We start from the raw sequence: 461,373 nt of genomic DNA, 5'->3' as shown, positions 1-461,373 counted from the left end.
CACTTGCAGCCTGATAAGTACTTACATCTACCCTTTTTAGATTAAATACATCATCAAGTGGTTTTAAAACATGCACCATTTGTATAGTAGAGCAATTTGGATTAGCAATAATTCCTGTTTTTTCCCAATCTTTAATATCTTCACTATTGCATTCAGGAACTACTAAAGGAACATTTTCATCCATTCTAAAATGGCTAGTATTATCAATCACTACAGCACCACACTCTACTGCGTATTTTACATACTCAGCGCTTATGTTTCCTCCAGCACTAAAAAAAGCAATATCTACAGGATTTTCCTTAAAGACACTTGGGGTTAATTCTTTAACTTTGTAGCTTTTACCTCTAAATTCTACTTCGCTACCTGCACTTTTTGCACTTGCTAATGGTAAAATACTTTCAACCGGGAAATCAAGCTCATCCAAAACATTTAAAAGCTCTTCTCCGACTACTCCAGTTGCACCTACAATGGCTATTTTTTTCATCATCCATCCTTTTTAAGTAATATTGTATTTTTTCATTTTTTCACTAAAAATTTTCTCACTCATCCCTATAAGCTTAGCTGCTTCTGTAATATCTTGTGAATTTTTTAAAGCTTCTAAAATCAATTCTTTTTCAAGATTTTTAATATCTTTACTTTTTCTACTTTCTAAGAACAAATCTTGAGCGCTAATCTCATCATTTTCACTTAAAATACAAGCTCTTTGTATAATAGAAATTAATTCCCTAATATTACCTGGAAAATCATAAGCTAATAGAGCACCTTGTGCTTCTTGACTTAAAGTTTTTTCATTAAAATCATATTCTTTACATGTATCAAGTAATACCTTTTGTGCAATTTGCAAAATTTCTTCTTGACGCTCTCTTAGTGGTGGTATATTAATAGGAATAGTATTAAGCCTATAATATAAATCTTGTCTGAATTCATTATCTACAATCTTTTTTTCCATATGAGCATTAGTTGCACTAATAATTCTTACATCAATCTTGATGCTTTTAGTACTTCCTAACCTTGTAATTTCTTTTTCTTGCAAGGCTCTTAATAATTTTGCTTGAATTTCATAAGGCATTTCACCTATTTCATCTAAAAACAAAGTGCCTTCATTAGCGAGCTCAAACAACCCTATTTTAGTAGTATTAGCATCGGTAAATGCACCTTTTTCAAAACCAAAAAGCTCACTTTCTATCAAATTTGATGGAATTGCTGCCATATTAATAGCCACAAAAGGTTTTTGTGCTCTTTTTGAATTTTTATGCACAAAATTTGCAAAAACTTCTTTACCTACCCCACTTTCTCCAAAAAAAAGCACGCTTGCATCTGTCTTAGCAGCCTTAGTAGTCAATTTTAAACAATCTTCTAAAGCTTCAGAAATACCATAAAAATCTTGATGATTTTCTTCTTTTTTGATAATCTTTTTGTTTGTTTTTTTAGAAGTCTTTTCTTGAATTATTTTTACGCGTTTTATCGCAGTTACTAAAGTATTAATATCAAATGGTTTTACTAGAAAATCTTTTACTCCAAGTCTTACTGCTTCTATGGCACGATTTAGCGTTGCATTACCTGTAATAATAATAAAATCATATTTATTCTCACAAGCTTGCACAAATTCAATACCATCCATACCCGGCATATTAATATCTGTAATAATCAAATCAACATCATCATTTAGTTTTTTTAAAGCTTCAGTTGCTGATTTATAAGATTTTATAGCAAATTCTTCATACTCACTCAAAGCAATTTCGAGTGATTTTCTCATATTGATATCATCTTCAACTATAACTAAATTCATTGCATACCTTAAGCTAAAATACCTTTTTTAGGACCACTTTTACCATGGCATTCTTTATATTTTTTACCACTACCGCAAGGACAAGGTGAATTTCTAGGCACTTTAGTAATTTGTGCTTCACCATTTTCATTAACACCACTTTCTGTAGTACTAGCTAAAAACTGCTCGTTTTGTTCATGGCTTCTTTCTTCAAAATTTTGTGCTTCTTTTTGAGTAAAAACTACATTAAATAACAATTTCAAACTATCAAATTTAACACGCTCAACAAGCTCCATGAAAAGATTATAACTTTCTTTTTTGTATTCTACTAAAGGATCTTTTTGATTATAACTTCTTAAACCTATACCAGTTTTCAAAATATCCATTTGGTATAAATGCTCTCTCCATAGATTATCCAAAATTTGAAGATATAGAATTCTTTCAATTTTTCTAGCTTCCTTATCTTCAATAATATTCATTTTATCTTTGTAAGCTTTTTCTAAAATTTCACTTAATTTATTTTCTACTTCAATTACACCCAAGTCTTTAAAATCAGCTTCGCTAAGCTCAAGATTACACTCATAACTTACTTTTTGCTTTAAGCTTTCAAAATGTTTAACATCATCTTCAAGCTCTGCATTTAGATAAATTTGACTTACCAAATGATTGCTATATTCAGCAATATTTTTTAAAATCTTATCTTGCAAGTCAAATTCTTCATCTAGTAATTCATTTCTATAATTATAAATGGTCTTTCTTTGTTCATTAGCCACATCATCATATTCAAGCAAATGTTTTCTACTTTCAAAATGTAAACTTTCAACTTTTTTTTGTGCATTCTCAACAGCTCTTGTAACAATGCGACTTTCTATATGCTCACCCTCTTCTATACCTAATCTTTCCATGATGTTTTTAATACGATCACCACCAAAAATTCTCAAAAGATTGTCCTCTAAACTTAAATAAAATCTACTTACACCAGGATCACCTTGACGCCCTGCACGTCCACGAAGTTGATTATCTATTCTTCTACTTTCATGGCGTTCAGTTCCTATGATATAAAGCCCTCCTAAAGCTTTTATTTCATCATCTATTTTTATATCAACCCCACGACCCGCCATATTGGTAGCTATAGTTACTGCACCTTTTTTACCCGCATCTTGTATGATCAAAGCTTCTTGTTCGTGATTTTTAGCGTTAAGCACATGATGAGGAATACGTTCTTTTACAAGCATGTTATGAAATACTTCACTTCTTTCAATACTTGCAGTCCCTACTAAAACCGGTTGACCTTTTGCATTTGCTTTTTTTATTTCTTCAATAACTGCTTTAAATTTTTCTTCTTGAGTTTTATAAATTAAATCATCTTTATCTATTCTTGCAACCTGTATATTTGTAGGTATAGAAACCACATCTAAATTATAAATTTGAGAAAATTCTGTTGCTTCAGTTTGTGCAGTACCTGTCATACCTGCTAATTTTTTATACATTCTAAAATAGTTTTGAAAAGTAATATCTGCTAAAGTTTGACTCTCTTCTTGAATTTTCACCCCTTCTTTAGCCTCTAGTGCTTGGTGTAAACCATCACTAAAACGTCTTCCTTCGCTTAACCTTCCCGTAAATTCATCAACAATTACAACTTCTTTATCTCTTAATACATAATGCACATCTTTTTCAAATAAATTATGTGCTTTTAAGGCCTGATCAAGCTGATGGGCTAATATTGCATTATCTAAGCTATATAAATTTTCCACTCCAAATAATTTTTCAGCCTTAGAAATTCCAGCCTCTGTAATCATAATAGTCCTATTTTTCTCATCAATAACAAAATCACCACTTGGTAATTCTTGAGGAGTAGTAGCTGCTAGGCCTTTTTGCATTTGTTTTGCTACTTCATTTGCTTTAATGTAACCATCCAAAGTTCTATTTGTAGGTCCGCTTATTATAAGTGGAGTTCTTGCCTCATCTATTAAAATACTATCTACTTCATCAACTATAACAAAATTATGCTCTCTTTGTACTTTTTCAAGTTTTGAAAATTTCATATTATCACGCAAATAATCAAAGCCGAATTCATTATTTGTACCATAAGTTATATCGCACTCATAAGCTTTTTTATGTGCTTCATCACTATTTTGTTCTGAAAGTATCACTCCAACACTAAAACCTAAAAAATTATAAATAGCACTCATTTGCTCTGCATCTCTTTTAGCTAAATAATCATTTACAGTAACTACATGCACACCTTTACCACTCATAGCATTTAATACAACAGGTAAAGTTGCAACCAAGGTTTTACCCTCGCCTGTTTTCATTTCAGCTATTTTGCCATCATGTAAAACCATACCACCTATTAATTGCACATCAAAATGACGCATATTTAAAGTTCTTTTACCAACTTCTCTAACTATCGCAAAAATATCATTTAAAATTTCATCTAAAGTTATTTTTTCTTCTTGTACTTGTTTTTGAAAATCCAAAAAAGTTTTTTTAAGTTCATCATCACTTAAATTTTCATATTTATTTTCTAAAGCATTTATTTGAGTAACTCTTTTTAGATATTTTTTTACTTCTCGATCATTTTTTGTGCCAAATATTACTTTAAATACGCTAGAAAACATTTTTTACCTTTAACTATAAAAATATATGCTAGATTATATCTTGATTTTAATTAGAACTATATAAAATTTCATTTGCATAAATTTTATATAATTTGCAAAATTTTTAAAGGACAATAATGAGATATTTTGTATTTTCAATGATATTTTCTTGTAATATTTTTGCATTTAATATAAATTTTAAAAATTTTAGCAGTGATTTTGAACAAAAAGTACAAAGTAATAATTCTTCACTAAATTATAAGGGAAATTTTATCATTACTCAAAATAAAGCCTTTTGGAATTATACTAAGCCAAATAAAAAGCAAATCTATATCAATCACAAAGAAGTTGTGATTGTAGAACCTGAATTAGAACAAGCCATTTATACTCAATTGCAAAATTTACCAAATCTTCAAGCAATTTTTAAAAATGCAAAATTAATATCTCATGAAAACTATGAAGCAAAATACGAAAATATTATATACAACATCAAGCTAAAAAATAGCAATCTTAACAGTATTTCTTATAAAGATGAATTAGGAAATTTAGTCATTATTTATTTTTACAACCAAAAATTTGATCAAAATATTAACGAAAATATTTTTATACCAAAAATCCCAAGCCATTTTGATATAATCCAATAATCAAAATGGTATTTCTTTGAATAAATCTTGTTCTTTGCTTGGTACTAATATTTGCATTTGAGTATTTTCCATAGTTTTTAAAATCATATCCATAGCCTCTTTGCTTGCATTAACATCTTGATTGAAACTTACATTGCTATCTTTAGCACTGCTTGTTTGAGTAGCATTCATATCTTTTGGTTGGGTATTATTTTGATCTGAAGTTTTAGTAACTTTAAGAATATTTTGAATTTCTTCTTGATTAGCAGTTTCTTTTAAATCTTTGTCTTTTTTTTCTAAATCTTTTACAAAACGCTTCAGTTCTTCTATATCAAATTGAGCCACTGAGTTAATTTTTAAAATGTAAATATTTTTTATTTGAGTTTTGTATTTTTTATTACTAAATTTAAGCAAAGTTTCTTTGAAGTTATTTTTACCCACTTCTGTGAACAAATCTTCATAAAAATAACTAGATACAATAGTATTTAATGCGTCTATGATTTTCTTTTGATCTAAATTTTCTCCCTCAAAATCTAAAGTTATTTCAATCTTTTTTAAAGTATTATTTCCAACTTTTGAATACAAATCTGTTCTAAAATCTTCTATACTCAAAGAATTAGCATAAATACCACAAAAAGAAAAAAATAAAATTACAATCCGTTTCATATTTACTCCAAATTCTCTTCTAAATTTATAAATTTTTCTTCTAAATAAAACCGCTTAACTTCTTTATCTATCTTTAAAATATTTAAAAAATAATTTTCAAAAGGAATTTTATAATTATATACAATTTTTAAATTATTTGGATTAATAGCTCTTGATAAAGCAACATATAATTGTCCTTTTTCAAAAATTCCATCTATGTCACATATTAATTTATCTATACTCATACCTTGAGATTTATGAATTGTTATAGCATAAGCTAATTTTATAGGAAATTGAATAAATTTGGCTTTTATTTTAATTTCTAATTTTTCATTTGCATCAAGCTCATACTCTTCCAAGGTATATTCATATGGTTTTAATTTCAATCTTTCACCATTATTTTTTTCTATCAGAACATATTCTTGCTCTTTGTCTTTTGCAAAATCTAAAACAATACCCTGCTCCCCATTATAATAATTTTCTTCTTTATTATTCACACAAAAAATAATCTTAACACCTATTTTTAATTTTAACTCACTCAAAGAATTAAGCCCATTAATCCACTGCTCATAAGTTTTATCATCTAAAGCACAATCTAGTTTTTCAGCTTTTGCCTTAAATATGCTTTCTTCACCTTGCAAAAGATTTAATTTTTCAGTATTAATATGATTAGTTTTTTTATTTGTGGCACACAATAGAGTATATTCATCCATATACTCAAGTAAATTTTTTGAACTAATTAGCATTTTTTTAAAGAAATTTAACATTTCTTTATTCACTTCACCCATTCTAAGAAAAAACAAATATTCATAAAATTGCTTATCTAGAGTTCTTTTTGCAATGCTAAGTTTTAAATTAATAAATTTAAGATCATTCCAAGCTTGCGAAGAAAAAGCATATAAAGTATTTTGAAATAAAGTATTTTGAGTTTGATTTTCTTTATATTTAACCACAGGTGGAAGTTGAAAAAAATCTCCAACTAATAAAATTTTACCATTAAAACCACTTCTTGATAATCTGTAATAAATCATTTCCATCAATGAGGCACTTACCATAGAGATTTCATCAATAACCAACAAATCACATTGTTTTAAAATTCTCTTTAATTTTTCTAGTTTATCTTTTTGTTTCCTATCTTCATAATACAACTCATCATAATTTTGACATCTTTTAAAAGCAAAAAAACTATGTAAAGTAACCCCACCTATATTAAAAACACTAAGTGCAGTAGAACCCAATACAACGACGATTTTTCCTTGAGCTCTATAAGATCTTATAAGCTCTGTAGTTAAAAAAGACTTACCGACACCTGCGCCACCACTTAAAAATATATTATTATCTCTTAAAAAATTTTCCAATCTACTTAATATCATCTTAACATTATATTATAATCTAGTAAAACCCATATAAAAATCTCTTACAAACCAAATACATATTTTACCAATTAATATCTTTTTAAATTTTTATTTCCATATACCAATTTAAGTACATTAGTAAGCTACAACTAAATTTTCAAACCCAACCCACTAATCAATCATTATAATAATTCAATCATATCAACACAACCTAAAAACTATAAAAAATAATTAAAAACTACACTTCTCCCATAAACCATTAATAAATCATAACTATACTAATTGCCTTAATAATCTACTTTCTTATATTAATCAACAATCCCCTAAGTCTATTAATGATAAAAGAAAAACAATGCCTTAAATAAATAAAAACATCTATAATAATCTAACCAAATAACCAAGTAGCCAACTAATATACTAATTTTATAATACACACTCCAAGCAAAAAATATAAAACTACAATTTCAACTAAAAACACATAAAAGCAAATTTAGTAAATCAATAAAAAAGATATACACAATTAAAAATTAAAACAAGGTGCCATAAATTATTAAAATAATTTAATACAATCTACAAAGCACCACCAACTAAACCAACTAAACCAACTAAACCAACTAAACCAACTAATCAAACTAATCCACCACAAGCAATAAAAACTAAACCACTAAACACCAAAAAACTATAAATAATTCATGATCGCACCATAAAAGAAATAAAAGAAATAAAAGAAATAAAAGAAATAAAAGAAATAAAAGAAATAAAAGAAATAAAAGAAATAAAAGAAATAAAAGAAATAAAAGAAATCTACTTTTCACAACTATCTCTTAAAAGCTCTTTATTATAATTAATCACTTTCCTAGAAAGATATTCATTACATAAAAACCATAAAGAAATAAATTATAAAACTATAAAAACTATCACTAATTAAAAAAGTAAAGAATAAACTAATTAAGGATTTATCTAAGTAATAAGTAAGAATAATAAGAGAATTAACAAGTCCGCAATGAGCTACTTTCCCCATGCCAGTAAGGCGTAGTATCATCACCCACGATGTGCTTAGCTTCTTGGTTCGGGATGGAGCAAGGCGTCTCCACATCTGTATAATCACGGACATTGTTATTTAAATATTCTATTTAAACTTTATACTATTTTTATCAAGAATACTTAAAAAACAATGTTAAGAGCAAGTTCTAATATAAACTTTACTTGTAAGATTTTATAAACTAAAAATATAATTTTTATACAAACATTTCATATAAAAATATTCAAAGCTTTATTAAAAACCTTAACAAGGAAGTGATGCTTAAATAAGATAAGCCAAACGCTCTATTAGTACTGGTCAGCTAAAGGACTTTCATCCATTACACACCCAGCCTATCAAACTAGTAGTCTTCTAGAGAGCTTAGAGAAGATTCATCTTAGAGTTGGCTTCACGCTTAGATGCTTTCAGCGTTTATCCGTTCCAAACTTAGCTACGCTGCGATGCTCTTGGCAGAACAACAGCTACACCAGTGGTTTGTTCAACCCGGTCCTCTCGTACTAGGGTCAAATCTCTTCAATCTTCTTACGCCCACGGCAGATAGGGACCGAACTGTCTCACGACGTTCTGAACCCAGCTCGCGTACCGCTTTAAATGGCGAACAGCCATACCCTTGGGACCTGCTCCAGCCCCAGGATGCGATGAGCCGACATCGAGGTGCCAAACCTCCCCGTCGATGTGAGCTCTTGGGGGAGATCAGCCTGTTATCCCCGGGGTACCTTTTATCCTTTGAGCGATGGCCCTTCCACACAGAACCACCGGATCACTAAGACCGACTTTCGTCTCTGCTTGACTTGTATGTCTTGCAGTTAAGCTGGCTTATACCTTTATACTCTACGAACGATTTCCAACCGTTCTGAGCCAACCTTTGTAAGCCTCCGTTATTATTTGGGAGGCGACCGCCCCAGTCAAACTACCCACCAGACATTGTCCCACTTGAGGATAACTCAAGCTGGTTAGCTACCCAAATAAGAAAGAGTGGTATCTCAACAACGGCTCATAATAAACTGGCGTCTATTACTCAAAGCCTCCCACCTATCCTGCACATTCTTATCCAAATAGCAGTGTCAAGCTGTAGTAAAGGTCCACGGGGTCTTTCCGTCTTGCCGCGGGTAGGAGGAATTTTCACCTCCACTACAATTTCACTGGATCCCTCTTTGAGACAGCTCCCATCTCGTTACGCCATTCATGCAGGTCGGTATTTAACCGACAAGGAATTTCGCTACCTTAGGACCGTTATAGTTACGGCCGCCGTTTACTCGGGCTTCGATCAAGAGCTTCGCTAATGCTAACCCCATCAATTAACCTTCGAGCACCGGGCAGGCGTCACACCCTATACATCCTCTTACGAGTTAGCAGAGTGCTGTGTTTTTGGTAAACAGTCGGGAGGGACTCTTTGTTGTAAGTTTCTTCGCTTTCGGAGTAAATCCTAATACGAAGCGAACCACACCTTATACCGAAGATACGGTGCTATTTTGCAGAGTTCCTTAAAGAGAGTTCTTCCACGCGCCTTAGAATACTCATCCCACCCACCTGTGTCGGTTTACGGTACGGGCAACATTAGCTAAACTTAGAAACTTTTCTTGGCTCGACGGCATCAGCAATTCTCCTCGCTGTCCGAAGACTTTGAAGAGCCTTTCAGTTCTTAGAGTATTGTTATACGGATTTGCCTATATAACCTCCTACTACCTTAGACTAGCACTTCCATCCGCTAGCTTGCTTAGCCCTAAGCGTCCTTCCATCGCACACTAATGTTGGTATTGGAATATTAACCAATTTGCCATCGTCTACCCCTTTCGGACTCGACTTAGGACCCGACTAACCCTACGATGACGAGCATCGCGTAGGAAACCTTGGGTTTACGGCGTTAATGATTCTCACATTAATTATCGCTACTCATGCCTGCATGCTCACTTCTATTCGCTCCAGCACTCCTTACCGGTATACCTTCGGCGCAAATAGAACGCTCTCCTACCACTTGATAAAATCAAGTCTACAGCTTCGGTACTTACTTTAGCCCCGTTATATTTTCCGCGCAAAATCACTAGACCAGTGAGCTATTACGCTTTCTTTAAAGGATGGCTGCTTCTAAGCCAACCTCCTGGTTGTTTAAGTAACTTCACATCGTTTTCCACTTAAGTAAGATTTAGGGACCTTAGCTGGTAGTCTGGGTTGTTTCCCTCTTGACGACGGATTTTATCACTCGCCGCCTGACTGCTGTGATTACATATAAGGTATTCGGAGTTTGATAGGGTTTGGTACATTGGTGTATGCCCTAGCCCATTCAGTGCTCTACCCCCTTATACTACGACACAACGCTATACCTAAATATATTTCGGAGAGAACCAGCTATCACGAAGTTTGATTGGCCTTTCACCCCTATCCACAAGTCATCCGGGGGCTTTTCAACGCCTATCGGTTCAGTCCTCCACTAGTTCTTACACTAGCTTCAACTTGCTCATGGATAGATCACTTCGTTTCGGGTCTGCAGCATCTGACTTAAGCGCCCTATTCAGACTCGCTTTCGCTACGGCTTCGCGTGTGCTTAACCTTGCCAGACACCACAACTCGCAGGCTCATTATGCAAAAGGCAGTCCATCACACTGTATTGCTACATAGTGCTCTGAATGATTGTAAGCAAATGGTTTCAGGTTCTATTTCACTCTGATCACCTCAGTTCTTTTCACCTTTCCCTCACGGTACTTGTGCACTATCGGTCTGGTAGTAGTATTTAGGGTTGGATCGTGGTCGACCCAGCTTCAGACAGGATTCCTCGTGCCCCGCCCTACTCAGGATACTGCTAGCTAAGGTTTGGTTTTCGTATACGGGACTATCACCCTCTATGGCTACACTTTCCAGAGTGTTCTACTAACCTTACCTATTGCACATTGCAGTCCTACAACCCCCAGTGCAAGCACTGGGTTTGCCCTCTTGCGCTTTCGCTCGCCGCTACTGACGCAATCTCTATTGATTTCTTTTCCTGTAGGTACTAAGATGTTTCAATTCCCTACGTTCGCTCCATTATGGTAGTATATATCTCTATATACTGGGTTGCCCCATTCGGAAATCTACGGATCAAAGCTTCTTGACAGCTCCCCGTAGCTTATCGCAGTCTAGTACGTCCTTCATCGCCTTTACCAGCCAAGGCATCCACCATTCGCTCTTAATAGCTTACCTTTTTAAATTCATTCTAAAACGCATCACTTCCTTGTTAAAGTTTTTATGATAAGACTTTACTATCTTAAGACGGAAAGCATTTAAACACTTAACAAAACTAAAAAACATTAGTCTAATAAGCTGTGAGTTTAAAACTTGTCTTTAACTAAAAGCTAAAGAAAAGATAGTTAGGTTTTATCCTTTAACAAGTCCTGTAAAATTGTTTTTATTAAAACTTGCTTGTGACTCTTAACAATGATAATTCAAATAACGTTAAATAAACAATAACCAATAAAATATTTTAAATAATTATCATAAAAAATAAATCATATGTTTATGTTTTATTTATATAGGTCTTAAAACCTAAAGGAAGTATATATCAAGAGTTTAAATAATTTAAAAATATAATAAATAAAGTAAAATGCTTTATATTCTTATTTTATTTAGCTATATACTTACTTTAAGTTTTAAAACTTTATTTATGATTGATAAACAAATCTTTTTATGGTGGGCCTAACAAGACTTGAACTTGTGACCTCACCCTTATCAGGGGTGCACTCTAACCAGCTGAGCTATAGGCCCTTAATAAATGGTGGAGAATAGCGGGATCGAACCGCTGACCTCCTGCGTGCAAAGCAGGCGCTCTCCCAGCTGAGCTAATTCCCCAAAATTAGCTTTTCATCAATCTTTGAAATCTAAACAAGGATGATTGAGTTTATATGAACTGATAGTTGTGAGACTTATCAGTTTGTACTCTAGAAAGGAGGTGATCCAACCGCAGGTTCTCCTACGGTTACCTTGTTACGACTTCACCCCAGTCGCTGATTCCACTGTGGACGGTAACTAGTTTAGTATTCCGGCTTCGAGTGAAATCAACTCCCATGGTGTGACGGGCGGTGAGTACAAGACCCGGGAACGTATTCACCGTAGCATGGCTGATCTACGATTACTAGCGATTCCGGCTTCATGCTCTCGAGTTGCAGAGAACAATCCGAACTGGGACATATTTTATAGATTTGCTCCACCTCGCGGTATTGCGTCTCATTGTATATGCCATTGTAGCACGTGTGTCGCCCTGGGCATAAGGGCCATGATGACTTGACGTCGTCCACACCTTCCTCCTCCTTACGAAGGCAGTCTATTTAGAGTGCTCGGCCGAACCGTTAGCAACTAAATACGTGGGTTGCGCTCGTTGCGGGACTTAACCCAACATCTCACGACACGAGCTGACGACAGCCGTGCAGCACCTGTCTCTAAGTTCTAGCAAGCTAGCACCCTCATATCTCTATAAGGTTCTTAGGATATCAAGCCCAGGTAAGGTTCTTCGCGTATCTTCGAATTAAACCACATGCTCCACCGCTTGTGCGGGTCCCCGTCTATTCCTTTGAGTTTTAATCTTGCGACCGTACTCCCCAGGCGGTACACTTAATGCGTTAGCTGCATTACTGAGATGACTAGCACCCCAACAACTAGTGTACATCGTTTAGGGCGTGGACTACCAGGGTATCTAATCCTGTTTGCTCCCCACGCTTTCGCGCCTTAGCGTCAGTTAAGTTCCAGCAGATCGCCTTCGCAATGGGTATTCTTGGTGATATCTACGGATTTTACCCCTACACCACCAATTCCATCTGCCTCTCCCTCACTCTAGACTACCAGTTTCCCAAGCAGTTCAACGGTTAAGCCGTTGGATTTCACAAGAGACTTGATAATCCGCCTACGCGCCCTTTACGCCCAGTGATTCCGAGTAACGCTTGCACCCTCCGTATTACCGCGGCTGCTGGCACGGAGTTAGCCGGTGCTTATTCCTTAGGTACCGTCAGAATTCTTCCCTAAGAAAAGGAGTTTACGCTCCGAAAAGTGTCATCCTCCACGCGGCGTTGCTGCGTCAGGGTTTCCCCCATTGCGCAATATTCCCTACTGCTGCCTCCCGTAGGAGTCTGGACCGTGTCTCAGTTCCAGTGTGACTGATCATCCTCTCAGACCAGTTAAGCGTCATAGCCTTGGTGAGCCATTACCTCACCAACTAGCTGATACTATATAGTCTCATCCTACACCGAAAAAACTTTCCCTACTCAACTTGTGTTAAGCAGGAGTATAGAGTATTAGCAGTCGTTTCCAACTGTTGTCCTCTTGTGTAGGGCAGATTAACTATACCTTACTCACCCGTGCGCCACTAATCCACTTCTAGCAAGCTAAAAGCTTCATCGTTCGACTTGCATGTATTAGGCACGCCGCCAGCGTTCACTCTGAGCCAGGATCAAACTCTCCATAAAAAATAATTGGATAAGTTTAATCTTTTTCTTCAAAGAAAAAGTATTTTAAAGATTAAAAAATAATCTTTTATTTTAATTGAAGATTTACATTAAAGTAAATCTCTGGCTCAATCGATCACTTATTTAGATTTCAAAGATTGACTATAAGATTTGATTAACAATATTAATAATTTAAAGAACAAATACTAAAAAATTAAGACGAAAAATCTTAGCTTTTTTTAAAACCCTTTCATTTAAAAAGGAAATGAAATTATAGCAACAAAAGCTTAAAATTTTATTAAATGAAAAAAGAAAATGAAAGTAAAAAAGAAATTTATAGAAAGAGAAAGGAGAATTTATAAATATAGAATAATAGATATAAAAGAATATAAAAGAACTAAAATGTATTAATATAGAGTGTATGAAGTAAAGTGTGTTTAAAAAAAAAAGGGGGGGGGGATAAACAGAATAATTGGTAGCTATAATAACAAAAAGCAAGATAAAGACTTTGTCAAGTCTTTATCATATAAAATTATTTTTCTCCTATATAAATAAAATGCTGTACACTTCCTTCAAAATTATATAAATTTATCAGTTCATAATCTCCCCAAAATAATGGCTTGAAAGGTTTAAATTTCTCTTTTAACTCTTCAATTGTTTTTGTAAAATTTATATAAGTAGATTCATCATTTAATCTTGGACTAGATTTTACTTCTACCAAACCATTTTCTTTGACATTTCCTATAACAAATTCTTGATAAGCTTTAGAGCTAATCATTGTCGCGAAAATTATTGCTCCATCATTACATAAATCATAAAATTCTTCAATAGTTTTTTGAAAATCTTTGCTTGGTAGATAATATAAACTTTGATTTGCAAAAATAAAATCCATTTTTACATTAAATAAATTTTTAAAGCTAGAATTAGGCGTAATAACATGAAAACTATCTTCATTTATACTAGGATCTTTTTTCCAAGTATTTTTTAAGCTAGGAATAATATCTATACCATAGGTATTAATACCCCCCCCCGTCACATCTTGAAAATATTTAGAGTGTACTCCATTTCCGCAACCAAAATCAAGTAAATTTCCACTTGTTTTATTTAATTTATATTTTAAGATTCTCTCATAAAATCTTATAACATGCCCATCTGGATATTGCAAGCCATACCCCTCATTATCATATTTTTTAGTATATCCTGATAGTGAATTATCCATAATTTATCCTTTAATTTAAAATATAATTTCATTATACAATAAAATAAAAAATACTATAATAATTATAATTTTTATTTTTTATGGCGACCCCTAGAGGATTTGAACCTCTGTTATCACACAGAGAGAGTGATGTCCTGAGCCACTAGACGAAAGGGTCAATAAGTGGTGTCCCGTGTTGGATTCGAACCAACGACCCCCTCCTTAAAAGGGAGATGCTCTACCGGCTGAGCTAACGAGACAATGGCGCGGCGGACGGGGCTCGAACCCGCGACCTCCGGCGTGACAGGCCGATATTCTAACCAGCTGAACTACCGCCGCACCTAAAACAATAAAAGAATGGTGGTCACTATAAGACTCGAACTTATGACATCCACCTTGTAAGGGTGGCGCTCTACCAACTGAGCTAAGCGACCATAAAGATTTTAGTGGTGTCCCGTGTTGGATTCGAACCAACGACCCCCTCCTTAAAAGGGAGATGCTCTACCGGCTGAGCTAACGAGACAATGGCGCGGCGGACGGGGCTCGAACCCGCGACCTCCGGCGTGACAGGCCGATATTCTAACCAGCTGAACTACCGCCGCACCTAAAACAATAAAAGAATGGTGGTCACTATAAGACTCGAACTTATGACATCCACCTTGTAAGGGTGGCGCTCTACCAACTGAGCTAAGCGACCATAAAGATTTTAGTGGTGTCCCGTGTTGGATTCGAACCAACGGCCCCCTCCTTAAAAGGGAGATGCTCTACCGGCTGAGCTAACGAGACAATCAAAAAAATGAAATTATGCCAAAAGAATATTTTTTTGTCAAGATATAATATAAAATTTTAAGCATATCGACAAATATGCTTAAAATCAGACTAAATCTAAAGATACCTTTCCGTTTTTAATTTCCGCAACTTTAACTTTAACTTCATTACTTACCTCTAATTTTTCTTTTATTTTAGAATTATGCAATAAACCATCCACGCCTTCTTTAAGTTCAATAAAAACTCCAAATTCTACAACTTTTTGAACTCTTCCTAAAAATTCTTCTCCAATCTCAAATTTAGGCATTTCTTTTTTATCGTGTTTTTTATTAGAACCTTTAGAGTGAAGTAATTTTAATATATATTCTTTGCTTTGAGAAATCAAATCATAATCAATTCCTGTTATTTTAACCTCACCTTTATATCTATCTAAATCAATATTAACTTCAAATTTTTCAATGACTTCTTTAATGGTTTTACCACCTTGACCTATAATATCAGGAATTTTATTTGGATCTACATCAAAAATTTCAATTTTTGGCAAGATAGCTTCATTAACAATGATATTTCTATCAGCTTCTTCCATTAGTTTTAAAATATGTTCTCTAGCTTCTTTTGCTTGATATAAAGCTTCTTTTAAAACTTGCTGCTCTATACCACCAAGTTTTATATCCATCTGTAAAGCAGTAATCCCTTCATAACTTCCTGCTACTTTAAAATCCATATCTCCATCGTGATCTTCAAGCCCCATAATATCTGTTAAAATAGCATATTTTTCATCTTCAAAAACAAGTCCCATTGCCACACCTGCCACTAGTTTTTCACTTTTTACTCCCGCAGCTCTTAAAGCCAAAGCACCGCCACAAACAGTAGCCATAGAACTAGAACCATTGCTTTCTAAAATTTCAGATACCAAACGAATGGTATGAACATAATCTACATCTACACTAGGATGTAAGGCTCGTTTTGCTAAATTTCCATGCCCTAGTTCTCTTCTACCAGGAGCTTTTATAGGGCTAGCCTCACCTACAGAAAATCCCGGAAAATTATAATTAACCATAAATTTTTCACAAATAGGATTTTTTTCTGTAAGCATATCTGACATTTGCGCATCATTATCATTTCCCAAGGTAGCCACAACTAAAGCTTGAGTTTGCCCTCTAGTAAAAAGACAAGATCCGTGTGCACTTGGTAAAATATTTGTTTCTATATCTATTTTTCTAACATCCTTTAAACCTCTACCATCTGCTCTTTTATTTTCATTAATAATTTGATTTCTAATAAGTTCTCTTTTGCATACATGCAAAGCTTTTTCAATATCTTCAATTTTCCATTCGTTTTCAATAGCTATAGATTTACTTTCAATCTCTTTTGCTATTTGCAAAATTTCACTTAGCCTTTCACTTTTTGCCATTTGATTAATAGCAATTTTGAGTTTTGTTATATAAGTATTTTTTATATAGTCAATAATTTGAACATTATCTGACTCTATTTTAAACTCGAGTTTAGAATTTTTCCTATAAGCAGCAAATACTTTTTCATATTCATTGGAACCACGTAAGATTGCACTGCTTGCAAAATCTAAAGCTTTTAAAGTATCATCTTCACTAAGTTCATTCATACAGTGTTTATCGTCTTGCCTGTTTGCCAAAGCTCTCATTTCTATCATCAAAAGCTCATCTTTAACACCTGCTATATAAAGATCTAGGGTGCTATTTTTCAACTCACTATTGCTTGGATTTAAAACAAATTCATTATTTATACGACCTATTCTTACACCACAGACTGGTGCTTTGATAGGAATATCACTTAAATACAAAGCAACACTTGCAGCATTTAAACTCATCACTTGCAAATCTACTTCAGGATCGGCAGAAAGAACCATTATAACAATTTGGGTTGGATACGCATACCCTCTTGGAAAAAGAGGTCTTAAGCTTCTATCTATAATCCTAGCACTTAGTGTTTCATTGTCACCAGGTTTAGTTTCTCTTTTAACATAACCTCCTGGAATTTTACCTGCTGCATAAGCTTTTTCTATGTATTGTACTGTAAGAGGTAAAAAATCCTCTTCTACCATTTTTTCTTCTCTTGCTACGGTTGCCAAAACTACTGCATTTTTTTCTTGCATTAAAACTGCACCGGCAGCTTGTTTTGCCACTTTATCAGTGTCAAATATTTCAAAGTGATTATTGATATTTATTTCGTGTTGCATGATTTTCCTTTAAATTTTTATCATAGGCAAAACCAAATAAGCTTTTTAAATTTTAAAAACTAAAACTTAAAAAGCCTGTTTTTATTCTGCCCATAATTTTATATCTGAACAACTTATTGCTCAGATATAAAATTATTTTTTTAAAGGTAAATAATACCTACTTTCTTCTAGAATATCTAAAATTTCATGAGTTTGTAAAATCGTTTTATTTTTAAAATAGAACTCAATATCTACAAAATGATCAATTTTTTGCACGCAATAAACCTCATCTGCAAAAACACTAATATAATCATATACATCGCTTGGCATTAATGCAGTAGCATAAATAATACTACTAACCTCTTCTTTTAACAAGCTTTTTATACATGAAGAAGCAGTAATCCCACTTTCACACCCCTCATGCAACATTAAAATATTTTTTCCTTTTAAATCTTTTAAAAGATTACCTTTTCTATAACGATATACATTCTTTAGAATTTTTTCTTCATAAGTCCTATTTGCCTCACCATAAATATAATCCAAGCTTATATCAAAAGCCTTAACTAAGGCTTCATTATAAAGTAATTCTTTTGTTTCACTAATCATGGCTATTTGACATTCATTATTATTAGGAGCTTTAATTTGCTCTGTAAATAAAAAATCATAGGATATTTCTATTTTTTTTGCCAATGCATCAACAAAAACTATAGATTTTAAAGAAGGAGTAATAATGATGTAATCTTTTAATTTATTTAACGGAAGTAAATCATATAATCTTTCAAGTGCTTCTTTTTCATCTTCAAAAAACATTATATAGACCTTTCATTTTCTTCCAAAGAAAAATCATAAGATACCCCACCCAAAGGATAAAAATTAAACATGAAATACAAACCACTTTGATCTTTAGCACTAATCCCACCGCTAGTAAGTTTAGGCGAAACATCCTTGCGATACATCAAAGAATAATTCCAACATTTTCTTTGATAGGTATAACCTACCTCCCATTTTTCAGGATCTTTATTCAAATCAAACCACAAACCGCCAAATATTTGATAGTTAGCATTTATATCATATTGAGCTTTAGTTCCTAAAAAATTATATTTTTCTTTTTCATATATTCTATAAGCATGGTTTAAACTAATTTTCCACTCACCATAATCAAATAAGGCTTCACTAAATACTTTATCAAAGCGATTATCTATTCCTGAATATTCTGCCTCATTTCTTAAACTTATATAATCATTATAAAAATATTCCACAACATTATCAAAACCACCAAAACTACCCTCTTTGGTAAAATATTTAGCCTTTAAACTATGATATAGTTTTTTTTTACCTAAAACACTGTAAAAATATTGATACATCGAAAAACTAAACTGCTCAGGCTCATCTTTTAATTCTATAAAATCTTCGGTAATTTTACCTGATTTGGCCCCAGGTATAAAATAATTAGCACCTAAATATAAGGTATGATAAAAATTTTCATAAGGTTTGGAAAGATCTGTATATAAAGAAAAATTATGTGAATTTTGAAACAAATGCTCTTGATTTTTAATATCTGTATTAGAATAATCTACAAAATTTGCATAAACTCTTTCTGTGAAGGCAAAATTTAAGAAATCATCCAAAAAACTTGTGTGATAAATTAAAGGCAAATCAAAATCTAAAGTTTTAGCATAAATACCTGTATGTCTATAATATCTATGAAAAGAAGCATCTAAGCTATACTGTATATAATTATCAAAAAAACCATTTAAATATCTATGATATTGAAAAGATGGATATTCTTGCATGGTATCTTTGTTGCTAATTTTAGAAGTGTCTATATAGTACTTTGCATAAGCACCATAATAATTATCATCATCAGATAAAAAATAATTTATTTTTGAGGTAACCAAAGAAGCTTCAGTTTTTGTACTAGAGCTTAAATTCATATAATCTACATCATTTAAATAAGTAGTATCAACCCATAAGCCTTCTTGAAATTCATCACTCAAAAGACTCTTAAATAAAGCTTCGCTTGAATATTTAATCTCTAAACCATAATGTTCTTTATTTTTTAAATTTTCTTCTCTTTTATAGCTTGATTTTTCTCCAAAAATACCACCACTAATTTCACCTTGAGAATGAGGACTATCAATAAATCTTAAAGTTGAGTATAAACCATAACCTCTTTTTGTTCTAATTTGAGGTTCAAATTGAATATCTACACTATCATCAATAACATAATAGATTGGCTGGTTATAATATAATCCCTCACTTTGTTTTAAAACTACTTGAGGAATTAACAAACCGCTTTTTCTTTTAGTATCTACGCTAAAGCCAAAATATGGCAAATACATCACAGGGGTATTTTTTACATATAATTTTGCATTATAAAGATGTAAAAAATTACTCTCTTTATTTAATTTACCCTCATCAAAACGAATTTCCCAATCAGGATTTTCAACATTACAACTAGAAACAACCGACTTTTTAGTTACAACAAATTTATCATTTAAATTTGCTTGATGACATTGCAACCAAACCTCTAAATCGTTATTTGAAAAAAATAAATTTTTAAAAGCTGTTGTGTTATCTTTGAGATTAATTTTAGTATAAGTAGAATTAGTTCTTTCTTTTTGTCCTCGTAAGATATTTACATCACCAAACAATTCTAAATCTTTAGTTATTTCATTAAATTTAGCCTTGTTTGCGGTTATTAAATACAAATCAGAAACTACAACCACATTATTTTTTGCTTCTATGATATCATTTGTTTTTACAACATCTAAGGCATAAATATCTACCTTAGAAGCATACAGACTTCCTACGCAAGCTAAAGAAAGCAATATTTTACGCAAGATCTATCACCACTGTTTTGGCTGCATAATCATGCCAAGTTTTCAAAACAATATTACTCAAAGCCCAAGCAAAGCCCAAACCATATAACATATCACTGATTTGTCTTACACCTGCTCTTAAAGCACTTTGAGTAAAATTTGGTTTATCTAGCAATTCCTGGTCAATCACCATAATCCTCAAAAGCATTTTTCCTAAAGTTGCACCATATAAATAAGTAAATAAACTGTGATACGCAAACTGTAAAATCAAAATTCCACCAGCAAAGCGCATTAAAAGGTTATGAATTTCTTCATAAGTTTGCATAGAATTAATTTTATCAAGCAAAATAATACTTACAATGGCCAAAATTACAAAACTATCAATAACATAAGCTAAAAATCTTTTTTTAAAACTTGCTATTTTTAATTCTTCTTTTTCTAACTTATCGAATAATTCTTGATTGGCACTCATTTAAGAACCTGAAAGGCAATATCTTTTCTATATTGTTTTCCTTTAAAATGGACATTTTCACAAAGTATATAAGCATTTTTTTGAGCTTCTTCAATGCTTTTGCCAGTTCCCACACAAACCAATACGCGACCACCACTAGCATATAATTTATCATCTTCCAAACTTACACCAGCATAAGAAATATGAGAATTTTGCGGGATATTGCCTAATTCAATTAATGTTTTTGGTGAGTCTCTATAAGGATAATTTTTACTTGCACAAACCACACCTACAGCGAATTCATTTTTAATTTTTATATGAGTATTAGCAAGATTTTTATTCACACACGCTAAAAATAAATCCAAAGGATTTTCTATCAAAGGCATCAAAACTTCACACTCAGGATCACCAAAGCGCACATTGTATTCTAAAACATAAGGTTTATTATTTACAACCATCAAACCTATAAACAATACTCCAACAAATTCAGCACCTTCTTCTTTCATGCCTTTTAGCGTTGGCATCACTATATCTCTTTTCACCTGCTCTAACAAACTCTCACTTGCTAAAGCACTCGGAGCATAAGCTCCCATGCCACCTGTATTAGGACCTTTATCATTGTCTTGCAATCTTTTATGATCTTGAGCAGCTGGCAATAAGACAAAATCACTTCCATCGCAAACTGCAAACACACTTAACTCAAAACCATTAAGATATTCTTCAATCACAACAATTTTTCCAGCTTCTCCAAAACTTTCACCGCTCAGCATATTTTTAGTAGCCTCTAAAGCCTCTTCATGGCTTTGAGCAATGATCACTCCTTTGCCTGCACACAAACCATCAGCTTTTACCACTATAGGAGGTGTTAAAGATGTGACAAATTTCTTAGCTTTTTCATAATCTGTTGTATTTAAAAATTTAGCTGTTTTAATTTTATATTTTTTTAAAAAACTTTTCATGTAAGATTTTGACGCTTCGAGCATAGCAGCAGCTTTAGTAGGACCAAAAATAGCAATATTATTTTCTTTAAAAAGATCCACTATACCTTCTGCTAAGAAATTTTCGCTCCCAACTATACAAAGATCAATTTCAGATGCCTTTGCATAAGCTGTAATAACCTTAGAATCTTTCATATTAAGATTAGTTCCTATTTTAGCAGTAGCACCATTTCCTGGAGCAAAATAAAATTCTAAACTATTATTTGTTTTTTGAAGAGCCAAAGCAATAGAATACTCTCTTGCACCGCTTCCTAATATTAAAATTTTCATTATTTTCCTTAAAAGTGTTGCAAAAACCCAAATGGCCGGAGTATAAGTGTCTGACCCTCAAAAAGTCAAAGTATGCCATTAGGTGATTTTTAAAGGCTGCAGCTTCTCACTTTTTTTCAAAACTCAAACAAAGTCACAGAACACGGTAAATCACACATCACAGCTTATAATTAATGTGTTGGATCCTCTTTAATACTATATCGAACCATCTAGGCGATATAATTATAACTAAGAAAACTTAAAAATAGGGTTTAAAAGGATTTTTATAAAATTTTAAATTTAGTTTTAGAATCTTTTTTTAAGAAATATTTCCCTTCTAAAATAATATCAGCAACAGGCGCCCATATAGTCTTTTCATCTACATAAACTATATCAAATTCAGTATTTTTCATCAATCCTTGATAATTTACTTTTTTAGGTGCATGTTTAACTACATAATAAGGATTCGTTGCAAAAATTTGAATTTTCATACTTACATACAAATCTGGATTAGATGTTACCACCAAAAAGCTTTTTTCACATTCTTTTCTGACTTTTTTAACATAAGAAAGCAAGAGTTGGTCGTTTGGATTTAAAGCATGTTTATTCAGTCTATTTAAATAAAGTTCAGCAAATGATAAAGTGCAAAATGAAATTTCGGTTGTATTTTTAAAATATGAATTTTTTATACTTGTTGATTTTAAGGATTTTTTCCAAATTTCTATATCTAGTTTTGTTGCGCATACATTTAAACCCTGCTTAATCTTTTCAAAAAGTTTTTCTCTTGCCATATTAAAACTATTATTAAAAATAGTAAAATTTTTTTCATAGAAAGATTTTTTTATTAATTCTAATCTTTCTACACTTTTAGTAAAATAATCAGCTTCATTTTTTAATTCTATTAGTTTTTGTTTTTTACCTTGTATTATTTCTTCTAGTTCTTGGTGTTTTCCACCTTCTGCTTCCAATCTTGCCTGCTTTGATTTTATATCTGTTATTAAAGTGCTCATTTGGCGATCAAGTGCTAATTTTCTATTTTTTCTATTATCAATGGAAGCTAAAAGTGCTTGATAATGACACTGATGAGATAAAAAAAACTCTTCATATAAGCGTTCCATGTTGATATGTTTTTGCTTGTCTTTCATATCTTTATATGACATTTCAAGGTGTACTATGATATTTTTCATTGCAGAAAAATCAGCTTGATTGATAGTATTATCCGAAAACAATAAAGTATCTAAAGCCTTATACAAAAAACGCTTCATAGCAAAAAAATCAATAATATATGGCACTTCATCTGTGTTAATGTCTTTTACTGCATTAATTGACAAAGTTTCATTATAAAAATATCTTTGAATGGCTTGTGGAATAGTTAAATTTAATGTGATTTTATCAAGATTATCATAATCTGTTTCTCTATAAAGTTCTTGAACATAAGTATCACGTCTTGTAAGTCTTAAGTCCTCTAACTCATCATCACTATCTGTTTTCCAAAAATCCCTTTCTTTAATAAAATCATCATCTGTAAATTCTTGGAATTTAGATGGTCGTAAATCCGTAATATGCTTTCCATCGGATCTAAATTCAACAAACATACCAACCGTTGGCATACTTCTTTTATCATGCCATGCATGTTTATTAAATTCAAAAAATGTTTTTGATAGATTGATTACTGTTCCTCTTCCAGTAGCATCCACATAAACCATTATTTTTCCGTGCATATCCAAATCCTTGATTTAAAGAAAAATTCAATTCTTATTTTAACTTTGTTTTCATAAATTTACAATTATATTTTAAAATTTCACAAAATAAACATCTTTAGGTATTTTATTTATGTTTTTATATCAATATTTTAAAAATCCAAAACAAACAGGGGCATTTTGTGCGAGCTCCAAAAAATTAAGCAAACTCATAACTTCTCATGTTCGACATGCGAAAAATATCATTGAAATAGGACCTGGTACGGGAAGTTTTACAAAGTATATTCTCAAACAAAAAAGCCATAATGCAAGTTTTTTTGCCGTTGAAATCAATCCTCATATGGCAAAAAAATTAAAACAAAATATAAAAAATATAGATATAGAAGTTAACTCGGCAGAATTTTTACCAAATATGCTAAAAAAAAGAGCGATCAATAATGTAGATTTAATCATCTCAGGAATTCCTTGGGCTTTATTAAATTCCAAAGAACAAGATTTATTGCTAAAATCCATCCATAATGCTTTGGAAGAAAATGGTTGTTTTGCAACATTTGCTTATATACTCCCAACACCAAAAGGAAAAGCTTTTAAGAAAAAGCTTTTTGCTACTTTTAACAAGGTGGAAATTTCACCTATCATTTGGCAAAATCTCCCTCCTGCTTTTGTTTATTTTTGCACCAAATAATCATTCCCATTCAATCGTCGCTGGTGGCTTACTAGAAATATCATACACCACGCGGTTAATTCCTTCTACTTCATTAATAATACGGCGTGAAATATTTTCTAATAATTCATAAGGCAAATGAGAAAAAGTAGCTGTCATACCATCGCTTGCATTAACCACACGCACGCAAACTGCGTTATCATAAGTTCTATTATCCCCCATTACACCAACACTTTGTACATTTAAAAACACACAAAAGGCTTGCCATGTTTTATCATACCAACCACTACTTTTTAATTCTTCAATCAAAATAACATCTGCTTTTCTTAAAAGCTCCAAGCTAGGTTCATTTACCTCGCCCATTATACGTATAGCAAGACCTGGTCCTGGGAAAGGATGACGATAAACCACATCTTTACTTAAACCAAGTTCTATTCCCAAAGCTCTTACCTCATCTTTAAAAATTTCTTTTAAAGGCTCGATGAGTTTTAAATTCATCTTTTCAGGCAAACCACCTACATTATGATGAGATTTTATGGTTTTACTAGATCCTACAACTGAACTTTCAATAATATCAGTATACAAAGTCCCTTGTGCTAAATATTTTACATCTTTATGTTTTTTAGCCTCTTCTTCAAAAACCTCTATAAATGTATTTCCTATGATTTTTCTTTTTTGTTCAGGATCTCTCACTTCCACTAAACGACTTAGAAAAATCTCTCTTGCATCAATGCTAATTAAATCAATACCCAAGGTATGCTTAAACATATACTCAACTTGCTCTTTTTCACCACTTCTTAAAAGCCCATTATCAACAAAAACAACCACTACTTGATCTTTAATTGCACTTGCTAATAATGCAGCCACCACGCTACTATCCACTCCACCACTTACCGCACAAAGAACTTTATCATTTTTCACTTCTTCTTTGATTTTTTGTGCTTGAGTTTTTGCAAAAGATCCCATATTCCATACACTATCACAATTACATGCATACTTAGCAAAATTTTTCAAAATACTTTTTCCAAATTCACTATGTTGCACTTCAGGATGGAATTGTAAAGCAAAAAATTTACGCTTCTCATCTCCAAATACACAAAATGGACTATTTTCGCTAGTTGCTAAAACCTCAAAATCTTGTGGCAAATTTTCAACCTTATCAGAATGACTCATCCATACCGTTTGCTTTTTAGGTAAATTTTTAAACAAATCACTATCATTTTGGATATCTATAGTTGCTTTGCCATATTCTTTGTGTCCTGCTGGAACTACGTTTGCACCAAAATGATGTGCCATAAGTTGCATACCATAACATATCCCTAATACCGGAATATTAAGTTCAAAAACGCCTTTATCACAAAAATAAGCATCATTTGCATATACACTAGCTGGCCCACCACTTAAAATAATACCCTTAGGCTCCTTAGCTTTGATTTCATCTAGGCCTATATTGAAAGGTAAAATTTCTGCATACACACCCTGCTCTCTTAGTCTTCTAGCAATGAGTTGTGTATATTGCGAACCAAAATCCAAAACTAAAATATCTGCTTTTTTCATCTAACTCCTTTATAAATTTAACAGTTGAAATTGTACATACCAAACTATAATAGATACTATATAACCTATCAAAATTGTCCAAGCATATTTTAAATGCGCATTAAAAGTATAAATACCTTTCATTTTACCCATAACGCCTACTCCAGCTGCAGAACCAAAGCTTATCAAAGATCCCCCTATTCCTGCTGCAAGAGTTACTAAAAGCCATTGAGTATTATCCATACTTGGATTAGCTTTTAATACCGCACTCATTACCGGAACATTATCTATAATAGCGGATAAAAATCCTACGCTTATATTAATACTAGTAGCTCCAAATTTTGCATAAAGGTCAGAAGCATAAGCAAGCCAACCCACAAAATGCAAGGCACCCACAGCAGATAAAATACCAAAGAAAAATAATAAAGTATCCATATCTATACGTGTCATGTAGTGAAAAATATTTAAATCTTTTTTACCTTGTTTTCTATTGAAAAAATACATATACAAGCTAAGCAATGAAAGACCAAAAATCATACCCCACATTGCAGGTAAATCACAAATACTATGAATAAATACCGCCAAAGCTATGGTTAAAAAACCAAGCACAATAAAAACTTTACCACCTGGTTTAATCTCAACTTTTTTTAAATTATCTTTGTGAAAATCTGGATCAATATTAGGTACATAACGCGATAATAAATAAGCCGTAAGTAACCAACCAATAAAAGAAGCAGGAAAAAGAGTAAAAAATTCAAAAAATGTGGCTTTTTTTGCCGTCCAAACCATCAAAGTGGTAATATCACCAAAAGGCGACCAAGCTCCACCGGCATTAGCTGCAACGACAATATTTATAGCACCAGGGATTAAAAATTCTTTATTATGTTTATCTATGGTTAAAAGCACAGTAGATAAAATCAAAGCGGTTGTAAGATTATCTGCAATTGGAGAAATAAAAAAAGCTAACGCACCTGTGAGCCAAAATAACTTTCTATAAGTATAACCCTTACTTACAAGTTTGTATTTTAAAGTTTCAAAAACCGATCTTTCTATCAAAGCCTCTATAAAAGTCATAGCCGCTATTAAGAAAAAGACAATTTGTGCGATTTCTAAAATAAGATGATTAACACTCTCTTCAAGTATTTGCGTGTCTAAATCATTCATTACCATATATATACCTATGACAACAAAAGATAAAGTACCTATAAATAAAGCAGGCTTAGTTTTATTAATATGATACTTCTCTTCTACCGCAATAAAATAATAGCCCAATATAAAAATTATTAAAACACCTATTCCCAAAGCACTAAAAGCTAAATTTAACTCATAAAATTGATCTGCTAATAAAAAACTAGTACTAAAACAAAGTAAAAAAAATATTTTACTCATATTTCACTCTCCAAAGATCGGAATTTTTTAATCTCTTTTACACTGCCATTATTATCTTTTATTTCATAAAATGGAACATCTTTATAACCACATGCATTTAAAAATATTAATAAAAAAAATGTTAAAATAATTAAATGAAGATTAAAACGAGTCATTATATCATCAACGAACTTGCTGATTTTAAACATCATAAACCTTTAAAATTACTTTTTCAATATAAAGAGTTTTTAAATTTGTTTAATCACAATCATCAACAAATGATTACTAAACTTTTTATTAAAAACAATATCTTAATCATTTTAGTTAAACACCATGTTGCTTATATGGAACTAAATCACGATAATACCAAAAAAATGATTAAAAGTCTCATAAAAAACTATACTTTAGCCAAGCCAATGAATAATTTTGCAAAGGTAGAAAACATAAAAATACTTAATGATAAAAACTTTATTTCTAAAAACAATACCATTAGCGAGCATAAAAAAACTTACCTAGAACTTTCTAATGGAAATTTTAAAAATCATTTTGAAAATCCTATTTTATATAATAAATTTGAAGAACTACGAAAGCTTATAAAAAATGCTTGAAAATGAACTCAAAACCTTACCTAATTTGCCTGGCATATATCAGTACTTTGATATTCAAGGTAAACTTTTATATGTTGGTAAGGCTAAAAATTTAAAAAATCGAGTTAAAAGTTATTTTAATTTCACTCCAAAACTTAGCCCTAATCCTAACAATAGCTTAAGAATTCAAAAAATGATTAGTCAAACCCATCATTTAGAATTTATCACCACAAAAAATGAGGCTGATGCTTTAATACTAGAAAATTCTTTTATAAAACAACTTCATCCAAAATATAATATATTATTAAGAGATGATAAAACTTACCCTTATATTTATATAGATTTAAATGAAGATTTTCCAAGGTTTGAAATTACAAGAAAAATCATCAAAAAAAATAAAATAAAATATTTTGGTCCATTTTTTAAAGGAGCAAAAGAGCTTTTAAATGCTTTATATTTATCTTTTGAACTAAGACAAAAAAAATCTTGCAAAGAGCTTTGTCTTTTTTATCAAATCAAGCGTTGTAAAGGTCCATGTGAGCAAAAAATTTCCAAACAAGAATATGAAAAAATTGCCCAAAAGGCTACTCAAGCTCTTTTAAACCCCTTATCTTTAACAAAAAATTTAGAAAATAAAATGCTTGAATATGCAAAGAATGAAAATTACGAAGAAGCAGCTCTTATAAGAGATCAAATCAAAACAATAGAAGATTTAAGTATAAAAATACAAATAGACCTTGCAAAATTAGAAGATTTTGATGTTTTTGCCATATACCATGAAGCAAATATACTCTCTATGGTACGTTTTGTTATAAATAATGGTAGGATAATTAGCTCAAACCATAAAGTGTTAATCCTAAATCATCAAGATGAATTTGACTTAAATGCAATATATAAACAATACATATTGGAAAATTACACCCAAGATAGTCCAATAAATTCAACCCGAATTTATACGCATGAAGAATTTGAAGACATGAACCTTTTGCAAAATTTACTTAGTGAGAGATTTTCTAAAAAATTTCATCTTAAGACCCCAAAACTTGGTGAAAAAAAAGCCTTATGTGAACTTGCGCTAGAAAATGCAAAAATAAACATACAAAAGCACTTGAAAAGTGATGATTATTTATTTTTAAAAGAATTAAAAGAATTTTTTAACCTACAAAATTATCCTAATTATATAGAAATTTTTGATAATTCTCATATGCAAGGTGAAGCAAATGTCGGTGCTTTGGTAGCCTATAAAGATGGAAAATTTGACAAAAATTCTTATAGACACTACCATTTATCCTATAAAAATGATTATGATCAAATGCTTCAAACCCTTAGCAAAAGAGCTTTGTCATTTGATAAAAATCCCCCGCCTGATTTATGGTTAATTGATGGAGGAGACACTTTATTAAAACTAGCAAATGATATCGTTAAAAACTCTGGGGTAAATATAGATATTTTAGCAATTTCTAAAGAAAAAATAGATGCAAAAGCATATAGAGCAAAAGGAAGTGCGAAAGATAAAATTTATACCCAAGAAGGCAAAATTCAACTTTCTACTGATGATAAAAAACTACAATTTTTGCAAAAATTACGCGATGAAGCACATCGCTTTGCGATTAGTTTTCATCAAAAAACAAAAAGAAAACAAGATTTACAAAGTTCTAGACTAATACAACTTGGAATTTCCCAAGGATATATTAAAAAATTTTTAGATTATTATGGTAGTTTTGATAAGATTAGCAAAGCTAGCTTTGATGAATTAAAATCACTTTCCAATGCAAAAATAGCTAAATTAATCAAGGAAAATTTATGATATTATTTATTAGTCTTTTGACTTTAATTTTATGTTTTTTAAATTATTATTTTTTATATCCTATGGATCAAAAATTATTCTTCGTTTATGCTTTTATAAGCATTTTGATTTTTATTATCGCCTGTATTTGTATAATCTCAAAAAAACAAAAAAATAAAAAAAATAAAGCAATAATTCAAGAAATAGAAAAATATTTTTCCTTATCAAAATCAAACTCTTTAGAAGAATTAAAAGAAAATTTAAAATTATCATTTGATTTAACGGGTAAAAAATTACATGAACAAAAGAAGCAAAATCTATATTTAGAGCGAAATTATCAATATCTTACCCATGGTTTAGGTTATCTATATTTAGATAATTCTACTTATATATTAAAACCTTTTACCAAAGATTATAAATCCGACCTAGAGCATAGACACTTTAAAAATATACATGTAGGCATTATCAACAATAATAAAAATGAAAATTTTCTATTGCAGTCTATTTTACTTAAAATGAATATTAGTAGTGAAATTTTATACAAATATAACCAAAAAGATGATAAAAATTATTCTTTTATTATTTCAAAGGAAAAAATACACAATGTTTTAAATTTCACTTTTGAAGAAATTCACATTGAGAAGATTGTTGGTTTTTTAAATACTCATTTTACACAAGAACATTATATTATAAGAGATTGCTATAATGTTTTAATTTTTAAATCTTCTTATTTTGAAAATAATCTTATTTTAAACATAACCAATCAATTTTGTTCTCATAATCAAACCATGGATAATTTAAGTGATTTTAAAAAAGCATTGCAATTTAAATTTAAATTAATTTTAGTAGACTATGAGGTTATAAAATTTGATCTAATGCATACTAGTCAAATTTTACAAGAATACAAGATAAAAAATCCACAAATTGTCATTTTACTTTTTTCTAAAAACAGAGTTAAAGATTGTAATTTCGCAAATTTAATTTTAAGTGATATTAACAAAAGCGAATGGTTAGCATTATTAAAAAAATATATCAATCAAAGCTTAGTTCTATGATTTATAGCCTTATGCAAAGATATAACATCAATATTTTCTAAACTAACACCACTTGGAATACCTTGAGCTATTTGAGAAAAAATCAAATTCAAATCTTTTAATTTTTCTTCTATAAAAAAAACAATAGCATCAGAATTTAAGCCTTGCGTGAAAGCAAAAAATATTTCTGTGGTTTTATTATGCTCAATCATCAATCTTAATTTTATAATATTTTCTTCACTAGTATCATCAAACACAAAATAAAGCCCATCATAACTTCCACTATCTTCTAAAACTAAGACATCTTTAGAATCTTGCACTATACAGATAATGTTATGATTTCTTTCCATATTAGAGCAAACTTCACACAATTCATTTTCACTTAAAGCACCGCATTGTGTGCATTTTTTTATCATTCTAATCGATTCTTCAATATGATAAGCAAGTTTAGAGCCTAGTAAAGGATCTTTTATGCAAATATGATAAGCAAGTCTTAAAGCAGACTTTTTCCCTATAGTAGGCAAAGCAGAAAAGACAGATACCAATTCATTAAATTTCTCTAAACCTTTCAAATTATTTTAACCTTGAAAAAACAATTTTAAAAGTATGATAATCATCTTCATAGCTGTAAGTTAAATTATAACCGTGAAGATTACAAATATTACTAATGATATAAAGCCCTAGGCCCATTCCCTCTACTTGAGTATTTTGCTCTCTCATAAAAGGTTTTAAATAATAATCAAAAGTTTTTTTAAGTTGCACCCCTTTATTTCTAACAATTATATAATCTCCAGAACATATAATCTCGCATACTTTATCGTCTGAATATTTGATAGCATTATCGATTAAATTTTTAAGCATCAAAGAAAAGAGCTCCAAGTCAGCAACTATCATAGTATCTTCTTTATAAGAGATTTTTACTTTTTGATAAAAATCATCTCTCATTAAATAATCTTCAGCTTGTTCTAAAATCAAACTCAAATGATAGGTTTGCAGATTAAGTTGATAATTTCTTGATAAGATTTTTTCGATTTTTCCAAATTCATCAATCAACAATTCAAGTCTTTCAAAAATCGCCACTAAACGATCTTTTTGTTTTTGATTATCCAACATTTCACAAACTATCCTACCTTTTCCAATGGGTGTTTTAAGTTCATGCATAATCATTCTTAAGAAAAATTGTCTTGATTTTACTAATTCTTGTATTTTATTTATAGCATGATCAAATTCGAAAGATATTTCCGAAATTTCATCATTAATCTGAGAGTATTCAGATGAAGATTCAATTTTACCTGCACTAATATTTTTAATTTTCTTTTTTAAAATTTTTAAAGGCATCAAAGATCTTAATACTGAAAAATATAAAAATATAATCAAAAACAAGCCAAAAAAGAAACTTAATAAAAATAAATACTCAAAACGTGTAGACACATTTAACTCATAAAGATGTTTTGTGTTAAACTGTTCTATATAAAAAAAAATTTGATTATGATAAATAATAGAAAAAAAGCTTCCATATAAAGAATTAACCCTAAGAACTTTTTCACCTTTAGCAACAATATGTTTTACATTGCGCTCATTTTCGACTAGCTTAAAAGACTTAGAAAGAAGATAATCATGTATTGAAAAACCTTCTTTTCTTTCTAGATTATATATTATTTTCTCTACAATTTCTTTTTGTCTACTTTGCTCATTAGCTAAATAAGAATCAATCTGAACCTTACCCAAAAGTAAAAATAAAGCACAGACAAATAAAAAAGTTGTTACAAAAAGGACTGTAATCTTAAGGTTAATAGTTACTTTCATCCTATTAATTTATATCCTATTCCCCTAACTGAAAAAATATGTTTTGGTGCTTTTGAGCTGTCGCCAATTTTAGTTCTAAGTCTACCAATAATAACATCTAAGCTTTTAGAATCTTTATCTTTTAAGCTTTTACAATGATATACAAGTTGTTCCCTGCTAACTGAAAAACCATGCTGTCTTATCATATAACTTAAAATTTCATATTCAGCAGGAGTTAAAACCAAAATTTCATCATTATAACTTATTTCATGCCTTTTTTCATCAATTTTAAATGCTGAATTGATTATTTTTTCAGGAGTTTCATTAGTTCGTTTAGAACGACGAATTAAACTCATAATTCTTGCATGCATTTCTTTTGGATCATATGGTTTTGGCAGGTAATCATCTGCACCTATTTGAAGGCCTACAATTTTATCACTCAAATCACTTCTAGCTGAAGAAATAATAATAGGAATACTATATTTTTCTCTTATTTCACGACAAACCTCAAGACCATCAAGTCCGGGTAAAGTTAAATCAAGAATCAAACAATCATAGTTTTTTATACCAGCACTCATTCCCAAATATGGATCTTCATAATTAGTAACTTTTATATTAAATTGAGCCAAATATTCTGCCAAAAACTCTGCAAAACCTGGATCATCTTCGATCATTAAAACATTAATCATTCCTATCCCTTTAGTGAAAATATGTTACAAACTTAACATTATAACACATAATTTAACTATTCATTTATTTTTTTGCTAATATTACAATATTAATTTTTCAAGAGAGGAAAAAAAGTGGAACTTAATTATTATGAAATACTAGAAATTTCTCAAACTTCAAATAAAGAAACCATAAAAAAAGCATATAGAAAGATGGCTTTAAAATATCATCCTGATAGAAATCAAGGAAATAAAGAAGCAGAAGAAAAATTTAAGCTTGTAAATGAAGCTTATGAGGTGCTTAGCAATGATGAAAAAAGAAGTATATATGATAGATACGGAAAAGAAGGACTTAAAAGTCAAACAGGTGGTTTTGGAAATGTTGATTTAGGGGATATATTCTCGAGTTTTTTTGGTGATGGATTTGGTTTTGGCAGCTCAACGCGTAAAAAAGAAAAAGGAAATAAATATCCTCAAGATTTAAAAATAACAACAAAAATTAGCTTTAAAGAAGCTGTTTTTGGTTGCAAAAAAAAGATCGATTTTAGCTATAAAAGTTTTTGTAAATCATGCAAAGGAAGTGGCTCAGAAAATGGAAAATTAGATACTTGTTCTCATTGTAGAGGGAAAGGACAAGTTGGTGTTAGACAAGGCTTTATGACCTTTGTGCAAAGCTGTGATCATTGTAAAGGTAGTGGTCAGATTATAAAAGACAAATGTAAAACATGTCATGGTAATGGCTATGAAGAATTTAAAGACCATATAGAACTTGATATACCAGAAGGTATAGATAGTGGTATGAGTCTTAGAGTGCAAAATAAAGCAAACGAGCTCCCGAATTCTTCTCAAAGAGGTGATTTATATATCAAAATCATCGTAGAAGATGATGATAAATTTATCAGGCATGATGATGATATTTATACCATAGTACCTGTATTTTTCACCCAAGCTGCTCTTGGAAAGACTATTAAAGTATCCACTATAAGAGGAGAGGCCGATCTTAAACTTCCAATAGGTGCGAAAGATAAACAAAAATTCGAATTAACCAATGAAGGTGTTAAAAATATTCACAATGGAAAATTAGGATCACATATTGTACAAATTGAAATAAAATTTCCAAAAACACTTACCGAAGAACAAAAAAATCTACTGTTACAACTTGAAAAAAGCTTTGGCTTAGCAGATGAAGAAGCTTTTATAGAACAAGAAAGCCTATTTGATAAAATCAAATCTTGGTTTAGCCACTAAGGAAGTTTTAAAGCCATCCTCATGGCTTTAAAAATTTCTTCTGTTTTTTGACACTCTAAAAACAACTCAAAAGCAAAAACGCCTTGCCATAAAAGCATTTGTGTACCATCTTTTATTTTCAAGCCATTTTCTCTTGCTAATTTTAAAAAAGGTGTATTTTTACCATAAATCACATCAAAAGCATATTTGGCATGTTGAAAAATATTTTTTAAAATCTCTTCTTGACAAGGTAATTTTGCATCATTTAAACCTGCACTAGTTGTATTAATAATCAAATCAAATTTTTTACTTAAATCAAGTTGAGCATATAAAAAACATGGATAGTTGGCTAAACTTTCAAATCTAGCACTAGAACGATTTGCTATTGTAACTTCAACACTCCTAGATTTTAAAGCATATGCTAAAGCTTTGGCTGTGCCTCCAGCACCCAAAATCAAAGCATTTTTAATAAAAGAAAAATCTTCAATCACCTTTAAAAATCCTAGATAATCTGTGTTATAAGCATAAATTTTATTATCTTTATTTAATAAAGTATTAGCAGAACCTATATGCATAACACTTTCATCTTTGAAATCAGCTATTTCACAAGCTACTTCTTTAAAAGGTATGGTGATATTAGCACCATCTAATTTTTGAACAATTTCTTTCAATTTTGTTTTATCTTTTAGATGATATCTTGTATAAACTGCGCCTTCTTTGAGCACTTGCAAGGCATTATTATGCATTCTTGGAGATTTAGAATGCATAATAGGATCGCCTATAACTGCAAAAATTTTCATTTTACTCTGAATGTAAAAGCACCTTTTGTAATTTTAGAACGTACTTTTTCTAATTCAGCCTTTAATTCACTCTCTTTATAAGGTCCAACTAAAACTTTTGTCAGCTCTTTGCCATTTACTGTTGTCTTATAAATTTTATAATCATATCCATTTTCTTTAAGTATATTTAATTCTTTTGATTTAGGATCTAAACTATTTAAAGAAAAAACTTGAATATAAGCACCTGAAGGAAGTTGTGTTTGAACACTTGGAGTTTTTATACTTTCAAATAATTCATTTGTATTGCTTTGTTCTGGAGTTTTTGGTTTTTCAGAAGGTTTTTGAATCGGTTTTTCTGTAGATTTTTCTATAGGTTTAATCTCTTCTTGTTTTTCTTCCACCTTAGCTGGCTCTTCTTTTGGCTCTATTGTAGTAATTTGATCTAAAACGCTATTGCTTGAAACTCTTTGTTTTTCTTCTATGGTAGTATTTGCATCATTCAAAGAGCTCTCTTCCTTTAATTTCCTAGCTAAAGCTTCAAATTCATCCTCTTCTTTAGCACTATCTGTAATAGGTAAAGAATTAAAATTATTTTCATAAACAGCTTGCTCTTGTGGTTCTGATGGCATTTGCAATGTTTTTTCTTTACCTGGGTCATTAATTAGCTTCATTACTATCATAACAACTAAAAATACAATGATTAAAATAATCGATCTAAGTAAAATTTTTTTAAGTTTTTCACTTTTATTGCTTTTTTGCAAAATAATATCATCAAATTCGTTTTTATTGTTTTCTTCCATTTTTCATCCTTTCAAAATTACATATGTTTAGACCAAGAAGCACCGCGTTCTTTTTGATATACTTCATAAGGCAAGGTTAATATATTAAATTCTCTAGGTATATCCATACTAGGAAAAACCTTCCATTCCACTGGCATTTTTTGAGAAAAGAGCAAAGATAATTTTGAGCCCAAAGAACAAGCCTCGTTAAAGGTTGTATGCCCTTTATGGATGTACAAATGTAAATGATTATTAGTTCTTGTTCTATAAGCAGTAAAATTAATAAAACCTTCTTCTCTTAAAACAAGCTGCGCTCTATGCCAAAAACGCTCTGCATTAAAACCATTATAATCGAATACAATATTTTCAACCTTATCAAAACTATTGATTAAAGAATGCGCCACGATTATCTTCTTTTCCATATGCTCTTGTATAACACTAGCAGTTAATGGAGCATTAACTTTTTCAAATTTATCAAAGAAAATTCTACCTTTGTATTCGTATTTATTTACTATAGTGTCACGTTTTATATAATAATGGCTTGTAACCATTTTAATTAAAGCTAAATCCATTGTTGTAATCAAAATAAAGCCCTTTCATAAATAATAAAATTACTTGCTAAATCCTTCAGTTTAACCTTAATTTCCTCTTGTAATTTTGTATTTTGTATATCATCTAAAATATCAGCTATATAATTTGCAACAATAGTAATTTGTTCTTCTTTAAAACCTCTTGCTGTCAAAGCCGCTGTTCCAAGTCTTAAACCACTCGTTACAAAAGGACTTCTAGTTTCACCTGGAACAGTATTTTTATTAGCTGTAATACCTGCTCTTTCTAGTGCTAAATCTGCATCTTTGCCACTAAATTCTTTATTTAAAAAGCTTAATAAAATCAAATGATTATCAGTACCACCGCTGACTAAATCATATTTTCTATCTATTAAAACTTGCGCCAAAGTAGCAGTATTTTTGATGATCTGCTTAGCATAAATTTTCCACTCATCACTTAAATTATATTTAAATCCAACAGCCTTAGCGGCAATTACATGCATTAATGGACCACCTTGAATGCCTGGAAAAATTGCTGAATTTATCTTTTTAGCAATTTCTTCGTCATTACACATAATAATCCCACCTCTTGGACCTCTTAAAGTTTTATGTGTAGTAGAACTTACAACATGAGCATAAGGGAATGGACTAGGATGTTCACCTGCTACAACCAAGCCTGCAATATGTGCAATGTCAGCAAACAAATACGCACCAACCTCATCTGCTATTTCTCTAAATTTAGGAAAATCAATCACTCTAGGATAAGCACTAGCGCCACAAACAATAAGTTTTGGTTTAATCTCTTTTGCTATCTCTCTAACTTTATCATAATTAATTCTTCCATCAAGCTCAACTCCATAAAAAAAGCTTTCATAAACCTTTCCAGAAGAACTTACTTTAGAACCATGAGTCAAGTGTCCTCCATGGCTTAAATCCATACCCAAAATTCTATCACCTGGATTTAATAATGCCATATACACACCTTGATTTGCTTGCGAGCCTGAATTAGGTTGCACATTAGCAAAATTACAATTAAAAAGTTTTTTGCATCGTTCTATAGCAATCGTTTCAATCTCATCTACAAATTCACATCCGCCATAATATCTTTTACCAGGATAACCTTCTGCATATTTATTTGTTAAAATGCTACCCATTACCTCCATAACTTCTGGTATGGTAAAATTTTCACTTGCTATCATTTCAAGGCCATCGCATTGTCTTGCTAACTCTTTTTGGGTTAAATCAAAAATTTCTTTATCAAAATTTTCCAACATTTACTCTCCTTTTATCTCATTTTTAAGTGGTCTCATAGCTGGGAAAAGCACTACATCACGAATTGATTTTTTATTAATTAAAAGCATAACTAATCTATCTATTCCTATACCTTGTCCTGCAGTTGGCGCCATAGCATAACCTAATGCATTAACAAAATCTTCATCCATTTCACATGCTTCTTCATCACCTGCATTTTTTGCTTCAATTTGCCTTAAAAATCTCTCATATTGATCTAGTGGATCATTAAGCTCGTTAAATCCATTAGCAATTTCTCTACCTGCGATAAACAACTCAAATCTTTCAGCAATATCTGCATCTTTATCACTTCTTCTAGATAAAGGACTTATAGAAATAGGAAAATCTATCACAAAAGTAGGATTAATCAATTTATCTTCAACATAATTATCAAAAAGTTCAGCTTGCAAATGGCCTAATTCTAATTTTTCATTGGCTTCAAATCCATCTTTTTTTAGCTTTTTCAAGATTAATTCTTTATTGTTAATAAGCTCATCATCCAAACCACCATATTTTTTTAATGCGTCTTTATAAGTAATTCTTTCAAATGGCTTAGAAAAATCAATTATTTTTTCATCAAATTCAAGTTTTTTATCTAAATTTAACTTATCTAAAAGCATAGCAAAAAGCTCTTCTGTTAAATCCATTAAATCATGATAATTATGATAAGCCCAATAAAACTCGATTGTAGTAAATTCAGGATTGTGCGTTAAATCCATCCCTTCATTTCTAAAACATCTATTAATCTCATAAACTGCTTCAAAACCACCTACAATCAAACGTTTTAGATATAATTCTGGAGCAATTCTTAAAAATCTTTCCACACCCAAAGCATTGTGATAAGTCACAAAAGGTTTTGCATTTGCTCCTCCTGCAATAGGATGCATCATTGGTGTTTCAACTTCCAAAAATCCTTTATTATCAAAAAAAGATCTAATATAAGAAACGATTTTAGAGCGCAAAATAAAATCTTTTCTCACCACACTATTCATAATCATATCAAGATATCTTTTTCTATATCTTTGCTCAATATCTGTCAGTCCATGATATTTTTCTGGTAAAGGCACTATAGCTTTTGTGGCTATTTGAATTTGCTCTACATGAAGACTAAATTCTCCTGTTTTAGTCATAAAAGGAAAACCTTTAACCAAAACAATATCCCCTACTTCAAGATATTTTTTTAAAACGGCAAAGTATTCTTCCCCTAAAATGTTTTGATTAAAATAAATTTGTAAATTATCTTGCTCATCTTCTATATTGGCAAATACTGATTTACCAGCTATTCTAAGAAGCTTTAATCTTCCTGCTAATATCCCATGAGCGTTTTCATCGCGCTGATTTTCTATATCTTTAATATAGGCAAATTTAGCCTTATATCCACTTATACTCATTTCTTTTTTTAAAAAATGCGGATAAGGGTTGATTCCTAATTCTTTTAACTCTTGTGCTTTTTGAATTTTTTGTTGTTCTAAAATATTATCAAACATTAAACATGCCTTTATTTTTTACTACATTGTGGACATAAACCATAAAGTTGCATCAAATGTCCTGTTAATTTAAAATTATATTCTTTTGCGATTAACATTTGTTGTTGCTCAATAATAGAATTTTCAAATTCTACAATCTCTCCACAACTTTTACAAATTAAATGATCATGATGAGGCTTATTTGCAAGTTCAAATTTCTTCCCTGAAGCACCAAAAGATATAGAAGTAGCCATACCTGATTCTTCTAATAAATTTAAAGTTCTATAAACTGTTGCAATGCCTACATTTAATTCGGGATTTTTTTGCTTTATTTCTACATATAGACTTTCTGGAGTATAATGCATATCACTATTATATAAAGTTTTCAAAAGCACTTCTCTTTGCTTAGTGTATTTTAGACCATTATCTTTAAGTGTTTTTTTAAAACGCTCAAGTAAAACATCATATTCTATATTTTCAATTTGCATTATTTACCTCCAAATTTAGACTTAAATTAGAATCTATAATTTGTTCTTGTATTTTATCTAAACCATTTTGAGTAAAACCGGTATTCATTATAAAATCACCTACTTGTCTAAGCAAGTCTAATGTATAGCTATTTTTAGCATATTTTTCCAAGCTTGAATTTAAAAATTCTATATTATTAACACAAGCTACCAAAATAGCAAAAATTAAAAATATTTTAGCACTACCAAATAAAAATCCACCTATGCGATCTATAAAACCAAGACCACTCACACTGAAAATCTTTGATAATATATTTCCTAAAGCCATACAAGCTATCCAAATTACAATTAACAAAACCAAAAATCCTGCAAAAATCGCAAGATTTTCATTTTCAATTGTATAAAAATTATTATTGATAATTTCTGCTACTTCTTTAGCATATCTTGAGGCAAGTAAAACCCCACCAACTATACCTAATAAACCAAAAATTTCTTTAAACAACCCACTTACCAAGCCTTTTAAGCCTAAAATCGCAGTTAAACCTAAAACAAATACATCAAACCAAGAAAAATTTTCCATCTATATTAAACTCCAAATACTTTATTCAATTATCTTAGGGACTATAAAAAATCCATCTTGAGAATTTGGAGCATACTTACTAACCATATCAATCACATCAGATTTTCTACTTTCATCTAGTCTAAATGGTATTGCAGTATTTGTAGTGCTAGTCATAGCTTCCACATCATCAAGCTTTAGCTCATCTAATTTTTCCACAAAATTAACAATCTGACTTAATTGTTCTTCCAATTCTTGTCTTTTATCATCGGCAATTTTTAAAGCACTTAGCTTTTCAAGTTTAGTCAATAATTTATCATCAATTTGCATAATTTACCTTAAATCTTAATTTTTAACTCAAGAAAACTCTTTTTAGATTAAAAATTATAACATAAAATCATTTATTTTTTCATTTTTATATGTTACAATTATAGATTTAAAACAATAAATAATATTTATTCTTGCTAAAAAAGGGGAAATATGGCTTTAAAAGAAAATCTAAAAGCGGTTCATGCAGAATTAAGCTCTCAAGAGCAAATGATGGAAAATTTTATCAAATCTGAGCGCTTTATAAAAAAATACAAATACTATTTCATTGCAATTATTGTACTTTTAATTGTATATCTTAGTGGAAGTTATTTTTATAATCTAAAACAAGAAAGCAATATTCAAGAAAGCAATATAATTTTTAACAACTTATTGAAAAATCCTTCAGATCAAAAATCAATCGAAGAATTAAAACAAAAAAATGCAAATTTATACACCATATTCATGATGAATCAAAACAGTCAAGATCTTAATCAAACTTTAAATCTTAACATAGATCCTTTGCTAAAACAAATAGTGCTTGCTCAAAACAATCAAAAATCAGACTTTTTGAAAGATTACAATACCTTACTGGCAGGTTTTAATTTTCTAAAGCAAAATGATTTTAAAAATACAGATACAGAATTTAATAAAATACCTATAAATTCTCCCTTATGGCAAATTATTACAAGCTTAAAACATTATCAAGGAATAAAATGAAAAACTTTTATTTATTTATCATCACTTTAATATTTTTTAGCGCTTGTGGCACAAAGAGAGAATATTATCAACCAGCACAAGCGGAACAGCTTCCTTATAGTTCTCAAAGCATTAATGGTAAGATTATAAATTTCAACAACAATATGGCACAATTAAACAATAATTCCTTTATAGATACCATGGGAAATATTATTAATTTTAAACTAGATAAAAATTATCATATTTTAAATATACATCAAGAAGAAGTTCTTATTGGTGATGATAATGGAAATTTTAAGATTTTAAATTTGCAAGGCGATGAATTATTTTCTCATAAATTTAATGAAAGTGTAGTGAGTGCAAGTATAGACGGAGATGATATAGCCTTAATTTTAGCTAGCAATACCTTAGTATATGCAAATAAAAATCTTGGTATTAAAATGCTTCAAAATCTTGGTACAGTCTATGCTCAAGATAGTCGTTATGCTAATCCTTATTTTTTAAATACCATTATCATATATCCTATGCTTAATGGAAAATTGGCCATACTTAATAAAAGCACACTAAAGGTTAGTAAAGAAATTTTAGTAAGCAGTGAAGAATTTTTTAACAATATCATCTATCTTCATGTTAAAAATGATACTATGGTTGCTGCAACTGCGCAAAAAATCATCGTTGTTACCCCAAATAGAACTTTATATTTAAACGAAAATATTAAAGAAGTAAACACTAATGATAATGAAATTTTTGTACTAACAAAAGATGGAAGAATTCTTAAAAATGATTATAATCTTAGAAAAATCGATGAAGTAAAATTTCAGTTTGCTCTGTTTTCCAAAAGCACCTTATATAATGATTCTTTGTATGTTTTTGAAAAAACAGGTTATTTGATCAAGCTAAATACAAATTTGAAAGATTATGCAGTATATAAACTAAGCGATGCCGTTGATAAAAAAAGTTTTATGGCTAATGGTAAATTTTTCTTTCAAGACAAATTTTTACAATTAAACTAAAATGAATCAAGAGCTTAGTGATATTCTTATAAAATATGGGATTATTTTAAAAAATACCAAATCCCTAGATATCCATACTTTTAGTAAAAAGAAAAAATTAATTTGCATTTATGGAGAGAATATAAACAAACAATGTTGTTTGATTTTATTTTCTTTTGCAAAAAGTAAAATTTTAATAAAAGAAAGTTTAAATTTTGAAGCCATCTTTCAAAATATAAGTCAAACTCTAAATTTAAATTTTCAAAATTATTTTATATTCCACCAAGCTTTAATTTGCTCTAAAGCAAAGGAATATCTAGCCACCAAAGGGATTAAAAATTATGCTTTTATGTGATATTGGCAATACAACCGCTAGTTTTCTAAATGAGCAAAAATTTTATTCTATGAGTATTGAGCAGTTTTTACAATACGAACCTGCACAAAAAGTATTTTATATCAATGTTAATCCGAATTTAGAGCAAAGATTAGAACAAAATCCTTTATTTATCAATCTTGCTCCATGTTTTAATTTTGATACTATTTATGAAAATTTAGGGGTTGATAGAGTAGCAGCATGCTATACTATAGAAGATGGTGTTGTGGTTGATGCGGGTTCTGCAATAACTGTAGATATTATTTCTAATTCTATTCATCTTGGAGGTTTTATACTCCCAGGTGTTGAAAGCTACAAAAAATCTTTTTCTAGTATTTCATCGCGCTTAAAATACGAGCTAAATACACAAATTAACTTTGATGCTTTTCCTCAAAGAACTGTTGATGCTTTGAGCTATGGAGTTTTTAAAAGCATATATTTACTTATAAAAGATAGTGCATATGGTAAAAAATTATATTTTACAGGCGGTGATGGACAATTTCTTGCAAATTTTTTCGACTACGCAATTTATGATAAATTTTTAATTTTTAGAGGTATGAAAAAAGCTGTTTGTGAAAATTTTATACTTTAAAATTTATTTCTATACTCCTACTCTTAAAATTATAAGTTTTATTTAAACTCAAAACAACTATATTTTGATATTATTAGCAAAATCAAACACACAAAAGGAATTGATAACAATGGATCAAAAACATTTTGATACCGTGGTAATTGGCGGTGGGATTTCTGGTGCTGCAGCATTTTATGAGCTAGCTAGATATACAAATATTCAAAATATTGCTTTGTTAGAAAAATATAATAGCGCTGCAACTTTAAATAGTCATAGCACAAGCAATTCACAAACTATCCACTGTGGTGATATAGAAACAAACTATACTTTAGAAAAAGCAAAAAAAGTTAAAACAACAGCAGATATGATAGTTAAATATGGTCTTTTGCAAAACGCACAAAATAAATTCATGTACTCACATCAAAAACTTGCACTTGCAGTTGGGGATAAAGAATGCGAGTACATGAAAAATAGATATGAAGAATTTAAAGAACTATATCCTTATATTAAATTTTATACCAAAAATGATATTAAACAAATAGAACCTAATGTTGTATTAGGTGAAGATGGTCTCAATGATAGAGCAGATAATATAGTAGCTATGGGCGTAGAAGAAGGTGAAATTTATACCACAGTAGATTTTGGATTAATGAGTCAAAATCTTATAGAACAAGCTTGTAAACAAGGTAAAAATACCCATGTAGCTTATAACCAGGAAGTTATTTTTATAGAAAAAAAAGATGATATTTTTTATATCAAAACAAAAGATTTTAAAAAATATAGTGCAAAATCTATTATAGTAAATGCAGGAGCGCATTCTTTATTTTTAGCACATAAAATGGGTATAGGATTAGATAAGTCTTGCTTTCCGGTAGCAGGAAGTTTTTACATGGCAAAAAGAAAAATTTTAAATGGTAAAGTTTATATGGTACAAAATCCAAAACTACCATTTGCTGCGCTACACGGCGATCCTGATTTATTAGCTAATATGAATACACGCTTTGGCCCTACTGCTTTAGTTATTCCTATGCTAGAAAGATATCATGGTTTTAAATCACTACCTGAATTTTTCAAAACACTTAACTTAGATATGAATGTAATTAAAATTTGTTTTAATCTTTTTAAGGATTCTACTATTAGAAATTATATTCTTTATAATTATTTATTTGAAATTCCTTATATCAATAAAAAACTTTTTGCAAAAAATGCCAAAAAAATAGTTCCTAGTTTAAAAACAGATGATATTTACTATGCTAAAAAAATTGGCGGAGTTCGTCCACAGGTACTTAATAAAAAAGCAGGAGAATTAATGCTTGGAGAAGCAAGTATCACTGAAATTCCAGGTATAATTTTCAATATGACACCAAGTCCAGGTGCTACAAGCTGTCTTGGTAATGGTTATAGAGATGCAAAACTTATTTGTCAATATTTAGGTGCTAATTTTAATGAGGATTTATTTGCTAGCGAACTGCTATAAAAAGGATGAGGAATGTTAAAAAAAACAAAAATAGTTGCAACGATTGGACCAGCAAGCGAAAACGAAACTACAATAAGACAAATGATTATTAATGGGGTGAATGTTTTTCGTTTAAACTTTTCACACGGAACCCATGAGTATCATAGTCAAAACCTAGCTACTATTAGAAAAGTAGCGACTGAACTTAATACAAGAATTGGAATTTTGCAAGATATTAGTGGACCAAAAATTAGAATCTTAAAAATTCCAGAAGCATTTGAGTTAAAAAATGGAGATAGGTTAGACTTTTACAAAGATACTTTTGAAGGAGAAAAACTTTCTAATGAACACTATAAAGTCTGTATTAATCATCCTGAAATTCTTTCTATGCTAAAGGCTGGAGAATACATCTATCTTTGCGATGGCTCCATTAAAACTAAAGTTATACAAGTAGAAAAAGATTTTATCCAAACCCAAGTGGAAAATAGCGGTGTGCTTAGTTCGAATAAGGGAATTAATTTTCCTAATACGAAAATTAATATCGATGTTATCACCCAAAAAGATAAAGATGATCTTGCATGGGGTATTAAAAACGATGTTGATTTTTTAGCCATCTCTTTTGTACAAAATGCTCATGATATTGATGAAGTTAAAAAAATACTTGGTGAAAATAATGCTAAAATTGCTATTTTTGCAAAAATAGAAAAATTTGATGCTGTTGAAAATATCGATGAAATCATAAATTGCAGCGATGGCATAATGGTAGCAAGAGGAGATTTAGGTATTGAAGTGCCTTATTATAGAGTGCCAAATATACAAAAACTCATCATTAAAAAAGCCAATGAAGCTAACAAGCCTGTCATCACTGCTACTCAAATGCTTTTTTCTCTTGCAAAATCAAAAACCGCCACAAGAGCTGAAATTTCAGATGTTGCTAATGCTGTGCTTGATGGCACCGATGCAGTTATGCTTAGTGAAGAAAGTGCAGTGGGGATTGATCCGGCAAATGCAGTTGATATTATGACTCAAACTATCATTGAGACAGAAAAAAACTATCCTTATGAAAAATTTGAAGCCTTTAAATGTTTTAACGAAACTGATATCATTGCTAAATCAAGCACGCAACTAGCTACTGATTTAAATGCAAATGCAATTTTTACCATCACAAGTAGCGGTGCTTCCGCAATTAAAACAGCAAGATATCGTCCAAAAATGGATATCATAGCTATTACTCATTCCAAAAAAGCTTTAAATTTTTTAAGTATAGTCTGGGGAGTTCAACCTGCTATATTGATAGAAAAACATGAAAATTTAACAGAGCTTTTAAGTAATTCTGTAAAACTTGGAGTTGAAAAAGGTCTTATGCAAAAAGATGGGGTTTACACTCTTACAGCAGGATTTCCAGTAGGTGTTGCAGGGAGTACAAATCTAATTAGAATTTTACAAAAAGATCAAATTGAATATTATTTAAGTTTGGCAAAATAGTCAAACTTAACATTCTTCTTCTATCAAATCACATAAACAATGTATGATTAAAATATGCATTTCTTGAATTCTAGCTGTATCATCACTTGGAATGATTATATTATGTTCACATAATGTATTCATCACTCCACCACCCTTTCCGCTAAGCCCTATACACTTAACACCAATTTCCTTAGCCTTTTCAAAAGCTTTAATCACATTTAGACTTTTTCCACTAGTAGAAATTCCAATCAATACATCATTATCACTAGCTAAAGCTTCAACCTGCCTTGAAAAAACAAATTCAAAACCATAGTCATTTCCTATAGCACTTAAAGCAGAAGTATCAGTACTTAAGGCAATGGCAGCTAAAGCCTTTCTTTCTTTTTTATATCTTCCGCTAAGTTCGGCTGCAAAATGTTGGCTATCTGCAGCACTTCCACCATTTCCACAAATTAAAATTTTTCCGCCATTTTTCAAACATACTTTTAACTCTTGAACAACCGTAGCAATTTGCTCTTTTAAATTCAAACTTTGCTCTAAGGTTTTTTGATGTTGAATAAATTCCTTTTCAATTTTATTTATCATTTGCAATCCTATTAACTATATTAGTAGTGCTAAATCCATCTTCAAAGTTAATTAATTCTACTTTTTTTACTAAATTTGAACCCACTACTTCTTTGCCTTTATAATCAGCTCCTTTAACTAACACATCAGGTTTTAAAAACTCTATCAATTCATAAGGAGTATCTTCATTAAAAACCACTACATAATCTACAAAATACATACTTGCAAGCATACATGCGCGTTGAAACTCTAAATTTATAGGTCTTGAACTTCCTTTTAATCTTTTTATGCTTTCATCTGAATTTAAACCTACAATTAAGATATCTCCTAATTTTTTAGCTTTTTCAAGATATTTTATATGACCATAATGCATAATGTCAAAACATCCGTTGGTAAAAACTACTTTTTTATTTTGTATTAATTTTACAAGCTCTTCTTTGCATTTAATTTTATCTTCAAAAGAAGCTTTTTTTAGATTTTTAATCTCTTCTAAACTTACACTCACACTTCCTACTTTTGCCACTACAACAGCTGCTGCATCATTTGCTAGTTCGCACGCTTTTACAATATCAACTTTTAAAGCCAAAGCATAAGCAAGCATAGCTATAACACTATCTCCGGCTCCTGTTACATCATAAACCTCTAAAGCCTTTGCGGGAATAATATGTATTTTTTTATCAAAAAGTGCAATTCCTTCTTCAGACAAAGTTATAATAGAATAAGCTAAATTTAATTCATCCTTTAATTTTTTTAAAGCTTCTTCTAGGTTGTCAATTTTTTCTACACCCAAAGCTTGAATAGCTTCTTTTTTATTTGGAGTTAGCAAGGTTGCATTTTGATATTTACTAAAATCACTTCCTTTTGGATCAATCAAAATAGGTAAATTTAAAGTATTTGCATGCTCTATCAAAGCTTTTGTTACTTTTAAAGTTAAAACTCCTTTGGCATAATCACTCAAAATAATCACATCATAATCTTTTGCGATTTTTTTATATTCTTTGATAATTTCATCTTCTAATTTAGTATTAAAATCATTCTCATCATCAAGTCTTAAAACTTGCTGAGAATGCGATAAAATCCTGCTCTTAAGAGGGGTTTTTCTACCCTTTTCTACTAATAATTTTGCATTTAAATTCTCTTTTAAAAATCTTCCACTCTCATCATCACCCACAAGTCCTAAAGCAAAAACCTCAGCACCAAGACTTTTTAAATTTGCATATACATTACCAGCCCCACCTAGTCTTTTATCTTCTTTTTGTGATTTCATCACCATTACAGGAGCTTCTGGAGAAATTCTAGTGCAATCACACCATATATAATGATCCACCATAAAATCCCCAACAACTAAAATTTTTGGCTTTTTAGAGCTTAAAAAATCAAGCATTTACTTCCTTTTCATAAAGCCTTTTAATCTCATCTAAATAATCTTTTATACCCTCTTCAAGACTAAAATTAGCTTTATATGAAAAACTCTCATCTAATTTTGCTTGAGTATGAAATTGATAAGCATTTTTATAAGGGTTAGGAATATACTTGCAAGGATAATTAGTATTTAATTCTTTTTGTAAAATATCCACAATATCTTGAAAAGTCCTTGCTTTACCTGTGGCTATATTATAAATTCCACTTTTTGCTTCTAAAGCCTGCAAATTCGCACTCACAACATCTTTAATATACACAAAATCACGATAAATTTGATCACTTCCTTCAAACAAACGCGGACTTTTACCCGCTAAAATTTGATGTCCAAATTGCAAAATCATAGAAGCAGTGGTATTTTTAAAAAACTCTCCCTTACCATATACATTAAAATATCTCAGTCCAATTATATGCATTTTATCAAAGTATTTTTTTGCTAATTTATCCATCATTAGTTTTGAAAACGCGTAAGGATTTTTAGGGGCTTCACTCAAATTTACAGTTTGTGGGCTTGGAGCATCTCCATAAACTGAAGCTGAACTTGCATAGATTAATTTTGCATTAAGCTCCAAAGCAAGTTCTATAAAACCTTTAAAAGTATTTAAATTAGTCTTTAAAACTTTATTTTGATCATAAACTGTTGTGTCTGAAATTGCAGCTTTATGAAAGATGACATCAGGCTTAAAATCTTTTATGACATTTAAAGTCTTTTCATCATTAATATCACCCACATAAAGCTCACCCTCAAAATCTAAGATATTTTTAAAATGACCAAAACTTTCTAAATTTCCATTTTCAAAAGTAACACTTGAGCACATTTTATCTACAATTAAAACTTCATGTTTATCTTGAAGCTCTAAAGCAAGAGCAGAGCCTATAAAACCCGCTCCACCTGTTATCACAATTTTCATTTTCTATCCTTTAAATAATGCAAAAGCTCTTTTAAATTTTTAAAGACCTTATAGTTTTTATCATCATTATAATTTTCATTAATCAAAAATAGATTTTTTATACCAGCATTAATTCCAGCTTGCATATCACTTAAATTATCCCCTATAAAAAAAGATTGCGATAAATCTATATTAAATTCTTTTTGTGCTTTTAAAAGCATGCCGGGTTTTGGCTTACGACATTCACAATTTTCTAAATGCGGGCAGTGATAAATTTTTTTTATTTTAATGTCTTTTTTCAAAAACTCATCTAGCATATACGAGCTTAAAATTTCAAAATCTTTTTCTTTATAATAAGTTCTTGCAATGCCTGATTGATTAGTGGCTACAAAAATTAAAAAATTCTGTTTTTGGAAAAAATTACAAAGTTCAAAAATGCCTTCACAAAATTCAAAATCTTCAATCTTATGAACATATTTTTTATCTATGTTGATAATTCCATCTCTATCTAGAAATAATGCCTTTGTTTTCATAAAAAAATTATAATGTATTTTTTTTAAGATTTCGTAATTTATCAAGTAAAAAAGATTTTTAAGCGACTTTAAATAAAAAAAGTTTATAATTAAATACATTTTATTTTCAATTTATAGAGGAGTGATACAATGAAAAAGTTACTTGTTTTATCGGCTTTAGCATGTCTTGGTGTTTCAGCTTTTGCTGCAGATGGTGCTACACTTTATAAAAAATGTGCAATATGTCATGGTGCTAAAGCAGATAAAGTCTATCTTAATAAAGTTCCTGCTTTGAATACTTTAACTGCAGCTGAAAGATTGCAATATTTGAAAGACTATGCAGCAGGTAAAAGAAATGCTTATGGTCAAGGAGCAATCATGAAAATCAACCTTAAAGGTTTAACAGAAGCAGATTTTAAAGCAATTGAAGAATACATTGAAAGTTTAAAAAAATAATTTAACAGCCTTTATGGCTGTTTTTGTTCTTTTCTAAAGCTTCTTTTCTTCTTTTTTCTAAAATCACTGCATCATTTAAAGCATCTTCACTATCATTTAAAGTAGTAAATTTATAATCATCGTCAAATTGTTTATTCTTTATGCCCCAAAGTAAAGCGCAAATTGCCAAAAATAAAGCAACCAAAGAAACACCTATCATCATCATTAAAACACCATTCATTTTTTAATCCTTAAAGCATTTAAAATCACTATTATGCTACTAAAAGACATTGATAAAGCTGCAACCAATGGGTTAATCAAACCAAAAAAAGCCAAAGGCATACTCAAAGCATTATAAAATAAAGAAAAAGCTAAATTTTGTTTAATAATCTGATAAGTTTTTTTGGCTATTTGTGTAGCTTTTTGCAAGCTTTTTAAGTCATTTTTTAACAATATAATATCACTATTTTCCATGGCAAGTTCTGAACCTTCCTTTAATGAAACCCCTACCCCTGCATAAGAAAGCGCTAAAGTATCATTTACTCCATCTCCTACCATTAAAACTCTACCTACTTGATTTAAGTTAGCTATTGTTTGCATTTTATCTTCTGGCATACAAGAGGCTTTATAGTTGCTTATTTTTAATTTTTTTGCGACTCTTTCTACAGCAAAAGAATTATCCCCGCTAAGCATATAAATTTGCATTTTTTGATTTTTAAGAAAATCGATCAACTCTTTAGAATTATCTCGAATTTTATCCTTTAGCTCAAACACCGCCATAATCACTTTGTTTTTTGCAAAAATAAAATGAGTATTTTCAAAGGATTGGGTTTGAATATAGTTTTCTTTTAAAAATTTCTCATTACCACCAAGCCATTCATCATTTCCTAAAAATGCCTTATATCCTCTTGCCTGGAAATTTTCCACCTTATCAAATTCAATTCTATCATATTGATTTATATTTAAAAATCGCAAAATACTTTTTGCAACAGGGTGGCTGGTTAAAGATAAAAAACTCACCAATTCATTATGATCTAGCGTTTCATCTAAATAGTGTTTTTTTACCTCCAAGCTTGCCTTTGTCAGCACTCCTGTTTTATCAAAAACCGCTATATTACATTTACTTAAATCCTCTACTACACCAGCTTCTTTAAACAAAATCTTTTCTTTCAACCCTGCACTAATTGCTACCAAAGAACTTACAGGAGTGGCTAAAGCCAAAGCACAAGGACATGCAATAATCAATACCGAAACCATGCGTACCATGGCCTCTTCAAAACCTAAATTTAATACAAAAAAAGTAAAAGCAAAACACAATAAAGCGCAAGTTAAAATAATAGGTGAGAAATACCTACTCACTTGCTGCACCATTTTTTCTATTTTTGCTTTTTTGGTACTTGAGTTTTCAAGTAAAGTGATTATCCTTGCTAATTTAGAATCCTGATAAAGTGCATTTGCCTTATATAAAGCATTACCACTTAAAACCAAAGAAGCAGAATATACAACATCATTTTTTTGCACATCAAGTGGTAAGCTTTCTCCGCTTAAACTAGAAACATCTAAACTTACATTACCACTGATACACACCCCATCAATTAGTATCTTATCTCCTTCTTTTAATTCGATAATATCTCCTATTTCAACTTCTTCAACATCGGTGTTTTTGATTTCTCCATTTTTTAAAACTCTTACCTCACTTACTAAAAATGAACGCAAATGATCAAGCGTATCCAATGCTCTTTTTTTACTCAAAAGCTCTAAGTATTTTCCTATAAAAACAAAACAAACAATCATTGCCACAGAGTCAAAATACACCTGTGAAGCCCTTGAAAACATAGCCCAAATAGAATAAATATAAGCCAAACTTGCTCCGCTAATAACCAAAGTATCCATATTGATATTCTTAAATTTTAAGGCATAATAGGCGTTTTTATAAAAAACAGATCCTGTATAAAAAAGCACAGGAGTACACAACAAAAACTCCGCAAAATGTAAAATATCTTTAGTATCTGCGTCCATACCACTAAAAAAACCCGCATACTTTGCAACAGAAATCCACATAATATTCATCACACAAGCTATAGCAACGATTAATTTTGCATAAAAGTCTCTTTTGGTTTGTGTTGCTCTTTGTTCATTTTTGGTAGGCAAATACACACTCGCTTTATAACCTATACTTTCTATATTTTGTATAATTTGTGCTAAGTTAATACTTTTATCATCAAAAACAATCCTAGCCTTATGAGTGATAGAATTAATATCAACCTCAACCACTCCTTCACTTTTAATGAGAATTTTCTCATTCAGCCAAACACAAGCAGCACAGTGAATTTCTTCTATAAGCAAAAAGATTTCGCTAAAGCCTTCTTTGGTTTTTTGAATATACTTACCATAGTCTTTGTTGACATGTTCTATAGTCACTGGATTTAGAGTTTGATTACCTAGTTTTTCATAAAATTCCTCCAGATTGTTATCGCGTAAAATTTCATAAACACTCTCACAGCCTTTGCAACAGAAATAATTTCCATTTTTTTCTATCATTTGTTCTTGTTTAAAACTTAATTGACAATGTTTGCATTTCATTTTAGACTTTCGTTGTTATTTTTTACTATTTTATCATTTTTTTAAAACAGTAATTTTAAAAATTATTTACAAAGCTATATTATAATTTCAAAAATTTGACAAAAAAGCGTTTTTTTGAATAAAATCTCGTATTCATTTTAAATACTACATTTTCTACATTTTAGAGGATATATGGAAAATACTAAAGAAAAAAAACACCAAAGAACACACATTCCAGTGGAAGGTTATAAAATTGAAGATTTGAAGTTACTTGACTTAGAAAGCTTAGTTAAAATTGCCAATGAAGCAGAAATAGAAAATCCAAGAGAATTTAGAAGACAAGATCTTATTTTTGAAATTTTAAAAGCACAAACTAAAAAGGGTGGCTTTATACTTTTCACCGGAATTTTAGAAATTTCACCAGATGGCTATGGATTCTTACGCGGAATGGATTCTAATTTAAGTGATAGCGTAAACGATGCGTATGTATCAAACTCGCAAATTAGAAAATTTGCCTTACGTGTAGGAGATATTGTTACAGGTCAAGTTAGAGAACCTAAAGATCAAGAAAAATACTACGCTTTATTAAAAATCGAAGCAATTAACTACCTTCCTTTAAAAGAAGCCAGAGAAAGACCCTTATTTGATAATCTTACTCCGATTTTTCCAACCGAGAAAATCAAATTAGAATATGATCCTTTAAAACTCACTGGTAGAATGCTTGACTTATTTGCCCCTATAGGAAAAGGTCAAAGAAGCTTGATTGTAGCACCTCCAAGAACCGGTAAAACCGAGCTAATGAAAGAACTAGCAACTGCCATTGCTAAAAACCATCCTGAAGCTCACTTAATCGTACTTTTAGTAGATGAGCGTCCTGAAGAAGTTACAGACATGCAAAGATGTGTTAAAGGTGAAGTTTTTAGCTCTACTTTCGACCTACCTGCTTATAATCATGTTCGCGTAGCAGAACTTGTAATAGAAAAAGCAAAAAGGATGGTAGAAACAGGTAAAGATGTGGTTATATTGCTTGATTCCATTACAAGATTAGCAAGAGCTTACAACACCGCCACACCAAGTAGCGGTAAAGTTTTAAGTGGTGGGGTTGATGCAAATGCACTACATAAACCAAAACGCTTTTTTGGTGCAGCTAGAAATATAGAACATGGAGGCTCACTAACCATCATAGCAACTGCTTTGATAGAAACTGGATCAAGAATGGATGAAGTTATTTTTGAAGAATTTAAAGGTACAGGAAATAGTGAAATCGTTCTTGATAGAAATATTTCAGATAGAAGAATTTATCCTGCAATTAACATTATAAAATCTGGTACTAGAAAAGAAGAATTGCTCCAAGGTGTCGAAAAACTGCAAAAAATTTGGGCGATTAGATCAGCTATATCTCAAATGGATGATATTGAAGCATTAAAATTTTTATACTCAAAAATGCTCAAAACTAAAAGCAATGAAGAATTGCTCTCTATTATGAATGAGTAATAATGTTGCAAGCACTTGCTGTTAAATACAGACCCAAAAATTTTAATGAGCTTGTAGGACAAAACACAGTTTCTACAAGCTTAAAATATGCACTTGAAAATAATCGCTTGGCACATGCTTATTTGTTTTCAGGACTACGAGGGAGTGGTAAAACATCGAGTGCAAGAATTTTTTCAAGAGCCTTAGTGTGTGAACAAGGACCAAGTGCTAATCCATGTGGAGAATGTTCTCAGTGCCTAGCTTCACTTAATGGATCCAATATTGACATTATAGAAATGGATGCTGCAAGCCACAGAAGCTTGGAAGATATCCAAGAATTAATAGAACAAGTAAAATATGCTCCATCACTAGCTAGATTTAAAATTTTTATTATTGATGAAGTGCATATGCTTACTCCACAAGCAGCAAACGCCCTACTTAAAACTCTAGAAGAACCTCCAAGCTATGTTAAATTTATACTTGCAACAACCGATCCTTTAAAGCTACCTGCAACGGTTCTTTCAAGAACACAGCATTTTAGATTTAAGCAAATTTCTACTCATGATATCTTAAATCATTTAGAATGGATTTTAGAAAAAGAAAATATCGACTATGAAAAAGAAGCTTTAAAACTCATAGCAAGAAGCGGAAATGGATCTTTAAGAGATACTCTAACTTTATTAGATCAAGCCATAGTATATTGTCAAAATGATATACAAACACAAAAAATCACTACAATGCTAGGCTTTTTAGATCCAGCTAAGATTGAAGAATTTTATCAAGCTATCTTGACCAATGAGAAAGATAAAGTTCTTGAATTTTTAAAAGATTTTGAAGACTATGAGGCAAGCAATGTAATAGATGAAATGATATTTTTTCTAAAAGAAGCATTTTTTGCCAAAAACAATTTATTTTCTATGTTAATTTATGAAAGATTTTTTAGAATACTTTCACGTGCTAAGACCATGCTGCATTCTAGTGATAATGATAGTTTTGTACTTTGCGTTATGGCTTTTATGTTAATAGAAGCAACCTATCTAAAAAGCATTGATGAGGCTATCGATACAAGTGATAGTCTAAAACCATACGATATATCAAAAAATATACAACAACAAAATTTACCTTCAGCACAAACTGCCAAAGATGAAAAATTCAATCCATACGAAAGCTTATTAAAGGCTATCTATAAAAGAGATTATGATTTGGCTGAAGTTTTTAAAAAAACCACACAATTTATCTCTTTTGAGGATGATATTTTAAATATTAGCTCACATGCTCAAGATGAAGATAGAAAAATTCTAAATAATGGATTTAAACTAATCAAAACTCTACTTCATGAACTTTTTGGAGAAAAAGCACAAATAAAAATTCAAAAAATAGAAACCATAGACACGCAAAAATTACAGGATATATTCAAAACCCCTATAAAGCAAGAAGTAAAAAGTACTCCAAATTTAAATGAACATTTTGAAAATTTTAAAAAAGATGCTAAAAAATACAATTCAAAAGATGAAACCAAAGAAGCTCTTGACAAGCTCTTTGGAACCCCATCTATTCAAAATTAAAAATTACCATTTACAGAAATGTAAAATCTTCTTCCCTCTTCTATACGGTTATAAGTATTTACCCAAACATCTTTGTCTTTGTTTTTATAAGATTCCCACGAATCATCAAATTTTTTATCAAACAAATTATAAATAGATGCATTTATACTCCATTTTTTGTTAATATCATAACGCATACCTACAGAAGTTAAGAATACATCTTTATAATATTCTCTATTAATATTATCATCTCCCATATATCGATCAATTTGCCATTCACCTTTTATCCATGGAGTAAATTTATTAAATATATTATACGATGCTTTTAGCACAATATTGTGTTTTAAATCTCCATCTTCTGGTTTGCCTATAAGAGAACTTTGTGATGCTTCTTTAACTTCGCTATCAAGATAAGTATAAGCTAAATCTAGATTTAAATGTTCTATAGGAGTAATCCCTACTCCAAGCTCTATACCTTTATATTCAACCTCTCCATGGTTAGTAGCCTTCATACATTTATCAGCATTACACGATCCAATATTGGATATATTCTCACCTTGTTTAAAACTTGAACTAGAAATTTTATCTTTAAAGTTAGTTAAAAATCCAGTTGCTGAAATATAAAATAATTCATTATTGTAAATAGCAGCTAACTCATAATTTGTAGAAGTTTCTTCTTTCAAGTCAGGATTTCCATAAATAGGAAATTTTCCTTGTCCAGCATAGTTATAAGTTCCAGAAATAAGTCTATTTGCATATGGGGTTTTAAAACCTGTTGAAACACCGCCTTTTAAAGTAAGCTCATTTGTAGGATTATAAACTAAATAAGCTCTTGGTGAAATATTATTTCCAAAAATTTCATGATGGTTATATCTTGCACCAAAGGTAAATCTTAAGTCATCTCTTATACTATACTCATCTTCTGCATAAAAGGCTAACAAATATTGATCAAAATTAGTAGGATTAGCTATTTTATCTTGCATTTTTTCAAGTCTATATTCACCACCAACACTTAAAATATGACTTTGACCTAAAGGTATAACCGCTTTTGTGTCTACAATAATATCTTCAGCAACTATATCTCTATTTTGTCCCAAAAATGGTTGACTTACTTGGCCAACTACCTCTCGCCCATCATTACTTACACGGTTATACTGCAAGGTAGAAGTAATCGAAAAGTCTTCATAAACACCCTCATGGCTTAAATAAGTAACTAACTTATCTACCTGCATAGTATCCGTATAACCACCTGTCAAAGAACCATCGTATTTATCAGTTGGTTTAGTTAATGTTCCTAACTGTCCTTTTTTATTATCATAGTGGTTTCTTGAAAAATCGATATCAAATATCAAGGTATTATAATCATCTATTAAATAATTTAACCTAGTTCCTAAGTTAAAATTATTAGCTTTTGTTGGACTTTGAGCTTGATCTCCTGGCACTCTTTGACCACTACCATTTGTATATTCTACATTAGACTGCTCTCTATAAAATTCTCTAAAACGCAAAGTCAAACCTAAACGATCATCCATCAATGGACCACTAGAATATATACTAGCTCCAAAAGTATTTCCCCAATCACTATGTGTATTAAAAATACCGTCTAAACTTACAGAAGTTTCCCATTTATCACTTACTTTTTTAGTGATGATATTTACAACCCCACCCAAAGCTTCAGATCCATATAAAGTACTCATAGGTCCTTTTATCACTTCTATTCTTTCTATGCTAGAAATTGGTGGTAAAAATGAATTAGTTATCTCATTAAAACCATTAGGTCCTACTTCTCCACCAATTCCTTGACGACGTCCATCGATTAACACCAGAGTATATCCGGTAATACCTCTCATGGTAATATTATATGAACCAGTTTTGCCTTTACTAGCAAATAAATCCACTCCAGGAATATCTGCAATAACTTCAGCAACATCTCTATAAGGTTTACTTTCTAACTCTTTTTTACTAATCACATTTATAGTAGTAGGGGCTTCTTTAATATCTTGAGAAAATCCCGAAGCACTTACTATAGAGCTATCTAATAAAACTTCTTGTGATAAGGCACTTGAAACTAAAAGACTAGCAACACAAAACGATAAACAATATTTTTTCATTATTTCCTTTCTCAATAAATAAAATTTTCCAAAATTGAAATATTATGATAATAATTATTAATTCAAAATAAATTTTATTATATCAATTATGATAATTGTTATTAATAAAAAGTTTAATTTTTAGTAATATAATTACAAAAAATTATATTCAAGTGAGGTTGTATGGAATTTCTAAAAACTTATATCGACTTAATTATTTTTGTTGTTTTGGGGATAATGGCGTTTATTGCTATATGGTGCACAATTGAACGCATTTTATTTTTTAGAAAAATCAATTTTGGTAATTATCCATGCCAAGAAAAATTTGATGATGCAATCAGTGAAAATCTCACTATACTTTATATCATTTACACCAATGCTCCTTATGTAGGACTTTTAGGAACTGTAGTAGGGATTATGATTACATTTTACGACATGGGTACAAGTGGAAACATTGATGTTAAATCTATTGTGATAGGTTTATCATTAGCGTTAAAAGCTACAGCATTAGGGATTTTAGTTGCCATTCCTTCACTGATGGCCTACAATGGACTACTAAGAAAAATATCAACCTTGAGTAATGCATATCGTATTTTTAAGGGTAAAAATGCTTAAATTGCCAAAAAATGAAGGTTTAAATATTATTCCTTTTATAGATATAATGCTTGTTTTACTCGCAATTGTGCTAAGCATATCCACTTTTATTGCACATGGTGAAATCAAAATCAATCTACCCCAAAGTGAAAATTCAAATTCCGTAAACAAAAATAAAGACAAAATAAATATTTTAATTGATAAAGAAAATAAATTTTACATCGATGGAAAATCAACTTCCTTAGAAGAAATAAAAGCAAAATTTGATACTATAGACTCTAAAACATTAGTAGAATTAAAAAGTGATAAAGAAGCAAAATTTGAAAGTTTTGTAAAAATCATTGATATTTTAAAAAATAAAAATCATGAAAATTTTCAAATTTTAACAGAGCATAAAAGATGAGAACATTTTTAGCTAGCCACAAAAGTCAGTCTTTTTTTATCACATTATTTCTTTTTATGCCTTTATTTTTTGTATTGATTTATTCTAAAAATTTTATGCATATAGAACATGGTATGCCAAAAGAAGATAAAATTAATATAGCTATCAAGCAGTTTATACAGGCATCTCAAGTCACAAAACCAACACAAAAAACTATACAAGAGCCGCTCAAACCCATTGAAACAAAAAAGGAAAAGCCCATTGCTAAACCCAAAAAAATAGTCCAAAATATACAACCAAAACCAACAACTTTACCAAAAGAAAACACAACCCTCAAACAAGAAACAACACAGCATGCCATAACAAGCAATAATCATGAAAACATATCCTTAAGTGGCAACAATAATGAATTATTAAAAGAAGTTAAGCAAGCTATAGATAAGGCTTTAATCTACCCAAGACAAGCCAAAAAAATGCGTATGAGCGGCGAAGTCCTATTGGAATTTACATGGACAAAAGACAAAAATTTATTAGACTTAAAAATACTTAAATCATCAAAATATAAATTACTAAACGAAAGTGCTTTAGAAACCATACGTATTGCATCTAAAAATTTTCCACAATATGATAAAACTTACCGTATCAAAATACCGCTCATTTATAAAATAAACTAAGCAAAATTTGCTTAGTTTATTTTATAAGTTGATGACCTTTATAGATACCATAAATTCTATAATCTCCATTTTTCAACATCAAAACCACAGGGTACTCCTCCTCATACCCTTGTTCCATTCCAGGACTACCCTGAGGCATACCAGGAGCAGAAACACCTATAACATCTTGAGGTTTGTTTTTCAAAAGCCAAGCAACAGCATCTTCTGGCACATGACCTTCTATCGCATAACCCTCAATCACACCTGTATGGCAACTTTGATACATAGGTTGAATATTCATCTTTTCTTTTACTTTTAAAAAATCATCACTCTTATGCACTTGAACTTGATAACCTTTAACTTTCATATAATCAGCCCAAAGATCACAACATCCACATGTAGGACTCTCATAAACATTTAATACTTTACTACTAGCCAACATTGATAATGAACTTAACGCAAGCGCAAGAACAATCTTTCTCATACATCCTCCATATTTTACACGCCACTATATAAATATAGCCACTTAATATTACACAAATACTAATTATACAATTTTAAAGCAAACTGTTATTTTAATCTATCTAAAAATGAAACAAATATAAAAATAAACCTAAAAAAACTTGTTTCAAATTGCATATAATTTAAACACCATCAATTTCTACTCTAAAATATTAATTAACACATTTTTTCTAAAAATTAAAAATCCTAGCACCAATCTCTCCAATAGCCAAACTATATCTAAACTTATTTAAAAAAATTATCACAACTCGATAAACTTTACAAATACAAACCAATAAAACAACTACACTACTAATCCCAAACACTATATCTATAACTTGAAAGTTTGTAAGCTATCAATTTAAATTCAAACTAAAAACTAATCTATAAAAATCTTCAATTACAAATACCAATAATAGTCATAATAATATCAACAAACAAAACAGCATTATTTAGACTAATCAAAGAATACAAAAACACTATTATTGTTAAACTCTATAGATTATAATTATTACTAAAACCGCTGCATCACAAAAACTCACTCATATAAATATCAACATATTTTATTTATATATAAAAATAAAAGAATATTATAAAATAATTTCATAATCTAACCTTATACAAACCAAATACATATTTTACCAATTAATATCTTTTTAAATTTTTATTTCCATATACCAATTTAAGTACATTAGTAAGCTACAACTAAATTTTCAAACCCAACCCACTAATCAATCATTATAATAATTCAATCATATCAACACAACCTAAAAACTATAAAAAATAATTAAAAACTACACTTCTCCCATAAACCATTAATAAATCATAACTATACTAATTGCCTTAATAATCTACTTTCTTATATTAATCAACAATCCCCTAAGTCTATTAATGATAAAAGAAAAACAATGCCTTAAATAAATAAAAACATCTATAATAATCTAACCAAATAACCAAGTAGCCAACTAATATACTAATTTTATAATACACACTCCAAGCAAAAAATATAAAACTACAATTTCAACTAAAAACACATAAAAGCAAATTTAGTAAATCAATAAAAAAGATATACACAATTAAAAATTAAAACAAGGTGCCATAAATTATTAAAATAATTTAATACAATCTACAAAGCACCACCAACTAAACCAACTAAACCAACTAAACCAACTAAACCAACTAAACCAACTAAACCAACTAAACCAACTAAACCAACTAATCAAACTAATCCACCACAAGCAATAAAAACTAAACCACTAAACACCAAAAAACTATAAATAATTCATGATCGCACCATAAAAGAAATAAAAGAAATAAAAGAAATAAAAGAAATAAAAGAAATAAAAGAAATAAAAGAAATAAAAGAAATAAAAGAAATAAAAGAAATAAAAGAAATAAAAGAAATCTACTTTTCACAACTATCTCTTAAAAGCTCTTTATTATAATTAATCACTTTCCTAGAAAGATATTCATTACATAAAAACCATAAAGAAATAAATTATAAAACTATAAAAACTATCACTAATTAAAAAAGTAAAGAATAAACTAATTAAGGATTTATCTAAGTAATAAGTAAGAATAATAAGAGAATTAACAAGTCCGCAATGAGCTACTTTCCCCATGCCAGTAAGGCGTAGTATCATCACCCACGATGTGCTTAGCTTCTTGGTTCGGGATGGAGCAAGGCGTCTCCACATCTGTATAATCACGGACATTGTTATTTAAATATTCTATTTAAACTTTATACTATTTTTATCAAGAATACTTAAAAAACAATGTTAAGAGCAAGTTCTAATATAAACTTTACTTGTAAGATTTTATAAACTAAAAATATAATTTTTATACAAACATTTCATATAAAAATATTCAAAGCTTTATTAAAAACCTTAACAAGGAAGTGATGCTTAAATAAGATAAGCCAAACGCTCTATTAGTACTGGTCAGCTAAAGGACTTTCATCCATTACACACCCAGCCTATCAAACTAGTAGTCTTCTAGAGAGCTTAGAGAAGATTCATCTTAGAGTTGGCTTCACGCTTAGATGCTTTCAGCGTTTATCCGTTCCAAACTTAGCTACGCTGCGATGCTCTTGGCAGAACAACAGCTACACCAGTGGTTTGTTCAACCCGGTCCTCTCGTACTAGGGTCAAATCTCTTCAATCTTCTTACGCCCACGGCAGATAGGGACCGAACTGTCTCACGACGTTCTGAACCCAGCTCGCGTACCGCTTTAAATGGCGAACAGCCATACCCTTGGGACCTGCTCCAGCCCCAGGATGCGATGAGCCGACATCGAGGTGCCAAACCTCCCCGTCGATGTGAGCTCTTGGGGGAGATCAGCCTGTTATCCCCGGGGTACCTTTTATCCTTTGAGCGATGGCCCTTCCACACAGAACCACCGGATCACTAAGACCGACTTTCGTCTCTGCTTGACTTGTATGTCTTGCAGTTAAGCTGGCTTATACCTTTATACTCTACGAACGATTTCCAACCGTTCTGAGCCAACCTTTGTAAGCCTCCGTTATTATTTGGGAGGCGACCGCCCCAGTCAAACTACCCACCAGACATTGTCCCACTTGAGGATAACTCAAGCTGGTTAGCTACCCAAATAAGAAAGAGTGGTATCTCAACAACGGCTCATAATAAACTGGCGTCTATTACTCAAAGCCTCCCACCTATCCTGCACATTCTTATCCAAATAGCAGTGTCAAGCTGTAGTAAAGGTCCACGGGGTCTTTCCGTCTTGCCGCGGGTAGGAGGAATTTTCACCTCCACTACAATTTCACTGGATCCCTCTTTGAGACAGCTCCCATCTCGTTACGCCATTCATGCAGGTCGGTATTTAACCGACAAGGAATTTCGCTACCTTAGGACCGTTATAGTTACGGCCGCCGTTTACTCGGGCTTCGATCAAGAGCTTCGCTAATGCTAACCCCATCAATTAACCTTCGAGCACCGGGCAGGCGTCACACCCTATACATCCTCTTACGAGTTAGCAGAGTGCTGTGTTTTTGGTAAACAGTCGGGAGGGACTCTTTGTTGTAAGTTTCTTCGCTTTCGGAGTAAATCCTAATACGAAGCGAACCACACCTTATACCGAAGATACGGTGCTATTTTGCAGAGTTCCTTAAAGAGAGTTCTTCCACGCGCCTTAGAATACTCATCCCACCCACCTGTGTCGGTTTACGGTACGGGCAACATTAGCTAAACTTAGAAACTTTTCTTGGCTCGACGGCATCAGCAATTCTCCTCGCTGTCCGAAGACTTTGAAGAGCCTTTCAGTTCTTAGAGTATTGTTATACGGATTTGCCTATATAACCTCCTACTACCTTAGACTAGCACTTCCATCCGCTAGCTTGCTTAGCCCTAAGCGTCCTTCCATCGCACACTAATGTTGGTATTGGAATATTAACCAATTTGCCATCGTCTACCCCTTTCGGACTCGACTTAGGACCCGACTAACCCTACGATGACGAGCATCGCGTAGGAAACCTTGGGTTTACGGCGTTAATGATTCTCACATTAATTATCGCTACTCATGCCTGCATGCTCACTTCTATTCGCTCCAGCACTCCTTACCGGTATACCTTCGGCGCAAATAGAACGCTCTCCTACCACTTGATAAAATCAAGTCTACAGCTTCGGTACTTACTTTAGCCCCGTTATATTTTCCGCGCAAAATCACTAGACCAGTGAGCTATTACGCTTTCTTTAAAGGATGGCTGCTTCTAAGCCAACCTCCTGGTTGTTTAAGTAACTTCACATCGTTTTCCACTTAAGTAAGATTTAGGGACCTTAGCTGGTAGTCTGGGTTGTTTCCCTCTTGACGACGGATTTTATCACTCGCCGCCTGACTGCTGTGATTACATATAAGGTATTCGGAGTTTGATAGGGTTTGGTACATTGGTGTATGCCCTAGCCCATTCAGTGCTCTACCCCCTTATACTACGACACAACGCTATACCTAAATATATTTCGGAGAGAACCAGCTATCACGAAGTTTGATTGGCCTTTCACCCCTATCCACAAGTCATCCGGGGGCTTTTCAACGCCTATCGGTTCAGTCCTCCACTAGTTCTTACACTAGCTTCAACTTGCTCATGGATAGATCACTTCGTTTCGGGTCTGCAGCATCTGACTTAAGCGCCCTATTCAGACTCGCTTTCGCTACGGCTTCGCGTGTGCTTAACCTTGCCAGACACCACAACTCGCAGGCTCATTATGCAAAAGGCAGTCCATCACACTGTATTGCTACATAGTGCTCTGAATGATTGTAAGCAAATGGTTTCAGGTTCTATTTCACTCTGATCACCTCAGTTCTTTTCACCTTTCCCTCACGGTACTTGTGCACTATCGGTCTGGTAGTAGTATTTAGGGTTGGATCGTGGTCGACCCAGCTTCAGACAGGATTCCTCGTGCCCCGCCCTACTCAGGATACTGCTAGCTAAGGTTTGGTTTTCGTATACGGGACTATCACCCTCTATGGCTACACTTTCCAGAGTGTTCTACTAACCTTACCTATTGCACATTGCAGTCCTACAACCCCCAGTGCAAGCACTGGGTTTGCCCTCTTGCGCTTTCGCTCGCCGCTACTGACGCAATCTCTATTGATTTCTTTTCCTGTAGGTACTAAGATGTTTCAATTCCCTACGTTCGCTCCATTATGGTAGTATATATCTCTATATACTGGGTTGCCCCATTCGGAAATCTACGGATCAAAGCTTCTTGACAGCTCCCCGTAGCTTATCGCAGTCTAGTACGTCCTTCATCGCCTTTACCAGCCAAGGCATCCACCATTCGCTCTTAATAGCTTACCTTTTTAAATTCATTCTAAAACGCATCACTTCCTTGTTAAAGTTTTTATGATAAGACTTTACTATCTTAAGACGGAAAGCATTTAAACACTTAACAAAACTAAAAAACATTAGTCTAATAAGCTGTGAGTTTAAAACTTGTCTTTAACTAAAAGCTAAAGAAAAGATAGTTAGGTTTTATCCTTTAACAAGTCCTGTAAAATTGTTTTTATTAAAACTTGCTTGTGACTCTTAACAATGATAATTCAAATAACGTTAAATAAACAATAACCAATAAAATATTTTAAATAATTATCATAAAAAATAAATCATATGTTTATGTTTTATTTATATAGGTCTTAAAACCTAAAGGAAGTATATATCAAGAGTTTAAATAATTTAAAAATATAATAAATAAAGTAAAATGCTTTATATTCTTATTTTATTTAGCTATATACTTACTTTAAGTTTTAAAACTTTATTTATGATTGATAAACAAATCTTTTTATGGTGGGCCTAACAAGACTTGAACTTGTGACCTCACCCTTATCAGGGGTGCACTCTAACCAGCTGAGCTATAGGCCCTTAATAAATGGTGGAGAATAGCGGGATCGAACCGCTGACCTCCTGCGTGCAAAGCAGGCGCTCTCCCAGCTGAGCTAATTCCCCAAAATTAGCTTTTCATCAATCTTTGAAATCTAAACAAGGATGATTGAGTTTATATGAACTGATAGTTGTGAGACTTATCAGTTTGTACTCTAGAAAGGAGGTGATCCAACCGCAGGTTCTCCTACGGTTACCTTGTTACGACTTCACCCCAGTCGCTGATTCCACTGTGGACGGTAACTAGTTTAGTATTCCGGCTTCGAGTGAAATCAACTCCCATGGTGTGACGGGCGGTGAGTACAAGACCCGGGAACGTATTCACCGTAGCATGGCTGATCTACGATTACTAGCGATTCCGGCTTCATGCTCTCGAGTTGCAGAGAACAATCCGAACTGGGACATATTTTATAGATTTGCTCCACCTCGCGGTATTGCGTCTCATTGTATATGCCATTGTAGCACGTGTGTCGCCCTGGGCATAAGGGCCATGATGACTTGACGTCGTCCACACCTTCCTCCTCCTTACGAAGGCAGTCTATTTAGAGTGCTCGGCCGAACCGTTAGCAACTAAATACGTGGGTTGCGCTCGTTGCGGGACTTAACCCAACATCTCACGACACGAGCTGACGACAGCCGTGCAGCACCTGTCTCTAAGTTCTAGCAAGCTAGCACCCTCATATCTCTATAAGGTTCTTAGGATATCAAGCCCAGGTAAGGTTCTTCGCGTATCTTCGAATTAAACCACATGCTCCACCGCTTGTGCGGGTCCCCGTCTATTCCTTTGAGTTTTAATCTTGCGACCGTACTCCCCAGGCGGTACACTTAATGCGTTAGCTGCATTACTGAGATGACTAGCACCCCAACAACTAGTGTACATCGTTTAGGGCGTGGACTACCAGGGTATCTAATCCTGTTTGCTCCCCACGCTTTCGCGCCTTAGCGTCAGTTAAGTTCCAGCAGATCGCCTTCGCAATGGGTATTCTTGGTGATATCTACGGATTTTACCCCTACACCACCAATTCCATCTGCCTCTCCCTCACTCTAGACTACCAGTTTCCCAAGCAGTTCAACGGTTAAGCCGTTGGATTTCACAAGAGACTTGATAATCCGCCTACGCGCCCTTTACGCCCAGTGATTCCGAGTAACGCTTGCACCCTCCGTATTACCGCGGCTGCTGGCACGGAGTTAGCCGGTGCTTATTCCTTAGGTACCGTCAGAATTCTTCCCTAAGAAAAGGAGTTTACGCTCCGAAAAGTGTCATCCTCCACGCGGCGTTGCTGCGTCAGGGTTTCCCCCATTGCGCAATATTCCCTACTGCTGCCTCCCGTAGGAGTCTGGACCGTGTCTCAGTTCCAGTGTGACTGATCATCCTCTCAGACCAGTTAAGCGTCATAGCCTTGGTGAGCCATTACCTCACCAACTAGCTGATACTATATAGTCTCATCCTACACCGAAAAAACTTTCCCTACTCAACTTGTGTTAAGCAGGAGTATAGAGTATTAGCAGTCGTTTCCAACTGTTGTCCTCTTGTGTAGGGCAGATTAACTATACCTTACTCACCCGTGCGCCACTAATCCACTTCTAGCAAGCTAAAAGCTTCATCGTTCGACTTGCATGTATTAGGCACGCCGCCAGCGTTCACTCTGAGCCAGGATCAAACTCTCCATAAAAAATAATTGGATAAGTTTAATCTTTTTCTTCAAAGAAAAAGTATTTTAAAGATTAAAAAATAATCTTTTATTTTAATTGAAGATTTACATTAAAGTAAATCTCTGGCTCAATCGATCACTTATTTAGATTTCAAAGATTGACTATAAGATTTGATTAACAATATTAATAATTTAAAGAACAAATACTAAAAAATTAAGACGAAAAATCTTAGCTTTTTTTAAAACCCTTTCATTTAAAAAGGAAATGAAATTATAGCAACAAAAGCTTAAAATTTTATTAAATGAAAAAAGAAAATGAAAGTAAAAAAGAAATTTATAGAAAGAGAAAGGAGAATTTATAAATATAGAATAATAGATATAAAAGAATATAAAAGAACTAAAATGTATTAATATAGAGTGTATGAAGTAAAGTGTGTTTAAAAAAAAAAGGGGGGGGGGTTATTGAGAAAAGATAGAATAGGTTTTATAGGTGTGTATTATGGCGTAGAAAGGTTGGAGAATAGAATATATATATATATATAAATATTGATGGTTTATAATATGTGGTAGTTATAATAACAAGAAAAATACACTAAAGGCTTATAAAGCCTTTAGTGTAAAAATTATTTTTGTCCTATATAGATGAAGTGTTGTATTTTATTGTAAGTATTAGAGTAGTATATAAATTCAACAATCACGAAATGCTTAATAAGGATTAATAAAACTTATTAATCCTTGTAAATATACATATAAAATATTAATCAATAATCTAACAATTCAACATTAACATGTTTATTATCATCACTAAGCTGCACTCTATAATATAAACTTAACTCTTCCATACCATTTCCATTAACAATAATTTTATATTTATCTTTTAGTTCTCGTCCTAATAAATTTTTTAATAAATTAGAAGGTGCTTTTATCTCATCAGGTGTATTTGGGAAATTTGCCTTAATGTCTACTTGGCAATGTTTATATTTATATTTAACATTTTCTTCTTGAGTTCTGAAATTTAAAAAATCAACTTTGACATTTTTCAAATATTCTTTATATTTATTTGCTAATTCATTTGTATTTACACCAAAATTTCCAACTCCAGTAAGATTTAAACTTTCTACATAGATACTTTCAAATTTTTCCTTAGTTAATTCTTCTAAAAGTTTTAATGCTACTTTATCATCACATTTTGGTGTTGTATCATAACAAGCACTAAAGAAAAAACAAACATTATGCTAATTAATATTTTTATTATTTTCATTAAAACTCCTTATTTGTTCTATAGCATTTAAAATTTTATGATTATATTTATTATTTTCGCCAATAAAAATTTTTAAGAATTCAATTCCAAAATGAGATGGGAAAATAAAATAACAAGAATTTTTATTATAAGAAAAATTCTTGGTTAATGTTTTAATACCTATTGAAATTTCATTTTTATTTGTTGATGCTTCTCCAATAGCTACTTCAAATAAATCATCTTTAAAAATAATCTCAAAAGGATATTTTTTACTTTCCATAAAAGGCTTTATATTTTCAGCATTCACACATTATCCTCTGCTAAAATTTCATCAAGAATATTATTAATTTTTTCTATATTTTGATTTCTAAGACTTACTCCAACCATAAACAAATCAGCTATCCACAGTCCATGACCTCCATAGTAAAAGAATATATATAATAAACCTATTAAAGGATCATAAGGATTCATATTTAAGAAAAACGAAACAACGATAGCTATTATTGTAAATATAAGTCTAAATAAACCAATTTTAAAATGCCCTATAGCAAATCTAGCAACGCCTAATGCACCAAATATAAAATTATAAAGCCAAAAAACCTTTGTTGGATTTAAAATTTTTGTATTTGATAATTTAAGCGCAACTTCATTTAATTGTGTATTATTTAGTTTTTCAAACTTCAATTTTAATTCTTCATTAGAAATTTTAGGTTTTTCAAATTTTATGTACCAATTTGTAAACCAATGATATTTTCTTGGAAGTTTGTTCTCTATTGAATAATACAAATCTAAACCAACCATTTTAATCCTTTTTATTTTAATTTTCATAATTTGATTTTGAATTATTTTACAACATAACTTAATATATATTTAATATTTCAATTATTTTATTATTTTTTATTGAATATTTCTATTATTTTTAATAAAGAAAAAACTTTATACAATTTATTTTTTGCAATTTAAGGATATAAGTTTGAAGAAAACAAAGCGAGATACGGCATATGAATTAGATATTGATGTTAGCACTTTATATAATTGGAGAAAATATAAACCAAATTTATATCGCATAGTAATGCTTGGTTTTAAATATAATAGTCTTTTAGAATATCATAAAAAACATATGAAAATTTACTGAACATTGAAGACGAAATTTTAGAAGAAATAGAAAAATTTAAATAGGCATTTATAATTATTAACATAATTTATTTTCAATGATTGATATTCTTAATTATTATCTATATTTTATTACGCAACAAAATAAGTCTTTGTTATTTATTTTTTAATAAATTCACACTTAATAAAACAATAAAACTAAAAATTAAAAGTATGAGACTATAAATATGGGCTGTGGCAAAATCTAAATTTTCCATACTTTCATATATAGCAATACTAGCTACTTTTGTTTCTCCACTTAAAGAACCACCTATCATTAATACTATGCCAAACTCACCCATAGTATGTGCAAAACTTATAACCAATGCACTTAACATAGCTAGCTTAATATGAGGTAAAACCACTTTAAAAAGAGTTATTAGAGAATTTTTTCCTAAAGAAAAACTCGCTTCAATAACATTTTTCGAAATTAATGTCATGGAAGTATATAAAGGATTAAACATAAAAGGTAGTGAGTAAATACAACTTGCTATAACCAATCCCTCGAAAGTAAAAGCCAAAGCAATATCAAAATGCTTTTCTAAAAATTCACCTAAAAAAGAATATTTTGAAAATAAAATCAACAAGTAAAAACCAACAACAGATGGTGGTAAAACCAAAGGTAAAGTTATAATTGTTTCTAAAATTTTTTTTGTTCTAAAGTGTTTAAAAGCAAAAATCCAAGCAAGCGGCACACAAAAACAAAATAAAATAACACAGGTAATAATAGAAAGCTTAATTGAAACTAAAAAAGGAGTCCAATCAATATTTTGAAATAGTTGTAGCATTGTCAAAGCTTCGTTCTCAAGCCAAAAAAGGCTTAAGATTATTTTCCTAAAGTTGGCTGCATTTCAATGATCTTCCAAGGGAGTCCTTGAGTGTTTAACTCATCCATAAAAGGCTTAGCGTCAAATTCTTCCATATTAAATACGCCTTTACCTTGCCAAAATCCTTTCGCAATTAACTTTGTGCCTATCATTGCAGGAACTCCGGTGGTGTAACTCACAGCTTGCGCACCAGTTTCTTTAAAGCATTCTTCATGATTACAAACATTATAAATATATACTTGTTTATCTTTTCCATCTTTTACACCACGTATTACACAACCTATGTTTGTATAACCCTTAGTACGAGGTCCTAAACTAGCAGGATCAGGAAGTAAGGTTTTTAAAAATTCTATTGGTATTATTTCTTTGCCTTGATGCATAACAGGTTTAATGCCCAGCATACCAACATTTTCAAGACATTTCATATGAGTTAAATAACTTTGCCCAAAAGTCATAAAAAATCTAATTCTTTTTAAACCCTTAATATTTTTCACTAGACTTTCAAGTTCTTCATGATAAAGCAAATAGCTATCTTTAACTCCTACTTCAGGATAATCCCACTCCATTTTTATTTCCATAGGCTCAGTTTCTATCCACTTACCTTCTTGCCAATAACGCCCTTTTGCTGAAACTTCTCTTAAGTTGATTTCAGGATTGAAATTAGTTGCAAACGCATAACCATGATCCCCTGCATTACAATCTAATATATCAATATAGTGAATTTCATCAAATAAATTTTGCTGCGCATAAGCACAAAAAACATTGGTCACACCAGGATCAAATCCACTACCTAATAGCCCTAAAATTCCTGCTTCCTTAAATTTTTCGTTTTTTGCCCATTGTTCTCTGTATTCAAATTTAGCTAAATCAGGGTGTTCATAATTTGCGGTATCTACATAATGAATATTAGTTTGAATACACGCATCCATTAAAGTTAAGTCTTGATAAGGTAAAGCCACATTTAGTAAAATTTCAGCCTTTGTTTTTTTGATAAGCTCAACCACAGCGGCAGTATCATCTGCATCAATTTGCTCGGTGTGAATTTCTACACCTAAGCGTTCTTTGATAAATGCAGCTATTTCATCACACTTGCTTTTAGTTCTACTTGCTAGAGTTATTTTACTAAAAACATCGCTACTCATTGCGCATTTTACAGTTGCAACGCGACTTACACCACCTGCACCTATAATTAAAAGATTTTTCATTAGCCTTCCTCAATTTTTTTTGAAAATTGTAGCAAAAAAACTTTATAAAGCATTGAAATTCAATTATAAAAATCTTTTTATAATCTTTTTTTAAAATAAAACAAGTAAAATGATGCTTTTTTAAATTCTTTAAGGATACTTATGAATTTACAAAGTGTAGAACTATCTTATCCTATTATTATTACTTTTATTACCTATGCATTTTTAATGCTTTTTATAGGTTTTTATTTTTACAAAAAAAATCAAAATAGCAAAGATTATTTTGTCGGAAATGCCTCTATGGGACCTGTTGTTTCAGCTTTAAGCGCTGGTGCTTCTGATATGAGTAGTTGGCTATTAATGGCCTTTCCTGGTGCATTATATGCAGCTGGTCTTGGACAAATATACATTGCTATAGGCTTGACTTTTGGAATGTTTTTAAATTGGACCTTTATCGCTAAAAGACTAAAAATCTTCTCACAAATTACCAAAGACTGCATTACAATACCTGATTTCTTTGAAAGTCGTTTTCATGATAACAAACATATCTTAAGAAGTGTATGTTCGATCGTGATTTTAGTGTTTTTTACAATTTATATTAGCGCTGGATTAGTAAGCGGTGCTAAACTTTTTGAAAGTGTATTTAATTTGCCTTATCTTTATGCTCTAAGTATTGGATTTTTAGTGATTGTTTTATATACTTTTTTAGGAGGATATAAAGCTGTTTGCTGGACTGATATGATACAAGGGCTTTTAATGATGGGTTCTTTGGTAATCATTCCTTTTGTGATGATTTTTGAACTAGGTGGTTTTGGCGAAGCATTTTCTACTATACATGATGTTAAGCCACAAGCCTTTGGACTAGATGGTGGTGGTTGGTTAGTGGTAGTTTCAACTCTAGCATGGGGGCTTGGATATTTTGGCCAACCTCATATATTAATTCGTTTTATCTCTATAAAAAATGTAAAAGAAATTCCTACTGCAACTTTCATTGGGATAACCTGGATGGTAATATCCTTAGCAGGAGCTGCAATGATAGGTTTTTTAGGTATTGCTTATATAGCAAAGTTTAACCTTAATCTAAATGACCCTGAAAGAATATTTATCGTAATGTCTCAAGTGCTTTTTAATCCTTGGGTAGCAGGAATTTTACTCAGTGCTATTTTGGCCGCCATTATGAGCACAGCTAGTTCTCAACTGCTAGTGTGTGCATCTACTTTAGTGCAAGATTTTTACACACAAATTTTAAAAAGAAAAACAAGCGATAAAAACATTACCTTATTCTCTCGCATGGGTGTTTTGGTTGTTGCTTGTGTAGCCTTTGTGCTTTCGCTTGATACACAAAGTCAAATTTTAGGTATTGTTTCATATGCATGGGCGGGTTTTGGAGCTAGTTTTGGAAGTGTTATTTTATTTGCACTATTTTACAAAAACATGAGCAAAGAAGGTGCTATAGCGGGTATGATTAGTGGGGCTTTAACTGTTATATTATATAAACATTTTGGCTCAAATTTCATAGCAGTTTATGAAATCATTCCTGGATTTTTAGTTGCGAGCTGTTTTATTGTAATCTTTAGCACTATTTTTAAAGCAAGTAAACAGAGTGTCTGTCACTATGAAAAAATGCTAAAAGAAATCTAAAATGTTTAGATCTTTTTTTTACTCCAAAAAATGGGCATTGTGGGCTTATATAGGTTTGTTTTTTTTATTAGCCTCTTTACTTGCGCAAACTTCTATTAATGTTGCTATTAATGAATGGTATAAAGATTTTTATGATGTTTTACAAGATGCCAAAAATCACAATATTAACGATTTTTATTATTTTATTAAGCAGTTTTTATATTTAGCTTTGCCTTATGTTTTCATTGCAACCATCACGCAATATTTTGGTAGCATTTACGCCTTTAAATGGCGCGAAGCAATGACTTTTGATTATATCAAATTTTGGCAAAAAAAAGATGATAACATAGAAGGTAGCTCACAAAGAATTCAAGAAGATATTTACAATTTCTCAAAAATTATAGAAAGCTTAGGATTGGCTTTTGTTAAAGCTATAATGACTTTGATTGCTTTTGTGCCTATTTTATGGATGCTAAGTGCACATGTCCATCTACCTATCTTAAAAGATATCAGTGGTTCTTTAGTATGGATAGCTTTTTTAGTATCTTTAGGAGGGCTTATTGTGTCATGGTTTGTTGGTATTAAGCTCCCTGGGCTTGAATATAATAATCAAAAAGCAGAAGCTGCCTTTAGAAAAGAACTAGTATTTGCAGAAGATGATAGAAAAAATTATGCTAGCGACGAAAGCATCTTGAGTTTATTTACTGGACTTAAAGTTAATTATAAAAGATTATTTTTACACTATGGATATTTTAATGTGTGGCTATATTTATTTGAACAATTTATGGTTATAGTGCCTTTTTTAATCATGGCTCCAAGCTTATTTTTAGGTCTTATACAACTTGGAATTATCATACAAGTTGGAAATGCCTTTGATCAAGTTAGATCTTCATTTAGCATTTTCATCACCAACTGGACTACCATAACTCAGTTACGTAGTATTTATAAACGTTTAGATGAATTTGAAAAAAATATAGAATATAGAAAAAATAAATTAATTTAAAATATACCGTTTATTTTAAGCTAATTTTATAGTTTTGATTTGATATAATTTTGCGAAAAATTTTATTAAAGGAGTTTTTTTGGACCCCAGTCAATCTTTAGACTTAAATCAAACATTACCTACAGTTGTGTCAATTGATGTAGGCTATTCTGCTTTTATGATTCTTGTTGCACTAGCATTAGTGCTTTTAAACGGCTTCTTTGTTCTTTCTGAATTTGCTATTGTCAAAGTTCGTAGATCAAAACTAGAAGAAATGATAAAAGAAAAAAAACGCAATGCTAAAAAAGCTTTAGAAGTTACCTCTAAACTTGACACTTATCTAAGTGCATGTCAGCTTGGTATCACGTTAAGTTCTCTTGCTCTTGGTTGGATAGGTGAACCCGCTATTGCCAAACTTCTTGAAGTGCCTTTGGTAAATTTAGGTTTAAGTTCCACGTTAACGCATACCATTGCATTTATCATTGCATTTGCTATTATCACTTTACTGCATGTTGTATTAGGCGAGCTTGTACCAAAAAGTATTGCAATCACTATTGCAGATAAAGCCGTACTATGGATAGCAAGACCTTTACACTTATTCTGGTTACTTTTCTTGCCATTTATAAAGACATTCGACTTCTTAGCGGCTAATTCTTTAAAAATCATTGGTATCAAACCTGCAAAAGAACATGAATTAAGTCACTCTGAAGAAGAAATTAAATTCATCGCAAGTGAAAGTCAAAAAGGCGGCGTATTGGATGAATTTGAAACAGAAATCATTCGCAATGCAGTTGATTTTTCAGACACTGTTGCAAAAGAAATCATGACTCCAAGAAAAGATATGATATGTCTTAATAAGCAAAAAAGTTATGAAGAAAATATGCAAATTGTCTGTCAACACAAGCATACTCGTTTTCCATACATAGATGGATCAAAAGATATTATTTTAGGTATGGTACACATTAGAGATATTATGCAAAATGAACTAAGTAAAAACAAGAAAAAACTAGATGATTTCTTGATCAAAATGATCTTGGTTCCAGAAAACATTAGTATTTCAAAAGTTCTTTTTATGATGAATAAAGAGCAAGTACACACTGCGTTAGTTGTTGATGAATACGGTGGAACAGCAGGTCTTTTAACCATGGAAGATATCATGGAGGAGATTGTTGGTGATATCAATGATGAACATGATGATTCTAGTCCACACTTTAAAAAACTTGCAGAAAATATTTATGAATTTCAAGGAAGATATGAAATTAGCGAAGTTGAAGAATTGCTCAATATACGTTATGATGAAGATTTAGAGCAAGTTACTATAGGTGGATATGTATTTAATCTTCTTGGTCGTCTTCCAGTAGTTGGAGATAGAATAGAAGATGAATTTTGCCACTATGAAGTTAAAAAAATGGATGGCAATAGTATAGAACGTATCAAAGTAGTACGTAAAAGCACTGAAGAGGAAGAGTAAAAACTCTTCTTCATTCTAATATAATTTTCTCACGCACTTATTCAAACTTATTCAAACTTATTCAAACTTATTCAAACTTATTCAAACTTATTCAAACTTATTCAAACTTATTCAAACTTATTCAAACTTATTCAAACTTATTCAAACTTATTCAAACTTATCTAAATTAAAAACTACCCCAGAAATTGTGAATATTATTTTTCTATAAAACTACATAATTTTACAAGAGAGTTATTAGCAAAACATAAAATATGAAATACAAAATAAAATAGAAAGAAAAATAAAAAACAAGATGAGCTGTAAAAGCTCATCTTTATGAAATCAACCGTTTCTTTTTTTGATAATTTCTTCAGAAACATTCTTAGGAACTTCATCATAATGATCGAATTCCATAGAGTAAGTAGCACGACCTTGGGTTTGGCTTCTAAGATCAGTTGAATATCCAAACATTTCAGCCAATGGACAAAATGCTGTGATGATTTTATTACCACCTCTTTCATCCATTGAGTTAACCTGGCCACGACGTTTATTTAAATCACCAATAACATCTCCCATATACTCTTCAGGAGTTTCAACTTCAACTTTCATCATAGGTTCTAAGATCACTGCGCCTGCTTTTCTAGCACCTTCTTTAAAGCCCATAGAAGCCGCAAGTTTAAATGCCATTTCAGAAGAATCCACTTCGTGGTAACTTCCATCATAAACTGTTACTTTAACATCTTCAACAGGATAACCCGCTAAAACACCGTTTTGCAATGCTTCTTGTACACCTTTATCAACCGCTGGAATATATTCTTTTGGAATTACCCCACCTTTGATATCATTTACAAACTCATAACCACTACCTGGCTCAAGTGGCTCAAGTCTTAAGAATACATGACCATACTGACCACGACCACCTGATTGTTTAGCGTATTTGTATTCTTGATCAACTGTTTTTCTAATAGTTTCACGGTAAGCAACTTGAGGTTGTCCAACTTCAGCTTCAACCTTAAATTCTCTAAGCATACGATCAACAATAATTTCTAAATGAAGCTCACCCATACCTGAAATAATAGTTTGACCACTTTCCTCATCTGTAGAAACTCTAAAGCTTGGATCTTCTTGTGCTAATTTATTTAAAGCAATAGACATTTTTTCTTGATCTGCTTTTGTTTTAGGTTCAACAGCAACTGAAATAACAGGATCTGGAAAGTCCATTCTCTCTAAAATAACCTTATCTTTTTCACTTACTAAAGTATCACCAGTTAATGTATCTTTAAGACCAACAACTGCTCCGATTTCACCAGCATATAAAGTTTTAATCTCTTCTCTTTTGTTAGAGTGCATTTTCAAAAGACGACCAATTCTTTCTTTTTTATCTTTAGTTGAATTGTATGCATAAGAACCACTTTCTAAACTTCCTCTATAAACACGAACGAAAGTTAATTGTCCGACAAAAGGGTCAGTCATGATTTTAAATGCAAGTCCTGCAAATTCACCATCATCGGTTGATTTTACAGAAACTTCTGTACCATCTTCATATTCACCTTTAATATTAGCTACTTCATCAGGAGCTGGCAAGTAAGCTACAACAGCATCAAGTAATGGTTGAACACCTTTATTTTTAAAAGCTGTACCACATAGCATTGGAACCATAGAAAGATTTAAACAACCTGCTTTGATACCTGCTTTAATTTCTTCTTGAGTAAGCTCTTCTCCACCTAAATATTTTTCCATTAATTCATCACTAGTTTCAGAAACCGCTTCTATCATTTTTATACGATATTCTTCAGCTTTTTCCATTAACTCAGCTGGAATTTCTTTTTCTACATAATCAGTTGGTTTATTTTCATCTTCCCATACTAAAGCTTTCATAGTGATAAGATCAATGACACCTTTGAAATTATCTTCAGCACCGATTGGAATTTGAAGTGGAACTGGATTACCTTTTAAACGATTTTTAATTTGCTCTTCTACGTTAAAGAAATTTGCACCAATTCTGTCCATTTTATTAACAAAAACAATTCTTGGAACACCATATTTATTAGCTTGTCTCCAAACAGTTTCTGATTGTGGTTGAACTCCACCTACTGAACAAAATACCGCAACAGCACCATCTAAAACACGCATTGATCTTTCAACTTCGATTGTAAAGTCAACGTGGCCTGGAGTGTCTATAAGGTTGATTTGGTGATTTTTCCAAAAACAAGTCGTAGCAGCAGAAGTAATTGTAATACCTCTTTCTTTTTCTTGTTCCATCCAGTCCATTGTAGCTGCACCATCATGCACCTCACCAATTTTATGACTCATACCCGTAAAGAAAAGAATTCTCTCACTAGTAGTTGTTTTACCTGCGTCAATGTGAGCTGCAATACCTATATTTCTAACTCTTTTTAAAGGAGTGCTTCTTGACATGTTTTACTCCTCTTACCAGCGATAATGAGCAAATGCTTTATTAGCTTCTGCCATTTTATAAGTATCTTCTTTCTTCTTGAATGAAGCACCTTTACTATTAGCTGCATCTAATAATTCAGCTGCTAATTTTTCAATCATAGTTCTTTCACTTCTTTTTCTAGCAAAAGAAATAATCCAACGAATAGCTAAAGCTTGTTGTCTAGCTGGGCGTACTTCAACTGGTACTTGATAAGTCGCTCCACCTACACGGCGAGATTTAACTTCCAATAAAGGTTTGATATTTTCAATAGCATCATTAAAAATTTCTATACCTTTTTTTTCTCCACCTTTTTTATCGATAGCTTCTAAAGCACCATACATAATAGTTGTTGCTGTACTTTTTTTACCATCATACATTAAAGAATTAATGAATTTTGTAATTACTTTATTTCCATAAATCGGATCAGGCAAGACTTCTCTTACCGGAGCTTTTCTTCTTCTCATATTTTTCCTTCAAATTTATAATTTTACTCAAACAAAATCAAATCTAACGGATTTGTCTGCAATCTTATTACTTAGCAGCTGCTTTAGGGCGTTTTGCACCGTATTTAGAACGAGAAACAGTTCTTTTTGCAACACCTGCTGTATCTAAAGCACCACGCACAATATGATACTTCACACCTGGTAAGTCTTTTACCCTACCACCACGCACTAAAACAATGCTGTGTTCTTGTAGGTTGTGACCTTCACCACCGATATAACTAATAACTTCAAAACCACTTGTAAGTCTTACTTTGGCAACTTTTCTTAACGCTGAGTTTGGTTTTTTAGGGGTTGTAGTATAAACCCTAGTACAAACTCCCCTTCTTTGTGGGCAATTTTTAAGCGCTGGTGATTTAGATTTTTCTAAAACTTTTTTACGCTCTTTTCTAACCAATTGATTTATGGTTGGCACAGCAATTCCTTTCATTAATAAAATAATAAACTTTAGATGATATCTAAATTTTACTTATAAAATTATAAATTATTAAGGTTTTATTGGAGTTTTCCTAAAAACAAATGAATATGATAAGTATCATTAGTGGTGTGATTAACATTAATACTAAAAGGAACGAGAAATCTTTTATTTTCCTTTATAATCTTTCCACTTTGTTATAATAGGAAAAAATATTGCTCTTTATTGGCAAGTGTAAAAAATTTTCAAAAACTATCCAAGGAATGGCAGAAATATTAAAAAGATCATCTATAGGTTTTTTAAAAACATACTTTTATTATTTTTATCAATTGTTTATCCTCTTCATAAAGATAAAAAATCTTTAAATTTTCTTTATAGAAAATTTAAAGAATAGAAAAAGTTTTAGAGTCCTTATGAAAAATAGTACAAGAAAGATGGATAATATCATAACATACTAGTTGTTTGTTTTGATCTAAACTAAATTAAAATCATCAAAAGCATTTATACTTTTACTAATAGTATGGATAAAACAAAAATAGAATTCATAATTATTGTTTTTAATAAAATGATAAAAAGAACTAATGTCTAATTTAATAGTAATTTCAAACGAGCAAGGAATATTTTTAAGTATAAAAGTTAAAATGCTCTCTTCTTTTTATTTTCTAAATTAATTATTTTAAACATAAAATATTTTAAAAAAATCCTAGCAAAATTGCTAGGATTGAAAATTAATTTTGTTGCTTAAGTTTTAAATTTTTATCCCCATAAAGACCTGTACCAACAGGAATCATACGACCTAAGATTACATTTTCTTTTAGATCTTCAAGATAATCAAATTTACCTGCAATACTTGCTTCTGTTAAAACTTTTGTTGTTTCTTGGAATGAAGCAGCTGAGATCACACTATCACTTCCAATAGCAGCTCTAGTAACCCCAAGCAATACAGGCTCAGCCACAGCAGGTTCGCCACCGTATCTTAAAATTCTTTCATTTTCTTCTCTGAATTTTCTTCTTGAAACTAAATCGCCAACTATGAAATTTGTATGACCACTATCAATAATCTTAACTTGTCTTAGCATTTGTGATACAATAATCTCAATATGCTTATCAGAAATCACAACACCTTGACCACGATAAACTTGCTGAATTTCAGAAATAAGATAATAATGCAATGCTTTTTCACCTAAAATTCTAAGCACATCATGACTTGAAATAACCCCATCGGTTAATTTCTCACCCGCATGGATAAATTCACCATCTCTTACTTGGATACGTTTTGATTTATCAATCAAATATTCAGCACTACTTCCATCTTCTGCTTGGATGATAATTCTCTCTTTAGATCTTAAAGGTTTGTCAAATCTTACCACACCATCAATTTCAGCTACAACAGCAGTATTTTTTGGCTTTCTTGCTTCAAACAATTCAGATACTCTTGGAAGACCTCCGGTAATATCTTTTGACTTAGCTGCTGCTTTTGGTGTTTTAGCTAGGATATCAGCCTGCTTAACCTTATCGCCATCATTTACATAAATAACAGTTTTTGGCTCTAGTTGATAACGCACTACTTTATCGTTTTCACCTAAGATCAACAATGCAGGACGCACTCCACTTGGTAAATACTCATTAATTACCAATGATCTCTTACCAGTTGCCTCATCTGTCTGCTCATCAGCGCTATAACCTGATTCAATATCTTCAAAGTTAATTGTACCTGCAACCTCTGCAATTACAGTATTATTATATGCATCCCATTCAGCAATAATAGTTTTATCTTCTTTGCTTGATTTTGCTATGATGGTTTTAGGATTATCTACAAAAGCACTATCATCAAATTCAATCACAGATTCTCTTGGTATATAGTGTCTTTTTGCTTCTCTATCATTTTCATCAGCAATAACAACAAACACACCTTTTTCTTTAACTACATCACCTTTTTTTAGATTTCTAATTCTATCTAAACCATCCCCTTCAAGCATATAAAACTTCAAAGTACCTTTTGCACCAGCTATAATATCTTGAGTGATAGGATCCCCATCCTTTACTAATAACTCACTCGCATAAGGAATACGATTTGGTATATTCCAACCTTCTTTAATTACTTCTACAATACTTTCATTTTCAACTACTTCATCACCATCGCTATATGGAATGTATAATTTACCTTCGATATTACCACTTACACCTGCAAGCTCATTAGCTTTTGCTAGATCATATTTTCTTAATATAAATTTAGCTTCATTATTTTTTGCTTTAACGCTAATCACCACATCTTCATACGCATATTCAATATGGATAGTTCCTTTAAATGGAGCTTTTATTTTTGGCTCAACAAGCAAAATAGCAGCATTGCGGTGATTAGCCACTATAGTTTTACCTTGCCTATCTTCATAGGTATTAAGATTATAAAATCTTACAAAACCTTCTTTGTGTGCTACTACTTGACGATCTTGTAAATCTGTACTAGCAGTACCACCACTGTGGAAAGTTCTTAGTGTAAGCTGTGTTCCTGGTTCACCAATTGATTGAGCAGATATAATACCTACAGCCTCACCTGGCTTAACTAATTTACCTTCGCCTAGGTTAATACCATAACATTTAGAGCATACACCTTTTTTGGCTTTACAAGTAATAGGGGTTCTAATACTTACACTTTTTATACCACTTTCAACAATAATTCTAGCTTTTTCTTCATCTACTAAAGTACCTTCTGAAAATAAAATCTCATTAGTAATAGAATCAATAATATTTTCAGCTAAAACTCTTCCTAAAATTCTTTCTTCTAAGGTTTCAATTACAACACCATCTGCGGTGATTTCATTAATCTCAACACCCTCATGTGCACCACAATCATCCATTATAACTTTTACATTTTGTGCTACATCGATAAGCTTTCTTGTCAAATAACCTGCATTTGCTGTTTTTAACGCTGTATCTGCAAGACCTTTTCTAGCACCGTGAGTTGAAATGAAATATTCAAGAACATTAAGTCCTTCACGGAAGTTTGAAATAATCGGTGTTTCGATAATCGAACCATCAGGCTTGGCCATAAGACCCCTCATCGCAGCAAGCTGTGAAATTTGAGCTGCTGAGCCCCTAGCACCAGAATCTGCCATCATATAAATAGAGTTAAATCCTTCTTTATCCTTTTTAATTAACTCCATCATATTTTTTGATAAGACATTATTAGTGCTTTTCCAAATATCAATAATCTTATTATATCTTTCACCTGAAGTAATCAAACCCAAATTATATGAATTTTGAATTTCTCTTACTTGTTTTTTAGCTTCTTCTATATTTTTTTGCTTTTGATCAGGCACAATAATATCAGTAATTGAAATAGAAACACCTGCTTTTGTTGCATATTCAAAACCAAGATCTTTTAGTTTATCTAAAAAGTTAGCACTTATCTCAAGCCCACCTTCTTTATAAACATGATCAACTAAGGCTGCAATATCTTTTTTCTTCATAATTTTATTCCACATGTTTTCTGGAACAAAATCAGGCAAAATAGATTTGATAATCAATCTACCTGCGGTTGTTGTGATTTTTCTTCCATCAACCACACTTCTTATGCTTGCATGAATATCTAAAGATTTTGCTTCTAAAGCGATCATAACCTCTTCAATACCTGTACAAATTTTATGCTCACCTTTAGCACCATCTTTTTCCAAAGAAAGGTAATAAATTCCCAAAACCATATCTTGAGAAGGTACAGTCACAGAGCGACCACTTGCTGGAAGCAAAATATTCATAGATGAAAGCATTAATACTTTACACTCTGCAATTGCTTCTTGAGATAATGGCACATGCACAGCCATTTGGTCACCGTCAAAGTCAGCATTAAATGCCGCACACACTAACGGATGCAACTGAATTGCCTTACCTTCTACAAGTACAGGGTGAAACGCTTGAATGGAAAGTTTATGTAAAGTTGGTGCACGGTTAAGCATTACAGGATGACCTTTAACAACCTCTTCTAAGCACTCCCAAACTTCATTGGTTTTATTTTCTATCATTTTTTTAGCTTGCTTTACAGTAGTCGCATAACCTTTTTCCTCAAGCTTAGCTAATAAATGTGGTTTAAATAATTCTAAAGCCATTTTCTTAGGTAAACCACACTGATCCATTCTAAGTTTTGGCCCAACAACAATAACACTACGACCAGAAAAGTCAACCCTTTTACCAAGTAAGTTTTGTCTAAAACGACCTTGTTTACCTTTGATAATTTCACTTAAAGATTTTAATGGACGCTTATTTGCACCTTTAACCGCATTAGCTCTTCTACCATTATCAAATAATGCATCAACCGCTTCTTGAAGCATTCTTTTTTCATTTCTAATAATAATTTCTGGTGCATCAAGCTCCATAAGTCTTTTTAAACGAGTATTTCTATTAATAACTCTTCTATATAAATCATTCACATCAGAAACTGCAAATTTTCCACCATCTAAAGCTACTAAAGGTCTTAAATCTGGTGGTAAAACTGGTAAATTTGTAATCATCATCCATTCAGGACGATTTGGCACCACTTCATCGATATTAGTATTGCTATTTAAATTACTGTTTAAGAAATTTTCTACAACTTTTAAACGCTTGATGATAGTTTTTTTCTTTGCCTCTGAATTGGTTGCTGCAATATCTTCTTTAAGTTTATTTAAAAGCTCAACAAGATCTAAATTTGCTAGCAAATCTCTAACAACCTCACCACCCATTCTAGCTTTAAAACCGCTAGTTTCATAACGTTGCATTAAATTCAAATATTGTTCTTCATTTAATACATCATAAAATTCAACTTTTTTACTATTTTCATTATCATAGTAAGCATCGCCTGGATTTTCAACAATATATGCTTCATAATACAACACACGCTCAAGGTCTTTCATTTTCACACCAAGTAAAGTACCTATACGGCTTGGTAGTGAATTTACATACCAAATATGCGCAACAGGAGTGACTAGTTCAATATGCCCCATTCTAGAACGGCGAACTTTAGAGCTAGTAACTTCGACACCACATTTTTCACATTTAATACCTTTAAAACGCATTTTTTTGTATTTACCACAAAGACACTCATAATCTCTTACTGGTCCAAAAATTTTAGCACAAAAAAGCCCATCTCTTTCAGGCTTTAAAGTTCTATAATTAATCGTTTCAGGCTTTTTTACTTCACCATAAGACCACGACTTGATCTTTTCAGGACTTGCAAGTCTTAATTGAAATGCTTCAAAGTCTCTAGGTCTGCCATCTTCTTTTATTTCGATAGGTTTAAATTTACTCATTATTCTCATCCTTATCAAAAATCTCAACATCTAAAGCAAGAGATTTTAATTCATTTGTAAGTACAAAGAATGTCTCTGGAATACCTGTTGCTGGAACATTCTCACCTTTTGTTAAAGCTTTATAAGCACTAAATCTACCCTCAACATCATCAGATTTTATGGTTAGCATTTCTCTTAGAGTGTGAGCTGCTCCATAAGCTTCAAGAGCCCAAACCTCCATCTCACCAAATCTTTGTCCACCAAATAATGCTTTACCACCAACTGGCTGTTGTGTTACAAGGCTGTAAGGCCCGGTACTTCTTGCATGCACTTTTTCATCTACTAAGTGGTGTAGCTTAAGCATATACATACATCCAACATGTACACGCTCTGCCATTTTCTCACCGGTTCTTCCATCGTAAAGCTCGCTTTTTCCATCCATAGCTATTTTTGCCATTTCAAAAAGCTTACCAAATTCTTCAACAGTTACACCTTCAAAAACAGGAGTTGCAAATTTAACACCTTTAGCCCAATCTCTTGCATAGGCAATTAATTGATCATCATTTAAACTTTCTACAAGTTTCTTTTCTAAAGTCAATCTTGACACGTTACAAATTTCAAGAATTTTTGCACGCAATTGTTTGATAAAATCTTTTTGTTTTTTGTCAAATATTTCTTGAATTTGATCACCAAGTCTCATGCCAACTATACCCAAGTGGCTTTCAAGAATTTGGCCAATATTCATACGACTTGGAACACCCAAAGGATTTAAAGCTATGTCAATAGGTCTTCCATCAGGTAAATATGGCATATCAACTTCAGGAACGATATTTGAAACTATACCTTTATTTCCATGGCGTCCAGCCATTTTATCTCCAACCTTAAGCTTTCTTTTGGTAGCAATATATACTTTTATAAGTTTTACTACTCCACTTGGTAAAATATCATCTTTTTCTAAAATTTCTAATTTTTCATCATGCTCAATTTTGAGTTTTTTCTTCTCATTTTGGAAATGGTTTTTTAAATCATCATATTCTTTTTGTACTTCTTTGGAATAAGCTTTAACTAAAGAATTTAAAGCAAAACGATTAATTTTTTCCAATTCACTTATTTCCACTTTAGCACCTTTTTTATATTTAACTCCATTAATTTCTTCATCTGAATTTAAAGGCGATTTAGAAAGTAAAGAACATACTCTTAAGGTTTCTTCTCTATCCATCATCAAAAGTCTATCATGATGTTCTTTCTCAAGATTTAATTTTTCATCATCATAAGCTTTTATAGCACGAGCATCTTTTTCATAACCTTTTTTGGTAAAGATTTTTACATCAACCACAACCCCTTCTAGTGATGCAGTTGCATATAAAGATTTATTTACCACATGACCCGCTTTTTCACCAAAAATCGCTCTTAACAATCTCTCTTCAGGCGTAGGTTTTACCTCACCCTTAGGCGAAACCTTACCTACTAAAATCATACCCGGCTTAATGTGAGTACCTATTTTTGCAATACCACTTTCGTCAAGATGCGCTAATTCCTCTTCTTTTACATTTGGAATATCTTTAGTGATTTCTTCGACACCGTCTTTAAGCTCTCTAGCTTCCACTTCTTTTTCATAAATATGCACACTAGTAAAGACATCTTCACGCAAGATTTTTTCACTAATAACAATCGCATCCTCATAATTATAGCCATGCCATGGCATAAATGCAATTAAGGCATTTTTACCAATAGCAAGTTCGCCTTGATCCATACTTGGACCATCTGCAATGATTTGACCTGCTTGAACAAAATCACCTTTTTTTACTATAGGATGTTGAATAAAGGTTGTATTTTGATTGGTTCTTAAATTTTTCTCCATTTTATAATGATCAATAAATGGCCCATTTTCATCTTCACCCAAAATGAAAATATTTTTATTATCAACTTTTTCTACAATTCCTGCTCTTTTAGTCTTGATCGCTTCCCACGCATCGCGAGCAATGATTTTTTCCATACCAGTACCAACTATAGGAGCTTGTGCAGTTAGTAAAGGTACTGCTTGACGTTGCATATTTGAACCCATTAAAGCCCTATTTGCATCATCATGTTCCAAAAACGGAATAAGAGAAGCTGCAACCCCTACTATCATACCAGAACAAAGGTCAATTAAATGCACTTCTTCTCTTCTTGCTAAGATTGTTTCACCATCTTGTCTAGCTTCAACAAATTCTTCAATAATATTACCTTTGTCATCGATTTTAGTTGAAGCTGCTGCAATCACTAAACCTTCTTCTTGAGTAGCAGTTAAATAAACGATTTCATTGCTTACTTTACCATTTTCTACTTTCTTATAAGGTGCTTCAACAAAACCCAAATCATTTACTTTAGCATAAGTTGAAAGCGTATTAATCAAACCAATATTTTGACCTTCTGGAGTTTCAACAGGACAAATTCTTCCATAATGTGTTGCGTGTACATCACGCACTTCAAAACCTGCTCTTTCTTTTACTAAACCACCTTCACCAAGTGCAGATAAACGACGCTTATGAGTCACTTCACTTAATGGGTTTGTTTGATCCATAAATTGAGATAATTGACCTCCAGTAAAAAATTCCATAATTGTTACAGTAATTGTCTTAGGATTAATTAAATCATAAGGCATTACTTTGTCAATATCTGTATTTAAAGCTGTAAATTTATCTCTAATAGATTTTTGCATTTTAGCAAGACCCACATGAAGCTCATTAGCTAAAAGTTCTCCAATTGATCTAATACGACGATTACCTAAATGATCTCTATCATCAATATAACCTCTGCCATTTTTTACTTTAATTAAATATTTTGCAGTTTTGACTATATCTTCATTAGTTAAAACTGTAACATATTCAGGCGTATCTAAACCTAATTTGTGATTCATTTTCATACGACCAACTTTTGTTAGATCATATCTTTCAGAATTAAAAAATAAATCATTTACAAAAGCTTTTGCAGCATCTTTTACCACAGGCTCGCCTGGTCTCATTACTTTATAAATTCTAATAGCTGCTAAATCATTTTCATCTTCTATATTTTCTGTTTGTTTTAATAATTTTAAAGTTTCATTATCTTGAATGAAAGAATTGATAATAGCAGCATCTACTCCATTAGCTAAATCGTTTGCAATATCAAACTGTTTTTCTTCTTTAATTTTTGCTAGTTTTCCTTCATCTAATAGCGTTAAAGAATCATATAAAACTTCACCAGTTTCTTTATTAACAATTGGATTAGCTAAATATCTGTTGGTTAAAATTTCAACCGGATATTCAACCCATTTAACACCATCTTTTACAAGCTGCTCAGCCTTTTTCTTTGTCATTCTTTTACCAGCTTGATGAATTACATTACCTTTTTCATCTTTTAAATCATATTCAACTCTATCTAAAAAGTCATTTGGATTAAATTCAGTTAAGAATTTATCTTTTTTTACATAAATAGTTTGTATAGGGTAGAATAATTTTATAATATCTTGTTTTTTATAACCAAGCGCTCTAAATAAAATTGTAATAGGCACTTTTCTTCTTTTATTAATACGCACATAAAGTACATCTTTAGCATCGTATTCAAAATAAAGCCAAGAACCACGATCTGGTATAATTTGAGCTGTATATACTAATTTATTTGCAACAGTAGAACTTTCTTCTTCTTTGAAAATAACACCTGGACTTCTATGAAGTTGATTAACTACAACCCTTTCTACTCCATTGATAATAAAAGAAATTCTATCTGTCATTAAAGGAATTTCTCTAATATAAATTTCTTGCTCTTTAATATCTTTTATACCAATTTTTTCACCCGTTTTTTCATCTTTTTCATGCAAAGTTAAACGGATTTTCATTTTTAAATTTACAGAATAAGTCAACCCCCTTTCCATACATTCTCTAATAGTGTACTTAGGTTTACCTACTTCGCTACTTACATATTCTAAACTTAATCTATTTTGTGGATCATGAATTGGAAAAATAGATTTAAATACTTTTTCAATTCCACTTTCTGAATTTTTCGCGTCTATATTTAAAAAATAATCAAAACTTTTCTTTTGTAATTGTAATAAATTTGGAATGTCTATTTGTTGTGGAACATTCGAGAAGTCTATTCTTAAACGATTTCCTGATTGTGAATTTAACATATTATTATACCCCATGGTAAAAGTATTGAAAGAAAGAATCCTAATTAAAGGAAAACAAGAAAGGATACACGATCCTTTCTTTTAAAAAATAAAAAATTATTTAAGCTCAACCTTAGCGCCAGCTTCTTCAAGTTGTTTTTTAGCTTCTTCAGCTTCAGCTTTACTAACACCTTCTTTAAGAACTGATGGAGTTTGCTCAACAGTATCTTTTGCTTCTTTTAATCCAAGACCAGTTAAAGCACGAACAACTTTAATTACGTTGATTTTTTTATCACCACCATCTTGTAATACGATATCAAATTCAGTTTTTTCTTCAGCAGTAGCACCTGCAGCACCTGCAGCAACAGCACCTGCAACCATAACTGGAGCAGCAGAAACACCAAATTTTTCTTCAAATTCTTTTACTAATTCTGAAAGCTCAAGAACACTTAGGTTAGAAATAAATTCTAATACATCTTCTTTAGTAATTGCCATTTTTTATCCTTTTTATAATTTTATTCAGCTTCTTTTTTTTCTTTTAATGCATTTAATCCAATTGTAAAATTGGTAATTGGTGCATTCCAAACTTGCAAAAGCATAGCAAGTAATTCATTGCGAGAAGGCATTTTAGCTAAAGCTTTAACTTTATCTACAGAAGCAACTTCACCTTCGATAAATGCAGTTTTGATCTCAAATGCTTGATTAGCTTCGCTAAATTTATCAGCAACTTTTGAAACATTTAATTGGTCTTCACCCCAAAGATATATATTAGTATCTTTAAGTTCCATTCCATCTTTGCCGGCATTTTTAAGAGCAATACTTGCTAAAGTATTTTTAATAATTTGAACTTTAACATCCATTTCTCTTGCATTATTTCTTAACTCTTCAAGTTTTTTAGTATTTAAACCCTTATAGTTACAAACTACAACAGCTTCGCTAGCTTTAAAACCTTCTTCAAGTTTAGAAACAAGTTCAACTTTTTGGCTTTTAGTCATCTTTACTCCTTTCCGACCGGTGATTTCAAGCAGAGCAGAAAATCTAATTAAGTCCTAAGACCTCGGCTATCTCCAATCTAAGATAAAAATTAGATAAAATAAAAGTTATTATCTTATCTAATTTTTATTAATGAGAGTAAAACTCTCATTAATTTTATTTTGTATCAAGTAATTCTTGAGTATCAAGAGAAAGAGAAGGACTCATAGTCAAAGAAAGACTAGCATTTTTAATATATCTTCCTTTTGCAGCAGCTGGCTTGTGTTTATTAATAGCTTTTACAAATGCTGTCATATTTTCTTTTAATTGCTCTTGAGTAAAGCTAACTTTACCCAAACCTGCATGGATATTTCCTTGTTTATCAACACGGAAGTTAACTTGACCATTTTTAGCATTATTTACAGCTTGCGCAACATCCATTGTCACAGTACCTGTTTTAGGATTTGGCATCAAACCTTTAGGTCCTAAAATACGACCTACTTTACCAACTAAACCCATTAAATTTGGTGTAGCAATTAAAACATCAAAATTCATATTTCCTTTTTGAATTTCTTCTACTAAATCATCACTACCAACTATATCAGCACCTGCATTTTTAGCCTCATCTGCTTTTGCATCTTTTGCAATAACAGCAACACGTACTTTTTTACCAGTACCACAAGGTAAAACTACACTACCTCTTACCATTTGATCTGCATGTCTTGGATCAACATTTAATTTTAAAGCAATTTCAACTGTTTCATCAAATTTAGCAGAAGCAAGAGTTTTAACTGTACTTATTGCTTCATCCATTAAGTAATTTTTATTTGAATCAATTTTTTTTAATAATTCTGTAAATCTTTTAGTATTTTTAGACATTAATTTTTCTCCGCATTTTATATAAAGTGCTACCGCCTTTTTAAACTCTTGGCGGTAAAGAGTATTAATCTACGATTTCAACACCCATAGAACGAGCTGAACCCATAATAATCTTAGCAGCTTGCTCTCTATCTTTTGTGTTCATATCAGCTATTTTTTTATCAACAATTTCTAAAACTTGTGCTTTAGTTAATTTACCTACTTTGTTTTTTAAAGGATTATCCGCACCCTTAGAAATACCCGCAGCTTTTTTGATCAAATCTGTAGCTGGTGGTTGTTTTGTAATAAATGTAAAGCTTTTATCTGCATAAACAGTAATAACAACTGGAATATTAAAACCAGCCATATCTTTTGTTCTTTCATTAAATGCTTTACAAAATTCCATAATATTAACACCTTGTTGACCCAAAGCAGGACCAACTGGAGGCGATGGATTAGCTTTAGTAGCAGCTATTTGTAATTTTATTTCTCCTACGACTTTTTTAGCCATAAACTTTCTCCTTTACTTGCTATATTATCAAACTATTTTTTCAACTTGAGAGTATAAGATCTCTACCGGAGTTGATCTGCCAAATATTGAAACATTCAGCTTTAAAACTCCTCTAACCATATCATATTCTTCTACAATACCAACAAAGTTTGCAAAAGGACCTTCGGTTATTCTTACACTTTCTTCTTTATCAAATGAAATTTTAGGTTTAGGTGCTGCTTTATTTTTCACCTTTTCTAAAATAAGATTGATATCTTTTTCACTCAATGGGGTTGGTTTTTTACTTTCCCCTATAAAACGACCAACCTTTGGTAAAGATTGAATTTTATGCCAAAGTTCTGTTGATAAGTCAATATTGGCAAATACATAACCTGAATATAAACTTCTTTCGCTTATTTTTTCTTTACCATTTTTAAATTCGATCACATCTTCAGTGGGGACAATTACTTCTAGTAATTGCTCTTGAATTCCATGATCTCTAACTAAATTTTCTATGGCTCTTTTTACAGCCATTTCACTACCTGCGTAGGTTTGAATTGCATACCATTTATGATTCATTATTTTATCCTATTATCTTAGATAATGAAAATGACATAATCAAGTCAACCAATGCTAAAAATAATGAAACAACAGTAACAACTACAAAAACTGTAATATAAGCATTTCTAACTTGCTCTTTCAAAGGCCAAATGACTTTTGATAATTCAGCTTTTGACAATTTAAAATAAGTTATTAGTTTTTCCATATTTTACCTTATTTTGTGGCAGGGCAAGAGGGATTCGAACCCCCAACCATCGGATTTGGAATCCGGCGCTCTACCGTTGGAGCTATTGCCCTAAGGGCTTTTATATAAAAGCCTTAACTTTTTAATTTAACTTCTTTGTGTATTGTATGTTTTTTTAATCTTGGGCAATATTTTTTTAATTCTAATTTCTCAGTTGTATTTTTACTATTTTTAAAAGTACTGTAATTAATATCACCGCACTCTTCACATTTCAAGCCAACTTTAATTCTCATTTTTATTCCTTAAAAAGCGAGATAAAATCTCGCTTATAATTATTTAATAATTTTAGAAACAACACCTGAACCAACAGTACGTCCACCTTCACGGATAGCAAAACGAGTTCCTTCTTCAAGTGCAACTGGAGCAATAAGACTTACAGTAATTCTAACATTCTCACCTGGCATAACCATTTCAACACCTTCTGCAAGTTGGATAGAACCAGTAACATCTGTTGTTCTTACATAGAACTGTGGTCTATAGTTATTAAAGAATGGAGTATGACGACCACCTTCATCTTTATTTAAGATATAAACTTCTGCTTCAAAGTCAGTATGTGGAGTAATTGATTTTGGTTTAGCAAGAACCATACCACGAAGAACATCTTCTTTTTTAGTACCACGTAGAAGAACACCTACGTTATCACCTGCTTCACCTTGATCCATTTCTTTTCTAAACATTTCAACACCAGTTACTGTAGTACTTTGTGTTTCTCTAATACCAACGATTTCAATAGTGTCACCAACTTTAACAACACCTTTTTCAATTCTACCAGTAACAACTGTACCACGACCTGAAATTGAGAATACATCTTCAATTGGCATTAAGAAATCTTTATCTGTATCACGAGTTGGAGTTGGGATATACTCATCAACTGCCGCCATAAGATCTAGGATTTTTTTAGACCATTCACCATCTTGTCCAGCTTTTGCTTCTTCAAGAGCTTGTAAAGCAGAACCTGAAATAATTGGAGTGTCATCTCCTGGGAAGTCATAAGAACTTAATAGTTCTCTAATTTCCATTTCAACTAGTTCTAATAATTCAGCGTCATCAACCATATCAGCTTTGTTCATGAAAACAACGATATATGGTACACCTACTTGACGAGAAAGTAAGATATGCTCTCTAGTTTGTGGCATTGGACCATCTGCAGCAGAAACAACAAGAATAGCACCGTCCATTTGAGCAGCACCAGTAATCATGTTTTTAACATAGTCAGCGTGACCTGGGCAGTCTACGTGAGCATAGTGACGATTTTCTGTTTCATACTCAATGTGAGAAGTTGCAATAGTAATACCACGCTCTTTTTCTTCAGGAGCATTGTCGATATTATCATAATCTTTAAGCTCAGCCAAACCTCTTCTTGAAAGAACAGCAGAGATAGCAGCTGTTAAAGTAGTTTTACCATGGTCAACATGACCAATAGTACCAATATTTACGTGAGGCTTATTACGTGAAAATTTTTCTTTAGCCATCTTTTTCCTCCATATAAAATTTACAAACAAATACTAATTTATGTTTTATAATCTTTTGAAATCAATGGAGCTCATAGCGGGACTTGAACCCGCGACCTCTCCCTTACCAAGGGAGTGCTCTACCTCTGAGCCATACGAGCGCTCAGAAAAATTAAAAACATAAATTATAAAATTTTGGAAATTTGAAACTGCTAGAAATTCTGAATTTAAAAACAGCTCCCAGTTTCACTCTACCAAAATTAGGTTGGAGCGGGAAACGGGACTCGAACCCGCGACCCTCAGCTTGGAAGGCTGATGCTCTAGCCAACTGAGCTACTCCCGCAAAGCAATGGTGGTGAGTCGTGGATTCGAACCACGGAAGGCGAAAGCCAGCAGATTTACAGTCTGCCCTCGTTGGCCACTTGAGTAACTCACCATGAATAAAAATGCTTTTTATTTCTGGTCAAACACTGCTATTAACAATGGAGCTGGTTAAGGGACTTGAACCCCCGACCTGCTGCTTACAAGGCAGCTGCTCTACCAACTGAGCTAAACCAGCAAAAAATAAAGTTGAATTATAATGTAATTTTGAATTAATGTCAAGTGTTTTGAATAATTTTGTATAATTTTAAAAAAAATAAAGGATTAAATATGAAAATTTTATTTTCACCTAGTGAAAACAAAAGTAAAACAAACACACAAACTTGTATAAATGAAGACTCTTTTGTTTTTAGTAATTTATATAGTAAAAGACTAGAAGTGCTTGCAAAATATAAAAATCATATAAAGCAATGCAATGAAGGCGAACTTGAAAAGTTTTTTGGTATAAAAGATATAAATGAAATGCAAGAATTAACTCAAGATATTATAACAAAAGATACAAATAAAGCTATTCAAAGATACAATGGGGTTGCTTTTGAATATTTAGACTATGAGAATTTAAATGAGGATTCAAGAAAATACATAGATGAGAATGTTTTAATATTTTCTAATCTTTTTGGACCTATTTTAGCAAAAGATTTAATACCTTATTATAAATTAAAACAAGGAGAAAAAATCAAATATTTTAATATAGAAAAATTTTATAAGGATAATTTTTCTAATGAAGTTGATAAATTTTTAGAAAATGAATTAATAATTGATCTTAGAGCTAAATTTTATGAGAAATTTTACACCATTAAACAACCCTTTATTACTCTCACTTTTTTAAAAAATTCCAAAACTTTAAGTCATTTCGCAAAAGCTTATAGAGGTAAAATACTCAGAGTATTAGCAAGTAAAGATGTACATAACAAAGAAACTTTGCTTGAAAACTTACCTAATGAATTAAAAATAAAAGAGATTAAAATACAAGGATTAAAAGAGGAAATTGTTTTAGATATAGTAGTAAGCTAAGCCAAAAGGCTTAGCTTGTAAAATTAGAATTTGTATAAAGCTTCAAGTCTGATGAATTGATCTTTTTTATCATCTTCACCATTAGTGTTTAAATCTTCAGTTAAGAAAGAATAAAATCCACTAAATGTAAGTTTTGGACTATAAGCATAAGATACACTTGCTGTATATTCGTTTTTGTCAGTATCAGCTCTACCTGCTGCATATTCAGTTGAACCACCAGTATAGTCAAATCCTACTCTTAAGGTTTCAGCAAAAGTATAACCTAAACCTGCAAAATAGAAGAAGTTTTCACCCATGTCCCCAGTTAATTTACTACCATCTGAATAGAAAATTTGTTTAGCTGGAGCTATTACTCTACCTGTATCCTCTAAAGTAACTACAGTAATTTTATCTTTTTCACCATAGCCGATAACACCTGCTTGGAAATCAAAGGCAGAGATTTGTCCGCTGAATTTAGCAGCATAGAAGTTACCATCATCTACACCATTTTCATAAAATTTTTCAAAATCACTTTCTAGGCTATTTCCTAAGTATTGACCTTGAATTTTAAAATTCATATCATTAAATGCGAATTTATAACTAGCATCTACTGCATATAAGAAAGCATTGCTTGCTGAATATGCTGCCCATAATTGGAAAGCAAATGGATCAAAATCACCTAATACAGCTGCACCATATAGTGATGATTTAGGTAATTTTGTATCTGTATAATCTCCGTCATTGTTCCAGTTGAAAGCATCAAACCAAAAACCAGCAAAAGTTAAACCTTCGATAGAGTTATTGATAATTTTACTACCTGTTCCTACAGCATCATCAGTCCAGATTGAACCAACTTCCATTTTACCAAAAGCAATGCTTGTAGCATAAGCTTCGTTAGTATATTCTAAGTAAGCTTGTTGAACAGCAAATGTAGAACCAGTATCTGTTCCTGTTGTTCCTTGACCAAAACCAGAATCTTTTGAAGTATATTGGAATTGAACAAAAGCTTTAAAATTATCATCTAAAGCTGCTTTAAAATTTAATTGAGCTTTATAATTGTGTGTGTTGTTTTTAGAGCTATTGTAACCATTGTCAATTGTATCACCTTGCTCTAATCTATCAGATTGGAATCTGTATCTAAACATTCCTGATACATCAACATCTTTTATAGCTTCTTCAAGTGAAACAGCATTAGCTGCTGAAAAAGCACCTGCAGCTAAAGCTGCTACTAAACTAAGTTTAACTAGTTTCATGAGAATTCTCCTTATTAAAATTAAAACTATGACTTGTATTATAGCACAGTTTTATATAAGAATTCTTAAAGTTAGTAAAATTGTATATTTATGAAGTTAATTAATAAGATAAAATATTAAACTAAAAGATATAACTTTTATATACTAAAGAGTTGATTATAAAAATACATTTAAGAATAAATAAAAATACTAGTTTGCTTTAATTGGTTAATTACTTATGAAAACATTTTACAATTTGCATTTAGAATATATCTTTAAAGATCTAGTAAAAAACTAGATCTTTAAAAACTAAGGAGTTATCTATGAATGTTTGCTTTTACAAGTATAATTATGCTCTTTGATGGTTAATGTTTGGAAACTGAGGAAGGGGCAATACACCATCAATATATCTTATAAAGTATGACAATAAGTGTTTTTATTATTAAGTATAATATTTTGTGTTTTATTTGAAGAAAATTTAGGGATATAAGCATAGCCACTAATAGGATTTATAATAATACATATATGTTTATTTTGGTTATTAGATAATCTTACAATACAATCATTATTAAAAGATGCAAGTTTATCATAAGCACGCATGGCATTTTTTAAAGGTGTATACAAACGACCGTAATCATCAAAAATTAAACGCGTACTTCCTTTACAAGCACCTTCAAATAAAACCTTAGATATACCATAAGTTTTTTCTATGTTGTATTTCGAATTTGCTTTAAAATCATTTTGGTTTATCACCCCACTTTGACCTGAGTTCATTAGTATATTAGGGTTGATAAGATCAACTGCTATTTCTCTGTCTTTATTAGTCATATTTTTACCTATATTTGCATTACCATCACCATTTTTATCTAAAAAAATGGTATAAGTTTGTTCATTGTTTGTAGCAGATTTTGATCGTATAAAATACAGCTGCCATTTAGCCTTAAACCACTCTCGTTTAGCAATGTTAAATTCTTTAACTCTGAAATCATTTTGTATTAAAGCTAAGTGTCTTGTGTATTTGATATCATTTAAAACTTGCTCAGCTCCTAAACGTAAATAATCAGGCTTATAATAAACATAAGCCATAGAAAATAATAAAGATAATATAATACAAACAAAAACTAGTTCTATTAAAGTAAAAGCTTGTTTCATTTTATAGAATAATAAACATTATGCTTGCCCAAACTAACATAGATCTTGCTAGCTTTTTTACTAGAATGAAGTTCTAGCTTACCTTCAGAAATACCATAAAATTTAAGTCTTAGGGCTAGTTCTTTATCTTGGGTAAAAATGTGTGTGAGATTGTGTTGTTTTAAATTTAGAGCTAATTCTTTGGCTATATGATAATCGTAAGCAAAATGTTTTTTTGGATCTTTTAGCAGATAATAAAACACTTGATTGAAAATAATGCCCACATAAAAAAACAACAAAAACACTAAAGAACATTCGATAAAAATTTTATGTTTTAAACGCAATTGCGGCATTCTAGAGCGATATGAGGACATTAAATAGCGAATTAGCAATGGAGTACAAACCACACAAAAAGGCAAAAAATCCTCTAAAAAAAGTCTTTGTCTTATGGAAAAAATTAAACAAAAAACAAAAGTAGTTGCACTAATAAACCATAAAAGTGGCTTATCATCTTGCAAAAGAATTCTATAAATAACATAAAAAAAATAAAGAAAAACTAAAGGTGAAAAGCAAGCTGCAAAAATGCCTAAAGTATCCAAAAAATATCCTTTAGGTTTTCCGCTTGCGTCAAAACCATAAACACTCATTGCAATAATAAATAAAATCAAAGCACACACGATAAGTAATTTATCTTTTTTATAAATAGCATAGAAGAAAAAAGATAAATATAAAATTGCAAAATTTTCATCTACAAAAAGAACTAAAACTAATAAAATATAAAATAAAAAGATTTTTTTATATTCAAATAATACTAAAATTAAAAGCGTGAAAAATATTACAATGCTTGATTCATTGATAAGTAAAGCACTGACTACACTACCAGGAAGCAATATAAAAAGTACAACGGAAATAAAGGCATCAAAAGAAGTTTTAGTATATCTTAAAGCTAAAATATACAACAAAATACAACTTAAAGAATGTAATAAAACAAAAGGAAGTCTTAATCCAAAATCATTTTGACCAAAAAGACTAGTACCAAATCTAGCGATCATAGCAATTATACTATGATCATAAAAATAAATTTGTGCTTCATTGTAGCTTATAGATAAAGTGCTTATACCATACAATAAAGCACAAAAATCAAAAAATAAAACGGCGAATAAATACCTTTTCATTTTTAATTAATCAAGTTTTACAGGTCCATTACTTGCATGAGATTGTAAGAATCTTAAAATTCTATCTTTTTCTGCATCATTAATTTTTGCAAAACCTTGCATAGCTGATAAATACGCATCCCATTCTTCCATTAAGTGTTCTTTTGGTTTATGAGCAGCATGGCAACTTGTACATGTGTCATAATAAGTTAATTCTATTGCATCCCAAGCAAGAATTTCTTGATCTGTTAAATCTTTATTTTTTACCAAAAATTCCATTTCATTTTTTGCATTTTCAGAATTCAAAGTGAGTAAAAGATAAATTCCATCCTTAGTAAAAGCAAGGCTTTTTGGATTTGATTCCACTACCTCACCTTTAACTTTTATCAAAGAATAATCACCTTCTTTTTTTATCAATTCTACTTTAGAGCCTTCATAAATTTGCCCCACAACTTTTTTACTAGCACTATCTAAAAGATCAACTTTTTCATTAAAAATAAACATATCTTTAGCAAACAAAGTGCTAGTTAAAAATATAAATGTTAAAATAATTTTTCTCATTATTAAGCTCCTATAATTTCAGGTGGTGTTGTTGAGTTATAAGGTTTTATAACTTCTTTTAATTTTTTAATACCAACAAGACAAGTATTTACACTCGTAGCTTGAGCCATAGTTGAAGTTGGTCTTGAGCTGGTTAATACATTTACATGACCTGCATTACATCTTGGTTTGCTATCACTAATATCTTCAGGATCATACCAAGCACCTTCTTGGATGCTAATAACTCCTTCCATAATATTATCGGTTACAAATGCACCTGCTAAAAGTGAACCGCGATCATTATATACCTCTACAACTTCTCCATGAGCAATGCCAAGTTTTTTAGCATCATTTGTATTAATAACTACAGGTTCTCTGCCTTGAATTTTATACAAATCTCTTACCCAAGTATTATCAAGTTGAGAATGAACTCTATATCTTGGATGTGGACTTAATAAATGGAAAGGGTATTTTTTGACTAATTTTTCATTGCCAAGCCACTCAGCTGGTTCAAACCAAGTTGGATGTGCTTTAAAATCTTCCAATTTATAACTTTCAAATTTAGGAGAATAAATTTGAATTTTACCACTTTCTGTGGCAAGTTTATTTACCACCGGATCTGCTCTAAATTCAGAGTGTCTTACGAAGTTATAAGCTTCTTTTGGAGGTTCAAAATGCACAAAACCTTGTTTCCAAAAATCTGCAAATTCCATATAATAAGGGCAATCACTTCTACCATAAAATCCTTCAAGCCATTCTTGTTTAGTTTTACCACCAGTAAATTTTTTATACTCTCTTTCCCCTATTCTTTTTGCTAATTCTTCAAAAATATCATAATCATTTCTACTTTCAAAATAAGGCTCAATCACTTTTTTCATAGCATAAACATAATCTTGCGAGTATGATCCACCAAAACTTATATCATCTCTTTCTAATGTAGTAGTTGAAGGTAAAACAATGTCTGCCATTTTTGCCATAGGAGTCCACCAAGGCTCATGTACAATTAATGTATCAAGAGTTCTTAAAGCTTTGATTAGCTCATTGGTGTCTGGGTGATGGCCCAATACAGAAGCACCGACTACATACATCATTTTGATTTTTGGATAAGTGATTTCCTTGCCTTTGAATTTTACAGTTTTACCTGGATTTAAAATTGCTTCTGAAACTCTACTTGCAGGAATATTTGTATCAAGATTGTTTTTACCTTGTGGCAATCCAACTGGAAGTCTTACGCCTGAAAATGCTTGTCCACCACCTGCATAATGCATAGAAAAACCAAATCCTCCACCAGGCAAACCCACTTGACCTATCATAGAAGCTAAAACCATCAATGTCCAATCAGCTTGTTCTCCATGTTGCGCTCTTTGCATAGCCCAATTACCAGCTAAGAAAGTTCTATTTTTTACAAAGGTATCTGCTAATGCAGTAATTACATTTTCTTCTACCCCTGTAATATTTGCAGCCCAAGCTGGAGTTTTATCAACCCCATCAGTTTTCCCAAGTAAATAAGGTAAAAATTTATCAAAACCGTCAGTATATTTTTCTATAAAATTCTTATCATATTTTCCACTTTTATACAGATAATTCATCATTCCAAGCATCAAAGCAACATCGGTATTTGGACGAATTTTAATCCATTCTGCATTTAAAATTTCTGCTGTTTGAGTGTACTGAGGATCAATAGTAATAAATTTAATATTTGACTTACTGTATTTTTTATAATAATCATCATTACCACGATTAGCCACTTTATAATCAATTTGATTACATTTATATAAATCAGCACCCCATAGAACATAAACTTGAGTATTTTCCAAAATAACTTCATGCGCAGTTTGTAAAGAATAAACTTCCAAATCTCCCATTATAGTCGCATTGACCCTACCTGCAGCACCATTACTGTATTCTCCATCAGTTCCTATGTGACCACCCAAAGCTGTATTAAAAAATCTTCCTGCCACTGAATTACAATTATGTAATAAACCAACATGACCCCAAGCACCATAGCTTGCATTAAACAAATTTTCAATAGGGGTTTCTTTTAGTTTTTCCAATATAAGATCCATTGCTTTTTCCCAACTTACTCTTACAAAAGGCTCTTTACCTCTTAATTTAGGTCTTTTTTTACCTTCTAAAAAACTTTTTCTTACACAAGGATATTTTACCCTAGTATCTGAATAAGTTCTGTCAACGATAGCATCAGTAATAATAGAAGGATGTTTGTCAGATTGCTGTGGAGTAACTTTTACAAGCTTACCTTCTGAATTAACTTCAGCCCAAAAAGCTCCAAAATGTGTTGCATGAGGAATTTTTTTAGTGTTATAAAATTTAGTTCCCTCGCCTGCGGCCATTAGAGGATTAACAGTAACAATAGCTGAACTTGCAGCTAAACCCTTTAAAAATTTTCTTCTTGTTAATTTCATGAAAATATCCTTTCAAAGTAATATGCAAATATTATTACATTATTTCTTTTAAAAGCCTAAAATTTAATATTCCAAAAAAATTCTATCCATTCTTTAGCTTCTTTGATATAAAATTCAGGAATTAACAAGGCTGATGACTTATAAAAAATACTCGCAACCTTAAGCTCTAAGTGAGGGTATTTTTCCATTAAAACTCTTTTGATTTCTATCATTGTTTCACCGCTATCAATAATATCATCTACTAAAAGAATTTTCTTATATGTACTAAGATCAGGAATATTAAAAATTTTAATCGTATCTAATTTTTGCGTATCTTCATAATGAATTGAATTTAAAGAAAATAAATTTCTATTTCCCATACCTTCAGCTAAAAAATGCCCTAAAGTCATACCACCTCTTGCTATAGCAAGCAAAACATCTGGATTAAATTCTTCTTTAATTTTACGTGTAAAAGGGATAATTTCTTTTTGAAATTCTTCATAAGCATAATAATACATAATCACTTCCTATAAAAATTGTAATAAAAATACTAGCAGCGAAATCGCGCTTAAAACAATGATACCAAGATTAATTTTATCTAGTTCTTTTTGCATAAGACGCATCAATAAATACGCAATAAAACCAAATGCAAAACCTGTAGTAATAGAATAAGTCAGTGGCATCATAATAATAATAAAAAACGCACTCACTGCAATCGCTTTATCTTTAAAATTAATACTTGCAACTTCCATAAACATCAAAACCCCAACAAGCACTAAAATAGGGTAAATCGAATTTGCAGGAATAGCTTTAAACACAGGCAATAAAAATAAAGTAAAAACAAAACATATAGCAGTAACTAAAGCTGTAAGACCTGTTCTACCTCCTGCTTCTACCCCTGCTGAACTTTCCACAAAAGCAGTTACAGTAGAAGTTCCAACTACTGCACCCATAGCTGAACTTGCTGCATCAGCCCCTAAGGTTTTACCTAATTTTTTCTCACCTTGCTTTGGATCATCAAAAATTTTCCCTCTTGAACCTACACCAGTAATAGTACCTACACTATCAAATAATTGTGTCACAAAAAACGTCAATACCACTGGTATCATACTAAGCTCCAATGCACCTTGGATATCAAGCTTACCAAAAATTGCACTCAAACCATTATCTCCACTAATCACAGGTAAAGATAAAATTTGTTCTGGAAACTGCGCTCCATCAATACCAAAAATCCAAGCACACAAAGCACTTACAAAAACAGCTAAAATAAACGCTGCTTTAATTCTCCATGCCCAAAAAACAAAAACCAAAAACAAGCCAAATAGACCAAAAAGCACCTTAGTACTTGAAAAATCTCCCAACCCCACCAAAGTTGCTTCATTTTTAGTGATAATTCCCATTTGTACAAGACCCATAAAAGCAATAAAAGTCCCAATGCCAGCTGATATTGCTTTTCTTAAGTCATTTGGTATACTTTTAATAACCCAAATTCTAAAATTAGTAAAAGATAATAAAGTAAAAATAACACCTGATAAAAATACCGCACCCAAAGCGCTTTGCCAAGGAACTTGATAGGTATTGCAAACACTAAATGTAAAGTATGCATTTAAACCCATACCCACACTCATAGCCACAGGAGTGTTAGAAAACAAAGCACTAAAAGTCGTTGCTATAATGGTCACCAAAGCTGTTGCAACAATCAAAGCTTCTAGTGGCATACCTGAATTACTCATAATATTTGCATTTACTGGTATGATATAAATCATAGCCAAAAAAGTAGCAATACCTGCATAAATTTCAGTTTTTACATCAGTTTTATGCTCTTTAAGTTTAAAAAAATCCATTTTTATCCTTGATATGTTCTTAACTCATTATACAAACTATCACGCTCTACAGCAATATAACCTGAACTTTGAATCATCTCCACAAAGGTTTTCATGCTAAGTCCATTTGAACTTTTTGCACCACCTGCACTTTGTATACTTTCTTTTTCTATAGTACCATCTAAGTCATTTGCACCAAAATCTTGAGCCACCATAGCTAAATTTATACCCATAGTCGCCCAGTAAGCTTTGATGTTTTTGATATTATCAAGCACTATCCTTGCAATAGCTAAAGTTTTTAAAATTTCTACTGAACCTAGAGGTTTTTTTCCTGTGATAAAACTATTATCTTGCTGCCAAACCAAAGGAATAAAGGCATTAAATCCACCCGTTTGGTCTTGAAGTTCTCTTAATCTAATCATATGGTTAATTCTATTTTCTCTACTTTCTATATGCCCAAACAACATAGTTGCATTACTCTGCTTACCTTTTTCATGCCAAAGTTTGTGAATTTTTAGCCAATTTTCGCTACTTACTTTACCGTGGCAGATTTTTTTTCGAACTTCCTCATCAAATATTTCAGCTCCACCACCCGGCATAGAATCTACGCCATATTCAAGCATTTTTTTGATTACTTCTTCATAACTCATACCAAAGGTTCTACTTAAAAAATCTATCTCCGCAGCAGTCAAAGCCTTAATATGCAGAAATGGATATTTTTCTTTAATCATTTTAAAAATTTCTAAATACCACTGCCATGATGTATTTTTATTGTGTGCTGAAACAATATGAATTTCTTTGGTATCTCTTTGAACCGTTTCATCAACAATTTTCATAATTTCTTCATGTGTCATAGTATAAGGATTAGGATTTTTTCTATGTGCTGAAAAAGCACAAAATTTGCAAGTATCTGCACATATATTAGTAGGATTAATATGACGATTAATATTAAAATAAACCTTTTTTTCGTGTAAGTTCGTGCGAATTCTTTGTGCGTATTTGCCCAAAGTAAAAAGCTCAAGATCCCAAAGCTTATTTGCTTCTTTTTCATTCAATCTTTCTTGATTTTCAAGTTTTTCTATAATTGTTTGCATATTTTTACCATATTTTAAATTTAAAACTACAATTATAATTTCTACTTACTTAAAATTTAATACAAAGTATTTTTGGTATGATATTAATAAAAATTTAAAGCAAGGAATAATTTTCAAAAATGAATATACAAAAAATTCAAAAATTCAAAAATTCTTTAAAAAACTATGAAGTACATTGCTCTAGACTTTTTTTAAAACAAGGTTCATTTAGTTTTTATCACTCTAAAGAAATTGATCGTTTTATAGAAGATGTTTATAAGCTTGTTTTAAATGATTTTTTTGATGATTATTTTCCGCATAATGACAAAATTCCTTTTTGTATTATTGCTATTAAACAATATGCTAAAATGAATTTAAGCATAAAAGAAAATATCGATTTATTGCTTATCTATAAAGATATAAAAGCTTATAATATTAAACCCTTAATGAAAGCATTTATCACTTCTTTAAACGATATTGGTTTAAGTATTAACTATCAAATTTGTGAAATAAATGGACTTTATAATATCGCCAAAAATGAGCTAAAACAAGATATTTTGCAATTTCGTTATATTTGCGGATCTAAGATTTTATTCAAACAAATCAAAGAAAAAATTTCTCAAGCACAAGATGAGCTAAAAGAAGAATTTACTCTAAAAATCTTGCAAGAATTTAATCCTTATTATCAACCTTTAATTAAGCAAGAATTTGATATTAATAAAAACTTTGGTGGGTTAAATGAACAGCTAAATATAGAAAATTTAAATATTTTATTTAAAGATTCTCCCAAAAATTATATGCTTAATTTTATCAATGAAAAAGAATTTAGTGAATTTAAACTTGCGAGTGATTTTTTATTTTCGCTCAAATGTGCAATGAATTTTTTAGAAGGTAAAAATACCAATTTATTTTTAATACAAAATTCACAAGAACTTGCTAACTTAATGCATAAAAAAGAAAAGAAAAATTTAGATCTTAAATCCATACTTATCCAAAAAGCCATGCAAAGCATGCAAACATGTGGAATTTACACACATTTTTTAGTAAGGTGTATCCAAGAAAAACACTATAAAGAATATAATTTTTATAAAGATCAAGATGATACATTAGACATCTTAGAACAAAAATATCAGCTGAATTTGATTTTAAACGAACTTTTGCAATTAGATGATAAATCTTATAACTTTGACATTAAATTTGTTTTTGCCTTAAAAAGAGCGCAGAATAATGGAGAAAATTTAGAGCTATTTAAAAAAATCTTAGAAAGGAATCACTCTTATAGTATCTTAAAGCTTCTTGCTGATGCAAATATCTTAAAAGATTTTTGTAAGCCTCTTACTCAAAGCAAATTTTTACTCGAAGAAGAAGGAATTTATAGCGCATTAGACAGGGCTTTGCTTTGCCTAAAATACTTCGAAGCAAAAAATTATGATTTTGAGAAAAATACACTTTTAATCATTAAACTCACTATACTTTTAAGTGCTATTCACGAAGAAAATGAAATTTCTCTAGCTAATATCTACAGGGCTTATGTGGGGAAATTTCAAGTAGAAAATGAACTTTTAGATTTTGGACTAAGATTATTTAAAAACTTTAATACCTTTAAAGATATCATAGAAAAAGAAGATATTTATAATTCTACCATTGTTTTAAATTTTATCTCCAAACTAAGTGATATCAAAACCTTGAAAATCTTGTATCTTTTATCTTTTTGCAATGCTAAAGCTTTGGGTATAGAAAATCATTTTTATTATAAAAGTTTAGAAAGATTGTTTCAAAATGCATTAGAAGGCTTTGAGGATGAGAATTTAATTGATGAGAGTCAAAGAAGGGTAAAAAAAGAACAAACTCTAAAAAGAAGTAAGGCTTTTTTAGATCTTGATGAACAAACTCAAAATAATATCACTCATATTAAATCCAATCTCTTTTTCATCAAAAATAGCTTTGAAAAAATCATTAAAATAACACAGATTGCGCAAAAAGAAAATTTTACTTTTTGGCTTGATAATCAAGATAATTTTACTCTAGAACTTATAATGAATAGAAAAAATAATCTTGAAAATATACTCAACACTTTAAGTTCTTTAAATTTAGTCTTTATGAGTTTTTTTGAATTATTTGAGGAAAAAGTTTATCTGAAATTTGAATATTCAGATATAGTAAGTGATACCCAAAAACAAAGTTTAGAAAATTTACTTAATTCTAAATTGCATTTAAAAGTACAAAAAAAAGCAAAAAAACCAAACATTAAAAAAGATGAATTAAAATTAGATATGAATTATTCCAAAAGCTATGCCAAAATAACCCTAAATACCAAAGATCAAAAAGGTTTAATGGCTTATGTGATGGATGTACTTGCAAGATATGATACTATCTTAAGTGCAGCAAAAATTCAAACGATAAAAGAAAGAACGCGAAATATTTTGATTTTGCACAAAAATGAAGGTTTGCAAGATCATAAAGATCAAATTCTTAAATCCTTAATAAGTGAGTAAAACATGTGTGGAATAGTAGGCTACATCGGAACTAAAGAAAAGAAAAAAATCATATTAGAAGGCTTAAAAGAACTTGAATATAGAGGCTATGATAGCGCTGGTATAGCAGTGATGAAAGATGGGGAGTTAGATTTTTTTAAAGCGGTTGGAAAATTAGAAAACCTGGCCAATAAAACAACTGATTTTAGTAGCGATGGCTTTGGTCTTGCCATAGGTCATACACGCTGGGCAACCCATGGCAAGCCTACTGAAATCAATGCCCATCCACACTTAGGTCAATACTCTTGCGTAATCCACAATGGAATCATAGAAAATTACCAAGAATTAAAAACAAAACTCACACAAGAAGGCATTAATTTTCTAAGCCAGACTGACACTGAAGTTATTGTACATTTATTTGAACACTATGCGAATAATTTAGAACCCTTTGAAGCATTTCAAAAAACTATATCTAGATTAAGAGGTGCTTTTGCTATATTACTTGTAAGCAAAAAAGATCCAAATACAATTTATTTTGCTAAAAATGCCATACCACTCATCATCGGAAAAAATAGTAATGAGAATGAATATTATTTTTCATCAAGTGATGCTCCTTTAGTTTCTTTGGTTGATAAAGTGGCTTATCTTGAAGATGGAGATTATGGATATGTTAATTTAAATGAATGTAAAATTTGTCATGATCAAGCTTGCATCCAACCTACCTTTGTAGCTTTAAGTCAAGATAAAAGTTATGCTCAAAAAGATGGTTATAGATTTTTCATGGAAAAAGAAATTTACGAGCAAAGCAGAGTTTTAGGCGAAGTACTCATGGGTCGTTTACAGGGTGATCAAATTGTATTTGAAGATATAGATGAATCACTGTTACAAAATATAGATGAAATTACACTTTGTGCTTGTGGTACAAGTTATCATGCAGCATTAAGCGGTGCTTACTTACTTGAAAGACTTGCAAAGATTAAAACTAAAGTAGAAGTTGCGAGTGAATTTAGATACAGAGAAGCTATTATAGGTAAAAATACTCTTTTTATAGTAATCTCTCAAAGTGGAGAAACAGCAGATACATTAGAAGCTTTAAAAATAGTAAAAGCACAAGGAGTTAAAACTTTAGCAATATGTAATGTGGATAATTCTAACATCGTACGTTTGGCTGATATATCTTTACTTACCAGAGCGGGCATTGAAAAAGGTGTAGCTTCAACCAAAGCTTTTGCTACTCAAGTTGCTACTTTATGGATGTTAGCAATTTATCTTGCACAAAAAGCAAATTTAGACATGAATAAAGAAATTAAAGCTCTAAGAAGTTTACCAAGCATCGTTAAAGTTGAACAAAACTTGCATGAAAAAGTGCATAGAATTTCAAAAAGATACTTGCATGGCCATGGCTTTTTCTTTATAGGAAGAGATGTATTTTACCCATTAGCGCTTGAAGGGGCTTTAAAATTAAAAGAAATTTCATATTTACATGCTGAAGGCTATCCTGCAGGAGAGATGAAACATGGACCTATTGCTCTAGCAGATAGTGAGCTTTTTACCGTTGCATTAATGCCACAAAATTGTCTTTATGAAAAAACAAAATCCAATGTCGAAGAGCTTGCTGCAAGGGATTCTACTTTACTTGCTATCTCTCCACTTGATTTTGATTTAAGTGATGATTTTATAAAAACTTCAAAACAAGAGCACTATATGTGCGAATTTTTCGAAATGATGGTAATCTTACAACTTCTAGCTTTAGAAGTTTCTATAAGACTTGGCAACGATGTAGATATGCCAAGAAATCTAGCAAAAAGTGTTACAGTAGAATAATATTTGTGTAGTTTTGAAAAAACTACACTTTCTTTTTTAATTTCCATAAATACTTCTTAAATTATAAGCAAACTTTAGGGTTTATTTAGTTTAAATATCACAACTTATTTTATTACAAGGAAAGGCCATGGAATACAGAATCGAACACGATACTATGGGAGAGATTAAAGTTCCTAATGATAAATATTGGGGAGCACAAACTGAAAGAAGTTTTGAAAATTTTAAAATTGGTTGTGAAAAAATGCCAAAAGTTTTAATTTATGCTTTTGCAAATCTTAAAAAATCTTTGGCTTTAGTAAATAATAAACTTGGCAAATTAGATGATGCTAAAAAAAATGCTATCGTACAAGCTTGTGATGAAATTATAGCAGGAAAATTCGACGATAATTTCCCACTAGCAATATGGCAAACTGGCTCTGGTACGCAAAGTAATATGAATATAAACGAAGTTATAGCAAACCGTGCAACTGAAATTATGGGTGGAGATTTTAGAAAAGAAAAGCTTGTTCATCCAAATGATCATGTAAATATGAGCCAAAGTTCAAATGATACTTTTCCAACTGCTATGAGTATAGTTTCAGTAGAGCAAGTAGAGAAAAAACTTATTCCTGCTTTAGATGAGCTTATTGTAACTTTTGAAAAAAAGGTAAAAGAATTTGAAGGAATTATTAAAATAGGAAGAACTCACCTTCAAGATGCTACACCACTTACCTTAGCTCAAGAATTTAGCGGATATCTTTCTATGTTACTTCACTCGAAAGAACAAATCATCGCTTCTTTACCTACATTAAGAGAACTTGCAATAGGTGGGACAGCTGTTGGTACAGGATTAAATGCCCATCCAGAACTTAGTGAAAAAGTGAGTGAAGAATTAAGCAATCTTTTAGGCACTAAATTTGTTTCAAGTCCAAATAAATTCCATGCCCTAACAAGCCATGATGCAATTAATTTTACTCATGGGGCTATGAAAGGCTTAGCTGCAAATTTAATGAAAATAGCCAATGATATTAGATGGCTAGCAAGTGGTCCTAGATGTGGTCTTGGTGAGCTAAACATACCTGAGAACGAACCGGGAAGCTCTATCATGCCAGGTAAGGTTAATCCTACTCAATGCGAAGCTTTAACTATGGTTGCAGTGCAAGTTATGGGAAATGATGCAGCTATTGGCTTTGCAGCAAGCCAAGGAAATTTCGAGCTTAATGTTTTCAAACCTGTGATTATTTATAACTTCTTACAAAGCCTTGATTTATTAGCTGATGCTATGCATTCATTTAATATCCATTGTGCTGTTGGTATAGAGCCAAATAAAGAAAAAATTGATTTTAACTTGCATAATTCTTTAATGCTAGTAACTGCATTAAACCCACACATTGGCTATGAAAATGCAGCAAAAGTTGCAAAAAATGCTCACAAAAAAGGCATTTCTTTAAAAGAAAGTGCTACGGAACTTGGCTTAGTAAGTGAAGAAGATTTTGCTAAATTTGTAGATCCTACAAAAATGATAGGACCAAAAAAATAATCAAAAGACTAGAAACAAACCTAGTCTTTTTTTGAGAGTTAATATGATTTATGAAAATGATTTTTTATTTATAGAAAAAGAAAATTCTCAAATTCCTTGGGTAAAAATTTTCACTAAAGAAAATTACAGAGAATTAAGTAATTGTCCAACCTTTTTACAAAATATGCTTTTTCAATATGTTTTAGCTTGCGAATTAAGCCTTAGAGAGTATTATAACCCAGAAAAAATCAACATAGCTTCCTTTGCAAACTACGTACCAAGAGTGCATTTTCATGTTATGGCACGCTTTAAAGAAGACGCTTTTTTTCCAGAATGCATGTGGGGAAAACAACAAAGAGAAGTCACCGAATTAAATTTACCTGTTTTTGATGGATTTATTTCTATTTTATTTGAAAAAATAAAAACCATTCAAATTAAGTAAACTATGTTTTATAAAATTAGACAAGTTGATTTTATAATGCTTAGTTTTTATAAATCTAACACTTCAATTGCTAAAAATAAATGATTTATCAAATCCATATTTTAAAATCACTAAACTATTCAATCTATTCAACTAAGATATCAAAAAATAGATAGGTTAACACATGAAACAATTGTTATTTTTACTTACACTTTGCTCGTTTGCTTTTTCCACACAATGTGAGATCAAAATAGACCAAATTCAAAAAGAAATAGTTTATACTAAAATTACAATCATCAAGAAAAAGTTTTAAGCCTAAAATTAGCCTTAAAAGAAGTTCAAGTAGATTGCACAAAAGATCCTCTTTTTTATAATAAAAACTAGAAACTAAAAATTTAAAGAACAAGAGATAGAAAAAATCGAACAAGAATTAAAAGTATTAAAAAACAAAAGATTATATGAGTAAGATAGAGTATAAAACAAAAAATAAGCTTTAAAAGAAAAAAAAGAAAAATTAAAAAAGAGACTGAAAAATATATCAACAAACTCTAATTTAATTCCAAATTCACCACCATTTTTTATTTTGCTGTTTTAGTTTTTGCATTAAAATATTTTGATATTTTAATGCAAACTCATTTTCTCTATCAAAACTTAATAGCTCTTTAGTACATTCTAAAGCCTGCTCGCATTCTTTTAACTGCTCTAAGCATTGAATTTTTCCTATTAAAGCTTTGATATTTTCACTAAATATTTTTAGATAATCTTCATAGCATTTTAACGCATCGTTAAAATTACCCAAATTTCTTAAATATTCTGCTTTGTAATAATATATCCAATTTTCATCTTTATTTAAATTTAAAGTTTTATTAAGATATTTTACGGCTTCTTTAAAATCTTGCAAATATACTTCAACAGCGCCCATAAAATGATAAGACTCATAAGATTTTGATTCAAGCTCGCTTGCTTTTTAGCTGATTTGAAAAACTTTCCTCATATTTTCCTAAAAAGCTTAAAATTTGTGCTTTTTCTATCCAATACTTTGCAACATCATCTACTATTTTAAACACTCATCAATATCTTTTAAAGCTTCATTATATTTTTCAAGTTTTCTTTTGCATTTTGCTTTATGAAAAAAACTTTTTCATCCTTTTCATTACTTAAAATCACACTATCATAGCATTTTATAGCTTCTTCAAGCATATAAAGATCTTCATAACAAAGCCCCTTTATAATACTTTGCCTCGTTGTGATTTTTATCGATTTTTAGGGCCTTATTTAAATCTTTTATAGCCTCTTCTTCTAAGCTTAAATTATATTTAGCAATTCCTTGCCAAAGATAAAGTTTAAAATTATTTTTATCCACATTGTGTACTGCGTCACAATAAGCTATCAACTCTTCATAAGATTCAAGCTCTTTTGCACAATATGCTCTTTTAAACAACACATCTTTTAAATCAATATAATCCTTATGATTTTATAAGCTCATTATATTCATCTATAGCTGAAATCCCTCAAGTTTACTTTTAATCCAAGCTCTTTGAAAAAGAGCTCTAGCATAATTTTTAGTATTATTTTATTTTTTATAATACTCAACAGCTAACTCACTATCTTCTAAAGCTTCCTCATATTTTTCAAGATCAGATTTTAAATAAGCCCTATTATAAAAACATCAGGATATTCTTTTTGAAATTTTAAAGTTTTTTCATAACTTATCAAAGCTTCTTCGTATTTATTTGTCTCATACAAAGTATTGCCCAAATGATAAAAACCATAAGGAATTGCGTGTTCAAATTCTTCTAATTCTGGTAGAGAAAAGCTATGTTCTTTAACTCTTTTTTCATAATACTTTGCTGCTAAATCAAAATCTAAAATCGCATCTACTATTCTTTCAAGATTAATTTTAGTATACCTCTATTAATGTAAGTTTGAGTATATTCTTCATAAAGTTCGATTGTTTTATCATAATATTTCAAAGCTTGTTCATAATCTTGCAAATCATATAAAACTCCAGCTAATGCAAAACATGGATATTGTAAATTTTCATCTAAATCGATTGATTTTTTAAAGGCATCTATTGATAATTCTATCTTTTATAAATCTTTATAAATATACCCTAAAATCAAATACGCCATAGCATTTTCATTATCTAATTCAATGGATTTTAAACAATCTTACAAAGCCCCTTCTAAATCATCAACTTTACGCTTATTATTAGCCCTTTTATAATATGCATCAGCAAAACTCTCATCTTGCTCAATCGTCTTAGTAAAAAATTCTATAGCTTTTTGATAATCTTCCAAATTCTCACAAGCTACACCTTGAAATAAAAAATCTGTGAGGATTCAAAACCTAAATCTTGAGGCTTTTTAAAATCAAGCAAAGCTTGTTTTGGATCAACGCTAAGTAAAGCAATAGCTCTGATATAATAAGCGCCATAATATTCTGGAACCAAATCAATACAAGTTTGCAAATCTTTTAAAGCTTTTGTGCGTTCATCTAAAAGTATATGAACCCTAGTCCTATTAAAATATACTAAACAACATGCATTATCTAGTGCTATAGTTTTATTAAAAACTAAAAGTGCTTCTTGTAAAATCTAATTTAAAATTACATAAACCTAAAAGATTAAACAAAAATACATTGTTAGAATCAAATTTTATAGCTAAAGTCGTATCTTCAAATGCTTCTTTAAATTTCAAACAATTAAATCTACAAAGTGCTCTATTATAATAAGCTTCTAAAAGCAAACGCTCTTTATCTGCATCATCTATAAAAATCATCTTACCATCTTGCGCAAGCGTAATTTCACCCTTGCAAAAAGCAATAAGCTCGCTTAAAATTGTATCACATTTTTCAAATTCTGAATTTTCAAAATGTTCTTTTGCTAATTCTGATAACTCAGTGATTAAACTATCCAATCTCAAACCTAGTTTTATTTTTCTTTATTTAAGCTTTTTAGAAATTCTTCTATGTTGTATTTTGCTCTATAAGTTTCACTCATTAAGTGAATCAAAATATCACCTAAATCAAGCACAGTCCATTCTTCACTACTTTCTATATTTAAAAACTCCTCACCTTTACTTTTAAGACTAGTTTTTAAATCATCTATCAAAGAAAGCGCATGTCTTTCCCCCATAGTAGTAGCAATCACTACAAATTTAACAAAATAATCCTTATCTTGCATATCAAAAGTTTCTATCAAATCTGCTTTTTTATCATCTAAAATTTGAACAATATTATTAATTCTTTCTTGCATTTTTTTCCTTTTGTTAAATATTTTTAAATTTAGAATAATAAAGCTTAACTTCTTCTTTGATTTGCTCGCAAACTTGTGTTGTTTGTAAGGTTTGCCTTATAAAAGAAGAAGAAATATCCACCTTGGTGTCCAAAGTCTTAAAGTGCCTTGGTATAAAAATACCATCTCTTTTAGCTATCACAAATTCTACCAAATTTTGCAATCTTTCAAATTCATGCCATTTTTCAAGACTTTGCAAATGATCAGCTCCCAAAATAAGATAAAATTGAGAAATTTCATAATGATTATATAAAAAATCAACACTTTCTATACTAGGTACTGGTCTTTTTTTAGTGATTTCAAAATCACTGATTTGAACCCTTTCTAAACTCCCCCAAATCGCATTGCACCATTTTAAGCGTCTTTGCTCATCTGCGGTAAATTCTTGCTTAAAAGGACTGATAAAAGTAGGCATGATTATAAGTCGATCAAGCTCTAAATTTTCTAAGGCATTTAAGACTATAGCATTATGTCCTAAATGAGGCGGATCAAAACTACCACCAAAAAGTGCGATTTTCATTAAAGTTTAACCTTTTTTTAGTAGAATTTTATCCACTTAATCATAAAAAGGAAATGAAAATGGCTGTAAAAGTTGCAATAAATGGCTTTGGACGCATTGGAAGATGTGTTGCAAGAATTATCATGAAGCGCGATGATATCGAACTTGTGGCGATTAATGATACCACTGATATTGAACTCACAAAATATCTTTTCAAATACGACACTGTTCATGGGGTATATGATGGTAGTGTTGAAAATGATGGCGATGATTTAATAATTGATAATAAAAAAATAAAAGTTTTAAAAAGTAGAAATGTAGCGGATTTAGACTTTGCAAAATATGGCGCGCAAATTGTACTAGAGTGTACTGGCGCACATTTAACCATAGAAAAATGTCAAGGATTTTTAGACCATGGGGTGCAAAAAGTTATCATGAGCGCTCCAGCAAAAGATAAAACTCCAACTTATGTTTTAGGGGTAAATGCTCACGAATACAAAGGCGAAAGTATTATCTCAAATGCAAGTTGTACAACTAACTGCTTGGGCCCAATTTGTAGAGTTTTACAAGATAATTTCGGCATAGAAAAAGGTTTAATGACAACTATCCATGCTTATACAAATGGTCAAAGCATTATCGATGCAAAAGCAAGAGATAAAAGAAGATCACGTGCAGCTGCTCAAAATATCATTCCAACTTCAACCGGTGCTGCAAAAGCTATGAAACTTGTTATGCCTGAGCTTGATGGAAAATTACACGGTCAAAGCATGCGTGTACCAGTAGCTGATGTGTCAACTGTAGACCTAACTGCAACTTTAAAGAAAAAAGTAAGCAAAGAAGAAATCAACGAAGCCTTTAGAATAGCAGCAAAAAGCAACTTAAAAGGCATATTATTAGTAGATGATGAAGAAAGAGTTTCAAGTGATTTTATTACTTGTTCTTATGGTGCGATCGTAGCAAGCGATCTTACTCAAGTAATTTGCGATGACTTTGTAAAAGTGGTTGCTTGGTATGATAATGAGTGGGGTTATTCTTCTCGTTTAGTAGATATGGCAGTATTTATAGCAAAGGCTTAAGATGAGTAGTATTTTATCGATTAAAGATATTGATCTTGCAAAGAAAAAAGTATTTATTAGATGTGACTTTAATGTGCCTCAAGATGAATTTTTAAACATCACCGATGATCGTCGTATTCGTTCAGCTATCCCTACTATAAGGTATTGTCTAGATAATGGTTGTGCAGTTATTTTAGCTTCACACCTAGGACGCCCAAAAGAAATAGCTTCTAAATACTCCTTAGAACCAGTTGCAAAAAGACTTGCACGCTTAATGGCCAAAGAAGTCATCATGGCTAAAGATGTTATAGGCAAAGATGCAAAGAAAAAAGCAAGCGAGTTAAAGCCGAGTGAAATTTTGCTTTTAGAAAATTTACGCTTTGAAAAAGGCGAAACAAATAACGATGAAAACCTAGCTAAAGAACTTGCCTCTATGGCTGAAGTTTATATCAACGATGCTTTTGGAGTTTGTCATAGAGCCCATGCAAGTGTTGAAGCTATTACAAAATACTTTGACAATACACGCAAAGGTGCAGGCTTTTTACTTCAAAAAGAAATAGAATTTGCAAGCAATCTCATCAAACATCCTGCGCGTCCTTTTGTGGCAGTAGTGGGTGGCTCTAAAGTAAGTGGGAAACTACAAGCTTTAACTAATCTACTTCCAAAAGTAGATAAACTCATCATAGGCGGAGGTATGGCCTTTACTTTCTTAAAAGCTCAAGGCTATGATATAGGAAATTCACTTTTAGAAGAAGATCTAATTGAAGAAGCAAATAAAATTCTCTTAAAAGGTAAAAATCTAGGAGTAAAAATTTATCTTCCTGTGGATGTTACAGCAGCACAAACTTGTTCCCAAGAAGCAGTGATGAAATATACTCCTGCGCAAGAAATTCCAGCAGGTTGGATGGGACTTGATATAGGTCCTGCTAGTGTAAGATTGTTTAAAGAAGCACTTTCTGATGCTCAAACTATATGGTGGAATGGGCCTATGGGGGTTTTTGAAATTGATAAATTTTCAAAAGGTAGTATAAAAATGAGTCACTATATCAGCGAATCTCATGCAACTACCGTAATAGGCGGTGGTGATACTGCTGATGTTGTAGCAAGAGCAGGTGATGCTGATGAAATGACTTTCATTTCAACTGGTGGGGGTGCTTCATTAGAGCTTATAGAAGGCAAAGATCTTCCTGGCGTAAAACCTTTAACGATAAAGGACAATGAATGATTTTTGCAGCAAATTTAAAGTGCAATCATACAAGATCAAGCTTTGAACTTTACGCTCAAGAATTAAACCAAAAACTCAACCAAGAAGATGAAGTTTTCATCTTCCCTCCTAATGTAGCTTTTTTAAAAAACAATTTTATCTTTCAACAAGGTGCGCAGAATTTTTATCCTTGCGAAAATGGAGCTTATACAGGAGAAATAGGTAGAATTCACTTAGAAGAATTTAATATCAAAAGTGTTTTAATAGGCCATTCTGAAAGACGATCGTTAAATGAAGATGAAAGCTTTTTAAAGGCTAAATTCGACTTTGCAAAAACTCTTGACTTTAACATCATTTATTGCATAGGCGAGAGTTTAGAAACTAAAAATTCCAAACAAAGCTTGGATTTTCTAAAAAAACAAATTGGCAATATTGATTTAACTTATGAAAAACTGATTATTGCATATGAGCCAATTTACTCAATAGGCACAAGAGTAAGTGCAGATCTTGATGATATCAACACCGTGCTTGATTTTTTAAGACAATCAACTCAAGCTAAACTTTTATACGGTGGAAGCGTAAATCAAAACAACATTAAGGCCATTTGTGCTTTAAAAAATTGCGATGGAGTGTTAGTAGGTTCAGCTGCATTAAAAGCAGATGAATTTTTCAATATGATACAAATAGCCAAAGGTTAAAAATGTCTTTAAGCAATGAAGAATTAAAAAGTATTTTAGAGCATAAAATTGCTCTATTGGAAAACTCACACAAAGAGAAAAAAAATATCTCACTAGAAGCGGTTAGCTCTATCGTTAAAATTTTAGGCTTGCCAAATGATTTTAGCGCTTTAGCACATAGATATTTTCAACTTCACACTCCGCCTAGTCTTATTTGGCTTCATTTAAGCGAGTGCACAGGGTGTAGTGAAAGTTTACTTAGAACTTCATTGCCTGACTTTTTAGATCTAATTTTTGACTTCATTTCCTTAGAATATCATGAAACCTTTATGAGTGCAAGCGGACACCAAGCAGAATCGCATTTAAAGGAAGTTTTAGAAAAAAAAGACTTTCTTTTGGCCGTCGAAGGTGGTGTTTGCGCAATAGATCCTTTTTATTTAACCATAGGAGCACATGGTGAAAATGGTTATGAAATTTTACAAAAATGTGCTAAAAATGCTAAAACTATTTTTGCTATGGGAACTTGCTCAAGCTATGGAGGAATTCAAGCAGCACATCCAAACCCTACTAAAAGCATAGGAATTTCTAAAGTATTAGAAGAAAAAGTGATCAATATCCCGGGTTGTCCTCCAAGTGATGTTAACATTATTGCTGCACTTTGTTTTTATATACTGTTTGAACAAGACATGAGTTTAGATGTTCAAAATAGGCCTTTGGCTTTGTATGGAAAATGTCTCCATGATTTATGTGAAAGAAAAGCAAAATTCGAAGCAGGAAATTTCGCTCAAAGTTTTGATGATGAGAATATCAAACAAGGCTATTGCCTTTTTAAAGTAGGCTGCAAAGGACCTTATGCTTATAACAATTGTCCTAAAGTTAAATTTAACTCCAAAACATCTTGGCCTGTTGCTGCAGGACATGGTTGTATTGCTTGCAGTGAAGAAAATTTTTGGGACGATTTTGGTTTTTATGAAAAACCCATGAGCAATGAATTTGCATATAATGACTTTTCTAGTATACTCGCCACAGAAGTAATTCATAATACTTCTATTAACGAACTTAATTCTAAAAATATCTTATTAGATTTAAGTAGCGATAGCAGTGGAATTTTTTATTATAATGAAAATAAAAATAACTTTCTAGATTTTAGCTTTGAAGCTAACCCTAAGGTTTTTTTAAATCAATTTGCAAAAACTAAAATAGCGATGAGTTTAGTGCAAAATTTTCAAGAGCAATTTCAGTCACATTATAACTTCATACAAGAAAATTATAGCGATGAAAGCATCACTAGCACAAATGTATTGGACTTATTTTATTTTATATATCCATTTATCAGTGGGAAAAAGCTAGAAAATATTGATGAATTTTTGGATCTTGCTTTAGCTTATAAATTTAAACACCCAAGTAAGTTTGACTTCAAAACCACCATTAACGATCAAGCAAAACTTGATGTGTCTAAATCATTGCGTATGCCTTTAATCTACATCTTAGGTGGTTTAGATAAAGAAGCCATTACTTTTGGATTGGTTTTTTCTTTAAAAGAACATTTAAAACAAGCTTTAAAAGCCTGTAAAAACCAGCATCAAAAAGATCAAATTCTCATACACTCCCATCATGAAAAATTATTAAAAATATTTTGGGATTTAACGAGTATTTAACGACTTAATGTTAAAATATTTATCTCCCTAATATTTGAAATTTGCAAAGTTAAAATTTTGCAAATTTTTGTTTAATTTTAAAATAAATTGCCGATATAGCTTTTAATCATGATTTGAAAGGAATAATATGCAAATTTCTAGCTACAACTCTCAAAATTTTTCCATGGATATAAAAACAAAAAACGGCAATCATCTTTCTTTTTCAATGTATGACAAAAAAGAGGCAAAATTCGACAGAGATGGCAACTCTGCTACTTTAAGCCTAAGAAATCAATTTGGCTTTTCATTTTCATATAGTGGAAGCAAGCTTTCAGAAGAAGAAATTGAAGAAATCAAAGAAGCTGTTGCAAAAGTACAACCTCAAATCGATGAGTTTATGAAAAACTCAAGAGTAGGAACTTTAAAACCAAAAGAAATTATAACTACTGCGATGAAGATTGGCAACGCTTTACCTGAATCAACAGATGAAGAACATAAAAAAGCAACCTTACACGAATTATTTAATACCATGGATAAGAGTTTAAATAAAGAAATGGGAAAAACTGATCTTGCGGACATTAAAAAACAAATTTTCCAAGATAGCACAAAATTATTAGAAGAAATTTGGGAACAATACAAAAGCCAAGAAGAGAAAGCAAAAGAGGAAGAAAACAAAGAATTTGGATTTTATGCATAAAAAAGGAAAACAAATGGAAGCAAAAGATATTTTAAAAAGCATGCTCGAACTCCAACAAAAACTTAATGATGATACCAACGGTATAGGTTGGGAAAATGGCTATACCAAAGAAGGAAAATTAATCAGCTTTAGAAGATGTATTTATATGGAGTGTGCCGAACTTGTAGATTCTTTTGCTTGGAAACATTGGAAAAGTATACATACGCCTGCAAACTGGGATAATGTACGCATTGAGATTGTTGACATATGGCATTTTATCTTGAGTTTAATCTTAGAAGAGTACAAAGAAAAACAAATCACTGATAAAAATTTTATCGCAGAAGAAGTTTCTTCTGTAACTTTTTTTGATGATTTTTGTAAAGAAACTCCTAATCCAAGCGAGGCTGATGTCTATGGAATATTAAATGATATTGAACTTATTATCCATAAATGCAGTGGTTTTGATTATGATTTGGGCGAACTTTTAAGCGTATATTTTGTATTAGCTAGAAAATGCGGTTTAAATTTCTTCGAGCTTTATAAAACCTATATTGGAAAAAATATCTTAAATCAATTTAGACAAGAAAATGGTTATAAAGATGGAAGCTATAAAAAAACATGGAATGGCATAGAGGATAACGAAGTTTTAAATCAAATTTTAAAACAAACTTTAGAGTATAATGCTATTTACCAAAAACTTCAAGAAGCTTACAATCAAATCAAATGAATATCTTTTACCTAAGCTTGCAAGATTTTCTTAGCAAGCCTTTTTTAAAATTTTCCATTTTACCTTTTCTTTTAAGTTTGCTTGTTTTAGCTTTGCTAGTTTTTTATACTTATGATGTCTTTTTTTCTTATATCGATAGTGCATTAAGTGGCTCTTTTATGGCATGGTTTTTTAGCTTCTCTATAGTGCAATTTTCACTTGCATTTTTAAGTGCAATTGGAGGTTTTTTTATTGTAGTTTTTGCTTCAGTATTTTTAACAATGCTAATTATTTCATTTTTAACACCTTATATTGTCAAAAAAATCAATCAAAAATACTACAATCATCTCATCAAAAAAGAAGTTCATTTTCTAGAAGTTCTACTTAAAAGCTTTAAATTTTTATTTATTTTTTGCTTGCTACTTGCTGTGGCAACTTTTTTACTGATTATACCTTTTGTTAGCATTGTAATTTATTATGCTGTTTTTTATTATTTATTTCATAAGCTCTTATTACTAGATGTCCTTAGTAATGTTTTAGACCAATCTTCTTTTGATAGTTTTTATAAAAACTCTTCGCCTTTGTATTTTAAAATAAGTACATTGGTATTTTTCACTTTATCAAGTATTCCTTTGTTTGGATTATTTTTGCAAGTATTTTATGTAATATTTTTAACACATTTAAGCTATCAAAAAATCTTAAATTTAAAAGCCAACAATAATGGATAAAAGAATAAAAACTTTTATCCAATCTCAAAAACTTCTCACCCTCAGCATGCTTGATGATGATGGAGGGGTATATTGCGCGAGTTGTTATTATGCTTTTGATGATAAAAATTTATCCTTAATTTTTGCTAGTGAAGAACACACTAAACATATTCAACTTGCTCTTAAAACTCCCAATGTCGGAGTTAACATAGCCTTGGATACTGATGTGATCAACCTCATCAAAGGCGTACAAATTAAAGCACATTTTCAAACTGCATCCAAAGAACAAGAAGTACTTTACTATCACGCTTTTCCTTTTGCAAGATTAGCCAAAGCTTCTATTTTTGCTTTAAATATACAATGGGCAAAATATACTGACAATAAAATTTTACTTTCTAAAAAATTAGAATTTTTTATTTAAAAATACTTCAAAATATAATATTTTTAACAAAAATTAACTATATTTATAAATTTTTAAATATTTTTTGAATAAAAGCACATAAATTATTATAACCACAAAGCCTCAATTTTTGGCTTTTTAAGGAGAAAAAATGTTCTTTTCTGCTAAGAAGTAATTTTTACAACAAAATAGCCTTTTTAGTTTGTATCTTCGTTGTAGCACTACTATGTGTTTTATAGATTCAATGTGATTAATCTCTAACAAAATATATCAAATAAAATAAACACAATCTAAATTCAGCACAATATATTACTAGTTTATTAAAATCTTTAGGTTTTGAAAATGGATCTATATTTAGATCAAATGGCAATAACCAAACCCCATAAAGCGGATATGATTCTAGGACTAGAGGATGGTATCAAGAAGCTAAAGAAAAAAAGAGAGTTAATTATCACAGAGCATTATATATCATCTAGCACGAAAAAACCAACTATTTCTCTTATGCTAATCCTATTATAAAAAGTGGGAAGGTTATAAGAGTAGTTGTTGCTGATTATGATTTTTATAGTGATGTAGCTGAACAAATGCTAATAGAGTAAATCATTATTTCTTCGATTGCTATTTTTATTACTTTGATTTTCATTAGAATGATTATTTCTTATAATCTTAAACCAATTACTATTATTTCATCAAAATTACAAATTTTCTTTAACTATCTGAATCACAAAGACACTCATCCTATCAAACTTAAAACCCAAGATGAATTTGGGGAAATAGCTGATGAGATTAGCAAAAATATCCACATCATTAAAGAAGCTCCAAGTAAAAACACAAAAACCAATAAAGATTCTATAAATGTTGCTAGAAAAATAAACTTGCTTACATTAAACAACTATTGAAGCGCACGTGCAGGTGAACATGGACATGGCTCTACCATTGTTGCTGAAGAAGTTAGAAACTTAGCAGAAAGAACTTTAGATCAATCTATAAGTGATATGGGCGAAGCTATAAAAGAAGAAGCAGATGATATTAGTCAAATAACGAATCAGTAGCTACTATAGAAAAACTCACACAACAAAACTCCCAACAGCTATACAAACCAATACCATTGTAGATGAAGTAGATTCTTTAGTACAAGATATACTAAGTGAAACTAAAAAATAAATATAAAGATGCCTTTTAGGCATCTAATTTTTAAGAAAAAGAAGGTTTAATTTGCTCTAACCAAGCATCAATTCTACTTTCTGTTAAATCCTCATGATTATCATTATCTAATGCTAGTCCTACAAATTTATCACCTTCTACTGCATCACTTGCTTCAAAAGTATAACCACCTGTTGAAACAGCACCTATCAAATTTGCACCTGCTGCTTTTAAAGCTTGAGCAAGTTTTCCCATAGCACTGCAATAAGTATCTGAATAACTTTCACTATCTCCCATACCAAAAACTGCAACGGTTTTTCCACTAAGATTTAAAGCTGAAAAATCAAAACCATCCCAATCATCTTGAAAATCTCCACTCCCCCAAGTAGAAGTACCGCAAATTAATTTATCATAAGAATTAATTTTCTCTGCATCAATATCTGCAATATTTAATATATCTGAAATTCCTAATTTTTGAGCGATCATGTTTGCCGCACCTTCGGTATTACCCATTGAACTACCATAAATTACTGCTATTGACATTTAATATCTCCTTAAAATTTGATTATTAATAGTATAGGGAACTAATTTTAGCAAAGTTTTATTATTTTCACATAAAAAATATCTTATTTCTTTGTGTTGAGTGAAATTTTTATTTCTTGGATACACAATATAAAATCTTTCAAAAGAATTATCTTTTATAAATTGTAAAGCAAGCTCTATATCTTTATCATTATCTTTATAAAATAAAGGCATAACCGCTGTTTTTTCATTGATAATGATGATGTTTTTATAAATCGTTACTTTGGATTTGGTATTGCTTTTACAAATTTTATCATATACAAAAGCCTCAAAAGCAACTTGCAAAGGCAAAGTAAAACTAGATGATAAAAACACATTTTGTATTAATTTAGCTAAAGCATATTTTGGCATCTTTGCTTCAAGTTGTATTTTACTTAAATTTCCTTCTTTATAAGCTTTGATGATTTTATGAGAATATGGACAAAAATGTTTTATTTTGCTAAATCTCAAAGTCCTTTCTATACTCATATTTTGAATTTTTAACTCAAAAATATTCCTTAAACAGCCAGCTTTTTTTGTATAGATATAAGGTATTTTTAGATCATCTTCAACCAAAGAATTGTATAAATTTAAAAAAATATGATTAATACTTTTTTGCTCTAAATCTCTAAATATTTTAGGTATAAATTCTTCTTTATCATTAAATCCAAACATATTAAGCCTTCTTTGTACACTCATATGTTTGATCAAGACCAAAAACCTTACAGTATTCACAATAAACACAACTTACACTGCGTTTAGCACAAACTAAAGGTATATTGCGTTTTTTTGCCTCTGTTTTGATTTTTTTCATAGTATTATGGTTTAAAAAACTAGTAAGCATAACTATACATTCAGTATTTTGTGGAATAGGTTTTCTATTTACCCTATTTTCATTTCTAGCATCCCAATGCTCTATATTTTTCGCGCCTAAATTTGTTAAAACTGCCTTAATTGGAGTTATTTCATCTGCTCCGATAACCAAAACTGACATTGAGTTTTCCTTTTTATAAAAATGATAATTGTTATTATAATATATAAAAGATAAATTTTTTCTGATACTCAATATCAATTTTTAATTATATATTATGGTTTTGTTCGAAGATATCTGTATGTAAAATTTCTTCTAAAACTACCGTAGCATACGATCCTTTTTGTAAGAAAAATTCCAAAGTAAAATGAGCTTTTTCTTCATCATAATGACTTTTACAATCTTGCAAATAAGACCACATAAAGCGTCTTGAACCTTGCATTTTATCTTTAAACTCATATACAAAAGAAAAAATCTCATCTTCTAATTTTTTAGCTAGGCCTCCATTTACTTCATAAGCTTTAGAGCCCATTAAAAGTCCCATGGCACTAATATCTTTTTGATTAAATCTTTCTACTTCACTTGACAAATCTTCACATACAAAACACTTGCCAAAAGGATAGTGTCCTAAAACTTCACCTTTTAAAAGCTTAAAAAACTGCTTTTGATTTTTTAAACTTTTGATTTCTTCTTTTTCTAAACCATAAATTTGCTTTATTTCTTTTTCACAAAAATCATTAATAAAATGTGATAATTCCACCCTTTTACTCAAATATCTATTAAAAAGCTCACTTTGAAAAGCAGAAATTAAAAATTCTTGCATTTTTTTATTTTTAATTTTTTTGCCTTTTAAAATTTCTAATCCTTGTAAAAAATTATCTTGAAATTTACCAAAACGTTGGTATCCAAAATAATTAGCAAAACCTTGTTCTTGGATATTTTTAAAAGCTTGTTCTATTTTTAAAGTATCTACTTTTGAAACTTTTTTTAATCTTATAAAAAATGAATTACCTTTTAAATGTCCTATTCTAAGTTTATTATCATGATAAAAACTTTCTAAAATTTTCATTTTATCATGTTTAAAATTTTTCAAACTCTCTTCGTATTTTTTGGGCATAGAAATGTATTGAAAAGTCAAGCCTTGCTTGTCTTTTAGACCACTATAACCAAAATCTTTCATTTTAACACCACTATGCTCACTTAAAATTCTCAAAGCTTCACTAGTACTAAGATCTTTTTTTTGTATATGTAAAATTAAATGCTCACCTTTTCCACTAAATTCATACAAAGACCTTTCTCTTACTACAAAATCATTGCTATTTTTTGAAAAATATACATTTATTGGACTATGTTTTAAAGTATACAAGGGTTTAAAAATGATGTTCTTTTCCATAGTATTTATACCTTCCTATTGTTGTTTTTGCAAAAATATTTAGTTTAATTCTATGCTTTTTTGCCATATTTTGTATAAATGCTTTATGTTTTTTATCAAAAGCAAATAAAATTTCATATTCTTCTGCGCTATTTAAGCTAAATTTATCTAATTTTTTAAGGAATTTTACACTAAGTTGGTTTTGAAACAACATTCTTGATAAGTCTTTGTTTAAACCATCTGAAATATCCATACTCACTCTAACTTTTTTTGCTATATCATAAAAAAAATTCTGCCTTAAATTTGGTTTTATAAAACGATGTTTGGAATGCAATTTTCCACCGCGAAATAAAATATTTAACCCTTTTAAACTCTCACCTAATTTCCCACTAAAGGCAAGCAAATCTCCTTTTTTTAAACCTTTTCTAAAAATAGCCTTTTTATTTACCTTAGAAATAATAGTTACACTAATATTGATTTTATTATCCGCTATGGTATCTCCACCTATAATTTGCACCCCAAATTCTTTTGCACTATCTAATAAACCTTTTTGCAAAGCTTTAACTTGTTTCATTTCTAAACATTTTGGCAAAGAAAGCCCTAAAAGAGCATATTTTGGCGTAGCATTCATAATAATTGCGTCAGAAATATTAACAAGCATAGCCTTTGCTCCAACTTGCTCTAAGCTCATCCAAGAGCGTTTAAAATGCACGTCTTCACAAAATAAATCTTTAGAATAACAATATCCATCGATGATTGCCCCATCATCTCCATTGATAGGATTAGCAAAAGCATTGATAATAAATTTTTCTTTATCCATGTGAATATTTTATACAAAAAGCTTTTAATTTTATATAATAATTAAATTTTTATAAGTTTAAAATGTATATAATGAAAAATAATACCAAGGATAAAATATGCAAATAACTTTAAGAATTTTTCGTTTTGATAAAGATAGTGATTATTTAGCTTATTATAAACCTTATGTTTATGATAGTAAAAATTTTAAAAGTGTTTATGATATTTTAATGCAAGTGAAAAAAGATGATATATATTTTGACTTTGAAGAAAATCCAGAAAGTTGCATTAAAATCAACCAAGTTGCCATTAGACAAAGAAGAGATTTAAATAATATCATTGAAAAATTTGGAAAAGAACTCATCATAGAACCACTTGACACTAAAAGAGCAACCAAAGATTTAATCATGGATAAAAGTGATTTTTTAGAGAAACTCGAACTTTTTAAAGGGCTTATTGATGTACACGATGTAGAGCTTTATAAACAATATGACTTTTTATATTATACAAGCGAAGTTAGAGAATTTTTACCTGAATATCTAGGAGATAGCTTTTTTATATTTGCTTATAAAATGCTACTTAAATACCCAGAAAAAGCACCACAATTTTTAAAACTAGTCGCAGATGAAGAAAAGGGAATTTATTATCACACAAAATTTAAAAATTTTATTTCTTCAAATGAGCTTGATTATGAATCTTATATTAAAGAATTAAAAGTTATGCTTGTAAAATCAGGCCTTGCAAGAAGTATTTTTTAAGGAATGAATAATGTATAAAATCTATACCAATAGCAATAATGATTTATTTTGTTATTTTGATATTATCAAAGATGCTTTAGATAAAGTTGGAGTTCAAAACACATTATGTGAAAAACCTTTGGGTAAAAATTATTTTATTATTGATTATGATCCAAAAGATATCTTAGATGAATATTCAAGAATGATGAATGAGGATAATATTTTAGCTTGCGAATATAGCTCTTATGAAATTATGAGTAAAATTGAAAAAATCCAATATGCTCCAAAGATTTTTTTAGATCATATCAAACAAGAACATATTAAACATTTTTTTAAACAATTTAATATAGGTATATATCAAGGATTTTCTAATGCGAGCTGTTCTTTAGAGCTTGCTAAAATACTTAAAGCAAAAACAATAGATTTTGAAAGAAAATACAAAAGCTGTGGTTATAGGTTTTTAAATTTAAATGCCGAACTAGCCTACAAAAGCTCAGCTGCAATTATTTTAGATGCTTATGATGGTGGCTGTGATTTTCTAGTAGTTGAGGATTTTTATTCTTTTTATATGTTTGATAAATGCTATGAAGAATTACAAACAATTTCAAATAGAAATTTTGAAGATTTTTATATTTTAAGTTTTGCAGAGCTTGCAAATTTAGCCCTAGGTATAGTACCATACACTTTAAAAAAACACAAATTAAAGGTGAGTTTAATCAATGAAAATCGCTCTTGAATGTAAGGATTTAATTTTAGAAAAAACTCTAGAAGTTGCTTTAAAAGATTTTTTAGTTTTAAAGAAAGATTGTGATTTTTTAGTATGTGATGAAAAAATTAACACACAAAAGCCACAATTTATCATCAATAAAAAATCCAACTTCCTAACCTTACCTTTTAGTATGGAAGAGTTACTCAATGCTTTAAATGATTTTAATGCAAGCTTGCAAAATATTGCCTACAAAATAGCAATGCGTGAGAAAAAAATCATGAATCAAAAATGCGAAGCTATCTTAGAACAATTACGTCAAGAAAGTCACGAAAAAATCGATGCATTGTTTGATCTTTACAAAGCAGAACTTAAAAATCTCATCAAAGAAGAAAATAATAATGTATAAAACACAAGAATATCAAAGTGTAAAAGATTTTTTAAATTCCTATAAAGAAAAAGAAAAGAAAAAATCTAACGCCAAAAAAGTACCTAAAATTTACACTAGCATAGAAAGCGGAATTTACAAGGGTAAAAAAATTCTACTTCCTAGTTTAGATACCACAAGAAGCACCAAAAGTATAGTAAAATCTTGTGTTTTTAATGTTTTGCGTTTTTCATTGCAAGATAAGGTTTTCATAGAAGCTTTTGGTGGAAGTGCTTTAATGGCACTAGAAGCAAGAAGTAATGGTTGCTTAAAAAGTTATGCTATAGAAAAAGATAAAAAGGCTTATGAAATCGCTTTAAAAAATGCTTCCAATATTGATCAAAACACCATTTGCTTTAATGATGATACTTTCAAAAAAACTCCTCAAATCATTCAAAATTCTCAAGAGGATATCATTCTATACCTTGATCCACCTTTTGATATTAGAGAAGGTTTTTTTGATATTTATGAAAAAACTTTAAAATTGATAGAAAATATACAAAATTCAAATGTAAAAATCATCATCATAGAACATCATAGCACTTTTAAAACTCCAGCTAAAATACAAAATTATGAAAAAAATAAAGAAAGAAAATTTGGCTCAACCACTCTGAGTTTTTACTCCTTTATATAAATTTGGAACTTTTTTTGCTTTAATTGTATGAAAATAGCATAGATTAAAGGAAGAATCGATGAAAATATTATTTTTGAGCTTAGTGCTAAGTCTAAGCATTTTTGCAGCTACTATCAAAGAACTTACCAATGTGGTAGGTGTTAGAGATAATCAACTTATAGGATATGGTTTGGTTGTTGGTTTAAATGGAAGTGGAGATGGCACAAGTAGTGAATTTACTCTACAATCTATTTCAAATATGCTTCAAGGTATGAATGTAAAAATTAGTCCAGGCGATATTAAATCAAAAAATACAGCAGCAGTAATGGTTACAGCAAAGCTTCCTGCTTTTGCAAGAAGTGGGGATAAGCTTGATGTAAGTGTAGCTTCTTTGGGTGATGCAAAATCTTTACAAGGTGGAACCTTACTTATGACAGCTCTAAAAGGGGTTGATGGAGAAATTTATGCAGTAGCTCAAGGTTCTTTAGCTATAGGTGGACTTAGTCCAAGACCAGGTGCTGCAGGGACGCATTCAACCTCAGCAAATGTTATTAATGGTGCAGTAGTAGAAAGAGAAATACCTCAAAATTTCAGCCAGACAGATGATTTATTTTTAAGCTTGAAAGATGCTGACTTTAAAACAGCAAACAATATTGAAAGAGTTTTAAACACAATCTTTGATGCAGATATTGCTAAAGCATTAGATTCAAGAACCATTAAACTTACTAAGCCTGAAGAATTTTCTCATGTTGAATTTATGGCAAGAGTATTAGAGCAAGATATCGCTTATACTCCTGAAAGTAAAGTGATTATTGATGAAAGAACTGGAACTATCGTAGCTGGTGTAAATATAGAAGTTGAACCTATATTAATTACCCATAAAGATATCACGATAAAAATTGATCCAAACAATACCGTAGCTTTAGGACAAAATGAAATCGATATGAAAGATGGTGGAATTTTAGATCCTGTATCTAATACTTTAAAAATCACAAATAATAAAACAACCGTAGCAAACATAGCAAGAATGCTTAACAAACTTGGTGCAGCTCCAAATGATATCATAGCTATTATGCAAAATTTAAAAAGAGCTGGTGCAATTAGTGCTGAATTAGAGGTAATATAATGAGAGTGGATAATTACTTAGCGAGTAAAAACTATAGTAGCGAACTTTATGAAAGTATTACTAAACACAATAATAGCTACAAGGCTGCTAAAAACTATGCAGATAGTGCTTTTAAAAATGATTTAACTCATATACAAGCATTAAATGATGAAGATAAAGCTTTAAAAGAACAAACTGATGCTTTTGAAGCTTTTTTAATCAAAAGTGTTTTGGATATTTCTTTAAAACAAGAAAATTCTTTATTTGGAAAAGATGCAAGTGATGAAATTTATTCATCTATGTATAATGATACTATGAGTAAAGCATTAAGCGGGGGATTAGGTTTTTCAAAATTATTATTTGATTATTTAAAAGAAAGAGGTTAAGTTATTTTTTTAAGTGTCGATATAGTTCTTAGAGTTTTTCAATAGAACTGGAGGCTTAAAATGATAAACCCTATACATCAAAGTTATGTAGCTCAAGTTGCTGCTAATGATATAAACAAAACAGAAAACAAAGAAAACAACAAGGCAAAAGAAACTCAAAAGGCAGAAGAAAGTAAAGCATCTATCATTGCTTCTCAAATTAAAAATGGCGAGTATAAAATCAACCTGCAAGCCACTTCTAAAGCAATAGCAGATTCTTTATTATAGTTTTTATCCTTTTTTGGGTTAGTGCCTAAGAAAGGATAAAAAATGGTTAAACAATACTTAGACGAAACAAATTCTATTTTAGAAAAACTCATCAATCTTACTCTAGAAGATATTGGTCAAATTCAAACTGCTAACCACAAACATGTAAGTCAAAGCATTGAAGATAAAACTAAACTTGTGAGTGATTTTCAACTTGCTAAAAAAAATCTTGATAAAGCCCTAGTAGATCTTAGCAATCAAGGTAATAACAAAGGCTTAGATGAGCTTTTAGATGAAGAAGATAAAGAAAAATTAGCACTCTTAAAGCAAAATTTAAATACCTTGCACCAAAAAAACAAGGAATACGCTAAATTAGTACTCATCATTAAAAACTTTTATGACAATCTTTTAAATACGATGTTTGAACAAAGTGGAACAAATAATGCTTATGGAGATCAAAAAACTATTCCAGATTCACTATTTAAGATCAACGTTTAAAGGTTAAGATTATGGGAATTTTTGACAGTTTATATACAGGAGTTAGCGGCATAAGAGCTGCCGAACTTCAAATCAATACCACAGGTAATAATATCTCCAATGCAAATGCAGTATTTTATACTAGACAAAGAGCTGTGCAAAGTTCTGGTATGTCTATTGATAGAGGCGGCTTACACCTAGGAACAGGTACACAAATTGATACCGTAAAAAGATTGCACGATGAGCACTCTTACTATGAATTAAAAAATGCCACTACTCAACAAAATTATACAAATTATTTAGGACAAATTTTACAAGAAGCAAGTCAAAGATTTCCTGATATGCAAGGAACTGGTATTTTACAAGATTATAAAAACTACTATGATGCATGGAATAACTTTGCTTCTAATCCAAATGATGGGGCAAGTAAAATAGATCTTGTTAATAGCGCAAACACATTAACTCAAAACATACAAAAAACCTTACAAGATCTTAGCAAAATGCAACAAACCGTCAATGAACAAATCAGACAAACTGTGGATGAGATTAACAACATCGGTCAAGAAATAGCAAATATTAATAAACAACTTGAAAACGAGGAAGTTTTACCAACTGATAATGCGAATCAACTAAGAGATAGGAGAGATGAGCTTGAACTTAGGCTTTCAAAATTGGTTGATGCAGTAGCCTGGAAAGGAAAAAGCTCTCAAGATAGCACCTTAGAATCCACTATGACTGATTCAGGAAGATATTATGATTTAAGCATTCAAGGTTTTAGCATAGTCAATGGCTCTAGCTTTCATCCTTTAAAATTAGATGATAACAATCCCAATGGATTTTATCAAATTTATTATGAAGTAAATGATGAAAATCGCTATGATTTAACAGGTAAAATTTCAGGTGGGCAACTAGGAGCACAACTAGATCTTAGAGGCAGAAACTATGATGGCAATCATGACACTTACAGTGATGGAATTTTACAAGATTACAAAGATATGTTAAATACTTTTACAAAAACACTCATCACACAAACTAATAATGTCTACGCTCAAGCAGCAACTGACAAGGTAAACTCAGACAATCTAAATGGCTTAAAACCTGATACATCTTTGATGAGCTATGATAAAAATATTCAAGCGGGTAGTTTTGATATTATCATATATAACAATGAAGGTAAAGAAGCAGCTAAAAGAACCATAAAAATCGATGTCAATACCACCATAGAAGATGTGATCAAACAAATCAATGCTGATATCGATGACAACAAGGATAACACGCCTGGAAATGACTTAGATGATTATTTTAAAGCCTTTTACCATTATGATAGTCAAAGTGATAGTGGAAATTTCCAAATCAATGGTTTAAAAGAAGGTTATAAAATAGCTTTTAAAGACAATGGAACTAATTTTCCTGGGGCTTTGAATGTATCTTCGTTTTTTAATGGTCAAGATGCAAACAGTATTAATGTAAATTCAAGCATTAGAAACGATCCAAATAGCCTAAAAGCGAGCTCAAATGGAGTTGGTGGGAATAACGATGTAGCAAATGCAATGTTGCAGCTACAAACCCAAAAAGTTAATTTCTACAACAAAGATGGCACTGTAGACACCATGACTTTAGATGGTTATTATAGAAAATTTACAGGTCAAATTGCTTCAGATGCCGAGAGCAATGGTTTTGCACATGCAACTAACATGACAGTATTTAATACAGCGTATGCAGAATACCAATCAAAAAGTGGAGTAAATACTAATGAAGAATTAGCAGCACTCATACAATATCAAGCAAGTTATGGTGCTGCAGCTAAAATCGTAACCACTGTTGATCAAATGCTTGATACCTTACTTGGCTTAAAATCTTAATGCGTATTAAAGCTCTTTTAGATGAAGCTATTTTAAGCAAAAATACTCAAAAAGAGCTTTTCTCTTATCCTGATCCTTTGCAAATTGCAAGTATTTATAAAGATGAAAGTATTGCTTTAATTTGCGCTTTATTTGCATATGGAAATGCCAAAAATATTGTCAATTTTCTAAAAAAGCTTGACTTTTCCTTGCTGCAAAAAGCTGATGATGACATCATCAAAGAATGCAGCGCATTAAAATATCGCTTTCAAAATTCCCAAGATATCGCACAAATTTTTATTACGCTCAAGCGTATAAAAAATGAGAATAGCATTGAAAATATTTTTACCCAAGACTATCAAAAAGAACATGATATTACTCAAGGCATTCGATCTTTTATAGAAAAAGTTTACAAAGTTAACTCTTACCGAAGTTATGGTTATGAATTTTTCTTCTCTAAAGAATTTAACTATCCCAAATCACCCCTAAAACGCTATAATATGTACCTTAGATGGATGGTAAGAAAAGATGAGCTTGATTTGGGCTTATTTAAAAATATCAACAAAAAAGACCTACTTATGCCCTTAGATACCCACACACATAAAGTTTCATTGAAACTTAAGCTTTTAAAGCGTAAGATTTATGACTTCAAAAGTGTTATGGAGCTTACGCAAAATCTTAGAAAACTAGATCCTGCTGATCCTGTTAAATATGATTTTGCTTTATATCGTATCGGACAAAACAAGGAAAGCTTATGGAGCTTGAATTAACTTACTATGTGATTTTATTTTTTGTTGCTGCTTTTGCAGGTTGTGTTGATACAATTGTAGGTGGTGGTGGGCTTATTACTATACCTGCTTTATTTGCCTGTGGCATTCCCCCACATTTGGCCTTAGCCACCAATAAACTTCAAAGTACCTTTGGTTCGCTCACTGCGGTTTTAGCTTATAGAAAATCCATGCACATAGAAAAGATAGCACTAGGAATTTTATTTACTGCTATTGGTGCAGCTATTGGAACTTATGCGGTTTTACTCATTGATCAAGATGCTATAAAAATTGTTGTTTTAATTTGTCTTATTTTGATCTTTTTTTATACAATTTTTAAACCTGATCTAGGACATATTCACAATAAAGCTAAAATGAGTACCACAAGTTTTCAAATCATCTTTGGTTTATTGCTTGGTTTTTATGATGGCTTTTTAGGGCCTGGTACTGGTTCTTTTTGGATTTTTGCTTGTGTGATATTTCTTGGTTTTAGTATGAAAAATGCTAGTATTAATACCAAAATTTTAAATTTCACTAGCAACATCGTAGCCCTAACTGTATTTTTATATTCTTATGAAGTGCTGTGGAAAGTTGGTATTTTAATGGGTGTAGGTCAAGTTTTAGGAGCTTTTATAGGATCAAAATTAGTCTTAAAAACTCAAGGAACTTTTATCAAAAAGCTTTTTTTAACTATAGTTGCTCTAACCATAATCAAAGTTGCTTATGATTATCTTGCTTAAAAAGCTTGATTAATTTGCCACATAGGCAAGAAAACACCTAGAGCCAAGATCAATATTAAAATTGCCATAAAAACAGTCATCAAAGGCTCTAAAACACTCAAAAACCTTTGAATATAATTTTCTTTTTTATATTCATAAAATAAAGCAAGCCCATAAGTACCTTCATCTAATTTAGAACTTTTTAAACCCAAATTTAACATTCTTACCACAAAAGGTTCAAAAAGCCTTGTGTTAAAAAAAGCTTGATCTAAATCAAGTCCTGATTCAAATGAAGTCTTTATAAAAAACATTTTATTTTTAAAAAATTGATTTTCTATACCTTCACAAGCAAGTTCAAAAGCTCTTTTTATATCTACCCCTGCTTTTAATAAATACGAAAAAATCAAGAAAAAACAAAATTTATCTTGGTAAAATATTATTTTTCCAAAAACTGGGAAATGAAAAAGAATTTTATGAAAAAACAAAGATTTCCTAAAAGAACAAGCAAGTGTTATAAAAAATCCCACGCTCAATATAATAAATACATAAAAATGCTTAAAAAAATCTCCTAAAACAAAAAGAATTTGAGTAATTTTTGGCAAATCTAATTCAAGATGCAAAAATAAAGTCTTAAATTCAGGTAAAACCAAAATCATTAGAACAAAAAAAGCTAGAATAATACATATAAAAACGAAAAGCGGATAAGTTATAGCCTTTTTAAACTGCTTAAAACTATAAAGATTTTTTTCTTTTAGATTAATGATAATCTCAAAAGCTTTATATAAATCCTCTTTGCCATCACAAATTTTTAAAATAGCACATTCTCTAGAATTTAAAATACCTCTAAAAGCTTCATTATAAGAGCTTCCATTTTTGAGTTTATTATAAATTACACTAAATATTTTAGCTATATGCGCATCATGATTTGATCTTGCAAATTCTAAAATAACTTCTTGCAAGCTTAATCCTGCTTTTAAAACCATATTTAAATCTTTGAGAATAAAAATAAACTCTTCTTCTTTAATTTTATGTTTTATTATTCCAAAATATTCTTCAATGCTAATAATATTTTCAAATGATTTTTGTGCAAAATTTCTAGCTTCGTATAGATTTTTAGCCTTAATTACGCATTGTTTTTGTTCTTTGTTTAAGATGTAAAAAATTATAAATTTTTTCAAAAACTAATCTTTCTTAACTCATCTATACTTGTTAAACCAAGCCTTATTTTTTCTAAAGCATCCATACCTAAAGTTAAAAAGCCTTTTTTTAAAGCATATGTTAAAATATTTTCATAATTTGCATTATTTTCTATCATACTTTTTAATTTACAATCTAACAATAAAAACTCAGCCACCAACAAACGCCCTTTATATCCACTATACATACACTTAGCGCAACCTTTTGCTTTGTAGAATTTTCCTTCAAAAACTTGATTTTGAAAATGAAATTTTTCCTCGCTAAGTTCTTTACATTCACATAGTTTTCTTACCAAGCGTTGGGCTATGATTAAATTAAGTGCATAAGCTATTAAATATTCTTTTGCGCCCATATGTTTCATTCTAAAAATAGCTTCTATAGCACCATTAGTATGCAAGGTACTCAAAACCAAATGTCCACTTAAAGAAGCTTTTAAAACTATATTCAAACTCTCCTCATCTCTAATTTCTCCCACCATAATCACATCAGGATCTTGCCTTAAAACCGATCTTAAGGCTTTATGAAAGTCAAAGCCATTCTTAGAATTTAACAAAATTTGCTGAGCATGTTTAAGCTTGTATTCTATGGGATCTTCTAGAGTAATGATTTTTTTATTTTGATCAAGCTCGTTTAAAATAGCATGCATAAAAGTACTTTTACCACTCCCAGTTGGCCCACAAAATAAAATCAAACCATAGGCTGCATTTATGTGTTTTTTTAAACAGATTAAATTTTCTTCTTTAATAAAAAGCCTATTAAGTTTTAAAATATACTCATCTTGTTTTAAAATCCTAAGCACTGCACTTTGCCCAAATAACAAAGGCATAATTGAAACTCTAAAATCATATTTTTGTTCTAAAATAATCTTAGAAAAACTCCCATCTTGAGCTTGTCTTTGCTCGGCTACATTAAGTAGGGTGATGATTTTTATATGCATTAATAAAGCCTGATAAGAACTCACATCAAGACTATGGATACATTTTAGCTCTCCATCTATTCTAAATCTTATCAAGACTTCATTTTCCAAAGGCTCTAAATGAATATCACTTGCTCTTAAAAAACAAGCATAAGTTAAAATTAAATGCAAAAATTGTTCTAATAAGAACTCATCTTTATTTTCATCACTTTTTAAATTAAGTTCTAATTTATCAAGATAGTTTTGAAAGCAAATTAAAAATTTAACCCTTTCTAGTAAAAATTTAAATTGTGTAAAATCACAAAGAAAAATTTTAATAGTCCTTAAGCGATATAGATTTTGTATTTTTTCTAAAATATTCTCATCTAAAGGCTTAAAAGAAGCTATATGAATATTTTCATCATCTTCATAAAAACAAAAAATGCTATATTGTTCTATTAAAGAAAAAGGTAAAATATGAAGATATTTTTCTATTTCAAGAGTTTGATTCAAATCTAAAATTTCTAATTTATATTCTAAAGCCAATTCTTGCAAAGAAAGTTCATTTAAAGCTTTTATTTCTTTTGTATCATTCAAAATAATTTCCTAAAAGTTTTTCATACTCTTCTTTAGCTCTCAAAGCATCTTCATGCTTTCCAAGCTTTAATTTAGCATTGATAAAAACTAACCATGCTTCTTTTTCTAACAACTCAAATTCATTTGCCTCAACAGCCCAAAAAATAGCCTTTTGATAATCTTTGATTTGATAAAAGTATTTAGCCAAATTTAAAGCATTCTCATAACTTGGATGGTGAATAAATTTTTCATAAAAAACATTTTGTTCAAAACTTTCATTTTGAATATCCATTGCATTCACAAAGGACAAATAAATAAAAAGGCTAAAACATATCATCTTCATGCATAAATCCCAAATCTTTCAAGCTAAGTATTTTTTTATCTGCTTTTATCAAACTTGGTTTGATAATAAACACTATTTCACTAGTATCTTCTAAATTTTGTTTTCCTTGAAACAAAGCACCAAAAATTGGAATTTTAGATAAAGCACTTACCTCGTTATGATTGCTAATCGTATTTTTACTAATTAATCCACCCAAAATCAAAGTTTGTCCATCATCAACTTCAACAACAGTTGAAAGCTTTTTTTGTATAGTATCAGGTGCAATATTTCTTGGCTTATTTTGACGATGATTATCAACGCTATATTTAAAATCACTCAAACTAGGATTAATTCTAAGCATAATTTTATGATCATCTGAAATTTCTGGCAAAATATTTAGTAAAATTCCTACAAAAATAGAATAATTATTATAAGTTTCACTAATGGTCGTACCATTCTCAGTACCCTTAGAGCTTTCTTTTACTTGATAATTAATCGTATCGCCAATAGAGATAATAGCTTGTTGATTATTAAGCGCCATAAGTTTTGGATTAGAAAGTACAGTGGTTTTACCATTTTCTTGTAATAAATTTAAAATAGCCTTAATTTCAACATTAGCTTTAAGATTAATATTTTTAACACCACTTTTATTGATTATAAAATCATTATCATCTCCATTAAGTTTAAAAGCAAGCTCTTGCCAGTTAATCCCGCTTGAATGGCTTTTATTTAAATGTACTGCAACTATGCTTACATCAATTAAAACTTGCTTTTTAAGTCTTTTATTTAAATCTTTTAGATATTTTTCAACTCTTGCAAGCTCATACAAAGTAGCATTTAAAGTAATAATCCCTGCGTTAGTATTGATAATAGGTTTGGTTGTATTTTCATCTAATAAAGCTTGAATTTCTTCTGAAATTTTTTCCCAAAAATTAAATTTATCCGTACTAATAACTAAATTATCCGCCTCTTTAGCACTATCATAATCACCTTGTTTAGGTCTTGAGTCCACCGAAGCTTTAGTAATACTCTGCCCTTCTCTAATAGAGCTTATATAATGAACTTTAAAAGTTTTAACTTGTCTTCCATAAATTTTTAAAATATTTTTTTCATACTCATAAGCAAGATTATTTTCCATCAATAAAAGTTTAAAAATTTCCCTTAAAGACATTTTTCTTATGTGTAAATAATTTTGAGTATAATTTAACCTTTCTCTAGCTAGTGAATCTTTTATTATAATACTAAAACCACATTCTCTACCAAGTTCATTTAAAATTTCAATCAAAGAAGTTTTATTTTCTACACTAATATCAAAAAAGCGTTGATGACATTGTGAGGCAAAAACATTTGTAAAAGTTAAAATACTAATGAACAAAAATATTATTTTTTTCATACAATTTTAAAACCATGATTTTTTCTTCCTTTATCAATACAACTTGAGAATTTTTTATCTCAGCAATCTTAAAACCTTCAATATCATCATTTAAAGCATACCATTTATTGTCAATCTTGACTTTATTTGAAATAATCGCTTGCAAAGAAAAATTAGATTTTATTTTTGTAGTTTTTTGAAAAAAGGGATCTTGAATTACATTCAAATCAAGACCATCGTAGCAATCTTGATTTAAAAATAAATGATTGGCGTGTAAGACACCAACCATCGATAAACTCATCATAAGAAATCGCAACAATTTTAATTTTCGTTACTAAAATCAGCACTTGCTAAACGCTTTAGTTGTCTATAACGGCGTTGTGCATCTGCTTTATTTCTTTCGAAAAATTCCTTAGCTTGTTCAGGATTAGATTTTTTCAATGAAGTATAACGTACTTCATTCATTAAAAAGTTTTCATATAAATCCCAATCAGGCTCTTTAGAAGAAATTGTTAAAGGATTTTTTCCTTCTGCTTCTAAACGTGGATCATAAATATAAGTTGGCCAATATCCACATTTTGTAGCAAGTTCTGCTTGATTTCCTGAATTTCCAAGTCCACCTTTAATACCATGAGCTATACAAGGAGAATAAGCAATAATCAAAGAAGGTCCATCATATGTTTCAGCGGCCATTACTGCTTTTAACAATTGTGCATAATTTGCATTAGAATTTACTTGAGCTACAAAAATATAACCATAAGTCATAGCAATTTGGCCTAAGTCTTTTTTCTGTACTGGCTTACCTGCTGCAGCAAATTGAGCTACTGAGCCTGTTCTTGAAGATTTCGAGCTTTGACCTCCAGTATTTGAATATACTTCCGTATCAAGCACTAAAATGTTAACATTTTCACCACTTGCTAAAACATGATCAAGCCCGCCATAACCTATATCATAAGCCCAACCATCACCACCAAAAATCCAATGTGATTTTTTACTTAAATAGCTTTTTAATTCTAAGATATCATTCACTGATTTAATTTGTTTATTTTCTTCTAACAATGGTACTAATTTATCTCTTAATTCTAGTGAGATTTTAGAGTCTTCTTTATTTGCAATCCACTCTTTATATAATGCAGAAAGTGCATTAGGAACTTCTTGCATGCTTTCATTCATAATATGTTCGATTTTATGTCTTGTGGTTTCAGTTGCTATTTTCATACCCAAACCAAACTCTGCATTATCTTCGAACAAAGAATTGCCCCATGCGGGTCCATGTCCGTTTTTGTTGCTTTTTCTATATGGAGTCGAAGGAGCTGAGCCACCATAAATAGAACTACAACCTGTCGCATTGGCAATAATCATTCTTTCGCCAAATAATCTCGTGATTAAAGTAATATAAGGAGTTTCCCCACAACCTGGACACGCACCATGGAATTCAAATAAAGGCTGCGCAAATTGAATACCTTTGGCATTTTCTCTATTTAAGATATTATCTTTATAACTTACTTTTTTGAATAAATAATCCGCATTGTCTTGTTCACCATGATCAAGCTCTTCACCCAGCGGCACCATTACTAAAGATTTTTCTTTAGTTGGACACTCATGCACGCAAAGCTCACAACCTGTACAATCAAGTGGTGAAACTTGAATTTTAAAGTTTAATTTCTGATCTTTTACGCCTTTAGCATTAAGACTATGCTCCTTTACACCCTCTGGAGCATTATTTAACTCTTCTTCATTAATCAAGAATGGTCTAATAACTGCATGCGGGCACACTGAAGCACACTGATTACATTGAATACAATTAGCCTCAATCCATCTTGGCACCATAACCCCAACGCCTCTTTTTTCATATTCAGTCGTTCCATGCTCAAAACTACCATCTTCATAGCCCAAAAATGCCGAAACTGGCAAATCATCACCTTTAGCTGCATTCATAGGTTTTGCGATTTTTTCAACAAATTCAGTACCTTTATAAGCTATGGTTTCTTCTTTTGTCTCATCTGCTAAATTTGCCCAAGAAGGATCAATGTCAACTTTTACAAGTCCATCTGCACCTACATCAATGGCTTTATAGTTCATTTCAACTATCGCATCACCTTTTTTACTATACGATTTATATGCAAATTCTTTCATGTATTTTTGTGCATCTTCAAAAGGAATGATATTAGCTAGTTTAAAAAATGCTGATTGCATGATTGTATTTGTTCTACTACCTAAACCTATTTCTCTAGCTAATTTTGTAGCATTGATGATATAAAAATTGATTTCTTTTTGCGCTAAAACTCTTTTTACTGTATTTGGAATTTTCTTAACAGTTTCTTCTGCACTCCAAATACTATTTAAAAGGAAAGTTCCACCTTTTCTAATGCCAGCTAAAACATCATAAATTTCTAAATACGCAGCCACAGAACACGCTACAAAATGCGGAGTAGAAACTAAATAAGTTGAAGTGATAGGCTTTTTAGAAAATCTCAAGTGACTTCTTGTGTAACCACCTGATTTTTTAGAATCATAAGCAAAATAAGCTTGCGCATAAAAGTCTGTTTTATCCCCTATGATTTTAATAGAGTTTTTGTTTGCACCTACAGTACCATCAGCACCAAGGCCATAGAATAAACATTCTATAGTGCTTTCATCACCTAAAGAAATTTTTTCTCCCACAGGCAATGAAGTAAAAGTTACATCATCATTAATTCCTATGGTAAAACCATCTTTTGGATTAGCTTGATTTAGGTTTTCAAAAACCGCTAGAAGTTGAGCAGGATCAACATCTTTTGAAGAAAGTCCATATCTACCACCAACGATTAAAGGTGCCTTTTCTTTGCCATAGTATGCAGTTTTTAAGTCTAAATAAAGTGGCTCACCTAAACTTCCTGGTTCTTTAGTTCTGTCTAAAACAGCTATTTTTTCAACACTTTGAGGCATTACATCAAACAAGTATTTCAAACTAAATGGTCTATATAAATGGACTTTTAAAACTCCTACTTTTTCACCTTTGCTATTGAGGTAATCTACAACTTCTTTTAAAGCTTCAGTCACCGAACCCATTGCAACTACAATGCGCGTTGCATTTTTATCTCCATAATACACAAAAGGCTTGTATTCTCTTCCTGTGATTTTTGAAATTTCTTGCATATATTCATTAACAATATCAGGAATAGCTTCATAGTATTTATTTGCCAATTCTCTTGTTTGGAAATAAATATCATCATTTTGTGCCGTACCTCTTGTTTTTGGATTTTCCGGATTTAAACAGGAATTTCTAAACTCCAATAAAGCCTCACGGTCAAGCAAACGATCAAAATGCGCATAATCCATTACTTCAATTTTTTGAATTTCATGAGAAGTTCTAAAACCATCAAAAAAATGCATAAAAGGCACTCTACCTTTAATGGCTGCTAAGTGAGCTACACCTGCTAAATCCATACTTTCTTGCACAGAATGTGAGCAAAGCATAGCAAAACCTGTTTGTTTTGCAGCATAAATATCTTGATGATCCCCAAAAATAGAAAGCGCTTGAGAAGCCAAAGCTCTAGCTGCTACATGGATCACACCAGGTAAAAGCTGTCCTGCTATTTTATACATATTTGGTATTTTTAATAAAAGACCTTGAGAAGCAGTGTAAGTAGTTGTTAAAGCACCCGCTTGCAAAGAACCATGAACTGTTCCTGCTGCACCCGCTTCACTTTGCATTTCTACAACTTTAACCGGCACTCCAAAAAGATTTTTTTTACCCTGAGAAGCCCATATATCAGTATAATCAGCCATAGGAGAACTTGGAGTGATAGGATAAATTCCAGCAACCTCTGTAAACGCATAAGCAGCATATGCTGCTGCTTCGTTACCATCCATTGTTTTCATTATTTTACTCATCTAATTATCCTTATCATTAAAGTAATTACTTAAAATCATTAGCTACTTTATCTTGAATTGTCTTAAACAATGATAAAAATTTTTTATTATTTCTATGTAAGAAGTTGGAGTGTGAAGTTATCGGATATTTTTTATATACTCTATTGCTTCATAGGTATTATCAAATAATAAAGTTTTAAATTGGCGCAAACTTTCTTTACTCTCATAACCACTACTAACTGCTACAGGTGTAATACCCGCTTCAACAGCTGCCATAATATCCAAATGAGTATCACCGATCATAAATGCATTTTCTTTGTCTTTAGATAATTTTTCCAAAGCTAATAAAATGGGTTCAGCATGTGGTTTAGGATGAACTACATCATCTCTACCTATAATAACTTTAAAATACTTACCTATCCCCAAATGATCTAGCAATGGTTTAGAAAATTTAGAACTTTTAGTCGTCACAACAGCTAAATCGGCAATCAAACTTGCTTCTTGAACACTTTTTTTTGCAAAGGTAAGTAAAGATGTTTGTTTTATATAAATTTGCTGATATACACTTCTATATGCATTGATATACTCGCTTGTTTTTTCCTTTTTGACTCCAAGTTTTTCAAAAGCTACATCTAAAGGAAAACCTATCAATGATTTGACGACCTCATGATCTCTCAATGGCTGATCAAATGCTCTAAAAGCAGCATCAAAACCATCTAAAATGGCACTTGTAGAATCTATCAAAGTGCCATCTAGGTCAAATAAAATTGTTTTTCTTAGCAAATTTTACTCTTTAATGAAAAATTTTGCTTCAACGCGTCTATTTTGAGCACGACCTTCTTTAGTATCATTACTTGCTTTTGGCATATCATAACCATAACCTTTGGTAATTATTTTTTCTTTAGCTACGCCTGTTTTTTCAAGTTCTTTTGCTACAGCATTTGCACGCTCTAAGGAAAGTTTTTGATTGTAAGCTTTAGGGCCTGTATTATCCGTATGTCCTTCTAAGATAGTATAATATTGTGGATTTTCCTCTAAAACCTTACCTACTTCTTGAATTTGTTTAGCAAATTCTAAATTAATATTGCTCTGATCAAAACCAAAATGTCCTTCAAGAGCTATTGTTTTCTCACATCCTATATGATCAAGCAAGGCGCCTTTTCTTGGCTCTGGACAAGATTTTTCGATTTTTTTTGCTTGAACTTTTTGCACAAGTGGTTGACTTGTGGTTTGCGGCGCTTTTAGAGTGTTATTACCAAAATAAAAACTTAAACCAATACTAGAAATCAAATTATGCTCGCCGTTGTTAAATTTAATCTGATCTCTTGCTTCTACTCTTAAAGCTAAATCCTCTCCAAGTGCAAACTTCAAACCTGCGCCATATTGAGCAAACATACCACTTTTGTTTTCATACGCCCCATGACTCAAATACTCATAACCCGCACCCAACAAACCATATAAATAAACATGATTTGCTAAATCAATACCTTTAATTGCATTGGTGTAAAATCTTGATACACTAGTACTTGTATGTGTATTATCACTTGGATTGTTGTATTTTGCATTATCATTATATTCTATACCAAGCTCTGCTTGATCTATCCATAAATCATCATAATGATAACCAAATCTCAATCCCACTCCACCATAGTTTTTAAGATCTAAATTTCCTTCTGGAGTTGTATAGTTAAAAGTTGGAGTGATTTCTATTTTACTAGCATCAAAAGCAAATAATACAGTAGCTAAACTTACCAAACTTATAATTTTCTTCATAAAATTTCCTTTGGAAAATAAATAAAATGTAGATTATTATATAGCAAAAAAGATTAAAATAAAATAAGCCCCTTTGGGTAGGGGCTTAAATTTACTACAAAAAGGAGGTTTCCCTGATCGGACTTTGAAATTATAAAAGTATATTCTAAACAAAAAATCCTTTGATTTTAAACAAAATAAAAATATAAGAAAAAAATTGTAATTTATGAAAAATGGAGGAAATTTGGATCCATAAAAAGGATCCAAAGAGAATTAACGTTTAGAGAATTGTGGACTTCTTCTTGCTTTTCTGCGACCATATTTTTTACGTTCAACAGTTCTACTATCTCTAGTAAGAAGTCCTTTTGGTTTTAATAACGCTCTAAAATCTGCATCCATAGCAGCTAAAGCTCTTGAAATACCATGTCTTAAAGCTTCAGCTTGAGCGCTATAACCACCACCTAGGGTAGTCGCTTTAATATCCATAGAAGTTTCTTGTTTAGTTACTAATAAAGGCTGAACTACTTTTAATTTTATAGCCTCATGTCCGCCAAGCCAAGTGTTTAAATCCATACCATTAACGATGATTTTACCACTACCAGCTTTTACCCAAACTTTAGCTACAGCGGTTTTTCTTTTACCTGTTGCGTATGTTGTTGCCATGATTATTTTCCTTTATTAGCAATTTGAGCAGTATGAGGATGTTCGCTACCTGCATAAATTTTTAGTTTTCTAAGCATAGCTCTACCTAGGTTTGTTTTAGGTAGCATACCACGAACTGCTAATTTATATAATTTAACTGGATTTTTTTCTAATAAATCACCAAATTTTTCGCTTTTAACGCTTCCAAAATACCCTGAATGTCTGTGGTATAGTTTATCTTCTGCTTTATTTGCACCTGTGAAAACTGCTTTAGAAGCATTGATAATGATTACATAATCTCCACAATCAACATTTGGAGTATAGTAAGGTTTATTTTTACCTCTTAAAATAGTCGCTACTTCTGTTAAAAGACGACCAAAACGCTTTCCTTCAGCGTCTAAAACGATCCATTCGCGTTTTACTTCGTTTGGCTTTGTTATCTTTGTCATCATCTTACCTTTGCCAAAAATTTTTTTAAAAATGAGATTATAATTATTTTAGCTTAATTAATACTTAATTTAAGAATATTTAAAGTTTAAATATTTTGATTAATTCCTGTATATAAAAGTAAAATAGCACATTTTAAGTAAGTTCTTTATAAAATAACTTTCTATTATATTAAAAATAAGGTTTTATTTTGTTTTCTTTAAAATTTAAAGCTCAAGAATATAGAATTTGCAAACATTGCTCAGAATTTAATCCTGACAAAGACGCTAAATTTTGTATATTTTGCGGAAAAGAATTATATCATGTTGCAAAACAAAAATTTGATTATATTTATAGTAAAAATCCTGCTATCATGGTTGCTTTTTTAGCAAAAGTTGCCAAAGTAGATAATAAAATCATTGCTCAAGATTTATCTAAATTTATATCCTCTTTGCTTGATAAGATAGAAATGTTTTATACTAAAGAGTATAGTGGCTTTAGAAATACTTATGCAAGTATTTTTGAGTATGAGAAAAATCAAGGTAGAAGCATTAGTGAGCTTTGCTCTAACATACGCATAAGCAAGGAAGAAGCGGATTTTCTTATATGTTTATTGCTTGATCTAATATACTATGATAAACAAATGAGTGTAAATGAAAACACCTTAATGGAAAATATCATCATAGGACTTGGGTTAAACCTCATAAGCTTTAGAGAAATAAAAATAAGATATGAGTAAATTTATAATTTCGCACATGAAAACACTCAGCAAAAACAAGAAAAACACCAAGATGAAATAAAAATCACCCTAGAGCAAGCCTATGAAATTTTAAATTCTCATCCAAATGATGATTTTGAAAGTATTAAGAAAAATTATAGAAAGCTAGCTAAAGAATACCACTATGATAACCTTCATTCTAAAGAGCTTCCACCTGAACTTTTAAAGATAGCCCAAGTGATGATGAAAAAGATCAATCTAGCCTATGAAATTATAAAACAAGCAAGGGGTGAATGATGCTTATTTGCAAACATTGCAATATGAAAAATTTAGAAGTAGCTAAATTTTGTAAAGAATGTGGAAGTAATGAACTATACGATCCACAAGCAAAAGAAAAACTAGAAAAAGAAAGACAAAGACAAGAAGAATTAAAAAGATTAGAAGAAGAAAGAAAAAAGAAAATCGAAGAAGAGATAAAAATAGCCCAAGAAGAAAGAGAAAAGAAACTCAAACAAAGAAAAGAATTCATCATAAAACACAAAAGTAAAATCATAGCTAGTGTGATGATTTTGATTTTGATAGCCTTAGTTAGCGTGTATCAGTATTTTTACGGTGGAAAATATAGCCGAATTTACATAAGCGAACTTGAAAGTAAATGCCACAGCGATGAAGCGAGTTGTAAAATACTCCAAGCTATCTACAAAGAAAAATGTGATAAGGGAGATGGTAAAGCTTGCTTTGCTAATATATTTATGAATGGTGATTTAATAAGAGTTAAAATCGATGGAAAATGGAGTTTTTTAGATAAAAACGGTGAAATTGCGATTGAAAAATTTGATTATGCTCAGAAATTTAGTGAAGGCTTGGCTAGTGTTAGACTAAATGGAAAGTATGGATTTATAGATAAAAATGGAGAATTTGTTATAAAACCTAAATTTGATGGTACTTGGAATTTTAGTGAAGGTTTAGCAATTATCAAATTAAATGAAAAGTATGGATTTATTAATCAAAATGGAAAAGTTATAATAAAACCAGAACTTGATAATACTTCGTATTTTAGTGATGGTTTGGCAATTATCAAATTAAATGAAAAGTATAAAATTATAAATAAAAGTGGAGAAATTGTAGCGGAGCCTAAAATTGATTTTGATAGTATTTGGGAATTTAAAGAGGGTTTAGCAAGAATTGAAATAAATGGAAAATGGGGTTTTATAGACAAAAGTGGGAAAATTGTAATAAAACCTATATTTGATGGTGCTTGGAGTTTTAACAAAGGTTTGGCAAGAATTGAAATAAATAGAAAATACGGTTTTATAAATAAAAGTGGAAAAGTTGTAATAAAACCTATATTTGATGATATGGATTATTAAACCTCCACTATCTCCACTTTATCCTTTAAAACATACACCAAAAAAGCCTTAGTAGAAGTCTTGGCCAAGATTTTTTCTATAGCTTCTTTATAAAGTAAAACTTGCTTTTTATGCTCGTTTAAATTTAAGCCTGTTTTATAGTCTATAATGATAGCTTCATTATCATCAAGTGCAAGCATATCAAGCTGTTTTTGCTCACCTTTATAAGTGATGATTTGCTCTTTTAGTAGCTTTTTACCCACTAAAAATGCGTTAAAGCTCTCATCTTTTAAAAGCATAGTAAGTCTTTTAAAAAGCTCATTAAAAGCTTCATCATCTAAGTGAAAACGGTATTTTCTATACACCATTTGCTTGCAAAATTCAAAATTGTTCTTGGTGTTAAAATCAAAATATTGCAAAAACTCATGCAAAGCCAAACCAAAATGTATCTGCGTGCTTGAAAGATGACTTTTTACTTTGACTTCTTGTAAATTTACCTTTTGAAATTCTTCAAAGTTTTCTAGTTGCTCTAAATTTTCTAAAGTCTCATTTGTTTGAATAAGCTGTTCTTCTATAGCACCTATTTGCTTTTCTTCATAGTCTTGAAAATAACTCTTAAAGGTTTTAAAGCTCTCATCATTTTTTATGATAAAAAGAGAGTTTTTAGCTCTAGTAAGGGCTACATATAGACAATTTATCTCATCTTCTGCTTGAAGTTTTTCTCTTTTAGCTAAAAAGGTATTATAGTTTTCATCTTCAAGGTATTTTCTAGCACTGTGTCGGTATTTTACTTCCCAACCTTGCTCTAAATCATACTCAAACATCAAAGTTTCATTATCCGGAGCTTTTTTGCTAAGTCTATCAAGTACGATTAAATTTTCAAATTCAAGCCCTTTAGATTTATGCACAGTCATAATGCTTACTCCATCATCTTGAGCCTGCAAAGATTTTAATCCACATGGAGCAAATAAAAAATCAAAGAAATTATCAAAAGTACTTGCATACTCTAAATACGCAATGAGATTCACGTCACTTAAGTCAAGTTTTAAAACATGCGCTAGGTATTTTAAAATCTCACCTACACTTCGGTTTAAATCAAGCGTAATAAACTCGAGTTCTTTTTCTAAAATACTACTTGCAAAGTACAAACTAAACTCATCTTTAAGTACGCAAGCCTTTGCATACTCAAAAAGCACTCTTACGCTAATACAATCCATCAAAGCTACATTGCTTTGCGTATAAGCTTTAATGTTATTTTCTTCAAGAAATTCTTTCATTAAAGTAGCATCTTTGTTAATCCACACCAAAATGCAAATTTCACTAAGCCTTATACCTTTTTCTAAAAGCTTTTGGATGATCTTTAAAACTTCTTTTCCACTTGCTTCATGTAAAGAACTTTTTGGCGGGATATGATTTTGTAAAACCTCTACATATCCACCTTCTTTAATGCTTTTTTGTAAAGTAAAGCTAAGGTTTAAAAAACTATCAAAAAATTTATCTTTAAAAACTTCATTTACATAATCAACAATGATCTTTTTACTGCGATAATTAGTATCTAAATGCTCTAATTTAATTTGTGGAAAGTCTTTTAAAAGCTTATCAAAAAGCTCTTTTTTACCCCCTCTAAAACCATATATGCTTTGCTTTTTATCGCCCACATAAAAAAAGCTTCTGTTTTTTTTCACACCCTCGCCTGAAACAAGTTCAGCGATAATAGGCTTTAAAATTTGATACTGCAAGACATTCGTATCTTGAAATTCATCGATCAATAAATGCGAAATATAACCATCAAGCCTAAAATAAATTAAATCCTTATTAGCTTCATCACTAATTAACTCATAAGTTTTTAAAGCTATATCCGAGAAAGTTAATGCATTTTGCTTAACACTGCTTTCGTTTCTTGCTTCTTTAAAATGCTCCAAAAGCTTTGCAAGCATACTAATGCGATAATTTTCCATTTGAGTAAAACACTCTTTTGCACATTGTAAAAATTCTGCTCTTTTTTGTAAAAATTCACTATCGATGATTTTTACAAAATATTTTTTATCTAAATCACAGATGATAGGTTTAGCAAAAAAATTTTCTATATTTTCAAATTCAAAATTTTTTTGATAATTTTTATCTGTACTTAAATTTTTTGCATAAGCTATAAATTCATTTAAACTTTTTTCTAAAAAAGTTTTATTTGGAAAATGTACATTTTTTGTAGAATTAATCTCACAAGATCTTTCATATAAACTTTCAAGATTTTGCAAAAAGTCACTCTTGCTTTTTGTCTGAACAATATAATAAGCCAAAGCTCTTAGCTCTTCTTCATTTAACCTAGCAATGAAATTTTTATAGCTATCTTGACTTTCTATAATGTCAAAATCACTCATAAGACCTAAATTTAAAGCAAAAGAACGAATGATTTGCGAAAAAAAGCTGTCAAAAGTGTAGATATTAAGCTTAGATCTTAAAAATTCCTCTTTGTATTTTTCTCTTAAAGCTATAAGCTCATCTTTGCTTTTACCTAGCATTTTCATAAGCTCATCACACTCTGCTTTATTTTCTCCATTTTCAAGCGCATCAAATTCCAAAAAGGTTTTAAAAACCCTTTCTTTCATTTCACTTGTGGCTTTATTAGTAAAAGTAAGGGCTAAAATTTCATTGATCTTAGCTCCCATTAAAACCAAAGCTACAAAACGCACGCTTAATGCAAAGGTTTTTCCACTTCCTGCGCTAGCTTCTAAAGCCAAAAAAGGTTCAAAATGATAACTCAAAGCTTAAACTCCTTTTTATAAAGCATAGCATAAGGGCTATAGGTATTGTCGTTTTTTTGATTAAAAAATTCTTTCTCCAAAGGCTCCTTAGCTAACTCATTAAGCAAGTCTTTCAATTCTTGCACACTCTTGCTTTTGGAATTTTCATGTATGATTTTGATATTTTTAAGATCATAAAAGCAAGCTTTTGTATTTGATGGAGCATTTTGACTTTCTAATAAAAACTTATAAAAAGCAAGTTGATAAGACTTTTCATCTGCTTTACCACTTTTATAATCTATAATCAATCTTTCATTGCCATTATTATCTACTCTATCTAAAAAACCTATAGCACGAATTTTCACTCCATTTTCTGCAGTAAATTCTTTTTTTGGTGGCATAAATTCACATTTTTCCACCACATATCCTTGCTTAAAATGTTCATTTTCAAGAATTTGAAATTCTTTAAATATAGTTTGTATTAGAGCTAAGTTAAGCGCATCAATGCGATATTGTTGCATGTCTTTTATCACTTGCATAAAAACTTCATAATCAAAATGATTTTTTGACTTTTGTGTATAGTAAAGCTCTAGTGCCTTATGGATGAAACTTCCTAATTCATTTGCCCTAAGTGTATCATCTAAGATCTTTGGTTCTTTTAATCCTAAAACATATTTATAATAATAATCCAAACCATAATGTACAAGAAGATGAAATCTTGAAAAAGAAAGGTCATTTTGAAAATAATCATGCTCTGCTCTAATGCTTACAATAGGATCAAGATTAAACATACAAGGGTGAGTTTGAAAGTATTTCACATAAGCATTATTACTATAAGTCTTATCTTCATAAAATGGAAATTCGAGTTCACTTAAAAATCTTGATTTGATTTTTTCTTCATTTTCAACATAAGTAATTCCCACCAATTTTGCTTTAGCTATTAAAGTGTAGTAATAGTGCCTTTGTAAATTTTCTCTTTGCGCATGAGTAATAAGCCCTGCTTTTTTGCGAATTTCATTGTTTAAAAATAACTCACTTGAAACTCTTTTTGGGATAAACTCATCATTAAAATCAACTATAATTACTCCATCATATCTAAGTCCCCTACTTTCTAAAAGCCCCATTACAATGACTTCACCACCCCCAACACTACTTAATTTTATACTATCAATTTGCATAAAAAATAATTCTAAAATCTGAGCCAAACTTAATGCATGAGTTCTGATAAGCTCTTTGATGAAAATCAACTCTTGCTGAATATAATTTTTCAATTCATCGTTGCCATCTTCTAGTAAGCAATAGATTAGATTTTCAAAAAAATCAAAAGAAACATTCTCATCAAAAAGTTTTTTAAACTCTGCAAAATCAATACTAGAAGGGAAAAAATGAAAATTACACCAATGCTTATTTAAATTCCACTTCTCATAAAAATTCTCATTTTCTTCATATTCAAATTCCTCATCCTTAGCACCCTCATACAAGGATTTTAATCGATGATAAAAAGCTGTATTCTTAATACTTTCACCACTTGCATAGTTTAAAACATTATTTTTATCATATAACCTCAAAATATCTACAAATTTCTCATCAGGAGTGATCACCACGATATCTTTTGCACAAATACCCGCTTTTAAAAATGTATTGATTTTTTCAAAGACAAAAGCCGCTTGTAATGATCTTAAATTAAAACTTTTATAGCTAATTTGACTTTCTTTCAAAAAACACTTTTCTTCTAAAATTGCTTCATGATTTAAATCAAAACAATAAACATGATCTATCTTTAAATCAATACCTTGCAAAAAACTAAGCGTACTTAAAAAATCTTTATTAAATCGAGTGCAATTAAATTGTATCTTAATAGGTAATATTGCTTTAATTTTTAGCAAAATCTCTACTTCAAAAGCATTCAAAAAGCCTTGAAAATCAAAAACAATCTCATCATAATTTTTTAAAAAATCAACATTGATTTCATAATCAAGTGGCAAAGAAATATCATCGTATAAATTTTGCTCTTTTAACAAGGTAAGATAATTCTTAAAAAGTTCTTCTAAAATTTGCAAATGTTCATCATACTGTGCATAAGCATCATGAAATTTCAATGCAGTAATATCTTTTTTTTCTAAACTTAATTCTTTAAAAAAGCTAAACAAATATGCATTGTTTTTTAAAAAAGCAAAGAAATTACTTGGTATTTTTAAACTCTGCTCTAAATTTTTAGTTTGCTCGCAAGCTTTTTTCATTAAAAGCAAACATTCATAATGCGAGGCTTGAAAAGAAGGAGAAAAAACCACTTTTTGCATGAATTCAGCCACACTCATAGCCGGATCCACTAAGATATCATCTTGTAGCTTTTCCTCATAGTATTTTCTCAATGCTCTCAAAGAACTAAAAATAAAAAGCTTCATCATTTAGTTTGGAGAAAAAATTTAAAAAATCCTACACTATTTTCATTTTGAGTAATTTTTAAAAGCACCTGCCAAGCACCTTTTTCTTTAGCATCAAAACTAAAAACTAAATCATTAGCTTCTATTTTCACTTCTAAATTTTTATCATCAACACTAGTATGTGGACGCGAAAGCAATGCTTGAATTTGAAGTTGATTAAGATCATAGTTTTTTAGATTATCTACTGTGATTCTAAACTCATTCTCTCCTTCGTTGATATAGTAAATTTGACTTTTTTTACGCGTAAAACTTTCTCTATCTTTAACACTTAATTTAAAATTTTCATCAAAAGCTTTTTGCCTATTTTGAATTTCATTATAGTTTAATTCTACATTTTGGTAAGAATCAAAATAAAAATTATCTTCATACACAGGAACTTTACTTGCTATAATGACAGTCACAATACAAGCAATTACAATAAGCCCTAAAGAAATCAAAATGCCATAAGGCCAAAATGTTTTTTGATTTTGCATTCATCTTCTCCTTTTGATTTTTCTTTGAACTAGCATTAAAATTGCGACACATAAAAAGCCATAAATTAAAATTCTCATAATATTTAAAGTATCACGATTTGAATTTCCATAAAAAGGTTTAATATTAAAATGATTTGCCACTTGATCGGCTATATCTGCATAACCATTTAAAATAGCAGCGTTGTAAATGTCTTTTTGCTTAGGATTTGCGAGTATAGGTAAAATCGTTCCTTTCTCAGGATAAGGGCTTAAAACACCTTCTTTATCAAAGTACTTCATAGCATCATCACTTGCAAGTATATCTACCTTGTGTGAAGCTTTAGAAAATACAAGTAAAATATATGGTTTACTTAAATTAGCTTCATAATTTTTTAAACTTTCAAAATCTTTTTTATCACTTAATGCTAAGGCTATATTTACTCCGGTTAATTCATGAATTTGTTTTGAGCTTGAAGTGATATTTTGCTCTATTGCAGTATTTAAGATGTTATCATTTAATAATATTTCAGCATGTAAGAAATTAGCAAAGCAAATAAAAATGGCGGTTAAAAAACCGCCTTTAAAAATCTTTTTCATCCTATAAAAAGGTGATTTACAGTTAAAACTGACCAAGCAGTAACTCCTGCTGCTACAACTAAACCAACTACAATTAGATATTCAAGAATTTTTGCCATAATCATTCCTTTATGATAATATGTTCTTCTCTTTTAGAATCAAACATTTTAATTTGCTCTGCATTTTCTATTTTGTAAGGTTTTTGCATTACTTCTTGCTGTGTTTTAAGCCCCCAAATAGTAAGTCCTGTTAAAATTGATAGCAATAAAACTGTCGCGATCAACATTCCACTAACACCCGAAAGTGAAAATACACATCTATTTGAATTCTCCATTATTCACCCCTTGAAAGAGAAATTGCATATTCGCTAACTGCTTCTTTTTGAAGCTCGTTTAATAAACCATTATTAAAATGAGGCATTACACCTATACTACCTGCTTTACCACGATTTAAAACATCTACTACAAACTCAGCACTACCATATTTTGTTAAATCCGGAGCTACCAATTGGCCATCAATAGTTCCTTTTCCATTCTCACCATGACACACTGTACAAGTAGCGAATAATTCTTTTCCTTTTGCTACAAGTTGAGGGTTTTCAGTTTTTTTAATCGCTGAAATTTCAGAAGCAACATAAGCAGCAATTGCTGGAACATCAGCTTCATCTATGCCATTATCAGCCGCACCCAACATTTCACCCATAGGATAATTCATACCCTTAGAACCTTTTGTGATTACCTCTATAAGTCCTTCTTCTGAACCCCATACATTAAGATTTTGTGCTTTTCCATTAATACCATCACCTGTAATACCATGACAAGAAGAACATTGAACCAAGAAAATATTCTTACCCATTTCTTGTTTATCTTGTGCACTTAAATTTGCAAATTTTTGCGCAAATTTTTCATTATGTGTTTGAACTTCTTTATTATACTCACCAATTTGAGAATAACTATTTAAAGGGTATCCCCAAAGAAAATACCATATACACCATACTATAGCTAAGAAAAATACCACAGCCCAACCAAGTGGTATAGGATTTTTAAACTCACCTATACCATCCCAACTATGCTCACTTAGTTCACCTTGGCTCTTTTCTTCTTTCATACTTTTAAACAATTTTCCTACCACAACAAGCGTAATTAGTATGATAAGAATTGCTCCGATAAAAGATAATAAATTAACATTATCTTGTAAATTCAACCATTGCATTAAGCACTCCTTTTATTTTGCTCTAAAACACGATCGCTGATTTCATCATGCAATGCTAAATCAGCGTATTTTTCATAATTTCTTCTACCTGTTTTTTCAGATCTATACAAATGAAACCAATAAGAATACAAAACTACCACTAAAAATACTACAAGAGCAAAAAAACCATAAGCTTGTAGCTCTCTTATTAGTTCTAAATCCATAGTTTCTCCTATTTTAAGCTGTTAAGATACGCAATTAAAGCTACAATCTCTTTAATCTCGCCTCTAGCAAACGCATCTTTAACATCTTGATTTTTCATTTGATCTACTATAGCTTGAGCTTCTGCTTTAACTTCTGCTTGAGCTTCTTCCCAAGTACCTAGTTTTGTACCATTTTCAACATCATAAGGTACATTGAAAACTTTTTTTACAGTTAGTGCTTCTGCATAAGCTGTTTCTATATTTGCATTATTACTAAACATATGTTTATAAGCTGGCATAATAGAACCAGGGACAACTGAAACCGGATCCCACATGTGATTTTCATGCCAATCCGTTGTTCTAAAATTACCTATACGTAATAAATCAGGTCCTGTTCTTTTTGAACCCCATAAAAACGGTCTATCATAGGCATATTCACCACTAACTGAATACATACCATAACGATCTGTTTCTGATTTAAAAGGACGAATAAGTTGCGAATGACATGCATTACAACTTTCTTTAATATAAGCATGGCGTCCTGCAAGTTGTAAAACTGTGTAAGGCTTTTTACCTTCAATTGGTCTTGCATTCTGAGCAAAATCAGGTAAAACTTCTACAATACCTGCATATGCAATCACTATAAATACTGCTACAGCAAAAAAGAATGGATTTTTTTCTAACCAACTAAACATATTTTTCCTCCTTATGCTGCCATAGGTGAAGCACTTTTTGGCTCTTTATCAAGCACTCTACCTACCGAAATTGATTTATAAATATTATAAACAAACATAAAAAATCCTACTAAATATAACAAGCCACCCACAGCTCTAATCCAATAATAAGGAATAATAGCTTCAACAGTGTCAATAAAAGTATAAAGTAAGTTACCATATTCATCTGTAGCTCTCCACATCATACCTTGGGTAATACCTGCTATCCACATAGAACTAAAGTACAATACTATACCTGTGGTTTGCATCCAAAATTGAGCTTCCATTAATGATTTACTATATAGTTCTCTTTTAAACATTCTAGGCACCATGTGATAAAGTGCAGCCATAGTCATAAAGCCAACCCAACCTAGAGTACCATCATGAACATGTCCTGGAATCCAATCTGTAAAGTGTGCTAATGCATTAACTGATTTAATAGAAAGAATAGGACCTTCTAAAGTTGAAAACATATAAAAAGTTGAAGCTAAAATCATAAATTTAATCAACGGACTTTCTCTTAATTGGCTCCACTCACCTTTCATAGTAAGTAAAATATTAATTGCTGAACCCCAAGAAGGTAAAATAAGAACAATTGAAAAAACTGAACCCATAGTTTGCATCCAATCAGGCACAGTAGAATAAATCAAGTGGTGTCCACCTGCCCATAGATAAACAAACATTAAACCCCAAAACGCAAATAAAGATAATTTATATGAGAAAATTGGCTGACCGCTTTCTTTTGGTAAGAAATAATAAATTTGAGCAATAATACCAACAGTAAATACAAATGCAACTGCATTGTGCCCATACCACCATTGAACTAACGCATCATTTGTTCCTGCATACATAGAAACACTATGCCACCAATCACCCACACCACTTACAAAATAAGTAGGCACTGCCATATTGTTGAATAAATAAAGCATCGCTATACCTAAGAAAGTAGCTATATAATACCAAAGTGAAACATATAAAGTTTTTTCACGGCGAATTCCAATAAGTCCAAAAATACTTACACCCCATAAAACCCAAACTAAAACTACCAATATATCAAGTGGCCATTCAAGTTCTGCGTATTCTTTTGAAGTACTAATACCTGCAAATAAAGTTATGACGGCTATAATCATAGTAATCATATAAAGCCAAAAATGTAATTTACCAACAAACATTAAAAAGCTTGATTCCGCCATACTAACTTTTAACACACGCTGACCAATATAATACCAAGTTGCCCAAATTCCTGAGAGCATAAAACCAAAAATTACACCTGAAGTGTGTAATGGTCTAAGTCTTGAAAAAGTACCATACTCACCGGCTAAATAGTTTAAATCCGGATAAGCCATTTGGAAGGCAATAAGCGTTCCAATAGCCATACCAATAACACCAAACAATAAGGTAGCAAACATAAAGTATTTTGCAACCGTATAGTCATAGTTTAACGCATTTCCTGGGTGCATTTCCTCTCCTTAAGTTTTTTTCTGCAATTATGCAATCTTTATATTATATGATATTTAATATCTTTTTTAGCTTAAATTATGTCAAATTATTTATTATTTATTAATAAATTATAATATTATCGTGTGAGCATAAAACCTGTATAAGAAAAATACACGCCATAAAAAAAGATTAAAATATAAGAAATCAAACTAATTGTTTTTTGAAATTTTTCACTCAGTGTTTTAGAAAAATAAGCAAAAAAAACCAATGCGGGCAAGGTTGAAAGTCCAAAAATAAACATAATTAACGCTGCTAAATAAACATTTTGCACGCTCATTCCAAAAGCTATATAAAAATACACCAAGCCACAAGGCACAAAACCATTTAAAAAGCCTAAAAAAATAGTACTTTTTAAAGACTTATTTTGAATTAGTTTGGAAATATTTTTTTTGACAATACAGTCAAAAATTAAAGAATTTTCAAAAAAAGCTAAAAATTTTCCTTTAAAAATTAAAGCACAAGCTAAAATCATCATAAAAATCCCGATAACAAAAAACATTACACCTTTTGCAAATTCGCTAAAAGAAAATAAATTTCCAAAAAATCCAAAAAACACGCCTAAACAAACATAGGTAAAAATTCGAGATAAATGATAAGAGAAAATCAAAAGAGAAAAAGGAAGTTTGATTTGCTTTGAAAGTTGAGTATAAGCCAAAACAAAGCCTCCGCACATTCCATAGCAATGTCCAAAGCTTGAAAGAAAAGCTATACTCGCTAAAGCAATGAAATCTAAATTCACAAAAGCTCTAAAAATTCTTTAAAGATATATTTGCTCTCATGCGGCCCTGATGATCCTTCTGGGTGATGTTGCACTGATATAATAGGATAATTTTTATATCTTACACCCTCTACATTATCGCCAAATAAATTTCTATGAGTAATAGTTGCAACCTCTGCTATTTTTTCTGGCACATTATAATTGTGATTTTGTGCTGTAATTTCAACCATGTTATTAGTAAGATTAATCACAGGATGATTTGCTCCATGTTGACCAAATTTCATCTTATAAGTTTCATAACCAAATGCATTACTTAAAAGTTGGTGCCCCAAACAAATACCTAACATAGGAATTTTTGCTTCTACTAGTTTTTTAATCTCTGCAATTTCATCTTTTAAAATTTTTGGCTCACCTGGTCCATTTGATAAAAATATACCATGAATTGCACCTTTTTGGTATAAATCAATCAAATCTTTTGCCTTGGTATTATAAGGAAAAACTTCTACTTCAAGTCCTACGCTTACAAGCTCATTTAAAATATTTTCTTTTACACCATAATCAATCACAGCTATTTTTTTACCACTTGTTTTTATATTCTCATAAGCTTTTTTGCTATGATCCCAAGCACCTTTACTATGCCTATAAGAGCTTTTAGTGCTAACTTGTGCTACATAATTTACCTCATCGATTTTAGCACTAGAAAGAAGTATTTTTTTAAGCTCTTCTTTGTCTTTGATTTCAGTAGAAATAACAGCTCTTAAATTGCCTTGATCTCTAATCATTTTAACTAAAAATCTAGTATCAATTTCGTAAAGCCCTATCTTCCTATGGTTTTTCAAATAAGTACTTAAAGAACTATTGGCTCTAAAATTAGAATAATCTTCATTTAATTCTCTTATGATCATACCACTAGCAAAAATTTCTTTGCTTTCATTATCTTCATTATTAACACCAACTATACCAATTTCTGGCATTGAAAAAACCACAAATTGACCCGCATATGAAGGATCAGAAATAATCTCTTGATAGCCCGTTAAAGAGGTATTAAAAACAAGCTCACCAAAAAAAGTTCCATTTTGCCCAAAAGCCTTTGCACTTAAAAAAACATCATTTTCTATATAAATATAAGCTTTCATAAAAGTCCCTTTTTTCTAAGCTCTTCTTGATATAACTTTTCAAATACTAATTCATATTCTTCAGAACCTGGGATAAGCTTTCTTTTATAATTTGAAATTTTTTCATAAACCAAATCTTCTAAATTTTCATATTCTTTTAAATAAGACATAATACTTGAAAAAATTAGATTTTTCACGCGATTTTCTGATACATTGTAGTTAATCAAATCCTCTTCTACTAAATTTTCTAAAATTTTATGAGAAAGGTTGTTGTATCGATCTTCGCTATCAAGTATAAATTTAAACTCATTAGCTAATTTTTTCTTGATCATCCAAAACATACTTTTTCTGTCAATTTGCATAAACTCAATCTCATCTTCTTGGCTTTCTAGAAGCTCTTTTGCTTTTTCATCTAGCTTACGCTCATTCAAAACATCTATTTCTATAATCTCTTTTGCAACTTTTAAAAGTTTTTGGCTATCATCTTTGATTTTTACAAAAGAAGAATGCATTAAATCAAGTATAATTTTATTTGCTATATAAGGTATGTGAGCTGGTTTGATACGCATTTATTCACCTTTTTATTTTTATTGAAATAATACTAAAAAAAAGGTAAAAACTGCTTAAAACTTATTGCGAACTTGCATTTTGATCTAAATTTTTCAAAAGCAAGGTTAAATCTGAAGCTTTTTTAGGATCCATCTTAGCCATAACAGATGAAATTTTTCTAGGATCTAATGAAAGTAAAATTCTCGAAGCCTCATCTGACTCCATCTCACTTAATATCCCCGCAACTGCTACATCTTTCATTTTTGCGTAAATTTCTGTAATACGACCCATAGTTTTATCATTAATCACTTGAAGATTTTTCTTTGTTGCTTCTAAAATACGCTCATTTTGTTCTTTTAAAGTTTTTATTTGTTCTAAACTTGCATTAATATCTGCTTCTTTTTGCACTAAAACTTGCATTTTTTCTTTCTGTAAAGCTTCAAAAGAAGCCTTATAAGCCTCTAAGCCTTGTCTAGCTTCATCGTATTCTCTGATTTGTTCTTGCATTTGCTCTTTTCTAGCTTCAAAATACTGCTCACAACTTTGTTGAGCATGCAAAACCCCTATAAAAACAAATAAATATATTATCTTTTTCATGATTTGTCCTTATTAAAATGTCTTATTATAGCAAGTTCATCGATAAATTTTTCTTCTTCTTTTTGTAAAGCTTTTTGGATCTTTTTTAACTCTTCATTTTCTAATACTTTGATTTTTTCAAATTCCAAATGTGCTTTTTTATATAAATGCTGATGGTGCGCAAATTCTTTTTTAGTTAAATCTAATTTTTGTTTTATTCTTTGCTTACCTTCTCTTGCGATTTCTTGCATTTTCAAAGAAGATCGCAAAAGCGCCACCGAACCTTTATCAGCTAAAGTTAAGCTTTCACAAGTTCTTGAAGCTTCTTTAAGTTCTTCTTCATATTGCAAAAGCTTTTGTCTTGTTTTGGTTAAATTTGCTTCTGCTTTATCAAGCTGTTGCTTTCTAAGCTTAATCACAGAAGAGTATTTGCTTTTCATAAAATGATAGTATCATCTCTTTCAGGGCTTGTAGAAATATAACCCACTTTTACTCCACTTAGCTCCTCTAAGCGTTTGATGTATTTTTTAGCATTTTCAGGCAATAAATCATAGTCTCTAATTCCTGTAACTTTATCCCAGCCTTCCATCACTTCATAAATAGGCTTAACATTTTCTAAATCACATGGAACATAATCTATCTCTTGCCCCTTATACTCGTATGCTCTACAAATTTTTACACTATCAAAACCATCTAGTACATCTAGTTTCATCAACGATAATGAATCTAAACCATTTAATCTTGCAGTGTATTTTACTGCAACCGCATCAAACCAACCACATCTTCTTTTTCTACCTGTGCTTACGCCGATTTCTTTACCAATGAGTCCTATTTTTTCACCATCTTCGCCTAAATCTTCACTTGGAAAAGCTCCATTTCCCACTCTTGTTGTATAAGCTTTTACTATACCTATAACTTTTCCAATTTCTTTTGGATTTAATCCCAAACCACTTAAAGCTCCAGCCGAAATAGTTGTTGAACTAGTAACATAAGGATAAGTTCCATGATCAATATCAAGCATTGATCCTTGCGCACCTTCTAATAATACTTTTTTATCCTCATCCAAAGCTTTCCAAAGCATTCTTGTAGTATCTGTAATATAAGGAGCTAGTATTTCTTTAAAGCGTTTTAAATCTTTTAAGATTTCATCATAACTAGGCATTGCGATGTCTAAAACATCAAAATAAGTTTTTTTAAGTTCAAAATCTTTCATTAAATTTTCGCAAAGTTTTTCAGACTCTAGCAATTCCCCTACTCTATGCCCATTGCGGCTTATTTTATCTTCATAACTTGGTCCTATACCCTTGCCTGTTGTTCCTATAGCTTTATCGCCTTTAAGTCTTTCTCTTGCTTGATCAATCAAAGCATGGTGATTTAAATTCAAATGAGCTCTATCACTTATAAATAATCTTCCTTCTAAATTTTCAAATTGAGCCATTTCGCTAATTAATACATCAGGATTTACAACAACCCCATTACCTATAACATTAATACATTGTTTATTCAAAATACCTGATGGCATTAAATGTAAAGCATATCTTATACCATCAACCCATATAGTGTGACCTGCATTATGTCCGCCTGCACTCCTGCAAACATAATCATAATTTTCACATAGTTTATCAACTATCTTACCTTTACCCTCATCACCCCATTGGATACCAACGACAATATCTGCTTTACTCATAAAAACTCCATTTTGACTTAAATTTGGCGAGAAGGTGAGAGAATCGAACTCCCCAAAAAGTAGTCAACTACCCTTTCATCTGATTTGAAGTCAGTGGCCATCACCAGATAAGCTAACCTTCCAAAAATATATTATATCTTAATATTTTTAATTAAAACAAAAATTAAATACGTAAATTTGAAACTATTTTTAATGATAATATTTTATTTTGTATAAATTTATTAGCTATAATACTAGTTTTTTAGTGTCAAGTTTTGACAATTACAATTTCTGGATACAACAATGCATTCTTTTAAACAATCTTTTTTTATAAATTTTTGGAATAATTCCAAAGGCATGATTATGCTTGGAATTTTAAGTGCTATTTATTTTGGAATTTTTGGTAGTGTTTGGGCAGTCACTGGCGAAATGACGCGCTGGGGTGGAGAGCTTTTAGAATTTTTTGGTATGGATTTAAGCTCTTATTCTTATTATCAAAAGCAAAATTTAAGTGGAACCCCTTTAACAAGGATTGATGGTATTATGCTTATAGGTATGTTTATAGGGTGTTTAAGTGCTGCGTTTTTAGCAAATAAATTCAAATGGCGCTTACCTGTTAGTAAAATTCGAATTTTTCAAGCTATTATAGGTGGAATTTTATCCGGATTTGGCGCAAGACTTGCTTTTGGTTGCAACTTGGCAAATTTTTTTACAGGCTTGCCTTATTTTTCTTTACATACTTGGGTTTTTACTATATTTATGATTTTAGGGATTTATCTAGCTGTTAAAGTTTGCAATCTAGCACCTTTTAAACCAAAAGCCAAATTACAACGCGTTTGCAAAGAAAACCAACCATTAAAAACACAAAATAAAACCGTAAAGATATATTTTTACATAGGACTTATTTTATTTATAGTTTTTATCGCTTATGCTGTATTTATAATACAGAAACAACCTTTAAATATTAAAAACAAAGAAAGTATTCTTCCCTTAGCGCTAATATTTGGCTTTGTTTTTGGTTTTATTATATCTAGAGCTCAAATTTGTTTTACTTCTTGCTTTAGAGATTTGTTTTTATTTGGTAGAGATAATACTATAAAAGGTGCTTTAATAGGGATGATTATAGCTTGTTTAATAGCCTTTGCTTTTATCTTACAAGGACACACTAGCAAAATAATAGAAATATCACCAAATGTTGCTTTAGGTGCTTTTTTGTTTGGCTTTGGGATAGTTTTTGCGGGTGGGTGCGAATGTGGCTGGATGTATAGAGCTTGTGAAGGACAAAGTCATTTTATTATAGCGGGTATTGCAAATATTATTGGCACTATGATATTAGCTTTAAGTTATAATCATTTTCCAAATTTCTTAACAGACGGAGTAAAGGTTCATATTTTAAACGAATTTGGTTATTTTAATGGCTTATTGATTAATTTAGTTTTATTTGGAACTTTATTTTTATTCATATTAAAGTTTAAAAAATCATTCTTTTTCAAACAAAATAAAAAAGGGAAAATATGATTATTCATTATAGTTTAAACTTAGAAGGTGAAGCTTGTCCATACCCTGCTATAGCTACTATTGATGCTTTAAAAGAACTAAAATCAGGCGAAGTTTTAGAAATCTTATGTGATTGTCCACAAAGTATTAATTCTATACCGCAAGATGCAAAAAATCGTGGTTTTAAAATTCTAGAGATAAATCAAGATGGTCCAACGCTAAGATTTTTAATTCAAAAGCCTTAAAGGCTTTTGAGTATATGTTAAAGATGCTTCAACATTGTTTCATACGCTGCTTTAGTTCCTGGGCGTACTTTTGTGACTAAACTTACCAAGATAATTACAACAGAAGCAGCTAAAAATCCTGGGATAATTTCATAAATAGGAAATTCAAGCCATTTGGCCAAGAAATTTTTATATACTACTACTACAACTGCACCGGTAATCATACCTGCAATAGCAGCATATCTAGTCATTTTTGACCAAAACAAAGAAAAGAGCATCACAGAACCAAAACTTGCTCCAAACCCTGCCCAAGCATAAGCCACTATACTTAATACGCTTGAATTTTTATCCGTAGAGATGATAAAAGCTATCACAGCTACTGCTAAAACTCCAAATCTACCTAAAGTCATTACCATTTTATTAGAAGCTTCTTTATTAAAAATTCTTTTATAAAAATCTTCTGCTATAGTTGAACTTGAAACAAGCAATTGCGAACTTGCTGTGCTCATAATGGCTGCTAAAATAGCACTAAGTAAAATACCTGCTATCCAAGGATTAAAAAGTAATTGCGACATTGCTATAAAAACCTTTTCAGGATCTTGCAAACTGAGCTCAAATTTACTCACATAAGCTATACCTAAAATACCTATCAAACAAGCGCCAATTAAAGATATAACCATCCAAGAAATTCCTACAAAAGTGGCAGTTGGAATATCTTTAGTTGATCTTATCGACATAAAGCGCACCAAAATATGTGGCTGGCCAAAATATCCAAGTCCCCATGAAAGTGCTGAAACTATACCTAAAAAGCTTAATCCTTCTCCCATAGAAAAAGTATTTGGCTTGATTTCTTTGACTATATTAACAGCTTCACTAAAACCACCCAAATGATAAACCATCACTATAGGCACAATAATCAAAGCACTCATCATCAATAAACCTTGAATTAAATCCGTCCAACAAACTGCCTTATATCCACCCAAAAATGTATAAGCAACTATAACCACAGTTCCTGTAGTTAAAGCATAGTCATATTGGATTCCAAAAGTTGCCTCAAAAAGCTTTGCTCCACCCACAAGCCCTGAAGAAACATAAAAAGTAAAGAAGATCAAAATAACAATAGCGCAAACCACTCTTAATATATGCTTATCATCATCAAATCTTGTTTCAAAATAATCTGGAATTGTAATAGAATTTGCAATCACACTAGTATAAATTCTAAGTCTTTTTGCTATAAAAGCCCAATTTAAAAATGCTCCTATACTAAGCCCTATTGCAATATAACTTTCAGCTAAACCACTTACATATAAAGCTCCTGGCAAACCCATTAAAAGCCAACCACTCATATCAGAAGCTCCAGCACTAAGTGCTGAAACCACAGGCCCCATAGAACGACCGCCTAAAAAATAGTCCTCTGAGTTTTTATTTTGTTTATAAAAATAAAATCCGATAAAAAGCATTAATGCTGAATATGCGACAAACATTATCGCAATTTGAGTATTAATGTGTACAACCTCCATTTATTCTCCTTTTTTTATTTTAAAGCACGAATGCCTAGATTTCCATAACGATGGAAAGATATACTTAAAGCTTTTTCATTGTGATATAAAAGCAACTCAAAACGTCCATTCATTAAAGGTTTAGCATTAGCGATGATTTTTGCGCAACTTGCTGCTTTTATGAAAATTGCATCATTAACATCTTGAGGCCCAAAATAACGAATTCTTTCATAATCAGCTATTTTACTAATGAAATTTTCTTTACTTTCTTTAAGAAATAAAGTTTTTGAGCTGATTTTTTGATTAATCTTTTGCACAAGATCTATTTTTTCATGTTCATCATAACTAAAGATAAGATCAATGTTTAATACACTTGCTGCTAAAATCACCCCTAACATATCTTTTAAACTGTCATCTTTATGTACTCTATAAGCGATATTTTTAACCTTTGTATAAGAGAAAAGATTATCCTCTCCTCTTATATTCACATAGTCTTTTACGCTTGCAAATTCATGCTTTGCATGATGAGCATAGCTTCTTGCCATAGCTTTGATGATTTCAAAATCGGCTTTATCTTTTTCATTTAAATCTAAGCTTAAAGCATTTAAATTTGATACTAATTCATTATCTAAAACATTTTGATCAACTTGACTTTGCTCTATATCTAAAAATTGAGTGATATAATTATAAATTCCAACTTTTCTACCAAAGCCAATTGCTGATTTTTTAATACCACCAAAAGGTTGTCTAAGAACTATAGCGCCTGTTGTTGGTTTGTTAATGTAAATATTTCCTGCTTCTATGTGAGTATGAAAATACTCCCATTCTCTCTCATCTAAACTTTCAAATCCTGCTGTAAGTCCATAACCTGTTGAATTAACTATCTCAATAGCTTCTTTTAAATCTTTTGCTTTCATTACAGTTAAAATTGGCGCAAAAAGTTCATTCATATGTGTAAAATCACCTTTTTTGGTTCCATATTTAATCCCCGGAGTTAAAAGATAAGGATTATCATCTATAAATTTAGGTTTTAAAGCCCAACTTTCATATGGAGCTAACTCATCTAACGCTTTTTGTAGTTTCATATCTGGTTTATCTGCTAAAGCACCGAGTTTATTTTTAAATACAAAAGGATTCCCTACTGCCATAGAGCTAGCAGCATCGACTAAAGTCTTTTTAAACTCTTCATCATTATAAACTTCTTCTTCTAAAACAAGCAGTGAAGTTGCAGAACATTTTTGACCCGAATTTGAAAATGCTGAATGAATGATGTTTTTAATCGCGCTATCACGATCAGCAAATTTAGAAACAATAGTTGCATTTTTACCACCTGTTTCAGCGCTTAAAAGTAAAGTTGGATTTGCCTTAAGCATTGCATAAGCGGTTTCTTCTCCACCGGTTAATACTGAAAATTTCACGCTTTGATCAATAAGTAAGTATTTTGATATATCACTTCCTTTAGCAGGCAAGAAAATCAAAGCATCTTTTGGAATTCCTGCATCCCAAAAACACTTACAAAGCATATAACCTGTTAGCATTGATAAAGATGATGGTTTATATATTACTTTATTACCTGCAGCCAAAGGCGCTGCTATAGTTCCTACTGAAATACCCACCGGAAAATTCCATGGCGCAATCACCACACCTATGCCTTTTGCTTTAAAAGTTGTATTAGGGTTTTGCTCTTTTAGTTTTTCCAAAGAGTGTGGATAAAACTCTAAAAAGTCTATAGCCTCACTCACTTCAGGATCAATTTCTAAGAAAGTTTTTCCTACCTCTAAAGCTGCTATGCCTATCAAATCACCCCTACGGTCTCTAACAAGTTGGGCAGTTTTTGCTAGAATTTTATAAATTTCATCATGACTTAATTCGCTAAAATTTGAACTCTTAGCTACATCTAAAGCGTATTTTATCTCTGCTTGGCCTGCAAGATGTGCTTTACCTATGGTGCGATTATTGATTTTATCTTTTACTTCTATCACCTGTAGTGTTTCATTTTTAATTTCATCTTTAGCAACTGGATAAACATCATAATTTTCTAAATTTTCATATCGAGTGCGTATTGCTTTAGCCCATTCTCTATTAGCTTTTAAGATAAAATCAGTATCAGCTTCATTTTTAAATTCTTTACTCTCATAAGAACTTATAGCCTTAACCTCGTTGTTTCTATCTTGAGTTCTATGAGTAGAATTATCTAAACTAGCAACACCCTCTAAAGACTTGATAAATAATTCTTTTTGTTTGTGCCAATTTGCATCATTAATCTTAAGATTGAAAAAATATCGCATGAAATTATCTTCACTAGTATTTTCATCAAGTCTTCTTACCAAATATGCAATAGCATTATTAAAATGCGCTTCATCACAAACTGGCGCATAAAGTATAAGATCATGCATTTTAGAAAGCTCATAAGAGCATTGCAAGCTCATACCTTCGAGCATTTCAAAAGTAAACGATGATAAAGCTCCAGCTTGTGAAATTCGAGTATAAGCATAAGCTATTTCAAATAAATTATGACTTGCTATACCTATGTTAATGTATTTATAATTATCACCTTCTAGGACAAAATCAAGCATTTTTTTATAGTTACTATCTGTATCAATTTTTTTATAAAAAGTAGGAAGCGTCCAACCTCTTTGCGAAGCTATGGTTTCTTCACTTTCCATATTTGCACCTTTAACAAAGCGAATTTTTATAGGCTTCATACCTTTTAGAACTCTTTCTTTTGAAAAAATAAAAAGTTTTTTCAAATATTCATAAGAATCAGGAAGATAAGCTTGTAAAACGATACCTGCTTTAATATTATACTTTGCAATACTTTCCATAAAAGCTTCAACGGTTAATTCTAAATCTCTAAATTCTTCCATGTCAAGATTGATAAATTTAGACACACCCTGTTTTTTTTCTTCCTCTAAAGCAAGAGCATATAGTTTATCTAATCTTTTTACCACCTCATCTTTAGAGTATTCAAAATCAATGATATTGATTTGGGAAAAAATGGTAGTAATTTTAATAGAAATATAAGTAATATAGCTTGTTTTTAGTGCTTCTTCGTATTTTTTCATCCTATAAGCACTTTCAGCCTCGCCCAAAACCTCTTCACCGATTAAATTTACATTTAAAGTAATTTTATCTTCATCTTTTCTTTTACGCATATGAGGCTCTAAAACACTAGGATTTGCATCCAAAACCATAGCTTTAGTATCTTCTCTTAAATGCTTAATGAAAAATGGCACACTAAGAGTTGGTGCTAATTTTCCAAAATTTAAAAAAGAAAAAAGTAAAAATTTTTCAAAAGCACTAAAAAAATCAGCTATGCCGTATTTGTTTAAAGTATGTTCTATCAGCTTAAAACTAGCACTTTTATCTTTACATCTAAAAGAGCGATCTAAAAGCTCGATCAACATTACTTTATTTTTAGGGTTGTTTAAAAGTTTTTGCATTTTGGCATGAAATTCTTTTTCACTTTGAGAGATATTACTTTCTATCTTTCTTTGTAATTCTTCAGCTAATTGCAAAGCTTTTTGTATCATTTTTTCCTCCATTTTGTAGTTAATATCTTTTATGATACAAAAATAGCCACAAAAATCAACATATATTTATTTGTAATTTATTTTTTTACGTAAAAAAGTAACAAATATAAACATATGCTTTTAATTATAAATAAAATATTAGCGTAATAATAAATAATTATGAGTATTTCTTACACATTTAGCAATAATCTTTGCTTCAATATCATGATCTTTCAAAATTTTTAAAGCTTCATTTACTTCATTTTCACTCATGGCAGCTAAAAGCCCACCTGAAGTTTGAGGATCAAAATACACTATATCCTCATCTTTTTCATTTAAATTTTCAACCCAAATTTTTAGGCTATCTTTATTTTTATAAGCTCCTGCGGGGATAATCCCCATATTAGCTATTGACAAAACTCCATCCATTAAAGGAATTTCATTTTTATACACTTCTATCATAATCTCTTTATTTAGCATTTCTTTTAAATGCCCTAAAAGACCAAAACCTGTCACATCACTTAAAGCACTAAGACTTTTAAACCTCTTTAAAATACGACTTGCATATAAATTTAAAAAGCTCATTTGCTCTACTGCTTTTAAAATCTTTGATTTTTCTAGCAAACTAGCCTTGATAGCAGTACTAATAATACCACTACCTATAGGCTTAGTAAGTAAAATCACATCGCCATCCTTTGCGCTATTATTAGCTATAAATTTCTTAGGATGAACTACACCTGTCACACTAAGACCAAAAATAAATTCATCATTTTCTATAGTATGCCCACCTACTAACATAGCCCCTGCTTCTTCAACCTTAGCTCTAGCACCTTCTAGCACTTCAAGTAAAATTTCATTGTTAAAATGACAGGTATCAAAGCCTACAATATTTAAAGCATTAATCACTTCTGCACCCATAGCAAATACATCACTTAAGGCATTTGCAGCAGCTATAGTACCAAAATGATACGCACTATCAACTACAGGTGTAATAAAATCAAGAGTTTGCACTAAAGCTAAATCTTCGTTTAACTTATAAACACTTGCATCTTCGTTATTATTAATACCACTTAAAATGTTTTCATGCGGTTTTAAGATACCAAGAATTTTGTCAAGACCCACCGAGTCTAATTTGGCAGCTCAACCTGCAGCTTTTACATATTGGGTTAGTTTTTGATCTTTATATATCATAAAGAAATAATCTTCGCCTTTCCAAAAAGTTCATTTAAAATTTCATAAGCATTGCCTATTTTACCTATTTTAAGCTCTTTGGTTTTACCAAAAAATTCCAAACATGCCCCACAACTATAAATTTCAACTCCTAAATTTTCAAGTTCTTTCATAGCTTCAAATGCCATATGAGAGCAATCAGTATTCATCAAAACACTATCATTAACACAAAGGATTTTTGCAGGTTTATTAGGCAAATCTTTTAAGGTTTTTAAAAAACCTAACATTAAATTTTTTCCAAGTTCTCCCTCGCCTACTTTATCGCTTTTTAAAAATAGCACATTGTATTCTTGTAAATTTTGTTCTTGAGTTTGAATTATATTACTATCTTTTGTAATACTAATAATACTTTCATCACCTAAATCTTTAACACTAAATTCCAAATTTAAAGATTTTAAAAATCTCATTACATTCTCTTTAGAAGCTTGAGAATTTAAAAGAATTTCTAAATTCTCATTTTCTTTTAACTCTTCTAAAACTTTTTTTGTCTCCATCACAGGACGTGGACAAGCTAAATCTCTACAATCAATTTTCATCTTTTGCCTTTTTATTTAATAATATATTGTTATAACTTGTATTCAAATTAAGTTTTGTCTTTTTCTTGATTTTTCTTGAAAAATAATTCTTTAAAGCGTTTATTAGTGTATTCTTCTACATCTTGTTGTAAAATTTTAAAATTTTGAATTAACTCATAAGCTCTTGGAGTAAGCCTACTACCAGCTTCACTTCCTCTTCCTTTTTTAGCAATAAGCAATTCTTCTTTCATATTTTTTTCTAAATCTTGTATATAAAGCCATGCTTTTTTATAATTAATCCCTAGTTGTTTAGCCGCTTGGGAAATACTTCCACATTCTCCTACTAATTCTAAAATATCTGTTTTACCTTTACCAAAAAGCAATTCTCCATCAGGATTTTCTACCCAAATTTTGCTTTTTACATGAAATTTTTTACCTTTTTTTTCTTCAAAACAATCAAGTTCGCAGTATTTAACATCAATTTTATAAGTTTTAAGTGTAGCTCTCATATCAGCCATATTGAAATCTTTAGCACATTCTAAAGCATCTTTACATGATATGCGACGCTTAGAATCTAATTTTGTTTCTAATTTTTCTAAAATTTCACTTTTTGCTATATTTTTATTTAACTTGCCAAATTGACCTAGCTCACAATCTGAAATTTTTACGCCTAATTCTTTTATAGCAGTTTGAAAATCTTCTTTAGAGTATTGTTTTAAAAGTTCTAGTGCTTTTTTACAAGTAAGTTTATTATTTTCATCAAGATTTTTTTGAATTTGTAAAATTAGCTCTTCCATGAATTAACCTTGGATTATAAATAGTAAAAAGGGTGCTCGTAGACACCCTTTGAGTTATTTTGCATCAAGTCCTAAATTTTGACCCTTAAGTAAAACTCTTTTTCTATACATTGCACTAACTTCAGCTGCATCACCAACCAAAAGTGCATTTGTAGAACAAACCGCAGCACACATAGGCACTTTACCTTCTGCAATACGATTTTGTCCATAAAGCTCTCTTTCTTCATGAGAGTTAGTAGGCTCAGGACCACCTGCACACATCGTACATTTATCCATTTCACCCTTAATACCAAAAGCACCATCTCTTGGAAATTGCGGAGCACCAAAAGGACATGCATAAAGACAATACCCACAACCTATACAAGTTTTTTTATCATGTAAAACTATACCATCAGCTCTTATATAAAAGCATTTTACAGGACAAACTTGCTCACATGGAGCGTCTGTACAGTGTTGACAAGCAAGAGTTGTTGAAAACTCTTTGCCTTCTATACCCTCATTTAAAGTGATTACTTTTCTTCTATTAATCCCTACTGGCACTTCATGCGCACTTGAACAAGCTACTTGACAAGCAAAGCAAGAAATACAGCGATTATTATCTACATAAAATTTCATTCTAGCCATAACTTACCCCTTAAGCCTTTTCAAGTCTGCAAAGTCCTGCGTTAAACTCAGAAATTTGCGTGTTAATATCAAAACCATAGTTTGTAACTGTATTAGAACTTTCACCTATGGTATAAGGCTTAGTACCTTCAGGATAATTATAACTTAAATCCACTCCTTGCATAATACCTGCAAAGTTATAAGGCAAGCAAATTCTATCTGGCGTAACTGAATGATTATGCACACATTTAACTTTGATCTTAGTGCCTTGTGGTGAGTGAATCCACATCATATCACCATCATTTATACCATATTTTAAAGCAAGTTCAGGGTGAACATTAGCAAACATCTCAGGTGTGATTGCAGCAAGATATTTACTAGTTCTTTCAAGCATACCCGCACCACTTAAATTTACCAAACGCATACTTGAAATAATAGTTGGAAACTCTTTACTCCAATCTGTTTTTTGCTGTTCGCTGATAAATTTACTCTCAACCCTGAAGTTTTTCTCTTGATCACCCCAAGTAGGATATTTTTTAACCAAATCCCAACGCGGTGAATGCAAAGGTTCTCTGTGCAATGGAATTGGATCAGCAAATTCCCAAACCTTCATTCTAGCTCTTGCATTGCCTAAGCAACAAGCACTTTTCTCTCTACATTTTTCTAAGATGATACCTGAAATATCCGTACTCCAACTAGCACCCATTAATTCTTTTTCACTATCACTTAATTTGATATTGAATACTTTTTCGATATTTTCTTTAGTAATTTGTGGATATCCACCTTTTACCTTACAACCTTTTGGAGTGAAGCTATCATCTGCAAGCTGAGAATGCCCATCATGTTCCAAACCAAAACGATTTCTAAAGCCCATACCACCTTCTTCGTAAGGAATGTCAGTATTCCACATGATAGAAGTTCCTGGGTGTTGTTTATCCCAACAAGGCCAAGGTAAACCATAGTATTCACCTTTAACATCACCGCCAAGGCCTCTTTGTGTATCAGGGTCAAAATGCTCCCAATTTTGCTGATGTTTTCTTAAACGTTCAGCCGAAATACCTCTTAAACCTATACTCAAAAGACCATTACTCATCTCTCTTGTAGCGTCATCAGGCCATACAAAATTATCATCATTATCATCTCTTGTTTGTACAAGCTTATGATCTTTTAATTCCATTTTCATACCACGAGTGTATTCTTTATAGAAGCCAAATTTCTTTGCAAATGCAAACATAATCTCTTGATCTTCTTTGCTTTCATAGATTGGTTTTACTACTTGAGAACGCCACTGCATAGCACGGTTAGTTGCTGTTACATAGCCTTCTGTTTCAAACTGAGTTGAAGCAGGAATAATATAAATACCATCTGGACGATCTGCCAAAACCGCAACCTCATTAACAAAAGGTTCAGCGATTACGATCATATCAAGCTTTTTAAGCGCTTCTTGAATTTTTACGGTATGCGCCATAGAGGTGATACCTGTTCCTTGCACCCAAAGCACACGGATTGGAGAATTTGAGTAGGTTTTTTCTTCGTGTAAAACACCTTGCCACCATTTTGCAAGAGAGAAACCTTTTTCATACATCCATTCTTTAGAATAAAATCTTGAATTTAAGTATTCTCTATCTACATTCCAAAAATTTGAAAAGTGATTCCACGCATCATCACCTAAACCATAATAAGCTGGTAAAGTATCTGCCAAACATCCCATATCAGTAGCACCTTGAACATTATCATGCCCTCTAATGATGTTAGTACCTGCACCAGGCTTACCTATATTACCAAGAACAAGTTGCAAAATAGCCAAAATTCTTGTATTAGAACTACCTACTGAGTGTTGAGTAATACCCAAAGCCCAAAACAATGTAGCTGGTTTGATTGTAGCTAGCATTTTTGTGATTTTTTCAAGCTGAGCTGCCGGAACACCCGTTACATCTTCAACCACATCTGGTGTCCACTTAGCAGCTTCTGCTTTAATTTCTTCAACACCATAAGTTCTAGTTTTGATTAATTCTTTATCTTCCCAACCATTTTTGAAGATCAAATGAAGCATACCATAAACTAAAGCTATATCTGTACCTGGGCGAATTCTCACATATTCATCAGCATGTACTGCTGTTTTTGTAAATACAGGATCTACAACTACTAATTTAGCATTATTGCGATCTTTAGCTTGCAATAAGTGTTTAAACCCAATAGGATTTGCCACTGCGGTATTTGCACCAAAAATAATCATCATTTTTGAGTGTTTAGTCACATCACCAAAATGATTTGTCATAGCGCCATAACCCCATGTATTCGCCACACCGGCGACTGTTGCGCTGTGTCAAATTCTAGCAACGTGGTCTATATTATTAGTACCCCAAAATGCTGCAAATTTTCTAAAATAATAAGCTTGTTGATTGTTAAACTTTGCCGAACCTAAGAACATAACGCTATCAGGTCCATTTTCTTTACGGATTTCAAGCATTTTATCACCGATTTCGTTGATCGCTTGCTCCCAAGTTAAACGTACCCATTTGCCGTTTTCTTTTTTCATAGGATATTTTATACGCTGTTTTGATTTAGTAAGATCGATTTGATCTATCCCTTTACAGCAGTGTGATCCTTGAGAAATAGGATGTTCTATAGCGTTTTCTTGACGCACCCAAACCCCATCTTGAACTTCAGCCTTAATCCCGCAGCCTGCACTACAGATACTACAGATTGTTCTTACAATCTTTGAATCTGGATAAGGATTTGCTACTTCTTGTTCGCTCGCATTTCTAATAGCTTTGTTATCACTACCAAAAGCTGCGCTTCCAAGACCAGCAATACCAGCAAGCTTAAGAAAATTTCTTCTTGCTAATGCCATCTTCTTCCTTTCTTATTAATAAGCTATTTTGTAGTATTTTTCCCAATGCATAGTTTTTTTATAAAGCACTTCTTTTTTAGTGCTTTTTCCCAAAACTACTGTATTTTGCTCTTGGTAATCATCCTTAGCTAAAGCATTTACGCTCGCTCCGGCAACCACCCCTAAAGCACCAATTTTCAAAGATTTCTTAAGAAAATCTCTTCTTTGGTTAGCTTCCATGTTCTCTCCTTTGAAATAAAAGTAAAGAATAACTATAAATACTTATTTCCCAAAGTATTTACACACTTAAACATCATAACTTTTGCATATTTTCACTTAAGATTTTATTTAATTTCCGTTTTCATAAAAAGATGATTTTGATAATATGTATTTTGGTAACAAAATACATATTAAAATTATAGCTTGCTTAATTCCTCGATATTAGTTTTGCTAAATTTAGTCGGAAGTCTTGGTTCATAAGGAAGTCTTTGTAGCGCTTCATCTGCGATACTTTTACCTTCTTTTTTTACAGGTGCTTGCACTTCTAAGTAAGCTCTTTCACTCACAAAAAATACTTTCATAATATTGCCAATGGCAATATAAAAATTTGAATTTTTATGGATTTGTAGTTTTTCTATAAATTCATCTACCACAGGATTGATCACAAAACGAAACAATTGTTGTGCAACTTTTAAGTCATGTTCAATAATACTTGCCATAAAAGCAAATAAAAATCCAAATTCATCTTCGCTTTGTCTACATTCTTCTTTTTTTCTAAATTTTGTTTTTCTAATGATCTCACAGGCTTGAAGCTTCATTTTACCATCATCTCTACCTTCATCATAAAAGGAAGCACTAATAGGTACATTTACATAAGAAAAATCAAAAAACACGCTGTTTTGCTCTTCTTTAAAGTTTACAAAATCACATGCACATAGCTTTTCAAAATCAGGCTTTAAACTTTCATCTAAAGGACTTTGAGCCAAAGCTAAAACCTGCTTATGCCAAATTTCAAATTCTTCTTCATCAATAAAATTAAAAGCTTTGGAGAAAAATTCGTAAAAATACTTACGAGAAAGATCGATATCTTGTATCATATAATTTTCCTTGTTATTTTTATCTGATTATAACAAGGAAAATTTAAAATACTAATAATTTTTATTTTTTAATACCTAAAAATCATTTTTTTACACTTGTATTATCATCTGTATCCCAATTTCCAATAGGAGGATTTTTGCGATCATAAAGAACTTTTTCTAAATCTTCATGTCCTACATTTTTATGACAACTCACACAAGTTAACTTATCTTTTTCATTTGTTTTTTGAGATTTTAAATACTGCTCATGCATAAATTTAGCACCTTCATTTTTTGTGTTAGCTTGAGTTATATTGGCATGACAGCTTAAACAACCACTATCAAAAACATATTTTTCTCTATTTTTTCTATTTGCTTCCCAATCCATATCTTCAGGACTATTAACTAGCATATGAGAAATTTCAGTAATTCCATTTAAAGCTTTTTTGAAAGTATAGTGTAATTTGCTATCATCATGAGGCAAGTGACAAGAAACACAACTTGCTTTAACACCAGAAGGATTATTACCTCCATGACTTCCACTTAAGTAAGTTTGAGTCATAGGATCCATCCAGCTATGACAAGTATTGCAAAATTTATCATCACCTGTTTTATACATCACATAAGTTCCACCAAAAAAAGCTACAAAAGCTACAAAAAACATACATAATATACCTAAAATAATTATTTTCTTACTCATAAATCTATCCTTTGCAAATAAACTATGGAACTATTAATTTTTTCATTGAATCTTGAGAATGACACATTATGCAATAATTCTGCGTAGGTTTATGTGAAGAATGGCAAAGCTTACAATCCATTTTAGGGTAATGTGGAGAAGCATGAACATTGTCTTCATAACCTAAATTTGCTGTTAATTTTTCCAAAGCCTCATAACTTTTATGACATTCTAAGCATTTTTCTCTTGTAACAACCTCGAATTTATTTTCACTCACCTTGCCACCATGACACAATTTACAATCCATATTTAATTTTGCATGATGATTTTTAATAGGATAATTTTCCTTTGTCGGTTCTTTGCTAGGCTCTAAAAAATACGGAGTTTGAGCAAATAAATTTAAAAATAAAAAACATATTAATACTGCTAATTTCATGATCATCCTCTCACTTGCATACTTCTTTGTGCTGCATTTTTAGCTGCAATTCTTCCAAAAACTATACAATCTGGAATAGCACACGAACCAAGCCTACTAGCCCCATGTGGGCCACCTACAAATTCACCTGCTGCAAACAATCCTTGTATGATATTGTTTTGTTTATCATAAACTCTAGCTTCAATATCAATTTTAACACCACCCATAGTATGATGAACTTTTGGTAAAGCTCTCCAAGCATAAAAAGGAGGTTTTGAAATATCTACAACCTTTCCATCAAGCTTAAAAAATGGCTTACCCATTTCTAAATCTTTACCACTTTTTACATAACTATTATAATTATCTATGCTTTTTTTAAGCCCCTCATAAGGGATAGAATAAAACTGGGCTAGTTCTTCAATGCTATCAAATTTTTTAATCACATTTTTGTGAAGCCCTCTATAAACATTTGCTTTGGTTGTGCCTGTAGCACCAACGCTATCACAAATTACAACAGGATGAGTTAAGCTACCATCTGGATTTTTATTAATTTTCAAAATAGCATCTGCGCGGATTTTTCTATCTGCTAATTCATTGATAAATCTTTTTCCTGTTCTAGCATCAACCATAATCCCATAGGCAAAAGCTGGTATAGCAAACACAGGCGCTATACCAAAACCTTTCTCATCTGGTGAGCCCCAAGGTCCAAGCTGTATCCAATTTAAATCAACAGTTTGAACATTAATTTTCATTAAATTTTTTAAAGTATATGCAGTAGCACCATAGTGATTAGTACAATCTAAATCAGGAGTTATAGTAGGATCCATTTCTTGTCTGAATTTAATATCATAAGAAAATCCACCGCTTGCCATAACTACCCCACCATAAACACGGTAAAATTTAGCTACTCCTGATTTATTATCTTCTTCATCAACTGATTTATTATAATTAAAATCGTAATTTTCTCTTACCTTGATACCTATAACTTGACCTTTATTACTTAAAATTAAATCATCAAAAATCACTCGTGTTCGTATCAAAGCACCTTTTTGCTGAGCATATTCTTGTAAAGGTATAGTGATTTTACCACCAGAATTAATTTCAGGCCATATGGTTCTTGGCACAGAATGGCCACCAAAATGACCTAAATCATCACGATATACAACTCCTCTTTCAACAGTAAATTTATAAGCATCATAACCATTTTTGGCTATTGTTTCTACAAGATCAACTTGATTTAAATTTAATCCTGCTTTTTTAATATCTTTAACATAAAGTTCATAAGAGTCTTCAACATTTTTTCGTTTTTGATGAGGTGAACCTACTATAGCAAATGCACCGCCATTTATAGCAGAATTTCCGCCTAAAACAGGCATTTTTTCTATCATTAAAGTTTTAACACCCATATCAATAGCTTCACAAAGTGCTGCTGATCCTGCAAAACCACTTCCTACTACCACTACATCCCAACTCTCATCCCATTTAATATCTTCTTCTTTAGCAAAAACACTACTACCTAAACCTCCACCAGCTAAAGCAACACTTGCTAAAGTTGATATCTTTTTTAAAAATGTTCGTCTTGATTCTTTCATACTAAATCCTTAGTAGCTATAGTTTTTTAAAAAATCATAAGATTTTCTAAAATCTTCAGTTAAAGGCCTATCAACTTGCAAAAACTCAACTTGCTTTCTGTATTGTTCAAATAATTTTTTTGTCTTTACAGAAAGTTTTAAATTTGGATCTTCTTTCATTCTTAAATCTATAGCTTGAGCTGCGTGTAAAAGTTCCATACCTAAAATATAGTAAAAATTATCAATTTGTTTTTGTAATTTTATAGCAGCTAAAGGTGCATTAGTAGCTATATCTTCTATGTTTCCTGCTAAAGGAAGCCAATTTAAAGAAACAGGATTTGCTAAAAGTTGATTTTCTGCATCTAAAGCTGCAAAAGGTTTTTGCATAGCTCCAAAAGCATGGATAGTTTCATCAGTTCCTAAAAATCTACTTAAACCTGTAAAATAATCATCATCTAATTTTATAATTCTTTGAGATGATGCTTTAGAATTAAAACCAAGAACTATAGACATTTTTTCTAGCTCAAAAACCCATAATAAAGGCTCAAAATTAGAATTTGGAACTACAGCTGATTTGCCATTTTTTACAAAAAACTTTTCTTGATATGAATTTTTTGGAGTAGATGCGTCTAAATTAACCCCTGGATTATCATCTGAAGAATTGAGTTGAATTTTCATTAGATCTTCTAAAGTTTTCAAAGAACTCTCAAGTGCAGCTATTTGATAAACTCCATCTCTATAACTTAATGGATCTTGCAAAGCGCGTTTGCTTGAATTTTCCCATAAATAACTACCTTTAAGAAGTTCTCTTAAATCTTTAGCGGTTAAAAGAAGTTGCGGAAAAGGTCTTAGTTTGACACTTTCTTCTAAAAATGGTGCTACATTTCCATTTAATCCTTCTAAGCTTAAAGCATAAACTAATTTTAGATTTTTAATTAAATTTTTTAAATCTAGTATAGCCAAAACTGCCAAAGCTGATGAATAAGAATTTGAGCTAATAATCGATAAAGCATCCTTACCAAAAGGTTCTATTTTTTTTATATTAAATTTTGATAAAGCAGCACTAGCTGGAATTTTTTCACCATCAACATACACAAATCCTTCTCCTAGCATAGCTAAGCCAATATGTCCAAGTATAGTAATATCTGCTTCTCCAACAGAACCTTTAGAAGGAACAGCTGGAATGATATTATTATTTAAAAAAGCTTCATAAGTTTTAACAAGCTCCAAAGAAACACCTGAACCACCATATAGCATATTATTTAAACGAATCGCCATAATAGCTCTAACAACATTAGGTTTTAAATCCTCATACACGCCACCACAATGAGCGTGGATTAAACCTATATTAAATTTTTTAGATGCTTTAATAACTTCATCGTCTAAATTACCATGTGCATCAACAAACTGCTTGTCTTTGTTCAAACCAACACCAACAGTCAAACCATAAATTTTATGACCTTGTTTTGCTGCTTCAATCAAAGCCTCATGAGAACGAAATACCCTATCTAGTGCTTTTTTATCGATTTTAACATTTTCACCCAAAGATATATCATATACATCTTGGATTGTTAAATCTTTTCCATTTAAAACCACTTGTTTTGCTTGCACGCTCACAAAAATAGCTAAAATAAGGATAAAAAATCTCACCGGCTGCTCCTTAATAAAAAATTAAACAGCGATGATTATAGAATAATAAATATAAATTTAATGTTAATAAAACAAAAAAACTCTTGATTAAAAAACCTACTCAATAAATACAAATTTGAGTAGGTAAAAATTATTTTTTTGCTTTCAATTCACAAGTAAAAGTAGGGTTGATTTGTTTTTTTTCGCTTAATTCTTTATACCAATAATGATGTAAAATATAAACTTCTTCTTCCTCTTTATAACCATTGATCATAGAATGTATACTACCTTTAATCGCAAATACAGCCATATAAATATGTATAGCAAAAAATACCGCACATAAAATTCCCAAAATATTATGAATGATAGCAGAAACTCTTAAAATATCTATATGAGAAATTCCAAAAACAGACTGCAATGAAGTAGAATTAAAATCAAGGAAAAACATAAAAGCACCCGTAGTGATCATCAAAAAGCCACCAAATACAGCGATATAATACCATGACTTTTGACCAAAATTAAATTTACCCGCAGGTACAGGTTTTTTCTCTTTGCTTAAATACCCTCCAACTATCATCATCCATTTTAAATCATAACTTGCAGGGAGCATTCTTTTGATCCAACATAAAAACATAGGAATGATAGAAATAATAAATAAAATCGTTGCGATACCATGCAAATTTTTACATAATCTTACAAAAAATCCTCCGCCAAAGTACGATCCAAAAATCATAATAAGACCCGTTGGCACAAGAATGATCCAAGAGATCGCTGCTACAAAGTGAAACAATCTTTCAAAGACCGAAAAAGCATAAATTTTCTTACCATCATGAGAGAATTTCTTAGGACCAATTACCATATAATGCAATGCAAAAGCCGAGATCACAGCAATGAGTATGATCAAAACAGCACTTGCGATGTATTCACCTTGTAGCTTAGTCCACAAAGCACCAAAATTCTGATAACTTTCTATATTCATCACTCTTTGCACATCCCAAATTTGAGTGTTTTTAACTTCAAAATTTTCTTGAGCAAATAGAAAGCTAAAACAGGCCAAAAGAGCTAGTATAACTCTATGCATAAATACTCCTAAATATTACAAACATTATCGTTGTAGTTTTGTTAAATTTCAGTTTCCGTTTTTATTTTAAAAAAAGTTTTATTTAAAAAACATAAATTTCTAAAAAACTACAAAAAAACTCATTTTTTAGTTTCTTTTTGAATAATTCTCATAGCCAAATTCTCTCACCATGGATAATTTTTCATTTTTATCCAAAAGCATTAAATTTGGAAGTCTTACTCCATTAAATGTAGTATTTTTCACTATAGAATAATGGATTTGATCCAAAAATACAATTTTTTGCCCTATTTTTAACTCTTGATCAAAAGCGTATTCACCCATGATATCTCCTGCTAAGCAAGTATTGCCACCGAGCAAATAAGCAAATTCATTTTCTTTTAACTCGCTATATTTTTCCCCATCGCGACTTGATAAAATTCTAGCATTTAAAACTTCACTAGTATAAGGCATGATGATAGTATCTGGCATATGAGCTTCACTTGAAGTATCTAAAATAGCTATTTTTTTCTCATTTTCCACGATATCAACAACACTTGCAACTAAAGTCCCACACTGCCAACCTATAGCTTCACCTGGCTCAAGATACACTTGCACTCTGTATTTATCGCTAAATTTTTTACAAAGATCAATCAGCTTTTGCACATCATAACCCGCTTTTGTGATGTGATGTCCCCCGCCAAAGTTAATCCATTTCATATTTTTAATAAATTGTGAAAATTTAGCTTCAAAAGCATTTAACACAAGCTCTAAAGAATGCGCGCTTTCTTCACACAAAGCATGAAAATGAAGCCCACTTAAAGCACTTAAGTCTTCATTTTTAAAATCAACTGCGCGAATTCCTAACCTTGAAAATCTACCACAAGGATTATAAAGTTCTTTTGGTGCGACTGAAAGCTCTGGATTGCAACGTAAACCAAGAGATTTACGACTTGCTTTATCTTTAAATTTTTTAAACTGATTAAAAGAATTAAATACAATATGGTGTGAAAGATTGATGATTTCATCTATTTCATCATCTTTAAAAGCAGGAGAGAAAGTATGAATTTCTTTATCCATGTATTCTTTAGCAAATTTAGCCTCCCAAAGCCCGCTACAAGTACAACCTGATAAGTACTCGCCCACTATATCCATAGCACCTGAAAACGCAAATCCTTTGAGGGCAAGTAAAACTTTTGCGCCACTTTCTTCACTCACTTTAGCCAAAAGTTCACAATTTTTTCTAAGTTTGTCTTCTTCTAAAATATAAGCAGGAGTTTGAAAATTTTTATCTAGATGATTTTGGATTAACATTGTTTTTCCTTAATATAATTAAATTTACACATCAATTTTATATAAAATTATATCTAGTTTTTACAATTTACAATCATTAATCAAACAATAGCTATAATCAAAATCTAAACCCAAAAATTATTTAAGGTAAAATTTAATGAATAGAAGATTATTTTTAAAATGGAATGCTTTAGGTTTAGCAAGTATTAGCAGTGCCTATGCAATGAGCGATCACTCTCACCATGATATGCATTCACATCATACAGCAAAAAAAACCCACAAGATCGATACTTCTTTTATCAAACTAGAAGATCCAAACATTCAACTACTCGATATAAAAGACTTTCCTAGTAAAGAAGCATTGGCAAATTTAAAACTTTTAAAAAATACAAGCACAAAGAAAAATTTCTTTAGATCTAGCATAGAAATCAAAGAAAGCCAAATAGAGCTTGTCAAAGGTAAAAAAACCCAATGCTTTACCTATAATGGCTCCATACCAGGGCCTAAAATCGAAGTTTATGAGGGTGATACGGTTGAAATTTTAGTAAAAAACAATCTAAAAGAGCCAACAACCATCCACTGGCATGGGCTTGATATACCACCCGAACAAGATGGCAACCCACATGATCCTATCATGCCTGGTCGAGAAAAGATTTACCGTTTCAAACTTGGAGAAAATTCAGCAGGAACATACTGGTACCATCCGCACCCACACTACACTACAGCAAAACAAGTTTATAAAGGCTTAGCAGGGGTATTTGTAGTAAAAGCTAAAAAAGATGCATTGTCACATTTGCAAGAACAAGACTGGGTGATTAGCGACCTACGCTTGGATAAAAACGCACAAATTCCTGATAATAATTTATTTGACTGGCTTAATGGTAGAGAAGGAAATTTAGTCTTAATCAATGGACAATTAAAACCAAAAATAACACTTGATAAAGCTCAAAGAATTCGTATTTATAATTTTTGCGCGGCAAGGTATTTAAATTTACGCATTCAAGGTGCTAAATTTATTTTAGTGGGAACTGATGGGGGACTTATAGAAAAAGGTGTTGAATTAGATGAGTTGTTTTTAAGTCCTGCTTCAAGAGTGGAAGTACTAATCCAAGCAAGCAAGGGTGATTTTAAACTTGAAAGCACCTACTATAACCGCGATAAAATGCTTGTTGAAGAAAAACCTTACACACTCGCACTAGCTGATCTTAAAGTGGAAAAAACTTTAGAAAGCATACCTGAAAAACTACGCGAATTTCCACCTTTAAAAGAAGCTACAAGCTTTAAAGAAGTAATCATGAGTGAAGACCATATGCAAATGCACGGCATTAGCAACAAAAGCGAAGAAGAAATCAAACAAAGTCTTGCCTCTATGTTTTTGATTAATGGTAAAACATTTGATATGAATAGAACAGATTTGACTTCAAAATTAAACGAGGTAGAAGAGTGGGTGGTAAAAAACTCTTCACACATGGATCATCCTTTCCATATACATGGAACACAATTTGAACTCATTTCTTCTCAATTTAAAGGTAAAATAACAAAAACAAAATTCAGAGCATTGCAAGATACAATCAATGTAAGACCTGGTGAAGAACTAAGACTAAGAATGAGCCAAAATTTCACCGGCATTAGAATGTTTCACTGTCACATTTTAGAACACGAAGATCTTGGAATGATGGGAATTTTAAAAATCAAAGAATAAAGGTAAAAAAATGGTAAAAGTTGAATTTCTAGGGCCAATCAACAAAGAAAGTTTAGAACTAGAAGTAAAAAGCTTAAAAGAATTAAAAGTGATTTTAGGGCAAGATGAAAGCTTAAAAGAATGGCTTGAGCTTTGCGCAGTTGCTTTAAATGATGAAATGGTTTTTGATGATGAAACCACCCTAAAAGATGGGGATAAAATCTGCTTGCTTCCGCCGGTTTGTGGAGGATAAGTTATGTTTGAATTACATCAAGGATCTTTGGAAATTCCTAGCATTTACGCTAGATGGTATGAATACGCTAAAGACAAAAACTGCGGAGCTTTGATCACATTTTGCGGTATAGTGAGAGCTGAAGATGGAATCGAGGCTTTAAGCTTTGATATATATGAGCCTTTATTGAAAACTTGGTTTGAAAAATGGTGTCAAAAACTTGCAAATGAAAACGTAAGCTTGATGTTTGCTCACTCTATCGGCGAGGTAAAAGTACATGAGAGTTCTTATTTTGCTGGGGTTTTAAGCAAACAAAGAAAACTAGGACTTAAGCTGATTAACGATTTTGTAGAAGATTTTAAAGCAAGTGCGCCTATATGGAAATATGATATCATCAATGGTGAAAAAATTTATGCTAAAGAACGCTCTTTGAAACTTCAAGGAGCAGGAATTTTAAGCACTAAGGACTAAAATGCTAACTTCTTATAATCAAAGTTTAAATATACTTCATTCGCATATAAAAGCATACGAAAAGATAGAAAACATCGCCTTAACACAGTGCTTAGATAGAATTTTAGCCATAGACATCAAAGCTTCTACCAATAACCCTCAATTTCCCACAGCTTCTATGGATGGCTATGCGATCAAATTTAGCGAGCAAGATGAGCCTTTGTCTATCATAGGCGAAGTACCTGCGGGAGTTTTTCCAAGCTTTAAAATACAAAGCAAAGAATGTGTTAAAACCTTTACAGGTTCTTTAATGAGTGAGGGTTGTGATACCTTAGTACCCGTGGAAAAAGTAGAAGTTAAAAACGGTGTGGTTTACATCAAAGAAAAAGTCCCTCAAGGCTTTGCTGTGAGAAAGGTGGGTGAGAGTTACACCGAGGGTGAAATTTTACTCACTAAAGGCACAAAACTAGGCTATAGCGAGATAGCACTTTTAGCCGAGCTTGGATACTTTCATATTTGCGTTTTTGCTAAACCTATCATAGGCGTGTTAAGCAGTGGAAGTGAGATCAAAGACTTAGGCGAAAGCTTAGAACACCCTGCACAAATTCGCTCATCAAACCATATAGCCATAGCTAATATGGCGAAAAAGCTTGGTGCTGAAGCTAGAATTTTTCCACTTTTAAAAGATGATATGCAAAAAACCCCAAGTGTTTTAAAACAAGCACTTAATGCATGTGATATTTTAGTTACCACCGGTGGGGTTTCCATGGGGGATTTTGACTTTTTAAAACAAGCTGTTAAAGAGTATGAAGTCATCATAGACAAAGTCGATGTAAAACCTGGCAAACACATCAAAATAGCCAAATTTGAAGATAAATTTATCTTTGCTCTACCGGGTTTTCCATACTCGGCTATGGTAATGTTTAACTTATATGTAAGAGAACTTTTAAATGCTTGGCTTTTACAAGAAAAAGACTATGTATTTAAAGCATTTGCAAATACTGACTATAAGAAAAAAAGTTCGCATTTAGAATTTGTAGCTTGTAATGTAGAATTTAAAGATGGAAAAATTTATGCCAATTTAAACAAAAAGCAAGGCTCAAGTGCCATCATCAACAACCTTAACCATAAAGCTGCACTTATGATAGCACATGATGATATAAAAGAAAATGATTTGGTTAATATAATTTTTATGCCTTAAACAAGTGCTTTTTGAATTTTTTCAAAAAGCATTTTTGCTTGTTTTTGATTTTGCTCTAACTCGCTTAAAATTTCCTCTACTTCACGCAAAGTTTTTTCTTCTTTTACGTTTGGGTTTTTAGCACTTAAATCATAATTTCTTTCTTCAAGTTCTTTTTTACTTACCAAATAAGAATTAGCCGTGATTTTTCTTTCTTTATAACATTTTAAAAATTCTTGCAAATGCGTGTATTCTAAAGGTTTGTTTTTGGTCAATTTAAAAGGAGGCACAAGCTCATAGTAATATACACTTTCATCATTTTCACCACAAATGCTTCTTTGTCCTTTAGAGAAAAAAAGCACATTAGTTTTTACCGCACTATAAGGCAAAAACACCCCACTTGGCAAGCTTAAAACACATTCAAGATTAAAATTTTCTAGCAAGTCTTTTTTTACACTCACAAAGGCATTTGAATTTTGAAAAAGCACTCCTTCAGGCACTACTATGGCACACCTTCCATTGTTTTTCAAAGACTTTAAAATATGCTGTAAAAACAAAAGCTCGGTAGCATTTGATTTTACAGGAAAGTTATTTTGAATTTGATCTTTTTCTTTACCACCAAAAGGAGGATTTGCCAAAATCACTTCGTATTTTTCATTTTCAGTTATGTCTGTGATTTTTTTATTTAGAGTATTGGTTTTGATGATATTTGGGGACTTAACCTCATGTAAGATCATATTCATCACACCCATTGCATAACTTAGCGGAGTTTTTTCTTTACCAAACAAGGCATCATTTTGTAAAAATTCAAGTTCTTCCACACTTAAATTTGCTTTTTTCTTTTTTTCCCTATCTTCATAAAGAATATGCAAAAAACTCTCTACTAAAAACCCACAACTCCCACACGCAGGATCATTAATTCTCTCTTTTGCTTTAGGGTCTAGCACCTCCACCATGGCTCTAACCAAAGGTCTTGGGGTATAAAACTCCCCACTATTTCCCCCATCGCTTCCCATGTCTTTTAAAAGCTTTTCATAAACCTCACCTAAAGCAAATACATCACTTTCTTTGCTAAAACTTAGCTCATCGACTAAATTTATAACTTCTCTTAAAGTATGGCCATTAGCTATGCGGTTGTCTATAAATTCAAAAATTCCGCCTATCTTATACTCTATGCTTTTGAAATTTTCATTATCTTTAAAACTTTTTAGGTATGGAAAAAGCTCATCATTCACAAAGCTTAGCAAATCGCTTCCACTTAAAGCATTTTTTACATCAAGCTTTCCTTCACTTGTTTTAGGTGCTGCCCAAGCTCTCCAACTGAATTTTTCTTGCAAAATAGCCTTATAAGGCTTTTCATCTAGCTCAGCTTCTAACTTTAACTCTTCTTCATAATCATCTAAAAATTTCAAAAAAAGCACCCAACTAATCTGCTCACTATAATGCATAGCACCGCTTATGCCATCATCTCTTCTTAGAATATCTGTGATTTTATCGATTTTACTTTGCATTTAAAAAATTCCCTTTCTAAAAAGTCTTAAAAGCTCTATATTAATATAATAATTATTTCTACCCATTTTAATGCACTCTAGCACCCCTAAATTTTCACAAATTTTAAGGTATTTTGAAGCACTTTGCCTAGAAATATCTAATTTATTTATCAAAAAGTCTATCTTTGTATAAGGATGAGAAAACAAAAGCTCCACAAAGTCTTTGCTGTAAAAATTCGTTTTATTTTGCAAAATTTCACCTACATTAGACATCATTTTTTCTATTATAGTAATGGTTTTTATCGTTTTTATAGCAGTTTGCTCTACACCTTTGAGTATGTATTTTATCCATTCCAAAATTGCACCTTCATCACGTACATTTTGTAAAAGATTATAATACTCTTCTTTGTTATTTACTATATAAGCGCTTAAATACAAGATAGGCAAATCAAGCAAGCCTTTATAAACCAAATAAAGTATATTGATAATCCTGCCTGTTCTACCATTACCATCGTAAAATGGATGTATGCTTTCAAACTGATAATGAATGATTGCCATTTTTACCAAAAAATCAAGTTCATCTAAAGTATCATCGTTGATGTATCGCTCCAAATTTCCCATAAGTTCTTGTATGTCACTAGGATTTTGCGGGGGCGTGCGTTTGATTTCTCCTGTGGTAGGATTTATCAGTGTAGTTCCGCTTTGTTTTCTAAAACCTGCATTATTTCTTTCTAGTCTTTTTTGAATTTCTAAAATATGTGCATTTCTTAATAATTGCTCTTTTTTTAAAAGCTCATATCCTTTTTTTAAAGCATTTTCATAGTCTTTCACTTCTTTTGCCGCTCTTGTAAGTTTACTTTCATCGATTTGAGATAAAAAAAGTTCATCGTGAGTGGTAATAATATTTTCTATCTCGCTAGAATCTTTAGCTTCTTGCAAGATCAAAGCATTGATTAATATATTTGGATTAGGCATGCTTTTGCTAAGTCCATTTAACTCCGCTAATTTTCTCGAAGCCCTAATGATGAGACCATAAATATTTGCATTTAATTCTATATCTAAAGGAAGTTTTGGTGGTATGAATTCTTTCATAATTTTTCCATATGTTAAAATTTTTTAAAATTTTTAACATTATAAAAAATATGTTAAAAAAATCAAAAATTTTTAACATATCTAGACCATATGTTAAAATTTGATAAAAATTTTAACATTTATAATCTTCCATGAAAAGCTTTATCTAGCAAGGACTTTTTAAGCTCTTGTAGATTTTTTATCTGTGCTTGATAGTTTTGCTTTAAATTTTTTACATGAGAAGAAAGCTCATCTAAATGTGAAGCGATTTGCTCTTGTTCTTTGAGTGGGGGTAGTGGGATTTGTAAATTTTTAATAAAATCTTTAGGAATTCTTTTATGTCCTGTAGCACCTGTCATATTTAAAATACCATTTTGAATAAATTTCTCTGTTTTAAAAAACCACAATAAAAATTTAGATATAGCATTATCAACTGCTCTAATAACATGTAATTCTGTTGTACCAGCACCAACACCATTTTCAAGGTCATCAAAAATCACAGACTTTTTATTTTCAAAACAAGGAGTAATTTTAGCCAAACCAACATCTCCTTGCTTAAAATGTGTAAAGCCATTTTTAACATCTTTCCATTTTTTGATTGCATAAGAAAATTCATTACTATATCCATCTAAAATTTTATTCATAGATACAAAAGATACATTTATTTCATCATCAATTTTATTTCTAGGATTAATTTCGCAAATTTCCCCTAAGCTTTTCCATTCCTAACCTTGTGGGAGTTTGTAGTTTTCCTTAGTATTATCTTTTAAAGGGTTAAAAGCTTTTTGCAAGGCACTTTGCATTAACTCATCTAAATTGAGCAAATCTTGCTCTAAAATTTTTATACTCTCATCTATCTTTGCAAAACTCTCATCTAAAACCCCCACCATCCTTTCTTGCTCTTTGAGTGATGGCAGAGGGATTTCGATATTATCAAAATTTCGTTTAGTTATGTGTTTCATAGCAGAACCATGAGTTTTTTCACTCATCTCTTCTAAAATATCTAAAATACAAAAATAAAAATATTTTTTATTAATTTCTATTTTGTCAAATACAACTTTAAATATATGTTGATTTAAAATAGCTTTGCTATTATTCCATATGAATACACCCAAACTTGCAGACCAAGAAATAAGCAAATCCCCATTATTAATTTCAAATTTAGGATTGTATTCTTTAGAATAATAGTTAAAATTTTTATTTGTTCCTGTAAGATTTTGAATTCTAACAATAGGTAAGCCTTTTACATCCCAATCAATAGGTTTAAAAGCCATACCATTTATAAAAGTTGCACAATTTTTTAATTTTACTTTTGCAAATTTTGACATATATCATTTTCCATCGTAATTTCCTTATAACTTTCTATAGCTTGTTGTGCATAATACCTGCTCATTATGAAAGTAGTAAATATAATAAAAACACAAATAGCTAAAATCCATAAAAAATAATCAGTTTTATATGAAAAATATAAAAGTAATAGCGATAAAAGTATAGAATTTCTAAAAAAACCATAGCTTACACTTTTCCAAAATAACTTAGTATCATCTCTTGTAGTTTTTAAAATACAAGTCATTATATCTTTATCATTTTTAATTTTTTCACTTATTCTTTCATACAAATCTTTTTCATTATTTTTTAAATAATTAATTGTTGGATTCCCGCAATATTTCCATATTTTTTGTTCTATTATTTTCACAATAGAACCTGATAAAAATCCCAATATAGACGATAAAATAACAAATATACTAATATAAGCAATACTATTTGTCTCTAATTTCTCAATATCAAAACCAAGTAAAATATATATACTCAATAAACATAGAAATCCAGGTGTAAATCTGGCACAAATATTATATGTGCCAAGAAAATTTTTAAAGTCATTCATAGTTAAAACCTTTAAATATTATTTTATAGTTTTCTTTTATTTTTTTTATGCGTTTGGCGCCATCACTATAGTTTTTAGCAGTTATAATACCATTAATATCATTTTCTGTTTTTATAGAAATTTCTTTATTATTAATTTCCATAATGATATTACCAGCTTCATTATTAGTTAATATCGGAATTTTTCTATTATTAAATGCTTGATAATTTTTATGTTTTGAATCTGATGTATTTCCAAATAAAACTAATTTGGGATTCAATTCATTTAAAAAAATATTTTCTTTATCTCCACCTGTTTTTCTTCCATGATGAGGTGCTATTAAAATATCAATATCTTTTATTTTCTTATGCAATTCTTTATTATTTAAAATGTATTTCCAAGCTAAATCTTCACTATCTCCGCAATATAAAATTTTTCTATCGTAAATAGTATGTAAAATAACATAAGAAATTTCATTCCAATTTGGATTTTTACTATTTAAAATTTCTTTTTCTAGGATTTTATTAGGAGAAATTATTTCTAATCCATCTTTCATAAAATAATCATATTCACAACCTAAATAATATTGTAAAACTTTAGGATTTTCACAACTTTTTCGTACCTTAAGATAATACTCCCAGTCTGTTTCTTTATATTTACTATTTTTGAATTCTCTCATATCTTTCTTGTGTCCTGTATCCCAAAAATTTACAACCGTAAATTTAGTAAAAAGATTTTCAAGACCATCCAAATGATCCATGTCAGGATGTGTTAGTATAAATCTAAATATATTTTTTATATTTAAATTTTCTAGATATGTAATAGGATTAATAGAATTCTCTCTCATATTAAAATTAGCTTCCGAACAAAAATTATATTTTTGCTTTTCATTCCCATTACAGATATCAATAACACTAACTCTTTCTGTTTCGTGTTGTATAATAGTGCAATCACCATCTTTCACATTTAAAAAATGAATTGTACAACTCATAACTTTCTCCTCTTTGATTATATTTAATTAATATTATATATTATTTACATAAATCTCTCTTTGTAAATCATCAATGCATTGTTTTAAATTCTCCATACCTTCAAATTCACTCACTAGCTCTTTTACACTACCTAAAGAGCTAAGATCTATAAGTGTTTTTAACCCACTATCAAAGTCTTTTATACCATACTCTTGATACCTATCTAGTAAAAATTCCACAAGCCTTAAAGCTTTTTCTTTTTGGAAGCGTTTTAAAAATGTACTATTTTTTACATTTAGCACGCGTTCATGGCGTGTTTTTATCTCGCTGTTAAAGCTTAAGTGTGCTAGCACATCATACACATCGCAGTCTTTTTGCTCAAAAATCACTGTCAATTCTTCCAAAACCTGCTCGCTTATGCGGTCTTTTTCAAGTTTTTGTAAAAATTCTTTCCTGCTTGCTTGGTTACTCCAAATCTCGCGTAACCTTGTCTCATCGTTATAAAATTCTGCTAGCTTTCCTACTAAAAATTCCAAAAATTCTTTTGTACTAAGTGGCTTGTCGCTATCTCCTATGTAGCTTGTCGTTATATCAAGCACTTTTAGTTTTGTGCCTTTTAAATGCACGGTGACTTCTTTTTGCTTGGTTGCTTCTTTAGGGTTGCTTTGCTCTCTTTTGTTTTGTATAGTTTTTACTTCGGTTTTTTCTTCATCTTTGATCTGCTCGCCATCCCATTTAGGATCATAAAAAAGTCTTGTTACTCCGGTAAAATCTAGTATAGTAAAAAAGTCTTTTCCCTCATACACCCTAGTGCCTCTTCCGATGATTTGCTTAAATTCTATGATAGAACCTATATTTGCCAAAAGCACTATGTTGCGGACATTTCTAGCATCTACTCCTGTGGTTAGCATTTTAGAACTAGTGAGTATCACAGGATAGCTTTTGTCATTATCTTGAAACTGCTTTAAGTACTCAAGCCCTATTTTACCCTCATCACTTGTAACCCTCACGCAGTAGTCATCTCTTTTTACACTTTTAAATTTATCAATGGCTCTTTTTACTTCACTTGCATGGGCTTGGTTAGCACAAAAGATGATGGTTTTGTCCATAGGGTTGATGAGCTTTAAAATTTCTTTAGCTAGAAAATCGTTGTATTGAGGTAAGTGAATATTTCTTTCAAATTCATTGATCTTGTAAAAGCCTTTTTCTAACTCACCTTCTATGATATCATCAGGGTTGTACACATAGCCTTCACTAAGCGTAGTCGTGACACGCTTAACTTTATAAGGAGTTAAAAAGCCATCTTCTATGCCATCTTTAAGACTATACTCATATACACTCTCACCAAAATATCTATAAGTATCTACATTATCGCTTTTTTTAGGTGTAGCAGTAAGCCCTAAATGCGTAGCCGATGAAAAGTACTCTAGCACCCCTGCCCAGCTACCTTCTTCATTCGCTCCACCTCTGTGGCATTCATCGATGATGATAAGATCAAAAAAGTCTTTGGGGTATTGTAAGTAGAATTTGCTTTCTTGTTCTTCATTAGCATTTTCTTGTTCTTTTGAATTTGAAGCTAGACTTTGATAAATTCCAAAAAACACATTTGCACTTGTAGGCACTCTGCCATTATTTTTTCTCAACTCTTGCGCACTCACTGCCACGCAATCGCCCTCTATAGGATTAAACTCTCCTAAAGCTTGATCTCTTAAACTCACTCTATCACATAAAAATAATATCTTAGGTTTTTTGTCTTGATTTGTTTTATTCCACCTAGCTTCAAGCAAACGATAACACAAAGCAAAAGCTATGGTGGTTTTACCTGTACCTGTAGCAAGAGTGAGTAAAATTCTATTTTTACCGTTGATCAAAGCTTCTATGACTTTATCAACTGCGATCTTTTGATAATATCTTAATTCTTTTTGGGGTATGTATAATTCTCGCTGCGATAAAAGCTTGTGTTGCCATTCTTTTAAATTTCCATAAATCCTAGTAAAAAGCTCACTTGGGGTTGGAAATTTTTCTATGTACTCACCGCTTGAAGTTTTTAAGTTGTATTCATAAATTTTATCGCCATTAGTGCTGTATACAAATGCTACGTTTAAAATTCTGGCATATTCTATGCCTTGAGACAAGCCATCTAAAGGATCTTTGCTTTGTTTTTTAGCTTCTATGATAGCAAGATTATTGTTTTGAAATTTCAACAAATAATCTGCAAATTTTCTTTCGCCTCTTTTATTTCCTATAAGCTTACGCCTATCAGTAAAATAATAATTTCTTATGATATTTTCTTCACTCCAAGAGCTAGCGTGAAGTTTTACATCTATGAGTTTAACTCTAGTATCATCTTCTGAAAATAATCTATTTTTCATAGTTTCCTTAGTTTTTAAAAATATTAATTTGTTATAATATTGTAAGTATAACTTATTTTAAAATTAAATAAAAAGAAATTTTAGTTAAAATAAATTATAAAAATACTTTTATACTTATGGAATAAAATGAATATAGAAAAATACTTAATAATTATTAAAGATAAAGATGAAACAAGTAAAATTTGTTCATTTGAAAAATGTGAGCAAACAGTATCAATTAAATTTAATACATCAGAGAAAATTTATAACTATAATATTAATACTTGTAAAATTTACGACAATCCTAAAAAAATAAATGCTAATCAAATAAATGAAATTATTTTTTGCAATATAAAATTTATTTTACAATTTGATTGCTATTATAAAATATTTTATAATGACGATAGCGTAGAATTGATTTTACCTCCTTTATCACAAAGCTCACATATAAATAATAATATTTTTAACTATTATCAAAGTATTGCAACAGAAATGATTATACAAGATAATGAAAAATCTATAATTGAAAGATCTTACAAAAAAATTAAAAATATCAACAAATATTCTGCATTACACGCTTACTTAACACAAAATGCCAGCACCTTATCATACAATGGAGATTTTTTATTATTTCCATTTGGAACAAATCAATCTCAATATCAAGCCGTTAAAAATGCCTTAAATTCGCAAGTTAGCATTATAGAAGGACCACCAGGAACTGGAAAAACACAAACTATTTTAAATATCATCGCTAATCTTATCGCACAAGGAAAAAATGTTGCAGTAGTTTCTAATAACAATGAAGCCACACAAAATGTTTTTGAAAAATTAAAAAACTATAATCTAGATTTTCTTTGTGCCACTCTAGGAAAAGCAGATAATAAACAAAATTTTATTAACAACCAGCCCCAATTACCGCAAAATTTTGATACTTTCAAAGATAACACCATATCATCTAATATTATAAATCAATTAAATCAAGATATACAAGAAATATTCATCTTGCAAAATAAATTAGCTAAAGACAAAGAACTTTTAGAAGAATTTAAAACTCAAAAAAAATATACAAATTTTTTCAATGCTATACAAAATAAAAAATTCTTAAATTTTTCATCAAAAAAATTACTAAAAGTAAAAGTCTATTTAGAAGAATTACAATACATTTCATTTTTCCACAAAATAAAAATTATTTTATTAGATGGTATTGCAAATTTTAGTTTTTTTAAAAATAAAAAGGAAGTAATTTTACAAACATTAGAATCTTATTTTTACATCAATTCAATTAATGAACTAAAAAATAATATCCAAGCACACAAAAACAAACTTGTGCAATTAGATTACGAAAATAAAATTAAAAATTTACAAAATAGCTCTACTAAATTCCTAAAAAATTATCTAATCTCAAAATATCAAAATAAAAGAAAAATTTTCACTCTTGAAGATTTAAATACAAATGTCGATGAATTCTTAAGACAATACCCTATCATATTTAGCACAACTCACTCTATCATAAACTCATTAAATATGAAAAATAACTTGTTTGACTATATTATCGTAGATGAAAGTTCTCAAGTAGATATTGTAACTGGAGCATTAGCCCTAAGTATTGCAAAAAATGCTGTTATCGTAGGAGACAAAAAGCAATTATCATATATTGTGGATTCAAAAATTTTAGAGAAAGTTAAAAATTTTAACAAGCAATTTAATGTCAAAGAGGAATATAATTACTTAACACATAGTTTCTTAGATTCAGTGTGTAAAATTTTTCATAACTCTCCAAAAATTTTATTGAGAGAACATTATCGATGTCATCCTAAAATAATTGGTTTTTGTAACAAAAAATTTTACAACAATGAGCTGCTTATTTTCTCTGAAGATAATAATCAAAACGACGCAATTAAAGTGATATTAACACAAGCAGGTAATCATGCAAAAAACAACTGCAACCTTAGAGAAATAGAAATTATAAAAGAGGAAATTATTCCTGAATTAAATACAAAAATAGAGCTTAAAAATTTAGGAATTATTTCTCCTTACAATAACCAAAAAGATGAACTTAAATTACATCTTGATAAGAATATTCAAGTAGATACTATACACAAATTTCAAGGAAGAGAAAAAGATGGGATTATCATCAGTCTTGTCGATAACAAGCCAAGCAATTTTATAGACGATCCAAAGATGTTAAATGTATCAATCACTAGAGCTAAAAAATTTTTATATCTAGTAACAAATTCCGAAATTATAGATACCAAAAGCAATATATCAGATTTCATACGCTATGTACAATATAACAATTTTAAAGTTGTAAAAAGTAAGATTAATTCCATTTTCGATTTGTTATATGATGCAAACAAAAGTGCGAGAGAAGAATACCTCAAAGGAAAAAAGAAAATTTCTTTATATGATTCTGAAAATTTAGCTTATCATACTATTTTAGAGGTATTGCAAGATTATCCTAGCTTTAAAGTTGTTAATCATATTCGCCTTGGCACATTAATAAAAGACACTTCCTTACTAGACACAACAGAAAAAATATATATCGATAATGCTTTAACACATATTGATTTTTTAATTTACCATGAAATGGATAAACATCTTATTCTCGCCATTGAAATAGATGGATACAATTTTCACAATATTCACAGCAAACAATATGAAAGAGATAAAATAAAAAATTCAATTCTTAAAAAATATAATATTTCTTTATTACGTTTAAGCACAATTGGAAATAGTGAAAAAAAACAAATTAAAGATAAAATAGATGAATTAATATAATCGTTTATTAATGCTTAAATAGATATTATTTATATAAAAATCATATAAGGAGATTAAATGAGCTCAAAAATCTTTTTAGAAAATGGTCGTGTTAAAAGTAAAGGCTATGCTATGCTTAGCAAAGATTCTAAATTCACGCCTTTTGAATTTACACGCCATAAAGTAGGTAAAAACGACATCTTAATCGCTATCAAATACGCAGGAATTTGCCATAGTGACATTCACACCGCAAGAAGCGAATGGGGTGAAGCAACCTACCCTTGCGTACCTGGCCATGAAATAGCAGGAGAAGTCATCGCAGTGGGGGAAAATGTAAGTAAATTTAAAGTGGGTGATTTTGCTGGGGTTGGGTGCATGGTAAACTCATGCGGAGAGTGCGAAGCATGCAAAAAATCTCAAGAGCAATTTTGTGAAAATGGTAAAACCATCTACACATATAACTGCAAAGATGTATTTCATGATAATGAAAACACCTATGGAGGTTACTCAAACAACATCGTAATAAGTGAAAAATTTGCTATCAATGTACCAAAAAATGTTCCGCTTGACAAAGTAGCGCCTTTACTTTGTGCGGGTATTACTACCTATTCACCGCTTAAATTTTCAAATATCAAAAAAGGCTCAAGTGTAGCTATAGCAGGATTTGGTGGACTTGGTATGATGGCAGTAAAATATGCTGTGAAAATGGGTGCAAAAGTAAGTGTTTTTGCAAGAAATGAAAACAAAAAAGCACAAGCCCTAGCTATGGGTGTGAGTAATTTTTATACTAGTACAGACAAAAGTGTAGTAAAAGAAAGATTTGACCTCATCATCTCTACCATACCAACTCCTTATGATCCGCTAGCTTATATGGATTTATTAAAATTTGGTGGTGAAATGGCCATTGTAGGATTACCTCCACATGAAGTAAGTCCTAACATTAACATCATTCACTTTGTACATAAAGCAGGTAAAAAAGTATATGGCTCGTTGATTGGGGGCATTAAAGAAACTCAAGAAATGCTTGATTTTTCTTTGGAGCATGGAATTTACCCTGAGATTGAACTCATCAAACCAAGTGAGATTGACAAAGCTTATGAAAACCTCACTTCAGGAAAAGCTAAATTCCGCTATGTAATCGACATGAATGAAGCACTTTAGTGTTTATCAAAAATCACATCACTAGTGTCAAAACCTCTTTGCTTGGCTATTTCAAGCAAAGAGTTTATCTGCTCTTTTGCTAAAATTTTTCTTGATAAAATCCAAAGGTATTTTTTATCAGGACTACCTACGATAGAAACTTGATAATTTGTATCAATGTAAACAATCTCATAATTTGGCTTGTTGAAGATATTCATAAATATACTAAACTTAACCGCTAAAGCTCTTGGAGATTTTACCCTTGCTTTGCCATTTACTTGCGAAATTTCACCATTTTCTTTGCTGCATATATTTTTAACTTTTATTATAGGCGTAGTACCTTTATACTCTAGCTCGTATTCTGCTTTAGCGCTTTTACAAGTTTTTTGAAAAAAAGCAGGCTTTCTAGCCATTTCTAGCCATGTGCCCATGTATTTTTCTAAATCAATACCATCTAATAATTCTATCATTTTTCTTCCTTTTGATTCACTTCACCCCAACTACACATCGCTTGTAAGATAGGGATCAAACTTTGACCTTTTTTAGAAAGTCTGTATTCTACTTTTGGTGGAATTTGTGGGTATTCTTTACGAATGATCAAATCATCACTTTCAAGCTCTCTTAAAGTATGCGTTAAGGTCTTAAAAGAAATACCACCCCCCCCCCAAGATATCTTTTTAACTCATTATATCTTACTACTTCATAACGAAATAAACAATACAAAACACTCATCTTATACTTTCCCGAAATCAAAGACAAAGTATAGTTAAACCCACATTCTGCAAAATCGCACTTTTCTTCCATATACTTTCCTCTTATATAGTATCTTATATAAATTTTAGTATTGAAATAAAATTATAGTTAAATTATAATTTTAAAAAACGTAAAAAGGAAAAATATGCAAAAAGTATCGTTATTAAATGGCGCAAAAGACTTTGGATACTCCAAAGGAAAACTAAGCACAAGCTTACATTAACTTGCACTTAAAACTTTGCAAGAGCTTAGTTTATAAACTCAACAAACACACATAGATCAAGGCTATAACACAAACGATGAGGTAGGAAAAATTCTAAATGCTGATGTTTTGATTTGGCAAATGCCTGGTTGGTGGATGGGAGAGCTTTGGATAGTGAAAAAATACATTGATGATGTTTTCACAGCTGGACATGGAGTATTTTATAAAAACGATGGTAGAAGTCATAATGAACCTACTAAAATTATGGCACAGGTGAACTTTTAAAAAATAAAAAAATACATACTTTCGCTAACTTGGAACGCTCCAATACAAGCTTTTGATGACGAGAATGAATTCTTTAATGGAGCTGGGGTTGATGGAGTGTATTTACACTTTCACAAAGCACATGAGTTTTTAGGAATGAGTGCCTTACCTACTTTTATATGCAATGATGTATGTAAAAACCCACAAATACCAACATATTTAGAAAACTACAAAAAGCATTTAGAAGCAATATTTAAAGCTTAGAAATTTGGGATTTGATGCTAGAAATCATTGATTTTTTAGCTTCAAATTCACTTTTTAAATTCAAAATAATCTGTCTTTTAGCTTCTGCAAAATCAACAAAACTTTGCATATAATTTTTATAAATTTTTAAAACTACGGGCTTATTTAAAAGCAAATCTTCAAATTCATATACATTAAGCTCGGTTAATACTCTTTGATGCACTTCACTTGCTTTTGGATGATACAAGCTAAACTCAGTGCTATCAAGTTCGTAAAATTCTTTACTCGCATTCATTTTGGCACTAAAAAATCCCAAGGTAAGTTTAGTAGCACTTTCATAATTTGCCAAAGCTTTTAGATTAAGCTTTTCTAAAAATAAATCAAGCTCAAGTTGGCTTTTAAACAACAACTGCTTAAAATCTTTTAAAAAAAACTCCTCACTAGCACTAGCAAAGCTTCTAAAACTAGCAAATTCTTTTTCGCTTTCTAAGGCATTCTCTTTTTGTAAATTTGAAAATTGAGCTTTAAAAAGCAAAATTTGCTCTTCTAAATGAGTAAAAAATAAGTAAAAATCATCTTTGATTTGACTAAATTCTAAAGCAATTTCATTTTTTAATCTTTTAAATTCCTTATTCATTGCTTCAGAATTATAAAACATAGCTAAAAACGCATCATCGCTTGAAAGATACGGTGCTTTATAAGCAACTTTTTCATAAAGATTTTTCTTAAATAAACCCTTAGCTTCTTTATAATAACTACTATCTTTTTCTTTGATAAATTTTAAAATTTCTTGAGCGATTTTCTCTCCAACAAGTTTTAATTTATCTAAACAATTATGATTTAAAATTTTGATTTTTTGCTCTAGCTTGCTTACTTCAAAAGTTTGCAAAATAGCATTAAATTTAAGCTCTAATTGCTCTAGTGCATTTTGAAACAAATCATATTGATTTGACAAAAGCTCGCATAAATTACTAAGTTTTTCTTTAATAAAATCTTTTTTAATGCACTCATAATCAAGTTCTTTTAAATACTCATAAAGTAAAGGTAAATTTGACTTTTGTAAATCAAATTTTGCTTCTTTGCATGAAATTGCGATGATTTTTTCAAAATACTTATCAAAAACTAAATGAGCGTAATTTAAAACATTTTCTAACTCATCTTGACTTAACTTATCTTTTTGATTTAGCACGCAAATCCCACCACGCTCTAAAAGCTTAGCATTTGCCTTTATGGCATCTTCTTCACTTTTTTTACCTGCATTATCAATCAAACTAAGCCAAATAGCACTATGCATAAAAGAAAGCTCTTTAAAAGTAGTTAGCGTATCGGTGGTGTTTGCATTTAAACCCGGGGTATCTATAAGTGTGATATCTTTTAAAAGCTCAATAGGTGCAAAAAGGTGCAAACTTTTAGTTTCTTTTAGCTCATTTCTTTGATCACTAAATTTAGAAAGCTCATTTATATCAACAATCTCATCACTACCATCTTCATATTCAACTCTTAAAAAATATTCCTTAGCATAGCGTAAAAAAGTAGGCTTAAAAGTCACTGGCACCACGCCTGTTGGCAGGCATTCTTTTTGTAAAATCAAATTTAAAAGTGTGGATTTACCACTGGAAAATTGCCCTATAATAGCTACATTAATGGCTTTTTTATAGCTAGCTATGATCATTTCAAGATCTTTTAAAAAGACATCATTTAAATGTAAACTTGGCTCTAAAAATGCATTTTTGATTGCTAAAATCTTTCCTTCAAAACTATCATCAAAACTTTTATTATAAGCACTTTCATAAGCTTTTAAAAAATCATTAATCAAATCATTTTGCATTTAAAAGCTCCATTTTTATAGTCTTTAAACTTTGTAATTTTGTTTTATTTTTTTCTAAAAGCTCTTTGGAATTTTGCTCATTTTGCTCTATTTGCAAAATCAAGTCTTTTAAGTCTTTGATTTGTTCTTCTTGCTCTTTTTCATATAAATTCAAACTAAACTCTAAATTAGTAAAAAATTCTTGATTATTTTTTAAATCTAGAGCAATTTTTCCTATATTAAGTGTTTGTAATTTTTCTAAAATCTGATTTTCTAAAGAACTTTCTAGTTTATAAATATCTTGAGTAAATTCTAAATTTTTTAAAAGCCCTGCTTTTAATGCCATAAAAAGATCATTGGTAAAAATGCTTTCTATTTTTGTTTCAACCTTACTTTTAAAATCATCACAATTTTGCTCTAAAATAGCTTTTAAAAAATCATATTTCACACTTAGTGTATTTTTAAGCGCATTGATCTTATACTCACTTTGCTGTTTTAATTCTCTTAAAAGATCAAAAATTCCATCTTTTAAAGTCGTATCGATAATGGTGTTTAATCTTTGAGTGTTGTTTTTGATTTTATTATTTTGATTATATTTTAGTTCATCTATGAGTTTTTCTTTTAATTTCTTAGCTAGCAAATGCAAAAGCGTTAAAATTTCTTGAGTATTTTCATCTTTTGTATTAAAAATAGCGCTTAGTTCTGCTTTTACTTGCATTAATTTTTCTTTTTTTGCTTTAAAATCATTGACAATAGCTTGATTTTGCTTATTAAATTCAAAGCTTTCATAATTTAGCATTTTATTAGAAAATTTAATTTTTTCTTCTATTTTTTCCAAATGTAATAATAATTCTTTTTTATAAGCATTTAGGGCGATTTTATTTTTATCATATAAGCTTTTAACTATAAGTTCTTCTAGTGCCAAAATATTACTTTGTTCTAAATTTCCACCTCTTTTTTGATAAAAATCATTAGCTAGTTTTGAAGAAATACACACAAAATCTACATTATCTAATAATTCTTGGCTCAACTGCTTTTGTGCTAAATTTTCTTTGAGTTTATTTTTAGTATAGCTAATTACTTCTTGCAAGTCTTTTTGACTAAGCAAGTCAGTCTTGGTAAGTACAATCAAAAGTTTACTGACCCTTGAAGTTAGCAAGCATTCTACAATAAAATCACAATCTTTTTGACTAAGACTTTGAGAAATATTCATAAGATGAATTAAAAAATCAGCCTTTTTTATATATGCTTTTGTTAAAAGCTCTCTTTGGATAATCACATCATCAAGCCCTGGAGTATCAACTATGCAAACATTATCTTTTAAAAAATCAAGCGATGCAAAAAGCTCTATTTTTTTAATAAGTGCTGAGATTTTGTTTTTTGCACTAGTGTAATTTTTTAATTCATCAAAATTTATTTCTATATTTTTATTTTCTTTTTTAATATACTCATTTAGATTAAAATTTTGCTCTAATTGCTTTATAAAATCTTGCATATCTTGATTATCTTTGGAGCTTTTTAAAATATCTTGCCATTCTTCTTCATTCCAAAAATATATCTTAGCCTTATATTCTTGACCATATTTTAAAACACTTAAATTTGCAGTTTCAGGTACATTTGATACTCCTAAAAAATCTTTTTTTAAAAGTACATTTAGCATACTTGATTTACCTGCATTTACCACACCTGTTACCGCAATGGAAAAATCAATATTACTAAATTTAACCAAAGCTTCTTGTAAGAGTTTTTGAGCTTTTTCATCTTCACAAAGTTCTTGCAAGTTTTGATTAATCAAATCTAATGTTTGATGTGAGTTTTGAAATTCTTGTTTATAATCTTTTTGAATAATCTTTTGCTTAGATACAAAAGCATATATCAGGGCATTATTGGTGATTTTTTGAAGTTTTTCTAAGGCTTTTAAAAGCTCATTTTTGTCTAAAATTCCCAAATTTAAAGCATTAATAAAACAAACCTGTGCATACTGTATACCATAAAGATCTAAGCGTAAATTTAAACTTTTCATCAAATTTTTAAATTCATTCAAAGCGCTAAATCTTTCATAATTATCAAGATTAGTACTTAAAATAATTGCTGCTTTTTGAGCGTCAATTAAACTTTCATCAAAAAGTGTATTTATGTCAAGATAAACACTATGATTTTGCCAAATTTGTTTTAGTAAGGTTTTAAGAGCCCCTTTTTCTTGGGGGCTAGGATTATTTGTTTCTTTGAGCGACAAGCTGTCTTCTCATATAAGCAATTTTACTTTGTAAAGGCAGTTCTTTTGGACAATTATCTTCACATGCAAGTAAAGACATACATCCAAATACACCATCATCATCACCCACTAATTCATAAAAATCTTCTATAGTTCTATGATCATGTGGATCTTGTAAATATCTAGCTGTTCTTAAAAGTCCAGTAGCTGCGATAAAGTCAGGTCTCATTAACTTGGTCGCACAAGAAGCAACACAAATTCCACACTCTATACAACGATCAAGTTCAAAAGTCTCATCAGCAACTTCTGGCTCAATACGCTCTTCAAGTTTAGAAATATCTGTTTCCTTTTCATTATGCACCCAGCTTTCAACGCGTTTACACATACTATCAAACCACTCACCTGTATTAACACTTAAATCTTTTATGTGTCTAAATGCAGGTAAAGGCATGAGCTCTATAACGCCATCTGGATAGTCTTTTGTTAATGTTTTACAAGCAAGTTTTGGCTTGCCATTGATCATCATAGCACAGCTTCCACAAATCCCTGCTCTACATACAAAGTCAAAACTCAAATCTGCATCCATTTTTTCTCTAATTTGAGTCAAACACACAAAAATCGTCATAAATGGAGTTTCTTCAAGCTCATAAGTAACAAAATGGGGCTTAGAAATTTTACTTAATGGATTATATTTAAATGCTCTTATTGTTAATTTTCTACTCATAATCAACTCCTATTCTTTGATTTGGTGCTTTGAATTTAGCTTGTAATTCATAAGGCATTAAAGCATGTTGAATTTCATATCTACCTTTGCCTTCTGCTTCCATTTTTTCACGGATCGCATCAACTTCAGCTTGGCGTTTTTCACTTAATGGGTTTTCAATGATATTTCCTTTAGCACCATAACCTCTAAATGCAGGTGGGATTTCCATTTTCATAATATCAAGATCTTCATACTCAACTCTAGGCATACTTTCACCTTCTACCCAGTAAGTATTTGTTCTTTTCATCCAATTTAAGTCATCTCTTTTTGGATAATCTTCTCTATAATGAGCCCCACGGCTTTCTGTTCTTAAAAGCGCACCATAAGCAACACATAAAGCAATTTTTAGCATTCTTGGAACCCTGTAAGCTTCTTCAAGCTCTGGATTTGCACATTTTAATTCTTTATCATGTACTTTTAGATCAAGTGATTTTTGATACAATTCTTCAAGCTCTTTAATCGCCTCTTCAAGACCTTGACCTGTTCTAAAGATAGCTACTTTTTCCCACATAATATCTTTCATTCTATTTTTGATTTCAAACACATCATGTTTTCCTTCTTTACTTACAAGAGATTTTAAGTAATCATACTCTTTAGAAAGGAAAGACTTAACGATATTTGTATCAATATCATTACCATTTTCTTTACAATATTGTGCAAAATAATCCCCTACGATCATACCTGCAACAACAGTTTCTGAACATGAATTTCCGCCCAAGCGGTTAAATCCATGCATATCCCAGCATGCTGCTTCACCACATGCAAAAAGACCATTTAGCCATTGACTTTCACCGGTTGGTTTAGTTCTAATACCACCCATTGAGTAATGTTGCATAGGTAAAACTGGCGCCCAACCTTTCGGTCCTTCATCAGCAGGATCAATGCCGTTAAATGTCTTGCAAATATCTTGAACATCACGAAGATTTTTTTCAACATGGGCACGACCAAGGATAGAAATATCAAGCCATAAATGATCTCCATAAGGGCTTTTTACACCTTTTCCTTTTCTAATATGTTCCATCATTCTACGACTTACAACATCCCTACTTGCAAGTTCTTTCTTCTCAGGTTCATAATCAGGCATGAAACGATAACCATCGACATCTCTTAAGATACCACCATCACCCCTACAACCTTCAGTTAGTAAGATACCACTTGGTACAATTGGAGTTGGGTGAAATTGCACTGCTTCCATATTTGAAAGTCTGCAAAGTCCAGTTTCTAAAGCAATAGCAGCTCCTGTACCTTCACAAATAACAGCATTTGTAGTTTGTTTATAAATTCTACCATAACCACCTGTTGCAATCATAGTTCCTCTAGCAACATAAGCAATTAATTCTCCATTGGTTAAATCTCTAGCAATAGCTCCTAAACATTTTTTACCATCATGAATTAATCTTACTGCTTCCATTCTATCAATGATTTTAACTTGATGTTTAATCGCTTCATTTGCCACACCATATAACATACAATGCCCTGTTGCATCAGCGATATAACATGTTCTCCATTTTTTAGTGCCACCAAAGTCTCTTGCATTGATTAAACCATGTGCTTCTTCCTTTTCTTCAATAGTAGTTTTTTGAGCATTAATAACAACAGTTCTAGGTCCTTTTGTAACTCTAGTCCAAGGCACACCCCAAGCAGCAAGCTCACGCACAGCTTTTGGAGCAGTTTGTGCAAACATTCTTGCGACTTCTTGATCACAACCCCAATCTGACCCTTTTACTGTATCAGCAAAATGCACATCTTCATTATCTCCCTCACCCTTAACACTATTTCCTAAACTTGCTTGCATACCACCTTGCACAGCAGCTGAGTGAGATCTTTTAACCGGACAAATACTTAACAAAGTTACACTTTGACCACTTTTTGCAACTTCAATTGCTGCTCTAAGTCCAGCAAGACCACCACCAATAACTAAAGCATCACTATATTGTATGTTCATATTTAGCTCCATCATAAGTTTTTACTATTTGTGCTACAGAATTGTTTTGGTAATTATTAAAGCCTATTTTTGCAAAAGCAGCTAAGCTTAATACACCTAAAACTAAGAAGAAAATACTAATAAACCATTTTGCTTTTTTAAGTTTTTTACGACTTTCTTTTGCATCTTTACCTTCAAACCAACCCCATTTTACACATAATCTATATAAACCAATACTTCCATGCAACTCAACACAGATTAATAAGGCAATATAAAATAACCACATAAAATGGCTCACTACTCTATCGCCTGACATATCAGCACTGATTTTATCTGCATTAGTAATGATAAAAATTAAGTGTGCAGAACCTAAGAAAAACATTACAAAACCAGTTGCAGCTTGAACCCACCATAAAGAAGAATCACCATGATTCATATATTTTAAGTGCGTTCTACAAAGTTGGTATTGTCTGAAATTAATAGGGAATTTTCTCATTGCAAGGCCAGCATGTACAAAGAAAATCACCAAAACACAGGCAGCTAAGAAAGAAGTGATGTAGCTCATCATAGGGCTATCAATGATAAATTTTAGCTCTAAAAAGTGAACTACTGAATCAAAAAAATCATCACTAACCAAAATAGTAGAAACGAAAAACATATGTGCCCACATAAACAAGCCTAAGATCAAGCCTGTTGCACTTTGAATATAGTCAAGTTTTGCTGGTATTTTACTTTTTTTACCATCAATACTCTTGCCTAAAAAGCCTTCAATGAGTTGGCTCATATTTACTCCTTTTAAAAGTTGATAAGTTTTAATATCGGAGCAATTATAGAACTTTTATTCTTAAAATAAATAAAAATTTATAAATTTTTTTTAATATTTCTTAAATAAAAAGATATAAATAGTCCTAATAGAAACATCAATAAGCTTAATATCTGACCCATACTCATACCAAAAGCAATAAAGCCTATACCATAATCGGGCTCTCTATAAAACTCGCATACAAAGCGTGCTAGAGCATATAAAATCGTGTAATAAACAATCAATTCTCCATTGTATTTTTTATATTTTTTTATCAACAACAAAATAACAAAAACCGCAAAACCTTCTAAAAAGGCTTCATAAAGCTGTGATGGATGACGCAATATCCCATCTACATAAATACCCCAAGGCACTTCTGTGACTCTACCAAATAATTCTTGGTTTAAAAAATTTCCAATACGACCAAAAACATATCCACATGGCACACTAATAGCTACTAAATCAAGATATTTCCATAAATTTTGCTTATTTTTTTTACAAAAAATATAAGTTGCTATTAAAAATCCTATAACAGCACCATGGTAACTCATACCTCTAATTCCTACAAACTCTCCATTATAAAAGGGATTAAAAATTTGCCAAGGATGAGTAAGATACCATAAAGTGTGCGCATCATAAATTAAAATATAACCTATTCTTGCACCTAGAATCACTCCTATTTCTACCCATATAAAATAGCTATCAAGCATAGCTTTAGAAATTCCCATATTGTCTTTAATCGCATAGTATTTTGCAACCATTAAAGCAATAAGTAAGGCTAGCACATACATAATGCCATACCAATGTACTTTTAAACCAAAAATTCCAAAAGCTACTACATCAAAATTTGTATAAATATTTTGCCAAAATTCCATAAAAAACCCTTATTATAAAACATATAATATAGCAAAAAATTGTTATAATTATAAAAATCACAAGGAGAAAAAATGAGAAAAATATTATTATTTTTTAGCATAATTTTATTTTTAAGTGCTTGTACTAGTAATCAAAAAACTTATTATATTTCTATGCCGAATTTTAAAAGTACTTTTGAAGAACACAACTACACAAATGCTAATAGTCCTAAAGTCAAAGTCAATGATATAGAAATTATAAAAAATACTTTTTATAGTTCATATTTTGAACAATCTACTCTAAATCAAAGAATCAATAAAAGCTTAGAATTACTCAAAAAACAACTTTTAGAAGATAGTAAAGCATTGCTTCAAAGTAAAGGATATATTATAAATAATGAAAATCCTGATTATGCTTTTAATATAGTTATCAATGCTAGTTTATATGAAGATAAGGTTATAAGAAATTCAAGCCTTGGGGGTGATAGTGTGAAATCTTCTTTTATGATTATTTTAGAAGCTCAAAGTCATTTAAATAATTTACATCAAGAAGATACTTTCCAAAGCACAACAAGCTCAGCAAAATTAAACGATCCTATTGTTTTAAATTATCCTATAAAAGGACAAGCAAACATAGAAAGTTTTAGAGAGGTATATAGTGCTGTTCCAACCCAAGTTAATGAAAGTCTTGCGGCTAGTGCTTTAGAAATTGATAAAGTTTTTGTTGCTTTTTATAAAGAAATCACATCTAGTTTAAAAACTAGTATAAAAGAAATCAAAGAAGAACCAAAACCACAAGAAAACTCAGAAATTCAAGATATAAAACAAGATAATAAAAAAGAAGAAAAAATCACTCCTTATCAAAATAATGAAGTAATCATTTTTGAATAGCTTGCGTGTAAAACACTTTGATCTTAAATTTAAGATTAATGTGTTTTTCTTCGGATTTAAATTCTACAGGAGTACTAATTTCTATTAAATTTTTGTATTTTTGCAAGTCATTTAAAAAAGAATAAAAAGCTTGAGGATTTTTTATCTTTACATTAGCTCCAAATTGATATTTTAAATACTCCTGCTCTTTTTTAATAGGAATGAGATTGATTTTAACATCATCAAAGTAATTTTTCATAAATTCTAATAATTCTTTTTGTGAAAATTCTGCATTGATTTGAGCTAAATTTTGTGCGTTTGTGCTTTGAAAATCTCTAATAAGCTTTTCCAAAGCTTGTAATTCATTTAATGCTTTGGTATTTTGAATTTGCTGAGCAGCTAATCTGGAATGTTCGATTTTATAATCTCTCAAAAAAGGCACAATCAAAAATAAAATCAAAATCGCACAAAGTGCAACAAATGAAAAAGAGTAAATCAATATCTTTAATACATCAGCTTCTTCCAAGCTCTTATCGTTTTTGCTCATACATTTCCTCTGGTATAGTGATATTTACACTTACAAAGCGATACCACCCATTTTCTAATTGATAATAACTTGTTTGAGAATTAGAAAAAATACTTCTTAATGGTGCCTCTAATAACAATGCAAACATCTCTTTAGTAGGTGTAATACCTCTTAAAATAAGTGATCTATCTTCCATTAAAACCTCATCTAAAGATATGTTTTTAGGCACTAGAGTGAAAAGATTTTGAATACTTTTTAATAAAACTTTATTTTTACCATTTTCTTGTTCTTGCTCCAAATCCCCCAAAATCAACTCTGCCTTATCATTTTGTCTTACTAATTCTTGGTATTTAAGCTTATTGGCATTAATTTGTGCGATAATTTGAGCTAATTCTTCTTTTTTATTATCAAGTTGCACAGACGCATAATAGCTTTTAAAAATTACCACGATAAATACTACCAAAATTAAAGCAATGCTAATACTAGTAAAATATATCCAAATTCGAGTGAAAAGATTAAAAACAGGTTTTATCTTAGGTTTAATTAGACTATATCTCATAATTTTAAGTCCTTCACCATAAGTTCATTCATCAAATTTAAAGTATCTACAAGTTCTACTTTAGGCTTTATAAAAAGCTCACTTTCTAAATAATCAAGCGAGGTTGGACTAAAACTTTCCTCATCAAAAATCACAATTTCCTCTAAAAAGCTATTATCATATAAAGGGTTTTGATAAAATTCTTTTACACTTGAAATGATGTATTCTATCATTTTCATATCTGAGCTAAAATTTTCTAAAGACTCGATAGGAAGTTCTTCTTTTTCTTCATCTAATTCCTCAAGTTTATCAAGCTCTTGACTCATTTCTTTTAAACTTTTTAAATCATAATTTTGCTCGTTTTCTTCTTGATTTTCATCATCAATTTGTAAATTAAATTCTTCTTTAATATCATCAAAAAAATCATCTTCATCATAATTTTGACTAGCTATATTAAAATAACTTCCAAACAATATAATCTCATTTTTACAAATTAACATCGCAACAAAATCATGGTATCTATATACATAAAGGCCGATTTTTTCTTCAAAACCCCTATTTTCCATACAATAATAAAGCAAAGAAAAAGGTGAATAAAGCAAATCCAAACCACCAAAAGCCTCATAATCTTGTTCATATGAGCTTAAAGAATGATTAGAAACATATAACAAGCCGTTATTAAATACAATACACTTAACACTACTTGCATCAACACCGAAATTTGCAAGGTTTTTAAAATTTGAACTTGGTACAACACCTTGAGCAATAGGAGTAAAAAAAGTACATATATAATAAATTTGAAAATCTTTACTTAATTTTTTTACATATTCTATAGCTTTTTCCTTATCTTCAAAGCTTTTCTCAAAAGTACCAACAGCTTGAGATTTTTTCCAAGTATGACATCTTATAATGTATTGTTTTTCATCATAGCAAACACAAACTAAAAGTTGTAAAATATACTTTCTAAAAAAAGATAACATAGTGCTTATCCTTTGTCTATTTGACTTATCATATCAAATTTTTCTTTTATCAATACTTTAGCTTCTTCTAAATTTAAATTTTGTATTTTGATTTCTTCACTTAGTCTATAAGTAATCTTGGAAAAAGGTTTAGGTAAGATCATTTTATCCCAACTTTTAAATTCCCAAAAAGAACTTGCTTCATAATTTAGTAAAAAAAGTGGAGCATTTTTTTTCAAAGCTATCATCACAGAACCATCTGAAACACTATGATAAGGACCTCTTGGTCCATCTGGGGTAATGATGATATCATCTCCTTGATCTAAAATTTTAAAAGATTGTTTTAACAAAGTCAAAGCACCTTTGCTTGTGCTACCTCTTAAAGTATCTAAACCAAACAAAGCAATATTCCTAGCAATGATTTCTCCATCTTTATGGTGCGAAATCATCACATAAGCTTTTTTTTCCTTAATACCCATTTTTTTATATGCAAAAGGCATTAAAGCAAGACGCCCATGCCAAAAAAGTATCACGCAAGATCTGCTTGGAAGCTTTTGCCCTAAATAAATCTTTCTACAAGTTAAAAAGACCAACCATTGTAGTAAAAAAATTCCAAAAGCTAAAAGATTAATCTTAAAGGATTTCACCGTTTAACACCATACGCCTAGGATTGGTGATTTTTACTTTTTTCATTTGTCCCAATAACTCTTCACTACCTTTAACTTGAATCAAAAAGTTATTATCACTTCTACCTGCAATATTTCCTTCGCTTCTTAATTCTTCAAATAATACTTCTACTTCTTTATCCTTTTGTCTTAAAACAATTTCATCTAAAATTTCTGTATGTCTAGCTTGTAGAATACTCAAACGCTTTGAAGCAATATCATCAGAAATTTGATTTGGCATAGTTGCAGCTTTGGTTAACGGTCTTTTGGAGTATTTAAAAGAAAACATTTGTTCAAAATGCACTTTTTCAAGCACATCCATGGTGTCTTCAAAGTCTTTGTCACTCTCACCAGGAAAAGCCACAATCACATCTGTAGAAATACTTACATCTTTACACATAGAACGAAGTTTCAATGCTCTATCTAAATACCACTCTTTCGTATAACCTCGCTTCATAGCTTTCAAAATTTCACTTGAACCACTTTGTAAAGGCATATGCATAGACTTACATACTTTAGGATTTTTAGAAAAAACCTCTAAAAATCTATCATCCATATGTAAAGGATGTGGGCTTGTAAAACGGATACGCTCTAAACCTTCTATCTCGCTTAATTTTTCTAAAAGATCTGAAAAATTAATCTTTTCATGTGCATTAGAAAATCTTTTGCCGTAATTATTAATATTTTGTCCTAGTAAAAAAATCTCTTTAGCACCCTTAGAAACAGCTTTCAATGCTTCATTTTTAATAATCTCAAAAGGTATAGAAATCTCATCTCCTCTTGTGTGAGGCACTATACAATAAGTACAATGCTTATCACAACCTATGGAGATATTAATATAAGTTTTATAAAGGCTATTTCTAAAATCTGCAAAAGCATAATTACTCTCATCAAAATCTATATCATTACCTAAAAATTTTGGAGTATTTACGGCCTTTGTGATTTTGGAAACATTTCTAGCACCCAAAACAAAATCCACACTAGGAGCACGCTTAAAAATCTCATCTCCCAAATGTGAAGCAGTGCAACCACAAACACCTATTTTGGCACCATTTTTTTTGATTTTTTCAAAACTTCCAACTTCTGAAAAAAGTTTGTGCACGGGTTTTTCACGCACCGAACAAGTATTGATTAAAATCAAATCTGCTTCTTTTGCATCTTGAGTTAATTCATAATTTTCTTTTTCTTTAAGTTCAGCTATCATGTGCTCTGAATCACGCACATTCATAGCACAACCTAAAGTTTGTATAAAAAGTTTTTTACTCAAAGAATGTGTACCTCATACATAAAATCTGTATCATCTAAACCATATTTGATCGTTCTATGATAAACACATTTTCCTTTTTTTTCAAAATACTCTACTAAAGCGATTAATTGCTTATGGGCATTGTCTTTATCAAAATAGAAAAATTTTTGACCTTCTTTATCCACAGCCTTTTCAATACTTTCTAAACTTATACTTTTTGGCTTTTCTTCAACAGAGGTTCTTGCTATTTTTAAGTCCATATCATCATCCTCAAGTTTTTTTAATCTAAAATTATAGCAAATTTTACTTTTAATTAAACTTATTAAAGATATAATTTTATTCTTCAAAGTTTAAAAATCCAAAATTAAGGTTGTGTTGTCATTATGGAAAAAATCACAGATATAATTGAATCCATTGCTAATGAGAAAAATTTACAAATAGAAGATGTAAGAGAAAGAGTTAAAAAAGCACTAATTAATACTGCTAAGAAAATTTATGGTGATAAGTATGAATTTTTTATTGACTCAGATAAAAATTTACAACTTTATCAAAAAATCATCGTTGTAGCAGATAATGATGAAAGGTTAGAAAGCGAAAATGAACATTTTATCGCCTTAAGCAAAGCAAGAGCTGAAGCTAAAGATGTAGAAATTGGTGATGAGTTAACCTACGAATGTTCTTTGGAAAATTTAGGTCGCACTGCTGTAAATATTTTGCATAAAGAACTAGAATATCACATTCAAAAACTTTTGGAAGAAAAAATTTATGAGAAATACCAAAAAATGGTAGGTCATATGGTTTTTGGTAGTGTTGTTAGGGTTGATAGTGAAGAAAATACTTATGTAGAAATCGATGAGTTTCGCGCATGCTTACCTAGAAAAAATCGTATTAAAGGTGAGAAATTTAAAGTTGGCGATGTAATTAAAGCTGTGATTAGACATGTATATATTGATAAATCGGGTATGAGAATGGAGCTTAGCAGAACTAGTCCTAAATTTCTAGAGGCTTTATTAAAAGCTGAAGTACCTGAAATCAAAGATGGTCTTATTAATATTTATGCAAGTGCTAGAATTCCAGGTGAGCGTGCAAAGATTATCCTGCAAGCTAATAGTCCAAGCGTTGATGCAGTAGGTGCGACTGTGGGTGTAAAAGGTGTTAGAATTAACGCGGTAAGTAAAGAATTAAAAAATGAAAATATCGACTGCATTGAGTATTCTAATGAAATGGCGATTTTAATCACAAGAAGTTTAGCTCCAGCGATTATTAATTCTGTTGGCATTGAAGATAAAAAAGCTATCGTAACGCTTAATAGCGAACAAAAAAGCAAAGCTATAGGAAAAAGTGGTATTAATATACGCTTAGCTAGCATGTTACTTGGATATGAGATAGAACTTAATGAAATAAACAATGAAGAAAAAACTAATAACCAAGAAGAAGCGTTTAAAAATCTTAAAGCCTTATTTGGAGAAAATTAAAGTTGCTTACCGACAGTTTGCTCGGTAAGCTTTCTTGCTAAAACTAAATCCACTATAGGTTGTTCTCTTTTGTTAGCTTTTTGACAATGATTTTTATCAAAAAAATCTGTAATTTTTATGACTATTTTAGCCCATCTTTTATCGCGTTCTCTCCACGCATGTGAAGACAAAGACTCCCATGCGTAGCCATTAAACAAAGTTGCATTAACAAAATGATCAAGCGCTCTTACACCTTGTCTAACTCTTGCAGGATTACCAAAAGTACCCACCACAACAATAAAAAGATAACTAATCACCGCCAAAGGAACAATGGCACAAAGTAGTATCGTTCCTACTAATTTTTCCTTCATTTTTCCCTTTTTATAAATCTAATATTCATACCATTAGCTGATCTTATGGTCAACCTTCCTACAACATCAGGTACAAAATTTTCCTCTAATTCTAACCTATAAGTCCTTAAAATATTTGCTAAAATCAAAACAGCCTCTTGCATAGCAAAACCCTGGCCTATACATACACGCTCACCCATACCAAAAGGCATATAAGTGTCTTTTTTAATCTTGCTTTTACCTTCATGACGACTTGGATCAAACTCATGTGGGTTTTCCCAAAAGCTATCATGTCTATGGATAAGCCATGGAGCTACCACTACGCCTGAACCTTTTTTAATGAGCTTATCTCTCATTTTGCTTTCATTTTTTGCTTCTCTAGCAAAAAAACCAACTGGCGGATAAAGCCTTAGACTTTCTTTAAACACATTTGCAACATATTTCATCGCTCTAATGTGTTCTATTTTAAACTCCTCATTGCCTGCAACTTGCATAATTTCTTCATAAGCTTTTTGCTGCTCTTTTGGAGAAATACTTAAAATATACAATGTCCAAGTTAATGAACTTGCAGTTGTTTCATGGCCTGCTAAAAAAAGCATAGCAACTTGATCTAAAATTTCATTAAATGAAAATCTTTCATTAGTATCTGCATCGACTACTATAAGCAATGATGATAAAATATCTTCATATTTTCCTTGATCATTTAAAGCATTATCATACCTTGGCTTTATAATATCTGATAAAACTTGACGTATGGTTGCTCCTGCCTTAAGTCTTTTTCTTTCTCCTAAAAGATTTGAAAGCCAAGTTGGAAAACGAAACATTCTTCGCATAGCCGTTTTAACTGTTTCTTCTTGTACAGTTACAAAAGCATCTAAAACGAGCTTGCCTTTTTGCTCATCGAGTTTTGAAGACATAATGGTTCTAAAAATTACATCTGCAGTTACAAAAGTCATAGCCTCATCTACTTCCACAACTGCTCCATTTTCATGCTTTGCAAATCTTGCCATCATATCAGATGCTGCTTCATTCATTAAATTAAAAACCTTAGAAATCCTTGTCATTTCAAAAGATGGTCTTAAAAGTTCTCTTTGTTTTTCCCATACTCTATCATTTGTAGTAAATATACTTATACCCAAAAGTGGCTCTAAAAGCTCATGTAAAAGTTGGCTTTTTGGGTATTCTCTAACCTCATCTACCATAATGCGTCTAACTTCTTTTGGATCATTTACCACATAAAGATCAAATCCGGGCATTTTCACTCTGCCCATCATCATTTTATAACTTCTTTCATAAAGACCATCAAGCCATGATCTTCTTTTGAGTAAAAAAGTGGTAAGCGTAGAAGCTTTATTTTTATAAGGTTTTGGATGAAAAGGACACTGACCCATGATTTCTCCTATTTGATTTTTTCTTCTAGTTTGTTTTTTCCTATGATAAATTCAAAAAAGTCATATACCCCTTGAATTTGTGTGGCAAATAAATATAAAAAATGTGCTTTATATTTATCTTTTTTGATTTTTTTATAATCTTTTTGATTATATAAAGTATGAAATTTAGCCGAAAGATATTTTGGGCTAAATTGTGCTTTTACTCCGCTTGTGCGTATAAAATCAACTTGTGCAAAACAAGCCCCATCGATAATAGAGGTAAAATCATACCATATTAAATTTTTACTTCCCAAATACTCTAAATCTTTTCTAAATTCAAAAGATCTTTTTTGATAGCTTACCAAAGGTATGCACTCACCTAAAGTTAAAACCTTTAAATTTTCAAAAGATATATTTTCATTTTCGCATTTTCTAAGTACTTTTGCTAAAACATTTATACAAAGAACTGTTCCTACGCTATGTGCACTTAAAATAAGTTCGTAATTTTTATCCTTTGCATTTTCTTTGATTTTTTGAAAAATTACATTGGCAAAGTTTTCCATTCTTTGTTCTAACTCTCCTTGGGAATTTTTCTCCCAATTTGCACAAAAAGAACAAATTCTAGCTATCCAAAAAACAGCTAATTTCTTGCCTAGTTTATAAAGCATTTTTGGTAAAAATACTAATGATAAAATAAAAGCTAAAATTCCTAAAATAATATGAAAATTTTGCAAATAAAATAAACTTCCAAAAGCACAAACTAAAGTAAAAATCAAACTCAAAAGCACATAAAAAAATGGATAATAACCTGTGATAAGTTGGTGCGGGGATTCTTTACCAAATTTTAAAAAAAGTCCGGTGATAGTATAAATCCTAAAAAAGCTATAGCAATCACTCAAAGCATCTTTTATACCCTCTGACCAGTTTTTTTTCACTATATCATTCCAGCTTAAAAAAGTATAAGTGGTGTTTGTATATGGAGTTTGAATTTGCCAAAAAGGATAAACATTAACTTGAGCTTTTAATAAAGTATAATCATACTTTAAAAGAACATTTTGTGCGGCAAGATTTTTTTTAAACATAATATAATAATGCCTATAACCCCTAGGATCATATCCAGCAATATAAAAAACATCTCTTTTTTGACACATTTTATCCATCAAAATCCTAAACAAATGAAAATGAATTTAAAAATATAGCTAAAGTTAACATCTTTGTCAAATGCTGAAATACAAGGGATAATAAGGTATTTTTACTCTGAAATTACTCATTAAAAAACATTTTATAAAATAAATAAAAATTTCTTAAGCATAGAAAGTTTTAAATGAATGTAATCTTACTTGGTGGTAGCAATAGCGTAGTTAAAAATGGTCTTAGAATAGGTCTTGAAAATGAAAATATTACCTTACACAATTACGCCTTAGGACTTAGCACTTCTTTGCAAAATCTTTATGAACTAATACGCCATAAAGATAATATACTCAAAAGTGATTACATTATCAGTGAATCTAACATTAATGATTATTTAAGCCCTGTGGGTTTAAAAATCATTCTTCGCAATATTGATTATTTTTACGAGGAACTTTACAAAGCCAACAAAACCACCATAGTACTTATACTCCCCATATCAGCTTGCAATGATAAATCAAAAGCTATCAATGAAGCACACCGGAAAAATTGTGCTTACTATGGTTTTAATCTAATCGATGTAGATCTTTACTACCAAAAAAATCACTTGTATGATTTTGATCAAAACTATAAATTTCACCCTATGCCACTGGCTATGCAAGAACTTGGAAAAAACATTATCAAAAATTTAAACAATTTCAAAAGTTCTAAAGCAAATATTTCCTATTCTAATAACCAATTTTATATCTTTAAACCATCAAACTTTGACACACTAGAACATAAAAATTCATTTTTTCATGAAAAAGTTACAAGAATCAAAGCTAAAGAAAAAATCATTTTCCCAAAAAATCTTTGTGGTTATCAAATTTTAGGTATTCACACTTGGAATCAGGCCGATCTTGCAAGCCACACCATATCATCTATAAGTATTGAAAATTCTTTCTTTAAGCTAGTAAAAAATTTTGGACTTATCAATACTTTTCAAGATATACAAAATGAAAATGCATTTTGTAATGATCAAACTTCTTTATACATCAATACTCAAGTAATTAAACAAAGCGAAGAAAGCTCAGGCTTAAGCATGGCAAATGAAAAAACGCCTAGGCTTGATTATATAGATTTGATAGGAATTTTACTACTTAAAAATGATGAATGCAAAAAGCTTGACTTTAAAAATCATCTTACCAATACTCATGAGTTTTTAATCCCACCTATAGTTTTTTATAAAGAATTAGCACTAGAATATCATGAGCTAACCAAGCTTGATACGCAAACATTTTTACAAAGCCAAAACCATAATCTTTTGCGTTTTTTAAATCATAAAAATTTACAAAAAGAATACGAAGCATTTATCCATCAAAATAACCAGCTTTATGGAGCAAGCTTAAGAATCAAAGAAAGATTAAGCTATAAACTTGGGGAGGTGATCATGAAAAATAGCAAAAGCTATCTAGGATACTTCAAAATCCCTTTTGAGTTAAGGAGAGTTAGAAAAGCCCACTTTAAGCAGCAAAAAGATGTTAAAAACCTACCACCACTTAAATCCTACGCAGACTATAAACACGCTCAAATAGCCAAAACACATTTGCCTTATCTTTTAGGTAATGCACTTTTACAAGCTTCAAGAACTCCTTTTAAGTTAGGCTATCTCACTCTACCCTTTAAACTGAAAAAAATTGCACAAAATTATAAAAAGAAATTTTAATCCAAGCTAGCATTTTTGAAGAAATTTCCATTGACTTGGGTTTTATATATCACATAATTTCTAAATTTAGCATGCAAAACCGCATCAGGCTTATAAGCTCTACACTCTTTCCAAAAAGTATGCAAGCTTTTTTGATACGTTAAGCCTTCTATATCATAAAAAGCTTTTCCCATAACCTTTAAAGGGCTGTTGTGATATAAGGCAGAAAGTCCTACTGTGCTATTTATGACTATAGTACCTCTTGCATTGATCAAAAGTGTAGGTAAATGCAAATCATGCACATATAAAATTCTACCCTCGACATTATATTTTAAACTCAAATCTTCTATAAGCTTAGTATAATCCCTATAGCCACGGTCCATAGGATGATGCTTAAAAACTAGATAAGACTTTGCTTTAGCATGATTAGCAAAAGAGATAATCACCTCTTCTATAAATTTTTCTGTAGTTTTTTTATAGTGATGAGATAGTTGAGTATCATTGTGCACTTGTAAAATAGCTAAAAAATACTTTTGTTCTAAAGAAAGAATTTTTTCATTGAGTTTTTTTTCGCTGATTTTGTATTTATTTTTTCTATATACTGAACAAAACCAAGGCAAAAAGTCAAATAATTTTAAACTTCTATGGTGCAAGGAGTTATTAAAACGCCAAGAAAGTAAAAAAGCAAAAAGCCAATATAAAAACGAAGCAAAGGCCATATTTTTAAATGTGCTTGAAAAAGTTATAAATTTATGCTCTTTATCAAATTTTTTCTGACTTAGATAAAATTCTTTTTCTCTTGGTAAAGCGGAGTTTGCATTCACTCCATCTTTTTCAAAAGTAATGAAGTTTGGTCTTATATAACCTTCTTCAAAAATCCACACTTCAATACCCATTTGCTTAGCTACATTAATGGCGATTTCATGTACTTTTCTACAATCATTATACATAATGATAACTTGAATTTGTTTTTCTTCAAAAAGCTTTTTATAAAAGTCTTCAAGCTCGGCTAAGCTTTTAGCATAATTAATACTTTTAAAAGGATAAAAGAAAAAATCTCCGCCATTAAAATTTACTTTGTATACTTTAGCTTGCGGAATTCTTGTAGCAATTTTACGGAAAAATCCCCCCACAGGACCCTGGAGCAACAAAACATTTTTGCCGGAAAATTTTTTTAACTTCTTACTTAAATTCATCGACCTAAAATAAATTCTATGATTCTTCTTATTTTTCTTAATGTATAAATTCTTATATTCACAAACCAACGCAAATAAAATTTAGAAAAATAATCTTTTTGCATTTTTAACATTATATCTAAAGCAAGCTCAACTTCACATAAATTTTTATTTTTTGGATGGATATATCTTGGATAAAGGATCAAAACTCCCGCAACTAACTCTTCTAAACTAAGCACTCTTGTGCGTCTTGAAATTTCATGTAAATCATTTGTCAAACCCCAACCCGCATAAAAAGGCTTACCATACACTACTACTTTTTTACCACGCAAAAGAGCATCAAAACCACTTGTAGAAGTGATGGTATGTACTTCATCGCATGCATTGATAGCGCTATCTATACTGACATTTTCTATAATTTCATCACAGTATTTTAAAATAATGCTTTTATCTTTTAAGCCTTTACGGTTACCGCTTAAAACATCAGGATGTGGTTTAAACACTATAAAAGCATTTTCATTGGCCTTTCTTACACTCTGTAAAAGTTTTAAAGTATCAAAGCCCGCTCCACCTAAGATCATAGAAGCATCATCTTCTACTTGAGCAGGGATTAAAATGATTTTTTTATCGATATTAAAATTTAATTTTTCATGCTTTAAGCCATTATACTTTGAAAATTTATTTTGCGTGATGATAGTGATGAGTTTTTTAGCTCTTTGTTTTAAACTCTCATCAAATTCATGATTTTGCAAAATATCTTCTAAATCACTTGGCTTGTTTGGATCAACATACAAGCCTTTGCAATCTATTATCAAAGAAAAAGGGCGTGTAAGATCTGAACCTAAAAAAACAGAGCGTAAAAAGCCATCTTCTACTAGAAAAATTGTATTTTTAAAATCTTTGGCTAGTAAAGATTTATCATATTTTTTACCCCAAATGAAAATTTTATCATCAGGATTTAAATTCGCTTTATAAAGCCCATCAAGTGAATTTAAAAAAATGATTTTATTATTTTTAGCTTTAAAAAATGGTCTTGTAAATTCTCTTTTCCATTTAGAAAAACCTAAAAAATACAAAGTGTTGGAATTAGCTTGTTCTATCTTTTTATATTTTGCTAGAGTATGAATAGTATCAAAGATGTCGCTTTTTTGATTTAAACAAGGATTAAAATACTCACTATATAAAATATAAGCAGCATAAAAGATTTCTTCTAAAGTTCTTTTTTTAACTCGTCTTTTACATTCTAATTTATCTTGGGTTAATCCCCAACCTGCATAAAATGGCATACCATAACACACACATTCGCATCCCAACATCAAAGCTTCAAAGCCCATGCCAGAAGTTTTAGTATAGACTTTTTTAAAATGACTTAGTAATTCTATGGGATTATAATTTTCTTTTATAACAACACATTTACTTGGTAAATCTTGTGCATTAAAATCACTTTGTTTTTTACCACTAAGCACATCAGGGTGAATTTTAATATATACTTTAGCATTTGGATTTTCTTTGGTGGCATCATTTATCATATCTTGAGTTGAAAAACTATTAGCTAAGCCAAATTTTAACGAAGCATCATTTGCTACTTGAGTGATGATCAATACACGTTCTTCATTAGCACTAAAAAATTCTTTTGATATACAAAGGTTATTATTATACTTGCTAAGTTTTTCTTTTTTTATAAGCTCTATGGCCTTTTTTGCTTGCTCTAGCTCTTCAGCACTAAACTCATAAGTATTTAAAATATTTTCAAGCTTAGATGACACCATCGCATCGTAGTAAATTCCCACATTATCTTTGACGATAGAAAAACTCGGGCTATTTTCTACACCTAAATTTAATGAGCGTAAAAAGCCATCCTCTAAAAGCAAAAATTTTGCATTATATTTTTTGGCTAATTCTATAGCCCTCAATCCCGATTTTTTTCTACCCCAACCTACAAAAACATCTTCTTTTGTGATGTTTTTGTAAATACGATATAAAGTTATTTTGTAAAAATTTTTAACATTTTCTTTTAGTTTTTTTGATGTGGTATATAGTCTCATGACAGTTGTTTTATAATCATTTCAACTTTTTCATCTAAATTCTCTTGCATTGAATTATCTAGTACAAAATGCGCATTTGGCTCATCATATTTTATATCAACACCTACAACATTTTTAATTTCATTATTTAAAGCTTTTGTATAAAGCTCTTTTTGGTCTCTTGCAATTAATTCTTCCATTGGACACTTAATATAAATTTCAAAATAATTTTTTAAATTTTCTCTATTGTATTTATAAATTTCATCAAACATAGATATAGTTGTCACAACTACTATCATACCCTGATCATTTAAGAATTTAGCAAATTGGGATCTTTTTAACGCCACATCTATACGACCTTGCTTGTCGTAATCATAATATCCTAGCAGTTCTCTTAACTCATCTCCATCAAGATAAATAGTATTTTTACATTCCCTTTTTAACTTTTCATACAAAGCCCTACCTATGGTACTCTTTCCACTACCTGCTAAGCCTGTAAGCCAAATAACATATGGTTTTTTCATTTAATCTCCACTTTTAAATCACTCATAAAATCAATCTCACACCAATTTCCATTAATTTCGATAGCTTTTGCATTTTTATACTTATCGATTAAAATCTGCAAAAAGCTTGTCATGTACATATTTTGAAAATTTTTCCCATCATAAAACTGAGTTTTGTCAAGTTCATCATAAGTTTTTAAAACTTCTTTTAAAAATTGATATGAAAATTTAAACAAACCTATATATTGACCTTGAATTTCATCATAACTTTTTGTTTGCTTACCGAGTTCTGTAATAAAGCCATCTTTTAGTTTTAAAGTTTCAGCATCATCAAGTGGATTTTCAAATCTTTTTGTCCATAGCTCTTTCCATGATTTATCCACAATAACAGCAAAATCATCTTTTGATTGTTTAAGTTTTTCAATACTATCTTTAAAATAAACTATATCAGCATAAGAAACAATCAAGTCTTGCTTATCTTCAATACACTTTTGCAAAAAATCTCTAGCACAAAATAAAGTTTGAACCATATTAGTTTTATCATAATTTTTGTTTTTATAAAATATTCCTAAATTATATTTTTCACTCACATAATCTTTTAAAACATCGAATAAATATCCACCAACCACACATATCTCATGAATATTATTTTCTTTTAAAGCTTGAATTTCATAATCTATTATTTTTTTATTTTTATATTCAACCATACACTTTGGATTATCTTTTGTCAAGGGCATCAGCCTAGAACCAAAACCCGCTGCTAAGATTATAGCTCTCATTTTACATCCTTTAACCACACATTAAAAATACTTTTTTCACTCATACCATTTTCTCTTTCAATATGCCACATTAAACCATAAATACTAAATTTTTTATGCTTAAAAGCCTCTATTGTTCCATCTTTTGCACTTGCTAATACCTCAAGCTCATTACCCAACGTTTTAATAGCAAAATTATGATATGAATTGATATTAATTCTTTGATCGTTTAAATATATTTCGTGATTTCCAACATGTCCTTTACAAGGACAAATGGTAGAATTAAAATAAGAAGCAATCACCTGCGCTCCTTTACAAATCCCAAGCAAAGGAATATTATCTTGCACACAATACTTGATAATGTTTTTCTCATATTCGTCTCTTTTTTGATTGACAAAAGAAGATTTGCAAGAATTTAAATCATTACCCCCGCTTAAAATCACTGCACTAACATAAGGGATATAGTTTTTAAAATCAATCTCATAACTTAACGGAAGTGGCAAAAAACCACTTAATTCGTTTTTAAAAAAAAATCCCCAATCAAGCGCTAAGCACTCTCTTAGCTCATGATAATCCTGATTTTCTAAAATTCTTTGGCTAATAGCTATAAATTTCATAGACAAAATATCTGCTCACTTTGACAATCAATCTTAATTTTTTTTGCTTGAAGATATTTTTTAAAGTTTTCTTCACCTACCCCAATAACAGCAGGCATGGCAAGTTCAGAAGCTCTAATAGCCATATGCGAATTTGCACCACCATAACAAGTAATAAAACCTGCAATATCCTTTGTAAATAAATAATCATATCCAGGATCAGCTGCATAGATTAATACTACTTTGCCTTTTAAATCCTGATCTTTCTCTAAAGCAATATTAGCACTAATACTTTTTTGGGTAATAAAATTTGGATGAATACAATTTGCAAAAAATCCAAATACCTGATCCGCATCAGTTAGCAAAGCAGGCAGCTTTATAGCCAAACTTAATTCATACTCTTGCTTGTTTTCATTGATCTCACTTAGAAATTTTTCTTTTGGGTTTTTTGAATACACGCTAGAGTATAAATTTAAAACACTTTTAACATCTAAATGGGCCATATCTTCTTTAGAAATTTCATAGTAATTTCCAAGATCTTCTATTAACGATATGGCTTTAGATAAGAGCTTGGTAAATTCAAATTTAATAAATTCACGACCTTCTATAGCTATTTTCAAAAAGTCAAAAAATTCTTTCGCACAAATTTCAATTCCATGTTCTTTTAGAATTTGATCAAGTTTTTGCAACTTCATATCGCTAATTTCAAATTCTTTTTCTTTTTGGATTTTGCCTTTTTGCTTTAGGTCAAAATACCCATCAAAATCTTCATCATACCTTGGAGATAAAATATTATAAGTTCCTGCTCTTAAATGACCAAATTGTTTTAGAAAATCTTGTTTGTTATTTTCATTTAAATTTGCCAATTCATTACTCAAAGTTTTACTAACAGTATGAAGAGAATTTAAAAATTCATTTTTTTCTTCTTTGCTAAAAAATCCAATTTCCACCAAAGAATTAAGCATAGTCATGGCCACAAACGCAGCTCTTGCAACACCAGCAAATGGCAATGTTCCATATCTTTTACACTCTTCTAAAAGCCAATAAATTCTATCTAATAATGAAAAATCCGAATACATAATATTTTCATAATGCAAAATCATTTGTTTTGATTTTTCTATATCTTTTAAACACAAACCATTTTTAATATCAATAATAGAATTAGTAAGATTTAATAAAGAAAATTCAATGCGTTTGATTTCATTTTTATTAAAACCATAATCCAACAAATACTCTAATTTCTTTACCACATGAAAATCATAACAAGAAAATACTACATCAAACTCTACTTTATCGTGCAATTTGTGATTTTTATATAACTTATCTAAATAATAATTAACTAATTTTTTAGCAATACCCTCATCAAGTGTTTTTGGTATAAAAGAATTAAAAGAAAGTCTCACATCTACATAAGGAATACCCAAAAAAGAGTGGATTAACGGATGCGATCTTAAATCTCTATAGCCATAATTATCTCTTTGATAAGCCCAAATATTATCCGTAATAATCTCTTTATAAAGACTAAAAGCTAATCTTTTTGGTCTAAGTCCTATAATTTCTGCTGGATTCCAATCAGGCATTACACCAAAAATAGCTTTGTCTCCAAGCACCCTAGATCTTGGCTCTTGTAAAGATAAAAATCTTTTATAAAGTCTATGTAAAGCTTGCTTGGGTAGGTTGTTAAAAAGATTAATTTTTGCTTGCATTATTAAAGGTCTTACTTGTAAGCAAAAAAGCTCACCTTGTTTATTAAAAGCAAATTCCACATCTAAAAAATTACATCCATATAAATTTTCAAGTTCCTTTACCAACAAGATAACTTTTTGCATATACAGATCTTTTACATCTTCATTTTCACGGTAGTGAAAATACGTTTTAGCATTTTTAGCACTACCATCTGTAATAGAACTATTTGATCCATTATCATCATATTCTATGCAAAAATATGGAGCAAAATTATCTTTATCTACACTAAAAGCAACGCCACATTTTTGAATATCTAAAAGCATAGGTTGGATTAAAATTTCATCATTCTCACTAGGCATAGAATGACCTACTTTATCCAAAGCCTCAAAAAGTTGATTTTTGTCGCTAATGTCTATATTAGCTAAACTTAAAAAAGCTCCAGCATTGGAGCTTTTTAAGCTATCTTCGCTACTAGAAGAGCTACGGATGATTAGTTTTTTTGCGTTTAAATTGCTAATTTTTTTAAATATATTTTCCTTATCTTGAGTGATTTCTTTCAAAGAAGTAATAACCACATCTAAAACTTTTGCACTCTTGAGTTTATATTTTAAATTTTGCAAATTTCTTGCTTTTGTTTGAAAAACTAATCTTTCCATAATACTACTCTTTTTATATTTTTTTTGCGCTCCAAGCTCTCGTTGTATATTTGATATCAAATTCACCTGGTAATTCTCGCTTTAACTTATCAGTGATTTTTTCAAATAACTCATTGCCTTCTTTTGTTTCAAGATCCCAATAAGGATTTTTTACACTTTTCCAAGCATTAATGTAATTATCTACACTTTGATGAAAATAAAAATCTTCTTCTAGATAAATAATATTATCAAAAAGCTCTTTATGTGCTTCTATAATAGGACGCTGATCTTCTCTTCTTGTACCTCTTGTATAATTTGGAACAAAACTAACGATAATATCCTCTGCTATTTTTTGATATGGATCATTTAGATCTCTATGATTCCACATGCAAGTAAAATAACACCCTTTTTTAAGTAATCTATGACTTTCTTTTAACGCCATCGATCTATCCATTACATTAAAACTACTACCAAAACTTACCCAGTCAAATTCTCCATCTTTTAAAGTAGAATCAACACCAGTAGCTCTTACCCATTCTATATCTTGTTCTTGAGTTCTTTCTATACCAATTTCACGCATTGCATCATTTGGCTCAACCGCTACTACTTTACAAGCTCTCTCTAAAAGCATAATGCTTAAATTCCCAGTACCTGCTCCAATATCTGCAACTTTTATCTTTGAGCTTTGACTAGTTCTTTTAGCAAGTTCTACTAGCATATCTATACTAAATGGTGCATAATTTGGTCTATATGAGTAAAATTTTGCATGCTTAGTATAATCCCAAACTTGTTCTACTATTTTTTTCATTTTTTTCCTTTAACTTTAATAGCAAAGCTAAAAAAGCTAAAGGATTTTTTTATGCCTTACGCACCGTCCATGCACGGATTTTATAAGGAATTTCAATCATATCCATGGATGAAATTTTATTTTCTATCATTTTTAAAATTTCTTCCCACCTAGCTTTTCCAGCTTGCGCTTGAATATCATTTACAGAATGCCAAGCTCCAAGATAACGTTCTTTACTCCAAAGCTCTTTATAATCACACTCCATAAAAAAGCAGTCTCTGAAATCTCCGGTACTTACCAAGATTTCTTCCCAGTTTTTAACATTTTGCACCCCACTACTTACACGAGTAAGCTCTGGTACAATATGTTTAATTTCCTCTTCAATTTCATGAAACACAGAACCTTTAGCTATATGGCGTGGATTCCATATGGCAGTGAAATACCCCCCCCCCGTAAGTACTCTTGCAAATTCAGGTAAAGATTTTTTAGGATCTGTCCAATGAAAAGAACTAGCCATGATTACCCAATCAGCATAGTTACTAGGCATAGTAGTTTCTTCTCCACTACCTTTATGCCAAATAATATTTTGCAAATTTTGAGTAAATTTAACACCCTCTTCACGCATATTATCATTTGGCTCAACTGCGTCTATATAAAGGTCAAACTCATCAGCAAGCATTTTAGTAAGCTTTCCTGTGCCTGCACCTACTTCTACAACTTTTAACGTGTTCTTATTTTGCTCATTTACACATTTGATTAACTTTTCTATAAGCATGCTTGAGTATGCTGGTCTATTGTGATAATGTTTTGCAACTTCGCTAAAATCACCTTGTTTCATGAAACTCCTTTGAAAATTATTTTATAATTATATCTTTTTTATCTTTCTTTGCTATTAATTACCATCCAATTCTTTACACATTTTTTCAAATTCTTGATAGTATTTCCAAGAGGCAACTATATCTGGCCTGTATTGCTTAATGTGAGCAAGTTCTTTATCAAGTAATTCTTTCAGTCTAATCCTTAGCTCTTTGTTTTCTTTTAAATATTTTAACACATCATCTTCTTTAAATAATTTAGATTTTTCAATCTCTATTCTTTCTTCCAATGCCTTTATAAAATTTGCCAAATATTTTTTTGTGGCTTGCATCAGTTCACCGCTCTGCTTTAACTGCTCATAGTCTTGTGGTTTTATAAAAATACCTAAATTGTCATATTTTAAAGGCTTATCAAAAAAATCACTTACAATGTTGATATATTCTTTGGATTTCCCATAGAATTCAATTAAATTTGTAGATGTTATTTGAAGATGGATACTGTTGTTTTTACCTATTGCGCAACTACCATTTAAATCAATCGAATACACACAAAGTGTAAAAGGTATAACACCTAGCAAATCTCCATTCATCACCCCCTTAAAAAAACTTTCATCGGTAGGCTTGCTAAATCCAAATTTATTTGCCAAAGCGCACATTGTATCAAATGCTTTTTCTGGTTTAATTTCCTCCATATCAATGTAGGTGATATTTGATTTCGCCAGCCTTAAAGACTCTAAAAATGATAAATATAAAAACCACCTATCGTTTGATAACCACAATTTTAAATAATCGATTTTTGGCTTTCTAGCATAGTGATTATTAATATCTCCAGTTCCATAAGTTTTACATTTTAAGATTTTATTATAATCACTTCCCAAATCAAATGTCCTCAAGTCACTTTTAGGATTGTTTGTGTGATGATTCACACCCGTCTTTAATCTAGATATAGGATCTCTAACCAAAAAAACAATATTATTTTTATACAGTAGCGATAAAAATTTGTTTCTATTTTCAACATTTAAGCCATACTCTGTATAATAAAGTATATTTTGCTTTCTTTTTAAAAAAGAATTATAATTTACAATATAGCTTTTTTCAAAATCTCTGTGAAAATCATAATTCATGCTAAAGCCACATTTATTAAAAAAAGAAGTTAAGGCACCCCCTCCAGACAAACCAAATAAAGGATACACAAACTTATAATTATCCGGTAAAGGTAAATTCATTTCCCATGCAAGTTCAGCAGGAATATTTTTATAGTTAATTTTTTCATTCTCATCGTTTAGTTTTTTAGGATCAAGCAAAGAAGGGTAAGGGTGATTTTCTTGTTTATATTTTTCTTTAAAATCTTTCGAAGATAGCCAAATTCTAATAAGATCAAAATGTTTTATAAAAAAATCAAAATTATGAAATATATTTTCTAGTATGGGTTTATAATCTTTATGTTGTTTCAAAATATCAATCAAATCTTGAATATTTATTTTATGATTTTTTATTGTTGAATTGTAAAAATGATAGTGTAATTTTTGAGGCAATATGCTGATAATATCTTGAATGTTTTTATATATCTTATATTTTTCTTTTAACAAAGAAGGTAACATAAAGTATCCTCCTTTACACCAAGCTTTATGAGCACAAATCAAAGCTTCTCCTAGCATATAGGAAAGATGATACTTATATCTTATGCTTTCATTATAATCTTTGCAAGATTCTACTTTAGGATATGCAAGTTGTGGAAATATTTTAATAGTTTGCTTGTATAGTTTTTGTTCTTTAAAATGTTGTTGTTTTATCTTATATAATTTATATGGTAGGGTTATATACCCCCCCCCATGTTGTTTTTTACATTCTATGATAGCAAGACCTAATCTATAAGAAAGTGAATTTTTTATCCTGTCTATAGCACTATTTGGGTTAAGCATTAGAGTTCCTTAGGGTTAGCTTTCTTCTTCAACTTCCTAATTTCAAATAGCAACTTGATATACCCCCCCCCATACCAAGTTTTATTAGCTTGCATAAGAGCTTGACCTAGTTTATAAGAAAGATGGTTTTTGAGTTTTAAGGCTTCTTGATAATCAGGATAGCTTTCTAATGGAGGTAATGCTAATGATGGGTCTTTTTTTATTTTTTCTTGATAGATTTTTTGTTCTTGTTTGTGTTTATCTTTAATGTAAGATAATACAAAAGGCATTCTTATATAGCCTAGGAAAGATTTAGAATTAACTATCATAGCTTGACCTAGTTTATATGAGAGTTGGTTTTGAATTCTTGCTTTGGCTGAATGCTCCGAATTAACTATTTTTGCATTCAAATGAACTCTATTTTTTATAATAGTATATGTATTAAAAATCACTTCAAAAAAAGAACTTATATCTTGTATTTGAGAACTGTTCAGCGCATTATTATTCCTAAGCATCCTTAAATCCTCGTTTAACTCTTTAGATATATCTGGAAATTGAATATTCTCAAAAAGATGATGATTTATATGTGTAAACTCGATATCAAGCCTAACAACTCTCAGTCCAAGGTATTCAATCCATTGACTTAAAATATAATGAGACAAAAAACCTGAAGTACTCATACATGTCATAGGATATTTCTCAAAACATCCTTTAAAAAAGGGGATGTTTTTATTTAGCGAAATGTGATGCCATGTGTTCATATAAGTATCCATGGCGCTTCTTCTACCAATCTCCAAACTACCATCTATACCACAATTATATCTAGCACTATAAATTTCATTTAACCCTAATTTATGAAGATCATCATATGTAATATGATTTTTTACAATCTTGTAATCAGATCTAACTCTAATAATAAAATCATATTTAAAATTATTTTGTATTTCATATTCTTCTAAAAGCCTAAAAACTTGATATATACCATAATATATCTTAGAATCATTTTTTATATCTCCTATAGATTGCATCACATTTGAATAAGATTCTAATTTAACCCGTTTTATTTTTTCACTTAATATAAAAATATCTTTATCTTCAATTTTACTTGTAATCTCATTTGAAAGAATATCAAAAACCTTAGGAAATAATTTAGCAAAATCAGTATTTGATAAAATTAATTCTTTTGGACATTCTTTAATGATTGGATGAAAAAATCTTCTGATCCAACCAATTCCATTGCCACCTACACCCGGCCATAAACTCTCTTCATTCCAAGAATACACAAACACATCAATATCAAATGTAGAAAAAGAGTCAATTAGATCTTTGATCGAGTCCCTCCATCCTGGTCTTAAAACTCCAGTAAGACACAAAGCTACTTTTTTCTTAGTTTCAAAATACCGACCTTGGAAAAATTTATTTCTTACAAGCAAACTGAGTTTATTGTAATATAAAGTCCCTGCAGTGCTTTCTAAAAAATGCCTATATAAAATTTCCATCATAATATAATGAATTCCGTTTTTAAAAAGAATATCATTTGAATTACGAATGCAAAAATCTATCATATTTTTTAAAAAAAAAGCTTGCTGTAGTCTATTATCATGTCTTCGAATTGTATTTAACAATTCTGCAAATGAATTTACATCTAACGACCGAATAATTTCTTCTTGATTACATATATAGCTAATAAATGAAAATTTATGTTCACATGACAAAAAAGACTTATCCAATTTTTTTTCGCTTAAACAAGTATTTAAATACCGTAAAAATTCAGCATAATCAACATGTAATATCAAAGCTAGATCTCGAACATATCGTTCATCAGTTGCTATTTGATCATAATAACCCAAATCATACCAAAGTGACAATATTTCATCACAAACATCACAATCTGCTAAATGTTTAATATAATCAAAATCCCACGTATCTACTATAGTATTGTAAGTAATTTTTGAACTCAACACATTATAACCTCAACATTAGAATTAATATCGTTTAAAATACTATCTTTAATTTCATCATTATAAACACCGGCATTTAAAATTACCAAAACATTATTTTTATTTTTTAGAATTTGCGGCGATTTAATATATAAACATGTCCCATACAATCTTTTTTCTTGTTTATTAGGATCATTATCCAATATATTCACAACTTTTGAAATATCTAAACCACTATAAATCAAATTCTGGCTAAACAAATGAGCCCCAAACAAATATATATCCCTGACGGTTTCTTTCGTAAGTTGATTTAGTCTTTCAACTTTATTTTGATAATATTCCTTCATATCCAAGAATAGCTTTTTATTTTGTTTATAGTCATTAACCAACTCGATATCCAACTGTTTTTCATCTTTTTTAACAAGATAGAAAATACTATGCTCTTTGAAATATTTTTTAGCAATTATCTTAAATTTATTCTTACACAATAAATAATCTATCAATTTTTCATTTAAAAATATAGTATGCTCAAAAAAAAGACAATTGCTAAATTTATTTTCTAGCCACTTTTGCATATTAGGAAGAGAAAATACCATATACCTATTCTCACTTAATGAATTTGAAATATCGCTTAAAAATTTATTAGGATTATAGATGTGCTCAAAAGTGTGTGAATGCACTATAACATCATACTGCTTATCTTCACAGATGCTTTTATCAAAAAAACCATCAATATAGTTTACATTATTGAATTTATTCTTAGTATCAGGTTCAACTATCGTCCAATTAACTTTTTGCAATTTTAAAAAATTTTGTGCTAGTTTGCCATGTCCACCACCAATTTCCAAAACATTTCTAGGTTTTACTTGAAAAATAAAATTCGCAAAAGCTTCATGATGCTCTTCCCAAATTTTACCTACACTTCCTGCGTAATGACCATTTTTATATAAAACATCCAGAGGTATTAATTTATTTAAAAACAAGACTCCACTGTCTTTGCAAATTGAAAATTCTTCTTCATAAATCAAGTCATTCTCACTAGTATCAGTAGTACATCCGCAAGATAAAGGAAACTTTCTACTACTTAAAATTTCTATATTTTCACTACCAGTTATTGGACATTGACCTCTCTCAATTTGCTTCATTTTTCCCTCCTATATATTTCTGCAGATCCTCAGGGGTTCCAATACCATGCATTTGTTTATAATCAATACTGTATATACCTATTTTGGCCTTATTTTTTATTGCATAATTATACACAGGACAGATATAAAATTCACCATTAACACGATCGTTTTCTATAATCATATTTATTGCAGAATTTACAAACACACTTCCTCTACTAAAAAAATAAATTCCGACAGTAGCTATATCAGAAATAGCTTCTTTTTCTTTTACATACTCCACAATATTATCTGAATCTAGCTTAACAAAAGACCATTTTGGATTTTTCTCACTATCTATAAAAGTTAAAATTGAACCATCCAGCTTACAGTCAACACAGTCTTTAATATACTCATTAATATTCATGTCAACTATTTGATCAGAATTTGCTATAAGCAATGGTGTATCATTGTCGATTATCTTCTTAGCATAAAGGACTGTACAAACTGTGCCTTCTGTTAATTTGTCTATACCTATAAAATGCACATTAAAATTTGATCTTATATATTCGACCAATATCTGCTCACTTTCAAGATGTTCTTTTCTAGCTATTAAAATATAATTAGCATTTGGTATGCTTAAGTTCTCAAGCACTCTAACAATCATTGGTTTACCCAAAACATCTATAAATGGTTTTGGTTTTGAAAATCCGACTTTAGCGAAACGACTACCAAGACCAGCCATAGGTATGACAACATTAATCATTTATTTCTCCCATATACTTATCATCATTAGCTCCTGGAATTTTTACCACTACAGAAATAGTATCTTCCAAAGCTTTAAAATCTGTAGATTCTTTTGGATGTATAACTATAATATCATTTTTTGTATATATTTTACCACTCATTTGCACTTTACCTTCAATAATTACAGTAATTTCGGTGGCTATTTTATGATAATGTTTATCTTCATGATCATCTTTCTTATAACGTTTTATACCAACTTCTATCAAATTTGTTTTTATAACACTTGGATTAAAATTTCCAATAAACCAACCGCGAATCATACTTTGTAAATCAAATATTTCCATTTTCAATCCTTAGGAATATCCAAATAAGCTCTTAATTCTTTCATCTTTTCATTTTCCCACTTAATAATATCTACACCTTCTAATCTATGTTCATCTAAAATTAGCACAAATTCAATAATCGTAATATTGCCTTCCATGTAGATATTTTTAGCGCTAAAATTTAACTTATTGCAATTGCTAAATATATTTTTTATAACTTCTAAAGATTTATTTTTTCCCTCTACTCTTTTAACTACAGGATCTTCCAACACAAAATCATCATCAAAAAGTATAGATACACCATTTAAATCTTTCTCATCAAAAACTTTTATATATTGTTTAGTTAACTCTTTTAGCATTTTTCACCCTTTCATATTCAGTAATTTTAGCATGGCTATAAAAAGTGAAATAGCGATTTGAATCAATAGTTATGTTAACCACCTTTTTATTTTTTAAAATTAACTCATTTAAAGTTGAAGCTATATAATAATTTCCCATATAATTCACATCTTTTTTTATAACATTTTTAGCAGCATTAAATAGCAAGTCTAAATTCTTAAAATAATAAAATCCAGCAATAGCATTTTTACTTATAGGTTTTTTTTCAAAAGATTCTAAGACTAAATTGTTATCTTCATTGCATTTAACATAAGCCCATCTTGGATGAATACTTTCAAAACTTAATACACCAGCATCACATTGCTCAAATTTAAAAAGAATCTCTCTTAAATCATATTCAAAAATTTGATCCATGTTAACCACTAAAATAGGATTGTCTTTCTGTATATCATCTATAGCCATCATAAATGAACAAAGCATTCCTTCTGTTTCATTTTTTAATACTACTATTTTGCTTTTATTATTAGTTAAAACATTAATAGCATCATCTAAATGATACCTTTTAACATCATCTTGTCTTAAAATAAAAATAAAGCGTTTTTCTTTTATATTATCATAGTTTCTTATGAAATGTTCTAACATAGTTTTGCCGCAAATTTCAACAAATGGCTTTGGAAAGCCATCTTTATCCTCGCTAAAAAAAGAACTTTTACCCGCCAAAGGAACAATTATATCAATCATCTATTTTCCTTTTTGGAAATTATCAATATGTTTTAAAATATTTTCATAATTAACCTCAATGATTTCTCCTACTATCATTACATTAGCTCCGCTAGCTTTAGCTGCTTTTATACCATTTTCATTATCTTCTACAATCATACATTCTTTTGGGTGCAAATTCATTCTTTCTATAGCCTTGTTATACATCTCAGGATCAGGTTTTCCTTTTTTTACATCTTCGTTAGAAATATAAAAATCCAAATATACATCAAGAGAAGCTTTTTGCATCATTATTTCTATAGTATTTCTAATAGAATTAGAACACACAGCCATCTTATAACCACTCTCTTTAAGTTTCGAAAGAGCATATTCATGGTGAAATCTTGGTTTACATAAACTATGAACCAAATCCATGGTGTATTGTTGCTTTAGCTCATTAATAAATCCATGTAAGCCTACAGGTAAACCTTTTTCCAAAGAAAGCATTTTTAGTTTATCTTTTGTTGGTAAACCATCAAAGGTTGTAAGATGTTCTATACGAGAAATTTCCATTCCAAAAAGTTTTAATGCTTTATTTAACGCCTCATAATGCCAATCCTTAGCTTCAATCAAAACGCCATCCATATCAAAAAGTATCGCTTTAATTTTCACATTAAAAACTCCCTTGCTTGAAAAGGATAGTCCGTACAAAGCATCAAACTATCACCGTTATCTAATTTTTTAGATATTTCTTTGTACTCTTGCCACTCTTTTTTAAAATCTCTTTTATGTAATTCAGGGGAAACAATACATATTTTTTTATTATTTTCTAAATGACCCTGAATAATCTTCTCATCAATCCAATGTTCACAAAATTCATCCATCCACACTCCGCACGCTTCATTATAAAAACTAGGTTGTTTTTCATATTCACTTTGTCTTGTAAAAACATTAAAGCCTGCCTTTATATAAAGTAAAGCATCGGGAACCGACATATCAAATACAAAGTAGTTATCAACATCATATTTCTCTAAAAATTCTTTCAAAATACTTTGAAGTCCATCAGCTTTAATATTTAATGCCAAAGGAAAATTACTAGAGAATCTTTTATATAAAGCAAAAAAATCATCTAGAGTCAAGCAACTGCTATTTGACATATCATGTGATATAACAATTTGCTCTAACATATCTCGCAAATCAGTCTCGACACCAAAATCATTACAAAAACTCCGCTCAAATGCTTTTAAGGTGTTTTTCTCACTACATTTGCCCCATATACCTCTATGAGATATTATTTTCAATCTTAATCCTTTCGTAATCTTGCGGTGTTCCGCAAAATATTATATCACTCAAATTTATCTCATGATATTTAATTTGTTTATCATTTTTGATCAAATAGTTATATAAGGGTGCTATATATAGTTCATTTTTTACATACAGCTTGTTTTCATACGAAAACTTAAAAGAATCTTTAAAGTCTTTGCCTTTTTTAAAATAATATAACCCGCTACTACAAAGATTAGAAATTCTTTCTTTTTCAGTTGTCTTCAAAACATTTTTATCATCACCAGGTAAAACAAACGACCACTGCTCTCCATCGGCCTGAAATACTTCCAAATATCCATCCAACTTTTCATAGTCAAAATCAGGTAAAATATAATTATATCTAAAAGTATCTATATTAAAAATCAATATACTTTCATTATCATCAATATAAGCTTTTTCCAATCCAAGCATAACTGTATGGGCCTGCCCTTGAGTTTCATCATCAAGTTTTACAAGAATTTTATTTTTGATTTTAAATTTTTCACACTCATCTGCAATAAATTTTTCGGTATTATGTATATCTCTATAAATAAAAAGAAAATTGCAATCTTTGAAATAATGCTTAAACCCAAAAACCGCATTATAAAATACAGTTTTATTTTGTATTTTAAGCATATATTTTGGTATTTTATAACCTGCATTTAAAAATCGTGAACTAAGCCCAGCCATAGGAAAAACAATAGTCATACCAAACCTTTATCTTTAAAATAAAAATATAATCTAAAAACATTAGCAAACAAAGCCTTTTGTCTGTCACTATCATCAGCATGCAAAGGAAGCATAGAAGCAAATAGATGTATAGCAATAGAGCAAATTTGCTTATCAATTTCGAACATTGTAAAAAATTCTTCCTGAATTTTAACTATTTCATCACTCACATCTATAGACAAAAATATTTTATCTTTTTGAATTTCACATCTTGAAAAGCCAGAAACAATAAAATCATACAAACCTAATACGGAGTGCACTAATTTCGCATAATCATAACACATATCTCCATAGACTGTTATATTCTCATCAAAGTCCATTCCCCTGGGATCAAACGTTTTTATATTCTTTGATCTAAAATCATACACAATATTACTAAAACAAAAATCTCCGTGAATTAATCTTATATCTTGTTTTTGCGATATATTTTTATCTAATGAATTTAGGATTTCACATATTGATATACTTTCATAATTACCAAAAGAATATTTTTTAGAAAAACTAATTTCTGGATGATTGATTTGTTTTAATCTTTTCAACGTTTTAGCTTTATAATCAAAAACAATCTCTTTATCACTTTTAAATTTATGAATAGTGTTTAAAAATACTTTTATAGACCCAAAAATATTACGCCAAATATAATGTGGTAATTTTCCAAAAACAAACAACTCTAATAAGGTATTATGATACAAATACTCCAATCGATAAGAACCTGCTTTTTCACAATAAAATCTTGGTAAGTACATGTTATATTTTTGTGGAAATCTTCTATACCAATTGATCTCAGCTCTGATTTTACTATCCCAATTTGAAGACTTTATCACAAAGTTTTCATCAATTAATAAATGATTAAAAGCTCTTTGTGTGCTAAATTTTTTTTTAGAATGAAAATAATTTGTTATCAAGCCAAAATCTAACCATGAGTTATCTTGAGCTATACTAAAAGCATGAGTATTGGAATATTCTCTTAACCCATCAACAAAAGAATAATGATTATCCAAAAGACACTTAACTAAAAAGTATGGATATTCAATATTCATAAAACCAGATAAAACCAATTCATAGTCTTCCGAAATGTTATTTTTTATCCTATAATTTAACACTTTCTCTTTAAACAAGTACGCCCATTTATAATTCTCTTTTACCTTTGAAACCACCAAATGGTTTTTTAAAGACTGTATAGAACTAAAATATGTATCACCGTGTAATATATAAATCGACTCATTGATTGGAGAATTCATATTAATAGTATAAATCAAAGCTTCTGCTAATTGCATACTTTCAGGAATATATAAAATCTTTACACCTAGTGATTTTAACTTTAGAAAATCATATTCACTAATTTGAAAACTTTGAGGAAGAGTTAATACTATCGACTCATTTAAGTTACGAAAAAGTTCAATCTGATATTCGTATAATCTTTTGTTGCCCAACGGCAAAAAAGAAGGAGGAATTTTTCCAAATTCTAGTTCAAAATCATCAGAGCAATAAGCTGATGACATAATAAAAATCATCTATTTCCTCCATCTTTATATGGGTTTTCTTTTTGAAGAATCTCAATAATTTCCTCATAAGAATATTTTGCGAATTCAGAAGGTCTTATAGCTTTATCATCGACATAAAAACCATCGTAACCACACCATGGCTTTCCTACGATAATATCATCATAAGGAACTTTATGCTTATCAAGCCACTCTACAATTATGGGCAATGTATTATGCTTAATTTTTTCAATATCACCCTGATATGTTCTCATATTTCTACTAGTAAATATAGTTACTTTAAAACCTAATTCCTTATAATAACATAGTTGCCTTAAAATGTTTGTATTTATTGGCTTATCCTTGTAAGGAACATCAGTATCTAATGTTAAAGTTCCATCTAAATCAATAATAATATTCTTAATAGTCTTTCCTTGTTTTTATTATATTATACTTTTTTTTATCTTTCTTTAGTATTAATTACCATCCAATTCTTTACATATTCTTTCAAATTCTTGATAGTATTTCCAAGAGGCAACTATATCTGGCCTGTATTGCTTAATGTGAGCAAGTTCTTTATCAAGTAATTCTTTCAGTCTAATCCTTAGCTCTTTGTTTTCTTTTAAATATTTTAACACATCATCTTCTTTAAATAATTTAGATTTTTCAATCTCTATTCTTTCTTCCAATGCCTTTATAAAATTTGCCAAATATTTTTTTGTGGCTTGCATCAGTTCACCGCTCTGCTTTAACTGCTCATAGTCTTGTGGTTTTATAAAAATACCTAAATTGTCATATTTTAAAGGCTTATCAAAAAAATCACTTACAATGTTGATATATTCTTTGGATTGTTGTATTTGTTTAGCTCTAAATTCGGTATTAATTATAATTATAATACTACCAATATGCAATCTCATAGGAAAATATCCAATTGTATCGTCAAATACCGTGCATGAAAATTTTTTCTTATCAGTAGGCTCGCTAAATCCAAATTTATTTGCCAAAGCACACATTGTATCAAATGCTTTTTCTGGTTTAATTTCCTCCATATCAATGTAAAAAACATCATCATGAAAATTTTTAGTTAAAGATGTATAACAAAAAAAATTCAAATTAACATAATTCTCTAAAATATCAATTTCAGGAAAACCAGAGATTCCTTTTCTCGAATAGTATCTCTTTACATCCACCACCTTTTTAACATCAGAATCTAAATAAAAATCATACTTAGCAAATTTATTTGGGGCTATATGATTAACTCTAGATTTTAATCTAGATATAGGATCTCTAACTAAAAATAAAACCCTTCTTTTTTGATCAAATAAGCCAATTAATTTTTCCTTGGCCTTTGATTGTATATTTCCATATTCCATATAAACTAAAATATTATAGTGTTTTTTTTGCATTGCTAAATATTGATCGCAATAAATACCGAGTACATCACCTCCTCGATATGTTTGTCTTGTATATAACCCAATATAACAATCTTCTAAAAATTTCATCATTGCCGCATGCCCAGAAACTCCCCCAGATAAAAACACAAACTTATAATTATCCGGTAAAGGTAAATTCATTTCCCATGCAAGTTCAGCAGGAATATTTTTATAGTTAATTTTTTCATTCTCATCGTTTAGTTTTTTAGGATCAAGCAAAGAAGGGTAAGGGTGATTTTCTTGTTTATATTTTTCTTTAAAATCTTTCGAAGATAGCCAAATTCTAATAAGATCAAAATGTTTTATAAAAAAATCAAAATTATGAAATATATTTTCTAGTATGGGTTTATAATCTTTATGTTGTTTCAAAATATCAATCAAATCTTGAATATTTATTTTATGATTTTTTATTGTTGAATTGTAAAAATGATAGTGTAATTTTTGAGGCAATATGCTGATAATATCTTGAATGTTTTTATATATCTTATATTTTTCTTTTAACAAAGAAGGTAACATAAAGTATCCTCCTTTACACCAAGCTTTATGAGCACAAATCAAAGCTTCTCCTAGCATATAGGAAAGATGATACTTATATCTTATGCTTTCATTATAATCTTTGCAAGATTCTACTTTAGGATATGCAAGTTGTGGAAATATTTTAATAGTTTGCTTGTATAGTTTTTGTTCTTTAAAATGTTGTTGTTTTATCTTATATAATTTATATGGTAGGGTTATATACCCCCCCCCATGTTGTTTTTTACATTCTATGATAGCAAGACCTAATCTATAAGAAAGTGAATTTTTTATCCTGTCTATAGCACTATTTGGGTTAAGCATTAGAGTTCCTTAGATTCATAACTTAAGAACATTTTTTGCAATATATTTTTTACTCTTCCGTAATCATAATGCTCTGAGCAAAAATTTAGCAAGTCTTTTTCTAACTCCTTAGAAACATCTGGAAATTTTATTCCTCTTATAGCATATGATACATCTCTTTGCAAAATAGGTTTTACAGTGAAAATATTTTTTAGTGAAAAAAACATATGCAATAAATAATGCGAACTATCTATTTTACTTAAATCGGTATTATTTTGATAATAAACCCATAAATTCATCAATTCTGCGACGATATCTCTGCGACCATAAAAAAATTGATCTTGCACGCCATAAGAAAAAAAATCAACTGCAATTTCATTGTTTTGCAATTTCATTAACTGGACTTTATTTATATTTCCTTTTAGACCAATATCCGGTCTAACTCTAAACAAATAATCATACCGAATATTATGATTTTTTTCATATTCAAACACCATTTGAAGTGACCTATAAATCCCATAAAACATCTTTGCCCTGTTTTTTTCTCTCATAGATAAAAAATCCATCGATAAGGATTGTAAAAAAATCTCCTCATTTTCAGTATCGGCAGCAACGCATTTTGAAATACTCTGAATATACGCACTATCGATTTTTTTAACACCATGCTCCATATTTAATTTATTATATAATTTTGGAAAATTAGCTTGGAGAAAAGATGTTTTCTTCATATATTCTGGACACTCTTTTAAAAAATCGGCTCCAAACAATCGATACACCCAATTACTATCCCCGCAAAAACCAGGATATTCAACACTTCTATCCCAACTAAAAACAAACAAATCTGCATTTAGTGGTTCTATTAATACGGATTTTAAATTATCAATAACTTTCTTAAAATCACCTCTAATCAACCCTGATAAACATACGGCAATTTTTACATTATCTTTTACATTATCTTTTACATTATCTTTTACATTATCTTTTACATTATCTTTTACATTATCTTTTACAAAAAAAATGCCATTACTTTTTTTATTATATTTCTGGAAATAATTTTGATTCTTTAAGACATACTTTTTTTTACCTTCATCTTGATTTACTTGGTGTAAAATAGCACCAATAAGTACAGAATTTTGATATTTAAAAAAACCTTCTTCTCTTTTTTTTTCAAAGTAATCAATAAAACTACTCGTAATATATTTTTTTCTTTGTTGGTTAATACTCTTTGAGGTTTCATATAAAGACAAAACATGAATAGCTAATTCTGCACCCAAATTATCACTCTCCATCATTTTATTTATGGCATAATTTACTATCATTTGAGTTTTCCCACAATCCTTCTTTATAAAATCTAAATTTTCCATGCATAGTTTATGTAGCTCAAAAAAATTATTATGATAAGTCAAATTTAACATCTTGCTTTCAATTTTATCACTACAGCACATAATCGATGGATTATATGACAAATTATAAAATTTTAATAAATGTACGGCTGTTTCCGAGTCATTGATTTTTAACTCAATCATCTTATTAATTTTTTCAAGGCCAAAGTCAATAAAAAATAACTTATAAATTACCTCCAAATAGCCAATATCAGCCAAGTAGTGTATATATTCAAATAAATAACTTTCATTTATTTTTATAAGTTTTTCATATATCTGTCGAGTATATTCATAATTCCAATGTTTTTTGGCATCATTTAAACAAAATAACTCCCGATTGACAGATTCACTACACTCATTACTTCTTAATATTGTATAACATTCAGGTTTTTTATAATACATCAGTTGTAAATTTAATTTATAATCATGAATTTGCTTAGTTATCCATCTTTCTGGACCAGCACCCATAGGGGGAAATTTTAAAAGTTCATTATGCCAACCACATATATAATCTATAGATTTATTACCAGCTATCAATAATAAATCAATACCAGTAATATATTTTCTTTGATTTCTAAACAACTCCATAGAGTTTGACTCCATATATGTATAGAAAACAATATCATCAAAATCGCTTTTATTATAGCTCAAAAAATCTATCTTACCTTGACCGCTATTCTGCAAAGCTTCAAATATCTTTAACGGTTTTAAAAATATAATATCTAATCTACTTAAAACAATTAAATCATATTTTTTGCCAGTTTTTTTTCTTAGCTTATTGCACTCTTGCATTGAATATGAAATATTATAATTAGCAATATATGATTTTTCACTAAATCCATTCTTCGATATTCTTTCTCTTTGCTCCTCATTAAAAGACAATTGATTATCTATTTTAAGTGCTATTGGATTATATTTTTCTTTTATAAAACTAACATCATCCTGCTGCAATGGTTTTCCTGCGATACTTAAGTCTTTTTTGTATTGATGTCTATGATCCACATGCTCCAACTCACTCCATGTGTGTATATACACATCCATTTCAATATCATTGTTTACATCCAAAACATTTTTTTTAAAAAAATCATATGTCCGACGATAAGTTCTTGCATGTCCATAAAACAAAACAGCCACTCTATATTTATCATTTTTTTTTTCTTTTTTTATATTAAAAACGCTTTTAATTTTTGCAAACATTGAATGTTGTACTCCTTTGCATTAAAATCTAATATTTCAATTAAATTACTAATATAATATTCCATTCCATACACCAATCCTTTTATAGTATTATCCACTATCAAACCACCACGATTCTTAAGCACACTAACATTCCCTGGAATATCTGTAGCAACTATGGCTTTATTTAAAACCAATGCCTCTAATAAAGTCATAGGTTGCCCTTCATGGTTTGAACTCATTACAAAACAATCCGCTTTTTTCAAATATGGAAAAGGATTGGAAATCCTGCCAAGAAGAAAAACTTTCTTTTTTAAATCTAACTTTTTAATCAAATTTTGCAAATCTTCTTTTAATGGACCTTCTCCCAAAATCAAAAGAAGTGTTTTAGGATACTTCTCGTTTATAACTTTAAATGCCTCTATAAGCTTAGCTTGATCTTTTTCAACTGAAAGCCTAGCTATATTGATAAACACTTTATAGTCTGTTTTAAAATATTTATTCTCAGTTATCTCATCTAGCTTCTCTTTTGATTTTGCTATGATTTCATTGTGATTAATAGTGTTTTCCAAAAAATCAAACTTGTCTTTTTCAATATCATATGCATTAGCTAGATTTTTTTCATTTTCTTCATTTGTCTGCTTTGAAACAGAGAGAATTTTTTTATAGTCTTTATAGCATTTAAAATTTTGCTCAAGATAAGGAAATCTTTTCTCAAATTCACCTTGCATATTATTGTGTAAAAAAATCATATTATTATCAACACTAGAAAACAATTTTACCCAAAATACATTATAACCTTCAAAATTAATCACTACTTTAAAATTTACATCTGCATATAATCTTTTAAATTCTCTTTTATAATTTTGCAAAGACTTTTCTTTATTAAGATTTTCTTTTTCTATGTAAAATTCTTCTAAAGTTAAATTTAAGGAACCAACTTTTGGTAAAATTTTAACCTTTTCAGATATCAAATAAAACTGTTCCAATCTTTCTTCATGAGAACATATCGAAGCAGGATCAATAGACACAAAAATATTAAAATCTAAATTTTGTAAATGGTGCACTAAATTTTTAAAAGAACTCATAATACCATTTGGTATAAATGGCCCCACATAAAATAAAACATTGTTGCAGTTTTTCGTGTCTTTCTTTTTCATATCATCAAAGAAAGTTGAAACCACTCTCGCACAAGATTTCCCATCTTCTAAATCATAAAATTTATGTTTCAAACTAGTCAAGTGTGAATTATCTTTTACAAATAAATCTTTGGAATTTAAAACTTCTTTTACATCTTCTATTGTTTTGCAAACATGATGTGTTATTTCATCTACATTAAAATATAATCCCCTCTCTTGTTTATAATACTCATAATCATATAAATAACAAATAATAGGTCTCTCCAAAACCATAAAATCAAACATTACAGAAGAGTAATCCGTAATCAAAACATCTACAATGGGCAACAACTCATTCATTTCCATATAAGATGGAAGCAAGACATCTTTTAATTGTTCATTATCAAATAAATGCTCAATCTCATGATGAACTGATACTAAAATTTTAAAATTACTTTTTTGAAGTTCCAAGATATCATTCTTTAAACGTTCAAAATCAAAATACTGTTTATTTAAACCACCTCTCCAAGTTGGCGCATAAAGTAACACTTTTTGGTTATCTTTAATTCCTAAATCATTTTTTATAGAAACATCATTAGATAAAGACAAATCAATTCTAGGATATCCTGTTAAAACAGAAACACCAGAAAACAAGTCTTTAATATCATAATCATTCTCCAAAATATCTTTTGTATATAAGTTTGGGTGGATTAAATGCGTTGCATGCAAAAAATTTCGTTGTACGTTGGCATGCTCCATAAAACCAGTTTTTATTTTTTTACCTAAATATTTAATAGGCGTACCATGCCAAGTATTTAAATATCTCTGTCCTTCTTTTCTAATAAAATAATCAGGAAAGGTTACATTGTTGATAAGATATTTGGCACTAGCTAAATACTTTAAATAAAGATCGCTACCTCTAACAACAAAAACAATATTCTGCATTTTTTTAAAATTTGCTTTTACATTGTTAAGATTATTTACAACCCATACATGAGTATAAGCTTTAAATTCATCTTGCTTTAAAAGATGTAAAAATATAGCATAAGGATTACAAGACATTGATTTTCCATGGAAACTTTCATATAAAATCACATTATCAATGATTTTTAAATTCTCATAACACTCCGTATAAAACATCCTTCGTCTTAGGTTTTTATCACTTAAAACACCTTCTGATAAACCATAAGGTTTATTTTGAAGAACTTGAGATTTATTTAAAAATTTTGCAGATTCTTCGTATCTGCCTAAAGAATTCAGACATTTACATAAGCGAAAATACCAATAAGATTTATGTTCATTACTTCTTCTAAGAGCTTCTTTATAAAATTCAACTGCCTCTTCAAGTTTTTTTTGCTTTTCAAGTATAAGGGCTAATCTATAGTGAGTGTATGGTCTTTGATAGTTTATCTCTAGTGTTCTTTTATAATAATATTCAGCGTTACAGTAATCATATAATTTTTCAAAACTAAAAGCTATTTTATACAACAAATCATCGTTATCCAAATTTTTTACTTCTTCATGGTGCTTTAGATATGCTTTATTTGCCTCTTCCCAAAGTCCTTGCTTCTCATGAAAAATGCCAATACCAAATTTCCTTGCATCAAGCTTATCATCATATTTAATGGCTTTATTGTAATATTTTTGTGCTAACTCAATATTTGGCTCACTATCATGTCCTTTACTTTCATAACAATAACCTAATTTATAATATAATATTGATTCTTTTTTATCACTAAGCTTAACAGCTTGCTCATAATAACTTGCAGCCTCATGATATCTTTTCATATTTTCAAGAGCTATTGCAAGATCTCTGCATATAAAAAAATTTTTTTCTTTATCTTGGATTTGCCTTTTCAAATCCTCAACTTCCTTCCACCACAATTTTTGTGGTCTAAAAAACATATTGTTTAGGTGATTTTCTGTTTGCTTTAATTGAGTGTGCCAAGATTTTTTTGATGGATCTATAATCAAAGCTTTAGAAATGAATTCATTTGCTTCTTTCCACTGTTTTAACTTAAAATAACTCATACCAAGTTTAAAGTTACACTTTGCATGTTTTTCTCTTCTTTTTAGCACCCTTAAAAAATAACTTTGAGCTTTTTTATAATCTTTCTTTTTTTGATAATACCACATACCTAAAAAATAATAAATCCAATACATTAAACACTTCCTTTATATATTTTTTCACCAAATCGCTCTAAATAGAATAATATTTTGTTTTTATTATTTTTTGCATATTGACTCATCAATAATTGATATAAATGAACAACAAACGCTTCACTATTTACAACAATAGCATTTGGAGTATCCAAAATATTATCAAAATCTATTTTTTTTATTTTCCAATTTCCATAATTTTCACTTAAATATTTATCAAAATCTTCAAATCCATAATATTCATCACCCATAAAGTTATATTTTTGCAACCGCAATGTAGTGTTATACCATTTTGCCACTTCTCCTTGATGGTATATCTTATCAAATTCTTTAAAATGCAAAAATACATCTATTTTTACACCATTAATATGCTTTAGTTTTAAACCACCAATCCAATCCGAATCATACTGCACAAAAACACCGTATTTTAAAATCTTATTTTTTATTTCATCATTATAATCTTCACTCCAAATTCCAATATCAATATCATAATCATGACTTATAAAATCACCCTCTCTAATGCAACCTAAAAATGTCCCACTAACTAAAAAAAAATCAATATTGGAATTATCAAAAATTTTCTTTATATCTCTTAAAGCATTTATTGCATCCTGCTTTGCCATTTTACTTTTCTTATTCACAACTTTTAAAGGAAAGTGTATTATATTATCCTTTAAATACTCTTTAGCTCTAGCATAATCATAGTTTTTCTTAAAAACGGTTATTAAATGCTTATTTATTATCACTTGCTCTTTTTGAGAATAATTCTGTTGAAATTTTAAATATAAATTTTCTAATTTGCTAACATCGTTTTGATTTTCAACCATCTTGCTTAAAAACAACCAAGTCTTTATTCTCTTTGTTTGTTTTAAACAACCAATTAAAATTTCCCATGCTTCTTGCTTTTTATCGCATAAAAACAATATTTGAGCTTTAAGGTATTTAGCTTCCATATGATTAGGATAAAATTTTAAAAAATAGTCAATATGATCAAGAGCTTTAAAATGTTCACAGCGATAAAAATCAAGCTCAGCTTGATAGTAATACGCTATCTTTTGTCGTATAAAAATACAAATTTTTAAAAAAAATAGCAATTTCGAGTGATTTATTTTTTTTTGCGATAACATGACTATACAAAATGCTAAAATTTTTTGCGTAAAAAAAAGTCCTTTAGAATCCCTTAAGGCTTTTTGCAAACTAGTCTTAAAGGTCATGTCTTAATCATTTCTATAATTTCAGTAGTAGAAATACTAGGTGTTCTTTCTAAATACACAACATCACATATTTTATCAAAACAATCAAATTTTCCCCTCCAATCATCTCCCATAACCAAAATATTAGCTTGATATTTTTTAATATATTCTTCTTTAAGCTCTAAGGACTCCTCTAAAAAAACTCCATCAACGCATTTTAACGCTGAAATAATTTTCATTCTCTCGTATTCACTACAAATAGGCTTTCGTCCCTTTTTTGCAAAATTCAACATATCTGAAGAAACTCCTACAATAAGTCTATCACCCAACTCACTTGCCCTTTCTAAAATTCTTAAATGTCCATAGTGAAACAAATCAAAAGTTCCAAATGTTATAACCGTGATCATCACACACTTCCTATTGCATAAAGTTGTATAATGCCTGTTATTTTTTCATTTTGCGTAACAACAATTTCTTTGATCTTATGTTTTAACATCAACTCTTCTGCTTCGCTTGCCATAGCGCTTGCTTCTATGGTTTTTGGACTCTCACTCATGATTTCTTTGGCTTTAAAGTCAAATCTTGGCTTATCATTTGCCCTTAATGCTCTTCTTAAATCTCCATCTGTGATAATCCCAACTAATTTTTCATTTTCAACAACTATACAAAGTCCCAATTTGCCACTAGTCATCACATCAACTAATTCATTAAATTCACTATTAGGGCTGACTATAGGCAGGTTGCTTGATACCATCAAATCACTTACTTTGGTTAAAAGCTTTCTACCTAAGCTTCCTCCTGGGTGAAATAGCGCAAAATCATCGGGTTTGAAATTTCTTGCTTTCATTAAAATCACTGCTATAGCATCGCCCATTGCCAAAGTAGCGGTGGTAGATGAAGTTGGAGCAAGCTGAAGTGGACATGCCTCTTTTTTTACTGCGATATTGATAAAAACATCAGCTTGTTTTGCTAAGGTAGAGTTTTGATCTCCTGCCATGACAATCAAAGGAATTTTTCTTTTTTTGATCACTGGAATGAGTTTTAAAACCTCTTCGGTTTCTCCTGAATTTGAAATAGCCAAAAGCACATCTTCACTCGCGATCATTCCAAGATCTCCATGCAATGCTTCACCCGGATGCATAAAAAAACTCGGAGTGCCTGTACTAGCTAAAGTTGCAGCTATCTTAGCTCCTACATGACCTGACTTACCCATACCACTCACAACACACCTGCCTTTAATAGACAAAATCAACTCAACCGCTTTACTAAATTCCTCGTTTAAGGTGTCGCATAAATCTAAAATCGTTTTTGATTCGATTTGAAAAACTTCTTTAGCTATTTTAATCGCATCTATTTGACTCATTGAAAATCCTATATATTTAACACTACATTAGTTGCAATCGCAATTTGATATAAAATTTGTGTTAACATGCTAAAAATTTGTAAATTTTGACTGTCTACTTTTGGTAAAACTAAAATCGAATCTCCTGCTTTGATATCTGCTGAGCTTCTACCACTGTATTTAGTTGCTTTACCATTAGCATTAATCACCAAAACTCTTGATATATCAGCTCTATCGCTAAAGCCACCCGCTAGGTTAATATAATATCTTAATTTTTCTTTATCCATATATACAAATGCACCTGGTATAGAAACTTCACCTTGGACCAAAACAAGATTATTTTTACTAGGTACATTCACCACATCACCTTCTTCTAATACTATAGAATTATACGCTTTAACATTATCAATAACAATCTGTCCTTTTGGCTGAGCTTGCTTTGCACGTGCGATAAATTCTAAAATAGTCTTAGCTTGTGTAGCTCTAATGCTAGCTTGCTCAGCATTAACTGAAGAACTAGTTAAAGCTAGTGTTTCAAGTTCTTTGAGTTGAGCTTCTATTAGCTGTTTTTGTGTGGCTGCTACACTTTTTCTAAAAACTTGTAAGGCATTGATGTTTGATTGATCATTAACCGTAATCATTTTAGCAAGCTCTGCTAAGGTTGTGCCTTTTCTTATCACCACCGAATGCAAACCATTATGCTCACCTTCTATACTAATGCTAATGTTTTGCGCTGTATAGTCAGGTCTAAATTCTATCTCATCGCCATTATGCAAACCTACACCTAAAAACTGTTTTTTACTATAAGCTTGCACATGAAGCTTGTGATCTTCTCTATAGCTTTTTACTACTGCGTTAGTAACTATAGGCTTAGCACCTGCGACTCTAGCTATATCTTCTAAATTTAAAATATCATTACTAAGTTCAAACCTAAAAGGCTTTTGCACATCTCCTTCTACAAATACATATTTTTGCACACTACCTACTAAAATCACATCTCCCATTCTAAAAGGAAATAAATCCATCTGACCTTTAAGTAAAAAATCATACAAATCTACTTTTTTAATGACTTTATTATCTCTTAAAATTTGAATATCTCTAAAACTGCCATATTCCAAATTAATCCCGCGTGCTTTATCTAAATACTGTATGATAGAATCTGAACTCAATCCTTGATAAAGTCCTGGTTGATTCACATTTCCTGTGACAAATACTGAAACATTTTGATAAATATCCATATCTGCATATACATAGACATTGCTTTTGTAAATTTTATTAATCGCTTTTGTGATAACTTGCACCAAAGCACTATTTTTCACGCCTAAAAGATTGATCGCGCCAACTTTAGGTATAAAGATATTACCTTGAGAATCTACCGTTAATGTTTGTATAAACTCTACCGCACCCCAAATTTTTACATTAATCCTATCACCTACTGCTAGTTTATAATCAGGGTTATAAACGTGTTGGGTAAATTTAGTAAAGTTTCCATTAAATAAATGTGCACCAAAAACCTTAGCTGTGGTTTGATTTATATCGCTTTGATTGTAATCATAATTTATTATTTGTGGATCCATACTTTGGTTTTGACTTTGAATTTTTGCGATTTGAGAAACATCTACCGCAGAAAATAAAAACAAAGGTAAAATTAAAAATAAAAATAACTTTTTCATTAGTATCTATGCTCCTCTATAATCATTTTAACAAATTTTACAATTCCAAATATCAAAGACAAAATCATAAAAGCCGTAAGTATATTATACAAAGCTTCTGGGTATTTTGCACTTTGTGGTAAACTTGGACTTTGTACAATCACAACTTGTTTGATCTTTCTTAAAGCCTCTATCCTAGCACTCTCATAAGCTTTTAATGCAGCAGTGTAAGCACTCTCTGCAAAGCCTGCTTCTATAGTTAGATCTTGGAATTTAGCTGCAAGATCATTAAGCTTTTGAGAAGATTTTGGTGAAGAAACTTTGGATTTTTCTTTTTGAAGTTGTTTTTTTAATGCATCTATTTCACTTTTGATTGTCACAATTTGCGGTGCATTATCATTAATATAACTTTGCATCATCAAAAGTTCTGCTTCTTTTGCGGCTATTCTTGATTCAAGCTCGGCTATGAGTTTTAAAGTGCCTTCTGCTTGTTTGAGTGGATCAAATACTCCATATTTATTTTGAAAGGCCAAAAGTGCATCTTTAGATTTTTGGTATCTTTTTTTAAACTGCAAAAGCTCTTCTTCAGCAAATTGCATTTGATCTCTTGCTGCTTTATGAGAAATTTCATTAATAAATTTTTCACTTTCTTTTACTATAGTTGAAGCGATTAAATGAGCACTTTGTGGGTCAAAGCCTTCCACTTCCACACGCAAAAGTCCATTAGCTGAGTTTTCTTGGACAATCTTAACACGGTTTTGATAGTACTTTAAAAATTCTTCTTGATCTGCATTTGGTGCAATGCTATAAAAAAAATCAAGTTTTTGTTTTTGATAAAGTTCACGAATTTGAATTTTCTCTTCTAAAATATTTAACATATCTAAAGAATGAATATAAGATTTTAGATAATTAATATCATCACTTGAAAAAGAATTATTGGTCAAGAGCGCTGCTATACCAGTGATAGCACCACTATCGCCTGTGGTTGATTTTACACTTAGCACACTTTCGCTTACATAACGATTAGCTGCTATAAAGACATAGTAAAATACCACTAGTGCGATTAAAATTAATACTAATTTAAAAGAATATAATATTTCTAAATTTTTAAGTTTTTTCAACAACTCATTTTTTTGCATTTATTTTTCCTTGATACACTGCTATACCTTCATCTACATCATCATATATCGTAGCTTGTCCATCTTGCATGAATATAATTTTATCACACCATTGTTTAATTTCAGCTACATTATGTGAAACCATGATAACTTTTGATTGGCTTAGTTTTTCTTTATAAATCTTAGTGCTTTTTTCTCTAAATTTAGGATCTCCCACCGCACCTGCTTCATCGATTAAATAATAATCAAAATCAAACGCCATACTTAAACCAAAAGAAATCCTAGCGCTCATACCTGCTGAGTAAGTATTCATAGGCTCATCAAAAAATTTACCAAGCTCAGCAAAGTCTTCTACAAATTTAATCTTTTCTTCTAAAGCTTTTCCTTTATAGCCATATACCCTTGCAACAAAACGAACATTGTCTCTTGCTGAGAGTCTGTGCTGAAAAGCTCCTGCTAAACCTAAAGGCCAAGATAGTTTTTTATTAGTTATAATCTTACCTCTATCAGGAAGCAATGAACCACTTAAAAGCTTCATTAAGGTGGATTTTCCAGCACCATTACGTCCCATCAAGCCTATACTACAGTTTTCAGGAAATTCAAAATTTAAATTTCTAAAAACATAATGCCTATCACCATTACGCAAAGGAAAAGATTTGGTTAAATTAACTAATTTTATCATCGCACTGCTATCAGCTTTTCTCTAGTAAAATAATAAAAAAACAAGCCTAAAAACAAAACTACACTCAAACATACAATAGGATAATAGTAATTATAATCATCAAGCAAAGGGTAATTTCGAAAAAAATTATATTTTAAAAGCTCCATAATATGCAAAAGTGGATTATAATACAAAATATCTAAAATAGGTTTTGGAACTATCCATATAGGAAATACCACCAAGGCTGTCCAGTATAGCACTATATTTAAATAATTTAATGCCATTTTTAAAGGTTCTGCAAAATGCCCTGCTATAGCAAAACAAATCCCTAAAGCAAAACCAAACATTACAAGCAAAAAAATCGAAAATAACACTTCTAGAAAATGCTTAGGTATCACTTGCATATGTAAAAACCAACCTGCTAAAAACATTACACAAATAAAAATAGTAAAATAAATACAAAACTCAAGCATGGTTCTAGCAACAAACACATGTATGGGACGAACAGGTTTATACGCAAATAAAGTCAAATTAGAACTAATACCACTTAAAAGTTGGGTAATAATACTTCTAAACATAAAAAAAGGTATAATGCCTACTGCTAAAAATAAAAAAATAGAAACACCTTCGGGCATGATTTGATGATGAAATTCTCTAATAAGCGTAATTATAGAAGTAATTACTAAAACTACCATCATAGGTTCACCAATCACCCAAAAATAGCCTAGATATTTATTGATACCAAATCTTGTCTTTAACTCTCTAAAAAAAAGAGCATGAATGACATTTAACATATTTTTAGCAAACCTTTTCAAATTTTCAAAATTTTTATATTATACTTTTTTATCTTATATTATATTTAACAAGGGTTGAAAAATGGCGAGAAATTTTTTTAATGATTTGGAAAAAATTTTATATCAAAAAGATATTTTTCAAAAAATCCAAGATTTTAAAAATTTCTACGATGACTTCAAAGTAAATAAGTGCGATTTTGACCATACCCATAAAGCCATCATTTGTGAAAATTCACAAGTTAAAATCCTTCATCCTATGAAAATCAGGCGTCCAAAAGAAGCAAGTAGCATTCTATCTTTAGCCAAAATCTTACATTCAGTTGCACATATAGAATATAGTGCTATAAATTTGGCTTTAGATGCTAGTTATAGATTTAAAAACTTGCCATTGAAATTTTATCAAGACTGGCTTGAAGTAGCTGATGAGGAAATCAAGCATTTTTTACTTTTAAAAAATGCTTTAAATGAATTAGGTTTTAAATATGGAGATTTTCATGCGCACGATAATCTTGAAAAAGCACTATTTTTAACCAAAGATAATCTTGCTCACAGAATGGGCATAGTTCACAGAGGGCTTGAAGCAAAAGGGCTTGATGCTAATCCTTTTGTATTAGAAAAATTAAACACCGCAAATCATCCTATAAAAAGTCTATTTAATGAAATTTTTACAATCATACTAAATGATGAGATAAAACACGTAAACAAAGGTGATTTTTGGTGGAATTACGCTAAAAAAGAACACGATAACTACCTTGATCTTTGCGCTAAATATAAAGAATTCAATCTTTTAGGAAAAATCTACAACAAAAAAGCTAGAATTCAAGCTGGATTTAAAGAGAGTGAGCTTCAAGAGTTAGAAAGTTTTTATAACAAAAAATAAAATGGTGGTTAGAGGCAGAATCGAACTGCCGACACGCAGATTTTCAGTCTGCTGCTCTACCGACTGAGCTATCCAACCACTGAATTGAAGTTGTAATTATACAAGAGTTTTTTTAAAATAAGTTGAAATTTGCATAAAAATGCAAGTCATTCAGAAAAAGCTCCAAATTTAAAGATTTTTTGCATTCTTAATGCAGCTAATTCGCGTTTGTCATGTTTTTCCAACTCATTTAAAGCATTTAACACATAATCACTTAAATTTTTAATCGCATTTTCTTTATCTCTATGAGCTCCACTCATTGGCTCTTCGATGACATCATCTATTAAACCTTGAGTTTTTAAATCATCAGCAGTTACTTTCATTGCTTTAGTAGCAGCTTCACTTTTTGATGGATCATTCCATAAAATAGCCGCACAACCCTCAGGTGAAATCACAGAAAAAACTGAATTTTTCATCATAGCTAATTTATCTGCAACACCTATAGCCAAAGCACCACCACTTCCACCTTCACCTATAACCACTGCTATAGTGATTGTTTTAAGAGCACTTAATTCATATAAATTTCTAGCTATAGCTTCACTTTGACCACGTTCTTCAGCACCCACACCTGGGTAAGCACCCGGAGTATCCACCAAAAATAACACTGGTATGTCAAATTTTTCAGCCATTTTTGCTACTCTAAGAGCTTTTCTATAACCTTCAGGATGAGGCATACCAAAATTTCTATGAAGCTTATCTTTAGTACCCCTACCTTTTTGTTCACCTATAACAATAATTTTTTTCCCACCTATATAACCTGCATAACACACAATAGCAGGATCATCCCTAAAAGCACGATCACCATGAATTTCATAAGCATCACTTAATATAGCTTGAATATAATCAAGTGCATAAGGACGATCAGGATGTCTTGCAAGCTGTAAGCGCTGATAATCACTTAAATTTTTATAAACTTTTTGAGTTTCTTTTTCAAGATTTTTTTCTAAAATTTTTACTGCTTCATCATCACCTTTGATTTTAGCATTTGTTAAATCTTCATCAATTTGCTGAATATTTTTTTCAAAATCTAAATAAGAAGCCATATTAATCTACTTTTTTGAAAATCACACAACCATTTGTTCCACCAAAACCGAAAGAATTGCTCATTACTACATTAACTTCGCTTTTTCTTGCAATATTTGGTATATAATCAAGATCACAGTTTTCATCTGCTACGATTTGATTGATAGTTGGTGGCAATACACCTTGATCAAGTGCCATTAAAGAAATAACAGCCTCAATAGCACCAGCAGCACCCAAACAATGGCCTGTTTGACCTTTTGTAGAACTAACTAAAGGAATTTGATCTTTGAAAAGCTCTTTAATAGCTGCTGTTTCATTTTTATCATTTACCGGAGTAGAAGTTCCGTGTGCATTAATATAATCTACTTTTGGATTTCCTGCCATTTTTAAAGCTTTTTTCATAGCACGCAATGGCCCTTCTAAAGTAGGCGAAGTGATATGATGTGCATCTGCACTTTCGCCAAAACCTACTAACTCAGCATAAATTTTAGCTCCACGCTTTTTAGCAGCTTCATATTCTTCAAACACTAAAGCACCAGCACCCTCACCCATCACAAAACCATCTCTTTCTTTGTCAAATGGTCTTGAAGCTTTAGCTGGATCATCATTTCTAGTAGAAAGAGCTTTCATAGCAGCAAACCCGCCAATACCCACAGCACAAATAGCTGCTTCAGCACCTACTACAAGCATTTTATCTGCATTGCCTAAAGCTATGCTTTTATAAGCTTCGCCTATAGCATGAGTTCCTGCTGCACAAGCAGTCACGCATGAGATATTTGGTCCTTGTAATCCATGCTCGATTGAAATAATCCCACCAAGCATGTTAACTAAAGCTGATGGTATGAAAAAAGGAGTAATTTTGCGTGGTCCACGCTGTGCGCAAGTAACAGAATTTTTTTCTATATTTGGTAAACCACCTATACCAGCTGCTGAAACTACACCAAATTCTTCTTTGTTTAAAGTTTCATCAAATTTAGCATCTTCCATAGCTTCTTTTGCTGCTTTAATACCAAGTTGTATAAAACGATCTATCTTTTTAACCTCTTTAGCATCACAAACACTTAAAGGATCAAAATTTTTCACTTCAGCAGCAATTTGCACCGGAAAATCAGTGGTATCAAAAAGAGTGATTTTATCAACGCCACTTTTACCATCACAAATTGCTTTAAATGAGTTATCTTTATCTAGGCCAAGAGCATTGATCATTCCTATACCTGTTACTACAACGCGTTTCAAACCGCACTCCTTATTAAAAATTAAAATTATTTTTGAAGATTTTCTATATAATTAACCACGTCTTCGATTTTTACTAGTTTTTCAGCATCACTGTCTGGAATTTCTACATCAAATTTTTCTTCTAAAGCCATAACTAATTCAACAACATCTAAAGAATCCGCACCTAAGTCTTCAATGATTTTAGATTCCATTTTAACTGCATCTTCATCAACACTAAGTTGCTCAACAACTACTTTTTTTACATCATCAAAAATTGCCATTTTTATCTCCTAGTTTAAAAAATTAAACCACATTTTACAATAAAAAAATAAATTTCTTGTTTAAAAAGTTAAAAATTAAAGATTATTACGAAAAATTTAATTATCTGTGTTTAAATAAAAGCTTAAAAATTTTAGCAAAGGTAATTGATGCTTTTAGATAAACTTATAAAAGAAAATAAAAAAACTTGGGAACAATACATCCATCATGAATTTGTAAAAAAACTTCAAAATGGCACTTTAGAAAAAGATGTATTTTTGTTTTATCTTAAACAAGATTATATCTTTTTAAATAATTACGCAAAATGCTATGCTTTGCTTGCTTTAAATGCAAACAATGCTAAAGAAATTCAATTTGCCATTAAAAATCAAAACTACACTTTAGAAGGAGAATTAGAGCTTCATAGAAGTATTTTAAAGCTAGGTATTGATGTAGAAAAACTTGACTATAAAGATGAAAGTTTAACTAATATTGCTTATACAAGATATTTGCTAAGTGTGGGGCAAAATGGAGATTATTTAGATATGCTATGTGCTTTGAGTGCTTGTGCTATAGGCTATGCATATATAGGAGAAGAAATTTATAAAGGACTTAATGAAAAAAGCTTAGAAAATCATCCTTACAAAGAGTGGATTTTAACCTATGCGGGTAAAGAATTTCAAGATGAAATTAAAGAATTTAAAGACTTTTTTAATTCTTATGCAAATAGCATTAGTGAAGAAAAATTTAAAAAATTAAACGAAATTTTTTACACCACAGTAAGACTTGAAGTAGCTTTTTGGCAACACTCTTTAGAGCAAAAAATGGAAATTTAATCATCATAAAAATGATTAAATTATCAATTTTGCAATATTAATCCCTACAAAAGCAATTAAATACACACATAAAGATGTAAATATAAAAAGATACCATGCATATTTTTTATTTCCTGCTTCTTTAGCAAAAACTATAGTTGCTGCAAAGCAAGGATTATAAATCATAACAAAAAGTATAAAAGCAACTGCTGTACTAAATGGGATGTTTTCTTTTATAGCTTCTTGTAAATTTAAATTTGTCTCATCAACTTCATCACCTAAAGAATAAAGCACATCCATGATGGAAATCATCACTTCTTTAGCAGCTAAACCACTCACCAATAAAACACTCAACCTCCAATCAAAACCAAGTGATGCAAATACCGGTTCTATTGCTTTTCCAAATTCTCCTAGGAAGCTTTTTTCTATCTGAAGTTCTTGACTTAATGCATTATGAGTTTTATCTTCTTGTATAGGAAAATTACTCGCAAACCAAATAAGCAAAGAAGCTGTCAAAATAAAAGCACCTACTTTTTTAAATACATTTTTGCTTTATTAAACACCATAAACCATACCAAATTCTAATTAGGCATTCTATATTATGGCATTTCCATAACAAAAGGTTCATCTTATCCTCTAAAAGCACTCATTCTTAAAATTTTAGCTGCGATCGAATCCAAAAAAAGCACCCAAAAAGTAAATTCCAAAAAGATAATTTCCAGTCACTTCAGCAGGAAAAAATACTCCAATAAAAAGCACATATGCAGGAAGCCTTGCACCACAACTCATAAAAATTAATAATACAATCGATCTTTTTTATTTTTCAGAGTTCTTGTAGTCATAAATGCAGACACAGAACAACCAAAACCAGTGATTAAAAGAATAAAGCTTTTGCCATGCAAACCAATTTTACATAAAATTCCATAAAATAAAAACATAACACGAACCACATATCCAGTTGTTTCAAGTAAAGCTATGCCAAAAATAAAATCACAACATTAGGTAAAAAAGTCACAACCACACCAACACTGCTCAAAATTCCATCAGCCAAAGCAGAAGCGATAATTTCATTACTAATATTATCTTTTACCCTATTTCCTAAAAAAAGCAAAAAATTTTCAATATAATCCATGGGGATTTGACCTAAGGTAAAGGTTAGTTAAAACAAAACCCACATAAAAAATAAAAACATAGGAATTTCTAAAAATTTATTGATTAAAATAGAATCTATTTCTTTGGTATGATTTTTATACTTAATACCCTTGCTTAAAACCTTAGTACATATACCATTTGCAAAAGCAATCAGCTCTTCTTTAAAAATACTTTCCATATCTTTGCTATGATATACCATATAAATTTTTTCTAAAACTTCATCAAGTATTTTCCTTAAAGCTTATGAAGTGCTTATATTTACATCATTTTTAAGTAAAGCAAGCACTAAATATTTTGTAGAATAATTCAAATAAGTAATTTCATTTTGTTTTAAAAATTCACTTATTTTTTGTAAGTTCTTCTTCTATGATATCGCTATAAACACGCTCTTTAGCTTCAAATTTAGCTTCATGGGTTGAAATGATTAAATCCAAAAGTGCATCTAGATTTTCTTTAGTTTTAGCGCACACGCCAAGACAAGGTATATTTACAAGTTGAGATAAAATTTTAAAATCTATACTAAAACTCTCATTTTAGCTTCATCTTGCATATTTAAAGCCATAATATTTTGATTTTAGCCTCTATAAAAATGCACTCAAAATCAAATTACACTCCAAATTTGTAGAATCAAGCACATTCACCACAAGATCATATCGACTTTTTGAAAAATTCTTTTGTGATTTCTTCCTCTTCGCTATAGCCATCTAAAGCATAAGTTCCTAGCAAATCAATCAATTTCATCTCATAGTTTTTTTAAAACACTCTAGCTTCAGCTTTTTTTACTGCTACTCCACTAAAATTACCTACTTTCATATTGGCTTTACATAGCGCATTAATCAATAAACTCTTACACACATTAGGTTGACCTACTAAAGCAATGGTACTTTGTCTCATTTTAACTCTTTTGTAATTTCTATGATTTTTGCTTCACTTGAACGCAAAATCACGCAAGTTACATCAAGTTCTACCATAATAGTAGAATTTGCTATAGAAGATCGTATTTTTTTGATTTTCAGCAAAACTAAAACTAAAAAATCTTACTTATTGTTGTTTATCAGCATTAAAGCCTACTATAATAGCTTCTTCATTATCTTTTAATGCATCTAAAGTCATGTTTTTCCTTACAAAAACTAAGATAAAACATTATATAAAAAATTAAATTATTTCTTTTTTAAAATAATAAGCAATCTCAAAAAATGAGATTGCTAGAAATCAAAATCATTTAGATTTTCTAAATTTTGAAGCTTTTTGACTAATTCCTCAGCCTTTTCTAAAGAAAGTGCTATGCTAGCATTAGAAAGAAATTTATCTTTTAATTCATCAAAACTTAAAGGATTATCAAAATTTCCTTTATTAATCAGTACATCTTTTTTAATTACTCTTCCATCATTTAAAACAGCTTCTAAATGTCCTGGAAAGTATTTAGGAAAACCACTAGATTTTTTCTTTTCATAGCTAATTTTTTTAGCAAATTCTATCACTTCGGCTCTATTTAAATTTTCATAAGATTTTAAAGTAATTTTGCCATCAAAAAATGCCAAAGCCATTAAAAAAGGCATGGAAAATTTGGCTGCATAAGCACTTTGTGGAGTGTATTTTGCTTCGATTGGATCACAGATAAATGAAATTGGCACCTCATCTACAAAACAATGCAAACTTTTGATATCTTGTGCTTTTAAGCCATCATTTCTTAAGCTCATAGCACAATCAATAAGCCCATGCGCAAAATGACAACTTGGATAAGGTTTTAATGATACTTGCATTACTTGCCAAATTTCATTCAAGCCCTTGCAAAGTTCATTTTTATCACATTCATCTTCTAAACCAAAAGTTCTAAAGACATTATCCCTTCCTTCAAATATACTTAAAGGACCGCTCATGTTAGCTTTTACGAAATTTGCTACTAAAATTCCATTTTTCAAAGCATTAGCTATGTGTAAAACTTTAGAATTAGAACCATTGGATAAAAACTCATTTACCCCACTTGCAAAACTTCCTGCTAAACCCAGTGCATTGATAATTTGCTCTTTATTTAAATCAAGCAAAACACAACCTGCAACCACACTACCAAAAATTCCTGCTATAGCTGTAGTATGAAAGCCGCGTTTGTGGAAACTTCCTTTGCTTGCTATACCCACTCTAGCAGCAATTTCCCAACCCACTATAAAAGCTTTCAAAACTTTCTTTCCATCTTTACTTACGCTAAATCCATAAGTTAAACAAAGTGGAGTTAAAATAGCACTAGCGTGTAAAATAGCTTCAGTATGAGTATCATCAAAATCAAGGGCATGTGCTGCAATAGCATTTACCATCGCAGCATAAATTACATCAAGCTTTTTATCCTCACTCCAAATTTTTTCACTAGGATTTACGCTTAAAGCTTCAAAAGCCTTAGTTGCGTTTAAAACACAAGCTTCATTTTTAGCAGCTAGGGCTGTTCCTAGTGCATCAAGCATAAGCTCTTTTGCTCTTTGCTTTACTTCACCAGGAATAGCTTCATAGTCTAAATTTACGATAAATTCGGCTAGTTTTTCACTTAAATACATTTTTTCCTACTTTAGAATTGGTGCATTAGCGATTTTTTCTAAGAACTCATCAACTAATTTTGGTGCATAACCTACATAAGTTGTAGCATCCATTAAAACATCAATGTCTTTTTCACTTAAAACCTTATTCACACGCTCATCTTCAAGTAAAACTTCTTTAAAAGTTTTATGATTTTCTATACCTCTCATAGCATTTTCATATACAATTTCATGTGCATGTTGCTTACCATAATGATCACTCAAAGCAAACATCACGCGTTCTGCTAATACAAAGCCATTAAGCGTGTTAAGATTTTTTAGCATTTTGTCTTTTTTAACCTCTAAACCATCAAAGACAAATTTCATATTTGCTAATACCACTGAAAGCATTAAAAAGGCTTCTGGCAAAAGCTTCCATTCCATTTTCCAAACTTGACCATCTCTTTCATGCTCATGTCTTTCTATATCACTTAAAATTGCAATATTTGCTCTTAAAGCATTACTTACTGTTACTGCATTTTCACTTACTGCAGGATTTCTTTTATGAGGCATAGTAGAGCTTCCTACTTGACCTTTTCCAAAAGGCTCAGCAATTTCATTGATTTCATTATGAGCTAAGATTAAAAGTTGATGTGCGATTTTATTAAAGGTTGCATTGATATTACCCAAAACATAACCAAGCTCAATGAAACGATCTCTTGCTGGTTGCCATGAGATATCAGGAACTTCTAAACCTAAACTTTCTAAAGTAAGTTTTTCTACTTCATTAGCTTTATCACTCAAACTTGCTTTAGTTCCTACTGCACCTACGATTAATCCTACATATAATCTTTTTTCAAGCTCGATAATTCTTTCATAATGACGGTTAAGCTCACTAAGCCAAATTGCAACTTTGTGTCCAAAAGTTATAGGTAAAGCTTGTAAAGCCAAGGTTCTTCCCATCATTGCAGTGTTTTTATGCTCTTTTGCGATTTTTGCTAAATTTTTCGCTATATCTTTTAAATCTTGCTTGATTAAAGTCATAGCTTCTTTAAATTGTAAAACTATACCTGTATCAATGATATCTTGTGTTGTTACACCAAAATGCACATATTCGCCAAGACCATTTTCACAAGCTTTTTCCAAACCACGTACAGTAGGCACTAAAGGGTGTTTAGTCTTTTTAAACTCAGTAAAAATAAAATCCATGTCCATAAATTTATAATGAGCTTTTTTAGCTATTTCTGTAGCTGCTTCATTAGGGATAATGCCAAGTTTTGCTTGAGCTTTTGCCAGGGCAGCTTCTACATCAAGCCATTTTTGAATTCTATTTTCTTCACTAAAAATAGCTCTCATTGCAGGGGTGCTCCAAGAATCTTGAAGCAACCTCATATCAAATACACTCACACCCATATTTTATCCTTTAAAATTTATTTTTTCAAATGCTTGTTTTAAATCAGTGATCAAATCCTTACTATCTTCAAGACCTATATGAAATCTTACAAAAGGCCCTCTAGTACTCCAATCTGTAGCAGTTCTTGGTGGAGTAGTAACCGTAGCTAAACTCTCATATCCGCCCCAACTTGCACCGATTGAAAAATACTCTAAATTATCTACAAATTCAATAACATGTTCTTTTGAAATACCATCTGCAAATTCAATCGTTACCATACCATTGGCACCTTTATGATCACGCATAAAAACTTCATGGTTTGGATGAGTTTTTAATTTTGGATAAAAGATTGTTTTAACTTCTTTTCTACTTTGTAAAAACTCTACTACCTCATCGGCACTTTTTTCATGTGCTCTCATTCTTACATCTAAAGTTCTCATGCCACGAAGTACTAAATAAGCATCATCAGGACTTGTGGTAAATCCTAAAGCTTCTGGTAATTTATCAAAATTTTTCCATTCTTTTTCATTAATCACTACTATACCCATGGTTACATCTGAATGTCCACTTAAATATTTAGTCGCTGCAATCACTGAAATATCTGCTCCAAGCTCAAGCGGATTTAAAAAATACCCACTTGAATAAGTATTATCAATCGCTACTGGTATGTTATGTTTGTGTGCAATTTCGCAAAGTTTTGGCAAATCTATGATTTCATAAAGTATAGAACCTGGGCTTTCACAAAGGATTAATTTTGTATTTGGTTTAATTTTTTCTTCTACATCAGAAGCATCAGCTTTTAAAAAGTCAATTTCTATACCCATTTTAGCTAAAAATAACTCACAAATTGTTCTAACAGGTCCATAAATAGCATCAGTAATTAAAAAATGAGCATCTTTACTAGCATAGTTTAAGAGTACCATGGCTAGTGCTGCAAGTCCTGTTGGGAAAAGTTGTGCTCTATAACCGCCTTCAAGCTCACAAATTAGTTTTTCAAGTTCAAAATTAGTTGCTGTACCTCTAGCACCATAACTTAAAACACGATCTGTTTTTCTTTGCTCGCGGTATTTTTGCCAAGTTGCATGATCTTTAAAAAGTATAGTTGATGCACGCATTAAGGTTGGATTGACTGATCTTACTTCAGCGTTTTGATCACCTCTTCCTAGGTGGATTAATTTAGTTTTGTTGTTCATTTTGTATTCCTTTTTATAGATAAATATAAGTCATAATCACATTAACAATAGCAGCTACAAGCATAGGAATAGCCGTTCTTTTAACTACCTGCAAGGGATTAACCTTTGCCATAGTAGAAATTGCTAAAATAGCTGGGGCTATTGGTGAAACACATCTTCCAAAACCTGTCATTATTTGAATTGGTGCTATCATGGTGATAGTTTCCACTCCAAAAGATTTTGCTATATTTGGTATAAGTGGAGCAAAAGAGAAAAATGCTGCATTACCAGAGCCCATTAAAAATGCACATACAGCAAGTAAAATAGAAACTGCTATAATAATAGCAAGCACGTCAAAACCCGCATCTTTTGCAAAATTTATTAACGTATCTACAAAACCTATCGATAGTAGTCCACTTGCAAAAACTTGACCACAAACAATCAAAGAAACAGTTATCACAAACAAATGACCCATACCCTTAAAAAATACCATAATAGAATTTAAGGTATCTATAAAACTTTTATGACGAATAATTTCAAATACAATTGCTATAAAAGTCGAAATCATCATTGCAACTGGTACATTCATTTTAATAGCAGTAGATGAGGCTGCTTTTACTTCTTCTATAGTAGTAAATCCCAATAAAACCAATATGCTATCTAAAACACTACTAAAACCTAAAATTAACACTAAAGGTATAATAGGTAAAATTGCATAAATTCTAGGAGGTTTTTTTAGCTCTTTATTTTTTCCATCATGCTCACTCAATTCTTTTTCAATATCATCAGAGTTAAATACAAATTTTTCTTTTTTATCAAAATACTTAGAACAAAAATAAATTGCAATACCCACTGCTATGATAATTGGCATAGTGGTTGGAAGTTGATAGTGTACAAAATATACAGCCGGATCAATTTCAGCTGTTTTTGAAGCTAGTATTACATTTCCACTTCCTGGTCCATGATCAATATATTGACAAATAGCAATAATTGAAAGTGCTGATAGTTTAGAAACACCTGAACGCACTAAAATAGGATACATTGTAACCATAAGTAATAATGCCAAACCTGCATGTGAAGGTATAAAAAGTACTAAGAACTGAATTACAAAATATGAAACTAACAATAAAATATAAGGTGATTTTACTGCCTTTAAAGGTCTTTCAAATACTTTAAATAAAGCATAACTTGCACCTACATGATCCATATAAGCAGAAAATCCTGCTATACACATTAAAGTAAGTCCAAGTCCTGCTAAAGTGCTTGACATTTTAGTATTTACCACTTGAAAAATATCAAAAAGACCTAAATGTAAAGATTGCTTCGCATCAATAACTGGTGAAAGCCCAAAAACTCCTGATAAACACAATAACAATAGACCGCTTAGTAACAATGCCATATGTGCATTTACTTTTCTTACTAACATAAAAACAAGAAATATAATAGAGCATCCAGCTAAACACAAACTAAACATATCTTATCCTTTATAAGCAATAACCTCTATTTCCACTTTTGCCCCCTTAGGAAGATCTTTTACTGCAAAAGCACTTCTTGCAGGATATGGAGCTGTGAAAAATTCAGAATAAACCTCATTAAAAGCTACAAAATCATCAATATTTGCTAAAAAACAAGTTGTTTTTACTACATTATTAAAATAAAGATTATTTTCTTCCAATATAGCCTTAATATTTAACAATGATTGTCTTGTTTGATCCTTCACATTTTCACTTTCTATATTTCCACTTTGTGGATTAATAGGAAGCTGTCCTGAAATAAATAACAACCCATTCGCTTCTCTATAAGCTGAATATGGTCCTATAGCCTTTGGATAATTTGCCATATACACTCCTTTTATTTTAATGAAATTACAATATAATATTATCATTATAATAATAAGTTGTCAATATTTTTTTATCATAATAATAATTTTTTTTATTGAAATAAATATCAACAACTTTGATAAAATCAATACAATATTTTGTAAAATAACAAAAAATAACAAAAAAGGTCTAGAACATGGATGAGCTACAAAAAGAATTATTTATCAAACTTACTCAATTTTTAGGACAGGTACTTGGGGATCAATATGAAATAGTTTTTCATGTGATTGCACCTGAAGGTTCATATATTGCAGCTATTGCAAATAATCATATTAGCGGGAGAACTATCAATTCACCTTTAACCTCCTTCGCAAGCGAACTCGTGCAAGAAAAAGAGTATTTAAACAAAGATTTTTTATGTGATTATAAAGCAAAGGTTGGAAAATCTAAGATCGTTACTGGATCAACCTTTTTTATAAAAAATCAAAACAAAATTGTAGGAATTTTATGTATAAATCATGACACCACAGAACTTAGAAATGCTATTAGTAAAATCATAGAACTAGAAAAAATTAATGATTTTAGTGATTTATTAGATATTCACAATCAAAACAATGTAAATTTACATAATGTGAGTAATATAGAAACACTTAGTCATTCTATAGAAGATATTCTAGCTGAAAACATAGACTTAAAATATTTAAATTCAGGATATAGCTTAAGCACTGAACAAAAAGATGAGATTATTAAAAAGCTTCACTCAAAGGGAATTTTTAATATAAAAGGAAGTATACCTATAGTTGCTAAGTCACTTAATATATCAGAACCTAGCGTCTATAGGTATTTGCAAAAACTTAAAAATAACCTTTAGATGATTAAAAAACTATTTGCGATATAAAGTAAGCACTCACAACAGCACCAATGATTAAAGCAAAACCTGGTCTTAAATAAGAGTGATTGATTACAAATTTACCTATTTTTGTTGTACCTGTTCTATCAAAAGCAACACAAGCTATTTGATTAGCTCCTGGTACTATAAAATCTCCACTCACGCAAGGATAAAGCACAATAAGAATTTGAGGAGGAATTCCCAAACTCACACCCAAAGGCATCAAAGCAGCTACTGTTGCAGCTGGAGAAAAAATCACCATAGAAAAGGCAAATAAAGCCACACCAAATAAATACGGATAATCTTCTACAACATGTGATAAAGAATCACTAAATAAAGGTTTGTAGGCTTCAAAAAATGTCCCTGTCATCCAAGCTATACCAAAAACCCCTACAACGCCTATAAGTCCCGATCTAAACACCGAAGCTTCACCAAGCTTATTGGCAGGTACTTTAGCAAAAAGCATGATTAAGCATGCTGTTGCTAACATGATCATTTGAATTAAATTTGGAGTAGAAAGTCTTTCTATTTTACCATTTGCAAGCTCATAGTGAGGTAACAAATTTGTAAAAGTCCCAAAGAAAATAATGGTTAAAATCCCCAAAGCAAATATTAATAAAGCTCTTTTAATTTTAGGATCTGTTTCTTGTTTATCTTCTTGTTTATCTTGAGTTAAAAACTGATACTCCCCTGCTCTTACTCTTCTTTGAAATTCCTCATCTTGCTCAAGCTCTTTTCCTCTTTTAAAAACGCTCAAACAAGCACATATAACACCAATTAAAAACGCTGGCATTACCACGGCTAATATTTGAACAAATCCTACACCACTAATGGCCAAAACAGCCACCATACCTGCAGTAGCTGCACTCATAGGAGAAGCCACTACTGCAATACCTGCTGCTATAACTGAAACCGAAAGTGGCCTTTCAGGGCGAATTTTAGCTTGAGCAGCTACTTCAGCAATCACTGGATAAATAGAAAAAGCCACATAAGTAGTACCACAAAATATTGTAAATGTGGATGTGATTAATGGACCCATAAAAACAATAGCTTGAGGTTTTTTCTTTAATGTTTTTTCGGCTATTTTTACTAACAAATCAAGCCCGCCTGCACTTTGTAAAACACTCACGCAAGTAATCACAGCAAGTATAATAAACACAACACTCACAGGAAGTGAAGCTGGTTGCATACCAAAAACTAGCACTAAAATACACATACCAAGCCCACCTGCAACCCCAAGTCCTATACCACCATATCTACCACCTATGGCTATCATAGAAAAAATAATAAAAAGTTGAAGTATAAAAATAATATCCATTAAACCTTAGCCCTTATTGTTTATTTTTTACATTTATCCAAAAGTTCTTTTGCATGTTCAATTTGCTCTAACACAACCTTAGTACCAGTTCCACCATAAGATACTCTTGCATCTATACAAGTTTCTAAAGCAATTGCTTCATAAATATCTTCTTGGATATTTTGATTAAATTGATGGAATTCTTCCATACTAAGTTCTTCAAGCATTTTCCCATGTTTTATACAGTAATTTACCGCAGAACCTACAATACTATGAGCCTCTCTAAAAGGTATGTTTTTTCTCACTAAATAATCAGCCATATCAGTAGCGTTTGAAAAACCTTTTGCAACTGCTGCTCTTGTATTATTAGTATTTACTTGCATTTTTTCTATCATAGGAGTTATAATTTTTAAACTTGCCATTAAAGTATCCATAGAATCATAAACTTGCGCCTTATCTTCACTCATATCAGTATTATAAGCAAGTGGAATTCCTTTCATGATGGTCAACATAGCCATAACATTCCCATACATTCTACCTGTTTTACCACGCATTTTTTCAGCTACATCAGGATTTTTCTTTTGAGGCATTATGCTTGAACCAGTGCAAAAATCATCACTTAATTCTATAAATTTAAAATCTTGACTTGAAAAGATAATCACTTCTTCACAAAAACGACTAAGGTGCATGAAACACATTGCAGCAATAGCAGTAAATTCAACCATATGATCTCTATCACTTACACTATCAATGCTATTTTCTGTTGGTTTAGTAAAGCCTAGTTCTTTAGCACAAAAATGTCTGTCTATATTAAATGTAGTTCCACCAAGTGCAGCTGCTCCTAAAGGACACTCATTCATTCTTTTATATAAATCCTCAAAACGAGAATAATCCCTACTTAACATCCAAAAATATGCCATAATCCAATGTGAAAAAAGCACTGGCTGACCCGTTTGCAAATGCGTATAACCTGGCATAATAGCTTTGATATTTTTTTGAGCTTGATGGATAATTTCTTCTTCTAAAGCAATAATTTGACCTAAAATTTCTTTAATAACTGCCCTCATATGCATTTTTGAATCAAGTGTAGTTTGGTCATTTCTACTTCTTGCGGTGTGAAGTTTTCCACCTACTGAACCTACGATTTGTGTCATTCTTTTTTCTACAGCCATATGAATATCCTCATCAGCTATATCAAACACAAAGGTTCCATTTTGAATTTCTTCTCTAACTTGTTCTAAGCCCTTAATGATAGTTTTTGCTTCATCTTCTTTTATAATACCTTGTTTTGCAAGCATAGTGCAATGAATTATACTACCTTGTATATCAAAAGGAGCAAGTCTTGGCTCAACTAATAATGAAGCAGTATATTCTTCAACTAATTTATTTGTAGGTAAATCAAAACGCCCACCCCATAATTTTTCTGTTTTGTTAGACATTTATTATCCTTTCATTAAAAAATTATGGGTAATTTTATTTGAATTTATTTTAATTTAGCTTAAAATTTTATTTCTATAATAAAAAATTTTAAAAATTTATAATTTAATAATAGAATTTTTTGAAAATTTTTAATACACTAAAAGCTATTTTTTTAAGAAAACTTTTTTTAGAATGCTTTGTTAAAAACTCTACTATATCTCTATGCCCAAACATCAACGCAAAAGTAAAAGGTGTCATACCAAGACCATTATTTTCATCAATATTTGCTCCATGTTCTACCAAAAGCTTACACATAGGTAAATATCCTTTAAAACACACCCCTGCTAATGGAGTTTGCCCTCTATCATTTTTCTCATCTACACTCGCACCATTTTCTAGTAAAAACTTTGCACATTCATAAGCATTATGATAACTTGCAAGCATTAAAAGACTATCGCCTTTATGATTTTTTAAATTCACACTCAAACCTGCTTCTATCATAATCTTTAAATTTTCTACATCATTTTTTCTTGCAAAATCAAAAGCCATAGCGCAAAGCTCTTGAATTCTTTTTTCTTCTTCATTGCTAAACATATTTTTCCTTTATAATCTTTAGTTTGCCACTTTTAAAGTGGCAAGTAAAAATTACATTTTCAAAGCTTTTTTAACGCCATTTGCATATTCACTTGAAATTTTTTCAAAATGACTTAATGCTCTTTGTATAATTTTTTCATCAACCCCACTCATAGAAGCAGCAATATTTTTAAATAATTGCTCTTTTTGATCTTGATTCATTATATCAAACAAGGCTCTTGGTTGGGTGTAAAAATCATTATCAAGTGGAGCATATCTTTGCGCATTACCTTCAAGTGCTAAGTCAGGCTCTAGGTAATTTTTATCTTCTTTTGGGCTATCATCATAACTATTTGGCTCATAATAAGCAAGGCCATTTTTGTAAGTGTCAAAATTCATAGCACCTGCTACATTATAAGTATTTACTTCACTTTTTGCACGATTAACTGGTAATAAATGATAATTTGTCCCTATGCGATATCTATGTGCATCAGGATAAGAAAAAATTCTAGCTTGCAACATTTTATCAGGACTAAAACCAACACCAGGAACAATATTGCTTGGACTAAATGCAGCTTGTTCTACTTCATTAAAGTAATTTTGCACATTTTTATTAAGTACTAATTCACCTATTTCAATTAAAGGCACAATACTATGTGGCCAAACTTTAGTTAAATCAAAAGGATTAAAACCTAATTTTTCTGCTTCATCTTCTTTTAAAACTTGAATTTGGAAAGTCCATTTTGGAAAATCTCCTTTTTCAATAGTCTCATATAAATCTCTTTGATGACTTTCTCTATCATTTGCTATTAAATTTGCCGCTTCTTCGTTGGTTAAATTTTTAATACCCTGCTTTGTTTTAAAATGAAATTTCACCCAAAATCTTTCGTTTTTATCATTAATCAAACTATAAGTGTGACTTCCAAAACCATGCATATGACGATAGCTTGCAGGAATTCCTCTATCACTCATTAAAATAGTAACTTGATGTAAGCTTTCAGGACAAAGGCTCCAAAAATCCCATGCAGCATTATTGCTTCTTAAATGAGTTCTTGGATCTCTTTTTTGAGTGTGGATAAAATCAGGAAATTTATATGCATCTCTTATAAAAAATGTTGGAGTATTATTACCTACTAAATCCCAATTTCCTTCTTTAGTATAAAATTTAATAGCAAAACCTCTTACATCTCTTTCTGCATCAGCTGCACCTGCTTCGCCTGCAACGGTTGAAAATCTTATAAATAAAGGTGTATTTTCTCCAAGCTGTAAAACTTTTGCCTTGGTGTATTGAGAAATATCTTTAGTGATTTTAAGCTCCCCATAAGCACCGCTCCCTTTTGCATGAACAGTTCTTTCTGGAATTCTTTCTCTGTTTTGACGAGCAAGCTTTTCAAGCAAAATATAATCTTGCATTAAAAGCGGGCCTTTAGCACCCGCACTTAATGAATTTTGATTATCGGCGACAATATTTCCAAAATCATTAGTTAGTTTTCTCATTTTTTCTCCTTTTATATAAATAATAATTTTTATTATTTGATAAATTATATTATCTAAATATTAAAATAAAATAAAATTCGTAAGAAAATAAAAAATGATTGTAAAATTATTATTTTTCAAAAAATAATCTTTTTTTAAGCATAAATATTTTTATTTTGTATTAAAATTGTTAAAAAATAAGAAAAGTACTCTTATTTTAATATTTTTACTACAAAATCGACACAAAAAAAAGGGGAACTCATGGACAAAGAAACAAGAACTTACTATATTAAATTAGTGAAATTTCTTGCAGAAGCTTTAGGAAGAAACTACGAAATAGTCTTACACGATGTAAGTGAAGATGGAACCAACATAGCAGAAATCGCCAATAATCACATCAGTAAAAGAACTATAAATTCACCTCTTACAGGCTTTGCTATCGAGATGATCAAGAATAAAATTTACCTTGAGCGCGATTACATCACACACTATAAAACTTCAGCTAAAAGTTCACAAGTGATGTCAGGATCAACATTTTTTATCAAAAAAGATGAAAAACTTGAAGGCTTACTTTGTATCAACCACGACACCTCTGCGTTTAAAAAAATTTCTGATGAAATTTTAAATCTTGGCAATATCTACGACAACTCTTATGAAAATCTAGAACAAGAAAACAAAGAATATATCAAGCTTAACTTGGAAGAAATTATCGAAGATATCTCAGGTGTAGACATAGAAACATTTAAAAATAAAAGCTTAAAACCCAAAGAAAAGCAAAAAATCATTGCAAGTTTGTATGAAAAAGGAGTGTTTAATGTCAAAGGGGTTATCCCTAAAGTTGCTGATATTTTAAGTATTTCAGAACCTAGTGTTTATAGACATTTGCAAAAAATCAAATAAGGGTAATTTTTCAAAAAAAATAATTTTTGATACAATAACGCTTTAATAATCTTAACAAAAGGAAAAATATGGCTGATGATATGATAGATGAACAAGGCGAATCAAAGAAAAAAGGTGGCAATACCTTAGTAATTATTATCGTTGTATTTTTATTTGTCTTTTTACTTGTGATTGTAGGTGCAATTGCTTATCTAATGTTTAGTAGTGGCTCTGAAGAAAATCCTACCCCGCAAACTGAAAAAAGCACACAAGTTGCACAAGCTCCTAAAAAAACTAATGCAGTAGCAACAAGAGGGAGTGATTATTCTAACATCGGAGTGATGTATCCTTTAGCGCCTTTTACTTTAAATTTATTAAGTGATGGCGGATCAAGATATGTAAAATGCACCATTCAACTTGAACAAAATGTCGAGACTCTAACTCCTGAATTAGACAAAAAAGTTGCTATTATTAGAGATATTATCATTAGAACGCTGACTTCAAAAACCTTTGAAGAAGTAAGCACAACCAAAGGCAAAGAAAGATTAAAAGATGAATTAACCGCCAAAATCAATGAGATTTTAACCGATGGTTTTATCAAAAATATCTATTTTACCGACTTTGTAGTTTCTTAATGATAGGCTGTGATATCGTCGTATGCTCTCGCATAAAAAAAATTTATGAAAGACACAAAACGCTTTTCTTGGATAAATTTTTATCCAAGCAAGAGCAAAGCTATATCAAAAGCACCAACACCATAGCAGGATTTTGGGCTATCAAAGAAGCTGCTTCTAAAGCTTTGGGAGTTGGGATTTCTAAAGAATGTTCTTTTTTTGATATCATCATTTCCAAAGATGATAAAAATGCTCCTCATGTTTGCTTTTCTCAAAAAGTAATGCAAGAATTTAAAATCAAATCAACTAGTGTAAGCGTAGCACATGATGGTGGTTTTGCTATAGCAGTAGTTGCTATAGAAACCAAGCAAGGTTAAACCTTGCTTACATATAAAGTCCACCATTAACTTTTAAAATTTCTCCTGTGATGTAAGATGAATGATCACTCAATAAAAACGCCACAGCTTGTGCAACTTCACTTGCATCAGCAAAACGCTTTAAAGGGATATTGCTAATATAATTTTGTTTGATTTCATCACTCAAAACTTCTGTCATATCACTTTTTATAAAACCTGGAGTAATGCAGTTATATCTTATATTTCTTGCTGCACCCTCTTTAGCAAAAGATTTAGTTAATGCTATCATACCACCTTTACTAGCACTATAGTTAGTTTGGCCGGCATTTCCCATTTCTCCTACTATAGAAGCGATGTTTACAACCGCACCAAAACGCTTTTTACTCATAGTTTTTAACGCCTCTCTACAACCTAAAAAGCTTGAATTTAAATTTGCATTAATTACTGATGAAAAATCCTCCATGCTCATTCTAAGGGCTAATTTATCATTAGTAATACCTGCATTATTAACTAAATAACTAAGCTCACCATCACTTTCTACAATAGTTGCAATAGCGCCGATAAACTCTTCTTCAACACTTGCATCAAATTTAATCACAGCTGCACTGCCGCCACTTTTTTCTATCTCTTCTTTTAGTGCATCAGCAAGTTCAGGCTTACTTCTATAATTAATCCAAACTTTTAAACCATTACTTGCTAATTCCTTGGCAATCGCCGCACCTATACCCTTGCTTGCACCTGTTATTAAAACATTTTTTCCACTAAATTTCATTATTCTCCTTTAAAATTAAAATAAAGCCTCATCCATTTCTTTTGGGATAGGTAAATTTAAAATTTTAAGCACGCTTGGTGCTATATTACTAAGCCCCATGCCTTCTTTTAACTTTTCCACCCCGTTAGCTTCCACAAAAGCAAAAACATCAAAGGTAGTGTGATTAGTGAGTATATTTTCATTTTCATCTCTCATCGCTTCACAATTTCCATGATCTGAAGTGATGATAAAAGCATAACCATGCTCTCTTGCTTTTGCAATAACCCTACCTAAACATTCATCCACGCATTCAACCGCACTAATCGCAGCTTCAAAATCACCCGTGTGTCCTACCATATCGCCATTTGCAAAATTGACTATGATAAAATCTATACCATTTTCTATACCCTTAACCACCTCATTTGCGACTTCTTTAGCACTCATTTGAGGTTTTTCATCATATGTTTTTACCTTAGGACTTGGGATTAAAACTCTTGTTTCATTGCACTCTAACTCTTCTTTTCCCCCATTAAAGAAAAAGGTCACATGGGCATATTTTTCCGTTTCGGCTGTGTGAAGTTGACTTAAATTTGCATTAGCTATTACAGAAGCTAAAGTATTGTTTAATTCTTCTTTTTCAAACATCACAGGTAGTTTAAAACTCTCATCATATAAACTCATGGTAATGGCATTTTTTATAAGTACTTCTTTTGGAAATTCATCAAAACCTTCTTGGGTTAAAGAAGCAACCAATTGACGCATTCTATCGTTTCTAAAATTAATAAAAATCACCCCATCTTCTGCTTTGATCCCATCAAAGTTTTGGCTAACAACTGGGGTTAAAAACTCATCTGTGATATTTTCATCATAACTTTTTTGTATAAATTGCACAAAATCATCACACTTTGGTGCCTTAGCAAATAAAGCATCATAATAAGATTTAACTCTATCATAACGCTTATCTCTATCCATAGCATAAAATCTTCCCGATAAAGAAGCAAAATTAATTTCTTCTTTTTCGCAAAATTCTTGTAAAGATTTGATAAATTCTAAAGCGGAATTTGGCGGACAATCTCTACCATCACTAATCGCATGCACAAAAACATCTTTGCTGGCAGATTTGCAAATTTTTAATAGCGCATTAAAATGCGTATGCATAGAATGCACCCCACCATCACTATAAAGCCCTACGACATGCACTCTTTTACATTTTTGCAATAATTCTTTTAAGGCTTTATTATCTTTTAAAGTATCATTTTCTATGGCTTTATTTATTTTTACTAAATTTTGATAAATTATTCTTCCACTGCCTATACACATATGCCCTACTTCGCTATTTCCCATTTGATCTTCTGGCAAGCCAACAGCCAAACCACTTGTTTTTATCAAAACATTAGGAGTATTTTCAAAAAGCTTATCATAAGTTGGCTTTTTAGCATGAAAAAAAGCATTATAATTGGAATTTGTATTATGTCCTATACCATCAGTGATGATTAAAATGCATTTTTGACTCATTTTTCACTCTTTTTTATAATTTATTTATGTGATTTTACTAAAATTATGCTTTTAAAAAACAAATATAAGGTTAAAATTTTGCTTTATCTTACAGAATATACAAATTATATGTTTTTTTCTTATATTAGCGTGCGTGCTGGTTTTGCATTTTTTATCGCTTTATTTTTGAGTTTATATTTAATGCCAAAATTTATTAAATGGGCACAAAATAAAAAAGCAAACCAACCTATCTATGAATACGCCCCACAATCACACCAAGCCAAATCTCACACTCCTACTATGGGTGGACTTGTCTTTATTTTTGCAACCATTGTGGCTAGTGTTTTAAGCGCTGATTTAAACAATACTTTTATAATTGTTGGCTTATTATGTTTGGTATTATTTTGTGCCATAGGCTTAGTAGATGATTTGGGTAAGATTTTAAAAAAAGACAATCATGCGGGATTAAGTCCTAAAATGAAGCTTTTAGGGCAATTTAGTGCAGCTTTTATTTGTATTGCACTATTATATTTTTTCAATATTAACACTGAATTTTATCTGCCATTTTACAAGTATCCTGTTTTTGATGGTGGAATATTTATGTTATTTTTATGGGTTTTAGTTATTGTATCTAGCTCTAATGCTGTAAATTTAACCGATGGACTCGATGGTCTTGCAACTGTGCCTTCCATATTTTCTCTTTTAAGTCTTGGGGCTTTTTTGTATTTAAGCGGGAATGCTATTTATAGTTCTTATTTATTTTTACCCAAAATTCAAGGCTTAGGAGAGCTTGTAGTATTAAGTGCGGCTTTAGTTGGTGCGCTTATGGGATTTTTATGGTATAACTGCTATCCTGCACAAGTTTTTATGGGAGATAGTGGGAGTTTAAGTATAGGAGCGTTTTTAGGCTATCTTGGCATAGTAAGTAAAAATGAAATTTTACTTTTACTCATAGGATTTGTTTTTGTTTTAGAAACCATTTCAGTAATTTTACAAGTAGGAAGTTTTAAAATTTTTAACAAAAGAGTATTTAAAATGGCACCTATTCATCATCATTTTGAAAAAATAGGTTGGGTGGAAAATAAAATCATCGTGCGTTTTTGGATGATAGCCTTACTTGCAAATATCATCGCATTAATTAGTATAAAGTTAAGATAATGAAAATTTCACTTTTTGGCTACGGAAAAACCACCAAAGCTTTTGCACAATGTTTTGGAAACTGCGATATTTATGATGACCATTTTACAAGTATTAGCAAAGATGAATTTGGCAATACTCTTTTACCACCTTGCAACTTTAACCCCTCTAAAAGTGACTTAGAAATTCCAAGTCCTGGCTTTCCAAATGATCATTTTCTTATACAGCAAGCAAAAAATTTAAGCAGTGAATATGATTTTTTTTATGATGCTATGCCAAAAAGTGTTTGGATTAGCGGAACAAATGGTAAAACCACTACCACGCAAATGGCTCACCAACTTTTAAAACACATCAATGCACAAATGGGAGCAAACATAGGAACTCCTTTAGCACAAATGGATACCAATGCTAAATTATGGATTTTGGAAAGTTCTTCTTTTTCGCTTTTTTATACCAAAGTAGCCAAACCTGAAATTTATGCGCTTTTGCCTATTACACCCGATCATCTTTCTTGGCATAAAAGCTTTGAAGATTACGAGCAAGCAAAACTTAGCGTACTTGATAGAATGAATGAAAACGATGTAGCAATTTTACCCAAAAAATACGAAACTTATCCAACCCATACTTATGTTATAAGCTATGAAGATGAGCAAGATTTAGCTAAAAAAATGCAAATTGACTTAGAAAAAATTCATTTTAAAACGCCATTTTTACTTGATGCACTAATAGCTTTAAGTATAGAAAAGATCATTTTAGACCGCTGTTCTTATGAGCTTTTAAATGAGTTTAAAATAGAAAAAAATAAACTTGAAGAAATATTTGATCATAAAAATAGACTTTGGGTAAATGATACTAAAGCGACTAATCTGGATGCTAGTTTAGCTGCTCTCAAACGCTATAAGGATAAAAAAATTCATCTTATCCTAGGCGGAGATGATAAAGGCGTAGATCTAAGTGCTTTATTTGTTTTTATGAAAAGTCTAGATATAGAACTTTACGCCATAGGAAAAAGTACCCAAAAAATACTTGATTATGCAACAAATGCTAACCTAAAAGCGCATTCTTGTGAGATTTTAGCTCAAGCTGTGAAAAAAATCCACCTGAGTCTAACTCACGATGAAGTAGCCCTGCTAAGTCCTGCTTGCGCAAGTTTGGATCAGTTTAAATCTTATGAAGAAAGAGGTGAAGTTTTTAAGCAATGCATTCAAGATTTAAACTAGATCTTTTTGGATGCAAAACTTTAAAAACTCGCATAATTTACTAAAATTTTCATTAGGCTTTTTGCTTTTGTGATAAATCAAACAAAGTTCTCTTGAAATTTTAAAATTTTTCAATCTCACTTGAAATAACTTTTTATTTTCAAGCTCTTCTTTGACACTAAATTGCGGTAAAACCGCCAAAAAATCGCCATGCTTTACAAGTTCTTTAATCATAGCCGTAGAATTAAGCTCATAAGCGATATTTAATCTTACATCTTTTGGCAAAGCACTCATAAAAACTTCTTTTGCACCCGAACCATGCTCACGTGTTAGCCATTTAAAAGAACTAAGCTCATCTATGAAAAAAGCTTTTTTTAGATCTTTATTACTCACAACAATAAGCTCATCATCACAAATTTTAATCTTTTTTATGTCTTTATCTTTGCAAATTCCCTCAATCAAACCTATATCCACCTCTTTATCTAAAACTGCTTTGATAATGTTTTTGGTATTGTCCAAAGATAAAATAAGCTTAATATTTTCGGTTTTTTGGTCTAAAAAACTACCGAGTAAATACGTGCCAACATTTTGACTAACCTTTAAATTTAACTCATAACTTTGATCATTTTGCATGGATTTTTCTATGCGTTCTAACTCTAACATCAAAGGTTCTACTTGCTTTAAAAACAATCTACCTTTTTCATTTAAACTAAAAAATTTAGCATTTCTATCAAACAAAAGAGTATTTAAGCTTTTCTCAAGTTCTGAAATCGCTAAAGACAATGCTGATTGAGTTATGTTTAATTCTTTGGCACATGATCTTAAATTTAAATTATGACACAAGGCTTGAAAATACCTTATCTGCTTTAAAGTCATTTGCGCTCTTTTTGATAAATTATTTATATCATTATATCAAATAAAATTAATTTTACTTATCATTAAAAAGACAATAAAATTGCATAAACGATCACAAAAAAAAGGAAACCAATGCATAAAAATATATATAAAAATAGAAAATTTGAAGCATTTTTGCTACTTTTTACTTTAGCTTTTTGTTCTTATGCTATTTCTGAACTTAGTGTTTTTAAAAATCTTGGAATTTCGGCTTTGATTATAGCTGTATGTTTAGGGGCTTTAATAGGCAACTTAGCACATCAAAATGCTAATTTGCTTAAAAAATCAGGTGTTATTCAAATTGCTACTAAAGAAATTTTAAGACTTGGGATCATACTTTATGGTTTTAGAATTACTTTCTATGATCTAGAAATAGTTGGGATAAATGGCATTTTACTTGCATTTTTAGTAGTATTTTCTACTTTTTTTATAGGACTTTTTCTAGGAAAACTACTCGGACTTGATCTCAAAGAAAGCATACTCATTAGTAGTGGATCTAGTATTTGCGGGGCAGCAGCTATAATGGCGAGCGAAAGCGTAGTTAAGGGTGGGCCTGCTAAAGTTGGTGTGGCAATTTGTACTGTGGTGGTTTTTGGAACACTAGGAATGTTTTTATACCCTTTGGCTTGGAATTTGGACTGGTTTGATTTTTTTAGTCTAAAACAAATGGGTTATTTTATGGGAGCAAGTTTACATGAAGTCGCTCATGCAGTTGCAGCAGGTGAGGCAATACAAGCAGGCAATGGCACAGTGATAGAAAAAATGATGCGTGTTTTAATGCTGGTGCCGTTTTTACTTTTTTTAACTCTTTTTTCTGTAAAATTTTTGAGCAAAAACGACAATAAAATTTCAATTAGGTCAAATATTCCTTATTTTGCCTTATGGTTTTTAGTAGCATGTGGAATTAGCTCGCTTGAAATACTCAACACTAATTTTGCATTAGACTATATCAAGCCAAGCATACAAACCTTAGACACCCTTTTACTTTCCATGGCTATAGTAGCTTTAGGAGTGAATATCCATAAAAATGTTTTAAAAAATGCGGGTTTTAAACCATTTTTAATGGCATTTATGCTTTTTATATGGCTTATATTTTCAAATATTATTCTTGTAAAATTTCTTATGTGATCTCCTAGTTTTTTCTAGGAAATTATCTATTCTTAAACCATTTTTTTCAACTTCCTAATCTCAAATAGCAATTTGATATACCCCCCCCCATACCAAGTTTTATTAGCTTGTATAAGAGCCTCTCCTAGTTTATAAGTTAAACATTCTTTTTCTTTTAAAGCTTCTTTATAATCAGGATAGCTTTCTAATGGGGGTAATGCTAATGAGGGATCTTTTTTTATTTTTTCTTGATAGATTTTTTGTTCTTGTTTATATCTATCATATATATATGATAGCACAAAAGGCATTCTTATATAACCTAGTATAGATTTAGAATTAACTATCATAGCTTGACCTAGTTTATAAGAAAGTTGGTTTTGAATTCTTGCTTTGGCTGAGCTTGGGCTAATCATAGTTATTTTAGGCATAAAATCATTCATTTTAACACCGAGTTTTTTTGATAATTGTTTTGTTTGTAGTTTTTTATTGATTAAATCTTGTTCTAAATTAGAAATTTCAAGTTGTTGTTTTTTTATGGGTAGGGAATTTATAGTATTTTGAAATTGACTTAATTGATTTTGTAAATTTGTTTTTTCATTGATTAGACTTTGCTTTTCGTTAGTTAAATTTGTGATTTGAGTTTGCAAAGGAGCTAGTTTTCTTGGATCCATTATAGAACAATACTCATCTATTATTTCTTTATACCACTCTATTGGAGGTATTAAATGATTGAAATCATATTCTTTTGGGATTTCTATGTTTTCATTGGCTAGGGCTTCAAAATCAATTTCTTCTGTATGATAATTACCTTCAGGAGAAGCTAAAAGAAACCCTATAAGATTAAAAAACTTGTTAGATTCTAACTTAACTTCTGTGTTACTAGTCACTAAAAATTTTCTATCATACATATCAAAAAAATAAGAAAAGCTATGGTTAAAAATTCTTTCATATATTTTATGATTTATAAAATCTTGTATAATTATTTTCTTTTCTCCTTTATCATTCCAAAAATGAAAACCTAGAATATTTAATCCAACAGCACTATAATCAAATTTTATTATATTATTTAATTCATAAACTCTCTCAGAACATAACCAACTGCTTTTTATTTTAAACATATTATTATCAACATCTATCATACTATCTACGGAGTAAAAATAAAATTTTGGATTGTCATTTTTCATATCCGCTCTTTTAGGATAAAGAAAGTTATGAATATTATTTGCAATATTTTTACCCAATTCTCTCATAATAAAATCAAAATCATGAGCCTCATCTCTTTGAATCAAACCATAAAAATTGTTTAAATGAATTTGATTAATATCAATAATATTAAAGCCATATTTAACTGCAAGTTTTTTATGTAGATTATTTACTAGTTTAACACAATCTTTGTTAAGCCATTTCTGAGGTGTAGGAGAAATATAACACACTATTTTCTTTTTTAAAAAGAATAATTCTTTATAAAACCAATTAATAACTTGATACGATTTGGTAAAAAGTTCTAATGTATTGTATTGTGCAATATCATGAGTATTTGATCCAGTAATAATTAAATCAGCATTTTTTAATGATTTTTTATTTCTTACTAACTCATATAAATTTTGCATAGCTGGTGTTCCACCTAATGATAAATTTAAAACTTCAATATTTTTATTTAACAATCCTTGCGCTATACCATCTTTGAAACAAAAATGACTTTCACCAAGCAAAACAACATTATATTTTTTCATATCACACCTCAAATTTAATTAACAAATTAGCCCTATAAATATAAAACTAATAAACTAAAATACAATAATTTTATTTTGTTATTTTATTAATCCAAATTCCCATAGCTATAACTACTATAATTTGCCCTAAAAAACCCTTGAAATACACTAAATAATCTTAATAAAAACTAACAGGCGTTACATCGCCAAATCCTATGGTAAGCATAGTAACTCCGCTAAAATAATAACAATCAACCAAACCTTTTATTCTATTTTGAATTTGAGGTTTTAACTCATCGTCCAAAGACCAAAAATTATGAATTCCTCTTATAGGGGTTTGAAATTGCACCTCTATAACTTTTTCTTGTAAATTTATAATGTCTTGACTTTTATTTTTTGAGTAGCAATTAACATTCTATTGTAATTATCTACATCACAAGAAAAATAATACAAATTCGCATACACAAACCATATCAAAACATAAACATATAAAATAATAAAAATTTTTTTTAATATTAATCTTACTACTAAATACTAATAAGCAAAAAAACCATCAATGCTATAGCCACATAATAAGAATAATATTTAAAGTTAAAAATAAAATTTCAGAAGTAATTTTACTTGTTACATAAATAGTAAATTTATCAAATAAAAACTACAAAATAAAGACACCATAGCAAGCAAAGTCCAAATAAAAAGAAATCATTTGGTGCTTTTGTGATAAATTAAAAGTCTATGGTGCAACATTAGCGAATCAGTAATAAAGGTTTTTTAGCCTTAGTTAAAATATCATTTGTCAAACTACCAAATAAAATACTTTTTAACCAGTGATGTGAATAAGCCCCCATAATCAACAAATCTATATCATTTTGCTCACCAAAATCAAACAAAGCCTGAGTAATCTCTCCATTTAAATGCTGAGTTTGCACATTTAAATTTGCTTCTTTAAAAATTTGACTTACTTGAGCTAATAACTCACAAGAAGCTTTTTCATCTTTAGAAACATTTACTACATAACGCTTTGCTTCTTTAAAAATAGGTCTTTTAATGGCTTGCTCTATGGCCTTTTTAGCCAAATTACTCCCATCATAAGCCATCATCACGCTTTTAATCTCTTTAAAAGCAGAATTTACAAGCAAAATAGGCACATTTAAAGCTCTTACTAATTCTTCTGTATGAATACCTATTTTATTTTTCTTACCTCCGCCTTTTAAACCTGCTATAGCTAGCCTTATTTGATCATTGTATTCTTTTAAAACTTCTTCTAAGTCTCCATCTCTTTGCACACTAAAGCATTCTTTTACACCTTGTTCTTTTGCATAAGCACAAAATTCTTCTAAAATTCTTTGCCCTTTTTTGCAAAGATTTTCATTCTTTTGGCTTTGCTCTTCTACCAAATCTTCAATCACGCACCCACTAGCACCTATGCCAAAACTACAAGCTAATTCCGCATTAGTAAAATTTGGTTCTATGGTATATAAAAACATTAAAGGTAAATCTAACTTTTTAGCTAAATACACCCCATAATACAAACTTTCCCTACAAGGCTCTAAAACATCCACGCAGACTAGAATTTTTTCCATTTAATATCCTTTTGTAGTATTAATCTTGTGCTTTTTGTGCTATCAAAACACCTTCTATAATCTTTTTAATATCTCCATCTAAGATATTATCAACCTGTGAAAATGCTTCATTAGAACGTGTATCTTTAACCTGCTGATAAGGAAAAAGCACATAAGAGCGGATTTGATGACCCCAACCTATCTCACTTTTTTCGCTTGAATTAGCCTCGTCTTGTTGTTTCATAAGCTCAAGCTCATAAAGGCGTGATTTTAGCATTTTAAAGGCTGTGGCTTTGTTTTTGTGTTGGCTTCTATCGTTTTGGCACTGCACTACTATACCACTTGGCATATGAGTTATACGCACCGCTGATTCAGTTTTATTAACATGCTGTCCACCTGCCCCGCTTGCTCTATAATAATCAATCCTTATATCTTTTTCTTCAATTTCTATTTCTATATCATCATCAAGTTCAGGTGAAACCATCACACTAGAAAAACTCGTATGGCGACGCCCTGCACTATCAAATGGAGAAGTTCTTACCAAACGATGAATGCCATTTTCAGCTTTTAAATAACCATAGGCATTTTCGCCTTTTACTAAAAAGCTTACATCTTTAAGCCCTGCTTCTTCACCTTCTTGAAAGTCAAGTGTTTCTACTTTAAAACCCTCTCTTTCGCAAAATCTCAAATACATTCTATAAAGCATGCTAGCCCAGTCATTACTCTCAGTCCCACCTGCTCCAGGATGAATAGAAACTATGGCATTTTTACCATCATTTTCTCCACTTAAAAGCATAGAAATTTCAAGATTTACAATGAGATCTTCTAGTTTATTTGCATCTTCAAATAAAGCTTCTATGGTATCTAAGTCATTTTCACTATTAGCAAGATCAAAAAGCTCGCTAGCATCATTTAAAGCATTAAAAGCGTTTTCGTAGTTTTTTAATAAATTTGAAATTTTAGTTTTTTCTTTACCTATAACTCCTGCTTGCTTTACATCACTCCAAAAAGAAGAGGAGTTTTCTAAATTTTCTATTTCTTTTAACCTTGCTTTTATCTCTTCAGGCTTAATAATAGAAGCAATATTTCCAACTTTGTTTTTTAATTTTTTTAAAAGTTCACTGTATTCGTAATTATCCATAAAAATTTTCTTTCTAATTTTGATATAATTTAATCTTATAATTTTAGCAAAAATTAGAAAGAAATTATTAGTTTTGCTTAAATTTCTTTTTCAACTTCCTAATCTCAAATAGCAATTTGATATACCCCCCCCCCATACCAAGTTTTATTAGCTTGTATAAGAGCCTCTCCTAGTTTATAAGTTAAACATTCTTTTTCTTTTAAAGCTTCTTTATAATCAGGATAGCTTTCTAATGGGGGTAATGCTAATGAGGGATCTTTTTTTATTTTTTCTTGATAGATTTTTTGTTCTTGTTTATATCTATCATATATATATGATAGCACAAAAGGCATTCTTATATAACCTAGTATAGATTTAGAATTAACTATCATAGCTTGACCTAGTTTATAAGAAAGTTGGTTTTGAATTCTTGCTTTGGCTGAGCTTGGGCTAATCATAGTTATTTTAGGCATAAAATCATTCATTTTAACACCGAGTTTTTTTGATAATTGTTTTGTTTGTAGTTTTTTATTGATTAAATCTTGTTCTAAATTAGAAATTTCAAGTTGTTGTTTTTTTATGGGTAGGGAATTTAAAGTTTGTTTTAAGACAATATTATCTTGCTGAATTTTATCTTTTTCTTGAGATAATTGAATCTTGTTTTGTTCTAATGAAGAAATTGTAGAATTTAGTATACTTATTTGATTTTGCAAAGGCTGTAATTTAATTGGATCCATTCTAATATTATATTCTTCTATAGCAGTTTTATAGTCTTCTACTGGGGGAACTAAATGAGTAAAATCATATTCACTATCAACCTCAATATTCTCATTTTGTATAAGTTCAATTTCTTCACTAAAATCAAATTTTCCATTTTGATCAGCTAGAAGAAAGGCTGAGATGTCCACGTAGTTTAGTGTACTTTTTTTATTCTCAGAAAATACAACCATAAACGAATTTTCAGTTGCAGACTCATCCATACTAAATTTAATGTAAGTATCCCTATCAATCACAAAATGTTTTTTTATATCCAAAAACGTATTAAAACATGCTGCTGCCTTTACAACACGATATTTAGCATTAGAAATAACAACATTTCCATAGCTTTGTCTTTTCTTTGTCCAATTTCTTATCTTAAACTCCTCATTATATGTGTGCATACCTATTAAAATATAATTTTCATATTTATTTGGGAATTTTATCTTAACATCTTTATCTATTCTATATACATCGCATTCTTGAAACAATACATGTTTTCTTAATGTGTGCTTTAAATTATTTCCAAATTGCTCAAGTTTTTCAGGGGTCAAATATATAAAATTAGGATTATCTGTTTTTATATTATCTTTAGAATATTTAAAATACAGAATATTATCTACAATATTTTTTCCAAGATTATACATAATAGTATGAATTTGATGAACCGGATCTGGATGCGATGAAAAGAAATTTAAAATTTCATGTTTTTCGTAATAGTTGTGTATATCAATACTATTAAAACCATATTTATTACACAATAGCTTGTGAATATTTCTTATATATTTTTCAATTTCATTTTTACGAGTATTTACTAGTAATAAATTTAAAATTCTTTTGTTAATTTTATACAATTCTTCATATAACCAACAAGTATTTCTAATACACTCTTCAAAACTAATATCATCAAATATAACCCTATCAACATCCGCTAAATTACATTCCAAAACCACTAAGTCCGCTTCTTTTATACGTTGTTTGTATTTCAATATTGTGTAAATTTTACTAGAAGCGATCGAACCACCGATAGATAAATTATCAAAATCAATATTTTCCTGAGATAGCCCAGCTCTAAGCCCTCCAGGTAGAATAGAATTGCTCGCCCCCATTATTAAAATTTTGTACTTTTTTTTCAACATAAATGCTCCAACTAAATTTTTAATGAATATTTTATTATATTTTTGCTATAATAAAAATAAAAATTACTAGGCAAGGTATAACATTAATGAAAAATAAAATACAAGAACGTATCATACAAACACTCCAATCAACAGCAGATGAATATGAAGTAGAAGAATTAAAAACGGCAAATGAAAATACAAAACTATATAATGGCTTTGGAGGTTGTCTAGACTCTCTAGCCCTAGTTAGCTTGGTTGCTGATCTAGAAGAACTTCTAAGTGAAGAATTTGATAAAGAGGTTATTCTAGCAGATGAAAAAATGATGAGTGCTAGAAACTCTCCATTTAAAGATGTAGAAAGCCTAACTGAGTATATAGTAAAAAAACTCCAAGAGCAAGAATAATGCAAAAAATCATCATTATCACAGGAACTAGAAAAGGCATAGGTAAAGAATTAAGTGAATATTACTTAAAACAAAATCATATAGTTTGTGGTTGTTCAAGAGGCAAAGCAAGCATAGATCATAAAAATTACAGACATTTTGAATTAGATGTTTGTGATGAAAAAGCTGTAGTTTCTATGGCAAAAAGCATAAAAAAAGAATTTGGGAAAATCGATATTTTAATTAATAATGCGGGTATTGCCTCAATGAATCACACCCTAACAACCCCGTTTAAAAGTTTAGATAATATTTTTAAAACTAATGTCTATGGTAGTTTTTTGTTTATAAGAGAAGTTTCAAAGATCATGAGTCAAACTTATAAAAAAGAGCAAGTTGCTATGCCTTATAGGATTGTGAATTTTTCTACTGTTGCAGTTGCTTTAAGGTTGGAAGGAGAAGCTATATATGCTGCTTCAAAAGCAGCGATTTGTAATTTAACTCAAGTTTGTGCTAAAGAATTAGGTTCATTTGGCATTACTTGCAATGCTATAGGGCCTACTCCTGTACCAACTGATTTAATTAAAAATGTCCCAAAAGATAAAATACAAGATTTGCTTAATAAGCAAGCTATAAAACGATTTGGTAATTTTCAAGATGTTGCCAATGTGGTTGATTTTTTTATTCATGAAAAAAGTGATTTTATAACAGGTCAAATTGTGTATTTAGGTGGGGTAAATGGCTGAATTTAAAAATGCTTTTTTGAATAAAATTTTCAACACTAATCAAGAACAATATGCTTTAATTTATGAAGCACAAAAATACACCTACAATGATTTATACAATAATGTAATTAATAAAATCAGCATGTTAGCAGATCTTAAAAACATAGATATTGTAGGTATTGTGGGTGATTATGATTTTGAAAGCATTAGTCTATTTTTAGCGTGTATTGAGCTAAATAAAATAATCGTTCCATTTATCAATGAAAGTGAGATTGACAATAAACTTGCTGAAATTAATTGTGATATTTTATTTAAAAACAGCCAATATGAGTTACAGAAAGAACATCACAATAATCATGAATTAATCCAAAAACTCATAGATACTAATAAACCTGGATTAATTTTATTTTCTAGTGGTAGCACTGGTAAACCTAAGGCTATGATACATGATCTTGATAAAATTTTAAATGTTTATCTCAATAAAAAAACAAAAAAACTTAATATATTATTGTTTTTAATGTTTGATCATATAGGTGGTTTGAATACTTTATTTAACTGCCTTAGTATGAATGCTTGTGCAATTGCTATAAAGGAAAGAAAAAATATCGAAGCTCTAGCCCAAGCCATAGAAAAATATCAAATTTCACTTTTGCCTGCTTCACCTTCTTTGCTTAGTTTAATGTTGGTAGCAAATGTGGTTGAAAAATACAACTTAAATTCTTTAAAGGTTATTAGCTATGGCACAGAAAGGATGTCAGAAACTTTGCTAGCGAAATTAAAACAAACTTTTCCAAAAGTTAAATTCCACCAAACCTTTGGTACAAGTGAGGTGGGTATTGCTCAGACAAAAAGTTTTGGAAACTATATTAAGTTAGAAAATATAGCATATAAAATTATTAATAACGAACTTTTTTTAAAAAGCAGTATGCAAAGTTTGGGCTATCTAAATGCAGATAATTCTGTTTTTACAGATGATGGGTATTTTGCTACTGGTGATTTAGTTGAAGTCATCAATGAAAATGGTGAAGAATATATTAAAATTATCGGAAGAAACAAAGAAATCATCAATGTTGGCGGGGAAAAAGTTTTACCTCAAGAGGTAGAAAGTGTGTTAATACAACTGCCTTTTATACAAGATTGTTTAGTTTATGGACAAAATAACCCTCTAACAGGTCAAAGTGTTTGCGCAAAAATTATATTAGAAGAAAATGAAATCTTTACTGCACTAGAAGCTAAAAAAAATATAAGAATATTTTGTAAAGATAAATTAGCTAGTTATAAAATACCAACTAAAGTAGAAATTGTTCAAAAACTAGAAATTAGCGAGAGATTTAAAAAAATAAGGATATAATTTCTTAAAGCAAATTATAAAATATTTAAAGTGAGAAATATGCCAAAACTTTTTTTAATGTCTTTAGGTTGTAATAAAAATTTAGTTGATAGTGAAATCATGCTTGGAAGATTGAGTGATTATGAAATTTGTGATGAGCCAAGTATAGCCGATGTTTTGATTGTTAACACTTGTGGCTTTATCGATAGTGCAAAAAAAGAAAGTATAAATGCGATTTTAGACCTACACGAGCAAAGAAAAAAAGACTCATTGCTAGTTGTAACAGGCTGCTTAATGCAACGCTACCGCGAAGAATTGATGAAAGAACTTCCTGAAGTTGATCTTTTTACCGGTGTGGGAGATTATGAAAAAATTGATGAGATGATACTTAAAAAAACTAATCTTTTTTCTAATTCTACTTACTTACAAGATAAAAATACTAATCGCGTGATCACAGGCTCTAACTATCACGCCTTTATCAAAATAGCTGAAGGCTGTAATCAAAAATGTTCATTTTGTGCTATACCAAGCTTTAAAGGAAAACTCAAGTCAAGAAGCTTAGAAAGCATTATAAATGAAGTAAAAGAACTTGTTAAAAAAGGCTATAAAGACTTTTCTTTTATCGCTCAAGATACAAGTTCATATTTGTTTGATCAAGGTCAAAAAGATGGACTTTTAAAACTCATTGAAGCCGTAGAAAATATCCAAGGTGTAAAATCTGCTAGAATTTTATACCTATATCCAACAAGTATTAGCAAAGAAGTGATAGAAAAGATCATCCAATCAAAAGTTTTTGTAAATTATTTTGACATGCCTTTGCAACACATTAGCGACAATATGCTTAAAATCATGAAGCGTGGAGCCAATAAAGCTAAATTAATCGAACTTTTAAATTTAATGAAGCAAGCACCAAATTCTTTTTTGCGTACAGGTTTTATCGTGGGTCACCCCGGAGAAAGCGATGAGGACTTTGAAGAATTATGCACCTTTATCAAAGAATTTGGTTTTGATAGAATTAGTGTTTTTGCATATTCTAAAGAAGAAGATACTGCAGCTTTTGACATGGAGCAAATTCCAAATAAAATCATCAATGCAAGGTTAAAAACTATAGAAAAAATCGTTGATGAGTGCATAGAAAAAAGCTTCAACCAACAAGTTGGCAAAAAAACTTTAGCATTTTGTGAAGGTCAAAGCTCTGAAGGAGAATTTTTCATCGGTGCAAAAGACTTGCGTTGGGATAGAAATATAGATGGAGAAATTCTCATTAATGAAAGTGATTGTGGAAATTTAGAAATGGGCGAGCTTTATGAGTGTGAAATCACGCAGAGCTTAGACAAAAAACTCATTGCAAAAGCCTTAAGAAAGCTTGATGATTGATAACAAATACTTAAATCATTTAAAGCAGGGGAAAAATCTTTTAGCATTTTCTCACGGGAGTGATTCTAGTGCTTTGTTTTTCATGCTTTTAGAAAAAAACATAGATTTTGATCTTGCTTTTATAAACTATAAAACTCGTAAAAATAGTGATAAAGAAGAGCAAAGTGCTAAGGAACTAGCCAAGCGTTTTCATAAAAAAATTTATATCAAAACCGCACCCAAAATAACTAAAAATTTCGAAGCACATGCAAGAGCTTTGCGTTATGAGTTTTTTGAAGAACTTTGTCAAAGCCATTGCTATGACAATCTTTTACTAGCTCATCATTTAAATGATAAACTAGAATGGTTCTTAATGCAATTTTCCAAAGGCGCAGGGTTTAGAGAATTACTTGGTTTTAAAGATATTGAAAAAAGAAAACATTTTACCATTATAAGACCCTTGCTTCAAACCCCAAAAGAAGAAATTTCAAACTATCTAAAAGAAAGTAATATCAGCTATTTTCATGATGAGAGTAATGATGATGAAAGATATTTTAGAAATTTTATACGCAAAAATTTTGCAAATGAGTTTTTAAAGCTTTATCCAAATGGGGTCAAAAAAAGTTTTACCTACCTTGAAAAAGATTTAAAAGAAGAAGATATTTACGAATTTAAAAATATCTACATTACCCATAAAGATGAAAGCTTAATCGCAAAATGCTTTAAGAAACTCGGAGTGCTTTTAAGTGCTAAACAAAGGCAAGAAGCATTAAAAGGTGATGGGGTAATTTCACATAAAATAGGCATTGTTTATATGCAAGAAAAAGTTTTGATTTTTCCTTTTGTAAGTTGTGAAAAAATACCAAAAGACTTGAAAGAAATTTATAGAAAAGCAAAAATTCCTAAACTCTTAAGAGCATATTTATATATAAAAAACATTGACACAAAAGAGCTTATACAAGCTCTTTTGTGATAGTTTCAAAAAGTTCTTTTACTCTTGCTTCTAAAAAGTCTTTAAATTCAACACTTGTAGCTTCAGCACGCATGATAAGATACGGGCTAGTATTAGAAGCACGCAAAAGCGCCCAGCCTTCTTTAAAGGTGATTCTAACTCCGTCAATTTCATTACAATCAAGCACATTTTCAAAAGCATTAGCTTTTACTTTTTCTTTAAATTTTTCTATAATTTGAAATTTGTTTTCTTCGCTTACTTTAAGCCTGATCTCTTCACTTGCATACAGTTTTGGTAGCTTTTTAATGAGTTTTTCTAGATCATACTCATTCGCCAAAAGCTCTAAAGTTCTTAAAAATGCGTAAATTCCATCATCATAACCAAAATATCTATCTTTAAAGAAAATATGGCCACTAAGCTCTGCTGCAATGTCGATATTTTGCTCTTTCATCATTTTTTTAATATTCGAATGTCCGGTTTTACCCATCATAATAAAACCAAATTTCGCCACCTCATCAAAAAGATTTTTAGAACATTTTACCTCACCTAAAACTCTAGGATTTTCAATATTTTTAGCAAACAAATAACAAAGCTCATCGCCTTTAAATACATAGTCTTTACTTGCCACCACCAAACGGTCTCCATCTCCATCAAAAGCAAAACCCATTTTTGCGTTTTCATCTTCATTTAACGCAACTTGCAATGCATGTAAATTTTCAAGCTCTGTTGGATCAGGTGCATGATTTGGAAAGGTTCCATCAGGATTTTCAAATAAAATTTGTGCATTAAGGTTTAATTTTTCTACCAAAGGTTTTATAATCACTCCAGTAGCCCCATTTGCACAATCAATGATGATTTTTTCTTTATAATCTTTAAGATGTGAAAAATGCTTCACTAAAAAATCTATATATAAACTTTTAATATCATAGTTTTCATATCTTAAGTCATCATTTATTTCAAGCTCTAAATACTCTTGCACTTTTAAAGAAAGCTTCTTTAAGTCAGCACCAAAAAAACTTTCTTTGTTGATTGTGATTTTAAACCCATTATACTCCTTTGGATTATGTGAGCCTGTTATCATGATATTTGCGTCAAAAATCTCATCGAAAAACAAGCTAAAATATCCCATAGGAGTTGGTGCTAAGCCTATATTAAACACTTGCATATTAGCTTTATTTAAACCACTGATTAAATAGTTAAAAAGTTCATTAGCACTATATCTTGCATCATAACCTACGCTAACTTTCTCACAACCTCTTGCTCTCATTTCCAATCCCAAAGCATGACCTATAGCTTTTACACTTTTTTCATTAAGTTCACTCGGGTAAAGTCCTCTTATATCATACTCTCTAAAAATCAAATCCAACATCTTAATCCTTTTGTTTTCTAAGTTCTAATTTTACCTGTCTTAAACTCTCTTCTAAATTTTCATTTTTACTTGATAAACAGAGTTTAATGTCTAACTTTGCTTTTTGCTCTTTCAGTTCAAAAGTGTATTTTTGTATGAAATTTTCAAGCATTTGAAGTTTACTTTGCACAAAAGCTATATTTTCATTTTCAAAAACAATGATAAAACAATCCTTATCATCTTTAAAAATTCTAGCATGTAAAGCTTTTTTTAAAATTCTTCCAAAGTTATACAACACAAATTCCCCCATTTTCAAACCATTTTGGTGGTAAATTTCATTGATGTTTTTAACTTCCACCAATGCTAAATGAAAATTTTCAAGTCCTTGTGCATATCTTCTTAAAGCTTTTAAGTTTGGCAAATTAGTTAAAGTATCAAAAAAAGCTATTTTATAAGCTTTATACGCCAAAAACCCTATCAACACCAAAGAGGCAAATTCATAATAACCTAGGTCAATATTATTATAAAATAAAAACTGCACGCTTAAACCCATATAAGCTAGTAAAAAATGAAAATCATTATTTTGAAAATATGAAAATAATAAAAATATAAATCCTACCCAAAACACACAATAACTCAACTCGCTAATAGGGGTAAAAAAATGCGTTGATAAGCCAAAAATTTCACTTGTAATGCTTGCGTTAAAGTTGGTGCTTGTGCTAAGTATCAATGCTACTAACCCCATAAAAGCCAAATAAGCAAATTTAATAAGGTTAATTCTTTCAAATACGAGCTTGCTATCTTGTAAAAACACAAAAAGCACAAAAGAAAAAGGTAAAAACACCGAGATAAACAAATGCGCTTGATATTCACTTGCCACTAAAGATAAAGCCCTAGCACATAAAATCAACAAAAGCAAGAAAAAAATCTTATTTTGCTTAAAAAAATAAGCTAAAAATAAAGCTAAAAACTCCAAAACAAAACTAAAAGAAGGTAAAAAAGATAATAAAACTAAACTCAATCAAATAACCTTAACTTAAAAAATAATTTTAAAAATTATACAACAATTTTGAATTATTTTTTAACGCATGTTATAAGTAAAATTAAAATAAAAATAAACATACCTGAAACATGCTTAGTATAAAAATAATGTAATTTATCTTGGATAGCATTAAATTTCAAAGCAACAAATGATAACACGAAAGCAAAAAAACTTTTAAAATAAAACTTAATGAAACTAAAAAGCTAATAAATATATTAAAAATTGTTTCTATTTAAATTTTGCAATTTCATCTTGTATGGTTTGATTTATCTCAAGTAGCTCTTCATAATTTTTTTTATTTTTTTCCAAAAGTTCATCAAATTTAAAACCAAGCATAACGATGCGATATAAATTAGGTTTATATTTTCTCCAATTATACAAAGTGCTAACATCAATATCTAATTCATATGCCATATCGCGTTTACTCTTTTTTGCCATAAGCTACCCTAAATTTTCAATACTTATGAGCTGATTTTACATTAAAAATTCTTTATTAAAAACAATTTAAATATTCTATGTTTTTTTTAAAAAATATTGATTATTTAAATATTAATTAAGTTAAATTGTGGAATAATTCAAGTAATATTAAGTTAAGGAGTGAAAAAATAGATGCTACGAGTTTATTTTTATCAATAAAAAATAAATTGCCAAAAGAATACGGGTCTTTTAGGAAAAGAATAAGTCGAGGATATAAATATTCTGATCCTATTATGTCAAATGAAGATTTAAAAAAGAAACTTGAAACTTTAAGTTCTGATAAGTTGGATAAAGTATATACAAGACTTCAATATACCAAGCTCAAAAACCCAACTCTAGTCTTTTGGGTTTATAATTTTTTATTAGGTGGTTTTGGTGTTGCAAGATTTTATATAGGTCAAATTGGATGGGGAATTTTTAGATTAGTCTTAACTTTACTTGCTATGATAATTGGCTTTATTGCTGATTCCTCATATGATTCATTTTAGATGGCTATTTCAAATATAATCAATTATTGTAATTTTGGTGTTTGGTTTATAGATTTGTTTATAGTTGGCGTATTACTTAAAAATCAAAATCTTGAAAAAATTAACTTAATTATAGACGATATAAAATCTTAATATTATATTAGGGAAGAAAATATTCTCAATTTTTACATTTATTTAAGGAGATGAAATGAATGAAAAACACACACCTTTTGAAACAGAACCTACTTTGATTTATGAGAAAAATACTTTTAAAATTGTCGCTAGAAAAACATATACAAATAAAGATGAAAAATTTTGCATAGGTTTAAAATCAAATGATTTTCCTAAAATTCTTATCTTATATTTCCGCCACAGCTTAGCTTAGATTTATTAAAAAATCTTTTAAGTCAAGGCGGGGCTAATAATAGTGAAATTATCAAGTTTATTAAAATAATAACAGAATAAGCAATGAAAAATATTTTATTAAGTTTCATAATGGTTTTGTTATTTACAGGATGTTTTAATAATAAGCAAAAATGCGATGATGAAGTTGTTCAGCTTACATTAAAAAGTATTTTAGATGATGATGCGTGTGTTTATATTGAGTATGGACTAAGTGAGCAGTCTTTAAAGGCCTTAAAAATAAGCTTAAATAGCATGGATATAAGGGATTTAGAGGCTATATTATCTACCGATACCATTGGAATTTTAAGAGCTCATTTAAAACCTATATTTGACTTAAAAGATTATGCTAATGAAGTGAGTTATACTTCTTTTAGTAGTTTTATAACTCAAGATAGTAATGATAAAAAACAAGTTTTTGTAGAACTTTTGGATTATTAGTTTATTTTGGCAATGAAATTTTATTTTTATTGCCAAGCAAAATTTATACTCAATTAATTTCAAGTCTTTTTTTGTTACAATTTCTTAAAATTTTTTATAAGTAAAAATTCTAAGGAAAATTATGGTAGAAGTAAAAAATCTCACTATGCGTTTTGCAAATCAGCTTTTATTTGAAGATGTAAATTTAAAATTAAACCGTGGTGAAAGATATGGCCTTATAGGCGCAAATGGTGCAGGAAAATCAACCTTTTTAAAAATTCTCTCAGGTGAAATAGAATCAAGTAGCGGTGAAATTTGCATAGATCCAAATTTAAAAATCGCAGTGTTAGGACAAGATCAATTTGCTTTTGAAAACTACACTATCAAAGATGCGGTAATGTGTGCAAATAAAAGATTATATGATGCACTAAAAGAAAAAGAAAAACTTTATATGAGTGAAGAATTTACCGATGAAATCAATGATAGATTAAGCGAGCTTGAAATCATAACAGCAGAAGAAGATCCAAACTATGATTGCGAACTTAGATGTGAAAAAATTCTTAGCTCTTTAAATATTAAAGATTTTAATGCTCTCATGAGTACTTTACAAAGTGCGGATAAATTTAAAGTTTTATTAGCTCAAGTATTATTTTTAGGTGCTGATGTATTATTTTTAGATGAACCTACAAACAACCTTGACTTAGAAGCTATTTCTTGGCTTGAAAATGAACTTTTAAGACATGAGGGAACTTTAGTAGTAATTAGCCATGATAGACATTTTCTAAATAAAGTTTGTACAAGAATTTTAGATGTGGATTTTAAACAAATACGCGATTTTGCTGGAAATTATGATGATTGGTATATGGCTTCAACCTTGCTTGCTAAACAAGCTGAACTCAAACGCGATAAAACCTTAAAAGAAAGAGAAGAATTAGAAAATTTCATACGCCGTTTTAGTGCTAATGCTTCAAAAGCCAAACAAGCTACAAGTAGAGCTAAAGCTTTAGAAAAACTTGAGCTTGAAGAGATTAAAACTTCAAGTAGGCGTGATCCTAGTATAGTTTTTAGAACAAATAGAGAAATAGGAAATGAAGTTTTAGAATTAAAAGGTATTAGCAAAGCTTATGATAAAACTTTATTTGAGAATTTAGAATTAAAATTAGAAAAAGGTGATAAAATCGCCCTAATTGGTGCAAATGGTGTTGGAAAAAGTACTTTAGCTAAAATCATCGCCTCAAAATTAGAACCTGATAGCGGTCATATTCACCTTGGTGCTACTATAGAAATGGGGTATTTCTCACAAGATACAACCAACTTAATCAATGAAGATTTGAAACTTTATGAATGGCTGATGAGTGAAAAATTCAAAGATTTAGACGAAATTCGCAAATGTCTTGGTAGAATGCTATTTAGTGGAAGCGATCAAGAAAAAATGGCTTCTAGTTTAAGCGGGGGTGAAAAACATCGCTTAATGCTTTCAAAACTAATGCTAGAACGCGGAAATTTCTTGCTTTTAGATGAACCAGATAACCATTTAGATCTTGAAAGTATCATCGCATTAGGAGAGGCTTTATACAACTTTAAAGGTTGTGTAATATGCATAAGCCACGATAGAGAGTTAATTAGTGCCTTTGCAAATCGCATATGGTTTTTAGAAGATGGAAAACTAATCGATTTTAAAGGAAGTTATGACGAATTTTTAGGAGGTTTAGAATGAATTCGTTTAAAATAAAATACGCAGCTGGTTTTGGGCATTTTACTCAAAATCATAGAGGTTTTGGACCAACAATTTATGTCGAAGAAAGTATAGATTTTCAAAGTGAAAAAGATTATTTTGATTATGTAGAATTTTATGAAAAATTTAGCAAAAAAGATGATACTTATTTTCATATTTCATTCTTAGAAGACCGTCCTTTAAATGCCCAAGAACTAGAAAGTAGAAATGCGTATAGAAAATTAAGAGATGAGCGCTGTGCAAATGCGAGAGAAGAATTTATAAAAAACAATGAAATCGACGCAGAATATTACCCTACGCATGGTGATTAAGGAATAATTTTTGCTTGTTTTTTCCTTGTAATATTTTTTGAAAGGAGAAAATATGCAAGTTAACCATGATAATTTATCGGTTAAGGAGTATGGGTATGGCCAAAGTAGTGCTTATAAAAACACACAAAGTACTGGCGAAGACTTTATGTCCTTGCTAAATCAAAGCAACAATGAAAATTTAAACGAACAAAGTTTAAAACTAGATGAGCTTTTCTCAAAAGCTATGAATCAAGATCAATTTAGCACGGGAATTTTTAGCTCCAATATGTCAAATATCTATAATTACCGCTTTAGAGGTCAAAACGAAACTAGTGTGCAAAATAGCATAGAAGAAAAACAAGAACCACAAAAAGATATGGTAAAAGATCTTTTAAATTCTTTATAAAACGAAGTAAGCAAATGCTTACTTCCAAACAAGTCCACCAAATTCAAATTCTTTTGCAAATTTTTTAAATTCTTCTTCTTCTTTAGCGTTGACACTTACGCTAAGTTCGACATTTTCTAAAAACGTCTTTTTACAAGAGATATTATTTTTGTTTAAAAAATGCTCAAATCGTGCATAAAAATAAAAAGGGATACTCAAATTTAAAATATTTTTGCTTTCAAACTCTAAAAGATTGGCTTCTAAAATCGCTTCATTTGCCGCATCGCTGTAAGCTCTAACAAGTCCGCCTGTGCCAAGTTTTATCCCACCAAAATAACGCACCACAATCACTGCACAATTGACCAACAAAGCCCCTCTTAAAACATTTAAACAAGGCATCGCAGAAGTTCCCTTTGGCTCCCCATCATCGCTTTTATCTTCTACAATTTGACCCAACTCATTTAAATACCTATAAGCATATACAAAATGCACAGCTTTTAAATGTTCGCTTCTTAGTCTTTGCATTAATGCTTGAAAATCTTCAAAAGGACATAAAAAAGATAAAAAAGTCGATTTTTTGATTTCTATTTTTGCTTGATAAATCTGATCAATTGTTTTCATTTTTTCCTTAAAATTAGCTATAATATTTAAATAAAATTATAATCAAAACAACTTATAAAATTTTAAGGATAAACTATGCTTCAAACTTGTATTTTTCCTGCGGCAGGCTATGGTACTAGATTTTTACCTGCGACCAAAACCCTACCTAAAGAAATGCTGCCTATACTAACTAAACCCTTGATTCACTATGGAGTAGATGAGGCTTTAGAAGCAGGTATGGAAACCATGGGCTTTGTAACGGGGCGTGGAAAAAGAGCTTTGGAGGATTATTTTGATATTTCTTATGAACTTGAACACCAAATCGCAGGTACTAAAAAAGAATACCTTTTAAGCGAGATTAGAAAGCTTATTGATCGTTGTACTTTTACTTTTACAAGACAAAATGAAATGAAAGGCTTAGGAGATGCGGTTTTAAAAGCAAAACCTTTAGTGCAAGATGAAGCTTTTGGAGTGATTTTAGCTGATGATTTATGTGTCAATGAAAACGGAGTTAATGTTTTAGCCCAAATGGTCAAAATTTATGAAAAATATCGTTGCTCTGTTGTGGCTGTGATGGAAGTTGAACCTGATCAAGTTTCAAACTATGGTGTGATCGCTGGAAATGCTGTGGAAGAGGATTTAATCATGGTAAATTCTATGGTAGAAAAACCTGATCCAAAAGATGCGCCAAGTAATTTAGCGATCATAGGAAGATATATCTTAACACCCGATATTTTTGGTATTTTAGAAAACACCAAAGCAGGCAAAAATGGTGAAATACAAATTACCGATGCCTTGCTTTCACAAGCAACTAATAATATGGTTTTAGCTTATAAATTCAAAGGCAAAAGATTTGATTGTGGGAGCGTAGAAGGCTTTGTAGAAGCGACAAATTATTTTTATGAGAAAAGCAAAAATGCTAAATAATACTTTATTTTTTCAAAGTCAAGATTTTAAAAAAATTACCGCTTATGCTAGTAGAATAAATGATGAGTTAGAAAGTGGCGATGTGGGGTATTATCATCTAGTAGATACAAGCTTGGACTTGATTAAAGAAAGCAAAGAATATATCGCAACCAAACCCCATATAAATAGCATTGTTTTAGTAGGTATGGGCGGATCAAGTTGTGGGGTTAAAGCTTTAAAAGAACTTTTATTTGATCATGTAGAAGAAAAAAAACTTTTTATTATAGACAATACTTCTTCGCACACCTTTACACATACTATAGATATGCTTAATCCTAAAACTACGCTTTTTATCATTGCAAGTAAATCAGGTACAACTATAGAAGTAATTTCTTTATTTAAGCTTATCATGGCACATTTTGACTTGCAAAAGGAAAATTTACACGAAAACTTTGTATTTATCACAGATTTTGACTCCAAACTTCATAAGTTAGGTGATGAGTTAAACATAAAATGCTTTTTCATACCTAAAAATGTAGGGGGTAGATTTAGTGTTTTATCTGCGATTGGTATTGTTCCTTTGACTTTTTGCGGTTATGACACCAAAGCCTTGCTAGAGGGTGCAAAAACTTGCTATGTAGATTTTTTTGAAAAAAAATGTGATCAAATTTTACAAAAGGCTTATCATTACTGTACTCACAAAAGTGCGCATATTAATGTGCTTTTTTCCTATGGCGATGCATTTAAAGGTTTTAATGAATGGTATATTCAACTCATTGCTGAAAGTTTAGGTAAAAAACAAGGCTTTAAACGCATAGGATTAACTCCTATTGCTTTAATTGGCGCTAGAGATCAGCACAGTTTTTTACAACTAATCATGGATGGACCTAAAGACAAAACTGTTACTTTTTTAAAAATCAAAGACAGTCAAAAATCACCCAATATCCCAAATATCAGTTTTAATCATTTACAAAATTGTGACTTCACTAATGAAGTTAACCTGCATGATCTTTTAAATGCTCAATGTGATGCAACCATGCATGCTTTGATTGCTGAAAATTTAAGTGTAGATGTAATAGAACTTGAAAAACTAGATGCATATCACTGTGGATATTTGATGTATTATTATGAACTATTTACCTCAGCTTGTGGCATTATGCTAGGGATAAACACCTATGATCAACCTGGTGTTGAAGTAGGAAAATTAATCCTCAAAAATATGCTTAGTAAATAAATTGGTTTTATTGCAAAAAAAGAGTATAATGAATACATCAGTATTTTATAATATAAAATTTATTAAATAATAATTATTATTATTTAAGAATTCTATGTTATAATTTTACAAATGAAAAAAGGAGATAACATGTCAGTAACAAAACGTTTATTACAATTACAAGCAGATGCGCATAGCTTGTGGATTAAATTTCATAACTATCACTGGAATGTAAAAGGCTTACAGTTCTTTTCTATCCATGAGTATACAGAAAAAGCTTATGAAGAAATGGCAGAACTTTTCGATGATTGTGCTGAAAGAGCTTTACAGCTTGGAGAAAAAGCTATCGTTTGCCCAAGCACTTTACTAGAAAATACAAAAGCACCAAAAGCCCAAAAAGACTGCTTTACCCCTGTAGAAGTACTAGAGCTTATTAGAGAAGACTATAAATATCTTTTAGCTGAATTTAAAAAACTTAACGAAGAAGCTGAAAAAGCAAGCGATACTACAACTGCAGCTTTTGCACAAGAAAATATTGCAAAATATGAAAAAGTTCTTTGGATGCTTAATTCAACTATCCAAAATACTTGCACTATGTAGGGTTTTAAAACCCTACAATGTTTTTTGACTTACAAAATTTCATCATTCTAAGTCAAAAAATTACTTTAAATTCTCATGAAAAAACACTACTTCTTCAAATCCAAAACAAATTTAAAGAAAACATACATTTACTGCAAGAATCATATGATTACAGTTTAATAGCATACTGTGTAAATGTATTTTTAGATCAAAGTTTACCAAAACAAGCTTGTTTAAAAAACAAGTTTATTCTTCAAGCTTAACCAACCCATTCTACAAAAAAAGACAAAATTCCAGTAGATGGATATTCAACAACGCATTTTTGGCTTATCGCTTTATCAAAAATTATGAGATACTAGAACATATCAACGAAAAATACTCTTACTCTAAAATGGGTTTTAGAGCTAATTTTTATTTATGATAAAAAAGAAAAAATTATATCTTAGCTTTTGTAGGAAGCGATCTAAACCCTTTATATTTTGATTTTAAAGACTTTTGTAGTGATTTTTTCATTCTACTTGGAAAACTCCCTAAAGGTCAAATTCAATCGATGTGTTATTTTTACGATCAACTCAAACAAAAATACCCCATCGATAAAAATCTCATCATCATAGGGCATTCTTTAGGAGGATATCTAGCTCAAGCTTTTGCAAGATCCTTTCTCCTAACGCAGTAAAAGAAATCTATGCCTTTCAAGCGCCAGGCTTAAAACAAAACTTTCAAGCTTGTTCTTATAAAAATTTCCACATAAACACTACCCACAATCTCAATTTTAAAACTTACAAATGGTGGAATTTTAATTTTGTGCAAAAGTTGTATCATAAAAACAGTCAAGAAATTTTACTCCACACAGGTAATGTTAAACACCACCCTAGTGTGTATTTATAAGCTACATGAGTTATTTAGAATTCTTAACCCTTAAGGGTTAAGAATTAATGCAAATCTTCATTAAGTTTCACTGCTTTTTTGTTTAAAGCAACTATCATCACTCCACTTTGCGAATCTTGTCTAAAATGCAAACCGTTTAAGCCTGCTAGCTCTAAGCCTTTGTATATATCTTTGTCGAATTTAAAATCAGGATTGATTTTTTGGAGCTCTTCTTTATTTTTTAAAGCAAATTTAGTCCCTTCTAAAACAGCAATGCCCGCATCAACAATACAATTGTCCCCTAAAGGAATTCCCGTAACTGAATTTGCACCCAAAAGGCAAGCCTTACCAATGCTAATGGCATTACCACTAGTACCACTTAAAACACCCAATATAGAAGCACCGCCTCCTACATCACTGCCCTCGCCCACAATAGCAGAAGAACTAATACGCCCCTCCACCATACAAGCACCCGTTGTGCCTGCATTAAAATTCACATAAGCAGCTCCTGGCATTATAGTAGTACCCGCAGCTAAAACCGCACCCATTCTTACTTTAGAACTTTCTAAAATTCTAGTATTATCTTCAGGAATTACATGTGCTAAAAATCTTGGGAATTTATCTACATAATCAATCCTTGGATATCTTCCACTCATTTTCAAATCGATTTCATTTTCTCTTAAAAAGTCTAAATCAATCGCCTTGTTATCGCTCCATGCAACATTAGGTAAAATTCCAAAAGCGCCTGTTAAATTTAAACTTCTCAAAGGTACTTTTTTATTTGAAAGCAAGTAAAGTTTTAAATACACACTTTCTAAGCTTTTTGGTGCCTCATCTTCAAAAATACAAACAAAAGAGAAAGCACTTTCTCTAAAATTTTCTTTTACAGCTTGGATTACTTCTATGTTTTTATGACCTGCTTCTTGTAAAAATGGTGCAAAACATTCTAAAGCAAATTCCAAATCCTCTTTGATCAAAGTAGCTACAAATTCACTTTCATTAAAATCAACATCAACCCCTCTTCTAAAAAATGCCTCAAACATCACCGCTGCGGCTGCGTAATTTTGCTCAAAATTGATCACACCAAAACTAGCCTGCAGTTTTTTACTAGGATCTACTTGACTTAGATCAAGTCTAGCTATCCCAAAAGCTTTAGGTTTTTTATAGTTGATTCTTTGTTCAATTTGTTTAATTAAATTTAAAAATTCCTCTTTGCTTTCTATTGCCATACTTTCCTCCTTATTGCGAACACGCACTTTTACCATTCATCACAGGTTGAATAGCAGAATTATCCACCATGCCTTCTTGATTTACTTTTTCGATAAATTCCCAAATTTTTTCAGCTGCTTGTAGATATCTTTTAGAACTGACACTCTCAGGCATATAAAAACTCACAGGCTTTCCACTATCTCCGCCCTCTCTTACACTCATCTCGATAGGAATTTGAGCTAAAATATCACAATTGTAAGCTTTTGCCATTTCTTCAGTCGTACCCTTTCCAAAGATGTCGTATTCTTTGCCATTATCAGGACATAAGAATCCGCTCATATTTTCTATAATACCCGCAACAGGAATATGTAATTTTTCAAACATATCCAAAGCTCTTTTACTATCATCTAAAGATACCACTTGAGGAGTGCTTACACATACACCTGCGCTAACTGGCACACTTTGAGCTAAAGTAATTTGCGCATCACCAGTTCCAGGAGGCATATCAAGCAACAACACATCAAGTTCAGGCCAAAGCACATCAGCTAAAAGCTGCTCAATCGCTTTCATGATCATAGAACCACGCCACATTAAACCTTTGCCTTCTTCTATCAATACACCCATACTCATCATATAAACACCATGAGATAAAATAGGTCGAATCTTTTGCCCTACAATTTCAGGCTTACTCTTGCTCTCACCTAACATTCTTGGTATGTTTGGTCCATAAATATCTGCATCTAAAAGTCCTACTCTTTTACCCATTTTTGCCAAAGAAATTGCTAAATTTAAAGTTGTCGTACTTTTACCTACTCCACCTTTTCCACTTGACACCATAAGGAAGTTTTTAATTTGTGGGGCGATATTTTTTCCACTTCTTGTGTTGCTTTTTTCTTCAGGAATTTTTGGCTGAATGATTTCTAAATTAAGCTCTAAATTCAAATCTTTTAAAGCATTTGCGATATTTAGTTTAAGCTCTTGAGCAATTTGTGCATTAGCTGAAACTATCTCCACTACAATATGTGCTTGATTTTCATTTGCTTCAATCTTTTTTACAAAACCAAAACTAACAATATCTTTTTTAAATCCTGGATATATAACCTGTCTTAGTCTTTCTTCAATTTTATCCTTCAATTTTTCTCCTTATTATTTAAAATGATTAATTCTACTAACATAAATATAAATTTTGGCTTTTATGGTGTATAATATCGTAACATTAATAAAAAATTAAGGTACAACAAATGCTAGATATTTCCTTGATTATGCTGTCAGCTGGGGAGTCTTCAAGGTTTAACGCTCCAGTAAAAAAACAATTTTTAAGGCTAGGCGATCAACCCTTATGGCTTTATGCAACTAAAAATTTAAGCTCTTTTTACCCGTTTAAACAAATAGTTGTTACTTCTGGTAATATTTTCCACATGAAAAAATTTGCTCCTGAATATCATTTTGTTCAAGGTGGCTCCACAAGAGCTCAATCTTTACTTAATGCTTTAAGTACGGTTGAAAGCGAGTATGTTTTAGTTAGCGATGTTGCAAGGGTTTTGATTTCTAAAAATCTTTTTAACAATATCGTAGAAAATTATGACAAAGCAGATTGTATCACACCTGTGCTAAAAGTAAGCGATACAACAATTTATGCGCAAGAAGCCATTGATAGAGATAAAATCAAGCTCATACAAACCCCGCAACTTTCTCGCACAAGTATGCTTAAAAAAGCTTTGGAGCAAAACGCGAATTTTACTGATGATAGTACCGCAATACAAGCTATTGGCGGTAAAATTTGGTATGTACAAGGAGATGAACTTGCTAAAAAAATCACCTTCAAAGAAGATCTAAAAAGCTTTAATCTTCCCACACCTTCTTGGGAAATTTTCAGCGGAAATGGTTTTGATGTGCATGAATTTGGAGAAGAAAGACCTTTGCTTTTAGGCGGAGTTAAAGTACATGAAAGCATGGGGTTAAAAGCACACTCTGATGGAGATGTGCTAGCCCATGCTTTAGTCGATGCATTATTAGGAGCAGCGGGGCTTGGTGATATAGGAGAGCTTTTCCCAGATAATGATATGCAGTATAAAAACGCTGATTCTATGCTTTTGTTGCAAAAAGCTTATGTTTTGGTGCAAAATTATGGTTTTGAACTTGTAAATGCTGATATTACCATCATCGCTCAAACTCCTAAGATGAAAGAATTTAAAGAAGCCATTGCTTTTAATATCGCCAAAACACTAAAAACCACACCTAACAAAATCAACATCAAAGCTACCACTACAGAACACTTAGGTTTTGTTGGACGCAAAGAAGGGATCGCTGTTTTAGCAAGTGCAAATTTAAAATATTTTGATTGGATGAAATTATGAAAGTTTTAATAGTAGAAAATGAATTTTATTTGGCGCAAAGCATAGGTTCAAAGCTTAATTCTATAGGCTATGAATGTGACATTATCGCAAATGTAAATGAACTTTCCCACCGTGATTATGAGGTTATTTTACTTTCAACAAGTATGAATAATTTTGAGCATATTATCGAGATTTTTAAGCACAAAATCATCATTTTACTAATATCCTACATCAGTTCAGATACCGTTTTAGCACCGCTAAAAGCTGGTGCAAGTGACTACATACAAAAGCCTTTTATGATAGAAGAACTCGTGCGTAAAATCAAGCATTTTCAAGAATTTAAAAAAATAAATATCTTAAACCACACCTATCAGTCATATTTAAAACATAAATTTGAAACTGCAAAATTACCTATTTTTGATTATAAAAAAATCAAACTTCCTTTGATCATAAAAGCTAACAATCAAATTTTTGCAGACCATTTTGTGTTTAACTATACCAACGAACATAATATCGCAAATGTCTACATCGACCTTTCACACCAACAAAATTTAGATAAAATTTTCAAAGACAATTCTTTGCATTATCTTGTAAATTTTCAAACCCTCAAACCTTTGGAAAAAGAAAAGGTGTTAAACCTTGCTTTAAAAAAAGCTGTTATTATACATACAAGTACAAATGTCGAACATAATGATTTTCAAATTTTAGAATTAGGTGAAGATGAAAAAAACTTTGAAAGCAATGGAATTTTAACTATTGATGATTATGTTAAGCATATTATCATTAGCTATCAAAACATTTTCCCTGATACTGATTTATCTAAAAAGTTAGGAATTTCTAGAAAATCTTTATGGGAAAAAAGGAAAAAATATGGCATTACAAAGAAAAAATAGCATTATAATTTCAGAAGAAGAATACGAAGTTTTATGTTTTATCAAAGAAGGAGTTTTTGGTTCTTTTACAAAATTAATGAATCAAAAAGAAAGAGATGAAGTTATAGCCACAGGAATGATACATAAACAAAAAATTCCTTATACTCTTACCTTTGCACCTGCAAGTACAAAAGAAAATAATACTGCTTTAGAAAATGCAAAAGTTGGCGATAAAATAGACTTTATTTGCAATGATAAACCCATAGGACATATCATTTTAGAAAGCAAATTTGAAAATGATAAAAATAGCAATGATATTTTTAGACCTAATGCTTGCTTGATACAAGATTTTGGAAAAATTTGTATAAGTGGTGAATTTGAAATTTATCACAATAATATCAAAGCCATTAAAGAAGATTTTGAAAAAATCAAAAAAAGATTAAATCCTTCTAATATCACAGCCATTGTTTCAAGTTTTGATCCTTTTCATAGAGCACATGAGAGAATTTTAAGATGGGCTATAGAACAATCTGATTTAGTGATTATTTTCCTTATAGAATCCTATGAAAACAATGGATTGAGCTTAAAACTCAAAAAGCGTTGTTTTGATGTTTTTGCGCAAAATTACTTACCATCTTCTAGGGTTTTACTCATACCTTTGCATAATATCAAAATTTTTGCCTCGCATTTAAACCCTGTGCTTGAGTGTGCTTTAGCTAAAAGCTTTGACTGTAACAAGGTTTTTGTAGGGCAAAATCACGCAGGACTTGGAATGTATTTTAATCGAAACAGAACCTTTACCGTGCTTGATGATTTTGCAAAAGATTATAATATAGAAGTTACCATACTTCCTGAATTTGTATTTTGTGATGAATGTAAAATGGTAGTAAGTACCAAATCATGTCCCCATGGAGCTCATCATCATATGAAATACCATGGTGATTCTTTAAAAAATTTACTTAGACTTGGTATCATTCCACCAGCAGTTTTCATAAGAAGAGAAATTTCAGCTTTGATTTTATCTGAGCTTTTCCCAAATCGCTTTCATAATAAACAAAATATCTATAGTAATCTTTTCCCTACACATGGTATTTTAGAGTATCGAAGCGATAAAGAATTTTATGAGCAACTTATAAAACTTCATCAAATGTCATATATGGTGTAATCATGCAAAAATTATTTTTAACTTTTTTTTATTCAGGTAGTGTTAATAAAGCTCCAGGAACCTTTGGGACAATAGCAGCGCTAATCCCCGCTTTTTTTATTTTAAGGTATTTGGGTATAGGAACTTTGATCTTACTTGCAATTTTACTTTTTTTAATCTCTATAAAAATCATCGATCAATATGAAAAACAAACAGGCATACACGATGATAAGCATATTGTAATAGATGAAGTTGTTGGGGTATTTTTAGCCTTGGCAATTTGCGGACAGAGTGTTTTTACTTTTTTGCTTTCTTTTGTTTTATTTAGATTTTTTGATATCACAAAACCTTCTATCATAGGTAAAATTGACAAAAAAACAAAAGGTGGTTTGGGTGTAATGCTGGATGATGTTTTAGCAGGAATTTTCGCAGGATTATTTAGTGCAGTAATTTATGGAATTTTACTTAAATTTGATCTTTTATGGTTTGATATAAGCATTATGGAGATATTTTTAAACTAATAAAATACAATTGAAATATATCTTTTATTAAAAGATATATTTCTTATAAAAATTTTAGAATTTAGATATTAAACATTATCTTTAACCTGTAATTTCAATAGCAATCTGTATATCAAATATGCCACAAATAAATAAGCTAATATCTTTGGCAACAGATACACAAAGTATTCTAATGCTCCCACAAAAGAAAATCTATCCCAATCGGTTCCAAATCCATATTCGAGATAATAAGAAGGTCTATAATCATCTCTTCCTATAATCGCTTCTAAGTTGTAACCATCAGAATCATCACCAAAATAAAATATATTAGCCACACTTTGTATAAGATTTATAACACCACAAATAAAAGCACTATCAAATCCCATAGAATAGGTTCCTATATTTTCATCGGTAGTCATTCTATCTATTATATTATTCATAAGATTATCATAGCCTTGTATGGATTGTTGATACTTTTCTTGATACCTCTGTTCTTTAGCATCATAATTATTAGAACTAAAAACAACACTTATTAAAATGCATAATATTATAATTTTTTTCATTGACCAACTCCTAACATTAAATTTTCTTGATAACTAAATTGAGCAATAGAATTTTTTATTTCCATTAAGTTTTCTTGTGTTTCTTCTGTAAGAAATTTATAAATATCATCTTTAAAATTTTCCAAACAATTAAATCTAAAATTATTAAACTTCTTATCTTCTATATTTATTAGCGTAATACAAATTTCATTATTTTCAAGATATTTTATCTTCACTTCTTTTGTATTGATCGTGTCAAAAATTCTCTTTCTGTTATTACTGATAATTTTCTTTATCATATTATTACCTCTTTAATTTATCCTATAGGATATATTTAAAAAAATTATATCTTTGTAAAGTTTAATTTCATATTAATCCTATAGGATAAAAAATGGAAGAGGACTTTAGCAATTCTAGCGAAGAAGAAATTTTAAATTTTTATAAAAAAGTATCATCAAATATAAGAAATTTTAGAGAGAAAAAAGGAATTTCTCAGCTTGAACTAGCCTTAGATATAGGTATAAAATCCGTTGCGTTTTATTCAAATTGTGAGTGTAATCGATATGGTAAACATTTTAATTTGGAACACCTATATAAAATTTCTAAAAGTTTAGAAATTCCACTAAAAGATTTATTAGAATAAACACTACAACGCCAAAGGGGTGCAACCCTTTAGCTTTTTTATTTAATAAATCCGCTTGCAAGAACCAAATCTTTATCGTAAAATACTGCCATTTGTCCGCTAGCAAGCCCATAAACAGGCTCTTGTAAGATGATTTTTGCACTTTTATCTTCATTAATCAAAACTTTACATGGGGTCGATCTTGATCTATAGCGTATTTTTACTTCACAATCTAGCTCTTTAGCATCAACAAATAAATTAATATTATCAAGATTAAATTCACTTATCTTAAGCTCTTCTTTTTTACCTACTATGATTTCATTTTTTTTAGGATCAATTTTTAATACAAAATGTGGCTCATGAGCCCCACGCACTTCAAAACCTCTTCTTTTACCTATGGTATAGTGCATATAACCTTCATGTTTACCTACTTCCTTGCCGCTACTATCTCTCACAATACCTGGAATTTTAGTATCCATAAATTGATCTAAAACTTGCACATAAGTATCTTCCACAAAACAAATTTCTGAACTTTCCTTTTGCGTTGCAAAAGATTTTAAAACATCGATCGTTGATGCAAATTTTTTCACATCTTCTTTCTTCATTTCTCCAAGAGGAAAAATCAAATACTCTAAAGCTTCTTTGTCTGCATTAGCTAAAAAGTAACTTTGGTCTTTACTCTCATCAACCGCGGTTTTAATCAAACCATTTTCTATCCTTGCGTAGTGACCTGTGGCTAATTTTTCACAGTTTAAGCTCTTTGCGAATTCTAAAAGTTTACCAAGCTTGATAAAACGATTGCACAAAGCACAAGGATTTGGTGTTTTACCTTCTTTATAAGTATTAACAAAAGGCATATAAACTTGATTTTTAAAGTCTTCTTGTAAGTCTAAAATATGATATTCGATGCCTAAAAATTTAGCAACTTTTTCTACTTTTTGTATGTTTTCTTCATGATAATTAGGTTTTCCATGAAGTTTCATATAACAACCAATCACCTCATGTCCTGCTTGTTTTAATTTATAAGCAGTTACAGTACTATCCACACCCCCACTCATTGCAACAAGAATTTTCATCTTTTTCCTTTATCATTCTTATAATTTCATCTAAATCATCACTTATACTATACTTTAACTCATCATTTTTAGATATAGTTCCAAGTCCTAGTAAAGAAGTTTTGATAAATTCATCAAGAGGTTGCCAAAATTTTTGCCCAACTAAAATAATAGGAACATCTTTTTTAAAACTAAGTTGTTTAAGCGTAAGAATTTCAAACAATTCATCTAATGTCCCAAAGCCGCCTGGGAAAATCACAAAAGCTAGACTCTTTTGAATAAGAGCCATTTTGCGAATGGCTAAGCTCTTAAAAGTGATATTATACTCTAAAAAGTCATTTGCTTTTTGCTCAAATGGTAAATGTATATTAAATCCAAAAGATTTTAAATGCTCGGCATTACTTTGCATAGCCCCATAATTTGCAGCCTGCATAATACCACCGCCACCACCACTAATGATACTATACCCTTTATCAGCTAACTTGGTAGCTAAATTTGAAGCTAAAATACAATACTCATTTTCTTCTTTTAACCTAGCTGAACCAAAAAAAGTTACAGCATTTTGAATTTTGTCTAAAGCTTGAAGCTGCGCGACATCTTCGATAATGCATTTTTTCATCTTAATTGTTCTAATCTTTCTTTTTTAGATCCAATCTCGGTGATTTGCACTCCAAAGTTTCCATCTACGATAACCACTTCCCCATAAGCTATTTTTTTATCACCTATTAAAATTTCTAAAGGATCATTAGCTAACTGATCAAGCTCGATAACCGAACCTATATCCATAGTCAAAACATCTTTTAAAAGCATTTTTTTACTACCAATACGCACCCTTATAGGTAAGCGCACATCCATGATCAAACCGATATTTCTTAACTCTTCAACATTAGCTAAGGCTTTATGATCTTGTGGGTGATCTTCATTCGTTGCTACGATCTCTTCTAGATCAGTTTTAGTTAAAACCTTATAAATTTTTTCATCAAAAACCAAAGCAACTTTTTCTTCTAAATCTGCAATTTGTACATTGTATAAATATAATTTATGAAAGCCGCCAAGCTCTAAAGTATCTGCGATAAATTCACAACTTTCTAAACTAAAATCCATTTTAGGAATTTCTTTTTGCGCTCCCAAAGTAGTAGAAAAAGCTGAAACGATATTTTGTATAGCTTCTTTAGCCGCATCCATTTCATCTTCGTTGAGCTCGCTATTTTTAGAGATCTCTTCTTCTCCCATCATCCATTCACCAATTGCACTCATTAAAACCGCACTAGCTAGGATTTTGATTTTCATTTCATTGTTTACATTAAAAGTAGCACTTACTAATGGTGGAGTCATAGAGTCTTGAGAATTTACATCATACTCATAATACTCGCTAAATTCAGCACTTTTTCCTGTTAGACCCTCTATTGTACTTACACATTCATTGACAAATATGCCTAAAAAATCATTGATCATCGTCTTCCTCTTCTAGTTCTTCATTATCATCATACGAATTTGCTTTTGCCCTTCTTTCATCTTCATATTTTTCAAGCATTTCTTTGATCTCATCTTTATCGGTTTTGATAAGTTCTAAGATCTTAATTGACTTTCTAAATCTATGAAGCCCCACTTGAGCTAAAAATACCTCTTTTTTATCAATAGCAACTATGGCTTTATCATCTGCGCTTCTATCAAGCTTTAAAATATCTCCTTGTTTTAAGTCCAAAAATTCATTTACATTGATAAAAGTCTTGCCAAGCATAGCTTCATAAATCACTTCAGCACGACCGATTAAAGTTTTAAGCTCTTTATTTCTTGATTTCTTAGCTGAAGTTTCACCCATCATAATATCACGATTTGCCAAACGGCTTAAAATACTCTCTAAATGTACAACCGGATAGCAAATATTTACCATACCACTTGAATTTCCAATGATGATCTCCATTACCACCATGATAACAATTTCATTTTGAGAAACAATTTGCACGACATTTGGGCTTGATTCTTTTGCTTCTACGCTTGGATAAATTTCTGTAACATTCATCCAACTTTCTTTAAGTCTTTGCATAATAATACGCAAAATAGAATCAAGCAAATTAAGCTCGATTTCTGTTAGTTCTCTTAAAGTATCAAAACTCTCCCCTTGACCACCTAAAAGCCTATCTATCATAGGAAAAGCGATACTTGGATTGATCTCTAAAACACAGTTTCCATCTAAAGGTTTAATCGAAAAAACGTTAAAACTTGTCGGCGAAGGCAAAGACATCAAAAATTCACCATAAGTCATCTGATCCACCGAATGCAGCTTGATCTCCACTATACTTCTCATCATAGATGAAATTTGTGAAGCAAGGTTTCTTGCTAATTTATCATGAATACCCTTAATCGAACGAAGCTGTTCTTTTGAAACCCTATTTGGACGCTTAAAGTCATATACGACAATATCTCTTTTATCTTCTATATCTTCTAATTTAGAAGACGTTGCTCCATCATCGCCATCATCATCAACAACTTCTAAAAGAGCATCAATTTCTTCTTGTGAAAGTATCTCAGCCATTAAACTAGCCTTTCTCGAATCTTCTTAAGCAAACGCTTATGAATTTGTGAAATTCTCGACTCGCTAATCTCTAAAATCTCTGCAATTTCTTTTAAATTTAACTCTTCATAATAATAAAGCTGAATTACCAGCTTTTCTCTTTCTTTAAATTCATTTAAAACCGCATTGATTTTTTCGATCAATTCTTCTTTTTCTATTTGTTCTATGATATTGCTATCATTAAAACAATTTAACTGCTCATCTAAAGGCATTACAAGCGATATAGCATGAGCTGCTCTTGCTTCTTTAACCTTTTCTACTTCTAGATTAAGTCTTTTTGCTAAATATTCATCATCGGGTTCTTTTTCATTGTCTTGATAAAACTCATCCACAATAGCATCAATATCCTTGATAATTTTTCTATTGCTTCTACTCATCACATCAAGACTTCTTAGATAATCAAGCATAGCTCCATTGACTCTTTTTCTTGCAAAACCCCAAAAATTATCATTTTGTTCTTTATCATAACGGCGTGAAAGCTTGATCATCTCTTCTACGCCTATACTGATTAAATCATTCACATCAATACTAGCTGGCAAACGCTCTTTGAGTCTAAAAGCCATAGCTCTTAATGCAGGCATATAAGAGATAACTAAGTCATCTTGTTCTTTTTTTAGCGTAGAAGCGTAGGCATTATGCGGCTGCATGTTTTACTTTTCTCTTTACCGAGCCTTCAGCTTTCTTAACATCTTCACGCTCTTCTTGTAGTTTTTCAAGTAAATAGTCCATTTTCTTTTCTCTTGCAGCTAATTCTGCAATAAAGCTATTATTTTCGTTTTCGTATTTTTCTTTATTAAAGCTTCTTCCGCTAATTTTATGCACATCTACAAAGATCATAATCACAATATGAATTAGCACATAAAACACAAAAGTAATCAAGCAAGTGTATACGACTATTTCTACTGCATCTTCTATATTAACTATGGTAAACATTAATCCTATAAAAAATCCACAAACAGTAAAAAAAGCAACAAAATTCTCTGGTCTCATCTTTTTCCTTCAATCTAAAAACGATCCAAAAGCTTTTTGAAAAAACTCATAATGCTTTTATCTCCTACATTATTAAGCACTTTTTGTTCCAACCTATACAAAAGCTTAGAGGCTATAGCTTTAAGCTCATCGCTTGAGTTTGTATCCTCATCGCTAAATAAAGTTCTCTTTTTTATACTAGAACTAATATCTTTACTTTGACCTAAAAATCCTAAAAATTCCAAATTTAAATGATGCTTGATGTTGATATCTGCAACTTTTTTAATATTATCAAAAATTCTCATTGCTTCATTTTCATTTTTAACAACGTTAAACACCATCAATAAATTTTCTTTAGTTTTTGAGGTAGTTTTGATGGTAGCATATGCATCAGTGATCGCTGCAGGATCAGGCACAGTGATAACAATAACCTCATCAGACATTTCCAAGAAATTTCCTATATTGCCGCCAATACCTGCCCCCGTATCGATGATCAAAAAATCTAAATCATCTAAAATACTTGTTTGGTTTAAAAATCTTTCATAGATATTTTTGTCATTGTATCTTAAAATTTCATCACCGCTTTCACCTGGAATAAGCCATAAATTAGGTTTTACTTCTATCAAGATATCTTCTAATGAGCATTCGCCTTTTAAAACATGCAAAAGATTTTTCTCTACACGTACATTCAAGATCACATCTAAATTAGCCAATCCAATATCTGCATCAAAAAGTCCAACTTTATAACCATTTTGAGCTAAAACATTACCTAAATTTGCACTAAAAGTACTTTTTCCAACTCCACCCTTACCGCTAGTAACTGCGATAAAATGAGTATGTTTTGTGTTTGAATTTTCGTTTTTTACTAGATCTTTTAATTTTTCTGCTTGATTACTCATTCTCATCCCTTCTAAAACCTTCTAACACACAATGTACTAAAAAGTCACTATTTGCTACTTCTATATCATCAGGCACTTCTTGACCTATGGAAAAAAAACTCATCGGAGTGCTAGTTTCATAAAGCAAAGAAAACACATTCCCAAACACTTTAGTTTCATCAAATTTTGTAATGATTAAAGTGTCTATATTTAAAAATGAAAAATTATTATAAGTTTCTAATAAATCTTCATATTTTGTATTGGCAGAAAGTACCAAATTTACATCAATTTGTGCATTAGAATGCGATAAAAACTCTTTTGTTTTTTCAAGTTTTGCTTTATCATACTGTGAATTTCCGGTTGTATCGACTAAAATAACCTCGCAAGTATTTAAGCTTCTAATCGCATCATCTAAATCATTTGGCTCTATACTATCAATAATAGGAAGCTTCATCATCTTAGCGTATTGGAAAAGCTGTTCTACTGCACCTATTCTATAAGTGTCAAGCGTGATAATGCCTGTTTTATAGCGTCTATCTCCATAAGCGTAACGAAAAGCGAGTTTAGCTAAAGTGGTAGTTTTACCTACTCCTGTGGGACCCACCAACATCATAATTTTTTGCTTTTTAATTTCACTTTCTAAGCGACAAGGGAGCATGTTACGCAAAAGCGAATAAAAATACCTTTGCACTGCTTCTTGGTTTGCCTTCATAGTGCTTGGCATATTTTCAATAGTCGCTTTCATAATCGCTTCTAAATGCGCTTCTTGCATGCCACTTGCCTTAGCTTGCTTATAAATACTTGCAAATTCAGGCGGTATAGCTAATTCCTTACGTAAATCTGCCTTATCATCCCACATCATATCTACTAATAAATTCATTTTATCATTGAGTTTATTCATTTGTTTTTCAAAGGCTTCGATTTTTTTATCATAATTTGGGCTTGACATAGAAAAATCTTGATAATTTGAAACTTTGCTAATTTCTGAACTTACTTGAGAAAGTTTATTTTTTAAATTTAAGAAATTATCATCTTTTTTATTTGCATTTAAATAAGGATTAATAGGTTTTTGCTTGGCTTTTGAAGAAAATTCAAGCACCACATCTTCTTCTTTTTTTTCTTCTTGTTGGGGAGCTTGAATTTTAGCCTCAGGAAAACTTGCAGTGCTTGGTTTTTTCTTCGCTGGTTTGGCAATATTGTTTTGTCTTAAATGTTCTTCATAATCAGCTTCTTCAATCGCTACTATAACCTCATATAAAGGCTTTTGATTAATAGTTTTTGGACGAATTTGCTTATTGGTTACGATTAAAGCTTTATCGCCATAATCTTGCTTAACCTTAGGTATAATCTCATCTGTGCTTTCAACTGTAAAAGTATGAATCAATTGTCCCATATTTTTCCTTATCTTAACAAGCCCAAAGGCAAAGTTACGCTAATTCTATCATTTACCCCTACGTGAGGTACTGTACAATACTCATCTTTACGCGCTTTTTTTGAAAAATACAACAAATCCAAATCAAGCGTTCTAGGAGCATTTTTAAAAGTTCTTTTTCTCCTGAATTTAAACTCATAAAAAAACAAAACTTTTAAAAGCGCTCTTGCATGCAAGCTTGTACTTACAACCATCACTGCGTTTGTGAAGTCTTTTTGATCTTCAAAACCAAAAGCCTTATTAATCAAAAATGGCGATGTTTGCAACACTTGCAAGCGTCTATCTTGCATCAAATGCCTAAACAAAGCTCGAAAGCGTTTTTTTTCATCTTCTATATTGCTTCCAAGTCCTATAATGGCTATATATTTTCCTTTTTTATCAGCCTTTGAATAAAAAGGAAAGAAACGAATTTTTTCTACCCTTCTAGCTCCTTTAATCAGCAAGTTACAATACCACTGCCTTTTCTTTGTCAAGATAGACCATGTCTTCTATCCTAATGCCTAGTTTATCTTTGATATAAATTCCAGGTTCAATGGTAAAAACCATACCCTCTTTTAACTCATAATCACTTCTTGGGCTAATATTTGGTAATTCATGTATATCAAGTCCCACTCCATGCCCTAAGCTATGAATGAATTCTTTTTCAAAACCTGCATTTTTAATCACATCGCGTGCAATCAAATCAAGCTCACTTGCTTTCATACCAACGCGTGCTTTTTCTATAGCTTGAAGCTGGGCTTGTTTAACTACTTCATAAATTTGTGCCGTTTCTTTGTCTTTAAAATTTGGCTTATTTTTATCAAAGACTATGCCATTTTCATCAAAGCAAGCTGTTCTTGTACGATCAGAACAATACCTTTGATAAACCACACCCGCATCAACTAGTAACAAATCTCCATATTTTAAACATTTATCACTAGGTAAAGCATGTGCCTTAGCCGCATTTTCATTAATAGCCACAATAGGTGAAAAAGAAAGCCCCAAAGCGCCTTTTTTTTGAAAAATTTCACACGCTTTAAAATGAAGCTCTTTTTCACTTTTACCTAAGCCCTCTTGGCTGATATATTTAGCCAGTTCTTCAAAGCATTCTTTACCAAAATTTACAGCCTTTTGCAAAAGCTGTAGTTCTTTAGCATTTTTTATAATGCGTTTATTTTTACTTAGATCTAATTTTTCTTCAAAAACGATATTTGCACTTTTACTAAGCTCTTTAAATTCAAAATAGCTAAAGTCTTTTGGGTCAAAACACACCCTATCAACCCCCGCTTTTTCTAAAAGCTCTCTAGTGCTAGCAAAAAGATCTTGTGCTAAAACTACTTTAGTATCTTTGATCATTTCGCTAGCTTCAAAACTATATCTTGCATCGGTGATGAAAAATGCTTCATCTTCAAGTTTTAGAAATAAAGCATTATCACAAGAATAGCCGCACTCATAAAAAAGTGCATTTTCGTTTTTTAAGATAAAATTCATTGATTTGCTTGTTGTGCTTTTGCTTGAGCTGCTTTATATGCATTGATTTGATCAAAAATTTGAAAAAGTCCCATTAAAGCCATGTGGTAACCAAAAGGACCAAAACCCACCACACTACCCGCACAAACTGGTGCTATCATGCTTTTTTGTCTAAATTCTTCTCTTCTGTGGGTATTGCTAATATGCACTTCAATCACTGGTAAATTAATCGCTGCAATCGCATCACGAATTGCTATAGAAGTATGTGCATAAGCAGCTGCATTAATGATCACTCCATCTACGCTACCTAAACATTCTTGAATCTTATCAACTAATTCACCTTCAAAATTGCTTTGAAAAAATTCAATCTCAGCATTAGCCTGTTTTGCTGCTATTTTCATTTGCTCATGAATATCTTCCATTTTCATATTGCCATAGATGTGAGTTTCTCTTACACCAAGCATATTAATGTTTGGTCCTTGTATCACCATAACTTTCATAATCTAACCTTTATTTAGTAAAATTTACTATATTATAGCATTTTAAAGCTAAATTTTAGCTACAATTTACCTTTTTAAAGGAAGTAAGATGTTTATCATAGCACCCAAGATTATCTTCACTTGTGATGATGAATTTAGTATTTTGGAAAACAAGGCGGTTCTTTTTGGTGATCGGATTTTAGAAATTAATTGCTTAGAAAATTTACAAAAAAACCACCCGCAAGCTAAACTCATATCAACCCCAAAAGACACACTACTCTTGCCTGCATTTATCAACCCACATGCACATTTAGAATTTAGTGCAAATAATGGGAATTTAGCCTTTGGAGATTTTTTAAAATGGCTTGATAGTATTTTTAATAACCGCGAACAACTCAATGAAAAAGCCAAAGAAAAATTAATCTCTCAAAATATCCATAAAATGCTAAAAAGCGGCACTTCTACTATAGGTGAAATTTCAAGCTTTGGAAGTGATTTAACTCCTTGTGTAAACTCACAAGCTAGAGTGGTATTTTTCAATGAAATTTTAGGATCTAGTGAGGATTTTATCCAAGCCAAAAAAGAGGAATTTCTAACTCGTTATGAAAAAAGCATGAGTTTTAAAAGTTCTAAATTTATCCCTGCTATTTCAGCGCATGCACCTTATTCAACTCACCCAGAGCTTGCCAAATTTGCCATAAAACTTGCTAGAGAAAATGATCATTTGTTAAGCACACATTTTCTTGAAAGCAATCATGAAAACAACTGGCTAAGGTTTAAAAAAGGTGGTTTTAAAAAAAGCTTGGCTAAATTTAGTAAAAATCCTACGCCATTTTACACCCCGCAAAGCTTTTTAGAGCTTTTTAAAGATCAAAGGACTTTATTTACTCATTGTGTGTATTTTAAAGAATGGGATTTATTAGATAAAAATTTACACTCGATCACGCATTGTGCTTTTTCAAACAGACTTTTAAGTAAAAATACTTTTAAATTAAAATCTGCTTTAAAAAATGATGTTAATATCCATCTAGGAACTGATGGTTTAAGTTCAAATACTTCTTTAAGTATGCTTGATGAAATGAGAGCTAATTTACTTATACATGATGATTTTGAGTTAGAAAATTTTGCTAAAATATTGCTTTTAATGGCGACTAACAAAGCCGCAAAAGCCTTAAATTTAAACCTAGGGCAAATTCAAAAAGGCAAGATAGCTGATTTTAGTCTTTTTGCTTTGCCAAATAGTGTGAATTTAAAACAACTTCCTTTGCAGTTTATCTTGCAAAGCAAAGAAGTGTTAAAACTTTTTATAGAAGGAAAAGAATGCAAGCTATAAAATCATTTTTTAAAGGAATTGGAAAAATCATTTCTTACATCAATACTTATTTTAAAACCTTTGTGTTTTTATTTATCATGTTTTTAATCCTTGCTCCAAACGGGGATAATGCCAAACTTTCTAACGCAAACTTAGCACAAATTAATCTTAAAGGCGAAATTAGCAATGCAAGTAATCTTTTAGAACAAATTTACAAAGTTAAAGAAGATAAAGCTATCAAGGGGGTTTTGCTTTTTATAGATAGCCCTGGTGGAGCTTTTGCACCAAGCATGGAAATAGCTTTAGCTATACAAGATCTTAAAGCCAAAAAACCTGTGGTAGTGTATGCAGGTGGAACTATAGCAAGTGGGAGTTATTTAAGTGCAGTGGGAGCTGATATGATCATCGCTAATCCTGCTAGCTTTGTAGGGTCTATTGGGGTAATCATGCAAGGCTTTGAGCTAAGTGAGCTTGCACAAAAACTTGGCATAAGTGAACAAACCATCAAAGCAGGAAGCTATAAAGAAGCAGGAACTTTCATGCGTAAATGGAGCGAAGATGAAAAAGACTTTTTACAAAATTTAGCCAATCAAAGCTATGAGCTTTTCACGCAATTTGTTGCTAAAAATCGCAAATTAGACTTAAATCAAACAAACTCATGGGCTGATGCAAAAGTGTTTTTAGCAAACGAGGCTTTAAAATTAAAACTCATTGATAAAATAGGTAATTATGAGCAAGCCAAAAAAGAGTTAGAAAAACTAGCCAAAGTGCAAAATCCTATCTGGCAAAAAGAAGATGCTATCGATAAATTTTTAAAACGATTAGAAGAGCAAAGCGCTAGCTTTTTTGCTAACACTTTAGCACAGTTTTTCACACAAGTAAACTCACAAAAAATCTACTAAGATTTAATAATCTCATAAAATCCATAAGTATCATTTTCTAAAAAGCCTTTGTATAAAGGCTTTAGCTTTAAATCCAACTTAACATTTTCAAAAGTATTTAAATTCGAGCTTGAAAAAATCAAAAGCATATCTAACTCATCTTTAAAGGCTTTTAAAAAATTCTCCCCACCCTCATACATGATGAGCTTAGCCTCACTAGGAATGTTTGTAAAAATTTCTCTCTCAGGCACGCTAAATAAAGGAATGTTTGGATCAAAACTTTCTAAATTTTGACGGCTTAGTATGCATAAATTTGGTGCTTTAGCTTGAGCTAGCCTTGCATCTAAAATAGGCCTATCATGTCTTATAGTTTCTCCACCTACTACAAGTAAATCGAGCTTTGAACGTAATGTATGAGCATAGGTTCTACTTGCTTTAGAACTTACGATTTTACCATAAGCAGAGCCATTTAAAGAAAGGGCTAGTTTAAAAAATTTAAAATTTGACTTTTGCCATTTTAAAAAAGGTTTTAAAAGCTCTTTGGCTCTTTGCTCGCAAATTCCCATGTGAACTTTTATGCCTTGATCTTTTAAAAACCCTGCTCCACCACTTGCGAGTTTATGCTCATCTTTAGTAGCGATAAAAACTTCACTAAAGCCAAGTGCGCTAAAAAGTTTCGCACAAGGTGGGGTTTTGCCCTGATGATTGCAAGGTTCTAAACTCACATAAGCACTAGCACCTTTTAACAACCCCTGATGATTTTGACAAATAAACTCATGTAAATCGTTTGCATTTTGTGGTAAATCTAAATTTGGATTAAGCGCTTTTAAGGCTTTACTCACTGCTTCAAGCTCTGCATGAGCCTTGCCCGCTTCTTTGTGTGCTTCTATGCTTAAAATTTTGCCATTTTTATCCAAGATCACACAGCCTACGGCTGGATTTGGGTAGGTTAAAAGCTGATATTTCCAAGCTTCATCTATGGCTAAATTCATATAAAATTCGTGATTCATATTACTTCCTAAAAAGGCAAAGGTGCGAAAAACACCTTAAGCTTTACATGTTCATCGTAAGCTTTTAAAAAACCTTGTGCTAAAAACTTAATATCTTTAGTTTTTAATTTCTCTCTTAAGTCAAAAGTTCTCTCACATAGAGGATAAATAAGATAAATTTCCTTTATCTCGTATTTGTTTGCATAAGCAAACATTTGGTATAAATCGCTTTGCGATATGCCATGCTTTTTCTCATCTTCGTTATCATCTGGAATTTTCCATTTGGCATCCAAGATCATTTTATTTTCTATATATAACTTTCATTCAATAATAAATATTTTGCAATCTATCTTTTGCAATTTGAAAATATTCTTTATCGAGTTCAATTCCTACAAATTTTCGCCCCAAGCTAACACTTGCCAAACCTGTTGTTCCGCTACCCATAAAAGGGTCACATATTAAATCATTTTCATTAGTATGAATTTGGATAATTTGTTTCATCAATTTTAAACTTTTTTGTGTAGGATGAGAAGTTTTTTCTCCACCGCTTACCAAAGAAGTTTTAAAACAAGGTTTTAAATATTTACTCTCTATAGATTTATTAAAAGTCCATTTAGCGCCATTTTTAACAGCCCAAATAGCAAACTCACAATCTTGTACATAGCGCCTATTAACATTTCTTGGCATAGGATTAGTTTTTTCCCATCTTAAAATATCTTTAGTTGTAAATTCGCAAATTTCAAGCTTTTTAATAATAAAACTAAGGTACAAATAAGAACAAAATATTATCATGGAACCATTTTTTGCAACCAAAGGTGCAAAATATTTAATCCACTCACAAGTATCAAATTCTTTATCCCACTCTCCAAAATCAACACCTTGTCTTTTGTTCTTTAGGGTATGAAAATTATTTTCTTTTGAAATATTATAAGGTGGGTCTGTAATAATAGAATCAAAAATCATATTTTCTTTTTTAAGTTGTAGAGCAATTTGCAAGCAATCATCATTAAACAATCTAATATTTTCTTTCATATTTGCTCCATAATGGCTTCCGCAATCGCTTTAGCCAAAAGCGGGGGAACTGCATTGCCAATTTGTTTACAGATTTCTGTTTTAATCCCTAAAAATCTAAAATCATCACTAAAACTTTGAATTCTAGCTGCTTCTCTAGGTGTAATGGAGCGATGTAAAAAAGGATGAGAATTTTTTCCATTACTTGGTGTATCAAAACGTGTATCTATAGTGGGACTCATCTCGTCCCATTTAAGTCTACTCCAAGTTGTTTTAAACTGCTGTTTTCCATGTAAATTTTTCGGTAAAAATTCTTTTCCACTTTCAGCAGGAATAAGCTTTAATTTATCGATGGCAATTTGAGAATGATTTGTTGCCTTGTGATTAAATAATTTTTTACCTCTTAAAAGCTTTTGGTAGGCACTTTGAGCTTTAAACAAATATTCGCTTTCATCAAATCCTTCACCAGAACTTAAATAAGCCAAATCACTAATAGCATCTCTAACACTTATCTTATCTTTTTTTTTCATTTTGGAAAAATCAAATTTGAAAATTTTAGAAGCTATCAAAAATGCTCTTTGTCTATTTTGCGGAATACCAAAATCAAATGCATTTAAAACTTTATATTCTAATTTATAATCTAATTTTTCAATTTCTTTTTTTATTTCATTTAAAAAATAAGAATTTTCACAAGTGATTAAATTTTTTACATTTTCTATAATAAAGATGTCGGGTTTGATGATTTTTACAATTTCTAAATACTCTTTAAATAAAAAGTTTCTTTCATCTTGCAAACCTAAATTTTTACCTTTACTTGAAAAACCTTGACAAGGGGGACCCCCTATAATCATATTTACGCCATTTTTTTGCGCCTCCTCAATGACATAACTTTTAATCAAAGCATCTTTTAAATCACCACAAATAACCTTTGAATTTGGATGATTATATTTAAAAGTTTCTAGTGCAAATTTATTAAAATCAACCCCGATAATTGTTTTAAAATTTTCATTTTGCTCAAAGCCATTAGAAAAGCCACCTGCTCCACAAAATAAATCTAAAATTTTAAATCTCATCTCAAAGCTTCAAAAATGAAATCTACTAATTTTTCATCATCATTGATTTTACTTATTATTTTTGCAAATTCTTTTGCATCATTTGAAAAATCTAAAATATTTTTTATAAGCTCTTTTTGATATTCTTCATCTGCTCTATTTCTACTTAAAGCTCTATGACAAGTTGGACAAAGTTTTACAAGATTATCAAGTTCATCACATTCATTAGAATATGCAAAAGCAATATTGTGATGCAATTCCAAATAATAAAAACCATTTTTCATTTTAAAACTTCTATCATCAATATTATAAGTTTTATTGCAAGCTGCACATAAATCAGGTAACAAATTTCTTGCCATAGTCAAAATATTATTTTTTCTATAGTTTCTACCTTGTTCTATATTTTCATCAAATTCTAGCTTTCTTCTTAAATCATCGACATTAACCGTACTTTTTTCTAAAATAAATTTAGAATAAAAATCAAAACGTTCAAGTAAATTGTTTTTACTCTCTCTTTCTAAAGAAACAATCCGAATTTTTTCTTTATTTTTTTTAAGTAAATTCATTTTATAAACATTTAAATATTCTAAATTTTTTCCTACATAATTTAAATTTGCACGAAATTGCATTGCTCTTCTTTTATTAAATTTATAATAATCAGGTTGAAGTTCTCTAAAATTAATATTTAATAATGCGGGTTTTAAATTTAAAATCAATTTAAAATATTTTGAAAAATAGTTTTTTGTGCAATATTTCGTATTAATATCAACCGTATATAAATTACGATTAAAATCTACACTTCCATTTAACGCAAAAATAGCATTTAAAAGTTGCCTCTCAAACTTAACTTCATCGTAATTTTGATAAAATAAAGTCATAATGTTTGCATATAATGCATTAAAATAATCATCAAGCTCTAAAGATAAATCATTTTCAATTGTTACAAAATGCAAGCCAAATTTTTTATATTCAAAAGGCAAAGAAGAATAACTAATTAAATTTACATTTGTTTTATAGGCTAAACAATTTTGTATTTTTTCATCAATTTTATAAAATTTACTTAAGCCATATTTTGCCTGAATATTAAAGTTTTGTTTAAAATTATCTTTTAATATTCTAGTATTAAAAAATGCAATAAGTTGAGAATTAATGCTTTTATTCTCAAGCAAATGGCTTAATTTCACTTACCACTCCATAAAGGTTTTAGCTTTTCTTATGTCGCTAAAATTTATAGTAGTTTTTTCTTGAGTTTCTAAATTTTCTAAAATGATATTTTCACCATCTACAGCGATGATTTTTGCTTCGATTTTTTCTTTTTCATTGGTTGTGATTTTTACAAGTTCATTAATACTTTTTGCAAAATGCTCGATTTTGCTAAGTTTTCTTTCAAGCCCACAGCTTGATACTTCTAAAAAATACTCCCCACTCACAGGTGGTTCTACATCAAAAATAGGCGATAAAATCTCACTAAGCCTAGCACAATCATCAAGATTTACCCCGCCTTCTTTTTGCACATAAATTCTATAAATCTTTCTACCATTTTCACTTGTTAGCTCATCATCATAAAAGCTAAGTCCTACTTCTTTACAAAGTGCTTCAAGATTCATTTTGTTCCTTTTTGATTTTTTCAAACAAAGCATCCATATGGTTTTGATACTCTAATCTATCATCAAACTTAAAGTGAAAATTCGGACATCTATACCACCCTTGCTCACTCATACAGTAATTTTGCAAAGCACGGGCAGCTTTTTTAAGTTGATTGAGTATGATTTCTTGCTCTTGGATGTTAAAAAACATTTTATCTAAATACACAAAAGCATCATATCTGCCTTTTTTACACTCTACATCCACTACGCACAAATTTTTTAAAGCTTCGTTGTCTAAATTTGCTAAAGCTTCTGGTATAAGCTCTTTTAAAATGCTTTCTGTGCGTAGCTTTTTGATTTCAGCTGGGTTCATAGGCTTACTTGTTCCTCAACTTCTTTGTAACTTTCTATATAATCGCCCACTCTCATATCATTACAACCTTCTATGCCTACACCGCATTCATAGCCTTTTGCAACTTCTCTTACATCATCTTTAAAGCGTTTAAGTGAGCTTACATTACCTTCAAATACCACAACCCCATCTCTAATGAGCCTGATTTTCGCGCCACGATTGATCGTGCCTTCTGTTACCATACAACCTGCGATTTGTCCTAGTTTTGGTACATTGATCACTTGGCGAATTTCAGCTTGGCCAAGTTGTTCTTCAGAGATGATAGGACTCATCATACCACCTAGTAAGGCTTTTACATCATCAAGCAAGTTATAAATAACATTATAAGTTTTTATCTCTACGCCTTTATCTTTAGCGCGTTCTTTGATCTCACCAGTTGGACGTATATTAAAACCTAAAACGATAGAGTTTTCACTCGCACTTGCAAGCTCTATATCACTTTGAGTGATACCACCTACGCCACTATGGATGATATTAACCTTAATCTCATCGTTTTTAAGTTTTTCTAAACTAGCCTTAATCGCTTCAAGTGAACCTTGCACATCTGCTTTTAAGATCACAGGTAGGGCTTTTAAATTGCCTTCTTTGATTTTTGCACCAAGCTCATCTATGCTTACTTTAGTGGATTTGCTTAGTTCTTTTTGGCGGTTGTATTCATGGCGTTTATTAGCATATTCTCTTGCTTGCTTATCACTATCTACAGCTATTAGCGTTTCTCCCGCATCGGCCACTTCACTAAGACCTATGATCACTCCGCACTCACCTGGACATATTTCTTTTAAAGCTTTGCCTTGATCATCACTCATAGCACGCACTTTACCATAAGCTTCCCCTGCTACGACTGTATTTCCTACTCTTAAAGTACCATTTTGCACGATGATAGTAGCCACAGGACCTCTACCTTTTTGCACTGAAGATTCTATAATACTTGCTTTAGCATGGGCTTTTGGATTTGCTTTAAGCTCTAAAATATCAGCTTGTAATAATACAATTTCAAGTAAATCCTCTATACCATCACCTTTTTTAGCTGAAACTGGCACAAACTCATGACTTCCGCCCCATTCTACTGGCATGATGTCCATTTCTGCTAGTTGGGTTTTTACCATGTCAGGATTTGCGTTTTCTTTATCCATTTTATTAATAGCAATGATGATAGGCACATTAGCCGCTTTTGCATGATTGATCGCTTCTTTAGTTTGTAGTTTTACTCCATCATCTGCAGCAACTACGATAATAACAATATCCGTTATGCTAGCTCCCCTTGCACGCATAGCAGTAAATGCCTCGTGTCCTGGAGTATCAATAAAGGTGATTTTTCTACCATTTTTTTCCACCATGTAAGCACCAACATGCTGAGTAATCCCACCTGCTTCGCCACTTGCAATACGTGATTTTCTAATATAATCAAGCAAAGAAGTCTTACCATGATCCACATGCCCCATAATAGTGATAACTGGAGCTCTTTGGCTTAAATTTTCTTCTGATTGATTTTCATCATAATCTTTTACATAATCAAACTCATCAGCTTCATCAATGATATTAATCTCCACACCAAATTCAGCTGCAAGAATTTCTATAGCATCCTCATCTAAAAAGTCATTTTTAGTCGTCATCATACCAAGCATAAAAAGTTTAGAGATCACTTCTCCGGTGTTTTTACCAAGTTTTTCAGCAAATTCATACACACGAATTTCTTTAGATATGCTTACACTTGTTATAGTTTCACTTTCTTTTTTCTCTACCTTTTTAGGTGGCTTTTTACGACTTCTTCTTTGTATACCACCCTCGCCGAATGGGTTGATAGAGTTATTTAAAGATTGCTTTAAAATACTTGGTTGTTTTTTGTTTGCTGGTTGCGCTGGTTTGTTTTCTTTTACACTAAAATCAGGTAAAACTACCATATCATCATCTTCTAAAGAAATATCAGCAAAGTCTTTATCTCCTAAAAGATCCATTTTGGTGGCGCTTTCTTTTTTGCTTGCTACAGGGTGGTTCTTTTCTTTTTTCTTTCTCTTTAAATTTTCATCTGAATTTGAAAAAATCATACTAAGACTTAAGCCTTGAGTAGTTTGCGTGTTATCTTTTTCTTCTTTGTTTATTTGAGTTTCTTTACTTTCTTCTTTTTTCTTTTTAACGATGACCAAGCCTCTTCTTTTGGCTAAATTTAAATTAGAACCTAGCTTTTCATCTAGCTTTACTTCTTCTTTTTTTACTTCTATGGTTTCATTTTTAATAGGATTTTCAGGCTGCTTTTCTTCTTTTTTTTCATTTGTTGCTTTAACAAGAGTTTTTGTTTCTTTTTTAGTAGTAGATTTTTTCTCTTCTTTTTTAATTGTAGATTTTTTAGTCGCACCTTCTTTTTTAGGTTTAACTACTTTTTTTACCACATCTAGTATTTCACCTGATTGAACATATTGGTAAATTGCTTCTGCGATTTCAGAAGATACTTTTTTGTTAGGGGATTTTATATCTTCTAAGCCTATTTCATTGGCTTTTTCTATAATTTCTTTACTAGTATATCCTAACTCTTGAGCGATTTCGCTAATCTTTACATCTGTCATTAAAAAATATCTCCTTTAAATCCTGCTGATTTATACTGCCATAAAAATTGCCTTTACAAGCTCTCATAAAAGCCTTTTGTAATGTTTTTTCATCTTTTTCAAAGCATGAATTACACATATATAAACTCCTACCAAACTCCACTTTAGTGATAATTTGAGAATTTTTTACCTGAAATCGATACAAACTCTGCTTTTCATAACGACCTTTGCAAACAATGCACATTCTAATGGGTATATGATTTTTCAAAATTATATCTTTTTTTTGGAATTTTTAGCAAATTTTAAAGCCTTCATCATCAAATTCTAAAAGTTCAACTCTAAATTTAACAAATTTATTTTTGATTTTTTCTTTGATTTTTTTTGCATCATCTTTATAAGCAAGAGTAAAAAAACTCGAACCTGAACCTGAAAGCGTACTCATGAGAGCATTATTATCTAAAGCTAGTTTTTGCACCTCAAAAAGTTCTGGTAAAAGTTTCATTCTTTGGTTTTGATGAAGTTTATCCAAACTTGCATATTTTAACATGTCATATTTTTTTTCCAAAAAACAAGCAGTTAAAAATGAAGCATGGCAAAGATTAAAAACACCATCTTCTAGGTTGATTTTTTTAGCTAAAACTGCTCTTGATTTTTGAGTATTCATCGCTACATTTGGTATGGTTATAACAGCTTGTAAGTCTTTATCTACTTCTTTTTTTATAGCTAAAACTTTTTCATTATGAGTTAATGCACATACAAAGCCCCCAAGCACTGCTGGAGCTATGTTATCTGGATGGTTTTCATATCTTAAAGCTTCATTTAAAATGATATTTTTATCCGCTTTAAACCCACTTAATTCATAAGCACAAGCAATGGCTCCAATTATCACAGCAGAAGAGCTTCCCATACCTCTTGCTAAAGGAATATTGTTTTGAAAAACAAAACGGAAATTATCTTTTTTACCACTAAGTCTTTGATAAATTTCATAAAAAATATTAACAAAAGTGTTATTTTTTTTAAGATAAATATTATTTTCGCCTTCTCCATGTATGCTAATGCTAAAAAATTTAGATTTTTCAACTATGGTTTGATTAAAATATTTTAAACTCAAACCCAAACAATCAAAACCAGGCCCTAAATTTGCACTTGTTGCAGGAGCTAAAATTTTCATTTTTACCTTAATTAATCGCATCTAAAATATAAAAAGGTGTATTTTCTTTGCTAAAATTCAAACCTTTTAAACTTTGGGGCATAAAAAAAATTCCCGCTTGTGTCTTTTTTAAAATAATTTCATCATCATCTTTTTTTACAAAACACAAATGCTTATTAGCGGCTATAGGAGTGTTATTGTTTAGCTCAAAAGCACTAATGGCCTTTAAGGGAATGCTTTTAATTATAGCTAGCGTTTTAAAAGAAACATAAGAAATCTTTATACCCATATAAGATCCTGGTCCATGCGCATAAATAAGCTTTTCAAGCTCATATTGTAAAAGTAAATCTTGCAATATTTTTGGCAAAACTTCACTAACTTTTAAATCACTCTCAATGGTTTTTATCAATACATCATTTTCATAAATACCAAGCATCAAAGGTTTTGCTATGGCATTTAAAAGCAAAGTAACCTTTTTTATGCAAAAACCTTTTCATAAACTTTATATGTACTTTTTTCTAAACTTACCACTTCATACGCACTAGGATCTTTTAAAAGTTCTTTGGTTAAAAGATGATTAAGCTTGTGCGAACCTGCATAAGAAGTATAATCTCCAAAAACTCTACATCCAAGCAAGGTTAAATCCCCGATAGCATCTAAAATTTTATGGCGTACAAATTCATCTTTAAAACGCAAACCTTCAGGGTTTAAAATACGATTATCATCAATCACAACAGCGTTTTCTAAGCTTCCACCAAGACCTAAATTCATAGCTCTTAAAGCTTGAACATCCTTTAAAAAGCCAAAGGTTCTTGCTCTTGCTATTTGCTCTATGTAGTTTTGCTTGCTAAATTCAAAACAATAATTTTGCTTACCTATGATAGGATTGTCAAACTCTATAGTGTAATTAATCACAGGCATATCTGTTGGGCTTAAACGTACAAATTTATTACCTTCTTTTACTTCTACACTTTTTTTAATCACTAAAATTTTTTTAGCCACATCAAGCTCTTTTATGCCTGCTTCTTCAAGCATCATACAAAAACCTATACTACTACCATCCATTACAGGAGCTTCATTGGCATCTAAAACTATACGCACATTGTCAATACCATAAGCATTAATCGCACTCATTAAATGCTCTATTGTGGAAACATAACCTCTATGATCGCCTATTACGGTAGCCATTTGCGTATCGATGACATTTTCAGGCTTTGCCTCATAAGAAATTCCTAAATCATTTCTGTAAAACACTATGCCGCTACCAGCTTCTAATGGTTCTAATTTTATACTAATAGGCTCACCCTTATGCAAACCTATACCAATACCTTTAACTTCTTTTGCTATTGTTGTTTGATTCATTTTTATTCACTCAAAATTCTTTTTTTGCTTGACTCTAATACATTATAGATATTTTCTTTTATCCATTTTGCATCTTGCCATTGCTCGGGACGCACTTCAACCCCTTGCACTAAAACACCAAAATGCACATGATCTCCAAGTGCTAAGCCTGTAGTGCCTGTAGTGCCTATAACATCACCTGCTCTAACTCTATCTCCTACATTTACATCTACATTGGTACAGTGTCCATAAAGAGTATAAATCCCAAAACCATGATAAATAATAATATTTAATCCATAAATTCCATTTTCTTGCACAAATACCACTTCACCATCGTTATTACTGATGATAGGTGCTTCTTTTATGCTTGCTAAATCAAGCCCCATATGATAAGAACTACTAAATGCTTGATTATTATAAGAATAAAATCTATGATCAGCATAATCAGCTACTTTTTGGCCATTTTTTAAAGGCTTAAAAAGATTAACTTTAAAATTATTAATCATAACATCAGGAACTTTACTCGTAATATCATGAATGATAACCTCATTAGAAGCTCTTAAATCTTCATTAACAAATTTAAATTTTTCAAGCCTACTTAATTCTCTATCTTTTGGAGCATATTTTTGTGCTAAAAATTCAATCTTACCATCTAAAAATCTATCGCTTACTTTTATATTAGATACGCGGTATTTTTTATTGGCAAAATAATATCTAATTTTTTGTTTGGTTACATTACCTGCTTTATCCACTGCCACCACATAAGATCTAAAGTGCTCATCAGTTACCTCCCAAGGAATCAAAGCAGCATAATAGCCCTCTTTTACATAAGGAGTTGCTTTAAAAATTTTATCTTTATCAGTTGTGATATAAACTTCTTGTAAATTCTCATCACTTGCTTTAAATACCACACTACCTACTCCACCTTGTTCGATTTGATAAGAATTATCTAAAATTTCTACAAGTGGTTTTTTAGTATCAACAATAATTTTTACTTCTTTGAGTGCTTGATTTCCTAAAAAGAAATTCCAAAAACTACTATCGCTTGCTTCTATTACAAGTTTGTATGAATCGACTTTTTCTTTATAGGCTGGTTTTGGTAATTTTAAATCAAAATGAATGCTTTTTTTATTGCCTTTAACATGCTCATTAACAAGTATTTCACCATTTAATTCATTTGCCTTAAATAAAGTAACTTTTATATCTTTTAAAGCACCTTCATCACTTACTTCTATGGATATAGGGTCTGTTAAGTTGCTATAAATTACATCTGATTTTGTTTGAATCAACGGAGGATTTTTTTCAAACAACTTCGTATTTAAAACAAATACCACAAAGGCCAAAAGTATTAAAAAAACTACAAAAATCCACTTTTTATTTGATCTTTTACGTGCAAAAACCATATCTTCACTTTCAATCTATTTTTAAAAATATATTATTCTTTAGCAAATTAAGAGTAAATTACAAAAATTTTACAAAATTTCTCTTAACTTATTTGCACTTTTAATCCAAGTTTCAAGTTCATCAATATCACATTTTTCTATCATTTTTTTACACTCTTGTAATTCTTTTTGAAATAAATCAATAGAATTTAATAAATTTTGTTTGTTTTGTTCAAAAATACCACTCCACATCTGAGGATTTGACTTGGCAATTCTGCACATATCTTTAAAAGAAGGACCTCCTAGGTGAGCTATATTTTTTTTATTTTCTTCTTTCATCACAAAATTTGCCAAAGAAAAACTAATCACATGCGGTAAATGCGAAATAATAGAAGCATGATGATCATGCGAAATACTATCCATAAACACAAGCTTCATTCCTAAATCTGAAAAAATTTCTATAGCCCTTTTTTGATGAATATGATCAGCATTTTGTACATCACACAAAACACAAACGGCATTTTTATATAAATCTTTTATAGCTGCATTTGGACCACTATTTTCAGTTCCTGCCATAGGATGAGCTGCAATAAATTGACTTTGCAAATAAGAAGGTAAATTTTTAATAATTTCTTCTTTTGTGCTTCCAAGTTCAATGATAGTACAATCTTTAGAAAAACTTTGAAATTCTTTTAAGATTTTTACAATAGCCCTTACAGGAATAGCTAAAAAAATCACATCACATTTTTTTAATTCCTCAAAAGAAACAATTTTATCTATTAATTTTCGCTCTAATGCAATTTGCTCAAATTCTTTATTTATATCGTATCCACAAACTAAATCTATTAATTTATTCTCTCTTAAGCTAAGACCCAAAGATCCACCTATCAAGCCAAGTCCGATTATACCTACCTTCATAAATTTTCCTTAAAAAGCATTAGTTAAAAATATTTTGGTATTATAACGATTTTGTATATAAAATTTAGGTAGAATGATGAAAAAATGGTTTGTTTTCTTTGCACTTTCAAGTTCTTTATGTGCAGCTACAATTAAAGATATAAAATTTGAAGGCTTATCGCAACTTTCTAAAGAAAGTGCTATTGCGATTTCTAAATTAAAAATAGGGCAAAAAATCGATCCTGCTAGTATAGATATAGCGATTAAAAATCTTTTTAATAGAAATTATTTTAAAGATATAGTAGTAGAAGAAGAAAATGGAGTGCTGACTTTTAAAGTAGTAGAAAAACCATCTATTGGAAAAATAGATATTCAAGGTATAGCGAGTAACGATAGAAAACAAATAGAAAGCCTTGTTGGCTTAAAACCTGGAATTTTATATGATGAAAATTCGGCTAAAGACGCAGCTGAAAAAATCAAACTTTTTTATCAAGCCAAAGGTTTTTATGATACTGTTGTAGAAATCAAAGATGAAAAATTAAGCAATTCAAGTTCATTAAAACTTACTTTTGTCATAAATCGTGGGGAAAATATTATCATAGAAAAAGTGCATTTAAGTGGTGCAAAAAATTTAAGTTATTCAGATATTGAACCTGCAATAGCAAATAAACAAAGAGAAGCTCTAGGCTGGATGTGGGGCTTTAATGATGGCAAACTTAAAATTTTTGATCTTGCAAATGATAGCTCAAGAATTTCAGATGTATATTTAAAAGAAGGTTATCTTGATGTAAGCATATCTCCTGCTTTTTTAAATACTTACACAGATACTTATCAAGCTGATTTGACTTATTTTATCAATGAAGGCGAGGTTTATAAAGTCAAAGGAATTAAAATTTTTAATCCAATTTTTAGCGATGAAGAAAATGAGGCTTTAGCAAATGATTTAAAATTAAATGTTGGAAAAATAGTCAATATAGAAAAACTAAGAGAAGATATAAAAACTATAGAAATTAAAACAGCTGATTTAGGCTATGCTTTTGTACAAGTTATACCTGATATACAAAAAGATAGAGAAAATCATGAAGCTATGATTATTTTTAAAGTCATACCTAATGAAAAAGTATATATAAGAGATGTCATCATCTCAGGCAATACCAAAACAGTTGATAGGGTTATTCGTAGAGAACTTTACCTAACTGAAGGCAATCTTTATAATAGAACTGATTTAATAGACTCAAGAAATGCCCTAAGAAGAACTGCGTATTTTGAAAATGTAGATATTAAAGAGCAAAGGGTAGATGACACACATATTGACTTAATAGTAGAAGTCAAGGAAGCCTCAACTGGAGCCATTTCAGGTGGTATTGGCTATGGAACTAGCGATGGAATTTTACTTAGTGCTTCATTATCTGATGCAAATATCTTAGGCTCTGGTATGAAAGGGAATGTAAGTATAGATAAAGGCGATGATACACTTTCTGGTAGAGTATCTTTAAGAAATCCTAGAGTAAATGATAGTGATTATTCTCTTGGAGGATCATTATATTCAGATCGTTTAGAATGGGATAGCTATGATGAGAGAAACTATGGTTTTAATATAAGCGTTGGCAAAACTTTAGGAAGATATACAAGCATAGATTTAACTTATAATCTTGAACAAAGTGATATTTATCATTTGAGCGATCGCTTAATCGCTCAAGGATATAAACTTGGTAAAACCTATAAAAGTTCTATCACTCCTTCAATAGTGTTTAACAATACAGATGATTATTATCTACCAAGATCAGGTTTTATCGCCTCAACTTCGCTTGAATATGCAGGCTTAGGCGGAGATCAAGAATTTATAAGTTCTACTACTAAATTTAATTATTATCAAGGCTTGGAAGAATTTATAGGATGGGATTTGATTTATCGTTATAAAGCAAGTTTTTATAAGGTATGGGATCAAGGCTATTTACCTATCAATGAAAAATTATATCTTGGTGGTATAGGAACCATTAGAGGTTTTGATAGAAGAAGCGTGAGTCCTAAAAACGAATGGGGTGATGAAACAGGTGGTACAGTTGCTTTTGCAAATTCTGTAGAACTTAGCTTTCCAATCTTTGATAGAATTAAACTTAGAGGAAGTGTATTTTTTGACTATGGTGCTATAGGAGAGAGTTCTTTAAGTCAAATTCAAAGATGGAGTACAGGTGTTGGTTTTGAGTGGTTAACCCCGCTAGGTGCTTTAAATTTAGTTTTTGCTAAACCATTTAATACTAGTTCAAAAGATGATTTGAGCAAATTTGAGTTTATGTTGGGTGCAAGATTTTAAAAGCAACAAAATCTTGCTATAATTTTGAAATTTTATTTTAGGTAGAGATAATGAATTTTTTAGATATTTTTTCTAGTATAAGACGCAAGCAAGCTGCTCCAAGCGAAGCTCCAAATCACTGGGTAAAATGCAATTCTTGCCATGCGTTAATGTATTATAAAGAAATAGAAACTTGTTATAATGTTTGTCCTAAATGTAATTTTCATATGAGATTAAACCCTCTAAAACGCATTGAATTACTTAGCGATGAAGGCTCTTTTATGGAAATGGATAAAGACTTACATGCAATTGATCCACTTAAATTTGTAGATAGCAAATCATATAAAAAAAGATTAGCAGAGAATGAAGAAAAAACAGGTAGAAAAAGCGCCATAATAAGCGGAGAATGTACTATAGATGGGATAAAAACTCAACTTATTGTTTTTGATTTTTCTTTCATGGGTGGAAGCTTAGGCTCAGTAGAAGGTGAAAAAATTCTTAGAGCTATTGAAAGAGCTATTGAGAAAAAAACCCCTGTTGTCATAGTGAGTGCAAGCGGTGGAGCTAGAATGCAAGAAAGTACTTATTCTTTAATGCAAATGAGCAAAACTAGTGCAGCATTAAAACTGTTGGCAGAAGAAAAACTTCCTTATATTTCAGTATTAACTGATCCAACAATGGGTGGTGTAAGCGCGTCTTTTGCTTGGCTTGGAGATATCATCATGGCTGAACCTGGTGCTTTAGTAGGCTTTGCAGGAGCTAGGGTAATTAAGCAAACCATAGGAGCTGATTTACCAGAAGGCTTTCAGAAGGCTGAATTTTTACTTGAACATGGATTGATTGATGCGATTGTAGAAAGAAGTGAACATAAAAAATTTATAGCAGATTTTTTAAGATTTTTTTCTAAAATTAAAAATGCAAATTAATCTTTTAAGCATTCAAAAAAATAATAATGATGAATTTAGCAAGATAGATGAGCATTATACTAAGCTCATTAAGAAATTTTGTAGTTTTAATGACATATGTGTTTTTAATAACAAAATTAATCAAGCACAAAATACTAACTCTATAGAAGCAAAAAAATCTTATACAAATGCACTAAATCCTTACAAAAAAGGCTTTTGTATAGCCTTAGATGAAAAAGGTAAGGAGTTTACAAGCGTAGAATTTGCAAAATTATTGCAAGATAAAAATGAAATTACATTTTTTATAGGTGGTGCTTATGGATTTGAGCAAGAATTTATCGCACAAATGCATACAAGCATAGCTCTTAGTAAAATGACCTTAGTACATAAATTTGCTAAAACTATGCTTTTAGAGCAAATTTATCGTGCATTTTGCATTAATACAAATCACCCATATCACAAATAGGAGCGTTTATGCAAGAATTAAATCTTGAAGAATTTAAAAATATATTACTTCAAAGACAAAAAGAAATTTTACAAGAACTTCAAGGTAATATAGACAATATCCACAATCTACAAGATAGTGAACCTAGAGATGAAGTTGATTTGCAGCAAATTGACAATAGTTCTCATATTGATTTTAAAATCAATGAAAATTTAAAAGCCGAACTAGAAGAAATTAAACATTCATTAAGTAAAATAGATAACAATACTTATGGTATTTGTGAGTATTGTGAAGATGATATTCATCCTGAAAGACTTAAGGTTAAACCTCATGCAAAATATTGTATCAATTGTCGTGAAAATTTAGAAAAAAGGAAAGAGCTATGAAAATTAGATTATTTTTCTTTGCAAGTTTAGTTTATCTTCTAATCATCGCAGCCTTAGTTTATAATCTAAATTTAGGAAATTATACTTTTAAAATTTCCACCTTTGAATTAAATTTACCTATTAGTCTATGGGTTGTTTTACCTGCTTTATTTTTAATGATACTAGCTTTAGCACATATGAGTTTTTATGGCTTTTTAAAACATTTACAATATAAAAATCTAATTAAAGATAGTAAAAATTATGAAAATTTTATTATTGATATTTTTTTAAAAAAAACGAGCAAGGTTAAATTTAAAACTCAAGAATTTCAAGATATAGCTAAAAATACGCAAGCTCTTTGTTTTAAAGAAAAAATTCAAAATCCTAAAATAGATGAAATTATTGATATTTTTGAGCACTTAGAAAAAAAAGAAATTGTAGAATTAAAAAAATATAAATTAGATTCAAATAATGAAATTTTCATTTTAAATGAAAAAAATCGCTTTCAAAATGATAGCAATTATGCTTTTTCTTTTATCAAAAACAAAGATATCTTAACAGGTGAGCTAGAAAATTTTGCTTATAAAATGGTGTTAGAAAATGCACCCTATAGTCAGATTAAAACACTAAAAACTCAAAAAAATCAAGATGATATTTTATTACTTTTGGATAGATTTGAAAAAGAAAATTTAGAATTAAATCATGCTGAAATCGAAGTTTTACTTAGTATGAATACTTTAGATGATAAGTCATATTTACGCTGTGCTAAAATGCTTTGTAAAAAAATAGAACCTCAAATATTAATTGCTTTGTTTAAAAAGTTAAAAAACAGTCATCCTCAAGCTTTAAGAGCTTATCTTTATACTTTAGCAGAATTTGGCATGTATGATGAATTGCTTAATGAATTAGTAAATGATCAAAATGAACATAAGGACTTTAGACTCTTACTCTTTTTAAGAGAACATAATAAAAAAATAGAACTTGAAAAATTAATACAATGATAGATTTTAGCAAGAAGCCTTTATTTTTAGCCCCTATGGCAGGTTTTTCAGACTTGCCATTAAGAAATTTAGTAAAGCAATTTGGGGCTGATGTAACCATTAGTGAAATGATAAGTTCTAATGCCTTAGTATATGAGAGCTCAAAAACTCTTAAAATGCTAGAAAAAGCCGAACTTGAAAATCCTTACATAGTTCAAATTGCAGGCTCAGATGAAAGCGTAATTTGCAAAGCAGTAGAAATTTTAAATCGTTTTGATTTTATAGATGGTATTGATTTTAATTGTGGTTGCCCTGTGAATAAGGTTATAAAACAATGTGCAGGTAGCGCTCTTTTACAAGATCTTGATAAACTACAAAGAATTTTAGAACTTATCAAGAACACAAGCAATAAAAAATTAACTAGTGTCAAAGTAAGACTGGGATTTGATAAAAAAGATCCCATTACCATTACTAAAGCCTGTGAAAATGCTGGAGTAGATTTTATCAGTATGCATGGTCGCACTAGAAAACAAATGTATAGTGGAAATGCTGATTATGAAGCCATAGCTTTAGCCAAAGAAAATATCAAAATTCCTTTAGTAGCAAATGGCGATATTAGCGAAGATAATGCCAAAGAAGTATTTAAAATAACAAATTGTGATGCTTTGATGATAGGGCGTGCAAGCATAGGAAAGCCTTGGATATTTTATGAAATAAAAACTGGTAAAAAAATCAATAAAACCATGAAAAATAAAATCATTTTTGCACATTTTGAAGAAATACTAAAACATTATAAAGAACAAGGCATAAGTATCTTTAGAAAACACTTACATGAATATTCTAAAGGCTATGATGATGCTTCTAATTTTAGAGATTGTGTTAATCGCATTAATGATGTAGAAGTTATGTGGAAATATATTCAAGAATTTTTCAATAAGGAATGATTTTTGCTTGTAAATTTCTAAGCAATATGAATGAAGAGATACCATAAAACAAGGAAGGTTCATGGCAGCTCATATCAATTCAAAAGGGATTTACAAAGCATTAGGCGGTATTAGAACAAGTGCGAACAATTTAGCAGCACATGCTTCAAAGCTTAACAATCAAAGTTTAAATTTCGAGCAAGTTTTACAACAAACACAGCCAAAATGTATAAGCACTTGCTTACAAAGTTCTCAAAAACAACTTGGAAATTTGCTTGAAGATATTCAAAATAGCAAGGAAACTATTATAAAAAATACACATATTGATAGTGCAAATATCATTGCAAAATTAAGACAAGAGGCTATTATGATGTATGATATTACTCTTAAAAACCCTCTTTAATGATTTTATATAAATTATCAATATATTCATCGCTAAAATGCGATGAATTAAAATTTTTATAAAACTTTATAAGATCTTTAGTCTTAAACTCATAACCAAAAGTGCATTTTCTATGAGTGGGTAAAAAAGCTCTTACTAGTACAACATTTTTTTGTATATGTTCATCACAATAAAAACACACAAAGCTTTTATGTAAACGGCCTTCAAAATTTAAAATTTTTAAATAAGCATCTACTATAACCCGCTTACAATCTTGTTTTTCAAAACGCTTAGCACAATCTTCTAAAAGTTCAAAGTAAAAGTTATCAATTTCTTCAACATCTTTTAAATGCCAATAAAAAAGCTTAACAAACTCCTGCCAAAAAAACATTTTATCTCTATCTAAAATCCAAGAAAAACCAATATGCAAAACATCTTTTAAGCGTGGTAAAAATCTTGAGCTTTCCTCAAGTTCAAAATCAATCTTATACCCACTTAATATATTAGAATGACGCATACCATAAAATCTATAACTTTTAATAACTTTTTTAGCACTTAAAAGATAAACGATTAAATCCTCATCTTTTACACTCTGAGTGTGTAAAATATACCCTTGCATTTTATAAAAGTTCTATGCCATAAGCTTGTAAAATTTCATATGCACTATTTTCCAAAGACTTATTAAAACTTGCCGTTGCATTTTTATGTAATATAATTTTTGAGTTGATACTAGCACTTTGAGCTAAAATAATATTGCTAAATACACAAATATGTGAAACAAGACCACAAAATTCTATACTTTCATAATAATTTTGTTTTAAAAAATTAGCTAATTCTAAGCTACCAAAGGTATTCTTATAAAAGATTTTTTTTGCATTCTTTAAATATACATCAAAATCACTTGGCATTTTCCAACCTAAAGTATCTCTAATACAATGATAAATAGGTAATTTTTTTCCTTCTTGAGTTATTAAATAATTCTCATCATGCGTATCAAAAGTAAAAGCGACATCGCCTTGATGATTTTCTAAAAGAGCAAGAATATTATCTTTTATCTTGGCAGCTTCTTCAAAACCCAAGCTACCATCGATAAAATCATTTTGATAATCAACAACAACTAAAAGCTTAGTCATTGTCCTTAACCATGAAAAAACTATTTGTATGAATATTTTCAAACGCGGTTTTTAAGCTTGTAAATAATTTTGGATTTTCTTTTTCTAATTTTGCTAAAAGCTGCTTAGCTTCTTCTCTTGCATGAGGAAATTTTACATTTTTTTCACTTAACCTCATACCAGGACAAAATTCATTACCAATTACTTCTAATTCATTATTAATAGCATTTTCTCTTAATTGTCTTTCTCTTACAAAAATCAAAGGACGAATAACCTCTATATCTCTTTTGCTTTTATACTTGGGAGCTAGACTCCTAAGAGAACCATTATAAATAAAATTCATAAAAAAACTCTCTACCGCATCATCTAAATGATGAGCTATGGCTAATTTATTAAAACCATTTTCCAAGGCATAAGTATATAAAGCACCACGCCTCATCCTTGAAAAATAGCTACAAAAACTTGAATTTTTTCTAATCGTATCACCTGAAATTTCATAAATATTAGAATCAATCACTTCATGATCAATACCATGTTCTTTGCAGTGATTATGAAGCTTGGTATAATCTTCACCCATGCCATAACTTAAAGTTACTGCTTTAAGTTCAAATTTAAAAGGCGCATGCGCTTGCATACGCTTTAAAAGATGAGCTAAAGCTAGAGAGTCTTTGCCGCCACTAAGCCCTAATAAAACTTTATCATTATCTCCTATTAAAGAAAATTTAGCATTTGCTTTTGCAACTTCTCTGATTAGTTTTTTACTAAGATTTATCATAATTTCTCACAAATTTTTAAGACAAAATTAGCTGAAATTTTAGCTGATTTTTCTACAAACTCATCAAAATCAAATTCAGCTTTCTCACCTGCTTTATCACTCATTGATCTTAAAATCAAACATGGAGTTTTCAAAGCATCACATACCAAAGCTACACTAGCCCCTTCCATTTCACAAGCATCTGCATTAAAAATTTCTCTAATTTTTACTTTTTTATTCTCATCACAAATAAACTCATCACCTGTAGCGATAATACCTGATTGTAATTTAACACCAAGCTCTTTAGCAACTTCTATAGCAAGATTATTAAGCTTATCATCTGTTTTTATAAAAATTTCATTACCAGGAACATAACCAAGTGGATGCCCAAAAGCTGTGATATCTAAATCGTATTGAGCTAATTTTGTAGCATAGATTAAATCTCCTATTTCTAAACTAGGATTAAAAGCACCAGCAACTCCGGTAAAAAGTAAAAGTTCAGCTTTAAATTTTTCTATCATCATAGCCGCACTAAGGGTAGAATTTACTTTCCCTATCTTAGAATAAGCAATGATTAATTCATGATTTTTATATTTTGCAAGATAATAAGTATTATTTGCATATTCAATTGTTTGGTACTCTTTTAATGTTTCTAGTAAGGGAGTAACCTCTTCAGGCATAGCCCCTAAAATAGCTATTTTCATTTAATTACCTTTAAAATTTCATCAATATCTTCTATTTTACTCAAAGTATAAGTTTCTTTTTGAGTGATTTTTTTATTTAAACCCTTTAACACACTTGCGCCAAATTCTATATAGAAATCTACTCCTTCATCTATCGCCTTAATGCTTTGTTTATAAAGAACAGGCTTGATAAGTTGCTCACTTAAAAGCATTAGAGCTTGATTTTTATCATTATACACTTTTGCATTAACATTTGACACTACGCTTTTAAAGTGCTCTTTTAAAATAGGTTCTAATTCTTTTGTAAGTTTTAAAGATGCATTTTTTAATAATGGGCAATGACTTGCAACGCTCATATTCAAAAGCATAGCTCTTTTAGCTCCTGCATTTTTAAACTCACTCTCATAAGAAGCCAAATCGGGTTTTAAACCTGCTACTACAATTTGCCCATCACAATTATAATTAGCTGCGAAAATATTTTTTTTCTCACTTAATGCTTTTTGGCAAAGTTCTTCCACCACTTGATCTTCTAAACCCAAAACCACCATCATACCCGCTTCAATTTTAGAGCAATCTTCTTGCATAAACTGACCACGTTTATTTACAAGCGCGATTACATCTAAAAAATCAAATGCCCCTTGAGTTGCCAAAGCACTAAATTCACCCAAAGAATGTCCTAGGCTATATTTTGGGCAAAGATCTGTTTGCTCTTTTAATGCTTCATAAGTCATAAGCGAATTTAACACAATAGCCATTTGTGTAAATTCACTTTTATTTAAATTTTCATTCTCTTCAAAAAGCAAATGTTTAAAATCTATCTTGCAGTATTCGCTTGCGCGCTCAAGTAGTTCTTTTGCTTTAGGTGAATTTTCGTAAAAACTAAGACCCATGCCAACGCTTTGAGAGCCTTGGCCTGGAAAAATAAATGCAGTATTCATTAATGACCACCGCAGCAGCCACCACCGTGACCGTGGCCACCACAACAACCGCCACCACCGTGACCGTGATGATGATCATGATGATGTCCTCCACCACATCCACAACTTCTACTACCTGCAATAATTCCTGTTAAGATTTCATCTTCAGTCGCCGCTCTTACATCTACAATATTTAATGAAAATAACAAATCTTTTCCCGCATAAGCATGATTGTAGTCGATAGTAACTTCATTTTCAGTAATTTCCCTAACAATTACTCTTACCGTATTACCATCTTCACCTTCACCAAATAACTCCATACCAACTTGCAAGTCAATTCCTGCAAATTGTTCTTTTGGTAAAGTTTGCAAAGCGTTTGCATCGTATTCACCCAAAGCATTTTCTTTTTTAATTTCAATATCAATATTACAAGGTGCATCTAATTTTTGGATTTCAGCTTCCAATCCTTCTAAAATTTGCCCCTTACCCAAAATAAAAGAAATCGGTTCTGCATAAACATTTGATTCTAAAACTTCTTTGGTATTTGCATCTTTTAACTCATAAAACATTGAAACTACACTATTTTTTTCTATAGCCATTTTATTCTCCTTTTTTATTTTCTATCTGGCGAAACTTTCGCTTCGGGACTATCAGGATATGCTGTCTTTAAGGCTTTATAAAATTTATTCGCACTTTTAGGATCACCTACTTTATCTAAACTAATAGCAGTATGATAAAGTAATTTTGGTACATAATCACCTTTGGTGCTTATTGCAGAACTTTTTTTATAAAAGCCTAGTGCGCCTGCATAATCTTGTTGTTTGTATCTTATCTCTCCAAGCCAAAATGTAGATCTAGCAGGTTTATAATGAATGCTAATTAAATGCTCGAATTTCTCTTCTGCATCTTCAAATTGATTTTTATTTGTTTCATTAATTGCTTGTTTTAATATCTCGCTAGAATCTAAATTTTTCCAACTGTCATCTTTTTTTACAACCACTACTTCTTGAGTTTCATTAACATCTTCGATGATTTCTTCAGTTTTATTATCATCACTTGCATCAGGAACAACTGGAGTAATTTTTGTTTGATTTTGCACTCTAGCTATTTCAGCTTGAAAGAAGGTTATAGTTTTATTCATATCTTCTTTAGAAATATAATCATCATTGATTTTATTAATCAAAGTTGTAATTTCACTTAAAACTTTTTGAATTTCTTGATGATTTTTTTCTTGAATTTGCCTATTTTCCTCCACATAAGCTCTTAAATTTTGAATTTCTCGAGTTATATTTGTATCAAAATTTTGATAAGTTTCTTCCAATGAAAGCAATTTTGTGTTAGCTTTTGAATACTGAGCATTCAAACCCTCTGTCACACTTTGCAATCCTTCTATATTCTCTACTACTGTATTTATTTTACTTGTTAAATTTGTATAATATTCATTCAATGCCCTTAGGCGTTCTTGATTTTCATATTGTAATTTTTCATTTTGAGTTAAACCATAAGGTGTTTTTGTATCTACTTTTCCTGCGTCAAATGCTGAAATTTCAGCGTGTAAAAAAGTAGCTCCTAAAAGAGCTACTGATAATAATTTTAATTTCATTTATTTAAAACTTATTTTGATAATTTAAATTCTGCACGGCGATTTTGGGCATCGCAAGCTTTTGTTCTTTCAGTACATACAGGATTAGTCTCTCCATAGCTTTTAACGCTAATTCTATCTGCGCTAACACCTTGAGCTACTAAAGATTCTTTTACTGCTTTAGCTCTTTTTAAGCCTAAAGCTTGATTATATTCATCAGTTCCCCATTCATCGCAGTTTCCTTCAACCACTATTGCAGTATCAGCAGCTTCTTTATTAAAGATCTCAGCATTATTTGCAATAACTTTTTGCATATCTGATCTAACATTAAATTTATCAAAGTCAAAATATATATTTGCTACAGAATTTAAAGATTCAAGATTTTCAAATCTATCAGATCCACCGCTGCCTTTTGAGCCATCTACACTACTTGAACTACTAACACTAGTGTTTTTAGTAGCACAACCACTTACAATAACAGCAAATGCAGTAATTGAAGCAAAAATGATTTTTTTCATTGATTTCCCCTTTTGTTTATTTAAAAATCATAATTTAATTATAACAAAAAAAATATGATTTTAGTATTTTACCAATCAATTGATTGAATTTTACCTACTTTTAAACCATAATGAAAAGCTTTATTTGCATTAATTCTAATAACACCTAAAGCACTTTGAGAGCCTAAATACTTAATAAATACAACACTTTCTCCATCACTAGAAAATCTTGGAAAAAGATTTTTGCCATTTGCAGTGAGTTGTCTTATATAATCACTTTGGGTTGACATTAAATAAAGATTAAAAACTCCGCTTTGATTTATTTCCCTACTAGAATAAACCATATAGTGTTTATAAGTAGAAACTGAAGAATTATTTTTACCATGAAAAACAACTTGTTCTGTTAAATTTGAATCTAAATTTTGCATAAAGATATTTGGATAACCCAAACGGTCTGATACAAAAACAATTTTTTTATCATCAACAACAAAATTTCCATTTACATCTATACCAATATAACTTGTAATTTGCGTAAGGTTTTTTGTGTCTATATCATACAAATAAACGTCTGGTTGATCTTTTGGGGCCATAGTTAAAAGTATTTTTTTACCATCATCACTCACATCAGAAGCGACCATCATGCCTTTGCTAGCAATTATTTTTGCAATATTTTTATTTTTCATATTATACTTATAAAGAGTTGGTATTTCATCTTCATAAGCTGTAAAATAAAATGCGCTTTGTTCTTTATTTGCCCATTTTGGAAATAAATTTAAACCTTTTGAAATCAACACTTTTTGATAAGTTAAAGTATAATCAGCTAGTAAAATATCACTATGTTTGCTACCTTGGGTTCTTGCGATTAGAATTTTATGATCCATCCAATCTACAGGTGAAAAACCGAGTTTTCTATTCATTTGAGCAACACTTCTATGTGCTAAAAATGGGTATTCTTCTACAGAAAGAATTTGTTCATAAAATCTTGTCTTAGTTTCATTAGCAGCTAAGACTTCAACATCAATATCTAAAAGTTTGCCATTTTTATTCAAAACATAAGAAAAAACATAATCGCTTTTCGCCTCATCTTGGCTTAATTCAAAATTAGAACTCACCTTGATGTCGTTAATTAGCATATTGTAAAAACTTTTCTTAAGATCTAAATCACTAAGCTTAGATTGATCTTTGATAAAAATTGTTGGCAGCTGCATGCCTTTATTTACAACTGAAATAGTTGCATCTTGCCCAAACAACACTGAACAAAAAAATAAAAAAACTAATATCCTTTTCATCATTTCTCCGTTTTAAACTCAATTACATCGCTAAGTTGCATTTTGATTTTTCTTATTTTACCATTTGGAGGTAAAGTTATGTATTTTCCTTCTAAATTTTGCAAAAATTCTTTTGCTTTTTTATCAAAATTATCACTATAAGCACTTGTAGAGCTTAGTAAATAAAATTGACCGTGATTATCTATAACAAATTCTACTTCGATACTCAAATTTCCACTAGGATTATAAATTCTCCATCGATCTTCAAGGTATTTTCTCACCGCGCCCAAAAACTGATCATATGCTCCTATTTTTTGCTCCATAAGAGATTGCCCCAACTCTTGATTTAACTGTAGATTTTCATTAAGTTGTTGAGAAAAATCATTAATCTTTTCTCTTTGAGTAAAAATTGGTTTTTTTGATGGCATTGAAGATTGTACTTTTGTGGTTTTTTCTTCTTGATAGTCTTCTATTTTTCCAAACAAATCATTAAACACACTTGCTTTTTGGTCTATATCTTGAGTATTTACATTTTTATTTGTAGTATATTTTTGTAAAAGATTTTCTTCAAATAGGCTTTGTAAATTTTCTTTTTGTACTTCTTGTGTAATACTGACTTGATTGGTATTAACACTATCACCAAGTTCTATATTCACAAAACTATTAGGATCATCTGTAAATTCAATAGCTTTTGGTTTGTACTCTATCAGTTTAAAAAAAACTAAAAAAATAACGATAAAATAAATTAAAATCGAATAAACAAGTGCTTTAAGATTGCGTATCGAATTTTCTTCCATATTCTACTCAGTTTGTAAAGCAACTTTTTGGAAACCAAGATGCTTCATTGTTCTTAAAACACTCATCACATCATCATATTTTAGATTTTTATCCGCTCTTATAAAAACAGTTTCTTGTGTATTGTACTGAACTTTTAAAGCATTCATATTATCCGCAAAACTTACAAAATCAAATTTATCTTTTCCTATAAAAATTTCTCTTTTTGCATTGATTGTTATAATCAAGCTTTTAATATTTGGAGCGCTAGAAGCTTTTTGTGATCCTTGTGGAAGCTGCACCTTTTCTTCATAAGTAATACTAGGCGCAGTAACCATCAAAATAGCTAGTAAAACTAGCATAATATCCACCAAAGGCGTAATGTTTAATTCAGGTTTTTCATCTAAAAACATTACTAAGCCTTTGAAGAACTTACTAATACTTTAATCTCACTATCTAAGATATTAATCAACTCATATGCTTTTCTTTTAATAATCAAATGAAAACTATAAGCTGGAATTGCAACCAAAATCCCACAACCCGTAGCTACCAAAGCTTCGCTGATTTTAGGAGCAATAATACTTAGAGAATTTTGCATTTCTAAACCACCAAAAGTTTCAAGAATAGAAATAACAGTACCAAAAAGCCCTATAAAAGGTGAAGTAGAAGCGATAATACTAAGCCAAGTTAAGCCTATTGTTGCTTTTTTTTCTACAGAATTTTTATAAATATTCATCTTAGTTTCATCGATCTCAATACATTTTTTTAAAATCGATGCACTTTGACTCAAGTCTCTTTCGCCTCTCATTAAAGCTTCTAGAGCTTGACTTTCATCTTGTGTCCACTTATTAATAAGTGACATTCTTGAAAATAAAATACTAAAACTAACTATAAAATACACCGAAAGCCAAGCTAATACAATATAAGTGATTAAGCTTGTATTTTCAAAAAAATGAAAAATTGCTTGAAAATCCACTATTTTTGCCTTACATTATTGTCCATTTTAGCAAAAGTAGAAGCCAAAGCTACACTATCACTACTCATAGATTTAATCAAATCTTTCGCTTCTTCTAATTTTTTTGCTATTTCGCTATCGCTATTTCCACCAACCCAAACAGCACCTTTAGCCAAAACACTAACTTTAGTTTCAGATACTTTTACATGGCCTGAATCAATAGCAACCAATTCATGAGTTGAATCTGCTTTTTCTATATCAATAATTCCTGATTTTAAAGAAGATATCAAAGAAGCATGGCCTTTTAACACACCAAATTCACCTTCACTTCCAGGAAGTACTACCAATCTTGCATCCCCTTGATAAATCATGCCAAGGGGTGTAATGATTTCTAAAGATATTAAATCTTGCATAAATTAACCTTTTTTAGCCTTATCCACTTTACAATTATCTAAACAAACATCTTTTCTACTAACTTCTTTAAGTGTTTCAGCTTTTGCTACAACCTCATCTATATTACCAACCATATAAAAAGCATTTTCTGGCAAATCATCATATTTACCTTCTAAAATACCTTTAAATCCTGCAATTGTATCTTCTAAGCTGATATATTTTCCAGGGCTACCTGTAAAAACTTCTGCAACGAAGAATGGTTGAGATAGGAATTTTTCAATTTTTCTTGCTCTTTCAACAATCAATTTATCTTCTTCGCTTAACTCATCCATACCCAAAATGGCAATAATGTCTTGCAAATCTTTATATTTTTGAAGCACTGATTGCACTCCACGTGCTACCTTATAGTGTTCTTCTCCTATGATTTGAGGATCAAGCATTCTTGAAGTAGAATCAAGTGGATCAACAGCTGGATAAATACCTTTTTCAGCAATTGATCTATTTAAAACTGTTGTTGCATCCAAATGTGCAAAAACCGTTGCTGGCGCAGGGTCTGTTAAGTCATCTGCTGGTACATAAACTGCTTGAACCGAAGTAATAGATCCTTTTTTGGTTGAAGTGATTCTTTCTTGGAATTTACCCATTTCACTAGCTAGAGTTGGTTGATAACCGACAGCTGATGGAATTCTTCCCAAAAGTGCTGACATTTCAGAACCAGATTGAGAAAATCTAAAGATATTATCAATAAACATTAAAACATCAAGTCCCATTTCATCTCTAAAATATTCAGCCATAGTAAGACCTGTTAAAGCAATACGATTTCTTGCCCCTGGCGGCTCATTCATTTGTCCATAGCACAATGCAACTTTATCTAAAACATTACTTTCTTTCATTTCATTATAAAGGTCATTACCTTCACGAGTTCTTTCCCCAACACCTGCAAATACCGAATAACCGCTGTGTTTAAAAGCAACATTGTGAATTAATTCCATAATAATTACAGTTTTACCAACACCAGCACCACCAAAAAGCCCTACTTTACCACCTTTTGCGTAAGGAGCAAGTAAGTCTACAACTTTAATCCCTGTTTCAAAAATTTCACTTTTAGTGCTTTGTTCCTCAAACGGAGGTGGATCTCTATGAATTGACCAGTGTTTATCAAAATTAACTTCTTCACCCTCATCAATCAAATCACCTGTAACATTGAAAATTCTTCCAAGTACTTTTTCACCAACTGGTACACTGATTGGATTTCCTGTTGCGACAGCTGTTAAACCTCTAACAAGACCATCAGTCATATCCATAGCAATAGTTCTTACCTTGTTGTCACCTAAATGCGCAGCAACTTCAAGCACTAATTTACACTCTTTTCCTTCTAATTCATAATTAACAATAATTGCTTCATTAATTTGTGGAAGATAGTCTTTAAATTCAACATCAACCACTGGTCCTAAAACTTGAGAAATAAAACCTTGCATCATCACTCCTAAATTTATTTCATTGACTCAACACCACTGATAATTTCTATCAACTCAGTGGTAATAGACTCTTGTCTTGCTTTATTGTAAGCTAAGTTAAGTTGCTTAACTCTTGCTTTTGCATTATTAGCTGCATTATCCATAGCCTGCATTCTTGCGCTATGTTCAGCTGCCAAAGAATCAACCAAAGAAAAATACATATTATATTCAAAATAAGTTTTTAATAAATCATGTAAAATTTCTCCATCTTCAGGCTCTAAATCCATTAAAGACTGAGAATTTTGTTCTTCTTTGCTTGCTATGGCTTGCACTGGCAATAATTCATTAATACGAATTTCTTGAGAAATCATATTTTTATAGCCATTATGTACAATTACAACTTTATCTGTAACTTCATTCATAAAATCATCAACAGCACTATGAATAATCGCACAAGCTTTTTCATAGTCTGGACTTGAACTTGTATCAAGATATTTTTCTAAAATTTCAATGTTTTGAAAATTAAAATACTCTATACCTGTTTTACCAATCGCTCTCAATCTTACCTTGATTTTTTTTGCTTTACATTCTTCAAGCATTTCATTTACTGTTTTTATAGTTTTAATGTTGAAGCCGCCACACAAACCTTTATCCGCAGTAATAAAAACAATATCCATTTTTTCGATATTTTCTTTTTTTCTAAAAAATGGAAGTTTGTCATCAAGCCCTTCATATTGATTCATCTTAAAAGCAATTTCAGATAAAACTTCATCAATTTTTTGAGCATAAACTTTTGACTTTTTAGCCGCCTCTTCTGCTTTTCTTAATTTAGCAGTAGAGACAAGCTTCATTGCATTGGTTGTTTTTTGCGTATTATGTACGCTTTTAATTTTTCTTTTTATTTCTTTTAAATTAGACATCTAAAAACCTTATATATGGTTTGCTTTAAACTCACTCAATGCTTTAGCTAGTTTTTCTTCTAAGTCTTTATCTAAAGCTTTTTTCGTTCTAATTTGCTCAAAAATTTCTGGATATTTAGCCTCAATAAATGGATATAAAGCTGTTTCAAATTCTCCAATTTTTGAAATAGCGATATCATCTAAATAACCTTTTGTTCCTGCATAAATCATTACAACTTGATTTTCTACTGAAAGTGGAGAATAAGGAGGTTGTTTTAATACTTCAACCATTCTTTGTCCACGCTCAAGCTGTTTTCTACTAGCTTCATCCAAATCACTTGCAAATTGCGCAAAAGCTTGCAACTCTCTATATTGAGCTAAATCAAGTCTTAGTGTACCTGAAACTTGTTTTGTTGCTTTGATTTGCGCAGCACCACCAACACGAGATACTGATAAACCAACGTTAATTGCAGGACGAATACCTGAGTTAAACAAATCTGTTTCCAAGAAGATTTGCCCATCTGTAATTGAAATAACATTGGTTGGAATATATGCTGATACATCGCCTGCTTGAGTTTCGATAATTGGTAATGCGGTCAAACTTCCTGCACCAAGTTCATCACTTAGTTTACTTGCTCTTTCAAGTAATCTTGAATGTAGATAAAATACATCACCAGGATATGCTTCACGACCTGGAGGACGACGTAAAATCAAAGACATTTCACGATATGCAACAGCGTGTTTACTTAAATCATCATAAACGATCAACGCATGTCTTGAATTATCTCTAAAATACTCGCCCATAGTTACCCCAGCATATGGTGCAAGATATTGCAATGCTGCGGCATCTGATGCACCTGCATTCACCACTATAGTATAATCCATTGCACCATATTCTTCAAGCTTTTTAACTACTTGAGCTACTGTACTTTGCTTTTGACCTATCGCAACATAAATACAAATAACATCTTTACCTTTTTGACTAATGATAGTGTCAATAGCTACAGTAGTTTTACCAGTTTGTCTATCACCGATGATCAATTCTCTTTGACCTCTACCGATTGGAACCAAAGCATCAATCGCTTTAATACCTGTGTGTAATGGCTCGTGAACGCTTTTTCTAGCCATAATACCCTTTGCTTTTTCTTCTATAAAGCGATATTCACTTGCTTCAATTACACCTTTAGCGTCAATTGGCTCACCTAAAGCATTTACAACACGGCCTATTAACGCATCGCCCACCGGAACTTTTAGAAGTTTTTTTAGCCTCTTAACTGAACTTCCTTCTTTAAGTCCAAGTCCTTTACCTAAGATAACAATACCTACGCTTGATTCTTCAAGGTTAAGCACCATACCTTTTTCGCCATTTTCAAATTCAACCATTTCTCCAGCCATAGCATTTTTAAGGCCATATACCTTAGCAACACCATCAGCAACTGAAATAATTTTACCGGTTTCTTCTATTTCAAGATTAAAGTCAAATTTTTCAATTCTCTCTTTTATAATAGAACTAATTTCATCTGCTTTAAATTTCATCAAATCTCCTTAAATTGCTTTTAATATATATTCATTCATTTTAGCTTTTAAGCTTTGCATTGAAAATGAAATTTCATATCCAAGTCCATCTAAGCTAATTTTTACACTGTCATTATCACTTATTTTACTATCTAATCTAATTTTTGCATTAAATTTATGGCTAAGTTTTTCCTCTAAATTTCTAATTTCTTCTTCACTTAATTTTTCTTTTGAATAAACTTGACCTAAAAATGTATTCTCTTTTAATGCTTTTTGCTCACTTAATTCTTTAGTGATTTCTGGAATTAACATTTCTCTTTTGTTATCCACAATTAAATTTATAAAATTTTTAAAAGTATCACTTGGATTATCTAGCAATGAAAGTATTAATTCTAGTTTTTTATCTTGTTTTATTTCGTAAGAATTTAAAATATCCATAAATTTATTAGATGCAAAAGCTGAGCTTAACTCCAATAAATTAGAATAAAAATACTCAAAATCATTTCTTTCTAATATTGCCTTTGCGTATGTTTTAGCAATTACTTTTTCCATCAAGACACCTTTTTCATCATGATATTTAAAATTTCTTTTTGTTGCAGCTGTAAATTTTGATCTTCAAAAATTTCTTCTAAAACTGCTTGCACAACTTCTTTTTCCATTTTTCTTATTTCATATTCTTTGTGTTCTTCGTAAGTTTTTTCTAGAGCCTTAATTTCCATTTTTGTTTCATTTTCGATTTTTTCAGTAATAATTTCTGCTTCTTTTTTTGCAAGAGCAACCGCATTAACAGCATCTTGTTTAGCTAAATCTAATTTTTTCATCATTTCTAATTTATGATTTTTACTTGCAATAAGTTTTTCTTGAATTTCATTCATTCTAGATGCAATCTTTGCAATTCTACCATTATAGAAATTTTTCAAAGGTGTTGCTATAAAATAATACAAAATAGCAGCAAATAAAACAAAATTAACCGCTCTTGGAATGATATCATACTCACCACTTCCATTACCTGCTGCAAAAGCATAAAAAGGAAGTATTGATAATAATGTAATTTTTTTTAACATTTATCTTCCTTAAATTTTACTCAAGCTGTTTTTAAAGCTTTGTTTAAATTCTGGCATTTTTAAACGCATTTCTTCTTTTAACTCTTTTTCTTTTTCTCTTAAACTTTTAAGAAAAACAAGCATTTGATCTTCTAATTCTCTTTTTCGTGTTGATAATTCTTTTTCTTGTTTTAATTTAGCTTCCTCTATAGCTTTTGCTTTGATTTGATTGATTTCATCTCTTGTTTGGATATGAATTTTTTCCAATTCACTTTCCACATTTGAAACATCATCAGAATTTTTTTTCATTTTTTCTTCATCATTTTTTATGGTTAAATCTCTAGAATCCATAAATTTAATCAAAGGTTTATAGAGCATAGAATTTAAAATTGCTATCATAAGCAAAAAAATGACACCGGTGGCTATCATGATGGAAAAATGTACATCATTAAACATTAATACTCCTAAATAAATCTAAATAAAACATTAAATTATAGCAAAACATACCTAAAAACATATTTAATTTATTGTCTTTAGAAATTCCTTAACCTCATCTTCATTTTCAAAATTTATAGTAATTTTTAAATTTTTTGTATTTACTTTTAAACCTAAAGATTCAATTTTTTCTTTTAAATTTATTATTGATTGATATTGTTTATTTGAAGTTGTGTTTTTTTCTAATTGATTTGTATTTTTAAAATTTTTAATTAATTTTTCTGTTTCTCTTACATTGAGTTTTTGCCCTATGATAGTATCAACTATCATTTTTTCTTCTTCTTTTTCAAGCCCCACTAAAACTTTTGCATGACCTTGAGAAATTTTACCTTCTATAAGAAAATTTTGCGTTTGCTCGTTTAAATTTAAAAGTCTTAATGTATTTGCAATTTGCGGTCTTGATTTATGAATAAGATCTGCTAATTTTTCTTGAGTGATATCATGAATTTCTAGCAATTCTTTGTAAGAATGTGCTAATTCTATAGGATTTAAATTTTCTCTTTGAATATTTTCTATTAAGGCAAGCTCGCGTAATTTTATATCATCTACATTTAAAATTACAGCCTTAATCTGATCTTTTTTTAAAAGTTTACATGCTCTAAATCTTCTCTCACCTGCTATTAAAATATAATCAAATTCATCTTTTTTAAAAACTACAACAGGCTGAATCAAACCATATTCTTTAATAGATCCTGCAAGTTCTTCTAAGGCTTGGGTGTCAAAATTTTTTCTTGGCTGATAAGGATTTGGACTAATTAAATCTATATCAATTTCTTCTATTCTGCCTTCATTAGAGCCTAATTCTTTTTCATAAACCTCATCAATATCAGCCAAAATACTACTTAAACCTCTTCCTAATGCACTTTTTTTTGCCATTTTTTATCCTAATATAGAATGTGCTAAATTTTGATATGCCACTGAACCTGGGGATTTTATATCATAAAGTATAATAGGCTTTCCATAGCTTGGACTTTCAGCAAGTTTTACATTTCTTGGTATGATGATGAAATCATCTTCATTATCACCTGTTCTAAATAGCTTTTGTTTAAAATTTTGCTTTAAATCTTCCACAGTATCTTTTGAAAGATTATTTTGCGAGCTATACATAGTTGGCAAAAAACCTTTTATTTTTAACTTTGGATTGATAGTTTTTTTCACAAATTTAATAGTATTTAAAACCATCGCAACACCCTCAAGCGCATAAAACTCACATTGTATAGGGATAATAACGCTATCGCTTGCTGCAAAAGCATTTACCGTAATGCTTCCAAGTGCAGGAGGTGAATCAATGATAATAAAATCATAATCTTTAGCAATTTCTTTAATTTTTTCTCTTAAAATCGTTCTATATTCTCCGCTTTCTTTTACTACTTCTTGCTCGATACCCACCAAAGAAATATTAGAAGGTGCTAAATATAACTGTGGAAGTTCGGTTTTTAAAATAATCTCAGAAAGTTTTTTTCTGCCTATAAAAACATGGTAAATATTATACTCATAATTACTTCTATTAAAACCAAGTCCTGTTGTAGCATTGGCTTGTGGATCAATATCTATCAAAAGAACCTTTTTTTCAGCTACTGCTAAAGAAGCCGCTAGATTAATAGCGGTAGTAGTTTTACCCACTCCACCTTTTTGATTTGCAATAGTTATTATCTCACTCATCTTAAACTATATATCCTTTTATTATCTAACAATATAGAACCATCTTTATACAACAAAGCATCTTTTAAAGATAAAATCTTACCTTCATTATGTATAAAAAAATTTCTTGATTTTTCAAATTCTAGCATATACTTGCTAAAAATATTCTTCCATAAAATTTTCTCATCTACATAAGAAAAATACTCATTTAAAAGTTTTGGTACATCTACTTCTATGTCTAAAATTTCAGCATTAAATGGAGCATATTTAAGATTAACCCCCATTCCTACAACCAAAAAATCATTGATTTTAGAGCTCATCAAGCCACCTATTTTTTTATCTTCTATATAAAAATCATTAGGCCATTTAATCCATACTTTTGAATTTTTTCTTTGCAATACTTCTTTCATTAAAAATGCGAAATATATACTAGCAGAAGCCAAAGGAAGATCTTGTGCTAATTCTTGAGTTTTTATACAAAAAGATACATGCAAATTTCCTTGCTTACTTTGCCAAGTATTATCCCTACTACCTATACCAGCACTTTGAACAAAAGCACAAATAGCAGTATTTTCTATAACTTCCTCGCTACGAATTTTATCACTTAAATAAACTTGAGTTGATTCAAGTTCATCAAAATAAACTATCTCCAAGTTTTAACCTTTTTCCATTTAAATAAGTCTTGGCATCTAAAGCTTTTTTTCCACTTTCTTGTAAAGTTTTAATCCTTAAAATACCTTTTTTACATGAAAGCAAAAAGCTTTCCTTTTCTATTTGTAAAATCACACCTGATTTTTGAGTTTTTTCATTATCGATTAATTCTATATCTAAAAATTTTATACCATTTTCTAAAAAAATTCCAGGCCAAGGCATAAAAGCTAAAAATTTTTGATAAATTTCACTTGCATTATCTAAAGCTATCAATCCGTCTTCTTTTTTGATTTTTTTACAATGTATAACTAAATTTTCATCTTGCTTTTTTGGAATAATTTTTTCAAAATTCAAAAGTGTAGAAATAGTAAGCTTAGCTGCCAAATTTGAAAGCATGATAAAAACTTCGGTTGAATTTTTACCTTCTATATCACATTCTATACTTTCTAAAATTGCACCACTATCAAGCCCTTCTTCCATAAGCATAGTACAAACCCCACTTATTTTATCCCCATTTAAAATAGCACTTTGTATAGGTGAAGCACCACGATATTTAGGAAGTAAAGAAGCGTGTAAATTGATACAAGGAGCAATATCTAAAATTTCTTTTGGTAAAATTTTCCCATAAGCAGCAACAACTATAAAATCAGGTTTTAAACTTTTGGTTTTCTTGATTATATTTTCATCTTTTAAGCTTTTTGGAGTGAAAATTTCTATATTTAAATTATTTTCTAAAACAAATTTTTTAGTATCACTTGGGGTTAAAATTTGCTTTCTTCCCACGGGTTTATCAGGCTGGGTAAATAAGGCTTGGACATTAAATCCTTTATCAACAAGCTCTTTTAAAATACAAGTTGCATAAGAGGGAGTTCCCATAAAAATGATATTTTTCATAATACCACTATCCTTTTTTTATAAGTTTTTGTAGCTTTTTGATATGAAAGCTCAAGATAATCTTTGAAAATTTCAAAATTTTTTCTAGAAGGGTTGTTGATGCAAATATATCCCATATAAGCATAAATTGGATGAGGCATGATAAAGTCGAGCATAGAAAAATCATAATTTAAACTAACAACCTCACCCTTTAAAGCTTTTTTAGATTTTTGACCAAAAAGCTTTTGGTAATCTTGATTGCAAAGAGAACAACTTAGGCGAAACACACCTTCTCTATTTAAATTTGAAGCTTTATCATTTACTCCATCATTTTCTTTAATAGTGCAAAAATAAACTCCATTTTTTAAAGCCTTATCAGGATTATAAAAAAAGCTATATTCTTTATAAGTAAATTTATATACCAAGTCTTTAAAATTAGACTTGATATATTCTTGAATAAAATCTATAGTTAAATTTTCACTCATCAAAGATTATTTTGATTTCTAATTTTTTTAATTTCTTCTAAAAGCATAAATTTAAGCTCTTTAAGCCCAGTTTTTTCAAGGCTTGATACTTTAGCAAAAAAACTTTGTGGATTATTTTGACTTTGTAAATAAGCTTTTAGCTCATTATAATCATCTTCCATTTTTTGAGCAAATTCTTCGCCTAAATTTACACTATCACTTTTTGAAAGCATTAAACCAAAATTTCTTGCATAAAGCTTGTCTGAAAATTTTTCCAATTCTTTTCTTAAAATACAAAATTGTTCTTTTAAGCTCATCTCTCTTAATGGATCAAGTACAAAAAGCAAAAAAGAAGTCCTTTCTATGTGTCTTAAAAACTCAAGTCCCAAACCCCTACCATCGCTTGCACCTTCTATAATACCTGGAATGTCTGCCATCACAAAAGAATTATAATCATCTACTTCAACCATACCAAGTTTTGGAGTTAAAGTAGTAAATTCATAATTAGCTATTTCGGGTCTTGCATTAGACACTACGCTTACAAGAGTGGATTTTCCTACATTTGGAAAGCCTACAAGCCCAACATCTGCTATGAGTTTTAATTCTAAACGCACACTTAAAGTTTTTCCTGTAACACCTGATTGTGCGTAATCTGGGCGTTGATTAGTAGAGTTTTTAAAATGAGTATTACCAAGACCGCCTTTACCACCTTTTAAAAATAATTCTTTTTGGCCCTCTACTAGCATATCAAGTAAAACCTCCCCGCTTTGTGCATCAATTACTTGAGTACCTTGAGGGACGATTAATTCTAAGCTCTCTCCTCTTTTGCCGTTTTTATTACGACCTAAGCCTGGCTGGCCATTTTGTGCTTTAAGTTCTTTTTTACCTTTAAAGTGTACTAGCGTATGGGTATTATTATCACATATAAAATATACATCACCGCCATTTCCACCATCACCACCATCAGGCCCACCGAGTGGAACATGTTTTTCACGGCGAAAACTCACAGCACCTTTACCACCATTACCTGAACTTAAAACTAATTTTACATTATCTATAAACATACAATCACCAAAGTATAAATTTTTAAAATGATATTATATTTTTTTTAATATATTAAGATTAAAAAGAAGAAAAAGGCTACAAAGTAGCCTTTAAATTATGCAGGATAAACAGAAACTTTTTTTCTATTTTTATCTTTTCTTTCAAATTTTACAAAGCCATCAATTAAAGCAAAAATTGTATGATCTTTTCCCATACCTACATTACTACCTGCATGAGTTGCTGTTCCTCTTTGGCGAATGATGATGTTACCAGCGCGAACAAATTCTCCACCAAATTTTTTAACACCTAGACGACGACCTATAGAATCACGATTATTCTGAGTTGAACCTTGACCTTTCTTGTGTGCCATTCTTTACTCCTTAAGCTTTAATATCTACTACTCTAACGCGAGTAAATTGTCTTCTAAAACCACGTTTTAATTTTGAGTCTTTTCTGCGTCTTTTTTTATAAATTACAACTTTTTTGTCTTTTCCATGAACAATCACTTCTAAAACAACTTTTGCACCCGCAACAAACGGCGCACCTACCTTTAATTCTTTATCGCATACAGCAAGAACTTCACTTACTTCTATGCTTGATTTTGCTTCAGCTTCAAAACGATCTAGTTTAAGCTCATCACCTTGGCTTACTCTGTATTGTTTTCCACTGTGTTTCATAATAGCATACATACAGCTATCCTTTCTTAAAATGTATTTGGTAGCACCATAAAGCATTATGTATAAACATAAATTTAGAAAGCTTTAGTGGCTAAAAATGGTAATTATATCTTGATTTTATATAAAGTAAGCTTAAGACGCAAAAAGTGTCTTAAGCTTTAAATTAAAGCTCTGGTTTTGGAGTTTTTTCAGTTGCTTTTGGAAGTTGAGGGTAAATAATGTTTGGTTTTTTACCTGTTAGAGCATGTAAGAAAGTCTCTATAGAAGCTGCTTCTTTATCAGAAATTTCTATGCCAAGTTGCACGCTACCCATTTCTTTGATTGCTTCTTGTAAAGACCAAATAGCACCGTTATGGAAATACGGAGCTGTTTCGGCAATATTTCTTAAAGTTGGAGTTTTAACCAAACCATTTGCATCACCTTTAAAATCCCCTATATTTGCAAATTTATATTTAGCTGCTACTTGGAAAGCTTGCATACTACCACCTAAATTTACCCCTGTATGACAAGCTGTACAGCCTTTATCGATGAAAGTTTTTAAGCCTTCTTTTTCTTTTTTACTTAATGCTTTTGTATCACCTTCTAAAAATTTATCAAATTTAGATGGAGTTAAAAGTGTTCTTTCAAATGTAGCAATAGCATCTGCAATATTGTCAAAAGTTACCCCATCATTGCCATATATTTTTTTAAATTCTTTTACATATTCTGGCATAGAGGCTATTTTTTCTACTGCTAATTTAGCAGGAGTTGCCATTTCAGGTTCTGCTTCAATTGGTCCTTTTGCTTGATCTGCTAAAGTACCTGCTCTACCATCCCAAAATTGAGTTGAATTTAAAACTGAATTATAAACTGTTGGTGAATTTAAATGATGAGGATTAGCTGTCCATTTATGTCCTACAGCAGCTGCTATACCATCAGCACCACCCATACCTAAATTATGACAAGTATTACAAGAAATCAATCCACTTTTAGAAAGTCTTGGCTCAAAATATAGCTTTTTACCGAGGCTAACTTTCTCTTTAGAGAATTTACTAGCTTTAATACCCATTTCTTTTAATAGTTTTTCAACACCTGCCTGATCTTTTGGCAAAGGCGCCAAACCCGCAGCTTTTGCTTCATCAAGCAAAACTTTATCGTTAGCAAAAGCAGTTGATGCGACTAATAATGTCGATGCGACTAATAATGAAATTTTTTTCATTATCTACTCCTAAATAAGATAAAATAAAGCCTATTTAAAATAAACTTATTAAAAATATATCTATAATTTTCTTTAAATAATATAAAAAATTTCTATTTAACAATAAAAATTATTATAAGATAAAATATCTCTTAAATATTTATTTCAGGGTTTTTTGCTATTATTACAGAGTTTTACAAAAATCTTAGGAAAAAAGTAAATGGAAAATTTAATAATCTATCTTTTGGCTTATCTCATAGGTGCTATACCATTTGGGCTTTTATTAGCTCAAATTTTTGCTAAAACAAATATTAAAAATGCAGGCAGTAAAAGTATAGGCGCCACTAATGTTTTAAGAGTGGTAAAAGAAAGTAACCCTAAGCTTGCTAAAACACTTGCTGTTGCAACTGTTATTTTAGATACACTTAAAGGAATTATACCTATATTGGTAGCAAAATTTATAGGCTATGATGAAAATATCTTATGGGCCATGGCTATTTTAGCGGTATTTGGTCATTGTTTTTCTCCTTATTTAAAATTTGAAGGTGGCAAAGGAGTAGCTACTGGAGCTGGAGTTTTAGCAGTATTTTTACCTTTTGAGATTATATGCGCGGTTTTGGCTTGGTTTATTATAGGTAAAGTGTTTAAAATTTCAAGCTTGGCCTCACTTGGAGCTTTGATTGTTTTAATTACAACTTCTTTTGTATTTCATTATGATATGCCTGTGATTAATACCCACGCACCAATTTTCATCATTGCTTTTATAATTATTTATAAGCACATACCAAATATTTTAAGATTAATTGGAAAACAAGAGTGCAAAGTCATATAAAAATTAGCTTAGAGTTTAAATGTATTATAGGACTCTTGGATTTTGAAAGAATCCAAGAGCAAAAAGTCTTGATAGAATTAGAAGCTAAAAGTAAGAAATTTTTAGATTATGCAAAATTATGCACTAGAATAGAAAAAATCTATAAAAAGAAAAAATTTAAAACCATAGAAAAATCTTTAAAATACATATGCAAAGATATAAAAAAACATCATAAAAAACTTCAATTTATAAATATTACTTGCTATAAGACTGATATTATTAAAAATGCATGTGTTGGAGCTAGTCTAAGCAAAAAATATTAAATTTTTTTTAAAGAATTTTGAATATTTGCTTAATTTGTGTTATACTTCTGCACTAAAACTATCTTCAAAGGAATAAAATGCGTATTTTAGTTGTAGAAGATGAAGCATCACTTAATAATACTTTATCAAACACTTTAAATGAGTTTGGCTACCAAAGTGATACTTCGGAAAATTTTAAAGACGCTGAGTATTTTATAGGTATTAGACACTATGATTTAGTATTATCAAATTGGACTATTGGCAATAATGATGCAAGTGATTTGATCAATGTCATCAAACAAAAATCTCCAAGAACTGCTATAGTAACAATATGCGCAAAAGCAGATAAAGAAAATGAAATCAAAGCTTTAAAAGCTGGAGCGGATGATTATATAAAAAAACCTTTGGATTTTGAAATTTTAATGACAAGAATCGAAGCTAGGCTTAGATTTGGCGGAACTAATGTGATTAAAATTGATGATTTAGTGATTGATCCTGATGAAGAAAAAATCACCTACCAAGGAAAAGACATAGAATTAAAAGGAAAACCTTTTGAAGTTTTAACTCACCTTGCTAGACACTCTGATCAAATCGTATCAAAAGAACAGCTTTTAGATGCTATTTGGGAAGAACCTGAACTTGTAACTCCAAATGTTATAGAAGTTGCAATCAATCAAATAAGACAAAAAATGGATAAACCTCTTAATATTTCTACTATAGAAACTGTACGCCGCAGAGGATATCGCTTTTGTTTTCCTAAAAAAACTAACTGAAAAATTTTTAGAATGATAAATCATTCTAAAAATTAAATATTTTTCCCTCTTTTTAAATTAACTATAAGTTTTTATATAGTATAAGTTTGCTTTATTACTCATAAAAGGAAAAGTATGTCACTTTTAATCACTAGAGAGTGTATATCTTGTGATGCATGCAGAGAAGAATGCCCAGATGAAGCAATTTATGATAATGATCCAATCTATGTCATAGATCCTGATTTATGCACTGAATGTGTAAATGAATTTTCAGAACCAGCCTGTATAGTAGCCTGCCCAGTAGATTGTATCATACCTGATCCTGATAATGTAGAAAGCATTGATGAGCTTCGCTTAAAACATAAAAATAAAGATATTTAATGGCTAAAAAAACAGCAGTAATTGACCTTGGATCCAACTCCGTTCGTATGGTTGTTTTTGAAAGGACATCGAGATATGGTTTTTTTATTTGTAGTGAGTACAAAAAGAAAGTAAGACTTGGAGAAAATGCTTACAATAACAATAAAATCCTCCAAGAAGAAGCCATGCTTAAGGCTGAAAAGGCGCTAGCTTATTTTAAAGAAAAAGCATTAAAAGAAAAATGTAGGAAAATTATTACTGTTGGAACTTCTGCACTAAGAGATGCACCTAATGCAAAAGAATTCATTACTAGAATAGCAAAAAATGTGGGTTTAAATATAAAATGTATTAATGGAAAAACAGAATCGTTTTTCGGTGGTCTTGCTGTGCTAAATTTGTTATCAAACATTCAAAATGCTGCCACTATAGATATAGGTGGTGGCTCCACTGAACTTTGCTTGATTAAAGAGGGTAGAATTATAGATTGTATTTCACTTGATCTTGGCACAGTAAGATTAAAAGAAATTTTTTATGATACTAAAAGATTGAATGCTCTAGATCAATTTATACAAGAAGCACTAGCGCAAGTTCCAAAACATTTTCAAAATGATAATATCATCGCTATAGGTGGGAGTTTAAGGGCATTGTCAAATTCTATAATGAAAAAAAATTCCTATCCTTTAAAAATGATTCACAATTTTAGCTATAACTTTGAAAAAGAAAAAAATCACATAGAAAAAATTCAAAATGCTGAAAATTTAGTTGATTTTAATATCAAAAAAGATCGTTTTGACACCATAAAAGAAGGCTGTGTAATCTTTCTAGCATTGGCAAAAAAATTAAAAGCAAAAAATATCATCACCTCTACAGTGGGTGTAAGAGAAGGTGTATTTTTGTCTAATCTTTTTCAAAAATATACCAAGATAAAAAATGACACCACTGACTTTTTAAAATTTAATGCTAAATTTCCACCTAATTTTAACCCGAGTTTAAAATCTTTACAAGATCGTTTTAGTATAAACTATAATGATAAAAGTGTATATTTTGCAAATAAATTATTTGATACACTTTCGCCTATTCATAAAGTTGATACTAGTTTTAAAAAAGATCTTTTAAATGCTGCCAAACTAGTCCGCATAGGCGAAAAAATTAATTTTTATTTTGCTAATGAGCATAGTGCTTATACGGCTTTAAATGGTTTGCATTTTGGTTTTTCACACAAAGAAATTTTACTTATTGCAACTCTTTTAAAGGCTAATGGTAAAAAAATAAATTCCCTTACTATAGAATATTTTAAAGAATTATTGCCAAATAACCATATATTAGCTTGGCTTAATTTCATTCTAGCATTAGCAAAAAAATTAGCAAAGGATACTGATATAAATCTTGATTTTAGACTAAAAAATCATACTTTGTATATCTACTCAGATAAAAAGCAAATTTATTTTTCGAAAGAAGAGATTAAAAAAATATCAAAGCCAAAACTAATTATTTTAGCTTTTAATCAAAAAGGCTAAATATTATTTTACTTTGAAAGTAAATTTTGTAATCTTTGCTTGTTTTCTTCAAAGTAAGAGTCAAAATCCCTCTCTTTTGACTTTGATGGAGTTTTAGTCACTTCTTCGCTTTTCATTGTGGCTTGACTTGTCTCTAAAACTATATTTGAATTACCAATAATCATCGTATAGCGTTTTAATCCGTATTCAAATACAACTAATTGATTATGCCTATCTAATGGACGCTGAAAGATTAAATTAAAATTTCGATCTAGTGGATGCTTTTGTCTTAAATACATTTTTAAAAACCAAAGCCCTACAAGTAAAAGAATCAAAACACTCAACACTAAAATATAATTTGTAAAATCATACTCTTGTACATTCATTTCCTTAGTTTTTTCCTCTGTGGTTTTTTTGCTCGTTAAATTTGCACCCTCTTTTTGCGCGCGCAATCTTAAGCCGTATTCTCCTATGCTATCAGCGCTAATTTCTATTTTATCACCAACACTCAAAGCGATGAAAGTCTTTTGTCCTTCTGAAAAGATCTTGATTTTTTTGATGATATTTGAATTTAATACCTTATCTTCTTCTTTTGCAGTTTTAGCATCTAAAGTAAAAATAACAATATCATTTTTCTTTTTCTGGCTTATCCCTTCTTTATAAGGTGTGTCAAAAGAAAAAGTGATATCTACCCTATCTTCTCTTGGGTAGATATTGTAATTAAGAATTTTTGCCCCCAAAAGTGGCAATGCTAGCAGCAAAATCCAAAATATTTTCATTGCAATTCTTTTTTGAAATACTGCAATACTGATTTTGAATCTAAAATTTCATTGATCCTTATAGCAAGGTTTTTCTCATATACCATTACCTCGCCTTTTCCAAATATCCTTTTATTGAGGTAAAGCTCCACGCTCTCACCTGCTGGCTTTTCAAGATCTATCACAGAACCTACTTCTAGTTTTAAAAGTTCTTTTACGCTCATATTGGTTGTACCAAGCTCACTCACAAAATCTACACTGATATCTAAAATATCTTCATAAGATTGCAATAATCCTAAATGGTCTTCTATCATATTTTTTTATAACCTATTCTAAAGGAAGCATTTTTTACCTCATAAGTAAATTTTTCTTTAAGTTTGACTTTTGAAAATCCATCAATGCGCCCTAAATACTCAGGAACTCCTAAACGATACTCATCTTTTCCGTTGGTATCATTAAGTAGCTTTTTAGCATAACCTATGATTTGATTAGCTACTTCTTTTACCAAATCAGCCAATCCATCCTCTTTTAATTCTTCATGCAGTAAAAATTGCGCAATTTCATTTAAAGCTTGCTTTTGAAAAAATAAATAAAAACTATATTCATCATCTTTAAAATATAAAGGTATAGATGCCCCATAAAGCTCACCTCTAATCACGCTTTTTTGTGAAATTTTTAATTTTAAAATATGTTCAAAAAAATGATAGATAGAATACTCAAGTGTTTTAGTCATAGTCTTTTCCTTAATAAACTTATAATAAATTTATTTTACTAAATAAACCTTTAATCATAATAAATTAATAATTAAAATATAAAATACTATAATTTTGATTTACTAAAAGGCTTTTAATGTTTATAGAAAATTTTAATTTAGATGAAAAAGTTTTCATCATTGCCGAGCTTTCAGCCAACCATGCAAATAGCCTTGAAGTGGCTTTAAAAACCATACAAGCAGCCAAAAAAGCAGGAGCTGATGCTATAAAAATACAAACCTATACTCCAGATAGCTTAACGCTTAATTCTAATAAAAAAGATTTTATCATCAAAGGTGGTTTATGGCATGGAAGAAAACTATATGAATTATACGAGGAAGCTAAAACGCCATATGAATGGCATGAAAAACTTTTTGAATGTGCTAAAAATGAAGGTTTAATCTGCTTTTCTAGCCCTTTTTCTAAACAAGATGTAGAGTTTTTAAGACAATTTAACCCACCTGCTTATAAAATCGCTTCTTTTGAAGTCAATGATTATGACTTTGTGCGATTTATTGCAAAAGAAAATAAACCAACTTTAGTTTCCACTGGCATTGCTTATGAAGAAGAACTTGAAATGATTGCTAAAATTTTTCAAGAAGAAAACAACCCTGATCTAATCTTGCTTAAATGTACTTCAGCTTATCCTTCACAAATATGCGATCTAAATTTAAATGCTATAAAAACTCTACAAGAAAAATTTAAAACCACAGTGGGCCTAAGCGATCATAGTGAAGGTTTTTTAGCCCCTGTTTTAGCTGTAGCACTAGGCGCAAGAGTGATAGAAAAACACTTTATACTAGATAAAACTCTAAATAGTGCTGATGCGAAATTTAGCCTTGATTTTGAAGCATTTAAACAAATGTGTGACATGGTAAGAAAAAGCGAACAAACACTAGGCGATGTTAGTTTAGCCATGGATGAAAAAACTTTAAAAAATCGCCATTTTGCAAGAAGCTTATATGCTAGCAAAGATATTAAAAAAGGTGAAATTTTTACACTAGAAAATGTAAAAAGCGTAAGACCAAGCCTAGGCTTACATCCTAAGTTTTTGCCTATCATACTTGGTAAAAAAGCCAATTGTAATATAGAATTTGGCACAGCATTAGAGCAAAAGCACTTTAAAGGATAAAAATGAACAAGAATATATTTGAAAAAAATATCCAAGCCTTGCAAAATACAAAACTAAAAGAAAAACTTCTTCATTTTAAACAAAGAAATTTTCAGATTCTCCAAGGAAATGATCCTTTGGATATTAATTTCATTCATAATGGGGGGGGGTATACGCTATATAATAATAGCTTGAGTGAGTTAAATGAAAAGCTAAATTTATATAATGATAAATATCTTTTATATCCGGTGCTTTATTTTTATGGTTTTGGAAATGGAATTTTATATAAGGCTCTTTTGCAAAATAAAAATAGGCAAAAGATTGTTGTTTTTGAAAAAGAATTAGAATTAATTTATCTAAGTTTTCACTTGCTAGATTTTAGCGAAGAATTAAAAAATGGTGCTTTGATTATTTTAGATACTAGCTTAGTTGATATCAACATATATAATGAACTTTGCTCCACTAGTCCTTTTTTTAATTTCTTGCGCGTGTATTTTTTGGATTTGCATTGTGATTACTATGAAAGATATCAAGAAGATATTTTAAAAACAAATCAAAATATGCAAAAATATATCAAACAAACCATTCTTACAAAAGGAAATTCATCCCAAGATGCATTAATGGGGATTGAAAATTATATTTACAACCTTCCTGATATTATTTCTAATTTTTCTTTTAAAGAATTACTACTGAAAAGAAAAAATAGCTCTAAATATGCTATCATAGTATCAACTGGTCCATCTTTAATCAAACAACTTCCTTTATTAAAACAATATGCTAACAAAGCTAGTATATTTTGCGCTGATAGTGCCTACCCTATCCTAGCAAAACACGATATAAAACCTGATTATGTTTTATCTTTAGAAAGAGTTAAAGAAACTTCTGAATTTTTTAACAACGACTTTGGAGATTTTGACAAAGATATTGTTTTTGTTTTAACAAGTGTAATACACCCAAATACTATCACATACTTACGCAAAAATCGACGTAAATTTATGTTTGTTCAGCGATTATTATCTTTAGATAAATATTTCAACTTAAAACATTTTGAATATCTAATAGGATGTCCTAGTGTAGCTAATATGGCTTACTTTATAGCAATGAAACTTGATTATAAAGATATTATCTTCATAGGACAAGATTTAGCTTATGCTAATGATGGCTCATCTCACCCCAAAGAGTATCACTACGGAAAATATGATACTTATAATCCTCAAGAAATTGACTATGGTTTAAAAATTTTATCATATGGTGGTGCTAAATTTATTTCAACAACAAGTACATGGATTATGTTTAAAACTGAACTAGAAAAGAAACTATCATATGCTAAAAATGTTCTCGACATCACAACATACAACTGCACTGAAGGTGGAGCTAGAATAGAAGGAACTATAGAAAAACCTTTTAAACAAATATGCGAAGAATTACTAATAAAAGAACCACAAAAACACTTTACTAAACTTGAAAAACTTAACTCCGCTAAGCAAATAGAACTTATGCTAAAATCTTTTTACAAAACCCGCAAGGCAATCAAAATTTGTGAATATTTGGAAAAAGAATGTGCTTTTATATCTAACACTTTACATTTTTTAAGCAATGATGAGAATAATTTTAAAAACATCATAGAACAACTAGACACTTTCAAAGAAAAAATCAATAACGAATTAATATTACGTTCTGTTATAGATTCACTAAATACCCAATTTGAACTCAACCTTGCTAGAATTTATGTATTAAATCCTAAAGCAAAAGAAGATGCTTTTAATAAAACTCTACTTTGGATCAAAGAACATTTAGAATGGATTTTAATGTTAAATGATCACTCAAAAGCATTAAAGATTACTTTAGAAAAAAATATTATCAATTTAGAAAAAGAACTTGAAAATCAAAATTTGCATCAATATATTCAAAAAATAAAAAAAGTTAAATTATATTTTAAGGATTTAGAGTAGGGTTTAGAAAGTCCTTATACTTTGTTTGTTATAATATTCTTTAACCTTAGGTAAGGATTTTCATGAATAAAGAATTATTTTTAAAAAACACTCAAGCTCTTTTTGAAGTAGATCAAATTTTAGCATATGAGCTTAGAAAAATTTCTCAAACTACCTGTTTTAAACTTATAAACAATCGAATTTTTGATGAACAAAATCATTTTTTTTTAGACAAACCCAACAACTTTGATACTGATAAATACGAGTTTTATCCTGTGTTATTTTTCTATGGTTTTGGTGATGGAAATTTTTTTATAGAACTTTTAAAAAATCAGCATCTAAAGCACATCATAGTTTTTGAACAAGAATTAGAAATTTTATATCTTGCTTTTCATTTGTTTGATTTTACTCATCTTATTAAAAAAGAAAAACTTATTTTATTTTACCCGCCAAATATCAATACAGCTCAGCTTAAAGTTTTATTTAATTACCCTCATATCAAACATACACTAAAAATTTTTAATTTTCATTTTTATAATGATTTTTATGCCAATTTTTATGCGCAAAATGCTCATGATTTAATGCAAATTTTATTAAATATCATTAAAACATTGATGTTAAGTAGAGGAAATGATCCAAAAGACGCATTAATTGGAATTAAGCATAATGTTATCAATCTTGAAAAAATTATTTTTAGTCCTCCTTTTCAAAATTTTCTAAAAGAAAGAAAGACTAAAGCTAAAAATGCCATTATAGTTTCAACTGGACCATCTTTAATAAAACAATTACCATTGCTAAAACAATACCAAGAAAATGTTGTGATTTTTAGTGCTGATAGTTCTTATCCTATTTTAGCTAAAGAAAATATCAAGCCCGATTATGTCTTTTCCTTAGAAAGAGTTGATTTTACTAGTGAATTTTTTAATAATGATTTTGGTGATTTTGATAAGGACATTTTATTTATCATTACTTCTTTAACTCATCCTAATACCATAGAATATCTAGAAAAAAATGGTAGAAAATATATGCTTGTTTTGAGGCCTTTATTTTTTGAAAGCAAACTTGGATTAAAAGAATATGGTTTTTTAGGAAATGGCTTAAGCGTGGCTAATATGGCTTATGAGCTAGCAGGTGCATTAAGATTTGAAAATATTATTCTAATAGGACAAGACTTAGCATATAGCGATGATGGAAAGTCTCATCCAAAAGAACACTTATATGGAGATCAAGGAGATGAAGAAATAGTTTATGAAACAATTTGTGCTTATGGAGGAGAAGGTGAGGTTAAAACTCAACTAAGCTGGTATTTATTTTTAAAAAGTTTTGAAAAAGACATTGCACTAACAAGAGATATCTTAAAAATCAAAACTTACAATGCCACAGAAGGTGGAGCAAGGATAGAAGGAACCATAGAAAAACCTTTCAAAGAGCTTTGCGAAACTTTACTTAAAAATAAAATCAATAAAAATTTAATCCTACCAAATCCAAAAAATCCACAAAAAAAACTTAAACAATGCAAAGAAAAACTACAAAAACAAATCAAACAAAGTGAGCTTTTTATTAAAGAATGCAAAAAAGCTTTACAAGAGAAAAACTTAACAAAATTTGAAGTTTTAAGAAATAAAATTCCAAAAAGCGATTTTTTTTCAGATATCTTACAAGCTAGATGTTTTCAAAATGAATGCGAGGTTTTAAAATATAAAGTAGATAAAAAAAGAAATAAAGAAATTTTCTTAAATTCTCAATTGGCCTTTTTTGAAGAGGTTATTCTTTATTTAGAAAAATATAACCAAACTATAAAAGAAAATTTAAAGGTTTAAAATGGACAAAACTCTTTTTAAAAAAAATATTTCTGCTTTAAATGAAAATTTTCAAACTATTTTTAAAAATATCAAAAAAACAAAATACAAAATTTTGCAAGGAAAAGACTCGCTAGATATTAATATCGTCGATAAATGGGGGGGGGTAATCTATGAAAATGCTTTAATGGAATTAAACTCTAAATTGAATTTTTATCATCAAAATTATAAACTTCATCCGGTGCTTTATTTTTATGGTTTTGGTAATGGAATTTTATATAAAGCCCTTTTGCAAAATCCAAATTTAAAACATATTGTAGTTTTTGAAAAAGATTTTGAGCTTATATATCTTTTATTTTTTTATATTGATTTTTCACAAGAATTAAAACAAGGCAAATTAATCATTGCGGAAGAAAATCCACAAAATTGTGCTTTGCTTGCTTTAATGTCTAAAAATCCATTTAGAGAGTTCATACGAACTTATTTTTTAGAGCCTCATTGTAAGTATTATGAGCAATTTGAACAAAGCATTTTAAATTTAAATCAAAAAATACTATCTAATATAAGATCCATAGCCACCATAAAAGGCACAGATGCAAAAGATACCTTACAAGGCATAGATCAATTTATACAAAACATCCCTACTATGCTATCAAAACCTTGTTTAAAAGAATTACTCAACAAAAGAAAAGCTAAAGCAAAAAATGCCATTATAGTTTCAACCGGACCATCTTTAAGCAAACAACTTCCTTTGCTTAAACAATACCAAGAAAATGTTGTGATTTTTTGTGCTGATAGTGCTTATAGCATTTTGCAACTTGAAAACATTAAACCTGATTATGTTTTTATGGTAGAAAGAAGCGATTTTACAGCTGAATTTTTTAATAATGATTTTAAAGATTTTGATAAAGACATTATATTCATATTAACATCGCTAGTTCATCCTAATGCTTTAAAATATTTAGAAAAAAATAATAGAAAATTTATGCTAATTTCAAAAGAAACCTTTGAAACATATTTTAAACTCAACGCTTTTGGTTATGTAGATTATGCAATTTCAGTAGCACATTTAGCTTTTATAGCTGCTAATTTATTGGAATTTAAAAATATCATTTTTATTGGACAAGATTTAGCCTATAATGATTTAGGCGAGTCTCATCCAAAAAATTATAAACATAGCGCAACATATGAAAGTCAAATGGATAAATTCAACACTATAGCTTATAGAGGAAAAGGTTTTGTCAAAACACATATTGCATGGGATATGTTTAGAGTAAATTTAGAACATCTTTTTACTCTTTCAAAGGCTAAAATTTATAATGCCACAGAAGGTGGAGCAAGGATAGAAGGAAGTATAGAAAAACCTTTTAAAACATTATGCGAAACTTTATTAAAAGAAAAAATTGATAAAAATTTTGAAAGATTAGATAATTTAAAATATACCAAAAAACAAGAATATCTTCTAAAAGCTTATCATCAAATCAACTTACTTTTAAAAGATATCACACATTATTTACAAAAATACACTGATATAATTTTATTTATCAAAGATAATTTTGACAATTTTTCAAAAATTATACAATTTTTAAATGATTTTGATTTAGATGATTTTAAAAATAATGAATTAATTAAACTTTTACTCACATGTTATTTAGAACAAATGCGTTTTGTCTTAGCCAAAATTTACACAATCATTCCAAGTGATGAAAATATTCTTTTACAAAAAAATCAAGCTTGGATTAATTTACATTTAGAGTATTTTCAACTGATAGTAATTACTCTAGAAAATTTAAAAAACCTTATCTTACAAAATAAAAAAATTATTGAAAATGAACTTTTAAAAAATGATTTAGAAAAATATATTAAAAATTGACGATATTATTTTTTAAACTAAGCAAGGATGAGATTTAAATGAAAACAGAAATTTTTAAAAAAAATTTAAATTCTTTAAAAGGAAACGAGTATAAAAACTTAAAACAAAAACTAAGCAAGATTAAAGAAAGTAAAGATTATGCTTATGAATTTGGAAATGATCCACTCCATTGTAATATCATTTTTCAAAATTCCAAACTTCTTTACAATAAAGATCCTTTAAAAGAACTAGAAGAAAAACTAGCATTTTTTAAAAAAGAATATACAAGATATCCTATATTGTTTTTCTATGGCCTAGGCAATGGAATTTTATACAAAAGCTTACTTGCAAATAAAAAACATGAAAGAATTATAGTTTTTGAAAGAGATTTAGAATTAATGTTTTTAGTTTTAAGCATGATTAATTTTTCTAAAGAATTTGCTCAAGGTAGATTTATACTCATACATACGAAAGAAATGACTTATACTAAAGCTGATACACTATGTTCTTTTTTAGATTTATTTTTAAAAACTTATGATTTGCATATTCATTGTGAATTTTATGAAGAGCAAAAAGAAGAAATACGCTTTATTAATGATTTAAATTCTCAAGCTATAAAAAGTATAGCTTTAAGAAGGGGAAATGATCCAATCGATGCGATGCAAGGGATTGAACAATTTGTATTAAATATACCAAAAATGCTAACTCATCCAAGTTTTAAAGAATTAAAAACAAAAAGAAGCAATAAAAGCAAAAATGCCATTTTAGTAGCTACTGGCCCCTCTTTAAAAAAACAACTTCCCATGCTTAAACAATACGCTAACAAAGCTACTATATTTTGTGCTGATAGTGCTTATCCTATCTTAGCTAAAGAAGGTATAAAGCCTGATTATGTTTGTATGCTAGAAAGAGATGATTTTGTTTCTTCTTGTTTTGATAATGATTTTAAAGAATTTGATAAAGATATTACTTTTATACTAGTTTCTTTAGTGCATAAAAAAAGTATTGAATTTTTAGAAAAAAACAAAAGAAAATACATATTAGTTTCTAAATCTTTACCCTTTGCTTATTCTTTAGGATTGCATGATTTTGGCTATGTAAGCGGGGGTATGAGTGTGGCTCATTTAAATTGTGAAATAGCAATTACACTAGGACATGAAAACATCATCTTAATCGGTCAAGATCTAGCATATAGCAATGATGGTAAAAGCCATAGCGAAGGATTTTTACATGAAGATTATCATGATGGAGATTTTGAAAGAGATAAAGATAAATACCAAATTAAAGCATATGGTGGAAAAGGTTTGGTGCAAAGTTCTGAAGTTTGGCTTTTATTTAAACAAGTATTTGAAAATTTAATCCAAAGATATAAAAATGTAAAAATTTACAATGCCACAGAAGGTGGAGCAAGGATAGAAGGAAGTATAGAAAAACCTTTTAAAACATTATGCGAAGATTTATTAACCAAAGATCTTAAAAAACCTTTTACAAAATTACATAATTTAAAACGCAAAGAGCAATTAAATTTAATGTTACAAGCTTATAAACAAATAAAAATCAATATAAAATTAAGTGAGAAATTTTTAAAAGCTTGCAAAAAGCTACATAAAGAAATCAATCATAAAAGCAAAACACGCTACACTCTTAATGAATTAAACACAAAAATAGACTCTTTAAAAGAAACCCTAGAAAGTAAAAAATACATTTTTTTAAGAGAAGTGATTAGTCCATCATTGTTTCATTTAGAAAGCACTTTTTCAAATATTTATGTATATCATATGCAAAATGAAAGCGATAAACAAAACAAACTTGTAGCTTGGATTGAAGCTCATAAAACTTGGATTGAAGAACTAAGCGAACTTGTTTTAGTGCAAGAAAAAGCATTAAAAATTGCTATCATACCTTTACAAGATATTTTAGAGAAAAAGAATTTAATTTAAAAGTGAGCTTAAAAAAGCTCACTAAGGATTATTGTAAGAGTTTTAAAACATTTTGTTGCACAGCATTAGCTTGGCTCATAGCATAAGATCCACTTTGAGCTAAGATATTATATTTAGAAAAATTCGCACTCTCTGCCGCAAAATCAACATCTCTAATATTAGATTCAGCTGATTTAATATTTACTTGAGTTACGCTGATGTTATTAAGTGTTGCTGTGATTTGATTTTGCACTGCACCTATGTCAGCTCTAATAGCATCTAAATTAGCTGTAGCAGTTTCCACTATATCCATCACCGCCATAGCACCTTTAAGTGTAGTAACTCCAGGAGTTTGATCTTTTCCTGCTATAGAAATATCAAGATTAGCAAATTGTGATGAGCCATTACCTGCTGCACTCACACCAAAAGCTGCTGAAAAAGCTGTTACAAAAGCTAATGCATCGGTAGAATTATACAATTTGGACATCTCTTTACCACTACCTACAGAAAAACCTGAACCAGCACTCATACCACTACCAGATGAAGCCATAAAAGCAGAAACAGATGAAAAAGTAACGATCATCTTGCCACCACCTTTATAAGCATTAAAGCCCATAGCATCAGCTACATTGGTGTCAATTCTTCCTTTTGACTCTCTTAAAGACACAGAAGCTTGAGAGATCATTTGAGTTGCTCCCATACCTATAGTAGAAAGACTAGTTCCTGAGATTAATATATCTTTACCATCGTTTTTAACTAAAGACAAACGACCATAATTTTCATAATCACCCTTCATAACACCAGAGCCCATGCCCATACTACCTTCTATTTTAATCCCTCTACCATCTCTTGAAGTTAGTATAAGCCTACCATTTGGATCTCTTGCTGCTTCAACTCCTGTAGTATCTTTAACTGAATTAATTGCTGCAACCAAGGCTCCATTTTGATCACTATCTTGATATTCTATCTTTCCTATAGTCACACCATTGATTTTAAAATCATCACTTGTTTCACCAGCTTTAATAGGACCAACACCCGTAGTTTCTACTAAAAAACTAGCTCTAACTCCTGTTACATCTGAAACCCTATTAATCTCTTCAGCCAAAGCACCCATACCTGTTCCAACTGAAGTTGAAATCACAACCGGTTGAAATTTAAAATCATCCACTCCATTATAATTTTTAATGGTAAGTTGAACCACTCCACTATCTTGAGCTTGAGAACCTGTTTCAAATCTAGTTACACCGATTTTGCTTGATTGAGTTGGACCAATACTTGCTTTAATGCTTTGATTTGATTGAGAACCTAATTGAAATTCTTGATTTACAAAATTTCCACTTAAAAGTTGCTTACCATTGAATGATGTTTGATTTGCGATATTGTCAAGTTGCTCCATCAAACGATTGATATCAGCTTGAAGCATGTTTCTTGTTTTAGCACTTTGTCCATCTTGAGCTGCTTGAGTAGCTTTTACTTTGATGGTATCTAAGATTTTAAGCTGCTCATCCATAGCTTTATCAGCTGTTTGAAGTATGCCAATAGCATCATTACCATTATTAATAGCTTGACCTAAGGTTGCAGCTTGTGATCTCAAACTATCTGCAATTGCCATACCAGAAGCATCATCAGCTGCAGAGTTGATTCTAAGACCTGAACTAAGTCTAGCTAGAGATTTATCTAATTCCCTTGCTGTAATGGTTGAATTCGCATGTGCATTCATTGCACCTATATTGGTGTTTATTCTAAAACCCATTTTAAATCCTTTCAAAATATTGCTTAAAAATCAAAAGCAATAAATGTTCCAAATTTAATAAGAGTTTTCGAAGAAGTTTTGAAAGGAGTAAAACACCTTGGATTCAAGGTGTTTTATAGACTATTGTAATAATCTCATTACATTTTGTTGCACAGCATTAGCTTGACTCATAGCATAAGATCCACTTTGAGCTAAGATGTTATGCTTAGCAAAGTTTGCACTCTCTGCCGCAAAATCAACATCTCTAATATTAGATTCAGCTGATTTGATATTTACTTGAGTTACGCTGATATTGTTAAGTGTTGCTGTGATTTGATTTTGCACTGAACCTATGTCAGCTCTGATTTTATCAAGATTGGTAATAGCTGTTTCAGCGATATCCATCACCGCCATAGCACCTTTAAGTGTAGTAACTCCAGCTTGCTGATCTTTAGCTGCTATAGAAATATCAAGATTAGCAAATTGTGATGAGCCATTACCTGCTGCACTCACACCAAAAGCTGCTGAAAAAGCTGTTACAAAAGCTAATGCATCGGTAGAATTATACAATTTGGACATCTCTTTACCACTACCTACAGAAAAACCTGAACCAGCACTCATACCACTACCAGATGAAGCCATAAAAGCAGAAACAGATGAAAAAGTTACAATCATCTTGCCACCACCTTTATAAGCATTAAAGCCCATAGCATCAGCTACATTGGTGTCGATATTTCCTTTTGATTCTCTTAAAGATACAGAAGCTTGAGAGATCATTTGAGTTGCTCCCATACCTATAGTAGAAAGACTATCTCCAGCAATTTGAATATCTTTACCATCGTTTTTAACTAAAGACAAACGACCATAATTTTCATAATCACCCTTCATAACACCAGAGCCCATGCCCATACTACCTTCTATTTTAATCCCTCTACCATCTCTTGAAGTTAGTATAAGCCTACCATTTGCATCCTTAGCTGCTTCAACTCCTGTAGTATCTTTAACTGAATTAATTGCTGAAATCAAAGCTCCATTTTCATCACCATCTTTATACTCAACCTCGCCAATTTTTACCCCATTAATAGCAAAATCTTTAGAAGTTTTATCAGCCTTAATATTACCAACACCCGTAGTTTCTACTAAAAAACTAGCTCTAACTCCTGTTACATCTGAAACCCTATTAATCTCTTCAGCCAAAGCACCCATACCTGTTCCAACTGAAGTTGAAATCACAACCGGTTGAAATGTAAAATCATCTATACCATTATAATTTTTAATGGTTAGCTTAACTACTCCACTATCATTGGACATAGAACCTGTTTCAAATCTAGTTACACCGATTTTGCTTGATTGAGTTGAACCAATACTTGCTTTAATGCTTTGATTTGATTGAGAACCTACTTGAAATTCTTGATTTACAAAACCACCGCTTAAAAGTTGCTTACCATTGAATGATGTTTGATTTGCGATATTGTCAAGTTGCTCCATCAAACGATTGATATCAGCTTGAAGCATGTTTCTTGTTTTAGTAGTTTGTCCATCTTGAGCTGCTTGAGTAGCTTTTACTTTGATGGTATCTAAGATTTTAAGCTGCTCATCCATAGCTTTATCAGCTGTTTGTAAAATACCTAAAGCATCATTACCATTGCTAATTGCCTGACCTAGTGTGTTTGCCTGTGATCTTAAACTATCTGCAATTGCCATACCAGAAGCATCATCAGCTGCAGAGTTGATTCTAAGACCTGAACTAAGTCTAGCTAGAGAACTATCCAATGCTCTTGAATTTAAATTCGCATTGTTTTGAGCATTTAAAGATGCCACATTAGTATTTATACGAAATCCCATTTTAAATCCTTTTAAATAATTTTAGCTGCTTCCATGCAGCTGTTTAAACTATATCGAATAATATTAAAAAAAATTTATACTTTTAGTAAATCTTTATATTTTTGTATTGCTTGTGAAAGACTTTTAAGACTTAAAGTACTAAATTCTATAAAAATTTTCAAAAAATTGATATATTTTTCTAAAGCACTTTGAGAATCTTCATATAAACCAGTATGAAAAAACCCTCTATGGTAAAACAAAGCTTTATACATAAAACTTTGCAGTATTTTGCTCTCATCTAATAAAAGATTAAACCGAGTGATGATATTGAACAACTCTTCATGAAGAGTTGTTTGCGTTTGATGTTGCTCTAAAATATTTAAAATTTTCTTAGCATCTTCATGTAAAGTGCTTAGTTCTAAATGATCTTTTTGTAAAATTTCTAGTGTTTTTGCTAGTAATTTTTTTTGTCTATTGAAACTTAAAGCATTAGGCAAAATATAATCTTTTTTACTATCTTTTAATAGCTCCAAAACCTCTCCAAAAGGTTTTTCTATAGTATAGTCGATAAAGGATCCTCCTTCTGTGGCATTATAAAATTTCACATGAGGATGAGAAAGAAATAACACTTCAAGTCTCTTTCGAAACTCATCCCAACCTATATGAGTTTGCACAAAAGCTGATCTACCATAAGCTAACACTTCAAGCTTTGCAGCTGTATGCTCAGCTGCTTCTACATCATGAAAAGTAAAAACACTAGTATCTGCGTGAGAATTACCCATTTCGTTAAAAGCTAAATCTTGACCTATCATGATGACATTAGAAAAACCTAAAACTATAGCGAAACTATATGCAAAATGTGCTACATTAACACCTATATCCAAATAGCCAAAATCATTTAGATTAAATTTTTGTTGATAATCTAAATTTTGTATTGTAAAAATTTTATTAACTTTTGTTTTAAAAAAATGCATTAGTTTTTCATGCATAGCAGAACTCGCGATATAAATTGGTTCTTTTTTACTTGATGGTAAATTTTCATAAAAACAAATACATTTATCATAAATATCCATAGAAAAAACAAAATCTGGATATATTTCATTTTTAAGCAAAGTCTTATAAGTAGCATCTAAAGCAAATATCACATAATCATCTTGATAAGCCTTTAAAAGATCAAGTTGTTTGTTTAAAGAAGGTCCAGCACACACCACAATGACGCTTTTATTTTTCCCTTTATTTTCATAAATAAATCTTTGAAAAGGAGTATTTTCTAACACACAAGGAATATTAAATAAAAACTGCTTATAAATTTTAACATCCATGGTAAAACTAGTATCAACATTCCCTACTACTCTTTTTATAACACTCAAAGACTTTTGATAAGCAAAATCAAATATCGGACTTTGTTCATAACACTCACTATATGGTAAAAGCTTAAATAAACCCAAATACTCAAAGCAGTCTTTTTGAGAAAAAAGCAAAACAAGATATTCCTCTAATCTTTTTTCTTCCACATCACAAAGATATATTTTTCCGCTTGAAAGCTCTTGACTTAAATCCATCTTAGTCAAAACATTAGCAAAAAACTCAGCTTTATCAAAAATAAAAATATGCTTATTGATCAATTTTTTTAAAAACAAACCCTCACCTATACCACAAAAAAATATGTTAGGTTTAAGCAAATCCTCTCTAGAAGGTACAACCGGAGTTTGACTTGGAAATATATCGATAAAACTTTCTTCTTTTAAAGAAGCGATTTTTTCTTGCAAAGGTTTGTTGGTAAATTCCAATGCTTGTAAATTTTTTTGCAAAAACATTTTTATTCCTATGATTATAAATATAAAAATTATAGCATTAAATATATTTGATTTAAAAATCCTTCTAAGCAAAAAATTTAACTTTTTTTTATACACTTTTACTAATTTAATCCTATATAAGGAAAATAATGAAAAATTTAATCATAGTAGAATCGCCTGCCAAAGCTAAAACCATAGGTAATTTTTTAGGTAAAGACTACGAAGTCATCGCCTCCAAAGGGCACATTAGAGATCTACCTAAAACTAGCTTTGGTATAAAAATAGAAGATGAAAACTTCAAACCCGAATATAGAATTTCAAACGATCACTCAAACTTGGTAAAAGAACTCAAAGAAAAAGCTAAAAAAGCTAAAACCATCTACCTTGCAACCGATGAGGACCGCGAGGGAGAAGCCATAGCTTATCATATAGCCAAAGCTATTAATAAAGATGAAAGCACTTTGCCACGCATAGTTTTTCATGAAATCACCAAAAGTGCTATCGAAAACGCTTTAAAAAACCCAAGATCTTTAAACATAAACAGCGTCAACGCCCAGCAAACTAGACGCTTGCTTGATCGTATCGTAGGCTACAAACTTAGCCCCTTACTCAATCAAAAAATTCAAAAAGGCCTAAGCGCAGGACGTGTGCAAAGTGCAGCTTTAAAAATCATCGTCGATAGAGAAAGAGAAATCAAAGCTTTTATTCCTTTAAAATACTTTAGTATTGATATGGTTTTTGAAAAAGACTTACAAGCAGAACTAGTTGAATTTCAAAACCAAAAGATAGAAAAGCTAAGTCTAACTAACGAAGACAGGGCAAAATTAATCTTTAATGCTTGTAAAAATGCAAATTTTAAGGTCAAAAACATAGAAAGTAAAGATAGAAAAATAGCTCCTCAAGCACCTTTTATGACCTCAACATTACAGCAAAGCGCAAGTAATCGTTTAGGATTTAACCCTAAAAAAACTATGATGATCGCTCAAAAACTTTATGAAGGTGTAAAAACGCATCAAGGTATCATGGGTGTGATCACTTATATGAGAACTGATAGTTTAAATATCGCAAAAGAAGCCTTAGAAGAAGTAAGAAAGCTCATTCAAAATGAATTTGGTAAAGAATACCTACCAAGCAAAGCAAATATCTATACCACCAAAAGCAAAGGCGCCCAAGAAGCCCATGAAGCCATAAGACCAACCAATCTAAGCTTTACTCCAAAGCTTGCAAATGAATTTTTAGAAAAAGATGAAGCAAGATTATATACTTTGATCTACAATCGTTTTTTGGCTTCACAAATGAACCCTGCCATCTCTCAAACTCAAAATGTGTATGCGAGATCAAGCGAAGCAAGTTTTAAAATAAGTGGTAGAAAAATTTTATTTGATGGTCATTATAAAATTTATGGAGATATGGATAAAGACAAAATCTTGCCTAATTTAAAACTAGAAGATACACTAAATATCCAAACTATAGAACTCAACTCACACTTTACCGAACCACCTTCAAGATACTCTGAAGCTGGACTTGTTAAAAAGCTAGAAAATCTTGGTATAGGACGCCCCTCTACTTATGCTCCCACTATCTCTTTACTGAGTGCAAGAGAGTATGTATATATAGATAAAAAGCAAATCATACCTAATGAAATAGCCTTTGTTGTCACAGAAGTATTAGAACAAAATTTTAGCGATATCGTAGATAGTGATTTTACCTCCAAAATGGAAGACACACTTGACATTATTGCAGAAGGTAAGATGGATTGGCAAGAAGTTTTACGAGAATTTTATTTTCCTTTTATGAGAAAAATCGATGAGGGCAAGAGAAATATCAAAAGCCAAAAAACAGTTACCAAGCTAGATGAAACTTGTCCTGATTGCGGTGGAGAACTTGCCATAAGAAAAGGAAGATATGGGGAATTTGTAGCTTGTTTAAACTTTCCAAAATGCAAATATTCAAGAAATTTAAAACAAGAAACACAAAATGAAAAAAAAGCGAGAAAAAACTCAACACCATAGGCGTAAAATGTCCAAGCTGTCAAGAAGGCGAGATCGTAGAGCGTTTTTCTAAGCGTGGTAAATTTTATGGTTGTAGTGCTTACCCAAAATGTAATTATATAAGCAAATATAAGCCAAGTGAAGAAAAATGCAGTGAATGTAGTGAAACTTTAATCATCAAAGAACTGAAAAAAGGCACGTTTTTAGAGTGTTTAAAATGTAAAATCAAAAAGGAAATTTAATGCAAATCATGCTTTGTGCTATATCTAATATAGCAAGTGGAGGGTGCGGGGAGGACTGCAAGTACTGCACCCAAAGCGCTCATGTAAAAACAAATATCAACAAATATAAAAGAAAAGATATAGATCAAATTGTTTTAGAAGCTAAAATGGCTAAAAAAAATGAAGCTTTAGGTTTTTGTTTGGTTACAGCTGGTGCTGGGCTTGATGATGAAAAACTTGAATATGTGTGTAAAGTAGCCCATGCGGTACAAAAAGAAGTAGAAGGGCTTTTGCTTATAGCTTGTAATGGTATAGCCAATTTAGATCAACTCAAGGAATTAAAAAAAGCAGGAATTTTTTCATACAACCATAATCTAGAAACTTCTAAAGAATTTTTCCCAAATATTTGCTCTACACATACTTGGGAGCAAAGATTTCAAACCAATCTTTATGCCAAAGAAGCAGGCTTGATGCTTTGCTGTGGTGGAATTTATGGTCTTGGGGAAAGTGAAGCTGATAGAAAAAGTTTTCGAGCTAGCTTAAAAGAACTTGATCCTTTTTCTTCGCCTATTAATTTTTTCATACCAAATGAAAATTTAAAACTCAAACAAACTTTACTTGATCCTGATGAGGCATTAAATATCATCAAAGACACCAAAAAAGACTTACCAAATGCACATATCATGATAGCAGGTGGTAGAGAAGTCGTACTAAAAGAAAGACAGTATGAAATTTTTGACGCAGGAGCTAGCGCTATAGTAGTAGGAGACTATCTTACAACTAAAGGCGAAGAACCAAGCAAAGATATACAAAAACTAAAACAAATGGGGTTTAGCTTTGCTAGCGGGTGTCATTGATGCTCAAGCTGCTACGGACTTAAAAATTTTACTAGTCGTAGCAGGGTGCTTGCTAACCTCACCTTATATTGCTAAATTTTTAAAACTCCCACTTTCAGCCACTGAAATTATGCTTGGTTCTTTTATAGGATTTTTAGGTTTTATTGGCGAGAGTGAAAATTTTAAGCTTTTAGCTAATGCAGGGTTTTATTACCTTATGTTTATAGCAGGCATGGAGATCAATCTAAAAACCTTTTTAAATACAGAAAGAAGCTTGCTTAATAAAGCTTTGATTTATATCATACTTTTATATGTTTTTAGTGTTTTAGCGGTTGAAAGCGTGGATATTTCTTATATTTTTGTCATTATCATACCTGTAATGAGTGTGGGATTACTCTCAACACTTTATAGGGATTTTGGAAAAAATTGTGAGTGGCTTAATGTATCTATGGTAGTAGCTACTTTGGCTGAAGTTGTGAGCATAGTTTTACTTACCATAGCAGCTGCGTTTTTAGGAAAAGGAGCTGATCTTTTCTCGCTTACTCAAAATTTATTGTACTTGGTGGGTTTTTTGGCTCTTTGTATTTTTGGCTTTAAATTTCTAGAAGTGTTATTTTGGTGGTATCCACAACTTAAAACCATACTCATGCCTTGGCAAGATCAAAATGAAAAAGATATAAGATTTTGTATGGCTATTTTTATAGCCATAGTTGCGATTATGATTTATTTTAAACTTGAAGTTGCACTGGGAGCTTTTATCGCAGGTTCATTTATAGCTACTTTTTTTGATCACAAAAAAGATCTAGAGCATAAACTTTCTAGTTTTGGCTATGGCTTTTTAATCCCTATATTTTTCATTTATATAGGATCAAGCTTTAAACTTCAAATGCTTTTAAATACGCAAGTTTTAATTATCGCTTTTTCTCTTACACTTTTTATGATAGCCTTAAGAATACTTTGCGCTATGGTTTTTTTCAAAAATTTAGGTTTAAAACATACTTTTTTATTTGGTTTAAGCCACTCAATGCCATTAACCTTACTTATTGCCATAGCCACTCTTTCTTATCAAACCAATATCATCACTCAAGATATATACTCAGGATTAGTGCTTACTGCCTTGCTTGAAGCGATTTTAGCTATTAGCTTGATTAAATTTATCAATAATCTTAGTAGAAAATAATTCTACTAAGTATTTATCTTAAACTGCTATACTTTTTTTATGAAAAATTTAGACACACTTTTAGAATTAGCTCTAAGGGCAGGTAAAGAAGCTTCTAAGGTATTACTTGAATACAAAGACAAAAATACCTTATGGCTTAAAGAAGATGAATCTCCAGTTGGCTTAGCTGATATCAAGTCCAATGAGGCTATTAGTGAAATTTTAGCATCAAGTGATATAGCCATATGCTCTGAAGAAAATATACTCTCTTATGAAGAAAGAAAAAAATTAGAGTATTTTTGGCTAATAGATCCACTCGATGGCACTAAATCTTATGCTAAAAAAGACAAGGAATACTGTGTTTTAATCGCATTGATCCATAAAAATACTCCCGTGCTTTCACTCATAGGCGATGTGGAGAATAATGCATTCTATTATGCGCACACTCACACAAAAGTTTACAAAAATGACACTATTTTATCTCATGAATTAAAGCAATATGAAAAAGTTAAAAACATCGCTTTATACTCTAAAAATCATGACAATAACGAAGACTTTTTCATACAAAACCAACTTGAAGGTATTAAGGTTTCTTCTGCTTTAAAATTTGTGTATTTGCTTGAGGCAAAAGCAGGAATTTACCCACGTTTTGGTGGTCCAAAAGCTTGGGATATCGCCGCGGGAGATTTTTTAGTCAAACAAAATGGTGGTATTTTATATGATTTTAATAAAAAAGCTTTAGACTATAACCGTCCTGACTTTAAACTTCCAAGTTTTATAGCTTTTGCCAAAACTGATTTTAAATTACAAGGTTTTTAATGAGAATACTTTTAGTATTTTTATGTCTTTTTGGCACCATTTACGCCAATTCTTTTGCAAATAAAAAAATCATCAAACTCCAAAACAACGATGATTTTAACATCATCAAACTAAACCAAAATGTCAACTACGATAGATTATCGCAGATTGATGTTTTAGCTTTGGTGCCAAGCTATGAAAAAGAATATAATTTTTATTTTTCAAATTTAAAAATTGATGCTAAAACCATGGCAAAAGACACCTTAAATGCTTTAAATACCTTATTTAACAAAGAAAATCATCTTGCCTTACTAAGCCAAAAAGAAAATCAAGTTTATATCAATAGTCAAAATATTTTACAAGCAAACAAACACTTTATCAGTGCAGATGATTTTTTAGAATTTAACCGTTTTAAAAAAGCTGATTTTGTGATTTTACTAGATCTAAAAAGCATTCAGGCAAGCCAACAAAACTTCTTACTTTTTTCAAATTTTGAAGTCAAAGCCGACATAGAATACAAACTTTTTAACGCTAAAACAAAAAAATTAAAAGACCATAAACTACTTACTATCGATACTCGATTTAACACTAGCGATAAAAGTAAATCTTATGAAGAGTTAGTCCAAGAAATAGCCAAAATTCTTTATGAAGATATTAAAAATACTATATGATCGCCACTTCTTCTTCTAAAAGAATACCAAATTCTTCCGATACTCTTTTTTTAGCTAGCTCTATCAAAAACATCGCATCATCAAAGCTAGCATGTTTTTTATTGATCAAAAAATTTGCATGTTCATTACTAAACATCGCGTCATTTTTACTAAAACCTCTAAGACCAACCGCTTCTATCAATCTCCCTGCGTGATCGTTTTTGGGATTTTTAAAAATAGACCCAAAACTAGCACCTTTGGGTTGGTTTTTTCTTGCATTCTTTAAAAGCTCATCTTTGTTTATATCAAATCCATATTCTAAAAAAAATTTTGCACTAAACATCACTTCTTTAATAGGGTTAAATCTATAAGCAAAAGCAATATCTTGTTTTAAAATTTCTTGATTAAAAGTATAAACACTCGTTAAGTTTTTACTAATGTTCTCATCTTTTAAACCCGCATTCATTTTTAAAATTCCACCCAAAGTACCTGGGATATTTCTTAAAAATTCAAAGCCTTGTAGGTTGTTTTCTTTGGCAAAATGATACATTTTAAAAGATTTCGTACTAGAGCCTATCTCTAAAAACATACCTTTTTCATTTTGCTCTAAAATTTTAATATAATCAAAGCTTTTCCCCAAAATTCCAAGTTTTTTAGGTCTTGGCGAAACAAGTAAATTATTAGCCCCACCTATCAAAAAACCATCAAACTCACAAAGCTCTTCAAGCACTTGTACTTCAAAGCTCTCACCTATACGCACAGAAGAATACTTAGAAAAATCGATAATCATCGAATAAAGCTTGGAATTTGATTTAAGATATTCGTTGTAAAATCAATCATAGAGCTTATCATCCAAGGCATTAAAAATACTATCACCACAACAACAAGTAGAATTTTTGGCACAAAAGAAAGTGTAGCTTCGTTAATTTGTGTTACAGCTTGAAAAATACTTATTATAAGCCCTGCAATAAGCCCTGCTAAAAGCATAGGCAAAGAAAGCATAAGTGTGATTTTAAAAGTTTGTACACCCAAGGCTACTAAAGTACTTTCCATATTTACTCCTTAAAATTCAAATTCTATCAAGAATTTCTAAATTCTTCATACTCACTAGGTATAAGATAATCTTTGCTTTTGATTAATTTCTCATAAAATCCATGATTAAATCCAAGCTCAAAAAGTTTATCTATAGCATTATACTGCTTATCATTCATGTTAATAGAGTTTTTATTTGCATACAGATTTAAATATACATCAAGTTTTTGCACATCTACACGTATCAAATCACGCTCTAAAAGCATAGAAGCTAAGATTTTTCTATTATGATCGGCTACTTCTACTGCTTTGATTAAATCTTTTTCAACCGCTATAGCATCATTTATCGGTAAAGATCTTCTAAGGGCCATACCACCTAAAGGTAAAGGTAAATCATTTTTTGCTAATTCTTGCCAAATATCCCAAAGTTCAGCCTCTACGCATAAGCTAGAATCAAACTCTAAAATACTTTCATGTATCAGCACTCCAGCATCTACCTCACCTTCTAAAACTGCTTTTTCAATTTCTAAAAAATTCTTATAGATTATCCTAGCTTGTGGATATTTTATACGAAAAATCAAAGCATTAGTAGTGTGTGCACCACTTAAAGCAACCTTAAAATTTGGCTTTAATCTTTTATCTTTTTTCTTAATGAGTTTTGGTCCATAACCTTCGCCAAAACTTACAGCAGTTTTCAATAAAGCATATTCACTAGCTATCAAAGGATAAAGCGCAAAAGATATTGCGCTAACATCGTATATATTTTGCAATGCTAACTCATTTAGAGTTTGTATATCTAAGGCTGTATTTTCATATTCATAGGCATTTCCCACCCAACCAAATTTAATCGCCATATACATAAAAATATCATCAGCATCAGGAGAGTGTGCTACGCTAATTTTTTTATTCATTTTTTTCCTTAAAAATTTAAAAAAGTATTTTAGCAAAATTCAAAATAAAAACTTATATTAAATTTCTTTTTGATACAATTTTAAACATATTATAAAAGGATTAATAAGCATGGATGATAATAAAAGAAAATCACTTGATGCAGCCTTAAAAAGTCTTGATAAAACCTTTGGAAAAGGTACTATCTTAAGACTTGGCGATAAAGAAGTTGAAAAGATTGATTCTATTCCTACAGGTTCAGTTGGGCTAGATTTAGCTCTAGGTATAGGCGGAGTACCAAAAGGAAGAATTATAGAAATTTATGGGCCTGAAAGCTCAGGGAAAACTACACTAACTTTACACATCATAGCAGAATGCCAAAAAAAAGGCGGAGTTTGTGCATTTATCGATGCTGAACACGCGCTAGATGTAAGATATGCAAAAAATTTAGGTGTTGATACAGAAAATCTCTACATCTCTCAGCCAGATTTTGGAGAACAAGCTTTAGAAATCGTTGAAACCATAGCAAGAAGTGGAGCTATTGATCTAATAGTGATAGATAGCGTTGCTGCACTAACTCCAAAAGCAGAAATCGAAGGCGATATGGGAGATCAACACGTAGGACTTCAAGCAAGATTAATGAGTCAAGCTTTAAGAAAACTCACTGGTATTGTACACAAAATGAACACCACTGTAATTTTCATCAACCAAATTCGTATGAAAATAGGTATGATGGGTTATGGCACACCTGAAACAACCACCGGTGGAAATGCATTAAAATTTTATGCTTCGGTGCGTTTAGATGTAAGAAAAACAGCTACCTTAAAACAAAATGATGAGCCTATTGGAAACCGTGTTAAAGTAAAAGTAGCTAAAAACAAAGTCGCCCCACCTTTTAAACAAGCTGAATTTGATGTGATGTTTGGCGAGGGTGTAAGTCGTGAAGGTGAGTTAATAGACTATGGTGTAAAACTTGACATCATTGATAAAAGTGGTGCATGGTTTTCTTACAAAGCATCTAAACTTGGTCAAGGCAGAGAAAATGCTAAAGCCTTTTTAAAAGAAAACCCAGCTATTGCAGATGAAATCACGCAAGCTATACAAAATTCCATCGGCATAGATAGTATGATTTTAGGTGCAAAAGAAGATGAGGAAGGAGAAGAGTAATGTTAATGATTGAAGATTTAAGAGCTTTTGAAGTTTTAGATAGTAGAGGTAATCCTACCATTAAAGCTGAAATCATGTTAAGTGATGGTAGCGTGGGTAGTGCTATCGTTCCAAGTGGGGCAAGTACTGGAAAAAAAGAAGCCTTGGAGTTAAGAGATAATGATGAGAGATTTGGCGGAAAAGGTGTTTTAAAAGCGATTGAAAATATCAATGGCACAATAGCTGAAAACATCATAGGACTTGATGCATTTAATCAAACTCAACTAGATAACACTCTTTTGGAGCTTGATGGAACAAAAAACTACTCCAACCTAGGAGCAAATGCAACCTTAGGAATTTCTATGGCAACAGCACGCGCTGCCGCTAATGCACTAGGCGTGCCTTTGTATCGTTACTTAGGTGGAGCAAATGCAAGCGTATTACCTGTGCCAATGTGTAATATCATCAATGGTGGCGCTCATGCAAACAATAGCGTAGATTTTCAAGAATTTATGATCATGCCTTTTGGTTTTTCATCTTTCAAAGAAGGACTAAGATCGGTTTGCGAAATTTATGCGGTATTAAAAAAAGAACTAGCTAATTTAGGTCATTCTACTGCTTTAGGCGATGAGGGTGGTTTTGCACCAAATTTAGCAAACAACACCGAACCACTTGATCTTTTAATAACTTGTATTAAAAAAGCAGGCTATGAAAATAAAATCAAACTAGCGCTAGATGTGGCAAGTAGCGAACTTTATAAAGATGGTAAATACCATCTAGAAGGTAAAGTTTTCTCAAGCGAAGACTTGATCGCTCGTTATGAAGAATTATGCGCTAAATACCCTATTTTTAGCATAGAAGATGGCTTAGCTGAAGATGATTATGAAGGCTGGATTAAACTCACTCAAAAACTTGGTAGTAAAGTTCAGCTTGTGGGCGATGATTTATTTGTAACCAATGAAGATATCTTAAGAGAAGGTATCATGAAAAATATGGCAAATGCTGTATTAATCAAACCTAACCAAATCGGAACAATCACTCAAACCATGAGAACGGTAAGACTGGCTCATAGAAACAACTATAGATGCATTATGAGTCATAGAAGCGGTGAGAGTGAAGATGCTTTTATAGCTGACTTTGCAGTAGCACTTAATACAGGACAAATTAAAACCGGCGCCTTAGCAAGAGGAGAAAGAACAGCTAAATACAATCGCTTATTAGAAATCGAACTAGACAACGATGAGTATTTAGGAGATAAACTCTGAGTGATTTATTAAAAGAATACGATGAGCATTCCAAAAAAAAGGAATCTCGTCGTCATTTAATAAAAACTATTGCCTTGTCGTTTGTAGCGATTATTGTTGCTATGTATTTTGGAAATATGTTTTTTGGAAAATCTTCTTTAGATGTTTTACTATCACTTAAAGAAGAACAAAAAATTTTAGAAAAAAACATAATAACCTTAAAAGCAAAAAATGCCCAAGCACAAAAAGAATATTTACAACTTTTAAGACTTAAAGGAGAAACTTCGCATGAGAATTAAGTTTTTGGTATTGTTTGTACTTTCCTGTATATGCTTAAATGCAAAAGATAATCCTTTCGACAACGATATGCAGCAAAAAGATCCTGAATTTGTAAAACTAAGCCCCTTTCAAAGACAAGATTTTAATTTTAATTCTGATGCGAGAATTTTAAAAAGTATTACTTTAAATTATATCAACCTTGATGGCTCAGAAGAACAAACAACATTTGATATTGGTAAAAGCATTAATTGGCATGATACCTACTCTTTCATAAAAACCAAAAGCCCTAATGCAACACCTATTCTTGATGTTTCTGTGACAGTGCCACAAAAACAAGCAACAAAAAATAACAAAACCGAAGAAAACAACACCACTATCAACATAGAAACACCGCTATTTAGTGGCAGTATATATAACTTTATCTCTTTAAGTTTTTATAATAATAAAATCAATATCAAAACCGAAGATAAAATGCTAAGAAATTTATCCATTGGCGATCCTACTAAAATCATCATCGATTTTGCTAAAAAACAAAATTTTAACACCAAAACACTGCAAGTAAACACCGCTAGAGTTAAAAAAGTCGTTTTTGGATCACATAAAGAATACTACCGTTTAGTAATCTATCTAGATGGAAAATACAGCTATGATTATTCTCATAGCGAAAACCTACACACCTTTAGTTATCGCTAAGAGTTAAAACTCTTAAGCGAAACGATGATCATAAATAATCATTTGAAATCTTTGAGCTATCATTCTAGCTCTTTCTATCATCATATTCCTTGGTTCATCTTCGAAAACTTCTTGTAAACTTTCATCAAATAATTCAAGCCAAATATCAAAAAATTCTCTTGGAAATGGAGGTAACTCATGATGGGCCCTTAAAGGAGAACCATTATAACTTGGATCGCCTAAAAACATTCCTGCCCAAAAACTTGAGATTTTTTCTTTATGTTTTTTCCAGCTCTCATCATCTGTGCCTATTTTATCATTAAAAATGGGTCCCAAGTCTTTATGAACTCTTATTTTTGCATAAAAAACATCCATAAGTTTTTTTATACCTTTATGATTAATAGTTTCAAATTTCATGCTTTCCCTTAAAAATAATTTTTGCTTATTGTATTAAATTTACAAATTAAAAATATAAACAAAAGTCAATTTTCAGTATAATTTTAAAAACAAAACTAAAGAAAAACTATGACTTATACTATTTTACCACCCAATCAATTCTTAGATGATTATGTCTTAAATGTACAATTACATCAATTAGCAAACATCTCTAAAAATGCCTATAAATTTTGGAAAAATGTTCAAGCAGCACGCTATCAAGGCACAAGAGTAGTTTTTTTGCACAAAAAAAACATACTTGAAAAGCACCAACATCTTGTTAAAGAATGCGAAAATTTAAGCGGTTTTGTTCTTGCGAGTGCTTTTTGCTCTTTTACTTCTTTAGCGCCTTCACATCTAGTAGAAAAAAATCATTCTCAAATTTATAAAATCTTAGATATCAAAGAAGTTTGCGGGGTAAAATTTGTAAATTTAAAAGCCTTTTATGATTTTTTAAAACTTGATTACACCTGTAATATTTACATTGAAAAATGTCATTTTTTTAGCCCTACGCCCTTAGAAAAACGTATCAAAATCACTGAAAGTATGTGCGTAGGGTATTATTAAACTTTATAATTAAAACTTAGAAATCAATCCATTTCATAAGTATCATCATCACTATAATCATCATCGTATTCATAATCATCATCATCATAATTATATGATCTTTGATTACTCGTATAGGTGTCATCATCAGCAACATCATACAACTCATCTTCATAATTTTCAAATTCTTCATCATCATAAGCCATTATAAATCCTTTAAAATTTTTTAGTAGTATTTTAATATAAAAATACACATTTTGGTATAATTTTCTAAAAACACATTAAGGAAAAATATGAATTTAACACATCTAGATGAAAAAAATCATCCTAAAATGGTAGATGTAAGTCAAAAAGATATCACCCAAAGAGAGGCTTGCGCCAGTGGTAAAATTTACATGAGCCAAGAAGCTTTTAATGCCATTATTCAAAACAAGACAAAAAAAGGACCTGTTTTACAAACTGCCATTACAGCCGCTATTATGGGTGTAAAACAAACTTCTAATCTCATTCCAATGTGCCATCCACTAATGATTTCAAAAGTACAAACCTATATAGAGGAAAACGCCAAAGAGTGCTCTTTTAAACTTTTTGTAACTGTAAAATGCGAAGGAAAAACGGGTGTTGAAATAGAAAGTTTGACAGCGGTTAGTATAGGACTTTTAACTATTTATGATATGATCAAAGCAATTGATAAAAGCATGCAAATTACAGATATTGTTTTAGAAAGCAAAAAAGGAGGTAAAAGTGGTAAATATATGCGATCTTAAAAAAGAACCTATTATTGACTATCCTACTTTTTGGGATTATAAAGTTGTATTCGAAGCAAGTATAGATGCGCCAGAAATTTTTAATCAAACTTTAAACCAAAGAGATTTTAAATATCAAATTTCTAACACAAGCAAACAAGGAACATATAAAAGTTATCTTTTAAGTGTTTATGTGAATAGCAAAGAAGATCGATTAAATATTTTTAATCAATTAAAAAGCAAAGCCAAATTTGTACTATAAAAGAGGAAAAATCATGAAAAATTTAGCCATTATTTTTGAGAACTCTCTTCTTGCTTGCGAAAAAGATGAAATTCCAAGCTTAATCAGTGAACTTGTATTTAACCTAAGTTATAAAAAAATTTGCTATGAGAATACTACTAATGAAGAATTGTTTGCCAATTTTTCCAAAGTACTTGAAAAACTAGAACTTGTTAATGAAGAAAATATCTCCAAAATTATTCAAGGTATTATCAAAGCTAGGGTTGAAGAAGATAAAAAAAGTTTTTTTGCTTATATCAACGAATATGGCAAATTAAAAACAAAAATAGAAGAACAAAAAAACACCATCAAACATAAAATTTGCGATAACTTTTTTGATTTAGAAAAAACCTTAAAAAATTTAAATTTAAATGAGTTTAATATCAGCATCAACGATGCTATGCTTTATGATATTGAAATCTTGGGACTTTTAAAAGAAACTGCTGAAAATGCTTTTATTACTACCTTGGAAAAAGGTGAAAATATCGAACTTACTTCATGTGAAATAGCGAAAAATTTGGTTTTTAATGCGATCTGTGAAGGAAGTCTTGAAAAAGAAAGAATTTTAAAAATATCCCAAGTGGTTTTAAGTGCTGCTTTTGAACTTGCCAATGAATCACAAGCCTTTGCCTACGATTTGTGCATAGGAAGTATTTATGGAACACAAGAAGGAATCTCTTTAGCAATTGAAAAATTTAAATCAAACTTTGCTTATAGTGCCATAGAACATGATTTAAAAAATAAAGAAAAAGAACTCATAGACATAGAACAAGAATTTATCCAAATGCTTAAAAAAATATCACTAGAGCTTAACAATCCTGTAAAAGATATACTTAAAGATTTATTAGAAAATAAATTTAATACTTTATTTGCTAAATTCAAACGCTTAATGCAAGAAAACAGAGAACAAATTCTTGTTAAAATCAATGAAATTAAACAAAATCCAAAAATTGATGATTTTAGCAAGCTAGCTCAGGCTAAATTAACTTCCTTGGTCAAAGAACTTGGAGATCTAGAAAAATTAGCTAGCAAAAAATATAAAGACATTGACACAAATCATGCCAAAAAACTCGGTTTGAGATTATGGGAAAAGGCAAAAAATTTAATAAACAATAAAAAATATTAAAAAATAATTTATATATATTTATTATAATTTATGAAAAATTGCATTAGGAGTATATGATGTTTTCTAGTTTGAAAATTAAGTTATCTTTGTTAGCAAATATTTTTGCAGTTTTATCACTTATTGTTTTAGGAGTTATAAGTTTTATCTTTGCAAAAAATTTTCTTTATCAAAATGAATTGAAAAGACAAAATGATATTTTACAAGTTTCAAAAATTTCTTTAGAAACCTTTAGAAAAAACAATATTGAATTAATTAATCACCTAGAAGAAAGCATCTTGGAACTTTCTTATGAAAAATTAAATTCTCAAGAAAATCTTATAGAAAATATTGGAGCAATATTAAAGTCTTATAGAAAAGCTTCCGGAGTTTTGGCAACATTTATAGGTTTAGATAATGGAGAAAATGTAGTTAGTAATGATAGTAGTGACAATAAAAACACTAATGTAGTAATATATGGGAAAGCTATAAATTATGATACGAGAACAAGAGAATGGTATATAGAAGCAAGAAAAACAAACAAGGTGTTCATTTCCTTTCCATACATTGATAAAGCAACGGATCAATATGTAGTCACTTATACAAAATCAATTTCTAAAGATGGTAAATTTATAGGTGTAATTGGTGTTGATATTCCTATAACCGATCTTCAAAAAGATTTTGAAAGCAAACCAGGAAACAGCTTTTTATTTGATCAAAATGAAAAAGTTTTTGTAGCTAAAAATAAGCAACTTTTAGATCCATCTATAGATCACTCTCCTGTAATTAATGCTCATAAACAAAATGGAGATTATAAGTTTTTTGAATATAGTTTAAAGGGGCAAGAAAGACTCGGAATTTGTACAAATATTTATGGTTATCGTATTTGTAGTACAGAAAGTTCTGAAATAATCAATAGACCTATCATGCAAATTGCATTAACACAAACTATTGTTGTAATTATAATGATTATTTTAAGTATAATAGTATTATATTTCATAGTTTCGCACTATCTCTCTCCACTCCAAAAAATCCAAACCGGTCTTAACTCCTTCTTTGATTTTATCAATCATAAAACCAAAGATTCAGCTATGATTGATGTAAAAAGTAATGATGAACTTGGTGCTATGGCTAAAGCCATTAATGAAAACATCACTAAGACTAAAAATGCATTAGAACAAGATGCTAAAGCTGTAGAACAATCAGTAGATACAGCTAAAGAAATAGAAAGTGGCAATTTAATGGTGAGAATTACTGCAAATCCTGCTAATCCTCAACTTATAGAATTAAAAAATGTTTTAAATGATATGCTAAGCGTATTAGAACAAAAAGTAGGTTCTAATATGAATGAAATTAATAGAGTGTTTGATAGCTATAAAGCATTAGACTTTACCACTGAAGTTAAAAATGCTAAAGGCGGGGTTGAAGTAACTACAAATGTATTAGGTCAAGAAATTGTAGCTATGTTAAGACAATCCTCTGAATTTGCTTCTTTATTAGCAGATGAAAGTGGTAAATTACAAAGTGCAGTTAAAGACTTAACTGATTCTTCATCCTCTCAAGCTTCTTCTTTAGAAGAAACAGCAGCAGCGCTAGAAGAGATTACTTCTTCCATGCAAAATGTTTCGCATAAAACTAGTGAAGTAATTGCTCAAAGTGAAGAGATTAAAAATGTTACTTCTATTATTGGAGATATTGCAGATCAAATTAACCTACTTGCATTAAATGCTGCTATTGAAGCTGCAAGAGCTGGTGAGCATGGTAGAGGATTTGCTGTTGTTGCAGATGAAGTTAGAAATCTAGCTGAAAGAACTCAAAAGTCTTTGGGTGAGATTGAAGCTAATACTAATATCTTAGTTCAATCTATCAATGAAATGGGTGAAAGTATTAAAGAACAAACTACAGGTATTACTCAAATTAATGATGCAGTAGCTCAAATTGATCATGTAACTCAAGAAAATCTTAAAATAGCTAAAGATAGTGCAGTAATTTCTGATAATGTTAATAAGATAGCTAATGATATTTTAGAAGATGCTAGGAAGAAGAGGTTTTAAATAAGTTAAACCCGATAAGGGTTTAACTTATTTATATAATATTTTAAACAATTAATCAGCAAGCTAGAGCTTATTGATTACTTATATAAACCCCAAATTTAGTTTTAATTTGCTTTATCTGCGATAAATTATGATTGGTTTTTATTTTTACTGTTTCTTTAAAACTTATAAAAAATAAATATAAAATTATCAAAATTAAATATAAATAATAAACAACATAAAACAAAAAGCATCCATAAAACAACCCATATTTAGAAAATGAATATTAGTATTCTGATTTATTTTATATATTTTTATTGAAATTTAAAAAATTATAAAAATTTATGAAACTTTTATAATAAATTGTTATATAATACACATTAAGTTTATAAATAAAACTTAAATAAAATCCACAAGGAGTACATCATGGGAACGAGAAAGGAACACGACTTTATTGGCGAGTTAGAAATTTCTGACGAGGTTTATTATGGGGTGCAAACTTTTAGAGCACTAGAAAACTTTCATATGAGCGGCAGAAGATTACAAGATTATCCTTATTTTGTAAAAGCTTTTGCTCAAGTTAAAAAAGCAGCTGCTCTTGCTAACAAAGAAGTTGGAGTTCTTGATTCAGATAAAGCCGATGCTATCGCTAAAGCTTGCGATAGATTAATTGCTGGTGAATTTTTAGATCAATTCGTAGTAGATATGATTCAAGGTGGTGCTGGTACTAGTACAAATATGAATACTAATGAGGTTATCACTAACATTGCTCTTGAAAGCATGGGACACAAAAAAGGTGAATACCAATATCTACATCCAAATGATCATACAAACCTAGGTCAATCTACAAATGATACTTATCCAAGTTCAATCAAAGTAGCAACTTATGCAAAACTTACTGACCTTTTAAAAGCTATGGAACTTTTAAAAACCGAATTAGAAGTTAAAGCTAAAGAATACAAAGATATCATTAAAATGGGTAGAACAGAACTTGAAGATGCAGTTCCTACAACTTTAGGAAATACCTTCAATGCTTTTGCTAGCTATATTAAAAGTGATATAGAAAAAATCACTACAGCACGTGAATCAATGAGTTATTTAAACCTTGGTGCAACAGCTATTGGTACAGGAATTAACTGCCACCCTGATTACAAATTTGTGGTTGAGAGAAAATTAAAAGAAATTACTGGTGTTGAATTTAAACCAGCTGAGAACTTCATTGCTGCTACTCAAGATACTGCTGATTTTGTACATGTAAGTGGCGCATTAAAAACTGCAGCTGTAAGACTATCTAAAATTGCAAACGACTTAAGATTAATGAATTCAGGTCCAAGATGTGGTTTGGGTGAGATTAATCTACCAAAAATGCAACCAGGCAGCTCTATCATGCCAGGTAAAGTAAATCCAGTAATTTGTGAAGCAGTAGGTGAAGCTTGCTATGAAGTTATAGGTAATGATGTTGCTATCATGCTTTGCTCTGAAAGAGGAGAATTTGAACTTAATGCATTTGAGCCAGGTATTGCTTATGGATTATTTAATTCTATAGTTTTACTTGAAAATGCAATGAAATCTCTAGCTGAAAAAGCCGTAAGAGGTTTAACAGCAAATCCTGAAGCATGCAAACAATCTGTACTTAATTCAATCGGTATTGTTACAGCATTTAACCCTGTTTTAGGATATGAAAAATCTGCAAGTATTGCTAAAGAAGCTTTAGAAACCGGTAAAGCAGTTGGCGATATTTGTCTTGAAAGAGGATATCTTCCAAAAGAAGAAATTGAAAGAATTTTAACACCAGAAAATATGTTAAATCCTCACATGACAGAAAAAAGAAAAGCTTAATAATTTAGGAGTTTAATCATGGATATTATGATTATTTTACAACTTGTTGTCTTTCTTGGGGCAATATTCATAGGTATCCGCCTTGGTGGCATAGCAATAGGTTATGCTGGAGGTTTGGGTGTGGTTATTTTAGGTCTTGTTTTAGGCATGAAGCCAGGTAATATTCCTTGGGATGTTATCTTAATCATTGCTGCAGCTATTGCAGCGATTTCTGCAATGCAACAAGCAGGTGGTTTGGATTATATGGTAAAAGTCACTGAAAGAATTTTACGTAAACATCCAAGATTTATCAATTACCTTGCACCAGCTTGCGGTTGGTTACTTACTATTTTAGCAGGTACTGGCAATGCAGTGTTTTCACTCATGCCTGTTGTTATTGATGTTGCAAAATCTCAAAACATCAAACCATCAGCTCCACTTTCACTAATGGTTGTTGCTTCACAAATTGGTATTACAGCTTCTCCAGTTAGTGCTGCTGTTGTTTATATGACAGGTGTGCTAGAACCACTTGGTTGGAACTATCCTGCATTAATTGGTATTTGGATTGTAACTACTTTTGCTGCTTGTATGATTACAGCTTTCATTGTAAGTTTAATCACCCCAATGGATCTTAGCAAAGACCCTGTATATCAAGAACGCCTAAAAGCTGGTCTTGTAAAAAGTGCTTCTGATGTTTTACAAAGCGAAGACAAACCAGGCGCAAAACTTTCAGTCGCAATCTTTTTAATTACAGTATTGTGTGTTGTTCTTTATGCTACGGCAATTTCTAACAATATCAAATGGATTGATCCAGTAGTTATCCCAAGAGATGCTGCAATTATGAGTTTCTTGTTAACTGCTGCAACTTTAATTACATTCTTATGTAAAGTTGAACCTGCAAAAATTTTAGATACCAGCGTATTCAAATCAGGCATGACGGCTTGCGTTTGCGTTTTTGGTGTTGCTTGGCTTGGAAATACTTTCGTTGCAGGTCATGAAGCAGGTATTAAAGAAGTGGCAGGAGAATGGGTTAAACAAACTCCAGCTATGCTTGCAGTTGCTTTCTTCTTTGCTAGCATGCTCTTATATTCTCAAGCAGCTACCGCAAAAGCTATTGTTCCAGTTATTGTTGCTGCATTAGGAATTTCAGCTACAAATCCTGCAGATTCTTATATGCTAGTTGCTTGTTTTGCTGCTGTTTCAGCACTTTTTGTTCTTCCAACTTACCCTATTTTATTAGGCGCAGTTCAAATGGACGATACAGGCACAACAAGAATTGGCAAATTCATTTTCAACCACGCATTCTTTATTCCTGGTGTATTAGCTATAGCTATAGCTGTTGCTTTAGGTTTCTTAGCAGTAGGAATGCTTTAATATTCTAACTTTCCACTTAAATGTGGAAAGTTCTCTTTTTACTTGTTAACTAATTTTATGTAGAATATTTTTAATTTTAAAGAATCAAAATGACAAAATTAACTTTAGATAGAAAAAATATAAGAATTTTATTTATAGGTTATATTCTAGTAGCACTTTTTGGCACTTTTATCCTTATGCTTCCTATTATGCATACTAAACCCATATCTTTTTTAGATGCATTTTTTACTAGTGCCTCAGCTGTAAGTATGACAGGACTTATTGTATTAAACACTTCGCTAGATTTTAGCTTTTATGGACAACTTGTTATTTTATTACTTATTCAAATAGGCGGTTTAGGCTACATGAGTATAGCCATGGCTTTATATATTTTAGTACGCAAAAAAATGAGCTTTGGAGAAAAAAATCTTTTAAGAGAATCCTTGATTTATCCTAGTGCTGATGGACTTGTAGGATTTTTAAAAAAAGTTTTATTTTTTGTATTTGCCATTGAACTTCTAGGTGCAGTATTGTTATTTTTAAGATTTAAGCTCGATATGAATTTAAGCGAAGCTCTATGGGCTAGTATTTTTCACGCCATTTCTGCATTTAATAATGCCGGATTTAGTATATTTGAAAGCGGTCTAATGCCTTATAAAGATGATTTTTGGATTAATTTCATTATTACTTCTTTGATCATCATTGGAGGTTTGGGATATTTTGTATTGCTAGAATTATATTTTTTTTCTAAAAAGCGTTTTGCAAGCTTAAGTTTACATACAAAACTTGTTTTGATTTCTACTGTTATATTGATTATATTTGCTAGCTTAATAGTTTTTTTATTTGAATATCATAATCCAAAAAGCATAGGTGAATTTTCTCTCTTTGATAAAATTATGAGTGCTTATTTTACAGCAGTAAATTATCGAACAGCAGGGTTTAATACTCTCGATCTTAGCACTTTTAAAGATGCAAGTTTGTTTTTTGGATCTTTATTTATGATTATAGGTGGTGCACCTGGCGGGACTGCTGGGGGTATTAAAGTGACCACTGTTGCTGTATTATTAATCTATGCATATTGGAGCATCAAAGACACTAGTGCAAGAATTTTTAACTTTGAAATTCCTGCAGAAACCATTAATAAAGCTTTTATTATAGTAGTAAGTTCTATTGTATATATCATCGCTTGTGTATTAATTTTATCCTTAATTGAAGATGATAAAAGCTTTTTGCCATTGTTATTTGAAACAAGCTCAGCTTTTGCTACAGTAGGGGTTTCAGTAGGAGATGGTGGAACCTTATCGCTTAGTGCGCTTTTTAATTCTGAAAGTAAATTAATTATCATTCTACTTATGCTTAGCGGTAGAGTGGGAGTGCTTGCATTTTTATTTAGCATATTTTTCAAAGAAAAAGAAAAATATTTAAATTATCCAAAAGGAAAAATTATATTATGAAAAAAGAAATTTATGGTATTATAGGACTTGGAAAATTTGGCTCAGTTTTAGCAAAAGAGCTTATTGATCAAGGTAAAAGAGTTATTGTCTCAGATATTGATGAAGAAGCGGTTAAGGAATTACAAGATCGTGCGGATTTTGCTTATATTTTAGATTCTACACACACCATAGCTTTAAAAGAAGCAGGTTATGCAAATGCTGATGTTGTCATACTTAGTATAGGTGAAAATTTAGAATCAAGTATACTTACTTTCATGGCTTTAAAAGAAATTGGAGTAAAAAATATCATCGCCAAAGCAAATTCTTCTACACATGGGCAAATTCTTTCAAAACTTGGGGTTAATAAAGTTATCTACCCTGAAAAAGAATCTGCAAAGCGTTTGGCTAAGATTCTTATCACTAATCCAAATTTTGAAATCATAGATCTTTCAGCTAATACCATCAAAGTGGCAAAAGTTTTAATAGATGAGAATTTGGCTGGAAAAACTTTACAGTCTATTGGACAAAATTTAAAAGTTATTGCACACAAACAACACGATGCTTGGAGTATTATGCCAAATTTGGAAACCACTGCCTACTTAAATGATATACTAATGTTACTTGGTACTCAAGAAGAATTAAATCAGTATGAATATTGATGGTGTCAAGGGGGAGACTTGAACTCCCGACCTCCGGCTTATGAGACCAGCGCTCTAACCAGCTGAGCTACCCTGACATAAATAAAGGAGTTAAAATTATACTTTATTTTGCTTAACATTTCATAAAATACTTATTTTGTAAATTTTTATATATTTTTTAACTTTTTTGTGCTAAAAATATGAAATTATATTAAAAAAAGGATTTTAATGCAAATTAGTTCAAGTTATGGCGGTGCCTTTTATACACAAAATCCTTATCAAAACAAAGACAAAGAACAAACCAAAGAAAATCCACAACAAACAGAAGAAAATAAAAACAATCAAGAAAAAGATGAAAAAACTCAAAAAGTTAATGGTAAAGACTTAAGCAATGAAGAAATAAAACAAATACGAGAGCTTGAAAAAATCGACAGAGAAGTAAGAGCTCATGAAGCAGCTCACCAAGCAGCAGGTGGGGCTTTAGCAGGAGCTGCAAGCTTTGGTTACACAAGAGGCCCTGATAATAAAATGTATGCAATTGAAGGAGAAGTACCTATAAGAATGCAAAAAGGCAATACTCCTGAAGAAACCATAGCCAATGCTATGCAGGTGATTGCTGCTGCTATGGCGCCGGCTGATCCTAGTCCACAAGATTACAAAGTAGCAGCTAATGCTATGCAAATGCAAAATGACGCACGTATGGAACAAGCCAAAATAAAAGCAGAAGAGCTAAAAGCTCAAAACGATAAAAACAAAGACGAACACGAGGAAAAAGCAAATCCAAATTCTAAAGTCATAAAATCATACACACAAAATTCACCACAAGATTACATAGGAAGTCAGTATAACAAAAGTGCATAGTGGCAGAGAGGAAGGGATTCGAACCCTCGGTGAGTTGCCCCACACACGCGTTCCAGGCGTGCTCCTTCGACCACTCGGACACCTCTCTAAAAATGGAAATTATAACTTATTTTTTTAAATTTATACTAAAAAAGGGATTTTATGAAGCTTTTTTACTCTTTTTTTTATCTTTTTATTTTGCTTTTTTTAAACGCTTGTTCAAATCATGCTAATATTAATTTATCTTATGAAAAAGCCTTTATAAACAAACAGTGTGATAAAAACACTCTTGCTTTAAAAAATGCAGATAAAGACACTATATATACAGGGTTAAATTTAGCCTCTTTAGCAAGAGTTTGTAAAGATTATGAAAAAAGTAATACGTTTTTTGATAAAGCTGAAGAAGCCTATAAATATGATGTAGATTTGCAAAATGGACTTCAAAAAGCAACTAAAAATTTCAGTGAAATTTTACTTAATGATACTATTAATGATTATCAAGGTTATTTTTATGAAAGGATTATGCTAAATACTTACAAAGGCTTAAATTATATGAGCTTGGGTGATTTTAAAAACGCAAGGGTAGAGTTTAATCGAGCTTTATATAGACAAGATAGAATGAAAGAATATTTTTATGATTACATACAAAAAGTCCAAGAAGAATACCAAAAAGAACTTCAAAAAGATAAAAAAATATATGCGAGTTTTCAACAAAATTTAAGCCCTATCTATAAACAATATGACAATCTTCTTGGCGCATTTAACGCAAATAAAAACTATACTAATATCTATGCTAGTTATCTTAGTGCTTTATTTTTCTTTTTTGATAAAAATTATATTAAAGCCTATGAACTTTTAAAAGAAGTAGCATTAAGCGATGTGAATAATAAACAACTTCAAAAACAATTTCAAGTATTTGAAAAATTCACTCATTTAAAAGCATCCTTCCCTCGACAAAAATATATTTTTATTATCTATGAAGATGGTTTTAGTGCTACAAAAGAAGAATTTAATTTTACTTTGCCATTTGTTTTTAACGATAATCTTGTAAATATTAGTGTAGCTTTTGCTTATTTAAAATTAAGAAATGCTTCTTATAAATTCTTACAAAGTCAAGATGAAAAAACCCAAAAATTAATTTATTTTGATGATATTATAGCAAGTGAGTTTAAAACTCTTTTACCCTCTATGGTGATGAAAACCTTAGTCTCAAGCGCTCTTAAAACTTCAATTAATTTAGCCATAGCTAATAATGATTCTAGTGGTTTTTTATCATTTATTAGCACTGTTAGCACCACATTAATTAACAAAGCAGATCTTAGAATGTGGCAAGCTTTACCAAAAAGTGCTAGTATTTTAATGCTAAAAAATGAAGGTTTGGTTAAAATTTATGATGATAAAGAAAAAATAATCTTTGAAGATGAATTGGAAAAAGATAAAAATTATATTGTGCTTATAAGATCTTTTATACCACATTCAAATATTATTTATAAAATCAAAGAATAATAAGGAGACAATAATGAAAAAAAGTTTATTTTTTATGGTTTTTACATTTTTAGTTTTCAGTGCTTGCTCTTCACAGCCAAAATACACCGATGGTAAAGCCTCTCAAAAAATTCAAGGAGATGCACTTACTTTGGGACTTGATAGAGAGGATTTTGAAAAAACCGCTGAAGATATGATACAAAGCCTACTTAGCGATCCTGCTTTTGCAAATTTAAACAGTTCTAATAGAAAAGTTATTGCCATAGGAAAAATCATTAATGATACCCCACAAAGAATAGACACAGACAAACTCACTGCAAAAATTACCATAGCATTAAGAAAATCTGGCAAATTTATACTAACAACCGCTATAGCAGCAGGCGGAGCAAAAGATAGCTTATCTCATGATATAAGAGATTTAAGAGACAATGAAGAATTCAATCGAAACTCCATCGCTAAAAAAGGCACACTTTTAGCTCCAAATTTCTCACTCTCAGGTAAAATCAGACAAGATACTGTTAAACTTTACAATGGCAAAATTCAAAGTGAATATTTCTTTCATCTCATTCTTACGGATTTAACTAGTGGTTTGGCCTTTTGGGAAGATGAAAAAACTATCAATAAAATAGGCAAAGGCAAAAGTGTAACATGGTAAAAAAACTACTAATTCTTTTTTTAATCCTTGTTTGTCTTTGTCAAGCACAAAGCGCTTTAAATAAAGAAAGCTATGGCGAGGGTTTTGGAAGTACGAGAAGTGAAGCAATAAAAAATGCTATCAACGAAGCCCTGGGAAAAATGGAAGGTTTAAAACAAGTCAAACTTAAAAAATTTGAATTTAATTTTAATGGAAATTTAAATATAGGCTATGATGAAGAAATTGATTTTGTGAGCAATGGGGTTTTTAATAGCTATGATATTAAATCTTTAACTCAAACAAATCAAAACGAATTTCACGCAAAAGTTGTAATCTATAAAAAACTTTATAGCGAAAAAAATCTTGAGGATAAAAGCTCACTAATTATCATCAATAAAGCTAAAGATGAACTTTCAGCCAAATTTGAACAAGAACTTTTAAGCGTTTTACTCCAAAGTAAAAAATTTAGAATTTTAGATAGATCAAATCTTGATCTTTATAATCAAGAAAAATCTTTGCTTATAAAAAATGCAAGTGATGATGAACTTGTTAAACTTTATAATGTTTTAGGTGCTGATTTTTTACTCATTTTAAATCCCAAAATAGAGCAAATACAAAATGAAATTAGCACTCAAACTTACAACATTAACATTGATTATCGTTTGATAGAATTTGCTACAACTCAAATTAAAGCTTCTAATACCTTAGAATTTAAAATGAGTTCCACAAGCAATTCAAGCAAACAAAAAGCCCTTAGAGGTATTGCCACAAAAATTACCGAAGATATTTTTAAACATTCTAAAGACAATCAAGAAGAAACAGAGCAAGGTTTAGACACGAACTATCAAATCAACAATGAAGGTGGAATTAATTTAGGTTTTTAAAATGCGAAAAGCTTTGGGATATTAATACAAAATTTTGGGATGCACAAATGGGAGATGATTCTAATGTTTTTCATAAATAAAGTTGTGCGTCCTAAAGTTGAAGAATGATTAAACATACAAAATGATGATTATATTTTAGATATTGCTTGTGGAAATGGAAATTTTTCCGCCTATATGCATAAAAAATATAACATCAATGTTTATACTTTTGACTATAGCGATCAAATAATAAAACTAGCAAAGATAAAAAAATTTTTACACAAAATTCATTTTAAACCATAGAGCTAGTGGTGAAACAGCTTCATAATAGATAGACTTTTTAAAAAACCTTTTCAGAATGAGGAAATTCCTGAAATTATAATTGTCCGAGCAAGAAAAGTCAGTTTTTAGCTTGCAAAAACTCACATCTTTTACAAAGCTCTGCTTTTAAAACTCCTTGTTTAAATCCTTCTTTTAGCTGTGTATACAAAGGAGATTTTAAAAGCTCATTAAAATCATCTTCAAAACAATTGCCAAGCTTCATATCTGCTTGAGTATCTAAACAACAAGGCACCAAACTCCCATCGCTTAATATGGCAATTTGTCCATTTAAAGCGTGACAACACCCATTCTCTCTAACAACCTCATCTTTTAAAGAAGGCCATTTAAAAAGCTTAGCTTGGTGTAAAATAATATGCCTTTCTAAGCGATTTTTTGCTTTTTGTCTTTGAATGGAAACCTGAAAAGTCGACTCTAAAAAATGATAAATTTTTTCATTTTCTAAAGGTGGGTTAAAATCACGATCTAAATTCCAAAGTCTTAAATTCACAAAAGAATCTAATCTTTTCTCCAAGTGCAAAAAAATCAAATGCAAAATAGGCTTAAAATATTCCTTTATATCTACTCTACTTTGCGCTAAAAAAGCTCCTAAGGAAATATTAATTTGCCTAATATTTTTTGAATTTAAAAGCAAGATAATTTTTTCTTCATCTAGGTAAAACCCGCTCGTAGTTAACTCAATACACATATCATATTTTAATGCAAGCTCTAAATACTCTTTTAAATTTGTCACCCTTAAAGGATCTCCTAATACATGAAAAGTAAAAAGCTTAGAGCGATGATGTACTCTTTTACAAATTTTTTCAAAATTTTCTAAACTCATGAGTTTACGCTGTGCTTTTTGACTAGGACAAAAATCGCATTTTAATCCACAAATATCGCTTAGTTCTATATAGATTTTTTCAAACTGCATCGACACTCTTTTTATAAATTTCAAAAGCTTTTACAGCAAGCTTTGAAAGCGTTAGCTGCTCTAACTCTTTATCTAAAACTGCCTTAAAACCCTGGTCTTTAAATTGATCATCTTTTAAAAAATACACTCTAGCATTGATTTTGTATTTTGTATAAGTATGTTTAAACTCGCCCAAATAACTTGCATTTTTTTCACCCTTGTATGTTAGAAAATTATACAAGTTAAAATATAATTTTTCTTTACTTTGCTCTAATAAAAAATATTGATTTTTTTGAACTATTAAAATATCTAAAGTGATGTTTTGGTATTGAATTTTTTTGCTTGTATGGAATTTTTCATACTCATTTTTTCCGCTACAAAACTCCTCTAAAGGACAAAGTTTACACTTTACATTTTTAGGCAAACACAGCAAAGCGCCTATATCTAGTAAAGCTTGATTATGTTCAAATGGATTTTTATGGTTTAACAACTCTTTTGCTTTTTGCATTAAAAGTTTAGAGTTTGGATTTTGCAAGCTATAAAATCTACTCAAAACTCTTTTGATATTTGCATCTACAAAAGCTTGAGCTTGCAAAAATCCAAAACAAGCTATAGCGCCTGCTGTATACTCTCCAATGCCAGGAAGAGTTTGTAACTTTTCAACATCTGCTGGTAATTTTGCGCCCCATTTTTGCATACAAATTTTTGCACATTGATACAAATTTCTAGCTCTAGTGTAGTAGCCAAGTCCTTGCCAAGCTTTCAAAACCTCATCTTCACTAGATAATGCAAGAATTTTTAAAGAAGGAAATTGAACTAAAAATTGAAAATAATAATTTTGCAAAACACTTTTCACTTGAGTTTGTTGCAACATAATTTCACTTACATAAACAGCATATGCTATGTCAATATGCTTTAATCTTTCTAAGTCATCTACCTTAGCATACTTTTTATACTGATCATGTAAAATACGCCAAGGCAGATCTTTCCTACCATTTTGATCATACCACTTTAAGATATTTTCGTGAATTTTTTGCATTAAGACTTTCTTTGTTTTTTAAAAATTATACAATCAATTCTTAAAAGCTTTATGTTAAAATTAAAAAAATGTTTTAAAAGGATAAAAAATGAAAAGTTTTTTAAAAGGTTTAGGGCTAGGACTACTTTGCTTGATATTATTTGTTCTAGGAGTAGTTTTTAATACAGAATTTTTAGGTTTAAAAAACCATGATAAACAAAATATAGAATTTTCAAGAAACATCGAAGTATCTAATGAAATTATGCCAAATATCTTTAATGCTACTTTAAATTTTAGCGCAAGTAAAGAACTTAGTGAAAAAACTCTCATTTCTAATGAAGAAAAAAGCTACATCGCTCAAACTTTTAAAGAAATCTCAGATCGTATTGCAAAAGAGCATTATTGCAAGGGCGGAAGCTACACTTTAGAGCCAAGCTACAATTATCATCAGGGTAATAAAACTTTAAATGGATATAGATTATATTCTAACTTCACTTGTCAAATTCCACAAAATAAAAGCAAAGACTATGAAAACCTTGTAAAAGATATAGAAAACATTAGCACTACTAACACACTCATTTCTTTTAACACCAAAGCCTTGAAAGCTGGTTTTGATGAGATGATTTTAGAAACAAATAAAGAAAATTTATACGATCTTGCACTAAAAAAAGCTTTTGAAAAGGCTCAGTATTATTCTAAAAGCCTAGCAAAATCCTGCACAATGAAAAATATACATTTTGACAATGATGGCACCAAATACCGCAGTCCTAATTTATCAGCAAGTGCAGATAGCATTGTGTTGCCTATTGTGCAAAGTGAAAAACAAAGCTTAAAAGCCAATGTGCTTTTTGTTTGTTATTAAATTTCATTTTGGCTTTATTTTGGAATTTTATAATTTCTCGTCATTAAATAAAGGAGAAATAAATGAAAAAAACCATGAAGTTACTAATTGCTAGTTCGCTAATTGCTTCATTTGCTTTTGGCGCTGATTTTTCTAAAAAAAGCAATGAAGAAATTTTAAATCTTGCAAAAAATGTAAGCGCACAAGATCAAGCCGATCTAGTCATAGAAATGAAAAAAAGAATGAATGAGATGAAATACAAAGATGCAAGAAATTTCCAACAACAATTTAGAACCAACTTGCAAGAAAATCTTTCTAAGCTCTCTCCACAAGAAAGAAGCCAAAGAAAGGTTGTAGTCCAAGATGATATGCAAAAACTAACTGATACAATGAGTGGAAAAGAAATAAGAGAACTAAATCTACATTACCATGGCAAAGGTTTGCATAGTTCAACTCACAAAAAACATCATGAGCACAAAACACACCATGAAAACTGCATGATGAGATAAAATGGCGGCAAAAATCTTACTTTTAGAAGATGATTTAAGCTTAAATGAAATTATAAGCGATACTCTAAATGATGAGGGTTTTAAAGTCTCTTGTGTGTATGATGCACAAGAGGCACTTGATAAAGCCCATGAAGAAAATTTTGATCTTTGGATTTTTGATGTTAAAGTCCCTAAAGGCAATGGCTTTAAAGTGTTAAAAGAACTTAGAGAAAGCTCTAAAAATACCCCTGCAATTTTTCTAACCTCTTTATCCATGCTTGATAACGTGAAAGAAGGGTTTTCATCAGGTTGTGATGATTATATTAAAAAGCCTTTTGATATCGATGAGTTGATTATTCGCGTTAAAAATATCATTAAAAGAAATTTTCATCACCAAAAAGAAGATTTAATCACACTTAATCCTGACAAAAACATCTCTTTTGATCTAATCAATAAAACCCTTTATCAAGATAAAAACATCATCAACCTTACCAACAAAGAAAAAGAACTCTTAGCATTACTTTTAAAAAAACGCCCTCATTTTGTAAGCTTAGAAAGCATTTTTGAAGCAATTTGGAATTTAGATGAAGAACCTGTGATCATGAGTCTTAGAGTATATATAAAAAATTTAAGAAAAATTCTCGGTAAAGATCTTATCATCAACCAAAGGAATATCGGATATGCTATTAGGCTAGAAAATGAAAAGTGAAAATTTCAACCATACGATTTTAAAGATTTTAGCACTATACATCATTACAAGCGGTGTATTTTTAACGATTTTTTTCATTACCTTTTATCAAAAGGAAGCTAATTTCATACGGTTAAATCAAATCACCCACTCTTATACTCATTTTAACTATATCTTGCAAAATATCATCGAAGCAAGACACGAAAGAAGCTTTTTAAGCTCGGAAGACTTTGTATATCTTTCCAAAAAACTTAGCACGCAATTTGCCATCATTGCAGAAGATCAAGTCATTTTTAGCAATCTAAGTTTTAGCGCTCTAGATATTTTAAAACAACTGAAAAAAAATAATTATATTTACAATCAAAACCAACGATTATTTATAGATTTTTTAAGAATTCGAAATCTTGACACCTATGTTGATATCAAAAATATTAAAAAACCAAGACACCATTCTCATTTTTTAAAACATAGAAATATTTACATCATTATTGAAACCAATGATCTTGGATTTAAAAAAGAACAATACCGCAAAGACAATTACAACAACCTAGACACCAAAGACTTTGCTAGCGAACTTTGGAAGTTAAAATTAAAAACCATCTTTTATGCACTTATTTGCATTAGTATACTTGCCGCTATCACTTATGTATTGCTTTCATTGGTGTTTAAAAATATCAAAGAACAATTCCAAGCACTTAATGATTTCATTAAAGACACCACACATGAAATCAACACGCCTTTAAGTGTGATTTTAGCAAGTATTAAAAAATTTGATGATACTCATTTAGATCCTAATAACATCAAAAAATTTAATCATATCAAACTAGCAAGTAAAAACCTTAATCATATTTATCAAAACCTCATCGCCTTAAATTTTTTCATTCAAAAAGAAAACACCAAAGAAGATATCAAACTAAAAGAATTAATCGAACAAAGACTAGAGTATTTTGAAAGCTTAATCTCTCAAAAAAATCTAATCATAGAAAAGGAATTATTAGAGCAAAATTTCCATGCCAATAAAGAAGAAATTCAAATTTTATTTGACAATCTCTTAAGTAATGCTATAAAATACACCAATACTCATAAAAAAATTTACATTTCTTTACAGCAAAATATGCTTAGTATTAAAGATGAGGGTCAAGGTATGAATACTAAAGAAATAGCTCAAATTTTTACACGCTATAAACGCTTTAATCAAGATCAAGGCGGTTTTGGTATAGGCTTAAATTTAGTCAAGCAAATTGCAGATAAAAACAATATCAACATAAAAGTAATAAGCAAGGAAAATAAAGGAAGTGAATTTATACTTTCTTGGCAAGGATAAAAATGGAAATTTATTTAGATCAGATCAAAATCGAACCATCATGGAAAGAATTTCTAAAAGATGAATTCTTAAAACCATATTTTTTAGAAATCAAATCTCATTATATTCAAGCATTTCATGCAAAAAAAACCATCTATCCGCCTGCTCATTTAACTTTTAATGCTTTTAACCTTGCCCCATTAAAAGATCTAAAAATCATACTTTTAGGGCAAGATCCTTACCACAATCCAAATCAAGCTATGGGATTAAGCTTTAGCGTGCCAAATGGAGTGAAAATTCCACCTTCTTTGCTTAATATCTACAAAGAATTGCAAGATGATTTAAACATCCCTATGGCAAAGCATGGTGATTTAAGCAAATGGGCAAAACAGGGGGTTTTGCTTTTAAATTCTATCTTAAGTGTAGAAGCTAACAAACCTACCTCGCACGCTCATTTTGGGTGGCAAAAATTTACCGATGCAGTTATATCAAAACTTAGCGATGAAAAAGAAGATTTGATATTTTTACTTTGGGGAAATTATGCTAAAAATAAAAAATCCTTAATCAATACACAAAAACATTATATCTTAGAAGCAGCACACCCTTCTCCATTGGCAAGAAATGCTTTTTTGGGCTGTAAACACTTCTCCCAAAGCAATATCATTTTATCAAAACTTTCTAAAACGCCGATTGATTGGGATTTAAACTCTTGATTTGCTTCATATTCTAAACATATAAAAGCAAATCAAAAAACATCAACTTTTAAGCCCTTAAGCTTAAAAGTTCTTATAATTTAATTTTCACAATCGCATTTTCTGCCATTTTTGGTATCCATAAATATTCTCCATCAAAAAACATATCCGCAGGCCCTTGAATATAATCTAACTTTAATTTTTCTTCCTTATTATCTTTTATCTTGTAGATATAACCTTGTAAATTTTTACCCCAACTTGACACTAAAAGATTTTTATTTTTATCATATACTATACCATCAAATTGTTCTATTTTTGAACTTAATTCTTGAATTTTTTTAGATTGTAAATCTATACAAATCACCTTTCCACCTGATTTATCACTTGGATCATAACCAGCTACAAGCAAGGAGTTTTTATCTATCAACAATCCATTTGGTCCACCGTATTTTGGATCTAAATGAATGAAATTTTCATATTTTTTTGTTTTTAAATACACTTTGTGAATATATCCTGTGCCCGTATCACTAACCAACAAAACATCATCATTTAAAACCGCTATATCATTTAAAAAAACCGCATTGTTTATAGGAAGTTTAAAAACCTCTTTTTTATTTACCACATCAAAACCATAAACTACATCAATATCCACCACATATAAAGTATTGCCTATTTTAGACATACCTTTTGGTGCATGAAGATTTTTAATAAACTCTAATTCTAAAATCTTTCCATTTGAATCTAGTTTAGATATAAATCCATCGTTATCTTTATCTAGTGGGGCTAGCTTTTTTCCCACATTTGACACATAAACTACACTTTCATCTACATACACACTCTCAGGATGCGAAAATCCTTTAAATTTTTGAATTTCCAAAGCATTTGCACCGCAAAATGCAAACAAAGCCAAAGCTAAGATATTTTTTCTCATGATGTTACCTTTCTTAAATTTTATTAAAAATTCTAGTAAAAATTTAAAATAAAATCTATCATTTTTGGGATAAAAAATATAAGTTTTTTGATTTTTGCTCTTGTTTTGGAGTAATACCATATCTTTTTTTATATCTTGCTATAAACCAAGCAGGTGAATTAAAGCCAAGCTCATGACAAATTTGAGTAATATTTTTCGTAGAAAATTCAAGTAGAAATTTAGCCTTTTCAAAACGCTTATTATCAAGCCATTCTTTTGCGCTAATGCCAAAACTTTGCTTGAAATTACGACTAAAACTTGCTATGTCCATCTTGCTAAATTTTGCCATAGAAGCTACATTTTCAAAATCATTTTGACAATATGCAAACATCTGATAAAGCTCTAGTTTAAAACCACTTAAAACCATCTTTAAAAAAGCTAGAAATTCTGCATTATCCTCACTATATAATAAAGACAAAAACAATTCTTCAAATTTTAACTTAAACAAACGCTCATTATAAACACAAGCACTATCTATACAAGGCAAAAAAGATTCAAATATGCTTTTTGTTATAAGATCAGCTTTTAAACCAAATAAGCTTTTATTGTATTTTGATGTATCTAGTTTTAAGATTAATTCTTTGTATTTAAAAACAAATTCCACCAAAATGCTTTCTTTAAAACATAAAATAATAGACTCGTACTTGCCTTCAGTATCAAGATAATCCCGAATCGAAAAAGAGTTCTTAGTAAAAAATACAAGCTCATCTTGTTTCACACTAAAGTGATTATCCATACTATGGATACTTTTGCTTCCATTTAAAATATAAACCAAAGCATAATCTTCAAACAACACTTCTTGACTTACACAAGTAGAAGTATTTTTAACATACCAACACAAGGAAAATAAAGAATTTTTTACTGTATTTTTACTCATTTTTTCTAAGTCTTTTGGAAAAATCAATTTCTACCTTTTTTTATAAGTTTTTTGATTATTTTAATTTATAAAAGACAATAAAAATAATTTTTTCTTTCTAATATATGTTACAATAAAACAATTTTTTTACAAAAAGGAGAAATAATGAAAAAAATCATACTAGGTTCATTACTAGCATCAAGCTTTTTATTTGGGGCAAATTTAGAAAATTTTAATCCAAAAGCGCAAAAAGAACATTTACTTATCAAAATGCAAGTTCTTGACAAAAAAGCAAATAAAGATGCAGGAGAAATCGTAGCAGTGCAAACCCCTTATGGAGTAGCATTTTACCCAAATCTTCAAGGTTTAGAAAGTGGAATTCATGGCTTTCATGTACATGCAAATGCAGATTGTGGAGCAACCGACAAAGGTCTAGGAATGAAAGCAGGAGGACACTGGGATCCTGAAAAAACTGACGCACACTCAAGCCCATGGGATGATAAAGGTCATAAAGGTGATTTACCACCACTTTATGTTGAAAAAGATGGAAAAGCAACTAATCCTGTATTAGCACCAAAGATCAAAACCCTTGATGAATTAAAAAACCATGCTTTAATGATACATTTTGGCGGGGATAATCACAGTGATCACCCAGCTGCACTTGGTGGAGGTGGTGCTAGAATGGCTTGTGGAGTTATTCACTAACCATACTAAAGGCTTTTGCCTTTAGTATTATTTAAAAAGTTTAGTAAAATCAAAATCGCCCATAGAATCAAAACTTGTTCCACCAAAACTTTGGCTTGGACTATAACTAGCAATAGCCACTGCAAGTTCTGAAAGCATAGAAGCAATTTCTTCTCTTTTATCTTCAATATAAGCTTTCATACCTTCATAGTCGCTTGTTTCTAAAATTTTCAAAGGATTATAAATTTCAAACGCAAATGCCTTTGAGCCAACATTGACATTATAATTATTATCAAATAAAGCATTACCCAAAAAAGAACAATTATCTACTATCTTTAAGCTTTCACTTGCGATCAATACTTTATCTTGTACATCTTCATAATTTTTATCTTCTAAAATTTTTGAAATTTTTTTCAAAGAAGAATCTAAAATTTGCAACGCACCTACAAAATCATTTGCATCGGTGATATCTTCGCTAAATTTTTGTGTTTGGTGTTTTAAATTTGCACCTTCTATACTAGAACCTACTTGTCCTAAATGTTTTTGTAAGATTTCTAATTCATCTCTCATGATTACACCTTCCTTGTTATTGCTATAACAAGGGAAGCATTTTTTATTCCAAATTTTGACTAATCCAAAGCCTAAAATCTTTAGCAAATAGCATAAAAAGCTCATTGTAATTTTGGATCAAAACTTCAGGCGCATTGTCGGTTAATTTTTTTTCATAATAAAAATATTCACTAGCCAAGAGTTTTTTAGTATTAATATGCACCCAATTTAAATTAATACCTAATTTTATTTTAGAATGCACCTCATCGCTAAAATCTTGCTCTAATATATCCACCTTACTTTCTAAAACATAATCAGCACTTGCTAGGCTATCTTGATTTAATACTGCTTTAAATGCATTTAAATCTTGCAAGTGAAACTCTAAAAAATCTTTTATCATCAACGCGGGGTTTTGTTTCCAAAAATGATAAGCATAAGCATTAATAACATGATTTTTTTTATAAAAAATTTCATTAGTATAAGCTAAGCCCTTAGGTAAAGAAACTATGATAGTAGAATTTTTCATTTTATTTTGACTTTGCTCTAACTTTTCTAAATTAATACTAAAATATTTATTTGCAGGCAAAGTTTGACTTGGATTAATTAAAGAACAAGCACTAAAAAAAATAGCTATTAAACTAGTATATAAAAATTTCATTTTATTCTCCTGGGGCATATTGAATGGCTTTATCTTTATAAATTACATCTGAAGGATTTTGCTTTAAATTTTTTAATAATTGAGTAAAGTCTAAAAATAAAACTCTTAAAATATCTAAATTTTCATTTAAAAGCATTCTGCTTTTATTGAGTTCATTAAGTTGACTATTAGCATTGTTTAAAAAAATTGAAAAATCATCTGAACTTTTACCAAGTTTAGAGCTTGTTTTACTTAAATTTTCTAAAAAAATCGGTGTATTAGCATTTAAATACGCAAAAAGATCGGATGAATTTTGTAAAATTTGTTCTATGTTTTTTAAATTTTTATCATTCAAAAGATTTTCTAACTTAACTTTTGAAACATTAATAAGTTCTAAAAGATTATTTGCTTGCTTATCTATATTCGTAAAAAAACTTACTTTTGATTTTATAATAGGATAAACATCGCCATTTGTTTTTAAAACACTAGCCTCTTCGCTACCCCCTGCAAGCTGAATAAATTTAAAGCCTGTTATACCTTGAATTTGCAGGCTTGCATAAGTATCTGTTTTAACTACTAAATTTGAATCAAGTTTGACTAAAATTTTTACTCTTAACTGCTTGCTTGAGCTATCTATGCTAATATTTTCAACACTACCAACATCAACTCCTAAAAATTTAACTGGAGCTTTTACACTAAGCCCTGCGACTGATTCTTCCATATAGATTTCATAATATTTAAAAGATTTCTCATCTTTTAAATTTCCATACCAAATTATAAAATACAAACTGATAAAAAATAATACACTAACAAAAACTCCAATCAAAATATAATTTGCTTTATTCTCCATTATTGCATAAACCTCTCATAAAGTCTTAGATTTTGCTCTTGTAAAGCCTCAATATTTCCTAAAAAACCAACTTTTTTATCCTCTATAATCAAAAAGCGATTTAAAACATTTCTCATACTCTCTTTGTCATGAGTAATTAAAATCACACACAATTTAAAACTTTGTTTTAAACTCAAAAGCAACTCATCAAATTCTCTTGAACTATAAGGATCAAGCCCTGAAGTTGGTTCATCTAAAAAAAGTAATTTACTATCAAGCGCTAAAGCCCTGGCTATAGCTACTCTTTTTTTCATACCTCCGCTTATTTCACTAGGATAAAGTTTAGCTACACTTTCATCAAGCCCCACCATCTTAAGCTTCATCATAACTATTTCTTTAATGTCATTTTTATTAAGCTTTGTGTATTCAACCAAGGGTATGCTAATATTTTCAAGGATATTAAAAAAGCTAAACAATGCCCCATATTGAAAAACAACACCCCATTGTTTTTGCAAAAACAAAGCATCTTCATCGCTTATATTTTTTAATCTCTTACCTAAAATTTCATACTCGCCCTTATCAAAATGCTCAAGCATTAGCATTTGTCTTAAAAGCACAGATTTACCGCTACCACTACCACCTAAAATGCCAAAAATTTCATTATCTTGCACTTCAAAACTAATACCATCATGCACACATTTACTTCCAAAATAAGTGCTAATACTTTTGGCTTTTATGATCAAAATCCAGCCTTTGTTAAAAATATTGAAAAAATTGCATCAAAAGCTATCACCCAAAAAATAGCATTTACCACACTTTTTGTTGTATAAACACCTATGCTCTCAGTAGTTTTTTGTACAAAAAATCCTCTAAAACAAGCAATAGAAGCAATTAAAAATCCAAAAATAGGTGCTTTTATAAGTCCTATGAGAATATGTCTTAACTCCACTGCTTCTTTAAAACGACCCATAAATTCACTCACACTAATTTCTAAACTAAACCAAGCAACTACAATTCCACCTATAATACTTAAAATATCAGCTACTATCACCACCAAAGGCATAGCAAATGCTAAAGCTAAAACCCTGGGTAAAATAATAAACTCACTTTCTTTAAAGCCCATAGTTTTCATAGCATCGATCTCATCAGTAAGTTTCATCACTCCAATTTGAGCTGTGTAAGAACTTGCACTTCTTCCTGCAATAACAATAGCACTAATTAACGGTGCAAGTTCTCTAGTAGCAGAAATTCCCATTAAATCAACAATATAAATATTCGCACCAAATTGTGCAAGTTGATACGCAGCTTGATAAGCAAGTACCACACCTACAAGTAATGAAGTTAACATAATGATAGGCAAAGCATTAATGGCACTATTTTCTACATGATATAAAAATGCTTTAAAACGAAGTTTTTTAGGATTTAAAAGTGTTTTTAAACAAGTATAATTAATAAGCCCTATAAAATTTAAAAACTGCACTAAAAGCACAAAACAATCAACAACTTTTTTTCCTAAATTTTCAAAAAAATCTTTGATTGTTTTTTTATTTTCATGAGAATTATGAAAGCTTTTGTAATGTTTTTGACAAAGTTCAAAAAGTTTAGCATGTTCGCTTTTGAGATTTATCCTACTAAGCTCAAAATCTTTTTGCTTTAACTCATTTTCTAAAGCTAAAAAATACCTAATCCCAGCAGTGTCTATAAAATCTAAATTTGCAAAATCAAAAATAATATTTTTTTGAGTAGGAAAATCTAATTTTTCCAATTTTCCTACGCTAGTTTTATCCCATATACCAAAGACGCTAAAAATGCATTCTTGATTTTTAACATCTTTGATGATTTTATTTTTCATCACATAAACTTAAAATATAAGAGCTTAACTTCTCTTCACTAAATCCAAAATACTCAAATACATCTTTATCTTTTCCACTTTCACCAAAACTTTCTATACCATACACCTCATCACAAATTCTATAAAGCTCGTTTGAATTTGCAGCTTCCACACCTATAACCTTACCTTGTAAAATTCTTTCTTTGTATAATTTTTCTTGAGCGATAAATAATTCATAACATGGCATAGAAACCACATTCGCAATCACGCCTTTTTCTTTTAAAAGCTTAGCTACTTTTAGACACAATGACACCTCACTACCACTAGCTAAAAGTGTAAATTGCGCATTGGTATTTTCTTCTAGCAAATAAGCCCCATTTTCCACATCTCCAAAAATAGGCTCACTTAAAGCACTTAATTTTTGACGCGATAAAACAAAAACACTTGGCATATTAGTTTTAAGTGCTATTTGCCATGCTTTTACATTTTCAACCCCATCAGCTACTCTAAATGTTAGTGAATTTGGCATAGCTCTAAAAGTACTAAGCTGCTCTATAGGTTGGTGTGTTGGACCATCTTCACCAACCCCTATGCTATCATGAGTAAAGATGAAAAAATGTTTAACTTTCATCAAAGCTGCTATTCTTGCAGCAGGTTTTAAATACTCACTAAATATAAAAAATGTAGCACAATAAGGCATAAACAAACCATATCTTGCAAAAGCATTTGATATCGCAGCCATTGCATGCTCTCTTATGCCATAATGGATATTTTTACCATTTGGAAAATCACCCATATCTTTAAGTTCAGTTTTATTTGATGGGCCTAAATCTGCACTACCACCTAAAAATCCCGGTAAGGCTTTAGCTATAGCATTTAAAATCATACCATTGCTATCTCTAGTAGCTAGATCTTGTCCTTTAAAATCAGGAAATTGTATTTTTGAAAAATCAGGATCTAAAAGCTCTTTTAACAAAGCTTGTTTTGAAGGATCAAGCTTATTAACCTTATCTTGCCATTTAGCTTGTGCTAAATCTCCAAGTTCTATTGCCCCGCTAAAGCGAATTTTAACCTCTTCTGGAATTTCAAAAGTTTTTTGTGGATCAAAACCTAAAGCTTCTTTTGCTTTTTTAATAAGCTCTTCACCTAAAGGTGCTCCGTGAGAATGATGACTTCCTTCAAGATCCAAAGCGCCTTTTGCTATGGTAGTATGTGCGATAATCAAGCAAGGCTTTTTACTTTCTTTAGCAGTTTTTAACGCTAAGTCAATTTGCTCAAAATCATGCCCATCTATTTCAAGTACTTCAAAATTTTGCGCTCTAAAACGCTCTTTTACATTTTCATTAAAGGCGATTGCCACATCACCTTCGATTGAAATATTATTGCTATCATAAATAATGATTAAATTATCAAGATTATGCACGCCTGCTAAAGAACAAGCTTCATAAGAAATTCCTTCTTGCAAGTCTCCATCACCACATAAACAATACACTTTGTGATTGATAATATCTTCGCCCAAAAGCAAGCTTGCTTTTTTAGCAGCCATAGCAAAACCCACCGCATTTGCAATACCTTGTCCTAAAGGCCCTGTAGCAATCTCAACTCCTGGGGTAAAAATTTCAGGATGGCCTGGAGTTTTAGAGTGTAATTGGCGGAAATTTTTTAAATCTTCTAAACTTATATCATAACCACTCAAATGTAAAAAACTATAAAGCAAGGCACTTGCATGACCGCCTGAAAAAACTAATCTATCACGGTTTAACCAAGTTGGATCTTTTGGATTATGTACCAAATGGGTACTTAAAACACTTATAATATCTGCTAAACCCATTGGAGCGCCTGGGTGACCTGAATTTGCTTTTTGCACCATATCTGCACATAAAAATCTTATCGTATTAGCTTGTTTTTGTAACATTTTTAACCCTTTAAATATTTATCAATCAAAATTTGAAGCTCATTAGCAAGCTTAGAATCTAAATTTTTCATTTTTTCTTCGCATAATGCAATTTTATCATCTTTTGCCTTTTTAGCACCCTCTAAACCCAAAAGTTTCACAAAAGAATTTTTGTGCAAGTCATTATGAGTTGGCTTACCTGCTTCTTGAGTATCTAAAGTCGCATCGATAATGTCATCTTTAATTTGAAAAACTAACCCTATCAAAAGTCCTATTTCATAAATTTGCTCGCATTCTTTTTCATCTAACTCACAAATTTCACAACCCATTTTTAAAGCCGCTGCGATTAATCTTGCAGTTTTATGAATATGCAAAAACTCAACTTGTTCTAAATTTAGCAGCTGATCTTCAAAATAACAATCAATCGCCTGACCGATGATCATACCACCAAGCCCAGCATTAAAAGCTAAGCTTTCTATAAGTTTTATTTTTACACTTTCTTTTAAGTCAAGCCTTGAAAGCAGTAAAAAAGCTTCAGTATTCAAAGCATCACCCACTAAAATAGCAGTGGTTTCATCATATTTTTTGTGTAAAGTTTGTTTTCCTCTACGCAAAGAAGCATTATCCATAGCAGGTAAATCATCATGTATTAAAGAGTAAGTATGGATAAATTCCAAAGCCAAGGCAGCATTTAAAGCTTTATCAAGCAAAGTAGAATTTTTTACATTAACTATACCCAAAAGAAGTTGGGCTCTAAAATGCTTTCCACCAGCTTCTAGCATCCATTTTAAAGCCTCATTGAAAAAAGGATGAAAACCCTCTGCTTTGGGAAAGTTTTGCTCTAAATGTTGTTTGAATTTTTGCAAAATCACTTATTTAACCTTATAAAAAAGTCAAAATATCCTTTATTAAAATGTTCAAAATCATTATTTATAGCCGAAGGGATATTTGTCGCTTGTCTTGAGATTAAAACATCAAAAGTATTAGCTTGAGTTAATATGGCTTGAAGTTCATTGAAATTATTGATTTTTTGATTATTAATTCTTAGGATTTTATCCCCTTTTAAAAATCCAGCCATTTGTGCTTTAGAATTTGGAGTGACTTCTGTAACATTCATTTTCATATCTACGCGTAATCCTATATTGCTATAAAAAGAACTTGGCTTAGCTTGAACCACTTTTTTAGGTTTAGCAAATATACCCAAATCCTTATCAAAAACCATAGTGGAGATATTAACATCTTTATTATCTCTTAATACATTAAAGTATAAAGTTGCACCACGATCAGCAAATAAAATTTTCTCATTCAGTTTTCTTAGATCATCATAAACTTGACCATCCACACTAACTAACTCATCATTAAGTAAAAATTGTCCGTTTTTGCGTACATTTTTAACATAAATTTTACCATCACGCATATCAAAATCTACACCGATATCACCCCAATATACATCAGGATATTTTGCAAAATGTTTTAAATAACGATTTCCTATAAGCTTACCATTATCTAAAGTAATACCTAGCATTTTACAACAAGGCGAATTTAATTCTCCGATCTTAGAAGTAAAATCAAGCTGATCGCGTTCTGTTAAGTTTTGTCCAAAATACTTCAAATGCCCTATATAGCTTTGATTATTATCTAAAATTCCCACCCAGCTATTGCGTGTTAAATCTTCTTCATTTCCCATAGGTGCAGGGATTAAACTAAAATCAGTTTTTACTAAATACAAATTTAAAAAAGGATCATATTTGGCATAACTGTTTAATTTTGCATTTTTAGTTTTAACTACTGCTAAAGTATTTTCATTTAAAGCAAAAGCAGGTAAGCCTTCATAAATCAACATACTAGCTTTATTTTTTTCATAACAACCCAAAAAATCATTAAAAGTCGGTCTTGGTATAGCAAAAACCAATCCAACTATACCTAAAATACAAAGCAAAATTCTCATAGCATTCCCATTCCGCTAAATAAATTACTAGCCATTGATTTTTTATTTTGTTCTACCATTTTGAACACATCATTAATAGCAGCTATTAATAAAATTTGCATTGATTCTTTATCTTCTAGCAAAGAATCATCAACGTTTATATCGATAATTTCGCCTTTACCATTTGCACTAACTTTAACTAAGCCACCACCGCTTTTTGCGCTAAATTCTTTTTTTAAAGCTTCTTGCTCTAATTCATTTGCTTTTTCTTGAGCCTTAGTTAAAAGCTCACCCATTTTAGAAAAATCCATATTTTCAAACATTTATTTTCCTTCATTTAATATCTCTAATACTGCTTCTTTATCATTAAAAGGGTATTTTACACCCTTAATTTCTTGATAAGTTTCATCACCCTTACCTAAAATCACCACAAAATCATCTTTTGTTTTAAGTTTTAAAGCTTTTTTAATCGCTTCTTTTCTATCACATTCTACTAGAATGCTTTCATCTTTTTCTACACCACTTAAAATATCACTAATAATATCCATGGGCTCTTCAAAGCGAGGATTATCGCTTGTAATGATGAGTGTTTTAGCATAATGTTTTGCAATTTTTGCCATTAAAGGACGCTTGGTTTTATCTCTATTTCCACCCGCTCCAAAAACCACAATCAAATTGCGATATTTTAAAGTATCTAAAACCTTTTCTATACCATCTGGTGTATGTGCAAAATCTACAATCACATCTTTTGCAACCACTTGCATTCTACCTTCTATGCCACCAAAATTACCAATAGCCTTTTCAAGCTCTTTTAAATTTGGCTTAACAAGTTCATTCACACAAGCACTTGCAGCTAAAAGATTATAAAGATTAAAAAGTCCCACCAAAGAAGAGTCAATCATAAAATTTTCTTTGCCAAAATTTACTACCGCTTCTATGCCATTTTTTAAAGCATAAGCTTTGATGTGATAATAGCTTGGATTTTCCACTCCATAAGTAAAAGCACCTTTAACATTAAAATTAATAGCTTTTGCATCTTTGTTGATAAATTTCATACACTCATCGGTAAAAAAACTTTCTTTTGCTTGTTTATAATTTTCAAAATTTCCATGAAAGTCTAAATGATCTTGAGTGATATTAGTAAAAATTTTAGCCTTAAACTCAAGTCCTTCAATACGGTTTTGCACCAAAGCATGCGAACTTACTTCCATGATTAAAAATTCACATTTTTCCTTGGATGCTAAAGACAAAAGTTCTAAAGTTTGCAAAATAGGAGCAGTAGTTAAGCCTTTTGGAGCGATATTTTTATCATTGATATAACTTCCCCTAGTTCCCATCAAAGCACATTTATAACCCAAATCAAGCAAAATAGAATAAATCGCACCTGCGGTGGTTGTTTTACCATTGGTTCCTGTAATGCCTATAATTTGGATATTTTCATCGATATTTAAAAGCTTTTTAACCTCATCAATACTGATAATCTTTGCTTCTTTTTCTAAAGCCTGATGAAGAAATTTTTCATTTTGTGCAGTTTTTAAAAAATAACACCCTTTTTCACATTCGTTAGAATTATCACAAATAAAAGTATTATCAATCCTTACTATCATAATTTAATTCCTTGATTTTCTCACTAAGCTTGATAAATCTATAATTAGAATAAAAATGCGCCGAAACATCTTCCATATAAGCAACAAGCATATCTTTATAACCATGTTCTAAAAGCTTTTCTAAAAAATCCACAAAATCTTCTTTATCATTAATGATAAGTTTATTAGATATTATAACATTTTCCAAAGCTTGTTTAAATCCAACTTTTGCTTCACTAAATAAAAAATCTTGATAACTCAAACCTTCAAAATCCTCACTATCTTCTTCATACTGCACACTTTGACTAAGATTAATAAGTTTTTCTAAGTCTTTATCTACTTTAGTATTTTTATAATTTTGCATAAAAAATTCAAAAAACACAAACGCTTCTTCAGGGCTTTTTAACGCTAAGTCGCAAATATTGATAAAAGTTAAAAGCCTTTTATTTTTATGCTTTTCATACGCAAGAGAAAAATACATCTTGGCATTTTTAAAATCTTTTTTATAAAAACACTCTATGGCTATTTTTTTATAATTTTGCAAATTCGCTTTCTCCACCTACTAAATTTACTATGGTGATATCTGGATGTATGTCGATTTTAAGCTGCTTTTCTAATCCGTATTTTAAAGTTGTTCCACTTGAAGGACAGCCATGACAAGCTCCGATTAACTTCACATAAACTACACCATTTTTAACACCCAAAAAATCAAGTCCCCCGCCATCATTTTCTAAAATATGCATGGTTTTAGCCAAACTTGCTTTGACAGGTTCGATTAACTCCTCATCACTAAAAGGCATATTCATAACTTTTCCTTGATTATTTTTAGTTTAATTTTATCTTATTTGCCTTTAAAAAATGTAAATTATTATTTATTTTAGACTTTTTGCTATACAATGATAAAAAAATCATAGGACTTCATATGCAAAAGCACACGCAAATCAAAGGTTTTGAAAAAATCAAACTCATTTTCATACTAGGCTTTTTGTCTGCCATAGCGCCACTTTCAACTGATATGTATTTACCTGCACTAAATGAAGTAGAAAAAAGCTTTCAAACCAATTCTTTTTATACTCAACTTTCCCTTGCAAGTTTTTTCATAGCCTTTTCTTTAGGTCAGCTTTTTTATGGGCCATTAAGTGATGTATATGGCAGAAAAAAACCCTTATATATAGGACTTTTTATTTTCATTTCTTCAAGTATTGCTTGTGTTTTGGTTGATTCCATTCATGCTTTTATAGCTTTGCGTTTTTTTGAAGCTTTGGGAGGTTGTGTGGGCGTAGTCGTAGCAAGGGCTATAGTAAATGATGTTTTTGAGCTTAAAGAAGCAGCAGGAGTTTATGCTTTAATGATGGTTTTTACTTCTTTAGCTCCTATGCTCTCTCCTACCTTTGGCGGAATTTTGCTAGAATTTTTTTCTTGGCGTAGTATATTTTTGACACTATTCATCTTAGGGTTTATTTTATTTTTACTTGTTATTTTTGCACTTAAGGAAAGCAACCACAACACTCAAAATAAAACATTCAATCACAAGGAAGTTACGAAAAGTTACAAAAAAGTCTTAAAAGATCGTCGTTTTGTGGCATATTTACTTTGTGGCAATTTAATCTTTGCGGGATTTTTTGCTTATTTAACTGGCTCATCTTTTGTTTTTACGCGTTTTTTTGAGCTTAGCCCTCAACAATATGCCGCACTTTTTGGAGCGCATGCTTTAAGTTTTGTTATATGTGCCAACATCAATGCAAGATTAGTCCTTAGATTTTCTCCTTATTATATACTCCCTAGAGCACTTATGATGATTACTTTTTTAACTTTTTTACTCATTTTAGGAGCAACTTTTGATTTAGGCTTTTGGGTTTTTGAAATTCCTTTGTGCTTTATCATAGCAAGCTTAGGCTTTATCCTGCCAAATACTACAACCTTAGCTATGGCAAGATCAAAACAAAACGCAGGAAGTGCTTCAGCGCTCTTAGGTGGAGCGCAATTTGCCATGGCAGGCATGATGGCATTTTTTGTCAGTCTTTTAAATGCGAATACACCTATATTTTTATCAGTTATTTTAGGCACTTGTGCATTTTTATCTTTAGTTTCGTATTTAAGATTAACCAATAAAAGAAAGTTAAATAAAATCAAAAAGAAGTTAAGTGCGATTTCTCGCACTTAATTAAGCAATATTTTTGAAAAGATTCACTAGCTATATCGTGTATTTGTGAAAAAACTTTATATTTGTTTTCAAAATGCTTATAAACAATTTATGTTAAAATTTCACATCATTCAACAAAGGCTTTATCAATGAAAAAAATAGCTACTATTTTTGCAGGAGTTAATGGATCTGGAAAAACTACCTTATATTATAATGAACTTGAAAAAAGCAAAGATTTTGGGCTTAGAATCAACATCGATGAGATTGTAAGTAGTTTTGGCGATTGGAAAAATCAAGAAGATCAATTTAGAGCTTCAAGGATAGCCATTAAAATGCGTGAAAACTATATCAAAAAAGCTTATGATTTTAACCAAGAAACTACACTTTGTGGCACTAGTATTTTATCTTTATTCAAAAAGTTACAAAAAAATTCTTACACTATAAACCTTTACTATATAGGATTGGATTCTCCAAGCACAGCAAAACAAAGAGTTAAGATTCGCGTGGCTAAGGGTGGACACGATATAAAAGAAGAACTCATAGAAAAAAGATACCACGAGTCTTTAAAAAATTTTAACATCATTGCAAAATTTTGCAATCACATCACTATTTTTGACAATACTCAAAATTATAAAAAACTCTTAGAATTTAAAAACAACAAACTAGAAGTATTTGAAACCACTAAATGGCTAGAACCACTAATGATAAATTTTAAAAATCAAAGCTCATAAAATTTTATTTTATTTTGTCGATATACAAATCATGCTACCCACTCCTTAAGGCAAAAAAGAAGTGAGTTAGCAATAGATTGAAGGCTTCAAGGCTATCAAGTATTACAAGGCTACCTCGATAACCTTGTAAAGCTTGATCCCAAGGCTTTAAAACCTTGGGTTAGAATTATTGTTTTAATTGAAGCAAAGTATTTAAAAGCTGATCACTTGTAGTGATAGTCTTAGAACTTGCTTGATATCCTCTTTGTATAACGATAAGCTGAGTTAATGAACGACTCAAATCCACATTCGACATCTCTATCGCAGAAGATTTTAATCCTCCTCTACCACCTTCTCCAGCATGTCCTATGGTAGGAGTTCCTGAGTTTGCAGTAGCTTTGAAAAGGTTATTGCCCATTTCTTCAAGACCCATATTATTTGGGAAAGATGCAAGTGCTACTTTAGCTAAAGCTAGAGTTTTTCCATTTGTAAATTCTCCATACACATAACCATTTTCATCTGTTCTTAACGCATCTGGCTTTAGATTACCGCCTGTGTATCCGTCTGTTTCTTGTTTTGTAGTGGCTGAGTCTTTATCATAGCTTGTTAAACCATTAAAAGCTCCAGTTGTTCCAAAGTCAAGTTTTACTACTTGATCAGGTTTTGAGCCGTTATTTCCTGTAAAATTGATCACATTTGGAGTATAACTTTGTAAAGAGCCATCATTTCCAAATTTTAAATTACCCACTAAAATATTTCCTGGAGCTCCATCTCCACTAAAATTAATCTCAGCAGGTTCAGGAACTGAAATGATGATGGACCATTCAGCCCCACCATCTGCAGTTTTAGTTTCTTTAGTAAATTGAACAGTTAATTCATGCCTACTTCCCAAAGAATCAAAAATTTCTATACTCGCAGTATGCGCTGATAAATACATGTCTTGAGAGTATTTTTCATTATTTCCTGCGTTGAAATTTCCATCTAAGGCACTAAACATCGCTGTGAATTTATCATTTGTAGCGATTTTATTTGCTTCATTAGAATAGCCTGTAACTTTAAAAGTCATATCTTTGCCACCTGTAGGATTGGTGATTTTAAACCTACCATCGCTTTCTACTACTACTTCCACTAAAGGATTAGCATCTTCTCCTTTAGCATCACCATTGTTTATATTTTCCAACGAGCCATCACCATCATAATCCACACCCCATCTTGCATCTCTTTGCAAAAGCTCTCTTAAGTCTTCAGTAGTATGAAACCTTCTTTGACCATTCGCAGTTGGCATATTTGCATTAGCTGGTGGATTTGCACCCGGATTTGGATTTGGCCCTATGTCTACTCCATTTTTACTATAGATATACTCATGAGCAGTTACCACTTGAACGCTGTTTTTGAATTGATTATTTTCAGTTGTTCCTAAAATAGCTGCTTGTGGATTGTTATTAAAAGCAGTAGCATTAACTTGAAGTGCTTGATCTGGAGTTACATTATTTTCAACTTTTTGATTAACTCTAACTTGATAACCCACTGTATTTTCGCCACCTACTGTAATATCTAAATTTTTAGATTTTGCTGTGGTTCCGGTGCTATTATCATTAGTGAATACAAATTGATTATTCACTATAGAAGCTACCACTCCTGTTTCAGCTGTCTTAGCATTGATAGCATTTAAAAAAGTATCTTTACCCACACCCTTTGCTTCAATGCGAACTCCATTGATGGTTATATCTAAAACGGCTTCTCCGCCTCCTTCATAACCCCAAAAAGTATAAGTTTGATTTTGCTCCCATTTGGTAGGATCTGATGGTAAATCTTTATCCATTTTTACATTTGATGTATGCTTAGCATCTGCATAACTTACCCAAATACCTTGTCCATCGCGTAGGTTTAAGCCCTCACCTTGAGCGTTAAATACTACACCCATATCCACACCTTTTTCGGTTACTTGGGCTCCACTTTTAGAAGTAGTGTAAAATTCTGTATGGCCTCTATCATTTTCATTTATATCTTTACCTATATCATTTCTTTTACCATGAGTAGAATCAAGAGCATAGATAGGGCGTTTAGCAGAAGCATTTGAACCCAAACTATTACCACTATCCAAATTTGCAGTAAGACTCACCACAGTACTTGCTTTAGCTGGCATACTCATACCAGGTGGGATGACTATATCTTCTACTGATTTTGAAGAATCTATTTGTCCTGTTTCTTGATTGTAATTCCACCCTTGGACTGTGTAGCCGTTATTATCTACAAAATTTCCTACTGCATCGGTTTTAAAGTCCCCTGCACGAGTAAAAAACTGAGTAGTTCCACCATCGTTTGATACGATGAAAAATCCATCTCCATTTATAGCTAAGTCTGTATTTTTGTCTGTAGTTTGGATATTACCTTGAGAATGTATTCTTGTAGTAGAATTTACACCTGCTCCAAGACCTACTTGCATAGGGTTTTTACCACCTAAGTCTCCATCTGGAGCTGTGGCTATTTTGGATGTTTGACTCATAAGTGTTGAGAAATCCGCACGAGAATACTTAAAACCAAAAGTATTAACATTTGCGATGTTGTTACCTTCTACATCCATTGCGTATTGGTGTGCTTGGAGCCCTGAAACTCCAGCCCAAAGAGATCTCATCATGATTAAATCCTTTAAAAAATATTGCTTTGTGAATATCTCACAATCTTCTATTGCTTAGCAAAATAAAAGCAAGAATTGTTCCAAAAATGTAAATATTTCTAAAACTTGTATAAATTTATAATGTGAATTGTGTAATTAAGAATTGCTAGTATTTTTAAAGACTGATGAAAGAATATCTATATGCTCTAATAAACCTTTTTTGATTTGAGAATTTGAAACTCTCATAGGATCTAACTGAACAATAACCCCTTCTTTTCTTGCGTGTTTTATAGCTGGTATAAAATCACTATCTGCAGTGATAAGAATGATTTTTTCAATTTGCTTTTTTATAGATAAAGTAGCAATATCTAGTCCTATTTTCATATCAACACCTTTTTGCCTAATATCTAAAACAAAATCATCCTCAGTTAAACTATCGATTTCTATCTCTTTATATAAAAGTTGTTTAAATTTATCATAATTTTTGATTTTCCATTGGAAGTTATTTTCATCAATCTCGCCCAATCTTACAGCAAAATATGGTTGCTGTCTTAAACAATCTAATAATCTAGTTCTAAATTTAAAAGTATCGGTTTTTCCAAGATTTAATGATTTATCTGTTTTTTCTATGGGCGGTATAGGAACATTTTTATTTAATGGTTCGCAGTCATAAACATAGACTCTATATAAATAATCTCTATTTCTTTTAACAGACTCAAACACATAATCTTTTAGCTAATTCTTCAGGAGTCATATCTTTGATATGTTTTAAAGTGTTATATCTTTCTATAAAAAAGGATAAATCTACCAAAACAGCAGTTTTTCTAGGCTGTATAACAGAAAAGTTTATATCTTCACTAAAATTATTCATAAAAGCCCTACTATACATAACGAGATGTCAATCTAAAAATAAACGGCTAGACGACTTCTCGCTATGCAATGATGATTTATTATAACATAATAAATTAAAATTGCTATAACTTTTCAAAAAGACATTTGTAAAATTTTGTAAAGTTTTTTTAAAATTACTCGATATAGTCAGTGAATCTTTTCAAAAATATTGCTTAATTAAGCGTGAGAAATCACGCTTAACTTTTATTTCTTTCTTTTAATTTAGCAATCACATCATTTAAACTCAAATCCGCATCAGCCAATAAAACATCTAAATGATAAAGCAAGTCTGCTGCTTCGCAGATTAATTCATCTTTATCTTTAACAGTAGCAGCTAAAGCGGTTTCAACGCCTTCTTCACCTACTTTTTGTGCGATGCGTTTAGTGCCTTTTGCAAAAAGTTCAGCTGTATAAGAAGAATTTGGGGTAGCATTTTTTCTTGAATAAATGAGCTTTTCAAGGCGTGATAAAAATACAAAATCAGCTTTTTTAGAAAGCGTTTCAAAACAAGAAGTATCGCCTGTATGACAAGTAGCGCCTTGAGCTTTTACAAGGATTAAAATACAATCTCTATCACAATCAAGTCCCATATCTATGATATGCAAGAAATTCCCACTTTGCTCACCTTTCATCCACAAACGCTCTTTAGTGCGTGAGTAAAACACAACTTTTTGATGTTTAAAGCTTTCTTTTAAAGCTTCTTCGTTCATATAACCTTGCATTAAAACTTCACACGAGTGGTAATCTTGAATGATCACCGGAACAAGCCCATCAACCTTTTGCCAATTTATACTTTTTATAAATTCTTCTTCATTTACACCCATAGTTTTTCCTTTTAAATACGAATTTGTATGCCTTGATCTTTTAAAAATAGTTTTAATTCTTTAATATCTATAAGTTTTTTATGAAACACTGAAGCTGCTAAAGCTCCATCAACACCAAGTTTAAAAGCGTCCAAAAAATGCTCCTTAGCTCCTGCACCACCACTTGCTACCAAAGGCACAGGGCAAATTTGTCTAACTTTGGCAAGTTGATCAAGATCATAGCCCTTTCTCATGCCATCTTGATTCATCATATTTAGCACGATTTCACCAGCTCCTAGCTCACATACTTGCTTTACCCATTCTAGTGTTTTTTTACCACTATGATGAGATTTGCTCTCATCTCCGGTATATTTATAGACTAAAAGCTCGCCATTTTCATCTTTAAACGAGTCTATGCCCACGACTACACATTGCACACCAAAATTTTTAGCAAGACGCTCAATCAAATTTGGATCATTCAAAGCAGGAGAATTGATAGAAATTTTATCGGCTCCATTTGCTAAAAGATCTTTTGCGTCATCTTCGCTTTTTATACCTCCTGCAACACAAAATGGTATGGAGATATTTTGTGCTATTTTGCTTACCCAAGCTCTATTAATACGCTCATTTTTAGCTGAAGCTCCTATGTCGTAAAATACAAGCTCATCAATGCCATTTTGTGAGTAAAATTTAGCAAGCTCTATAACATCTCCCATATCTTCATGGTTTTTAAACTGCACACCTTTAACCACTCTACCATCTTTTACATCTAAACATGCAATTATGCGTTTTGTAAGCATTTATTCCTCCAAAATACATTTTTCTTTAAGGTATTTTTGCATTTGTTCATCGTTCTTAATCTCATCGAATTTTGCATGAATTTTTACTTCCATACCAACTTTTATTTGTTTATTAATATCATCAATAAATTCTTTAAAATTTTCATTTTTTTCTACAAGCATATCTATAGTTTGTATATCTAACTCTTTTTCTTTTGCACTAAGAAGAATTTTTGAGTTTAAAATATCTTCGCTATCAAGCTTTATCACACCTATGCCAAAACTTTGATTGAGCCTTCTAAGCTCACTTAAAACCTCACTATCTATTTCTTTTAATACTACCAAATAACCTTCATTTGCCCAACTAGAATTGCTAACAGCCTGAAAATAATACTCTTTTAAATTTGAAAAATTAATACCAATTTTTAGTTCAAAAGAAAATATTTTGTAGCTATTTTGCTTAAGGCTTTCCAAAAGCCCTAGCGTTTCTTTTCGATAATCATCATAAGGAAAATAAACTCCTACTACATCAGGATAATTCCATTTATCTTTACCACTTTCACTTTTTTTACTTTTTTCATGGTAGATAGTTTTACAATTTAATCGAAAATCAGAATTTTCATACAAGTATTTTACAAGCAAAGGATGCAAGTCTCTTTCATGAAATTTGTTTTTTTCTTGTTTTTCCAATTCTTTTTCAATTTGATTTGAAAAATCAATATTTAAAAGCTCACTTTGCCTTTCTCTCAACCAAAATGTAGTGGGTTTTTGAGAAGCTTTAATACAATCAATCTTACCAGTAAGCAAACGATTCCAAAGCGTTTGAGTTGGAGTTTGTCCTATACTAGTGAGTTTTTTATCCAAACCCTTGTTGCAAGCCTCCTTCCAAATTTCACTCACCCCTAAAGGTTTTTTAGCATGCTTTAAAACTTCTAAAATCAATTCTTTGTAAGTCAATTTGTTAGACACTCTATTGCCTCCTTAATGCTAAATTTTCCATCAAGCAAGGCTTTGCCTGTGATGATCCCACTTACTATGCCTTTTAAATCGATAAAATCTTGCAAACTTGCCACGCCACCACTTGCTTGGACTTGCAAATTTGGAAATTTTTCATGCAAAGCTTTGTATAAAGCTATATTTGTTCCACTCATCGTACCATCTTTGGAAATATCAGTGCATAAAATATGTGTGATGTTTTGATAAAAATTTAAAACATCAAACAAAGTTTCATCACTAGTTTTGCTCCACGCATCAGTGGCTACAAAAAATTCATCATTTATACAAATACTATCTAAAGCCAAAACTAGCTTTTGCGTGCCAAATTCTTGCAAAAATGTTTCGGTAAGCTTTTTATCTTTAATAGCTAAAGAGCCTATAACCACGCGTTTAACTCCACTATCAAGCAAAGCTTTAACCTCATCTTTGGTGCGTATGCCTCCGCCTACTTGCAAATTTACTTTGACATTTAAGGCTAATTTTTCTATGAGTTGTAATTGCCTTTTGTTAGGATCTTTTGCACCATCTAAATCCACCAAATGAAGCCATGATATGCCTTGTGCTTCATACTCTTGAAATTTAGTCAAAGGATCATAATCATACTCTTGTTTTTTAGTATAATCACCTTTATAAAGTCTTACTACTTTGCCATCTATTAAGTCTAATGCTGGGATGATTTGAGTTTGCATTTTTACCTACATATTTATGAAATTTTTTAATAATACTTCACCCGCTTCGCCGCTTCTTTCAGGGTGAAACTGCACGCCATAAAAATTGTCTTTGTTTAAACTTGCACTAAATTGAATAGAGTACTCACACTCTGCGATGGTGTATTCATTTAAACTCACACAATAACTATGCACAAAATAAAAATAAGCCCCATTCAAGCCTTTAAAAAGCTCATGGGTGCTTGATACTTGATTCCACCCCATATGAGGAAAAGTAAAATTTGCTTTTTCTTGGAATTTTTGTGTATCAAAAGGCATAATACCAAGTGTTTTTTGGTGTAATTCTTCTGAAAATTTACCCAAAATTTGCATACCAAGACAAATACCTAAAAGTGGTTTTGTAGTGGTTTGGATAAAATTTTCTAAATTGAGTGCTTGTAAATTTTCCATCGCCTTAGCTGCGGTGCCAACCCCTGGTAGTAAAAGCTTATCTGCTTGTGATAATTCTTTTAAATCATGCGTGATGATACTTTTTTGCCCTAAACGCTCAAGTGCAAAAGCAAGTGAAGCTAAATTCGCACAACCTGTATCTATAATAGCTAGTTTCATATCAAAGCCCCTCTTGAAATAAATTTGCTTTTGTTAAAACTTTCAAATCGTTAATCTTGTTTTTAATCATTTGAAAATTTTTCTCTAACTCTATTTTACGATTTACAGAAATTTTAATAAATTCATCTTCTTTTTCAAAACCTATAAATTTTCTATTTAATAAATTGGCTGCAATCCCTGTAGTCGAACTTCCACTAAATGGATCGCAAATTAACGAATTTTCATTACTTGCCATTAAAATTAATCTAACAAGTAAGGGTAATGGCTTTTGGGTAGGGTGTTTGCCATTATTTTTTTCCCACGGAGCTATAGCGCTAAATTGCCACACATCTCGCATTTGCTTATTATCATTTAATTTTTTCATCAACTCATAATTAAATATATGTTTGTGTTTAGAACTTTTTCTAGCCCATATAATCTGTTCTGTAGAATGAGTTAAATATCTACAAGAAAAATTAGGCGGTGGGTTAGTTTTTTGCCAAGTAATAATATTTAAAATTTTAAAATCAAGTTTTTGTAAAATTCTACCAAGAGAAAAAATATTATGATAAGTTCCACTTATTAAAATACTTCCGGTATCTTTAAGTGCTATTTTTGCATTTGAAAGCCATTTTAAGTTAAATTCATCTATTTTTTCAATATCATCACCTTTGTCCCATTGCCCCTTATTTACACTTACTATTTTACCGCTTTGGATGCTCAAACCATCATTAGATAAAAAATAAGGAGGATCTGCAAAGATTAGATCGATTTGATTTTCAAATTGAGGCAATAATTTATTACAATCATTTTGATAAAGCTGAAAAAGTTTATCTTTACTTGTAAAAATAGACTTAGACATTTTTTACCTTTAAGATAAAATCATTAATATTAGATAAATTATAAATTTCTACTTTTTTATAAGCTTCTTCAAGTTTATTTTTAGCTTTTAACCAGCCTTGACCATCTGTTATCCATATGAATTCATATTGAGAAAACCGATCAAATTTAGGAGCTAGTTCTTGATAAGCTCTAGCAACTTCATTTAATTTACTTCCTGCACCTGCATAAAAATTACATTCTATAAAATAAGTTTTTTTAGAAGCAAAGATTACAAAATCAAATTTTTTTATATCTTCACCAAAAGCTTTATGAAGTTCAGGAAATTTTTTAATATTTACCTGCTCTTCAAATTTTAAACAATGTGGAATAAAAATTTCTTTTAATTGCATTTCCATTATTTTACCACTACGATTTTTTCTCGCATTAGTATCAAGCCCCACTTCTATTCCGAATACATAATCATTTAAATTTTTAATCTCATGAGTAGAAAAAATTTCTAACAAGCCTGTTTCGCAAATAAAATTATAAACACTATCTGAATTTTTAAAATACCCCTCCAAAGATACAAAATTTGAAAATTGATTTATAACAATATCCCTTTTATCTTTATCTCTAACCGCAATTAATACATTTAAAACATTAAAAGCTTTTGGATATTCTTCAAAAAGTTCTTCTATGGATTGTCTTAATTCACTTTCACTTTTTCCTAGCAGAAAATTTAAATGATTAAGGTAGATACTAATTTTATTTTTATTTCTTAAGCATTTTTCCCAATCTACATAAAAATCTAAATGTCTATTTGTAACTTGCAAACTATTTATAAATTTTTCAAAACCAAGTTTATTTTTCATATCATCCCTTTAGAGCTTGCTAGGTTTTCGTTTTCTGTTTTTATGGCCATTTTTAAAGCTCTTGCAAAGGCTTTAAAAAGTCCTTCGGCTTTGTGATGATCGTTTTTACCCTTAACTTTTAAATGCAAACTAGCCCCCATAGCATAGCTTAATGAGTAGAAAAAATGCTCTATCATTTCTGCGCTAAGTTCTCCTAGCTTTTCTTTTTTAAATTTAGCCTTATAAACTAAATGTGGTCTATTGCAAAAGTCAATCGCACAACTTGCCAAGCACTCATCCATAGGCAAAACAAAACCATATCTTGCAATACCTATTTTTTGATCAAGTGCTATTTTGATAGCCTCACCCAAAACAAGTGCCACATCTTCTACGCTATGGTGCTCATCAACTTCTAAATCTCCTTTGCATTTTATCTCTAAAGATATATTTGCATGTGTAGCAATTTGCTCTAACATATGATCAAAAAATGCGATATTTGTTTTTATATCAGCTTTTGCCTTTTCATTAAAAGCTATTTTAACTTGAATTTGGGTTTCTTTTGTATTACGCTCTATACAAGCACTGCGGTAATTTTGCAAGATAAAATCAGCGATTTGCTCCCAGTTAAAGTCGTTTTTATCATATTTTAAACCTTGAATTTCAAGATTTTGTGCTAAGATCATGTCGCTGTCTCTATCACCTATGACAAAACTTTTATTTTTATCGTAAAGTTTGTTTTTGATATAGTTTTCAAGCATAGCAGTTTTTGGTTTCCTACAAGCACAATTTTCATGCTCAAAATGCGGGCATATAAAAATATCTTCAAATTCTATGCCACAACTTTGAAAAACACTTAGCATTTTTTCATGAGCTTTGTCAAAATTTTCCCTAGGAAAAGAATTTGTACCTAAGCCATCTTGATTACTTACCATAACAAATTTAAAACCAAAATTTTTTAATTTTAGTAGTGCATTGATGGCGCCTTTTTCAAACTCAAGCTTTTCCAAAGAATCAATTTGAAAATCATCTTTTGGTTCATCTATAAGTGTACCATCTCTATCTATAAATAAAATTTTTACACTCATTTTAAGCTTTCTAATCTTAAACTCACGGCATTTTTATGCCCATCAAGCCCTTCAGCTGCTGCTAAAATTTCTACCACAGGGCCAAGCTTTTTAAAACCTTCTTTGCTAAGTTCTTGCACACTCATTCTTTTCATAAAATCAGCAAGCCCTAATGAAGAATAAGACTTGGTAAAACCATAAGTTGGTAATACATGATTTGTCCCACTTGCATAATCTCCCATAGATTCTGGAGAATACTCACCTAAAAATACCGAACCTGCATGCATGATATCATCAAGCAAACTGGACGGATCTTGCGTGTGTATGATCAAATGTTCTGGTGCATAATCATTTGAAATACTTATAGCATGTTTAATATCTTTTGCAAGAATGATTTTAGAGTGTGCTAAAGATTTTGCAGCAATTTCTTTACGCGAGAGTTTTTCAAGCTGTGAAGAAACTTCACTATCTACTTCTTTGGCTAGTCTTTCACTTGTACAAACTAAAATCGCTTGAGAATCTGCTCCGTGTTCAGCCTGTGAAAGCAAGTCTGATGCTATAAATTTAGCATTAGCAAATTCATCTGCTAAAACCAACACTTCAGAAGGACCTGCTTGCATATCAATAGCTACCCCATGATTATTAACTTGCTTTTTAGCTTCAGTTACAAAGGTATTTCCTGGGCCAAAAATTTTATCTACTTTTTGCACACTTTGCGTTCCATAAGCAAGTGCTGCTATAGCTCCTGCTCCACCTATTTGATACACTGCATCAACTTCACAAAGTTTTGCCACAAAAGCAATAGCAGGATGAAGTGGTGCTGGGGAAGCTAAGGCTATGAATTTGCATTTTGCTATTTTAGCAGGGATAGCTAGCATAAGTGCAGTGGAAAAAAGCGGTGCTAAGCCTCCTGGTATATAAAGCCCTACTTTCTCAATGGCTCTTGTTAGCACTTTGCAAGTTACCCCTTCAAAGGTTTGAATCTCTATGGTTTGGCTTTCTTGTGCTTTGTGGAATTTATAGATATTTTCATAGGCTATTTTAATAGCTTGTTTTAACTCATCATCAATTTGCTCTGCTAAATTACTAAGTTCTTCATCGCTTAGCTTAATGGAATTTAACTCTACTTTATCAAATTTTACAGCCATTTGTTTTAAAGCTTCATCGCCATTTGTTTTAACATCTTCAATGATTTGTTCTACTATGGTTTTAACCTGCGCATTAGCACTTATAGCAGGACGCTTGAGTGCTAATTCTTGTTCGGTTTTGTTTAGTTTTTCAAAATCAAGTATTTGCATGTTTATCCTTTATGAGAGCATTTTTTCAATAGGTAAAACCAAAATAGCACTTGCACCTTCTTTTTTCAAAGCTTCCATAGTTTCCCAAAATAAATTTTCTTGGCTAACCATATGTAGCGCCACTCTAGCTTTATCATTTTCCAAAGGTAAAATCGTAGGTTTTTCAACACCTGGCAATAAAGCCGTAATTTTTTCTAGCTTTTCAACAGGAGCATGAAGCATGATGTATTTTGACTCTCTTGCTTGCATAACTCCATGAATTCTGATAAGTAATTTATCAATTAATTCTTGTTTATATGAAACTAAGCTTTCTTTTCTTTGGATAATGCAAGCTTTTGACTTATAAATCACCATAACTTCTTTAAGTCCGTTTGCTTTTAAAGTAGCACCACTTGAAACCAAATCACAAATTCCATCGGCTAAATTTGCACTTGGTGCTACTTCAACTGAGCCTGTTAACATACAAGTTTTATAAGGGATGTTATTTTCTTCCATAAAACGCTTTAAAAGCTGTGGATAAGAAGTTGCTATGCGTAAATTTTTAAAACTTTCTATACCTTTATACTCACTATTTTCTGGCAATGCTAAAGACAGGCGACACCCACCAAAATCAAGCTTTTTAAGCATTATAAAATCTGCGTTTTCGTTTTTTGATTTTCTTTCTAACTCATTTTCTTCTAAAACATTTTCTCCAACTATGCCAAGATCTACTACTCCATCAAAAATTAACCCTGGTATATCATCATCTCTTACTCTAAGTAAATCAATAGGTAAATTTGTAGAAAAAGCAATCAAACTTTGATCGTGTATGCGAAGTTTTACACCTATGGACTCAAGCAAGACAATAGAATCTTTACTTAGACGACCTGATTTTTGTATAGCTATGCGTAATCTTGAATTTTCTTGCATTTTTTTCCTTTTTTGTAGTTAAAAAGATTAATAGTAGCAAAAAATGGATAAAAATACAAAAAAATATAAATAAAAAAGAAGGGTTTTTAGCCTTTAAAAAGGCTAAAAATTAGGCTACAAATTCAATGAAAGCCATTTCTGCAGCATCGCCACGGCGAATTCTTGTTTTAATAATTCTTGTATAACCACCATTTCTATCTGCAAATTTAGGTGCGATTTCTGTTACAAGTTTATTTGTAGCTTCTTTATCTTGTAAATTTGCAAAAACTGCTCTGTGAGCATTAAAATCACCTTTTCTTGCACGAGTGATCAATCTTTCAACATAACCTCTTAATTCTTTTGCCTTAGGTAATGTTGTTTCTATTTTACCTGCTTTAATAATAGCAATGGTAAGGTTTTTTAATAAGGCTGCACGATGAGTAGAAGTGCGACCTAACTTTCTATATCCATGTCTATGTCTCATTGATTATCCTTCATTTTGCGCTTTTAATTCAATAATTTTTTTCTTTAGCGTTTCTTTTGCACTATCACTGAGTTTTGAATTTCCTATAGGAAAACCTATAGATTCCATTACGCTTTTAATCTCATCTAAAGATTTTTTACCTAGATTTTTTAAATCTGCAAGTTCGCTAACACTCATTAAAGCAAGCTCACCAATATAAACTACATTTGCTTTTTCTAAGCAGTTAAAACTTCTTGCGCTTAAATTTAACTCAGTTATATTTTGAAGTAATTTTACATGTTCTACTTCATTATTTGGTGTTTGACTTCTTACAACGCTTTGAGCATTGGCAATCTTATCAAACACTGATAATTGTTTATACATTGCTTCTAAAGCATTTTTAAAAGCATCACTTGGTGAAATTTGACCATCAGTTGTGATTGTAAAAACAACTTTTTCATAATCTGGATTATCTTCAAAAAGCACTTTTTCTATATCATAAACTGCATGTTTTACCGGAGTAAAAAATGCATCAAGTGCTATAAATTCAGGATCTAAGAAATTTTGCACTTCTTCAGAAGGCACATAACCTATACCTTTTTCAATGATTAAAGTAAATTCCAAATCTGCATCTTCATTAATCGTTGCAAGGTAGCTATCTGCGTTCACAACTTCAACAACTTCATTGTCTAAGTCTTTTCCACAAATTTCTTTTGGTCCTTTAAAACTAAAAGTTACGATTTCTTTTTCAGAATTTGTTTTTAGTTTAAATCTTAATTTTTTTAGATTGATAATAAACAATGCCACATCTTCAAGCATACCACGCATACTATCAAATTCATGTGCTACGCCTTTGATTTTAACCCCTGTTGGAGCAAAACCTACTGTGCTTGAATAAAGCAAACGACGCAAAGGATGCGCCAAAGTAATAGCATAGCCAATTTCAAAAGGCCATGCACTTACTTTTGCCACTGTATCACTGATATTTTCAATACTAAACTCTGTTGGTGTATAAGCAGAAGTTGTAATATGTCTCATATCAAAAACCTTTATTATTTAGAGTACAACTCAACGATATATCTTTCCTCAACTGGAATGATAACTTCTTCTCTTTCAGGCTTTCTTGTAAAAATTCCAAATCTTTTATCTTTTTCTACATCAACCCAAGCAACTATACCAGTTTGAGCAGTAAGCTCGATCGCTCTTGAAATTTGAGGATTGTTTTTACTTTTTTCAATCACTTCAATTTTTTGACCTGCTTCTACTCTATAACTAGGAATATCCACTCTTTTGCCATTTACTAAAATGTGTCCATGAGTTACAAGTTGTCTAGCAAAACGGCGTGTCGTAGCAAAACCCATTCTATAAACAACATTATCTAGTCTTTGTTCCAAAAGCTGGATTAAAAGTGCACCGGTATTACCGTCTTTTCTAGCAGCTTCACTAAATAATCTTCTAAATTGTTTTTCGCTAACTCCATACATAAATTTAGCTTTTTGTTTTTCTCTTAACTGAAGTCCGTATTCGCTGATTTTTGCTTTTCTTTGTCCATGTTGACCTGGCGCGTAAGGGCGTTTATCTAAAGCACTTTTACCTGCTAATCTTCTTTCGCCTTTCATTGCCAAGCTTACGCCAAGTCGTCTTTCTAATTTCTCTACTGGTCCTCTATATCTTGCCATTATAATTCTCCTAAATCTTATATCTTATTCTTAGACACGACGACGTTTTGGTGGTCTACAACCATTGTGAGCTAATGGAGTAATATCTTTTAAGAAAGTTACTTTAATACCTTCCATAGCACCTACACTCTTAACCGCTGTCTCACGACCACTTCCTGGTCCTTGTACTTTGATACCAACTTCTTTGATACCATGTTCTTTTGCTTTACTTAAAGCATCTTCAACTGCTTGTTGTGCTGCATAAGGAGTTGATTTTTTAGAACCTTTAAAGCCTAAACCACCTGCACTACTCCAAGCGATAGCATTTCCCATTTCATCAGTTACAGTAACCATAGTATTATTAAATGTTGCACTGATATAAACTATACCTTTAGCTATATTTTTTTTAACTACTTTTTTCTTTACTACTTTTCTTTTTGCCATTTTCTATCCTTATGATTTTGCACCAACGGTTTTTCTCTTACCTTTTCTAGTTCTGGCATTTGTTTTTGTTTTTTGACCACGAACTGGTAAGCCTTTTCTATGTCTTAAGCCTCTAAAGCTTCCTAGATCCATCAATGCTTTGATATCCATAGCAACTTGTTTTCTAAGATCACCCTCAACCATATAGTTTTCTTGAATTTCTTTACGGATAGCTGCTGCTTCATCTTCACTTAACTCGTGAACTCTTTTATCATAAGAAATTCCGGTTTTATCTAAGATTTTTCTTGAAGTATGTAAGCCTATACCATAAATATAAGTCAAACCATATTCAATTCTTTTTTTCTTTGGTAAATCCACACCTGCAATACGAGCCATAAATTATCCTTGTCTTTGTTTGTGTTTTGGATTTTCGCAAATAATGCGAACTACGCCTTTACGACGAACTACTTTGCACTTGTCACACATCTTTTTAACAGATGGTCTAACTTTCATGCTTTTCTCCTGTTATTGTAAATTCCACTTTTTTACAACTGCACCAGGTTTTTAGAGCAACCAACTATTTTCAAAATAAGTGGTGATTTTGAAAATACTTCTTCATACAGTTTTATTGCAATTTCTGCAAAAGTGCTAATTATATCTTACTTTTGCTTTCAAACAACTTAGACTTATTTGTATCTAAATGTAATACGTCCCTTATCAAGACTATAAGGTGTTAGCTCTACTTTAACTCGATCACCAGGCATAATCCTGATATAATGCATACGCATTTTACCCGCAATGTGACAAAGTATCACATGTTTATTGTCTAATTCAACTTTAAAAGTTGCATTAGGTAAAGCTTCGATTACATTACCATCGATTTCGATAATATCATCTTTTGCCAATGCTTTTCTCCTTTCTATAAAATACAAAGCTAATATTTTATCACAATTTTTCTTTTAAATTTTTAATATTTTTTACTATTAATTATAAAAATTACTAAAAAAAGAAAATATTTAAATGCTAAAAACTTTAAAAAAGAAAAGACTATAAAACTATCCTTATCTTCTTTTGGCAGAATTTTATGATTTTTGCTAATTATATTTCAAGAAATTTTTTCTAAGTAGGATGAGTGATTTTGGAAACTTTTAAATACCTATGGGATAGTGTTTTGCAGCAGATTATTTAGCTAGACCACTTGGTGGTATAGTTATGACTCATTTTAGCGATAAATTAGGTCGTAAAAATGTTTATATTAAGTATATTACTCATGGTAATTCCAACTTTTTTAGCTTTTATATCTACTTTTGAAAGCATAGATTATCTAACTCCGGTGTTTTTATTACTTGATTAAAATAGCTCAATGTATAGCCATAAACTGGGGATTTCCTAGAGTTTGGTTTTTACAAAAAAGCATGTGCTAGATGGAAGAGATGACTTTTAATTAGTACTATTAATACTTCTATAGCATTTGGAATTCTTCTAAGATGTGTTGTTTCATTGGTAATTAATCATTATTTTGATCAAAAATCAATTTATAATTATGCTTAGCATATTCCATTTGCAATAGGTGGAATTTTTGGCATTATTTTTCTATATCTTAGAAAATTTCTAGAAGAAACGCCTATTTTTCAAAAAATGTATCAAGAAAATGATTTAGAAAAATTCCTACTAAAAACACTTTTTTTAAAAAAATATTTTTTAGATATCTTTGCTTTTATGCTTTTAACATGGATGCTTACAGTTTGTATGATGATGCTTATTTACTTATGCCAAAATTTATTCCAGAAACTCTAGCTCTTAAAAAACAGATGCTATTTTAATACAAATGATTACAATAGTGATTTTATCTTGCGGAACTTTGCTTACTGGAATTTGGGTAGATATATTTGGTTTTTTTAACCACTAGTTTAATATTTACAATAAGTTTTAGCTTTTTTTACTTTTTTTATGCGCAAATTTTGCATTTTAAGTATTTATTTTATCTTAATTGTGTGTTTTTTGGTGGTATTAATATCCTAGCACCTATTTTAATGTATAAAATCTTTAAATTAAGCATTCACTTTAGTGAAATATCTTTTTCTTGTAATATAGCTTGCGCCATAACAGGCAGTTTTACACCTTAACTTGTATTTATACTACGCTCTTTAGCTATAAAACTTGAAAATCCTTTTATTTATGGAATTTTTATTTATATTTATTTTATCTTTAATAACACTTTTAGCCACTTTATTAATTTATAAAATATTTAATATTTTGATGTTAAAATTAATAAAAATTATAAGGAAAATGATTATGAAAATTTTTACTATTTTAATATTTTCTTTACTGCCACTTTTTGCACTTGAAATGATTACGCCTATACCAGAAAGCATACCCTATGATAAAGAAAAAGCTATTTTAGGAAAAAAACTTTATATGGATACAAATTTATCAAAAGACAAAAAAGTATCGTGCAATACCTGTCATAGTATTGATAATTTTGGTGTTGATAATGAAAGATTCTCGGCAGGTATAAGTAATATCGCGGAAGGGCCTTTTAATACGCCAACAAATTTTAATGCTATTTTTAATTTGTCACAATTTTGGAGAGGTAATGCCAAAGATCTAAAAGAACAGGCCAAAGGTCCTATATTAAACCCCAAAGAAATGGGTTTAAAAAGTGGCGATGAAGCTGTTTTAATCGTTAAAAACAATCCATCTTACAGAAAAGATTTTGAAAAAATATATGGAGAAATAACTTTTGATAATATAGCAGATGCTATAGCTGAATTCCAAAAAACCCTACTAACCCCTAATTCACCTTTTGATCGCTTTTTAAAGGGTGATAAAAATGCCATTAGTGAACAAGCTAAAAGAGGATATAATGCCTTTTTATCAAATGGTTGTATCGCTTGTCATCAAGGACAAAATATAGGTGGAAATATGTACCAAAAAATGGGGGTTTTTGTGCCTTATGACAATGAAACTAATTGGCAAGGACGCTACGAGATCACTAAAGATCCACATGATAAATTTGTAGTCAAAGTACCAAGTCTTAGAAATATAGCCAAAACCGCACCTTATTTTCATGATGGCTCCATGCCAACACTTGATGCTTGTGTGCAATTTATGGCATATTATCAACTAGGTAAATTTTTAGAACAAGATGTGGTTGATGATATCGTTGCCTTTTTGAATTCTTTAACAGGAGAATACCATGATCCACTCAAATAAAAAATCCTTTTCTTTTTTAAAACAATTTATTACTTTATCTGTAGTGGTTTCAATACTACTTTTAACTTTAACTTTATTTATTTTTAACACCTACAACACCACTAAAAGAAATTCACTCGTTATGGATTCTTTTCAAAAACTAGAAATTTTAGATACCAAAATAGATGAAATTTTTAAAAATAGACTGGATTTACAAAACTACGACATTAGCGTGGCATTAATTCAAGAATTTGAAAACACCTTAGCAATTTTAAAAACAAACAAAATAGACACAAAAAAACTTGAAGCTATTTTTCAGAATAAAAACACTCAACTACAACACTTTAAATCAGCCAATTCTATTGCTATTAATTCAAAACTATACCTTTATGAAATTCAACAAGAAATCATTAAAGCAACCAACAAAATAGCGCTTAGCGCACAAGAAGCAAAACAAATTGATGCTACAGGAAGTATTTTAAGCATTATAGGAACTATGGATATTTTAGAACCATTGGTTCAAAATAGACTGCAAGACTTGATATCGAGCCTAAATGTAGAAAATTCTCAACTCCCACAAGAATTATTTGAACTTTTTAGTACGCATTGTAAAATGATACTCAATCAAGCTAAAATCTTAAAAGAAAATTCTCAAAGTCATTTTGATCAAGAACTTCAAAAAGAAATCATTGCTTATAAAAATACCGTTGCTGAAACAATCAACCTCAACAATAAGTACAATTTATACATTGCAATAGGAATTTTTATATTTACCTTGATTGTATTGGTGTTTTTTATATCACTTACCTTAAAAAAAGTGATCATACCTATTTCTTTACTAGAAAAACTTAGTTCTAACTTAGCCGGAGAACATGCTAATTTAAATGCGAGATTAGACATTGATAAAAAAAGTGAATTAGCTATAAGTGCGGCCTACATCAACTCTTTTATACAAACTGTGCAAAATTCTGTATTAGAAGCAATACAAACTGCTAACTCAAGCCATGCTAGCTCTCAAAAGCTTTCTAAAAATGCTGAAGTATTACAACAAAGCTCTCTTTTGCAGCATGAGCAAATTTCCAATGTATATAAAATCGGATCTGTTTTAGAAAGCCATATTGATTTAACTCAAAATCTTGCAAAAGATACTATCAAAGACATGTATGATATGCAAGAAGTAATGGCAAAAGTTGAAAGTACATTAAAAGAACTAGTAGAGTTAATTTTACTAAGCGGAGAAAAAGAACAAAGTGTTTTAAGTGCTATGGATATACTAGTACAAAGTGCTGATAGTATCGTAGAAGTTACAGCGACTATCAAAGATATCGCAGATCAAACTAATCTACTTGCATTAAATGCTGCTATTGAAGCTGCACGTGCTGGTGAACATGGTAGAGGATTTGCTGTTGTTGCTGATGAAGTTAGAAATCTAGCCGAAAAAACTACAAAATCATTAATAGCTATAGAAACTACCGTAAAAACCATCGTGCAACAAATCAGCGACAATAAAAGCTTAATGGATGGCATTCATCAATCCATGAGTGACACCTCAAGCAAAGCAAATATTTTACAAGGTGAAGTGGGTACTTCCATAGAGAAGTTAAAAACAAGTATTCGTTCTACACAAATTATGGAAGAAAAAAGCGATGAATCAAAAGCTAAAATGAATGAATTAGAACAAAATATAGAAAAAGTAACAGAACTTGCAAACTGCGTGAAAAACTACTCTCTTGAATTAACCCAAATTTCACAAGGTGTGTTAGAAGATGCTTCAAAGCTTTCAAAAAAGCTAAAAACATTTGAGTAAGAAAGTAAAACTTTCTTACTTAGATAAAATATCTGCCTTTCCATTGATAATCGCAACACAATGCTCATAATGCGCTGCATTTAGACCATCTTTACTTCCTGCCTCCCAGTTGCCTTTTAAATGTACTGGCGTACCATCTTTTTGGCACACCATAGGCTCTATACAAAATACCATGCCATTTTTGATCTTTGGACCACTTTTTGCACTAGCACCTGGCTCTAGATAGTTTGGAATTTCGGGCTCTCCGTGTGGTTTTTTACCTATACCGTGTCCACAATAGCCCTTTAAAGGCACAAAACCTCTTTGAGCAATAAACTCTCCAAGTTCATAAGAAAGCTCTTTAAAACGCATACCTTCCTTTATAATATCTATAGCATAATACAAAGCATCTTTAGCACAAGCTATCAACGCCTCATCGGTGGCTGAAATTTTGCCTATAGGAATAGTTCTTGCCGCATCTCCATAATATCCATCTATGCATGTACCCACATCAAGTCCTAAAATATCACCTTCCTTTAAAATACGCTCATCGCCTATACCATGAATGCAAGCTTGATTAAGCGAAATGCAAATACTACCTGGAAAACCATACAACCCTTTAAATGATGGCTTTGCTCCGTGTTTTAGTATAAATTCTTCCGCTTTGATGTCAATTTCTTTTAAACTCATACCCGGCACAATAATGCTTTCTAGATAATCAAGCGTTCTAGCTACAAGCTCATTTGCCTTGCGTAATTTTTCTATTTCTGCTGGTTTTTTGATTTCTATCATTTAGTGTTTTCCTTAAAGTTTTTAAAAATTTAGCATTTATGGGCTTTTAAAAGCTTTAAGGATAAAACCTTAAGTTTTGCAACTTAAGGTTTTAACATACGCTTGTAAGATTAGTAGCTAAACCACCTAAGGAGGTTTCTTTGTATTTTGAGTTCATATCCTTGCCGGTTTCATACATAGTTTTTATAACCTCATCAAGACTTACTTTTGGTGTAGATTTTCTACTCATTGCCATTCTAGCAGCCGAAATAGCCTTAATCGCCCCAAAAGCATTTCTTTCTATACAAGGAATTTGCACTAGACCACTCACTGGATCACAAGTTAGCCCTAAATGGTGTTCCATTGCAATTTCTGCTGCATTGCATGCTATTTTTGCATCAAAACCCATTACAGTAGCCATAGCACCAGCTGCCATAGAACTTGCACTTCCAATTTCTGCTTGACAACCAGCTTCAGCACCACTGATACTTGCATTTTTCTTATAAAAAGAACCTATTAACATCGCAGCAAGCAAGAAGTTAATAGCTTTTTCATCATTGAACCCGACCGTGTGATTTTTAAGATAAAGCATAACAGCTGGTATAACCGCACAAGCTCCATTTGTTGGTGCAGTTACCACTCTTGCTCCACTTGCATTCTCTTCTGCTACTGCAATAGCATATAAAGAAATAAAATCAATAATCCCCAAAGGATCACTTGTCATCGCCAAACGCTCATTTAACCCTTTAGCACGGCGCTTTAGGTGCAAATCTCCTGGAAGAAAATCTAAACTTGGATGAATTCCATTATAATAAACCTCTTGCATCACTTCCCAAATTTCTAAACAATAAGCTCTAATTTCTTCCTTAGTGTGAAATTGAAGCTCATATTCATAAGAAAGTTTTGCCAAATCCCATGACTTTTCTTCACATAATTTTAAAGCATCGCTAGCATGATTAATATCAAGCTCTAATTTAGCATGTTTTTGCTCACTAGAACCATCTTTATGTTTTTGAAGCTCAGCTTCACTCATTACAAAACCACCACCCACTGAATAATAAATTTCTTCTGCGATAATTTCATTATCTTGACCATAAGCACTTGCCTTTAAGCCATTTTCATGCAAAGGTAAAAAATCTTTTTCAAAAATCAAGTCTTGATCATAATCAAAACTTAATTCTTTTTGGGCATTTAAAACCAAAATTTTATCTTGCAAAATTTTATTAAAAACACGATCTTGCAAAGCGGCATTTAACTCTTTTGCTTTTAAACCGCTTAAACCCCATATAATAGCTTTATCACTTAAATGGCCTTTGCCGGTTAATGACAAAGAACCATAAAGTCTGATTTGAATTTTTGTAATTTGCGTGATTTTATCTTTAATCTTTTCACAAAACATATTACCCGCTAACATTGGTCCTAAAGTATGAGAAGATGAAGGACCAACACCAACTTTAAATATACTTAAATTACTACTCATTCATTTACACCTTAAAAAGTATAAATTACAGTAATGATTGTCAAAATTCCTGTAATAAACACAAAAGCATCTAATGCTTTGTTTTGGAATTTTTTCATTTTAGAAACAGTATAAATTGCAATCATTGGCATTAAGAATAAAATCGCTGCGATAATTGGCCCACCTAAACTTTCAATGAAACCTAAAATACTTGGATTAATATAAGCAGTGACTAACATTACAATATACATTACTAAAGTTGAATAAACTGCGATTTTTTTCAAATCAGGATTTTCATTACCTGCTAACTTACAACATTTTCTCACTATACCATAAGCACCTTCTCTTGCACCAAAATAATGTCCAAAGAAAGAACTAGAAATTGCTAAAAATGCAATTAATGGACCACCGTAAGAAATGAAAGGATTGTCAAGTTTATTTGCAAAATAAGAAAGAACAGGTATATTTTGTGCTCTAGCCTCAGCAAGTTCTGCAGGAGTTAAAGAAAGCACACAAGATACAACAAAAAACATAACAAAAGCAAGCAACATTACAGAAGTTCTAAATAATACTTGATTTGCTTTTTGCACTGAATTATCAGTGTATTGTCTTTTCATACTCAAAGAAAAAGTAGAAATAGCTGGTGAGTGATTAAACGAAAATACTAAAACCGGTAAAGTTAGCCACACTATAGTGATAAATTCTTTTGTACCAGGAATAGCACTAAAACTTTCAAATGACCATTGTGGAATAAGATATAACGAAAACAAGAATAAAATAGCACACAAAGGATAAACCAACCATTCACATACCTTAGTGATAAGTTCTTCACTAAAAAGCATAATCAACATAAAAATACTCACCAAAACAAAAGCAAAAGCCGCTCTGTAAAAAGGAAGTAAATTAGCTATGGTTTTTCCTTGCTCATTAACACTTGTTTGATACATTGCACTAATTGCATTTGCAAGAGAACCATTTGGATCTAAAAGTGGTAAAAACTGATGATAAATAAAACTCTCAAAAGTATTTGTTATACCTACGCAATACGCTAAACAAATTGGGAAAATTGCAAAGAAATAAAGTACAGAAATAAAAATACTTACTTTTCTACCAAAATACTCTTCAGCCGCATGAGTAATGTCTTTATCATTACCATTTGCTTGACACACAAAACGACTTAAAGCCCTATGACTTAAATATACCATTGGGAAAATGATCAAAGCCATTACAACAACCGGCCAAAAGCCACCAACACCTGCTTTAATAGGTAAAAATAAAATCCCCGCACCAACTGCAGTCCCAAAAAGAGAAAGCATCCAACGCGTATCAAAAGAATTCCACTTAAGATTATCCACATTTTCTCCTTGTAAAAAATAATAAAAAAAGCTTTTACCTAAAAACTTTTTGTATTACTTTATAAATACACCTTAGAATAACTTGATATAATTTTTCTCTTTTATATAAAAACTACTTGCTTCATTTGAAAAATTCGGATTTCTTTGCAATTTTCTATCATAACAAACAAATCGCACATATCACCTAAAAATAAAGTCTAGCCTTTGCTAGCATTATTTTACTTGCATTTCATGCATATCCATAGAAAGTATTACAATACATTTTTATATAAAAATTCCAATCTTTAGCTTACTTAAAAGCAAAGACATAGCACCCCTTGAAATATTTTTATATTACTATAATAGAAAAAAATTAATTTTTCTTAAAATACATTGTATTTTTAATTGATATTAAAAATTTTAATAAATAATTATTAAAAAAATATTTTTTGAATATATTTTTATCTTAATAATAATATTTCAAATGCTAATTTTTCTATTTTTTGCAAAAGAAAATGAAAATTTAAAATAAAAAGTGTAAAAGCCACACATTTTAATCAAATAAACTTTTCTCAAAACACTTTAACATAAAGCTTTTACGGTGCAAAGGTGAATAACCAAATACTTTAATCTTTTCTATATGAGTTTTTGTACCATAACCTTTGTGTTTATCAAAATCATAATTATTATATAATTTAGAAAAATAACGCATTTTTTGATCACGGCTTACTTTGGCTAGTATGCTTGCAGCCGATACTTCTTGCACTTTCATATCAGCTTTGATCATAGTTTTTACACCTACTACACCATAGTTTAAATTGCCATCATATAAAATATCATCTTCACTAAAATGCTTTTTGATGATTTTTAAACCTAGTTGCAAGCATTGACTAAGTCCTAAGGTGTCAATTTGCAAAGGTGAAAAAGCAAGAATTAAAAAATTTGAATGTGCAAGGATTTGTCCATATAATTCCTCTCTTTTTTTTGCACTCAACTTCTTAGAATCAGTCAAACCATCAATATCTCCAAAAAGCTTACAAGCACTCAAATGCATATCTCCAGCTAATGCACCACGCCCAGCTTCATCTACTCCAACTAAAGCCATTATCTTTCCTTTATAATGCGATATTGTTCTACTAATTTTTCTAAAGTATAACTCATATTTGCTGGAGAACTTGAAGGGAGTTCTAAAAAGTCTTTATCTGGATAAAACTTAGCAAAATACTTACTTGCGATTTTTCCCAATACACAGATTTTTTCTATCTTTGCTTTTTTCAAAATGATATTAATATCATTTGCCTTTGCGTAAGAAATGGTTTTATCATCTGAATTTTTAATCTTACAACTTGCTATTACATCCCATAAAGCAATATGATGAGTTTTTAAAAATGCTTTTTGATCAGCTATAGTTTTCAACTCACAATCATATAAAATTTCAAAAATTCTCCAAAATCGGTTTTTATTGTGCTGATAGTAAAAATTTTCTTGTCTTGATTTTATAGAAGGAAAAGAACCTAAGATTAAAATTTTTGCGTTTTCATCAAAAAAAGGTTCAAAAGGATGAGTTAAAATCTGCATGTTTTAGCCTTGATAAAAATAAAATTATTTTATCATTTTTATCAAGGTTTTTAAAAATTATCCTAAAAATTCACGTTTAAAATACTCTTTTGGAGCTCTACACAAAGGACAGGCATTTGGTGCTTTTTTACCACGATGAATATGCCCACAAACTTCACATACCCATAATTCTTCTACATCTGAATTAAAGAAGTCTTCCTCTTCAAGCATTTTTTTAAGCGCTAAATACTCTCTTTCGTGTTCTATCTCTACCTTGCCTATAGCAGTGAATAATCTTGCGATATTTCTTTTACCCTCATCTTCTGCGATTTTTGCAAAATTAGGATACATTGTGGTATGTTCGTAATTTTCTCCATCTGCTGCACAGATTAAATTTTTTGCAGTTTCCTCTAAAGCTTTACCATCTACTAATTCATGGTATGCTTTAAATTCAGCTCTTGCGTGCCATTTTTCATTTTCCGCTGCTTCTTTAAAGTGTCTAGCAATAGCATGCCAACCTTCTTCTTGAGCAATATCAGCAAACAAATCATACTTATTTCTAGCCATAGATTCACCCGCAAAAGCTTTCATTAAATTAACCGCGGTCAAATCCTGAGTAATGCACTCCATTTCTTGACCACAACAGCTAAGCTTTCCACCACCTACATTTTGTACTTCTACTTCATTGCCACATTTTTGGCATTTATAACTTTCATATTGTTTCATTTAATATCCTTGTGATTAATTAGGTAAAATTTTGATTGAAAAATTCACCCAAATATCATTTTAAGTATTTGGGTGTTAAAGATTTTAGTATTTTAAGAAATATTCTTGAATTTTCTTAGGATCGCTTGTTTTAGTTAGAGCAAGCATTAATAATACTCTAGCTTTTTGAGGGCTCATATCGCCTGTATCAATAAAGCCAAGTTTTGCATCAATATCACTTACTGCAACTCTACCAGCTACTACACGTGAGCTTACCGCTACATTAAGTCCTTTTTTAAGCAATTCTTTTAACACATCTTTTTGATAATCATGAATACTACCAGCACCTGTTCCAGCTACAACTATACCTTTAGTTCCATTTTCAAACAAAGCTTTTGCTGCAACACCGCTGCCATCATTTGCATAACTATAAAGAATATCTACTTTTGGTAATTCTTTTAGCTTGCTAATATCAAATGGAGATTTTTTGGTGTGTAATTTTGTATTAGTATTATAGAAAAATACTTTTCCATCTACTATATAACCCATATCACCCATATCCGGTGAGCCAAATGCATTTACATTTAAACTATGAGTTTTCATAACGCCTCTAGCACTTTGAATTCTATCATTCATAGCCACCATTACACCTTTATTTTTTGCTTGTGGATTTGCTGCTAATGCTACAGCGTTGTAAAGATTTTTAGGACCATCTGCACTAATTGCAGTTGATGGGCGCATTGCACCAACTAAAACAACAGGTTTATCACTTTTTACAGTTAAATTTAGGAAATATGCAGTTTCTTCCATGGTATCAGTACCATGAGTAATCACAACTCCATCTACATCAGATTTTAAAATTCTATTAACTTCTTTAGCAAGTTTTAGCCAAATTTCATTTGTCATATCTTTACTATCAATATTAGCAATTTGTTCTCCACTGATTACTGCTAAATCTTGAATTTGAGGCACTGCTTTAATCAAAGTATCAACCCCCAAAACCCCAGCTGTATAACCTGTAGTTGCTACTGAACTATCAATCGAACCTGCAATAGTTCCACCTGTAGCTAAAATTGCAACTTTTGGTTTTGCTTCCAAAATTCCTGCTCCTAAACTTAGTGCCATGGCTGCACACATTAACATTTTTTTCATGTTAGTCCTTTCACTAGAAATGATAAAAATTATAATGCAACTATGTTTAAATAAAAATAAATTATTAATATAAAAAATACTTTAGTAAATATTCATTAATTAAAGCCATAAATTTGCAATTTTTTTTAGTTTTTCCACATCGCTCGAAGCATAAAAATCAATATTAGCTTCTTCTTGGATTGATGTTAAATTAAATTCTTTCTGTAATTGCAAAGCTATAGCTTCACCTGAATGAATAAGTTTTGTATTTTTACCAAAATATTCTGCCAAAGAATGAGCAATTAAAGGAAAATGAGTGCATGCTAAGATTAGGGCATTAGGATGAAATTTAAGCTTATTAAAATAATATTCAAAAGCAGCTTCTAAAAACTCTCCTTGAAAAATTCCTTCTTCAACCATTGGCACAAAAAGTCCAGTTGCTTTTTCTTCTACCTTCAAAAAACCTTCTTGCAATAAAGCTTGTTTATATGCATGAGAATTTACCGTAGCTTGTGTTGCAATGACTAATATATTAGAGTTTTTATCTTTTAAAGAATTTTTTACTGCTAAAACCCCTGCATCTATCACACCAAGAACTGGAAAAGGAGCATTAGCTCTTAAAATTTCTAAAGCATACGCACTGACTGTGTTACAAGCGATAATGAGCATATCAACTTTTTTTTCTTTGAAAAACTCTAAAGCTTCTAAAGAAAATTTGATGATGGTATCTTTATCTTTTACCCCATAAGGCACTCTTGCTGTATCGCCATAGTAGATGTATTCTTTAAAAAGTTTTGCATGAAGTAAAGATTTTAAAACGCTAAGACCACCTACACCGCTATCAAAAACGCCTAGTATCATTTTAAAACCCTTAAAAAGAGAAGAAAGTAGAAAAATCTACTTTCTTATAAGCCTACTGCACTTAAAGTTTGGTATTTATTCATATAAATTTGAGCTTCAATTTTTCTCATTGTATCTAGTGCAACTTGCACTACAATCAAAACAGAAGTTCCACCAAAATAAAAAGGCACACCAAATAGCTTTACAATCAGCCACGGCAATGTAGCTACAAGTCCTAAGTAAATAGAACCAGAAAGCGTTAATCTTGATGCTACCTCATTAAGATAATTCGCGGTTCCTTCACCTGGTCTAATACCTGGTATAAAACCACCTTGTCTTTTAAGATTTTCAGCTATATCTTTTGCGTTAAATACAATAGATGCATAAAAATAAGCAAAGAAAATAACAAGCAAAAACGTTAAAAAGTGAAAGAAAAATCCATTTGGATTTAAAAAGTCATAAATTTTTAACACATATTCGTTTGTACTTGTTTGTAAAATAGTACTTGGAAACATCAAAATCGCGCTCGCAAAAATAGGAGGAATAACACCACTTAAGTTGATCTTAATAGGTATATAATTCATAATACGCTTGTTTTGATTTTGCATGATTACTTTTCTTGAGTAAGAAATAGGAATTCTTCTCTCTCCAAGTTCTACTACTATAATAGCCCAAATAGTAAGTAAAATTACAACTAAAATGGCAATGATAGTCAAGAAATTCATCTCGCCTGTATTTACCAAATTTACTGTTCCACTAATTGCACCTGGAATTGTAGAAACAATACCACCAAAGATAATTAAAGAAATACCATTTCCTATACCACGTTGAGTGATTTGCTCACCTATCCACATTAAGAGCATAGTACCTGCAAGCATAGAAATAGCAGAAAGCGCAATGAAAGTGTTCATATCAATCATAATGGCTGATTGACCTGCTTTTCCGTGAAGACTTTGCAAGCCGATAGAAACACCTATACTTTGCACTAAAGTGATAGCTATAGTAGCATAACGAATGATTTGCATGTATTTTTGCATACCATCGCGTTCTTTTTTCATTTTTCCTATATTAGGAAAAGTTGCCGCTAAAAGCTCCATAATAATCGAAGCAGTAATATAAGGCATAATGCCTAGAGAGATGATACTAAGTCTTTCAGCAGCACCCCCACTAAACATATTAAACAAGCCTAATGCATTAGATGCATTAGAATCAAAAAATTCCTTGATAACACTGACATTAACCCCCGGAACTGGAACATAAGCTAGTATTCTATAAGCGAATAAAAAAGCTAATGTTATGAGAATTTTATTTGTCAATGTTTTATTCATTATTTTTGTCCGCTAAAAGTGATCTTCTCATCTTTGATTTTATTAGCAAGATCTTTAGCACTTGCTCCAATAAGCTTAACTTTGTTTACATTTTTTGAAAGCTTATGAATGCTATTGATTGTTTCAAATGTAATTTCGCTAAGCTCTTTGATCGCTGTGATTTTTTCAACATTAATCACATAAGGTTTTTCGAATTTAGAAGTAAAACCTACTTTTGGTAAACGTCTTTGAAGTGGTTGTTGACCCCCTTCAAAACCTCTTTTTTCATTATAACCTTTTCTAGCAGTTTGGCCTTTTCCACCTTTAGTAGAAGTTTTACCCATACCACTACCTTGACCACGGCCTATTCTTTTGGTTTTATGTGTTGAACCTGGTGCTTTTGTTAAATTCATTGATTATCCTTTAAGCATTGTAAGTGCTTTGATAGTAGCACGCACAACATTTGCTGAATTGTTTGAACCTAAAGACTTTGTTAGAATGTCTTTAATACCTGCAAGTTCCACGATAGGGCGTGTTGAACCACCTGCAATAACTCCTGTACCTTCGCTTGCTGGTTTAAGTAAAATTCTACTTGCGTTGTATTTTACTTCTACATCATGAGGGATAGTTGAGCCTTTTGTTTTTACTTCAACAATATTTTTAAAAGCATCATCAACTGCTTTTCTTATAGCATCTGGAACTTCTTTAGCTTTTCCATAGCCTACACCAACTAAACCTTTTCTATTTCCAACGATAACTAAAGCAGTAAATCTAAATCTTCTACCACCTTTAACAACCTTAGTAACCCTGCCGATATCGACGATTACTTCTTCAAATTCTTCTCTATTATATTTTTCCATCGATCTTCCTTTTGGGTTATAGTTTGATTCCGTTTTCTCTTAGTGCTTCAGCTAATGCTGCAATCACACCATGGTATAAATAACCATTTCTATCAAACACTGCTTCTTCTATGTTTTTAGCTTTTAAAACTTTTGCAAATTCAGCTGCTATTTTTTTAGCGCCTTCTTCGTTTGCTTTAACACCAAGTTTTCTTCCATCAACTGCTGCTAAAGTTACTGCTTTAACATCATCGATAGCTTGGATATATAAAGTTCTGTTTGATTTAAAAACAGAAACTCTTGGAAGAGCTTGTGTTCCTGAAATTTTTGCTCTAATTCTTTTTTTTCTTTTAACTCTTAAAGATATTTTTCTTTTTAATACATTTGCTCTCATATTCTATCCTTACTTCTTAGATGTCTTACCAGCTTTGCGGATAATACGCTCATCTGAATATTTAACACCTTTTCCTTTGTAAGGCTCAGGTGGTCTAAATTCACGAATTTGAGCAGCAACTTGACCTACCACTTGTTTATCGCTACCTTTGATAATCACATTGTTTTTATCAACGGTAATTTCTATGCCTTCTGGAATAGCATAGTTGATAGGATGAGAAAAACCTAAAGCAAGTTCAAGAACTTTACCTTTTAACGCAGCTTTATAACCAACACCGTTGATTTCTAAAGTTTTGCTAAAACCATCAGTTAAACCGATGATGATGTTTTGCGCTAAAGCTCTATAAGTTCCCCAATAAGCTCTACTTTGTCTATCTTCACCTTTAGGAGAGAAAAGAATTTGTCCTTCTTTAATCTCAACATTAACATTTGCTTTTGTATCAAGCTCTTTTGCTAAATTTCCTTTTTTGAATTTTAGCAAGTTACCTTCTAATTTTACTTCTACTCCACTTGGAATAGTAACTGGTTGTTTACCTATACGAGACATTTATTTTTCCTTTTTATTTGTCTACGATATGACTACTTTATAAGAATGGATACCGAATACCATAAAAAGTAGAAACTCTTACCAAATGGTACATAAAACTTCGCCGCCAACGCCTGCTTTATAAGCTTCATCGTTAGCCAAAACACCTTTTGAAGTGCTTACTATGATAGCACCATAACCGTTTTTAAATCTTTTGATCTCATCTTTACCTTTATAAACACGACGACCTGGCTTAGAAATACGTTTAACTTCGTTAATTACGCTTTTACCTTTTTCATCGTATTTTAAAACTACATTGATGAATTTCTTTTTATCTTCTTCAACAACATTAAAGCTTTCAATATAGCCTTTAGCTTGGAAAATTCCAAGTAAAGCTTCGATAACTTTAGAATGCAAAAGTTGAGTAGTTTCTAGTCTTCTCATCCCTGCATTTCTAATTCTTGTTAGTGAATCTGAAATTAAATCATTTATCATGGTTCTTTCCTCTTACCAACTTGCTTTTTTAAGACCAGGAATTAAACCTTCATTTGCCATTTTTCTTAAGCAAACTCTACAAATTCCAAAATCTCTATAAACTGAATGTGGTCTTCCACAAATTTGGCATCTAGTATACCCTCTAACGCTAAATTTAGGTTTGCGGGCAGCTTTTGCAATCATTGATTTTTTAGCCATATTACTTTCCTTTTGCAAATGGCACGCCAAATAATTCTAATAATTTTTGTGCCTCTTTATCTGATTTTGCTGTTGTAACGATAGAAATGTTCATACCATGAGTTCTTAAGATTTTATCATATTCAACTTCTGGGAACATTAACTGCTCATCTAAACCAAAGTTATAGTTTCCTCTTCCATCAAAACCATCTCTTGGAAGACCTCTAAAGTCTTTAACACGAGGAAGAGCAATAGTAATAAGCTTGTCTAAGAAAGCATACATATTGTCTTTTCTTAATGTTACCATTACACCTACTGGAAAGCCTTCTCTTACTTTAAAACCAGCAACTGATTTTTTAGCTTTTGTGATAACTGCTTTTTGTCCAGCGACCAATGAAATAGTATCTGCAACATTTTGTAATACTTTTTGATCTTTTGCTAATTCCCCAGCACCTACGCTGATTACAACTTTTTCAATAAAAGGAATAAGCATAGGGTTTTTGATATCAAATTCTTTTACTAAAGCAGCTTTGATGCTTTGATCGTATTTTTCTTTCAATCTCATCATCTTATTCTCCTGCCTTTGCTACATTTGAAATATCCATTGGCATTTCTTTATTGATAAAACCGCCATTTGGATTTTTATCACTTGGCTTAACAGCTTTTTTAGCAATTTTACAACCCTCAACAATAACTTTATTTGTTTTAGGAAATACTGCTAAAACTTTACCTGTTTTGCCTTTGTCATCACCTGCGATAACTTTAACCATATCATTCTTTTTAATTTTTAATTTCATTACAACACCTCCGGTGCTAGTGAAACAATTTTCATAAAGCCACCATATCTTACTTCACGACCTACTGGTCCAAAAATACGCGTTCCGATAGGTTCTCTTTTAGCATCAAGAATAACCGCTGCGTTTTCATCAAAACGAATTAAAGAACCATTATCTCTATGAATTTCTTTTTTAGTTCTAACGATAACCGCTTTTACCACTTGACCTTTTTTTACTTTACCATTTGGTAGAGCTTTTTTTACAGATGCAACAATCACATCACCAACAGTAGCGTATCTTCTTTTACTACCACCTAAAACCTTAATACACATTAATTCTTTTGCACCGCTATTATCAGCAACTGCAAGCCTAGTAAAACTTTGAATCATTACTCAACTCCTGCTGATACTATAGTTTTTAAGCGAAATGATTTTCTCTTAGAAAGTGGTCTACATTCAATAGCAACTACAGTATTTCCCACTTTAAGTTCATTTCTTTCATCATGAATTAAATATTTTTTAAAGCGTTTTACGATTTTTCTGTATTTTGGGTGAACCACTTTTCTTTCAACCAAAATTGTTGCTGTTTTATCTCCAGCAATTTTAACAACAATGCCTTGAATTTCTCTTTTAAATGCCATTTTCTATCCTTATTTTAAAGCGCTAATTGCAGTATTGATTCTAGCGATGTCTTTTTTAACTTCGCTAATCTCTTTAGGATTAGTTAGCTGCATTGTTTTTAGCTTTTGTCTTAAAGTAAATAAAAGCACCTTTTTTTCTTTTAGCATTGTTGCAAGCTCACCTGCTGTTTTATCTTTAATCTCAGTATATTTCATTTTGGCTCTCTCTTGTAACAAACTTAGTTTTAAATGGCAACTTATGCATCGCTAAAGTTAAAGCTTGTCTTGCCATTTCTTCATTAACCCCTGCCATTTCATAAATGATACGACCTGGTTTAATGTTCATTACCCATTCCTCAACTGCACCTTTACCTTTACCCATACGAGTTTCTAAAGGTTTTTTAGTTAGAGGTTTATCTGGGAAAACTCTAATCCAAGTTTTACCTTGTCTTTTTACAAAACGAGTTAAAGCAATACGAGCTGCTTCGATTTGACGCGAATTGATACGGCCAGCTTCAGTTGCTTTTAGGGCATAATCACCAAAAGTAAATTCAGTCCCTCTATTGGCATAACCTCTGTTACGCCCTTTCATCATTTTACGATATTTTGTTCTTTTTGGCATTAACATGATTATTTACCTCTTCTTGCTCTTCTAGTTTTTTTAGCTGGAGCGTTTTCTTCGGTTTTTTCAGGTTGAACACCCTTTTGTAAAACTTCACCTTTGAAGATCCATACTTTAATACCTATGTTTCCATAAGTAGTGTGTGCTTCTGCAAAACCGTAATCGATTTTTGCTCTTAAAGTGTGAAGTGGAACACGACCTTCTAGGTACCATTCAGTTCTTGCCATTTCAGCACCACCTAAACGGCCTGAAACTGAAACTTTAATCCCTTTAGCACCTGCTTTTTGCGCTCCTTGAATTACTTTTTTCATTGCTCTTCTAAAAGCAATTCTTTTTTCAAGTTGAGTAGCAACACTTTCAGCTGCAAGTTGAGCTGAAGCACCTGCTTTTCTTTCTTCTTTGATATTGATATTAACTTCTTTTTTAATTAGATCTTGAAGTTCTTTTCTTAAGATATCAACATCGCTACCTTTTTTACCAATAATAATCCCTGGTCTTGCAGCTACAACAGTTACTCTTAATTTTTTCGCTGTTCTTTCTACAAGAATTTGGCTAATTCCTGCATAATAAAGTTTTCTTTTTAAGAAAGTTCTGATTTTATAATCTTCACCAATATTTTCTGCTAAATTAGCTTTTGTAGGAAACCATCTTGATTCCCAATTTCTGTTAATTCCTAGTCTTAAACCAATCGGATTTACTTTTTGTCCCATATTAGCTTTCCTTTTTCACTGATGCTTTTTTAGCTTTTGTAGTTTTTTCAGCACTTGCTTCTACTTCACTAACTTCTACCAAAATGTGCGAAGTTGGCTTTCTAATACGACTAGCACTTCCTCTAGCTCTTGGTCTAAATCTTTTTAAAACCGCACCAGCATCAACACGACAACTTGAAACAACAACTTCATTTGCTTCAAATCCGCCATTTGCTACAGCACTTGAAATAGCATTTGCTATAAATTTAGCACCTTTATTTGGCATAAATTTCAAACTAGCTAATGCAAGCTCTGCATTCATACCTTGAACTTCTCTAGCAATCAATCTCGCTTTAGTTGGAGATAATCTTATGAATTTAATTAATGCTCTACTCATAAATCTCCCTTACTTACCTATTTTCTTTTGAACAGAGCCTTTGTGACCCTTAAATGTTCTAGTAGGTGCAAATTCACCTAGTTTATAACCGATATGATTTTCAGTAACATACACCGGGATAAAGCTTTTTCCATTGTGAACATTAAAAGTTAAACCTATCATATCAGGTATAATAGTGCTGCGTCTTGACCAAGTTTTAATTGGCTTACCATCGTTAGCTTTTTTAGCAGCGATGACTTTTTTCATTACATGGTCATCAACAAAAGGACCTTTTTTTAGTGACCTAGCCATCTTACTTTCCTTTTCTTCTTGAAATTATTAGCTTATCGCTAGCTTTTTTACGGCGAGTTTTAGCACCTTTAGTTGGTTTACCCCATGGAGTAACTGGATGACGGCCTGAATTTTTCTTACCTTCACCCCCACCGTGCGGGTGATCAACTGGGTTCATCGCAGAACCTCTTGTCTGAGGACGAATGCCTCTATGGCGATTTCTACCAGCTTTACCGATAGTCACATTTGACCATTCTTCGTTACCAACTTCACCGATACTTGCCATACATTCAGCTAAAACTTGTCTCATTTCACCACTAGCAAGTCTTAAGATAACGTATTTTTCTTCTTTACCCATTAATTGAGCATAAGCACCTGCTGAACGGATCATTTGACCGCCTTTACCTGGCTTTAACTCGATATTGTGTACGATAGTACCCACTGGGATGTTTCTTAATTTCATTGCATTACCTGGTTTAATGTCAAGTCCGCTTTCAGCAGCACAAACAACATCACCTACACTTAAACCTTTTGGTTGTAAGATGTATCTTTTTTCGCCATCTCTATAAGAGATCAATGCAATACGACAATTTCTGTATGGATCGTACTCGATTGCTTCAACTTTACCTTCAATACCAAATTTTCTTCTTTTAAAATCTATAATTCTGTAAAGTTTTTTAGCACCTGCTTCTTTATGACGGCTTGTGATTCTACCATTATTGTTACGTCCTGCATGAGCTGGAAGTTTTACAAGTAATGAACGCACACTAGCTTTTGCTGTGATATCATCAGAACTTATACCTGTGATGTATCTTCTACTTGGAGTATATGGTTTATAAGTTTTAATTGCCATCTTACGCCTCCGAACTTTCTAAGCTCACACCTTCTGGTAGCTTAACATAGAATTTTTTAAAGCTATTTCTTTGACCTTCACGACCTCTAAAACGCTTTACTTTTCCATCCATTTTTAAAGAATTAATTCTTACTGGAGTTACACCAAAATATTCTCTTAAAATCTCTTTTAGACCATTTTTAGTCATTTTTGGAGAAGTTTGAATAACTACAACACCTTGCTCTTGAAGGTTTAAGCTTTTTTCAGTGTAAAGTATTGTTTTTATATCAGTAATATCTGCCATTTTAACCCTCTTTTACGATAGATTCAAGCGCTGCTTTTTCAATGATAACAGCATTAAATACAGATACTAAATAAGCATTTACTTCGCTAATATCCACTACATAGCAATTTGCTAAGTTTCTAAAAGCAAGAAGTGTTTTTTCATCTAGTAAATCTTTTACAATTAAAGCATCTTTTAAACCAAGCTTTTTAATAACTGCATTTGCATCTTTTGTTTTACCGCTTTCAATGCTTAAACTATCTACTGAGAATAATGCATTGTTTTGTGCTTTATCAGCCAATGCTCTTTCAAGCGCTAAGCGTTTTTGTTTTTTATTAACTTTTTGGAAATAGTTACGATTGTTTGTAGGACCAAATGCCACAGCACCGCCAACCCAAACATTCGTTCTTGTTGAACCTGCTCTTGCACCACCACGACCTTTTTGTCTCCATGGTTTTTTACCACCACCGCTTACATCGCTTCTACCTTTAGTGTGAGCTGTATTTGCTCTAAGGCTAGCAAGATAAGATTTTACATATAAATAAAGGTTGTGAGGATTAACTTCTGCATATTTTGCTGGAAGATCGAGTTCACTAGCTTTTTCAAATTTATCATTTAAAACAGTTACTTTACTCATTTTGCAATCCTTATTTTACCCATAGCACCATTAAATCCTGGTACCGCACCTTTTACTACTAAGATGCCATTTTCTTCGTCAAACGAAACCACTTCATTTTTTACAGTAACTTTTGCATTACCATAATGACCTGCCATTTTCATACCTGGTTGAACACGACCTGGCCACTCGCGGTTACCGATTGAACCGTGGCGTCTGTGGAATCTTGAACCGTGACTTGCAGGACCTCCGGCAAATCCGTGTCTTTTAACAACCCCACTATAACCTCTACCTTTAGAATTAAAGCTTACTTTTAAAACTGTAGCTTCTTTTAAAGGGTTAAGATCGATATCGCCTGCTTCTGTATTTGCTACTTCTAAAGAAGCAAATCTATTATATTCAGCTGAAAGATTGTATTTTTTTTGCTGACCTGCAATGCATTTATTGTTTGCTTTGCCTTTTACATAAGCAACCAAAGCTTTTCCATTTTCTACTTCACATACTTTAGTTTGAACAAGTTTAAGTAAGGTTACAGGAATGCTTGGTGTGCTGATTGTTCTACTCATACCAATTTTTTCTACAATGTATTCCATATTCTATCCTTATTTACCCATAGCTCTTACTTCAACATTGACTTCAGGAGCCAAGTCAAGCTTAGTGAGTGAATCTACTGTATCTGGAGTAGCTGCTACAATATCAAGCATACGAGCATGAATTCTCATCTCAAATTGTTCACGTGAATCTTTATTGATGTGTGGAGATTTCAAAACTGTGTATCTTTTGATTTTTGTAGGCATTGGCACTGGACCTCTGATGTCAGCACCTGTTCTTTTAACAGCTTCTACAATTGCTGCAACTGTGCGATCTAGAACTCTGTGGTCATAAGCTTTTAGCTTAAGCCTGATTCTTTCCATATTTTTTCCTTTGTAAAGAACTCGTTAGATCCATAGGATTCTAACCACCATATAAATGATGTTTAAGATTATATAAAAACATACTTTGCTATGTCAAGAAATTTGTATATTTTTTTTAATTTTTTTCCTTTTTAAAAGGATAAAAATTAAATTTTATAAATTTTATAAGATTTTTTACTCATTAATAAAATCTAAGAAAAAATATAGTATGATTTCAAAATCTAAAAGGGGCATTAGCTCAGCTGGGAGAGCACAACGCTGGCAGCGTTGGGGTCAGCGGTTCGAACCCGCTATGCTCCACCATTTAGTATAAAGAAATCTATGAAATCACTACATTTTTTTTACGATAATTACCCAAAAATTTCAAAATTTGATGAAAGAAAAATTCAAATTCAAACCCATAAAAACATCATTGTAAAAGGTGGTTTTGCTAGCGGTAAGAAAAATTTGATTTTAAATTTTTTGTCTTTATATAAAGCAGAAAATATACTTTTTATTGACTGTGAAAACTTAAAATTTCAAGCAAGCGCTTTAGTAAATTTAAATTCATTTTTAACTTATAATCCACAAATTAAATTTTTAGCACTTTGTAACTTTGCCCATGATTTTGACTTTGCTAGTTTAAAACACCTTAATTTGCAAATCATAATAAGCACTTGTGATAGTAATTTTTGCTTAGATCAGTTTGAAGAACTTCATTTAGATTACTTAGATTTTGAAGAGTTTCTAAGTCTAAACAAAAAATATGCTGATACCAAAACCATGGTAAGTTATTTTTTACACACGGGGCGCAATGTGATTTTAAATCACAACTTTAACACAAACTCATCATACCTAAAAAGTTTTTATAGCCCATTAGAGCTTACCATACTCAAACAAATTGCTTTAGAGCTTGGGAATGAATTTAGTGTTAATGAGCTATTAAAGACCTTAAAAAATAGTATAAAAATTTCCAAAGATACCTTATATAAAAGCATAGAAAAACTAGAATCAAACTATACTTTGTATTTTGTAAAAAATCTTGAAAAAAATTTAAAAAAAGTATATTTTTGGGACTTTTCACTAAAAAACTCTCTAAGTATACAAAAAGACTTTAGTGCGTTGTTTGAAAATTTAATTTTAAACGAGTTGTTTAAATTTAAGCAAAAAATTTTTTATACCAAGCATTTTGATTTTTACCTACCAAGTCTTAAAAATGCATTTTTATGCTCACCCTTTAAAGACAAAGATTTGCTTAGTTTAAAAGTGAAAAAAATACTTAACAAAAATCAACTTACACTTTCAACCATTTACATCATCACGCTTTCACAAAGAGATGAGTTTTTCATAGAAGGGGTACGCGTGATGATTTTACCTTTTGATGAATGGGCTTTGGGAAATTAATCTAGCTCATCAAGTTTATGTTGTTCAATGATAGACAAAATAAGCTTAGTGTAGTTGCTTTTAATTTCTGAATATTTTTCTAAATGACTTGCTGCTTCTTTGCCATCTAGTTTTTTATTTTGACTAATAGTATTCCACCGCCAAGCTCTAAATTCTTTATAAGCATCATGGCGATTTAAATTAAGCAAGTATGAATCCACACTTTCTTGTAAGGTATCAAAAATGCGA

At 30.6% G+C, this 461,373-nt stretch carries 461 protein-coding genes, 22 tRNA genes, 6 rRNA genes and 16 pseudogenes (2 of these 505 running past the window's edge); 148 read left to right on the top strand and 357 right to left on the bottom strand.

Annotated features, from left to right (window positions below):
- The 3 genes in view from CSUB8523_RS02750 to secA are tightly spaced (at most 9 nt apart) and all read right to left on the bottom strand, a layout consistent with a single transcriptional unit that may run on beyond the window.
- Positions 1 to 487 carry the 5' end (the start) of an aspartate-semialdehyde dehydrogenase gene (locus tag CSUB8523_RS02750; RefSeq protein ID WP_039663185.1) on the bottom strand. The gene continues 533 nt to the left of window position 1, outside the view, so 487 of the gene's 1,020 nt are visible here — the first part of the coding sequence; the start codon lies at positions 485 to 487; its stop codon lies off the left edge, out of view.
- A 9-nt stretch (positions 488 to 496) separates the two neighbouring features.
- Positions 497 to 1,789: a sigma-54-dependent transcriptional regulator gene (locus tag CSUB8523_RS02745; protein ID WP_039663183.1), complete on the bottom strand. Its 1,293-nt coding sequence runs from the start codon at positions 1,787 to 1,789 to the stop codon at positions 497 to 499.
- Between the two features lie 8 nt (positions 1,790 to 1,797).
- Positions 1,798 to 4,389 (bottom strand): preprotein translocase subunit SecA, encoded by a 2,592-nt coding sequence (gene secA, locus CSUB8523_RS02740; protein WP_039663181.1) that lies wholly within the window; start codon positions 4,387 to 4,389, stop codon positions 1,798 to 1,800.
- Positions 4,390 to 4,505: 116 nt separating this feature from the next.
- Between secA and lolA the strand changes: the two genes are divergently transcribed.
- Entirely contained in the window at positions 4,506 to 5,012 is a 507-nt protein-coding gene (gene lolA / locus CSUB8523_RS02735) for a LolA-like outer membrane lipoprotein chaperone (RefSeq protein WP_043019530.1), read from the top strand.
- On the opposite strand, the gene CSUB8523_RS09500 is transcribed toward lolA, so the two are convergent.
- From CSUB8523_RS09500 to CSUB8523_RS02625, 22 genes are all read right to left on the bottom strand, one after another.
- On the bottom strand, positions 5,013 to 5,657 hold the full coding sequence (locus CSUB8523_RS09500) for a flagellar basal body-associated FliL family protein (RefSeq protein WP_052243653.1): 645 nt from the start codon (positions 5,655 to 5,657) through the stop codon (positions 5,013 to 5,015).
- A 2-nt stretch (positions 5,658 to 5,659) separates the two neighbouring features.
- Positions 5,660 to 7,006: an ATP-dependent DNA helicase gene (locus CSUB8523_RS02725; protein WP_043020345.1), complete on the bottom strand. Its 1,347-nt coding sequence runs from the start codon at positions 7,004 to 7,006 to the stop codon at positions 5,660 to 5,662.
- 980 nt (positions 7,007 to 7,986) lie between these two features.
- Positions 7,987 to 8,103: ribosomal RNA gene (gene rrf, locus CSUB8523_RS02720) — 5S ribosomal RNA — on the bottom strand.
- 196 nt (positions 8,104 to 8,299) lie between these two features.
- Positions 8,300 to 11,207: ribosomal RNA gene (locus CSUB8523_RS02715) — 23S ribosomal RNA — on the bottom strand.
- A 484-nt stretch (positions 11,208 to 11,691) separates the two neighbouring features.
- A tRNA-Ile gene (locus CSUB8523_RS02710) sits at positions 11,692 to 11,768 on the bottom strand.
- Between the two features lie 8 nt (positions 11,769 to 11,776).
- Positions 11,777 to 11,852 (bottom strand) — tRNA-Ala (locus tag CSUB8523_RS02705).
- A gap of 93 nt (positions 11,853 to 11,945) precedes the next feature.
- A 16S ribosomal RNA gene (locus tag CSUB8523_RS02700) occupies positions 11,946 to 13,459 on the bottom strand.
- The 16S, 23S and 5S rRNA genes sit together here with 2 tRNA genes alongside, the layout of an rRNA operon.
- A gap of 511 nt (positions 13,460 to 13,970) precedes the next feature.
- The gene (locus tag CSUB8523_RS02695; protein WP_043019529.1) at positions 13,971 to 14,657 is read right to left on the bottom strand and encodes a methyltransferase domain-containing protein; all 687 of its coding nucleotides are present in this window, start codon (positions 14,655 to 14,657) and stop codon (positions 13,971 to 13,973) included.
- A gap of 81 nt (positions 14,658 to 14,738) precedes the next feature.
- Positions 14,739 to 14,814: transfer RNA gene (locus CSUB8523_RS02690), tRNA-Glu, on the bottom strand.
- Positions 14,815 to 14,820: 6 nt separating this feature from the next.
- Positions 14,821 to 14,896, bottom strand: a tRNA-Lys gene (locus CSUB8523_RS02685).
- 2 nt (positions 14,897 to 14,898) lie between these two features.
- Positions 14,899 to 14,975, bottom strand: a tRNA-Asp gene (locus tag CSUB8523_RS02680).
- 19 nt (positions 14,976 to 14,994) lie between these two features.
- A tRNA-Val gene (locus tag CSUB8523_RS02675) sits at positions 14,995 to 15,070 on the bottom strand.
- Positions 15,071 to 15,083: 13 nt separating this feature from the next.
- A tRNA-Lys gene (locus CSUB8523_RS02670) sits at positions 15,084 to 15,159 on the bottom strand.
- 2 nt (positions 15,160 to 15,161) lie between these two features.
- Positions 15,162 to 15,238: transfer RNA gene (locus CSUB8523_RS02665), tRNA-Asp, on the bottom strand.
- Positions 15,239 to 15,257: 19 nt separating this feature from the next.
- Positions 15,258 to 15,333, bottom strand: a tRNA-Val gene (locus CSUB8523_RS02660).
- A 13-nt stretch (positions 15,334 to 15,346) separates the two neighbouring features.
- A tRNA-Lys gene (locus tag CSUB8523_RS02655) sits at positions 15,347 to 15,422 on the bottom strand.
- Positions 15,423 to 15,510: 88 nt separating this feature from the next.
- Complete coding sequence (locus tag CSUB8523_RS02650; protein ID WP_043019528.1) at positions 15,511 to 17,619, bottom strand: polyribonucleotide nucleotidyltransferase; 2,109 nt, start codon at positions 17,617 to 17,619, stop codon at positions 15,511 to 15,513.
- Between the two features lie 132 nt (positions 17,620 to 17,751).
- The gene (locus tag CSUB8523_RS02645) at positions 17,752 to 18,408 is read right to left on the bottom strand and encodes a phosphoribosyltransferase family protein (protein ID WP_043019527.1); all 657 of its coding nucleotides are present in this window, start codon (positions 18,406 to 18,408) and stop codon (positions 17,752 to 17,754) included.
- A complete protein-coding gene (locus CSUB8523_RS02640) occupies positions 18,408 to 20,444 on the bottom strand; it encodes an LPS-assembly protein LptD (RefSeq protein ID WP_052242975.1) in 2,037 nt (678 codons plus the stop codon). The genes CSUB8523_RS02645 and CSUB8523_RS02640 overlap by 1 nt, the downstream gene beginning before the upstream one ends.
- Entirely contained in the window at positions 20,434 to 20,892 is a 459-nt protein-coding gene (locus CSUB8523_RS02635) for an RDD family protein (RefSeq protein ID WP_039663168.1), read from the bottom strand. The genes CSUB8523_RS02640 and CSUB8523_RS02635 overlap by 11 nt, the downstream gene beginning before the upstream one ends.
- On the bottom strand, positions 20,889 to 22,139 hold the full coding sequence (gene purD / locus CSUB8523_RS02630; protein ID WP_039663165.1) for a phosphoribosylamine--glycine ligase: 1,251 nt from the start codon (positions 22,137 to 22,139) through the stop codon (positions 20,889 to 20,891). Before purD ends, CSUB8523_RS02635 begins: the two co-directional genes overlap by 4 nt.
- A 263-nt stretch (positions 22,140 to 22,402) precedes the next feature.
- The gene (locus CSUB8523_RS02625) at positions 22,403 to 23,839 is read right to left on the bottom strand and encodes a hypothetical protein (RefSeq protein ID WP_043019526.1); all 1,437 of its coding nucleotides are present in this window, start codon (positions 23,837 to 23,839) and stop codon (positions 22,403 to 22,405) included.
- Positions 23,840 to 23,951: 112 nt separating this feature from the next.
- On the opposite strand from CSUB8523_RS02625, the gene CSUB8523_RS02620 reads away from it, so the two are divergent.
- Positions 23,952 to 24,503 carry a class I SAM-dependent methyltransferase gene (locus CSUB8523_RS02620; RefSeq protein WP_043019525.1) on the top strand — a complete coding sequence of 184 codons (552 nt, stop codon included), beginning with the start codon at positions 23,952 to 23,954 and terminating at the stop codon, positions 24,501 to 24,503.
- Here the strand turns inward: CSUB8523_RS02620 and guaA are convergent, their stop codons facing one another.
- The gene (guaA, locus tag CSUB8523_RS02615) at positions 24,504 to 26,039 is read right to left on the bottom strand and encodes a glutamine-hydrolyzing GMP synthase (RefSeq protein WP_043019524.1); all 1,536 of its coding nucleotides are present in this window, start codon (positions 26,037 to 26,039) and stop codon (positions 24,504 to 24,506) included.
- A gap of 9 nt (positions 26,040 to 26,048) precedes the next feature.
- Entirely contained in the window at positions 26,049 to 27,407 is a 1,359-nt protein-coding gene (nhaD, locus tag CSUB8523_RS02610; protein ID WP_043019523.1) for a sodium:proton antiporter NhaD, read from the bottom strand.
- Between the two features lie 134 nt (positions 27,408 to 27,541).
- Between nhaD and CSUB8523_RS02600 the strand changes: the two genes are divergently transcribed.
- Genes CSUB8523_RS02600 through CSUB8523_RS02590 form a run of 3 tightly spaced genes read left to right on the top strand, consistent with a single transcriptional unit; the run spans position 27,542 to position 30,814 of the window.
- Positions 27,542 to 27,994 (top strand): hypothetical protein, encoded by a 453-nt coding sequence (locus CSUB8523_RS02600; RefSeq protein ID WP_039663153.1) that lies wholly within the window; start codon positions 27,542 to 27,544, stop codon positions 27,992 to 27,994.
- On the top strand, positions 27,987 to 29,780 hold the full coding sequence (gene uvrC, locus CSUB8523_RS02595) for an excinuclease ABC subunit UvrC (RefSeq protein ID WP_043019522.1): 1,794 nt from the start codon (positions 27,987 to 27,989) through the stop codon (positions 29,778 to 29,780). The genes CSUB8523_RS02600 and uvrC overlap by 8 nt, the downstream gene beginning before the upstream one ends.
- The gene (locus tag CSUB8523_RS02590) at positions 29,777 to 30,814 is read left to right on the top strand and encodes a hypothetical protein (protein WP_043019521.1); all 1,038 of its coding nucleotides are present in this window, start codon (positions 29,777 to 29,779) and stop codon (positions 30,812 to 30,814) included. Before uvrC ends, CSUB8523_RS02590 begins: the two co-directional genes overlap by 4 nt.
- Here CSUB8523_RS02590 and CSUB8523_RS02585 read toward each other — a convergent pair.
- From CSUB8523_RS02585 to CSUB8523_RS02575, 3 genes are read right to left on the bottom strand one after another with little or no spacing between them, the layout of a single operon-like run.
- The gene (locus CSUB8523_RS02585) at positions 30,796 to 31,365 is read right to left on the bottom strand and encodes a recombination protein RecR (protein WP_043019520.1); all 570 of its coding nucleotides are present in this window, start codon (positions 31,363 to 31,365) and stop codon (positions 30,796 to 30,798) included. The two genes, CSUB8523_RS02590 and CSUB8523_RS02585, sit on opposite strands and share 19 nt — an antisense overlap.
- A 1-nt stretch (position 31,366) precedes the next feature.
- Complete coding sequence (locus CSUB8523_RS02580) at positions 31,367 to 32,599, bottom strand: ArsS family sensor histidine kinase (protein WP_043019519.1); 1,233 nt, start codon at positions 32,597 to 32,599, stop codon at positions 31,367 to 31,369.
- Complete coding sequence (locus CSUB8523_RS02575) at positions 32,596 to 33,267, bottom strand: response regulator transcription factor (protein ID WP_043019518.1); 672 nt, start codon at positions 33,265 to 33,267, stop codon at positions 32,596 to 32,598. Before CSUB8523_RS02575 ends, CSUB8523_RS02580 begins: the two co-directional genes overlap by 4 nt.
- Before the next feature lie 114 nt (positions 33,268 to 33,381).
- Here CSUB8523_RS02575 and dnaJ point away from each other — a divergent pair, with 114 nt between their 5' ends.
- A complete protein-coding gene (gene dnaJ, locus CSUB8523_RS02570) occupies positions 33,382 to 34,494 on the top strand; it encodes a molecular chaperone DnaJ (RefSeq protein ID WP_043019517.1) in 1,113 nt (370 codons plus the stop codon).
- Here the strand turns inward: dnaJ and CSUB8523_RS02565 are convergent.
- From CSUB8523_RS02565 to gatC, 8 genes are read right to left on the bottom strand one after another with little or no spacing between them, the layout of a single operon-like run.
- Complete coding sequence (locus tag CSUB8523_RS02565) at positions 34,491 to 35,273, bottom strand: shikimate dehydrogenase (RefSeq protein ID WP_039663139.1); 783 nt, start codon at positions 35,271 to 35,273, stop codon at positions 34,491 to 34,493. The genes dnaJ and CSUB8523_RS02565 overlap by 4 nt on opposite strands.
- On the bottom strand, positions 35,270 to 36,052 hold the full coding sequence (locus CSUB8523_RS02560) for an SPOR domain-containing protein (protein ID WP_039663137.1): 783 nt from the start codon (positions 36,050 to 36,052) through the stop codon (positions 35,270 to 35,272). Before CSUB8523_RS02560 ends, CSUB8523_RS02565 begins: the two co-directional genes overlap by 4 nt.
- 17 nt (positions 36,053 to 36,069) lie before the next feature.
- Complete coding sequence (locus CSUB8523_RS02555) at positions 36,070 to 36,615, bottom strand: DUF1882 domain-containing protein (protein ID WP_012661221.1); 546 nt, start codon at positions 36,613 to 36,615, stop codon at positions 36,070 to 36,072.
- Positions 36,612 to 37,853, bottom strand: coding sequence for a serine hydroxymethyltransferase (locus CSUB8523_RS02550; RefSeq protein ID WP_039663134.1), 1,242 nt, complete (start codon positions 37,851 to 37,853; stop codon positions 36,612 to 36,614). Before CSUB8523_RS02550 ends, CSUB8523_RS02555 begins: the two co-directional genes overlap by 4 nt.
- The gene (gene lysS / locus CSUB8523_RS02545; protein WP_039663132.1) at positions 37,854 to 39,356 is read right to left on the bottom strand and encodes a lysine--tRNA ligase; all 1,503 of its coding nucleotides are present in this window, start codon (positions 39,354 to 39,356) and stop codon (positions 37,854 to 37,856) included. It lies immediately after the preceding gene.
- Positions 39,357 to 39,367: 11 nt separating this feature from the next.
- Complete coding sequence (locus tag CSUB8523_RS02540; RefSeq protein ID WP_043019516.1) at positions 39,368 to 39,823, bottom strand: Fur family transcriptional regulator; 456 nt, start codon at positions 39,821 to 39,823, stop codon at positions 39,368 to 39,370.
- The gene (locus CSUB8523_RS02535; RefSeq protein WP_043019515.1) at positions 39,813 to 40,382 is read right to left on the bottom strand and encodes a CvpA family protein; all 570 of its coding nucleotides are present in this window, start codon (positions 40,380 to 40,382) and stop codon (positions 39,813 to 39,815) included. The genes CSUB8523_RS02540 and CSUB8523_RS02535 overlap by 11 nt, the downstream gene beginning before the upstream one ends.
- Positions 40,383 to 40,403: 21 nt before the next feature.
- Positions 40,404 to 40,691, bottom strand: a complete 288-nt coding sequence (gene gatC, locus CSUB8523_RS02530; RefSeq protein ID WP_043019514.1) for an Asp-tRNA(Asn)/Glu-tRNA(Gln) amidotransferase subunit GatC — start codon at positions 40,689 to 40,691, stop codon at positions 40,404 to 40,406.
- A 150-nt stretch (positions 40,692 to 40,841) separates the two neighbouring features.
- Here gatC and CSUB8523_RS02525 point away from each other — a divergent pair, with 150 nt between their 5' ends.
- From CSUB8523_RS02525 to pyk, 6 genes are all read left to right on the top strand, one after another.
- Positions 40,842 to 41,387, top strand: coding sequence for a hypothetical protein (locus tag CSUB8523_RS02525; protein WP_043019513.1), 546 nt, complete (start codon positions 40,842 to 40,844; stop codon positions 41,385 to 41,387).
- Complete coding sequence (locus CSUB8523_RS02520; protein WP_043019512.1) at positions 41,384 to 42,379, top strand: hypothetical protein; 996 nt, start codon at positions 41,384 to 41,386, stop codon at positions 42,377 to 42,379. The genes CSUB8523_RS02525 and CSUB8523_RS02520 overlap by 4 nt, the downstream gene beginning before the upstream one ends.
- A 1-nt stretch (position 42,380) precedes the next feature.
- Positions 42,381 to 42,713: a hypothetical protein gene (locus CSUB8523_RS02515; protein WP_043019511.1), complete on the top strand. Its 333-nt coding sequence runs from the start codon at positions 42,381 to 42,383 to the stop codon at positions 42,711 to 42,713.
- Positions 42,700 to 43,323 (top strand): type III pantothenate kinase, encoded by a 624-nt coding sequence (locus tag CSUB8523_RS02510; RefSeq protein WP_043019510.1) that lies wholly within the window; start codon positions 42,700 to 42,702, stop codon positions 43,321 to 43,323. Before CSUB8523_RS02515 ends, CSUB8523_RS02510 begins: the two co-directional genes overlap by 14 nt.
- A 109-nt stretch (positions 43,324 to 43,432) precedes the next feature.
- On the top strand, positions 43,433 to 44,779 hold the full coding sequence (locus tag CSUB8523_RS02505) for an FAD-dependent oxidoreductase (protein ID WP_043019509.1): 1,347 nt from the start codon (positions 43,433 to 43,435) through the stop codon (positions 44,777 to 44,779).
- Positions 44,780 to 44,791: 12 nt separating this feature from the next.
- The gene (gene pyk, locus CSUB8523_RS02500) at positions 44,792 to 46,243 is read left to right on the top strand and encodes a pyruvate kinase (protein WP_043019508.1); all 1,452 of its coding nucleotides are present in this window, start codon (positions 44,792 to 44,794) and stop codon (positions 46,241 to 46,243) included.
- Positions 46,244 to 46,249: 6 nt separating this feature from the next.
- Here pyk and gmhA read toward each other — a convergent pair whose 3' ends face one another.
- The 4 genes from gmhA to CSUB8523_RS02480 are packed head-to-tail and all read right to left on the bottom strand — an operon-like array spanning position 46,250 to position 49,673.
- Positions 46,250 to 46,810, bottom strand: coding sequence for a D-sedoheptulose 7-phosphate isomerase (gene gmhA / locus CSUB8523_RS02495; RefSeq protein WP_039663111.1), 561 nt, complete (start codon positions 46,808 to 46,810; stop codon positions 46,250 to 46,252).
- The gene (gene rfaE1, locus CSUB8523_RS02490) at positions 46,800 to 48,173 is read right to left on the bottom strand and encodes a D-glycero-beta-D-manno-heptose-7-phosphate kinase (protein ID WP_043019507.1); all 1,374 of its coding nucleotides are present in this window, start codon (positions 48,171 to 48,173) and stop codon (positions 46,800 to 46,802) included. The genes gmhA and rfaE1 overlap by 11 nt, the downstream gene beginning before the upstream one ends.
- Positions 48,166 to 49,119: an ADP-glyceromanno-heptose 6-epimerase gene (gene rfaD / locus CSUB8523_RS02485; RefSeq protein ID WP_039663107.1), complete on the bottom strand. Its 954-nt coding sequence runs from the start codon at positions 49,117 to 49,119 to the stop codon at positions 48,166 to 48,168. Before rfaD ends, rfaE1 begins: the two co-directional genes overlap by 8 nt.
- Positions 49,116 to 49,673, bottom strand: coding sequence for a D-glycero-alpha-D-manno-heptose-1,7-bisphosphate 7-phosphatase (locus CSUB8523_RS02480; RefSeq protein ID WP_043020344.1), 558 nt, complete (start codon positions 49,671 to 49,673; stop codon positions 49,116 to 49,118). The genes rfaD and CSUB8523_RS02480 overlap by 4 nt, the downstream gene beginning before the upstream one ends.
- An 87-nt stretch (positions 49,674 to 49,760) precedes the next feature.
- Here CSUB8523_RS02480 and CSUB8523_RS02475 point away from each other — a divergent pair, with 87 nt between their 5' ends.
- On the top strand, positions 49,761 to 50,066 hold the full coding sequence (locus tag CSUB8523_RS02475) for a cytochrome c553 (protein WP_043019506.1): 306 nt from the start codon (positions 49,761 to 49,763) through the stop codon (positions 50,064 to 50,066).
- A gap of 1 nt (position 50,067) precedes the next feature.
- Here the strand turns inward: CSUB8523_RS02475 and ccoS are convergent, their stop codons facing one another.
- Complete coding sequence (ccoS, locus tag CSUB8523_RS02470) at positions 50,068 to 50,286, bottom strand: cbb3-type cytochrome oxidase assembly protein CcoS (RefSeq protein WP_039663103.1); 219 nt, start codon at positions 50,284 to 50,286, stop codon at positions 50,068 to 50,070.
- Positions 50,283 to 52,628, bottom strand: coding sequence for a heavy metal translocating P-type ATPase (locus tag CSUB8523_RS02465; RefSeq protein ID WP_043019505.1), 2,346 nt, complete (start codon positions 52,626 to 52,628; stop codon positions 50,283 to 50,285). Before CSUB8523_RS02465 ends, ccoS begins: the two co-directional genes overlap by 4 nt.
- A 171-nt stretch (positions 52,629 to 52,799) precedes the next feature.
- Here CSUB8523_RS02465 and rho point away from each other — a divergent pair, with 171 nt between their 5' ends.
- Positions 52,800 to 54,101, top strand: a complete 1,302-nt coding sequence (rho, locus tag CSUB8523_RS02460; RefSeq protein WP_039663099.1) for a transcription termination factor Rho — start codon at positions 52,800 to 52,802, stop codon at positions 54,099 to 54,101.
- Positions 54,102 to 54,103: 2 nt separating this feature from the next.
- Complete coding sequence (locus CSUB8523_RS02455) at positions 54,104 to 55,645, top strand: DNA polymerase III subunit gamma/tau (protein WP_043019504.1); 1,542 nt, start codon at positions 54,104 to 54,106, stop codon at positions 55,643 to 55,645.
- On the opposite strand, the gene cfrA is transcribed toward CSUB8523_RS02455, so the two are convergent.
- Positions 55,642 to 57,735 carry a TonB-dependent ferric enterobactin receptor CfrA gene (gene cfrA / locus CSUB8523_RS02450; protein ID WP_043019503.1) on the bottom strand — a complete coding sequence of 698 codons (2,094 nt, stop codon included), beginning with the start codon at positions 57,733 to 57,735 and terminating at the stop codon, positions 55,642 to 55,644. The two genes, CSUB8523_RS02455 and cfrA, sit on opposite strands and share 4 nt — an antisense overlap.
- A gap of 162 nt (positions 57,736 to 57,897) precedes the next feature.
- On the opposite strand from cfrA, the gene exbB reads away from it, so the two are divergent.
- The 3 genes from exbB to CSUB8523_RS02435 are packed head-to-tail and all read left to right on the top strand — an operon-like array spanning position 57,898 to position 59,364.
- Complete coding sequence (exbB, locus tag CSUB8523_RS02445) at positions 57,898 to 58,329, top strand: TonB-system energizer ExbB (protein WP_043019502.1); 432 nt, start codon at positions 57,898 to 57,900, stop codon at positions 58,327 to 58,329.
- Entirely contained in the window at positions 58,322 to 58,711 is a 390-nt protein-coding gene (gene exbD, locus CSUB8523_RS02440) for a TonB system transport protein ExbD (protein ID WP_043019501.1), read from the top strand. Before exbB ends, exbD begins: the two co-directional genes overlap by 8 nt.
- Positions 58,708 to 59,364, top strand: a complete 657-nt coding sequence (locus CSUB8523_RS02435) for an energy transducer TonB family protein (protein WP_039663089.1) — start codon at positions 58,708 to 58,710, stop codon at positions 59,362 to 59,364. The genes exbD and CSUB8523_RS02435 overlap by 4 nt, the downstream gene beginning before the upstream one ends.
- Before the next feature lie 16 nt (positions 59,365 to 59,380).
- Here the strand turns inward: CSUB8523_RS02435 and CSUB8523_RS02430 are convergent, their stop codons facing one another.
- The 9 genes from CSUB8523_RS02430 to CSUB8523_RS02390 form a co-directional block, all read right to left on the bottom strand.
- Positions 59,381 to 59,827 carry a DUF411 domain-containing protein gene (locus tag CSUB8523_RS02430; protein WP_039663086.1) on the bottom strand — a complete coding sequence of 149 codons (447 nt, stop codon included), beginning with the start codon at positions 59,825 to 59,827 and terminating at the stop codon, positions 59,381 to 59,383.
- Positions 59,828 to 61,440: 1,613 nt separating this feature from the next.
- Positions 61,441 to 61,557 (bottom strand): 5S ribosomal RNA (rrf, locus tag CSUB8523_RS02425).
- Between the two features lie 196 nt (positions 61,558 to 61,753).
- A 23S ribosomal RNA gene (locus CSUB8523_RS02420) occupies positions 61,754 to 64,661 on the bottom strand.
- A gap of 484 nt (positions 64,662 to 65,145) precedes the next feature.
- A tRNA-Ile gene (locus CSUB8523_RS02415) sits at positions 65,146 to 65,222 on the bottom strand.
- A gap of 8 nt (positions 65,223 to 65,230) precedes the next feature.
- Positions 65,231 to 65,306, bottom strand: a tRNA-Ala gene (locus CSUB8523_RS02410).
- A 93-nt stretch (positions 65,307 to 65,399) separates the two neighbouring features.
- Positions 65,400 to 66,913 (bottom strand): 16S ribosomal RNA (locus tag CSUB8523_RS02405).
- Between the two features lie 740 nt (positions 66,914 to 67,653).
- Entirely contained in the window at positions 67,654 to 67,935 is a 282-nt protein-coding gene (locus CSUB8523_RS02400) for a hypothetical protein (protein ID WP_039663084.1), read from the bottom strand.
- Positions 67,936 to 68,127: 192 nt separating this feature from the next.
- Positions 68,128 to 68,439: a hypothetical protein gene (locus CSUB8523_RS02395; RefSeq protein WP_039663082.1), complete on the bottom strand. Its 312-nt coding sequence runs from the start codon at positions 68,437 to 68,439 to the stop codon at positions 68,128 to 68,130.
- Complete coding sequence (locus tag CSUB8523_RS02390; RefSeq protein WP_052242973.1) at positions 68,436 to 68,933, bottom strand: hypothetical protein; 498 nt, start codon at positions 68,931 to 68,933, stop codon at positions 68,436 to 68,438. The genes CSUB8523_RS02395 and CSUB8523_RS02390 overlap by 4 nt, the downstream gene beginning before the upstream one ends.
- Positions 68,934 to 69,105: 172 nt before the next feature.
- Between CSUB8523_RS02390 and CSUB8523_RS02385 the strand changes: the two are divergent.
- Positions 69,106 to 69,311: pseudogene (locus tag CSUB8523_RS02385) on the top strand (transcriptional regulator).
- Positions 69,312 to 69,400: 89 nt separating this feature from the next.
- Here the strand turns inward: CSUB8523_RS02385 and modB are convergent.
- Positions 69,401 to 70,072: a molybdate ABC transporter permease subunit gene (gene modB / locus CSUB8523_RS02380; RefSeq protein WP_039663080.1), complete on the bottom strand. Its 672-nt coding sequence runs from the start codon at positions 70,070 to 70,072 to the stop codon at positions 69,401 to 69,403.
- A gap of 38 nt (positions 70,073 to 70,110) precedes the next feature.
- A complete protein-coding gene (locus tag CSUB8523_RS02375) occupies positions 70,111 to 71,316 on the bottom strand; it encodes a saccharopine dehydrogenase family protein (RefSeq protein WP_043019500.1) in 1,206 nt (401 codons plus the stop codon).
- Positions 71,317 to 71,457: 141 nt separating this feature from the next.
- Here CSUB8523_RS02375 and putP (CSUB8523_RS02370) point away from each other — a divergent pair, with 141 nt between their 5' ends.
- The 3 genes from putP (CSUB8523_RS02370) to CSUB8523_RS02360 all read left to right on the top strand — a co-directional run bounded on the left by putP (CSUB8523_RS02370) (position 71,458) and on the right by CSUB8523_RS02360 (position 75,368).
- A complete protein-coding gene (gene putP, locus CSUB8523_RS02370) occupies positions 71,458 to 72,936 on the top strand; it encodes a sodium/proline symporter PutP (protein ID WP_043019499.1) in 1,479 nt (492 codons plus the stop codon).
- Position 72,937: 1 nt separating this feature from the next.
- Entirely contained in the window at positions 72,938 to 73,918 is a 981-nt protein-coding gene (locus tag CSUB8523_RS02365) for a putative transporter (RefSeq protein WP_039663074.1), read from the top strand.
- Positions 73,919 to 73,997: 79 nt separating this feature from the next.
- On the top strand, positions 73,998 to 75,368 hold the full coding sequence (locus tag CSUB8523_RS02360; RefSeq protein ID WP_043019498.1) for a hemolysin family protein: 1,371 nt from the start codon (positions 73,998 to 74,000) through the stop codon (positions 75,366 to 75,368).
- A gap of 321 nt (positions 75,369 to 75,689) precedes the next feature.
- Here CSUB8523_RS02360 and fusA read toward each other — a convergent pair whose 3' ends face one another.
- From fusA to CSUB8523_RS02270, 19 genes are all read right to left on the bottom strand, one after another.
- Entirely contained in the window at positions 75,690 to 77,765 is a 2,076-nt protein-coding gene (gene fusA, locus CSUB8523_RS02355; protein WP_039663069.1) for an elongation factor G, read from the bottom strand.
- A gap of 12 nt (positions 77,766 to 77,777) precedes the next feature.
- Positions 77,778 to 78,248 (bottom strand): 30S ribosomal protein S7, encoded by a 471-nt coding sequence (gene rpsG / locus CSUB8523_RS02350; RefSeq protein WP_012661188.1) that lies wholly within the window; start codon positions 78,246 to 78,248, stop codon positions 77,778 to 77,780.
- A gap of 67 nt (positions 78,249 to 78,315) precedes the next feature.
- On the bottom strand, positions 78,316 to 78,699 hold the full coding sequence (rpsL, locus tag CSUB8523_RS02345) for a 30S ribosomal protein S12 (protein WP_012661187.1): 384 nt from the start codon (positions 78,697 to 78,699) through the stop codon (positions 78,316 to 78,318).
- A 472-nt stretch (positions 78,700 to 79,171) separates the two neighbouring features.
- Positions 79,172 to 79,318, bottom strand: a complete 147-nt coding sequence (locus CSUB8523_RS10675; RefSeq protein ID WP_392389807.1) for a CatA-like O-acetyltransferase — start codon at positions 79,316 to 79,318, stop codon at positions 79,172 to 79,174.
- A 109-nt stretch (positions 79,319 to 79,427) separates the two neighbouring features.
- Positions 79,428 to 83,981, bottom strand: coding sequence for a DNA-directed RNA polymerase subunit beta' (gene rpoC, locus CSUB8523_RS02340; protein ID WP_039663067.1), 4,554 nt, complete (start codon positions 83,979 to 83,981; stop codon positions 79,428 to 79,430).
- Positions 83,974 to 88,107, bottom strand: a complete 4,134-nt coding sequence (gene rpoB, locus CSUB8523_RS02335; protein ID WP_043020342.1) for a DNA-directed RNA polymerase subunit beta — start codon at positions 88,105 to 88,107, stop codon at positions 83,974 to 83,976. Before rpoB ends, rpoC begins: the two co-directional genes overlap by 8 nt.
- Positions 88,108 to 88,203: 96 nt before the next feature.
- Entirely contained in the window at positions 88,204 to 88,581 is a 378-nt protein-coding gene (gene rplL, locus CSUB8523_RS02330) for a 50S ribosomal protein L7/L12 (protein ID WP_043019497.1), read from the bottom strand.
- Between the two features lie 20 nt (positions 88,582 to 88,601).
- Positions 88,602 to 89,081 carry a 50S ribosomal protein L10 gene (gene rplJ / locus CSUB8523_RS02325; RefSeq protein WP_039617749.1) on the bottom strand — a complete coding sequence of 160 codons (480 nt, stop codon included), beginning with the start codon at positions 89,079 to 89,081 and terminating at the stop codon, positions 88,602 to 88,604.
- A gap of 154 nt (positions 89,082 to 89,235) precedes the next feature.
- The gene (rplA, locus tag CSUB8523_RS02320; protein ID WP_039617747.1) at positions 89,236 to 89,937 is read right to left on the bottom strand and encodes a 50S ribosomal protein L1; all 702 of its coding nucleotides are present in this window, start codon (positions 89,935 to 89,937) and stop codon (positions 89,236 to 89,238) included.
- 64 nt (positions 89,938 to 90,001) lie between these two features.
- The gene (gene rplK, locus CSUB8523_RS02315; protein WP_012661181.1) at positions 90,002 to 90,427 is read right to left on the bottom strand and encodes a 50S ribosomal protein L11; all 426 of its coding nucleotides are present in this window, start codon (positions 90,425 to 90,427) and stop codon (positions 90,002 to 90,004) included.
- A gap of 27 nt (positions 90,428 to 90,454) precedes the next feature.
- Entirely contained in the window at positions 90,455 to 90,988 is a 534-nt protein-coding gene (gene nusG / locus CSUB8523_RS02310; RefSeq protein ID WP_087684660.1) for a transcription termination/antitermination protein NusG, read from the bottom strand.
- A gap of 1 nt (position 90,989) precedes the next feature.
- Complete coding sequence (gene secE / locus CSUB8523_RS02305; protein WP_039617745.1) at positions 90,990 to 91,172, bottom strand: preprotein translocase subunit SecE; 183 nt, start codon at positions 91,170 to 91,172, stop codon at positions 90,990 to 90,992.
- A gap of 16 nt (positions 91,173 to 91,188) precedes the next feature.
- Positions 91,189 to 91,264 (bottom strand) — tRNA-Trp (locus tag CSUB8523_RS02300).
- 21 nt (positions 91,265 to 91,285) lie between these two features.
- Entirely contained in the window at positions 91,286 to 91,444 is a 159-nt protein-coding gene (rpmG, locus tag CSUB8523_RS02295; protein ID WP_012661178.1) for a 50S ribosomal protein L33, read from the bottom strand.
- Positions 91,445 to 91,483: 39 nt separating this feature from the next.
- Positions 91,484 to 92,683, bottom strand: coding sequence for an elongation factor Tu (tuf, locus tag CSUB8523_RS02290; RefSeq protein WP_043019496.1), 1,200 nt, complete (start codon positions 92,681 to 92,683; stop codon positions 91,484 to 91,486).
- A 65-nt stretch (positions 92,684 to 92,748) separates the two neighbouring features.
- A tRNA-Thr gene (locus CSUB8523_RS02285) sits at positions 92,749 to 92,823 on the bottom strand.
- 105 nt (positions 92,824 to 92,928) lie between these two features.
- Positions 92,929 to 93,005, bottom strand: a tRNA-Gly gene (locus CSUB8523_RS02280).
- 7 nt (positions 93,006 to 93,012) lie between these two features.
- Positions 93,013 to 93,098, bottom strand: a tRNA-Tyr gene (locus tag CSUB8523_RS02275).
- A 47-nt stretch (positions 93,099 to 93,145) separates the two neighbouring features.
- Positions 93,146 to 93,221: transfer RNA gene (locus CSUB8523_RS02270), tRNA-Thr, on the bottom strand.
- 92 nt (positions 93,222 to 93,313) lie between these two features.
- On the opposite strand from CSUB8523_RS02270, the gene CSUB8523_RS02265 reads away from it, so the two are divergent.
- Positions 93,314 to 94,057, top strand: a complete 744-nt coding sequence (locus CSUB8523_RS02265; RefSeq protein WP_043019495.1) for a YaaA family protein — start codon at positions 93,314 to 93,316, stop codon at positions 94,055 to 94,057.
- 23 nt (positions 94,058 to 94,080) lie between these two features.
- Here the strand turns inward: CSUB8523_RS02265 and CSUB8523_RS02260 are convergent, their stop codons facing one another.
- The 8 genes from CSUB8523_RS02260 to mqnE all read right to left on the bottom strand — a co-directional run bounded on the left by CSUB8523_RS02260 (position 94,081) and on the right by mqnE (position 103,412).
- On the bottom strand, positions 94,081 to 95,289 hold the full coding sequence (locus CSUB8523_RS02260) for a major outer membrane protein (RefSeq protein WP_043019494.1): 1,209 nt from the start codon (positions 95,287 to 95,289) through the stop codon (positions 94,081 to 94,083).
- A 390-nt stretch (positions 95,290 to 95,679) separates the two neighbouring features.
- Positions 95,680 to 96,420: a pilus assembly FimT family protein gene (locus CSUB8523_RS02255; protein WP_043019493.1), complete on the bottom strand. Its 741-nt coding sequence runs from the start codon at positions 96,418 to 96,420 to the stop codon at positions 95,680 to 95,682.
- A complete protein-coding gene (locus CSUB8523_RS02250) occupies positions 96,417 to 97,574 on the bottom strand; it encodes a glycosyltransferase family 39 protein (protein ID WP_043019492.1) in 1,158 nt (385 codons plus the stop codon). The genes CSUB8523_RS02255 and CSUB8523_RS02250 overlap by 4 nt, the downstream gene beginning before the upstream one ends.
- Positions 97,575 to 97,580: 6 nt before the next feature.
- Positions 97,581 to 98,114 carry a monoheme c-type cytochrome gene (locus CSUB8523_RS02245; protein ID WP_039663047.1) on the bottom strand — a complete coding sequence of 178 codons (534 nt, stop codon included), beginning with the start codon at positions 98,112 to 98,114 and terminating at the stop codon, positions 97,581 to 97,583.
- Positions 98,115 to 98,116: 2 nt separating this feature from the next.
- Positions 98,117 to 100,516 (bottom strand): molybdopterin guanine dinucleotide-containing S/N-oxide reductase, encoded by a 2,400-nt coding sequence (locus CSUB8523_RS02240; RefSeq protein WP_039663045.1) that lies wholly within the window; start codon positions 100,514 to 100,516, stop codon positions 98,117 to 98,119.
- Between the two features lie 56 nt (positions 100,517 to 100,572).
- Positions 100,573 to 101,013, bottom strand: coding sequence for a phosphoribosyltransferase (locus tag CSUB8523_RS02235; protein WP_039663043.1), 441 nt, complete (start codon positions 101,011 to 101,013; stop codon positions 100,573 to 100,575).
- A gap of 9 nt (positions 101,014 to 101,022) precedes the next feature.
- Positions 101,023 to 102,339 carry an NCS2 family permease gene (locus tag CSUB8523_RS02230; RefSeq protein ID WP_039663042.1) on the bottom strand — a complete coding sequence of 439 codons (1,317 nt, stop codon included), beginning with the start codon at positions 102,337 to 102,339 and terminating at the stop codon, positions 101,023 to 101,025.
- Between the two features lie 2 nt (positions 102,340 to 102,341).
- Positions 102,342 to 103,412, bottom strand: a complete 1,071-nt coding sequence (mqnE, locus tag CSUB8523_RS02225) for an aminofutalosine synthase MqnE (protein ID WP_043019491.1) — start codon at positions 103,410 to 103,412, stop codon at positions 102,342 to 102,344.
- Between the two features lie 119 nt (positions 103,413 to 103,531).
- Between mqnE and CSUB8523_RS02220 the strand changes: the two genes are divergently transcribed.
- The 5 genes and pseudogenes from CSUB8523_RS02220 to CSUB8523_RS10605 all read left to right on the top strand — a co-directional run bounded on the left by CSUB8523_RS02220 (position 103,532) and on the right by CSUB8523_RS10605 (position 110,203).
- Positions 103,532 to 105,886 carry a hypothetical protein gene (locus tag CSUB8523_RS02220; protein WP_043019490.1) on the top strand — a complete coding sequence of 785 codons (2,355 nt, stop codon included), beginning with the start codon at positions 103,532 to 103,534 and terminating at the stop codon, positions 105,884 to 105,886.
- Positions 105,887 to 105,889: 3 nt separating this feature from the next.
- Positions 105,890 to 107,689 carry a glutamine--fructose-6-phosphate transaminase (isomerizing) gene (gene glmS, locus CSUB8523_RS02215; protein WP_043019489.1) on the top strand — a complete coding sequence of 600 codons (1,800 nt, stop codon included), beginning with the start codon at positions 105,890 to 105,892 and terminating at the stop codon, positions 107,687 to 107,689.
- Positions 107,690 to 107,816: 127 nt separating this feature from the next.
- Positions 107,817 to 109,208, top strand: coding sequence for a class II fumarate hydratase (fumC, locus tag CSUB8523_RS02210; RefSeq protein ID WP_043019488.1), 1,392 nt, complete (start codon positions 107,817 to 107,819; stop codon positions 109,206 to 109,208).
- Positions 109,209 to 109,251: 43 nt separating this feature from the next.
- The gene (locus CSUB8523_RS02205) at positions 109,252 to 109,629 is read left to right on the top strand and encodes an HIT family protein (RefSeq protein ID WP_039663032.1); all 378 of its coding nucleotides are present in this window, start codon (positions 109,252 to 109,254) and stop codon (positions 109,627 to 109,629) included.
- A 163-nt stretch (positions 109,630 to 109,792) separates the two neighbouring features.
- A pseudogene (locus CSUB8523_RS10605) lies at positions 109,793 to 110,203 on the top strand (DUF1090 family protein).
- On the opposite strand, the gene CSUB8523_RS02200 reads toward CSUB8523_RS10605, so the two are convergent.
- From CSUB8523_RS02200 to nadD, 9 genes are all read right to left on the bottom strand, one after another.
- On the bottom strand, positions 110,174 to 110,530 hold the full coding sequence (locus CSUB8523_RS02200; RefSeq protein WP_043019487.1) for a CDC27 family protein: 357 nt from the start codon (positions 110,528 to 110,530) through the stop codon (positions 110,174 to 110,176). The pseudogene CSUB8523_RS10605 and the gene CSUB8523_RS02200 sit on opposite strands and share 30 nt — an antisense overlap.
- 288 nt (positions 110,531 to 110,818) lie before the next feature.
- A complete protein-coding gene (locus tag CSUB8523_RS02195) occupies positions 110,819 to 111,049 on the bottom strand; it encodes a tetratricopeptide repeat protein (protein ID WP_043019486.1) in 231 nt (76 codons plus the stop codon).
- 203 nt (positions 111,050 to 111,252) lie between these two features.
- Entirely contained in the window at positions 111,253 to 111,387 is a 135-nt protein-coding gene (locus tag CSUB8523_RS10600) for a tetratricopeptide repeat protein (RefSeq protein ID WP_335334107.1), read from the bottom strand.
- Positions 111,388 to 111,488: 101 nt separating this feature from the next.
- Positions 111,489 to 111,662 (bottom strand): hypothetical protein, encoded by a 174-nt coding sequence (locus tag CSUB8523_RS10670; protein WP_417903411.1) that lies wholly within the window; start codon positions 111,660 to 111,662, stop codon positions 111,489 to 111,491.
- 117 nt (positions 111,663 to 111,779) lie between these two features.
- Positions 111,780 to 111,908, bottom strand: a complete 129-nt coding sequence (locus CSUB8523_RS10535; protein ID WP_256378640.1) for a hypothetical protein — start codon at positions 111,906 to 111,908, stop codon at positions 111,780 to 111,782.
- Positions 111,909 to 111,919: 11 nt separating this feature from the next.
- Positions 111,920 to 112,078 carry a hypothetical protein gene (locus CSUB8523_RS10020; protein ID WP_158336961.1) on the bottom strand — a complete coding sequence of 53 codons (159 nt, stop codon included), beginning with the start codon at positions 112,076 to 112,078 and terminating at the stop codon, positions 111,920 to 111,922.
- A 97-nt stretch (positions 112,079 to 112,175) separates the two neighbouring features.
- Positions 112,176 to 112,526 (bottom strand): tetratricopeptide repeat protein, encoded by a 351-nt coding sequence (locus tag CSUB8523_RS02190; protein WP_043019485.1) that lies wholly within the window; start codon positions 112,524 to 112,526, stop codon positions 112,176 to 112,178.
- Positions 112,527 to 112,540: 14 nt separating this feature from the next.
- On the bottom strand, positions 112,541 to 112,864 hold the full coding sequence (gene rsfS, locus CSUB8523_RS02185) for a ribosome silencing factor (protein WP_043019484.1): 324 nt from the start codon (positions 112,862 to 112,864) through the stop codon (positions 112,541 to 112,543).
- A 13-nt stretch (positions 112,865 to 112,877) separates the two neighbouring features.
- Complete coding sequence (gene nadD, locus CSUB8523_RS02180) at positions 112,878 to 113,423, bottom strand: nicotinate (nicotinamide) nucleotide adenylyltransferase (protein WP_043019483.1); 546 nt, start codon at positions 113,421 to 113,423, stop codon at positions 112,878 to 112,880.
- A gap of 59 nt (positions 113,424 to 113,482) precedes the next feature.
- Here nadD and gap point away from each other — a divergent pair, with 59 nt between their 5' ends.
- From gap to CSUB8523_RS10385, 10 genes are all read left to right on the top strand, one after another.
- The gene (gene gap, locus CSUB8523_RS02175) at positions 113,483 to 114,478 is read left to right on the top strand and encodes a type I glyceraldehyde-3-phosphate dehydrogenase (RefSeq protein WP_043019482.1); all 996 of its coding nucleotides are present in this window, start codon (positions 113,483 to 113,485) and stop codon (positions 114,476 to 114,478) included.
- 1 nt (position 114,479) lies between these two features.
- Entirely contained in the window at positions 114,480 to 115,682 is a 1,203-nt protein-coding gene (locus CSUB8523_RS02170; protein WP_043019481.1) for a phosphoglycerate kinase, read from the top strand.
- Positions 115,679 to 116,359: a triose-phosphate isomerase gene (locus CSUB8523_RS02165; protein WP_043019480.1), complete on the top strand. Its 681-nt coding sequence runs from the start codon at positions 115,679 to 115,681 to the stop codon at positions 116,357 to 116,359. Before CSUB8523_RS02170 ends, CSUB8523_RS02165 begins: the two co-directional genes overlap by 4 nt.
- 2 nt (positions 116,360 to 116,361) lie before the next feature.
- The gene (locus CSUB8523_RS02160; RefSeq protein WP_043019479.1) at positions 116,362 to 117,996 is read left to right on the top strand and encodes a hydrogenase small subunit; all 1,635 of its coding nucleotides are present in this window, start codon (positions 116,362 to 116,364) and stop codon (positions 117,994 to 117,996) included.
- Positions 117,997 to 118,123: 127 nt separating this feature from the next.
- Entirely contained in the window at positions 118,124 to 118,672 is a 549-nt protein-coding gene (locus CSUB8523_RS02155; protein WP_039663011.1) for an invasion antigen I, read from the top strand.
- A 13-nt stretch (positions 118,673 to 118,685) separates the two neighbouring features.
- Positions 118,686 to 119,378 carry a dUTPase gene (gene dut / locus CSUB8523_RS02150; protein ID WP_043019478.1) on the top strand — a complete coding sequence of 231 codons (693 nt, stop codon included), beginning with the start codon at positions 118,686 to 118,688 and terminating at the stop codon, positions 119,376 to 119,378.
- Positions 119,375 to 120,085, top strand: a complete 711-nt coding sequence (locus CSUB8523_RS02145) for an EI24 domain-containing protein (protein ID WP_043019477.1) — start codon at positions 119,375 to 119,377, stop codon at positions 120,083 to 120,085. Before dut ends, CSUB8523_RS02145 begins: the two co-directional genes overlap by 4 nt.
- Entirely contained in the window at positions 120,078 to 120,485 is a 408-nt protein-coding gene (locus CSUB8523_RS02140) for a pyridoxine 5'-phosphate oxidase family protein (protein ID WP_043019476.1), read from the top strand. Before CSUB8523_RS02145 ends, CSUB8523_RS02140 begins: the two co-directional genes overlap by 8 nt.
- Positions 120,486 to 121,111: 626 nt before the next feature.
- The gene (locus CSUB8523_RS10390; RefSeq protein WP_043019475.1) at positions 121,112 to 121,363 is read left to right on the top strand and encodes a hypothetical protein; all 252 of its coding nucleotides are present in this window, start codon (positions 121,112 to 121,114) and stop codon (positions 121,361 to 121,363) included.
- 36 nt (positions 121,364 to 121,399) lie between these two features.
- Positions 121,400 to 121,516 (top strand): hypothetical protein, encoded by a 117-nt coding sequence (locus tag CSUB8523_RS10385; RefSeq protein ID WP_235362588.1) that lies wholly within the window; start codon positions 121,400 to 121,402, stop codon positions 121,514 to 121,516.
- 142 nt (positions 121,517 to 121,658) lie between these two features.
- Here the strand turns inward: CSUB8523_RS10385 and fldA are convergent, their stop codons facing one another.
- From fldA to CSUB8523_RS02110, 5 genes are all read right to left on the bottom strand, one after another.
- A complete protein-coding gene (fldA, locus tag CSUB8523_RS02130) occupies positions 121,659 to 122,150 on the bottom strand; it encodes a flavodoxin FldA (protein ID WP_043019474.1) in 492 nt (163 codons plus the stop codon).
- On the bottom strand, positions 122,151 to 122,843 hold the full coding sequence (locus CSUB8523_RS09495; protein WP_052243651.1) for a hypothetical protein: 693 nt from the start codon (positions 122,841 to 122,843) through the stop codon (positions 122,151 to 122,153).
- Between the two features lies 1 nt (position 122,844).
- On the bottom strand, positions 122,845 to 123,162 hold the full coding sequence (locus tag CSUB8523_RS02120) for a DUF2325 domain-containing protein (RefSeq protein WP_039662997.1): 318 nt from the start codon (positions 123,160 to 123,162) through the stop codon (positions 122,845 to 122,847).
- A gap of 85 nt (positions 123,163 to 123,247) precedes the next feature.
- Positions 123,248 to 124,381 carry a tRNA pseudouridine(13) synthase TruD gene (gene truD / locus CSUB8523_RS02115; RefSeq protein ID WP_082019361.1) on the bottom strand — a complete coding sequence of 378 codons (1,134 nt, stop codon included), beginning with the start codon at positions 124,379 to 124,381 and terminating at the stop codon, positions 123,248 to 123,250.
- Positions 124,350 to 125,171 (bottom strand): thiamine-phosphate kinase, encoded by an 822-nt coding sequence (locus tag CSUB8523_RS02110; RefSeq protein ID WP_043019472.1) that lies wholly within the window; start codon positions 125,169 to 125,171, stop codon positions 124,350 to 124,352. Before CSUB8523_RS02110 ends, truD begins: the two co-directional genes overlap by 32 nt.
- A 97-nt stretch (positions 125,172 to 125,268) precedes the next feature.
- On the opposite strand from CSUB8523_RS02110, the gene CSUB8523_RS02105 reads away from it, so the two are divergent.
- The 11 genes from CSUB8523_RS02105 to CSUB8523_RS02055 are packed head-to-tail and all read left to right on the top strand — an operon-like array spanning position 125,269 to position 133,194.
- Positions 125,269 to 125,907 carry a DUF5644 domain-containing protein gene (locus CSUB8523_RS02105; protein ID WP_052242970.1) on the top strand — a complete coding sequence of 213 codons (639 nt, stop codon included), beginning with the start codon at positions 125,269 to 125,271 and terminating at the stop codon, positions 125,905 to 125,907.
- A gap of 10 nt (positions 125,908 to 125,917) precedes the next feature.
- Positions 125,918 to 126,622, top strand: a complete 705-nt coding sequence (locus tag CSUB8523_RS09490; protein ID WP_052242969.1) for an HdrB C-terminal domain-containing protein — start codon at positions 125,918 to 125,920, stop codon at positions 126,620 to 126,622.
- Positions 126,606 to 127,001, top strand: a complete 396-nt coding sequence (locus CSUB8523_RS02095) for a hypothetical protein (RefSeq protein ID WP_043019471.1) — start codon at positions 126,606 to 126,608, stop codon at positions 126,999 to 127,001. The genes CSUB8523_RS09490 and CSUB8523_RS02095 overlap by 17 nt, the downstream gene beginning before the upstream one ends.
- Positions 126,994 to 127,653, top strand: coding sequence for an RsmD family RNA methyltransferase (locus CSUB8523_RS02090; RefSeq protein WP_043019470.1), 660 nt, complete (start codon positions 126,994 to 126,996; stop codon positions 127,651 to 127,653). The genes CSUB8523_RS02095 and CSUB8523_RS02090 overlap by 8 nt, the downstream gene beginning before the upstream one ends.
- Before the next feature lie 58 nt (positions 127,654 to 127,711).
- Positions 127,712 to 128,758: a flagellar basal body P-ring protein FlgI gene (locus CSUB8523_RS02085; protein ID WP_043019469.1), complete on the top strand. Its 1,047-nt coding sequence runs from the start codon at positions 127,712 to 127,714 to the stop codon at positions 128,756 to 128,758.
- Positions 128,758 to 129,123, top strand: coding sequence for a rod-binding protein (locus tag CSUB8523_RS02080; RefSeq protein WP_039617679.1), 366 nt, complete (start codon positions 128,758 to 128,760; stop codon positions 129,121 to 129,123). The genes CSUB8523_RS02085 and CSUB8523_RS02080 overlap by 1 nt, the downstream gene beginning before the upstream one ends.
- 60 nt (positions 129,124 to 129,183) lie before the next feature.
- Positions 129,184 to 129,390 (top strand): hypothetical protein, encoded by a 207-nt coding sequence (locus tag CSUB8523_RS02075; protein WP_039662983.1) that lies wholly within the window; start codon positions 129,184 to 129,186, stop codon positions 129,388 to 129,390.
- A 42-nt stretch (positions 129,391 to 129,432) separates the two neighbouring features.
- Complete coding sequence (gene flgN, locus CSUB8523_RS02070; protein ID WP_043019468.1) at positions 129,433 to 129,867, top strand: flagellar export chaperone FlgN; 435 nt, start codon at positions 129,433 to 129,435, stop codon at positions 129,865 to 129,867.
- Positions 129,868 to 129,878: 11 nt separating this feature from the next.
- Positions 129,879 to 131,708 carry a flagellar hook-associated protein FlgK gene (gene flgK, locus CSUB8523_RS02065; protein ID WP_043019467.1) on the top strand — a complete coding sequence of 610 codons (1,830 nt, stop codon included), beginning with the start codon at positions 129,879 to 129,881 and terminating at the stop codon, positions 131,706 to 131,708.
- Positions 131,708 to 132,457 carry a TIGR02757 family protein gene (locus tag CSUB8523_RS02060; protein ID WP_039662976.1) on the top strand — a complete coding sequence of 250 codons (750 nt, stop codon included), beginning with the start codon at positions 131,708 to 131,710 and terminating at the stop codon, positions 132,455 to 132,457. The genes flgK and CSUB8523_RS02060 overlap by 1 nt, the downstream gene beginning before the upstream one ends.
- Positions 132,442 to 133,194: a TSUP family transporter gene (locus CSUB8523_RS02055; protein ID WP_043019466.1), complete on the top strand. Its 753-nt coding sequence runs from the start codon at positions 132,442 to 132,444 to the stop codon at positions 133,192 to 133,194. Before CSUB8523_RS02060 ends, CSUB8523_RS02055 begins: the two co-directional genes overlap by 16 nt.
- On the opposite strand, the gene CSUB8523_RS02050 is transcribed toward CSUB8523_RS02055, so the two are convergent.
- The 10 genes from CSUB8523_RS02050 to rplM form a co-directional block, all read right to left on the bottom strand.
- Complete coding sequence (locus CSUB8523_RS02050; RefSeq protein WP_043019465.1) at positions 133,191 to 134,351, bottom strand: transformation system, type II secretion system membrane protein CtsF; 1,161 nt, start codon at positions 134,349 to 134,351, stop codon at positions 133,191 to 133,193. The two genes, CSUB8523_RS02055 and CSUB8523_RS02050, sit on opposite strands and share 4 nt — an antisense overlap.
- Positions 134,348 to 135,862 carry a transformation system, type II secretion system ATPase CtsE gene (locus CSUB8523_RS02045; RefSeq protein ID WP_052242968.1) on the bottom strand — a complete coding sequence of 505 codons (1,515 nt, stop codon included), beginning with the start codon at positions 135,860 to 135,862 and terminating at the stop codon, positions 134,348 to 134,350. The genes CSUB8523_RS02050 and CSUB8523_RS02045 overlap by 4 nt, the downstream gene beginning before the upstream one ends.
- Positions 135,855 to 136,184, bottom strand: a complete 330-nt coding sequence (locus CSUB8523_RS02040) for a transformation system, membrane protein CtsX (RefSeq protein WP_052242967.1) — start codon at positions 136,182 to 136,184, stop codon at positions 135,855 to 135,857. Before CSUB8523_RS02040 ends, CSUB8523_RS02045 begins: the two co-directional genes overlap by 8 nt.
- Entirely contained in the window at positions 136,165 to 137,556 is a 1,392-nt protein-coding gene (gene mshL / locus CSUB8523_RS02035) for a pilus (MSHA type) biogenesis protein MshL (protein ID WP_043019464.1), read from the bottom strand. Before mshL ends, CSUB8523_RS02040 begins: the two co-directional genes overlap by 20 nt.
- The gene (locus tag CSUB8523_RS09485) at positions 137,528 to 137,824 is read right to left on the bottom strand and encodes a hypothetical protein (protein WP_052242966.1); all 297 of its coding nucleotides are present in this window, start codon (positions 137,822 to 137,824) and stop codon (positions 137,528 to 137,530) included. Before CSUB8523_RS09485 ends, mshL begins: the two co-directional genes overlap by 29 nt.
- A 32-nt stretch (positions 137,825 to 137,856) precedes the next feature.
- Positions 137,857 to 141,411, bottom strand: coding sequence for a pyruvate:ferredoxin (flavodoxin) oxidoreductase (gene nifJ, locus CSUB8523_RS02025; protein WP_043019463.1), 3,555 nt, complete (start codon positions 141,409 to 141,411; stop codon positions 137,857 to 137,859).
- Positions 141,412 to 141,528: 117 nt separating this feature from the next.
- Positions 141,529 to 142,173, bottom strand: coding sequence for an HAD family hydrolase (locus tag CSUB8523_RS02020; protein ID WP_043019462.1), 645 nt, complete (start codon positions 142,171 to 142,173; stop codon positions 141,529 to 141,531).
- A 3-nt stretch (positions 142,174 to 142,176) separates the two neighbouring features.
- On the bottom strand, positions 142,177 to 143,163 hold the full coding sequence (locus CSUB8523_RS02015; RefSeq protein WP_043019461.1) for an OmpA family protein: 987 nt from the start codon (positions 143,161 to 143,163) through the stop codon (positions 142,177 to 142,179).
- Positions 143,164 to 143,415: 252 nt separating this feature from the next.
- Positions 143,416 to 143,805 (bottom strand): 30S ribosomal protein S9, encoded by a 390-nt coding sequence (gene rpsI, locus CSUB8523_RS02010; protein ID WP_039617655.1) that lies wholly within the window; start codon positions 143,803 to 143,805, stop codon positions 143,416 to 143,418.
- A gap of 2 nt (positions 143,806 to 143,807) precedes the next feature.
- Entirely contained in the window at positions 143,808 to 144,233 is a 426-nt protein-coding gene (gene rplM / locus CSUB8523_RS02005) for a 50S ribosomal protein L13 (RefSeq protein WP_052243649.1), read from the bottom strand.
- 188 nt (positions 144,234 to 144,421) lie between these two features.
- Here rplM and CSUB8523_RS02000 point away from each other — a divergent pair.
- Both CSUB8523_RS02000 and CSUB8523_RS09735 read left to right on the top strand, forming a co-directional pair.
- Positions 144,422 to 145,225, top strand: a pseudogene (locus tag CSUB8523_RS02000) (DnaJ domain-containing protein).
- A complete protein-coding gene (locus CSUB8523_RS09735) occupies positions 145,225 to 146,298 on the top strand; it encodes a WG repeat-containing protein (RefSeq protein WP_148308407.1) in 1,074 nt (357 codons plus the stop codon). Before CSUB8523_RS02000 ends, CSUB8523_RS09735 begins: the two are co-directional and overlap by 1 nt.
- Here CSUB8523_RS09735 and CSUB8523_RS01990 read toward each other — a convergent pair.
- From CSUB8523_RS01990 to CSUB8523_RS01915, 17 genes are all read right to left on the bottom strand, one after another.
- A complete protein-coding gene (locus CSUB8523_RS01990; RefSeq protein ID WP_043019459.1) occupies positions 146,295 to 149,039 on the bottom strand; it encodes an AddAB recombination complex, helicase AddA in 2,745 nt (914 codons plus the stop codon). The two genes, CSUB8523_RS09735 and CSUB8523_RS01990, sit on opposite strands and share 4 nt — an antisense overlap.
- Positions 149,036 to 151,423 (bottom strand): AddAB recombination complex, helicase AddB, encoded by a 2,388-nt coding sequence (locus tag CSUB8523_RS01985; protein WP_043019458.1) that lies wholly within the window; start codon positions 151,421 to 151,423, stop codon positions 149,036 to 149,038. The genes CSUB8523_RS01990 and CSUB8523_RS01985 overlap by 4 nt, the downstream gene beginning before the upstream one ends.
- A complete protein-coding gene (locus tag CSUB8523_RS01980; RefSeq protein ID WP_043019457.1) occupies positions 151,423 to 151,935 on the bottom strand; it encodes a FixH family protein in 513 nt (170 codons plus the stop codon). The genes CSUB8523_RS01985 and CSUB8523_RS01980 overlap by 1 nt, the downstream gene beginning before the upstream one ends.
- The gene (locus tag CSUB8523_RS01975) at positions 151,936 to 152,511 is read right to left on the bottom strand and encodes a hypothetical protein (protein WP_039662956.1); all 576 of its coding nucleotides are present in this window, start codon (positions 152,509 to 152,511) and stop codon (positions 151,936 to 151,938) included.
- Entirely contained in the window at positions 152,508 to 152,609 is a 102-nt protein-coding gene (locus CSUB8523_RS09890; protein ID WP_148308406.1) for a hypothetical protein, read from the bottom strand. The genes CSUB8523_RS01975 and CSUB8523_RS09890 overlap by 4 nt, the downstream gene beginning before the upstream one ends.
- 2 nt (positions 152,610 to 152,611) lie before the next feature.
- Complete coding sequence (locus CSUB8523_RS01970; protein WP_043019456.1) at positions 152,612 to 152,824, bottom strand: DUF4006 family protein; 213 nt, start codon at positions 152,822 to 152,824, stop codon at positions 152,612 to 152,614.
- On the bottom strand, positions 152,824 to 153,702 hold the full coding sequence (gene ccoP / locus CSUB8523_RS01965) for a cytochrome-c oxidase, cbb3-type subunit III (protein ID WP_043019455.1): 879 nt from the start codon (positions 153,700 to 153,702) through the stop codon (positions 152,824 to 152,826). The genes CSUB8523_RS01970 and ccoP overlap by 1 nt, the downstream gene beginning before the upstream one ends.
- Positions 153,702 to 153,905 (bottom strand): cytochrome c oxidase, cbb3-type, CcoQ subunit, encoded by a 204-nt coding sequence (locus CSUB8523_RS01960; RefSeq protein WP_039617636.1) that lies wholly within the window; start codon positions 153,903 to 153,905, stop codon positions 153,702 to 153,704. The genes ccoP and CSUB8523_RS01960 overlap by 1 nt, the downstream gene beginning before the upstream one ends.
- Positions 153,906 to 153,913: 8 nt before the next feature.
- Entirely contained in the window at positions 153,914 to 154,579 is a 666-nt protein-coding gene (gene ccoO, locus CSUB8523_RS01955) for a cytochrome-c oxidase, cbb3-type subunit II (RefSeq protein WP_039662950.1), read from the bottom strand.
- An 11-nt stretch (positions 154,580 to 154,590) separates the two neighbouring features.
- A complete protein-coding gene (gene ccoN, locus CSUB8523_RS01950) occupies positions 154,591 to 156,057 on the bottom strand; it encodes a cytochrome-c oxidase, cbb3-type subunit I (protein ID WP_043019454.1) in 1,467 nt (488 codons plus the stop codon).
- A 116-nt stretch (positions 156,058 to 156,173) separates the two neighbouring features.
- Positions 156,174 to 156,836 (bottom strand): sulfite exporter TauE/SafE family protein, encoded by a 663-nt coding sequence (locus tag CSUB8523_RS01945; protein WP_043019453.1) that lies wholly within the window; start codon positions 156,834 to 156,836, stop codon positions 156,174 to 156,176.
- Positions 156,833 to 157,951, bottom strand: a complete 1,119-nt coding sequence (gene carA, locus CSUB8523_RS01940) for a glutamine-hydrolyzing carbamoyl-phosphate synthase small subunit (RefSeq protein WP_043019452.1) — start codon at positions 157,949 to 157,951, stop codon at positions 156,833 to 156,835. The genes CSUB8523_RS01945 and carA overlap by 4 nt, the downstream gene beginning before the upstream one ends.
- A complete protein-coding gene (locus tag CSUB8523_RS01935; RefSeq protein WP_043019451.1) occupies positions 157,948 to 158,499 on the bottom strand; it encodes a DUF507 family protein in 552 nt (183 codons plus the stop codon). The genes carA and CSUB8523_RS01935 overlap by 4 nt, the downstream gene beginning before the upstream one ends.
- A 61-nt stretch (positions 158,500 to 158,560) precedes the next feature.
- On the bottom strand, positions 158,561 to 159,076 hold the full coding sequence (locus CSUB8523_RS01930; protein WP_043019450.1) for a MotE family protein: 516 nt from the start codon (positions 159,074 to 159,076) through the stop codon (positions 158,561 to 158,563).
- Positions 159,073 to 159,495: a flagellar FliJ family protein gene (locus tag CSUB8523_RS01925; RefSeq protein WP_043019449.1), complete on the bottom strand. Its 423-nt coding sequence runs from the start codon at positions 159,493 to 159,495 to the stop codon at positions 159,073 to 159,075. Before CSUB8523_RS01925 ends, CSUB8523_RS01930 begins: the two co-directional genes overlap by 4 nt.
- Entirely contained in the window at positions 159,492 to 160,742 is a 1,251-nt protein-coding gene (locus CSUB8523_RS01920) for an adenylosuccinate synthase (RefSeq protein ID WP_043019448.1), read from the bottom strand. The genes CSUB8523_RS01925 and CSUB8523_RS01920 overlap by 4 nt, the downstream gene beginning before the upstream one ends.
- 24 nt (positions 160,743 to 160,766) lie before the next feature.
- Positions 160,767 to 160,864: transfer RNA gene (locus CSUB8523_RS01915), tRNA-Sec, on the bottom strand.
- 160 nt (positions 160,865 to 161,024) lie between these two features.
- Between CSUB8523_RS01915 and yedE the strand changes: the two genes are divergently transcribed.
- Positions 161,025 to 162,239: a selenium metabolism membrane protein YedE/FdhT gene (gene yedE, locus CSUB8523_RS01910; protein ID WP_043019447.1), complete on the top strand. Its 1,215-nt coding sequence runs from the start codon at positions 161,025 to 161,027 to the stop codon at positions 162,237 to 162,239.
- Positions 162,236 to 162,463 carry a sulfurtransferase-like selenium metabolism protein YedF gene (yedF, locus tag CSUB8523_RS01905; RefSeq protein ID WP_039662930.1) on the top strand — a complete coding sequence of 76 codons (228 nt, stop codon included), beginning with the start codon at positions 162,236 to 162,238 and terminating at the stop codon, positions 162,461 to 162,463. The genes yedE and yedF (CSUB8523_RS01905) overlap by 4 nt, the downstream gene beginning before the upstream one ends.
- A 17-nt stretch (positions 162,464 to 162,480) precedes the next feature.
- Here yedF (CSUB8523_RS01905) and putP (CSUB8523_RS01900) read toward each other — a convergent pair whose 3' ends face one another.
- From putP (CSUB8523_RS01900) to nspC, 15 genes are all read right to left on the bottom strand, one after another.
- Entirely contained in the window at positions 162,481 to 163,962 is a 1,482-nt protein-coding gene (gene putP / locus CSUB8523_RS01900) for a sodium/proline symporter PutP (protein WP_043019446.1), read from the bottom strand.
- 14 nt (positions 163,963 to 163,976) lie between these two features.
- Positions 163,977 to 167,474: a bifunctional proline dehydrogenase/L-glutamate gamma-semialdehyde dehydrogenase gene (locus CSUB8523_RS01895; protein WP_043019445.1), complete on the bottom strand. Its 3,498-nt coding sequence runs from the start codon at positions 167,472 to 167,474 to the stop codon at positions 163,977 to 163,979.
- A gap of 138 nt (positions 167,475 to 167,612) precedes the next feature.
- Positions 167,613 to 168,644, bottom strand: a complete 1,032-nt coding sequence (gene selD, locus CSUB8523_RS01890) for a selenide, water dikinase SelD (RefSeq protein ID WP_082018418.1) — start codon at positions 168,642 to 168,644, stop codon at positions 167,613 to 167,615.
- Positions 168,641 to 169,219: a sulfurtransferase-like selenium metabolism protein YedF gene (yedF, locus tag CSUB8523_RS01885; protein ID WP_043019444.1), complete on the bottom strand. Its 579-nt coding sequence runs from the start codon at positions 169,217 to 169,219 to the stop codon at positions 168,641 to 168,643. Before yedF (CSUB8523_RS01885) ends, selD begins: the two co-directional genes overlap by 4 nt.
- A gap of 47 nt (positions 169,220 to 169,266) precedes the next feature.
- Complete coding sequence (locus CSUB8523_RS01880) at positions 169,267 to 169,995, bottom strand: ModE repressor domain protein (protein ID WP_043019443.1); 729 nt, start codon at positions 169,993 to 169,995, stop codon at positions 169,267 to 169,269.
- 54 nt (positions 169,996 to 170,049) lie between these two features.
- Positions 170,050 to 170,619, bottom strand: coding sequence for a formate dehydrogenase FDH3 subunit beta (fdh3B, locus tag CSUB8523_RS01875; protein WP_039662920.1), 570 nt, complete (start codon positions 170,617 to 170,619; stop codon positions 170,050 to 170,052).
- Positions 170,620 to 170,629: 10 nt separating this feature from the next.
- Positions 170,630 to 173,452, bottom strand: a complete 2,823-nt coding sequence (locus CSUB8523_RS01870) for a formate dehydrogenase subunit alpha (RefSeq protein WP_152822382.1) — start codon at positions 173,450 to 173,452, stop codon at positions 170,630 to 170,632.
- A gap of 15 nt (positions 173,453 to 173,467) precedes the next feature.
- Entirely contained in the window at positions 173,468 to 173,671 is a 204-nt protein-coding gene (locus CSUB8523_RS01860) for a twin-arginine translocation signal domain-containing protein (RefSeq protein ID WP_012661099.1), read from the bottom strand.
- 176 nt (positions 173,672 to 173,847) lie between these two features.
- Entirely contained in the window at positions 173,848 to 174,528 is a 681-nt protein-coding gene (locus CSUB8523_RS01855) for a TorD/DmsD family molecular chaperone (RefSeq protein ID WP_052243647.1), read from the bottom strand.
- An 82-nt stretch (positions 174,529 to 174,610) separates the two neighbouring features.
- Entirely contained in the window at positions 174,611 to 175,207 is a 597-nt protein-coding gene (locus CSUB8523_RS01850; protein ID WP_039662914.1) for a c-type cytochrome, NapC/NirT family, read from the bottom strand.
- A gap of 22 nt (positions 175,208 to 175,229) precedes the next feature.
- Positions 175,230 to 175,622, bottom strand: a complete 393-nt coding sequence (locus CSUB8523_RS01845) for a cytochrome c3 family protein (RefSeq protein ID WP_235362567.1) — start codon at positions 175,620 to 175,622, stop codon at positions 175,230 to 175,232.
- A gap of 2 nt (positions 175,623 to 175,624) precedes the next feature.
- Positions 175,625 to 177,193 (bottom strand): flavocytochrome c, encoded by a 1,569-nt coding sequence (locus CSUB8523_RS01840; protein WP_043019439.1) that lies wholly within the window; start codon positions 177,191 to 177,193, stop codon positions 175,625 to 175,627.
- Positions 177,194 to 177,202: 9 nt separating this feature from the next.
- Positions 177,203 to 178,822, bottom strand: a complete 1,620-nt coding sequence (locus CSUB8523_RS01835; protein ID WP_043019438.1) for an HAL/PAL/TAL family ammonia-lyase — start codon at positions 178,820 to 178,822, stop codon at positions 177,203 to 177,205.
- A gap of 130 nt (positions 178,823 to 178,952) precedes the next feature.
- On the bottom strand, positions 178,953 to 179,882 hold the full coding sequence (locus CSUB8523_RS01830; protein ID WP_043019437.1) for a formate dehydrogenase subunit gamma: 930 nt from the start codon (positions 179,880 to 179,882) through the stop codon (positions 178,953 to 178,955).
- A gap of 126 nt (positions 179,883 to 180,008) precedes the next feature.
- Positions 180,009 to 181,172: a carboxynorspermidine decarboxylase gene (gene nspC / locus CSUB8523_RS01825; protein ID WP_043019436.1), complete on the bottom strand. Its 1,164-nt coding sequence runs from the start codon at positions 181,170 to 181,172 to the stop codon at positions 180,009 to 180,011.
- Between the two features lie 136 nt (positions 181,173 to 181,308).
- Between nspC and CSUB8523_RS01820 the strand changes: the two genes are divergently transcribed.
- The 4 genes from CSUB8523_RS01820 to CSUB8523_RS01805 are packed head-to-tail and all read left to right on the top strand — an operon-like array spanning position 181,309 to position 184,715.
- On the top strand, positions 181,309 to 182,853 hold the full coding sequence (locus CSUB8523_RS01820; protein WP_043019435.1) for a multicopper oxidase family protein: 1,545 nt from the start codon (positions 181,309 to 181,311) through the stop codon (positions 182,851 to 182,853).
- Positions 182,854 to 182,863: 10 nt separating this feature from the next.
- Positions 182,864 to 183,085 (top strand): MoaD/ThiS family protein, encoded by a 222-nt coding sequence (locus CSUB8523_RS01815; protein ID WP_039662900.1) that lies wholly within the window; start codon positions 182,864 to 182,866, stop codon positions 183,083 to 183,085.
- Between the two features lie 3 nt (positions 183,086 to 183,088).
- Positions 183,089 to 183,535: a molybdopterin synthase catalytic subunit gene (locus tag CSUB8523_RS01810; protein ID WP_039662899.1), complete on the top strand. Its 447-nt coding sequence runs from the start codon at positions 183,089 to 183,091 to the stop codon at positions 183,533 to 183,535.
- A gap of 1 nt (position 183,536) precedes the next feature.
- On the top strand, positions 183,537 to 184,715 hold the full coding sequence (locus CSUB8523_RS01805) for a molybdopterin molybdotransferase MoeA (RefSeq protein ID WP_043019434.1): 1,179 nt from the start codon (positions 183,537 to 183,539) through the stop codon (positions 184,713 to 184,715).
- On the opposite strand, the gene CSUB8523_RS01800 is transcribed toward CSUB8523_RS01805, so the two are convergent.
- The 7 genes and pseudogenes from CSUB8523_RS01800 to hsdR all read right to left on the bottom strand — a co-directional run bounded on the left by CSUB8523_RS01800 (position 184,712) and on the right by hsdR (position 192,462).
- Entirely contained in the window at positions 184,712 to 186,205 is a 1,494-nt protein-coding gene (locus CSUB8523_RS01800; protein ID WP_043019433.1) for a class I SAM-dependent DNA methyltransferase, read from the bottom strand. The genes CSUB8523_RS01805 and CSUB8523_RS01800 overlap by 4 nt on opposite strands.
- Complete coding sequence (locus CSUB8523_RS01795) at positions 186,206 to 187,276, bottom strand: Fic family protein (RefSeq protein ID WP_043019432.1); 1,071 nt, start codon at positions 187,274 to 187,276, stop codon at positions 186,206 to 186,208.
- A gap of 119 nt (positions 187,277 to 187,395) precedes the next feature.
- A pseudogene (locus CSUB8523_RS01790) lies at positions 187,396 to 187,962 on the bottom strand (restriction endonuclease subunit S); the annotation flags it as partial.
- Positions 187,963 to 187,983: 21 nt separating this feature from the next.
- A pseudogene (locus tag CSUB8523_RS01785) lies at positions 187,984 to 188,529 on the bottom strand (restriction endonuclease subunit S); the annotation flags it as partial.
- Positions 188,530 to 188,561: 32 nt separating this feature from the next.
- Entirely contained in the window at positions 188,562 to 189,140 is a 579-nt protein-coding gene (locus CSUB8523_RS10130) for a hypothetical protein (protein WP_167333018.1), read from the bottom strand.
- The gene (locus tag CSUB8523_RS01775) at positions 189,133 to 190,110 is read right to left on the bottom strand and encodes a ComEC/Rec2 family competence protein (protein WP_052243646.1); all 978 of its coding nucleotides are present in this window, start codon (positions 190,108 to 190,110) and stop codon (positions 189,133 to 189,135) included. The genes CSUB8523_RS10130 and CSUB8523_RS01775 overlap by 8 nt, the downstream gene beginning before the upstream one ends.
- A 33-nt stretch (positions 190,111 to 190,143) precedes the next feature.
- On the bottom strand, positions 190,144 to 192,462 hold the full coding sequence (hsdR, locus tag CSUB8523_RS01770; RefSeq protein WP_043019430.1) for an EcoAI/FtnUII family type I restriction enzme subunit R: 2,319 nt from the start codon (positions 192,460 to 192,462) through the stop codon (positions 190,144 to 190,146).
- 126 nt (positions 192,463 to 192,588) lie between these two features.
- Here hsdR and CSUB8523_RS01765 point away from each other — a divergent pair, with 126 nt between their 5' ends.
- On the top strand, positions 192,589 to 195,219 hold the full coding sequence (locus tag CSUB8523_RS01765) for an AAA domain-containing protein (RefSeq protein WP_043019429.1): 2,631 nt from the start codon (positions 192,589 to 192,591) through the stop codon (positions 195,217 to 195,219).
- A gap of 57 nt (positions 195,220 to 195,276) precedes the next feature.
- Positions 195,277 to 196,359, top strand: a complete 1,083-nt coding sequence (locus CSUB8523_RS01760; RefSeq protein ID WP_039662879.1) for an NAD(P)-dependent alcohol dehydrogenase — start codon at positions 195,277 to 195,279, stop codon at positions 196,357 to 196,359.
- Here CSUB8523_RS01760 and CSUB8523_RS01755 read toward each other — a convergent pair.
- Together CSUB8523_RS01755 and rrpA are read right to left on the bottom strand one after the other, a co-directional pair.
- Complete coding sequence (locus CSUB8523_RS01755; RefSeq protein ID WP_039662877.1) at positions 196,356 to 196,808, bottom strand: lipocalin family protein; 453 nt, start codon at positions 196,806 to 196,808, stop codon at positions 196,356 to 196,358. The genes CSUB8523_RS01760 and CSUB8523_RS01755 overlap by 4 nt on opposite strands.
- Positions 196,805 to 197,142 (bottom strand): annotated as a pseudogene (rrpA, locus tag CSUB8523_RS01750) (MarR family transcription factor RrpA). Before rrpA ends, CSUB8523_RS01755 begins: the two are co-directional and overlap by 4 nt.
- Before the next feature lie 223 nt (positions 197,143 to 197,365).
- Here rrpA and CSUB8523_RS01745 point away from each other — a divergent pair.
- A pseudogene (locus tag CSUB8523_RS01745) lies at positions 197,366 to 197,821 on the top strand (NAD(P)H-dependent oxidoreductase).
- On the opposite strand, the gene CSUB8523_RS01740 reads toward CSUB8523_RS01745, so the two are convergent.
- The 6 genes from CSUB8523_RS01740 to lgt all read right to left on the bottom strand — a co-directional run bounded on the left by CSUB8523_RS01740 (position 197,811) and on the right by lgt (position 206,186).
- Positions 197,811 to 199,628 carry a dynamin family protein gene (locus CSUB8523_RS01740; RefSeq protein ID WP_039662876.1) on the bottom strand — a complete coding sequence of 606 codons (1,818 nt, stop codon included), beginning with the start codon at positions 199,626 to 199,628 and terminating at the stop codon, positions 197,811 to 197,813. The pseudogene CSUB8523_RS01745 and the gene CSUB8523_RS01740 overlap by 11 nt on opposite strands.
- Positions 199,618 to 201,843: a dynamin family protein gene (locus CSUB8523_RS01735; protein ID WP_052242963.1), complete on the bottom strand. Its 2,226-nt coding sequence runs from the start codon at positions 201,841 to 201,843 to the stop codon at positions 199,618 to 199,620. The genes CSUB8523_RS01740 and CSUB8523_RS01735 overlap by 11 nt, the downstream gene beginning before the upstream one ends.
- Positions 201,821 to 202,546, bottom strand: a complete 726-nt coding sequence (locus CSUB8523_RS01730) for a fumarate reductase iron-sulfur subunit (protein ID WP_039662875.1) — start codon at positions 202,544 to 202,546, stop codon at positions 201,821 to 201,823. Before CSUB8523_RS01730 ends, CSUB8523_RS01735 begins: the two co-directional genes overlap by 23 nt.
- Positions 202,539 to 204,530, bottom strand: coding sequence for a fumarate reductase flavoprotein subunit (locus CSUB8523_RS01725; RefSeq protein ID WP_043019428.1), 1,992 nt, complete (start codon positions 204,528 to 204,530; stop codon positions 202,539 to 202,541). The genes CSUB8523_RS01730 and CSUB8523_RS01725 overlap by 8 nt, the downstream gene beginning before the upstream one ends.
- A complete protein-coding gene (locus CSUB8523_RS01720) occupies positions 204,514 to 205,293 on the bottom strand; it encodes a fumarate reductase cytochrome b subunit (RefSeq protein WP_043019427.1) in 780 nt (259 codons plus the stop codon). Before CSUB8523_RS01720 ends, CSUB8523_RS01725 begins: the two co-directional genes overlap by 17 nt.
- 77 nt (positions 205,294 to 205,370) lie before the next feature.
- Positions 205,371 to 206,186, bottom strand: a complete 816-nt coding sequence (gene lgt / locus CSUB8523_RS01715; protein ID WP_043019426.1) for a prolipoprotein diacylglyceryl transferase — start codon at positions 206,184 to 206,186, stop codon at positions 205,371 to 205,373.
- 72 nt (positions 206,187 to 206,258) lie between these two features.
- Here lgt and CSUB8523_RS01710 point away from each other — a divergent pair, with 72 nt between their 5' ends.
- Positions 206,259 to 207,056 (top strand): lipoprotein, encoded by a 798-nt coding sequence (locus tag CSUB8523_RS01710; RefSeq protein ID WP_043019425.1) that lies wholly within the window; start codon positions 206,259 to 206,261, stop codon positions 207,054 to 207,056.
- Here CSUB8523_RS01710 and CSUB8523_RS01705 read toward each other — a convergent pair.
- From CSUB8523_RS01705 to CSUB8523_RS01680, 6 genes are read right to left on the bottom strand one after another with little or no spacing between them, the layout of a single operon-like run.
- Positions 207,043 to 207,582, bottom strand: coding sequence for a hypothetical protein (locus CSUB8523_RS01705; RefSeq protein WP_043019424.1), 540 nt, complete (start codon positions 207,580 to 207,582; stop codon positions 207,043 to 207,045). The two genes, CSUB8523_RS01710 and CSUB8523_RS01705, sit on opposite strands and share 14 nt — an antisense overlap.
- The gene (locus CSUB8523_RS01700; RefSeq protein ID WP_043019423.1) at positions 207,566 to 208,120 is read right to left on the bottom strand and encodes a hypothetical protein; all 555 of its coding nucleotides are present in this window, start codon (positions 208,118 to 208,120) and stop codon (positions 207,566 to 207,568) included. Before CSUB8523_RS01700 ends, CSUB8523_RS01705 begins: the two co-directional genes overlap by 17 nt.
- On the bottom strand, positions 208,117 to 209,079 hold the full coding sequence (locus CSUB8523_RS01695) for a hypothetical protein (RefSeq protein ID WP_043019422.1): 963 nt from the start codon (positions 209,077 to 209,079) through the stop codon (positions 208,117 to 208,119). The genes CSUB8523_RS01700 and CSUB8523_RS01695 overlap by 4 nt, the downstream gene beginning before the upstream one ends.
- 5 nt (positions 209,080 to 209,084) lie before the next feature.
- Positions 209,085 to 209,705 (bottom strand): lysophospholipid acyltransferase family protein, encoded by a 621-nt coding sequence (locus tag CSUB8523_RS01690; RefSeq protein ID WP_052242962.1) that lies wholly within the window; start codon positions 209,703 to 209,705, stop codon positions 209,085 to 209,087.
- A complete protein-coding gene (gene miaB / locus CSUB8523_RS01685) occupies positions 209,692 to 210,990 on the bottom strand; it encodes a tRNA (N6-isopentenyl adenosine(37)-C2)-methylthiotransferase MiaB (protein ID WP_043019421.1) in 1,299 nt (432 codons plus the stop codon). The genes CSUB8523_RS01690 and miaB overlap by 14 nt, the downstream gene beginning before the upstream one ends.
- Positions 210,987 to 211,229 carry an HP0268 family nuclease gene (locus CSUB8523_RS01680; protein ID WP_039662855.1) on the bottom strand — a complete coding sequence of 81 codons (243 nt, stop codon included), beginning with the start codon at positions 211,227 to 211,229 and terminating at the stop codon, positions 210,987 to 210,989. The genes miaB and CSUB8523_RS01680 overlap by 4 nt, the downstream gene beginning before the upstream one ends.
- A gap of 123 nt (positions 211,230 to 211,352) precedes the next feature.
- On the opposite strand from CSUB8523_RS01680, the gene nusA reads away from it, so the two are divergent.
- Complete coding sequence (nusA, locus tag CSUB8523_RS01675) at positions 211,353 to 212,444, top strand: transcription termination factor NusA (RefSeq protein WP_039662852.1); 1,092 nt, start codon at positions 211,353 to 211,355, stop codon at positions 212,442 to 212,444.
- Here the strand turns inward: nusA and CSUB8523_RS01670 are convergent.
- From CSUB8523_RS01670 to CSUB8523_RS01660, 3 genes are read right to left on the bottom strand one after another with little or no spacing between them, the layout of a single operon-like run.
- Complete coding sequence (locus CSUB8523_RS01670) at positions 212,441 to 212,794, bottom strand: M14 family metallopeptidase (RefSeq protein WP_039662850.1); 354 nt, start codon at positions 212,792 to 212,794, stop codon at positions 212,441 to 212,443. The genes nusA and CSUB8523_RS01670 overlap by 4 nt on opposite strands.
- Positions 212,791 to 214,164: a cytochrome P450 gene (locus CSUB8523_RS01665; protein WP_043019420.1), complete on the bottom strand. Its 1,374-nt coding sequence runs from the start codon at positions 214,162 to 214,164 to the stop codon at positions 212,791 to 212,793. The genes CSUB8523_RS01670 and CSUB8523_RS01665 overlap by 4 nt, the downstream gene beginning before the upstream one ends.
- Positions 214,165 to 214,172: 8 nt before the next feature.
- On the bottom strand, positions 214,173 to 215,303 hold the full coding sequence (locus tag CSUB8523_RS01660) for a DUF829 domain-containing protein (RefSeq protein ID WP_082019358.1): 1,131 nt from the start codon (positions 215,301 to 215,303) through the stop codon (positions 214,173 to 214,175).
- Positions 215,304 to 215,467: 164 nt separating this feature from the next.
- Here CSUB8523_RS01660 and CSUB8523_RS10340 point away from each other — a divergent pair, with 164 nt between their 5' ends.
- Positions 215,468 to 216,976: an SGNH/GDSL hydrolase family protein gene (locus CSUB8523_RS10340; RefSeq protein WP_043019419.1), complete on the top strand. Its 1,509-nt coding sequence runs from the start codon at positions 215,468 to 215,470 to the stop codon at positions 216,974 to 216,976.
- Here the strand turns inward: CSUB8523_RS10340 and kpsS are convergent.
- From kpsS to kpsM, 30 genes are all read right to left on the bottom strand, one after another.
- Positions 216,973 to 218,151, bottom strand: a complete 1,179-nt coding sequence (kpsS, locus tag CSUB8523_RS01650) for a capsule polysaccharide modification protein KpsS (protein WP_043019418.1) — start codon at positions 218,149 to 218,151, stop codon at positions 216,973 to 216,975. The genes CSUB8523_RS10340 and kpsS overlap by 4 nt on opposite strands.
- Positions 218,148 to 220,175 (bottom strand): capsular polysaccharide export protein, encoded by a 2,028-nt coding sequence (locus CSUB8523_RS01645; protein WP_043019417.1) that lies wholly within the window; start codon positions 220,173 to 220,175, stop codon positions 218,148 to 218,150. Before CSUB8523_RS01645 ends, kpsS begins: the two co-directional genes overlap by 4 nt.
- Positions 220,172 to 220,678 carry an adenylyl-sulfate kinase gene (locus CSUB8523_RS01640; RefSeq protein WP_043019416.1) on the bottom strand — a complete coding sequence of 169 codons (507 nt, stop codon included), beginning with the start codon at positions 220,676 to 220,678 and terminating at the stop codon, positions 220,172 to 220,174. The genes CSUB8523_RS01645 and CSUB8523_RS01640 overlap by 4 nt, the downstream gene beginning before the upstream one ends.
- A complete protein-coding gene (locus CSUB8523_RS01635) occupies positions 220,675 to 221,436 on the bottom strand; it encodes a phosphoramidate cytidylyltransferase (RefSeq protein WP_039662839.1) in 762 nt (253 codons plus the stop codon). Before CSUB8523_RS01635 ends, CSUB8523_RS01640 begins: the two co-directional genes overlap by 4 nt.
- Positions 221,433 to 222,032 (bottom strand): gamma-glutamyl-CDP-amidate hydrolase, encoded by a 600-nt coding sequence (locus tag CSUB8523_RS01630; protein ID WP_039664757.1) that lies wholly within the window; start codon positions 222,030 to 222,032, stop codon positions 221,433 to 221,435. The genes CSUB8523_RS01635 and CSUB8523_RS01630 overlap by 4 nt, the downstream gene beginning before the upstream one ends.
- Positions 222,029 to 224,353: a PEP-utilizing enzyme gene (locus CSUB8523_RS01625; RefSeq protein WP_043019415.1), complete on the bottom strand. Its 2,325-nt coding sequence runs from the start codon at positions 224,351 to 224,353 to the stop codon at positions 222,029 to 222,031. Before CSUB8523_RS01625 ends, CSUB8523_RS01630 begins: the two co-directional genes overlap by 4 nt.
- 13 nt (positions 224,354 to 224,366) lie before the next feature.
- Positions 224,367 to 225,140: a class I SAM-dependent methyltransferase gene (locus CSUB8523_RS01620; protein WP_043019414.1), complete on the bottom strand. Its 774-nt coding sequence runs from the start codon at positions 225,138 to 225,140 to the stop codon at positions 224,367 to 224,369.
- Positions 225,141 to 225,189: 49 nt separating this feature from the next.
- Positions 225,190 to 225,957 carry a class I SAM-dependent methyltransferase gene (locus tag CSUB8523_RS01615; RefSeq protein ID WP_043019413.1) on the bottom strand — a complete coding sequence of 256 codons (768 nt, stop codon included), beginning with the start codon at positions 225,955 to 225,957 and terminating at the stop codon, positions 225,190 to 225,192.
- A gap of 54 nt (positions 225,958 to 226,011) precedes the next feature.
- Positions 226,012 to 227,856, bottom strand: coding sequence for a capsular polysaccharide biosynthesis protein (locus CSUB8523_RS01610; RefSeq protein WP_039662831.1), 1,845 nt, complete (start codon positions 227,854 to 227,856; stop codon positions 226,012 to 226,014).
- Positions 227,856 to 229,799 carry a hypothetical protein gene (locus CSUB8523_RS01605; RefSeq protein WP_039662829.1) on the bottom strand — a complete coding sequence of 648 codons (1,944 nt, stop codon included), beginning with the start codon at positions 229,797 to 229,799 and terminating at the stop codon, positions 227,856 to 227,858. Before CSUB8523_RS01605 ends, CSUB8523_RS01610 begins: the two co-directional genes overlap by 1 nt.
- Positions 229,793 to 230,920 (bottom strand): class I SAM-dependent methyltransferase, encoded by a 1,128-nt coding sequence (locus CSUB8523_RS01600; RefSeq protein ID WP_039662827.1) that lies wholly within the window; start codon positions 230,918 to 230,920, stop codon positions 229,793 to 229,795. Before CSUB8523_RS01600 ends, CSUB8523_RS01605 begins: the two co-directional genes overlap by 7 nt.
- Entirely contained in the window at positions 230,907 to 231,641 is a 735-nt protein-coding gene (locus CSUB8523_RS01595; RefSeq protein ID WP_039664756.1) for a glycosyltransferase family 2 protein, read from the bottom strand. The genes CSUB8523_RS01600 and CSUB8523_RS01595 overlap by 14 nt, the downstream gene beginning before the upstream one ends.
- A complete protein-coding gene (locus CSUB8523_RS01590) occupies positions 231,637 to 231,969 on the bottom strand; it encodes a hypothetical protein (protein ID WP_039662825.1) in 333 nt (110 codons plus the stop codon). Before CSUB8523_RS01590 ends, CSUB8523_RS01595 begins: the two co-directional genes overlap by 5 nt.
- Before the next feature lie 2 nt (positions 231,970 to 231,971).
- Positions 231,972 to 232,307, bottom strand: coding sequence for a nuclear transport factor 2 family protein (locus CSUB8523_RS01585; protein WP_043019412.1), 336 nt, complete (start codon positions 232,305 to 232,307; stop codon positions 231,972 to 231,974).
- Positions 232,288 to 233,028, bottom strand: coding sequence for a glycosyltransferase family 2 protein (locus tag CSUB8523_RS01580; RefSeq protein ID WP_039662821.1), 741 nt, complete (start codon positions 233,026 to 233,028; stop codon positions 232,288 to 232,290). Before CSUB8523_RS01580 ends, CSUB8523_RS01585 begins: the two co-directional genes overlap by 20 nt.
- A complete protein-coding gene (locus tag CSUB8523_RS01575; protein ID WP_256378639.1) occupies positions 233,029 to 233,658 on the bottom strand; it encodes an HAD family hydrolase in 630 nt (209 codons plus the stop codon).
- Complete coding sequence (locus CSUB8523_RS01570) at positions 233,655 to 234,287, bottom strand: PI-PLC domain-containing protein (RefSeq protein ID WP_043019411.1); 633 nt, start codon at positions 234,285 to 234,287, stop codon at positions 233,655 to 233,657. The genes CSUB8523_RS01575 and CSUB8523_RS01570 overlap by 4 nt, the downstream gene beginning before the upstream one ends.
- Positions 234,268 to 234,999, bottom strand: coding sequence for a glycosyltransferase family 2 protein (locus tag CSUB8523_RS01565; RefSeq protein ID WP_039662814.1), 732 nt, complete (start codon positions 234,997 to 234,999; stop codon positions 234,268 to 234,270). The genes CSUB8523_RS01570 and CSUB8523_RS01565 overlap by 20 nt, the downstream gene beginning before the upstream one ends.
- The gene (locus CSUB8523_RS01560) at positions 234,996 to 236,534 is read right to left on the bottom strand and encodes a capsular polysaccharide biosynthesis protein (protein ID WP_043019410.1); all 1,539 of its coding nucleotides are present in this window, start codon (positions 236,532 to 236,534) and stop codon (positions 234,996 to 234,998) included. Before CSUB8523_RS01560 ends, CSUB8523_RS01565 begins: the two co-directional genes overlap by 4 nt.
- Positions 236,531 to 236,914: an HAD hydrolase family protein gene (locus CSUB8523_RS01555; protein ID WP_256378650.1), complete on the bottom strand. Its 384-nt coding sequence runs from the start codon at positions 236,912 to 236,914 to the stop codon at positions 236,531 to 236,533. Before CSUB8523_RS01555 ends, CSUB8523_RS01560 begins: the two co-directional genes overlap by 4 nt.
- A gap of 63 nt (positions 236,915 to 236,977) precedes the next feature.
- On the bottom strand, positions 236,978 to 238,771 hold the full coding sequence (locus CSUB8523_RS01550) for a capsular polysaccharide biosynthesis protein (RefSeq protein ID WP_043019408.1): 1,794 nt from the start codon (positions 238,769 to 238,771) through the stop codon (positions 236,978 to 236,980).
- Positions 238,771 to 241,329: a hypothetical protein gene (locus CSUB8523_RS01545; protein WP_043019407.1), complete on the bottom strand. Its 2,559-nt coding sequence runs from the start codon at positions 241,327 to 241,329 to the stop codon at positions 238,771 to 238,773. The genes CSUB8523_RS01550 and CSUB8523_RS01545 overlap by 1 nt, the downstream gene beginning before the upstream one ends.
- On the bottom strand, positions 241,296 to 244,589 hold the full coding sequence (locus tag CSUB8523_RS01540; RefSeq protein WP_043019406.1) for a CDP-glycerol glycerophosphotransferase family protein: 3,294 nt from the start codon (positions 244,587 to 244,589) through the stop codon (positions 241,296 to 241,298). Before CSUB8523_RS01540 ends, CSUB8523_RS01545 begins: the two co-directional genes overlap by 34 nt.
- Positions 244,589 to 245,800 carry a LicD family protein gene (locus CSUB8523_RS01535; RefSeq protein WP_043019405.1) on the bottom strand — a complete coding sequence of 404 codons (1,212 nt, stop codon included), beginning with the start codon at positions 245,798 to 245,800 and terminating at the stop codon, positions 244,589 to 244,591. The genes CSUB8523_RS01540 and CSUB8523_RS01535 overlap by 1 nt, the downstream gene beginning before the upstream one ends.
- Positions 245,797 to 246,186: an FAD synthase family protein gene (locus CSUB8523_RS01530; RefSeq protein ID WP_043019404.1), complete on the bottom strand. Its 390-nt coding sequence runs from the start codon at positions 246,184 to 246,186 to the stop codon at positions 245,797 to 245,799. Before CSUB8523_RS01530 ends, CSUB8523_RS01535 begins: the two co-directional genes overlap by 4 nt.
- Positions 246,186 to 247,142 carry a KpsF/GutQ family sugar-phosphate isomerase gene (locus CSUB8523_RS01525; protein ID WP_043019403.1) on the bottom strand — a complete coding sequence of 319 codons (957 nt, stop codon included), beginning with the start codon at positions 247,140 to 247,142 and terminating at the stop codon, positions 246,186 to 246,188. The genes CSUB8523_RS01530 and CSUB8523_RS01525 overlap by 1 nt, the downstream gene beginning before the upstream one ends.
- 8 nt (positions 247,143 to 247,150) lie before the next feature.
- Entirely contained in the window at positions 247,151 to 248,794 is a 1,644-nt protein-coding gene (locus CSUB8523_RS01520) for a capsular polysaccharide export system, periplasmic protein (RefSeq protein WP_043019402.1), read from the bottom strand.
- Complete coding sequence (locus CSUB8523_RS01515) at positions 248,794 to 249,912, bottom strand: capsular polysaccharide export system, inner membrane protein (protein WP_043019401.1); 1,119 nt, start codon at positions 249,910 to 249,912, stop codon at positions 248,794 to 248,796. Before CSUB8523_RS01515 ends, CSUB8523_RS01520 begins: the two co-directional genes overlap by 1 nt.
- Positions 249,899 to 250,573 carry a capsular polysaccharide export system, ATP-binding protein gene (locus CSUB8523_RS01510; protein WP_043019400.1) on the bottom strand — a complete coding sequence of 225 codons (675 nt, stop codon included), beginning with the start codon at positions 250,571 to 250,573 and terminating at the stop codon, positions 249,899 to 249,901. Before CSUB8523_RS01510 ends, CSUB8523_RS01515 begins: the two co-directional genes overlap by 14 nt.
- On the bottom strand, positions 250,570 to 251,346 hold the full coding sequence (kpsM, locus tag CSUB8523_RS01505; RefSeq protein WP_043019399.1) for a capsule polysaccharide transporter KpsM: 777 nt from the start codon (positions 251,344 to 251,346) through the stop codon (positions 250,570 to 250,572). The genes CSUB8523_RS01510 and kpsM overlap by 4 nt, the downstream gene beginning before the upstream one ends.
- Before the next feature lie 82 nt (positions 251,347 to 251,428).
- On the opposite strand from kpsM, the gene CSUB8523_RS01500 reads away from it, so the two are divergent.
- The gene (locus CSUB8523_RS01500; RefSeq protein WP_043019398.1) at positions 251,429 to 252,226 is read left to right on the top strand and encodes a ferritin-like domain-containing protein; all 798 of its coding nucleotides are present in this window, start codon (positions 251,429 to 251,431) and stop codon (positions 252,224 to 252,226) included.
- A gap of 2 nt (positions 252,227 to 252,228) precedes the next feature.
- Here CSUB8523_RS01500 and CSUB8523_RS01495 read toward each other — a convergent pair.
- From CSUB8523_RS01495 to acpP, 4 genes are all read right to left on the bottom strand, one after another.
- Positions 252,229 to 252,304: transfer RNA gene (locus tag CSUB8523_RS01495), tRNA-Phe, on the bottom strand.
- Positions 252,305 to 252,372: 68 nt separating this feature from the next.
- Positions 252,373 to 253,308: an acetyl-CoA carboxylase carboxyltransferase subunit alpha gene (locus tag CSUB8523_RS01490; protein WP_043019397.1), complete on the bottom strand. Its 936-nt coding sequence runs from the start codon at positions 253,306 to 253,308 to the stop codon at positions 252,373 to 252,375.
- 1 nt (position 253,309) lies between these two features.
- On the bottom strand, positions 253,310 to 254,524 hold the full coding sequence (locus CSUB8523_RS01485) for a beta-ketoacyl-ACP synthase II (RefSeq protein WP_043019396.1): 1,215 nt from the start codon (positions 254,522 to 254,524) through the stop codon (positions 253,310 to 253,312).
- 26 nt (positions 254,525 to 254,550) lie between these two features.
- Entirely contained in the window at positions 254,551 to 254,784 is a 234-nt protein-coding gene (gene acpP, locus CSUB8523_RS01480; RefSeq protein ID WP_039617517.1) for an acyl carrier protein, read from the bottom strand.
- A 147-nt stretch (positions 254,785 to 254,931) separates the two neighbouring features.
- Between acpP and tenA the strand changes: the two genes are divergently transcribed.
- Positions 254,932 to 255,597, top strand: coding sequence for a thiaminase II (tenA, locus tag CSUB8523_RS01475; protein WP_043019395.1), 666 nt, complete (start codon positions 254,932 to 254,934; stop codon positions 255,595 to 255,597).
- A 15-nt stretch (positions 255,598 to 255,612) separates the two neighbouring features.
- On the opposite strand, the pseudogene feoB reads toward tenA, so the two are convergent.
- From feoB to CSUB8523_RS01445, 9 genes and pseudogenes are all read right to left on the bottom strand, one after another.
- A pseudogene (feoB, locus tag CSUB8523_RS01470) lies at positions 255,613 to 256,954 on the bottom strand (ferrous iron transport protein B); the annotation flags it as partial.
- Positions 256,955 to 257,376: 422 nt separating this feature from the next.
- Positions 257,377 to 257,469, bottom strand: a complete 93-nt coding sequence (locus CSUB8523_RS10595) for a FeoB small GTPase domain-containing protein (protein WP_167333017.1) — start codon at positions 257,467 to 257,469, stop codon at positions 257,377 to 257,379.
- A 12-nt stretch (positions 257,470 to 257,481) separates the two neighbouring features.
- A complete protein-coding gene (locus CSUB8523_RS10590) occupies positions 257,482 to 257,622 on the bottom strand; it encodes a FeoB small GTPase domain-containing protein (RefSeq protein WP_167333016.1) in 141 nt (46 codons plus the stop codon).
- Positions 257,619 to 257,841, bottom strand: a pseudogene (locus CSUB8523_RS09725) (FeoA family protein). Before CSUB8523_RS09725 ends, CSUB8523_RS10590 begins: the two are co-directional and overlap by 4 nt.
- Positions 257,842 to 257,933: 92 nt before the next feature.
- Positions 257,934 to 259,274: an MmgE/PrpD family protein gene (locus tag CSUB8523_RS01465; RefSeq protein WP_043019394.1), complete on the bottom strand. Its 1,341-nt coding sequence runs from the start codon at positions 259,272 to 259,274 to the stop codon at positions 257,934 to 257,936.
- 6 nt (positions 259,275 to 259,280) lie between these two features.
- Positions 259,281 to 260,645: an adenylosuccinate lyase gene (purB, locus tag CSUB8523_RS01460; RefSeq protein ID WP_043019393.1), complete on the bottom strand. Its 1,365-nt coding sequence runs from the start codon at positions 260,643 to 260,645 to the stop codon at positions 259,281 to 259,283.
- A gap of 3 nt (positions 260,646 to 260,648) precedes the next feature.
- Complete coding sequence (locus CSUB8523_RS01455) at positions 260,649 to 261,818, bottom strand: trans-sulfuration enzyme family protein (RefSeq protein WP_043019392.1); 1,170 nt, start codon at positions 261,816 to 261,818, stop codon at positions 260,649 to 260,651.
- A 13-nt stretch (positions 261,819 to 261,831) separates the two neighbouring features.
- Positions 261,832 to 263,271, bottom strand: a complete 1,440-nt coding sequence (dcuC, locus tag CSUB8523_RS01450; protein WP_039662758.1) for a C4-dicarboxylate transporter DcuC — start codon at positions 263,269 to 263,271, stop codon at positions 261,832 to 261,834.
- Positions 263,272 to 263,274: 3 nt separating this feature from the next.
- Positions 263,275 to 263,637, bottom strand: a complete 363-nt coding sequence (locus CSUB8523_RS01445; protein ID WP_039662756.1) for a Rid family detoxifying hydrolase — start codon at positions 263,635 to 263,637, stop codon at positions 263,275 to 263,277.
- 176 nt (positions 263,638 to 263,813) lie between these two features.
- Between CSUB8523_RS01445 and CSUB8523_RS01440 the strand changes: the two genes are divergently transcribed.
- Positions 263,814 to 264,488, top strand: a complete 675-nt coding sequence (locus CSUB8523_RS01440) for a YheO-like PAS sensor domain-containing protein (RefSeq protein ID WP_039662754.1) — start codon at positions 263,814 to 263,816, stop codon at positions 264,486 to 264,488.
- 4 nt (positions 264,489 to 264,492) lie between these two features.
- Here the strand turns inward: CSUB8523_RS01440 and CSUB8523_RS01435 are convergent, their stop codons facing one another.
- The 4 genes from CSUB8523_RS01435 to CSUB8523_RS01420 form a co-directional block, all read right to left on the bottom strand.
- The gene (locus CSUB8523_RS01435; RefSeq protein WP_043019391.1) at positions 264,493 to 265,824 is read right to left on the bottom strand and encodes an anaerobic C4-dicarboxylate transporter family protein; all 1,332 of its coding nucleotides are present in this window, start codon (positions 265,822 to 265,824) and stop codon (positions 264,493 to 264,495) included.
- A gap of 20 nt (positions 265,825 to 265,844) precedes the next feature.
- On the bottom strand, positions 265,845 to 267,242 hold the full coding sequence (gene argH, locus CSUB8523_RS01430) for an argininosuccinate lyase (protein ID WP_043019390.1): 1,398 nt from the start codon (positions 267,240 to 267,242) through the stop codon (positions 265,845 to 265,847).
- Positions 267,243 to 267,345: 103 nt separating this feature from the next.
- Positions 267,346 to 267,816 carry an ankyrin repeat domain-containing protein gene (locus tag CSUB8523_RS01425; RefSeq protein WP_043019389.1) on the bottom strand — a complete coding sequence of 157 codons (471 nt, stop codon included), beginning with the start codon at positions 267,814 to 267,816 and terminating at the stop codon, positions 267,346 to 267,348.
- A gap of 51 nt (positions 267,817 to 267,867) precedes the next feature.
- The gene (locus CSUB8523_RS01420) at positions 267,868 to 269,292 is read right to left on the bottom strand and encodes a catalase (protein WP_043019388.1); all 1,425 of its coding nucleotides are present in this window, start codon (positions 269,290 to 269,292) and stop codon (positions 267,868 to 267,870) included.
- A 240-nt stretch (positions 269,293 to 269,532) separates the two neighbouring features.
- Here CSUB8523_RS01420 and CSUB8523_RS01415 point away from each other — a divergent pair, with 240 nt between their 5' ends.
- From CSUB8523_RS01415 to acpS, 3 genes are all read left to right on the top strand, one after another.
- Complete coding sequence (locus CSUB8523_RS01415; protein ID WP_043019387.1) at positions 269,533 to 270,171, top strand: YheO-like PAS sensor domain-containing protein; 639 nt, start codon at positions 269,533 to 269,535, stop codon at positions 270,169 to 270,171.
- A gap of 80 nt (positions 270,172 to 270,251) precedes the next feature.
- Positions 270,252 to 270,785, top strand: a complete 534-nt coding sequence (gene fliL / locus CSUB8523_RS01410; RefSeq protein WP_392389819.1) for a flagellar basal body-associated protein FliL — start codon at positions 270,252 to 270,254, stop codon at positions 270,783 to 270,785.
- Entirely contained in the window at positions 270,785 to 271,141 is a 357-nt protein-coding gene (gene acpS, locus CSUB8523_RS01405) for a holo-ACP synthase (protein WP_039662739.1), read from the top strand. The genes fliL and acpS overlap by 1 nt, the downstream gene beginning before the upstream one ends.
- Positions 271,142 to 271,148: 7 nt before the next feature.
- Here the strand turns inward: acpS and fabG are convergent, their stop codons facing one another.
- The gene (fabG, locus tag CSUB8523_RS01400) at positions 271,149 to 271,892 is read right to left on the bottom strand and encodes a 3-oxoacyl-ACP reductase FabG (protein ID WP_039662737.1); all 744 of its coding nucleotides are present in this window, start codon (positions 271,890 to 271,892) and stop codon (positions 271,149 to 271,151) included.
- A gap of 15 nt (positions 271,893 to 271,907) precedes the next feature.
- Positions 271,908 to 273,386 carry a 2,3-bisphosphoglycerate-independent phosphoglycerate mutase gene (gene gpmI / locus CSUB8523_RS01395; protein ID WP_039662735.1) on the bottom strand — a complete coding sequence of 493 codons (1,479 nt, stop codon included), beginning with the start codon at positions 273,384 to 273,386 and terminating at the stop codon, positions 271,908 to 271,910.
- Between the two features lie 45 nt (positions 273,387 to 273,431).
- Here gpmI and mraY point away from each other — a divergent pair, with 45 nt between their 5' ends.
- Complete coding sequence (mraY, locus tag CSUB8523_RS01390) at positions 273,432 to 274,523, top strand: phospho-N-acetylmuramoyl-pentapeptide-transferase (RefSeq protein WP_392389818.1); 1,092 nt, start codon at positions 273,432 to 273,434, stop codon at positions 274,521 to 274,523.
- Positions 274,523 to 275,722, top strand: coding sequence for a UDP-N-acetylmuramoyl-L-alanine--D-glutamate ligase (gene murD / locus CSUB8523_RS01385; RefSeq protein WP_043019385.1), 1,200 nt, complete (start codon positions 274,523 to 274,525; stop codon positions 275,720 to 275,722). Before mraY ends, murD begins: the two co-directional genes overlap by 1 nt.
- On the opposite strand, the gene CSUB8523_RS01380 is transcribed toward murD, so the two are convergent.
- Positions 275,714 to 276,577, bottom strand: a complete 864-nt coding sequence (locus CSUB8523_RS01380; RefSeq protein ID WP_039662731.1) for a LysR family transcriptional regulator — start codon at positions 276,575 to 276,577, stop codon at positions 275,714 to 275,716. The two genes, murD and CSUB8523_RS01380, sit on opposite strands and share 9 nt — an antisense overlap.
- Positions 276,578 to 276,688: 111 nt before the next feature.
- On the opposite strand from CSUB8523_RS01380, the gene CSUB8523_RS01375 reads away from it, so the two are divergent.
- Positions 276,689 to 277,723, top strand: a complete 1,035-nt coding sequence (locus CSUB8523_RS01375; RefSeq protein WP_052243645.1) for a YeiH family protein — start codon at positions 276,689 to 276,691, stop codon at positions 277,721 to 277,723.
- 32 nt (positions 277,724 to 277,755) lie between these two features.
- On the opposite strand, the gene CSUB8523_RS10370 is transcribed toward CSUB8523_RS01375, so the two are convergent.
- From CSUB8523_RS10370 to CSUB8523_RS10335, 5 genes are all read right to left on the bottom strand, one after another.
- Positions 277,756 to 279,435, bottom strand: coding sequence for an alpha-2,3-sialyltransferase (locus tag CSUB8523_RS10370; RefSeq protein ID WP_043019384.1), 1,680 nt, complete (start codon positions 279,433 to 279,435; stop codon positions 277,756 to 277,758).
- 157 nt (positions 279,436 to 279,592) lie between these two features.
- Positions 279,593 to 279,763, bottom strand: a complete 171-nt coding sequence (locus tag CSUB8523_RS09710; protein WP_082019357.1) for an ion channel — start codon at positions 279,761 to 279,763, stop codon at positions 279,593 to 279,595.
- A gap of 397 nt (positions 279,764 to 280,160) precedes the next feature.
- On the bottom strand, positions 280,161 to 280,997 hold the full coding sequence (locus tag CSUB8523_RS01365) for a universal stress protein (protein WP_043019383.1): 837 nt from the start codon (positions 280,995 to 280,997) through the stop codon (positions 280,161 to 280,163).
- A 19-nt stretch (positions 280,998 to 281,016) separates the two neighbouring features.
- Positions 281,017 to 282,117 (bottom strand): peptide chain release factor 2, encoded by a 1,101-nt coding sequence (gene prfB / locus CSUB8523_RS01360; RefSeq protein WP_039662722.1) that lies wholly within the window; start codon positions 282,115 to 282,117, stop codon positions 281,017 to 281,019.
- Between the two features lie 104 nt (positions 282,118 to 282,221).
- Entirely contained in the window at positions 282,222 to 283,991 is a 1,770-nt protein-coding gene (locus CSUB8523_RS10335; RefSeq protein WP_043019382.1) for a hypothetical protein, read from the bottom strand.
- Between the two features lie 86 nt (positions 283,992 to 284,077).
- Between CSUB8523_RS10335 and CSUB8523_RS01350 the strand changes: the two genes are divergently transcribed.
- The 5 genes from CSUB8523_RS01350 to tilS are packed head-to-tail and all read left to right on the top strand — an operon-like array spanning position 284,078 to position 288,737.
- Positions 284,078 to 284,377: a hypothetical protein gene (locus CSUB8523_RS01350; RefSeq protein ID WP_039662718.1), complete on the top strand. Its 300-nt coding sequence runs from the start codon at positions 284,078 to 284,080 to the stop codon at positions 284,375 to 284,377.
- Positions 284,377 to 285,099, top strand: a complete 723-nt coding sequence (locus tag CSUB8523_RS01345) for an SDR family oxidoreductase (RefSeq protein ID WP_043019381.1) — start codon at positions 284,377 to 284,379, stop codon at positions 285,097 to 285,099. The genes CSUB8523_RS01350 and CSUB8523_RS01345 overlap by 1 nt, the downstream gene beginning before the upstream one ends.
- Positions 285,092 to 286,429 (top strand): ANL family adenylate-forming protein, encoded by a 1,338-nt coding sequence (locus CSUB8523_RS01340; RefSeq protein ID WP_043019380.1) that lies wholly within the window; start codon positions 285,092 to 285,094, stop codon positions 286,427 to 286,429. Before CSUB8523_RS01345 ends, CSUB8523_RS01340 begins: the two co-directional genes overlap by 8 nt.
- 39 nt (positions 286,430 to 286,468) lie before the next feature.
- Positions 286,469 to 287,785 carry a 30S ribosomal protein S12 methylthiotransferase RimO gene (gene rimO / locus CSUB8523_RS01335; protein ID WP_043019379.1) on the top strand — a complete coding sequence of 439 codons (1,317 nt, stop codon included), beginning with the start codon at positions 286,469 to 286,471 and terminating at the stop codon, positions 287,783 to 287,785.
- Positions 287,775 to 288,737 carry a tRNA lysidine(34) synthetase TilS gene (tilS, locus tag CSUB8523_RS01330; RefSeq protein WP_082019356.1) on the top strand — a complete coding sequence of 321 codons (963 nt, stop codon included), beginning with the start codon at positions 287,775 to 287,777 and terminating at the stop codon, positions 288,735 to 288,737. The genes rimO and tilS overlap by 11 nt, the downstream gene beginning before the upstream one ends.
- On the opposite strand, the gene CSUB8523_RS01325 is transcribed toward tilS, so the two are convergent.
- From CSUB8523_RS01325 to CSUB8523_RS01315, 3 genes are all read right to left on the bottom strand, one after another.
- A complete protein-coding gene (locus tag CSUB8523_RS01325) occupies positions 288,718 to 290,085 on the bottom strand; it encodes a phosphomannomutase/phosphoglucomutase (protein WP_043019377.1) in 1,368 nt (455 codons plus the stop codon). The two genes, tilS and CSUB8523_RS01325, sit on opposite strands and share 20 nt — an antisense overlap.
- Before the next feature lies 1 nt (position 290,086).
- Complete coding sequence (locus tag CSUB8523_RS01320) at positions 290,087 to 291,085, bottom strand: hypothetical protein (protein ID WP_043019376.1); 999 nt, start codon at positions 291,083 to 291,085, stop codon at positions 290,087 to 290,089.
- 249 nt (positions 291,086 to 291,334) lie between these two features.
- The gene (locus CSUB8523_RS01315) at positions 291,335 to 291,544 is read right to left on the bottom strand and encodes a hypothetical protein (RefSeq protein WP_039662706.1); all 210 of its coding nucleotides are present in this window, start codon (positions 291,542 to 291,544) and stop codon (positions 291,335 to 291,337) included.
- A 206-nt stretch (positions 291,545 to 291,750) separates the two neighbouring features.
- On the opposite strand from CSUB8523_RS01315, the gene CSUB8523_RS01310 reads away from it, so the two are divergent.
- The 6 genes from CSUB8523_RS01310 (at position 291,751) to CSUB8523_RS01285 (ending at position 295,303) form a co-directional block, all read left to right on the top strand.
- Positions 291,751 to 292,071 (top strand): NINE protein, encoded by a 321-nt coding sequence (locus tag CSUB8523_RS01310; protein ID WP_235362565.1) that lies wholly within the window; start codon positions 291,751 to 291,753, stop codon positions 292,069 to 292,071.
- Positions 292,072 to 292,258: 187 nt separating this feature from the next.
- A complete protein-coding gene (locus CSUB8523_RS01305) occupies positions 292,259 to 292,435 on the top strand; it encodes a hypothetical protein (protein WP_167333015.1) in 177 nt (58 codons plus the stop codon).
- Positions 292,436 to 292,545: 110 nt separating this feature from the next.
- Complete coding sequence (locus CSUB8523_RS01300) at positions 292,546 to 292,893, top strand: hypothetical protein (RefSeq protein WP_167333014.1); 348 nt, start codon at positions 292,546 to 292,548, stop codon at positions 292,891 to 292,893.
- Between the two features lie 121 nt (positions 292,894 to 293,014).
- Entirely contained in the window at positions 293,015 to 294,589 is a 1,575-nt protein-coding gene (locus tag CSUB8523_RS01295) for an ABC-F family ATP-binding cassette domain-containing protein (protein WP_043019375.1), read from the top strand.
- Positions 294,586 to 294,918, top strand: coding sequence for a hypothetical protein (locus CSUB8523_RS01290; protein WP_039662700.1), 333 nt, complete (start codon positions 294,586 to 294,588; stop codon positions 294,916 to 294,918). Before CSUB8523_RS01295 ends, CSUB8523_RS01290 begins: the two co-directional genes overlap by 4 nt.
- Positions 294,919 to 294,970: 52 nt before the next feature.
- On the top strand, positions 294,971 to 295,303 hold the full coding sequence (locus CSUB8523_RS01285; RefSeq protein WP_043019374.1) for a hypothetical protein: 333 nt from the start codon (positions 294,971 to 294,973) through the stop codon (positions 295,301 to 295,303).
- Between the two features lie 18 nt (positions 295,304 to 295,321).
- Here CSUB8523_RS01285 and CSUB8523_RS01280 read toward each other — a convergent pair whose 3' ends face one another.
- Positions 295,322 to 295,903 carry an IMPACT family protein gene (locus CSUB8523_RS01280; RefSeq protein WP_043019373.1) on the bottom strand — a complete coding sequence of 194 codons (582 nt, stop codon included), beginning with the start codon at positions 295,901 to 295,903 and terminating at the stop codon, positions 295,322 to 295,324.
- A 75-nt stretch (positions 295,904 to 295,978) separates the two neighbouring features.
- Between CSUB8523_RS01280 and galU the strand changes: the two genes are divergently transcribed.
- The 4 genes from galU (at position 295,979) to CSUB8523_RS01260 (ending at position 298,843) form a co-directional block, all read left to right on the top strand.
- On the top strand, positions 295,979 to 296,809 hold the full coding sequence (gene galU, locus CSUB8523_RS01275) for a UTP--glucose-1-phosphate uridylyltransferase GalU (protein ID WP_043019372.1): 831 nt from the start codon (positions 295,979 to 295,981) through the stop codon (positions 296,807 to 296,809).
- Positions 296,799 to 298,022 carry a glucose-6-phosphate isomerase gene (locus CSUB8523_RS01270; RefSeq protein ID WP_043020331.1) on the top strand — a complete coding sequence of 408 codons (1,224 nt, stop codon included), beginning with the start codon at positions 296,799 to 296,801 and terminating at the stop codon, positions 298,020 to 298,022. Before galU ends, CSUB8523_RS01270 begins: the two co-directional genes overlap by 11 nt.
- A gap of 129 nt (positions 298,023 to 298,151) precedes the next feature.
- A complete protein-coding gene (locus CSUB8523_RS01265) occupies positions 298,152 to 298,601 on the top strand; it encodes a Dps family protein (RefSeq protein WP_043019371.1) in 450 nt (149 codons plus the stop codon).
- A 17-nt stretch (positions 298,602 to 298,618) separates the two neighbouring features.
- Positions 298,619 to 298,843, top strand: coding sequence for a hypothetical protein (locus CSUB8523_RS01260; RefSeq protein WP_043019370.1), 225 nt, complete (start codon positions 298,619 to 298,621; stop codon positions 298,841 to 298,843).
- A gap of 669 nt (positions 298,844 to 299,512) precedes the next feature.
- Here CSUB8523_RS01260 and CSUB8523_RS01255 read toward each other — a convergent pair.
- Together CSUB8523_RS01255 and CSUB8523_RS01250 are read right to left on the bottom strand one after the other, a co-directional pair.
- Positions 299,513 to 300,676, bottom strand: coding sequence for a 2,3,4,5-tetrahydropyridine-2-carboxylate N-succinyltransferase (locus CSUB8523_RS01255; protein WP_043019369.1), 1,164 nt, complete (start codon positions 300,674 to 300,676; stop codon positions 299,513 to 299,515).
- A 10-nt stretch (positions 300,677 to 300,686) separates the two neighbouring features.
- The gene (locus CSUB8523_RS01250; protein ID WP_043019368.1) at positions 300,687 to 301,790 is read right to left on the bottom strand and encodes an Mrp/NBP35 family ATP-binding protein; all 1,104 of its coding nucleotides are present in this window, start codon (positions 301,788 to 301,790) and stop codon (positions 300,687 to 300,689) included.
- Between the two features lie 107 nt (positions 301,791 to 301,897).
- Between CSUB8523_RS01250 and CSUB8523_RS01245 the strand changes: the two genes are divergently transcribed.
- From CSUB8523_RS01245 to CSUB8523_RS01230, 4 genes are read left to right on the top strand one after another with little or no spacing between them, the layout of a single operon-like run.
- Positions 301,898 to 303,013, top strand: coding sequence for a bifunctional 2-C-methyl-D-erythritol 4-phosphate cytidylyltransferase/2-C-methyl-D-erythritol 2,4-cyclodiphosphate synthase (locus CSUB8523_RS01245; protein ID WP_043019367.1), 1,116 nt, complete (start codon positions 301,898 to 301,900; stop codon positions 303,011 to 303,013).
- Entirely contained in the window at positions 303,010 to 303,885 is an 876-nt protein-coding gene (locus tag CSUB8523_RS01240) for a DNA-binding transcriptional response regulator (RefSeq protein WP_043019366.1), read from the top strand. Before CSUB8523_RS01245 ends, CSUB8523_RS01240 begins: the two co-directional genes overlap by 4 nt.
- A complete protein-coding gene (locus CSUB8523_RS01235) occupies positions 303,863 to 305,029 on the top strand; it encodes an ATP sulfurylase (sulfate adenylyltransferase) (protein ID WP_043019365.1) in 1,167 nt (388 codons plus the stop codon). The genes CSUB8523_RS01240 and CSUB8523_RS01235 overlap by 23 nt, the downstream gene beginning before the upstream one ends.
- Positions 305,030 to 305,031: 2 nt before the next feature.
- Positions 305,032 to 305,529, top strand: a complete 498-nt coding sequence (locus CSUB8523_RS01230; protein WP_043019364.1) for a phosphatidylglycerophosphatase A family protein — start codon at positions 305,032 to 305,034, stop codon at positions 305,527 to 305,529.
- 68 nt (positions 305,530 to 305,597) lie between these two features.
- Here the strand turns inward: CSUB8523_RS01230 and CSUB8523_RS01225 are convergent, their stop codons facing one another.
- Together CSUB8523_RS01225 and CSUB8523_RS01220 are read right to left on the bottom strand one after the other, a co-directional pair.
- Positions 305,598 to 306,071: a hypothetical protein gene (locus CSUB8523_RS01225; protein WP_043019363.1), complete on the bottom strand. Its 474-nt coding sequence runs from the start codon at positions 306,069 to 306,071 to the stop codon at positions 305,598 to 305,600.
- On the bottom strand, positions 306,068 to 306,349 hold the full coding sequence (locus CSUB8523_RS01220) for a hypothetical protein (RefSeq protein WP_043019362.1): 282 nt from the start codon (positions 306,347 to 306,349) through the stop codon (positions 306,068 to 306,070). The genes CSUB8523_RS01225 and CSUB8523_RS01220 overlap by 4 nt, the downstream gene beginning before the upstream one ends.
- Before the next feature lie 92 nt (positions 306,350 to 306,441).
- Between CSUB8523_RS01220 and CSUB8523_RS01215 the strand changes: the two genes are divergently transcribed.
- Complete coding sequence (locus CSUB8523_RS01215) at positions 306,442 to 306,693, top strand: helix-turn-helix domain-containing protein (protein WP_039640720.1); 252 nt, start codon at positions 306,442 to 306,444, stop codon at positions 306,691 to 306,693.
- A gap of 38 nt (positions 306,694 to 306,731) precedes the next feature.
- On the opposite strand, the gene mnmA is transcribed toward CSUB8523_RS01215, so the two are convergent.
- Genes mnmA through aroQ form a run of 11 tightly spaced genes read right to left on the bottom strand, consistent with a single transcriptional unit; the run spans position 306,732 to position 315,530 of the window.
- Positions 306,732 to 307,748, bottom strand: coding sequence for a tRNA 2-thiouridine(34) synthase MnmA (gene mnmA, locus CSUB8523_RS01210; RefSeq protein WP_043019361.1), 1,017 nt, complete (start codon positions 307,746 to 307,748; stop codon positions 306,732 to 306,734).
- Positions 307,711 to 308,346, bottom strand: a complete 636-nt coding sequence (locus CSUB8523_RS01205; protein WP_039662666.1) for an LOG family protein — start codon at positions 308,344 to 308,346, stop codon at positions 307,711 to 307,713. The genes mnmA and CSUB8523_RS01205 overlap by 38 nt, the downstream gene beginning before the upstream one ends.
- Positions 308,343 to 309,182 (bottom strand): flagellar motor switch protein FliY, encoded by an 840-nt coding sequence (fliY, locus tag CSUB8523_RS01200; protein ID WP_043019360.1) that lies wholly within the window; start codon positions 309,180 to 309,182, stop codon positions 308,343 to 308,345. Before fliY ends, CSUB8523_RS01205 begins: the two co-directional genes overlap by 4 nt.
- The gene (gene fliM / locus CSUB8523_RS01195; RefSeq protein WP_039662661.1) at positions 309,172 to 310,263 is read right to left on the bottom strand and encodes a flagellar motor switch protein FliM; all 1,092 of its coding nucleotides are present in this window, start codon (positions 310,261 to 310,263) and stop codon (positions 309,172 to 309,174) included. The genes fliY and fliM overlap by 11 nt, the downstream gene beginning before the upstream one ends.
- Entirely contained in the window at positions 310,263 to 310,949 is a 687-nt protein-coding gene (locus tag CSUB8523_RS01190) for an RNA polymerase sigma factor FliA (protein ID WP_039662658.1), read from the bottom strand. Before CSUB8523_RS01190 ends, fliM begins: the two co-directional genes overlap by 1 nt.
- Positions 310,936 to 311,292 (bottom strand): hypothetical protein, encoded by a 357-nt coding sequence (locus CSUB8523_RS01185; RefSeq protein WP_039662656.1) that lies wholly within the window; start codon positions 311,290 to 311,292, stop codon positions 310,936 to 310,938. The genes CSUB8523_RS01190 and CSUB8523_RS01185 overlap by 14 nt, the downstream gene beginning before the upstream one ends.
- Before the next feature lie 14 nt (positions 311,293 to 311,306).
- Complete coding sequence (gene flhG, locus CSUB8523_RS01180) at positions 311,307 to 312,170, bottom strand: flagella biosynthesis ATPase FlhG (RefSeq protein WP_043019359.1); 864 nt, start codon at positions 312,168 to 312,170, stop codon at positions 311,307 to 311,309.
- The gene (gene flhF / locus CSUB8523_RS01175; protein ID WP_043019358.1) at positions 312,163 to 313,542 is read right to left on the bottom strand and encodes a flagellar biosynthesis protein FlhF; all 1,380 of its coding nucleotides are present in this window, start codon (positions 313,540 to 313,542) and stop codon (positions 312,163 to 312,165) included. Before flhF ends, flhG begins: the two co-directional genes overlap by 8 nt.
- Before the next feature lie 8 nt (positions 313,543 to 313,550).
- The gene (gene folK, locus CSUB8523_RS01170; protein WP_039662649.1) at positions 313,551 to 314,024 is read right to left on the bottom strand and encodes a 2-amino-4-hydroxy-6-hydroxymethyldihydropteridine diphosphokinase; all 474 of its coding nucleotides are present in this window, start codon (positions 314,022 to 314,024) and stop codon (positions 313,551 to 313,553) included.
- Position 314,025: 1 nt separating this feature from the next.
- Positions 314,026 to 315,051, bottom strand: a complete 1,026-nt coding sequence (locus CSUB8523_RS01165) for a M24 family metallopeptidase (RefSeq protein WP_043019357.1) — start codon at positions 315,049 to 315,051, stop codon at positions 314,026 to 314,028.
- On the bottom strand, positions 315,048 to 315,530 hold the full coding sequence (gene aroQ / locus CSUB8523_RS01160) for a type II 3-dehydroquinate dehydratase (protein ID WP_043019356.1): 483 nt from the start codon (positions 315,528 to 315,530) through the stop codon (positions 315,048 to 315,050). Before aroQ ends, CSUB8523_RS01165 begins: the two co-directional genes overlap by 4 nt.
- 88 nt (positions 315,531 to 315,618) lie before the next feature.
- On the opposite strand from aroQ, the gene mqnF reads away from it, so the two are divergent.
- Complete coding sequence (gene mqnF, locus CSUB8523_RS01155) at positions 315,619 to 316,842, top strand: aminofutalosine deaminase family hydrolase (protein ID WP_043019355.1); 1,224 nt, start codon at positions 315,619 to 315,621, stop codon at positions 316,840 to 316,842.
- Positions 316,830 to 317,723, top strand: coding sequence for a signal peptide peptidase SppA (gene sppA / locus CSUB8523_RS01150; protein WP_043019354.1), 894 nt, complete (start codon positions 316,830 to 316,832; stop codon positions 317,721 to 317,723). The genes mqnF and sppA overlap by 13 nt, the downstream gene beginning before the upstream one ends.
- Here the strand turns inward: sppA and ribD are convergent.
- The 14 genes and pseudogenes from ribD to CSUB8523_RS01080 all read right to left on the bottom strand — a co-directional run bounded on the left by ribD (position 317,720) and on the right by CSUB8523_RS01080 (position 330,083).
- Complete coding sequence (gene ribD, locus CSUB8523_RS01145; RefSeq protein ID WP_043019353.1) at positions 317,720 to 318,712, bottom strand: bifunctional diaminohydroxyphosphoribosylaminopyrimidine deaminase/5-amino-6-(5-phosphoribosylamino)uracil reductase RibD; 993 nt, start codon at positions 318,710 to 318,712, stop codon at positions 317,720 to 317,722. The genes sppA and ribD overlap by 4 nt on opposite strands.
- Positions 318,713 to 318,818: 106 nt before the next feature.
- Positions 318,819 to 319,008: pseudogene (locus CSUB8523_RS10665) on the bottom strand (5-methylcytosine restriction system specificity protein McrC); the annotation flags it as partial.
- Between the two features lie 7 nt (positions 319,009 to 319,015).
- Entirely contained in the window at positions 319,016 to 319,723 is a 708-nt protein-coding gene (locus CSUB8523_RS01135) for a DNA-methyltransferase (protein ID WP_043019351.1), read from the bottom strand.
- The gene (locus tag CSUB8523_RS01130; protein WP_043019350.1) at positions 319,720 to 320,775 is read right to left on the bottom strand and encodes a DNA cytosine methyltransferase; all 1,056 of its coding nucleotides are present in this window, start codon (positions 320,773 to 320,775) and stop codon (positions 319,720 to 319,722) included. Before CSUB8523_RS01130 ends, CSUB8523_RS01135 begins: the two co-directional genes overlap by 4 nt.
- On the bottom strand, positions 320,772 to 321,938 hold the full coding sequence (locus CSUB8523_RS01125; RefSeq protein ID WP_043019349.1) for an HNH endonuclease signature motif containing protein: 1,167 nt from the start codon (positions 321,936 to 321,938) through the stop codon (positions 320,772 to 320,774). The genes CSUB8523_RS01130 and CSUB8523_RS01125 overlap by 4 nt, the downstream gene beginning before the upstream one ends.
- Positions 321,939 to 322,361 (bottom strand): ribosome maturation factor RimP, encoded by a 423-nt coding sequence (gene rimP / locus CSUB8523_RS01120; RefSeq protein ID WP_043019348.1) that lies wholly within the window; start codon positions 322,359 to 322,361, stop codon positions 321,939 to 321,941. It lies immediately after the preceding gene.
- Positions 322,351 to 322,713 (bottom strand): 30S ribosome-binding factor RbfA, encoded by a 363-nt coding sequence (gene rbfA / locus CSUB8523_RS01115; protein WP_039625256.1) that lies wholly within the window; start codon positions 322,711 to 322,713, stop codon positions 322,351 to 322,353. Before rbfA ends, rimP begins: the two co-directional genes overlap by 11 nt.
- A complete protein-coding gene (infB, locus tag CSUB8523_RS01110) occupies positions 322,710 to 325,313 on the bottom strand; it encodes a translation initiation factor IF-2 (protein ID WP_043019347.1) in 2,604 nt (867 codons plus the stop codon). Before infB ends, rbfA begins: the two co-directional genes overlap by 4 nt.
- Positions 325,294 to 325,536 (bottom strand): DUF448 domain-containing protein, encoded by a 243-nt coding sequence (locus tag CSUB8523_RS01105; protein ID WP_235362583.1) that lies wholly within the window; start codon positions 325,534 to 325,536, stop codon positions 325,294 to 325,296. Before CSUB8523_RS01105 ends, infB begins: the two co-directional genes overlap by 20 nt.
- 48 nt (positions 325,537 to 325,584) lie before the next feature.
- Positions 325,585 to 326,463, bottom strand: coding sequence for a homoserine kinase (gene thrB / locus CSUB8523_RS01100; RefSeq protein ID WP_043019345.1), 879 nt, complete (start codon positions 326,461 to 326,463; stop codon positions 325,585 to 325,587).
- A 7-nt stretch (positions 326,464 to 326,470) separates the two neighbouring features.
- The gene (locus tag CSUB8523_RS01095) at positions 326,471 to 326,878 is read right to left on the bottom strand and encodes a glycoprotease (RefSeq protein WP_043020330.1); all 408 of its coding nucleotides are present in this window, start codon (positions 326,876 to 326,878) and stop codon (positions 326,471 to 326,473) included.
- Between the two features lie 41 nt (positions 326,879 to 326,919).
- The gene (gene lpxC / locus CSUB8523_RS01090; protein WP_043019344.1) at positions 326,920 to 327,804 is read right to left on the bottom strand and encodes a UDP-3-O-acyl-N-acetylglucosamine deacetylase; all 885 of its coding nucleotides are present in this window, start codon (positions 327,802 to 327,804) and stop codon (positions 326,920 to 326,922) included.
- Between the two features lie 2 nt (positions 327,805 to 327,806).
- Positions 327,807 to 329,186, bottom strand: coding sequence for a peptidoglycan metallopeptidase Pgp6 (gene pgp6, locus CSUB8523_RS01085; RefSeq protein ID WP_043019343.1), 1,380 nt, complete (start codon positions 329,184 to 329,186; stop codon positions 327,807 to 327,809).
- Between the two features lie 69 nt (positions 329,187 to 329,255).
- Positions 329,256 to 330,083: a chorismate mutase / prephenate dehydrogenase gene (locus CSUB8523_RS01080; protein WP_039662619.1), complete on the bottom strand. Its 828-nt coding sequence runs from the start codon at positions 330,081 to 330,083 to the stop codon at positions 329,256 to 329,258.
- 76 nt (positions 330,084 to 330,159) lie between these two features.
- Here CSUB8523_RS01080 and bamA point away from each other — a divergent pair, with 76 nt between their 5' ends.
- The 7 genes from bamA (at position 330,160) to CSUB8523_RS01045 (ending at position 336,376) form a co-directional block, all read left to right on the top strand.
- A complete protein-coding gene (bamA, locus tag CSUB8523_RS01075; protein WP_039662617.1) occupies positions 330,160 to 332,376 on the top strand; it encodes an outer membrane protein assembly factor BamA in 2,217 nt (738 codons plus the stop codon).
- Positions 332,377 to 332,426: 50 nt separating this feature from the next.
- Entirely contained in the window at positions 332,427 to 333,281 is an 855-nt protein-coding gene (accD, locus tag CSUB8523_RS01070; protein ID WP_039662615.1) for an acetyl-CoA carboxylase, carboxyltransferase subunit beta, read from the top strand.
- Complete coding sequence (locus CSUB8523_RS01065; protein WP_039662613.1) at positions 333,271 to 333,726, top strand: 23S rRNA (pseudouridine(1915)-N(3))-methyltransferase RlmH; 456 nt, start codon at positions 333,271 to 333,273, stop codon at positions 333,724 to 333,726. Before accD ends, CSUB8523_RS01065 begins: the two co-directional genes overlap by 11 nt.
- An 8-nt stretch (positions 333,727 to 333,734) precedes the next feature.
- Positions 333,735 to 334,091, top strand: a complete 357-nt coding sequence (gene dksA, locus CSUB8523_RS01060; RefSeq protein WP_012660959.1) for an RNA polymerase-binding protein DksA — start codon at positions 333,735 to 333,737, stop codon at positions 334,089 to 334,091.
- On the top strand, positions 334,088 to 335,071 hold the full coding sequence (locus tag CSUB8523_RS01055; RefSeq protein WP_043019342.1) for a hypothetical protein: 984 nt from the start codon (positions 334,088 to 334,090) through the stop codon (positions 335,069 to 335,071). Before dksA ends, CSUB8523_RS01055 begins: the two co-directional genes overlap by 4 nt.
- Positions 335,068 to 335,994, top strand: a complete 927-nt coding sequence (locus CSUB8523_RS01050) for a tRNA dihydrouridine synthase (protein ID WP_039662609.1) — start codon at positions 335,068 to 335,070, stop codon at positions 335,992 to 335,994. Before CSUB8523_RS01055 ends, CSUB8523_RS01050 begins: the two co-directional genes overlap by 4 nt.
- A gap of 61 nt (positions 335,995 to 336,055) precedes the next feature.
- Positions 336,056 to 336,376: a hypothetical protein gene (locus tag CSUB8523_RS01045; protein ID WP_043019341.1), complete on the top strand. Its 321-nt coding sequence runs from the start codon at positions 336,056 to 336,058 to the stop codon at positions 336,374 to 336,376.
- Here the strand turns inward: CSUB8523_RS01045 and recO are convergent.
- The 28 genes from recO to CSUB8523_RS00905 all read right to left on the bottom strand — a co-directional run bounded on the left by recO (position 336,360) and on the right by CSUB8523_RS00905 (position 357,247).
- The gene (gene recO, locus CSUB8523_RS01040; protein ID WP_043019340.1) at positions 336,360 to 336,974 is read right to left on the bottom strand and encodes a recombination protein RecO; all 615 of its coding nucleotides are present in this window, start codon (positions 336,972 to 336,974) and stop codon (positions 336,360 to 336,362) included. The genes CSUB8523_RS01045 and recO overlap by 17 nt on opposite strands.
- Before the next feature lies 1 nt (position 336,975).
- Positions 336,976 to 337,488, bottom strand: a complete 513-nt coding sequence (locus tag CSUB8523_RS01035; RefSeq protein WP_039662603.1) for a cysteine hydrolase family protein — start codon at positions 337,486 to 337,488, stop codon at positions 336,976 to 336,978.
- Positions 337,481 to 338,242: a PP-loop family protein gene (locus tag CSUB8523_RS01030; protein WP_043019339.1), complete on the bottom strand. Its 762-nt coding sequence runs from the start codon at positions 338,240 to 338,242 to the stop codon at positions 337,481 to 337,483. The genes CSUB8523_RS01035 and CSUB8523_RS01030 overlap by 8 nt, the downstream gene beginning before the upstream one ends.
- A complete protein-coding gene (locus CSUB8523_RS01025) occupies positions 338,239 to 338,925 on the bottom strand; it encodes a 5'-methylthioadenosine / S-adenosylhomocysteine nucleosidase / 6-amino-6-deoxyfutalosine hydrolase (RefSeq protein ID WP_039662599.1) in 687 nt (228 codons plus the stop codon). Before CSUB8523_RS01025 ends, CSUB8523_RS01030 begins: the two co-directional genes overlap by 4 nt.
- Positions 338,922 to 339,842 (bottom strand): ACP S-malonyltransferase, encoded by a 921-nt coding sequence (fabD, locus tag CSUB8523_RS01020; RefSeq protein WP_043019338.1) that lies wholly within the window; start codon positions 339,840 to 339,842, stop codon positions 338,922 to 338,924. Before fabD ends, CSUB8523_RS01025 begins: the two co-directional genes overlap by 4 nt.
- A complete protein-coding gene (locus CSUB8523_RS01015; RefSeq protein WP_043019337.1) occupies positions 339,842 to 340,420 on the bottom strand; it encodes an FKBP-type peptidyl-prolyl cis-trans isomerase in 579 nt (192 codons plus the stop codon). The genes fabD and CSUB8523_RS01015 overlap by 1 nt, the downstream gene beginning before the upstream one ends.
- Before the next feature lie 14 nt (positions 340,421 to 340,434).
- Positions 340,435 to 341,424, bottom strand: coding sequence for a Tol-Pal system protein YbgF (locus CSUB8523_RS01010; RefSeq protein ID WP_043019336.1), 990 nt, complete (start codon positions 341,422 to 341,424; stop codon positions 340,435 to 340,437).
- Positions 341,425 to 341,435: 11 nt separating this feature from the next.
- Positions 341,436 to 341,921 carry a peptidoglycan-associated lipoprotein Pal gene (gene pal / locus CSUB8523_RS01005; protein WP_039662590.1) on the bottom strand — a complete coding sequence of 162 codons (486 nt, stop codon included), beginning with the start codon at positions 341,919 to 341,921 and terminating at the stop codon, positions 341,436 to 341,438.
- 68 nt (positions 341,922 to 341,989) lie between these two features.
- Positions 341,990 to 343,192, bottom strand: a complete 1,203-nt coding sequence (gene tolB, locus CSUB8523_RS01000; RefSeq protein WP_043019335.1) for a Tol-Pal system protein TolB — start codon at positions 343,190 to 343,192, stop codon at positions 341,990 to 341,992.
- Positions 343,189 to 343,965 carry a Tol-Pal system subunit TolA gene (locus tag CSUB8523_RS00995; RefSeq protein ID WP_043019334.1) on the bottom strand — a complete coding sequence of 259 codons (777 nt, stop codon included), beginning with the start codon at positions 343,963 to 343,965 and terminating at the stop codon, positions 343,189 to 343,191. The genes tolB and CSUB8523_RS00995 overlap by 4 nt, the downstream gene beginning before the upstream one ends.
- 3 nt (positions 343,966 to 343,968) lie before the next feature.
- Positions 343,969 to 344,355 (bottom strand): ExbD/TolR family protein, encoded by a 387-nt coding sequence (locus CSUB8523_RS00990; RefSeq protein WP_043019333.1) that lies wholly within the window; start codon positions 344,353 to 344,355, stop codon positions 343,969 to 343,971.
- A gap of 2 nt (positions 344,356 to 344,357) precedes the next feature.
- A complete protein-coding gene (locus CSUB8523_RS00985; protein WP_043019332.1) occupies positions 344,358 to 344,918 on the bottom strand; it encodes a MotA/TolQ/ExbB proton channel family protein in 561 nt (186 codons plus the stop codon).
- Positions 344,918 to 345,310: an ATP synthase F1 subunit epsilon gene (gene atpC, locus CSUB8523_RS00980; RefSeq protein WP_039662580.1), complete on the bottom strand. Its 393-nt coding sequence runs from the start codon at positions 345,308 to 345,310 to the stop codon at positions 344,918 to 344,920. Before atpC ends, CSUB8523_RS00985 begins: the two co-directional genes overlap by 1 nt.
- 3 nt (positions 345,311 to 345,313) lie before the next feature.
- Entirely contained in the window at positions 345,314 to 346,768 is a 1,455-nt protein-coding gene (gene atpD, locus CSUB8523_RS00975) for a F0F1 ATP synthase subunit beta (RefSeq protein ID WP_043019331.1), read from the bottom strand.
- Positions 346,769 to 346,782: 14 nt separating this feature from the next.
- Positions 346,783 to 347,667: an ATP synthase F1 subunit gamma gene (gene atpG, locus CSUB8523_RS00970; protein ID WP_039662575.1), complete on the bottom strand. Its 885-nt coding sequence runs from the start codon at positions 347,665 to 347,667 to the stop codon at positions 346,783 to 346,785.
- 9 nt (positions 347,668 to 347,676) lie between these two features.
- Positions 347,677 to 349,182 carry a F0F1 ATP synthase subunit alpha gene (gene atpA, locus CSUB8523_RS00965; RefSeq protein WP_039662573.1) on the bottom strand — a complete coding sequence of 502 codons (1,506 nt, stop codon included), beginning with the start codon at positions 349,180 to 349,182 and terminating at the stop codon, positions 347,677 to 347,679.
- Positions 349,183 to 349,191: 9 nt separating this feature from the next.
- Positions 349,192 to 349,713, bottom strand: coding sequence for a F0F1 ATP synthase subunit delta (locus CSUB8523_RS00960; protein ID WP_039662571.1), 522 nt, complete (start codon positions 349,711 to 349,713; stop codon positions 349,192 to 349,194).
- A complete protein-coding gene (locus tag CSUB8523_RS00955) occupies positions 349,713 to 350,225 on the bottom strand; it encodes a F0F1 ATP synthase subunit B (RefSeq protein WP_039662569.1) in 513 nt (170 codons plus the stop codon). The genes CSUB8523_RS00960 and CSUB8523_RS00955 overlap by 1 nt, the downstream gene beginning before the upstream one ends.
- A 9-nt stretch (positions 350,226 to 350,234) precedes the next feature.
- Entirely contained in the window at positions 350,235 to 350,660 is a 426-nt protein-coding gene (locus tag CSUB8523_RS00950; RefSeq protein ID WP_039662566.1) for a FoF1 ATP synthase subunit B', read from the bottom strand.
- 63 nt (positions 350,661 to 350,723) lie between these two features.
- Entirely contained in the window at positions 350,724 to 351,575 is an 852-nt protein-coding gene (locus CSUB8523_RS00945; protein WP_039662564.1) for a ParB/RepB/Spo0J family partition protein, read from the bottom strand.
- 3 nt (positions 351,576 to 351,578) lie between these two features.
- The gene (locus tag CSUB8523_RS00940) at positions 351,579 to 352,361 is read right to left on the bottom strand and encodes a ParA family protein (protein WP_012660935.1); all 783 of its coding nucleotides are present in this window, start codon (positions 352,359 to 352,361) and stop codon (positions 351,579 to 351,581) included.
- On the bottom strand, positions 352,358 to 352,993 hold the full coding sequence (locus tag CSUB8523_RS00935) for a biotin--[acetyl-CoA-carboxylase] ligase (RefSeq protein ID WP_039662562.1): 636 nt from the start codon (positions 352,991 to 352,993) through the stop codon (positions 352,358 to 352,360). The genes CSUB8523_RS00940 and CSUB8523_RS00935 overlap by 4 nt, the downstream gene beginning before the upstream one ends.
- The gene (gene fmt, locus CSUB8523_RS00930) at positions 352,974 to 353,885 is read right to left on the bottom strand and encodes a methionyl-tRNA formyltransferase (protein ID WP_039662560.1); all 912 of its coding nucleotides are present in this window, start codon (positions 353,883 to 353,885) and stop codon (positions 352,974 to 352,976) included. Before fmt ends, CSUB8523_RS00935 begins: the two co-directional genes overlap by 20 nt.
- Entirely contained in the window at positions 353,882 to 354,349 is a 468-nt protein-coding gene (locus tag CSUB8523_RS00925) for a DUF6194 family protein (protein ID WP_043019330.1), read from the bottom strand. Before CSUB8523_RS00925 ends, fmt begins: the two co-directional genes overlap by 4 nt.
- Complete coding sequence (obgE, locus tag CSUB8523_RS00920; protein WP_039662555.1) at positions 354,349 to 355,392, bottom strand: GTPase ObgE; 1,044 nt, start codon at positions 355,390 to 355,392, stop codon at positions 354,349 to 354,351. Before obgE ends, CSUB8523_RS00925 begins: the two co-directional genes overlap by 1 nt.
- A gap of 95 nt (positions 355,393 to 355,487) precedes the next feature.
- On the bottom strand, positions 355,488 to 355,742 hold the full coding sequence (rpmA, locus tag CSUB8523_RS00915; RefSeq protein ID WP_039662553.1) for a 50S ribosomal protein L27: 255 nt from the start codon (positions 355,740 to 355,742) through the stop codon (positions 355,488 to 355,490).
- Positions 355,743 to 355,752: 10 nt separating this feature from the next.
- Positions 355,753 to 356,061, bottom strand: a complete 309-nt coding sequence (gene rplU, locus CSUB8523_RS00910; RefSeq protein WP_039662551.1) for a 50S ribosomal protein L21 — start codon at positions 356,059 to 356,061, stop codon at positions 355,753 to 355,755.
- A 151-nt stretch (positions 356,062 to 356,212) separates the two neighbouring features.
- Positions 356,213 to 357,247 carry a cytochrome c551 peroxidase gene (locus CSUB8523_RS00905; RefSeq protein WP_043019329.1) on the bottom strand — a complete coding sequence of 345 codons (1,035 nt, stop codon included), beginning with the start codon at positions 357,245 to 357,247 and terminating at the stop codon, positions 356,213 to 356,215.
- A gap of 199 nt (positions 357,248 to 357,446) precedes the next feature.
- Here CSUB8523_RS00905 and plsY point away from each other — a divergent pair, with 199 nt between their 5' ends.
- From plsY to CSUB8523_RS00880, 5 genes are all read left to right on the top strand, one after another.
- Positions 357,447 to 358,058: a glycerol-3-phosphate 1-O-acyltransferase PlsY gene (gene plsY / locus CSUB8523_RS00900; RefSeq protein WP_039662546.1), complete on the top strand. Its 612-nt coding sequence runs from the start codon at positions 357,447 to 357,449 to the stop codon at positions 358,056 to 358,058.
- Positions 358,043 to 358,360, top strand: coding sequence for a dihydroneopterin aldolase (locus tag CSUB8523_RS00895; RefSeq protein WP_039662544.1), 318 nt, complete (start codon positions 358,043 to 358,045; stop codon positions 358,358 to 358,360). The genes plsY and CSUB8523_RS00895 overlap by 16 nt, the downstream gene beginning before the upstream one ends.
- Before the next feature lie 77 nt (positions 358,361 to 358,437).
- A complete protein-coding gene (hsrA, locus tag CSUB8523_RS00890; protein ID WP_043019328.1) occupies positions 358,438 to 359,112 on the top strand; it encodes a homeostatic response regulator transcription factor HsrA in 675 nt (224 codons plus the stop codon).
- A 114-nt stretch (positions 359,113 to 359,226) separates the two neighbouring features.
- On the top strand, positions 359,227 to 359,472 hold the full coding sequence (locus CSUB8523_RS00885) for a YfhL family 4Fe-4S dicluster ferredoxin (protein WP_012660922.1): 246 nt from the start codon (positions 359,227 to 359,229) through the stop codon (positions 359,470 to 359,472).
- Positions 359,472 to 360,968 (top strand): Ppx/GppA phosphatase family protein, encoded by a 1,497-nt coding sequence (locus CSUB8523_RS00880; protein ID WP_039662539.1) that lies wholly within the window; start codon positions 359,472 to 359,474, stop codon positions 360,966 to 360,968. The genes CSUB8523_RS00885 and CSUB8523_RS00880 overlap by 1 nt, the downstream gene beginning before the upstream one ends.
- Positions 360,969 to 360,976: 8 nt before the next feature.
- Here CSUB8523_RS00880 and CSUB8523_RS00875 read toward each other — a convergent pair whose 3' ends face one another.
- The 3 genes from CSUB8523_RS00875 to CSUB8523_RS00865 are packed head-to-tail and all read right to left on the bottom strand — an operon-like array spanning position 360,977 to position 362,438.
- Positions 360,977 to 361,726 carry a hypothetical protein gene (locus CSUB8523_RS00875; protein ID WP_043019327.1) on the bottom strand — a complete coding sequence of 250 codons (750 nt, stop codon included), beginning with the start codon at positions 361,724 to 361,726 and terminating at the stop codon, positions 360,977 to 360,979.
- Complete coding sequence (gene fliN / locus CSUB8523_RS00870; protein WP_039662535.1) at positions 361,723 to 362,019, bottom strand: flagellar motor switch protein FliN; 297 nt, start codon at positions 362,017 to 362,019, stop codon at positions 361,723 to 361,725. The genes CSUB8523_RS00875 and fliN overlap by 4 nt, the downstream gene beginning before the upstream one ends.
- Positions 362,016 to 362,438 carry a chemotaxis protein CheX gene (locus CSUB8523_RS00865; RefSeq protein ID WP_039662532.1) on the bottom strand — a complete coding sequence of 141 codons (423 nt, stop codon included), beginning with the start codon at positions 362,436 to 362,438 and terminating at the stop codon, positions 362,016 to 362,018. Before CSUB8523_RS00865 ends, fliN begins: the two co-directional genes overlap by 4 nt.
- Before the next feature lie 116 nt (positions 362,439 to 362,554).
- Between CSUB8523_RS00865 and pseI the strand changes: the two genes are divergently transcribed.
- From pseI to CSUB8523_RS00840, 5 genes are all read left to right on the top strand, one after another.
- The gene (gene pseI, locus CSUB8523_RS00860; protein ID WP_039662530.1) at positions 362,555 to 363,589 is read left to right on the top strand and encodes a pseudaminic acid synthase; all 1,035 of its coding nucleotides are present in this window, start codon (positions 362,555 to 362,557) and stop codon (positions 363,587 to 363,589) included.
- Positions 363,590 to 363,591: 2 nt separating this feature from the next.
- Complete coding sequence (locus CSUB8523_RS00855) at positions 363,592 to 365,520, top strand: motility associated factor glycosyltransferase family protein (protein ID WP_043019326.1); 1,929 nt, start codon at positions 363,592 to 363,594, stop codon at positions 365,518 to 365,520.
- A gap of 62 nt (positions 365,521 to 365,582) precedes the next feature.
- On the top strand, positions 365,583 to 367,319 hold the full coding sequence (locus tag CSUB8523_RS00850; RefSeq protein ID WP_043019325.1) for a motility associated factor glycosyltransferase family protein: 1,737 nt from the start codon (positions 365,583 to 365,585) through the stop codon (positions 367,317 to 367,319).
- 1 nt (position 367,320) lies between these two features.
- The gene (locus CSUB8523_RS00845) at positions 367,321 to 369,171 is read left to right on the top strand and encodes a motility associated factor glycosyltransferase family protein (RefSeq protein ID WP_043019324.1); all 1,851 of its coding nucleotides are present in this window, start codon (positions 367,321 to 367,323) and stop codon (positions 369,169 to 369,171) included.
- A 38-nt stretch (positions 369,172 to 369,209) separates the two neighbouring features.
- Complete coding sequence (locus tag CSUB8523_RS00840) at positions 369,210 to 371,090, top strand: motility associated factor glycosyltransferase family protein (protein ID WP_043019323.1); 1,881 nt, start codon at positions 369,210 to 369,212, stop codon at positions 371,088 to 371,090.
- A 28-nt stretch (positions 371,091 to 371,118) separates the two neighbouring features.
- On the opposite strand, the gene CSUB8523_RS00835 is transcribed toward CSUB8523_RS00840, so the two are convergent.
- The 3 genes from CSUB8523_RS00835 to CSUB8523_RS00825 all read right to left on the bottom strand — a co-directional run bounded on the left by CSUB8523_RS00835 (position 371,119) and on the right by CSUB8523_RS00825 (position 376,442).
- Positions 371,119 to 372,822, bottom strand: a complete 1,704-nt coding sequence (locus CSUB8523_RS00835; RefSeq protein ID WP_043019322.1) for a flagellin A — start codon at positions 372,820 to 372,822, stop codon at positions 371,119 to 371,121.
- A 120-nt stretch (positions 372,823 to 372,942) separates the two neighbouring features.
- Entirely contained in the window at positions 372,943 to 374,646 is a 1,704-nt protein-coding gene (locus CSUB8523_RS00830; protein WP_043019321.1) for a flagellin A, read from the bottom strand.
- A 74-nt stretch (positions 374,647 to 374,720) separates the two neighbouring features.
- On the bottom strand, positions 374,721 to 376,442 hold the full coding sequence (locus CSUB8523_RS00825) for a motility associated factor glycosyltransferase family protein (protein ID WP_052243644.1): 1,722 nt from the start codon (positions 376,440 to 376,442) through the stop codon (positions 374,721 to 374,723).
- A 128-nt stretch (positions 376,443 to 376,570) separates the two neighbouring features.
- Here CSUB8523_RS00825 and topA point away from each other — a divergent pair.
- The 5 genes and pseudogenes from topA (at position 376,571) to CSUB8523_RS00800 (ending at position 382,097) form a co-directional block, all read left to right on the top strand.
- Positions 376,571 to 378,654, top strand: a pseudogene (topA, locus tag CSUB8523_RS00820) (type I DNA topoisomerase).
- Positions 378,654 to 379,490: a biotin synthase gene (locus tag CSUB8523_RS00815; RefSeq protein ID WP_043019320.1), complete on the top strand. Its 837-nt coding sequence runs from the start codon at positions 378,654 to 378,656 to the stop codon at positions 379,488 to 379,490. The pseudogene topA and the gene CSUB8523_RS00815 overlap by 1 nt, the downstream one beginning before the upstream one ends.
- Entirely contained in the window at positions 379,471 to 380,649 is a 1,179-nt protein-coding gene (locus CSUB8523_RS00810) for a sodium/hydrogen exchanger family protein (RefSeq protein ID WP_052243643.1), read from the top strand. Before CSUB8523_RS00815 ends, CSUB8523_RS00810 begins: the two co-directional genes overlap by 20 nt.
- A 39-nt stretch (positions 380,650 to 380,688) precedes the next feature.
- Entirely contained in the window at positions 380,689 to 381,447 is a 759-nt protein-coding gene (locus CSUB8523_RS00805) for a 3'(2'),5'-bisphosphate nucleotidase CysQ family protein (RefSeq protein ID WP_043019319.1), read from the top strand.
- Positions 381,447 to 382,097, top strand: a complete 651-nt coding sequence (locus CSUB8523_RS00800) for a hypothetical protein (protein WP_043019318.1) — start codon at positions 381,447 to 381,449, stop codon at positions 382,095 to 382,097. The genes CSUB8523_RS00805 and CSUB8523_RS00800 overlap by 1 nt, the downstream gene beginning before the upstream one ends.
- On the opposite strand, the gene CSUB8523_RS00795 is transcribed toward CSUB8523_RS00800, so the two are convergent.
- The 3 genes from CSUB8523_RS00795 to CSUB8523_RS00785 are packed head-to-tail and all read right to left on the bottom strand — an operon-like array spanning position 382,090 to position 384,019.
- The gene (locus CSUB8523_RS00795) at positions 382,090 to 382,866 is read right to left on the bottom strand and encodes a UDP-N-acetylmuramate dehydrogenase (protein ID WP_043019317.1); all 777 of its coding nucleotides are present in this window, start codon (positions 382,864 to 382,866) and stop codon (positions 382,090 to 382,092) included. The genes CSUB8523_RS00800 and CSUB8523_RS00795 overlap by 8 nt on opposite strands.
- Entirely contained in the window at positions 382,863 to 383,129 is a 267-nt protein-coding gene (gene fliQ / locus CSUB8523_RS00790; RefSeq protein WP_012660903.1) for a flagellar biosynthesis protein FliQ, read from the bottom strand. Before fliQ ends, CSUB8523_RS00795 begins: the two co-directional genes overlap by 4 nt.
- A 26-nt stretch (positions 383,130 to 383,155) precedes the next feature.
- Complete coding sequence (locus CSUB8523_RS00785; RefSeq protein WP_043019316.1) at positions 383,156 to 384,019, bottom strand: menaquinone biosynthesis family protein; 864 nt, start codon at positions 384,017 to 384,019, stop codon at positions 383,156 to 383,158.
- Between the two features lie 109 nt (positions 384,020 to 384,128).
- On the opposite strand from CSUB8523_RS00785, the gene recA reads away from it, so the two are divergent.
- The 4 genes from recA to CSUB8523_RS00765 all read left to right on the top strand — a co-directional run bounded on the left by recA (position 384,129) and on the right by CSUB8523_RS00765 (position 387,358).
- Positions 384,129 to 385,163, top strand: a complete 1,035-nt coding sequence (recA, locus tag CSUB8523_RS00780) for a recombinase RecA (RefSeq protein ID WP_043019315.1) — start codon at positions 384,129 to 384,131, stop codon at positions 385,161 to 385,163.
- Complete coding sequence (eno, locus tag CSUB8523_RS00775) at positions 385,163 to 386,407, top strand: phosphopyruvate hydratase (protein WP_043019314.1); 1,245 nt, start codon at positions 385,163 to 385,165, stop codon at positions 386,405 to 386,407. The genes recA and eno overlap by 1 nt, the downstream gene beginning before the upstream one ends.
- A 74-nt stretch (positions 386,408 to 386,481) precedes the next feature.
- Positions 386,482 to 386,685: a hypothetical protein gene (locus CSUB8523_RS00770; RefSeq protein WP_052242957.1), complete on the top strand. Its 204-nt coding sequence runs from the start codon at positions 386,482 to 386,484 to the stop codon at positions 386,683 to 386,685.
- Complete coding sequence (locus CSUB8523_RS00765; protein WP_043019313.1) at positions 386,675 to 387,358, top strand: AMIN domain-containing protein; 684 nt, start codon at positions 386,675 to 386,677, stop codon at positions 387,356 to 387,358. The genes CSUB8523_RS00770 and CSUB8523_RS00765 overlap by 11 nt, the downstream gene beginning before the upstream one ends.
- Before the next feature lie 12 nt (positions 387,359 to 387,370).
- On the opposite strand, the gene CSUB8523_RS00760 is transcribed toward CSUB8523_RS00765, so the two are convergent.
- Positions 387,371 to 387,754, bottom strand: coding sequence for a group III truncated hemoglobin (locus CSUB8523_RS00760; protein WP_043019312.1), 384 nt, complete (start codon positions 387,752 to 387,754; stop codon positions 387,371 to 387,373).
- Between the two features lie 108 nt (positions 387,755 to 387,862).
- Between CSUB8523_RS00760 and cheQ the strand changes: the two genes are divergently transcribed.
- Positions 387,863 to 388,339, top strand: a complete 477-nt coding sequence (gene cheQ, locus CSUB8523_RS00755; protein ID WP_039662489.1) for a cheVAW transcriptional regulator CheQ — start codon at positions 387,863 to 387,865, stop codon at positions 388,337 to 388,339.
- 23 nt (positions 388,340 to 388,362) lie between these two features.
- On the opposite strand, the gene CSUB8523_RS00750 is transcribed toward cheQ, so the two are convergent.
- Positions 388,363 to 388,524, bottom strand: a complete 162-nt coding sequence (locus CSUB8523_RS00750) for a highly acidic protein (protein WP_043019311.1) — start codon at positions 388,522 to 388,524, stop codon at positions 388,363 to 388,365.
- 87 nt (positions 388,525 to 388,611) lie between these two features.
- Between CSUB8523_RS00750 and moaC the strand changes: the two genes are divergently transcribed.
- The 9 genes and pseudogenes from moaC (at position 388,612) to CSUB8523_RS00710 (ending at position 397,742) form a co-directional block, all read left to right on the top strand.
- Positions 388,612 to 389,085: a cyclic pyranopterin monophosphate synthase MoaC gene (moaC, locus tag CSUB8523_RS00745; RefSeq protein WP_043019310.1), complete on the top strand. Its 474-nt coding sequence runs from the start codon at positions 388,612 to 388,614 to the stop codon at positions 389,083 to 389,085.
- Positions 389,063 to 389,326, top strand: a complete 264-nt coding sequence (locus tag CSUB8523_RS00740) for an HP0495 family protein (RefSeq protein ID WP_039662483.1) — start codon at positions 389,063 to 389,065, stop codon at positions 389,324 to 389,326. The genes moaC and CSUB8523_RS00740 overlap by 23 nt, the downstream gene beginning before the upstream one ends.
- Positions 389,327 to 389,339: 13 nt before the next feature.
- A complete protein-coding gene (locus CSUB8523_RS00735) occupies positions 389,340 to 390,470 on the top strand; it encodes a hypothetical protein (protein WP_039662481.1) in 1,131 nt (376 codons plus the stop codon).
- A 53-nt stretch (positions 390,471 to 390,523) separates the two neighbouring features.
- A pseudogene (locus tag CSUB8523_RS10660) lies at positions 390,524 to 391,288 on the top strand (cache domain-containing protein); the annotation flags it as partial.
- An 819-nt stretch (positions 391,289 to 392,107) separates the two neighbouring features.
- Positions 392,108 to 392,500 (top strand): annotated as a pseudogene (locus tag CSUB8523_RS10655) (methyl-accepting chemotaxis protein); the annotation flags it as partial.
- Between the two features lie 405 nt (positions 392,501 to 392,905).
- The gene (locus tag CSUB8523_RS00725) at positions 392,906 to 394,318 is read left to right on the top strand and encodes an aspartate ammonia-lyase (protein ID WP_039662476.1); all 1,413 of its coding nucleotides are present in this window, start codon (positions 392,906 to 392,908) and stop codon (positions 394,316 to 394,318) included.
- A gap of 18 nt (positions 394,319 to 394,336) precedes the next feature.
- Positions 394,337 to 395,671 carry an anaerobic C4-dicarboxylate transporter gene (locus CSUB8523_RS00720; RefSeq protein ID WP_043019308.1) on the top strand — a complete coding sequence of 445 codons (1,335 nt, stop codon included), beginning with the start codon at positions 394,337 to 394,339 and terminating at the stop codon, positions 395,669 to 395,671.
- A gap of 89 nt (positions 395,672 to 395,760) precedes the next feature.
- Positions 395,761 to 397,104 carry a TrkH family potassium uptake protein gene (locus CSUB8523_RS00715; RefSeq protein ID WP_043019307.1) on the top strand — a complete coding sequence of 448 codons (1,344 nt, stop codon included), beginning with the start codon at positions 395,761 to 395,763 and terminating at the stop codon, positions 397,102 to 397,104.
- Complete coding sequence (locus tag CSUB8523_RS00710; protein WP_039662472.1) at positions 397,101 to 397,742, top strand: potassium channel family protein; 642 nt, start codon at positions 397,101 to 397,103, stop codon at positions 397,740 to 397,742. The genes CSUB8523_RS00715 and CSUB8523_RS00710 overlap by 4 nt, the downstream gene beginning before the upstream one ends.
- On the opposite strand, the gene CSUB8523_RS00705 is transcribed toward CSUB8523_RS00710, so the two are convergent.
- A tRNA-Met gene (locus CSUB8523_RS00705) sits at positions 397,743 to 397,819 on the bottom strand.
- 130 nt (positions 397,820 to 397,949) lie between these two features.
- Between CSUB8523_RS00705 and CSUB8523_RS00700 the strand changes: the two genes are divergently transcribed.
- Entirely contained in the window at positions 397,950 to 398,582 is a 633-nt protein-coding gene (locus tag CSUB8523_RS00700; protein ID WP_039662470.1) for a putative metalloprotease CJM1_0395 family protein, read from the top strand.
- Here the strand turns inward: CSUB8523_RS00700 and CSUB8523_RS00695 are convergent.
- Positions 398,583 to 398,670 (bottom strand) — tRNA-Ser (locus CSUB8523_RS00695).
- Between the two features lie 53 nt (positions 398,671 to 398,723).
- Here CSUB8523_RS00695 and CSUB8523_RS00690 point away from each other — a divergent pair.
- The 4 genes from CSUB8523_RS00690 (at position 398,724) to CSUB8523_RS10650 (ending at position 401,846) form a co-directional block, all read left to right on the top strand.
- Positions 398,724 to 400,067 carry a COG3014 family protein gene (locus CSUB8523_RS00690; protein WP_043019306.1) on the top strand — a complete coding sequence of 448 codons (1,344 nt, stop codon included), beginning with the start codon at positions 398,724 to 398,726 and terminating at the stop codon, positions 400,065 to 400,067.
- Between the two features lie 13 nt (positions 400,068 to 400,080).
- Positions 400,081 to 400,701: a penicillin-binding protein activator LpoB gene (lpoB, locus tag CSUB8523_RS00685; RefSeq protein ID WP_039662465.1), complete on the top strand. Its 621-nt coding sequence runs from the start codon at positions 400,081 to 400,083 to the stop codon at positions 400,699 to 400,701.
- Positions 400,695 to 401,564, top strand: a complete 870-nt coding sequence (locus CSUB8523_RS00680; protein ID WP_039662463.1) for a hypothetical protein — start codon at positions 400,695 to 400,697, stop codon at positions 401,562 to 401,564. The genes lpoB and CSUB8523_RS00680 overlap by 7 nt, the downstream gene beginning before the upstream one ends.
- Positions 401,565 to 401,678: 114 nt before the next feature.
- Positions 401,679 to 401,846 (top strand): class I SAM-dependent methyltransferase, encoded by a 168-nt coding sequence (locus CSUB8523_RS10650; RefSeq protein ID WP_148308444.1) that lies wholly within the window; start codon positions 401,679 to 401,681, stop codon positions 401,844 to 401,846.
- A gap of 97 nt (positions 401,847 to 401,943) precedes the next feature.
- On the opposite strand, the gene CSUB8523_RS00675 is transcribed toward CSUB8523_RS10650, so the two are convergent.
- Both CSUB8523_RS00675 and mutY read right to left on the bottom strand, forming a co-directional pair.
- Complete coding sequence (locus tag CSUB8523_RS00675; protein WP_043019305.1) at positions 401,944 to 402,795, bottom strand: radical SAM/SPASM domain-containing protein; 852 nt, start codon at positions 402,793 to 402,795, stop codon at positions 401,944 to 401,946.
- On the bottom strand, positions 402,785 to 403,813 hold the full coding sequence (gene mutY, locus CSUB8523_RS00670) for an A/G-specific adenine glycosylase (protein ID WP_043019304.1): 1,029 nt from the start codon (positions 403,811 to 403,813) through the stop codon (positions 402,785 to 402,787). Before mutY ends, CSUB8523_RS00675 begins: the two co-directional genes overlap by 11 nt.
- Before the next feature lie 88 nt (positions 403,814 to 403,901).
- Here mutY and CSUB8523_RS00665 point away from each other — a divergent pair, with 88 nt between their 5' ends.
- The 5 genes from CSUB8523_RS00665 to ung all read left to right on the top strand — a co-directional run bounded on the left by CSUB8523_RS00665 (position 403,902) and on the right by ung (position 407,825).
- The gene (locus CSUB8523_RS00665; RefSeq protein ID WP_043019303.1) at positions 403,902 to 404,654 is read left to right on the top strand and encodes an SIMPL domain-containing protein; all 753 of its coding nucleotides are present in this window, start codon (positions 403,902 to 403,904) and stop codon (positions 404,652 to 404,654) included.
- A gap of 62 nt (positions 404,655 to 404,716) precedes the next feature.
- Positions 404,717 to 405,142: a DUF1104 domain-containing protein gene (locus tag CSUB8523_RS00660; RefSeq protein WP_039662452.1), complete on the top strand. Its 426-nt coding sequence runs from the start codon at positions 404,717 to 404,719 to the stop codon at positions 405,140 to 405,142.
- A gap of 1 nt (position 405,143) precedes the next feature.
- A complete protein-coding gene (locus CSUB8523_RS00655; protein WP_043019302.1) occupies positions 405,144 to 405,830 on the top strand; it encodes a response regulator transcription factor in 687 nt (228 codons plus the stop codon).
- Complete coding sequence (locus CSUB8523_RS00650) at positions 405,820 to 407,133, top strand: sensor histidine kinase (RefSeq protein WP_052243642.1); 1,314 nt, start codon at positions 405,820 to 405,822, stop codon at positions 407,131 to 407,133. The genes CSUB8523_RS00655 and CSUB8523_RS00650 overlap by 11 nt, the downstream gene beginning before the upstream one ends.
- Positions 407,134 to 407,135: 2 nt before the next feature.
- Complete coding sequence (ung, locus tag CSUB8523_RS00645) at positions 407,136 to 407,825, top strand: uracil-DNA glycosylase (RefSeq protein ID WP_043019301.1); 690 nt, start codon at positions 407,136 to 407,138, stop codon at positions 407,823 to 407,825.
- Between the two features lie 73 nt (positions 407,826 to 407,898).
- Here ung and CSUB8523_RS00640 read toward each other — a convergent pair whose 3' ends face one another.
- Together CSUB8523_RS00640 and CSUB8523_RS00635 are read right to left on the bottom strand one after the other, a co-directional pair.
- Entirely contained in the window at positions 407,899 to 408,735 is an 837-nt protein-coding gene (locus CSUB8523_RS00640) for an NHL repeat-containing protein (RefSeq protein ID WP_043020326.1), read from the bottom strand.
- Between the two features lie 58 nt (positions 408,736 to 408,793).
- Positions 408,794 to 409,678, bottom strand: a complete 885-nt coding sequence (locus tag CSUB8523_RS00635) for a helix-turn-helix domain-containing protein (RefSeq protein ID WP_039662445.1) — start codon at positions 409,676 to 409,678, stop codon at positions 408,794 to 408,796.
- Positions 409,679 to 409,795: 117 nt separating this feature from the next.
- Between CSUB8523_RS00635 and CSUB8523_RS00630 the strand changes: the two genes are divergently transcribed.
- Positions 409,796 to 410,335: a superoxide dismutase (Cu/Zn) gene (locus CSUB8523_RS00630; RefSeq protein WP_039662444.1), complete on the top strand. Its 540-nt coding sequence runs from the start codon at positions 409,796 to 409,798 to the stop codon at positions 410,333 to 410,335.
- A gap of 27 nt (positions 410,336 to 410,362) precedes the next feature.
- Here the strand turns inward: CSUB8523_RS00630 and CSUB8523_RS00625 are convergent, their stop codons facing one another.
- The 12 genes from CSUB8523_RS00625 to CSUB8523_RS00570 are packed head-to-tail and all read right to left on the bottom strand — an operon-like array spanning position 410,363 to position 420,367.
- Positions 410,363 to 410,884, bottom strand: a complete 522-nt coding sequence (locus tag CSUB8523_RS00625; protein WP_052242955.1) for a flagellar FLiS export co-chaperone — start codon at positions 410,882 to 410,884, stop codon at positions 410,363 to 410,365.
- Between the two features lie 43 nt (positions 410,885 to 410,927).
- On the bottom strand, positions 410,928 to 411,521 hold the full coding sequence (locus CSUB8523_RS00620; RefSeq protein WP_043019300.1) for an ABC-type transport auxiliary lipoprotein family protein: 594 nt from the start codon (positions 411,519 to 411,521) through the stop codon (positions 410,928 to 410,930).
- A 1-nt stretch (position 411,522) separates the two neighbouring features.
- A complete protein-coding gene (locus tag CSUB8523_RS00615; protein ID WP_039662441.1) occupies positions 411,523 to 412,350 on the bottom strand; it encodes an MlaD family protein in 828 nt (275 codons plus the stop codon).
- On the bottom strand, positions 412,350 to 413,072 hold the full coding sequence (locus CSUB8523_RS00610) for an ABC transporter ATP-binding protein (protein WP_039662440.1): 723 nt from the start codon (positions 413,070 to 413,072) through the stop codon (positions 412,350 to 412,352). Before CSUB8523_RS00610 ends, CSUB8523_RS00615 begins: the two co-directional genes overlap by 1 nt.
- Positions 413,069 to 414,169 carry an MlaE family lipid ABC transporter permease subunit gene (locus tag CSUB8523_RS00605; protein WP_392389809.1) on the bottom strand — a complete coding sequence of 367 codons (1,101 nt, stop codon included), beginning with the start codon at positions 414,167 to 414,169 and terminating at the stop codon, positions 413,069 to 413,071. The genes CSUB8523_RS00610 and CSUB8523_RS00605 overlap by 4 nt, the downstream gene beginning before the upstream one ends.
- 1 nt (position 414,170) lies before the next feature.
- On the bottom strand, positions 414,171 to 416,075 hold the full coding sequence (tkt, locus tag CSUB8523_RS00600) for a transketolase (protein ID WP_043019299.1): 1,905 nt from the start codon (positions 416,073 to 416,075) through the stop codon (positions 414,171 to 414,173).
- 2 nt (positions 416,076 to 416,077) lie between these two features.
- The gene (locus tag CSUB8523_RS00595) at positions 416,078 to 416,923 is read right to left on the bottom strand and encodes a geranyl diphosphate synthase / farnesyl diphosphate synthase (protein WP_043020325.1); all 846 of its coding nucleotides are present in this window, start codon (positions 416,921 to 416,923) and stop codon (positions 416,078 to 416,080) included.
- Complete coding sequence (locus tag CSUB8523_RS00590; protein WP_039662436.1) at positions 416,923 to 418,002, bottom strand: DUF7488 domain-containing protein; 1,080 nt, start codon at positions 418,000 to 418,002, stop codon at positions 416,923 to 416,925. Before CSUB8523_RS00590 ends, CSUB8523_RS00595 begins: the two co-directional genes overlap by 1 nt.
- Entirely contained in the window at positions 417,999 to 418,304 is a 306-nt protein-coding gene (locus CSUB8523_RS00585) for a YbaB/EbfC family nucleoid-associated protein (RefSeq protein ID WP_043019298.1), read from the bottom strand. Before CSUB8523_RS00585 ends, CSUB8523_RS00590 begins: the two co-directional genes overlap by 4 nt.
- Positions 418,305 to 419,588: a UDP-N-acetylmuramoyl-L-alanyl-D-glutamate--2,6-diaminopimelate ligase gene (locus CSUB8523_RS00580; RefSeq protein ID WP_043019297.1), complete on the bottom strand. Its 1,284-nt coding sequence runs from the start codon at positions 419,586 to 419,588 to the stop codon at positions 418,305 to 418,307.
- Positions 419,572 to 420,111, bottom strand: a complete 540-nt coding sequence (locus CSUB8523_RS00575) for a hypothetical protein (RefSeq protein ID WP_043019296.1) — start codon at positions 420,109 to 420,111, stop codon at positions 419,572 to 419,574. Before CSUB8523_RS00575 ends, CSUB8523_RS00580 begins: the two co-directional genes overlap by 17 nt.
- Positions 420,098 to 420,367, bottom strand: coding sequence for a NifU family protein (locus tag CSUB8523_RS00570; RefSeq protein ID WP_039664740.1), 270 nt, complete (start codon positions 420,365 to 420,367; stop codon positions 420,098 to 420,100). Before CSUB8523_RS00570 ends, CSUB8523_RS00575 begins: the two co-directional genes overlap by 14 nt.
- A gap of 122 nt (positions 420,368 to 420,489) precedes the next feature.
- Here CSUB8523_RS00570 and CSUB8523_RS00565 point away from each other — a divergent pair, with 122 nt between their 5' ends.
- Together CSUB8523_RS00565 and CSUB8523_RS00560 are read left to right on the top strand one after the other, a co-directional pair.
- Positions 420,490 to 421,731 (top strand): multidrug effflux MFS transporter, encoded by a 1,242-nt coding sequence (locus CSUB8523_RS00565; RefSeq protein WP_039662429.1) that lies wholly within the window; start codon positions 420,490 to 420,492, stop codon positions 421,729 to 421,731.
- A 128-nt stretch (positions 421,732 to 421,859) separates the two neighbouring features.
- A complete protein-coding gene (locus tag CSUB8523_RS00560; protein ID WP_039662427.1) occupies positions 421,860 to 422,441 on the top strand; it encodes an ATPase in 582 nt (193 codons plus the stop codon).
- A gap of 166 nt (positions 422,442 to 422,607) precedes the next feature.
- Here the strand turns inward: CSUB8523_RS00560 and flgE are convergent, their stop codons facing one another.
- The 19 genes and pseudogenes from flgE to infA all read right to left on the bottom strand — a co-directional run bounded on the left by flgE (position 422,608) and on the right by infA (position 438,134).
- On the bottom strand, positions 422,608 to 425,058 hold the full coding sequence (flgE, locus tag CSUB8523_RS00555) for a flagellar hook protein FlgE (protein ID WP_043019295.1): 2,451 nt from the start codon (positions 425,056 to 425,058) through the stop codon (positions 422,608 to 422,610).
- A gap of 135 nt (positions 425,059 to 425,193) precedes the next feature.
- Positions 425,194 to 425,791, bottom strand: a pseudogene (locus CSUB8523_RS00550) (NYN domain-containing protein).
- A gap of 334 nt (positions 425,792 to 426,125) precedes the next feature.
- Complete coding sequence (gene hisIE, locus CSUB8523_RS00545; RefSeq protein ID WP_043019294.1) at positions 426,126 to 426,752, bottom strand: bifunctional phosphoribosyl-AMP cyclohydrolase/phosphoribosyl-ATP diphosphatase HisIE; 627 nt, start codon at positions 426,750 to 426,752, stop codon at positions 426,126 to 426,128.
- A gap of 11 nt (positions 426,753 to 426,763) precedes the next feature.
- Complete coding sequence (gene hisF, locus CSUB8523_RS00540) at positions 426,764 to 427,531, bottom strand: imidazole glycerol phosphate synthase subunit HisF (RefSeq protein WP_039662422.1); 768 nt, start codon at positions 427,529 to 427,531, stop codon at positions 426,764 to 426,766.
- The gene (locus CSUB8523_RS00535) at positions 427,532 to 428,479 is read right to left on the bottom strand and encodes an HTH domain-containing protein (RefSeq protein ID WP_043019293.1); all 948 of its coding nucleotides are present in this window, start codon (positions 428,477 to 428,479) and stop codon (positions 427,532 to 427,534) included. It abuts the gene before it with no gap.
- A complete protein-coding gene (locus tag CSUB8523_RS00530) occupies positions 428,464 to 429,195 on the bottom strand; it encodes a 1-(5-phosphoribosyl)-5-[(5-phosphoribosylamino)methylideneamino] imidazole-4-carboxamide isomerase (RefSeq protein WP_043019292.1) in 732 nt (243 codons plus the stop codon). The genes CSUB8523_RS00535 and CSUB8523_RS00530 overlap by 16 nt, the downstream gene beginning before the upstream one ends.
- Positions 429,196 to 429,201: 6 nt before the next feature.
- A complete protein-coding gene (hisH, locus tag CSUB8523_RS00525) occupies positions 429,202 to 429,783 on the bottom strand; it encodes an imidazole glycerol phosphate synthase subunit HisH (RefSeq protein WP_039662416.1) in 582 nt (193 codons plus the stop codon).
- 1 nt (position 429,784) lies between these two features.
- Complete coding sequence (locus CSUB8523_RS00520) at positions 429,785 to 430,624, bottom strand: DNA-methyltransferase (protein ID WP_043019291.1); 840 nt, start codon at positions 430,622 to 430,624, stop codon at positions 429,785 to 429,787.
- Positions 430,617 to 431,456 carry a type II restriction/modification enzyme gene (locus CSUB8523_RS00515; RefSeq protein WP_039662411.1) on the bottom strand — a complete coding sequence of 280 codons (840 nt, stop codon included), beginning with the start codon at positions 431,454 to 431,456 and terminating at the stop codon, positions 430,617 to 430,619. Before CSUB8523_RS00515 ends, CSUB8523_RS00520 begins: the two co-directional genes overlap by 8 nt.
- A complete protein-coding gene (hisB, locus tag CSUB8523_RS00510; RefSeq protein WP_039662409.1) occupies positions 431,453 to 432,520 on the bottom strand; it encodes a bifunctional histidinol-phosphatase/imidazoleglycerol-phosphate dehydratase HisB in 1,068 nt (355 codons plus the stop codon). Before hisB ends, CSUB8523_RS00515 begins: the two co-directional genes overlap by 4 nt.
- Positions 432,517 to 433,797 carry a histidinal dehydrogenase / histidinol dehydrogenase gene (locus CSUB8523_RS00505; RefSeq protein WP_039662406.1) on the bottom strand — a complete coding sequence of 427 codons (1,281 nt, stop codon included), beginning with the start codon at positions 433,795 to 433,797 and terminating at the stop codon, positions 432,517 to 432,519. Before CSUB8523_RS00505 ends, hisB begins: the two co-directional genes overlap by 4 nt.
- A gap of 9 nt (positions 433,798 to 433,806) precedes the next feature.
- The gene (gene hisG, locus CSUB8523_RS00500; RefSeq protein WP_043019290.1) at positions 433,807 to 434,706 is read right to left on the bottom strand and encodes an ATP phosphoribosyltransferase; all 900 of its coding nucleotides are present in this window, start codon (positions 434,704 to 434,706) and stop codon (positions 433,807 to 433,809) included.
- A gap of 109 nt (positions 434,707 to 434,815) precedes the next feature.
- On the bottom strand, positions 434,816 to 435,169 hold the full coding sequence (rplQ, locus tag CSUB8523_RS00495) for a 50S ribosomal protein L17 (RefSeq protein WP_039662402.1): 354 nt from the start codon (positions 435,167 to 435,169) through the stop codon (positions 434,816 to 434,818).
- Between the two features lie 3 nt (positions 435,170 to 435,172).
- Complete coding sequence (locus tag CSUB8523_RS00490) at positions 435,173 to 436,186, bottom strand: DNA-directed RNA polymerase subunit alpha (RefSeq protein ID WP_039662400.1); 1,014 nt, start codon at positions 436,184 to 436,186, stop codon at positions 435,173 to 435,175.
- A gap of 14 nt (positions 436,187 to 436,200) precedes the next feature.
- The gene (gene rpsD / locus CSUB8523_RS00485) at positions 436,201 to 436,827 is read right to left on the bottom strand and encodes a 30S ribosomal protein S4 (protein ID WP_039617184.1); all 627 of its coding nucleotides are present in this window, start codon (positions 436,825 to 436,827) and stop codon (positions 436,201 to 436,203) included.
- A 30-nt stretch (positions 436,828 to 436,857) separates the two neighbouring features.
- Positions 436,858 to 437,250 (bottom strand): 30S ribosomal protein S11, encoded by a 393-nt coding sequence (gene rpsK, locus CSUB8523_RS00480; RefSeq protein ID WP_039662396.1) that lies wholly within the window; start codon positions 437,248 to 437,250, stop codon positions 436,858 to 436,860.
- 9 nt (positions 437,251 to 437,259) lie between these two features.
- Positions 437,260 to 437,625, bottom strand: coding sequence for a 30S ribosomal protein S13 (gene rpsM / locus CSUB8523_RS00475; RefSeq protein WP_012660843.1), 366 nt, complete (start codon positions 437,623 to 437,625; stop codon positions 437,260 to 437,262).
- A 3-nt stretch (positions 437,626 to 437,628) separates the two neighbouring features.
- Complete coding sequence (gene rpmJ / locus CSUB8523_RS09700; protein ID WP_002781429.1) at positions 437,629 to 437,742, bottom strand: 50S ribosomal protein L36; 114 nt, start codon at positions 437,740 to 437,742, stop codon at positions 437,629 to 437,631.
- A 173-nt stretch (positions 437,743 to 437,915) separates the two neighbouring features.
- Positions 437,916 to 438,134 carry a translation initiation factor IF-1 gene (gene infA, locus CSUB8523_RS00470; RefSeq protein ID WP_012660842.1) on the bottom strand — a complete coding sequence of 73 codons (219 nt, stop codon included), beginning with the start codon at positions 438,132 to 438,134 and terminating at the stop codon, positions 437,916 to 437,918.
- Positions 438,135 to 439,521: 1,387 nt separating this feature from the next.
- Between infA and CSUB8523_RS00460 the strand changes: the two genes are divergently transcribed.
- The 3 genes and pseudogenes from CSUB8523_RS00460 to CSUB8523_RS10640 all read left to right on the top strand — a co-directional run.
- Entirely contained in the window at positions 439,522 to 440,445 is a 924-nt protein-coding gene (locus CSUB8523_RS00460) for a cytochrome-c peroxidase (RefSeq protein WP_392389810.1), read from the top strand.
- Positions 440,429 to 441,112, top strand: a pseudogene (locus CSUB8523_RS10645) (DAHL domain-containing protein); the annotation flags it as partial. The gene CSUB8523_RS00460 and the pseudogene CSUB8523_RS10645, both read left to right, overlap by 17 nt.
- 591 nt (positions 441,113 to 441,703) lie before the next feature.
- Positions 441,704 to 442,231 (top strand): annotated as a pseudogene (locus tag CSUB8523_RS10640) (methyl-accepting chemotaxis protein); the annotation flags it as partial.
- A 15-nt stretch (positions 442,232 to 442,246) separates the two neighbouring features.
- On the opposite strand, the gene map reads toward CSUB8523_RS10640, so the two are convergent.
- The 29 genes from map to rpsJ all read right to left on the bottom strand — a co-directional run bounded on the left by map (position 442,247) and on the right by rpsJ (position 459,762).
- The gene (gene map, locus CSUB8523_RS00450) at positions 442,247 to 443,002 is read right to left on the bottom strand and encodes a type I methionyl aminopeptidase (protein ID WP_039662389.1); all 756 of its coding nucleotides are present in this window, start codon (positions 443,000 to 443,002) and stop codon (positions 442,247 to 442,249) included.
- Positions 443,003 to 443,093: 91 nt separating this feature from the next.
- On the bottom strand, positions 443,094 to 444,461 hold the full coding sequence (locus CSUB8523_RS00445; RefSeq protein ID WP_039662387.1) for an L-serine ammonia-lyase: 1,368 nt from the start codon (positions 444,459 to 444,461) through the stop codon (positions 443,094 to 443,096).
- An 11-nt stretch (positions 444,462 to 444,472) separates the two neighbouring features.
- A complete protein-coding gene (locus CSUB8523_RS00440) occupies positions 444,473 to 445,756 on the bottom strand; it encodes an L-serine transporter (protein WP_052243022.1) in 1,284 nt (427 codons plus the stop codon).
- Positions 445,757 to 446,327: 571 nt separating this feature from the next.
- Entirely contained in the window at positions 446,328 to 446,879 is a 552-nt protein-coding gene (locus CSUB8523_RS00435; protein WP_039662383.1) for a ribonuclease HII, read from the bottom strand.
- Positions 446,879 to 447,352, bottom strand: a complete 474-nt coding sequence (locus CSUB8523_RS00430) for a DNA-deoxyinosine glycosylase (RefSeq protein WP_039662382.1) — start codon at positions 447,350 to 447,352, stop codon at positions 446,879 to 446,881. The genes CSUB8523_RS00435 and CSUB8523_RS00430 overlap by 1 nt, the downstream gene beginning before the upstream one ends.
- Before the next feature lie 57 nt (positions 447,353 to 447,409).
- On the bottom strand, positions 447,410 to 448,057 hold the full coding sequence (locus CSUB8523_RS00425; RefSeq protein ID WP_039662379.1) for a ferritin family protein: 648 nt from the start codon (positions 448,055 to 448,057) through the stop codon (positions 447,410 to 447,412).
- Positions 448,058 to 448,141: 84 nt separating this feature from the next.
- Positions 448,142 to 449,173: a type II asparaginase gene (locus tag CSUB8523_RS00420; RefSeq protein ID WP_256378649.1), complete on the bottom strand. Its 1,032-nt coding sequence runs from the start codon at positions 449,171 to 449,173 to the stop codon at positions 448,142 to 448,144.
- Between the two features lie 114 nt (positions 449,174 to 449,287).
- Positions 449,288 to 450,028: a glutamate racemase gene (gene murI, locus CSUB8523_RS00415; RefSeq protein WP_039662377.1), complete on the bottom strand. Its 741-nt coding sequence runs from the start codon at positions 450,026 to 450,028 to the stop codon at positions 449,288 to 449,290.
- A gap of 44 nt (positions 450,029 to 450,072) precedes the next feature.
- Positions 450,073 to 451,335 (bottom strand): preprotein translocase subunit SecY, encoded by a 1,263-nt coding sequence (gene secY, locus CSUB8523_RS00410; protein WP_039662375.1) that lies wholly within the window; start codon positions 451,333 to 451,335, stop codon positions 450,073 to 450,075.
- Positions 451,335 to 451,727: a 50S ribosomal protein L15 gene (rplO, locus tag CSUB8523_RS00405; protein ID WP_039662373.1), complete on the bottom strand. Its 393-nt coding sequence runs from the start codon at positions 451,725 to 451,727 to the stop codon at positions 451,335 to 451,337. The genes secY and rplO overlap by 1 nt, the downstream gene beginning before the upstream one ends.
- Positions 451,728 to 451,730: 3 nt before the next feature.
- Complete coding sequence (rpsE, locus tag CSUB8523_RS00400; RefSeq protein WP_039617161.1) at positions 451,731 to 452,174, bottom strand: 30S ribosomal protein S5; 444 nt, start codon at positions 452,172 to 452,174, stop codon at positions 451,731 to 451,733.
- Between the two features lie 16 nt (positions 452,175 to 452,190).
- On the bottom strand, positions 452,191 to 452,547 hold the full coding sequence (rplR, locus tag CSUB8523_RS00395; protein ID WP_039662371.1) for a 50S ribosomal protein L18: 357 nt from the start codon (positions 452,545 to 452,547) through the stop codon (positions 452,191 to 452,193).
- A 9-nt stretch (positions 452,548 to 452,556) separates the two neighbouring features.
- Complete coding sequence (gene rplF / locus CSUB8523_RS00390) at positions 452,557 to 453,093, bottom strand: 50S ribosomal protein L6 (protein WP_039662369.1); 537 nt, start codon at positions 453,091 to 453,093, stop codon at positions 452,557 to 452,559.
- Between the two features lie 78 nt (positions 453,094 to 453,171).
- The gene (gene rpsH / locus CSUB8523_RS00385) at positions 453,172 to 453,567 is read right to left on the bottom strand and encodes a 30S ribosomal protein S8 (protein WP_039662366.1); all 396 of its coding nucleotides are present in this window, start codon (positions 453,565 to 453,567) and stop codon (positions 453,172 to 453,174) included.
- A gap of 12 nt (positions 453,568 to 453,579) precedes the next feature.
- Positions 453,580 to 453,765 carry a type Z 30S ribosomal protein S14 gene (locus CSUB8523_RS00380; RefSeq protein WP_012660824.1) on the bottom strand — a complete coding sequence of 62 codons (186 nt, stop codon included), beginning with the start codon at positions 453,763 to 453,765 and terminating at the stop codon, positions 453,580 to 453,582.
- Position 453,766: 1 nt separating this feature from the next.
- Positions 453,767 to 454,312, bottom strand: coding sequence for a 50S ribosomal protein L5 (rplE, locus tag CSUB8523_RS00375; RefSeq protein WP_039662364.1), 546 nt, complete (start codon positions 454,310 to 454,312; stop codon positions 453,767 to 453,769).
- Position 454,313: 1 nt separating this feature from the next.
- Positions 454,314 to 454,541 carry a 50S ribosomal protein L24 gene (gene rplX / locus CSUB8523_RS00370; RefSeq protein WP_012660822.1) on the bottom strand — a complete coding sequence of 76 codons (228 nt, stop codon included), beginning with the start codon at positions 454,539 to 454,541 and terminating at the stop codon, positions 454,314 to 454,316.
- Entirely contained in the window at positions 454,541 to 454,909 is a 369-nt protein-coding gene (rplN, locus tag CSUB8523_RS00365; RefSeq protein WP_012660821.1) for a 50S ribosomal protein L14, read from the bottom strand. The genes rplX and rplN overlap by 1 nt, the downstream gene beginning before the upstream one ends.
- On the bottom strand, positions 454,909 to 455,160 hold the full coding sequence (rpsQ, locus tag CSUB8523_RS00360) for a 30S ribosomal protein S17 (RefSeq protein WP_043019288.1): 252 nt from the start codon (positions 455,158 to 455,160) through the stop codon (positions 454,909 to 454,911). Before rpsQ ends, rplN begins: the two co-directional genes overlap by 1 nt.
- 9 nt (positions 455,161 to 455,169) lie before the next feature.
- Positions 455,170 to 455,355: a 50S ribosomal protein L29 gene (rpmC, locus tag CSUB8523_RS00355; RefSeq protein ID WP_012660819.1), complete on the bottom strand. Its 186-nt coding sequence runs from the start codon at positions 455,353 to 455,355 to the stop codon at positions 455,170 to 455,172.
- Positions 455,342 to 455,767: a 50S ribosomal protein L16 gene (gene rplP / locus CSUB8523_RS00350; protein WP_039648881.1), complete on the bottom strand. Its 426-nt coding sequence runs from the start codon at positions 455,765 to 455,767 to the stop codon at positions 455,342 to 455,344. The genes rpmC and rplP overlap by 14 nt, the downstream gene beginning before the upstream one ends.
- Before the next feature lie 2 nt (positions 455,768 to 455,769).
- Positions 455,770 to 456,471 (bottom strand): 30S ribosomal protein S3, encoded by a 702-nt coding sequence (gene rpsC / locus CSUB8523_RS00345; RefSeq protein WP_039617145.1) that lies wholly within the window; start codon positions 456,469 to 456,471, stop codon positions 455,770 to 455,772.
- Between the two features lies 1 nt (position 456,472).
- Positions 456,473 to 456,847, bottom strand: coding sequence for a 50S ribosomal protein L22 (gene rplV / locus CSUB8523_RS00340; protein WP_043019287.1), 375 nt, complete (start codon positions 456,845 to 456,847; stop codon positions 456,473 to 456,475).
- Positions 456,848 to 456,856: 9 nt separating this feature from the next.
- Positions 456,857 to 457,138 carry a 30S ribosomal protein S19 gene (gene rpsS, locus CSUB8523_RS00335; RefSeq protein WP_039617142.1) on the bottom strand — a complete coding sequence of 94 codons (282 nt, stop codon included), beginning with the start codon at positions 457,136 to 457,138 and terminating at the stop codon, positions 456,857 to 456,859.
- A 1-nt stretch (position 457,139) separates the two neighbouring features.
- The gene (rplB, locus tag CSUB8523_RS00330; protein ID WP_039662363.1) at positions 457,140 to 457,970 is read right to left on the bottom strand and encodes a 50S ribosomal protein L2; all 831 of its coding nucleotides are present in this window, start codon (positions 457,968 to 457,970) and stop codon (positions 457,140 to 457,142) included.
- A 1-nt stretch (position 457,971) separates the two neighbouring features.
- Entirely contained in the window at positions 457,972 to 458,253 is a 282-nt protein-coding gene (locus CSUB8523_RS00325; protein WP_043019286.1) for a 50S ribosomal protein L23, read from the bottom strand.
- A gap of 1 nt (position 458,254) precedes the next feature.
- The gene (gene rplD, locus CSUB8523_RS00320) at positions 458,255 to 458,869 is read right to left on the bottom strand and encodes a 50S ribosomal protein L4 (protein ID WP_039617137.1); all 615 of its coding nucleotides are present in this window, start codon (positions 458,867 to 458,869) and stop codon (positions 458,255 to 458,257) included.
- Positions 458,866 to 459,441, bottom strand: coding sequence for a 50S ribosomal protein L3 (rplC, locus tag CSUB8523_RS00315; protein ID WP_039662361.1), 576 nt, complete (start codon positions 459,439 to 459,441; stop codon positions 458,866 to 458,868). The genes rplD and rplC overlap by 4 nt, the downstream gene beginning before the upstream one ends.
- Before the next feature lie 9 nt (positions 459,442 to 459,450).
- Positions 459,451 to 459,762 carry a 30S ribosomal protein S10 gene (gene rpsJ, locus CSUB8523_RS00310; RefSeq protein ID WP_012660810.1) on the bottom strand — a complete coding sequence of 104 codons (312 nt, stop codon included), beginning with the start codon at positions 459,760 to 459,762 and terminating at the stop codon, positions 459,451 to 459,453.
- A gap of 227 nt (positions 459,763 to 459,989) precedes the next feature.
- On the opposite strand from rpsJ, the gene CSUB8523_RS00305 reads away from it, so the two are divergent.
- A tRNA-Ala gene (locus tag CSUB8523_RS00305) sits at positions 459,990 to 460,065 on the top strand.
- An 18-nt stretch (positions 460,066 to 460,083) separates the two neighbouring features.
- Positions 460,084 to 461,145 (top strand): ATP-binding protein, encoded by a 1,062-nt coding sequence (locus CSUB8523_RS00300; RefSeq protein WP_043019285.1) that lies wholly within the window; start codon positions 460,084 to 460,086, stop codon positions 461,143 to 461,145.
- On the opposite strand, the gene CSUB8523_RS00295 is transcribed toward CSUB8523_RS00300, so the two are convergent.
- Positions 461,142 to 461,373: the 3' portion of a glucosaminidase domain-containing protein gene (locus CSUB8523_RS00295; protein ID WP_043019284.1), read on the bottom strand. It continues 476 nt past the right edge of the window; the window shows 232 of its 708 coding nt (coding positions 477-708); its start codon lies off the right edge, out of view; it ends in the stop codon at positions 461,142 to 461,144. The two genes, CSUB8523_RS00300 and CSUB8523_RS00295, sit on opposite strands and share 4 nt — an antisense overlap.

This window comes from Campylobacter subantarcticus LMG 24377 (genome assembly GCF_000816305.1).
GTDB lineage: Bacteria > Campylobacterota > Campylobacteria > Campylobacterales > Campylobacteraceae > Campylobacter_D > Campylobacter_D subantarcticus.
Note: the sequence above shows the minus strand (reverse complement) of the source record. Positions and strands in the feature narration are given on the sequence as shown.

Coding starts and splice junctions, on each gene's coding strand:
- CSUB8523_RS02520 (WP_043019512.1), top strand. CDS start 41,384: ATGAAAAACTTTTATTTATTTATCATCACTTTAATATTTTTTAGCGCT.
- plsY (WP_039662546.1), top strand. CDS start 357,447: ATGGAAAATTTAATAATCTATCTTTTGGCTTATCTCATAGGTGCTATA.
- CSUB8523_RS01800 (WP_043019433.1), bottom strand. CDS start 186,205: ATGCAAAGTAAAATCGATAAAATCACAGATATTCTAAGAAGAGATGAT.
- CSUB8523_RS01660 (WP_082019358.1), bottom strand. CDS start 215,303: ATGGATAAAATGTGTCAAAAAAGAGATGTTTTTTATATTGCTGGATAT.
- CSUB8523_RS02095 (WP_043019471.1), top strand. CDS start 126,606: ATGAAAATCGCTCTTGAATGTAAGGATTTAATTTTAGAAAAAACTCTA.
- infB (WP_043019347.1), bottom strand. CDS start 325,313: ATGACAGATGTAAAGATTAGCGAAATCGCTCAAGAGTTAGGATATACT.
- rpsJ (WP_012660810.1), bottom strand. CDS start 459,762: ATGGAAAGAATCAGGCTTAAGCTAAAAGCTTATGACCACAGAGTTCTA.
- cheQ (WP_039662489.1), top strand. CDS start 387,863: ATGACTTATACTATTTTACCACCCAATCAATTCTTAGATGATTATGTC.
- CSUB8523_RS01490 (WP_043019397.1), bottom strand. CDS start 253,308: ATGGCTTCTTATTTAGATTTTGAAAAAAATATTCAGCAAATTGATGAA.
- CSUB8523_RS00655 (WP_043019302.1), top strand. CDS start 405,144: ATGGCGGCAAAAATCTTACTTTTAGAAGATGATTTAAGCTTAAATGAA.
- tolB (WP_043019335.1), bottom strand. CDS start 343,192: ATGATGAAAAGGATATTAGTTTTTTTATTTTTTTGTTCAGTGTTGTTT.
- CSUB8523_RS01135 (WP_043019351.1), bottom strand. CDS start 319,723: ATGAAAGAAAATATTAGATTGTTTAATGATGATTGCTTGCAAATTGCT.
- rpmJ (WP_002781429.1), bottom strand. CDS start 437,742: ATGAAAGTTAGACCATCTGTTAAAAAGATGTGTGACAAGTGCAAAGTA.
- CSUB8523_RS01760 (WP_039662879.1), top strand. CDS start 195,277: ATGAGCTCAAAAATCTTTTTAGAAAATGGTCGTGTTAAAAGTAAAGGC.
- rpsQ (WP_043019288.1), bottom strand. CDS start 455,160: ATGGCATTTAAAAGAGAAATTCAAGGCATTGTTGTTAAAATTGCTGGA.
- CSUB8523_RS02165 (WP_043019480.1), top strand. CDS start 115,679: ATGATTTTTGCAGCAAATTTAAAGTGCAATCATACAAGATCAAGCTTT.
- CSUB8523_RS00660 (WP_039662452.1), top strand. CDS start 404,717: ATGAAAAAAACCATGAAGTTACTAATTGCTAGTTCGCTAATTGCTTCA.
- CSUB8523_RS01500 (WP_043019398.1), top strand. CDS start 251,429: ATGGCGAGAAATTTTTTTAATGATTTGGAAAAAATTTTATATCAAAAA.
- CSUB8523_RS01035 (WP_039662603.1), bottom strand. CDS start 337,488: ATGACTAAGCTTTTAGTTGTTGTTGATTATCAAAATGATTTTATCGAT.
- rplB (WP_039662363.1), bottom strand. CDS start 457,970: ATGGCAATTAAAACTTATAAACCATATACTCCAAGTAGAAGATACATC.
- CSUB8523_RS01325 (WP_043019377.1), bottom strand. CDS start 290,085: ATGTTGGATTTGATTTTTAGAGAGTATGATATAAGAGGACTTTACCCG.
- ccoS (WP_039663103.1), bottom strand. CDS start 50,286: ATGAATGGTGTTTTAATGATGATGATAGGTGTTTCTTTGGTTGCTTTA.
- fliN (WP_039662535.1), bottom strand. CDS start 362,019: ATGATAGAAGACCATTTAGGATTATTGCAATCTTATGAAGATATTTTA.
- CSUB8523_RS02170 (WP_043019481.1), top strand. CDS start 114,480: ATGAGTAGTATTTTATCGATTAAAGATATTGATCTTGCAAAGAAAAAA.
- aroQ (WP_043019356.1), bottom strand. CDS start 315,530: ATGAAAGTTATGGTGATACAAGGACCAAACATTAATATGCTTGGTGTA.
- CSUB8523_RS01740 (WP_039662876.1), bottom strand. CDS start 199,628: ATGCAAAATGATTTGATTAATGATTTTTTAAAAGCTTATGAAAGTGCT.
- CSUB8523_RS01920 (WP_043019448.1), bottom strand. CDS start 160,742: ATGAGTAAAGCAGATATTGTCGTTGGTATCCAATGGGGTGATGAGGGT.
- rplD (WP_039617137.1), bottom strand. CDS start 458,869: ATGAGTAAAGTAACTGTTTTAAATGATAAATTTGAAAAAGCTAGTGAA.
- CSUB8523_RS10590 (WP_167333016.1), bottom strand. CDS start 257,622: ATGAGACAAAGTACCATTGCTTTAGTAGGTCAACCTAATGTGTGTAAG.
- CSUB8523_RS02515 (WP_043019511.1), top strand. CDS start 42,381: ATGAATCAAGAGCTTAGTGATATTCTTATAAAATATGGGATTATTTTA.
- CSUB8523_RS00995 (WP_043019334.1), bottom strand. CDS start 343,965: ATGGAAGAAAATTCGATACGCAATCTTAAAGCACTTGTTTATTCGATT.
- CSUB8523_RS09500 (WP_052243653.1), bottom strand. CDS start 5,657: ATGAAACGGATTGTAATTTTATTTTTTTCTTTTTGTGGTATTTATGCT.
- CSUB8523_RS01465 (WP_043019394.1), bottom strand. CDS start 259,274: ATGTATTTAAGTGAAAAACTAGCCGAATTTATCGTAAATTTAGACTAT.
- CSUB8523_RS02200 (WP_043019487.1), bottom strand. CDS start 110,530: ATGGGCGCTGTTGAAGTATATTTGCAAGATTTTAAAGAAGCCGTAAAA.
- CSUB8523_RS01795 (WP_043019432.1), bottom strand. CDS start 187,276: ATGAAAGAATTCATACCACCAAAACTTCCTTTAGATATAGAATTAAAT.
- CSUB8523_RS00590 (WP_039662436.1), bottom strand. CDS start 418,002: ATGAGAATTTTGCTTTGTATTTTAGGTATAGTTGGATTGGTTTTTGCT.
- CSUB8523_RS01265 (WP_043019371.1), top strand. CDS start 298,152: ATGTCAGTAACAAAACGTTTATTACAATTACAAGCAGATGCGCATAGC.
- tenA (WP_043019395.1), top strand. CDS start 254,932: ATGCTTTTAGATAAACTTATAAAAGAAAATAAAAAAACTTGGGAACAA.
- CSUB8523_RS00950 (WP_039662566.1), bottom strand. CDS start 350,660: ATGTTTAATGATGTACATTTTTCCATCATGATAGCCACCGGTGTCATT.
- CSUB8523_RS01705 (WP_043019424.1), bottom strand. CDS start 207,582: ATGAGCAAAAACGATAAGAGCTTGGAAGAAGCTGATGTATTAAAGATA.
- rpoC (WP_039663067.1), bottom strand. CDS start 83,981: ATGAGTAAATTTAAACCTATCGAAATAAAAGAAGATGGCAGACCTAGA.
- CSUB8523_RS01185 (WP_039662656.1), bottom strand. CDS start 311,292: ATGAGACCAGAGAATTTTGTTGCTTTTTTTACTGTTTGTGGATTTTTT.
- CSUB8523_RS01520 (WP_043019402.1), bottom strand. CDS start 248,794: ATGAAAAAGTTATTTTTATTTTTAATTTTACCTTTGTTTTTATTTTCT.
- CSUB8523_RS01015 (WP_043019337.1), bottom strand. CDS start 340,420: ATGGCTATAGAAAAAAATAGTGTAGTTTCAATGTTTTATGAGTTAAAA.
- CSUB8523_RS00765 (WP_043019313.1), top strand. CDS start 386,675: ATGAGAATTAAGTTTTTGGTATTGTTTGTACTTTCCTGTATATGCTTA.
- rplR (WP_039662371.1), bottom strand. CDS start 452,547: ATGAGAGCAAATGTATTAAAAAGAAAAATATCTTTAAGAGTTAAAAGA.
- CSUB8523_RS01860 (WP_012661099.1), bottom strand. CDS start 173,671: ATGGAAGCTAACCAAAGAAGAGATTTTCTTAAGAAATCTTTGAAAATT.
- CSUB8523_RS01670 (WP_039662850.1), bottom strand. CDS start 212,794: ATGAAGGAAAAATTAGTAGGAACGATACTACTTTGTGCCATTGTTCCT.
- CSUB8523_RS00640 (WP_043020326.1), bottom strand. CDS start 408,735: ATGAGAAAAAATATCTTAGCTTTGGCTTTGTTTGCATTTTGCGGTGCA.
- secA (WP_039663181.1), bottom strand. CDS start 4,389: ATGTTTTCTAGCGTATTTAAAGTAATATTTGGCACAAAAAATGATCGA.
- atpG (WP_039662575.1), bottom strand. CDS start 347,667: ATGTCTAATTTAAAAGAAATAAAAAGAAAAATTAAAAGCGTACATAAT.
- CSUB8523_RS02625 (WP_043019526.1), bottom strand. CDS start 23,839: ATGCACGGAAAAATAATGGTTTATGTGGATGCTACTGGAAGAGGAACA.
- CSUB8523_RS01315 (WP_039662706.1), bottom strand. CDS start 291,544: ATGGCAAAAAAGAGTAAACGCGATATGGCATATGAATTAGATATTGAT.
- CSUB8523_RS02745 (WP_039663183.1), bottom strand. CDS start 1,789: ATGAATTTAGTTATAGTTGAAGATGATATCAATATGAGAAAATCACTC.
- bamA (WP_039662617.1), top strand. CDS start 330,160: ATGAAAAAATGGTTTGTTTTCTTTGCACTTTCAAGTTCTTTATGTGCA.
- CSUB8523_RS10335 (WP_043019382.1), bottom strand. CDS start 283,991: ATGTTGAAAAAAAAGTACAAAATTTTAATAATGGGGGCGAGCAATTCT.
- CSUB8523_RS02375 (WP_043019500.1), bottom strand. CDS start 71,316: ATGAAAAATCTTTTAATTATAGGTGCAGGTGGTGTAAGTCGCGTTGCA.
- rplX (WP_012660822.1), bottom strand. CDS start 454,541: ATGAAATTAAAAATTAAAAAGAATGATATGGTTAAAGTTATCGCAGGT.
- CSUB8523_RS01050 (WP_039662609.1), top strand. CDS start 335,068: ATGATAGATTTTAGCAAGAAGCCTTTATTTTTAGCCCCTATGGCAGGT.
- acpS (WP_039662739.1), top strand. CDS start 270,785: ATGATAGGCTGTGATATCGTCGTATGCTCTCGCATAAAAAAAATTTAT.
- CSUB8523_RS09735 (WP_148308407.1), top strand. CDS start 145,225: ATGCTTATTTGCAAACATTGCAATATGAAAAATTTAGAAGTAGCTAAA.
- rpmC (WP_012660819.1), bottom strand. CDS start 455,355: ATGAAATATACTGAGATTAAAGATAAAACAGCAGGTGAGCTTGCAACA.
- CSUB8523_RS00955 (WP_039662569.1), bottom strand. CDS start 350,225: ATGTTAAAAAAAATTACATTATTATCAATACTTCCTTTTTATGCTTTT.
- CSUB8523_RS01855 (WP_052243647.1), bottom strand. CDS start 174,528: ATGATACAAGATATCGATCTTTCTCGTAAGTATTTTTACGAATTTTTC.
- rplP (WP_039648881.1), bottom strand. CDS start 455,767: ATGTTAATGCCAAAAAGAACAAAATATCGTAAAATGATGAAAGGGCGT.
- CSUB8523_RS02430 (WP_039663086.1), bottom strand. CDS start 59,827: ATGAGAAAGATTGTTCTTGCGCTTGCGTTAAGTTCATTATCAATGTTG.
- CSUB8523_RS10390 (WP_043019475.1), top strand. CDS start 121,112: ATGATTATTTCTTATAATCTTAAACCAATTACTATTATTTCATCAAAA.
- CSUB8523_RS00725 (WP_039662476.1), top strand. CDS start 392,906: ATGGGAACGAGAAAGGAACACGACTTTATTGGCGAGTTAGAAATTTCT.
- rplA (WP_039617747.1), bottom strand. CDS start 89,937: ATGTCTAAAAATACTAAAAGATTTACAGAATTATTAAAAAAAATTGAT.
- rpsK (WP_039662396.1), bottom strand. CDS start 437,250: ATGGCAAAAAGAAAAGTAGTAAAGAAAAAAGTAGTTAAAAAAAATATA.
- CSUB8523_RS00885 (WP_012660922.1), top strand. CDS start 359,227: ATGTCACTTTTAATCACTAGAGAGTGTATATCTTGTGATGCATGCAGA.
- CSUB8523_RS00530 (WP_043019292.1), bottom strand. CDS start 429,195: ATGCAAACTCAAATCATCCCAGCATTAGACTTAATAGATGGCAAAGTA.
- CSUB8523_RS01985 (WP_043019458.1), bottom strand. CDS start 151,423: ATGAAGCTTTTTATTTTTAGTTCTTTGAGAGCATTGAGAAAATACTAT.
- CSUB8523_RS10130 (WP_167333018.1), bottom strand. CDS start 189,140: ATGAATGACTTTAAAAATTTTCTTGGCACATATAATATTTGTGCCAGA.
- CSUB8523_RS01640 (WP_043019416.1), bottom strand. CDS start 220,678: ATGAAAAAACCATATGTTATTTGGCTTACAGGCTTAGCAGGTAGTGGA.
- CSUB8523_RS00795 (WP_043019317.1), bottom strand. CDS start 382,866: ATGATTATCGATTTTTCTAAGTATTCTTCTGTGCGTATAGGTGAGAGC.
- lysS (WP_039663132.1), bottom strand. CDS start 39,356: ATGTTTGATAATATTTTAGAACAACAAAAAATTCAAAAAGCACAAGAG.
- rplM (WP_052243649.1), bottom strand. CDS start 144,233: ATGACAAAGATAACAAAGCCAAACGAAGTAAAACGCGAATGGATCGTT.
- gap (WP_043019482.1), top strand. CDS start 113,483: ATGGCTGTAAAAGTTGCAATAAATGGCTTTGGACGCATTGGAAGATGT.
- CSUB8523_RS01305 (WP_167333015.1), top strand. CDS start 292,259: ATGAATGAAAAACACACACCTTTTGAAACAGAACCTACTTTGATTTAT.
- CSUB8523_RS00835 (WP_043019322.1), bottom strand. CDS start 372,822: ATGGGTTTTAGAATAAACACCAATATAGGTGCAATGAATGCACATGCG.
- rsfS (WP_043019484.1), bottom strand. CDS start 112,864: ATGCAAGAAAGAATTAATAATATTGTTCAAATTTTAGATGATAAAAAA.
- flgN (WP_043019468.1), top strand. CDS start 129,433: ATGGTTAAACAATACTTAGACGAAACAAATTCTATTTTAGAAAAACTC.
- CSUB8523_RS02580 (WP_043019519.1), bottom strand. CDS start 32,599: ATGAAAGTAACTATTAACCTTAAGATTACAGTCCTTTTTGTAACAACT.
- CSUB8523_RS02525 (WP_043019513.1), top strand. CDS start 40,842: ATGGCTTTAAAAGAAAATCTAAAAGCGGTTCATGCAGAATTAAGCTCT.
- CSUB8523_RS00680 (WP_039662463.1), top strand. CDS start 400,695: ATGGTAAAAAAACTACTAATTCTTTTTTTAATCCTTGTTTGTCTTTGT.
- lgt (WP_043019426.1), bottom strand. CDS start 206,186: ATGGAATTTTGGCAAAATATTTATACAAATTTTGATGTAGTAGCTTTT.
- secY (WP_039662375.1), bottom strand. CDS start 451,335: ATGAATAAAACATTGACAAATAAAATTCTCATAACATTAGCTTTTTTA.
- mraY (WP_392389818.1), top strand. CDS start 273,432: ATGCTTTTAAAAAACAAATATAAGGTTAAAATTTTGCTTTATCTTACA.
- CSUB8523_RS01960 (WP_039617636.1), bottom strand. CDS start 153,905: ATGGATTTAGAACTAATAAGAGAGCTACAAGCTTATGGTTTTTTTGCT.
- dcuC (WP_039662758.1), bottom strand. CDS start 263,271: ATGTTTAGTTTGTGTTTAGCTGGATGCTCTATTATATTTCTTGTTTTT.
- CSUB8523_RS00840 (WP_043019323.1), top strand. CDS start 369,210: ATGAAAACAGAAATTTTTAAAAAAAATTTAAATTCTTTAAAAGGAAAC.
- CSUB8523_RS01765 (WP_043019429.1), top strand. CDS start 192,589: ATGAATATAGAAAAATACTTAATAATTATTAAAGATAAAGATGAAACA.
- rplL (WP_043019497.1), bottom strand. CDS start 88,581: ATGGCAATTACTAAAGAAGATGTATTAGAATTTATTTCTAACCTAAGT.
- CSUB8523_RS01415 (WP_043019387.1), top strand. CDS start 269,533: ATGGACAAAGAAACAAGAACTTACTATATTAAATTAGTGAAATTTCTT.
- nspC (WP_043019436.1), bottom strand. CDS start 181,172: ATGTTAATCCAAAATCATCTAGATAAAAATTTTCAAACTCCTGCTTAT.
- CSUB8523_RS02455 (WP_043019504.1), top strand. CDS start 54,104: ATGTTGCAAGCACTTGCTGTTAAATACAGACCCAAAAATTTTAATGAG.
- CSUB8523_RS01625 (WP_043019415.1), bottom strand. CDS start 224,353: ATGGAAAGATTAGTTTTTCAAACAAAAGCAAGAAATTTGCAAAATTTA.
- nhaD (WP_043019523.1), bottom strand. CDS start 27,407: ATGAGTAAAATATTTTTTTTACTTTGTTTTAGTACTAGTTTTTTATTA.
- kpsM (WP_043019399.1), bottom strand. CDS start 251,346: ATGTTAAATGTCATTCATGCTCTTTTTTTTAGAGAGTTAAAGACAAGA.
- rplQ (WP_039662402.1), bottom strand. CDS start 435,169: ATGAGACATAGACATGGATATAGAAAGTTAGGTCGCACTTCTACTCAT.
- CSUB8523_RS00515 (WP_039662411.1), bottom strand. CDS start 431,456: ATGAAAAATAAACTTGGTTTTGAAAAATTTATAAATAGTTTGCAAGTT.
- mnmA (WP_043019361.1), bottom strand. CDS start 307,748: ATGAAAATTCTTGTTGCAATGAGTGGGGGTGTGGATAGTACTGTAACT.
- CSUB8523_RS02075 (WP_039662983.1), top strand. CDS start 129,184: ATGATAAACCCTATACATCAAAGTTATGTAGCTCAAGTTGCTGCTAAT.
- rplO (WP_039662373.1), bottom strand. CDS start 451,727: ATGAATTTAACAAAAGCACCAGGTTCAACACATAAAACCAAAAGAATA.
- fldA (WP_043019474.1), bottom strand. CDS start 122,150: ATGTCAATAGCAGTAATTTATGGTAGTTCAATGGGTAATACCGAAGGT.
- glmS (WP_043019489.1), top strand. CDS start 105,890: ATGTGTGGAATAGTAGGCTACATCGGAACTAAAGAAAAGAAAAAAATC.
- CSUB8523_RS00565 (WP_039662429.1), top strand. CDS start 420,490: ATGCAAAAGCACACGCAAATCAAAGGTTTTGAAAAAATCAAACTCATT.
- purB (WP_043019393.1), bottom strand. CDS start 260,645: ATGGGTGTGAGTGTATTTGATATGAGGTTGCTTCAAGATTCTTGGAGC.
- CSUB8523_RS02255 (WP_043019493.1), bottom strand. CDS start 96,420: ATGAAACAAGCTTTTACTTTAATAGAACTAGTTTTTGTTTGTATTATA.
- rfaE1 (WP_043019507.1), bottom strand. CDS start 48,173: ATGCTTGATTTTTTAAGCTCTAAAAAGCCAAAAATTTTAGTTGTTGGG.
- CSUB8523_RS00665 (WP_043019303.1), top strand. CDS start 403,902: ATGAAAAGTTTTTTAAAAGGTTTAGGGCTAGGACTACTTTGCTTGATA.
- CSUB8523_RS01285 (WP_043019374.1), top strand. CDS start 294,971: ATGCAAGTTAACCATGATAATTTATCGGTTAAGGAGTATGGGTATGGC.
- CSUB8523_RS00830 (WP_043019321.1), bottom strand. CDS start 374,646: ATGGGATTTCGTATAAATACTAATGTGGCATCTTTAAATGCTCAAAAC.
- CSUB8523_RS01815 (WP_039662900.1), top strand. CDS start 182,864: ATGGTAAAAGTTGAATTTCTAGGGCCAATCAACAAAGAAAGTTTAGAA.
- CSUB8523_RS02080 (WP_039617679.1), top strand. CDS start 128,758: ATGAGAGTGGATAATTACTTAGCGAGTAAAAACTATAGTAGCGAACTT.
- fdh3B (WP_039662920.1), bottom strand. CDS start 170,619: ATGGCTAGAATGAAATTTTATGTAGATAATAATCGCTGTATTTCTTGC.
- CSUB8523_RS02055 (WP_043019466.1), top strand. CDS start 132,442: ATGGAGCTTGAATTAACTTACTATGTGATTTTATTTTTTGTTGCTGCT.
- CSUB8523_RS01775 (WP_052243646.1), bottom strand. CDS start 190,110: ATGAGTTGTACAATTCATTTTTTAAATGTGAAAGATGGTGATTGCACT.
- mqnF (WP_043019355.1), top strand. CDS start 315,619: ATGTTTATCATAGCACCCAAGATTATCTTCACTTGTGATGATGAATTT.
- CSUB8523_RS01895 (WP_043019445.1), bottom strand. CDS start 167,474: ATGATACAAAAAGCTTTGCAATTAGCTGAAGAATTACAAAGAAAGATA.
- recO (WP_043019340.1), bottom strand. CDS start 336,974: ATGCAAGGGTATATTTTACACACTCAGAGTGTAAAAGATGAGGATTTA.
- CSUB8523_RS01635 (WP_039662839.1), bottom strand. CDS start 221,436: ATGAGAGCTATAATCTTAGCAGCGGGTTTTGGTTCTAGGCTGATGCCC.
- rplF (WP_039662369.1), bottom strand. CDS start 453,093: ATGTCTCGTATAGGTAAACAACCAGTTACTATTCCAAGTGGAGTAGAA.
- rplE (WP_039662364.1), bottom strand. CDS start 454,312: ATGATGAGATTGAAAGAAAAATACGATCAAAGCATCAAAGCTGCTTTA.
- fliY (WP_043019360.1), bottom strand. CDS start 309,182: ATGATCAATGATTTTTTAGGCATATTTGTCAATGAATGTGTAAGTACA.
- CSUB8523_RS01725 (WP_043019428.1), bottom strand. CDS start 204,530: ATGAACATACAATATAGTGATGCTTTAGTTATTGGTGGTGGTCTTGCT.
- CSUB8523_RS01550 (WP_043019408.1), bottom strand. CDS start 238,771: ATGCTTAACCCAAATAGTGCTATAGACAGGATAAAAAATTCACTTTCT.
- CSUB8523_RS01810 (WP_039662899.1), top strand. CDS start 183,089: ATGTTTGAATTACATCAAGGATCTTTGGAAATTCCTAGCATTTACGCT.
- lpxC (WP_043019344.1), bottom strand. CDS start 327,804: ATGAATCAAACAACAATAGCAAAAGAAGTTAAAGGTATTGGTATAGGT.
- CSUB8523_RS02060 (WP_039662976.1), top strand. CDS start 131,708: ATGCGTATTAAAGCTCTTTTAGATGAAGCTATTTTAAGCAAAAATACT.
- kpsS (WP_043019418.1), bottom strand. CDS start 218,151: ATGAATTTAAGTAAGAAGTTAAAAAAATTTTCCGGCAAAAATGTTTTG.
- CSUB8523_RS02120 (WP_039662997.1), bottom strand. CDS start 123,162: ATGTCAGTTTTGGTTATCGGAGCAGATGAAATAACTCCAATTAAGGCA.
- CSUB8523_RS00960 (WP_039662571.1), bottom strand. CDS start 349,713: ATGGAAAAAGTAATTGCTAAAACATACGCAAAGGCAATATTAGAAAGA.
- galU (WP_043019372.1), top strand. CDS start 295,979: ATGCTTCAAACTTGTATTTTTCCTGCGGCAGGCTATGGTACTAGATTT.
- CSUB8523_RS01240 (WP_043019366.1), top strand. CDS start 303,010: ATGAAAGTTTTAATAGTAGAAAATGAATTTTATTTGGCGCAAAGCATA.
- rpmA (WP_039662553.1), bottom strand. CDS start 355,742: ATGGCACACAAGAAAGGTCAAGGTTCAACTCAGAATAATCGTGATTCT.
- CSUB8523_RS01215 (WP_039640720.1), top strand. CDS start 306,442: ATGGAAGAGGACTTTAGCAATTCTAGCGAAGAAGAAATTTTAAATTTT.
- murD (WP_043019385.1), top strand. CDS start 274,523: ATGAAAATTTCACTTTTTGGCTACGGAAAAACCACCAAAGCTTTTGCA.
- CSUB8523_RS00300 (WP_043019285.1), top strand. CDS start 460,084: ATGAAATCACTACATTTTTTTTACGATAATTACCCAAAAATTTCAAAA.
- CSUB8523_RS01820 (WP_043019435.1), top strand. CDS start 181,309: ATGAATAGAAGATTATTTTTAAAATGGAATGCTTTAGGTTTAGCAAGT.
- CSUB8523_RS02250 (WP_043019492.1), bottom strand. CDS start 97,574: ATGAAAAGGTATTTATTCGCCGTTTTATTTTTTGATTTTTGTGCTTTA.
- yedF (WP_039662930.1), top strand. CDS start 162,236: ATGATTATTCATTATAGTTTAAACTTAGAAGGTGAAGCTTGTCCATAC.
- map (WP_039662389.1), bottom strand. CDS start 443,002: ATGATAGAAATCAAAAAACCAGCAGAAATAGAAAAATTACGCAAGGCA.
- CSUB8523_RS02205 (WP_039663032.1), top strand. CDS start 109,252: ATGATTTATGAAAATGATTTTTTATTTATAGAAAAAGAAAATTCTCAA.
- pyk (WP_043019508.1), top strand. CDS start 44,792: ATGTTAAAAAAAACAAAAATAGTTGCAACGATTGGACCAGCAAGCGAA.
- CSUB8523_RS00570 (WP_039664740.1), bottom strand. CDS start 420,367: ATGCCTTTTAGTGATGAGGAGTTAATCGAACCTGTCAAAGCAAGTTTG.
- CSUB8523_RS02230 (WP_039663042.1), bottom strand. CDS start 102,339: ATGGATTTTTTTAAACTTAAAGAGCATAAAACTGATGTAAAAACTGAA.
- CSUB8523_RS02645 (WP_043019527.1), bottom strand. CDS start 18,408: ATGTTTTTTGAAGATGAAAAAGAAGCACTTGAAAGATTATATGATTTA.
- yedE (WP_043019447.1), top strand. CDS start 161,025: ATGCATTCTTTTAAACAATCTTTTTTTATAAATTTTTGGAATAATTCC.
- rpmG (WP_012661178.1), bottom strand. CDS start 91,444: ATGAGAATTAAAGTTGGCTTGAAATGTGAAGAGTGCGGTGATATTAAT.
- CSUB8523_RS00990 (WP_043019333.1), bottom strand. CDS start 344,355: ATGTTTTTAGATGAAAAACCTGAATTAAACATTACGCCTTTGGTGGAT.
- CSUB8523_RS01260 (WP_043019370.1), top strand. CDS start 298,619: ATGTTTTTTGACTTACAAAATTTCATCATTCTAAGTCAAAAAATTACT.
- CSUB8523_RS00425 (WP_039662379.1), bottom strand. CDS start 448,057: ATGAAACAATATGAAAGTTATAAATGCCAAAAATGTGGCAATGAAGTA.
- CSUB8523_RS00380 (WP_012660824.1), bottom strand. CDS start 453,765: ATGGCTAAAAAATCAATGATTGCAAAAGCTGCCCGCAAACCTAAATTT.
- CSUB8523_RS02145 (WP_043019477.1), top strand. CDS start 119,375: ATGAATATCTTTTACCTAAGCTTGCAAGATTTTCTTAGCAAGCCTTTT.
- CSUB8523_RS00805 (WP_043019319.1), top strand. CDS start 380,689: ATGAAAAATTTAGACACACTTTTAGAATTAGCTCTAAGGGCAGGTAAA.
- CSUB8523_RS01010 (WP_043019336.1), bottom strand. CDS start 341,424: ATGAAATTAAAATTATTATCAGTAGCTCTTTTAGGAGCTACTTTTTTA.
- CSUB8523_RS00710 (WP_039662472.1), top strand. CDS start 397,101: ATGAAAAAAGAAATTTATGGTATTATAGGACTTGGAAAATTTGGCTCA.
- ribD (WP_043019353.1), bottom strand. CDS start 318,712: ATGAATCACGAATTTTATATGAATTTAGCCATAGATGAAGCTTGGAAA.
- hisH (WP_039662416.1), bottom strand. CDS start 429,783: ATGAAACTAGCTATTATAGATACAGGTTGTGCGAATTTAGCTTCACTT.
- flhG (WP_043019359.1), bottom strand. CDS start 312,170: ATGAGTAATCAAGCAGAAAAATTAAAAGATCTAGTAAAAAACGAAAAT.
- hsrA (WP_043019328.1), top strand. CDS start 358,438: ATGCGTATTTTAGTTGTAGAAGATGAAGCATCACTTAATAATACTTTA.
- CSUB8523_RS02565 (WP_039663139.1), bottom strand. CDS start 35,273: ATGAAAATTTTTGCAGTTATAGGCGATCCTATTATGCATTCTAAATCT.
- flgE (WP_043019295.1), bottom strand. CDS start 425,058: ATGATGAGATCTCTTTGGGCTGGAGTTTCAGGGCTCCAAGCACACCAA.
- CSUB8523_RS00880 (WP_039662539.1), top strand. CDS start 359,472: ATGGCTAAAAAAACAGCAGTAATTGACCTTGGATCCAACTCCGTTCGT.
- obgE (WP_039662555.1), bottom strand. CDS start 355,392: ATGTTTATAGATAATGTAAAATTAGTTTTAAGTTCAGGTAATGGTGGT.
- CSUB8523_RS02160 (WP_043019479.1), top strand. CDS start 116,362: ATGTCTTTAAGCAATGAAGAATTAAAAAGTATTTTAGAGCATAAAATT.
- CSUB8523_RS01380 (WP_039662731.1), bottom strand. CDS start 276,577: ATGACTTTAAAGCAGATAAGGTATTTTCAAGCCTTGTGTCATAATTTA.
- CSUB8523_RS01230 (WP_043019364.1), top strand. CDS start 305,032: ATGCAAAAATTATTTTTAACTTTTTTTTATTCAGGTAGTGTTAATAAA.
- atpD (WP_043019331.1), bottom strand. CDS start 346,768: ATGCAAGGTTTTATTTCTCAAGTTTTAGGACCAGTGGTTGATGTTGAA.
- moaC (WP_043019310.1), top strand. CDS start 388,612: ATGAATTTAACACATCTAGATGAAAAAAATCATCCTAAAATGGTAGAT.
- CSUB8523_RS02620 (WP_043019525.1), top strand. CDS start 23,952: ATGTTTTTATATCAATATTTTAAAAATCCAAAACAAACAGGGGCATTT.
- CSUB8523_RS00750 (WP_043019311.1), bottom strand. CDS start 388,524: ATGGCTTATGATGATGAAGAATTTGAAAATTATGAAGATGAGTTGTAT.
- rpsS (WP_039617142.1), bottom strand. CDS start 457,138: ATGGCTAGGTCACTAAAAAAAGGTCCTTTTGTTGATGACCATGTAATG.
- flgK (WP_043019467.1), top strand. CDS start 129,879: ATGGGAATTTTTGACAGTTTATATACAGGAGTTAGCGGCATAAGAGCT.
- CSUB8523_RS01585 (WP_043019412.1), bottom strand. CDS start 232,307: ATGCTAAAAGAGTTAACTAAACAATATATAAAAGTTTTTGATGAGAAA.
- fmt (WP_039662560.1), bottom strand. CDS start 353,885: ATGAAAAATATCATTTTTATGGGAACTCCCTCTTATGCAACTTGTATT.
- CSUB8523_RS02390 (WP_052242973.1), bottom strand. CDS start 68,933: ATGGTTGGTTTAGATTTGTATTATTCAATAGAGAACAAACTTCCAAGA.
- CSUB8523_RS00815 (WP_043019320.1), top strand. CDS start 378,654: ATGCAAATCATGCTTTGTGCTATATCTAATATAGCAAGTGGAGGGTGC.
- CSUB8523_RS02240 (WP_039663045.1), bottom strand. CDS start 100,516: ATGAAATTAACAAGAAGAAAATTTTTAAAGGGTTTAGCTGCAAGTTCA.
- CSUB8523_RS01975 (WP_039662956.1), bottom strand. CDS start 152,511: ATGAAAAAGATTTTTAAAGGCGGTTTTTTAACCGCCATTTTTATTTGC.
- CSUB8523_RS01375 (WP_052243645.1), top strand. CDS start 276,689: ATGCATAAAAATATATATAAAAATAGAAAATTTGAAGCATTTTTGCTA.
- CSUB8523_RS02085 (WP_043019469.1), top strand. CDS start 127,712: ATGAAAATATTATTTTTGAGCTTAGTGCTAAGTCTAAGCATTTTTGCA.
- exbD (WP_043019501.1), top strand. CDS start 58,322: ATGCTTAAATTGCCAAAAAATGAAGGTTTAAATATTATTCCTTTTATA.
- prfB (WP_039662722.1), bottom strand. CDS start 282,117: ATGGATAATTACGAATACAGTGAACTTTTAAAAAAATTAAAAAACAAA.
- hsdR (WP_043019430.1), bottom strand. CDS start 192,462: ATGAAAAATAGATTATTTTCAGAAGATGATACTAGAGTTAAACTCATA.
- rfaD (WP_039663107.1), bottom strand. CDS start 49,119: ATGAAAATTGTGATAACAGGTGGAGCGGGTTTTATAGGCTCTGCTCTT.
- CSUB8523_RS09490 (WP_052242969.1), top strand. CDS start 125,918: ATGTATAAAATCTATACCAATAGCAATAATGATTTATTTTGTTATTTT.
- fliL (WP_392389819.1), top strand. CDS start 270,252: ATGATAGATGAACAAGGCGAATCAAAGAAAAAAGGTGGCAATACCTTA.
- CSUB8523_RS01130 (WP_043019350.1), bottom strand. CDS start 320,775: ATGAGATTTAAAATTTTAGATTTATTTTGTGGAGCAGGTGGCTTTTCT.
- CSUB8523_RS01165 (WP_043019357.1), bottom strand. CDS start 315,051: ATGAATTTTATCTTAAAAAACGAAAATGCACTTTTTTATGAGTGCGGC.
- CSUB8523_RS01280 (WP_043019373.1), bottom strand. CDS start 295,903: ATGAAAACAATTGATCAGATTTATCAAGCAAAAATAGAAATCAAAAAA.
- CSUB8523_RS00690 (WP_043019306.1), top strand. CDS start 398,724: ATGAAGCTTTTTTACTCTTTTTTTTATCTTTTTATTTTGCTTTTTTTA.
- CSUB8523_RS01600 (WP_039662827.1), bottom strand. CDS start 230,920: ATGAAGCAAATTGAGAGAGGTCAATGTCCAATAACTGGTAGTGAAAAT.
- CSUB8523_RS00715 (WP_043019307.1), top strand. CDS start 395,761: ATGACAAAATTAACTTTAGATAGAAAAAATATAAGAATTTTATTTATA.
- fumC (WP_043019488.1), top strand. CDS start 107,817: ATGGAATACAGAATCGAACACGATACTATGGGAGAGATTAAAGTTCCT.
- fliM (WP_039662661.1), bottom strand. CDS start 310,263: ATGGCTGAGATACTTTCACAAGAAGAAATTGATGCTCTTTTAGAAGTT.
- eno (WP_043019314.1), top strand. CDS start 385,163: ATGTTAATGATTGAAGATTTAAGAGCTTTTGAAGTTTTAGATAGTAGA.
- hisIE (WP_043019294.1), bottom strand. CDS start 426,752: ATGGGTGTAAATGAAGAAGAATTTATAAAAAGTATAAATTGGCAAAAG.
- rpsG (WP_012661188.1), bottom strand. CDS start 78,248: ATGAGAAGAAGAAAAGCTCCGGTAAGAGAAGTCTTGCCTGATCCGATT.
- pgp6 (WP_043019343.1), bottom strand. CDS start 329,186: ATGGTTTTTGCACGTAAAAGATCAAATAAAAAGTGGATTTTTGTAGTT.
- CSUB8523_RS00875 (WP_043019327.1), bottom strand. CDS start 361,726: ATGAAAATATTTTGGATTTTGCTGCTAGCATTGCCACTTTTGGGGGCA.
- putP (WP_043019446.1), bottom strand. CDS start 163,962: ATGGAGGTTGTACACATTAATACTCAAATTGCGATAATGTTTGTCGCA.
- CSUB8523_RS01755 (WP_039662877.1), bottom strand. CDS start 196,808: ATGATAGAATTATTAGATGGTATTGATTTAGAAAAATACATGGGCACA.
- dksA (WP_012660959.1), top strand. CDS start 333,735: ATGCAAGAATTAAATCTTGAAGAATTTAAAAATATATTACTTCAAAGA.
- CSUB8523_RS01245 (WP_043019367.1), top strand. CDS start 301,898: ATGCTAGATATTTCCTTGATTATGCTGTCAGCTGGGGAGTCTTCAAGG.
- CSUB8523_RS01730 (WP_039662875.1), bottom strand. CDS start 202,546: ATGAGTAGAAAATTAACAATAAGAGCATTTAAATATAATCCATTAAGT.
- uvrC (WP_043019522.1), top strand. CDS start 27,987: ATGCTTGAAAATGAACTCAAAACCTTACCTAATTTGCCTGGCATATAT.
- CSUB8523_RS02465 (WP_043019505.1), bottom strand. CDS start 52,628: ATGAAATGCAAACATTGTCAATTAAGTTTTAAACAAGAACAAATGATA.
- CSUB8523_RS00420 (WP_256378649.1), bottom strand. CDS start 449,173: ATGTGTGCAGCCATGGCACTAAGTTTAGGAGCAGGAATTTTGGAAGCA.
- nadD (WP_043019483.1), bottom strand. CDS start 113,423: ATGAAAATCGCACTTTTTGGTGGTAGTTTTGATCCGCCTCATTTAGGA.
- rplK (WP_012661181.1), bottom strand. CDS start 90,427: ATGGCTAAAAAAGTCGTAGGAGAAATAAAATTACAAATAGCTGCTACT.
- purD (WP_039663165.1), bottom strand. CDS start 22,139: ATGAAAATTTTAATATTAGGAAGCGGTGCAAGAGAGTATTCTATTGCT.
- hisG (WP_043019290.1), bottom strand. CDS start 434,706: ATGCAAGAAAATTCAAGATTACGCATAGCTATACAAAAATCAGGTCGT.
- pal (WP_039662590.1), bottom strand. CDS start 341,921: ATGAAAAAAATCATTTTTGCTTCAATTACTGCATTTGCTGTTATTGTA.
- CSUB8523_RS02040 (WP_052242967.1), bottom strand. CDS start 136,184: ATGAAGATGATATGTTTTAGCCTTTTTATTTATTTGTCCTTTGTGAAT.
- CSUB8523_RS01515 (WP_043019401.1), bottom strand. CDS start 249,912: ATGCAAAAAAATGAGTTGTTGAAAAAACTTAAAAATTTAGAAATATTA.
- hisF (WP_039662422.1), bottom strand. CDS start 427,531: ATGCTTACAAAACGCATAATTGCATGTTTAGATGTAAAAGATGGTAGA.
- CSUB8523_RS02140 (WP_043019476.1), top strand. CDS start 120,078: ATGGATAAAAGAATAAAAACTTTTATCCAATCTCAAAAACTTCTCACC.
- CSUB8523_RS00845 (WP_043019324.1), top strand. CDS start 367,321: ATGGACAAAACTCTTTTTAAAAAAAATATTTCTGCTTTAAATGAAAAT.
- CSUB8523_RS10370 (WP_043019384.1), bottom strand. CDS start 279,435: ATGAAAAAATATAATGTTGTTTTGCTTGGTGAAAGTCATTTTTGTTTC.
- thrB (WP_043019345.1), bottom strand. CDS start 326,463: ATGAAAATTTTAGCTCCTGCAACAAGTGCAAATTTAGGGCCTGGTTTT.
- CSUB8523_RS10340 (WP_043019419.1), top strand. CDS start 215,468: ATGAATGTAATCTTACTTGGTGGTAGCAATAGCGTAGTTAAAAATGGT.
- carA (WP_043019452.1), bottom strand. CDS start 157,951: ATGAAAGCTTATATTTATATAGAAAATGATGTTTTTTTAAGTGCAAAG.
- CSUB8523_RS00720 (WP_043019308.1), top strand. CDS start 394,337: ATGGATATTATGATTATTTTACAACTTGTTGTCTTTCTTGGGGCAATA.
- CSUB8523_RS00630 (WP_039662444.1), top strand. CDS start 409,796: ATGAAAAAAATCATACTAGGTTCATTACTAGCATCAAGCTTTTTATTT.
- acpP (WP_039617517.1), bottom strand. CDS start 254,784: ATGGCAATTTTTGATGATGTAAAAAAAGTAGTTGTTGAGCAACTTAGT.
- mutY (WP_043019304.1), bottom strand. CDS start 403,813: ATGCAAAAAATTCACGAAAATATCTTAAAGTGGTATGATCAAAATGGT.
- atpA (WP_039662573.1), bottom strand. CDS start 349,182: ATGAAATTTAAAGCAGATGAAATTAGTTCTATTATAAAAGAGAGAATT.
- CSUB8523_RS00490 (WP_039662400.1), bottom strand. CDS start 436,186: ATGAGACATATTACAACTTCTGCTTATACACCAACAGAGTTTAGTATT.
- rpsI (WP_039617655.1), bottom strand. CDS start 143,805: ATGGCAACAACATACGCAACAGGTAAAAGAAAAACCGCTGTAGCTAAA.
- CSUB8523_RS02535 (WP_043019515.1), bottom strand. CDS start 40,382: ATGGAAAATTTTTCTTGGTTTGATGTATTTGTTTTAGGTTTAACTGCG.
- lolA (WP_043019530.1), top strand. CDS start 4,506: ATGAGATATTTTGTATTTTCAATGATATTTTCTTGTAATATTTTTGCA.
- yedF (WP_043019444.1), bottom strand. CDS start 169,219: ATGAAAATTGATTGTAGAGATTTAGCTTGTCCACGTCCTGTGATGGAG.
- CSUB8523_RS02695 (WP_043019529.1), bottom strand. CDS start 14,657: ATGGATAATTCACTATCAGGATATACTAAAAAATATGATAATGAGGGG.
- rplV (WP_043019287.1), bottom strand. CDS start 456,847: ATGAGTAGAGCATTAATTAAATTCATAAGATTATCTCCAACTAAAGCG.
- CSUB8523_RS00855 (WP_043019326.1), top strand. CDS start 363,592: ATGAACAAGAATATATTTGAAAAAAATATCCAAGCCTTGCAAAATACA.
- CSUB8523_RS02090 (WP_043019470.1), top strand. CDS start 126,994: ATGTATAAAACACAAGAATATCAAAGTGTAAAAGATTTTTTAAATTCC.
- CSUB8523_RS02365 (WP_039663074.1), top strand. CDS start 72,938: ATGTTTAGATCTTTTTTTTACTCCAAAAAATGGGCATTGTGGGCTTAT.
- CSUB8523_RS00625 (WP_052242955.1), bottom strand. CDS start 410,884: ATGAGAGATGAATTAGAAATCTTACAAAAACATTTAGGACAAGTAGGT.
- sppA (WP_043019354.1), top strand. CDS start 316,830: ATGCAAGCTATAAAATCATTTTTTAAAGGAATTGGAAAAATCATTTCT.
- CSUB8523_RS01845 (WP_235362567.1), bottom strand. CDS start 175,622: ATGAAATTAGCAGTATTAATATGTTTTTTATTTTTAAATTTATTTGCT.
- CSUB8523_RS00430 (WP_039662382.1), bottom strand. CDS start 447,352: ATGCAGATTTTAACTCATCCTTTTGAACCTTTTTTTGATGAAAACGCA.
- CSUB8523_RS02590 (WP_043019521.1), top strand. CDS start 29,777: ATGATATTATTTATTAGTCTTTTGACTTTAATTTTATGTTTTTTAAAT.
- CSUB8523_RS01030 (WP_043019339.1), bottom strand. CDS start 338,242: ATGATAAATCTTAGTAAAAAACTAATCAGAGAAGTTGCAAAAGCAAAT.
- putP (WP_043019499.1), top strand. CDS start 71,458: ATGAATTTACAAAGTGTAGAACTATCTTATCCTATTATTATTACTTTT.
- lpoB (WP_039662465.1), top strand. CDS start 400,081: ATGAAAAAAAGTTTATTTTTTATGGTTTTTACATTTTTAGTTTTCAGT.
- CSUB8523_RS01680 (WP_039662855.1), bottom strand. CDS start 211,229: ATGGACTTAAAAATAGCAAGAACCTCTGTTGAAGAAAAGCCAAAAAGT.
- CSUB8523_RS00560 (WP_039662427.1), top strand. CDS start 421,860: ATGAAAAAAATAGCTACTATTTTTGCAGGAGTTAATGGATCTGGAAAA.
- CSUB8523_RS02245 (WP_039663047.1), bottom strand. CDS start 98,114: ATGAGAAAAATTATTTTAACATTTATATTTTTAACTAGCACTTTGTTT.
- CSUB8523_RS01435 (WP_043019391.1), bottom strand. CDS start 265,824: ATGGATATTATTTTTATACTTCAACTTTTTATTATTTTTTCTATGATA.
- rpsD (WP_039617184.1), bottom strand. CDS start 436,827: ATGGCAAGATATAGAGGACCAGTAGAGAAATTAGAAAGACGACTTGGC.
- CSUB8523_RS01420 (WP_043019388.1), bottom strand. CDS start 269,292: ATGAGAAAACTAACTAATGATTTTGGAAATATTGTCGCCGATAATCAA.
- CSUB8523_RS01220 (WP_043019362.1), bottom strand. CDS start 306,349: ATGATAAAGAAAATTATCAGTAATAACAGAAAGAGAATTTTTGACACG.
- hisB (WP_039662409.1), bottom strand. CDS start 432,520: ATGAGTGTAAAAATTTTATTTATAGATAGAGATGGTACACTTATAGAT.
- CSUB8523_RS01225 (WP_043019363.1), bottom strand. CDS start 306,071: ATGAAAAAAATTATAATATTATGCATTTTAATAAGTGTTGTTTTTAGT.
- CSUB8523_RS00800 (WP_043019318.1), top strand. CDS start 381,447: ATGAGAATACTTTTAGTATTTTTATGTCTTTTTGGCACCATTTACGCC.
- CSUB8523_RS01610 (WP_039662831.1), bottom strand. CDS start 227,856: ATGCTTAACCCAAATAGTGCTATAGACAGGATAAAAAATTCACTTTCT.
- CSUB8523_RS02540 (WP_043019516.1), bottom strand. CDS start 39,823: ATGCAAATTGAAAATATAGAATATGATGTTTTACTTGAGCGTTTTAAA.
- CSUB8523_RS01880 (WP_043019443.1), bottom strand. CDS start 169,995: ATGGAAGAGCTAATTTTACAAATTCAAAAAAATCTTGATGAAAATAAT.
- CSUB8523_RS02435 (WP_039663089.1), top strand. CDS start 58,708: ATGAGAACATTTTTAGCTAGCCACAAAAGTCAGTCTTTTTTTATCACA.
- CSUB8523_RS00850 (WP_043019325.1), top strand. CDS start 365,583: ATGAATAAAGAATTATTTTTAAAAAACACTCAAGCTCTTTTTGAAGTA.
- CSUB8523_RS02260 (WP_043019494.1), bottom strand. CDS start 95,289: ATGAAACTAGTTAAACTTAGTTTAGTAGCAGCTTTAGCTGCAGGTGCT.
- accD (WP_039662615.1), top strand. CDS start 332,427: ATGAATTTTTTAGATATTTTTTCTAGTATAAGACGCAAGCAAGCTGCT.
- CSUB8523_RS01455 (WP_043019392.1), bottom strand. CDS start 261,818: ATGAACAACAAAACTAAATTAATCCACCTAGGAAGAGGTGATCAAAAC.
- ccoP (WP_043019455.1), bottom strand. CDS start 153,702: ATGCAATGGTTGAATTTACAAGATAATGTTAATTTATTATCTTTTATC.
- CSUB8523_RS00585 (WP_043019298.1), bottom strand. CDS start 418,304: ATGTTTGAAAATATGGATTTTTCTAAAATGGGTGAGCTTTTAACTAAG.
- CSUB8523_RS01190 (WP_039662658.1), bottom strand. CDS start 310,949: ATGCAGCCGCATAATGCCTACGCTTCTACGCTAAAAAAAGAACAAGAT.
- CSUB8523_RS02505 (WP_043019509.1), top strand. CDS start 43,433: ATGGATCAAAAACATTTTGATACCGTGGTAATTGGCGGTGGGATTTCT.
- CSUB8523_RS01620 (WP_043019414.1), bottom strand. CDS start 225,140: ATGAAAAAAATAGTAGAACAAGTTTGGGATTATACTAAGCATGCAAAA.
- CSUB8523_RS01510 (WP_043019400.1), bottom strand. CDS start 250,573: ATGATAAAATTAGTTAATTTAACCAAATCTTTTCCTTTGCGTAATGGT.
- rplC (WP_039662361.1), bottom strand. CDS start 459,441: ATGGAATACATTGTAGAAAAAATTGGTATGAGTAGAACAATCAGCACA.
- CSUB8523_RS01440 (WP_039662754.1), top strand. CDS start 263,814: ATGGATGAGCTACAAAAAGAATTATTTATCAAACTTACTCAATTTTTA.
- gatC (WP_043019514.1), bottom strand. CDS start 40,691: ATGCAAATTGATGATAAATTATTGACTAAACTTGAAAAGCTAAGTGCT.
- CSUB8523_RS00620 (WP_043019300.1), bottom strand. CDS start 411,521: ATGAAATTTTTATATACTAGTTTAATAGCTATTTTTTTTAGTGCTTGT.
- CSUB8523_RS00785 (WP_043019316.1), bottom strand. CDS start 384,019: ATGAATAAAAAAATTAGCGTAGCACACTCTCCTGATGCTGATGATATT.
- flhF (WP_043019358.1), bottom strand. CDS start 313,542: ATGGGACAATTGATTCATACTTTTACAGTTGAAAGCACAGATGAGATT.
- rbfA (WP_039625256.1), bottom strand. CDS start 322,713: ATGAACCCAGCTGAAATCAAAAAGCTACGCACAGAAAGCATTTTAAAA.
- CSUB8523_RS02015 (WP_043019461.1), bottom strand. CDS start 143,163: ATGAAGAAAATTATAAGTTTGGTAAGTTTAGCTACTGTATTATTTGCT.
- CSUB8523_RS01345 (WP_043019381.1), top strand. CDS start 284,377: ATGCAAAAAATCATCATTATCACAGGAACTAGAAAAGGCATAGGTAAA.
- dut (WP_043019478.1), top strand. CDS start 118,686: ATGGAAGCAAAAGATATTTTAAAAAGCATGCTCGAACTCCAACAAAAA.
- CSUB8523_RS01340 (WP_043019380.1), top strand. CDS start 285,092: ATGGCTGAATTTAAAAATGCTTTTTTGAATAAAATTTTCAACACTAAT.
- CSUB8523_RS00905 (WP_043019329.1), bottom strand. CDS start 357,247: ATGAAAAAAATTTCATTATTAGTCGCATCGACATTATTAGTCGCATCA.
- CSUB8523_RS01255 (WP_043019369.1), bottom strand. CDS start 300,676: ATGGCAATAGAAAGCAAAGAGGAATTTTTAAATTTAATTAAACAAATT.
- CSUB8523_RS02110 (WP_043019472.1), bottom strand. CDS start 125,171: ATGGATAAAGAAAAATTTATTATCAATGCTTTTGCTAATCCTATCAAT.
- CSUB8523_RS01615 (WP_043019413.1), bottom strand. CDS start 225,957: ATGAAACAAGGTGATTTTAGCGAAGTTGCAAAACATTATCACAATAGA.
- rplJ (WP_039617749.1), bottom strand. CDS start 89,081: ATGACTAAAAGCCAAAAAGTTGAACTTGTTTCTAAACTTGAAGAAGGT.
- fliQ (WP_012660903.1), bottom strand. CDS start 383,129: ATGGAAAGTACTTTAGTAGCCTTGGGTGTACAAACTTTTAAAATCACA.
- nusA (WP_039662852.1), top strand. CDS start 211,353: ATGGAAAAAATCACAGATATAATTGAATCCATTGCTAATGAGAAAAAT.
- cfrA (WP_043019503.1), bottom strand. CDS start 57,735: ATGAAAAAATATTGTTTATCGTTTTGTGTTGCTAGTCTTTTAGTTTCA.
- CSUB8523_RS00945 (WP_039662564.1), bottom strand. CDS start 351,575: ATGGCAAAAAAAAGTGCATTAGGAAGAGGTTTAAGTAGTATTTTGGCT.
- CSUB8523_RS01105 (WP_235362583.1), bottom strand. CDS start 325,536: ATGTGCATTGTTTGCAAAGGTCGTTATGAAAAGCAGAGTTTGTATCGA.
- CSUB8523_RS01720 (WP_043019427.1), bottom strand. CDS start 205,293: ATGAGCCAACTCATTGAAGGCTTTTTAGGCAAGAGTATTGATGGTAAA.
- CSUB8523_RS01235 (WP_043019365.1), top strand. CDS start 303,863: ATGGCATTACAAAGAAAAAATAGCATTATAATTTCAGAAGAAGAATAC.
- CSUB8523_RS01830 (WP_043019437.1), bottom strand. CDS start 179,882: ATGCATAGAGTTATACTAGCTCTTTTGGCCTGTTTTAGCTTTCTATTT.
- CSUB8523_RS01560 (WP_043019410.1), bottom strand. CDS start 236,534: ATGATTTTTATTATGTCATCAGCTTATTGCTCTGATGATTTTGAACTA.
- rho (WP_039663099.1), top strand. CDS start 52,800: ATGGAAAATACTAAAGAAAAAAAACACCAAAGAACACACATTCCAGTG.
- CSUB8523_RS01590 (WP_039662825.1), bottom strand. CDS start 231,969: ATGGAAATATTTGATTTACAAAGTATGATTCGCGGTTGGTTTATTGGA.
- CSUB8523_RS01025 (WP_039662599.1), bottom strand. CDS start 338,925: ATGAAAATAGCTATTTTAGGGGCTATGCCTGAAGAGGTTACTCCCTTA.
- CSUB8523_RS02155 (WP_039663011.1), top strand. CDS start 118,124: ATGCAAATTTCTAGCTACAACTCTCAAAATTTTTCCATGGATATAAAA.
- mqnE (WP_043019491.1), bottom strand. CDS start 103,412: ATGCAAACAATTATAGAAAAACTTGAAAATCAAGAAAGATTGAATGAA.
- rimP (WP_043019348.1), bottom strand. CDS start 322,361: ATGAATCTTGAAGCACTTTGTAAAGAAGTAGGACTTAGCTTTTATGAT.
- CSUB8523_RS02650 (WP_043019528.1), bottom strand. CDS start 17,619: ATGCAACACGAAATAAATATCAATAATCACTTTGAAATATTTGACACT.
- CSUB8523_RS00580 (WP_043019297.1), bottom strand. CDS start 419,588: ATGATAGTAAGGATTGATAATACTTTTATTTGTGATAATTCTAACGAA.
- rpsE (WP_039617161.1), bottom strand. CDS start 452,174: ATGGAAAAATATAATAGAGAAGAATTTGAAGAAGTAATCGTCGATATC.
- gmhA (WP_039663111.1), bottom strand. CDS start 46,810: ATGATAAATAAAATTGAAAAGGAATTTATTCAACATCAAAAAACCTTA.
- CSUB8523_RS00760 (WP_043019312.1), bottom strand. CDS start 387,754: ATGAAATTTGAAACTATTAATCATAAAGGTATAAAAAAACTTATGGAT.
- CSUB8523_RS00505 (WP_039662406.1), bottom strand. CDS start 433,797: ATGCAAATACTTGATTTTGAAAAACTAAACAAAACCGAACAAGAATTA.
- CSUB8523_RS02510 (WP_043019510.1), top strand. CDS start 42,700: ATGCTTTTATGTGATATTGGCAATACAACCGCTAGTTTTCTAAATGAG.
- CSUB8523_RS01925 (WP_043019449.1), bottom strand. CDS start 159,495: ATGAAAAGCAAATACTCTTCTGTGATTAAGCTTAGAAAGCAACAGCTT.
- rplN (WP_012660821.1), bottom strand. CDS start 454,909: ATGATTCAAAGTTTTACTAGGCTTGCAGTTGCTGATAATAGCGGTGCA.
- argH (WP_043019390.1), bottom strand. CDS start 267,242: ATGTCTAACAAAACAGAAAAATTATGGGGTGGGCGTTTTGATTTACCT.
- CSUB8523_RS00520 (WP_043019291.1), bottom strand. CDS start 430,624: ATGTCTAAGTCTATTTTTACAAGTAAAGATAAACTTTTTCAGCTTTAT.
- CSUB8523_RS00325 (WP_043019286.1), bottom strand. CDS start 458,253: ATGGCAGATATTACTGATATAAAAACAATACTTTACACTGAAAAAAGC.
- guaA (WP_043019524.1), bottom strand. CDS start 26,039: ATGAAAAAAGCAGATATTTTAGTTTTGGATTTTGGTTCGCAATATACA.
- exbB (WP_043019502.1), top strand. CDS start 57,898: ATGGAATTTCTAAAAACTTATATCGACTTAATTATTTTTGTTGTTTTG.
- CSUB8523_RS02265 (WP_043019495.1), top strand. CDS start 93,314: ATGAAAATTTTATTTTCACCTAGTGAAAACAAAAGTAAAACAAACACA.
- tuf (WP_043019496.1), bottom strand. CDS start 92,683: ATGGCTAAAGAAAAATTTTCACGTAATAAGCCTCACGTAAATATTGGT.
- recA (WP_043019315.1), top strand. CDS start 384,129: ATGGATGATAATAAAAGAAAATCACTTGATGCAGCCTTAAAAAGTCTT.
- CSUB8523_RS01055 (WP_043019342.1), top strand. CDS start 334,088: ATGAAAATTAGATTATTTTTCTTTGCAAGTTTAGTTTATCTTCTAATC.
- CSUB8523_RS02575 (WP_043019518.1), bottom strand. CDS start 33,267: ATGATTAATGTTTTAATGATCGAAGATGATCCAGGTTTTGCAGAGTTT.
- CSUB8523_RS01095 (WP_043020330.1), bottom strand. CDS start 326,878: ATGCTTGGTATTTATGAAAATGATGTATTGATAAAAACCATTGAGAGT.
- CSUB8523_RS01665 (WP_043019420.1), bottom strand. CDS start 214,164: ATGGGTCAGTGTCCTTTTCATCCAAAACCTTATAAAAATAAAGCTTCT.
- CSUB8523_RS00925 (WP_043019330.1), bottom strand. CDS start 354,349: ATGAGTGAAAATTTAACTATAGATTTTATTCAAGAATATATCAAGTCT.
- CSUB8523_RS10595 (WP_167333017.1), bottom strand. CDS start 257,469: ATGAAATTGATTGATTTGCTAGGAACTTATGCTTTAGATGGCTATAGC.
- ccoO (WP_039662950.1), bottom strand. CDS start 154,579: ATGTTTAGTTGGTTAGAAAAAAATCCATTCTTTTTTGCTGTAGCAGTA.
- CSUB8523_RS01630 (WP_039664757.1), bottom strand. CDS start 222,032: ATGAAATTTATAGCTATTAGCCAAAGAATTTTAGAAAATCAGGATTAT.
- CSUB8523_RS00865 (WP_039662532.1), bottom strand. CDS start 362,438: ATGACTAAAACACTTGAGTATTCTATCTATCATTTTTTTGAACATATT.
- CSUB8523_RS00675 (WP_043019305.1), bottom strand. CDS start 402,795: ATGCAGTTTGAAAAAATCTATATAGAACTAAGCGATATTTGTGGATTA.
- CSUB8523_RS02635 (WP_039663168.1), bottom strand. CDS start 20,892: ATGAGTGCCAATCAAGAATTATTCGATAAGTTAGAAAAAGAAGAATTA.
- CSUB8523_RS01580 (WP_039662821.1), bottom strand. CDS start 233,028: ATGATTGATATAATTGTTCCTTTGGCGGGTAAAAGTTCTTTTTTTAGC.
- fusA (WP_039663069.1), bottom strand. CDS start 77,765: ATGTCAAGAAGCACTCCTTTAAAAAGAGTTAGAAATATAGGTATTGCA.
- CSUB8523_RS01840 (WP_043019439.1), bottom strand. CDS start 177,193: ATGAAAGAATCAAGACGAACATTTTTAAAAAAGATATCAACTTTAGCA.
- rimO (WP_043019379.1), top strand. CDS start 286,469: ATGCCAAAACTTTTTTTAATGTCTTTAGGTTGTAATAAAAATTTAGTT.
- CSUB8523_RS09485 (WP_052242966.1), bottom strand. CDS start 137,824: ATGGTTGGTGTCTTACACGCCAATCATTTATTTTTAAATCAAGATTGC.
- CSUB8523_RS01540 (WP_043019406.1), bottom strand. CDS start 244,589: ATGTATTGGATTTATTATTTTTTAGGTATGTGGTATTATCAAAAAAAG.
- CSUB8523_RS01300 (WP_167333014.1), top strand. CDS start 292,546: ATGGTTTTGTTATTTACAGGATGTTTTAATAATAAGCAAAAATGCGAT.
- mshL (WP_043019464.1), bottom strand. CDS start 137,556: ATGAAAAAAATAATATTTTTGTTCATTAGTATTTTAACTTTTACAAAT.
- CSUB8523_RS01205 (WP_039662666.1), bottom strand. CDS start 308,346: ATGAAAAAATGCATTATCGAAGATGTCGCGCAGCTTCAAGCTTTAGAC.
- CSUB8523_RS01065 (WP_039662613.1), top strand. CDS start 333,271: ATGCAAATTAATCTTTTAAGCATTCAAAAAAATAATAATGATGAATTT.
- CSUB8523_RS02475 (WP_043019506.1), top strand. CDS start 49,761: ATGAAAAAGTTACTTGTTTTATCGGCTTTAGCATGTCTTGGTGTTTCA.
- CSUB8523_RS01080 (WP_039662619.1), bottom strand. CDS start 330,083: ATGAAGGTAGGTATAATCGGACTTGGCTTGATAGGTGGATCTTTGGGT.
- rplU (WP_039662551.1), bottom strand. CDS start 356,061: ATGTATGCTATTATGAAACACAGTGGAAAACAATACAGAGTAAGCCAA.
- CSUB8523_RS01530 (WP_043019404.1), bottom strand. CDS start 246,186: ATGATCACGGTTATAACATTTGGAACTTTTGATTTGTTTCACTATGGA.
- ccoN (WP_043019454.1), bottom strand. CDS start 156,057: ATGCACCCAGGAAATGCGTTAAACTATGACTATACGGTTGCAAAATAC.
- CSUB8523_RS00825 (WP_052243644.1), bottom strand. CDS start 376,442: ATGTTTTTGCAAAAAAATTTACAAGCATTGGAATTTACCAACAAACCT.
- CSUB8523_RS00435 (WP_039662383.1), bottom strand. CDS start 446,879: ATGGCTTTAGTTGGAGTAGATGAAGCTGGGCGTGGTGCATTAGCTGGA.
- CSUB8523_RS01290 (WP_039662700.1), top strand. CDS start 294,586: ATGAATTCGTTTAAAATAAAATACGCAGCTGGTTTTGGGCATTTTACT.
- CSUB8523_RS01930 (WP_043019450.1), bottom strand. CDS start 159,076: ATGAAAAAGATAATATATTTATTTGTTTTTATAGGGGTTTTGCATGCT.
- pseI (WP_039662530.1), top strand. CDS start 362,555: ATGTTTATAGAAAATTTTAATTTAGATGAAAAAGTTTTCATCATTGCC.
- CSUB8523_RS09495 (WP_052243651.1), bottom strand. CDS start 122,843: ATGTTTGGATTTAATGATAAAGAAGAATTTATACCTAAAATATTTAGA.
- CSUB8523_RS02560 (WP_039663137.1), bottom strand. CDS start 36,052: ATGGAAGAAAACAATAAAAACGAATTTGATGATATTATTTTGCAAAAA.
- CSUB8523_RS00940 (WP_012660935.1), bottom strand. CDS start 352,361: ATGAGTGAGATAATAACTATTGCAAATCAAAAAGGTGGAGTGGGTAAA.
- CSUB8523_RS01295 (WP_043019375.1), top strand. CDS start 293,015: ATGGTAGAAGTAAAAAATCTCACTATGCGTTTTGCAAATCAGCTTTTA.
- nifJ (WP_043019463.1), bottom strand. CDS start 141,411: ATGAGTAAAATAATGAAAACAATGGATGGTAACGAAGCAGCAGCATAT.
- CSUB8523_RS00615 (WP_039662441.1), bottom strand. CDS start 412,350: ATGGAGAATAAAGCAAATTATATTTTGATTGGAGTTTTTGTTAGTGTA.
- CSUB8523_RS01535 (WP_043019405.1), bottom strand. CDS start 245,800: ATGACCTTTAAGACTAGTTTGCAAAAAGCCTTAAGGGATTCTAAAGGA.
- CSUB8523_RS01980 (WP_043019457.1), bottom strand. CDS start 151,935: ATGCAAAATCAAAAAACATTTTGGCCTTATGGCATTTTGATTTCTTTA.
- CSUB8523_RS01695 (WP_043019422.1), bottom strand. CDS start 209,079: ATGTTATCTTTTTTTAGAAAGTATATTTTACAACTTTTAGTTTGTGTT.
- rpsC (WP_039617145.1), bottom strand. CDS start 456,471: ATGGGACAAAAAGTAAATCCGATTGGTTTAAGACTAGGAATTAACAGA.
- CSUB8523_RS09890 (WP_148308406.1), bottom strand. CDS start 152,609: ATGGCAAAAATTCTTGAATATCTAATTGTAGTTGGTTTAGTTGTAGCA.
- fabD (WP_043019338.1), bottom strand. CDS start 339,842: ATGAATACTGCATTTATTTTTCCAGGCCAAGGCTCTCAAAGCGTTGGC.
- CSUB8523_RS00650 (WP_052243642.1), top strand. CDS start 405,820: ATGAAAAGTGAAAATTTCAACCATACGATTTTAAAGATTTTAGCACTA.
- CSUB8523_RS01525 (WP_043019403.1), bottom strand. CDS start 247,142: ATGAGTCAAATAGATGCGATTAAAATAGCTAAAGAAGTTTTTCAAATC.
- CSUB8523_RS01935 (WP_043019451.1), bottom strand. CDS start 158,499: ATGCGTATCAAACCAGCTCACATACCTTATATAGCAAATAAAATTATA.
- fabG (WP_039662737.1), bottom strand. CDS start 271,892: ATGAAATTTAGTGGAAAAAATGTTTTAATAACAGGTGCAAGCAAGGGT.
- CSUB8523_RS01970 (WP_043019456.1), bottom strand. CDS start 152,824: ATGGAGAATTCAAATAGATGTGTATTTTCACTTTCGGGTGTTAGTGGA.
- rpoB (WP_043020342.1), bottom strand. CDS start 88,107: ATGTTAAATTCACAATCAGGAAATCGTTTAAGAATAGACTTCTCGAAT.
- atpC (WP_039662580.1), bottom strand. CDS start 345,310: ATGCAAGATTTAATATCTTTAGAAATCATTACACCCCTTGGCATGATT.
- CSUB8523_RS02105 (WP_052242970.1), top strand. CDS start 125,269: ATGCAAATAACTTTAAGAATTTTTCGTTTTGATAAAGATAGTGATTAT.
- CSUB8523_RS00700 (WP_039662470.1), top strand. CDS start 397,950: ATGCAAATTAGTTCAAGTTATGGCGGTGCCTTTTATACACAAAATCCT.
- CSUB8523_RS02550 (WP_039663134.1), bottom strand. CDS start 37,853: ATGTTGGAAAATTTTGATAAAGAAATTTTTGATTTAACCCAAAAAGAG.
- rpsH (WP_039662366.1), bottom strand. CDS start 453,567: ATGATAAATGATTTAATTTCAGATTCACTAACAAGAATTAGAAATGCA.
- CSUB8523_RS01805 (WP_043019434.1), top strand. CDS start 183,537: ATGCTAACTTCTTATAATCAAAGTTTAAATATACTTCATTCGCATATA.
- CSUB8523_RS01270 (WP_043020331.1), top strand. CDS start 296,799: ATGCTAAATAATACTTTATTTTTTCAAAGTCAAGATTTTAAAAAAATT.
- CSUB8523_RS01565 (WP_039662814.1), bottom strand. CDS start 234,999: ATGACTATTGTTTTTCCTATGGCTGGGCTTAGTTCACGATTTTTAAAT.
- CSUB8523_RS01350 (WP_039662718.1), top strand. CDS start 284,078: ATGAAAAATAAAATACAAGAACGTATCATACAAACACTCCAATCAACA.
- CSUB8523_RS02600 (WP_039663153.1), top strand. CDS start 27,542: ATGAAGATTAAAACGAGTCATTATATCATCAACGAACTTGCTGATTTT.
- CSUB8523_RS01850 (WP_039662914.1), bottom strand. CDS start 175,207: ATGAGTAAGAAAATAATTATTTTAGGTATATTATGTATGTTTTTTGTA.
- murI (WP_039662377.1), bottom strand. CDS start 450,028: ATGATACTAGGCGTTTTTGATAGCGGTGTAGGTGGTCTTAGCGTTTTA.
- CSUB8523_RS01710 (WP_043019425.1), top strand. CDS start 206,259: ATGAGAAAAATATTATTATTTTTTAGCATAATTTTATTTTTAAGTGCT.
- secE (WP_039617745.1), bottom strand. CDS start 91,172: ATGGAAAAACTAATAACTTATTTTAAATTGTCAAAAGCTGAATTATCA.
- CSUB8523_RS02235 (WP_039663043.1), bottom strand. CDS start 101,013: ATGTATTATTATGCTTATGAAGAATTTCAAAAAGAAATTATCCCTTTT.
- modB (WP_039663080.1), bottom strand. CDS start 70,072: ATGCTACAACTATTTCAAAATATTGATTGGACTCCTTTTTTAGTTTCA.
- CSUB8523_RS00445 (WP_039662387.1), bottom strand. CDS start 444,461: ATGAGTAGTAATTTAAGTATATTTAAAGTTGGTGTTGGTCCTTCATCT.
- CSUB8523_RS01645 (WP_043019417.1), bottom strand. CDS start 220,175: ATGAGACTATATACCACATCAAAAAAACTAAAAGAAAATGTTAAAAAT.
- tkt (WP_043019299.1), bottom strand. CDS start 416,075: ATGTTACAAAAACAAGCTAATACGATAAGATTTTTATGTGCAGATATG.
- CSUB8523_RS00735 (WP_039662481.1), top strand. CDS start 389,340: ATGAAAAATTTAGCCATTATTTTTGAGAACTCTCTTCTTGCTTGCGAA.
- CSUB8523_RS01445 (WP_039662756.1), bottom strand. CDS start 263,637: ATGGCAAATTATCCAAAGGCTATAGGACCATATTCAGCTTATAGAGAA.
- CSUB8523_RS01545 (WP_043019407.1), bottom strand. CDS start 241,329: ATGTTTGCAAAAATTAAAAGCGTTTTTAATATAAAAAAAGAAAAAAAA.
- CSUB8523_RS01045 (WP_043019341.1), top strand. CDS start 336,056: ATGGCAGCTCATATCAATTCAAAAGGGATTTACAAAGCATTAGGCGGT.
- CSUB8523_RS01365 (WP_043019383.1), bottom strand. CDS start 280,997: ATGGAAAAAATTCTAGTCTGCGTGGATGTTTTAGAGCCTTGTAGGGAA.
- ung (WP_043019301.1), top strand. CDS start 407,136: ATGGAAATTTATTTAGATCAGATCAAAATCGAACCATCATGGAAAGAA.
- gpmI (WP_039662735.1), bottom strand. CDS start 273,386: ATGAGTCAAAAATGCATTTTAATCATCACTGATGGTATAGGACATAAT.
- CSUB8523_RS02220 (WP_043019490.1), top strand. CDS start 103,532: ATGAATATACAAAAAATTCAAAAATTCAAAAATTCTTTAAAAAACTAT.
- CSUB8523_RS00440 (WP_052243022.1), bottom strand. CDS start 445,756: ATGCTTTCTCTTTTTGGGACTGCAGTTGGTGCGGGGATTTTATTTTTA.
- CSUB8523_RS01425 (WP_043019389.1), bottom strand. CDS start 267,816: ATGTTTAGCAATGAAGAAGAAAAAAGAATTCAAGAGCTTTGCGCTATG.
- CSUB8523_RS01700 (WP_043019423.1), bottom strand. CDS start 208,120: ATGAGATATAGTCTAATTAAACCTAAGATAAAACCTGTTTTTAATCTT.
- rpsM (WP_012660843.1), bottom strand. CDS start 437,625: ATGGCTCGTATTGCAGGTGTGGATTTACCAAAGAAAAAAAGAATTGAA.